Source organism: Sulfuricella denitrificans skB26 (genome assembly GCF_000297055.2).
Taxonomy (GTDB): Bacteria; Pseudomonadota; Gammaproteobacteria; order Burkholderiales; family Sulfuricellaceae; genus Sulfuricella; species Sulfuricella denitrificans.
In genome coordinates this window covers 228562-689934 of sequence record NC_022357.1, presented here as the reverse complement: position 1 = coordinate 689934, position 461373 = coordinate 228562, and the positions used below count along the sequence as shown (strand labels likewise).

At 56.5% G+C, this 461373-nt stretch carries 458 protein-coding genes, 7 tRNA genes, 7 pseudogenes and 1 riboswitch (2 of these 473 cut by a window edge); of the genes and pseudogenes, 189 read left to right on the top strand and 283 right to left on the bottom strand.

Annotation, left to right across the window (positions count from 1 at the left end):
* The 3 genes from SCD_RS03410 to SCD_RS03400 all read right to left on the bottom strand — a co-directional run.
* Window positions 1–491 carry the 5' end (the start) of a PAS domain S-box protein gene (locus SCD_RS03410; RefSeq protein WP_009206525.1) on the bottom strand. 2503 nt of this gene lie to the left of the window's left edge, so only the first 491 of its 2994 coding nucleotides appear in the window; the start codon lies at window positions 489–491; the stop codon falls past the left edge of the window.
* A gap of 116 nt (window positions 492–607) precedes the next feature.
* Window positions 608–1081, bottom strand: a complete 474-nt coding sequence (locus SCD_RS03405) for a cyanophycin metabolism-associated DUF1854 family protein (protein ID WP_009206526.1) — start codon at window positions 1079–1081, stop codon at window positions 608–610.
* Entirely contained in the window at window positions 1078–3369 is a 2292-nt protein-coding gene (locus tag SCD_RS03400; protein WP_041673655.1) for a cyanophycin metabolism-associated ABC transporter, read from the bottom strand. The genes SCD_RS03405 and SCD_RS03400 overlap by 4 nt, the downstream gene beginning before the upstream one ends.
* 217 nt (window positions 3370–3586) lie before the next feature.
* Here SCD_RS03400 and SCD_RS03395 point away from each other — a divergent pair, with 217 nt between their 5' ends.
* The 3 genes from SCD_RS03395 (at window position 3587) to cphA (ending at window position 9178) form a co-directional block, all read left to right on the top strand.
* Window positions 3587–4081, top strand: coding sequence for a surface-adhesin E family protein (locus SCD_RS03395; protein ID WP_009206528.1), 495 nt, complete (start codon window positions 3587–3589; stop codon window positions 4079–4081).
* A gap of 324 nt (window positions 4082–4405) precedes the next feature.
* The gene (locus tag SCD_RS03390; RefSeq protein WP_009206529.1) at window positions 4406–6565 is read left to right on the top strand and encodes a cyanophycin synthetase; all 2160 of its coding nucleotides are present in this window, start codon (window positions 4406–4408) and stop codon (window positions 6563–6565) included.
* A 48-nt stretch (window positions 6566–6613) separates the two neighbouring features.
* On the top strand, window positions 6614–9178 hold the full coding sequence (cphA, locus tag SCD_RS03385) for a cyanophycin synthetase (protein WP_009206530.1): 2565 nt from the start codon (window positions 6614–6616) through the stop codon (window positions 9176–9178).
* 70 nt (window positions 9179–9248) lie between these two features.
* Here cphA and queE read toward each other — a convergent pair whose 3' ends face one another.
* From queE to SCD_RS03290, 19 genes are all read right to left on the bottom strand, one after another.
* A complete protein-coding gene (gene queE, locus SCD_RS03380; RefSeq protein ID WP_009206531.1) occupies window positions 9249–9917 on the bottom strand; it encodes a 7-carboxy-7-deazaguanine synthase QueE in 669 nt (222 codons plus the stop codon).
* Entirely contained in the window at window positions 9901–10629 is a 729-nt protein-coding gene (ybgF, locus tag SCD_RS03375) for a tol-pal system protein YbgF (RefSeq protein ID WP_161626922.1), read from the bottom strand. Before ybgF ends, queE begins: the two co-directional genes overlap by 17 nt.
* 50 nt (window positions 10630–10679) lie before the next feature.
* Window positions 10680–11198: a peptidoglycan-associated lipoprotein Pal gene (pal, locus tag SCD_RS03370; RefSeq protein WP_009206533.1), complete on the bottom strand. Its 519-nt coding sequence runs from the start codon at window positions 11196–11198 to the stop codon at window positions 10680–10682.
* Window positions 11199–11238: 40 nt separating this feature from the next.
* Window positions 11239–12522, bottom strand: coding sequence for a Tol-Pal system beta propeller repeat protein TolB (gene tolB, locus SCD_RS03365; RefSeq protein ID WP_009206534.1), 1284 nt, complete (start codon window positions 12520–12522; stop codon window positions 11239–11241).
* Window positions 12523–12642: 120 nt separating this feature from the next.
* Window positions 12643–13443, bottom strand: a complete 801-nt coding sequence (tolA, locus tag SCD_RS03360; protein ID WP_009206535.1) for a cell envelope integrity protein TolA — start codon at window positions 13441–13443, stop codon at window positions 12643–12645.
* Window positions 13443–13859: a protein TolR gene (tolR, locus tag SCD_RS03355; protein ID WP_009206536.1), complete on the bottom strand. Its 417-nt coding sequence runs from the start codon at window positions 13857–13859 to the stop codon at window positions 13443–13445. Before tolR ends, tolA begins: the two co-directional genes overlap by 1 nt.
* Window positions 13859–14539, bottom strand: coding sequence for a protein TolQ (gene tolQ, locus SCD_RS03350; RefSeq protein WP_009206537.1), 681 nt, complete (start codon window positions 14537–14539; stop codon window positions 13859–13861). Before tolQ ends, tolR begins: the two co-directional genes overlap by 1 nt.
* Window positions 14536–14982: a tol-pal system-associated acyl-CoA thioesterase gene (gene ybgC, locus SCD_RS03345; protein WP_009206538.1), complete on the bottom strand. Its 447-nt coding sequence runs from the start codon at window positions 14980–14982 to the stop codon at window positions 14536–14538. Before ybgC ends, tolQ begins: the two co-directional genes overlap by 4 nt.
* 47 nt (window positions 14983–15029) lie before the next feature.
* Window positions 15030–16085, bottom strand: coding sequence for a Holliday junction branch migration DNA helicase RuvB (gene ruvB, locus SCD_RS03340; RefSeq protein ID WP_009206539.1), 1056 nt, complete (start codon window positions 16083–16085; stop codon window positions 15030–15032).
* Window positions 16082–16669 (bottom strand): Holliday junction branch migration protein RuvA, encoded by a 588-nt coding sequence (ruvA, locus tag SCD_RS03335; RefSeq protein WP_009206540.1) that lies wholly within the window; start codon window positions 16667–16669, stop codon window positions 16082–16084. The genes ruvB and ruvA overlap by 4 nt, the downstream gene beginning before the upstream one ends.
* On the bottom strand, window positions 16669–17187 hold the full coding sequence (gene ruvC, locus SCD_RS03330) for a crossover junction endodeoxyribonuclease RuvC (RefSeq protein WP_041673305.1): 519 nt from the start codon (window positions 17185–17187) through the stop codon (window positions 16669–16671). Before ruvC ends, ruvA begins: the two co-directional genes overlap by 1 nt.
* 3 nt (window positions 17188–17190) lie before the next feature.
* The gene (locus SCD_RS03325; RefSeq protein ID WP_009206542.1) at window positions 17191–17919 is read right to left on the bottom strand and encodes a YebC/PmpR family DNA-binding transcriptional regulator; all 729 of its coding nucleotides are present in this window, start codon (window positions 17917–17919) and stop codon (window positions 17191–17193) included.
* 65 nt (window positions 17920–17984) lie between these two features.
* Window positions 17985–19151, bottom strand: coding sequence for a cardiolipin synthase ClsB (gene clsB / locus SCD_RS03320; protein ID WP_009206543.1), 1167 nt, complete (start codon window positions 19149–19151; stop codon window positions 17985–17987).
* A gap of 10 nt (window positions 19152–19161) precedes the next feature.
* Entirely contained in the window at window positions 19162–19914 is a 753-nt protein-coding gene (locus SCD_RS03315) for an endonuclease/exonuclease/phosphatase family protein (RefSeq protein ID WP_009206544.1), read from the bottom strand.
* A 102-nt stretch (window positions 19915–20016) separates the two neighbouring features.
* Complete coding sequence (nadA, locus tag SCD_RS03310) at window positions 20017–21114, bottom strand: quinolinate synthase NadA (protein WP_009206545.1); 1098 nt, start codon at window positions 21112–21114, stop codon at window positions 20017–20019.
* A gap of 114 nt (window positions 21115–21228) precedes the next feature.
* Window positions 21229–21681 carry a dihydroneopterin triphosphate diphosphatase gene (gene nudB, locus SCD_RS03305; RefSeq protein ID WP_009206546.1) on the bottom strand — a complete coding sequence of 151 codons (453 nt, stop codon included), beginning with the start codon at window positions 21679–21681 and terminating at the stop codon, window positions 21229–21231.
* Between the two features lie 28 nt (window positions 21682–21709).
* Window positions 21710–23506, bottom strand: coding sequence for an aspartate--tRNA ligase (gene aspS / locus SCD_RS03300; protein WP_009206547.1), 1797 nt, complete (start codon window positions 23504–23506; stop codon window positions 21710–21712).
* Between the two features lie 49 nt (window positions 23507–23555).
* Window positions 23556–24179, bottom strand: a complete 624-nt coding sequence (locus SCD_RS03295; RefSeq protein ID WP_009206548.1) for a DUF502 domain-containing protein — start codon at window positions 24177–24179, stop codon at window positions 23556–23558.
* Window positions 24180–24431 carry an FmdB family zinc ribbon protein gene (locus SCD_RS03290; protein ID WP_041673304.1) on the bottom strand — a complete coding sequence of 84 codons (252 nt, stop codon included), beginning with the start codon at window positions 24429–24431 and terminating at the stop codon, window positions 24180–24182. It abuts the gene before it with no gap.
* 167 nt (window positions 24432–24598) lie between these two features.
* Here SCD_RS03290 and SCD_RS03285 point away from each other — a divergent pair, with 167 nt between their 5' ends.
* On the top strand, window positions 24599–25600 hold the full coding sequence (locus tag SCD_RS03285) for an AI-2E family transporter (protein ID WP_009206550.1): 1002 nt from the start codon (window positions 24599–24601) through the stop codon (window positions 25598–25600).
* Entirely contained in the window at window positions 25597–25914 is a 318-nt protein-coding gene (locus tag SCD_RS03280; RefSeq protein WP_232504428.1) for a YkgJ family cysteine cluster protein, read from the top strand. The genes SCD_RS03285 and SCD_RS03280 overlap by 4 nt, the downstream gene beginning before the upstream one ends.
* Before the next feature lie 124 nt (window positions 25915–26038).
* Here SCD_RS03280 and SCD_RS15560 read toward each other — a convergent pair whose 3' ends face one another.
* From SCD_RS15560 to ylqF, 3 genes are all read right to left on the bottom strand, one after another.
* Entirely contained in the window at window positions 26039–29626 is a 3588-nt protein-coding gene (locus SCD_RS15560) for a DUF1631 family protein (protein ID WP_009206552.1), read from the bottom strand.
* Between the two features lie 331 nt (window positions 29627–29957).
* The gene (gene arsC / locus SCD_RS03265; RefSeq protein ID WP_009206553.1) at window positions 29958–30311 is read right to left on the bottom strand and encodes an arsenate reductase (glutaredoxin); all 354 of its coding nucleotides are present in this window, start codon (window positions 30309–30311) and stop codon (window positions 29958–29960) included.
* Window positions 30308–31225: a ribosome biogenesis GTPase YlqF gene (ylqF, locus tag SCD_RS03260; protein WP_009206554.1), complete on the bottom strand. Its 918-nt coding sequence runs from the start codon at window positions 31223–31225 to the stop codon at window positions 30308–30310. The genes arsC and ylqF overlap by 4 nt, the downstream gene beginning before the upstream one ends.
* A gap of 176 nt (window positions 31226–31401) precedes the next feature.
* On the opposite strand from ylqF, the gene SCD_RS03255 reads away from it, so the two are divergent.
* Window positions 31402–33009 (top strand): NAD(P)/FAD-dependent oxidoreductase, encoded by a 1608-nt coding sequence (locus tag SCD_RS03255; RefSeq protein ID WP_009206555.1) that lies wholly within the window; start codon window positions 31402–31404, stop codon window positions 33007–33009.
* 81 nt (window positions 33010–33090) lie between these two features.
* Here SCD_RS03255 and ssb read toward each other — a convergent pair whose 3' ends face one another.
* Together ssb and SCD_RS03245 are read right to left on the bottom strand one after the other, a co-directional pair.
* Window positions 33091–33543, bottom strand: a complete 453-nt coding sequence (ssb, locus tag SCD_RS03250; protein WP_009206556.1) for a single-stranded DNA-binding protein — start codon at window positions 33541–33543, stop codon at window positions 33091–33093.
* Window position 33544: 1 nt separating this feature from the next.
* On the bottom strand, window positions 33545–34906 hold the full coding sequence (locus SCD_RS03245; protein WP_173391739.1) for an MFS transporter: 1362 nt from the start codon (window positions 34904–34906) through the stop codon (window positions 33545–33547).
* 84 nt (window positions 34907–34990) lie between these two features.
* On the opposite strand from SCD_RS03245, the gene uvrA reads away from it, so the two are divergent.
* Window positions 34991–37807, top strand: a complete 2817-nt coding sequence (uvrA, locus tag SCD_RS03240; RefSeq protein ID WP_041673648.1) for an excinuclease ABC subunit UvrA — start codon at window positions 34991–34993, stop codon at window positions 37805–37807.
* Between the two features lie 58 nt (window positions 37808–37865).
* Here uvrA and rplQ read toward each other — a convergent pair whose 3' ends face one another.
* The 53 genes from rplQ to SCD_RS02980 all read right to left on the bottom strand — a co-directional run bounded on the left by rplQ (window position 37866) and on the right by SCD_RS02980 (window position 75312).
* Window positions 37866–38252, bottom strand: a complete 387-nt coding sequence (gene rplQ, locus SCD_RS03235) for a 50S ribosomal protein L17 (protein ID WP_009206559.1) — start codon at window positions 38250–38252, stop codon at window positions 37866–37868.
* A 39-nt stretch (window positions 38253–38291) separates the two neighbouring features.
* Window positions 38292–39278, bottom strand: coding sequence for a DNA-directed RNA polymerase subunit alpha (locus SCD_RS03230; protein WP_009206560.1), 987 nt, complete (start codon window positions 39276–39278; stop codon window positions 38292–38294).
* Between the two features lie 31 nt (window positions 39279–39309).
* Window positions 39310–39936 carry a 30S ribosomal protein S4 gene (gene rpsD / locus SCD_RS03225; RefSeq protein WP_009206561.1) on the bottom strand — a complete coding sequence of 209 codons (627 nt, stop codon included), beginning with the start codon at window positions 39934–39936 and terminating at the stop codon, window positions 39310–39312.
* Between the two features lie 35 nt (window positions 39937–39971).
* Window positions 39972–40361 carry a 30S ribosomal protein S11 gene (gene rpsK / locus SCD_RS03220; protein ID WP_009206562.1) on the bottom strand — a complete coding sequence of 130 codons (390 nt, stop codon included), beginning with the start codon at window positions 40359–40361 and terminating at the stop codon, window positions 39972–39974.
* A gap of 25 nt (window positions 40362–40386) precedes the next feature.
* Window positions 40387–40749 (bottom strand): 30S ribosomal protein S13, encoded by a 363-nt coding sequence (gene rpsM, locus SCD_RS03215; RefSeq protein ID WP_009206563.1) that lies wholly within the window; start codon window positions 40747–40749, stop codon window positions 40387–40389.
* A 67-nt stretch (window positions 40750–40816) separates the two neighbouring features.
* Window positions 40817–40930, bottom strand: a complete 114-nt coding sequence (gene rpmJ / locus SCD_RS16040) for a 50S ribosomal protein L36 (RefSeq protein WP_084607421.1) — start codon at window positions 40928–40930, stop codon at window positions 40817–40819.
* A 23-nt stretch (window positions 40931–40953) separates the two neighbouring features.
* Complete coding sequence (gene infA / locus SCD_RS03210) at window positions 40954–41172, bottom strand: translation initiation factor IF-1 (protein WP_009206564.1); 219 nt, start codon at window positions 41170–41172, stop codon at window positions 40954–40956.
* Between the two features lie 22 nt (window positions 41173–41194).
* Window positions 41195–42526, bottom strand: a complete 1332-nt coding sequence (secY, locus tag SCD_RS03205) for a preprotein translocase subunit SecY (protein ID WP_009206565.1) — start codon at window positions 42524–42526, stop codon at window positions 41195–41197.
* Between the two features lie 8 nt (window positions 42527–42534).
* Window positions 42535–42975, bottom strand: coding sequence for a 50S ribosomal protein L15 (rplO, locus tag SCD_RS03200; RefSeq protein WP_009206566.1), 441 nt, complete (start codon window positions 42973–42975; stop codon window positions 42535–42537).
* Window positions 42976–43170 carry a 50S ribosomal protein L30 gene (rpmD, locus tag SCD_RS03195; protein WP_009206567.1) on the bottom strand — a complete coding sequence of 65 codons (195 nt, stop codon included), beginning with the start codon at window positions 43168–43170 and terminating at the stop codon, window positions 42976–42978.
* 3 nt (window positions 43171–43173) lie between these two features.
* Entirely contained in the window at window positions 43174–43689 is a 516-nt protein-coding gene (gene rpsE, locus SCD_RS03190) for a 30S ribosomal protein S5 (RefSeq protein ID WP_009206568.1), read from the bottom strand.
* Between the two features lie 12 nt (window positions 43690–43701).
* A complete protein-coding gene (gene rplR / locus SCD_RS03185; protein ID WP_009206569.1) occupies window positions 43702–44055 on the bottom strand; it encodes a 50S ribosomal protein L18 in 354 nt (117 codons plus the stop codon).
* An 11-nt stretch (window positions 44056–44066) separates the two neighbouring features.
* Window positions 44067–44600 carry a 50S ribosomal protein L6 gene (gene rplF / locus SCD_RS03180; protein ID WP_009206570.1) on the bottom strand — a complete coding sequence of 178 codons (534 nt, stop codon included), beginning with the start codon at window positions 44598–44600 and terminating at the stop codon, window positions 44067–44069.
* 11 nt (window positions 44601–44611) lie between these two features.
* On the bottom strand, window positions 44612–45007 hold the full coding sequence (gene rpsH, locus SCD_RS03175) for a 30S ribosomal protein S8 (RefSeq protein WP_009206571.1): 396 nt from the start codon (window positions 45005–45007) through the stop codon (window positions 44612–44614).
* 12 nt (window positions 45008–45019) lie between these two features.
* A complete protein-coding gene (gene rpsN, locus SCD_RS03170; RefSeq protein WP_009206572.1) occupies window positions 45020–45325 on the bottom strand; it encodes a 30S ribosomal protein S14 in 306 nt (101 codons plus the stop codon).
* A gap of 7 nt (window positions 45326–45332) precedes the next feature.
* Complete coding sequence (rplE, locus tag SCD_RS03165) at window positions 45333–45872, bottom strand: 50S ribosomal protein L5 (protein ID WP_009206573.1); 540 nt, start codon at window positions 45870–45872, stop codon at window positions 45333–45335.
* Between the two features lie 9 nt (window positions 45873–45881).
* Window positions 45882–46199 carry a 50S ribosomal protein L24 gene (rplX, locus tag SCD_RS03160; protein ID WP_009206574.1) on the bottom strand — a complete coding sequence of 106 codons (318 nt, stop codon included), beginning with the start codon at window positions 46197–46199 and terminating at the stop codon, window positions 45882–45884.
* A gap of 11 nt (window positions 46200–46210) precedes the next feature.
* Entirely contained in the window at window positions 46211–46579 is a 369-nt protein-coding gene (gene rplN / locus SCD_RS03155; protein ID WP_009206575.1) for a 50S ribosomal protein L14, read from the bottom strand.
* A 142-nt stretch (window positions 46580–46721) separates the two neighbouring features.
* Window positions 46722–46985, bottom strand: coding sequence for a 30S ribosomal protein S17 (gene rpsQ / locus SCD_RS03150; protein WP_009206576.1), 264 nt, complete (start codon window positions 46983–46985; stop codon window positions 46722–46724).
* Window positions 46982–47176 (bottom strand): 50S ribosomal protein L29, encoded by a 195-nt coding sequence (gene rpmC / locus SCD_RS03145; protein ID WP_009206577.1) that lies wholly within the window; start codon window positions 47174–47176, stop codon window positions 46982–46984. The genes rpsQ and rpmC overlap by 4 nt, the downstream gene beginning before the upstream one ends.
* Before the next feature lie 2 nt (window positions 47177–47178).
* Window positions 47179–47595, bottom strand: a complete 417-nt coding sequence (gene rplP / locus SCD_RS03140; RefSeq protein WP_009206578.1) for a 50S ribosomal protein L16 — start codon at window positions 47593–47595, stop codon at window positions 47179–47181.
* Window positions 47579–48289 carry a 30S ribosomal protein S3 gene (gene rpsC / locus SCD_RS03135; RefSeq protein ID WP_009206579.1) on the bottom strand — a complete coding sequence of 237 codons (711 nt, stop codon included), beginning with the start codon at window positions 48287–48289 and terminating at the stop codon, window positions 47579–47581. The genes rplP and rpsC overlap by 17 nt, the downstream gene beginning before the upstream one ends.
* A gap of 11 nt (window positions 48290–48300) precedes the next feature.
* Window positions 48301–48630: a 50S ribosomal protein L22 gene (rplV, locus tag SCD_RS03130; RefSeq protein ID WP_041673647.1), complete on the bottom strand. Its 330-nt coding sequence runs from the start codon at window positions 48628–48630 to the stop codon at window positions 48301–48303.
* Between the two features lie 11 nt (window positions 48631–48641).
* Window positions 48642–48917: a 30S ribosomal protein S19 gene (gene rpsS / locus SCD_RS03125; protein WP_009206581.1), complete on the bottom strand. Its 276-nt coding sequence runs from the start codon at window positions 48915–48917 to the stop codon at window positions 48642–48644.
* 5 nt (window positions 48918–48922) lie between these two features.
* Entirely contained in the window at window positions 48923–49756 is an 834-nt protein-coding gene (gene rplB, locus SCD_RS03120; RefSeq protein WP_009206582.1) for a 50S ribosomal protein L2, read from the bottom strand.
* A gap of 10 nt (window positions 49757–49766) precedes the next feature.
* Window positions 49767–50078, bottom strand: a complete 312-nt coding sequence (gene rplW, locus SCD_RS03115) for a 50S ribosomal protein L23 (RefSeq protein ID WP_009206583.1) — start codon at window positions 50076–50078, stop codon at window positions 49767–49769.
* Complete coding sequence (rplD, locus tag SCD_RS03110; RefSeq protein WP_009206584.1) at window positions 50075–50695, bottom strand: 50S ribosomal protein L4; 621 nt, start codon at window positions 50693–50695, stop codon at window positions 50075–50077. Before rplD ends, rplW begins: the two co-directional genes overlap by 4 nt.
* Window positions 50695–51339, bottom strand: coding sequence for a 50S ribosomal protein L3 (gene rplC / locus SCD_RS03105; RefSeq protein ID WP_009207817.1), 645 nt, complete (start codon window positions 51337–51339; stop codon window positions 50695–50697). The genes rplD and rplC overlap by 1 nt, the downstream gene beginning before the upstream one ends.
* Before the next feature lie 191 nt (window positions 51340–51530).
* Window positions 51531–51839: a 30S ribosomal protein S10 gene (gene rpsJ, locus SCD_RS03100; RefSeq protein ID WP_009206586.1), complete on the bottom strand. Its 309-nt coding sequence runs from the start codon at window positions 51837–51839 to the stop codon at window positions 51531–51533.
* A 50-nt stretch (window positions 51840–51889) separates the two neighbouring features.
* The gene (gene tuf, locus SCD_RS03095; protein ID WP_009206587.1) at window positions 51890–53080 is read right to left on the bottom strand and encodes an elongation factor Tu; all 1191 of its coding nucleotides are present in this window, start codon (window positions 53078–53080) and stop codon (window positions 51890–51892) included.
* A gap of 28 nt (window positions 53081–53108) precedes the next feature.
* Window positions 53109–55202, bottom strand: a complete 2094-nt coding sequence (fusA, locus tag SCD_RS03090; RefSeq protein ID WP_009206588.1) for an elongation factor G — start codon at window positions 55200–55202, stop codon at window positions 53109–53111.
* Window positions 55203–55304: 102 nt separating this feature from the next.
* The gene (gene rpsG, locus SCD_RS03085; RefSeq protein ID WP_009206589.1) at window positions 55305–55775 is read right to left on the bottom strand and encodes a 30S ribosomal protein S7; all 471 of its coding nucleotides are present in this window, start codon (window positions 55773–55775) and stop codon (window positions 55305–55307) included.
* Window positions 55776–55805: 30 nt separating this feature from the next.
* The gene (rpsL, locus tag SCD_RS03080; protein ID WP_009206590.1) at window positions 55806–56183 is read right to left on the bottom strand and encodes a 30S ribosomal protein S12; all 378 of its coding nucleotides are present in this window, start codon (window positions 56181–56183) and stop codon (window positions 55806–55808) included.
* 182 nt (window positions 56184–56365) lie between these two features.
* Entirely contained in the window at window positions 56366–60568 is a 4203-nt protein-coding gene (gene rpoC / locus SCD_RS03075) for a DNA-directed RNA polymerase subunit beta' (RefSeq protein WP_009206591.1), read from the bottom strand.
* A 79-nt stretch (window positions 60569–60647) separates the two neighbouring features.
* Entirely contained in the window at window positions 60648–64721 is a 4074-nt protein-coding gene (gene rpoB / locus SCD_RS03070; protein WP_009206592.1) for a DNA-directed RNA polymerase subunit beta, read from the bottom strand.
* Between the two features lie 134 nt (window positions 64722–64855).
* The gene (rplL, locus tag SCD_RS03065; protein WP_009206593.1) at window positions 64856–65230 is read right to left on the bottom strand and encodes a 50S ribosomal protein L7/L12; all 375 of its coding nucleotides are present in this window, start codon (window positions 65228–65230) and stop codon (window positions 64856–64858) included.
* 59 nt (window positions 65231–65289) lie between these two features.
* Window positions 65290–65814, bottom strand: coding sequence for a 50S ribosomal protein L10 (gene rplJ / locus SCD_RS03060; RefSeq protein WP_009206594.1), 525 nt, complete (start codon window positions 65812–65814; stop codon window positions 65290–65292).
* Between the two features lie 257 nt (window positions 65815–66071).
* The gene (gene rplA, locus SCD_RS03055) at window positions 66072–66767 is read right to left on the bottom strand and encodes a 50S ribosomal protein L1 (RefSeq protein ID WP_009206595.1); all 696 of its coding nucleotides are present in this window, start codon (window positions 66765–66767) and stop codon (window positions 66072–66074) included.
* Between the two features lies 1 nt (window position 66768).
* The gene (rplK, locus tag SCD_RS03050; protein ID WP_009206596.1) at window positions 66769–67200 is read right to left on the bottom strand and encodes a 50S ribosomal protein L11; all 432 of its coding nucleotides are present in this window, start codon (window positions 67198–67200) and stop codon (window positions 66769–66771) included.
* A 79-nt stretch (window positions 67201–67279) separates the two neighbouring features.
* A complete protein-coding gene (gene nusG, locus SCD_RS03045) occupies window positions 67280–67813 on the bottom strand; it encodes a transcription termination/antitermination protein NusG (protein ID WP_009206597.1) in 534 nt (177 codons plus the stop codon).
* A complete protein-coding gene (secE, locus tag SCD_RS03040) occupies window positions 67813–68160 on the bottom strand; it encodes a preprotein translocase subunit SecE (protein ID WP_009206598.1) in 348 nt (115 codons plus the stop codon). Before secE ends, nusG begins: the two co-directional genes overlap by 1 nt.
* 102 nt (window positions 68161–68262) lie before the next feature.
* Window positions 68263–68338 (bottom strand) — tRNA-Trp (locus tag SCD_RS03035).
* 74 nt (window positions 68339–68412) lie between these two features.
* Window positions 68413–69603 carry an elongation factor Tu gene (gene tuf, locus SCD_RS03030; protein ID WP_009206587.1) on the bottom strand — a complete coding sequence of 397 codons (1191 nt, stop codon included), beginning with the start codon at window positions 69601–69603 and terminating at the stop codon, window positions 68413–68415.
* Window positions 69604–69644: 41 nt separating this feature from the next.
* Window positions 69645–69719, bottom strand: a tRNA-Thr gene (locus SCD_RS03025).
* Between the two features lie 27 nt (window positions 69720–69746).
* Window positions 69747–69820, bottom strand: a tRNA-Gly gene (locus tag SCD_RS03020).
* Between the two features lie 86 nt (window positions 69821–69906).
* Window positions 69907–69991, bottom strand: a tRNA-Tyr gene (locus tag SCD_RS03015).
* A 94-nt stretch (window positions 69992–70085) separates the two neighbouring features.
* Window positions 70086–70161 (bottom strand) — tRNA-Thr (locus SCD_RS03010).
* 338 nt (window positions 70162–70499) lie between these two features.
* Window positions 70500–70931: a ClpXP protease specificity-enhancing factor gene (locus tag SCD_RS03005; protein ID WP_009206599.1), complete on the bottom strand. Its 432-nt coding sequence runs from the start codon at window positions 70929–70931 to the stop codon at window positions 70500–70502.
* Window positions 70928–71527: a glutathione S-transferase N-terminal domain-containing protein gene (locus SCD_RS03000; RefSeq protein ID WP_021035762.1), complete on the bottom strand. Its 600-nt coding sequence runs from the start codon at window positions 71525–71527 to the stop codon at window positions 70928–70930. The genes SCD_RS03005 and SCD_RS03000 overlap by 4 nt, the downstream gene beginning before the upstream one ends.
* 232 nt (window positions 71528–71759) lie before the next feature.
* Entirely contained in the window at window positions 71760–72473 is a 714-nt protein-coding gene (locus tag SCD_RS02995; protein WP_009206601.1) for a cytochrome c1, read from the bottom strand.
* Window positions 72473–73708 (bottom strand): cytochrome b, encoded by a 1236-nt coding sequence (locus SCD_RS02990; RefSeq protein WP_009206602.1) that lies wholly within the window; start codon window positions 73706–73708, stop codon window positions 72473–72475. Before SCD_RS02990 ends, SCD_RS02995 begins: the two co-directional genes overlap by 1 nt.
* 3 nt (window positions 73709–73711) lie before the next feature.
* Window positions 73712–74305 (bottom strand): ubiquinol-cytochrome c reductase iron-sulfur subunit, encoded by a 594-nt coding sequence (petA, locus tag SCD_RS02985; protein ID WP_009206603.1) that lies wholly within the window; start codon window positions 74303–74305, stop codon window positions 73712–73714.
* Between the two features lie 260 nt (window positions 74306–74565).
* Entirely contained in the window at window positions 74566–75312 is a 747-nt protein-coding gene (locus SCD_RS02980) for a Nif3-like dinuclear metal center hexameric protein (RefSeq protein WP_009206604.1), read from the bottom strand.
* An 82-nt stretch (window positions 75313–75394) separates the two neighbouring features.
* On the opposite strand from SCD_RS02980, the gene SCD_RS02975 reads away from it, so the two are divergent.
* Both SCD_RS02975 and SCD_RS02970 read left to right on the top strand, forming a co-directional pair.
* The gene (locus tag SCD_RS02975; protein ID WP_009206605.1) at window positions 75395–76540 is read left to right on the top strand and encodes a Do family serine endopeptidase; all 1146 of its coding nucleotides are present in this window, start codon (window positions 75395–75397) and stop codon (window positions 76538–76540) included.
* Between the two features lie 92 nt (window positions 76541–76632).
* The gene (locus tag SCD_RS02970; protein WP_009206606.1) at window positions 76633–78504 is read left to right on the top strand and encodes a GGDEF domain-containing protein; all 1872 of its coding nucleotides are present in this window, start codon (window positions 76633–76635) and stop codon (window positions 78502–78504) included.
* Here SCD_RS02970 and tatC read toward each other — a convergent pair.
* The 23 genes from tatC to SCD_RS02855 all read right to left on the bottom strand — a co-directional run bounded on the left by tatC (window position 78501) and on the right by SCD_RS02855 (window position 93745).
* On the bottom strand, window positions 78501–79256 hold the full coding sequence (gene tatC, locus SCD_RS02965; protein ID WP_051338831.1) for a twin-arginine translocase subunit TatC: 756 nt from the start codon (window positions 79254–79256) through the stop codon (window positions 78501–78503). The two genes, SCD_RS02970 and tatC, sit on opposite strands and share 4 nt — an antisense overlap.
* Before the next feature lie 59 nt (window positions 79257–79315).
* Window positions 79316–79759: a Sec-independent protein translocase protein TatB gene (tatB, locus tag SCD_RS02960; protein ID WP_009206608.1), complete on the bottom strand. Its 444-nt coding sequence runs from the start codon at window positions 79757–79759 to the stop codon at window positions 79316–79318.
* Window positions 79760–79765: 6 nt separating this feature from the next.
* A complete protein-coding gene (tatA, locus tag SCD_RS02955) occupies window positions 79766–79987 on the bottom strand; it encodes a Sec-independent protein translocase subunit TatA (protein WP_009206609.1) in 222 nt (73 codons plus the stop codon).
* An 18-nt stretch (window positions 79988–80005) separates the two neighbouring features.
* Complete coding sequence (locus SCD_RS02950) at window positions 80006–80341, bottom strand: histidine triad nucleotide-binding protein (RefSeq protein WP_009206610.1); 336 nt, start codon at window positions 80339–80341, stop codon at window positions 80006–80008.
* On the bottom strand, window positions 80338–80658 hold the full coding sequence (locus tag SCD_RS02945) for a phosphoribosyl-ATP diphosphatase (RefSeq protein WP_009206611.1): 321 nt from the start codon (window positions 80656–80658) through the stop codon (window positions 80338–80340). Before SCD_RS02945 ends, SCD_RS02950 begins: the two co-directional genes overlap by 4 nt.
* Window positions 80655–81050 (bottom strand): phosphoribosyl-AMP cyclohydrolase, encoded by a 396-nt coding sequence (gene hisI / locus SCD_RS02940; RefSeq protein ID WP_009206612.1) that lies wholly within the window; start codon window positions 81048–81050, stop codon window positions 80655–80657. Before hisI ends, SCD_RS02945 begins: the two co-directional genes overlap by 4 nt.
* Window positions 81047–81820 (bottom strand): imidazole glycerol phosphate synthase subunit HisF, encoded by a 774-nt coding sequence (gene hisF / locus SCD_RS02935; RefSeq protein ID WP_009206613.1) that lies wholly within the window; start codon window positions 81818–81820, stop codon window positions 81047–81049. Before hisF ends, hisI begins: the two co-directional genes overlap by 4 nt.
* On the bottom strand, window positions 81820–82566 hold the full coding sequence (gene hisA, locus SCD_RS02930) for a 1-(5-phosphoribosyl)-5-[(5-phosphoribosylamino)methylideneamino]imidazole-4-carboxamide isomerase (protein WP_009206614.1): 747 nt from the start codon (window positions 82564–82566) through the stop codon (window positions 81820–81822). Before hisA ends, hisF begins: the two co-directional genes overlap by 1 nt.
* 37 nt (window positions 82567–82603) lie before the next feature.
* Entirely contained in the window at window positions 82604–83260 is a 657-nt protein-coding gene (gene hisH, locus SCD_RS02925) for an imidazole glycerol phosphate synthase subunit HisH (RefSeq protein ID WP_009206615.1), read from the bottom strand.
* Between the two features lie 5 nt (window positions 83261–83265).
* On the bottom strand, window positions 83266–83853 hold the full coding sequence (gene hisB / locus SCD_RS02920; RefSeq protein ID WP_041673300.1) for an imidazoleglycerol-phosphate dehydratase HisB: 588 nt from the start codon (window positions 83851–83853) through the stop codon (window positions 83266–83268).
* Window positions 83854–83932: 79 nt separating this feature from the next.
* Window positions 83933–84994 (bottom strand): histidinol-phosphate transaminase, encoded by a 1062-nt coding sequence (gene hisC / locus SCD_RS02915; protein ID WP_009206617.1) that lies wholly within the window; start codon window positions 84992–84994, stop codon window positions 83933–83935.
* A gap of 14 nt (window positions 84995–85008) precedes the next feature.
* Window positions 85009–86307, bottom strand: coding sequence for a histidinol dehydrogenase (gene hisD, locus SCD_RS02910; RefSeq protein ID WP_009206618.1), 1299 nt, complete (start codon window positions 86305–86307; stop codon window positions 85009–85011).
* Window positions 86308–86346: 39 nt separating this feature from the next.
* A complete protein-coding gene (gene hisG, locus SCD_RS02905) occupies window positions 86347–87000 on the bottom strand; it encodes an ATP phosphoribosyltransferase (protein WP_009206619.1) in 654 nt (217 codons plus the stop codon).
* 133 nt (window positions 87001–87133) lie between these two features.
* On the bottom strand, window positions 87134–88387 hold the full coding sequence (murA, locus tag SCD_RS02900) for a UDP-N-acetylglucosamine 1-carboxyvinyltransferase (RefSeq protein ID WP_009206620.1): 1254 nt from the start codon (window positions 88385–88387) through the stop codon (window positions 87134–87136).
* Window positions 88388–88390: 3 nt separating this feature from the next.
* Window positions 88391–88714, bottom strand: a complete 324-nt coding sequence (gene grxD / locus SCD_RS02895) for a Grx4 family monothiol glutaredoxin (protein WP_009206621.1) — start codon at window positions 88712–88714, stop codon at window positions 88391–88393.
* Window positions 88715–88731: 17 nt separating this feature from the next.
* Complete coding sequence (locus tag SCD_RS02890) at window positions 88732–88971, bottom strand: BolA family protein (RefSeq protein ID WP_009206622.1); 240 nt, start codon at window positions 88969–88971, stop codon at window positions 88732–88734.
* Between the two features lies 1 nt (window position 88972).
* Complete coding sequence (locus SCD_RS02885; protein ID WP_009206623.1) at window positions 88973–89728, bottom strand: ABC transporter permease; 756 nt, start codon at window positions 89726–89728, stop codon at window positions 88973–88975.
* Window positions 89725–90642 carry an ABC transporter ATP-binding protein gene (locus SCD_RS02880; RefSeq protein WP_009206624.1) on the bottom strand — a complete coding sequence of 306 codons (918 nt, stop codon included), beginning with the start codon at window positions 90640–90642 and terminating at the stop codon, window positions 89725–89727. The genes SCD_RS02885 and SCD_RS02880 overlap by 4 nt, the downstream gene beginning before the upstream one ends.
* A gap of 16 nt (window positions 90643–90658) precedes the next feature.
* Window positions 90659–90949: an STAS domain-containing protein gene (locus SCD_RS02875; protein WP_041673299.1), complete on the bottom strand. Its 291-nt coding sequence runs from the start codon at window positions 90947–90949 to the stop codon at window positions 90659–90661.
* Between the two features lie 29 nt (window positions 90950–90978).
* Window positions 90979–91611, bottom strand: a complete 633-nt coding sequence (locus tag SCD_RS02870) for an MlaC/ttg2D family ABC transporter substrate-binding protein (protein WP_009206626.1) — start codon at window positions 91609–91611, stop codon at window positions 90979–90981.
* Window positions 91612–91628: 17 nt separating this feature from the next.
* On the bottom strand, window positions 91629–92138 hold the full coding sequence (gene mlaD, locus SCD_RS02865; RefSeq protein WP_009206627.1) for an outer membrane lipid asymmetry maintenance protein MlaD: 510 nt from the start codon (window positions 92136–92138) through the stop codon (window positions 91629–91631).
* 4 nt (window positions 92139–92142) lie between these two features.
* Entirely contained in the window at window positions 92143–92940 is a 798-nt protein-coding gene (mlaE, locus tag SCD_RS02860) for a lipid asymmetry maintenance ABC transporter permease subunit MlaE (protein ID WP_009206628.1), read from the bottom strand.
* A complete protein-coding gene (locus tag SCD_RS02855) occupies window positions 92930–93745 on the bottom strand; it encodes an ABC transporter ATP-binding protein (protein ID WP_009206629.1) in 816 nt (271 codons plus the stop codon). Before SCD_RS02855 ends, mlaE begins: the two co-directional genes overlap by 11 nt.
* 369 nt (window positions 93746–94114) lie before the next feature.
* Between SCD_RS02855 and SCD_RS02850 the strand changes: the two genes are divergently transcribed.
* The 11 genes from SCD_RS02850 to SCD_RS02800 all read left to right on the top strand — a co-directional run bounded on the left by SCD_RS02850 (window position 94115) and on the right by SCD_RS02800 (window position 107342).
* Window positions 94115–95515, top strand: coding sequence for an AAA family ATPase (locus tag SCD_RS02850; protein WP_009206631.1), 1401 nt, complete (start codon window positions 94115–94117; stop codon window positions 95513–95515).
* 86 nt (window positions 95516–95601) lie between these two features.
* A complete protein-coding gene (gene mshL, locus SCD_RS02845) occupies window positions 95602–97428 on the top strand; it encodes a pilus (MSHA type) biogenesis protein MshL (RefSeq protein ID WP_051338766.1) in 1827 nt (608 codons plus the stop codon).
* Window positions 97425–98927: a tetratricopeptide repeat protein gene (locus tag SCD_RS02840; RefSeq protein ID WP_009206633.1), complete on the top strand. Its 1503-nt coding sequence runs from the start codon at window positions 97425–97427 to the stop codon at window positions 98925–98927. Before mshL ends, SCD_RS02840 begins: the two co-directional genes overlap by 4 nt.
* Before the next feature lie 2 nt (window positions 98928–98929).
* The gene (locus tag SCD_RS02835) at window positions 98930–100660 is read left to right on the top strand and encodes a GspE/PulE family protein (RefSeq protein WP_009206634.1); all 1731 of its coding nucleotides are present in this window, start codon (window positions 98930–98932) and stop codon (window positions 100658–100660) included.
* 9 nt (window positions 100661–100669) lie between these two features.
* On the top strand, window positions 100670–101875 hold the full coding sequence (locus SCD_RS02830; protein WP_009206635.1) for a type II secretion system F family protein: 1206 nt from the start codon (window positions 100670–100672) through the stop codon (window positions 101873–101875).
* Window positions 101876–101888: 13 nt separating this feature from the next.
* On the top strand, window positions 101889–103475 hold the full coding sequence (locus SCD_RS02825; RefSeq protein ID WP_009206636.1) for a hypothetical protein: 1587 nt from the start codon (window positions 101889–101891) through the stop codon (window positions 103473–103475).
* Between the two features lie 2 nt (window positions 103476–103477).
* The gene (locus SCD_RS02820) at window positions 103478–104155 is read left to right on the top strand and encodes a hypothetical protein (protein ID WP_009206637.1); all 678 of its coding nucleotides are present in this window, start codon (window positions 103478–103480) and stop codon (window positions 104153–104155) included.
* A gap of 12 nt (window positions 104156–104167) precedes the next feature.
* Window positions 104168–104650: a hypothetical protein gene (locus tag SCD_RS02815; protein ID WP_009206638.1), complete on the top strand. Its 483-nt coding sequence runs from the start codon at window positions 104168–104170 to the stop codon at window positions 104648–104650.
* Window positions 104651–104659: 9 nt separating this feature from the next.
* Window positions 104660–105805, top strand: coding sequence for a hypothetical protein (locus SCD_RS15555; RefSeq protein ID WP_009206639.1), 1146 nt, complete (start codon window positions 104660–104662; stop codon window positions 105803–105805).
* A gap of 42 nt (window positions 105806–105847) precedes the next feature.
* The gene (locus SCD_RS02805) at window positions 105848–106522 is read left to right on the top strand and encodes a prepilin-type N-terminal cleavage/methylation domain-containing protein (RefSeq protein ID WP_009206640.1); all 675 of its coding nucleotides are present in this window, start codon (window positions 105848–105850) and stop codon (window positions 106520–106522) included.
* 166 nt (window positions 106523–106688) lie between these two features.
* Window positions 106689–107342 (top strand): prepilin-type N-terminal cleavage/methylation domain-containing protein, encoded by a 654-nt coding sequence (locus tag SCD_RS02800; RefSeq protein WP_009206641.1) that lies wholly within the window; start codon window positions 106689–106691, stop codon window positions 107340–107342.
* A gap of 152 nt (window positions 107343–107494) precedes the next feature.
* Here the strand turns inward: SCD_RS02800 and SCD_RS02795 are convergent, their stop codons facing one another.
* Window positions 107495–109465 carry a monovalent cation:proton antiporter family protein gene (locus SCD_RS02795; RefSeq protein WP_009206642.1) on the bottom strand — a complete coding sequence of 657 codons (1971 nt, stop codon included), beginning with the start codon at window positions 109463–109465 and terminating at the stop codon, window positions 107495–107497.
* Window positions 109466–109523: 58 nt separating this feature from the next.
* Between SCD_RS02795 and SCD_RS02790 the strand changes: the two genes are divergently transcribed.
* The 19 genes and pseudogenes from SCD_RS02790 (at window position 109524) to SCD_RS02700 (ending at window position 122006) form a co-directional block, all read left to right on the top strand.
* Window positions 109524–110513, top strand: coding sequence for a KpsF/GutQ family sugar-phosphate isomerase (locus SCD_RS02790; protein ID WP_009206643.1), 990 nt, complete (start codon window positions 109524–109526; stop codon window positions 110511–110513).
* 102 nt (window positions 110514–110615) lie between these two features.
* Window positions 110616–111137 carry a 3-deoxy-manno-octulosonate-8-phosphatase KdsC gene (kdsC, locus tag SCD_RS02785; RefSeq protein WP_009206644.1) on the top strand — a complete coding sequence of 174 codons (522 nt, stop codon included), beginning with the start codon at window positions 110616–110618 and terminating at the stop codon, window positions 111135–111137.
* Between the two features lie 31 nt (window positions 111138–111168).
* Window positions 111169–111744, top strand: coding sequence for an LPS export ABC transporter periplasmic protein LptC (lptC, locus tag SCD_RS02780; protein WP_009206645.1), 576 nt, complete (start codon window positions 111169–111171; stop codon window positions 111742–111744).
* Complete coding sequence (lptA, locus tag SCD_RS02775) at window positions 111725–112327, top strand: lipopolysaccharide transport periplasmic protein LptA (protein ID WP_009206646.1); 603 nt, start codon at window positions 111725–111727, stop codon at window positions 112325–112327. The genes lptC and lptA overlap by 20 nt, the downstream gene beginning before the upstream one ends.
* 67 nt (window positions 112328–112394) lie before the next feature.
* Window positions 112395–113117, top strand: a complete 723-nt coding sequence (gene lptB, locus SCD_RS02770) for an LPS export ABC transporter ATP-binding protein (RefSeq protein ID WP_009206647.1) — start codon at window positions 112395–112397, stop codon at window positions 113115–113117.
* Between the two features lie 50 nt (window positions 113118–113167).
* Window positions 113168–114610, top strand: a pseudogene (locus SCD_RS02765) (RNA polymerase factor sigma-54).
* Window positions 114611–114636: 26 nt separating this feature from the next.
* Entirely contained in the window at window positions 114637–114963 is a 327-nt protein-coding gene (hpf, locus tag SCD_RS02760) for a ribosome hibernation-promoting factor, HPF/YfiA family (protein WP_009206649.1), read from the top strand.
* 148 nt (window positions 114964–115111) lie between these two features.
* Window positions 115112–115564 (top strand): PTS sugar transporter subunit IIA, encoded by a 453-nt coding sequence (locus SCD_RS02755; protein ID WP_041673296.1) that lies wholly within the window; start codon window positions 115112–115114, stop codon window positions 115562–115564.
* A gap of 95 nt (window positions 115565–115659) precedes the next feature.
* The gene (hprK, locus tag SCD_RS02750) at window positions 115660–116610 is read left to right on the top strand and encodes an HPr(Ser) kinase/phosphatase (RefSeq protein WP_009206651.1); all 951 of its coding nucleotides are present in this window, start codon (window positions 115660–115662) and stop codon (window positions 116608–116610) included.
* Between the two features lie 43 nt (window positions 116611–116653).
* A complete protein-coding gene (gene rapZ / locus SCD_RS02745; protein ID WP_009206652.1) occupies window positions 116654–117493 on the top strand; it encodes an RNase adapter RapZ in 840 nt (279 codons plus the stop codon).
* Window positions 117494–117862, top strand: coding sequence for a NusG domain II-containing protein (locus SCD_RS02740; RefSeq protein ID WP_009206653.1), 369 nt, complete (start codon window positions 117494–117496; stop codon window positions 117860–117862).
* 76 nt (window positions 117863–117938) lie between these two features.
* Window positions 117939–118481, top strand: a complete 543-nt coding sequence (locus tag SCD_RS02735) for a Gx transporter family protein (protein WP_009206654.1) — start codon at window positions 117939–117941, stop codon at window positions 118479–118481.
* The gene (locus SCD_RS02730) at window positions 118478–119041 is read left to right on the top strand and encodes a surface-adhesin E family protein (protein ID WP_009206655.1); all 564 of its coding nucleotides are present in this window, start codon (window positions 118478–118480) and stop codon (window positions 119039–119041) included. Before SCD_RS02735 ends, SCD_RS02730 begins: the two co-directional genes overlap by 4 nt.
* Before the next feature lie 32 nt (window positions 119042–119073).
* Window positions 119074–119691, top strand: a complete 618-nt coding sequence (locus SCD_RS02725) for a flavin prenyltransferase UbiX (protein ID WP_009206656.1) — start codon at window positions 119074–119076, stop codon at window positions 119689–119691.
* Window positions 119691–120227: a pyridoxamine 5'-phosphate oxidase family protein gene (locus SCD_RS02720; RefSeq protein WP_009206657.1), complete on the top strand. Its 537-nt coding sequence runs from the start codon at window positions 119691–119693 to the stop codon at window positions 120225–120227. Before SCD_RS02725 ends, SCD_RS02720 begins: the two co-directional genes overlap by 1 nt.
* Window positions 120228–120241: 14 nt before the next feature.
* The gene (locus SCD_RS02715) at window positions 120242–120469 is read left to right on the top strand and encodes a hypothetical protein (protein ID WP_009206658.1); all 228 of its coding nucleotides are present in this window, start codon (window positions 120242–120244) and stop codon (window positions 120467–120469) included.
* 35 nt (window positions 120470–120504) lie between these two features.
* Window positions 120505–120849 carry a hypothetical protein gene (locus tag SCD_RS02710; RefSeq protein ID WP_009206659.1) on the top strand — a complete coding sequence of 115 codons (345 nt, stop codon included), beginning with the start codon at window positions 120505–120507 and terminating at the stop codon, window positions 120847–120849.
* Window positions 120850–121032: 183 nt separating this feature from the next.
* Window positions 121033–121590, top strand: a complete 558-nt coding sequence (locus SCD_RS02705) for a hypothetical protein (RefSeq protein WP_009206660.1) — start codon at window positions 121033–121035, stop codon at window positions 121588–121590.
* 62 nt (window positions 121591–121652) lie between these two features.
* Window positions 121653–122006 carry a hypothetical protein gene (locus tag SCD_RS02700; protein WP_009206661.1) on the top strand — a complete coding sequence of 118 codons (354 nt, stop codon included), beginning with the start codon at window positions 121653–121655 and terminating at the stop codon, window positions 122004–122006.
* A gap of 46 nt (window positions 122007–122052) precedes the next feature.
* On the opposite strand, the gene SCD_RS02695 is transcribed toward SCD_RS02700, so the two are convergent.
* On the bottom strand, window positions 122053–123156 hold the full coding sequence (locus SCD_RS02695; protein WP_009206662.1) for a hypothetical protein: 1104 nt from the start codon (window positions 123154–123156) through the stop codon (window positions 122053–122055).
* A 943-nt stretch (window positions 123157–124099) separates the two neighbouring features.
* On the opposite strand from SCD_RS02695, the gene SCD_RS02690 reads away from it, so the two are divergent.
* Entirely contained in the window at window positions 124100–125290 is a 1191-nt protein-coding gene (locus tag SCD_RS02690) for a hypothetical protein (RefSeq protein WP_009206663.1), read from the top strand.
* Window positions 125291–125593: 303 nt separating this feature from the next.
* The gene (locus SCD_RS02685; RefSeq protein WP_009206664.1) at window positions 125594–126490 is read left to right on the top strand and encodes a DMT family transporter; all 897 of its coding nucleotides are present in this window, start codon (window positions 125594–125596) and stop codon (window positions 126488–126490) included.
* 33 nt (window positions 126491–126523) lie between these two features.
* Here SCD_RS02685 and SCD_RS02680 read toward each other — a convergent pair whose 3' ends face one another.
* From SCD_RS02680 to SCD_RS02650, 7 genes are all read right to left on the bottom strand, one after another.
* Window positions 126524–127285 (bottom strand): tRNA threonylcarbamoyladenosine dehydratase, encoded by a 762-nt coding sequence (locus SCD_RS02680; RefSeq protein WP_009206665.1) that lies wholly within the window; start codon window positions 127283–127285, stop codon window positions 126524–126526.
* Between the two features lie 9 nt (window positions 127286–127294).
* A complete protein-coding gene (locus tag SCD_RS02675; protein WP_021035760.1) occupies window positions 127295–128176 on the bottom strand; it encodes a cation diffusion facilitator family transporter in 882 nt (293 codons plus the stop codon).
* On the bottom strand, window positions 128173–128937 hold the full coding sequence (locus SCD_RS02670; RefSeq protein WP_009206667.1) for a TatD family hydrolase: 765 nt from the start codon (window positions 128935–128937) through the stop codon (window positions 128173–128175). The genes SCD_RS02675 and SCD_RS02670 overlap by 4 nt, the downstream gene beginning before the upstream one ends.
* Window positions 128938–128946: 9 nt before the next feature.
* The gene (locus SCD_RS02665; RefSeq protein WP_009206668.1) at window positions 128947–131637 is read right to left on the bottom strand and encodes a cation-transporting P-type ATPase; all 2691 of its coding nucleotides are present in this window, start codon (window positions 131635–131637) and stop codon (window positions 128947–128949) included.
* Window positions 131638–131741: 104 nt separating this feature from the next.
* Entirely contained in the window at window positions 131742–132764 is a 1023-nt protein-coding gene (gene mutY / locus SCD_RS02660; RefSeq protein ID WP_009206669.1) for an A/G-specific adenine glycosylase, read from the bottom strand.
* 11 nt (window positions 132765–132775) lie between these two features.
* On the bottom strand, window positions 132776–134881 hold the full coding sequence (locus SCD_RS02655; RefSeq protein ID WP_009206670.1) for an AsmA family protein: 2106 nt from the start codon (window positions 134879–134881) through the stop codon (window positions 132776–132778).
* A gap of 29 nt (window positions 134882–134910) precedes the next feature.
* Window positions 134911–134984 (bottom strand) — tRNA-Gly (locus SCD_RS02650).
* 417 nt (window positions 134985–135401) lie between these two features.
* On the opposite strand from SCD_RS02650, the gene SCD_RS02645 reads away from it, so the two are divergent.
* From SCD_RS02645 to trmB, 4 genes are all read left to right on the top strand, one after another.
* Window positions 135402–136136 (top strand): flagellar brake protein, encoded by a 735-nt coding sequence (locus tag SCD_RS02645; RefSeq protein ID WP_009206671.1) that lies wholly within the window; start codon window positions 135402–135404, stop codon window positions 136134–136136.
* A gap of 113 nt (window positions 136137–136249) precedes the next feature.
* The gene (gene thiS / locus SCD_RS02640) at window positions 136250–136450 is read left to right on the top strand and encodes a sulfur carrier protein ThiS (RefSeq protein ID WP_009206672.1); all 201 of its coding nucleotides are present in this window, start codon (window positions 136250–136252) and stop codon (window positions 136448–136450) included.
* Window positions 136451–136493: 43 nt separating this feature from the next.
* Entirely contained in the window at window positions 136494–137276 is a 783-nt protein-coding gene (locus SCD_RS02635; RefSeq protein WP_009206673.1) for a thiazole synthase, read from the top strand.
* A 35-nt stretch (window positions 137277–137311) separates the two neighbouring features.
* Window positions 137312–138004, top strand: coding sequence for a tRNA (guanosine(46)-N7)-methyltransferase TrmB (trmB, locus tag SCD_RS02630; RefSeq protein WP_021035759.1), 693 nt, complete (start codon window positions 137312–137314; stop codon window positions 138002–138004).
* Here the strand turns inward: trmB and SCD_RS02625 are convergent.
* From SCD_RS02625 to SCD_RS02605, 5 genes are read right to left on the bottom strand one after another with little or no spacing between them, the layout of a single operon-like run.
* Window positions 138001–138606: a nitroreductase family protein gene (locus SCD_RS02625; protein WP_009206675.1), complete on the bottom strand. Its 606-nt coding sequence runs from the start codon at window positions 138604–138606 to the stop codon at window positions 138001–138003. The two genes, trmB and SCD_RS02625, sit on opposite strands and share 4 nt — an antisense overlap.
* 10 nt (window positions 138607–138616) lie before the next feature.
* A complete protein-coding gene (locus tag SCD_RS02620) occupies window positions 138617–138844 on the bottom strand; it encodes a sulfurtransferase TusA family protein (RefSeq protein ID WP_009206676.1) in 228 nt (75 codons plus the stop codon).
* A 53-nt stretch (window positions 138845–138897) separates the two neighbouring features.
* On the bottom strand, window positions 138898–139125 hold the full coding sequence (locus SCD_RS02615; RefSeq protein WP_009206677.1) for a hypothetical protein: 228 nt from the start codon (window positions 139123–139125) through the stop codon (window positions 138898–138900).
* Between the two features lie 11 nt (window positions 139126–139136).
* Complete coding sequence (locus SCD_RS02610) at window positions 139137–139670, bottom strand: carboxymuconolactone decarboxylase family protein (RefSeq protein ID WP_009206678.1); 534 nt, start codon at window positions 139668–139670, stop codon at window positions 139137–139139.
* 57 nt (window positions 139671–139727) lie between these two features.
* Complete coding sequence (locus SCD_RS02605; protein WP_232504427.1) at window positions 139728–140315, bottom strand: TetR/AcrR family transcriptional regulator; 588 nt, start codon at window positions 140313–140315, stop codon at window positions 139728–139730.
* A gap of 225 nt (window positions 140316–140540) precedes the next feature.
* On the opposite strand from SCD_RS02605, the gene SCD_RS02600 reads away from it, so the two are divergent.
* A complete protein-coding gene (locus SCD_RS02600) occupies window positions 140541–140882 on the top strand; it encodes a PsiF family protein (protein ID WP_009206680.1) in 342 nt (113 codons plus the stop codon).
* Between the two features lie 40 nt (window positions 140883–140922).
* Here SCD_RS02600 and SCD_RS02595 read toward each other — a convergent pair whose 3' ends face one another.
* Both SCD_RS02595 and folE read right to left on the bottom strand, forming a co-directional pair.
* Window positions 140923–141348, bottom strand: a complete 426-nt coding sequence (locus tag SCD_RS02595) for a retropepsin-like aspartic protease family protein (protein WP_232504426.1) — start codon at window positions 141346–141348, stop codon at window positions 140923–140925.
* A 100-nt stretch (window positions 141349–141448) separates the two neighbouring features.
* Window positions 141449–142087 (bottom strand): GTP cyclohydrolase I FolE, encoded by a 639-nt coding sequence (folE, locus tag SCD_RS02590; protein ID WP_021035758.1) that lies wholly within the window; start codon window positions 142085–142087, stop codon window positions 141449–141451.
* A gap of 217 nt (window positions 142088–142304) precedes the next feature.
* Between folE and SCD_RS17095 the strand changes: the two are divergent.
* Window positions 142305–142484 (top strand): annotated as a pseudogene (locus tag SCD_RS17095) (hypothetical protein); the annotation flags it as partial.
* Window positions 142485–142520: 36 nt separating this feature from the next.
* Here the strand turns inward: SCD_RS17095 and SCD_RS16960 are convergent.
* Window positions 142521–142655 (bottom strand): hypothetical protein, encoded by a 135-nt coding sequence (locus SCD_RS16960; RefSeq protein ID WP_269763882.1) that lies wholly within the window; start codon window positions 142653–142655, stop codon window positions 142521–142523.
* 1 nt (window position 142656) lies between these two features.
* On the opposite strand from SCD_RS16960, the gene SCD_RS02585 reads away from it, so the two are divergent.
* Both SCD_RS02585 and mtnA read left to right on the top strand, forming a co-directional pair.
* Window positions 142657–143805 (top strand): class II aldolase/adducin family protein, encoded by a 1149-nt coding sequence (locus SCD_RS02585; protein WP_009206684.1) that lies wholly within the window; start codon window positions 142657–142659, stop codon window positions 143803–143805.
* Window positions 143802–144851: an S-methyl-5-thioribose-1-phosphate isomerase gene (mtnA, locus tag SCD_RS02580; protein ID WP_009206685.1), complete on the top strand. Its 1050-nt coding sequence runs from the start codon at window positions 143802–143804 to the stop codon at window positions 144849–144851. Before SCD_RS02585 ends, mtnA begins: the two co-directional genes overlap by 4 nt.
* On the opposite strand, the gene hemW is transcribed toward mtnA, so the two are convergent.
* Genes hemW through SCD_RS02555 form a run of 5 tightly spaced genes read right to left on the bottom strand, consistent with a single transcriptional unit; the run spans window position 144828 to window position 149261 of the window.
* A complete protein-coding gene (hemW, locus tag SCD_RS02575; RefSeq protein ID WP_009206686.1) occupies window positions 144828–146024 on the bottom strand; it encodes a radical SAM family heme chaperone HemW in 1197 nt (398 codons plus the stop codon). The genes mtnA and hemW overlap by 24 nt on opposite strands.
* Complete coding sequence (gene rdgB, locus SCD_RS02570; protein WP_009206687.1) at window positions 146021–146620, bottom strand: RdgB/HAM1 family non-canonical purine NTP pyrophosphatase; 600 nt, start codon at window positions 146618–146620, stop codon at window positions 146021–146023. The genes hemW and rdgB overlap by 4 nt, the downstream gene beginning before the upstream one ends.
* Entirely contained in the window at window positions 146617–147336 is a 720-nt protein-coding gene (rph, locus tag SCD_RS02565) for a ribonuclease PH (protein ID WP_009206688.1), read from the bottom strand. The genes rdgB and rph overlap by 4 nt, the downstream gene beginning before the upstream one ends.
* Window positions 147337–147384: 48 nt before the next feature.
* Entirely contained in the window at window positions 147385–148299 is a 915-nt protein-coding gene (locus SCD_RS02560; protein WP_009206689.1) for a PP2C family protein-serine/threonine phosphatase, read from the bottom strand.
* Window positions 148296–149261 (bottom strand): serine/threonine protein kinase, encoded by a 966-nt coding sequence (locus tag SCD_RS02555; RefSeq protein ID WP_009206690.1) that lies wholly within the window; start codon window positions 149259–149261, stop codon window positions 148296–148298. The genes SCD_RS02560 and SCD_RS02555 overlap by 4 nt, the downstream gene beginning before the upstream one ends.
* Before the next feature lie 85 nt (window positions 149262–149346).
* On the opposite strand from SCD_RS02555, the gene SCD_RS02550 reads away from it, so the two are divergent.
* The 11 genes from SCD_RS02550 to SCD_RS02500 all read left to right on the top strand — a co-directional run bounded on the left by SCD_RS02550 (window position 149347) and on the right by SCD_RS02500 (window position 160788).
* Window positions 149347–150213 carry a YicC/YloC family endoribonuclease gene (locus tag SCD_RS02550; RefSeq protein WP_009206691.1) on the top strand — a complete coding sequence of 289 codons (867 nt, stop codon included), beginning with the start codon at window positions 149347–149349 and terminating at the stop codon, window positions 150211–150213.
* 118 nt (window positions 150214–150331) lie between these two features.
* On the top strand, window positions 150332–150943 hold the full coding sequence (gene gmk, locus SCD_RS02545; protein WP_009206692.1) for a guanylate kinase: 612 nt from the start codon (window positions 150332–150334) through the stop codon (window positions 150941–150943).
* Between the two features lie 29 nt (window positions 150944–150972).
* A complete protein-coding gene (gene rpoZ, locus SCD_RS02540) occupies window positions 150973–151179 on the top strand; it encodes a DNA-directed RNA polymerase subunit omega (RefSeq protein WP_009206693.1) in 207 nt (68 codons plus the stop codon).
* Window positions 151180–151211: 32 nt separating this feature from the next.
* Window positions 151212–153401 carry a RelA/SpoT family protein gene (locus tag SCD_RS02535; RefSeq protein WP_009206694.1) on the top strand — a complete coding sequence of 730 codons (2190 nt, stop codon included), beginning with the start codon at window positions 151212–151214 and terminating at the stop codon, window positions 153399–153401.
* A gap of 146 nt (window positions 153402–153547) precedes the next feature.
* Window positions 153548–153931, top strand: a complete 384-nt coding sequence (locus tag SCD_RS02530; protein WP_009206695.1) for a RidA family protein — start codon at window positions 153548–153550, stop codon at window positions 153929–153931.
* Between the two features lie 116 nt (window positions 153932–154047).
* Window positions 154048–156081 carry a diguanylate cyclase domain-containing protein gene (locus tag SCD_RS15550; RefSeq protein WP_009206696.1) on the top strand — a complete coding sequence of 678 codons (2034 nt, stop codon included), beginning with the start codon at window positions 154048–154050 and terminating at the stop codon, window positions 156079–156081.
* Window positions 156082–156114: 33 nt separating this feature from the next.
* Window positions 156115–158175: an ATP-dependent DNA helicase RecG gene (recG, locus tag SCD_RS02520; RefSeq protein WP_009206697.1), complete on the top strand. Its 2061-nt coding sequence runs from the start codon at window positions 156115–156117 to the stop codon at window positions 158173–158175.
* Window positions 158176–158286: 111 nt separating this feature from the next.
* Window positions 158287–158817: a chorismate--pyruvate lyase family protein gene (locus SCD_RS02515; RefSeq protein WP_009206698.1), complete on the top strand. Its 531-nt coding sequence runs from the start codon at window positions 158287–158289 to the stop codon at window positions 158815–158817.
* Window positions 158814–159704 (top strand): 4-hydroxybenzoate octaprenyltransferase, encoded by an 891-nt coding sequence (gene ubiA, locus SCD_RS02510; RefSeq protein WP_009206699.1) that lies wholly within the window; start codon window positions 158814–158816, stop codon window positions 159702–159704. The genes SCD_RS02515 and ubiA overlap by 4 nt, the downstream gene beginning before the upstream one ends.
* Window positions 159701–160321 carry a cation transporter gene (locus tag SCD_RS02505; protein WP_009206700.1) on the top strand — a complete coding sequence of 207 codons (621 nt, stop codon included), beginning with the start codon at window positions 159701–159703 and terminating at the stop codon, window positions 160319–160321. The genes ubiA and SCD_RS02505 overlap by 4 nt, the downstream gene beginning before the upstream one ends.
* An 8-nt stretch (window positions 160322–160329) precedes the next feature.
* Entirely contained in the window at window positions 160330–160788 is a 459-nt protein-coding gene (locus SCD_RS02500) for a cytochrome c (protein ID WP_009206701.1), read from the top strand.
* Window positions 160789–160922: 134 nt separating this feature from the next.
* Here SCD_RS02500 and SCD_RS02495 read toward each other — a convergent pair whose 3' ends face one another.
* Window positions 160923–161207 (bottom strand): hypothetical protein, encoded by a 285-nt coding sequence (locus SCD_RS02495; protein WP_009206703.1) that lies wholly within the window; start codon window positions 161205–161207, stop codon window positions 160923–160925.
* A gap of 288 nt (window positions 161208–161495) precedes the next feature.
* On the opposite strand from SCD_RS02495, the gene SCD_RS02490 reads away from it, so the two are divergent.
* The 5 genes from SCD_RS02490 to fliW all read left to right on the top strand — a co-directional run bounded on the left by SCD_RS02490 (window position 161496) and on the right by fliW (window position 164925).
* Window positions 161496–161843: a DUF4870 family protein gene (locus SCD_RS02490; protein ID WP_009206704.1), complete on the top strand. Its 348-nt coding sequence runs from the start codon at window positions 161496–161498 to the stop codon at window positions 161841–161843.
* Entirely contained in the window at window positions 161840–163303 is a 1464-nt protein-coding gene (gene ubiD, locus SCD_RS02485) for a 4-hydroxy-3-polyprenylbenzoate decarboxylase (protein ID WP_009206705.1), read from the top strand. The genes SCD_RS02490 and ubiD overlap by 4 nt, the downstream gene beginning before the upstream one ends.
* Before the next feature lie 73 nt (window positions 163304–163376).
* Complete coding sequence (locus tag SCD_RS02480) at window positions 163377–163820, top strand: CZB domain-containing protein (RefSeq protein WP_009206706.1); 444 nt, start codon at window positions 163377–163379, stop codon at window positions 163818–163820.
* Window positions 163821–163839: 19 nt separating this feature from the next.
* Window positions 163840–164403: a bifunctional pyr operon transcriptional regulator/uracil phosphoribosyltransferase PyrR gene (locus tag SCD_RS02475; RefSeq protein ID WP_009206707.1), complete on the top strand. Its 564-nt coding sequence runs from the start codon at window positions 163840–163842 to the stop codon at window positions 164401–164403.
* 66 nt (window positions 164404–164469) lie between these two features.
* Entirely contained in the window at window positions 164470–164925 is a 456-nt protein-coding gene (gene fliW, locus SCD_RS02470) for a flagellar assembly protein FliW (RefSeq protein ID WP_009206708.1), read from the top strand.
* On the opposite strand, the gene dacB is transcribed toward fliW, so the two are convergent.
* Together dacB and bioA are read right to left on the bottom strand one after the other, a co-directional pair.
* The gene (dacB, locus tag SCD_RS02465; protein WP_009206709.1) at window positions 164922–166328 is read right to left on the bottom strand and encodes a D-alanyl-D-alanine carboxypeptidase/D-alanyl-D-alanine endopeptidase; all 1407 of its coding nucleotides are present in this window, start codon (window positions 166326–166328) and stop codon (window positions 164922–164924) included. The two genes, fliW and dacB, sit on opposite strands and share 4 nt — an antisense overlap.
* Entirely contained in the window at window positions 166325–167629 is a 1305-nt protein-coding gene (gene bioA, locus SCD_RS02460; RefSeq protein ID WP_009206710.1) for an adenosylmethionine--8-amino-7-oxononanoate transaminase, read from the bottom strand. Before bioA ends, dacB begins: the two co-directional genes overlap by 4 nt.
* Before the next feature lie 109 nt (window positions 167630–167738).
* Between bioA and SCD_RS02455 the strand changes: the two genes are divergently transcribed.
* Complete coding sequence (locus SCD_RS02455; protein WP_009206711.1) at window positions 167739–167975, top strand: WGR domain-containing protein; 237 nt, start codon at window positions 167739–167741, stop codon at window positions 167973–167975.
* Here SCD_RS02455 and mltB read toward each other — a convergent pair whose 3' ends face one another.
* The 4 genes from mltB to SCD_RS02435 all read right to left on the bottom strand — a co-directional run bounded on the left by mltB (window position 167976) and on the right by SCD_RS02435 (window position 171472).
* Complete coding sequence (gene mltB, locus SCD_RS02450; protein WP_009206712.1) at window positions 167976–168983, bottom strand: lytic murein transglycosylase B; 1008 nt, start codon at window positions 168981–168983, stop codon at window positions 167976–167978. It abuts the gene before it with no gap.
* Between the two features lie 107 nt (window positions 168984–169090).
* Window positions 169091–169537, bottom strand: coding sequence for a DUF302 domain-containing protein (locus SCD_RS02445; protein ID WP_009206713.1), 447 nt, complete (start codon window positions 169535–169537; stop codon window positions 169091–169093).
* A gap of 135 nt (window positions 169538–169672) precedes the next feature.
* Complete coding sequence (locus tag SCD_RS02440; protein WP_009206714.1) at window positions 169673–170773, bottom strand: mechanosensitive ion channel family protein; 1101 nt, start codon at window positions 170771–170773, stop codon at window positions 169673–169675.
* 129 nt (window positions 170774–170902) lie between these two features.
* Complete coding sequence (locus SCD_RS02435) at window positions 170903–171472, bottom strand: hypothetical protein (RefSeq protein WP_009206715.1); 570 nt, start codon at window positions 171470–171472, stop codon at window positions 170903–170905.
* Window positions 171473–172173: 701 nt separating this feature from the next.
* Here SCD_RS02435 and groES point away from each other — a divergent pair.
* From groES to SCD_RS16695, 3 genes are all read left to right on the top strand, one after another.
* Entirely contained in the window at window positions 172174–172464 is a 291-nt protein-coding gene (gene groES, locus SCD_RS02430) for a co-chaperone GroES (RefSeq protein WP_009206716.1), read from the top strand.
* Window positions 172465–172534: 70 nt separating this feature from the next.
* Window positions 172535–174181, top strand: coding sequence for a chaperonin GroEL (gene groL, locus SCD_RS02425; RefSeq protein ID WP_009206717.1), 1647 nt, complete (start codon window positions 172535–172537; stop codon window positions 174179–174181).
* Window positions 174182–174902: 721 nt separating this feature from the next.
* Entirely contained in the window at window positions 174903–175505 is a 603-nt protein-coding gene (locus SCD_RS16695; protein WP_021035757.1) for a VPLPA-CTERM sorting domain-containing protein, read from the top strand.
* Window positions 175506–175942: 437 nt separating this feature from the next.
* Here the strand turns inward: SCD_RS16695 and SCD_RS02415 are convergent, their stop codons facing one another.
* From SCD_RS02415 to SCD_RS02395, 5 genes are all read right to left on the bottom strand, one after another.
* Window positions 175943–176287, bottom strand: a complete 345-nt coding sequence (locus tag SCD_RS02415) for a lipopolysaccharide assembly protein LapA domain-containing protein (protein WP_009206719.1) — start codon at window positions 176285–176287, stop codon at window positions 175943–175945.
* Between the two features lie 14 nt (window positions 176288–176301).
* The gene (locus SCD_RS02410) at window positions 176302–177504 is read right to left on the bottom strand and encodes a cation:proton antiporter domain-containing protein (RefSeq protein WP_009206720.1); all 1203 of its coding nucleotides are present in this window, start codon (window positions 177502–177504) and stop codon (window positions 176302–176304) included.
* A gap of 331 nt (window positions 177505–177835) precedes the next feature.
* On the bottom strand, window positions 177836–178165 hold the full coding sequence (locus SCD_RS02405) for a hypothetical protein (RefSeq protein ID WP_009206722.1): 330 nt from the start codon (window positions 178163–178165) through the stop codon (window positions 177836–177838).
* Window positions 178162–178530 (bottom strand): P-II family nitrogen regulator, encoded by a 369-nt coding sequence (locus SCD_RS02400; protein ID WP_009206723.1) that lies wholly within the window; start codon window positions 178528–178530, stop codon window positions 178162–178164. The genes SCD_RS02405 and SCD_RS02400 overlap by 4 nt, the downstream gene beginning before the upstream one ends.
* On the bottom strand, window positions 178527–180236 hold the full coding sequence (locus tag SCD_RS02395) for a DUF1538 domain-containing protein (RefSeq protein ID WP_009206724.1): 1710 nt from the start codon (window positions 180234–180236) through the stop codon (window positions 178527–178529). Before SCD_RS02395 ends, SCD_RS02400 begins: the two co-directional genes overlap by 4 nt.
* A 184-nt stretch (window positions 180237–180420) precedes the next feature.
* Here SCD_RS02395 and SCD_RS02390 point away from each other — a divergent pair, with 184 nt between their 5' ends.
* The gene (locus tag SCD_RS02390; RefSeq protein ID WP_021035756.1) at window positions 180421–182316 is read left to right on the top strand and encodes a DUF294 nucleotidyltransferase-like domain-containing protein; all 1896 of its coding nucleotides are present in this window, start codon (window positions 180421–180423) and stop codon (window positions 182314–182316) included.
* Window positions 182313–183017, top strand: coding sequence for a 3'-5' exonuclease (locus SCD_RS02385; protein ID WP_009206726.1), 705 nt, complete (start codon window positions 182313–182315; stop codon window positions 183015–183017). Before SCD_RS02390 ends, SCD_RS02385 begins: the two co-directional genes overlap by 4 nt.
* Window positions 183018–183082: 65 nt before the next feature.
* Here the strand turns inward: SCD_RS02385 and SCD_RS02380 are convergent, their stop codons facing one another.
* The 7 genes from SCD_RS02380 to SCD_RS02350 all read right to left on the bottom strand — a co-directional run bounded on the left by SCD_RS02380 (window position 183083) and on the right by SCD_RS02350 (window position 188668).
* A complete protein-coding gene (locus SCD_RS02380) occupies window positions 183083–184897 on the bottom strand; it encodes a sodium:solute symporter family protein (protein ID WP_009206727.1) in 1815 nt (604 codons plus the stop codon).
* A 12-nt stretch (window positions 184898–184909) separates the two neighbouring features.
* The gene (locus SCD_RS02375) at window positions 184910–185176 is read right to left on the bottom strand and encodes a DUF4212 domain-containing protein (RefSeq protein ID WP_009206728.1); all 267 of its coding nucleotides are present in this window, start codon (window positions 185174–185176) and stop codon (window positions 184910–184912) included.
* A 383-nt stretch (window positions 185177–185559) separates the two neighbouring features.
* Entirely contained in the window at window positions 185560–185898 is a 339-nt protein-coding gene (locus SCD_RS02370; protein WP_009206729.1) for a hypothetical protein, read from the bottom strand.
* A gap of 172 nt (window positions 185899–186070) precedes the next feature.
* Window positions 186071–187168: a TauD/TfdA family dioxygenase gene (locus tag SCD_RS02365; RefSeq protein WP_009206730.1), complete on the bottom strand. Its 1098-nt coding sequence runs from the start codon at window positions 187166–187168 to the stop codon at window positions 186071–186073.
* A gap of 1 nt (window position 187169) precedes the next feature.
* Window positions 187170–187778 (bottom strand): cytochrome b/b6 domain-containing protein, encoded by a 609-nt coding sequence (locus SCD_RS02360; RefSeq protein ID WP_009206731.1) that lies wholly within the window; start codon window positions 187776–187778, stop codon window positions 187170–187172.
* A 12-nt stretch (window positions 187779–187790) separates the two neighbouring features.
* The gene (locus SCD_RS02355) at window positions 187791–188252 is read right to left on the bottom strand and encodes a diheme cytochrome c (RefSeq protein WP_009206732.1); all 462 of its coding nucleotides are present in this window, start codon (window positions 188250–188252) and stop codon (window positions 187791–187793) included.
* On the bottom strand, window positions 188249–188668 hold the full coding sequence (locus SCD_RS02350) for a DUF1924 domain-containing protein (protein ID WP_009206733.1): 420 nt from the start codon (window positions 188666–188668) through the stop codon (window positions 188249–188251). Before SCD_RS02350 ends, SCD_RS02355 begins: the two co-directional genes overlap by 4 nt.
* 110 nt (window positions 188669–188778) lie before the next feature.
* On the opposite strand from SCD_RS02350, the gene SCD_RS02345 reads away from it, so the two are divergent.
* The 11 genes from SCD_RS02345 (at window position 188779) to SCD_RS15545 (ending at window position 201138) form a co-directional block, all read left to right on the top strand.
* Window positions 188779–189441 carry a response regulator gene (locus SCD_RS02345; RefSeq protein WP_009206734.1) on the top strand — a complete coding sequence of 221 codons (663 nt, stop codon included), beginning with the start codon at window positions 188779–188781 and terminating at the stop codon, window positions 189439–189441.
* On the top strand, window positions 189438–190799 hold the full coding sequence (locus tag SCD_RS02340) for an ATP-binding protein (protein ID WP_009206735.1): 1362 nt from the start codon (window positions 189438–189440) through the stop codon (window positions 190797–190799). The genes SCD_RS02345 and SCD_RS02340 overlap by 4 nt, the downstream gene beginning before the upstream one ends.
* 135 nt (window positions 190800–190934) lie before the next feature.
* Window positions 190935–191010, top strand: a tRNA-Phe gene (locus SCD_RS02335).
* Window positions 191011–191266: 256 nt separating this feature from the next.
* Window positions 191267–193105 (top strand): cation:proton antiporter, encoded by a 1839-nt coding sequence (locus tag SCD_RS02330; RefSeq protein WP_009206736.1) that lies wholly within the window; start codon window positions 191267–191269, stop codon window positions 193103–193105.
* A 272-nt stretch (window positions 193106–193377) separates the two neighbouring features.
* A complete protein-coding gene (hemA, locus tag SCD_RS02325; RefSeq protein WP_009206737.1) occupies window positions 193378–194628 on the top strand; it encodes a glutamyl-tRNA reductase in 1251 nt (416 codons plus the stop codon).
* A 15-nt stretch (window positions 194629–194643) separates the two neighbouring features.
* Window positions 194644–195726, top strand: coding sequence for a peptide chain release factor 1 (gene prfA, locus SCD_RS02320; protein WP_009206738.1), 1083 nt, complete (start codon window positions 194644–194646; stop codon window positions 195724–195726).
* Between the two features lie 15 nt (window positions 195727–195741).
* Window positions 195742–196599, top strand: a complete 858-nt coding sequence (prmC, locus tag SCD_RS02315) for a peptide chain release factor N(5)-glutamine methyltransferase (protein WP_009206739.1) — start codon at window positions 195742–195744, stop codon at window positions 196597–196599.
* Between the two features lie 80 nt (window positions 196600–196679).
* Window positions 196680–196940: a DUF2249 domain-containing protein gene (locus tag SCD_RS02310; RefSeq protein ID WP_009206740.1), complete on the top strand. Its 261-nt coding sequence runs from the start codon at window positions 196680–196682 to the stop codon at window positions 196938–196940.
* 139 nt (window positions 196941–197079) lie between these two features.
* Window positions 197080–198201 (top strand): hypothetical protein, encoded by a 1122-nt coding sequence (locus tag SCD_RS02305; protein WP_009206741.1) that lies wholly within the window; start codon window positions 197080–197082, stop codon window positions 198199–198201.
* On the top strand, window positions 198194–198631 hold the full coding sequence (locus tag SCD_RS17090) for a putative iron-sulfur cluster-binding metallochaperone (protein ID WP_408645535.1): 438 nt from the start codon (window positions 198194–198196) through the stop codon (window positions 198629–198631). The genes SCD_RS02305 and SCD_RS17090 overlap by 8 nt, the downstream gene beginning before the upstream one ends.
* Window positions 198632–198816: 185 nt before the next feature.
* The gene (locus SCD_RS15545; RefSeq protein ID WP_009206742.1) at window positions 198817–201138 is read left to right on the top strand and encodes a bifunctional diguanylate cyclase/phosphodiesterase; all 2322 of its coding nucleotides are present in this window, start codon (window positions 198817–198819) and stop codon (window positions 201136–201138) included.
* A 36-nt stretch (window positions 201139–201174) separates the two neighbouring features.
* On the opposite strand, the gene SCD_RS02295 is transcribed toward SCD_RS15545, so the two are convergent.
* The 4 genes from SCD_RS02295 to SCD_RS02280 are packed head-to-tail and all read right to left on the bottom strand — an operon-like array spanning window position 201175 to window position 204111.
* On the bottom strand, window positions 201175–202077 hold the full coding sequence (locus SCD_RS02295) for a TauD/TfdA family dioxygenase (RefSeq protein ID WP_009206743.1): 903 nt from the start codon (window positions 202075–202077) through the stop codon (window positions 201175–201177).
* Window positions 202078–202085: 8 nt separating this feature from the next.
* Complete coding sequence (locus SCD_RS02290; protein WP_009206744.1) at window positions 202086–203402, bottom strand: hypothetical protein; 1317 nt, start codon at window positions 203400–203402, stop codon at window positions 202086–202088.
* The gene (locus SCD_RS02285; RefSeq protein WP_009206745.1) at window positions 203399–203656 is read right to left on the bottom strand and encodes a DUF2249 domain-containing protein; all 258 of its coding nucleotides are present in this window, start codon (window positions 203654–203656) and stop codon (window positions 203399–203401) included. Before SCD_RS02285 ends, SCD_RS02290 begins: the two co-directional genes overlap by 4 nt.
* 14 nt (window positions 203657–203670) lie before the next feature.
* Entirely contained in the window at window positions 203671–204111 is a 441-nt protein-coding gene (locus tag SCD_RS02280) for a hemerythrin domain-containing protein (RefSeq protein WP_009206746.1), read from the bottom strand.
* A 391-nt stretch (window positions 204112–204502) separates the two neighbouring features.
* Here SCD_RS02280 and SCD_RS02275 point away from each other — a divergent pair, with 391 nt between their 5' ends.
* The 8 genes from SCD_RS02275 to SCD_RS02240 all read left to right on the top strand — a co-directional run bounded on the left by SCD_RS02275 (window position 204503) and on the right by SCD_RS02240 (window position 210141).
* On the top strand, window positions 204503–204937 hold the full coding sequence (locus tag SCD_RS02275) for a c-type cytochrome (RefSeq protein WP_009206747.1): 435 nt from the start codon (window positions 204503–204505) through the stop codon (window positions 204935–204937).
* A gap of 42 nt (window positions 204938–204979) precedes the next feature.
* Window positions 204980–206356: a cbb3-type cytochrome c oxidase subunit I gene (locus SCD_RS02270; protein ID WP_009206748.1), complete on the top strand. Its 1377-nt coding sequence runs from the start codon at window positions 204980–204982 to the stop codon at window positions 206354–206356.
* Between the two features lie 253 nt (window positions 206357–206609).
* Window positions 206610–207200, top strand: coding sequence for a cytochrome c oxidase subunit 3 family protein (locus SCD_RS02265; protein WP_009206749.1), 591 nt, complete (start codon window positions 206610–206612; stop codon window positions 207198–207200).
* A 7-nt stretch (window positions 207201–207207) separates the two neighbouring features.
* Complete coding sequence (locus SCD_RS02260) at window positions 207208–207495, top strand: cytochrome C oxidase subunit IV family protein (RefSeq protein WP_009206750.1); 288 nt, start codon at window positions 207208–207210, stop codon at window positions 207493–207495.
* A gap of 44 nt (window positions 207496–207539) precedes the next feature.
* Window positions 207540–208322, top strand: coding sequence for a CbbQ/NirQ/NorQ/GpvN family protein (locus SCD_RS02255; protein WP_009206751.1), 783 nt, complete (start codon window positions 207540–207542; stop codon window positions 208320–208322).
* A complete protein-coding gene (locus SCD_RS02250) occupies window positions 208303–208701 on the top strand; it encodes a hypothetical protein (protein ID WP_009206752.1) in 399 nt (132 codons plus the stop codon). Before SCD_RS02255 ends, SCD_RS02250 begins: the two co-directional genes overlap by 20 nt.
* Entirely contained in the window at window positions 208694–209728 is a 1035-nt protein-coding gene (locus tag SCD_RS02245; RefSeq protein ID WP_009206753.1) for a 4Fe-4S binding protein, read from the top strand. The genes SCD_RS02250 and SCD_RS02245 overlap by 8 nt, the downstream gene beginning before the upstream one ends.
* A complete protein-coding gene (locus SCD_RS02240; RefSeq protein WP_009206754.1) occupies window positions 209725–210141 on the top strand; it encodes a hemerythrin domain-containing protein in 417 nt (138 codons plus the stop codon). Before SCD_RS02245 ends, SCD_RS02240 begins: the two co-directional genes overlap by 4 nt.
* A 12-nt stretch (window positions 210142–210153) precedes the next feature.
* Here the strand turns inward: SCD_RS02240 and SCD_RS02235 are convergent, their stop codons facing one another.
* On the bottom strand, window positions 210154–211515 hold the full coding sequence (locus tag SCD_RS02235; protein ID WP_009206755.1) for a sigma-54 interaction domain-containing protein: 1362 nt from the start codon (window positions 211513–211515) through the stop codon (window positions 210154–210156).
* 201 nt (window positions 211516–211716) lie between these two features.
* On the opposite strand from SCD_RS02235, the gene SCD_RS16515 reads away from it, so the two are divergent.
* The 9 genes from SCD_RS16515 (at window position 211717) to SCD_RS02195 (ending at window position 217509) form a co-directional block, all read left to right on the top strand.
* Window positions 211717–211857 carry a hypothetical protein gene (locus tag SCD_RS16515; protein WP_009206756.1) on the top strand — a complete coding sequence of 47 codons (141 nt, stop codon included), beginning with the start codon at window positions 211717–211719 and terminating at the stop codon, window positions 211855–211857.
* Window positions 211858–211952: 95 nt separating this feature from the next.
* Window positions 211953–212255, top strand: a complete 303-nt coding sequence (locus tag SCD_RS02230; protein WP_009206757.1) for a metal-sulfur cluster assembly factor — start codon at window positions 211953–211955, stop codon at window positions 212253–212255.
* 27 nt (window positions 212256–212282) lie between these two features.
* A complete protein-coding gene (locus SCD_RS02225) occupies window positions 212283–212537 on the top strand; it encodes a DUF2249 domain-containing protein (RefSeq protein WP_009206758.1) in 255 nt (84 codons plus the stop codon).
* 13 nt (window positions 212538–212550) lie between these two features.
* Entirely contained in the window at window positions 212551–213633 is a 1083-nt protein-coding gene (locus SCD_RS02220; protein ID WP_009206759.1) for a hypothetical protein, read from the top strand.
* A gap of 23 nt (window positions 213634–213656) precedes the next feature.
* The gene (locus SCD_RS02215) at window positions 213657–214160 is read left to right on the top strand and encodes a hypothetical protein (RefSeq protein ID WP_009206760.1); all 504 of its coding nucleotides are present in this window, start codon (window positions 213657–213659) and stop codon (window positions 214158–214160) included.
* 32 nt (window positions 214161–214192) lie between these two features.
* Entirely contained in the window at window positions 214193–214921 is a 729-nt protein-coding gene (locus SCD_RS02210) for a hypothetical protein (RefSeq protein ID WP_009206761.1), read from the top strand.
* Window positions 214922–215023: 102 nt separating this feature from the next.
* Entirely contained in the window at window positions 215024–216865 is a 1842-nt protein-coding gene (locus tag SCD_RS02205) for a nitric oxide reductase activation protein NorD (protein ID WP_009206762.1), read from the top strand.
* A gap of 15 nt (window positions 216866–216880) precedes the next feature.
* Complete coding sequence (locus SCD_RS02200) at window positions 216881–217300, top strand: Rrf2 family transcriptional regulator (protein ID WP_009206763.1); 420 nt, start codon at window positions 216881–216883, stop codon at window positions 217298–217300.
* 2 nt (window positions 217301–217302) lie between these two features.
* The gene (locus tag SCD_RS02195; protein WP_009206764.1) at window positions 217303–217509 is read left to right on the top strand and encodes a SlyX family protein; all 207 of its coding nucleotides are present in this window, start codon (window positions 217303–217305) and stop codon (window positions 217507–217509) included.
* A 192-nt stretch (window positions 217510–217701) separates the two neighbouring features.
* On the opposite strand, the gene SCD_RS02190 is transcribed toward SCD_RS02195, so the two are convergent.
* From SCD_RS02190 to SCD_RS02170, 5 genes are all read right to left on the bottom strand, one after another.
* Window positions 217702–217980 carry a type II toxin-antitoxin system RelE/ParE family toxin gene (locus SCD_RS02190; RefSeq protein ID WP_009206765.1) on the bottom strand — a complete coding sequence of 93 codons (279 nt, stop codon included), beginning with the start codon at window positions 217978–217980 and terminating at the stop codon, window positions 217702–217704.
* Window positions 217977–218210: a ParD-like family protein gene (locus tag SCD_RS02185; protein WP_009206766.1), complete on the bottom strand. Its 234-nt coding sequence runs from the start codon at window positions 218208–218210 to the stop codon at window positions 217977–217979. The genes SCD_RS02190 and SCD_RS02185 overlap by 4 nt, the downstream gene beginning before the upstream one ends.
* A 248-nt stretch (window positions 218211–218458) precedes the next feature.
* Window positions 218459–219181, bottom strand: coding sequence for an AbiU2 domain-containing protein (locus tag SCD_RS02180; protein ID WP_009206767.1), 723 nt, complete (start codon window positions 219179–219181; stop codon window positions 218459–218461).
* A gap of 86 nt (window positions 219182–219267) precedes the next feature.
* Window positions 219268–219645 carry a hypothetical protein gene (locus SCD_RS02175; protein WP_009206768.1) on the bottom strand — a complete coding sequence of 126 codons (378 nt, stop codon included), beginning with the start codon at window positions 219643–219645 and terminating at the stop codon, window positions 219268–219270.
* Window positions 219646–219821: 176 nt separating this feature from the next.
* Window positions 219822–221048, bottom strand: coding sequence for an NnrS family protein (locus SCD_RS02170; RefSeq protein ID WP_009206769.1), 1227 nt, complete (start codon window positions 221046–221048; stop codon window positions 219822–219824).
* Window positions 221049–221234: 186 nt separating this feature from the next.
* Here SCD_RS02170 and SCD_RS02165 point away from each other — a divergent pair, with 186 nt between their 5' ends.
* The 8 genes from SCD_RS02165 (at window position 221235) to SCD_RS02130 (ending at window position 234206) form a co-directional block, all read left to right on the top strand.
* The gene (locus SCD_RS02165; protein ID WP_021035754.1) at window positions 221235–223697 is read left to right on the top strand and encodes a serine/threonine protein kinase; all 2463 of its coding nucleotides are present in this window, start codon (window positions 221235–221237) and stop codon (window positions 223695–223697) included.
* 12 nt (window positions 223698–223709) lie between these two features.
* Window positions 223710–226115, top strand: coding sequence for a serine/threonine protein kinase (locus SCD_RS02160; protein WP_009206771.1), 2406 nt, complete (start codon window positions 223710–223712; stop codon window positions 226113–226115).
* Window positions 226116–226127: 12 nt separating this feature from the next.
* Window positions 226128–226526, top strand: a complete 399-nt coding sequence (locus SCD_RS02155; RefSeq protein WP_009206772.1) for a hypothetical protein — start codon at window positions 226128–226130, stop codon at window positions 226524–226526.
* A 113-nt stretch (window positions 226527–226639) separates the two neighbouring features.
* A complete protein-coding gene (locus tag SCD_RS02150) occupies window positions 226640–227590 on the top strand; it encodes a TIGR01212 family radical SAM protein (RefSeq protein ID WP_009206773.1) in 951 nt (316 codons plus the stop codon).
* Window positions 227580–228593 (top strand): ubiquinone anaerobic biosynthesis protein UbiU, encoded by a 1014-nt coding sequence (ubiU, locus tag SCD_RS02145; protein WP_009206774.1) that lies wholly within the window; start codon window positions 227580–227582, stop codon window positions 228591–228593. The genes SCD_RS02150 and ubiU overlap by 11 nt, the downstream gene beginning before the upstream one ends.
* Before the next feature lie 54 nt (window positions 228594–228647).
* Window positions 228648–229568, top strand: coding sequence for a U32 family peptidase (locus tag SCD_RS02140; RefSeq protein WP_009206775.1), 921 nt, complete (start codon window positions 228648–228650; stop codon window positions 229566–229568).
* Window positions 229569–229798: 230 nt separating this feature from the next.
* On the top strand, window positions 229799–232660 hold the full coding sequence (locus SCD_RS02135; RefSeq protein WP_009206776.1) for a bifunctional diguanylate cyclase/phosphodiesterase: 2862 nt from the start codon (window positions 229799–229801) through the stop codon (window positions 232658–232660).
* 49 nt (window positions 232661–232709) lie between these two features.
* Window positions 232710–234206, top strand: a complete 1497-nt coding sequence (locus SCD_RS02130; RefSeq protein ID WP_009206777.1) for a helicase HerA-like domain-containing protein — start codon at window positions 232710–232712, stop codon at window positions 234204–234206.
* Window positions 234207–234346: 140 nt separating this feature from the next.
* On the opposite strand, the gene SCD_RS02125 is transcribed toward SCD_RS02130, so the two are convergent.
* Window positions 234347–234631 carry an AF1514 family protein gene (locus SCD_RS02125; protein ID WP_009206778.1) on the bottom strand — a complete coding sequence of 95 codons (285 nt, stop codon included), beginning with the start codon at window positions 234629–234631 and terminating at the stop codon, window positions 234347–234349.
* 169 nt (window positions 234632–234800) lie between these two features.
* Between SCD_RS02125 and SCD_RS02120 the strand changes: the two genes are divergently transcribed.
* The 11 genes from SCD_RS02120 to SCD_RS02070 all read left to right on the top strand — a co-directional run bounded on the left by SCD_RS02120 (window position 234801) and on the right by SCD_RS02070 (window position 249068).
* Window positions 234801–236417 (top strand): lipoyl protein ligase domain-containing protein, encoded by a 1617-nt coding sequence (locus SCD_RS02120; protein ID WP_009206779.1) that lies wholly within the window; start codon window positions 234801–234803, stop codon window positions 236415–236417.
* Window positions 236414–236902 carry a WbuC family cupin fold metalloprotein gene (locus SCD_RS02115; RefSeq protein ID WP_009206780.1) on the top strand — a complete coding sequence of 163 codons (489 nt, stop codon included), beginning with the start codon at window positions 236414–236416 and terminating at the stop codon, window positions 236900–236902. Before SCD_RS02120 ends, SCD_RS02115 begins: the two co-directional genes overlap by 4 nt.
* Before the next feature lie 22 nt (window positions 236903–236924).
* Window positions 236925–237362, top strand: a complete 438-nt coding sequence (locus SCD_RS02110) for a hypothetical protein (protein WP_041673293.1) — start codon at window positions 236925–236927, stop codon at window positions 237360–237362.
* A gap of 63 nt (window positions 237363–237425) precedes the next feature.
* Window positions 237426–237493: riboswitch (S-adenosyl-L-homocysteine riboswitch) on the top strand.
* A 70-nt stretch (window positions 237494–237563) separates the two neighbouring features.
* Complete coding sequence (gene ahcY / locus SCD_RS02105; RefSeq protein WP_041673292.1) at window positions 237564–238982, top strand: adenosylhomocysteinase; 1419 nt, start codon at window positions 237564–237566, stop codon at window positions 238980–238982.
* Window positions 238983–239010: 28 nt separating this feature from the next.
* Window positions 239011–239364 carry a four helix bundle protein gene (locus tag SCD_RS02100; RefSeq protein WP_021035753.1) on the top strand — a complete coding sequence of 118 codons (354 nt, stop codon included), beginning with the start codon at window positions 239011–239013 and terminating at the stop codon, window positions 239362–239364.
* Between the two features lie 2 nt (window positions 239365–239366).
* Window positions 239367–240224: a methylenetetrahydrofolate reductase [NAD(P)H] gene (gene metF / locus SCD_RS02095; protein WP_009206783.1), complete on the top strand. Its 858-nt coding sequence runs from the start codon at window positions 239367–239369 to the stop codon at window positions 240222–240224.
* 142 nt (window positions 240225–240366) lie between these two features.
* Window positions 240367–243174 (top strand): bifunctional diguanylate cyclase/phosphodiesterase, encoded by a 2808-nt coding sequence (locus tag SCD_RS15540; protein ID WP_009206784.1) that lies wholly within the window; start codon window positions 240367–240369, stop codon window positions 243172–243174.
* 201 nt (window positions 243175–243375) lie between these two features.
* Window positions 243376–244101: a transglutaminase-like cysteine peptidase gene (locus tag SCD_RS02085; RefSeq protein ID WP_148290730.1), complete on the top strand. Its 726-nt coding sequence runs from the start codon at window positions 243376–243378 to the stop codon at window positions 244099–244101.
* Between the two features lie 42 nt (window positions 244102–244143).
* Complete coding sequence (locus tag SCD_RS02080; RefSeq protein ID WP_009206786.1) at window positions 244144–246201, top strand: HD domain-containing phosphohydrolase; 2058 nt, start codon at window positions 244144–244146, stop codon at window positions 246199–246201.
* A gap of 194 nt (window positions 246202–246395) precedes the next feature.
* Window positions 246396–247094 carry a transglutaminase-like cysteine peptidase gene (locus tag SCD_RS02075; RefSeq protein WP_198408611.1) on the top strand — a complete coding sequence of 233 codons (699 nt, stop codon included), beginning with the start codon at window positions 246396–246398 and terminating at the stop codon, window positions 247092–247094.
* Between the two features lie 24 nt (window positions 247095–247118).
* Window positions 247119–249068 (top strand): EAL domain-containing protein, encoded by a 1950-nt coding sequence (locus tag SCD_RS02070; protein WP_009206788.1) that lies wholly within the window; start codon window positions 247119–247121, stop codon window positions 249066–249068.
* Window positions 249069–249552: 484 nt separating this feature from the next.
* Here SCD_RS02070 and SCD_RS02065 read toward each other — a convergent pair whose 3' ends face one another.
* From SCD_RS02065 to SCD_RS02045, 4 genes are all read right to left on the bottom strand, one after another.
* Complete coding sequence (locus tag SCD_RS02065; protein ID WP_009206789.1) at window positions 249553–251256, bottom strand: ShlB/FhaC/HecB family hemolysin secretion/activation protein; 1704 nt, start codon at window positions 251254–251256, stop codon at window positions 249553–249555.
* A gap of 47 nt (window positions 251257–251303) precedes the next feature.
* Window positions 251304–253424 carry a two-partner secretion domain-containing protein gene (locus SCD_RS15535; protein WP_009206790.1) on the bottom strand — a complete coding sequence of 707 codons (2121 nt, stop codon included), beginning with the start codon at window positions 253422–253424 and terminating at the stop codon, window positions 251304–251306.
* Between the two features lie 453 nt (window positions 253425–253877).
* The gene (locus tag SCD_RS02050) at window positions 253878–254663 is read right to left on the bottom strand and encodes a tRNA 2-thiocytidine(32) synthetase TtcA (protein WP_009206791.1); all 786 of its coding nucleotides are present in this window, start codon (window positions 254661–254663) and stop codon (window positions 253878–253880) included.
* On the bottom strand, window positions 254660–255400 hold the full coding sequence (locus SCD_RS02045; RefSeq protein ID WP_009206792.1) for a pteridine reductase: 741 nt from the start codon (window positions 255398–255400) through the stop codon (window positions 254660–254662). Before SCD_RS02045 ends, SCD_RS02050 begins: the two co-directional genes overlap by 4 nt.
* 269 nt (window positions 255401–255669) lie before the next feature.
* Here SCD_RS02045 and SCD_RS02040 point away from each other — a divergent pair, with 269 nt between their 5' ends.
* The gene (locus tag SCD_RS02040) at window positions 255670–256812 is read left to right on the top strand and encodes a class I SAM-dependent methyltransferase (RefSeq protein WP_009206793.1); all 1143 of its coding nucleotides are present in this window, start codon (window positions 255670–255672) and stop codon (window positions 256810–256812) included.
* 6 nt (window positions 256813–256818) lie between these two features.
* Here SCD_RS02040 and SCD_RS02035 read toward each other — a convergent pair whose 3' ends face one another.
* The 7 genes from SCD_RS02035 to SCD_RS02010 form a co-directional block, all read right to left on the bottom strand.
* Complete coding sequence (locus SCD_RS02035) at window positions 256819–258024, bottom strand: ABC transporter permease (RefSeq protein ID WP_009206794.1); 1206 nt, start codon at window positions 258022–258024, stop codon at window positions 256819–256821.
* Complete coding sequence (locus tag SCD_RS02030; RefSeq protein ID WP_009206795.1) at window positions 258021–259229, bottom strand: ABC transporter permease; 1209 nt, start codon at window positions 259227–259229, stop codon at window positions 258021–258023. Before SCD_RS02030 ends, SCD_RS02035 begins: the two co-directional genes overlap by 4 nt.
* A gap of 113 nt (window positions 259230–259342) precedes the next feature.
* A complete protein-coding gene (locus SCD_RS02025; protein WP_009206796.1) occupies window positions 259343–260041 on the bottom strand; it encodes an ABC transporter ATP-binding protein in 699 nt (232 codons plus the stop codon).
* Window positions 260041–261216 (bottom strand): efflux RND transporter periplasmic adaptor subunit, encoded by a 1176-nt coding sequence (locus SCD_RS02020; RefSeq protein ID WP_009206797.1) that lies wholly within the window; start codon window positions 261214–261216, stop codon window positions 260041–260043. The genes SCD_RS02025 and SCD_RS02020 overlap by 1 nt, the downstream gene beginning before the upstream one ends.
* A gap of 85 nt (window positions 261217–261301) precedes the next feature.
* Window positions 261302–261922 (bottom strand): sensor histidine kinase, encoded by a 621-nt coding sequence (locus SCD_RS16690; RefSeq protein ID WP_009206798.1) that lies wholly within the window; start codon window positions 261920–261922, stop codon window positions 261302–261304.
* A gap of 8 nt (window positions 261923–261930) precedes the next feature.
* On the bottom strand, window positions 261931–262599 hold the full coding sequence (locus SCD_RS16685; RefSeq protein ID WP_009206799.1) for a HAMP domain-containing protein: 669 nt from the start codon (window positions 262597–262599) through the stop codon (window positions 261931–261933).
* Window positions 262596–263306 (bottom strand): response regulator, encoded by a 711-nt coding sequence (locus SCD_RS02010; protein WP_009206800.1) that lies wholly within the window; start codon window positions 263304–263306, stop codon window positions 262596–262598. Before SCD_RS02010 ends, SCD_RS16685 begins: the two co-directional genes overlap by 4 nt.
* Window positions 263307–263668: 362 nt before the next feature.
* Between SCD_RS02010 and SCD_RS16610 the strand changes: the two genes are divergently transcribed.
* From SCD_RS16610 to SCD_RS01980, 6 genes are all read left to right on the top strand, one after another.
* The gene (locus SCD_RS16610) at window positions 263669–264088 is read left to right on the top strand and encodes a hypothetical protein (protein WP_148290729.1); all 420 of its coding nucleotides are present in this window, start codon (window positions 263669–263671) and stop codon (window positions 264086–264088) included.
* A 67-nt stretch (window positions 264089–264155) separates the two neighbouring features.
* On the top strand, window positions 264156–264656 hold the full coding sequence (locus SCD_RS02000) for a glycine zipper 2TM domain-containing protein (RefSeq protein ID WP_009206802.1): 501 nt from the start codon (window positions 264156–264158) through the stop codon (window positions 264654–264656).
* 37 nt (window positions 264657–264693) lie between these two features.
* The gene (locus SCD_RS16605) at window positions 264694–265011 is read left to right on the top strand and encodes a hypothetical protein (protein WP_009206803.1); all 318 of its coding nucleotides are present in this window, start codon (window positions 264694–264696) and stop codon (window positions 265009–265011) included.
* Between the two features lie 178 nt (window positions 265012–265189).
* Window positions 265190–266059, top strand: coding sequence for an alpha/beta fold hydrolase (locus SCD_RS01990; protein ID WP_009206804.1), 870 nt, complete (start codon window positions 265190–265192; stop codon window positions 266057–266059).
* A gap of 8 nt (window positions 266060–266067) precedes the next feature.
* Entirely contained in the window at window positions 266068–268329 is a 2262-nt protein-coding gene (locus SCD_RS01985; protein ID WP_232504425.1) for a putative bifunctional diguanylate cyclase/phosphodiesterase, read from the top strand.
* Window positions 268330–268340: 11 nt separating this feature from the next.
* Window positions 268341–269693, top strand: coding sequence for a TrpB-like pyridoxal phosphate-dependent enzyme (locus SCD_RS01980; protein WP_009206806.1), 1353 nt, complete (start codon window positions 268341–268343; stop codon window positions 269691–269693).
* Between the two features lie 77 nt (window positions 269694–269770).
* On the opposite strand, the gene SCD_RS01975 is transcribed toward SCD_RS01980, so the two are convergent.
* Genes SCD_RS01975 through SCD_RS01965 form a run of 3 tightly spaced genes read right to left on the bottom strand, consistent with a single transcriptional unit; the run spans window position 269771 to window position 273914 of the window.
* Window positions 269771–270991, bottom strand: coding sequence for a multifunctional CCA addition/repair protein (locus SCD_RS01975; RefSeq protein WP_009206807.1), 1221 nt, complete (start codon window positions 270989–270991; stop codon window positions 269771–269773).
* A 5-nt stretch (window positions 270992–270996) separates the two neighbouring features.
* Complete coding sequence (locus SCD_RS01970) at window positions 270997–271941, bottom strand: complex I NDUFA9 subunit family protein (protein ID WP_009206808.1); 945 nt, start codon at window positions 271939–271941, stop codon at window positions 270997–270999.
* An 11-nt stretch (window positions 271942–271952) separates the two neighbouring features.
* A complete protein-coding gene (locus SCD_RS01965; protein ID WP_009206809.1) occupies window positions 271953–273914 on the bottom strand; it encodes a lytic transglycosylase domain-containing protein in 1962 nt (653 codons plus the stop codon).
* A gap of 43 nt (window positions 273915–273957) precedes the next feature.
* Here SCD_RS01965 and SCD_RS01960 point away from each other — a divergent pair, with 43 nt between their 5' ends.
* Entirely contained in the window at window positions 273958–275322 is a 1365-nt protein-coding gene (locus SCD_RS01960) for an NAD-dependent succinate-semialdehyde dehydrogenase (RefSeq protein WP_009206810.1), read from the top strand.
* Between the two features lies 1 nt (window position 275323).
* Here SCD_RS01960 and SCD_RS01955 read toward each other — a convergent pair whose 3' ends face one another.
* Entirely contained in the window at window positions 275324–276088 is a 765-nt protein-coding gene (locus SCD_RS01955) for a hypothetical protein (RefSeq protein ID WP_009206811.1), read from the bottom strand.
* 65 nt (window positions 276089–276153) lie between these two features.
* Window positions 276154–277665: a threonine ammonia-lyase, biosynthetic gene (gene ilvA / locus SCD_RS01950; RefSeq protein ID WP_009206812.1), complete on the bottom strand. Its 1512-nt coding sequence runs from the start codon at window positions 277663–277665 to the stop codon at window positions 276154–276156.
* 216 nt (window positions 277666–277881) lie between these two features.
* Between ilvA and SCD_RS01945 the strand changes: the two genes are divergently transcribed.
* The 4 genes from SCD_RS01945 to ppx all read left to right on the top strand — a co-directional run bounded on the left by SCD_RS01945 (window position 277882) and on the right by ppx (window position 281529).
* Window positions 277882–278316 (top strand): hypothetical protein, encoded by a 435-nt coding sequence (locus SCD_RS01945; protein WP_198408610.1) that lies wholly within the window; start codon window positions 277882–277884, stop codon window positions 278314–278316.
* 115 nt (window positions 278317–278431) lie between these two features.
* Window positions 278432–279088 carry a ribose-5-phosphate isomerase RpiA gene (gene rpiA / locus SCD_RS01940; RefSeq protein WP_009206814.1) on the top strand — a complete coding sequence of 219 codons (657 nt, stop codon included), beginning with the start codon at window positions 278432–278434 and terminating at the stop codon, window positions 279086–279088.
* 70 nt (window positions 279089–279158) lie between these two features.
* Window positions 279159–279860: a phosphate signaling complex protein PhoU gene (gene phoU / locus SCD_RS01935; protein WP_009206815.1), complete on the top strand. Its 702-nt coding sequence runs from the start codon at window positions 279159–279161 to the stop codon at window positions 279858–279860.
* Between the two features lie 178 nt (window positions 279861–280038).
* Window positions 280039–281529 (top strand): exopolyphosphatase, encoded by a 1491-nt coding sequence (ppx, locus tag SCD_RS01930; RefSeq protein WP_009206816.1) that lies wholly within the window; start codon window positions 280039–280041, stop codon window positions 281527–281529.
* A gap of 40 nt (window positions 281530–281569) precedes the next feature.
* On the opposite strand, the gene SCD_RS01925 is transcribed toward ppx, so the two are convergent.
* Genes SCD_RS01925 through SCD_RS16675 form a run of 3 tightly spaced genes read right to left on the bottom strand, consistent with a single transcriptional unit; the run spans window position 281570 to window position 282887 of the window.
* A complete protein-coding gene (locus tag SCD_RS01925) occupies window positions 281570–282415 on the bottom strand; it encodes a PA4780 family RIO1-like protein kinase (RefSeq protein WP_009206817.1) in 846 nt (281 codons plus the stop codon).
* 8 nt (window positions 282416–282423) lie between these two features.
* Complete coding sequence (locus SCD_RS16680) at window positions 282424–282576, bottom strand: DUF1456 family protein (RefSeq protein ID WP_232504424.1); 153 nt, start codon at window positions 282574–282576, stop codon at window positions 282424–282426.
* A gap of 56 nt (window positions 282577–282632) precedes the next feature.
* Window positions 282633–282887: a DUF1456 family protein gene (locus tag SCD_RS16675; protein WP_009206818.1), complete on the bottom strand. Its 255-nt coding sequence runs from the start codon at window positions 282885–282887 to the stop codon at window positions 282633–282635.
* A 214-nt stretch (window positions 282888–283101) separates the two neighbouring features.
* Between SCD_RS16675 and ubiT the strand changes: the two genes are divergently transcribed.
* From ubiT to SCD_RS01900, 4 genes are all read left to right on the top strand, one after another.
* Window positions 283102–283581, top strand: coding sequence for a ubiquinone anaerobic biosynthesis accessory factor UbiT (gene ubiT, locus SCD_RS01915; RefSeq protein ID WP_009206819.1), 480 nt, complete (start codon window positions 283102–283104; stop codon window positions 283579–283581).
* A 182-nt stretch (window positions 283582–283763) separates the two neighbouring features.
* Window positions 283764–285812 carry a ribonucleoside triphosphate reductase gene (locus SCD_RS01910; protein ID WP_009206821.1) on the top strand — a complete coding sequence of 683 codons (2049 nt, stop codon included), beginning with the start codon at window positions 283764–283766 and terminating at the stop codon, window positions 285810–285812.
* A 34-nt stretch (window positions 285813–285846) separates the two neighbouring features.
* Window positions 285847–286041 (top strand): anaerobic ribonucleoside-triphosphate reductase, encoded by a 195-nt coding sequence (gene nrdD, locus SCD_RS16955; RefSeq protein ID WP_009206822.1) that lies wholly within the window; start codon window positions 285847–285849, stop codon window positions 286039–286041.
* Between the two features lie 101 nt (window positions 286042–286142).
* Entirely contained in the window at window positions 286143–286829 is a 687-nt protein-coding gene (locus SCD_RS01900; protein WP_009206823.1) for an anaerobic ribonucleoside-triphosphate reductase activating protein, read from the top strand.
* A 66-nt stretch (window positions 286830–286895) separates the two neighbouring features.
* On the opposite strand, the gene SCD_RS01895 is transcribed toward SCD_RS01900, so the two are convergent.
* From SCD_RS01895 to napF, 5 genes are all read right to left on the bottom strand, one after another.
* The gene (locus SCD_RS01895; RefSeq protein ID WP_009206824.1) at window positions 286896–288173 is read right to left on the bottom strand and encodes an NAD(P)/FAD-dependent oxidoreductase; all 1278 of its coding nucleotides are present in this window, start codon (window positions 288171–288173) and stop codon (window positions 286896–286898) included.
* A gap of 18 nt (window positions 288174–288191) precedes the next feature.
* Entirely contained in the window at window positions 288192–288767 is a 576-nt protein-coding gene (locus SCD_RS01890) for a c-type cytochrome (RefSeq protein WP_009206825.1), read from the bottom strand.
* Between the two features lie 484 nt (window positions 288768–289251).
* Entirely contained in the window at window positions 289252–289719 is a 468-nt protein-coding gene (locus tag SCD_RS01885) for a nitrate reductase cytochrome c-type subunit (RefSeq protein ID WP_009206826.1), read from the bottom strand.
* A gap of 109 nt (window positions 289720–289828) precedes the next feature.
* Window positions 289829–292354, bottom strand: a complete 2526-nt coding sequence (napA, locus tag SCD_RS01880; RefSeq protein ID WP_009206827.1) for a nitrate reductase catalytic subunit NapA — start codon at window positions 292352–292354, stop codon at window positions 289829–289831.
* A gap of 42 nt (window positions 292355–292396) precedes the next feature.
* Window positions 292397–292903 (bottom strand): ferredoxin-type protein NapF, encoded by a 507-nt coding sequence (gene napF / locus SCD_RS16025; protein WP_173391744.1) that lies wholly within the window; start codon window positions 292901–292903, stop codon window positions 292397–292399.
* A 209-nt stretch (window positions 292904–293112) separates the two neighbouring features.
* Here napF and SCD_RS01870 point away from each other — a divergent pair, with 209 nt between their 5' ends.
* On the top strand, window positions 293113–293811 hold the full coding sequence (locus tag SCD_RS01870) for a Crp/Fnr family transcriptional regulator (protein WP_009206828.1): 699 nt from the start codon (window positions 293113–293115) through the stop codon (window positions 293809–293811).
* Here the strand turns inward: SCD_RS01870 and SCD_RS01865 are convergent, their stop codons facing one another.
* The 12 genes from SCD_RS01865 to SCD_RS01810 form a co-directional block, all read right to left on the bottom strand.
* On the bottom strand, window positions 293812–295323 hold the full coding sequence (locus SCD_RS01865; RefSeq protein WP_009206829.1) for a nitrite reductase: 1512 nt from the start codon (window positions 295321–295323) through the stop codon (window positions 293812–293814).
* On the bottom strand, window positions 295316–296479 hold the full coding sequence (gene nirJ / locus SCD_RS01860) for a heme d1 biosynthesis radical SAM protein NirJ (RefSeq protein WP_009206830.1): 1164 nt from the start codon (window positions 296477–296479) through the stop codon (window positions 295316–295318). The genes SCD_RS01865 and nirJ overlap by 8 nt, the downstream gene beginning before the upstream one ends.
* Before the next feature lie 2 nt (window positions 296480–296481).
* The gene (gene ahbB / locus SCD_RS01855) at window positions 296482–296973 is read right to left on the bottom strand and encodes a siroheme decarboxylase subunit beta (RefSeq protein WP_009206831.1); all 492 of its coding nucleotides are present in this window, start codon (window positions 296971–296973) and stop codon (window positions 296482–296484) included.
* Window positions 296970–297413, bottom strand: coding sequence for an Lrp/AsnC family transcriptional regulator (locus SCD_RS01850; protein WP_009206832.1), 444 nt, complete (start codon window positions 297411–297413; stop codon window positions 296970–296972). Before SCD_RS01850 ends, ahbB (SCD_RS01855) begins: the two co-directional genes overlap by 4 nt.
* A gap of 8 nt (window positions 297414–297421) precedes the next feature.
* Window positions 297422–298468, bottom strand: a complete 1047-nt coding sequence (ahbB, locus tag SCD_RS01845) for a siroheme decarboxylase subunit beta (protein ID WP_009206833.1) — start codon at window positions 298466–298468, stop codon at window positions 297422–297424.
* Between the two features lie 93 nt (window positions 298469–298561).
* Entirely contained in the window at window positions 298562–299737 is a 1176-nt protein-coding gene (locus SCD_RS01840) for a cytochrome D1 domain-containing protein (protein WP_009206834.1), read from the bottom strand.
* A 1-nt stretch (window position 299738) separates the two neighbouring features.
* Window positions 299739–299993: a c-type cytochrome gene (locus tag SCD_RS16670; RefSeq protein WP_009206835.1), complete on the bottom strand. Its 255-nt coding sequence runs from the start codon at window positions 299991–299993 to the stop codon at window positions 299739–299741.
* 103 nt (window positions 299994–300096) lie between these two features.
* Window positions 300097–300438, bottom strand: a complete 342-nt coding sequence (locus SCD_RS01830; protein ID WP_009206836.1) for a cupredoxin domain-containing protein — start codon at window positions 300436–300438, stop codon at window positions 300097–300099.
* Window positions 300439–300549: 111 nt separating this feature from the next.
* On the bottom strand, window positions 300550–301458 hold the full coding sequence (locus tag SCD_RS01825) for an ethylbenzene dehydrogenase-related protein (RefSeq protein ID WP_009206837.1): 909 nt from the start codon (window positions 301456–301458) through the stop codon (window positions 300550–300552).
* Between the two features lie 191 nt (window positions 301459–301649).
* On the bottom strand, window positions 301650–302237 hold the full coding sequence (locus tag SCD_RS01820; protein ID WP_009206838.1) for a NapC/NirT family cytochrome c: 588 nt from the start codon (window positions 302235–302237) through the stop codon (window positions 301650–301652).
* A gap of 171 nt (window positions 302238–302408) precedes the next feature.
* A complete protein-coding gene (locus tag SCD_RS01815; RefSeq protein ID WP_161626920.1) occupies window positions 302409–303032 on the bottom strand; it encodes a c-type cytochrome in 624 nt (207 codons plus the stop codon).
* 84 nt (window positions 303033–303116) lie between these two features.
* Window positions 303117–304694, bottom strand: coding sequence for a cytochrome D1 domain-containing protein (locus tag SCD_RS01810; protein ID WP_456300441.1), 1578 nt, complete (start codon window positions 304692–304694; stop codon window positions 303117–303119).
* Between the two features lie 660 nt (window positions 304695–305354).
* Between SCD_RS01810 and SCD_RS01805 the strand changes: the two genes are divergently transcribed.
* From SCD_RS01805 to napH, 3 genes are read left to right on the top strand one after another with little or no spacing between them, the layout of a single operon-like run.
* Window positions 305355–305603, top strand: coding sequence for a chaperone NapD (locus SCD_RS01805; protein WP_009206841.1), 249 nt, complete (start codon window positions 305355–305357; stop codon window positions 305601–305603).
* 12 nt (window positions 305604–305615) lie between these two features.
* Window positions 305616–306482 carry a ferredoxin-type protein NapG gene (gene napG / locus SCD_RS01800; RefSeq protein WP_009206842.1) on the top strand — a complete coding sequence of 289 codons (867 nt, stop codon included), beginning with the start codon at window positions 305616–305618 and terminating at the stop codon, window positions 306480–306482.
* Window positions 306479–307333, top strand: a complete 855-nt coding sequence (gene napH / locus SCD_RS01795) for a quinol dehydrogenase ferredoxin subunit NapH (RefSeq protein ID WP_009206843.1) — start codon at window positions 306479–306481, stop codon at window positions 307331–307333. The genes napG and napH overlap by 4 nt, the downstream gene beginning before the upstream one ends.
* Here the strand turns inward: napH and menD are convergent, their stop codons facing one another.
* The 18 genes from menD to menB all read right to left on the bottom strand — a co-directional run bounded on the left by menD (window position 307334) and on the right by menB (window position 326465).
* Complete coding sequence (gene menD / locus SCD_RS01790) at window positions 307334–309031, bottom strand: 2-succinyl-5-enolpyruvyl-6-hydroxy-3-cyclohexene-1-carboxylic-acid synthase (protein ID WP_009206844.1); 1698 nt, start codon at window positions 309029–309031, stop codon at window positions 307334–307336. It lies immediately after the preceding gene.
* The gene (locus SCD_RS15530) at window positions 309028–310380 is read right to left on the bottom strand and encodes an isochorismate synthase (RefSeq protein ID WP_009206845.1); all 1353 of its coding nucleotides are present in this window, start codon (window positions 310378–310380) and stop codon (window positions 309028–309030) included. The genes menD and SCD_RS15530 overlap by 4 nt, the downstream gene beginning before the upstream one ends.
* 12 nt (window positions 310381–310392) lie before the next feature.
* Window positions 310393–311718, bottom strand: a complete 1326-nt coding sequence (locus tag SCD_RS01780; protein ID WP_009206846.1) for a class I adenylate-forming enzyme family protein — start codon at window positions 311716–311718, stop codon at window positions 310393–310395.
* Between the two features lie 6 nt (window positions 311719–311724).
* A complete protein-coding gene (locus SCD_RS01775) occupies window positions 311725–312450 on the bottom strand; it encodes a class I SAM-dependent methyltransferase (protein WP_009206847.1) in 726 nt (241 codons plus the stop codon).
* 112 nt (window positions 312451–312562) lie between these two features.
* A complete protein-coding gene (locus tag SCD_RS01770) occupies window positions 312563–313390 on the bottom strand; it encodes an ABC transporter permease (RefSeq protein ID WP_009206848.1) in 828 nt (275 codons plus the stop codon).
* A gap of 25 nt (window positions 313391–313415) precedes the next feature.
* A complete protein-coding gene (locus SCD_RS01765) occupies window positions 313416–313850 on the bottom strand; it encodes a nitrous oxide reductase accessory protein NosL (RefSeq protein ID WP_009206849.1) in 435 nt (144 codons plus the stop codon).
* Window positions 313847–314716, bottom strand: coding sequence for an ABC transporter ATP-binding protein (locus SCD_RS01760; protein WP_009206850.1), 870 nt, complete (start codon window positions 314714–314716; stop codon window positions 313847–313849). The genes SCD_RS01765 and SCD_RS01760 overlap by 4 nt, the downstream gene beginning before the upstream one ends.
* Before the next feature lie 33 nt (window positions 314717–314749).
* Complete coding sequence (locus tag SCD_RS01755) at window positions 314750–315721, bottom strand: NapH/MauN family ferredoxin-type protein (protein WP_009206851.1); 972 nt, start codon at window positions 315719–315721, stop codon at window positions 314750–314752.
* Window positions 315721–316569: a 4Fe-4S dicluster domain-containing protein gene (locus tag SCD_RS01750; RefSeq protein WP_009206852.1), complete on the bottom strand. Its 849-nt coding sequence runs from the start codon at window positions 316567–316569 to the stop codon at window positions 315721–315723. The genes SCD_RS01755 and SCD_RS01750 overlap by 1 nt, the downstream gene beginning before the upstream one ends.
* Window positions 316566–317879, bottom strand: coding sequence for a nitrous oxide reductase family maturation protein NosD (gene nosD / locus SCD_RS01745; RefSeq protein WP_148290727.1), 1314 nt, complete (start codon window positions 317877–317879; stop codon window positions 316566–316568). Before nosD ends, SCD_RS01750 begins: the two co-directional genes overlap by 4 nt.
* Before the next feature lie 118 nt (window positions 317880–317997).
* On the bottom strand, window positions 317998–318651 hold the full coding sequence (locus tag SCD_RS01740; protein WP_232504423.1) for a hypothetical protein: 654 nt from the start codon (window positions 318649–318651) through the stop codon (window positions 317998–318000).
* 526 nt (window positions 318652–319177) lie between these two features.
* Window positions 319178–319915, bottom strand: coding sequence for a c-type cytochrome (locus SCD_RS01735; RefSeq protein WP_009206855.1), 738 nt, complete (start codon window positions 319913–319915; stop codon window positions 319178–319180).
* A gap of 159 nt (window positions 319916–320074) precedes the next feature.
* Complete coding sequence (locus SCD_RS01730) at window positions 320075–320362, bottom strand: c-type cytochrome (RefSeq protein ID WP_021035749.1); 288 nt, start codon at window positions 320360–320362, stop codon at window positions 320075–320077.
* A 214-nt stretch (window positions 320363–320576) separates the two neighbouring features.
* A complete protein-coding gene (nosZ, locus tag SCD_RS01725) occupies window positions 320577–322874 on the bottom strand; it encodes a Sec-dependent nitrous-oxide reductase (protein ID WP_009206857.1) in 2298 nt (765 codons plus the stop codon).
* 256 nt (window positions 322875–323130) lie between these two features.
* Window positions 323131–324216 carry an o-succinylbenzoate synthase gene (gene menC / locus SCD_RS01720; protein ID WP_009206858.1) on the bottom strand — a complete coding sequence of 362 codons (1086 nt, stop codon included), beginning with the start codon at window positions 324214–324216 and terminating at the stop codon, window positions 323131–323133.
* Window positions 324216–324725 (bottom strand): TlpA family protein disulfide reductase, encoded by a 510-nt coding sequence (locus SCD_RS01715; protein ID WP_009206859.1) that lies wholly within the window; start codon window positions 324723–324725, stop codon window positions 324216–324218. The genes menC and SCD_RS01715 overlap by 1 nt, the downstream gene beginning before the upstream one ends.
* Window positions 324722–325705: a 1,4-dihydroxy-2-naphthoate polyprenyltransferase gene (locus tag SCD_RS01710; RefSeq protein ID WP_009206860.1), complete on the bottom strand. Its 984-nt coding sequence runs from the start codon at window positions 325703–325705 to the stop codon at window positions 324722–324724. The genes SCD_RS01715 and SCD_RS01710 overlap by 4 nt, the downstream gene beginning before the upstream one ends.
* Window positions 325650–326465, bottom strand: a complete 816-nt coding sequence (gene menB / locus SCD_RS01705) for a 1,4-dihydroxy-2-naphthoyl-CoA synthase (RefSeq protein WP_009206861.1) — start codon at window positions 326463–326465, stop codon at window positions 325650–325652. Before menB ends, SCD_RS01710 begins: the two co-directional genes overlap by 56 nt.
* A 253-nt stretch (window positions 326466–326718) precedes the next feature.
* Here menB and SCD_RS15525 point away from each other — a divergent pair, with 253 nt between their 5' ends.
* The 4 genes and pseudogenes from SCD_RS15525 (at window position 326719) to cysG (ending at window position 331933) form a co-directional block, all read left to right on the top strand.
* On the top strand, window positions 326719–328323 hold the full coding sequence (locus SCD_RS15525) for a methyl-accepting chemotaxis protein (protein WP_161626919.1): 1605 nt from the start codon (window positions 326719–326721) through the stop codon (window positions 328321–328323).
* Window positions 328324–328584: 261 nt separating this feature from the next.
* Window positions 328585–329799, top strand: a complete 1215-nt coding sequence (locus SCD_RS01695) for a GAF domain-containing sensor histidine kinase (RefSeq protein ID WP_009206863.1) — start codon at window positions 328585–328587, stop codon at window positions 329797–329799.
* Window positions 329796–330470, top strand: coding sequence for a response regulator (locus tag SCD_RS01690; protein ID WP_009206864.1), 675 nt, complete (start codon window positions 329796–329798; stop codon window positions 330468–330470). The genes SCD_RS01695 and SCD_RS01690 overlap by 4 nt, the downstream gene beginning before the upstream one ends.
* A 31-nt stretch (window positions 330471–330501) precedes the next feature.
* Window positions 330502–331933: pseudogene (gene cysG, locus SCD_RS01685) on the top strand (siroheme synthase CysG).
* A 41-nt stretch (window positions 331934–331974) separates the two neighbouring features.
* Here the strand turns inward: cysG and SCD_RS01680 are convergent.
* The gene (locus SCD_RS01680; RefSeq protein WP_009206866.1) at window positions 331975–332406 is read right to left on the bottom strand and encodes an FKBP-type peptidyl-prolyl cis-trans isomerase; all 432 of its coding nucleotides are present in this window, start codon (window positions 332404–332406) and stop codon (window positions 331975–331977) included.
* A 155-nt stretch (window positions 332407–332561) separates the two neighbouring features.
* Here SCD_RS01680 and ovoA point away from each other — a divergent pair, with 155 nt between their 5' ends.
* Window positions 332562–334661 carry a 5-histidylcysteine sulfoxide synthase gene (ovoA, locus tag SCD_RS01675; RefSeq protein WP_041673600.1) on the top strand — a complete coding sequence of 700 codons (2100 nt, stop codon included), beginning with the start codon at window positions 332562–332564 and terminating at the stop codon, window positions 334659–334661.
* Window positions 334658–335827, top strand: a complete 1170-nt coding sequence (locus tag SCD_RS01670; protein WP_009206868.1) for a MalY/PatB family protein — start codon at window positions 334658–334660, stop codon at window positions 335825–335827. The genes ovoA and SCD_RS01670 overlap by 4 nt, the downstream gene beginning before the upstream one ends.
* Before the next feature lie 302 nt (window positions 335828–336129).
* Here the strand turns inward: SCD_RS01670 and SCD_RS01665 are convergent, their stop codons facing one another.
* Window positions 336130–336780 carry a response regulator gene (locus SCD_RS01665; RefSeq protein ID WP_009206869.1) on the bottom strand — a complete coding sequence of 217 codons (651 nt, stop codon included), beginning with the start codon at window positions 336778–336780 and terminating at the stop codon, window positions 336130–336132.
* Complete coding sequence (locus tag SCD_RS01660) at window positions 336773–338188, bottom strand: sensor histidine kinase (protein WP_009206870.1); 1416 nt, start codon at window positions 338186–338188, stop codon at window positions 336773–336775. Before SCD_RS01660 ends, SCD_RS01665 begins: the two co-directional genes overlap by 8 nt.
* 318 nt (window positions 338189–338506) lie before the next feature.
* Here SCD_RS01660 and SCD_RS01655 point away from each other — a divergent pair, with 318 nt between their 5' ends.
* The 3 genes from SCD_RS01655 (at window position 338507) to SCD_RS01645 (ending at window position 341311) form a co-directional block, all read left to right on the top strand.
* A complete protein-coding gene (locus SCD_RS01655; RefSeq protein ID WP_051338760.1) occupies window positions 338507–339988 on the top strand; it encodes a hypothetical protein in 1482 nt (493 codons plus the stop codon).
* A 77-nt stretch (window positions 339989–340065) separates the two neighbouring features.
* Entirely contained in the window at window positions 340066–340707 is a 642-nt protein-coding gene (locus SCD_RS01650; RefSeq protein WP_009206872.1) for a c-type cytochrome, read from the top strand.
* A gap of 28 nt (window positions 340708–340735) precedes the next feature.
* Window positions 340736–341311 (top strand): YceI family protein, encoded by a 576-nt coding sequence (locus SCD_RS01645; RefSeq protein ID WP_009206873.1) that lies wholly within the window; start codon window positions 340736–340738, stop codon window positions 341309–341311.
* A gap of 70 nt (window positions 341312–341381) precedes the next feature.
* On the opposite strand, the gene SCD_RS16020 is transcribed toward SCD_RS01645, so the two are convergent.
* The 6 genes from SCD_RS16020 to SCD_RS01620 form a co-directional block, all read right to left on the bottom strand.
* Complete coding sequence (locus tag SCD_RS16020; RefSeq protein WP_009206874.1) at window positions 341382–341555, bottom strand: DUF2058 family protein; 174 nt, start codon at window positions 341553–341555, stop codon at window positions 341382–341384.
* A gap of 159 nt (window positions 341556–341714) precedes the next feature.
* The gene (locus SCD_RS01640; protein WP_009206875.1) at window positions 341715–342215 is read right to left on the bottom strand and encodes a disulfide bond formation protein B; all 501 of its coding nucleotides are present in this window, start codon (window positions 342213–342215) and stop codon (window positions 341715–341717) included.
* A gap of 13 nt (window positions 342216–342228) precedes the next feature.
* A complete protein-coding gene (locus tag SCD_RS01635; RefSeq protein WP_009206876.1) occupies window positions 342229–342873 on the bottom strand; it encodes a pyrimidine 5'-nucleotidase in 645 nt (214 codons plus the stop codon).
* Window positions 342870–343760, bottom strand: a complete 891-nt coding sequence (gene argB / locus SCD_RS01630) for an acetylglutamate kinase (RefSeq protein WP_009206877.1) — start codon at window positions 343758–343760, stop codon at window positions 342870–342872. The genes SCD_RS01635 and argB overlap by 4 nt, the downstream gene beginning before the upstream one ends.
* A gap of 183 nt (window positions 343761–343943) precedes the next feature.
* A complete protein-coding gene (locus SCD_RS16795) occupies window positions 343944–344132 on the bottom strand; it encodes an Hsp20/alpha crystallin family protein (RefSeq protein WP_009206878.1) in 189 nt (62 codons plus the stop codon).
* Entirely contained in the window at window positions 344129–345652 is a 1524-nt protein-coding gene (locus tag SCD_RS01620; RefSeq protein WP_009206879.1) for a hypothetical protein, read from the bottom strand. The genes SCD_RS16795 and SCD_RS01620 overlap by 4 nt, the downstream gene beginning before the upstream one ends.
* A gap of 434 nt (window positions 345653–346086) precedes the next feature.
* Here SCD_RS01620 and abc-f point away from each other — a divergent pair, with 434 nt between their 5' ends.
* A complete protein-coding gene (gene abc-f / locus SCD_RS01615) occupies window positions 346087–347940 on the top strand; it encodes a ribosomal protection-like ABC-F family protein (protein ID WP_021035746.1) in 1854 nt (617 codons plus the stop codon).
* A 3-nt stretch (window positions 347941–347943) separates the two neighbouring features.
* On the opposite strand, the gene SCD_RS01610 is transcribed toward abc-f, so the two are convergent.
* From SCD_RS01610 to SCD_RS17045, 18 genes are all read right to left on the bottom strand, one after another.
* A complete protein-coding gene (locus tag SCD_RS01610; RefSeq protein ID WP_009206881.1) occupies window positions 347944–348720 on the bottom strand; it encodes a hypothetical protein in 777 nt (258 codons plus the stop codon).
* 40 nt (window positions 348721–348760) lie between these two features.
* Complete coding sequence (locus SCD_RS01605; protein WP_009206882.1) at window positions 348761–349903, bottom strand: glycerate kinase; 1143 nt, start codon at window positions 349901–349903, stop codon at window positions 348761–348763.
* A gap of 1 nt (window position 349904) precedes the next feature.
* Window positions 349905–350852 carry a D-2-hydroxyacid dehydrogenase gene (locus tag SCD_RS01600; protein WP_009206883.1) on the bottom strand — a complete coding sequence of 316 codons (948 nt, stop codon included), beginning with the start codon at window positions 350850–350852 and terminating at the stop codon, window positions 349905–349907.
* A gap of 3 nt (window positions 350853–350855) precedes the next feature.
* Window positions 350856–352157, bottom strand: a complete 1302-nt coding sequence (locus tag SCD_RS01595) for an MFS transporter (RefSeq protein WP_009206884.1) — start codon at window positions 352155–352157, stop codon at window positions 350856–350858.
* A gap of 4 nt (window positions 352158–352161) precedes the next feature.
* Window positions 352162–352509, bottom strand: coding sequence for a hypothetical protein (locus SCD_RS01590; protein ID WP_009206885.1), 348 nt, complete (start codon window positions 352507–352509; stop codon window positions 352162–352164).
* Window positions 352510–352537: 28 nt separating this feature from the next.
* Entirely contained in the window at window positions 352538–353860 is a 1323-nt protein-coding gene (hslU, locus tag SCD_RS01585; RefSeq protein WP_009206886.1) for an ATP-dependent protease ATPase subunit HslU, read from the bottom strand.
* Between the two features lie 96 nt (window positions 353861–353956).
* Window positions 353957–354493 carry an ATP-dependent protease subunit HslV gene (hslV, locus tag SCD_RS01580; RefSeq protein ID WP_009206887.1) on the bottom strand — a complete coding sequence of 179 codons (537 nt, stop codon included), beginning with the start codon at window positions 354491–354493 and terminating at the stop codon, window positions 353957–353959.
* Between the two features lie 75 nt (window positions 354494–354568).
* Window positions 354569–355831: a hypothetical protein gene (locus SCD_RS01575; RefSeq protein WP_148290725.1), complete on the bottom strand. Its 1263-nt coding sequence runs from the start codon at window positions 355829–355831 to the stop codon at window positions 354569–354571.
* Window positions 355832–355909: 78 nt separating this feature from the next.
* Window positions 355910–356683: a metal ABC transporter permease gene (locus SCD_RS01570; protein WP_009206889.1), complete on the bottom strand. Its 774-nt coding sequence runs from the start codon at window positions 356681–356683 to the stop codon at window positions 355910–355912.
* Window positions 356680–357591: a metal ABC transporter substrate-binding protein gene (locus SCD_RS01565; RefSeq protein ID WP_009206890.1), complete on the bottom strand. Its 912-nt coding sequence runs from the start codon at window positions 357589–357591 to the stop codon at window positions 356680–356682. Before SCD_RS01565 ends, SCD_RS01570 begins: the two co-directional genes overlap by 4 nt.
* Before the next feature lie 10 nt (window positions 357592–357601).
* On the bottom strand, window positions 357602–358972 hold the full coding sequence (locus SCD_RS01560; RefSeq protein ID WP_009206891.1) for a hypothetical protein: 1371 nt from the start codon (window positions 358970–358972) through the stop codon (window positions 357602–357604).
* A 100-nt stretch (window positions 358973–359072) separates the two neighbouring features.
* Window positions 359073–359387: a hypothetical protein gene (locus tag SCD_RS15520; protein ID WP_021035744.1), complete on the bottom strand. Its 315-nt coding sequence runs from the start codon at window positions 359385–359387 to the stop codon at window positions 359073–359075.
* A gap of 32 nt (window positions 359388–359419) precedes the next feature.
* The gene (xerC, locus tag SCD_RS01550) at window positions 359420–360313 is read right to left on the bottom strand and encodes a tyrosine recombinase XerC (RefSeq protein WP_009206893.1); all 894 of its coding nucleotides are present in this window, start codon (window positions 360311–360313) and stop codon (window positions 359420–359422) included.
* A gap of 76 nt (window positions 360314–360389) precedes the next feature.
* Window positions 360390–361040: a DUF484 family protein gene (locus tag SCD_RS01545; RefSeq protein ID WP_009206894.1), complete on the bottom strand. Its 651-nt coding sequence runs from the start codon at window positions 361038–361040 to the stop codon at window positions 360390–360392.
* Between the two features lie 19 nt (window positions 361041–361059).
* Window positions 361060–361890, bottom strand: a complete 831-nt coding sequence (dapF, locus tag SCD_RS01540) for a diaminopimelate epimerase (protein WP_009206895.1) — start codon at window positions 361888–361890, stop codon at window positions 361060–361062.
* Window positions 361881–362297: a CoA-binding protein gene (locus SCD_RS01535; protein ID WP_009206896.1), complete on the bottom strand. Its 417-nt coding sequence runs from the start codon at window positions 362295–362297 to the stop codon at window positions 361881–361883. The genes dapF and SCD_RS01535 overlap by 10 nt, the downstream gene beginning before the upstream one ends.
* Window positions 362294–362953, bottom strand: a complete 660-nt coding sequence (locus SCD_RS01530; protein WP_009206897.1) for a class I SAM-dependent methyltransferase — start codon at window positions 362951–362953, stop codon at window positions 362294–362296. The genes SCD_RS01535 and SCD_RS01530 overlap by 4 nt, the downstream gene beginning before the upstream one ends.
* Before the next feature lie 2 nt (window positions 362954–362955).
* A complete protein-coding gene (locus SCD_RS17045; protein ID WP_009206898.1) occupies window positions 362956–364782 on the bottom strand; it encodes a lysophospholipid acyltransferase family protein in 1827 nt (608 codons plus the stop codon).
* 164 nt (window positions 364783–364946) lie between these two features.
* Between SCD_RS17045 and metK the strand changes: the two genes are divergently transcribed.
* Entirely contained in the window at window positions 364947–366113 is a 1167-nt protein-coding gene (gene metK / locus SCD_RS01520) for a methionine adenosyltransferase (RefSeq protein ID WP_009206899.1), read from the top strand.
* A 207-nt stretch (window positions 366114–366320) separates the two neighbouring features.
* Here the strand turns inward: metK and SCD_RS01515 are convergent.
* From SCD_RS01515 to SCD_RS16600, 3 genes and pseudogenes are all read right to left on the bottom strand, one after another.
* Window positions 366321–367833, bottom strand: a pseudogene (locus SCD_RS01515) (sodium:solute symporter family protein).
* Between the two features lie 328 nt (window positions 367834–368161).
* On the bottom strand, window positions 368162–368530 hold the full coding sequence (locus SCD_RS01510) for a hypothetical protein (RefSeq protein ID WP_009206902.1): 369 nt from the start codon (window positions 368528–368530) through the stop codon (window positions 368162–368164).
* A 173-nt stretch (window positions 368531–368703) separates the two neighbouring features.
* Complete coding sequence (locus SCD_RS16600; RefSeq protein ID WP_162531341.1) at window positions 368704–368862, bottom strand: hypothetical protein; 159 nt, start codon at window positions 368860–368862, stop codon at window positions 368704–368706.
* Window positions 368863–369214: 352 nt separating this feature from the next.
* Here SCD_RS16600 and SCD_RS01505 point away from each other — a divergent pair, with 352 nt between their 5' ends.
* The 3 genes from SCD_RS01505 to SCD_RS01495 are packed head-to-tail and all read left to right on the top strand — an operon-like array spanning window position 369215 to window position 371112.
* On the top strand, window positions 369215–369514 hold the full coding sequence (locus tag SCD_RS01505; protein ID WP_232504422.1) for a cupredoxin domain-containing protein: 300 nt from the start codon (window positions 369215–369217) through the stop codon (window positions 369512–369514).
* An 18-nt stretch (window positions 369515–369532) separates the two neighbouring features.
* Entirely contained in the window at window positions 369533–370369 is an 837-nt protein-coding gene (locus SCD_RS01500) for an FTR1 family iron permease (protein WP_009206904.1), read from the top strand.
* Window positions 370366–371112, top strand: coding sequence for a hypothetical protein (locus SCD_RS01495; protein ID WP_009206905.1), 747 nt, complete (start codon window positions 370366–370368; stop codon window positions 371110–371112). Before SCD_RS01500 ends, SCD_RS01495 begins: the two co-directional genes overlap by 4 nt.
* A 132-nt stretch (window positions 371113–371244) precedes the next feature.
* Here SCD_RS01495 and SCD_RS01490 read toward each other — a convergent pair whose 3' ends face one another.
* Both SCD_RS01490 and SCD_RS01485 read right to left on the bottom strand, forming a co-directional pair.
* The gene (locus SCD_RS01490; protein ID WP_009206906.1) at window positions 371245–371727 is read right to left on the bottom strand and encodes a C-GCAxxG-C-C family protein; all 483 of its coding nucleotides are present in this window, start codon (window positions 371725–371727) and stop codon (window positions 371245–371247) included.
* 10 nt (window positions 371728–371737) lie between these two features.
* Window positions 371738–374278, bottom strand: coding sequence for a glycogen/starch/alpha-glucan phosphorylase (locus SCD_RS01485; RefSeq protein ID WP_009206907.1), 2541 nt, complete (start codon window positions 374276–374278; stop codon window positions 371738–371740).
* 231 nt (window positions 374279–374509) lie between these two features.
* On the opposite strand from SCD_RS01485, the gene SCD_RS01480 reads away from it, so the two are divergent.
* From SCD_RS01480 to SCD_RS01430, 11 genes are all read left to right on the top strand, one after another.
* The gene (locus SCD_RS01480) at window positions 374510–375580 is read left to right on the top strand and encodes an efflux RND transporter periplasmic adaptor subunit (protein WP_021035742.1); all 1071 of its coding nucleotides are present in this window, start codon (window positions 374510–374512) and stop codon (window positions 375578–375580) included.
* 40 nt (window positions 375581–375620) lie between these two features.
* Window positions 375621–378671 (top strand): efflux RND transporter permease subunit, encoded by a 3051-nt coding sequence (locus tag SCD_RS01475; protein WP_009206909.1) that lies wholly within the window; start codon window positions 375621–375623, stop codon window positions 378669–378671.
* A gap of 846 nt (window positions 378672–379517) precedes the next feature.
* Complete coding sequence (locus SCD_RS01470) at window positions 379518–379817, top strand: hypothetical protein (RefSeq protein WP_009206910.1); 300 nt, start codon at window positions 379518–379520, stop codon at window positions 379815–379817.
* A gap of 90 nt (window positions 379818–379907) precedes the next feature.
* Window positions 379908–380762, top strand: coding sequence for a hypothetical protein (locus tag SCD_RS01465; RefSeq protein ID WP_009206911.1), 855 nt, complete (start codon window positions 379908–379910; stop codon window positions 380760–380762).
* Window positions 380759–381175 carry a VOC family protein gene (locus SCD_RS01460; protein ID WP_009206912.1) on the top strand — a complete coding sequence of 139 codons (417 nt, stop codon included), beginning with the start codon at window positions 380759–380761 and terminating at the stop codon, window positions 381173–381175. Before SCD_RS01465 ends, SCD_RS01460 begins: the two co-directional genes overlap by 4 nt.
* Window positions 381176–381349: 174 nt before the next feature.
* A complete protein-coding gene (locus SCD_RS01455; RefSeq protein ID WP_009206913.1) occupies window positions 381350–381568 on the top strand; it encodes a DUF4160 domain-containing protein in 219 nt (72 codons plus the stop codon).
* Window positions 381561–381815, top strand: a complete 255-nt coding sequence (locus SCD_RS01450) for a DUF2442 domain-containing protein (protein WP_009206914.1) — start codon at window positions 381561–381563, stop codon at window positions 381813–381815. Before SCD_RS01455 ends, SCD_RS01450 begins: the two co-directional genes overlap by 8 nt.
* 68 nt (window positions 381816–381883) lie before the next feature.
* Entirely contained in the window at window positions 381884–382216 is a 333-nt protein-coding gene (locus SCD_RS01445) for a hypothetical protein (protein WP_009206915.1), read from the top strand.
* 96 nt (window positions 382217–382312) lie between these two features.
* Entirely contained in the window at window positions 382313–382591 is a 279-nt protein-coding gene (locus tag SCD_RS01440) for a type II toxin-antitoxin system RelE/ParE family toxin (RefSeq protein ID WP_009206916.1), read from the top strand.
* 25 nt (window positions 382592–382616) lie between these two features.
* On the top strand, window positions 382617–382922 hold the full coding sequence (locus SCD_RS01435) for a HigA family addiction module antitoxin (RefSeq protein WP_009206917.1): 306 nt from the start codon (window positions 382617–382619) through the stop codon (window positions 382920–382922).
* 53 nt (window positions 382923–382975) lie between these two features.
* Entirely contained in the window at window positions 382976–384157 is a 1182-nt protein-coding gene (locus SCD_RS01430; RefSeq protein ID WP_009206918.1) for a TIGR03862 family flavoprotein, read from the top strand.
* Window positions 384158–384192: 35 nt separating this feature from the next.
* On the opposite strand, the gene ubiB is transcribed toward SCD_RS01430, so the two are convergent.
* From ubiB to ubiE, 4 genes are all read right to left on the bottom strand, one after another.
* Window positions 384193–385737 (bottom strand): ubiquinone biosynthesis regulatory protein kinase UbiB, encoded by a 1545-nt coding sequence (gene ubiB / locus SCD_RS01420; RefSeq protein WP_009206919.1) that lies wholly within the window; start codon window positions 385735–385737, stop codon window positions 384193–384195.
* Entirely contained in the window at window positions 385737–386351 is a 615-nt protein-coding gene (locus SCD_RS01415; RefSeq protein WP_009206920.1) for a ubiquinone biosynthesis accessory factor UbiJ, read from the bottom strand. Before SCD_RS01415 ends, ubiB begins: the two co-directional genes overlap by 1 nt.
* Before the next feature lie 60 nt (window positions 386352–386411).
* Complete coding sequence (locus SCD_RS01410) at window positions 386412–387236, bottom strand: Tim44 domain-containing protein (protein ID WP_009206921.1); 825 nt, start codon at window positions 387234–387236, stop codon at window positions 386412–386414.
* 64 nt (window positions 387237–387300) lie between these two features.
* Window positions 387301–388035 (bottom strand): bifunctional demethylmenaquinone methyltransferase/2-methoxy-6-polyprenyl-1,4-benzoquinol methylase UbiE, encoded by a 735-nt coding sequence (ubiE, locus tag SCD_RS01405; RefSeq protein ID WP_009206922.1) that lies wholly within the window; start codon window positions 388033–388035, stop codon window positions 387301–387303.
* A 441-nt stretch (window positions 388036–388476) separates the two neighbouring features.
* Between ubiE and phoB the strand changes: the two genes are divergently transcribed.
* Both phoB and phoR read left to right on the top strand, forming a co-directional pair.
* Window positions 388477–389172, top strand: a complete 696-nt coding sequence (gene phoB / locus SCD_RS01400; protein ID WP_009206923.1) for a phosphate regulon transcriptional regulator PhoB — start codon at window positions 388477–388479, stop codon at window positions 389170–389172.
* Between the two features lie 187 nt (window positions 389173–389359).
* Window positions 389360–390643 carry a phosphate regulon sensor histidine kinase PhoR gene (phoR, locus tag SCD_RS01395; protein ID WP_009206924.1) on the top strand — a complete coding sequence of 428 codons (1284 nt, stop codon included), beginning with the start codon at window positions 389360–389362 and terminating at the stop codon, window positions 390641–390643.
* 32 nt (window positions 390644–390675) lie between these two features.
* Here phoR and SCD_RS01390 read toward each other — a convergent pair whose 3' ends face one another.
* The 14 genes and pseudogenes from SCD_RS01390 to SCD_RS01325 form a co-directional block, all read right to left on the bottom strand.
* Window positions 390676–392292: a hypothetical protein gene (locus tag SCD_RS01390; protein WP_009206925.1), complete on the bottom strand. Its 1617-nt coding sequence runs from the start codon at window positions 392290–392292 to the stop codon at window positions 390676–390678.
* 19 nt (window positions 392293–392311) lie between these two features.
* The gene (locus SCD_RS01385; RefSeq protein ID WP_009206926.1) at window positions 392312–392728 is read right to left on the bottom strand and encodes an HIT family protein; all 417 of its coding nucleotides are present in this window, start codon (window positions 392726–392728) and stop codon (window positions 392312–392314) included.
* A gap of 11 nt (window positions 392729–392739) precedes the next feature.
* The gene (locus SCD_RS01380; protein ID WP_009206927.1) at window positions 392740–396561 is read right to left on the bottom strand and encodes a DUF3683 domain-containing protein; all 3822 of its coding nucleotides are present in this window, start codon (window positions 396559–396561) and stop codon (window positions 392740–392742) included.
* A 192-nt stretch (window positions 396562–396753) separates the two neighbouring features.
* Window positions 396754–397149 (bottom strand): YqaA family protein, encoded by a 396-nt coding sequence (locus SCD_RS01375; RefSeq protein WP_041673591.1) that lies wholly within the window; start codon window positions 397147–397149, stop codon window positions 396754–396756.
* Between the two features lie 140 nt (window positions 397150–397289).
* Window positions 397290–398411 carry a methyltransferase gene (locus tag SCD_RS01370; protein WP_009206929.1) on the bottom strand — a complete coding sequence of 374 codons (1122 nt, stop codon included), beginning with the start codon at window positions 398409–398411 and terminating at the stop codon, window positions 397290–397292.
* A gap of 216 nt (window positions 398412–398627) precedes the next feature.
* A complete protein-coding gene (locus tag SCD_RS01365; protein ID WP_009206930.1) occupies window positions 398628–399575 on the bottom strand; it encodes a mechanosensitive ion channel family protein in 948 nt (315 codons plus the stop codon).
* Window positions 399576–399653: 78 nt separating this feature from the next.
* Window positions 399654–400460, bottom strand: a complete 807-nt coding sequence (locus SCD_RS01360) for a mechanosensitive ion channel family protein (protein WP_009206931.1) — start codon at window positions 400458–400460, stop codon at window positions 399654–399656.
* Entirely contained in the window at window positions 400453–401091 is a 639-nt protein-coding gene (locus SCD_RS01355) for a hypothetical protein (RefSeq protein ID WP_009206932.1), read from the bottom strand. Before SCD_RS01355 ends, SCD_RS01360 begins: the two co-directional genes overlap by 8 nt.
* Complete coding sequence (locus SCD_RS17085) at window positions 401046–401336, bottom strand: hypothetical protein (RefSeq protein ID WP_009206933.1); 291 nt, start codon at window positions 401334–401336, stop codon at window positions 401046–401048. The genes SCD_RS01355 and SCD_RS17085 overlap by 46 nt, the downstream gene beginning before the upstream one ends.
* Before the next feature lie 161 nt (window positions 401337–401497).
* A complete protein-coding gene (locus SCD_RS01345) occupies window positions 401498–403549 on the bottom strand; it encodes a coiled-coil domain-containing protein (RefSeq protein ID WP_041673283.1) in 2052 nt (683 codons plus the stop codon).
* Window positions 403503–403715 carry a hypothetical protein gene (locus SCD_RS16300; protein ID WP_009206935.1) on the bottom strand — a complete coding sequence of 71 codons (213 nt, stop codon included), beginning with the start codon at window positions 403713–403715 and terminating at the stop codon, window positions 403503–403505. Before SCD_RS16300 ends, SCD_RS01345 begins: the two co-directional genes overlap by 47 nt.
* A gap of 162 nt (window positions 403716–403877) precedes the next feature.
* Window positions 403878–405274, bottom strand: a pseudogene (locus tag SCD_RS01335) (ammonium transporter).
* 14 nt (window positions 405275–405288) lie between these two features.
* Window positions 405289–405627 carry a P-II family nitrogen regulator gene (glnK, locus tag SCD_RS01330; protein WP_009206938.1) on the bottom strand — a complete coding sequence of 113 codons (339 nt, stop codon included), beginning with the start codon at window positions 405625–405627 and terminating at the stop codon, window positions 405289–405291.
* A 22-nt stretch (window positions 405628–405649) separates the two neighbouring features.
* Entirely contained in the window at window positions 405650–406492 is an 843-nt protein-coding gene (locus SCD_RS01325) for a TorF family putative porin (RefSeq protein ID WP_009206939.1), read from the bottom strand.
* A 276-nt stretch (window positions 406493–406768) separates the two neighbouring features.
* On the opposite strand from SCD_RS01325, the gene SCD_RS01320 reads away from it, so the two are divergent.
* Both SCD_RS01320 and SCD_RS01315 read left to right on the top strand, forming a co-directional pair.
* Window positions 406769–407020: an accessory factor UbiK family protein gene (locus SCD_RS01320; protein WP_009206940.1), complete on the top strand. Its 252-nt coding sequence runs from the start codon at window positions 406769–406771 to the stop codon at window positions 407018–407020.
* Between the two features lie 3 nt (window positions 407021–407023).
* Window positions 407024–407866 (top strand): annotated as a pseudogene (locus tag SCD_RS01315) (YifB family Mg chelatase-like AAA ATPase); the annotation flags it as partial.
* Window positions 407867–408176: 310 nt separating this feature from the next.
* Here the strand turns inward: SCD_RS01315 and SCD_RS01310 are convergent.
* The 4 genes from SCD_RS01310 to SCD_RS01295 are packed head-to-tail and all read right to left on the bottom strand — an operon-like array spanning window position 408177 to window position 410391.
* Window positions 408177–409082, bottom strand: a complete 906-nt coding sequence (locus SCD_RS01310) for an ImmA/IrrE family metallo-endopeptidase (RefSeq protein WP_009206942.1) — start codon at window positions 409080–409082, stop codon at window positions 408177–408179.
* Window positions 409079–409573, bottom strand: a complete 495-nt coding sequence (locus SCD_RS01305; protein ID WP_009206943.1) for a helix-turn-helix domain-containing protein — start codon at window positions 409571–409573, stop codon at window positions 409079–409081. Before SCD_RS01305 ends, SCD_RS01310 begins: the two co-directional genes overlap by 4 nt.
* Window positions 409574–409582: 9 nt before the next feature.
* Window positions 409583–410182, bottom strand: a complete 600-nt coding sequence (locus SCD_RS01300) for a GNAT family N-acetyltransferase (protein WP_009206944.1) — start codon at window positions 410180–410182, stop codon at window positions 409583–409585.
* On the bottom strand, window positions 410179–410391 hold the full coding sequence (locus tag SCD_RS01295) for a ribbon-helix-helix protein, CopG family (protein ID WP_009206945.1): 213 nt from the start codon (window positions 410389–410391) through the stop codon (window positions 410179–410181). Before SCD_RS01295 ends, SCD_RS01300 begins: the two co-directional genes overlap by 4 nt.
* A gap of 119 nt (window positions 410392–410510) precedes the next feature.
* Between SCD_RS01295 and SCD_RS01290 the strand changes: the two genes are divergently transcribed.
* Genes SCD_RS01290 through SCD_RS01280 form a run of 3 tightly spaced genes read left to right on the top strand, consistent with a single transcriptional unit; the run spans window position 410511 to window position 412529 of the window.
* Window positions 410511–410774, top strand: coding sequence for a multiubiquitin domain-containing protein (locus SCD_RS01290; RefSeq protein WP_009206946.1), 264 nt, complete (start codon window positions 410511–410513; stop codon window positions 410772–410774).
* A gap of 1 nt (window position 410775) precedes the next feature.
* Window positions 410776–411165: an E2/UBC family protein gene (locus SCD_RS17080; RefSeq protein ID WP_009206947.1), complete on the top strand. Its 390-nt coding sequence runs from the start codon at window positions 410776–410778 to the stop codon at window positions 411163–411165.
* A 17-nt stretch (window positions 411166–411182) separates the two neighbouring features.
* Window positions 411183–412529, top strand: a complete 1347-nt coding sequence (locus SCD_RS01280; RefSeq protein WP_198408606.1) for a HesA/MoeB/ThiF family protein — start codon at window positions 411183–411185, stop codon at window positions 412527–412529.
* Here the strand turns inward: SCD_RS01280 and SCD_RS17075 are convergent.
* Window positions 412513–412647, bottom strand: a complete 135-nt coding sequence (locus SCD_RS17075) for a DUF6527 family protein (protein WP_408645534.1) — start codon at window positions 412645–412647, stop codon at window positions 412513–412515. The two genes, SCD_RS01280 and SCD_RS17075, sit on opposite strands and share 17 nt — an antisense overlap.
* Window positions 412648–413684: 1037 nt before the next feature.
* Here SCD_RS17075 and SCD_RS01275 point away from each other — a divergent pair.
* The gene (locus SCD_RS01275; RefSeq protein ID WP_021035741.1) at window positions 413685–416159 is read left to right on the top strand and encodes a DEAD/DEAH box helicase; all 2475 of its coding nucleotides are present in this window, start codon (window positions 413685–413687) and stop codon (window positions 416157–416159) included.
* Between the two features lie 487 nt (window positions 416160–416646).
* Here the strand turns inward: SCD_RS01275 and SCD_RS01270 are convergent, their stop codons facing one another.
* Window positions 416647–417543, bottom strand: a complete 897-nt coding sequence (locus SCD_RS01270; RefSeq protein ID WP_009206950.1) for a hypothetical protein — start codon at window positions 417541–417543, stop codon at window positions 416647–416649.
* A gap of 737 nt (window positions 417544–418280) precedes the next feature.
* Between SCD_RS01270 and SCD_RS01260 the strand changes: the two genes are divergently transcribed.
* Complete coding sequence (locus SCD_RS01260) at window positions 418281–418916, top strand: hypothetical protein (protein ID WP_009206951.1); 636 nt, start codon at window positions 418281–418283, stop codon at window positions 418914–418916.
* A gap of 65 nt (window positions 418917–418981) precedes the next feature.
* On the opposite strand, the gene SCD_RS01255 is transcribed toward SCD_RS01260, so the two are convergent.
* On the bottom strand, window positions 418982–419962 hold the full coding sequence (locus SCD_RS01255) for a hypothetical protein (protein WP_009206952.1): 981 nt from the start codon (window positions 419960–419962) through the stop codon (window positions 418982–418984).
* Between the two features lie 443 nt (window positions 419963–420405).
* Between SCD_RS01255 and SCD_RS01250 the strand changes: the two genes are divergently transcribed.
* The 7 genes from SCD_RS01250 (at window position 420406) to SCD_RS01225 (ending at window position 424495) form a co-directional block, all read left to right on the top strand.
* Window positions 420406–420831: a hypothetical protein gene (locus SCD_RS01250; protein WP_009206953.1), complete on the top strand. Its 426-nt coding sequence runs from the start codon at window positions 420406–420408 to the stop codon at window positions 420829–420831.
* Window positions 420832–420908: 77 nt separating this feature from the next.
* Complete coding sequence (locus SCD_RS01245) at window positions 420909–421178, top strand: hypothetical protein (protein ID WP_009206954.1); 270 nt, start codon at window positions 420909–420911, stop codon at window positions 421176–421178.
* A gap of 106 nt (window positions 421179–421284) precedes the next feature.
* A complete protein-coding gene (locus SCD_RS01240) occupies window positions 421285–421791 on the top strand; it encodes a DUF2938 family protein (RefSeq protein WP_041673280.1) in 507 nt (168 codons plus the stop codon).
* Window positions 421792–421803: 12 nt separating this feature from the next.
* On the top strand, window positions 421804–422082 hold the full coding sequence (locus tag SCD_RS16295) for a hypothetical protein (protein WP_148290723.1): 279 nt from the start codon (window positions 421804–421806) through the stop codon (window positions 422080–422082).
* A 107-nt stretch (window positions 422083–422189) separates the two neighbouring features.
* The gene (locus SCD_RS01235) at window positions 422190–423026 is read left to right on the top strand and encodes a class I SAM-dependent methyltransferase (RefSeq protein ID WP_009206956.1); all 837 of its coding nucleotides are present in this window, start codon (window positions 422190–422192) and stop codon (window positions 423024–423026) included.
* A 3-nt stretch (window positions 423027–423029) separates the two neighbouring features.
* Window positions 423030–424142 (top strand): DUF4236 domain-containing protein, encoded by a 1113-nt coding sequence (locus SCD_RS01230; protein ID WP_009206957.1) that lies wholly within the window; start codon window positions 423030–423032, stop codon window positions 424140–424142.
* A gap of 14 nt (window positions 424143–424156) precedes the next feature.
* Entirely contained in the window at window positions 424157–424495 is a 339-nt protein-coding gene (locus SCD_RS01225; protein ID WP_009206958.1) for a hypothetical protein, read from the top strand.
* Window positions 424496–425026: 531 nt separating this feature from the next.
* Here SCD_RS01225 and SCD_RS01215 read toward each other — a convergent pair.
* From SCD_RS01215 to SCD_RS01185, 7 genes are all read right to left on the bottom strand, one after another.
* Window positions 425027–426664, bottom strand: coding sequence for a hypothetical protein (locus SCD_RS01215; RefSeq protein WP_009206960.1), 1638 nt, complete (start codon window positions 426662–426664; stop codon window positions 425027–425029).
* Between the two features lie 164 nt (window positions 426665–426828).
* The gene (locus SCD_RS01210; RefSeq protein ID WP_148290722.1) at window positions 426829–427389 is read right to left on the bottom strand and encodes a hypothetical protein; all 561 of its coding nucleotides are present in this window, start codon (window positions 427387–427389) and stop codon (window positions 426829–426831) included.
* Entirely contained in the window at window positions 427376–428080 is a 705-nt protein-coding gene (locus tag SCD_RS01205; protein ID WP_009206962.1) for a hypothetical protein, read from the bottom strand. The genes SCD_RS01210 and SCD_RS01205 overlap by 14 nt, the downstream gene beginning before the upstream one ends.
* Before the next feature lie 18 nt (window positions 428081–428098).
* Window positions 428099–428407 carry a hypothetical protein gene (locus tag SCD_RS01200; RefSeq protein WP_009206963.1) on the bottom strand — a complete coding sequence of 103 codons (309 nt, stop codon included), beginning with the start codon at window positions 428405–428407 and terminating at the stop codon, window positions 428099–428101.
* A 53-nt stretch (window positions 428408–428460) separates the two neighbouring features.
* Window positions 428461–429000, bottom strand: coding sequence for a 3'-5' exonuclease (locus SCD_RS01195; protein ID WP_051338759.1), 540 nt, complete (start codon window positions 428998–429000; stop codon window positions 428461–428463).
* A gap of 150 nt (window positions 429001–429150) precedes the next feature.
* Window positions 429151–430476 carry a radical SAM protein gene (locus SCD_RS01190; RefSeq protein WP_009206965.1) on the bottom strand — a complete coding sequence of 442 codons (1326 nt, stop codon included), beginning with the start codon at window positions 430474–430476 and terminating at the stop codon, window positions 429151–429153.
* A 105-nt stretch (window positions 430477–430581) separates the two neighbouring features.
* A complete protein-coding gene (locus SCD_RS01185; protein WP_009206966.1) occupies window positions 430582–430890 on the bottom strand; it encodes a DUF3761 domain-containing protein in 309 nt (102 codons plus the stop codon).
* Between the two features lie 127 nt (window positions 430891–431017).
* Here SCD_RS01185 and SCD_RS01180 point away from each other — a divergent pair, with 127 nt between their 5' ends.
* The 3 genes from SCD_RS01180 to SCD_RS01165 all read left to right on the top strand — a co-directional run bounded on the left by SCD_RS01180 (window position 431018) and on the right by SCD_RS01165 (window position 435389).
* Window positions 431018–431791 (top strand): DNA/RNA non-specific endonuclease, encoded by a 774-nt coding sequence (locus SCD_RS01180; RefSeq protein ID WP_009206967.1) that lies wholly within the window; start codon window positions 431018–431020, stop codon window positions 431789–431791.
* A gap of 525 nt (window positions 431792–432316) precedes the next feature.
* Window positions 432317–434698, top strand: coding sequence for an N-6 DNA methylase (locus tag SCD_RS01170; RefSeq protein ID WP_009206969.1), 2382 nt, complete (start codon window positions 432317–432319; stop codon window positions 434696–434698).
* 4 nt (window positions 434699–434702) lie between these two features.
* Window positions 434703–435389: a hypothetical protein gene (locus SCD_RS01165; protein WP_009206970.1), complete on the top strand. Its 687-nt coding sequence runs from the start codon at window positions 434703–434705 to the stop codon at window positions 435387–435389.
* A gap of 142 nt (window positions 435390–435531) precedes the next feature.
* Here SCD_RS01165 and SCD_RS15515 read toward each other — a convergent pair whose 3' ends face one another.
* The 4 genes from SCD_RS15515 to SCD_RS01145 are packed head-to-tail and all read right to left on the bottom strand — an operon-like array spanning window position 435532 to window position 440632.
* Window positions 435532–437064, bottom strand: coding sequence for a TniQ family protein (locus SCD_RS15515; protein ID WP_009206971.1), 1533 nt, complete (start codon window positions 437062–437064; stop codon window positions 435532–435534).
* Window positions 437061–437960, bottom strand: coding sequence for a TniB family NTP-binding protein (locus SCD_RS01155; RefSeq protein ID WP_009206972.1), 900 nt, complete (start codon window positions 437958–437960; stop codon window positions 437061–437063). The genes SCD_RS15515 and SCD_RS01155 overlap by 4 nt, the downstream gene beginning before the upstream one ends.
* Complete coding sequence (locus SCD_RS15510; RefSeq protein WP_009206973.1) at window positions 437950–439989, bottom strand: Mu transposase C-terminal domain-containing protein; 2040 nt, start codon at window positions 439987–439989, stop codon at window positions 437950–437952. The genes SCD_RS01155 and SCD_RS15510 overlap by 11 nt, the downstream gene beginning before the upstream one ends.
* Entirely contained in the window at window positions 439982–440632 is a 651-nt protein-coding gene (locus SCD_RS01145; RefSeq protein WP_161626918.1) for a TnsA endonuclease N-terminal domain-containing protein, read from the bottom strand. The genes SCD_RS15510 and SCD_RS01145 overlap by 8 nt, the downstream gene beginning before the upstream one ends.
* An 83-nt stretch (window positions 440633–440715) precedes the next feature.
* Between SCD_RS01145 and SCD_RS01140 the strand changes: the two are divergent.
* Window positions 440716–441369, top strand: a pseudogene (locus SCD_RS01140) (ATP-binding protein); the annotation flags it as partial.
* Between the two features lie 10 nt (window positions 441370–441379).
* Here SCD_RS01140 and SCD_RS01135 read toward each other — a convergent pair.
* The 6 genes from SCD_RS01135 to SCD_RS01110 all read right to left on the bottom strand — a co-directional run bounded on the left by SCD_RS01135 (window position 441380) and on the right by SCD_RS01110 (window position 446391).
* Window positions 441380–442534, bottom strand: coding sequence for a PilT/PilU family type 4a pilus ATPase (locus SCD_RS01135; RefSeq protein ID WP_009206976.1), 1155 nt, complete (start codon window positions 442532–442534; stop codon window positions 441380–441382).
* A complete protein-coding gene (locus tag SCD_RS01130; RefSeq protein WP_009206977.1) occupies window positions 442534–442887 on the bottom strand; it encodes a hypothetical protein in 354 nt (117 codons plus the stop codon). The genes SCD_RS01135 and SCD_RS01130 overlap by 1 nt, the downstream gene beginning before the upstream one ends.
* Before the next feature lie 3 nt (window positions 442888–442890).
* Window positions 442891–443769: an STAS domain-containing protein gene (locus SCD_RS01125; protein WP_009206978.1), complete on the bottom strand. Its 879-nt coding sequence runs from the start codon at window positions 443767–443769 to the stop codon at window positions 442891–442893.
* 39 nt (window positions 443770–443808) lie between these two features.
* A complete protein-coding gene (locus SCD_RS01120; protein WP_009206979.1) occupies window positions 443809–444879 on the bottom strand; it encodes an ATP-binding protein in 1071 nt (356 codons plus the stop codon).
* The gene (locus tag SCD_RS01115; RefSeq protein WP_148290720.1) at window positions 444872–445870 is read right to left on the bottom strand and encodes a GGDEF domain-containing protein; all 999 of its coding nucleotides are present in this window, start codon (window positions 445868–445870) and stop codon (window positions 444872–444874) included. Before SCD_RS01115 ends, SCD_RS01120 begins: the two co-directional genes overlap by 8 nt.
* Before the next feature lie 134 nt (window positions 445871–446004).
* Window positions 446005–446391 carry a rhodanese-like domain-containing protein gene (locus tag SCD_RS01110; protein WP_009206981.1) on the bottom strand — a complete coding sequence of 129 codons (387 nt, stop codon included), beginning with the start codon at window positions 446389–446391 and terminating at the stop codon, window positions 446005–446007.
* Between the two features lie 137 nt (window positions 446392–446528).
* Between SCD_RS01110 and metH the strand changes: the two genes are divergently transcribed.
* The 6 genes from metH to SCD_RS01080 form a co-directional block, all read left to right on the top strand.
* The gene (gene metH / locus SCD_RS01105) at window positions 446529–450224 is read left to right on the top strand and encodes a methionine synthase (protein ID WP_009206982.1); all 3696 of its coding nucleotides are present in this window, start codon (window positions 446529–446531) and stop codon (window positions 450222–450224) included.
* A gap of 145 nt (window positions 450225–450369) precedes the next feature.
* A complete protein-coding gene (locus SCD_RS01100) occupies window positions 450370–451602 on the top strand; it encodes an ABC transporter substrate-binding protein (RefSeq protein ID WP_009206983.1) in 1233 nt (410 codons plus the stop codon).
* Window positions 451599–456551, top strand: coding sequence for a PAS domain S-box protein (locus tag SCD_RS15505; RefSeq protein ID WP_009206984.1), 4953 nt, complete (start codon window positions 451599–451601; stop codon window positions 456549–456551). Before SCD_RS01100 ends, SCD_RS15505 begins: the two co-directional genes overlap by 4 nt.
* An 87-nt stretch (window positions 456552–456638) precedes the next feature.
* Window positions 456639–458702: a putative bifunctional diguanylate cyclase/phosphodiesterase gene (locus SCD_RS01090; RefSeq protein ID WP_009206985.1), complete on the top strand. Its 2064-nt coding sequence runs from the start codon at window positions 456639–456641 to the stop codon at window positions 458700–458702.
* Window positions 458703–458853: 151 nt separating this feature from the next.
* Complete coding sequence (locus SCD_RS15500) at window positions 458854–460872, top strand: diguanylate cyclase domain-containing protein (protein WP_009206986.1); 2019 nt, start codon at window positions 458854–458856, stop codon at window positions 460870–460872.
* A gap of 147 nt (window positions 460873–461019) precedes the next feature.
* Window positions 461020–461373: the start of a D-hexose-6-phosphate mutarotase gene (locus tag SCD_RS01080; RefSeq protein WP_009206987.1), read on the top strand. The gene runs 561 nt beyond the window's last position; only the first 354 of its 915 coding nucleotides appear in the window; its start codon is at window positions 461020–461022; its stop codon lies beyond the right edge, outside the window.

Sequence of the window (461373 nt, the reverse complement as noted above, 5' to 3'; positions counted from 1 at the left end):
TTCCTGCCCAAGGTGTCCAGACGGGCATAAAAGAGAGAGCCGTCGTCGCGCTTGAGGGCCAGTTCGCAGCGTTGCTCCTCGCCGTGCTGTAGTGAGCTCATAAAATGCCGGTGCCAGCGGCCCGTGTCTTCGGGCATGACGAAGCTGGCGAAGCGGCGGCGAAGCAGTTTTTCGCGCTCCACTCCCAGTAATGAGGCGCCGGTCAGGTTCGCCTCGGAGATTATGCCCTCACGGGTGAGAGTGAAGTAGCTGATGGGCGCGAATTCGTAGAGATCCACATAGCGGTCACGGGACTCCTCCAGGGCGCGATGCGCCTGCCTCAACTCCTCGTTCTGCATCTCCAGTTCGACCTGGTACACCTGGAGTTCGTGCAGAAGTCCCTCGGCGGGCAGGGACGACCGGCTGGTGCAAGAAGAAGGCGTGAGGGCGAGCTGGGTTTCCGCGTCCGCACGCAACTGCCGCGAGTCCCCTCCGGTCTTCTTCGTTACCATGAGTCCCCTCTCAAGCTGCGTATGCTGCACCCTGCAAAACCGATTGCGACATTCCGCAAGCAGTGCCGACTCAGATTATTGACATAAATAATCCTAACCTATTGCCGTGGAACGCGCTACAGGAACCGGTCCAGCAGTTTTCTGCTACCCTGATCCAGCGTCTGGATATCCCGGATCAGAAAATGGATCCCGTTGCTGTCGGCGATAAGCAGGGTTGAGGCGGCGAGGCGGCGAATATCATCCTCCCCCTTGAGGATGAAGGTGGTGAGGCCACGATCTGTTTCCACCTGCCATGCGCTGGGCGTGGCGAAGCTGGAGACGCGGCGGATGGCGCGAATTTCAGGCATGAATTCCCGGCTCGCCAGTTCCTCTTCCAGAAGAATACGCAACTCGTCCGGCAAATCTATCAGGCGATCGATCCAGGCCAGTTCGTGTCCGTCGACAGTAACCAGCGAAATCCCTTCCGCAGGGGCAGTGATGGGAAAAGCGTGTACGGGTACTACACCTTCATGAACTTCACCCTTCGCGCCGGTAAAAACCAGCCTGCCGAAAGCATTACGAGTCAGTTTAAAATCAGTGGTCCTGTTCATGCGGCGCCCTCCTTGGTTTCGGGCTCGGCATTCCATATCTTGTCGTCCATATCGGTATCCACGTTGCGCGCTTGCGCCTGATAGAGGCGGAAGTAGGCGCCCTCACTAGCCATCAGTTCGTCATGGCTTCCCACCTCGACCACCTGACCGCGATCCAGCACCACCAGCCGGTCGGCGCGACGCAGGGTGGAGAGCCGATGCGCAATGGCAATAGTGGTTCGTCCCTGAACCAGGTTGTCCAGGGCTTTCTGGATTTCTTTCTCGGTCGTAGAATCGACCGACGAGGTGGCTTCATCGAGGATCAGAATACGCGGATCGATGAGCAGCGCCCGGGCAATGGAAATGCGCTGGCGCTCGCCGCCAGACAGGGCTTGGCCGCGCTCGCCGGCCAGGGAATCATAGCCCTGCGGCAAACGCAGGATGAACTCGTGGGCGTGCGCTGCGCGGGCTGCGGCAACGATTTCCGCCCGGGTGGCATCGGGCTTGCCATAGGCGATATTGTCGGCAATGGTGCCGAAGAACAGGAAAGGTTCCTGCAGTACCAGGCCGATGTTGCGCCGATATTCGGATACAGGGAGGGAGCGGATATCCACCCCGTCGACCTTGATCGATCCCTCGGACACGTCGTAAAAGCGGCAAATCAGGTTGGCCAGGGTGCTCTTGCCCGACCCGCTGTGCCCCACCAGACCGATCATCTCACCGGGAGCGATCGTCAGGTCGACTCCATGGATAACCGTCCGGTTGCCGTAACGAAAGCCCGCGTTGCGAATCTCGATTCCCCCTTGCACCTGATCGAGGTGAACCGGGTTGGCCGATTCGGGAACACTGGAGACGTGGTCGAGAATATCGAAAATGCGTTTTGCGCCGGCGGCCGCCTTCTGCGTCACCGAAACAATGCGGCTCATCGAATCGAGCCGGGTATAGAAACGGCTGATGTAGGCCAGGAAAGCGACCAGCACACCCACCGTGATCTCGTTGCGCGAGACCAGCCAGATGCCGAATGCCCACACGACAAGCAATCCGATTTCGGTCAGCAGGGTGACGGTCGGTGTGAACAATGACCAGATCTTGTTCAGCCGGTCGTTAACCGCGAGGTTGTGCTGGTTGGCCTCGCGGAAGCGCGCCGCTTCGCGCTTTTCCTGGGCGAAGGCCTTGACTACGCGGATACCGGGTATGGTATCGGCCAGCACGTTGGTCACTTCCGACCAGACCCGGTCGATCTTCTCGAAACCGGTGCGCAACTTGTCGCGCACCACGTGGATCATCCAGGCAATGAATGGCAGCGGGAGCAAGGTCACCAGCGCCAGCCAGGGATTGATCGAGAACAGGATCGCCGCCGTCATGAGGATCATCAGCACGTCGGTGGCGAAGTCCAGCAAGTGCAGCGAAAGGAACACGCAGATGCGGTCGGTCTCGGAGCCGATACGGGCCATCAGGTCGCCGGTGCGCTTGCCGCCGAAATATTCCAGGGAGAGCCGCATCAAGTGCTCGTAGGTGGTGGTGCGCAGGTCGGCCCCGATGCGCTCGCTCACCAGGGCGAGGATGTAGGTGCGCGCCCAGCCCAGGCTCCATGCCACCAGCGCGGACCCCAGCAACCCCGCAAGCAGGAGAGCCACCACGCCATAATCGATGGGAGCGCCGTTCTGGTAAGGGATCAGCACCTTGTCCATCAGCGGCATGGTCAGGTAAGGCGGCACCAGGGTGGCCGCAGTAGACGCCAGCGTCAGCAGAAAGCCGGCGAGCAGCTGTCCGTTATAAGGTTTGGCAAAGCGCCACAGACGGAACAGCGTCCACGTCGAGGGCGGGACATGGATTTCCCGGGTGCAAATGGGGCACTCTTCCTGACCCGGCAGGAGTGGCGCCTTGCAGCTGGGGCAGACCGCCTCTGCCGGGCGGCTGACGGGGTGCCCGGCGAGAACGCCGGCAAGTTGCTGCTCGAAGTGTTCGACCAGGCGCAGTGTCGCAACATTATGCCCAAGAGTGTAACGCCAGCTGGCGAGGCGCTCCATGTCGTCGTACAGTTCAAGGCTCCCCACCCCGGCATGATCATGGCGCTTGAGGGTCAGCCCTTTCCGGTAAGCCCACTCTCGCCATGCGGCCTCTTCGAGCCCCTTGGCAAGCAACCGGCGGTTGGTCACGACCACCAGGCCCTGGGTAAAATGCAGGCGCACATCGAGATCGATCTCCAGCCACGCCAGGATCTCCTCTTCGTTGGCCAGCTGAGATTCCACCTCGGCGCGCCAGGTGTCGGGCAAAATTTTTCCGGTTGGCGCCGAAAGAGAATTGATGTGTTTCACAAATAACCCTTGGATTTTTGTCTGGAAGAACCATGGCCTCTAACCGGGGCCATGCTGGGACGAAGTTTACTTGCCTTGAAACCAAGAGTACAGCATCAGACTGGACCGAGGCAGCTTAACCGGGATAGCATGTTATCGAGAAACAAATAGAGTATTTTCCTCCGGAAAAAATTCATGCTCTCTGTCCTTGAAATGGATCAACATAGAAATGACCGCTTTGAATAAAATTGAAAGACATGCTTTTCATACCTATCCGTTATTGCAGAAGGCCAAACGCCTGGCGGTGCTATTAGCGCTCACTGCCTACATCCCGGCGTATGCGGCGGAAGAATGGCTGACCATTCCAACCTCCTCCGACAACATCACCTTTTCCATCGACAAGGTTAATCTTGAACGTAGCGGCAAGGTGGTCAAATTTTGGGAAAAAATCGTTTACCTCCAGCCAACGGTCAAAGATGAAACTTCCGGCAGGATGATCAAGGAAAAGAAAATGCGCCGCATCATGAATTGCGCGGAACGGACCCAGGGCCTGCTCCACGGCGTAACTTACAGCGACCAAGGCAAATTCATCACCTCCCTCTCACTGGATGAAGACAAAACATCGATGACTGCAATACCACACAACACGGTGGCAGAAACAGAGTTTGAAATAGTCTGCGCAAACATCCCCCGGCAAGCCGGATTAGTCGCCTATCCGAAATAATGGGGATGCCTCAGTAAAAAAATCTTCCTCTCCCTGTGGTAAACGGATTGCTGCGCGCAGCGTTAATTTTCTAGCTGTTTTAAAATTTTCTGTGACACACCTGACCTTAAGAGCACTCAACGGATTCGCACACCCTATGCCACTGAGCGACTTAAGCACGACGCCCGATATATATGGCGCATTTTGTTTATCCCATAGCAGTTGCGAGCAGCAACGCAATATGCTCAAATCACCTTATCCTTACTGGGTTATCCCAAAAAATATGTCGGACCTGCCGCTCGGCCCGCCAATGGCTGAATCCGCTGAGAGGCTCAAGTATTTTTTATGAATAAGAAAATCGAATTTCTCAAAATCGTGCCCCTGCGCGGGCCGAATATATGGACATACCGTCCGGTACTCGAAGCATGGGTTGATATCGGAGACCTGGAGGACTCGCCTTCCAATACCATCCCCGGTTTCTACGAGCGCCTGTCATCATGGCTGCCCTCGCTGATCGAACACCGGTGTGGCGTTGGCGAGCGGGGAGGCTTCCTGCTGCGGGTGCGCGAGGGGACTTGGCCGGGGCACATTCTCGAACATGTCACCCTGGAGTTGCAGAACCTGGCGGGCATGCAAAGCGGTTTCGGGAAAGCGCGCAGCACCTCGGTGCGGGGTGTTTATAAAGTCGTGGTACGCTCGCGCCACGAAGAAGTGAGCCGCGACTGCCTGCACGCTGCTCGCGATCTGGTGATGGCGGCGATCGAGGACCGTCCGTTCGACATTCCCGCCACGGTTGCCCGCCTGCGCGATCTGGCCGATTCGCTTTGCCTCGGCCCGAGCACGGCATGCATCGTCGATGCAGCCTCGGATCGACGCATTCCGTCCATCCGACTGACTGAAGGCAACCTGGTACAACTCGGCTACGGCGCCCGAAGCCGTCGCATCTGGACCGCCGAGACCGACCAGACCAGCGCCATTGCCGAAAGCATTTCCAGCGACAAGGATCTGACCAAGGACCTGCTTCAAGCTTGCGGCGTGCCAGTTCCCGAAGGCCGTATCGTGGAAAGCCCGGAAGACGCCTGGGAAGCCGCCGAGGAAATCGGTGTCCCGGTCGTGGTCAAACCTCGCGATGGCAACCATGGCCGGGGTGTTTCCACCGAACTGATGACGCGCGAAGAGATCGCGGCCGCCTACAAATTGGCGCTCGACGAGGGCAGCGATGTCCTCGTCGAGCGCTTCGTACGCGGCAATGAACACCGGTTGCTGGTCGTGGGCGGACGCCTGGCGGCGGCGGCTCGCGGGGAATCGGCCTCCGTAACGGGCGACAGCCGTTCAACCATCATCGAACTCATCGACACCCAGATCAATACCGACCCACGGCGCGGCACGACCGAAGATTACCCGCTCAACCTGGTTCGGGTAGATGAAGACCCGGCTGTCCGGCTCGAAATCACGCGCCAGGGTTTTACCCCTGACGCCATACCGCCACTGGGCGTTGAAGTAATGATCCAGCGCAACGGTAACGTCGCCTTCGACGTGACCGATCTGGTCCATCCGGATGTGGCTGCAACCGTTTGTCTCGCAGCCCGTATCGTCGGACTGGATATTGCAGGGGTCGACCTGGTCGCCGAAGATATCTCGCGTCCCCTCGACGAGCAGCGCGGCGCGATCGTCGAAGTCAACGCAGGCCCTGGCCTGCTGATGCACCTCAAGCCGGCAAGCGGCGAACCCCGCCCCATAGGCAGGGCCATCGTCGACAGTCTGTTTCCCGAAGGCGAGAACGGTCGCATCCCCGTTGTCGGCATCACCGGTACGAACGGGACCAATCTGGTCGCACGACTGGTAGCGCATCTGCTTCACCTCAGCGGCAAGCGCGTGAGCCTGGCGTGTAGCGACGGTCTATATCATGATCAACGACTGGTTGAAAATGGGAATCGTGCGACCTGGGCAGCCGCACGCAAGATACTGCTGAACCGAGTGGCCGAGGCAGCCGTCTTCGAGAATGGCAGCGATATGATACTGAGCGAGGGGCTGGCCTACGATCGATGCCAGGTCGGCGTCGTCACGAATATCGACCCGACCCTGCACTTCGGAAAATATTACATCGAGACACCCGATCAGGTATTCAACGTGCTGCGCACCCAGGTAGACGTAGTTCTTCCGGACGGGGTGGCGGTGCTCAACGGCAACGACACTATGGTGGCAGAAATGGCGCCGCTATGTGATGGCGAAGTCATTTTCTTCGGCGCCAATCCGGATGTTCCGGCCATCACTGAGCACCTGACTCAGGGGAAGCGCGCGGTGCTGGTGCGCGACGGCTTCGTGACACTCGCTACAGGCAATGAAGAAGTACAACTTGTCGAAACATCCGGCATCATGCTGGCAGAAGCTGGAGCTGCCGGGCTGCAAATCGAGCATGTGCTGGCGGCGGCCGGATCGGCATGGGCACTCGGCCTGCCGCTGGAACTGATCCGCGCAGGAATAGAAACCTTTAGTGCCGACTAATTAACATCCTGCCACGGCAAAGATCGCCGGGTAATTTAGGGAAACAAAATGGAAGTATCACGCATCAGGGCGTTGCGCGGCCCCAATCTTTGGAGCAGACGCACCGTAATCGAAGCCATTGTGAAGTGCCGTGAATGCCTGATCGGGGATATGCCCGACTTCGAAGCCAGACTACGCGCACGGTTCCCGGAAATCGGTTCCTTGAGACCCGCTGGCCACGAAGAATCCATTCCCATGGCGCACGCTCTGGAATTCGCCGCCCTTGGGCTGCAAGTGCAAGCCGGGTGTCCGGTGACCTTCAGTCGCACTGCAGCAACAACTGAGGCTGATGTATTCCAGATCGTGGTCGAATACAGCGAGGAGCAGGTTGGCCGGCTCGCGTTCGAGCTCGCGCAAACGCTTTGCCACGCGGCCGCGAACGATATGCCCTTCGACCTTGCCGACGCACTGGCACGCCTGCGCGAACTGGATGAGGACGAGCGCCTCGGACCCAGCACCGGGGCCATCGTTCAGGCCGCAGTGACGCGTGGAATCCCTTATCGGCGCATGACTTCGGGCAGCATGGTACAACTAGGATGGGGTAGCCGGCAGCGCCGCATCCAGGCCGCCGAGACAGACCATACCAGCGCCATTTCCGAGGCCATCGCCCAGGACAAGGAACTGACCAAAATATTGCTTGATGCAGCCGGAGTTCCGATACCTCAAGGGCGGCCTGTGTCGGATGCCGAGGACGCCTGGGTGGCAGCCTGCGAAATCGGCGGCCCGGTGGTGATCAAACCCCAGGATGGCAATCAGGGCAAAGGTGTCGCCGTCAATATCGAGACCCATGAACGCGTGCTGGCGGCCTATGCCGCCTCCGCCGAAGTCAGCTCGGAAATCATGGTTGAACGCTACATTCCCGGCTATGACTTCCGCCTGCTGGTGGTAGGAAATCATCTTGTCGCAGCGGCACGGCGCGACCCTCCCCAGGTGATCGGCGACGACGTTCATACCGTTCGTGAACTCGTCGAGCAAGTCAACAGCGATCCCCTGCGAGGCGAAGGACATTCAACCTCTCTCACCAAAATCCACTTCGACGACATCGCCCTGGCGACACTCGCCACTCAGGGGCACGCCGCAGATTCCGTACCCGCCAAGGGTGCGCGCGTGCTGTTGCGGAACAATGCAAACCTGAGCACGGGCGGATCGGCGACCGATGTGACCGACGACGTTCACCCGGAATTGGCGGCACGTGCAGTAGCAGCAGCCCAGATGATCGGACTCGACATCTGCGGAGTAGACGTGGTGTGTGACAGCGTACACAGGTCGCTTGAGGAACAAGGCGGCGCCGTGATTGAAGTCAACGCTGCTCCGGGCCTGCGCATGCACCTTGCGCCTTCGTTTGGCAAGGGGCGTGCAGTCGGCGAGGCAATCATCGCCAGCATGTTCGCCGAAGGCGAAGATGGCCGCATACCGATAGTGGCGGTGGCAGGCACCAATGGAAAAACCACAACCGTGCGCCTGATCTCTCACCTGCTTGGCGAGAAGGGTTTGCGCGTGGGCATGACCAACTCGGACGGCGTCTATATCCAGGGGCGGCGCATCGACACCGGAGACTGCAGCGGCCCCAAGAGTGCCCGCACTGTACTACGCCATCCCGATGTCGATGCCGTAGTTCTCGAAACCGCGCGTGGCGGCGTATTGCGCGAAGGACTGGCCTTTGATCGCTGCAACGTGGCGGTCGTCACCAACATCGGCATGGGGGATCACCTCGGCCTGAGTTATATCAGCACGGTCGAGGATCTGGCCGTGGTAAAACGGGTTATCGTCGAGAACGTTGCGCCTGGCGGCGTTGCAGTTCTCAACGCAGCGGACCCGATCGTGGTGAAGATGGCCGATGCCTGTCCAGGTTCGGTCACCTTCTTCACCAGCGACCTGCATCATCCGGTCATGGCCACTCACCATGCGCGCGGCCTGCGTGTGGTGTACGTAAACGAAGGCGGCATCGTGGCCGCAGAAGGCAGCTTCGAACATCGCATCGCCTTGGCGCAGATTCCTCTCACCCGGAATGGCACTATCGGCTTCCAGGTCGAGAACGCGATGGCAGCGATCGCCGCCGGATGGGCGTTGGGTCTGGACTGGGAAATCATCCGCGCCGGCCTGACCTCGTTCGTAAGCGATGCGGCAACCGTACCAGGGCGATTCAACCTGTTCGACTACCGTGGCGCCACCCTGATCGCGGACTACGGACACAACCCGGATGCCATCCAGGCGCTGGTGAAGGCCATCGAGCACATGCCCGCGAAGCGGCGCATTGTCGTGATTAGCGGCGCGGGTGACCGGCGAAATGAAGATATCAGCCAGCAAACCCAGATCCTGGGTGAGGCTTTCGACACGGTGATTTTATATCAGGATCAATGCCAGCGCGGGCGGGCCGACGGTGAAGTGCTGGCGCTCCTGCAGCAGGGCCTGGAGCAAGCCAGCCGTGCCACGGCGATTGAGGAAATCCGGGGTGAATTTCTGGCCATCGACACCGCCCTGGCACGCCTGGAACCCGGCGACCTGTGTCTGATCCTCATCGATGAAGTGGATGCCGCGCTAGCCCACATAGCGAAGCGAATTGCTGAGTGCTGAGTGCTGAGTGCTGAGTGCTGAGTGCAAGGATTTTACTCAGGACTCAGCACGTTCAACTCAGGACCTTATTTTATTTCCCTCGCCCCTCACCCCACAAGAATTTATGCAGTTGAATTTGCAGTCTAACCGGCAGATTGTCGCGCAGTATCCAGTCGGCCAGCCTGGCTGGCTCAAGCTGGCCTTGAGAAGCTGAAAACAGCACCGGGCAACGGTCGGCGATACGTTTCTCGCTCAGCACTTGTTTCGCCCACTGATAATCCTCTTCGCCGCATAGCACGAATTTGACTTCGTCCTGCGGGGTCAGCAGCTCCAGGTTTTTCCAGCGATTTTTTTCAGCCTCGCCCGAACCTGGTGTTTTGATGTCCAGTATTCGGGAAACACGGGTATCCACTTTGGAAATATCCATCGCCCCCCCGGTTTCCAGCGACACCGAATAGCCCGCATCGCAAAGCTGCTGCAACAGCGGCAGGCAATTCTTCTGGGCCAGCGGTTCGCCACCGGTCACGGTGACATAACGAGCGTGAAATTGCGTAACCTTGTCGAAAATTTCTGCCAGCGTCAGGGTTTCCCCTTCATTAAAGGCGTAAGAGGTATCGCAGTAGGTACAGCGAAGTGGGCACCCGGTCAGCCGGATAAATACCGTAGGTAATCCGACACGACTGGTTTCGCCTTGAAGAGAATGGAATATCTCATTGATCCGCAGGCTGAGCTGCGGCGCTACATTATTTGGAACCGGCAAGACGCTTCTTTGCCAATTCAGCGGCGTTACTGAGCGGGTATTTCGACACGATATTTTTGAGTGTCTTTTTCGCTTCAGATGCATCGCCCAAGCCTTGCTGACAGCTGGCGATATTCAGTAGCGCATCCGGCACCTTGGTGCTGCCTGGATACTGGCTGACCAGTTTCTGTTGATTGGCGATGGCACTCTTGTATTCGCGCAAATTAAAGTAGGAGTTGCCGATCCAGTAGTAGGCACTGGGGGCAAGCTGACTGTTGGGATGCGCACCGACAAAGCTTTGAAAACTGTCGATGGCCCCTTGATAATTACCCGACTTGAATAAACCCAAGGCGGCATCATACGCACTGGATTCATCGGCACTGACCGGATCAACCGGGGTCGGGTCGGAAGAGGCTGGCTTGCCAGAATCCGCCTGTGGAGCGGGTACCCCGCCGACAGTCTCAAGCTTGCGCAGGCGGCTGTCGAGATCGACATAAAGATCGCGCTGCCGCTTTTGCGTGGTTTCAATGTCGTGGGTATGCACCTCGATCTGTCCGCGCAATGCGGCCAGGTCGGACTTAAGCGCGTCCAGTTGCGACAGTAAACCCACACCCTGAGAACGTGCCGTGTTTTCCATTTGCACGACGCGCTCCTCCATTCCCTGAATTTGCTTCTGGAGCAACGCAATTTTCTGGTGGGCTTCGTCGTCCGAAAACAGACCAGCGGTACTCAATGAAGCCCACCCCAAAAACAAGGACAGGAAAAGCGCAAGTCGAAGCATTATTACTCGCCCTGGTAAACGATATCGGAGCGACGATTCTCTTTCCAGCAGGATTCGTCATGGCAGGCAGCGCGGGGTTTCTCCTCGCCAAAGCTGACGACCTCGATCTGGCTGTCGGACGCGCCGAACACATTCATCATTTTCCTGACGCTGTCGGCACGCTGATTGCCCAGGGCAATGTTGTACTCGCGGCTACCGCGCTCGTCGCAGTTGCCCTGAACTGCAACCTTGGCACTCTTGTTGCTAGTCAAATACTTGGCATGCGCCTCGACCATCGGCTTGTACTCGGCCTTCACGTCAGATTTGTCGAAGTCGTAATACACGCTGCGCTTGGAGAGGATGTTGCTGGGATCTGTCAGGGGGTTGGCTGTCACTGACTGCTGACCGGCAGACTTGGTATCCGCACCCGCTTGTGTCGTCGTTCTGTCCTCGACCGCTGCTTTGGGCTGATCCTTCACGTCCTGGCTTGCACAACCTACCAATAAACTAACCAACAAAGTACTGAACAATATCTTTTTCATCTTTTCTACTCTCCGATTTAGTGAACTTAACTTGAGAAAGTTACCGATTCTTCAACAATGGACCCCACTCGGGCTCACGCACGTCGCCGGCCTGGGTGGACAACCGCTGCTTGACCCGACCATCGCTCGAAACCGCGGCCAGTATCCCGCGCCCTCCAATTTCAGTGGCATATAGTAGCATTTTGCCATTCGGCGCGAAACTGGGGGATTCGTCCATGCGCGTATCCGTCAGCAATTGCATCTGTCCAGACGCTACGTCCTGCAGGGCCACATGAAAAGAAGAACCGCTGACGCGCTGGATAAAGGTAAAACTCTTGCCGTCCGGGCTGAAATGGGGGGAAACGTTGTAATTGCCCTCGAAAGTCAGGCGCTGCGCACCGCTGCCGCTAACCGACATGCGGTAAATCTGCGGGCTGCCACCCCGGTCCGAAGTGAATATGATAAAGGCGCCGTCCGGTGAAAATGACGGCTCGGTATCGATGCCTGAGCTGTAGCTCACGCGTTTAACCCCGCTACCATCGGCATTGATCAGATAAATCTGCGAACCGCCATCCTTGGTCAGCACAAGTGCAAGCTGCTTGCCGTCCGGCGACCATGCCGGCGCGCTGTTGTTGCCCTTGAACTGGGCCAGCACCTGACGCTGGCCGCTGACCAGCGATTGAACGTAAATGATCGGTTTTTTCCGCTCGAACGAAACATATGCCAGCCTGGTGCCATCCGGCGACCATGAGGGGGAAATAATCGGCTCCTTGGAAGCTAGTACCGTCTGCGCGCCATAGCCGTCCGCATCCGCCACCTGCAGCTCGTAACGCGAGCCACTCTTGACGATATAGGCAATACGGGTACTGAACACACCGACATCGCCGGTGAGTTTCTCGTAAATCAGATCGGCAATCTTGTGCGCCGTGGCGCGCACCAGGGTACGATCAATCACATAGCTGTAAGCGTCGAGCTGCGTCTGCTTCACCGCATCGAGCAAGCGGAAACGCACCTCCAGTTTGCCGTCGGGTCTCGACAACACGCTGCCGATCGCCAGTGCGTCAGCACCGCGCGTACGCCAGTCCAGGTAGTTCACCTCAGCCAGTTCGTGCGGCTCGGGCCGCACTCCGGCGGGGTCGATAATCTTGAACAGTCCGCTACGCTGTAAATCCGCCGCAACCACGGCGGTAACCCCCTGCGGCAGAGCACTTTCGCCGGCAAAGGGCACGACCGAAATCGGAATCTGGTTGGCGCCACTGCCGACGATTTCGATGGTAAGAGCCGCATGCGCGAATGGCGCAAACAACAGCCACGCAGCGCCAATAAGTAAATTTCTGAATATCATTCCAGTTCCCTTAAATTCAAATTCGGTGAGGGGTGAGGGGTGATGCGGAAGGTCAAAACCCCCACCGCACCGCTTTTGACTTTTCCCCTCACCCCTCACCTGCTAACCCCTCACCATTCATTATTCGTTCGGTCGAAATTTCAACTTCAACTCCCTGAACCGTCCGATCAGCGAAGGGTCGGTGGGCAGAGGCAAAGGCGAAGCCTTGCGTATAGCCCGTTCCACTGCGGTATCGTAGGCCGGGTTGCCGCTGCTACGCGACAATTTCACGTTCAGCACCTCGCCCGTCGGTATCAAGAAGACATCGAACTCGGCCTGCGGGTTCCCCACCACATCCGGCGGCATCACCACGAAACGCCTGATATGGCTGCTGATCCGGCTAATCGCATCGTTCATCAGACGCTGGGATGCGGCCTGGGTAGCCGCCTGCTGACGCGCCGCCTCCGCAGCCTCCCGCTGCTTGTCCAATGCCACCTGTTCAGCTTCCAGCATGGCATGCTGTACCTTCAGCGCCTGCTCTTTGAGCTTTTTCTCTGCTTCGGCCTTTTTCTTCTCTTTCTCTTCTTCCTTACGCTTTTTTTCTTTCTCTTTTTCTTTCTCTTTTTCTTTGTCTTTAAGCTCGATGTCGGCCTTGACCGGCTTGGGCTGCTCCAGCTTGGGTTCTGGTTTTGGTTTTGGCTCCGGCTTGGGAACAGGTTTGGGTTGAGGCTTGGGCTCCAGACGAGGCGCAGGCTCGGGTTTTGGCACCGGCTTTGTAGCGGGAGCAGAAACGCTGCTCCACAGCTCGGCCATCACCGGCGAAGCCTCCTTGGTCTGCCAGTCGATGCCGAATATCAGCACGACGGCAAATATCAGATGCACCAGGACAGCCAGTGCAATCGCCCATTTCCGGCTCGGCTTCTTCCGTTCGGCTGGCGGCATTATCCCGCCCTGGGCTTGGCCAGAAGCCCGACTTTTTTCACCTGATTGCTCTGCAGCACGTCCATCACCTTCAGCACTTCCTCATAACGCACACTTTTATCCGCCGAGATGACCACCGACTGCTCGGGATTGCGTTTTTGCTGCTCTCGAACCGCATCAACCAGATCCTCCCGGCTGACTTTGTGCGCTGTATTCGATTTTTCCAGGTCGCGCAAGTACAGGCTGTTGTCTTTACGAATCTCCACCTCCAGCGGCGCCACCGGGGGCTTGAGCGACTGTCCGACCGAAGGCAGTTCGATCTGCCCAGGATTAATCAGGGGCGCCGTCACCATGAAAATGATCAGCAGCACCAGCATCACGTCGATGTAAGGCACGACGTTGATCTGGTTCATGAAGCGGCGGGGGCGGCGGTTCATCAAGGGTTGGGCTGCCTTTGCAGAATATTGGAGAACTCCTCCATGAAACTGTCGTAGCGAGTCGCCAGTCGATCCACATCATGGGAATAGCTATTGTAGGCGAGCACAGCCGGAATCGCAGCGAACAGGCCCATCGCAGTGGCGACCAGCGCTTCGGCGATGCCTGGCGCAACGTGCGCCAAGGTCGCCTGCACCACGTTGGAGAGGCCACGGAAGGCATTCATGATGCCCCACACTGTGCCGAACAGCCCGATATAGGGACTGACAGAGCCGACCGAGGCAAGGAAGGCGAGGTGCCGTTCCAGCGCATCCAGTTCACGCTGGCAGGCCGCGCGCATAGCGCGACGCGTGCCCTCCATGACGACGCCGACATCCATACGCCCCTGGCGCTTGAGCTTGAGAAATTCCCGGTAGCCCGCCTCGAAAATTTTCTCCATGCCCACCACCGGCGTCCTGCCGGAATTGCTGCGCTGGTACAGGTTGTTGATGTCCGATCCGCTCCAGAAATCGTTCTCGAAACTATCCGCCTCGCGGATTGCGGCTCGAATGGCGAACATCTTGTCGAAAATAAAATACCAGGATAAGCCCGAAGCCAGCAGCAGGATCAACAGAACCAGTTGCACCACGACACTGGCGTTGGTGATCAGACTCAAAAAAGACAGGTCTTGCGTAACGTTCACGATATCCTTTCAATTCTCTCTCTGACCGGGGCGGGAATTTGCACCGGCTTGAATGTTTGCCCATTGACGCAGACCACCTTGACGCGCGCCCTTACCAGCACGCCGTTTTCCGGATGCTCAGCCGTCTGATCAAGCTCGATCCAGCTGCGGCCTGCCTGATGAAAATTCACTGTCACCGTCAGCAGATCGTTAAACATCGCGGGGCGCAGGTATTCTATATGCACTTCGCGCACCACAAAAATGATTGAATGGTCACGCAACAACTCCGTCTGCTCGAAACCCTGGTCCCGCAACCATTCGGTACGGGCACGCTCCATGAACTTGAGGTAATTGGCGTAATACACCACGCCGCCGGAATCGGTGTCCTCGTAATAGACGCGCACCGGCCAAGCAAAACAGTCCTGAGTGCCGAGTCCTGAGTCCTGAGTAGCCTTGTCGCTCATTTTACCATCCATTACTCAGCACTCAGGACTCAGCACTCGATACTGCATCATTGCTCCCACAGCTCGCCGTTCGGGTTCTTCGACGGCACCGCCAGCCCGAAATGCAGATAGGCTATCTGCGTTGCCACCCGACCGCGCGGCGTGCGCATCAAATAGCCCTGCTGAATCAGATAGGGTTCGAGCACATCCTCGATGGTGTCGCGCTCCTCGCCGATGGCTGCCGCCAGGTTTTCCACCCCGACCGGGCCGCCGCCGAACTTCTCCAGCACGGCCTGCAGCAACTTGCGATCCATCATGTCGAGTCCGGCTTTGTCCACATCCAGCATAAAAAGCGCGGCATCAGCCACATCCCGCGTCACCTTGCCATCCGCCTTGACCTCGGCAAAATCACGCACCCGGCGCAACAGGCGGTTGGCGATGCGCGGCGTGCCGCGCGAACGCTTCGCAACTTCTACCGCACCATCGTCGGAAAGCTCAACATTCATCAACCGCGCAGAACGCGCCACGATCTGCTTCAGTTCGCCGTGAGTATAAAATTCCAGCCGCGCCACGATGCCGAAACGGTCTCGCAACGGGTTGGTCAGCATGCCGGCCCGAGTCGTGGCACCGACCAGCGTAAAGGGCGGCAGATCCAGCTTGACCGACCTCGCCGCCGGACCTTCGCCGATCATGATATCGAGCTGGAAGTCCTCCAGCGCCGGGTAGAGGATTTCTTCCACCACCGGGGAAAGCCGGTGAATTTCATCGATGAACAAAACATCGTGGGGCTCAAGATTGGTCAGCAGCGCGGCCAGATCGCCTGGCCGCTCCAGCACCGGCCCGCTGGTCTGGCGCAGGTTGACACCCATTTCACGGGCGATGATGTGCGCCAGGGTGGTCTTGCCCAAACCAGGCGGTCCGAACAGCAGCACGTGGTCGAGCGATTCGCTGCGACCGCGCGCCGCCTGGATAAAAATTTCCAGTTGCTCGCGCGCCTTCTCCTGACCGACATATTCTTCCAGCAGCTTGGGGCGCAAAGCGCGCTCGGCCGCTTCTTCATGGGAAGAAATCGGCGCCGCGGAAATAATGCGGTTGCCAGCCTTGAGGTTGTCGGTTTCGATCATGCCTTGGATAGGAATTTAAGAGCCTGACGGATACTATCGGACACGTCCAGGTTGGCGGGCAGTTGCTTCACTGCCCAGTTCGCTTCGCGCTCATTATAACCCAGCGCCAGCAACGCATCCAAAACGTCGTTGCGAATGGCTGGACCAGGTTCAGTTCCGGAAGTCAGCAAAACGGCTGCCGCGCCCGGCAGTTTGTCGCGCAGTTCCAGCAACAAGCGCTCGGCGGTCTTCTTGCCGATACCCGGAATCTTGGTCAGCCGACCCACTTCCTGGGCGGCAACGACATGTGACAATTCAGCGACTGACATACCGCTCAGAATAGTCAGCGCCAACTTCGGTCCAACACCACTAATTTTAAGCAGCTGCCTGAAAGCGGCGCGCTCGTCGTGGGTGGAGAATCCGTAGAGCTGATGGGCATCCTCGCGCACGATCAACTGGGTATGTAGCGCGATTTTTTCACCGAGGGCAGGGAGATTGTAGAAGGTGCTCATCGGCACGTCGATTTCATAACCGACCCCGCCCACATCCACCAGAACCAGAGGGGGATGCTTTTCGAGCAGGATGCCTGCGATTCTGCCTATCATTAGACTAGCCTTCCATTCTTCATCCGGAAACCGGCGGTTGCCAGCTTGCCCAGCCCCTGTCCGCCATGGGCGTGGCAGATGGCACAAGCCAATGCGTCCGCCGCATCGGCCTGGGGGTCACCCTCGAGTTTCAACAAGCGTCTGACCATGTCCTGCACCTGCTCCTTGGCCGCATGGCCGTTGCCGACCACAGCCTGTTTCACCTGCAGGGCGGTGTATTCCGCCACCGGCAAATCCTTGAGAATTGCGGCGCAGATCGCGGCACCGCGCGCCTGACCCAGCAGCAGGGTGGACTGGGGATTGACGTTGACGAAGACTTTTTCCACCACCACCTGCTCAGGATTGTAAGAAGCGATCACTTCGCCCAGACCATCAATAATCGATTTCAACCGTTGCGGCAACTCCCCAACCGGTGTGCGGATGCAGCCGCTGGCAACGTAAATCAGCTGCTGACCAAGCTTGTCGATCACCCCAAAACCCGTCACGCGCAAACCGGGATCGATACCGAGAATGCGGATGACTTATTCCTCGTCCATGACGGCAGTGGTATACACCTCCTGGACGTCATCGAGGCTCTCCAAGGCGTCGAGCAGTTTCTGCATTTTTACCGCATCGTCGCCGGTGAGCTCGTTTTCGTTAGCCGGTTTCATAGTAACCTCGCCCACTTCGGGCTGCAGGCCGGCCTTGACCAGTGCTTCCTTGATGGCGGCAAACTCGTAGGGATCGGTAACCACCTCGATACTGCCATCTTCATTCGTAACCACGTCCTCGGCGCCCGCTTCTAGCGCCGCTTCCATCAGCTTGTCCTCATCTGTACCGGGAGCGAAAAGCATCTGTCCGCAATGCTTGAACAAAAAGGCTACCGAGCCGTCGGTACCGAGATTGCCGCCGTGCTTGGTAAAGGCATGGCGCACGTCGGCCACGGTGCGGGTCTTGTTGTCGGTCAGGCATTCCACCATCACCGCCACGCCAGCCGGGCCATAACCCTCGTAGCGTAGCTCCTCGTAGTTCACGCCCTCGAGGTCGCCGGTGCCGCGCTTGATAGCGCGCTCGACGTTGTCCTTGGGCATGTTGTTCTCATACGCCTTATCCACCGCCAGGCGCAGGCGCGGATTGCAGCTGATGTCGCCGCCGCCCATCTTGGCGGCAACGGTAATTTCCTTGATCAGGCGCGTAAAAATCTTGCCGCGCTTGGCGTCCGTCGCGGCTTTTTTGTGCTTGATGTTCGCCCACTTACTGTGACCGGCCATAAATCCCTCGGCATTCTTTGAAAAACATGAATATTAGCATTTCCAGCCCGCTTTTATAAAGGCGATCAGGCTTCTTCGTAACGGCGCGCATAGCCGACCATGCCCATCAGAAAGCGCACCACGCCGTAACTTACCCACGCCAGGAAGCGCTGGTAATACGGCTGTTGCTTCCAATTGTCGGCCATGATTTGCTGCGCTCCCTCGCTAATCGCCTGCAGCAAACTGCTCCGCAGCTTTCCAGCGAAGTCGGCGTCGAGCGCTACAATATTGGCTTCCCGCGCCAGCATCAGGCTAAAAGGGTCGATATTCGACGAACCCACCGTGGCCCAGCGACCGTCGATCACCGCCACCTTGGCATGAAGAAAGCTCTTGTGGTAGCTGTAGATTTCTATGCCTGCGCCGAGCAGCATGCCGTACAGGGCACGCGAAGCGTAATGAAGTAGAACGTATTCCACCCGCCCCTGCAGCAACAACACCACCCGCACGCCCCGCGCAGAGGCTTGGACCAGCGCCTGCCTGAAGCGGCGGCCGGGCAGGAAGTAGGCATTGGCGATGATGATCTCATCTTTGGCCGAATCGATGGCATCGAGATATGCGTTTTCGATGTCATTCCGATGGCGGATGTTGTCACGCCGAACGAAGGCAGCCTCGACTCCACCACGCGGCGCAATATGCAGCGGCGCCCTGTGCCTCCGACTACGGCTGCGGTGGCGACGCAACTGCAGCCAGCCAATCAACGCCCAGAGACGCCTGGCCGATTGATGTATTTCAGCCAGCAACGGCCCCTCCACCGAGACCGCATAATCGAAACGCGGTGGAATCTGGTCAGGCGCGTTGATGTCGTCGATGATATTGATGCCGCCGACGAAGGCAATGCGCGTGTCGATCACCGCTATCTTGCGGTGCAGGCGGCGCAACCGGTGGCGCTTGAAACGAAGCGTAACATCGGGCCGGTAGAACATGACCTGCACCCCTGCCGCGCGCATCTCATCGACCACCGCTCCCGGCAGCGTTCTCGCCCCGAAGCCATCGAGCAGCAGGTGTACGGTCACGCCCCGCCTCGCCGCCCGCATCAGTGCTTCGCTGACCTGCCGCCCGCTTGCATCGTATTCGTAGATGTAAGATTCGAGGAATATTTCGCGGCGCGCATGGTCGATGGCGATTTCAAGGGCCGGAAAATATTCCGCGCCGTTCTTGAGGAGAGTCAGTCGATTGCCCGGTATCAGATCCATTGGACTAGAGTTATGCCCTGTGAACGATGGCGGACAGCGCGGCGTGATCGGAAATTTTCGACCACGGCCTGCCGCTATGCACCTCGGCAGAACTCACACGCAGCCCCCGCACGTAAATCCGGTCTAGCCGGAACATAGGCAGCGCCGCTGGATAACTGCAAGCGGGCCGACCCCTGGTCACCCCGAATACCTCTTTCAGATGCATCTTGTGTGCCAGGGTGTCGCAAGCCTCACCGCGCCAGTCGTTAAAATCACCGGCGATAATCAATGGCGCATGCGGCGGAACCAGGCTCTCGATCCTTTTACGCAATGCCGACAACTGTACACGGCGCCCCTTGGTAAACAGGCCGAAGTGAACACACACACAATGCAGGGTTTCATCCCAGCCAGGCATGCTTACTTCAACGTGGAGCAAGCCGCGCTGTTCGAAGCGGTGGGCCGAGATATCGACATTTTCCGAACTGACAATCGGGAAGCGACTCAGGATCGCGTTGCCGTGATGCCCTGCAGGATAGACCGCATTCTTGCCGTAAGCGTAATCCTTCCAGATGGAGTCGGCGAGAAACTCGTATTGGGAAGAATCAGGCCAGTTCACGTGTTTCTCCGCATGAAGATCGTGAGCGCCCACAACTTCCTGCAAGAAAACCAGGTCGGCATGGATGCCGCGCAACTGGTCGCGCAGCTCGTGCAGCACCATGCGCTGGTTGAACTGGGAAAATCCCTTGTGGATATTGTAGGTGACGACCCGAATCGCCTGTGTCATTTTGAATCGGCAAGGGGTGAGGAGTGAGAGGTGAGGAGTGACGTCAAAAACAACACCGCCTCCTGCTTCTCCTCACTCTTCACTCCTGACTCCTCACTCTGTTCAAGAAGCATCCAGCATGCGCTGTAACGCCACCCGGGCCAGTACGGCCTCATCGGGCGGCACCTTGATGTGGTTCACAACTTGGCCGGCAACCAGGTTCTCCAGACACCAGGCCAGGTGTTGCGGATCGATTCGTGCCATGGTCGAGCACATGCAAACAGTGGAGGCCATGAACTGGACGGTTTTCCCCTCAGTCTTGAACTGCTCCGCCAGACGGTTGACCAGGTTCAGCTCTGTACCCACCAGCCAGTGCGTGCCGGACTTGGCCTCGGCAACGGTCTTGATGATGTATTCGGTCGAACCAACGTAATCCGACAGCTCGCACACCTCGAAGCTGCATTCCGGATGGGAAATCACCTGGCCATCGGGGTGCTCCTGACGGAAGCGCTGGATATTGGCCGGCGTGAACATCTGGTGCACCGAGCACAGCCCTTTCCACAGGATGATTTTAGCCTTCCTGACCTGCTCGGGTGTGAGCCCGCCGAGCGGCTGATCCCAGTCCCACAGCACCATGTCTTCCAGCGGAATACCCATCTTGTGGCCGCTCCAGCGCCCCAGGTGCTGATCAGGGAAGAAAAGCACTTTTTCGCGCCGGGCAAACGACCATTCCAGAATCTTGGTGGCATTGCTGGAAGTGCAAACGATGCCGCCATGCTCGCCGCAAAAGGCTTTCAGATCGGCCGCCGAGTTGATGTAGGTGACGGGGGTGAAGGTCGCATCAGGGTCGAGCACCGTTTTCAACTCACGCCAGGCGCGCTCGACCCGGGCCAGCGTCGCCATATCCGCCATCGAACAGCCCGCCGCCAGATCCGGCAAGATGGAAATCTGCTCGGGACGCGACAGGATATCCGCCACCTCGGCCATGAAATGCACGCCGCAGAACACGATGTAGTCCGCTTCAGAATTTGCCGCCAGACGCGACAGTTTCAGCGAGTCACCGGTAAAATCAGCGTGCTGGAACACGTCCGAGCGCTGGTAGTGATGACCCAGGATCACCAACCGCTTACCCAGGCTGGCCTTGGCCGCCAGGATGCGCGTCTGACAGGCTGCATCGGGCAGGTTTTGATATTCGGAAAAAGGTATCGCGGAATCGTTCATGGGTGTTAGTTTATCCCAAACAAAACTTGGTCACAGAGATCACAGAGATAAAAAACCAATCTTCTCTCTGCGCCGCCTGGAGGGCCTACTTTTGGTCTCTGTAGCAAATGATTTTTAAACTACTTTCACTATTCCCGGCAGTTTTTCCAGCGCCGCGGCATTGGTCCAGGAAAACACCTTCTTCTCAGCCTCGCCGCAAGGCAGCCATTGGAAATTCAAATGCTCCCTGGGTTCCAGAGTGACCGGAAAAGGCTGCGGCAACTCCAGCCCGAACACGTGTTCGGTGTTGCGCGTGACTCCCGGCGCATAGCGGTGGCGCCATTCTTCGAAAATTTCGAATTCAAACTGCAGGTTCCAGTCGGTAAGCGTGTACTTCTCGGCATCCAGACCGGTCTCCTCACGCACTTCGCGCACCGCGGTCTGGCGCAGGTTCTCGCCAGGATCACAACTCCCCGTCACCGACTGCCAGTATCCAGGATGATCGGCCCGCTCCAGCAACAGCACCTGCTGATCTGAAGCGTAGATCACCACCAGCACCGAGACCGGAATTTTATGCGTTTTAACCAACCGCTTTCACCACAGAGGACGCAGAAGTTTAATCGACCTTCTCCACTTCCACCTGGGTCTGCACTTGCTGGCGCAAACGAATGTGCAATTCACGCAACTGCTTCTCGTCCACTGCGTTCGGTGCCTGGGTAAGCAGGCAGGAAGCACGCTGGGTTTTAGGGAAAGCGATTACATCGCGGATCGATTCCGCACCCGCCATCAGCGTGACCAGGCGGTCAAGCCCGAGCGCCAGACCGCCGTGGGGCGGTGCGCCGTATTGCAGAGCTTCGAGCAGGAAGCCGAATTTCTCCTGGGCTTCCTCGGCGCTGATATTGAGCGCCTGGAATACCTTGGACTGAATTTCCTGGCGGTGGATACGGATCGAGCCGCCGCCCAGTTCCCAGCCGTTAAGCACGAAATCGTAGGCCTTGGACAACGCCTTGCCGGGATCACTCGACAGCAATTCCTCATGGCCGTCTGCCGGTGCGGTAAAGGGATGATGCAACGCTTGCCAGCGATTGCCTTCCTCGTCGCGTTCGAACATCGGGAAATCCACCACCCACAGCGGCTTCCAGGCGCCTTCGGCAAAGCCGCGCTCGTGGCCGATCTTGGCGCGCAGTGCACCGAGCGCTTCGTTCACCACTTTCGCCGTGTCGGCACCAAAGAAAATCAGGTCGCCATCGGTTGCACCGGTGCGTTCGATCACCGCCTTGAGCGCAGCGTCCGACAGGTTTTTGACGATCGGCGACTGCAAGCCTTCGCGGCCCTTGGCGACATCGTTGACCTTGATGTAAGCCAGGCCACGAGCGCCGTAGATGGCGACGAACTGAGTATAGGCATCGATCTCACCGCGGGTGATTTCACTGCCCTTGGGCACGCGCAGAGCCACTACTCGACCGGTGGGCGAGTTGGCGGGAGTGCTGAAGACCTTGAAATCCACATCCTTCATCACGTCGGTAAGGTCGGTCAGTTCCAGGGTCACGCGCAGGTCGGGCTTGTCCGAGCCATAGCGCCGCATCGCCTCGGCCCAGGTCATGCGCGGAAAATCGGGCAGGTCAACGTCGAGCACGGTCTTGAACAAACGGCGCATCATGGTCTCGACCAGATCGGTTATCTGCTGCTCGTTCAGAAACGAGGTTTCGATATCCACCTGGGTGAATTCTGGCTGGCGGTCGGCGCGCAGATCCTCGTCGCGAAAGCATTTGACGATCTGGTAGTAGCGGTCAAAGCCGGACACCATCAACAGCTGCTTGAACAACTGCGGCGACTGCGGCAATGCATAGAAATGACCGGGGTGGACGCGGGACGGTACCAGATAGTCGCGCGCGCCTTCCGGGGTGGAGCGGGTCAGCATCGGCGTTTCCAGCTCGATAAAACCCTGCTCGTCGAGGGCGTGACGCAGGTTCTTGGACACTTGGTAGCGCAGCATCATGTTCTTCTGCATCGCCGGGCGGCGCAGGTCGAGGTAACGGTGCGTCAGGCGCACGGTTTCGCTCAGGTTCTCGTCGTCAAGCTGGAAAGGGATAGGCGCCGATGCATTGAGGATTTCGATTTCCTGCGCCAGCACCTCGATCTCGCCGGTGGAGAGATTCGGGTTGACCGTGCCTTCCGGGCGATTGCGCACCAGGCCGGTAATTTTCAGCACGAACTCATTGCGGATAGCCTCTGCCGTGGCGAAAGTCGCGGCACGGTCGGGGTCGCACACCACCTGCACCAAGCCCTCGCGGTCGCGCAGGTCGATGAAAATCACCCCGCCATGGTCGCGGCGGCGATGCGCCCAGCCGCACAGGGTAACGGTTTGATCTAAGTGGCTACGGTTAACGTCGCCGCAATAATGAGTTCGCATGCTCAATCCAATTTTGACTTAAGGAAAATAAAACGGGGAAACGCGGTTTTCAATTGCCCGGATAGACCCGGGCGGGAGATTCCTTGTCGGCAGATGTCACCACCCCCATCGAGATGATGTACTTCAAGGCATCATCCACGCTGATTCCGACTTCGATGGTCTCGCTTTTTTTGACGAAGAAATAAAACCCGTTGACCGGGCTGGGCGTGGTCGGAACGAACACACCCACATATTCGCCGTCCAGACTGGAACCGACATCCCGGGGCAGATTGGTCTGGAATGCCAGCGACCACGCCTCGGGGTGGGGGTAACGCACCAGCAACACCTTGCGGAAAGCCTCACCGCTGCCTGAAAACAGCGTATCGCTGACCTGCTTGACGCTGTAATAGATCGACTTCACCACCGGAATGCGTGCCAGCACGCTTTCCCAGAACTGGATCAGGCGCTGTCCGACGATGTTCGTGGTCAGCATGCCGGTGAGCAGGATCACACCTATCGTCAGGATCGTGCCCAGGCCCGGCAGGGACATGCCCAGCCAGCTTTCCGGCCGAAACGAAAAAGGCAGCAGCAGCAGGCTCTGATCCATGCTGCCGATCAGCAGCTTCAATACCCAAACGGTGATGCCAAGCGGCACCCAGATCAGCAGCCCGGTGAGGAAATAACGCTTGGTCATCTAGCTGGCGCAGCTTCCGCCAGCGCAACAGGAGGGCGCGGCAGCCTTGGTCTCTTCCTTGGGCTTGGAACCGCCTTTGAAATCGGTCTGATACCAGCCGCTACCCTTGAGCTGGAAGCCGGCGGCGGACAACATCTTGGCGAAAGACTCCTGCTTGCACTCGGGGCAAGCGGTGAGCGGCGCATCGCTCATTTTCTGTATGTATTCCTTCTGGAAACCGCAAGAAGAACAACGATATTCGTAAATTGGCATGGTACCCTCCAAAAAACAGGATTATATCTCAAATGCTTCTGAAACGACGCTGCTTAATATGGGGTGATTTCCCCATTTTGCAAGGCATAGCACCGCGAACCCGTGCGACTTATGCCATTTAAGGCGATAATGGCCGATCATCAGCCCTGTCCAAACATGCACAATCAATGACCCTCACCCATCGCCAAGCCTCATGGCTGCTAACTGCCCTTGCCCTGCTTCTGATACTCAAGCTCAAGCTGCTACCTGCGCTGCTGGTCGGCCTGCTGGTTTACCACCTGATCCACCTTATTGCCGCCCGGCTCGCAATCGCCAAGCTGTCCGGAAGAAACGCCAAAATCCTGTCCGTCATCCTGGTTTCCGGACTGGTGATCACTCTGCTCGTGGCTGGCGTCATCGGCATTCTTACCATCCTGCGCGCCGAAAGTGGCGGCCCCGCCGCCTTCATGAAAAAGCTGGCAGAAATTCTGGAATCATCCCGATCATCCCTTCCCGAATGGATTTATAGCGCTCTGCCCCATGATGGTGATGCGCTGAAAGTCTATCTTGCAGAATGGCTGCGCGGGCACTCCGGCGAACTGAAAATCATGGGCAAGGAAGCTGGCCATACTCTAGCCCATGTGCTGATCGGAATGGTCATCGGCGCCATGCTTTCACTCTATGAAATGGTTGCCATCGAAGTTCGAAAGCCCTTTGTTACCGCCCTGACAGAACGCGCCGTTAAATTCAGCGATGCATTCCGCAACATCGTCTTCGCCCAAATGAAAATCGCAGCTTTGAACTCCTTCCTCACCTGGATTTACCTGGGTGTCGTGCTGCCGCAGGCTGGCGTCAACCTCCCTTTCGCCAGCACCCTGGTCGTCGTCACCTTCGTCGCCGGCCTGATCCCCATCCTCGGCAACATCCTGTCGAATACCGCCATCGTCATCGTCAGCCTCGGCCACTCCTTCCAGATGGCGATGACCTCGCTGCTCTTCCTGGTGAGCATTCACAAGTTGGAATACTTCCTCAACGCCAAAATCGTCGGTTCTCAAATCAAAGCCAACGCCTGGGAACTGCTGACCGCCATGCTCGTCATGGAAGCGGCATTCGGCCTGCCAGGGCTGGTCGCTGCGCCGGTTTATTATGCCTACGTCAAGAGCGAGTTGAAGGAAGGCGGGGCAATTTGAAACTGTTTGCAGAAAGCAATACCAACGATGCAGGCGATAGCCCAGTCATATCGTGCACCTCGTGTAAAGCCTGCTGCTGCCGGCTAGAGGTGATGCTGATGGGTGACGACGACATTCCGCCTGAATTGACGGAACGCGACCAGTGGGACGGATGGGTCATGGCGCGCCTTGACGATGGCTGGTGTGCAGCCTTGGACAGGAACACCATGCTGTGCACGATTTACGAACACCGCCCGATGATCTGCCATGACTATCAGGTAGGCGACAGCGACTGTATCGAGGAGCGACGGCTACACGCCAATGCGAGTCTCTGATTACAGGGGGCATTCCACGAATTCCAGCCTACGGATTGACGCGCTCTGCGCGATGGTTAAGGCGGTTGTGATGTTAGAACCGACCCGGAGGGCGTCCGGAATTTTGTATGAACGAATGCCAGAATCAGGCTGCCAGCGAACTCAAGACGAGCGGCTTTCCGATGACATATCCTTGCGCATAATCTACGCCGATTTCGCGTAGCATATTAAGTATGCTTTCATTTTCCACGTATTCGGCAATAATCCCTTTCCCCATGAAGTGTCCAATTTCAGTAATGGATTTCACTACCGCATAGTCATAGGGATTTGAGTCCATATTCTTGACGAATGCACCGTCAATTTTCAAAAAGTCTACCGGCAGATTCTTCAAGTAGGCATACGATGACAAGCCACTGCCAAAATCATCCAATGCAAATGTACAGCCAGTTTTCTTAACCTCCAGAATAAACTCCGAGGCATTGGAAAGATTCGCAATTCCTGCGGTTTCAGTCACTTCGAAGCAGACCTTTTCCATTGGCACCTTTAAAATCTTTGCTTGCTCAAGGACGAAATCAATAAATCCTTCTTCATTCAAGGATGCCCCGGACAAATTAATCGCAAATCCACCCACTTTTTCCAACTCTCGACCATGGGTTCCCATCCAGCGGAATACGTTTTGAACCACCCAGCGATCAACAGCGACCATTCGCCGGAAACTCTCCGCAGCAAAGATGAAATCCACAGGAGAGATAAGGTTTCCTTGCTCATCCGGTACGCCTAACAATATTTCAGCATGATGTAACAGAGGATTTTTTCTGGATATTCGTGCAATCGGTTGATAGCGAAGCACCAGGGAATCATTATCCAGGGCTTCATCAATTTTTGTTACCCACTCGACGGCATGCTTGTGACGGGACATTCCCTCGTCATCCGGGTTGTACACTTGGACGTAGTTGGTTCCTTTGCCACGTGCACTGCGACAACTCGCTTCTGCCGCCTGCAAAAGCGTAGCCACACTGTCACTCTCCGGCTCTATTGCGACGAGCCCTGCACTGAAAGATATCGCAAGACTTTTTTCATCGCTGATAAATCGATAATTTGTAATAGCCGCCTTCTGCCGAGCGGTAATTTCCAGCACCTCTTCAACTGTACAGTTTTCAAGCAGCATGCCAAATTCATCGCCCCCTATACGGGCAACCATGCCACGATCGCCCAACTCATCCTTCAGTAGCTTTGTCACCTCTACCAGCAATCGATCTCCACCGCCGTAACCAAACGTGTTGTTGACCACGCTAAATTGGTCCAGATCGATGTAACAGATTGCGTGATGTTGATTCAATTGCTGTGAACTTACCAGTGCCTGAGCCAGGAACCTTTCAAATTCACGCCGGTTAATCAAGCCAGTTAATTGATCATGCGTCGATTCATGCAAAAGCTGACGGTGCATCTTTTGCAGCATGGCTGTTTGAGCGCGATCAATCAACGGTTCTCCGCCGTCATCCAGGACAACTGACGTGCCACTCCGTAATTGCTTCGCAAGCTCAGTCTGGCTCAGGGTCAACTCTTTCAAACCCTTCACATTCACGAAGACAAATCTTTCAGAACTCTTGGAAATCCACGCCAAGCGCCGACGCTGAGGAGCAATAGGATCATCAAACAAAATCCAGTCGCCAACCTTAAGTCGACGAACCTGTTTTTTCCATTCTAACAATCCATCATCTTCAGACGCCGGTGCTCCCGGCGATTTTTCCTGTTTACTATCAGATGAACCCGCAGCAACGTTGTTTGCACCATTGGTTGCACTGATCCGCTGCTCCTCTTCACAAGCAACATACACATCCTCCAGGTTTTCCTTGTAAGCCTTGTCCTGAAGCCGAATCAGCAACCTAAAACTATTCAACATCTTCTCAAATAGCTGAGGCGTAACTTCTTCTGCATCTGTAACCTCAGCAATAAGCTGATTGATCCTTTTTCTTACGGCATTATTGCCCATATCGCCGCCATCCTCACCATACAATTCCAGTTGCGCAAGGCTGTTGATCACCTGGCGTGCAAGATGAGACTTATCAGAAAAAAGCGAATCATCCTGAAGCGCCATCTTGACTATAGGAATGGAGAATTGTTGCAGCCAAGGCCTTACATTATTCGCAACCAACTTATCTTCCAGAACAGAATCGAACAGGTTTCCCGCAATATCCAGAATTCGTCCTTCTCGCTCTGGCAGTTGCTTATTTTCACCATCCTCGTTCCCATGTGACAGTACTGACATCAGCTGTGATTTAACGTCCTGCTGGAAACCCCCGGCAAAAGGCTGCAGCTTTTCTGAAAAATGAACGCGAGACAATGCTGAAAGCAGCTCATTCGGCGTGTAAAACAGCTGATTCTGGGTCACGTTTGCCACAGAGCCACCTCCGACAAGCTGCGGTTGCCCCATTCCAGCTGGTTGATACCCTCCCTGTTGCGCTACGTTTTGCTGCAGATTTCCCAAGTACTTCACCAGGCTATACCAGTCCTGCGGAGCTGACTTACCCCCGGGGGTAATATCGCTTTGGCTACGGCCAGTCGAGACGCCGCCATCATCCTTCTGATTGTCGGGGACAGGCTCGCCCTTCTCGGTAGACAAAGGGGATTGCAGAAAAGACTTCTCTGCCGGTTGCTGAATTTCTGTGGTTGGTCGTGGAGCACCCTCACCGGAGGCTTTGATTTTATATTGATTTTTTAAATCCAGCTTTACACCGTTCTCATTCAGATATTTATTGATATTGTCGTACATCTCACCTAATGAGGCAGACAGCACTTCCTTGAATGTCGCATAGCTGACTTGAAGTACTTTGCTATCCACAGCAACAGTCTTCAGCGTATCCTGAAACCCCTTGCCGAATGAGCCAGGAGCAAATGGATTGGTTTCCTTATCAACAGATTCATTTACCAGAATATTTAAGCGATGGTTAAGCTCATGCAATTGGCCTTGAAACTCCGCTTCGAGTTTTCTTGCCATTTCCGAATAAGCCAACCATTCCTCAAACTCATCCTCTTCGACAAGTGCAAGTGTAAACTCCGAAAACTCCCGCTCTGGCTGGCTTGAAGACTTTTTGGCGTGGTCAACAAATGGATCAAGTTGCTTTTTCATCTGTACTGCAAATTCGCGCTTGAACGTATTTTCCTGCTCATTGAAAATACTCAATGCCTCGTAATAAGCATTTTTATCAATAAAGTTCTGAACCTCTTCAGCCACGGCAACCAGGCGATTGGTTACTTTCTCAAAAAAAGAATTGATTATTGGCTGAACACACTTTTCAGCCAACTGCTGGCATACAAGCAGCAAAGCGTGCCCATTTACCTTGGGCGCCTCGGCGGGGGATGTACTCTTGGCTGGCTGAAAGGGCTGGCTTGGCCGGAACTGTTTTGCAAAATCATGCAAGAGATGCAGTGAACCAAGGTCGGGTTCAACAAAAGCGATGCCCGCACCGGTTCGGTCCGCACGAACCACACGCCCTTGAAACAATAGCGTCTTCTCGTCAGGTAGTGCGGGAACCGTGCAGCGAATCTCTATGAAATTTCCATTAACAAGCTGAAATTTTTGAGCTTGCTTTGTATCAAAAGAAGGATCGTAGGATACAAATACACCACCGAGGCTAAAGTCCCGAATTTCAACTGTGCAGTGCCCCATACCGGGTGCACTGCACACAGCATCCAGGCTCACAGCAAAACGAGTTAAGGAACGTTTTTCCATAATTTATTTACAGGAATTGAATTTTCATCCAGAGCGTCTTTAAATTTATCCGACAGGTTAAAACCCGTGCGTCATTAAGCGCAGTATAGCTTATTGGCATGCTGAATCTATAGGTCAGGCTCGGTTAATTCTTGCTGCACTTGTTGCGTGCATTACGTGCAGACAACAGAATTTCAGGGGCTTTCAGTCATACAATGTATGCTATTTGGGAGTATTTGAAAAGCGCGCAATTGATTGCAAGACTTCGTGGCTGCTGGTGACCCCGTGACCAGCTGGAACCGGTAATTTAGCCTGACAACGGGGCCTGCCCGGCAAGCGAGCCCATTCCGCGTTACAGCAATTCCAGCACCCTCTCCGGCGGCCGCGCCACGATGGCTTTGTCGCCGCAGACTACGATGGGCCGCTCGATCAGGATCGGGTGCGCCACCATGGCATCCAGCCATTCCTCGTCAGTGAGTGTCCGGCCCGCATAAAATTCCTTGAATTCCGCTTCACCCTGGCGCACGAGTTCGTCCGGCTTCATGCCCAGCTTTTTCAACAAGGCACGAAGCTCTTTCTTGGAGGGCGGTGTCTGGAGGTATTCCACCACTTCGGCGGCAATGCCATTTTCGGCGATCAGCGCGCAGGCCGAGCGGCTCTTGGAGCAGCGGGGATTATGGTAGATTCGGATGGGTGAAGTGCTCATGACTGGGGAGCAGATGCCGACAGGTCGGATTCCGGCTCTTCCACTTTCACAGGGGCATGCGCCTTGATCATGGCAGCGCGGGTTTCCGGCGATTCAAGGCTGATGCGGCCCAACGCGCCGGTACGATAGTCTTTCAACAGAATAAGCGCGGCCTTTTCCAGGTCCGGCTCGCCACCCTTGAGACGGAAACCGCGCTTTTTGGCGACAGCTTCGATGACGGCAACGCCATCCATCCCTTCCACCGTGCAGCCGTAACGGGCACCTAGCAGGGTGGGATAGCGATCGATCAGGAGGTCACCCAGGAAGGCGGCCACTTCTTCGTCGATGACGGCATTGCGGCCTATCGCATGGCTGGCGGCCAGCATGTAGCCATCGCTGTCGTGCTCGATGCGCGGCCACATCAGGCCCGGCGTATCAACCAGCGACATACGCGAATTCAGCTCCAGCCGCTGCTGGTTCTTGGTTACAGCCGGTTCGTCGCCTACTGCCGCCACCCGGCGATTCAACAGCGCATTCATCAGGGTGGACTTGCCGACGTTGGGGATGCCCATGATCATCATGCGCAGGGGCTTGAGGTTGGTGCCACGATGGGGGGCGAGGGCTTCGCACAGGCCGGGCACTTTGGCGACGTCACCCGGCTTCTTGCAGGACAGCGCCACGGCCTTGACGTCCTTCTGCCGGTTGTAGAAGTTGAGCCAGGCCTGGGTGACTGCGGGGTCTGCCAGATCGGCTTTGTTGAGGATTTTCAGGCAGGGGCGCTGGCGATGCACGCGCAGCTCTTTGATCATCGGATTGCAACTTGCCTCGGGCAGACGGGCATCCAGCACCTCGATGACAAGATCAATTTTCTCCATGGTTTCAGCCGCTTTTTTACGGGCGGAGACCATGTGACCGGGGAACCACTTAATAGACATACGTAATCAACTATTTATCAAAAGCTTATTATACCCTTCGCCGACGGCTACTTCATGTTTGCCGTAGCGACGCTCCCGGGCCAGCACTTTCCAGAGCCCTCGTAGGAAAAATCAGGGTCGGGTAGAATGACATCCCATCAGCCCGTTCCCCAGCAGAATTTTCCGGAATACCCAGCATGTTGCGATTGACTGAAGTTAAACTCCCCCTCGACCATCCCGAAGGCGCGATCAAAGCCGCCATACTCAAGCGGCTGGGCATTACAGCAGAGGATCTGGTCAGCTATTCGATCGCCCGCCGCGGCCAAGACGCCCGCAAGCCGGAAGCAATTTTGTTTGTCTACACGCTGGATATCGAGGTGAAAAACGAGCCGGGGATACTCAAGCGCCAGAAAAAGGACCGGCATCTCTCCCTCACCCCAGATACCAGCTACCACTTCGTTGCGCAGGCGCCGGCCAATCTGTCTTCGCGTCCGGTGGTGATCGGCACGGGTCCGGCGGGGTTGTTTGCCGGGCTGATACTGGCGCAGATGGGGTTCCGCCCGATCATTCTGGAGCGCGGGAAGGCGGTGCGCGAGCGCACCAAGGACACATTCAGCCTGTGGCGTGAAGGCAAGCTCAACCCGGAATCCAATGTGCAGTTCGGCGAAGGCGGTGCGGGTACCTTTTCCGACGGCAAGCTCCACAGCCAGATCAAGGACCCGATGCACCATGGCAAGAAAGTGCTGACGGAATTCATCAAGGCCGGCGCACCGCCGGAAATCCTGTATGTGAGCAAGCCGCACATCGGCACCTTCAGGCTGGTGTCGATGGTGGAAATAATGCGCGCAACCATCGAATCGCTCGGCGGGGAAATTCGTTTCCAGAGCCGGGTGGACGATCTCGAAATCGAAAACGGCCAGGTGCGCGGCGTGGTGCTCACCAATGGCGAGCACATCAAAGCCGATCATGTCGTACTGGCGGTCGGCCACAGCGCGCGCGACACGTTCCAGATGCTCTATGACCGGGGCGTTTATATCGAGGCCAAACCCTTTTCCATCGGCTTTCGCATCGAGCATCCGCAGTCACTGATCGACACCTGCCGTTTCGGCAAGAACGCCGGCAACCCACTGCTGGGCGCAGCCGATTACAAGCTGGTCCATCACTGCAGCAACGGTCGTTCGGTCTACAGTTTCTGCATGTGTCCGGGCGGCCAGGTGGTGGCGGCCGCATCGGAGCCGGGCCGGGTCGTGACCAACGGCATGAGCCAATATTCGCGCAGCGAACGCAACGCCAACAGCGGCATCGTAGTCGACATTACTCCAGCCGATTACCCGGGCGACCCTCTGGCGGGCATAGCCTTCCAGCGTCACTGGGAGGAGCGGGCGTTCGAGCTGGGAGGCCGGAATTACCAGGCACCGGGGCAATTGGTAGGTGACTTTCTCGCGGGCAAACCTTCCACGGCGTTCGGCTCGGTACAGCCTTCCTATACGCCCGGTGTGCATTTGTGCGATCTCAGCACTGCTCTGCCGGATTACGCCATAGAGGCGATACGCGAGGCCATCCCCGCCTTCGAGAAACAGATCAAGGGGTTTTCCATGCACGACGCCGTACTGACCGGCGTGGAAACGCGCACCTCATCCCCCATCCGCATCAAGCGCAACGACGATTACCAGAGCCTGAATACGCGGGGACTCTTTCCTGCGGGAGAGGGTGCGGGCTACGCCGGAGGCATTCTTTCAGCAGCAGTAGATGGCATCAAGGTGGCCGAGGCCGTGGCCTTAAGCATGATCCGCGAGACTGAGTAATAATGACCGCAGCGGTATCGCCGCATGAAAAAAGGCCAGCAAATGCTGGCCTTATGTTTACATAATCAGACTAGGTATATTCTAAAACGGAATATCGTCCTCGAAATTATCGAAGTCGCCGCCGCTTTTTGCTGCCGATTTCGCACTGCTAGCGCTGGCAGCAGGCTTTTCCACCACTTCGAAGCTGTTGCCACCACCACCGCTGCGGCCACCCAGCATCTGCATCTTGTCGGCAACGATCTCCGTGGTGTACTGGTCTTGCCCTTCCTTGTTAGTCCACTTGCGGGTTTGAATGCGGCCTTCGACATAAACCTGGCTGCCTTTCTTCAGGTATTCCCCAGCGATTTCCGCCAGCTTTCCGAACATCGAGATCCGGTGCCATTCTGTTTTTTCCTGCTTTTCGCCGTTCTTGTCTTTCCATGAGTCGGTGGTTGCAAGGCTGAAGTTACAGATTGCATCCCCCGATGGCATGTAGCGCATTTCAGGGTCTTTCCCCAGGTTACCGATAATAATTGCCTTGTTCACTGATGCCATTTCACGCTCCCCCCTCAATTAATTTAGTAACGCCCTCTTCATCCCAACCCGCCATTTCCACCTTGAGGTAGGCGGCGCCTTCCTCGGGGTCGACGATCGCTTCCATCACCCCGTCCAGACCTATCAACCGGCGAGACAGTTCGCGCGCGGCCTCGGCGGACATTGGCTCGACATGGAACATCCGCGTGCGCACTGCGGGCGGCGTTTTCATGCTGACGGCCAACACCAGCCAAAGCGCGCTGATTGCGCCGCCAAACGCAAACACCGACCACTGACCGGCATAATGGGAAAGCAATCCGCCTGCCACGCCACCGGCAAACAAGCCGAGCGACTGGGACGTATTATACACGCCCATGGCCGTCCCCTTGGAACGCGCCGGAGCAAGCCTGGAAATCAGCGAGGGCAGGCTCGCTTCGAGAATATTGAAGGCGATGAAGAACAGCAGCAGCATCGCCACGATGCACCAGAAGCTCTGAATCAGCATCGTCATCAACAGTTGCGACAGCAGCAGCAGGGCCACGGCGAAAACAAAAACCGGCTTGTGCTTGGCTTTCTTCTCGCTGTATATGATCGCCGGCACCATGAAAGCGAATGCCCCCAGCATCACCGGCAGGTAGATTTTCCAGTGCTGGGCTTCCGGCATGCCGCCGGTTTCCCTGAGAGCAAACGGAATCACCACGAACATCGCCATTTGCGCAGCGTGCAGGGCAAAGATACCAAAATCAAGGCGCAACAACTGGCCATCATGCAGCACATCACTCAGACGCGCAGGAGCAACACCGGCATCGGAATGGAAATGACTGTCCCTGGGGTCGGGAATGACCGCGTAAACCACCCCCATCGCCGCCAGCGCCAGTACGCCGGTAAGCTCGAATATGCCGGGCACGCCTATCGCCTGGTACAGCAACGGCCCAAGCGCCATCGATGCGGCAAACGCCAGACCGATCGTGGCGCCGATCATCGACATGGCCTTGGTGCGATGCTCTTCCCGCGTCAGGTCGGCGAGCAGCGCGGTGATGGCGGCGGAAATTGCGCCCGCGCCCTGGATGGAACGCCCCACGATCACCATGTAAATATCAGTGGCGGAAGCGGCGACAAAGCTGCCGATAACGAACAGCAGCAGGCCAAAATAGATTACCCGCTTTCGCCCCCAGCGATCGGATGCCATGCCGAAAGGCAATTGCAGTATGGCCTGAGTCAGGCCGTAGGCGCCAAGCGCCAGGCCAATCAGGGTCTGGCTGTTGCCGCCAGGCAGTCCATGGGCATAAATGGCAAACACCGGCAGGATCAGGAACATGCCCAGCATCCGAAGACCGAATATCCCGGCCAGCCCCACGCTGGCGCGGAGTTCAGTTGGGTTCATCTTGTCGGGAACGTGCATATAAAGTTGAGGTCGAACGTTGAAGTTGCGTATAGTAGCAGGTTGCCTTTTGCTCTGCACAAACTCATGGACCTGATCAAAATCCGCGGTGCCCGCACCCACAACCTGAAAAACATCAGTCTCGACATTCCACGCGACAAACTGGTGGTCATCACCGGCCTGTCCGGTTCAGGAAAATCCTCGCTGGCTTTCGACACGCTTTACGCCGAAGGGCAGCGCCGCTACGTCGAGTCGCTTTCAGCCTACGCGCGCCAGTTTCTGCAGCGTATGGAAAAGCCCGACGTGGATTTGATCGAAGGCTTGTCGCCGGCGATTTCGATCGAGCAAAAGGCCACCAGCCACAACCCGCGCTCAACCGTCGGCACCGTCACTGAAATCCATGACTACCTGCGCCTTCTCTATGCCCGCGTCGGCGACCCTTATTGCCCCGAGCACCATATCCTGCTTTCCGCCCAGAGCATTTCCCAGATGGTGGACACGGTCATGGCGCTGCCCGAAGACACCAAACTGATGATCCTCTCGCCCACCGTCGTGGGCCGCAAGGGAGAGCAGGTCGACCTGTTCGACGAGTTGCGCGCACAGGGTTTCGTGCGCCTGCGAATCGACGGCAAAGTACATGAAATCGATGCGCTGCCCAAACTGGACAAGAACAGGAAGCACACCGTCGACATCGTGGTGGACCGTCTCAAGGTTCGCGCCGACGCCAAGCAGCGTCTGGCAGAATCTTTCGAAACTGCGCTGCGCCATTCGGACGGAAAGGCGCTAGCCTTGGAAATGGACTCGGGCAAGGAACACCTGTTCTCGGCTAAATTTTCCTGTCCGGTATGCAGCTATTCCCTGCCGGAGCTTGAACCGCGACTGTTTTCCTTCAACAATCCAATGGGTGCCTGCCCCAAGTGCGACGGACTGGGCCAGGTCAGCTTCTTCGACCCCAAGCGTATCGCCGCCTTTCCCCATCTGAGCCTGGCCTCGGGCGCGGTCAAAGGCTGGGACAAACGCAACCAGTTCTTCTTCCAGATGCTGCAAAGCCTGGCAATGCACTACGGCTTCGACCTCGAGACCCCTTTCGAGGAACTTCCTGAGACCATCCAGCACATCCTTCTCTACGGCAGCGGAAAAGAGTCGGTCAGTTTCAAGTACCTGGGTGAGAAAGGCGGCATGCAGCCGCGCAGCCATCCGTTTGAAGGCATCATCACTAATTTCGAACGGCGCCACCACGAAACCGACTCGGCAACTGTACGCGAGGAACTGGCAAAATATATCAATTACTGCCTTTGCCCCGATTGCGAGGGCACCCGGCTGCGCGCCGAAGCGCGCCACGTACTGGTGGGTGGAAAGGCGCTATTCGAAGTCGGTCGCCTGCCGCTGAAACAGACTTATGACTTTTTTGCGACTCTGGAATTCGACGGGCAGAAACAAGCTATTGCCGAACGCATCATCAAGGAAATCGCAGCGCGGATCCGCTTCCTCAACAATGTCGGGCTGGATTACCTGTCGCTCGACCGTTCGGCCAATACCTTGTCCGGTGGCGAGGCGCAGCGCATCCGTCTGGCGAGCCAGATCGGCTCCGGACTGACAGGCGTGATGTACGTACTGGATGAACCTTCTATCGGTCTGCACCAGCGCGACAATGACCGTCTGCTCACCACCCTCAAGCACCTGCGCGACATGGGTAATACCGTCATCGTGGTTGAGCATGATACCGACGCCATTCTGACCGCCGACCACGTGGTAGACATCGGCCCCGGCGCTGGCGTACACGGCGGCGAAGTCGTAGCGGAAGGCACCCCGGACGAGATCAAGGCCAACCCCGCCTCGCTCACCGGCCTGTACCTTAGCGGCAAGCGTTGCATCGAGGTCCCGAAAAATCGACACAAGCCCGACCCCAAGCGCATGCTGCTTCTGTCAGGCGCCACTGGCAACAATCTTAAAAGCACCACACTTGAACTGCCGGTTGGGCTGTTCGTGTGTGTCACGGGCGTTTCCGGCTCAGGCAAATCCACGTTGGTCAATGACACCCTGTACCGCGCAGTGTCTCGCCACCTCTACGGATCGGCTACAGAGCCGGCACCTTACGGTGATCTGCAAGGACTGGAGTTCTATGACAAGGTTATCGACGTTGACCAAAGCCCGATCGGGCGTACCCCGCGCTCCAATCCGGCCACCTACACCGGACTGTTCACGCCGATTCGTGACCTGTTCGCCGGCGTACCGCAGGCACGTGAACGTGGCTACGGCCCGGGACGCTTTTCCTTCAACGTCAAGGGAGGTCGCTGCGAGGCTTGTGAAGGCGATGGCGTAATCAAGGTGGAAATGCACTTTCTACCCGATATCTACGTTCCCTGCGACGTTTGCCACGGCAAGCGCTACAACCGCGAGACCCTGGAAATCCAGTATAAGGGAAAGAATATCCACGAAATCCTGGCGATGACGGTAGAGCAGGCGCACGAATTCTTCAGCCCGGTGCCGGTGGTGGCAAGAAAGCTCTCCACGCTGCTTGACGTCGGACTGGGCTATATTACACTGGGACAAAGCGCGACCACCCTGTCAGGCGGGGAGGCGCAACGGGTGAAGCTATCTCTGGAGCTAAGCAAGCGCGACACGGGCCGTACCCTATATATTCTGGACGAGCCTACAACCGGCTTGCATTACCACGATATCGAGTTACTTCTGAAAGTACTGCATAAGCTGCGTGACAACGGCAACACCGTGGTGGTGATCGAGCATAATCTGGACGTGATCAAGACTGCGGACTGGGTCGTCGACCTCGGGCCGGAAGGCGGCGTAGGCGGCGGGCAGATTATTGCCGCAGGCACCCCAGAGCAAGTCGCAGAAACTCCGGAAAGTTTTACCGGGCGATATCTAGCCGGACTGCTCGCATAGGAAAATAAAAAAAGCCAGGTAAACACCTGGCTTTTTTCATTTAAGGCTGAGTACGCGGTTAGGCGACTACGCCTTCAGTATCAGCAGCAGGACGATCCATCAGTTCAACGATCGCCATCGGGGCATTGTCGCCCTGACGGAAGCCGCACTTAAGAATACGCAGGTAGCCGCCATTACGGTTCTGGTAGCGCGGGCCGAGTGTGTCGAACAGCTTACCGACCATCTCACGGTCACGCAGACGGTCAAAAGCCATGCGACGGTTGGCTAGTGACGGCTTCTTGCCCAAAGTGATCATAGGCTCGGCAACACGGCGCAGTTCTTTCGCCTTCGGCAGCGTAGTGGTAATGGCTTCATGGCGCAACAGCGAGTTGGTCATATTGCGCAACATCGCCAGACGGTGGCTGCTGGTGCGATTGAGTTTTCTAAGTCCTAAACGGTGACGCATGATCTATCCTTCCCTTGTTTCGTATTCCACGAACTAACTTTATGCACGCTCACCCAGACCGACGGGCGGCCAGTTTTCCAGCTTCATGCCCAAAGTCAGCCCCTTGGAGGCGAGTACATCCTTGATTTCGTTCAGCGACTTCCGTCCCAGATTAGGGGTCTTCAGCAACTCGTTCTCGGTGCGCTGAATCAGATCACCGATGTAATAAATGTTTTCCGCCTTCAGACAATTGGCAGAACGCACAGTGAGTTCCAGATCATCGACTGGACGCAGCAAAATCGGGTCGACCTGCGGTGCGCGGGGGGCCTCGATCTCGGCCGGTGTGCCTTTCAGTTCGGCAAACACGGACAACTGATCAACCAAAATACGCGCGGCATAACGAATCGCTTCTTCAGGATCGACTACGCCATTGGTCTCGATGTCGACAACCAGCTTGTCCAAGTCGGTACGCTGCTCAACGCGAGCACTTTCAACTGCATAACTGACACGGCGAACCGGGCTGAACGAAGCATCCAGCAGAATCGTACCGATACTGCGTTCCTCTTCGGCAACACGCCGTGCAGTGACAGGCTGATAACCTCGGCCCTGCTCGATTTTGATTTCCATGTCGAGCTTGCCACCCTTGGTAATGTGAGCAATCACATGATCCGGGTTGACAATCTCAGCATCGTGACCAGTTTCGATGTCAGCAGCAGTCACCACGCCTTCACCCTTTTTCGACAGAACCAGGGTAGCTTCAGAGCGGTTATGCAGCTTCAGTGCAATGCCTTTAAGGTTGAGCAGGATGTCGACCACGTCTTCCTGCACGCCATCTATGGTCGAATACTCATGCACCACACCCTCGATCTTGACTTGGGTGATGGCATAGCCAGGCATTGAAGACAGCAAAATACGGCGCAGGGCGTTACCCAGCGTATGGCCGTAGCCACGCTCAAACGGCTCCATGGAAATACGGGCACGAACGGGCGACGCCGCTTCAACATCTACAACACGTGGCTTCAGAAGTTCGGTAGCACTGCTTTGCATGCTGGATCCTCTATTTAAAATGGTTCAGTGATTACTTCGAGTACAACTCAACCACGAGATGCTCGTTGATGGTTGAGGGCAACTCGGTACGCTGTGGCTTGGCTTTATACACGCCCTTCAGCGCCTTCACATCCACTTCGATCCATTCGGGGAAACCGCGCTGCTCGGCGGCTTCAACCGCTGCTTTGATACGCAGTTGAGCCTTCGACTTTTCGGCAACTTCTACAACGTCGCCAGCCTTGACCTGATAAGACGGGATATTCACGCGGCGACCATTTACCAAAATGCCATTATGACGCACGATCTGGCGCGACTCGCGGCGGGACACGCCGAAGCCCATACGATGAACCACGTTGTCCAGACGGCATTCCAGAAGCTGTAGCAGGCTCTCGCCGGTCACACCCTTGCTACGGTCCGCAATCGCGTAGTAACCGCGAAACTGACGCTCAAGCACACCATAGATACGACGAACTTTCTGCTTCTCGCGCAATTGCACGCCGTAGTCCGACAAGCGCACCTGCTTCTGACCATGCTGGCCTGGCGCGTAGCTGCGGCGTTCAATGCCACACTTATCAGTAAAGCACTTCTCGCCTTTCAGAAACAGCTTTTCGCCTTCACGGCGGCACTGGCGGCATTTGGGATCAAGATTGACAGCCAAGGTTTATCTCCTGCTAAATATTAACGGCGCTGCTGTTAGATGCGGCGCTTCTTGGACGGACGGCAACCGTTATGGGGAACGGGGGTTACGTCAGCAATGGATGTAATCTTGAAACCGACCCCATTCAGTGCGCGTACTGCAGACTCGCGCCCTGGTCCGGGTCCTTTAATTCTGACTTCAAGATTCTTCACACCGTATTCCTGAGCTGCTTTACCTGCAGCTTCTGCCGCAACCTGGGCAGCAAACGGCGTGCTCTTGCGCGAACCGCGGAAACCAGCACCTCCCGATGTTGCCCAGCTCAAGGCGTTACCCTGACGATCGGTAATGGTAATGATAGTGTTATTAAAGGACGCGTGAACGTGGGCAATTCCTTCAGCCACATTCTTTTTAACTTTTTTGCGTACTCGGACGTTTGTCTTAGCCATAATTTATTCCTCGTGTGGCAACCAATTATTTGGTTGCACGAACAGCTTTGCGTGGACCTTTGCGAGTGCGAGCATTGGTACGAGTGCGCTGACCGCGAACCGGCAAACCGCGACGATGACGCACACCACGATAGCAACCAAGATCCATCAATCGCTTGATGTTCATGGAAACCTCACGGCGCAAGTCACCTTCTACCGTAACCTTACCCACCTCGTCGCGCAGCTTTTCCATCTCGCTGTCGCTAAGATCTTTAATCTTGGTCGAGGTAATGATGCCTGCCGTCGCACAAATTTTCTGTGCGCGGGTACGGCCAATGCCGTAAATCGCAGTTAAAGCGATAACGGTGTGTTGATGGTTAGGGATATTTACCCCAGCGATGCGGGCCATGCACTTACTCCCAGCAAATGACTGATTTAGAAAAAGTCGGAAATTTTAACAGTTCCGAGCGACACAATCAACCTTGACGTTGTTTATGGCGTGGATCTGTACAAATGACGCGCAGCACGCCATGGCGTTTAACCATTTTGCAGTGGCGGCACAGCCGTTTAATTGAGGCTCGGACTCTCATTGTTTTCTCCTGATAAAACTTTGTTACTTGGCGCGGAAAGTGATCCGTGCCCGGGATAAATCATAAGGGGTGAGTTCTACCGTCACCTTATCACCAGGTAAAATGCGAATATAGTGCATACGCATTTTTCCAGAGATGTGGCCAAGTACCACATGGCCATTTTCCAATTTCACTCGGAAGGTTGCATTGGGAAGGGTTTCAAGAATCTCCCCCTGCATTTCAATCGTTTCTTCCTTCGACATTTCTATCCTGTTATCAACATGCTTAGCGGCCGGCCATTCCGCCCTTGAAGCTCGCCTTTTTCAGCAAACTCTCGTATTGGTGCGACATCAGATAGGACTGAACCTGAGCCATAAAATCCATTGTCACCACCACGATAATCAACAGTGAGGTGCCACCAAAGTAAAACGGCACATTCCACTTCACAATCAAGAACTCTGGTAGCAAACATACCGTTGTGATGTACACCGCGCCCGACAAGGTCAGCCTGGACATAATCCTGTCGATATAACGTGCCGTCTGATCACCCGGTCGGATGCCCGGCACAAATGCGCCACTTTTTTTCAGGTTATCTGCAGTCTCTTTAGGGTTGAACACCAACGCCGTATAGAAGAAGCAGAAGAACACAATCGCTAGCGAATAAAGCATCACATACAAAGGCTGCCCGGGCGAGAGTGATGAACCGATATCCTTGAGCCAACTCATCCCATCGCTGCTACCAAACCAGCCCGCCAGTGTAGCAGGGAACAGAATTATGCTAGAGGCAAAAATCGGCGGAATCACACCCGACATATTAAGCTTCAACGGCAAATGCGAACTCTGGCCACCATAAATTTTATTTCCCACCTGGCGCTTGGCATAATTCACCAAAATCTTACGCTGCCCGCGTTCAACGAATACGACGAATGCCGTTACTCCTATCGCGACAACAAACAGCATCAGAACCAGCGGTATAGAGAAGGCTCCAGTCCGCGTCAACTCAAGTGTACCGCCAATCGCATGCGGCAAACCAGCCGCAATACCTGCGAAAATAATCAGTGAAATACCGTTGCCAATGCCGCGCTCGGTAATCTGCTCACCCAACCACATAATAAACATCGTTCCGGTTACCAGTGTCGCCACTGCAGTGAGACGGAACAACAATCCGGGCTCGATCACCAAACCAGGCTGGGATTCCAGCGCGATGGAAATACCCAAACCCTGAAACAAAGCCAGAAACACCGTGCCATACCGGGTGTACTGGGTAATTTTCTTGCGCCCGCTTTCGCCTTCCTTCTTCAGCTGTTCAAGCTGAGGCGACACGACCGTCATCAACTGCATGATAATCGAGGCCGAAATATACGGCATGATTCCCAACGCAAAAACGCTGAAGCGAGACAAAGCACCACCCGAGAACATGTTGAACATGCCGAGAATGCCGCCCGACTGAGTCTTGAAGAGCGACTCAAGCGCCATCGGGTCAATCCCGGGTACGGGAATAAAGGTACCGATGCGATAAACAACCAAGGCAGCAAGCACAAAAAGCAAGCGCTTCTTCAGATCGCCAAACTTGCCTGCGCCAGCCGCACTCAGCAACGAATTACCTGCAATAGCCAAAATCTGTCCTATTCCGTGATCTTGCCGCCAGCAGCTTCAATCGCTGCACGTGCACCCTTGGTGACAAGCAGACCCTGCAGTGTCACTGCACGAGTAACTTCACCGGACAGAAAGACTTTTACGCTCAACGCAGAACCCGAAATAATATTGGCTTGCTTCAGCACCAACAGATCAATCGTGTCTACCGGTAGATTGTTGATTTCCGACAAACGCACCTCGGCGGTTTCGCCACGTATCTTGGCCAGGGAAACGAAGCCACGCTTGGGAAGGCGGCGCTGCAAAGGCATTTGACCGCCCTCAAAACCCACCTTGTGGAAGCCACCAGAGCGAGATTTCTGCCCCTTATGACCACGACCGCAAGTTTTTCCACTGCCAGAGCCAATGCCGCGACCAACACGCTTCGCTGCTTTTTTGCTGCCATCAGCAGGTTTGATAGTATTCAGTTGCATTTAGCCCTCGCACTTCACCAGATAGTTAACGGTGTTGATCATGCCACGAACTGATGGCGTATCTTCAACTTCAACCGTATGACCAATGCGCTTCAACCCCAATCCGCGCACACATGCACGGTGAGACTCGATGGTGCCGATTACACTCTTAACCTGAGTAACCTTTACCGTGGTAGATTCTTTTGCCTTTACCATCACTTACCCCATGATCTCTTCGACAGTCTTGCCGCGCTTGGCAGCAATCTCGGACGGCGTATTCATTTGCTTCAAGCCGTTGAGTGTGGCGCGAACAATATTGTACGAGTTGGTCGAGCCGATGCACTTGGCGAGAACGTTATGCACGCCCATCACCTCGAAAATCGCACGCATAGGACCACCGGCGATAATACCAGTACCTTCGGAAGCCGGTTGCATGTAAACCTTGGCAGCGCCATGACGTCCGATTACGGCGTGGTGCAAAGTGCCCTTCTTCAGGTTAACCTTGACCATGTTGCGCCGTGCATCTTCCATTGCTTTTGTAACAGCGACCGGAACTTCACGTGATTTACCCTTGCCCATGCCGACACTGCCATTACCATCGCCAACCACGGTCAACGCTGCGAAGGACATAATCCGGCCGCCCTTGACCACTTTGGTCACACGATTGACGCCAATCATTTTTTCCTGCAGGCCGTCACCGCGATCTTCTTGCTGGTTTTTCTCAAATTTAGCCATCATCAACCCCGCTTAGAATTTAAGACCGTTTTCGCGCGCAGCTTCTGCCAGCGCTTTTACACGACCATGATAGTGGAAGCCTGAGCGGTCAAAAGCTACGGTTTCTACGCCAGCAACTTTTGCTTTTTCAGCGATTCGTTTACCTACCAGAGCGGCCGCATCTTTGTTGCCGCCTTTCGGCAGATCCTTGCGCACTTCAGGTTCGACGGTAGACGCACTAGCCAAAACCACACCGCCACTCGCATCAATGATCTGGGCATAAATATGGCAATTGGTTCTATGTACCAACAAACGCACCACCTTCAGCTCTGCAATTTTGGCACGGGTTTTGCGTGACCGACGCAGACGTGACTGTTTCTTATCCATGACTATTGCCCCTATTTCTTCTTGGTCTCTTTCAGGATCACCACCTCATCGGAGTAACGCACACCCTTGCCCTTGTAAGGCTCTGGACTGCGATACGCACGAATTTCAGCGGCAACCTGACCAACGCGCTGCTTGTCAGCGCCCTTCAAAACGATTTCAGTCTGGGTAGGCGTTGTGACCACGACACCCTCAGGCATTTTGTGGTCAACCGGATGGGAGAACCCCAACGAAAGACCCAGCACATCACCCTTGGCAACCGCGCGGTAACCCACGCCGACCAGGTTCAGCTTACGCTCGAAACCTTTCGACACACCCATAACCATATTCGCAAGCAACGCACGCATGGTGCCTGACATTGCATTCGACTGCATCGAATCGTTAGCCGCTTTGCACTGCAACTGGTCTCCCTCTTTTACTACCGTAACGTCGCCACTTTGGCGCTGCTTCAGTGTGCCGAGCGGACCCTTGACTGTAATTTCATCAGCGTTTAGTGTCACCTCAACGCCGGCCGGCACGATCACCGGATTTTTAGCTATTCTGGACATCGCTTACCTCACTATGCCACTACACACAGCACTTCGCCGCCGATACCGGCTGCACGCGCACTGCGGTCAGTCATCACACCCCTGGAGGTGGAAACAATCGCCACACCCAGACCGTTCATGACTTTAGGAATTTCGCCATTGCCTTTATAAATACGCAGTCCTGGGCGGCTTACGCGATCGATTTTTTCGATCACCGGACGGCCTGCGTAATATTTCAGACGTACTTCCAGCGAAGGCTTGCCGGATTCGTCGCGAACCGCGAAATCATCAACGTAACCTTCTTCCTTCAGCACTTTGGCAATTGCTATCTTGAGCTTGGAGGAAGGCATACTGACGCTAACTTTTGTGGCACTTTGACCATTGCGGATACGCGTCAGCATATCGGCGATCGGATCACTCATACTCATACTATTCTCCCGCTACCAACTGGCTTTAACTACGCCGGGAATTTCACCGCGCATTGCATACTCACGCACTTTGGTACGCGCCATGCCGAACTTTCTGAACACACCACGTGGCCGACCAGTCAGAGCGCAACGGTTACGCAAGCGCACCGGACTGGAGTCGCGAGGCAACTGCTGAAATTTCAGGCGAGCCGCATAGCGATCTTCATCGCTGAGCTTTACATTATTCATCGCCTCAGCCAGTTCTGCACGTTTAGCGGCGTATTTTTTCACCATCTCGCGGCGCTTCAAATCACGATTAATCAAGGATAACTTAGCCATGCCAACCTCAGTTCTTGAAGGGGAATTTAAACGCGGCGAGGAGCGCACGCGCCTCTTCGTCGGTCTTGGCGGTTGTCGTGATAGAGATATTCATGCCACGCAACGCGTCAATTTTGTCGTAATCAATTTCCGGGAAAATGATCTGCTCTTTGATACCCATGTTGTAATTACCACGACCATCAAATGCCTTGCCGGAAATTCCACGGAAGTCGCGAATACGCGGTATCGCTATTGAAACCAAGCGATCCAGGAATTCGTACATCTGAGTGCGACGTAAAGTCACCATGCAGCCAACCGGATAATTATCGCGAATTTTGAAGCCCGCAATCGACTTGCGTGACATCGTTACCACCGGCTTTTGACCAGCGATTTTCTTCATGTCACCGACGGCGTGTTCCATCACTTTTTTGTCTGCAACCGCTTCGCCCACACCCATATTGAGTGTGATCTTTTCGATTTGCGGCACTTCCATTACCGACTTATAGCCAAACTGATCCATCATCTGTTTGACCACTGTATCTTTGTAGTACTGCTGTAAACGAGCCATGTTCATTCCTTACGCGTCCAGCACTTCGCCGTTGGATTTGAAATAGCGGACTTTACGTCCATCCTCCAGCACCTTGATGCCAACCCGGTCAGCTTTTTGAGTAGCAGGGTTAAACAACGCGATATTGGAGATATCAAGCGGCATCTCCTTTTCGACGATGCCACCGGCCACGCCCTTAACTGGGTTCGGCTTCATGTGCTTCTTAACTTTGTTGACACCCTCAACGAGAAGGTGACCTTCGTCCAGCATGCGCAGGACCAGGCCACGCCTGCCCTTGTCTTTGCCGGTGATCACAACGACATCGTCGCCTTTGCGAATTTTACGCATCTCGAATCTCCTTACAGAACTTCTGGAGCCAGCGACACGATCTTCATGAAGCGCTCGGTACGAAGTTCGCGAGTAACCGGTCCGAAGATACGGGTACCGATGGGTTCCAATTTATTATTCAGCAGAACGGCGGCATTGCCGTCGAATTTGATAAGGGAACCATCAGGACGGCGCACACCTTTGGCGGTGCGGACTACAACTGCGTTGTAGACATCACCCTTCTTGACGCGACCGCGTGGTGCGGCATCCTTGATGCTGACCTTGATGACATCGCCGATGGCGGCGTAACGACGCTTGGAGCCGCCCAAAACCTTGATGCACATAACGCGGCGTGCACCAGTGTTATCTGCGACATCCAGCACAGATTGCATTTGTATCATTTATTTCTCCAACTTAATCCGTCCGGGAGCTGCTTACATGCAGCGAACTTCGACGGTCAGTTTTGGCTTCGGCCCGATTATTCGGACCGCTCGCCCAAAAAGAGCGAGATATTAGCGCTTCCCGGAAGGAAACGCAAGCACTTTATACCAAACGGCTCTTCTCAATCAAGGCGGTCACACGAAATGCCTTGGTTTTTGCGATTGGACGGCATTCCTCGATAGTCACCATATCACCTTCATGGTACTCATTCTTCTCATCATGGGCATGGTACTTCTTGGAACGACTAATCACCTTGCCATACAAAGGGTGCTTGACCTTGCGCTCAACCTGCACGGTCACAGTCTTGTCCATCTTGTCGCTGACCACGCGTCCGGTCAGAGTGCGTGAAACTTTATCTTCGCTCATGCTTGTCTCGCCTTTTCACCGATCAGTGTGCGTACACGCGCGATATCCTTGCGTACCTTGCCCAGTTGATCTACTTTGGTACTCTGCTGTGTAGAAATCTGCATACGCAGGCCAAACTGGGCGCGCAACAGTTCCACCATCTCCTTGCTCAACTCTTCAGTTGACTTGGCTCTTAATTCGCTGGCTTTCATTATTAACCACCTAACTGTCTGGTTACGAAAGTAGTCTGGATCGGCAACTTGGCAGCAGCCAGGCGAAACGCCTCGCGCGCCAGTGTTTCTTCCACACCATCCATTTCATAGAGCACTTTACCTGGCTGAATCTCGGCCACATAGTACTCCGGGTTGCCCTTACCGTTACCCATCCGCACTTCAGCAGGTTTCTGGGAAATCGGCTTGTCAGGGAATATCCTGATCCAGATCCGGCCACCACGTTTGATATGACGTGTCATGGCACGACGAGCCGCTTCGATCTGGCGTGCCGTCAGGCGGCCGCGGCCAATTGCCTTCAGGCCGAACTCACCGAAGCTGACCTTGTTACCGCGGGTCGCAATGCCGGTATTGCGGCCTTTATGCTCCTTGCGGAATTTCCTTCTAGCTGGCTGTAGCATGTTTTGCTCCCGACTTTCTTGGTTTGCGTTCCGGCTCGACCGCTGCAACTACGGGTGTTTCACCCTTGCCCGGTGTCTCGCCTTTGTAGACCCAGACTTTGATCCCGATAATACCGTATGTCGTTTGCGCTTCGGCTGTGCCGTAGTCGATATCGGCGCGCAGAGTGTGCAGCGGCACACGGCCTTCGCGATACCATTCGGTACGCGCGATCTCAGCACCATTAAGGCGGCCGGCACTTTGAATTTTGATTCCTTGAGCACCCAAACGCATGGCATTCTGCATCGCACGCTTCATTGCACGACGAAACATGATGCGTTTCTCAAGCTGCTGCGCAATATTTTCAGCGATCAATTGTGAATCGATCTCAGGCTTGCGGATTTCCTCAATATTGAGGTGCACCGGCACACCCATCAATTTCTGCAGTTGTGATTTCAATGCTTCAATATCTTCGCCCTTCTTGCCAATCACAACCCCCGGACGGGCACTGAAGATCGAGATTCTGGCATTACGCGCCGGCCGTTCAATCACGATTTTGCCCACCGAGGCATGCGCCAGCTTCTTCTTCAGGAAATCGCGCACCTTGATGTCATCAGCCAGCATGCCTGCAAAATTCTTGCTGTTTGCGTACCACTTCGACGTCCAGTTCTTGAGCACACCAAGCCGAAAACCGATTGGATTAATCTTCTGTCCCATGTTCTTTCCTCTTAGTTTCCGACAGTGACTGTGATATGACAGGTAGGCTTGAGAATTCTCGCCCCTCGACCTTTCGCACGTGCACGGAAACGCTTCATCGTCGAACCCTCGTCCACTAGTATGGTCGCGACCTTGAGTTCATCAATGTCAGCACCCTCATTATGCTCGGCGTTAGCAATAGCAGACTCCAGCACTTTCTTGATAATCACTGCACCCTTCTTCGGACTAAAGGTCAGGATGTTCAATGCGCGGTCAACGGGCAGTCCGCGAATCTGATCGGCAACCAGTCGGCCTTTTTGCGCCGACAGCCTGGTACCGCGTAATACAGCACTAACTCTCATCATAGCCTCTCTTATCTCTTGGCTTTCTTATCCGCCGCATGCCCTTTGAAGGTACGTGTCAGCGAGAATTCGCCCAGCTTGTGGCCGACCATGTTCTCCGAAATGTACACAGGGAGGTGAATCTTGCCGTTGTGTACAGCGATCGTCAAACCAACAAAATCCGGCATCACCGTGGAGCGGCGTGACCATGTCTTGATCGGGCGCTTGTCATGGGTTGCGCGTGCAGCATCCACCTTGGTGATCAGGTGCGCATCAACAAATGGACCTTTTTTAATAGAACGTGCCATATCTGTTACCTCTTATTCGACGGACGGCGATTCACAATCATGCCGGTTGTACGCTTGTTGCTCCGCGTACGGTAGCCCTTGGTTGGCGTGCCCCACGGACTGACCGGATGACGACCTGCAGCAGTCTTACCTTCGCCGCCACCGTGAGGGTGATCAACGGGGTTCATCGCAACGCCGCGCACTGTCGGGCGAACACCGCGCCAGCGCATCGCGCCGGCTTTACCGATGGAGCGCAGGTTATGCTCGGAATTGCCTACCTCACCAATGGTCGCTTTGCAATCCACATGCACCTTGCGGACTTCGCCAGAGCGCAAACGCACCTGGGCATAAGCACCTTCACGTGCCATCAACTGCACAGCGGCGCCGGCAGAGCGGGCCATCTGAGCGCCCTTGCCGGGCTGCATTTCGATGCAGTGAATGATGGTGCCCACCGGAATGTTACGCAGGGGCAGTGTGTTGCCAGGCTTGATCGGAGAATCAGAACCGCTCACCACTTGCGTACCGACACTCACGCCTTTGGCAGCAATAATATAGCGACGCTCACCGTCGGCGTAACACAACAATGCCAGATGTGCGCTACGGTTTGGATCATATTCCAGACGTTCGACTTTAGCCGGAACACCGTCCTTGTCGCGCTTAAAATCAACTACACGATAGTGCTGCTTGTGTCCACCGCCCTGATGCCGAACGGTAATCCGGCCATGATGGTTACGGCCGGCATTGCGCGACTGACTTTCCAGTAATGGTGCGTGGGGTTTACCCTTGTGCAGCTCCGGCGTGACGATTTTTACTACAGCGCGCCGGCCCGCAGATGTCGGTTTTACTTTGATAATTGCCATCGTTGCTCTCCTACTCGCCAGCTGCGAAATTGATTTCTTGGCCAGGCTTCAGGGCGACGTATGCCTTCTTCCAGTCCTTGCGACGACCTGAAATTTTACCAAACCGCTTAACCTTGCCCTTGACGTTCACCACTTGGACACTGTCCACTTCAACCTTGAACAGTAACTCCACTGCAGCCTTGATTTCCGGCTTGGTGGCGTTCGTCACCACACGGAAAGCCACTTGCTCATACTTGTCCGCAATCATGGTGCTCTTCTCGGAGATCTGGGGAGCCAGAATAACCTGCATCAGGCGTTCCTGATTAAATGTGGGCGCGTTCATGCGTACATCTCCTCAAATTTCTTCACCGCACTGCGGGTCATCAGCACGTTCGGGTAGTGCACCATGCTCACCGGGTCAGCGCGATGCGCCTCCAGCACCAGCACATGCGGCAAATTCCGGGCCGACAGGTAGAGATTCTCATCCATCTCATCGGTAATGATCAGCACCTTGTCCATCCCCATGCTCTTGATCTTTTGTGCCAAGGCCTTGGTCTTCGGCGTTTCGACGGAGAAGCTCTCAATCACCGAGAGCCGACCCAGTCTCGCCAACTCGGAGAGAATCGAACTAATGCCGGCTCGAAACATCTTCTTGTTGACCTTCTGGCTGAAGTTTTCATCAGGACGATTTGGGAAAATCTGACCGCCGCCACGCCACAGAGGACTGGATGCCATACCGGCACGAGCACGACCGGTACCCTTTTGACGCCATGGTTTTTTGGTACTGTGGGCGACTTCACTGCGGTCTTTTTGTGCACGGTTACCGCTACGGGCATTAGCCATGTAGGCGGTTACAACCTGGTGCACCAGCGCTTCATTGAATTCTCGGCCGAACAAATTATCCGAAGCAGTTACGCTGGCGGTAGATTGTCCTTGGTCATTGATTAGTTTCAATTCCATTATGCACCTGCCTTTACGCTCGGGCGCACAATCAGATCGCCACCCTTGGAGCCGGGAATAGCACCTTTGATCAGGAGCAATTGGCGATCGGCATCGATACGGACGATTTCGAGGTTTTGCGTAGTACGCTTCACAGCGCCGTAGTGGCCTGCCATCCTCTTGCCGGGGAACACACGACCGGGATCCTGATTCTGGCCAATCGAGCCTGCACTATTATGGGAACGTGAGTTACCGTGAGTGGCGCGGTTTGAGCTGAAGTGGTGACGCTTGATCGCGCCAGTAAAACCTTTACCTTGTGTGGTACCGGTTACGTCCACCATTTGTCCGACCTGGAACAGGTCAATACTAACGGCGCCGCCCAAATTCATTTTGGCAGCATCTTCGCCAGATACCGTGAACTCTCTGAGAACACGGCCAGCATCAACACCAGCTTTGGCAAAATGTCCAGCCAGTGGCTGAGTAACACGACTCTTACGGCGCGTACCAAAAGCCACTTGAACAGCAGTATAGCCGTCTGTTGCGGGGGTTTTAATCTGGGTCACACGATTGTTGGACACGTCCACAACGGTCACCGGCACGGAAGTTCCGTCCTCAGTAAACACGCGGGTCATGCCAATCTTGCGACCGACAAGTCCTAAGCTCATCACAATTATCCTTCTTACAAGGCCGGTTACGATTGACCGGCGGTTTTAACAGCTAGCGATCCCTCATGCGCTCTAGCGCATTGAAAGTCAGTTTACCATTTGGTGCAAAAGGCACGCTTGAAAAAACGGTAAAGTATACACAGTTTTCCCCAACGTATCAATTCTGCCTGCTCTACTACTAATTAAACAAATTACAGCTTGATTTCCACATCCACGCCAGCAGGCAAATCCAGCTTCATCAATGCATCTACAGTCTTATCAGTAGGATCGATGATGTCCATCAGTCGCAGGTGAGTACGAATCTCCAGCTGGTCACGCGAGGTCTTGTTGACGTGTGGTGAACGCAGAATATCGAAACGCTCAATACGGGTAGGTAAAGGAACCGGGCCCTTAACGACAGCACCCGTGCGTTTTGCCGTTTCCACGATCTCCAGCGCGGACTGATCGATCAAACGATAATCAAACGCCTTGAGGCGGATACGAATTTTTTGACTTTGCATTATTTATCCAAAAGAGCGATGTAGCGGACCAAGGTCCGCCACGTGTTTAATTACTCGATAACCTTAGCTACGACACCAGCACCCACGGTACGGCCACCTTCGCGAATCGCGAAACGCAGACCTTCTTCCATCGCGATCGGCTGTATCAGTGCGACTGTGATCGAGATGTTGTCGCCAGGCATCACCATTTCCGTGCCGGCCGGCAGTTCAATCGCACCGGTGACGTCGGTGGTGCGGAAGTAGAACTGGGGACGGTAGCCCTGGAAGAACGGGGTGTGACGACCCCCCTCGTCTTTGCTCAGGACGTAGATCTCGGCAGTAAACTTGGTGTGCGGGGTGATCGAGCCGGGCTTGGCCAGCACTTGGCCACGCTCGACGTCTTCACGCTTGGTGCCGCGCAGCAGTACGCCGACGTTGTCACCGGCCTGACCTTGATCCAGCAGTTTGCGGAACATTTCTACGCCGGTGCAGGTGGTCTTGATGGTGGGCTTGATGCCGATAATTTCAACCTCTTCGCCAACCTTAACGATGCCGCGCTCGATACGTCCGGTGACGACGGTGCCGCGTCCGGAGATGGAGAATACGTCTTCCACCGGCATCAGGAAGGCGCCGTCGATGGCGCGCTCTGGCTGGGGAATGTAGGTGTCGAGGGCTTCGGCCAGCTTGAAGATGCTGGGCTCGCCGATGTCGCTCTGGTCGCCTTCGAGGGCTTTCAGGGCGGAACCGATGATGATCGGGGTGTCGTCGCCGGGGAAGTCGTATTTGGAGAGCAGTTCGCGCACTTCCATTTCGACCAGTTCCAGCAACTCAGGATCATCCACCATGTCGGCTTTGTTCATGTAGACGATGATGTAGGGTACGCCGACCTGACGAGCCAGCAGGATGTGCTCGCGAGTCTGGGGCATCGGACCGTCTGCGGCGGACACGACGAGGACGGCGCCATCCATCTGGGCGGCTCCGGTAATCATGTTCTTGACGTAGTCGGCGTGACCCGGGCAGTCAACGTGGGCGTAGTGACGATTCGCGGTTTCGTATTCGACGTGCGCGGTGTTGATGGTGATACCCCGTGCCTTCTCTTCCGGCGCGCTGTCAATCTGGTCATAGCCTTTGGCTTCGCCGCCAAACTTCTTCGACAGGATCGTGGTGATCGCCGCGGTCAGCGTTGTCTTGCCGTGGTCAACGTGACCAATCGTACCTACGTTTACGTGCGGTTTCGTCCGCTCAAATTTGCCTTTTGCCATGATGACTTCCCTTTATCTCAAAGAACGATTATTTCTTGTTAATAATTGCTTCGGCGACATTTTTCGGCGCCTCCGCATAATGCTTGAATTCCATGGTGTACGTTGCACGACCCTGGGTCAGTGAGCGCAGTGTAGTGGAGTAGCCGAACATTTCAGCTAAAGGCACTTCGGCCTTGATTGATTTTCCGCCACCCACCATGTCATCCATACCCTGGATCATGCCGCGACGGGAAGACAAATCGCCCATCACGTCGCCCATTTTCTCTTCCGGCATCTCGACTTCCACCGCCATCATCGGCTCAAGCAGTACCGGGCTGGCTTTGCGCATGCCGTCCTTGAAAGCCATCGAAGCCGCCATCTTGAACGCGTTTTCGTTGGAATCGACATCATGGTAGGAACCGTCGAACAAGGTCACTTTTACGTCCACCACCGGGAATCCGGCGAGCACGCCGTTCGGCAGGGTTTCGCGTAAACCCTTTTCTACTGCGGGAATATATTCGCGCGGCACAGTACCACCCTTGACGGCATCGATGAATTCAAAGCCTTTACCGGCTTCGTTCGGGCCCATCTTGATCCAGACGTGGCCATACTGACCACGGCCACCGGACTGCTTGACGAACTTGCCTTCGACTTCGACTTCTTTCCTGATCGCCTCGCGGTAAGCCACTTGCGGCGCACCCACGTTGGCCTCGACACCGAATTCACGGCGCATACGGTCAACCAGAATTTCCAGATGCAACTCACCCATGCCGGAAATAATGGTTTGATTGGTTTCCTCGTCAGTGCGCACACGGAACGAAGGATCCTCCTGCGCCAGACGATTCAGGGCCAGGCCCATTTTTTCCTGGTCTACCTTGGTCTTGGGCTCTACGGCAACGTGAATCACCGGCTCGGGGAATATCATACGCTCAAGTATGATCGTTTTATTCAGGTCGCACAGCGTATCGCCCGTGGTCGCTTCCTTCAGACCCACTGCAGCGGCGATATCTCCCGCGTACACTTCCTTCAGTTCTTCGCGCTGGTTAGCGTGCATTTGCAGAATCCGGCCGATGCGCTCTTTCTTCCCCTTGATCGGGTTATAAATGGTGTCGCCGGTCTTTACCATGCCGGAATAGACGCGGAAGAAAATCAGCTGACCGACAAAAGGATCGGTCATGATCTTGAACGCCAGACCAGCAAATGGCTCATCGTCGCTCGCCTTGCGGCTACCGATCTCGCCATTTTCCAGTTCGCCTTGCACCGGTTTGATATCAGTCGGTGCCGGCATGTAGTCGATCACGGCATCCAGCATCGCCTGCACGCCCTTGTTCTTGAATGCAGAACCGCACAACATCGGAACGATTTCACCACCAATAGTACGTTGACGCAGGCCGCGCTTGATTTCGGCTTCCGACAAATCACCCTCTTCGAGGTATTTGTTCATCAACTCTTCAGACGCCTCGGCAGCGCTCTCCACCATCTTCTCACGCCATTCTGTGGCAACTGCCAGCAGGTCGGCCGGAATATCGCGCAGGTCGAATTTCATGCCCTGGGAAGCTTCGTCCCAGTAAATCGCCTTCATGCGAACCAAGTCGACTACGCCCTCGAATTTGTCTTCAGCCCCGATTGGCACCTGTAATGGCACCGGATTAGCCTTAAGACGGCTCTTCATCTGGTCGTAAACTTTGAAAAAGTTAGCGCCGGAACGGTCCATCTTGTTAACGAAGGCCAGACGCGGCACGCCGTACTTGTTGGCCTGACGCCACACAGTCTCAGACTGAGGCTGCACACCACCCACCGCGCAATACACCATGCAGGCGCCGTCAAGCACACGCATCGAACGCTCAACTTCAATAGTGAAGTCGACGTGGCCCGGAGTGTCGATAATATTGATGCGATGCTCGGGGTAATTGTTGTCCATCCCCTTCCAGAAACAGGTCGTCGCTGCAGAAGTAATCGTAATCCCGCGCTCCTGCTCCTGCTCCATCCAGTCCATGGTGGCGGCGCCATCATGGACTTCACCGATCTTGTGCGATACTCCGGTGTAAAACAGCACACGCTCGGTTGCGGTGGTCTTGCCGGCGTCAATATGCGCGCTAATGCCGATGTTGCGATATCGTTCAATGGGTGTTTTGCGTGCCACAGTTAAAACCTTTACTAAAACCTTCAACCACAAAGTTCACAAAGAACAAAAAAGAAAGCGGTCAGCCTAAGCCCCGCCGTCTCCTTACTCTCTGTAGCTAAATTAGAATCTGTAATGTGCGAATGCCTTGTTGGCTTCGGCCATACGGTGAATTTCATCCCGCTTTTTCATTGCGGAACCGCGGCCTTCGGCTGCGTCCAGCAACTCGCCAGCCAGCCTGAAGCCCATCGACTTCTCACCACGCTTGCGCGCCGCATCTTTGATCCAGCGCATCGCCAGCGCAGTGCGGCGGACCGGGCGAACTTCAACTGGAACCTGGTAGTTGGCACCACCGACCCGGCGGCTCTTTACTTCGACGGAAGGACGCACATTTCCCAGGGCTTGAGTAAATACCTCAAGCGGGTTCTTGCCGCTTTTCTTCTCAATCTGTTCCAAAGCGCCGTAAATAATCCGCTCGGCAACAGCCTTTTTACCAGCCGTCATCAGCACATTTACGAACTTGGAAATTTCTGCACTACCGAATTTCGGATCAGGCAGGACTTCACGCTTGGGAACTTCTCTACGTCTTGGCATAATTACCTCGGGTCAATCTTTAAATTAATTTTAAGCCGCCTTCGGGCGCTTGGTGCCGTACTTGGAGCGACTCTGTTTACGATCTTTAACGCCAGCAGTATCCAAGCTGCCGCGCACGGTATGGTAACGAACACCAGGCAAGTCTTTGACACGACCGCCGCGGATCAGCACCACCGAGTGCTCCTGCAGGTTATGGCCTTCACCGCCAATGTAGCTGGACACCTCGAAGCCGTTGGTGAGGCGCACACGAGCCACTTTACGCAACGCCGAGTTCGGCTTTTTTGGCGTCGTGGTATAGACGCGGGTACACACGCCGCGCTTTTGCGGGCTGCTTTCCAGCGCAGGCACTTTGCTCTTGGCAGGCTTGGGCTCGCGCGGTTTACGCACTAACTGGTTAATCGTTGGCATTGATAATCCATTCCTAAAAAAATAACGGGGACGACAAACGTTGCCGTCCCGAATATATGCACAGCGCTCTTAAGGAATCCGGCGCAGGAATTTAGCCACTGCTAAAAAGACTGTGGATTCTATTTTCTCCCTGACCAAATGTCAAGCTCCCCATGCGGTTATTTCATCGCATGGGGGATACCTCAGGCCGAAAGCTCGCTGCCTTCCGGGGCTGCTGGCGACTCTTCTATTACCTCCGTAGCCATCACCAAACCTTCACCCGACTTCTGTCTGCGGCGAGCAGTGTGGAATGCAAGACCCGTACCCGCTGGGATCAGGCGGCCAACGATGACATTCTCCTTCAGGCCACGCAGTTCGTCCCGTTTGCCCATGATCGCCGCCTCAGTCAGCACTCGCGTCGTTTCCTGGAAGGAAGCTGCGGAGATGAACGAATCAGTGGACAGCGACGCCTTGGTGATACCCAGCAACATGTAATCGTAAACAGCCGGCTCTTTCCCCTCGACCACCATTTTCTCGTTTTCACCCAACACGTCGGCACGTTCCACCTGCTCGCCCTGGATGAAGCGGGTCTCACCTGGGTCCACCACGGTCACACGGCGCAACATCTGGCGCACGATCACCTCGATGTGCTTGTCGTTGATCTTCACACCCTGGAGGCGGTACACGTCCTGCACTTCATCGGTAATGTAGCGTGCCAGCGCCTCGACCCCCCTCAAGCGCAGAATGTCATGCGGATCAGCCGGGCCGTCGACGATGCTCTCTCCCTTGTTGACCACCTGACCGTCGTGAGCGGTGACGTGCTTGTCCTTCGTAATCAGGTATTCATGGGCAACGCCGTCCAGGTCGGTAATCACCAGACGCTGCTTGCCCTTGGTGTCCTTGCCGAACGACACGATACCGGTGACTTCGGCCAGCAAGCCGGCATCCTTCGGCGAACGCGCCTCGAACAGTTCAGCCACGCGCGGTAGACCCCCGGTAATGTCACGGGTCTTGGAGGTTTCCTGCGGGATCCGCGCCAGCACATCGCCGACGTTGACCTGCTGACCGTCCTTCACCGTAATGATCGAACCGAGCTGGAAGGTAATGTTAACCGGCAGTTCGGTGCCGGCGATCTTGATTTCCTGACCACTGCCATCAAGCAACTTAACCTGTGGACGCAACCCCTTGAACTGGGTCGTGCCACGGCGCTTTGGATCGATAACCACCAAAGAGGACAAGCCAGTCACATCGTCGAGCTGCTTGGCTACGGTGACGCCTTCTTCAACGTTGTCGAAGCGTGCCGTACCCGCGTATTCGGTAATGATCGGACGAGTATGCGGATCCCAGGTCGCCAGCACCTGGCCGGCTTTGGCAACAGAGCCATCCGAGGCCAGCAAGGTAGAGCCATAAGGAATCTTCTGACGCTCGCGCTCGCGGCCATTGTCGTCGGTAATGATCACTTCGCCACTGCGTGAAATCACGATCTGTTCGTTCTTGGCGTTGGTCACGTAGCGCATGCCGGAGGCAAAGCGCGCTACACCGTTGGATTTGATTTCGACCGAGCTTGCTGCCGCCGCACGGGATGCCGCACCGCCGATGTGGAAGGTACGCATGGTGAGCTGTGTACCCGGCTCACCAATGGACTGCGCCGCAATCACGCCGACCGCCTCGCCCACGTTCACCTCGTAGCCGCGCCCGAGATCGCGGCCGTAGCACTTGGCACACAAACCGTAGCGCGTTTCGCAGGTCAGTGGAGTGCGCACTTTGACTTCGTCGATACCCAGTTGCTCGATCGCCTCCACTGCATCTTCGTCCAGCAAAGTCCCGGCCTCGTAAACGGTCTCGCTGGTCTCCGGGTTAACCACATCAACTGCAGTGGTGCGACCGAGGATGCGCTCGCGCAATGGCTCGACCACTTCACCGCCTTCGACCAGCGCCTTCAGCGCCATACCTTCGGCAGTGCCGCAATCGTTCTCGGTGACCACCAGATCCTGGGTCACATCCACCAGACGGCGGGTGAGGTAACCGGAGTTCGCAGTCTTCAGCGCGGTGTCAGCCAAACCTTTACGTGCACCGTGAGTAGAGATGAAGTACTGCAGAACATTCAAACCTTCGCGGAAATTTGCAGTAATCGGGGTCTCGATGATCGAGCCGTCAGGCTTGGCCATCAGGCCCCGCATGCCGGCCAACTGACGAATCTGCGCTGCGGAGCCGCGGGCGCCGGAATCGGCCATCATATAAATCGAGTTGAATGACTCCTGGGAGACCGTCTTGCCATCCCGGTCGACGACCGGCTCGGTGCCGAGCTGGTTCATCATGGCCTTGGCCACCTGGTCACCGCAACGGCCCCAGATATCCACAACCTTGTTGTAGCGCTCACCTTGAGTCACCAGACCGGAGGTGTACTGCGCCTCGATTTCCTTGACCTCTTTCTCGGAAGCGCCGATCAGTTGTTCCTTCTCTGTCGGGACCAGCATGTCGTCGACACAGATCGAGATGCCGGCACGAGCCGCGTAAGCGAAACCCGTATACATCAGCTTGTCGGCGAAAATCACGGTTTCGCGCAATCCGCAACGGCGGAAGCTGGCGTTGATCAGCTTGGAAATTTCTTTCTTCTTCAGCGCTTTGTTGATCAGCGGGAACGGCAATCCGACAGGCAGTATCTCGGACAGCAAAGCCCGGCCGACCGTAGTCTCGTAACGCGTAATTTTTTCGCGCTTGTTGCCTTCCTCGTCCAGCTCGTATTCCTTGATGCGCGCGGTGACCTTGGCATGCAATTCGACCTGACGCGACTCATAGGCACGCGAGATCTCGCTGATCGTGCCGAACAGCGTACCTTCGCCCTTGGCATTGATCTTTTCGCGGGTCATGTAATACAGACCCAGCACGATATCCTGCGACGGCACGATGATCGGCTCGCCGTTGGCGGGAGACAACACGTTATTGGAAGCCAGCATCAAGGTGCGCGCCTCGATTTGCGCTTCCAGCGACAGCGGCACGTGAACGGCCATCTGGTCACCGTCGAAGTCGGCGTTGAACGCCGCACAAACCAGCGGATGCAACTGGATTGCCTTGCCCTCGATCAGCACCGGCTCGAACGCCTGGATACCGAGGCGATGCAGAGTCGGAGCACGATTCAGCATCACCGGATGCTCGCGGATTACGTCTTCCAGAATGTCCCAGACTTCCGGAATTTCGTCTTCCACCATGCGCTTGGCAGCCTTGATGGTCGTAGCCAGACCCAGCACTTCCAGCTTGTGGAAAATGAAGGGCTTGAACAATTCCAGAGCCATTTTCTTGGGCAGGCCGCACTGATGCAATTTCAGCTGCGGGCCCACCACGATCACGGAACGGCCGGAGTAGTCGACGCGCTTGCCCAGCAAGTTTTGACGGAAGCGGCCACCCTTGCCCTTGATCATGTCGGCAAGCGATTTCAATGGGCGCTTGTTGGCGCCGGTCATGGCTTTGCCACGACGACCGTTGTCGAGCAGGGAATCCACGGACTCCTGCAGCATCCGCTTTTCGTTGCGAACGATAATTTCCGGTGCTTTCAGCTCCAGCAAACGCTTCAGACGGTTGTTGCGGTTGATCACGCGACGGTACAAATCGTTCAGGTCGGAGGTCGCAAAACGGCCGCCATCCAGCGGCACCAGCGGACGCAGTTCCGGCGGCAGCACCGGCAATACTTCCAGGATCATCCACTCCGGCTTGATGCCGGATTTCTGGAACGCCTCCAGCACCTTGAGGCGCTTGGCGAGTTTCTTGATCTTGGTTTCGGAACCGGTTTCCGACAAATCCTTGCGGAGTTTTTCGACCTCAACTTCGATGTTGAGGGTGCGCAACAGCTCGCGTACACCTTCTGCACCCATACAGGCGTGGAATTCGTCGCCGAATTCTTCAACCTTGGTCAGGTAGTCGTCCTCGGTCAGCAATTGGGCGCGATTAAGCGGCGTCATGCCCGGATTGGTCACTACGTAAGCTTCAAAGTACAGCACCCGCTCGATATCGCGCAACGGTACGTCCAGCACCATGCCGAGCCGTGATGGCAGCGACTTGAGAAACCAGATGTGTGCAACCGGGGAGGCCAGCTCGATGTGGGCCATACGCTCACGGCGAACTTTGGACTGGGTGACTTCAACGCCGCATTTCTCGCAGATTACACCACGATGCTTGAGACGCTTGTACTTGCCGCAAAGACATTCATAGTCCTTGATCGGTCCGAAAATCTTGGCGCAGAATAGGCCATCGCGCTCAGGTTTGAAGGTGCGATAGTTGATGGTCTCCGGCTTCTTTACTTCACCGTAGGACCAGGAACGGATTTTCTCCGGAGAAGCCAGTGCGATCTTGATCGCTTCGAACTCTTCTTCCTGAGTAACCTGTTTAAATAAATCGAGCAGTGCTTTCATGTAACCTCCGTGAGGCGTGAGGGGTGAGGCGTGAGGAGTAATGGCGTGGTATTACGCTTACCCCTCACCTCTCACCAAATCAATAACGTTCCAAATCGATATCAATGGCCAGCGAGCGAATTTCCTTGACCAGCACGTTGAAGGATTCCGGCATGCCGGCATCGATCTTGTGTTCGCCCTTGACGATATTCTCGTAAATCTTGGTACGTCCGCTGACATCGTCCGACTTCACAGTCAGCATCTCTTGCAGGATGTACGCGGCGCCATAAGCCTCAAGCGCCCACACTTCCATCTCGCCGAAACGCTGGCCACCAAACTGCGCTTTACCGCCCAGAGGCTGTTGCGTGACCAGACTGTAAGGTCCGGTGGAACGTGCGTGCATCTTGTCATCCACCAGATGGTGCAGTTTCAGCACGTGCATGTAACCCACCGTGGTTGGACGTTCAAAGGTTTCACCGGTGCGTCCGTCGCTCAGGAATATCTGGCCGGATCGGGGCAAGCCCGCCAGTTCCAGCATGTCCTTGATTTCTTCTTCGGTTGCGCCGTCGAACACTGGCGTTGCGAACGGCACGCCGCCCTGCAGGTTGTGCGCCAGAGTCAGCACTTCCTCGTCAGTCAGTGAAGCGATGTCCTCGGTCTTGCCACTGGTGTTGTAGATTTTTCCGAGGAACTTGCGCATATCCTGAATCTTGGCCTGCGCCTTGAGCATATCGCCAATCTTGATCCCCAGGCCTTTAGCAGCCCAGCCCAGGTGAACTTCCAGGATCTGCCCCACGTTCATACGCGAAGGTACGCCCAGTGGGTTGAGCACGATATCCATCGGGGTGCCGTCGGCGGTATAGGGCATGTCCTCGATCGGAACAATCTTGGAAATAACACCCTTGTTGCCGTGACGACCAGCCATCTTGTCGCCAGGTTGCAGGCGGCGCTTCACCGCGACGTAAACCTTGACCATCTTCTGCACGCCTGGCGGCAGTTCGTCACCACTGGTCAACTTCTTCTTTTTCTCTTCGTACATCGCATCGAAATCGACACGTTTCTGCGCCAGACTTTCCTTCAGCTGCTCCAGTTGGCGTGCTTCATCTTCACCGGCAAGGCGAACATCGAACCACGAATGGCGCTCGACCTCAGTCAAATAAGCCTTGGTGATCTTGGTGCCCTTGGCCAGTTTCTTTGGTCCACCGTTGGCGGTCTTGCCGACTAGAAGGCGTTCAATCCGGCCGAAGGCATCGTTTTCGACGATGCGCATCTGGTCAGCCAAATCCTTCTTGAAACCTTTGAGTTCATCATCGATGATCTGCTGGGCACGCACATCACGCTCGATTCCCTCGCGAGTGAACACTTGCACGTCGATCACCGTGCCGGACATGCCGGACGGTACGCGCAGCGAAGTGTCCTTAACATCGGATGCCTTCTCGCCAAAAATAGCGCGCAGCAGTTTCTCTTCCGGCGTGAGCTGGGTTTCACCTTTGGGAGTAACCTTACCCACCAGCACGTCACCCGCCTCTACCTCGGCGCCGATATAGCAAATACCGGACTCGTCGAGACGACCGAGCATGCGCTCGGACAGGTTGGAAATATCACGGGTGATCTCTTCCGGACCGAGCTTGGTGTCGCGTGCGACAACGGAAAGCTCTTCGATGTGGATCGAGGTATAGCGGTCATCCGCTACCACGCGCTCGGAGATCAGGATCGAATCCTCGAAGTTGTAGCCGTTCCACGGCATGAACGCCACCAGCATGTTCTGGCCCAACGCTAACTCGCCCATGTCGGTAGATGCGCCGTCAGCGATTACGTCGCCCGCAGCGATGATGTCGCCGACCTTGACCAGCGGACGCTGGTTGATATTGGTGTTCTGGTTGGAACGCATGTACTTGATCAGATTGTAGATATCCACACCCACTTCGCCAGCGAGCGCCTCAACATCGTGCACCCGCACCACGATACGACCGGCGTCGACATGGTCAACAACACCGCCGCGACGAGCCTGCACAGTGGTGCCGGAATCCACCGCCACGGTACGCTCAATGCCAGTTCCCACCAGCGACTTCTCGGCACGCAGACAGGGAACCGCCTGGCGCTGCATGTTGGAGCCCATCAACGCACGGTTTGCATCGTCGTGCTCAAGGAACGGAATCAGCGAGGCCGCCACAGACACGATCTGCGATGGTGCCACGTCCATGTATTGCACTTTGTCCGGAGTGGACAGAGCAAATTCATTATGATGGCGGCAGGACACCAGGTCCTGCATGAACTTGCCATTCTTGTCGAGGTCGGCATTGGCCTGCGCAATCACATACTTGCCTTCTTCGATCGCCGACAGATAATCAATCTTGTCGCTAACCTTGCCGTCCACCACCTTGCGGTAGGGTGTTTCCAGAAAGCCGTATTCATTGGTGCGAGCGAACAGCGCCAAGGAGTTGATCAGACCAATGTTCGGACCTTCCGGCGTTTCAATCGGGCATACCCGGCCATAATGGGTAGGATGCACGTCACGCACTTCAAAACCAGCACGCTCACGAGTCAAGCCGCCTGGTCCCAAAGCAGAAACGCGGCGCTTGTGGGTAATCTCGGACAGCGGGTTGGTCTGGTCCATAAACTGCGACAACTGGGACGAACCGAAAAACTCCTTGATCGCGCCGGATACCGGCTTGGCGTTGATCAGGTCATGCGGCATCAGGTTCTCTGACTCAGCCTGAGACAAACGCTCTTTGACGGCACGCTCAACACGGACCAGGCCGGCACGGAACTGGTTCTCAGCCAGCTCACCAACAGAACGCACGCGGCGGTTACCGAGGTGGTCGATATCGTCAATCTCACCTCGACCGTTCTTGAGTTCAACCAGAATCTTGATCACCGAAACAATGTCATCATTATCCAGGATCATGTTGCCGGTCAACTCTTCGCGGCCGACACGACGATTGAACTTCATACGACCGACGGCAGACAGGTCGTAGCGCTCCTCGCTGAAGAACAAGCCATTGAACAAGGCTTCCACCGAATCTTCTGTGGGAGGCTCGCCAGGACGCATCATGCGATAGATGGCGACGCGCGCAGCAATTTGATCCAGTGTCTCATCAATGCGCAGGGTTTGCGAAATGTAGGGGCCCTGATCCAGGTCGTTAGTATAGAGCGTGTTAATTTTGACAATGCTTGCAGCTTGCAATTTCTCCAAAAGCTCTTCGGTAATCTCGTCGTTGGCGTTAGCAACGATCTCGCCGCTTTCCTTGTCCACAATGGCGTGAGCCAGCACACGGCCCATCAGGAAATCATCCGGCACGGTCACTTTCTTGATGCCGGCTTTCTCCATTTCACGGATATGTTTGACGGTGATCCGCTTGTCCTTGGGCACAATAATAGTGCCATCCTTTCCAGCAACATCGAACTTGGCGACTTCTCCACGCAAACGCTCCGGGACCAATTCGAACTGCACACCTTTTTTGGCCAGATGGAAAGTGTCGTTTACAAAAAATTGAGCGAGAATCTGCTCCGGCTGGTAACCCAAGGCCTTCAGCAGAATCGTCACCGGCATCTTGCGACGACGGTCAATACGGAAGTAGAGGTAATCCTTCGGATCGAATTCGAAGTCCAGCCAGGAACCGCGGTAGGGGATCACCCGTGCGGAGAACAGCAACTTGCCGGAAGAGTGGGTCTTGCCACGGTCGTGCTCGAAGAACACACCAGGAGAACGGTGCAACTGGGACACAATCACACGCTCAGTGCCGTTGATCACGAATGAACCAGAGCGGGTCATGAGCGGAATCTCGCCCATGTACACTTCCTGTTCCTTGACTTCCTTCACCGTCGGCTTGGAGGCTTCCCGATCCATGATGGTCAGGCGCACCTTGACACGCAGTGGCGCCGCGAAGGTCAATCCACGCTGCTGGCATTCCACCACGTCAAACGGCGGCTCACCTAGTTTATAGCTAACGAAATCCAGACGGGCATTTTTGGAATGGCTCTCGATCGGGAAAATCGAGCTGAATGCAGCCTGCAGGCCTTCGCTCTTGCGAACCTCGGGCTTGACTTCTGCCTGCAGAAAAGCTGCGTAGGAATTCAACTGGGTGGCCAGCAAAAAAGGCACTTCAAGCACACTGGCGCGCTTGGCAAAGCTTTTGCGGATACGTCTTTTCTCAGTAAAAGAGTAGCTCATAGTATCTCCATGAATGTTTCCGCATCAGAGGACGGAAGGTAGAAGACTGCGATCGGCGGTCTGCTATCTGCCGGCTTCTAAAAGCGGGAAAAGGCTGGCGGTTTCCCGCCAGCCTGATCTCGGTACAGCAGTGCTTACTTGACTTCGCAGGTCGCGCCAGCTTCGATCAGCTGCTTGGCAACAGCATCGGCATCAGCCTTGGAAACGCCTTCCTTGACAGCCTTGGGAGCGCCGTCGACCAAGTCTTTGGCTTCTTTCAAGCCCAGACCGGTGATGGTGCGAACAACTTTAATGGTGTTCACTTTATTCTCGCCAGCGCCGGTCAGAATGACGTCAAACTCGGTTTTTTCTTCAACAGCAGCGGCAGCACCAGCCGGAGCAGCAACGGCAACAGCGGCAGCCGCTGCGGAAACGCCAAACTTCTCTTCCATGTCCTTGATCATTTCGGACAGTTCGAGAACGGTCATGCCAGCGATTGCATCGAGAATTTCAGCTTTGGAAATAGCCATGATTTAACAACTCCTGAATAAATAATTTGAAACTGGATTTAAGATAATGTTGTAGCTGTTTATGCAGCCTGCTTTTGGTCGCGCACAGCAGCAAGTCCGCGTACGAACTTGGTCGGCACTTCGTTAAGCGTGCGTACGAACGTTGCGACTGGCGCCTGCATCGTACCCATGAGCTTGGACAGCAATTCGTCGCGACTCGGCATGGTGGCCAGGTTTGCGACATCCTTGGAGGACATCACAAAATTAGCCATGGCACCGGCCTTGATCACGAACTTATCATTGCCTTTGGCAAACTCATGTAGCACTTTAGCCGCCGCAACAGGGTCGCTGGAAATACCATAAGCAAGTGGCCCGACCAGATGGTCGGACAATCCCGCAAACGGTGTTTCCGCAACAGCACGACGCACCAGGGTGTTTTTCAACACGCGCAGGAAAACGCCGGCTTCGCGAGCCTTGGCACGCAGCTTGGTCATGTCTTTCACTTCCATGCCGCGATACTCAGCCACTACGATGGTCTGAGCACTTGCCAGTTGCGCGCTCACTTCCGCTACAACCGCTTTTTTCTCTTCAAGATTCAGACTCAATGTCTTCCCTCCTTCCGTTAAAATTAGCCCCGGAACCGGGTTGGTTTCCCGCCCGATAACCTGGACTTACCCACGGCGACCTTCATTCAGGAGAAACTGACGCCAGCCAATCACAATGCTGACGCTATATTTCAAAACCTGTCTGGGCACGCCATCTGCGTAGACGGCCTTGACCTCGCGGCCAGACCATTAAATCCTGCGGATATCTACGGTCTTTGACGGCCTGCCGGAGTTTCCCCCGGCAGACCCAAAGTTCTTTATGCAGCCAGAGTGCTTTGATCCACCCTGACGCCAACACCCATGGTGCTGGAAACAGCCATTTTCTTCAGGTACACGCCTTTGGAGGCAGCCGGCTTGGCCTTGTTCAAGGCATCAATCAGGGCCAGAAGGTTTTCTTTGAGAGCGTCTTCGCCAAAAGAAGCACGGCCGATGGTGCACTGTACGATACCACCCTTGTCGGTACGGTACTGAACCTGGCCTGCCTTTGCGTTCTTCACCGCTTCAGCCACATTCGGGCTTACTGTACCCACTTTCGGGTTAGGCATCAGCCCACGCGGGCCAAGGATCTGGCCAAGCTGGCCGACGATGCGCATCGCATCGGGGGTGGCAATAACCACGTCGAAGTCCATCTTGCCGGCTTTGATTTCAGCAGCCAGATCTTCGAAACCGACGATGTCGGCACCCGCTTCCTTAGCCTTGGTCGCATTGTCGCCCTGGGCAAAAACTGCGATACGCACGGTTTTGCCGGTACCACGTGGCAATACAACGGAGCCGCGCACCAGCTGGTCAGATTTACGCGCATCGATACCGAGATTCACAGCCACGTCGATGGACTCGTCAAATTTGGCGGTAGCGGTTTGCTTGACCAGCGTCAGCGCTTCAGCCAGCGGATAAGCCTTGGTGGGATCGACTTTGGCCGTGATCGCCTTGGTACGTTTGGAAATATGTGCCATGTTATACGCCCTCCACTTCAATGCCCATGCTACGGGCGCTACCGGCGATCGTACGTACTGCTGCATCCATATCAGAAGCGGTCAGATCTGGCATCTTCGCTTTGGCGATGTCTTCTGCTTGAGCACGCGTCAGCTTACCCACCTTGTCGGTGTGCGGACGCGGACTGCCTTTTTGCACGCCGGAGGCCTTTTTGATCAGCACGGTGGCGGGCGGCGTCTTCATGATGAAGGTGAAGCTCTTGTCCGCGTAGGCAGTAATCACTACCGGAATCGGCAGGCCAACTTCCAGACCCTGGGTCTGGGCATTAAACGCTTTGCAGAACTCCATGATATTCAGGCCACGCTGACCCAGTGCCGGACCGATGGGTGGGCTTGGGTTGGCTTTGCCTGCAGGCACCTGCAGCTTGATGTAACCTATGATTTTCTTTGCCACTTTTACAACTCCTCTAATATGGGTGCAAACGCTCTATACAAACCACCGTACCGAGCTCCCCAGTTAAAAAACCTTTAGATCAGGCCTTCTCAACCTGACTGAATTCCAGCTCCACCGGAGTGGAACGACCGAAAATCAGTACCGACACGCGCAACTTGCTCTTGTCGTAATTAACCTCTTCCACCATACCATTGAAATCGGTGAACGGGCCTTCCTTGACTCGCACCGCTTCACCCACCTCGAACAGCACCTTAGGCCTGGGTTTTTCCACGCCATCCTGGATCTGCTGCATTAGCGCGGCAACTTCCTTTTCACTGATTGGTGTGGGTTTCTGCGCGGAACCCCCGACAAAACCGGTCACCTTGGCAGTATTTTTTACCAGGTGCCAACTCTCATCGTCCATTTCCATCTGCACCAGCACATAGCCAGGAAAGAATTTGCGCTCGCTGATACTCTTCTGGCCGCTTTTCATCTCGACCACTTCTTCGACCGGCACGAGAATCTGACCGAACTTGTCCTGCATGCCTGCGCGCTCAATACGTTCCTGCAGAGCTCGTTGCACACTCTTCTCATAGCCCGAATAGGCGTGCACCACGTACCATCGCATTGCCATCAATCCCCCTGGCCCATCAGTAATTTGACCGCCCACATCAGGCTGGCATCCACAATCCACAGGAAAATAGCGATCACCACCACCAGCAAAAACACAACACCCGTGGTCTGAAAGGTTTCCTTGCGGGTCGGCCACACCACTTTCTTGGTTTCTACCCACGCCTCCTTGCCGAAAGCGAAAAACTGCTGGCCATGACTGGTAAAGCGTGCCACAAAAATGGCCATGCCCACGCCCGCCAGTACTGCCAGCACACGCAATACCAAAGCATGTTCGGACAGGATGTAGAATCCGGCAACACCCGCCGCAAGCAGCAGTATAGCCAGGCCCAACTTGAGTTTATCTGTCATAAGGTTTCTTTTTCGGAAATGCAAACAGCGACCGGCAAATTTGCCGGTCGCTCGATCAATTCATCACTACAGTCGCTTGTTCGCTTTTCCACACTATCTATTTGGCAGGCCAGGAGGGCCTCGAACCCCCAACCCTCGGTTTTGGAGACCGATACTCTGCCAATTGAGCTACTGGCCTATTTTTTTCGTGAGGGGTTAGAGGTGAGGCGCGAGAAGCTGCTTTTCCGCCTCACCCTCTCCCCTCACCGATTCTTACTCGATAACCTTAGCTACGACACCAGCACCCACGGTACGGCCACCTTCGCGAATCGCGAAACGCAGACCTTCTTCCATCGCGATCGGCTGTATCAGTGCGACTGTGATCGAGATGTTGTCGCCAGGCATCACCATTTCCGTGCCGGCCGGCAGTTCAATCGCACCGGTGACGTCGGTGGTGCGGAAGTAGAACTGGGGACGGTAGCCCTGGAAGAACGGGGTGTGACGACCCCCCTCGTCTTTGCTCAGGACGTAGATCTCGGCAGTAAACTTGGTGTGCGGGGTGATCGAGCCGGGCTTGGCCAGCACTTGGCCACGCTCGACGTCTTCACGCTTGGTGCCGCGCAGCAGTACGCCGACGTTGTCACCGGCCTGACCTTGATCCAGCAGTTTGCGGAACATTTCTACGCCGGTGCAGGTGGTCTTGATGGTGGGCTTGATGCCGATAATTTCAACCTCTTCGCCAACCTTAACGATGCCGCGCTCGATACGTCCGGTGACGACGGTGCCGCGTCCGGAGATGGAGAATACGTCTTCCACCGGCATCAGGAAGGCGCCGTCGATGGCGCGCTCTGGCTGGGGAATGTAGGTGTCGAGGGCTTCGGCCAGCTTGAAGATGCTGGGCTCGCCGATGTCGCTCTGGTCGCCTTCGAGGGCTTTCAGGGCGGAACCGATGATGATCGGGGTGTCGTCGCCGGGGAAGTCGTATTTGGAGAGCAGTTCGCGCACTTCCATTTCGACCAGTTCCAGCAACTCAGGATCATCCACCATGTCGGCTTTGTTCATGTAGACGATGATGTAGGGTACGCCGACCTGACGAGCCAGCAGGATGTGCTCGCGAGTCTGGGGCATCGGACCGTCTGCGGCGGACACGACGAGGACGGCGCCATCCATCTGGGCGGCTCCGGTAATCATGTTCTTGACGTAGTCGGCGTGACCCGGGCAGTCAACGTGGGCGTAGTGACGATTCGCGGTTTCGTATTCGACGTGCGCGGTGTTGATGGTGATACCCCGTGCCTTCTCTTCCGGCGCGCTGTCAATCTGGTCATAGCCTTTGGCTTCGCCGCCAAACTTCTTCGACAGGATCGTGGTGATCGCCGCGGTCAGCGTTGTCTTGCCGTGGTCAACGTGACCAATCGTACCTACGTTTACGTGCGGTTTCGTCCGCTCAAATTTGCCTTTTGCCATGATTATTTCCCTTTTAAGCAACTAATCCAGAACAAAAAATATGGAGCCCATGATCGGAATTGAACCGATGACCTCACCCTTACCAAGGGTGTGCTCTACCCCTGAGCTACATGGGCATAAAACCTGCGCTACCAACACTTAACTGGAGCGGGTGAAGGGAATCGAACCCTCGTCGTAAGTTTGGAAAACTTCTGCTCTACCATTGAGCTACACCCGCATTCCGAAACAATGACCCACTAGAGTCAGGAGCACCAAGACGAGCGCCCAGCCCGTCTTTATTTAAATCTACTACCACTAAAAATCTGGTGGAGGGGGAAGGATTCGAACCTTCGAAGGCAGAGCCGTCAGATTTACAGTCTGATCCCTTTGACCGCTCGGGAACCCCTCCGAACGTAACCGCTAATTATGCCGGTGTTGCACTTTCCTGTCAAACACATTTGCCGCGATTTGCATTTACTTACACCACAGCATCCCAAAACTTCTGGTGCCGGCACCAAGAATCGAACTCGGGACCTTCTGATTACAAATCAGCTGCTCTACCAACTGAGCTATGCCGGCCACGCAACAAAGGCGGGATTATAGGGCCTTCGCACGAGTTCGGCAAATCCAGTTACGACGCTTCGGAAATTTTTCACCGCTCTGTACCGGAATTATTAAATATCGACACATCTTATGAAGGACCTGCTGTCTGGCAACGAAACTGTGGAAAGCTTCGTTGGAACGGGCCTGCTTAAGCTTGACGACCGGGATTTTTGCTTACAAAAATGCGCACGCACTTAGAGGGGGGAGTGCGCTGAACGGGAGCCGCATAGTGATCGCGTGGCGCCCACAACTACCGATTCGTGAGCTAAGATCTGCGAATAGACGAAATCAACAACCCACTCGTCAGGAAATAGTTATTTCACAAGCTTCAGTTTCGGTTTTCCGCGTGGACTAGGCGGTTCCTCATCCGGGGATGGTGAAGATTCGTCACTATCCGAAGGCATTTCATCCTCCGCGCCACGAACGCCGACCCCTTCTTCAACCGCAAAGGAAAGACCCTGTGCATTTTCGCGGGCGTAGATGCTGACAACAGCATCAATAGGCACCTCAATGTCACGCGAAGCGCCATTGAAGCGCGCCGAGAACTGAATCACATCGTTGCCGATGAGAAGGTTACGCGTAGCCCCCTTGCTGACATTCAGGACTATCTGCCCGTCCTTCGCGAACTCCATCGGCACCCGGGTATGCTTGCCCACCACAACTACAAGATGGGGCGTAAACCCACTGTCAGTACACCATTCATAGATGGCACGAATGAGGTATGGTTTGGTGGACAGTTCACTCACTTGCGCATGGCTTTTTCGGACGGAGTCAACGCCTCGATAAATGCCGGTCGACTAAACAACCGCTCACCGTATTTCAGCAGGGCCGCAGCCTGCTTCGGCATGGAGATGCCGTAATAATCAAGGCGCCACAACATGGGTGCAATCGCCACGTCAAGCATGGAAAACTCTTCGCCCAGCATGAACTTCTGCTTGACGAACAGCGGCGCAAGCTGCGCCAGATTGTCACGCACTGCTGCGCGCGCCTTCTCCGCCGCCTTCTGGCTACCATGCTCGATCGCCGCGACATGACTGAACAGTTCCTGTTCGAAGCGATGCAGGAATAGTCGCGCCCGACCGCGCATCACCGGGTCAGCCGGCATCAGCTGCGGGTGAGGGAAACGCTCATCGATGTATTCGTTGATGATGTTCGCCTCGTGCAGAATCAAATCGCGCTCCACCAGTACGGGCACCTGGTTGTACGGGTTCATTACCGCCAGATCTTCAGGCTTGTTGTGAATATCCACATCGATGATCTGGAAATCCATGCCTTTTTCAAACAGTACGATGCGGCAACGCTGACTAAAAGGGCACGTAGTGCCGGAATAAAGGGTCATCATAGGTTTTTTGCTACTAATAGTGGTAGACATGTTTATATTGGCGAATCCGCGTGTCCGAAACCAGAATCCAGCTATCGGAATGAACGGCTTGCCGAGGGGAACATCCCCTTTGCGCTCCGGCCAATCGGCTCATACTAACATTTTATCGAGACGATTTACTAGAGCCCAAAGCGGAAACGGGCCATAGTGGCCCGTTTCCGCTGATTCAGGCTAGTAGCCTGATCACATCAGCTTAATGTATATCTTTCCAGTACTCTTTCTTCAGGTAATAAGCTGGCACGAAGAAAATAGCCAGGAAAAGCAGTACATAAATACCCAGCGTCATTCGCTTCGTCTTCGCCGGCTCGCCCATGTAATCCAGGTAATTCACCAGATCCGCCACCATGCCATCATACTCGACCGGCGTCATCTTGCCCGGCTTGGCCAGCATCAGCTTGTGGGTTTCGTGCTCACCGTGCTTCTCCACGTGCAGCACCTGCTCGCCCTGAAGTTCATTCAGCACGTGCGGCATACCTACCTTGTCGAAAGCCACATTATTCCAGCCGGTCGGCCGGGTCTCGTCGCGGTAGAAGCCGCGCAGATAGGTATAGAGCCAGTCCACACCACGAAAGCGGGCAATAACGGAGAGGTCAGGCGGTGGCGCACCGAACCATACCTTGGCGTCCTTCTTGCTCATGTTGTTGGTCATGGTATCGCCCACCTTGGCATCGGTGAAGATCAAGTTGTCCTTGATCTGCTGCTCGGTGAGGCCAATGTCCTGCAGGCGGTTGTAACGCATCGCCTGCGCACTGTGGCAAGAGAGACAGTAGTTGACGAAAGTTTTTGCGCCGCGCTGTAGCGACTGCTGGTCGCTCAGGTTGGTAGGCGCTTTGTCCAGATGGAGGTCGCTGGAAGCGAACGCCATCGTTGAAGCCAGCAGGCTTACGAGAAACAGTATCTTTTTCATTATCCTGTCACCCTTTCCGGTACGGGTTTGCATTTGTCGATTTTGGTGTACCACGGCATCAGCAAAAAGAATGCGAAGTAGATCACGCCAAAAATCTGGGAGAGAATGGTATAAAGCGGATTAGGTACCTGGGCGCCAAGGATGCCCAAGCTGATGAAGCTGACCACGAAAAGCCCCACCGCAACTTTGTAGATCGTTCCACGATAGCGAATCGACTTGACCGCGCCGCGGTCGAGCCAAGGCAGGAAGAAGAAGACCATTACCGCCGCGCCCATCGCGATCACACCCGGGAGTGGAGAACCGAACATTGGCGGCGTCGCACGCAAAATGGCATAGAACGGGTTGAAATACCACAGTGCACCAATGTGTTCCGGCGTTTTCATCGTATCGGCGGGAACAAAGTTAGCATATTCCAGGAAGTAGCCGCCCATATCCGGCTTGAAAAAGAGAATCGCGGAAAACACCATCAGGAACACTATCACCCCGACAATATCCTTCACCGTATAGTAGGGATGGAAAGGTATGCCGTCGAGCGGGAGGCCTGTTTTGGGATCCTTGTGCTTCTTGATTTCGATGCCATCCGGATTGTTCGAGCCCACTTCATGCAACGCAATGATGTGCGCCACCACCAAGCCGATAAGAACCAGCGGCACGGCAACAACGTGGAAGGCGAAGAAACGGTTCAGCGTGGCATCCGAGATCACATAGTCGCCGCGGATCCACAGAGAAAGATCCGGACCGATAAACGGAATGGCGCTAAACAGGTTTACGATCACCTGTGCTCCCCAGTAGGACAACTGGCCCCAAGGCAGCAGGTAGCCCATGAAGGATTCTGCCATCAGGGCCAGGTAAATCAGCATACCGAAAATCCAGACCAACTCGCGTGGCTTACGGTAGGATCCGTAGATTAAGCCGCGGAACATGTGCAGGTAGATCACGGCGAAGAACATCGAGGCGCCGGTGGAGTGGATGTAGCGAATCAACCAACCCCATTCCACGTCGCGCATGATGTATTCCACCGAGTAGAAGGCAAGGCCCGCATCCGGCTTGTAGTTCATGGCGAGGAAGATGCCAGAAACGATCTGGATCACCAGCGCCAGCAACGCCAGCGAGCCGAAAAAGTACCAGAAGTTGAAGTTTTTCGGTGCATAGTATTCGGAAAGATGCTCTTTCCACAGCTTGGTAAGCGGAAAACGCGCGTCCACCCAACCCAGCAAACTTGTAAGACTGTTCATTTATCAGGCTCCCTTGCTATCGTCGCCGATTAGAATACGGCTGTCGCTCAAATATTTGTGGGGCGGAATAACCAGATTGGTCGGTGCGGGAACGCCCTGGAACACGCGCGCAGCCAAATCGAACTTGGAACCATGGCAGGGGCAGAAGAAGCCGCCCGGCCAGTCGGCGCCAAGGTCCGCTGCACCGACCTCCTTGCGGAAGGTCGGCGAGCAGCCCAAATGGGTACAAACACCGACCGCCACCAGAAACTCTGGCTTGATCGAACGTGTCGCATTCTTGGCGTATTCGGGCTGCTGCATCATCTCGGACTTGGGATCGACCAGCTTGTCGTCATGCTTCGACAGAAGGTCCAGCATGTCCTTGGTGCGGTTCACGATCCACACCGGCTTGCCGCGCCACTCCACATTCAAGATCATACCGGGCTCGATTTTGCTGATATCCACTTCCACCGGCGCGCCCCCTGCCTTCGCACGCTGACTCGGCAACATGCTCGCGACAAAAGGAATGACGGTCACTACCGCCGCCACTCCACCGACCGCAGTCGTAGCAGCAATCAGGAACCTCCGTTTGCTGCGATCCACTTCATTTTGGCTCATACTCTGAATCCCCGTTTTCTTGGAAACCTCAACGGCACTCCCGATATTGAATTTAAGCTACCCAGTCAATACCGACGGCGCCAGATAAATAATCTGCCGCGAAACATTCCGGACAACCCTGTCCGGAAAATTTCTTGAGACATAAAAACCGCGAATTATAACCAATTTTTCTGAAAAACTTAAACAAATTTATTCGACAATCTTGCAGGACATAATACAATACATTGTTTTTTATACAAAAAGCGCAGTTACTGCTTATACTAAACCGGGTTATCAATGTCGATAAACTGATGACTGATGCCAAATTGTTGAGCGAGATGAGCTCCCAGTGCCTGCACCCCGTAGCGCTCGGTCGCATGATGACCGGCCGCAATAAATGCGACTCCCGCCTCACGTGCGAGATGGACGCATTGCTCCGAAATCTCACCGGTAAGAAAAGCATCCACACCAAGCCGGATTGCTTCCTCGAAGTATCCCTGGGCTGCGCCGCTACACCAGGCGATGCGCCGCACCGGCGTGTCCCCTTCGCCGATAATCAGTGGAGCACGGCCCAAGACTCTCGTTACTCTTTCTTCCAACCCACAAAGCGGCAACTCGTCAGTGAGTGCACCATGACAGGCAATACTCTGTTCACCAAACCTGCCTTCCACCTCGAATCCCAATTTTTGCGCCAACTGCGCATTATTACCCAGCACGGGATGCGCATCGAGCGGAAGATGGTAAGCCAGCAAGCTGACATTGTGGCGTAGCAGGAACTCTATCCGGGCGCGCTTCACCCCTGCAATACGGGCATCCTCGTTCTTCCAGAAATAACCGTGATGCACCAGGATCGCATCCGCCCCCACACCAATCGCTGCCTTGAGCAAATCCAGACTGGCCGTCACCCCGCTCACCAGGCGAAAAACCTCGGGCCGCCCTTCTACCTGCACCCCATTTGGGCAATAATCATGAAATTGGTCCGCATCCATTAACTGACCGGTATAAGCTTCGAGCTTGCAAAGTTCCATAAGCACCCCAAATTAAATTCTGGACGGCTCTCAACATGCCATCCATGATAAAACGCAATATTACCGATATCGAAAGAAAACTATGCGCAGACTCTGGCTCATTTTTGCACAAACCGCCACCATCAGTCTTGCCGCTCTATTCGTTATCACCACGCTGCAGCCCGATCTTCTGCCATGGCGCGGCAGCTCGGTGGTTACAGTCCGAGAGGCGCCATCAGGCGGCGTTGCGCAAAAGGCCGGCTCATTCAGTGGCGCCGCAAAAAAAGCCATGCCTTCAGTAGTCAATATTTTCACCAGCAAGGAAATTCCCGCGCCGCACAGCCCGTTCATGGGCGACCCACTGTTCCGCCGTTTTTTTGGCGACCGTTATGATGGCGAACCACAACGCGCGTCTAGTTTGGGTTCCGGCGTTATCGTCAGCACGGATGGTTATATTTTGACCAACCACCATGTCGTCGAGGCCGCGGACGAGATCGAAGTAGCTCTTGCTGATGGCCGAAAAAGTTCGGCAATAATCATCGGTACCGATCCCGATACCGATCTTGCTGTGCTGAAAATTGATCTGAAAAACCTGCCCGCCATCACCCTGGGCCATGCCGAGCATCTCCAGGTCGGAGACGTGACACTGGCAATCGGCAACCCCTTCGGAGTCGGACAGGCCGTGACGATGGGGATTGTTAGTGCCCTGGGGCGCAGCCACTTAGGCATCAACACCTTCGAAAATTTCATTCAGACCGATGCCGCGATCAACCCCGGCAATTCCGGCGGCGCACTGGTTGACGCTGGCGGCAATCTAATCGGCATCAACAGCGCAATCTATTCCCGTAGTGGCGGCTCGCTGGGTATCGGTTTCGCCATCCCGGTCAGCCTCGCCAAACAAGTGATGGAGCAGATCATCCTCCATGGCGGTGTAGTACGTGGCTGGATTGGGGTGGAGTTGCAGGACATCACGCCAGAGTTGGCAGAAACGTTCAAAATGCCCAAATCCAGCGGCGTCCTGATTGCCGGAGTACTGCGCGGTGGCCCGGCTGACCGTGCGGGTGTCAAGCCAGGCGACGTCCTGCTGGAAATCAGTGGAAAACCGGTCGGTGACTCCACCGACATGCTCAACCAGGTTTCCAGCCTGGAACCCGGCAAGGTCGCCGCGCTGAAGATTTTGCGCAACCAGACCGAAGCCCAGCTCCATGTCAGCATCGGAAAAAGGCCGAAAGCTCAGGCAAGCAATTGAAGTAAATTCTGCAAAATGCGGGTAACCCCTTGCAGAGCATAGGGGAAAACCCTATTATCCATGGGATTCCAAGTCGCAACAGACTCTCACCCATGACCCTCAACACCAAGACTCTGCTATTTTTCTCTGCTCTGATGGGATTTTTGGTGCTGCTTCTAGCCGCTATCAGCCTTTATTCCTTCCGCCAGTTCTCCCTCTACACAGCCGAACACCACGCCCGCTCTGTGGCAGAAACCATCAAAGTGGGCCTGACCGAAAGCATGGTCAACGGCACTATCGGCAAGCGCTCGGAATTTCTGGATCGTCTGGCTGATGTGCCGGGAGTGCAGAATGTGCGCATGATGCGCGGGCCAGCAGTAGTCAAGCAGTTCGGCCCAGGCCTCGCTCAGGATCACCAGGCTGACGGAATTGAAAGCCAGGTGATCAGCCGCGGCGAAGCACGCTTCGACGTGCTGGAAAAGGAAGGGGGCTCAATCTTCCGCGCCATCATCCCCTACATCGCCACTGGCCATGGCACCCCCAACTGCCTGCAATGCCACACCGTCAGCAACGGCACTGTACTCGGCGCAATCTCTATTGACATCCCCCTGACCGACGTTAAGCGGCAAGCCATCACCGCCACCGCAATGGTCAGCCTGTCTGTATTCCTGGCCGCCTTGCTGACACTACTGGTTCTACGCTGGCAGCTTCGCCCGCTGGTAGAAACTGCAGGCGCCGTGAAGACTGTCGTCACCCAGGCAATTGGCGGAGCCTTCCACGGACGTATCAAGCAACGCGGTTCCGACGAGATTGGCGTAATCACCGGTCAACTCAATCAGCTGATGGAATTCCTGGAGGAGGGAATAGGCACCATCGGCCGGCGCGTGAGCGAATTAATGGGCCATCATCACCGACCACTCAACGTCGGCAATCAGCTGGTCACCACCACTGAAATGGTGGAGGGATTAGTGGAAGTTTCCCGATACAAGCAAGCTATCGAGGAGGACCAGACCAAGCTGGAAGTCTATCAGCGCTTGGTCAATGTGTTGAACGACAAATACGATTTTCACCAATTTTCCATCTACGAAGTGGCCGCTAGCAAAAACCGCATGGCGCCGGTTGCAGTCGATGGCGAAATCAATGCGCCATGCCGCTGGTGCGACTCACAAATCCTGATCGACGCCAATTCATGCCGAGTAAAGCGCACCGGCCACGAAGCCAATGGCATAGACTCCCCCGGCATTTGCACCATGTTCCGGGATGAAGGCGAAGGGGAAAAACATCTTCATCTATGTATGCCGATTACCCAGTCTGGTACGGTAGGCTGTGTAGTTCAGATCGTGGTGAGCCTCGAAGAAGCGCCGTTAGCGAAATTCATGATCCCATTTATCGCCGTATACCTGCGGGAAACCGCACCAGTGCTCGAAGCAAAGCGACTGATGGAGCACCTGCGCGAAAGCTCCCTGCGCGACGCCATGACCGGCCTCTATAACAGGCGATTCCTGGAGGAATACACCGCCACCCTGGTCGCCACCAGTCAGCGACGGCAAAGTCCTTTCTCGGTACTCATGCTGGATCTGGACTACTTCAAAAAGGTCAATGATACCTTCGGCCACGAAGCCGGCGATAAGGTTCTCAAAACTCTTGCCGAAACCCTGGTCAAGAGCGTCCGCACGTCCGACATGGTGATACGCTACGGCGGGGAGGAGTTTCTCATCGTATTGCTGGACACCAGCGGAGAAATCGCGATGAATGTCGCTGAAAAGATCCGCGCAAAAGTCGAGGAAACCAAGATCTCGCTACCGGGCATGATACTGCAGAAAACCATTTCCATCGGTGTGTCGGAATTTCCGTCCGACACGGATACTTTCTGGCAAGTGGTCAAGTTCGCTGATGTCGCGCTCTACGAGGCCAAGAGCCAGGGCCGCAACCGCGTAATCCGTTTCATTCCCTCGATGTGGACGACAGAAACGGGCAAATCCTAGTCCCGCGTTTCGCCCTGCTTCTGCTCTATCGTATCAAGTTCGCGCTCCATTTCCTCATCACTCAGCGGCTGGTAACCCGGCTCAGGCTCAGCAGCCTTTTTCACCATCATCGAGGCGATCACAATACCCAGTTCGTACAGCAACCATAACGGCACCGCCAGCATGATCTGGGATACCACATCGGGCGGAGTAAAAATGGCGCCGATCACGAAGGCCCCGACAACTACATAGGGACGGATCTCGCGCAGCTTCTCGACGCTGACCATGCCCATCCTCACCAGCACCACCACCACTACCGGCACCTCGAAAGTGATGCCGAAGGCCACAAACAGGGTCAGGACAAAATCCAGGTACTTGTTGATATCGGTCATCACGGCCACGCCCTGCGGCGCGACCGAAGTAACAAAACCGAATACCACCGGGAACACCAGGAAATAAGCGAAAGCCATACCGCACAGGAACAGGAAAGTGCTCGCCGCCACCAGCGGTGCGATCAGCCGTCTCTCATGGGCATACAGACCAGGGGTAATGAAAGCCCATATCTGGTAAAGCACATAGGGCAGGGCTATCATGAAGGCGGTCATCATTGCCACCTTCATCGGTACAAAAAACGGCGTAGTAACGTCTGTAGCGATCATCTGACCGCCCTTGGGCAGCACGACAAGCAGAGGGTGCGCCAGCAGGGCGTAAAGATCGCTTGCGAAAGGGAACAGGCAAATGAACACCAATCCCACCGCGATCAGTGCGCGCATCAATCGGCTGCGCAGCTCAATCAAATGGGAAAAAAACGATTCGGAAGTTTCTGGTGTTATCACTTCGATGAAGCCTCAGCTTGGTGGGGCCGCGCCGAATCCAGACCCAACTCAAGCTGCGCCGATTCGACTGCGGGAGGTTCTGCGGATGGCAGGGACTGCGGCATTCCGGGATTTTCCGCAGCCTCGGTCTCCTGTGACGGCGTATCAGCCGGTGTGGCCAGTTCGGCCGCGCCCCTGAATTCCTGCTCGACGTGCCGGGTTTCCTCGATAATCACATGCTCGGCAGTCGAAGCCTTGGCGCGTAGATCGGCTTCGATTTTGCGCAACTCTTCCAGCTTGAGCTGGTTATTGATGTCGGCCTTGACCTCGGAAACATAACGCTGCGCCCGACCGAACAGCAGACCCGCGGTACGAGCCACTTTCGGCATACGCTCCGGACCGATGACAATCAGTGCTACGACACCAATCACCATCAGCTCGAAAAAACTAAAGTCAAACATGGCGAATTACGATACGGTCTTGTTCTTGACTTCGCCTTCGATGGTTTGGCCGGTCTGCTGCGCCGATGCATCGATCTTCGACGTCTTTTCCTCTTCCTTGACAGCTTCCTTGAAGCTTTTTACCGCGCCGCCCAAATCGCTGCCTACGTTCCGCAACTTCTTGGTGCCGAAGATCACCAGCACGATCACCAGTACGATCAGCCAATGCCAGATACTGAATGAGCCCATTTCCTTCTCCTCTAGTAGTTATACGTGCGACAGCTTGCCGCCGCCGATGACATGGACGTGCAGGTGAAACACCACCTGACCGCCGCCCTTGCCGGTGTTAATGACCGTCTTGAATCCGTCGTTGAGTCCCTGTTCTTTCGCCAGCACCGGTACCAGCAAGAGGATACGGCCAAGCAGCAATTCATGCCGGGCATGACAGCTCTCCAGCGAGTCGATGTGCTCTTTCGGCACGATCATGAAATGAACCGGCGCTACGGGGTTGACGTCATGGAAAGCGATAAGTTCACCGTCCTCGTATACCTTGCGGCTAGGAATTTCGCCCGCCGCGATTTTGCAGAAGATGCAGTCGCTCATTGCTCGCTCCTCGCTGCCTTTTCGGCAAGACCGGACAACCCCTCGCGTCTCGCCAACTCGTCGAGCACTTCTTCCGGGCGCACTCCCTGGCTAGCCAGCATCACCATACAATGAAACCACAAATCAGCGGTTTCGTACACGATCTGCTGACGGTCGCCATTCTTCGCCGCCACAATGGTTTCTGTAGCTTCTTCACCAATTTTCTTCAGTATAGTGTCCAGCCCCTTGGCGTAAAGTTTGGCCACGTAGGAGCTAGTCGAATCAGCCTGCTTTCGGGCTTCCAGAGTATCTGCCAGCCGACTGAGTATATCGCTCATTTCTTGTAGATCTCCGCCGGGTCTTTCAGAATCGGCTCCACCACCAGCCAGTTACCCTTTTCCAGTTTCTGAAAGAAACAGTGGTTGCGACCGGTATGGCAGGCGATTCCGCCAATCTGCTCGACCTTGAGGAGCACCACGTCCTCATCGCAGTCGAGGCGAATCTCTTTGACCTTCTGCACATGGCCGGATTCCTCGCCTTTGTGCCACAGCTTCTTGCGCGAGCGCGACCAGTACACCGCCTCGCCACTCTCCGACGTGAGTTTGAGGGCTTCACGATTCATCCAGGCAAACATCAGCACCGTCCCGTTCGTCGCATCCTGGGCGATAACCGGTACCAGACCATCATCCGTCCACTTCACCTTGTTCAGCCAGATATCTTTTGCGCTCATAGTCTCACTTCAATGCCGTGTTGCGCCATATAGCGCTTTGCTTGCTCGACGGAATATTCGCCATAATGGAAAATGCTGGCTGCCAGCACTGCATCGGCGTGCCCTTTGAGCACCCCATCCACCAGATGATCCAAGTTGCCGACGCCGCCGCTGGCAATCACCGGGATACCGACTGCATCCGCCACCGCGCGGGTCAGATCGAGATTGAAACCGATCTTGGTGCCGTCGCGGTCCATGCTGGTCAGCAGGATCTCGCCGGCACCCATTTGTTCCATCTTCTCTGCCCATGCCACCGCATCCAGCCCGGTGTCCTTGCGTCCGCCGTGGGTAAACACGTGCCAGCGCAGCGGCTCGCCCGCGGCAGATACCTGTTTGGCGTCGATTGCCACCACGATACACTGCGAGCCGAAACGTGACGAGGCATCTGCAACCAGTTGTGGATTGGTCACCGCGGCGGTGTTGATGCCAACCTTGTCAGCACCGGCATTGAGCAACCGCCGTACGTCGTCAACGGCACGTACACCGCCGCCCACGGTGAGCGGAATGAACACCTGCGCCGCCACTTCCTCGATGATATGCAAAATTAGCCCACGGTTATCGCTGCTCGCGGTGATGTCGAGAAAGGTCAGTTCGTCGGCGCCCTGCTCGTCGTAGCGACGCGCGATCTCGACCGGATCACCGGCATCGCGCAGCGCCACGAAATTAACCCCCTTGACAACGCGACCGTCGGTCACGTCGAGGCAGGGAATAATGCGCTTGGCCAAACCCATCAGGCCGTTCCGCCCAGTTCATCCGCCAACTTCTGCGCCTCGGCGAAGTTGAGCGTACCCTCATAAATCGCTCGACCGGTAATTGCACCCATGATGCCCTCGGCTTCAACTGTGCAAAGATTCTTCACATCGTCCAAATTGGTAATGCCCCCGCTGGCGATAACCGGAATGGTCAGCGCTCGCGCCAGATTTACCGTCGCTTCGATATTCACCCCGGAAAGCATCCCATCGCGGCCAATGTCGGTATACACGATCGCTTCCACGCCATAACCCTCGAATTTCTTGGCCAGGTCAATAACGTCATGCCCGGTCACCTTCGACCAGCCATCCACCGCTACCTTGCTATCCTTGGCGTCAAGACCGACAATGATCTGACCAGGAAAAGCGTAGCAGGCCTCATGTAGAAAACCCGGGTTCTTCACCGCAGCAGTGCCGATAATGACGTAGCTGATACCGTTATCCAGATAGCGCTCTATAGTTTCGAGATCACGGATTCCACCACCCAGTTGTACTGGAATGTCTGTACCCACCGCGTCTACGATGGCCCGAATGGCACTGCCATTGACCGGTTTGCCGGCAAAAGCACCGTTCAGATCAACCAGGTGGAGCCGGCGTGCGCCGGCATCCAGCCAGTGCCTGGCCATCGCACCCGGGTCTTCGGAAAAGACGGTCGCCTCCTCCATCAACCCCTGTTTCAAACGCACGCAGTGCCCGTCTTTCAAGTCAATTGCAGGAATAATTAGCATGATGGTTGCAGCAGTAGAATGACATTAAAAAATTGGTTCAGATCGAATTAGGCGCTGTTCCGTCCCATTCCGCGAAATTAGCCAGCAGTTTGAGTCCCGCAGCTTGGCTTTTTTCCGGATGAAACTGAACGGCAAAAATATTGTTGCGCGCCACGGCGCAGGCGAAGGCGAAGGGGTAGTGAGTAAACGCCGCCACCAGTTCCGGATTGCCCGCCTCGACGTAATAACTGTGCACGAAATAAAATCTCGCACCGTTGGCAATTCCATTCCACAAGGGGTGAGCCACGGCCTGATGCACCTCGTTCCAGCCGATATGCGGCACCTTGAGGCGCTGACCCTGGGTGTCGTGCATCGCCTCGCGCGGAAACAGCCTGACCTTGCCGGGCAATACGTCCAAACCGGCGACATTGCCTTCCTCACTGAATTCGAACAGCGCCTGCATACCTAGGCAGATTCCGAGGAAAGGCTTGGTCTGTGCCGCCTCGACCAGCACCTGACGCAGGCCACGAACCTCCAATTCACGCATGCAGTCCGGCATCGCGCCGACGCCGGGAAACACGACTCGATCAGCTTGTGCAATCTCGCCAGCCTCGCTGGTCACAACGATGCGCGCATCAGGAGCAACATGCTCCAGCGCTTTCGCCACCGAACGCAGGTTGCCCATACCGTAATCCACTACCGCGATGCTGCCCATGATGTTTATAGGCTACCCTTGGTCGAAGGCATGGCGCCGCCGAGGCGCGAGTCAACCTCCACCGCCATGCGTAGCGCACGGCCGAAGGCCTTGAAGATGGTTTCCACCTGATGGTGTGAGTTTTTGCCGCGCACATTGTCGATATGCAGAGTCACCCCGGCGTGATTGACAAAGCCCTGAAAAAACTCCGACACCAGGTCGACATCGAATTCGCCAATCATACCGCGCGTGAACTCCACCGCGAACACCAGGCCAGGACGCCCGGACAGATCGATCACCACGCGCGACAGCGCCTCGTCGAGCGGCACGTAGGCATGGCCGTAACGACAGATGCCCTTCTTGTCGCCAACCGCCTTGGCAAAGGCCTGGCCCAGGGTTATGCCGATATCTTCGACAGTGTGATGGGCATCGATGTGCAGATCGCCCTTGGCGGAAATATCCAGATCAACCAGGCCATGCCGCGCGATCTGATCGAGCATGTGGTCGAGGAAAGGCACGCCACTGGCGAGCTTGGCCACACCGGACCCATCCAGATTGAGGGATACGCTGACTTGGGTTTCCAGGGTATTGCGGGTAACTTGAGAGGTGCGCATTGGGTCGTCGGTCGAAGTTTTTCTCATTCTAACTCAGCATGGCAAGCGGGCAAAGCGGGCAGAAGCGATATCCTGCATTCTAGGCCAGAATTTCTCTAAGCGCACTGACCAACGCCTCGCACTGCGCATCCGTTCCAACCGTGATGCGCAGGAAGGGCGAGATGCGCGGTGGATTCTTGAAATGGCGCACGATAATACTGCGCTCGCGCAATTTGGCGGCAAGTTCGGCGCCTTCATGCTGGTCGTGGCGGGCGAAGACGAAATTGGCAGTCGACGGCAACACCTCGAAGCCCAGCGCTTCGAGATCGGCCACCATCTTGGTACGAGTGGCGATTACCTTGCGACAAGTGTTTTCGAAATAAGCTCGATCCTCGATCGCGGCGGTAGCCCCGGCAATGGCAAAGCGATCCAGCGGATAGGAGTTGAAGCTGTCCTTCACTCGTCCCAACGCCTCGATCAGGTCGGCATGGCCGATCGCATAACCGACGCGCAATCCCGCCAGTGAACGGGATTTCGACAGAGTATGAATGACCAGCAGGTTGGGATAGCGATCCACCAGGCCGACCGCTGATTCTGCACCGAAATCCACGTAAGCCTCGTCGACCACCACCACTGACCCGGTGTTCGCGCACAGTAAGCGCTCAATCTCGGCCAGTGCCAGCGGTCGACCGGTGGGCGCGTTCGGGTTGGGAAAAATGATGCCGCCATTCGGTGTGAAATAGTCGTCAACCTGAATCTCGAAAGACTCGGTCAGCGGCAGCTGCCGGTAAGCGATGCCGTACAGACCGCAATACACCGGATAGAAACTGTAGGTAATATCAGGAAACAGCACCGGCGCATCATGCTTGAGCAGCGCCAGGAAAACATGCGCCAGCACCTCATCGGAACCGTTGCCGACGAACACCTGGGACATCTTCACATGGTAGAAACCGGCAACGGCTTCCTTCAGTCGGTCACTATTGGGGTCGGGATAAAGCCGCAGACTGTCGCCCACCTCGCCTCGCAACGCCTCCAGCGCCTTGGGACTCGGCCCATAGGGATTCTCGTTGGTATTCAGTTTGACCAGATTGGGCAGCTTAGGCTGCTCACCCGGCACATAAGGGGTCAGCTCATGAACGATGCTGCTCCAGTAACGGCTCACGTCAGCTCCGTAAATCAGCGCAGACGGTATCCGGCCGAACGGGCATGCGCTTGCAGACCCTCACCCTCAGCCAGCACCATCGAAATCTTGCCCAACACCTGCGCCCCAGCCTCGGACACCATGATCAGGCTGCTGCGCTTCTGGAAGTCGTAGACGCCCAAGGGCGAGGAAAAGCGCGCTGTACGCGAAGTCGGCAGGACATGATTAGGGCCGGCACAATAATCGCCCAGCGCCTCGCAGGTCTGGCGTCCCATGAAGATGGCGCCGGCGTGTTTGATCTTTTTCGCCATCGTGACCGGATCCTCGATGGAAAGCTCAAGGTGCTCGGGCGAAATGTAATTCGCGATTTCGGCCGCCTCGTCCAGATCCTTTACCTGGATCAGCGCACCGCGTGATTCCAGTGCGGTACGAATGATTTCCTGGCGCGGCATTTGCGGCAGCAGTTTTTCGATGCTGGCCTGCACCGCGTCGATAAAAGCAGCGTCGGTAGCCAGCAAAATAGACTGTGCCAGCTCGTCATGCTCGGCTTGGGAAAACAGGTCCATCGCTATCCAGTCCGGGTCGGTCTTGCCGTCGCAGATCACCAGGATCTCGGAAGGCCCGGCCACCATGTCGATGCCGACAACGCCGAACACGCGACGCTTGGCTGCAGCCACATAAGCATTGCCGGGGCCGACGATCTTATCTACCTGCGGCACGGTCTGCGTACCATAAGCCAGAGCGCCCACCGCCTGCGCCCCGCCGATGGTGAACACCCGATCCACACCGCACACCGCAGCAGCAGCCAGCACCAACTCGTTGACCAAGCCACCCGGAGTCGGCACCACCATAATCAGTTCCTTCACCCCAGCTACCTTGGCGGGAATCGCGTTCATCAGCACTGATGAAGGATAGGCTGCCTTACCGCCGGGCACATACAGGCCGACCCGGTCGAGCGCCGTCACCTGCTGGCCGAGCATGGTGCCATCAGCCTCGGTGTAATTCCACGACTGCATCAATTGTTTTTCATGGTAGACCCGCACCCGCTCTGCAGCCTGTTGCAACGCCTCGCGCTGCGCGGCGGGCAAATTATCGAGCGCCTGCTTGAGTCGGGGCTGCGACAGTTCCAGTTCGGTAGCAGAAGCCGCATCCAGCTGGTCGAAACGCTTCGTGTACTCCAGCACGGCGGCATCACCTCGCGCCTTGACGTCGTGCAGAATGCCCGCGACCACGTTGTCGATGGACTCGTCCTGCGCGCCCTCGAAGGCCAGCAGATCGGTCAGCCTGGCCTGAAAGTCAGGCTGCGAAGTGGAATAGCGTTTGATGTTTAGCATGATGATTTAAGGATAATGGAATGGCAGAATTTTAGTGAATCAAGGCGATGTATTGGCGACGGTCTCGGCAAAAATATCAAGAATAGGCTGAATCTGCTCACGCTTGAGCTTCAGCGCCGCCTGATTGACCACCAGTCGCGAGCTGATCTGCATGATTTCCTCCACCGCCACCAAATGGTTGGCCTTGAGCGTGCCGCCACTGCTCACCAGGTCGACAATGGCATCGGCCAACCCGACCAGCGGCGCCAGTTCCATCGAACCGTAAAGCTTGATCAGATCAACGTGCACGCCCTTCTTGGCGAAATGCTCGCGTGCGGTTTGCAGATATTTGGTGGCGACGCGCAGGCGTGCGCCCTGACGCACCGCGTTTTCATAATCGAAGCCTTCCGGTACCGCCACCATCATGCGGCAACGCGCGATCTGCAAGTCCAACGGCTGGTACAGGCCGTTGCCACCGTGCTCGTTGAGCACATCCTTGCCGGCAATGCCCATGTCGGCTGCACCGTATTGCACGTAGGTCGGCACGTCGGAGGCGCGCACCACAATCAGGCGCACCTCGGGACGATTGGTTTCCAGAATCAGCTTGCGCGAGGTTTCCGGATCGTCGAGCGGAATAATCCCTGCCGCTTTCAACAGCGGCGCGGTTTCTTCGAATATGCGGCCCTTGGAAAGGGCGATGGTAATGCCAGTCACGTCGAATATCTCACTTGCTAATCAAAGCTGATTTTACCGCAGAGGACGCGGAGGACGCAGAGGTTTTTAGGACCTTCTTTGCCGAGCTTTGCCTTTCCTCCGCGCCCCCTGTGTCCTCCGCGGTGAAAAACAATTAATGCACCCGTTTGATCCGCGCCCCGAGCTGAGACAGCTTCTCCTCGATGCACTCGTAGCCACGGTCGATGTGGTAAATCCGTTCCACGCTGGTTTCGCCCTGGGCGATCAGGCCGGCCACGACCAAGCTCGCCGAGGCGCGCAGGTCGGTCGCCATCACGATGGCGCCACTTAAAGTGGACACACCCCGCACCACCGCGGTATTACCCTCGGTTTCGATGTTCGCACCCAAGCGCTGCAATTCCTGCACGTGCATGAAACGGTTTTCAAAAATGGTTTCGGTAACGGTGGCCGCACCATCCGCCACCGCATTCAGCGCCATGAACTGCGCCTGCATGTCGGTGGGGAAAGCCGGATACGGGGCGGTGCGTACATTCACGGATTTAAGTGGTCCGTCCATTTCCAGGCTGATAGTATCCGCTCCGCATTCGATACGGGCGCCGGCCTCGCGCAGCTTTTCCAGCACGGCATCGAGGATGTCAGGCCGCACATCCTTGAGCAGTACTTTGCCACCAGTGGCCGCTACCGCCACCAGAAAAGTTCCGGCTTCAATGCGATCGGGCATGACCCGGTAGTCAGCCCCGTGCAGACGATCTACGCCATGTACGGTGATCACATCGCTGCCAGCATTCTCGATTTTTGCTCCCATGGCGATCAGGCAGTTCGCCAGATCCACCACTTCCGGCTCGCGTGCAGCATTTTCCAGCACAGTGGTGCCTTCAGCCAGCGTCGCCGCCATCATCAGGTTTTCCGTGCCGGTAACGGTGACGGTATCCATGAAAATCCGCGCGCCCTTGAGACGCTCCGCGCGCGCCAGGATGTAGCCGTGCTCGATCTCGATTTCCGCACCCATCGCCTGCAGGCCCTTGATATGCAGATCGACCGGTCGTGATCCGATTGCACAGCCACCCGGCAGGGATACCCGTGCCTGCCCACAGCGGGCCAGCATCGGCCCCAGCACCAGAATAGAGGCGCGCATGGTTTTTACCAACTCGTAGGGAGCCGCCAGATTGTGCAGCTTGCGCGCAACAATCTCCACCCCCATGCGGTCGTTGACCGACACTTCCGCCCCCATCTGGTTAAGCAGTTCGAGCATGGTCGTGACATCGCGCAAATGAGGCACATTGCCGATGTGGAGCGGCTCTTCCGTCAGCAATGCGGCGCAGAGAATCGGCAGGGCCGCATTTTTGGCACCGGAAATACGAATTTCCCCGGACAGGGGAATCCCGCCCTGTATGACCAGCTTGTCCATGAGTTAAGCCTTAGCGCTTTCCACTAGCTTCTGCATCTCACCCTTTTCGTACAGATCTTTCATGATATCGGACCCGCCAATCAGCTCCCCTTTGATATAGAGCTGAGGGAAAGTCGGCCAATTAGCATAATACTTCAGATTTTCATAGGCTTCCGCGTCAGCCAGTACATTGACCGAAACATATTCGGTCACGCCGCAGGCCTTCAGAACCTGGGCTGCAAGCCCGGAAAACCCGCACTGCGGGAACTGCGGGGTGCCCTTCATGTAAAGCACGATCGGGTTCTCTGTCACGGTTTTACGAATGTTGTTCAATGCGTTCTGATCCATATCCACTCCAATAAATATTAAATTTGCTTCGCCCACTCTTCGGGGCTAAAAGTCTTCATCGATAACGCATGAACTTCTTCATGCATCCTGTCGCCCAGCGCCTTGTAGACAAGCTGGTGCTGCTGCACCATCCCCTTGCCCTCAAAAGCGGGACTGACGATCACCGCCTCAAAATGACGACCATCGCCTTGTACCTCTATATGGGTACACTCCAGGCCTTGTTCAATATATGTTTTAACGTTTTCAGGTGTGGGCATGTCAATTCCGTAATTTATAACCGCTCTTGAGTAGAGCCAAAGTCGCTAATGATAATGCCAAAAAGCAGGTGCCGACAATCAATAACCCCAATTCAGGAGAAACATCCGAGACACCGAAGAAGCCATAACGAAACCCGTCGATCAGATAGAAAAACGGGTTGTAATGCGACAATGCCTGCCAGAAAGGCGGCAGAGAGTGGATCGAGTAGAACACCCCGGACAGGAAAGTCAGCGGCATGATAATGAAATTTTGCACCGCCGCCATCTGATCGTAACCGCTCGCCCATAGCGCCGTAATAATGCCCATCGCCCCCAGCATGGCGCAACCCGCCAGCGCGAATGCCATCATCCACAGGGGATGAGCCAGTGTCACCGGCGTAAACCACAATCCGGCCAGCCCCACCCCGATGCCAACCACCAGACCCCGCACGATGGCAGCAGCCACGTAGGCGGCAAAAAATTCCCAGTAGGCCAGCGGCGGCAGCAACAGGAACACGACATTGCCTGACATTTTCGACTGAATCAGGCTGGAAGAGCTGTTGGCGAAAGCGTTCTGCAGCATGGACATCATCACCAACCCCGGAACCAGGAAGGCGGTATAACCGACACCAGGATAAACCTGGACATGAGATTCCATTACATGGGAAAAAATCAGCAGGTAGAGCAATGTTGTCACCAACGGCGACAATATGGTCTGCAGGCCGACCTTCCAGAAACGCAGCAGCTCCTTGTAAAAAAGCGTCCACAGGCCAATCATCTTGCGGCTTCCTTGCCAGCTTGGCCCATGATCCGCAAAAACACCTCCTCCAGATCAGGCTTCGACACCTCGAGCACATCCACCACCACGCTTGCCTCACGCAGGGTTGCCAACACGGCCTCCAGCCCACTGTAGTCATTCAGCACCAGATTAAAGCAACCCGCTTTCTCTGCGGCCAGCAGCGGTCGCAACACGTCTGGCAACCGGTTCGGATTGAGCTTGAGTCTAACCTGGACTGCAGCATGGGCGCTGAGCAGGTTATGCGTAGTGTCGAGCGCGATGACCTGCCCCTGCTTCAGCATGGCGATACGACTGCACAGGGTTTCCGCCTCTTCCAGGTAATGAGTGGTGAGCACGATGGTGTGACCGTCGCGGTTCAAACGCCGGATAAACTCCCACAAATTCTGGCGCAGTTCCACGTCCACCCCAGCCGTCGGTTCGTCGAGCACGATCACCGGCGGCTTGTGCACCAGTGCCTGAGCCACCAGCACACGCCGTTTCATGCCGCCGGACAGCAGGCGGGTATAGATGTCTGCCTTGTCAGTCAGACCCAGGTTGTGGAGCAATTCATCAATCCAGGCATCGTTTTTGCGCAGGCCAAAATAGCCGGACTGAAAGCGCAGCATTTCACGCACGGTAAAGAAGGCATCGTAAACCAGTTCCTGAGGCACCACGCCAAGGGCGCGCCGCGCATCACGGTAGTCGACTACCACGTCGTGGCCCATCACCCGGCCGCAGCCTTGCGTAGCACGGGAAAGCCCGGCCAGGATGTTGATCAGCGTGGTTTTCCCGGCGCCGTTGGGGCCGAGCAAGGCAAAAAACTCGCCCCGCTCCACCGTCAGATCGACGCCGCGCAAAGCATGCAGGCTGCCGAAGCGCTTGTGCACTTCGCGAATTTCAATCGCGGGGATCACGGTGGATAAAGGCGGGTCAGCCAGCCTCGGCCGGCTGGATCAAATCGAGTACGCTGTACAGGGTCGCCAAGCTCTTCAGATTATCGGGAAGGTGGGTGAAACTAAGCTTGCGTTGATTGCGCTGGGCCTCGCGCAACCACTCCAGCACCAGGCTGACCGCCGAGGAGTCCACTTCCTCCAGTTGCGACAGATCCACCACCAGGCCATCACGGACGAACAGCTTCAAGCCCTCCGTCAATACCGTATGGGCGTTATCGATTGTGATCCGACCCTGAATCCTGAAATTGTCGCCGTCCGGTACGATCATGTCCACGCCGTATCCATTCACAGACCGATTCAGCCCTTGGCGCCCGAAGTTTCGGCCACGCGATTCTTGTCGACCAGAACCTTGATCAGTCCATCGATGCCGGACTGACGAATCTCGCTGGCAAAAGAGCCACGGTAATTGGTCACCAGACTGATATTGTCTACCACGACATCGTAGACTTTCCAGCCGTCCGCATTTTTCTGCAAACCATAGTCGATGGGAATGGGCAGTCCGCCAGGCTGGTTGACCATGGTTCTTACCGTCACATCGGTGTCACCGGCCAGCATCCTTACCGGCTTGTAGTCAATGGTCTGGTTTTTGTAAGTACTCAGCGAAATAGAATATGTCCGTACCAGCAAGGAGCGGAACTCCTTGATCAGCGAGTCCTGCTGTGCCGGCGTGGCCTGACGCCAGTATTTTCCCACTGCGAGTTGGGTCATGCGCTTGAAATCAAAATGGGGCAGCACCTTGGCATCGACCAGCGCGTAGATTTTTTGCCTGTTCCCTGCCTGGATGTCCTTATCCTTCTTGACGATCTCCAGGACATTCTGGGAGGTCTCCTTGATCAGCGCATCCGGCGCCATTTCCGCTGCGACCGCCGTTGCCATCGCAAAATAAAGCGCTGTTGCAAGAAACAAAACATGGCAAAACGATTTTTTCATCATGTGCTCCAAAATAGTTATTGTACTACGGCTTTTTTGTTGCCGCCTTGGGCTGTCTTTTTGTCACCGCCCTCATCATGCGCTTTGCTGAAAAGGAATTGACCGATCAACTGCTCCATCACCATCGCCGACTGGGTCAGTATAAAGTTATCGCCGTTTTTAAGATTTTTCTCATCCCCTCCGGCTTCCAGACCAATATACTGCTCGCCCAACAGACCGGAAGTCAGGATCGATGCGCTAGTATCCTTGGGAAACTGATAGTTTTTACTGAGGCGTATTTCCACAAGAGCCTGGAAGGTTTTATTGTCAAACTGGATATCCGACACCCGGCCGACCACCACACCGGAGCTTTTCACCGGCGCCTTGATTTTGAGTCCGCCGATGTTTTCAAATTCGCCGTACACCTTGTAAGTCTCAGACCCATCATAGCCGCTGAGGTTCCCCACCTTGAAAGCCAGAATCAGCAGCGCGATGAGGCCACCTACTACGAAGGCCCCCACCCACATATCCAGTGTCGTCCGTTCCATAAACCTACACTCCCCGAAACATGAATACCGTTAAAATAAAATCCAGGCCCAACACCACCAGCGCCGACGTCACCACGGTACGGGTAGTGGCATGCGATACGCCCTCCGCCGTGGGTGGGGCATCATAGCCCTCGAACAGCGCGATAGCGGTCACCGCGATACCGAACACGACGCTCTTGATCACCCCATTCACGATGTCTTGCCTGAAATCGACCGCCGCCTGCATCTGCGACCAGAACGACCCCTCGTCCACACCAATAAAAACCACCCCGACCAGGTAGCCGCCGAACACCCCGATAGCGGAAAACATCGCGGCCAGCAATGGCATGGAGATCACTCCGGCCCAGAAACGCGGCGCCACCACGCGGGAAATGGGATCGACCGCCATCATCTCCATCGCCGAGAGCTGCTCGGTCGCTTTCATCAGACCAATTTCGGCGGTGATGGCGGAGCCGGCACGACTGGCGAAAAGCAAAGCAGCCAGCACCGGCCCCAGTTCGCGCACCAGCGACAGCGCCACCAGCGAGCCCAGCGCCGACTCGGAACCGTACTTCTGCAGGGTTTCATAACCCTGCAGCCCCAGCACCATACCTACGAACAGGCCGGAAACCAGGATAATGATCAGCGACATCACCCCCGTGAAATAGATTTCGCGAATGGTCAGGTGGATGCGCCGAAAGCTCGCACCGGAACTGATCAAAGTCATCATGAAGAAACGACTTACGTATCCCAGACGCCACACACCATTGACCACGGTGGCCCCGATGCTACGCAAACCAAAACCGACTTTTCTATGCGGCATGTACGGACTCCAACAGCAAATCTTCCCGATAGGGTGGGCTGGGGTAATGAAAGGATACCGGTCCGTCGATCTCGCCCCACACGAACTGGTGCACGTACGGCAGCTTGCTCGCCTTGATGTCCTCAGCGGAACCTTCGGCGACAACCACGCCATCCGCCATGAAATACACGTAGTCCACAATCTTCAGGGATTCCTGGATGTCGTGAGTCACAATGATTGAAGTTGCCCCCAAGGCATCATTCAAATGCCGAATCAGGTTACCGATCACCGACAGCGAAATCGGGTCGAGACCGGCAAACGGCTCATCGTACATCATCAGCATCGGATCCAGGGCAATCGCCCGCGCCAGCGCAACACGGCGCGCCATTCCCCCGGATAGCTCGGATGGCAACAGCTTGTGCGCACCGCGCAGACCCACGGCATGGAGCTTCATCATGACCAGATCCCGGATCACGGTTTCAGGCAAATCGGTATGCTCGCGCATCTGAAAAGCCACATTCTCGTAAACTGAAAGGTCGGTAAACAGCGCCCCGAACTGGAACAGCATGCCCATCTTGCGGCGCATTATATATAGCGCTTCCTTATCCAGTCCGCCCACTTCTTTTCCCGCAACCTTGACACTGCCGGTTGTGGGCTTGAGCGCCCCGCCGATCAGGCGCAGCGTGGTGGTCTTGCCGCAGCCGGATAGCCCCATGATAGCGACAAGTTTGCCCCGGGGGATCTTCATATTGATCCCCTTCAAAATCGGCCGCTTGCCGTAGGTGAAGTTCAGATCGCTGATTTCAATCAGATTTTCAGCAGGCACGAGAATTTGTTCTTATATGCGAAGCACGTATTCTAAACCAGCTTGGTTCAGGCAACAATCAACCCCCATAATTTCAACAGATTCTTCAGTAGAAGCGGCCTTCCATTACAGATGCTCCCAGCCCACGCTGCCTATATAAAACAAGTGATTTGCCGATTTTTCCATCGACCGACATCATACCAACTCAATATCATTTCAGCCTCGCCATGCGCCCACAAGTCCTTCTGTTCCAGCGCCTCACCAAGCACTATGGATCAACTCTGATTCTGGGCAACCTCGACCCAGGAATAGTAGCGGCTAGGGATTTCCCCTATTCTGTAGTAATGGATTGTGGCACAATAATTCAATACCTTATCCGGCTCATTCTGAATGTATCTAGACCACTTCGGCCTTAACCAACCCCCCTTCAAGATCACTCCGAACACCGAGTTCTTCTATACTGGTGGCAACCGTGGAGCCATTCTGGACGCGCTGCTCTATGCCATCACCCATGGCGAAGGTATTGTCAAAGTCACCGGCGAGATCGGTAGCGGCAAAACCATGCTGTGCCGGATGCTGGAGAGCATGCTGCCGGACAACGTGGAAGCGATCTACCTGGCCAACCCCAGCCTGAACCGGGATGAGGTGTTCCACGCCATCGCTGGCGAACTGGGACTTGCCACCGAAGGCAAGCGCGGTGGCGAAATCATGCGCCTGATGCAAAATTGCCTGATCGAAAAACACGCCGCCAGCAAGCAGGTGGTACTGCTGGTCGAGGAGGCCCAAGCCATGCCCCTCGACACCCTGGAAGAAATCCGCCTGCTATCCAACCTGGAAACAGCCCACCACAAGCTGCTGCAAATCGTCCTGTTCGGCCAGCCCGAACTGGACGATCACCTCAACCTGCCTCAAATGCGTCAGCTCAAGGAACGCATCACCCACGGTTTCAAGGTACCGCCGCTCGACCACAAGGACATCCCGGAATACCTGATGTTCCGCATGCGTGCAGCCGGGTACCACGGGCCAAACGTCTTCAGTACCGGGGCCATCAAACTGATCACCTCCGCCTCGCAGGGCATCACCCGGCGCATCAACGTACTTGCCGACAAGGCGCTATTGGCGGCATTCTCGGAAAACACCCACAACATCCAGCCCAAGCACATCAAGGCCGCAATCAAGGACAGCGAATTTGCGCCGCCATCCCGAGCCGGGGTTCTAAAAAAGATCGGCATTGCTGCCACGCTGATCGGCGCTGGCATTGCGCTCAGCGCCGGCTGGCAGCATCTGGCCGGCGATCAACCCCGCCAACCCGAAAAAACAACAGCGGCGCCCACGCCACAGCCGGTTACAGCACTCACCGCCATGACAGCTCCTCCATCACCTGTCGCCGAGGAAAAACCAGCGCCAGCAAACGCCATTCCTTCAGCGCAACAGAATGCCGCACCGACTTCCACCACTCTGCTCCAACAGCGGCTTGAAGCCACCCAGGCCTGGCTTGCCGGCACTGAGGGCGGACAGTACACCGTGCAACTTATGCTGACCGATAGTGATGCCACCGCCAGGATGGAGCAGATTCTCGAAAAAATCAGTCGCGAGATTGACCTCGGACAGATATACATCTACCCCACCAGCATTACTGCCAAGCACCAATTTGGCATCACCCTGGGCAGTTTTTCCACACGCATAGAGGCACAGGCATCGATCGACAAACTCCCCCGCGACTACAAGGCAAACCGCCCAATGCTGCGAACGATTAAAGGCATCCAGGATGAAATGGCCAAACAAAAATAGCGCCGACAGCCCTTTATCAATAATTAGAATTAAATAACATTTATAACCTATTGATTGTTAAAACACAGAGTGGTAATCTTTCGCGCATGAAGAACACCTTGATCGCTTTTACCGGTAGCCTGCTTCTTGCCGCCTGCGGCACGCAGCCCATCACGCCCTCTGCTGGCCACATCAAGGATGAACCGCGCGCCGCCGGGAACATCCCGAAACCAGTGCAGCAGGCTGCGCCACTACCCCCGCCAAAACCCGCTACCAAGGCGGAAACCTATAGCGTCGTCGTAAACAATGTTCCGGTGCAGGAACTACTGTTCGCGCTGGCGCGGGACGCCAGAGTCAATGTCGACGTTCACCCCGGCATCGAGGGTAGCGTCACGCTCAACGCGCTCAACCAGACCCTGCCGCAGTTGCTCACCCGCATCGCCAAACAGGTGGATATGCGCTATGAACTGGATGGCCCTAACTTGGTCGTGATGCCGGACTCCCCGTTCCTGCGCAACTACAAGGTGGATTACCTCAACATGTCGCGGGATGCCACCAGCAACGTCAGCATTGCCACCCAGATTTCCACCACCGGCACTGGGGCTGGCGGCACAAGTAGCGGCACGGGCAACAACAACTCCACCACCTCCGTCACCAACAAATCCAACAACCGTTTCTGGGAAACCCTGGTCCAGAACATCAAGGATATTCTGCGGGAAACCGACAAAGTGCTGCCCGAAGGTTCTTCCGAAACCACTACTGAACAGGCCGGCAATCAGAGCACCTCCGGCACGGGCGCCGCCGCGACGGCGCGGCAGTCCGGCAGCCGCACCAATGCGGCACCGACCAATCTGGCCGGCAGTCCCAATCCAGCCACGCTGCTTACCGACAACACCACCGTAACACGGCGCACCACCTTCCGCGAGGCCGCTTCGGTCATCGCCAACCCGGAAAACGGTCTTCTCAGCGTGCGCGCCACCGGTCGCCAGCATGAAAAAATTCGGGAATTCATCGACCAGGTAATGACCAGCGCCAGGCGCCAGGTGCTGATCGAGGCGACGGTGGTCGAGGTCAAGCTTTCCGACCAGTATCAACAAGGCATCAACTGGTCCAGCCTGCGCAATGACAGTACCGGCTTCAACCTCACCCAAGGCCGGATCGGCACCCTGCCGTCGGGCGTGAATCCCGGTGTCTCACCCGGAATTTTCACGCTCGGCTACGCCAACCCGAACTCGGTCATCGGCAATATCGCCGCCACCATCCAGCTTCTGGAATCCTTCGGCAATGTCAAAGTACTGTCCAGCCCGAAGATCAGCGTACTGAACAATCAAACGGCTCTGCTCAAGGTGGTGGACAACAAGATCTATTTCACTATCAGCGTAACTCCTGCCACGTACAGTTTAGGCGTACTCACGGCACCGGCCGTTTATACCAGCACCGTCAATACCGTGCCGGTGGGCTTCGTGATGAGCGTCACCCCCCAGATCGACGATACCGACACGGTTACCCTCAACGTGAGGCCCACCATCTCCCGGGTCACCGGCTACATCAACGACCCCAGCCCGGCTCTCGCCGATGCAGGCGTGATCAGCCCGATTCCGGAAATCCAGACCCGCGAGATGGAATCCATCCTCAAGGTAAGCAGCGGCCAGGTAGCGGTAATGGGCGGACTGATGCAGGACTCCGTCGACAACCTCAAGGATGCCATTCCCGGTTTATCGAAAATCCCTTTGATCGGAAGCGCCTTTACCTACCGCAACGAAACCAGCACCAAGTCCGAACTGGTTATCTTCCTGCGCCCGATCGTCGTCAAGGAAGCGAGCCTGGACGGTGATTTCAAGGACTATCGCAATTTCCTGCCCAATAAGGACACGCTCAAGGATCCAGAGAACCTCCTGATCGAATCAGCCAAAGTGGGGGCTGCTCGACCATGAGCTTACTGATGGAGGCGCTGAAAAAGGCTGAGCGCGCCAAACAGGGGCAAACAGCTCCAAACACAGAGCACCCCGATAGTTCAGCGGAGACCCCGAAATCTGTCGCGGCACCAAGCCCGGAACTTTCTCTGCTTTCTCTGGAAGGAGCTGCAGGGCGCGTCGGCATTACAGGAAACAGCGATTCCCCCGCTGTTACCACCCCCTCAGAGCCACCCCCTTCCATACCGGATTTAACGCCTCTGTCTATCGAGGATCAGAACACTACGCCAACCCGTGTCGAACCAACCGTTTCCGCACTGGAACTCACCCTGTCAGAGACTCCGATCCCCAGAGGGGGACTCGCGAGTCCGGCCCCGATGGCAACACCGAGCGTTGAACCAGAGGCACAACCACAAGCAGCAACAAGTTCCAAATCCGGCGCCAGCATTCCACCAGTACACCCCGTCGAAGCCCCCCGCAAGGCCCAACCACAAGACATCAGGACTATCGCCGCGGCGCAGCAGAAAGCCAAAACAGTCTTCTCTGCCAAGCAACCCACCCGCAATCGGACCCTGCTGTTCACCGGAGCTGCCGTTGCGGTCGTGCTCGGACTGGTCGGCTTCGGGGTTTACTACTGGCAAATCACGTCCACCAGCACCATGCTCCTCCCTGCCAGCGCATCCCAACCGACCAGCGCCGCTGCGCCGGCCACCCCTGACGATGCAGCAGCGCCGCTGCAGCAACCAGGCATACCTGTCGCGTCAGCACAGAATTCTATCGACAACCCTACACTGAGCACGGCCGAAGGTCCCGCCCCCGTGTCGGCACAGGCCAGCCCTCCATCAACACCCACCGCATACGATCCAGCGCGAGCAGAAACTCGTAGTGGTTCAGAACCCTTCAAGGAAAATCCAGCCATCCGAATCCGGCAAAGCGCGGCTACCAGCCAGCTCAACCCGACTCTAGGCAAGGCCTACCAATCTTTCCTCGCCGGCGACATCGGAACAGCGCAGCAGCTATATCACAAGGTGCTGCAGCAGGAACCGAACAACCGCGATGCACTGCTGGGCATGGCGGCCATCGCACTGAAGCAGAAGCAATCCAGCCAGGCAGCAGCCTATTATGGCAAGCTGCTCGACCTCGACCCGGCTGACTCTGATGCGCTGGCAGGGCTGATTGGTCTGCAAGGGCAATCCGACCCGGCACAAAGCGAAAGCCGTTTAAAGAAAGCTCTGATACAAAACCCGCAGGCTGACGCGGCCCATTTTGCCCTGGGGAATCTGTACACCCAGCAGTCGCGCTGGGCAGAGGCCCAACAATCCTATTTCCGCGCCTACAGCAGCGCACCCGGCAACGCTGACTATGCCTTCAACCTCGCCGTCAGCCTCGATCATCTGAACCAGGGCAAGCTGGCGCTCGACTATTACCAGCGCGCCCTTGCTCTGCCCGGCCCGGCAAACTTCGACAGACCCTCAGTTCAGATTCGCATCAAGGAACTGCTGCAACCGGCAGGCAACTAGCCATGGCCGAACAACCGAAACTTCCCTTAGGCAAACTGCTGGTTCTGAAGGGCGTCATCAGCGACGACCAGTTACGCATTGCCCTGCTCGAGCAAAAGCATTCCAGCCTGCCGCTGGGAAAACTGCTCACCAATCTCGGCTTCGTCACGGAAGCCACGGTGCGCGAAGCGCTGAGCGAAAACCTGAATCAGCAGAGCGCGGATTTGTCCCACATGGTGGTGGACCCTTCCTCGCTCAAGCTCATTTCAAAGGACATCGCCAAGCGTTACCACGTCTTCCCGCTGGACTTCGACAAGCCAAGCCTCACGTTGAAGCTGGCGATGTCCGACACCAACAATATTGTCGCACTCGACCAGATCCGCGCCATGCTTGGCAAAGATGTCATCGTGACCCCGATACTCGCCGGCGATTCCGAAATCATGCGGGCGATCGACCAGTATTTCGGCTTCGAGTTATCGATTGACGGCATCCTGCACGAAATCGAAACCGGGGAAATCGATTACCAGAGCCTGCAAACCGTATCTGACGAATACAGCCAGCCGCTGGTCCGCCTGATCGATGCACTGCTCGCCGATGCGGTACAGCACGGCGCCTCCGACATCCACTTCGAGCCGGAACAGTTCTTTCTGCGCATTCGCTACCGCATCGACGGCGTGCTGCGCCAGATCCGCAGCCTGCACAAAACCTACTGGGCCGCCATGGCTGTGCGCCTCAAGGTGATGAGCAGTATGAATATCGCCGAAACGCGCGCCCCTCAGGATGGCCGTATTTCCATCACTTTTTCGGGACGACCGATCGATTTTCGCGTTTCTGCCCAGCCCACTGCGCATGGCGAAAACATCGTGCTGCGCATCCTCGACCGGCAAAAAGGCATCGTGGCGCTGGACAAACTCGGCCTGGAGGAAAATGAGCTGACACTGCTCAAGCTGATGCTGGCCCGGCCGGATGGAATCATCCTGGTGACCGGCCCGACCGGCAGCGGAAAAACCACCACGCTATATTCCATCCTGAATCACATCAATACCGAAAGCGTCAACATCATGACGCTGGAAGATCCGGTCGAATACCCGATGAACATGATCCGCCAGACCTCGGTCAATGAAGCGGCCAAGATGGATTTTGCCAACGGCATCCGGTCGATGATGCGACAGGATCCAGACGTCATCCTGATCGGCGAAATCCGCGATGCGGATACGGCAGAAATGGCTTTCCGCGCTGCCATGACCGGCCACCAGGTGTATTCCACCCTGCACACCAACTCGGCAATCGGGGCGATTCCGCGGCTGCTGGACATCGGTGTACTGCCCGACATTATCGCCGGGAATATTATCGGTATTGTCGCCCAGCGCCTGATGCGCAAACTCTGCCCCCACTGCAAGCAACCCTACCAGCCGGAAGTGATGGAAGGCCGTCTTCTCGGACTCGAAAAAGAAAAACTGAACATCACGATCTACCAGGCAACCGGGTGTGAACATTGCAACTACCAGGGCTACAAAGGACGTATCGCGATCATGGAACTGCTCAAACTGGACTCGGATCTGGATGAGCTGATTGCAAGGCGTGCGCCCGCCATCGAAGTCAGGGCCATGGCCTTGTCCAAAGGCTTCATCACCCTGGCCGAAGATGGCATCCGCCGTGTGCTGGATGGCTCCACCTCGCTCGAAGAAGTTGCACGCGTGGTGGATCTGACCGACAAGGTCAGAAGTTTCGCTCGCAATCGATCCAACTCATAAGATCATACGATGACCCAATTTGTTTACCAGGCCATGGATGTCGAAGGCAAACTCCTCCGCGGCAACATGGACGCCTCCAATCTCTCCGACCTGGAACTGCGCCTGAAGCGCATGGAACTGGATCTGATCGATTGCAAGGAGGTGGCGCGACAAACCCTGGCTTTGCGCAAACGTCAGGTAAAGCGCTCGGATCTGATCAACTTCTGTTTCTACATGGAACAACTCAGCGGCGCTGGTGTTCCGATGCTGGAAACTTTGGCCGACCTGCGCGACAGCCTCGATCATCCTCGCTTCCGCGAAATTGTCGCCGACCTGATCGAAAGCATCGAAGGCGGCCTGCAACTCTCACAGGCGATGGAAAAGCATCCTGACACCTTCGACTCGACTTTCATCAGTCTGATCGCGGCAGGCGAACACAGCGGCAAGATCGCCGAGGTATTCCTCAACCTGACCGAGACACTAAAATGGCAGGACGAGCTTGCCTCACAGACAAAAAAAATCCTGATGTACCCGGCTTTCGTTGGCACCATCGTGCTCGGCGTCACCTTCTTCCTGATGATTTACCTGGTGCCACAGCTCACCGGATTCATCAAGAACATGGGACAAGAGCTGCCATTTCATACCAAGGCGCTGATTTTCGTCTCCGGCATCTTCATTAATTACTGGTATATGATCATCGCCATTCCATTGCTGACAGGGGCAGGCCTTACCTTTTTGATCAGGACCAATCCGCGCGCACGCTACATGGCCGACGATTACTTGCTGCGGGTGTGGATGATCGGGCCTATCCTGCATAAAATCATCCTCGCCCGCTTCGCCACTTTTTTCGCGCTGATGTACGCATCAGGCGTCACCATTCTCGAATGCATCCGGTTGTCAGAACAGATCGTCGCCAACAAAGTCATCGAAGCTGGCCTGCATCGGGCTGGGTTGCTTATTTCTGAGGGGCAGAACGTCACTACCAGCTTTCAGAATGTAGGCATCTTTCCGCCCTTGGTCGTACGCATGCTCAAAGTAGGCGAAAGCACCGGCTCCCTGGATAAGGCGCTGCGCAATGTCAGCTATTTCTATAACCGCGAAGTCAAAGAATCGATCGAAAAAGTCCAGACCATGATCGAACCCATCATGACCGTCATTCTCGGTGCCATTCTGGGCTGGATCATGCTGTCTGTGCTCGGCCCGATTTACGATACCATCAGCAAGATCAAGGCCTGACGAGAATTCAAGAATGGGTGCATTCCGCAAACAGTTGTTCTATCTGACCAACGACCAGCTCACCACCTACCAGGGGGAGAAGGGCAACTACTCCGCCGGCCTCAGCTTCCCTAACGACGAGACCGGCTGGGAAGCCTTCTCCCGCCACCTTGCTGGTTCGCAAAACACCCCGACTTACCTGTTGGCCGACCTGATCGAGGAAGACTTTCAACTCGACAGTCTGCCTCACGTGCTGGGCAGATCCAGACGGGCACTGATCCAGCGGCGCCTCGGCCAGCTTTACCGCGACACCCCCTACCGCCAAGCGGTCCAGCAGGGTCGGGAAGAATTTGGGCGCAAGGACGACCAGATGCTGTTCAGCGCCCTGACCAACGTGGAGTTGCTGAAGCCCTGGCTGAACGCACTCATGAAGCAGAAAGTGCCGCTTACCGGCATTTACTCGCCTGCGCTGTTGAGCACCACTCTGATCAAGAAACTTGACCTTGTCAGCGACAATCTGCTGCTGGTTACACACCAGGCAAGTGGTTTACGCCAAAGTTTTTTCCAGGGGTCTGCCCTCAAATTCAGCCGCCTGACAACGCTGCCCGACCATAATCCGGATACCGTTGCCGACACAACCGCGCGTGAAACGGCTAATACCCAGCAATTTCTGGCAAGTGCCAGACTGCTGCCGCGCGGAAAAACTCTGGATGCCGTGATCCTGACACACGGGGAAAGCTTGCAGATGCTCCAGTCGGCTTGCCATGACACGCCTGCCTTAGCACACCGCTTTCTCGATCTGACCGATGCCGCCACTCAGCTCGGACTGAAGAACCCGGGCAGCGTGACGCTATGCGACCCGCTATTTTTATCCCTGCTCGGCGCCACCCCTGCCAGCCATTATGCGCAGACAGAACAAACCCGTTATTACAGCCTGTGGCAAGCCCGGCTCGTCCTCTACATCCTGAGTGCCGGCGTTGTGACGGGGGCGCTGTTGTCCGCGGGAGCGAACGGCCTGGAGGCTCTGCAGCATTATCGGCAAAGCCAGCAAATAGCCATTGAAACCAGCCTGGCCCAATCTCAATACCAGACCATAATCCGTAGCCTGCCCCACACCGCTGCCAGCCCACAAGACATGAAAGCCGCTGTCAACATCGAGCAGATGATATCTCGCAATGCACCAGCGCCCACGCAGCTACTTGGCACTGTCAGTCGCGCACTCGATATCCTACCGCAAATACGAATCGACCAGTTGCATTGGCGTGTCAGCACTGAGGCCGAAACCACAGACAATCCCGCCGACCCACAACAGCACCAGCCTGTTCCAGGCGTTGCTGAACCAGCGCCCTCCTCTGTACTGATCGGCATCCCCAAAAAGCCTAACCAGATACTACTGATCGAAGGAGAAGTGGTATCTCTCAGACAAGACTACCGAACAGCACTGGAAAGCGTGCGTCTTTTCGCCGCCGAGCTTGGCAAAAACAAGTTGTTGCGGACAGAAATCACCCGCCCACCACTTGACATCAAACCAAGCGTCAAATTGACGGGAAATGCAGGAGTCGAAGAAACAGACACAAAAACTCGATTCATTATGAAATTGACATTGCGGCCGGAAAGCTGAACATGGCCCAAAACACAACCAACCCCAAGCCGGACCAGGCCAAGGGAAAAAATATTCCGGCCAAGCGATCTTTCATTAAGGATGATTTTCCGCTGATCCGAAAAGCGCTCATCGTCCTCATCGCAAGCCTGTTGTTAAGCACCGCACTGGTTATTGCCGGCAGAACCATTCTGGCCAAGCAGCAGGACGATATGGCTCAGACACAAGGGCAACGTAACGATGCCAACAACAAACGTCGTCAGGCCGAAAATGACAAGCAGGAAATTCAAGACTATCAACCCAAATTCGTATCCTTACGCGAACGAGGATTCGTTGGAGAAGAAAGACGCCTGGACTGGATAGAACATATCCAGCACATCAGGGAAAGCCGCAAACTTTTGCCAATTACTTATGAAATTTCCGCCCAGCAGGTTTTTCAGGTTGGCCAGGAGGTTCCGATCGGCGATCTGGAACTGCGCGGCAGCAAAATGACATTCCAGATGAAGCTTCTGCATGAAGGTGATCTGCTCAATTTCCTGGATGATTTGAAGCACAAAGGGTTTTATACTGCCCAGGAATGCCTGGTCAAACGAGCCGGCCTGGAGCCTGAAAGCGCGTATTTGCCACTAATCGCAGAGTGCAGCATTTATTGGCTGACCCTCGGCGAACAGGCAGTCAGCCCAGAACAAATACCTCAATAAAGGCGAACAAACATGGCACGCCTGATATTTATACTGATGATCACTTCCCTGTCTGGCCATGCCGTCTGTGCCGGCACGGAGCCTCCACGCGAGGATCCTGGCCAGCAACAAGCTGAGGCCTCTATTGAATCAAATAAAATCGGCCGATTGTTTTTCAGCCCCGATGAGCGAGCCATGCTCGACCGGCTACGGCAAAAAAGCGGTGGGAGCAGCACGCTCAGTACGACTGAACAAATCACCTTGAATGGCATTGTCCAGCGTAGCAGCGGAAAAAACACCGCCTGGCTCAACCAATTCCCGCAGCACGGAAATGAAACCCCTCAGGGAATCACCGTGCTGAAATCGAACGGCAGATCGTCTGTCGTACCTCTACAGCTTCCTTCCGGCAAACAGGTTAGCCTGAAGCCGGGGCAAACGTTCGACATCACCAAGGGCAAGGTACACGAGGGCTACGAAGACAACACTGTCCCCGCGCCCCATGAGGCTGCGAAATAGAGACCAACCATGCAGACACGCACCATTCACCACCAGGAACGCGGCGCCGCCCTGCTCATCATCCTCACCATTATCGGAATCGGCGCGGCATTTATGCTGGCTTCCGCGCTCAACAAGGCAAGCAGCCAGATCGGAAGGGACAAGATTACCTCGGTAGCTCTGGCTCAGGCGAAGGAGGCGCTGATCGGATATGCCGCGTCTCACCCGACTCTGCCAGGCAGCCTGCCCTGTCCCGACATTAACAACGACGGCTCTGGCGATACCACGGGCCAGAACTGCACCGCCTACATCGGCCGGTTGCCATCGAAACAATTAGGCCTACCCGACTTGCGCGACGGCAATGGTGAATGCCTATGGTATGCGCTTTCCCGTGTATTCAGAAATGCACTACCGGCAACAAGCCGCAGTTCCACATCGAACCCACTAAACAGCAACACTGCAGGGCAACTGAACGTCTTTGACAACACGGGAACCCAGTTTCCTTCCCCCCCCAACCCGGTAATCGCCATTGTTTTTTCCCCCGGAGCCGCGCTTGGCACTCAAAACCGGTTGGCTGCTGGCGCGCCAACGGTTTGCGGTGGAAACAACACCGCCGCGAACTACCTCGACACGGCAACGGGCATCAACAATGCGACAGGTGGAGGCACAGCAACCTCATTCATCTCTGCCGACGCCTCCAGCAGCTTCAACGACAAGCTGATATACATTACCTCCAGCCAATTCTTTCCCCCAATCAAAAAGCGGGTTGTCGCTGAAATCCGTGGGAAGAATCAGCCGCCAACCAGTGGATTGAGGCTATTCTACAACTCGCCCGTCAACCATTATTATCCCTGTGCCGCCAATGCGGGAAGCACGGGTTTGCAAGTAACCACGCCGTCATGCCTGACTTCCGGCTCGGTACCCTTTGCGGATCCGTCCTTGTCTTTCGATTCCGCCACACTCATCTGGTTGACCAACAACGGCTGGTTTTCCCTGGCAAGTTATACCGTGGCCCCTAATTTCCAGTCGGGGACTACTTACTCACAGCAATGCGGCGTGGGAGGTGCAGGCTGCCTGACCGTAAACAACTACACCCTATCCCAGGCTCAGGTCACCGTAGGGGGAGTTTCGACGATTGTATGCACCACCAATAGTGTGGTTCTAAGCTGCCCCTAACCTTGACCATGCGCATTTAAGCGTGAATGCAGGAGTTACCTAATGAAAACCACTAATGGTTTTACCCTGGTCGAAATGGCCATTGTGCTGGTGATCGTCGGCCTGCTGCTCGGTGGCCTGCTGATGCCACTGTCGACCCAAGTTGAACAAAGAAGAATCGGCGAGACTCAGAAATCGCTGGATGAAATCAACCAAGCTCTATTGGGGTTTGTAATTGTGAACAAATACCTTCCCTGCCCCGCAAACCCGACCCTCGCCAGCGGTGCCGCCGGCGCCGGTCAAGCGAGAGCTTTCGCCGCCGGCACTTGCACCGGGGGTAATAGCGGCGTGTTGCCCTGGGCAACGCTGGGAGTCAGCGAAACGGATGCCTGGGGCAACCGTTACACCTACCGTGTAACGGTAGGCTTTGCCGACACCGCAACCTTTTTTACCCTTGCTTCCCCTGGAGATTCGATAATCCGCACCACATCCGGGGGCGCTTCGATTGCCAGCAACATTCCCGCTGTTATCATTTCCCACGGCAAGAACGGTTCCGGAGCCTACAACACCGCGGGCACGCAACTTACCATCAGTGCCGACCCCGACGAAGCGGAAAACAGCAATAACGATATCAATTTCGTCAGCAAAGCTCCCACCGCTACCTTTGACGACCTTGTTGCCTGGGTTTCCCCCAATATTCTGTTCAACCGCATGGTCACTGCCGGCAAGCTGCCCTGAGATGGATAGACCTGAAGTATCACATTAACAAAATCGCATAATCAGTAAATTCCACTAGACCTTACTAAGTAAATTACCTAAACTTACCGCTAAATTAGTCGATAACTAAAATAACAGGCCCATATCTGACCAACCTATCTGATGATTGAACACTAAGAGGATCGAAATGAAAAAAGCCCAATCTGGTTTTACTTTGGTAGAAATCGCCATCGTGCTGGTGATCATAGGCCTGCTGCTGGGCGGCGTGCTGAAGGGGCAGGAAATGATCGAGAACGCCAAGATCAAAAACGCCGTCAATGACATGAACGGTGTCACGGCAGCCTACAATTCCTATATCGACCGCTTCCGCAGGTTGCCAGGCGACGACGGGCCTCTCCTCACGCTGCAAGCACGCGGCGGCCCCTGGGCGAACGTCACCGCCGGCGGCAACAATAACGGCATAATCTTGATCTCACAGGCCAACACCTTCACTGCTGGCGGCGAGTCCGTCGCTTTCTGGCAATCTCTCAAGGCTGCCGGCTTCATCTCCGGCAACCCGGCTGATATCGGAGTGGCTGCCCTGCCCCGCAACGCATTCAACGCCTTGACCGGCGTGGGCACCGGCGTTACCCCGGCCACCGGCACCGCCGTGTTCTCCGTATGCCTGTCACAGGTACCAGGCAAGGCAGCGCGTGCCATCGACACTCAGTTTGACGATGGCCTTCCTAACCAGGGCAGCGTCCTCGCCACACTGGGTGCCGCTGGCGTCAACACTGCTCCCGGCGCGGCTGCAGCAACTTATAGTGACGCTAACCAGTACACCGTCTGCAAAGCGATGTAACTCAAGGAATAACCAAAGATAAAGCCCGCTTCCAGCGGGCTTTATCTATTTATGGCTGTAGAACAATGGGACGTCAGGGGGAACCGGGAGCAGAACTGATTTATTTTTAACGCCGTAACGCCATTCAAATTCGCGCCGAAAAGGGCATCAGCCTACCCCTGCAACAGTCTGAGCTCAGCCGCTGCCAAGTTCTCCGGAGCGCCCAGCAGCACCACTACGTCGCCCGCCTGCAGCATGGTTTCCGGCTGCGGCTCCAGTGCGCGGATATTGCGCCGCCGGACCGCTGTCACCTGCACCAGCAGGCTGTCCAGGTTCAGATCGGCGAGTGTTTTTCCCACCGCCGTGCCGCCTTCGCCGAGGGCGACTGTATGCAGGCGCGGCTGCATTTTTTCGCTCAACTCATCATCCTGGTCGGTGGCGCCGTGAAAGAAGCCGCGCAGCAGATTGTAGCGTGCTTCCCGAATCTGGCGCACGCGCCTGACTACGCGCGACAGAGGTACGCCGAGCAGCATCAGGGTGTGAGACGCCAGCATCAGGCTGCCTTCCAGTACTTCCGGCACGACTTCGGTGGCACCGGCATCCCGCAGTTTTTCAAGATCCGTATCATCCAGCGTGCGCACGATAACAGCCAGGTCTGGGCGCATTTCATGGGCATGGTGCAGCACCCGCAGCGATGATTTCACGTCGGCGTAAGTCACTACCAGCGCCTTGGCGCGGTTCAACCCGGCCGCCATCAATACTTCGCGCCGGCTCGCATCGCCATAGACGACGCTTTCGCCCGCCACCGCCGCCGCCTTGACCCGCAGCGCGTCATGGTCAAGCGCAATGAACGAAATGTTTTCCTGCTCCAGAAAACGCGCCAGATTCTGTCCGCTTCGGCCATAACCGCAGACGATAACATGCTGTTCGCTGGACGCGCTGCGCACTGCGACTTCATGCAATTCGCGGGCGCGATTCACCCATTCACCGCCGCACACCTTCTGCACGATGGCTTCGCTATATTGAATGATGAATGGCGCCGCCAGCATCGAAAGCAGCATGGCCGAGAGGGTTACCTGCATGACAGGCCCGTCAATCAGATGCACACCTCCGGCCAAGGTCAGCAGAACAAAGCCAAATTCCCCTCCCTGGGCCAGCGCCAGCCCGGTGCGAATAGAAACTGAAAGCTCGCTGCCGGAAAAGCGGCTCAGGATACCGATCAGCAGCGCCTTGCCAACCACCAGCGCGAACAGCAGCGCCATCACCCAGGCAAAATTGTCAGCCACCGCGGAGAGGTCAAGCTGCATGCCGATGGTGACAAAAAACAGGCCGAGCAGCACATCGCGGAAAGGCTGGATATCGGCCTCCACCTGATAGCGATATTCGGTCTCTGAAATCAGGATTCCGGCAAGGAAGGCACCCAGCGCCATCGACAAACCGGCAAGCTCGGTCAGGTAGGCAAGGCCGAGGGTTACCAGCAATACGTTGAGCATGAACAGTTCGGAGGTTTTGTGCCCGGCAACGAGATGAAACCACGGGCGCAGGAGGCGCTGACCGAAAACCAGCAGCACCGCCAGCAGTACTGCCGCCTTGAGGAAGGCTTCCGCCATCGTCCAGCCCAGGTTCTGATCGCCGGCAGCCAGGGCGGGGATCAGAACCAGCAATGGCACCACCGCCAAGTCCTGAAACAACAGTACGCCGACAATTTCGCGGCCGTGACGGGAATGCAGTTCCACCTTCTCGGCCAGCAGCTTGCTAACGATGGCGGTTGAGGACATTGCCAGAATGCCGCCCAGCGCCACGCCTGCCTGCCAGCTCAAACCCATGAACATGCATGCCGCCAGTACCAGCGCCAGGGTCAGCAGCACCTGCGCGCCGCCCAGACCGAACACGATCCCCTGCATGGCCTTCAATTGCGGCAGACTGAATTCGAGGCCGATGCTGAACATCAGGAACACCACTCCGAATTCAGCCAGGTAGCTGGTTTCACTGCTTTCCGGCAACCATCCCAAGGCGTGGGGGCCGATCACCATGCCTACCAGCAGGTAAGCGAGCAAAGGGGGCAGGCGCAACGAGCGAAACAAAGCCACCACCAGCACGGCGGCGGCAAGCAGAATCAGGACAAGTTGCAGGGTGTTATGCATAAAGAATCAGGAAATGGACGATAGGCAATAGCCGGTATGGTTTAGTATACTTGCGCGGATGAATGCAACTGAAACGATATCCAACCGCAACGCTCTCGACCTCGCGCGCCAAGTTCTCTCTATCGAAGCCAAGGCAGTAGAGGCGTTGATAGGCAGACTGGACGACAAATTTACCAGCGCACTAGAATTGATTCTACACTGCCAAGGAAGGGTTGTGGTGAGCGGCATGGGCAAATCTGGTCACATCGCGCGCAAGATCGCCTCGACCATGGCCAGCACCGGCACGCCGGCCTTCTTCGTCCATCCGGGCGAGGCCAGCCACGGCGACCTCGGCATGATCACGGCGGATGACGTGCTGATCGCCCTGTCCAATTCCGGAGAAAGCCCGGAACTGCTCACCATCTTGCCGATCATCAAGCGCAGGGGGGCGAAACTCATCACCATGACCGGCAATCCTGCCTCCACGATGGCGCGCGAGGCGGACGTACACCTCGACGTCAGCGTGGCGCAGGAAGCCTGCCCCCTGGGGCTGGCACCGACGGCCAGCACCACGGCGGCACTGGCGCTGGGGGATGCGCTGGCGATCGCACTGCTCGACGTACGCGGCTTCGGTGCCGAGGATTTCGCCCGCTCCCACCCTGGCGGTGCTCTGGGCCGGCGCCTGCTGGTTCATGTCGGCGACCTGATGCACAGCGGCGATGCACTGCCCAAAGTGTCGGAAACGGCACTGCTCACTGAAGCATTGCTGGAAATGTCGCGCAAAGGCCTGGGCATGACCGCGATAGTGGGCGATGCAGACCGCCTGCTCGGACTCTTCACCGACGGCGATCTGCGCCGCGCGCTCGACCATACGTTCGACATCCGCGCCGCCAGGGTGGCCGAGGTAATGACCCGCAACCCGCGCACTATCGGCCCGGAAAAGCTGGCGGCGGAAGCGGTGCAAATGATGGATCATCACAAGATCAACGGACTGCTGATAGTGGACACGGATGGCCGGCTGGTCGGCGCGCTGAACATGCACGACCTGCTGCGAGCAGGGGTGGTTTAGAAACAGTCCTGAGTCCTGAGTTAAAAGTCCTGAGTAACAACCCTCACTGGACTCAGCACTCAGCACTCAGCACTCAGGACTCGGAACTCAGGACTGAAAACAATGGACGCTTTCGAACACGCAAAAAACATCAAACTCGCCATCTTCGACGTGGATGGCGTGATGACCGACGGCAGCCTCTACCTGGCCGACGACGGCCAGGAATTCAAGGCATTCAATTCTCTCGACGGCCACGGCATGAAAATGCTGAAACGCTCCGGTGTCGAACTGGCGATCATCACCGGCCGAACCTCGCAGCTGGTTACGCTGCGCGCCAGCAATCTGGGTGTGACCCATCTCTATCAGGGTGCTGAAGACAAACTAACCGCCTTTCTCGAACTGCTTGAGAAATCCGGCCTCGACCCGGCTGCATGCGCTTACATGGGAGATGATGTGGTGGACTTGCCGGTAATGCGCCGCTGCGGCCTGGCTGTTTGCGTTCCCGCCGCCCCGGCGCTGGTCAAACAGCACTCTCATTACATCACCCAGCTGCCGGGCGGCGGCGGTGCCGTGCGCGAATTGTGCGAGCTGATCATGCAGGCACAGGGAACTTTCGAGATGCAGTTGGCGCCTTATCTGAAATGATTTTTCTGACTCGACTTTTCCAACCAGGCTGATGCGCGACCGCCTCACACTCTGGTTCCCCGCCGGTCTGCTGGTGCTGCTGGCGATGCTGTCGTTCTGGCTCGACCGCACCGTGCAGCCGCCTCAGCCGAAAAATGATGGCAGCAGCCGGCATGACCCCGATTATACCGTGGATAATTTCAGCGCCACCCGCATGGGCATGGACGGATTGCCGCACCATACCCTGACCGCCGCCAGGATGGTGCATTATCCGGATGACGACAGCACCCATCTCGACAAGCCACATTTCACCCGCTTCGAAAGCGGAAGAGCCCCTATGCACGTCCAGTCGACCAAAGGCCTGCTTTCCAAGGAAGGGGAGCACGCCCACTTTACCGGCAACGTCGTGGTAACGCGCGAAGCTTTCGACGGCAATAGCACCTTGACGCTCACGACCAGCTACCTGCATGTTATTCCGGACAAGGATCTGGCGCTGACCGATAAGCCTGTTAACATTCGGAATGCGCATACCAATGTCGACGCTGTTGGTTTAGAATTGAACAACAAAACCCACGTGATGAAACTGTTTTCACACGTCAAAGGCCGTTATGAAAACCCCAACCGTTAAATTTTCGCTCCTCATCTGCCTGTGGACAACGTTATTGCTGGTAGCTGCGCCTTGGGCTCATGCGGAAAAAGCGGATCGGGACAAGCCGATTAACCTGGAGGCGGATACCGCCACTGTTGACGATGCCAAGAAAATCAGCATCTACGAAGGCAATGTCATCCTCACCCAGGGCACGCTGCAAATCCGCGCCAACAAGCTGGTAGTCAAGGAGGATGCCGAAGGTTTCCAGCTTGGGACGGCTTATGGCAACCTGGCCAGCTTCAGACAGAAGCGCGAAGGCTACGATGAATATATCGAAGGCTATGCCCTGCGTATTGAATACGACCAGAGAAAGGACCTGGTGCAACTTTTCAGCCAGGCGCGCATGAAGCGCGGCCTGGATGAAGCACAGGGAAACTATATTTCCTATGACGGCAAGACCGAATTCTTCCAGGTAATCGGCGGCAAAGAGACTGCCACGGCCAACAACCCGCGTGGCCGGGTTCGCACGGTGATACAACCGAAACAGAAAATCGCCACTCCAGATGCCAAACCTACCGTGCTAAAACCTGCCGAAAGCATCGCCAATCCAAGAAATGAGTAGAAAGTGCTGAGTCCTGCGTCCTGAGCAAAACTCTCAGCACTCAGCACTCAGCACTCAGGACTATTTAATGAGTGAACTGATTGTCCAAGGCCTGAAAAAGCGCTACAAATCGCGCCAGGTAGTAAAAAACGTTTCGCTGGAGGTTTCCAGCGGCGAGGTAGTCGGCTTGCTCGGACCCAATGGCGCGGGCAAGACCACCAGCTTCTACATGATGGTGGGACTGGTGCCGCTGGATGGCGGCAGCATCCGCCTGGACGGTAAAGAGCTGAGCCGCCTGCCTATCCACCGCCGCTCCCGGCTGGGCTTGAGCTATCTGCCCCAGGAAGCGTCGATCTTCCGCAAGCTGACGGTATCCGAAAACATCCGGGCGATCCTCGAACTGCAAACGCTTGAACCGGGGCAGCTCGAACAGCGACTGGACGATCTGCTGCACGAGCTGCATATCAACCACTTGCGCAACAACCCGGCGCTTTCCCTCTCAGGCGGCGAACGCCGACGGGTGGAAATTGCCCGGGCACTCGCCACCCAGCCGCGCTTCATTCTGCTGGACGAGCCATTTGCCGGAGTTGACCCTATTGCCGTGATCGACATCCAGAAAATTATCCGCTTCCTCACCTCAGAGAACATCGGTGTGCTGATCACCGACCACAACGTGCGGGAAACACTGGGAATTTGCGACCGCGCCTACATTATCAACGACGGCGAGGTGCTGGCCAGCGGAAATCCCGATGAAATCGTTTATAATGAGAATGTAAGAAAAGTTTACCTGGGAGAACACTTCCGGATGTAGCGGTGAACCCGCTCCAGGCACCGTGCCTGCACTCTCCCGGGAACAAAAATATGAAGCACAGCCTACAACTCAAACTTTCGCAACACCTGACCCTGACGCCTCAGCTGCAGCAGTCCATCCGGTTGCTACAATTGTCGACGCTTGAACTTGACCAGGAACTGGACACCTTCACTCAGGAAAACCCATTCCTCGAACGGGTGGAAAGCACGAGTGATACGGAAAGCGAGGAGACCGCAGATGCCGGTGGCAGCAAATCGGACGAGTTCTCTACGCAGCCCGCCTCCAGCAGCACAGCCGATGAAACACCCGCCGAACCAGCGCCCCTTTCAGAAAATGATTGGGATCAGGATAGCCCCTGGACCGCACAAGACGATGATGAGGATAACGACTACTCTTCGCAACGGGCCGAAGCGGTGGATCTGCGCGACCACCTCAACTGGCAGTTAGGCCTCACTTCCCTGTCCGAGCACGACAAGCGAATCGTCGCCTTGCTGATCGACGCCCTCGACGAAGACGGCTATCTCACCCAGAACCTCGATGAGCTCGCCGCGATATTACCGCCCGAACTGGAAATCGAACCGATCGAGCTGCACACTGCGCTATGCCACCTGCAAAATCTCGATCCACCCGGAGTAGGCGCACGGAATCTGGGAGAGTGCCTGGCCTTGCAACTCGAAATTCTTCCGCCTGACACGCCCTATCGGGAGCAAGCTCTTTCCTTGTCGAAGCACCACCTTAACCTGCTGGCGGCGCACGATTTCACCAAACTGAAAAAATTGCTGCGCCTCGACGACGACGGTCTGCGTGCCACCCAGAGCCTGATCACCAGCCTCAACCCGCGCCCCGGCGCCGCCTTCGCCAACCTGGACACGCGCTACATTCAGCACGACGTCGAGGTAAAGAAGGTCAAGGGGCAATGGGTCGCCACCCTGAACCCGGATGTCATGCCCAAGCTGCGCATCAATCGCATGTACGCCGATATTCTGCGGCGCAACCGCGAAAGCAGCGGGCAGCACCTGTCGAGTCAGATGCAGGAAGCAAAATGGATGATCAAGAACATCCAGCAGCGCTTCGAGACCATCCTGCGTGTTTCCCAGGCCATCGTCGAACGCCAGCGGAATTTCTTCGAGCACGGTGCAGTGGCCATGCGCCCCCTGGTGTTGAGGGAGATCGCCGAGGCCGTCGAACTGCATGAATCCACCATTTCTCGTGTCACCACGCAGAAGTATATGTTCACCCCGCGCGGCATTTTCGAACTCAAGTATTTTTTCGGCAGTTCCTGCGCAACGGAAACCGGTGGCGCTTGCTCGTCCACCGCCATCCGTGCGCTAATAAAACAACTGGTGGCAGCAGAAACTCCGCAAAAACCCCTTTCCGACAGCCAGATCGCTGATATTCTGGCAAAATAGGGCATAGTCGTCGCCCGGCGCACCGTAGCAAAGTACCGCGAGTCCATGCAAATTCCCGCGGTAAGTTTCCGAAAAACCCTTTAATCAACATCAACCCGAAGGAGCCTCAAATGAACCTCAATGTTACCGGCCACCACGTTGAAGTGACCCCCGCCATCCGCGATTACGTCACCGACAAACTCGGCAGGGTTACCCGCCACTTCGACCATGTCATTGACGTCAACGTCATTCTCTCTATCGAAAAGCTGGCCCAGAAGGCTGAAGTAAACGTTCACGTCAGCGGCAAGGACATTTTCGTCAAATCCGAAGATGCCGACATGTACGCCGCCATCGACAGTCTGGTGGACAAGCTCGACCGCCAGATCGTCAAGCACAAAGAAATGAACGGCGGCCCCAGTCGCGGTAGCGGCGGCAAGCACCAACCAATCGCCGAGTAAGCCATCGCGCGGCGGAACCAAACCATGGCCAGCGCCCTTTACCATTGCGCCTTCTCCCCTTGGGGAGAAGGTTGGGATGAGGGTTGCCCTCACCTCAATCCTCTCCCCAAGGGGAGAGGAGGCAAACGAGAAGGGCGCTTGTTTTAATATGACCCTCATCACCAAAACACTACCGCCGGGCAACATCCTCTGCGGCCTCGACGTAGGTAGCAAGGCACAGCTATTCGAAGAAGCCGGCCGGTTGTTCGAAAACAACCTGCAGCTACCGCGCAAGAAGGTGATTGACAGCCTCGCCACACGTGAAAAGCTCGGCTCCACCGGACTCGGCTACGGATTCGCCATCCCGCATGGCCGTATGAAGAGCCTGCGCGAGGCCACTGGCGCCTTCTTCAAGCTGAAAACGCCGATTCCCTTCGACGCACCCGACGGACAGCCGGTCAGCATGTTGTTCATCCTGCTGGTGCCTGATAAGGCCACCGACCTGCACCTGCAAATCCTCGGCGAACTGGCACAGATGTTCAGCAATCGCCAGTTGCGCGAGCAGCTACAGGCAAACAGCGATCCGGCCGTAATTCATCGTTTGCTAACCGAATGGCAATAAAATCAGTGCAGAGTCCTGAGTTAAAAATTCTGAGTGTTGAATCGCTATGTGATATTTTTTCCTCAGGACTCAGGACTCGGCACTCAGGACCTTAAATGCCACAAATAAGCGTAAAGCAGCTGTTCGACGAAACCCACGACAAACTGGGAATCATCTGGGTCGCCGGTATAGAGGGCGGAGCCCGCAAACTCACCGGCGAAATCGTGCAAAAACCGACCCTGGCACTGATCGGTCACCTTAATCTGGTCCATCCCAACCGGGTACAGGTGCTCGGCTGCGCAGAAATGGACTACCTGCGCAGCCTGGATCACGCTGCGCTGGCTCAGTCTATCAGCCATCTATTTTCCACCGAGCTTGCCGCAATCATCGTCGCCAACAACGAGCCGGTGCCGGAGGTGTTGCTCGACGCCGCCAACCATAGTCAGACGCCACTATTCACCTCGCCGCTACCCAGCCCCTACCTGATGAACGTGCTCAACCACTACCTCACCCAGGTACTGGCCGAGTCCATCTCCCTGCACGGAGTTTTTCTGGAAGTACAAGGCATGGGGGTGCTGATCACGGGGGAAAGCGGTATAGGCAAAAGCGAGCTGGCGCTGGAACTGGTCACTCGCGGCCACCGCCTGATCGCCGACGACATCGTGGACTTCTACCTGGTTTCGCCGGATACCGTGGAAGGACGCTGTCCAGCGCTGCTGCAGGATTTCATGGAAGTTCGCGGCCTCGGCGTGCTGAACATCCGGATGCTATTTGGCGAGACCTCGGTAAAACCAAAAAAGAACATCAAATTGATCGTCAACCTGATCAAATTGTCCGAGCTGATAATTTCGTCGCAGGACCGGCTGCAAATAGAGGAGCTCAGCCAGAACATCCTCGAGGTGGAAATTCCCAAGGTACGTATCCCCGTTGCTTCTGGCCGCAACATTGCGGTGATGGTGGAGGTAGCGGTACGCAACCACATCCTGCGCAAACGCGGAATCAGCAGCACGCGCGAATTCGTCGAGCGGCACGAACGCCTGATGGCAGGCGCGAGAGAAGAAGAATGAACAATATATCCTCACCCTTCACTCATCACCCCTCACCCTGAAAATGCAAGTTATCCTGATCAGCGGCCTCTCCGGCTCCGGCAAAAGCATTGCGCTCAACGTACTGGAAGATAGCGGATTTTACTGCGTGGACAACCTGCCAGCGCAGCTCTTGCCCAACATCACCGGCTTCCTTGACCAGGCCGGCCACACGCGCATTGCCATCAGCGTTGATGTGCGTAGCGGCGACCAAATCAGCCAATTGCCCGATATCATCGAGCACCTCAAAGCGCAGGGGCTGGATCTGCGTCTGCTGTTTCTGGAAGCGAAAACCGACACTCTGGTCAAACGCTTCAGCGAAACGCGGCGGCGCCACCCGCTGAGCAACGACCGACTCACCCTGAAGGAATGCATCCAGATCGAACGTGACCTGCTCGAACCGATCAGCGCCCTCGGCCACCGCATCGACACCAGCGACCTCAACGCCAACTCCCTGCGTACCTGGATCAAGGATTTTGTGGGTTTCGACCGTTCACGGCTGACACTGCTGTTCCAGTCCTTCGGCTTCAAACACGGCATCCCGCTGGATGCCGACTTCGTCTTCGACGTGCGCTGCCTGCCCAACCCCCATTACGACCCTTTGCTGCGCCCGCTCAACGGCAAGGATGCCGCGGTTGCCGCCTTCCTCGAGAGCGATGCCAGCGTGCGAAAAATGCTGGGCGATATCCGCCATTTCGTGGAAGACTGGTTACCCTGCTTCATCCGCGACAACCGCAACTACCTTACCGTCGCCCTGGGCTGCACGGGAGGGCAGCACCGCTCGGTGTATTTCGCCGAAAAACTGACAGCACATTTTCGCACCGAAGGACAGCAGGCCATGGTGCGTCACCGCGAACTGAGCTAAATGTTGCAACTGATAAAACCCGGCGACTGGCTGGTACTGTTTACCGGCATGATCTTCACGGCCTGGCTGTTTGCTACCCTGTGGCAAGGGCATGCTGCAGACAAAGCGATAGTTCGCAGCGGCGGTAAGGTGGTGGCCGAACTCAGCCTGTCTGAAAACCGCAGCTTCCTCGCCCGCGGCCCGCTCGGCACCAGCCGGATCGAAATCCGCAACCGCCGTGCACGCGTAGCCGAAGACCCCAGCCCCCGCCAGTACTGCGTCAAACAAGGCTGGCTGAGCCAAGCCGGAGAAGCCGCACTATGCCTGCCCAACCAGATCAGCCTGGAGCTGACTGGTGCGAAGAAGCTGTATGATTCATTAAATTACTAGCCACAGAGATCACAGAGTTGATGGCACGATTTGATTTTCTCTGTGAACTCTGTGGTCTCTGTGGCAAAAAATAAGAATGCAAATCACCATCCAGACCACCCCCGAAGACCACCGCATCGCACAGCTGGCGGCGTTCGCCATTGGCCTTTCGGTGATGGAAGCGGTCATCCCCTCGCCACTGCCCGGCATCAAACCGGGGCTGGCGAACATCGTCACCCTGCTGGTACTGGAGCGTTTCGGCCTGCGCGCTGCGGTGTGGGTATCGCTGCTGCGGGTGGTGGCGGGCAGTCTGATCCTCGGCACTTTTCTTTCCCCTTCGTTCGTCCTGAGTTTTTCCGGGGCGGCAGCCAGCCTCGCCGCGCTGGCGCTGGCGCGACATCTGCCGAGAAGCTGGTTCGGTGCCATTTCTCTCAGCATCATCGCCGCCTTCGTCCACATTGCCGGGCAAATGGCCGTGGTTTACCTGTGGCTGATCCCGCATGCCGGCATTCTCTATCTCGCCCCGATTTTCGCTGCCGCCGCGCTGCTGTTCGGCACCGTGAACGGGCTGATCACCGCCAAGCTCCTGGCCGATGGTGAAAACGCCACCCCCGCCCGGACACCGCAACCCCTGCCATGAAGCGCGCACTCCTGCTGATTCTTACCTGCCTGGCCGCCGCGCCGTCTGTCACGATCGCGGCAGAATGGGTGAAGATCCACACCGCTGCCGATCCAAACCTGTACTTTTACGACCGTTCCAAGCTGTTCCTGAATGACAACGAGATCACCTACTGGAAAAAAGTGGTTTTCATATCGCCACAACCCTTCAAGGACAAGTTCATTGCCAGCGCCTTGTACCGCGAGCGCATCCACTGCACCGAGCACACCCTCAAGCTGATCAGCTACCTGCTCTACACCCCGACGGGAGAACTCTTCGAATACGCCCCGACCAAGGAAGATGACCCAGCCCCGATCATCCCGGATAGCCTCGGCGATGTATTCGAAAAAAACCTCTGCACGCTGGTCCGACTAAAGCATGAGGAGAACCGGCAAAAGGCCGAGGCCAAAGCAAAAGCAGAGACTGCGGAAAAAATTGAAGCCGAGGAAAAGGCTCGGCTCAAGGCTGAAGCGGAGGCGGCCGCAGCCATTACGCCACAGCCTGCGATTCCCCCGCCCGACACTTCCGCGCCGCAGCATTGAGCCTGCCGCGCTCCTGGCCTACAATCAGAACCATGAAAACCCAAAACAAGACTATCACCCTGGCGCTGACCGGCGCTTCCGGCATGCCCTACGCCCTGCGCCTGTTGCAATGCCTGCTGGAAAGCGGCAGCCGGGTCTACCTGCTGTATTCCCAGGCAGCTCAGATCGTGGCGAAACAGGAAATGGAACTGACCCTGCCTTCCCGCCCTCAGGAGGCGCAGCAGATGCTGTGCGAACGCTACAACGTATCGCCCGAACAGCTCAAGGTATTCGGCCGCGACGAATGGTTCGCCCCGGTGGCTTCCGGCACCAACCCGGCCGACGCCATGGTGGTTTGCCCCTGCACCATGGGCACGCTCGGCTCGATTGCAGCAGGGCTGTCCGACAACCTGATCGAACGCGCCGCCGACGTGATGCTGAAGGAAAGCCGCAAGCTCATCATCGTACCGCGCGAAGCGCCGTTCTCCGTCATCCACCTGGAAAACATGCTGAAACTGGCCCGCGCCGGCGCCGTCATCCTCCCCGCGAATCCCGGCTTCTACCACCACCCCCAGAGCGTGGACGAAGTGGTGGACTTCATCGTGGCGCGCATCCTCGATCATCTCGGCGTCGAACACCAGCTGATGGCGCGCTGGGGTGACGGCGAATAATGGCCAAATTTTATCCGGCGCTGAACGATAACCTCAAAGCCTTCATCGCACGGCAGCATCTCTTCTTCGTCGCCACCGCACCTGCTGACGGACGCATCAACCTCTCGCCCAAAGGGCTGGATGGCTTGCGGGTACTGAACGACAAGCGCGTGGCCTATCTCGACCTCACTGGCAGCGGCAACGAAACTGCCGCCCACCTGCTGGCAGATGGCCGCATGACGCTGATGTTCTGCGCCTTTGAAGGCGACCACCTGATCCTGCGCCTGTATGGCCAGGGGCGCACTATCAAGCCAGACGATTCCGAATGGGCAGCGCTCGCAGCGCAATTCCCTACCCTGCCCGGCACGCGCCAGATCATCCTGCTCGACATCGAATCGCTGCAAACCTCCTGCGGCGCAGGCGTGCCCCTCTACACCTATACTGGAGAACGAGAGGAGTTGCTGCACTGGGTGGAAAAGAAGGGCGAACAGGGTGTGCGCGACTACCAGCTCGAAAAGAACCGAGTCAGCATAGATGGCTTGCCAACTGGACTTTAGGAGGAGCAAACAAAATGAAAACCATCGGACTGATCGTTTTACTGCTTGCCACGGTGCTGCTCACTGCCTGCGAGGAAAAACCCTACAAGGCGCCAGTGCCTCACACCGAACCCGACAAATCCGCTACCAAGCTGTTCGAACCGCAACGCGAAGCGCTGGACAAGGCCAAGGGCGTGGGGAAAACGCTCGAACAGGCCAGCCAGGAACAGAAAGAGGCGGTCGAAAAATCCACCGGCTACTAAGCTCAGATTTCCCTGGCCTGAAAATGAATAGCCCAATGATTCGACTGACCAAATCATTAACCGCCTGGGGAACCCCTGATTTCAAGGACGTTCTCAAGTCCGAAATTGAGCAGCTGGGTGCGGACCAGCTACCCTTGCAGCAGGGATTATCCACCAGCAGCTATGCCCTGGATGACAAACTCTATGTGCGGGTTATCCATGTTTCCGAGGAAGCCGGTTTAATACGTACCAAGGTCGGCATATTTTATTCGGGGATTATTGCCGGCTGCAGTTGTGCGGACGACCCCACGCCGGTCGAAGAACAGGCTGAATACTGTGTAGTGCAACTTGAGATCAACAAAATAACAGCCGAGACAACGGTAGCTCTGCTGGCAGAATAAACGCAGCGCATTCCTCCGGACGATCTCTCCTTCACACAGTCGTTTTATGCCTGCCTGAATAGGCCCGGAATTCCTACATGCGTCGGAGCATATGGCGACGGCTATTTAATTTCAGCCCCGTTTTGATATGATTAACCTGCATGCCGTGAAGCATGCCCTGAAAAATTTCGAGGTATCGACGAAGTGTCCAAACTACTCTCCGACCAAAAACAGCAAATCGTGCAATTCCATGCGGCCCTGATTAATCACGTGGTAATGGCCTGCAATAACCGGGCACTCCTGCCCCAACTGGAACAAATGCTGGAAATGACCGCCAAGAGCGGCTGGGTTGCCTTGGTGACGGTGATCCGCCAGGTAATCAACGGCAAGCGGGATGCCAGTGTGCTATTGGGACTGGACGAAGAAGACAGCACAATTATCGAAGCCATACTGTGCGGGATTCAAGATCCTTCCACCTTGCCTGACCCCAATGCCAAGCCTGATGCCAGCCTGGCCGCGCCGGGACTCGCCGCCATGATCGATGTAGCAGGGAAAGGCAGCCCGGAAGCATTGCATATGCTGTCCAACATGGCTGAACAGATGGTGCGGGCGGGGGGCGACATGGCCAAACTGGGCGGTATGATGCGGAAACTCGTGGGCGGTGAAAGGGATGCCGACAAGCTGGCCAAAGGCATGAGCGTGCAGGGGCAAGAACTGGTGTATTCGATACTGACTGAACTGGGTAAACTGGCCAGACATTAATGCCGTGCCCGATCGATTGATGGTGCTGCCTTTGCTGTCGCTGGACACCCTGAGGGAGGAACATGAGCCTCGTCAAGTTTCGCAACAATCTTCCTTTTTCGGGGGTAGCGATAGAGCCCGGCACGCCTTTGTGGCAGATCGTGCCAACGCATGGTGAGGACGGACGCCCACTGGCAGATTTCATGATGCTGATCCCCGGGTTGCGCAGCCGCCCCCAGCACGCCATCAACACCACCCTAAACAATCTCCAGAAGGCGCTGGAACAGTACAGCGAAGTCGTCTTCGTCAATCTCAACCTGAAGATCAATGTGCTGTGGGTTTCGGTCAATTGCCGGCCGGGAATCATTCTGGATCTGGTCACCTCGATTCAGAGCCTGGTTCCGGAAGCATTGCTGGTTGCGCAGAAACCGGATTGATCTGGTTCGCCCTGACTACAGCTAATTTTTTGAGAAGTTAGCCGTGTCAGTTGCCGAACAAGCCCTTGAGCGACTTGAGCACGCTGCCTCCGCCCGGCACCACTGAATCCGCAGCCGCATCGGTGGCCGCATCCCTGGCGACATCTCCCATCCCGAGCATCAGATTATCGAACCCGTTCACCCGCACTTTCGCGGTCCAGATCAGCGGTTTTTTCTCGCCGGGCTTGAGCGGCGGATAAGCAAAGCCCCTGGTCGGTCCGACTGCCTCCGCCATTGCCATGGCGCCTGACGTCTTCTGAAAAATGCCGGCCGGGATCGTGCAGCTATTCTGGCTGCCCGGCAGCATCGGATTCTTGTTCCTGGCCGCCATCCAGATGACGATTTCCTTATCGCCGACTGCGCCAACGGCATTCAGGTTATAGCCTTTGGCACGGGAAAGCTGATCCCATTTCAGGGGAATCGCCGCCTTGAGATCGGAACTGCCGGACTTGAAGTTGAGCGCTTCGAGAAAATCCATATCCTTGTCCAGGGCATAGCGAATCTCCTGCTGCATGAAACTGGCCTTCACCACATGCTCGCCGACGACCGAGGCTTCGGTGGGAATTCCGGTGAAAGCGTTGTCGCCATAAGGCCACCACAACGTGCGCGGCGGCAAAGTTTCGCCAGTATCTCCTCCACCCTTGCGTTTGCGGCTCTGCTGGGCCATCGCCGCCACCTCCGGCGACAGACGGCTGCTCATGGCTTTCAGATCGATCACTTCCGGTTGCCCTTTCGGCACGGTCTCGCTGCAACCCCAATAGATCAGCATCTTGCCGTCGGCCTGCTCAGACTCCGAGCTGCCGCCACTCCCCGTGCCGCGCCGCTCGCCCTTCAGCGGCAGCGATGGGCCGATACGCATGCCTTCGGGCACGATGTGCTCGGCACTATAGCCGCCGGGAATATCCGCAGGATTAGCCAGCCGTAAATCCATCTGTTTGGAAATACTCGCCTTGCCGCCGAACATCGCCGACATCATGCCGGTGGCGCCTCCCGCACCCAGGCCTGAATAGGTGCGCAGGTTCATTTCGTAATTGACTGGCGCTGCAATCGCACCCGGAAGATAACTGGCAAATGCGGTAATCAAGGCAATGTGCAAGGCATGTTTTTTCATTTCACCCTCCAGACGAAAGCAATGTGGAAACTCCGAATTATTTTCATAGCATAGACCAGAACGCAGGATGGGTGAAGCGGAGCTGGTCTGCTGGTGCTTGGTTGCGGCTTTGTGCGCTTCGCGGATGTTTTAGGTGCCGGGGGGTAGCCCGGCGGGCTAGTCCCTTTCTTTAAACGGCCAAAGAAAGGAACCAAAGAAAGCCGCCCCTCTCCACCGCCCCTTCGGGGTTCCCTGCGTTGCTCGCCAAGCCGGGCTGCTGCGGAACTCGCGCTGCGCGCTCAAACAGTCCTCGCAGACCCCCCCCGGCTTGGCTGCGCTACTCGGCGGCGGCCCAAGGGGACAGAAAAACACACCCCATCCTCATCCTGGCCTTCCCCTTGAAGGGGAAGGAATCACAAAAAAAATCAACCACCACAACACTATCCCCTCGCCCCAACGGGGAGAGGGCTAGGGAGAGGGGGACAACGGCGAGACCTCGCCCACAAAACCCCAATCCCCTTCTGCGCCGCTTCGGTTTGCCGGCCAAATTGGGATGAAGGTGAGCACTGTCTGAGCTCCGCAGTGGGGTGCGGGGCGTGCACCCCGCTAGGGCGAGTTGCGCAGACGCCCAATTTGACCGTCAAACCGAAGGTAGCCCGCAGAGCCGGCGCGGCAGGGTGTCTTTTTGTTTGATTACTTGTATTTTGGACAAGCAAAATAAAGTAACCTGCTGCCGGGCAGCCCCCGGCATCTAAAGACCTGCGCGAAGCGCACAAAACCCAACATGCGCGCACACTTTCATATAGCCCCTGTGCTGATGTTGTCAGTAATATTGATTATTATACGGACGCAAATATTTCAAATTCATTGCACATCAACCAATTACGATGGCATTATGGGTGTCCGTATTATTAAATAAATGTCCGGACGCAAACGCGCGTAAATTAACAGTTAAGAGCCAAAAATGTTCGAATCAATTACATTTTTTAACCAAAATAAAACTGACACATCAAATCCATTGGAAATAGGTGCATTGGTTGAGTGCATGCTGTTCTATGGAGAAACGTCTGTTGTCGCAAATCAAAGCATTTTAAGACAACTGTTTACATACTTTGGAATAGACCGTGTAATTGAACTTATTGAAGAAGAACTGCTCAACATTATTTACACGGAAACGAATGTATGCGTCTTAACACGAACAATAAATGGAACTGAGTATCATGATACTGGACAGGTTTCATCACCCCAACACACATACCAAGACGAGCTTCGAAAAATATGTATTGATGTCATAGGTAAAGCTGGCAAGGGAAGAAGAACTGCACAAAGAATACAAGGCTTAATAAAAGTTAGAAATCATGAAAACATAATTTTAGAGGGCGCGAGAAAATCATTTGCTGATCAAGAATATATAAATTACTCGGCCAAGAGCATCATTCGATCCCTTATTCCTGAAAAGATTAATGTAGATGACATCATATTTCAAACAGAACAAACAGATAGTGGAATTGTAATCGCCACAAATATTAATTTTGCAGCATTAAATCAGGTTTACCATAAATACGTACCACCAACTCATTCAACAATTAACCCCGCCCTTATTTTAAGTCACACTTTAGATGTTGAAAGTGAACTCTACTTCTCTTCAAACAACCTTTCAGAAATAGCAACAAGTGGATTAAGTGCGAACCTCATATCACATAAGATTAATTATCTTTTAGAAAAGAGCATTAAAAGCTCTGAGAAACTCAAAGACTTTCAAGGTTTTGTTTTTAATGATGCCAGGTCATTAAGGGAAGCGATAAATAAGAAACAAATTGATCTGGATGATCTGATGCTAGTTCTTAAAAATGCACGAAAATTCAAAAAATGGATTATAGGTGTCGAACCTGATCAGAACCTGATCAAAAGTTATTACTCTGAAGTAACCAAAAAAACCATTGTAGACAAACTTCCTGGAAAAAGTGTTCGATGGGGCATATTCACAGGTGCAGGAATAATTGCTGATGTTTTGGTAACTGGCGGTATTGGAACAGTTGTGGGTATCGGGCTTGGCGCATTGGATACTTTCTATTTAGATAAGTTGATATCTGGATGGAGGCCGAATCAATTCATTGAAGATGAAGTAAAAGAGTTATTAAGAAATAGCCCTTAACAAATCGCTCCACGGGACGCTCTTTGCGTCGCGCTTGTGAGCTCAAACGTTCAATATGCAAACAGAAACATGGCTTTGTCATTTCAGGCTTGACATTTCTCCACCTCTCCCACGATAATCGAATCATGAAATCCCTCTCTCTCATCCAAGTCCAAGTCCGTCCAGCCACCCGCCTGCATAAGGCGTGGTGCTCTTCGTTCCGTGGCAGGGAGAGTCAGCGCTAACCAGTTTTAGTTTCTGCAGTTTTCCAAAAGGCCACGGACAATCTCCGTGGCCTTTTTGTTTTTAGTTGAGGAGTACGTAATGTCGCTGCCGCTCGCGTTCGTATCAGTGATCCTGATCTGGTCCACCACGCCGCTCGCCATCAAGTGGAGCGCGCTGGGGGTTGGGTTCAGCTTTGCGGTGTTTTCACGCATGGCGATCGGCACGCTGCTGTGCGTGCTCCTGCTTGCGGCCTTGCGTATTCGCGTCCCGCTGCACCGCAAGGCGCGGCAGGCCTATCTGGCCAGCGGGCTGAGCCTGTTCGGCGCCATGTCGCTCACCTACTGGTCGGCGCAATACGTGTCTTCCGGGCTGATCTCGGTGCTGTTCGGGCTGTCGCCGCTGATTACCAGCCTGGGCGCCGTGTTGTGGCTGGATGAGGAGGCGCTGACCGCCAACAAGATTCTCGGCATGGCGCTCGGACTAATCGGACTGGGGCTGGTATTCCAGGGTGGATTGGAACTGGGGTCGGGTGCGCTGCTGGGTATCCTGGCCCTGCTGTGTGCGGTGGCGACGCAATCGCTCGGCCTGGTGTGGATCAAGCGCATCGGGGACGACAGCCATCCGCTGGCAATGACAATGGGGACGCTGGCGGTCGGCCTGCCGCTGTTTTTTGCTGCCTGGTGGTGGACGGATGGGAGTGTGCCCGCAGCGTTGCCACAGCGGGCACTGATTGCCACCGCGTACCTCGGCGTGTTCGGCTCGGTGCTGGGCTTCATGCTGTATTTCTACATGATCAAGTACATGGAAGCGGGGCGCGTGGCGCTGATCACGCTCATCACTCCGGTTATAGCGCTGTTGCTGGGCCATGTCATGAACAACGAAGAGGTACTGCCCCAGGTCTGGTTCGGCGCTGTATTCATCCTGCTTGGGCTGGGTTTGCACCGCTGGGGCATGGGGCGGTTTGGGCATCTGTGGCAATGGGCGGGAGGGAAATAACTCACGCCGTATCTTGCACAGCACAGCATCGCGCTACTGACTTGAAGCAACCCCTTGTTCCTGACCATCGGACTCAAGCAGCTTCTGGATCACCGCCCCCGCCAGCATGTAGCCGAACAACGGCGGCATATAGCTGATAGTCCCGTTGACCGCGCGCGGACGCCCCGCCCCTTCCACCGGCTGGGGCGGCAGCGGCGCGCTGGGCTGCTCGTCGGAAAACACCGTCAACAGGCCCTTGCGGATGCCGTGGCGCTGCAGGCGCTTCCGCATCTGGCGCGCGAGCGGACACATTTCGGTCTGGCTGATGTCGGCAAGTTTGATCTTGCTCGGGTCGAGGCGATTGCCTGCCCCCATGCTAGCAACCACCTTCAGTCCACGCTTCAGGCTTTCCGCCACCAGCGCCACTTTGCACGCCAACGAATCGATCGCATCCACCACGTAATCGCAATCTCCCGGCACCAGGTCGTTGACGTTTTCGGTATTGAGGAACTGCCGGATGACTGTAATTTGGCATTCGGGATTGATGTCGCGGATGCGCGCCGCCATCAGTTCCGCCTTGGACTGGCCCACGGTGGAGAGCAAGGCAGGCAGCTGGCGATTGATATTGGAAGCCGCCACCACGTCGTGGTCGAGCAGGGTCAAACGGCCGATGCCGGCGCGCGCCAGCGCTTCAGCACAGTAGGAGCCGACGCCGCCGAGCCCGGCGACGAACACATGTTTGGATGCCAATCTGGCGATACCTTCATCGCCAATCAGGATATGGGTACGTTCAAATTGGGGTTGCAGGTTTTGCATGAGATTCCATTATTGTTGATGCGTTTCCAGCGGCTCGACATGTATCGTCACCGCGGTATTGGGCAAGGTGCGCTCGAGGGCATCCTCGATTCGGTCGCACAGAGCATGTGCCTCGTTAACCGTGCTTGCGCCCGGCACCAGCAGGTGAAAATCGATGAAACGGCGCGAACCGGATTTGCGTGTACGCAGGTCGTGAAAGGAGGTGCCACTGGGCAATAATTTACCGATCTCCGCCTCGATCTGCCCGACCTCATCGACCGGCAGGGCCGCATCCATCAGACCGCTCCAGGAACGCTTCAGCAGATGAAACCCGGCAAAAATGATATTCAGCCCCACCGCCATCGCCATCAACGGATCGAGTATCCGCCATGAGGGTGGCGCAAACATCACCACGCCCAGGCCTGCAACTACGCCCACCGAAGTCCAGACGTCGGTCATCAGGTGTTTGGCGTCCGCTTCCAGCGTGATGCTGTCGTACTGGGTTCCCACCTTGAGCATGGCTCGTGCCGTGGCAAAATTAAGCGCTGCCGCGATTAACGAAACGATCAGACCAGGGCCTAGATTTTCCAATGCAGCGGGGTGCAGAAAACGACCTACCGCCGCATAGATGATAGATCCCGCTGCCACCAGTATCAGCGCGCCTTCGGCACCGCTGGAAAAGTATTCTGCCTTGTCGTGACCGTAGGCATGATCGACATCTGCGGGACGTGAAGCAATAATCAGCGCCGCCAGGGCAATCAGGCCGGCAGCGAGGTTGACCAGTGATTCGACGGCATCGGAGAGCAGGCTAACCGAATCGGTGAGATACCAGGCTCCGAATTTCAGTCCCATCGTCGCGATCGAGGTTGCGATCGACAGATACGCCATGCGCAGGGTGGCTTCTTTCCTCACGCCAGACCTTTCAGGATTGCCTTGGCATTGGCCGTAGTCGCCTCCACTACCTCGGCAACGCTCATCCCGCGCAATTCAGCCAGAGTCTCGGCGATGCGCGGCAAATATTCTGGGCTATTGCGCGCCTTGCCGATGAACGCTGGTGGAATGTCTGGCGCATCGGTTTCGAGCACGATGCTGTCCAGCGGCAGGGTGGCGGCAAGCTCGCGCAGCTTGGTGGCACGGTCGTAAGTCATGGCACCGCCGAAGCCGAGCTTGAAGCCCAGTTTGATGAATTCTTCCGCCTGCTGGCGGCTGCCGTTGAAGGCATGGGCAATGCCACCTTTCACCTTGGCAAGGCGCAGAAATTTCAGCACCGTATCCTGCGCCCGGCGGATGTGCAGCAGCACCGGCAGATCGAATTCCCGGGCGATTTTCAGCTGCTCGGAAAAATAGAATTCCTGGCGCTCGCGGTCGTAATCCGGGACAAAAAAATCCAGGCCGATTTCACCGATAGCAACCGGGTGGTGCATAACGATCATCTCGCGCAGCGCCGTCAGATCTTCGGGCTGCGCGCTATCCACGTACATCGGATGTATGCCCAGCGCCGGGACGCAGCCGGGATAGCGCGCACATGTCGCCAGCAAGTTATCAAAACCAACTCGCTCCACGCCAGGAACCACGATTGCCTCGACCCCTGTTGCGCGGGCACGCACAGCCACCTGGTCGCGGTCGGCGTCGAATTCGGCGGCATCAAGATGGCAGTGGGTATCGATCAGCATGGCTCTATTCTAACCTCTACGACGCCAGGCTTTCTCTGCCTCGATGACGAAATAGATAATCAGCCCGACCGCCACGATCCGCACCCAATCGTCCAGGCCGATCGGCGCGCTGGCGAACAAATGGTTCATCACCGACGCATAGGTAAAAAATAGCTGCAACGCGATCATGCCAATCACGCCGAACCACAGCAAAGGATTGGAAAAAAAGCCGACATGGAAGGGCGAGTGAGTCATCGAGCGGCAGTTGAACAGGTAGAACAGCTCGCCCATCACGAACACGTTCACTGCTACGGTGCGGGCCTGCTCCAGGCTTTCACCGGTTTCAAGTTCCCACAGGAACAGGCCGTAAGCTCCGCCCAACAGCATCAGGCTGACCAGTAAAATTCGCCACATCAATTCGGTGGTCAGGATCGGCGCCGCCGGATGGCGCGGCGGGCGCTGCATGATGTTTTTGTCGATGGGCTCGAAGGCCAGCATCAGGCCCAGCACACCAGCAGTGGTCATGTTGATCCACAAAATTTGCAGCGGGGTGATCGGCAGGGTGGCGCCGAAAACGATCGCGGTCAGGATGACCAGGCCCTCGCCGAAATTGGTCGGCAGGGTCCAGGTAATGAACTTGATAAGGTTGTCGAACACCCCGCGACCTTCTTCCACCGCGGCCTCGATCGAGGCGAAATTGTCGTCGGTGAGCAGCATGTCGGCGGCCTCTTTTGCCACCTCGGTGCCGGAGAGACCCATGGCGATGCCGATGTCCGCCTGCTTCAAGGCGGGCGCATCGTTGACGCCATCGCCGGTCATCGCAACGATCTGACCTCCAGCTTGCAAGGCCTCGACCAGACGCAGCTTCTGTTCCGGCTCCACTCGGGCAAACACTGTGGTTTTCAGCACTGCGCTGCGCAGTTCGTCATCGGACAGAGCGGCGATCTGCCGGCCGGTCAGGGGGGGGTCGCCTTCCTGGCTACGCAACCCCAGATGGACCGCGATGGCAGCAGCGGTGACGGCATGGTCGCCGGTAATCATCTTTACCGCGATGCCCGCGTTGTGGCACGCCTTCACCGCCGCAATCGCCTCCGGCCGGGGCGGGTCGATCATGCCCTGCAAGCCGATGAATACCAGCCGGTCGAGATGACTATGCTTGAGCGCCTGCCCCTCTTCTGCAACGCCCTTGGCCAGCGCCAGCACACGCAGCCCGCGCGAGGCCATGGCATGCGCATGAGTCTCGATCTTCGCCGGGTCGAGCGCAACTTCACTACCCTCCGCATTGAGCATGGCAACGGCGCGCTCAAGGATCTTTTCCAGCGCCCCCTTGACGTAGATGACCTGCCCGCCATCCCGCACCTCATGAAGCGTCGCCATGTACTGGTAGCGTGAATCGAAGGGCAGCTCATCGCGGCGCGGATAATCCGCATGCATTTCGCCCAGCGCCAGACCGCCCTTTTCAGCCGCCACCAGCAAGGCGCCTTCGGTCGGATCGCCGGCAACCTCGCGGCGGCCATCGCGCTCAACCAGTGCCGCATCGTTGCACAGCACCCCGGCGAGCAGGCATTCACGCAGAACGCCCCGCGTTTCCACTCTTTCTCCGTTGTAGCTGATCTCTCCCGTTGCCGCATAACCGCTGCCGCTCACGCGAAAAATCTCGCCGCCCGCATGGATTTCCTGCACCGTCATCTGGTTCTCGGTGAGCGTGCCGGTCTTGTCGGAGCAGATCACCGTCGCGCCGCCCAGCGTTTCCACCGCCGGCAGCTTGCGAATGATGGCGCGGCGCCGCGCCATGCGCGACACGCCGATGGCCAGGGTGATGGTGATTGCCGCCGGCAGACCCTCGGGAATCGCACCCACGGCCAGCGCCACCGCAGCCATCAGCATGTCCACCGGCGGTTCGCCGCGCCAGGTGCCGACGACAAAGGTGAATGCCGCCAGGCCGAGAATCGCAACCATCATGACCGCGCTGAAATGCTTCATCTTGCGCGTCAGCGGCGTCGACAAGTCCGTGGCATGGGCGATCAGGCGCGAAATGCGGCCAGTCTCGGTGATGTCTCCGGTCGCCACCACGATCCCTGCCCCATGTCCTCTGGTGACCAGAGTGCCGGCATAGGCCATGTTGGTGCGATCAGCCAGAACCGCGTCCTTCTCGATGTGCGCAGTATGCTTCTGCACCGGCAGGGATTCTCCGGTCAGAGCTGATTCGTCAGTCATCAGTTCGCGCGCATGGAACAGGCGCAGATCAGCCGGCACCTTGTCACCGGGGGCGAGCAGCACGATATCACCGGGCACCAGCTCAGCGGCGGGCAACGGTTGCTTGATGCCATCACGCAAAGCTATGGTCGCGCTCGCCGCCATCCGCGCCAGCGCTGCAATCGCGTCCTCTGCCCTGGATTCCTGTATGAAACCGATCACCGCATTGATCAGCACCACGCCGAAGATCACGCCGGAATCCACCCATTCCTGAAGAAAAGCGGTAATCGAGGCGGCGGCAAGCAGGATATAGATCAGGGGCTGATGGAACTGGAGCAGGAAACGCAGCCAGGCCGATTTGCCCGCCTTGGGGGTAAGCAGGTTGGCGCCGAATGACTCTCTCCGCCGCCGTACTTCATCGTCATTCAGGCCATGCACCAGATCACTGTCGAGCAGCTCGGCGACCTCGTTGGACGACAGGTGATGCCAGTGCTTTTCCAGCAAGGATATGGTCGGTTTGGTCATAGATGCTTTAACTCTAAAAAAACGGTTCACCGCAGAGGCGCAGAGACGCCGAGAAAAAACCACGCAGGTACTCGGCGTCTCTGCGGTTCAAAAGCTTTCGGCTCTTAAACCAGCACTTTCAAAATCTCCCGCACCGGCTTGGGCAGCGCCGCCCCCATCGCATCGGCTAGCGTGAGCCACAGCCCGCCCGGCTCGCGCAAGCCGGGTTGCAGCGCCGTCACCTCGAATACCCGCGGCACGATACGCAGACGAAAATGGGTGAAGCTATGCTGCCGTTCAGGCAGCGGGCTGACTTCCGCGCCGGCCATACCGAAACGAGCTAGCGAATCCGTCTCCATGACCGGCGCCTCAGGCAAACTCCACATGCCGCCCCAGATGCCGGTGGGCGGCCGCTTTTCCAGGTAAACCTCGCCTTGGCGCAGCAGGACCAGCATGGCGGTTTCTTTCTGCGGCATCGGCTTGCGCGGTTTGGGTTCCGGCAGTTCTGCCACCCGCTTTTCATTGTAGGCGACACAGACGGAACCAAGAGGGCAGTCGTCACAGGAAGGCTTGCGGGTGCACACCGTGGCGCCCAGATCCATCAAAGCCTGGGTATAGATTTCAATGCCGGATTCGGGCAACAGTGCATCGGCCTGATGCCACAACCGGTTCTCCACCGCCTTGGTGCCGGGATAACCGGCGATGCCGAAACAGCGCGCCAGCACGCGCTTGACGTTGCCATCCAGAATGGCTCGGCGCTGGCCAAAGGAAAAAGCCAGTATCGCAGCAGCGGTGGAACGACCGATGCCGGGCAGGGCCACGACCCACTCAGGATCAGACGGAAAAATGCCGCCATGCTGCGCCACCACAACCTGCGCTGCACGGTGCAGGTTGCGTCCGCGGGCGTAATAACCTAGCCCGCTCCAGTGGGCGAGCACCTCATCCTGAGAGGCGGCAGCGAGGGTGGAAATATCGGGAAATCGCGCCAGAAAGCGCTGGTAATAGGGGATGACACTGCTAACCTGGGTCTGCTGCAGCATGATTTCCGACAGCCACACCGAGTAAGGATCGCGAGTCTGCTGCCAAGGCAGGCCATGCCGGCCATGATGTTTCTGCCACTCGATCAGGCGCTGTGAGAAATCCTTCATGGACTCTTGGCTTACTTGAACAGCCCCTTGAGACCGCTCTTCAGTTCTTCGCCAAGGCGCGATTTGATTTCTTCTTTCTTCTGTTCAACCTTCTGCTTCACCGCCTCAGAGGCCATGGCATTGAAATCCAGACTATATTTCAGCCCGGTGAAAGGCCCGGTGATGCGCACCGGCACGGTCATGCCCTTGAGCGCGGACAGCTCTTTGCCGCCCTGGCCCTCCAATGAAGCGACCACCGTTGCCTTGGCGAGATAATTCATCGAGCTTTCGCCGATGTTCACATCGCCATTACCGGCCAGGCGCAGCAACGGTGATTTGGCGGAAAGATCCTCGTTGTGGGCTACGCCGTTGTTAATCTGAAAACTGGCTTTCAACTCGGAGAAATCAGTCTTGTCGGCAGCATTGGCGGCCTGGGTGGACTCACCCTGAAGAGAGCCGAACTTGGCCTTGGCGTTGCGGATTGCGCCGGCGATATTGACGCCTTTCAGCGCACCGTTTTGCAGGTTGAGCGCGGCACTGCCCTGCAGCGCTTTCTTCATGGCGCTGACGGTGGTGCCCTGGCCGCTGACGTCGAGTGCTACGCTGCCGTGCCCTTCCAGCATGTCGACATTGGCCACGTCTTTCAGCATCGGGCCAACGCTGACCCCGACCAGATTCTGCTTCAGCGCCACGCGGGGCGTTCCGGCATCATGCAGGGAGATCGCGCCATTCAATGTCCCCTGGTAGAAATTCGCCGAAATCGGCGCAACATTCAGATTGCCGCCATCCGCCTTGACGTTGAGCTTGATGTTGGAGGACTTGATGTTGGCGACCTTGAGCGCGCCGATGCTGAGCCGGCCATTGGCGTTGAGATTTTTCAGGAAGCTGAAATCAAGCGGCTTCTCAGGTTGCCTGGCCTTGTCTTCTGGTCTGCCCGGCGGCAAATAGCGGTCGATGTCGAGCTGGTCGATAACAATATCGAAATCATAGGCCGGCGCATCGAAATGGCTGATGCCGAGCTTGGCCTTGAGTTTGCTTTCGTCGAGTCTGCCGGACAGGTCCAGATGCGCATCCTGCTTGTCCAGATCGATCCTGGCTACGCCACCCAGATTCACGTCAAGCGCTTTAGCCATGGCCGGGCCGCTGAGATCAAAGCTGGCCACGAGTTTGTCCAGACTGAACTGGTGCGTATCCAGGTTGGCGCTGAATGGGCTGGCGAGCCGGCTCTTGATGATGTTCTCGCCTTGCTGTCCGTTGACGTCCAAGGTGAAGGTTTCGGCTCTAAAAACGTTACCTTTGCCGGTCAGCGCAGGGACACTCAGTGCCAGATTCAGATTGCCCTTGGCCTGCGTCATCTTTGCGGTCAGATCAAGCTTGCCGGCAACACGCTCAGGCCCCAATTCGAATTTCGGCGAGGTCAGGCTAATCTCCATGCCACCGTCACCACGCTTGCCAGCCAGGGAAACCGTCAGCCCATCCAGGGTGACGGCCTTGGCCTCGATATCGAACAGCAGGCCGCTAGCCAGCGCCACCTGAGCATTGATCTTCGGCTTGTCGCCCTGCAAGGTAAATTTGAGGTCGATCTTGCCGGGCTGGTTGTTGGCCAGCCGTCCGGATTCAAATTCCAGGCCGGAAATATCCAGCTTCCGTTCGGCCATCCGGTCATCGAAAGAAAATGCTGCACGGGTGATGCTGACGCCTTTGATGTCGAACTTGAACTGCTCCGATTCTTCCTCCTCCTTCTTCAACAGGTCGTCAATGCTGGTACTGCCATCAGGGTAGCGCACCAGCCTGGCCCGGACGCCATCTATCCGGATACGATCAACGACCAGTTGCTTCTTCAGTAGCGGCAACAGCGCGAGGGAAACTCGAGCGCTGTCGATGGCAGCGAACTCCTTGTCGCTACCGTGATCGCTTAAGGAAAGCTTGCCGAGATCGGCGCCGATACGGGGGAAAAAAGTCAGCTTGATGTCACCTTCGAGCTTCAGTGTGCGCTGTTTTTTCTCCTGCACCAGCTTGACGATCAACGGCTTGTAATCGTTCGGGTTGAAGGTGGCGGCGACCAGTGCGATAAGGGCAAGGAATACGACCAGTAAGGCGCCGACGAAAATCAATCCGTATTTCAGGGTTTTGTTCATTGGCATCATCCTGAGGTGGGAATGAAGACTGGAGCGGGTGAAGGGAATCGAACCCTCGTATGCAGCTTGGGAAGCTGCCGTTCTGCCATTGAACTACACCCGCAAGAGGGCAGATTTTACGATGGTTCGGCTCATTACTCAACTGCTAGCCCGCAGGTGAGCCCCTTGTTGCCGTACCCACCTTCGAAGGCACTCGCGCTGAACAACCAGAAACAGGTCGAAAATGTCGATTTTTTTTACACTTTTCATTAGGGTTTGTCTGATAAAAAATCGCAACGTAATGATAAATATAGCCAGTCCATATTGGGTATAATTATTGCTTAGTATTTATCATAGGCTCAATTCAGGCCATGCTTTACAAATGTGATGATCTATAGGCACTGTTAATTCAGGAGGCCGAAATAGCAAAATGAAATTTTAATCTTTTCATTTTCATCAGGTTGATATAATCTCAACACATAAAAAATCAGGGTGCATTATTTAAGACGCCCCACAACACCCACAGGGATGGAGTGAGAACGTGACTGAACAACTCGATGACAAACAAGAGAGTCGCTTTCTGCTGAACAATGAAGCGGATATCCGGGCATTATTAAACAAGCTGCAAAAAAAACGCAGCCATATGACGGGCCACTTTGACAACAGCTACCATATATTTTCCACCTGCCTGCTGGAGGTTGGAAAAGATACGGTGATCCTGGATGACGTCTCCGACGAAGCGATATCCCAGCGTATCCTGGCCTGTTCCCGGCTACATTTCAGCTCGGTATATGCCGGCGTACCGGTGAGCTTTGTTTCCTCACAAATCGAGCACTGCCTCTTCGAAGGCGCAGCCGCGTTTTCCATTCCGATTCCTTCAGCCATACGCTGGCCTCAGCGTCGCGAACTCTTCCGGGTGCCGACCCCCATTGGTAAACCGGTTCTATGCGAAATCGCGCTCAACAATGGCGAGATCACCCGCAACCCGCTTTCTGACATCAGCGTGGGCGGCATCGGCATGTTGACAAAAGTCTCTTCCCCATCGCTCAAGGAAGGCGCCCTGTTTGGAGGTTGCCACATCGACTTGCCTGGATTCGGCGAACTGACATCCGACATCCGTATCTGCAGTTCAGCCGACATCACGCTCAGGAACGGCAATCACGCCAGGCGTTACGGCTGCCAGTTCATCGATCTTCCGCAACAGGAGCAGTCACTGTTGCAGCGCTACGTGACCAAACTCGAACTCGCTATGCGCGCACCTCAGGCTCGCACCTGACGACACGGCTTCCCCCTCTGGCTTCGGCCAACCTAGAGGCTTTCGTTCTACCATAGCGCTGCGCCTGCATGGTAGAATGCAATCCCACTTTTCTCACGGCAATATTGAAGGCGATGCAGCTAACGGTCAACGGCACACCTCACTCCTTTGAGCAGAATCCGAACCTCTCCCAGTTGCTGGAAACCCTGAACCTCACCGGAAAACGCCTGGCGGTGGAAAGGAACGGCGAAATCGTTCCGCGCAGCCAGTTCGGCGAGACCGTGCTGACTGATGGGGACCAACTGGAAATCGTCGTCGCGGTTGGTGGCGGATAATTCATTATCCAGGCTCTGTTGCAATAATTTTGAGGGAATCAAGATGGATGAACTAATCATCGCTGGCAAGGCCTATTCTTCACGCCTGCTGATCGGCACCGGCAAATACAAAGATTTCGACGAAACTCGCCGTGCTGTCGAAGAAAGCGGCGCGCAGATAGTAACGGTAGCAATCCGCCGCACCAACATCGGCCAGAATGCTGGCGAGCCCAGTCTGCTCGATGCAGTTCCGCCCTCGCAATACACCTACCTGCCAAACACCGCCGGCTGCTATAGCGCCGACGATGCCATTCGCACCCTGCGCCTGGCGCGCGAACTGCTGGACGGCCACGATCTGGTCAAGCTCGAAGTGCTAGGCGACCCAAAAACGCTCTATCCGAATGTTGTGGAAACCATCAAGGCGGCGGAAGTCCTGGTCAAGGATGGCTTCAAGGTAATGGTCTACACTTCAGACGACCCGATCATCGCCAAGCAGCTTGAAGAAATCGGCTGCGTCGCGGTGATGCCGCTGGCCTCGCTGATCGGCTCCGGCATGGGTATCCTGAATCCATGGAACCTGCAAATCATCATTGACAACGCCAAGGTGCCGGTGATTGTCGATGCTGGCGTGGGCACGGCCTCAGATGCGGCCATTGCCATGGAGCTGGGTTGCGACGGCGTGCTGATGAATACCGCCATCGCCGGTGCCGGCAACCCGGTACTAATGGCCTCGGCCATGAAAAAGGCGGTACAGGCCGGACGCGAAGCTTTTCTCGCCGGCCGCATGCCGAAGAAGCTCTACTCCGCCAGCCCGAGTTCGCCCACTACCGGCATGATAGGCAAGTAATCAAACCAAAGGGGTGCTTGGCACACCCAGCTCATATGAACGACACTGACGACGCAACAACCAGGCACCGCCCGATCCGCAGCTTCGTCCTGCGCCAGGGCCGCATGTCCAATGCCCAGACCCGGGCACTGGATACCCTGATGCCACGCTGGGGGATCGCTTACCAGGAAACACGGCTTGATCTTGATACAGCCTTTGGCAGGACGGCGCCGAAAATTCTCGAAATCGGCTTCGGCATGGGAGATTCCACCGCAACCATCGCGTCCGCCCATCCTCAGAATGACTATCTCGGCATCGAAGTTCACGGCCCCGGTGTCGGCAGCCTGCTGAACCAGATCGAAGCACTAAGCCTGACCAACCTGCGAGTGATCCAGCACGACGCGGTGGAAGTGCTCAAGCACATGATCGCGCCGGCCAGTCTCGATGGCGTACACATTTTCTTCCCCGATCCCTGGCACAAGACCAAACACCACAAGCGCCGCCTGATCCAGCCGGAACTGGTCGCGCTGCTGTGCGAAAAGCTCAAGCCCGGCAGCTATCTGCACGCCGCTACCGACTGGCAGGAATACGCCGAGCACATCCTTGCCGTACTCGCTGCCGAATCCAGACTGACCAACACTGCCGCCGGTTACGCTCCCAAGCCAGACTATCGGCCTCTGACCAAATTCGAGCAGCGCGGTATCAAACTCGGCCACGGAGTATGGGATATCGTGTTCAGAAAAATCTAGCCGAACTGATTCTGTATCACCACCTCACCTATCGGTAGCTGCCCGCCGCGTGGCCACGGCTCCTGAACCCCCTTGCCGATGGCGACGAACATGGCGATCACATGATCCTGCGGCAAGTTGATGAGTTTGCCCACGGCTTCGAAGTCGAAGCCGTCCATCGGGCAGGAACCGTAGCCCATTTCCTTCGCTGCCAGCATCAGCGTCATGGCCGCGATCCCGCATGAGCGCATGGCCTCATCGCGTTGCACCTGATCTTTTCCGGCATAATATTGGCCGATAGCGGGCACCATGAAATCCTGCACCGGTTGCGGGGCATTCACCCAGTACCGCCCTGGCTCCTTATCCCACGCCTTGAGGTCTGCGCACAGCACGACCAGCAGCGAAGCATCGGTGACCTGCGCCTGATCCCACGCCGCCTGCCGTATTTCCTTGCGCAACGCCGGGTCGCTCGGCACCACGAATCGCCAGTTCTGGATATTGAATGCCGTGGGTGACAATATTGCCAGCGACAGCAACTTGTCGATTTCAGCTTTGCTCATGCTATGGTTTGGATCAAATGCTTTCACCGAGCGGCGCTGTTCGATTGCGTTTACCACTTCCATACAGCTTCTCCTAATGCTTGCGCAAATAAAATTCGAACGCCCCGCCTGCTTCCGACGTGGACACCAGTTCGTTACCTGTTTGCTTGGCAAATGCCTGCATATCCTTTACCGAGCCGGGATCGGTGGCTGCCACCTTCAAAACCTGTCCAGCGCTGATTTCAGCCAGCGCTTTCTTGGTACGCAAAATCGGAAGAGGACAATTCAGGCCACGTGCATCGAGTTCTTTATCGTAATTCATGGCATTCTCCTTAAAATCAAATCGACTTCATCTTGAGGTATGTATGAAAGAGACTACGCACCGATCAATTGCGCCCGGTAGCCGTGCGCCTGCACTCTTCCCAGAAGAGAGGCGTGAGTCACTTTGTCGGAATCGAATGCGACCAGCATCAGATGATCCTGGCCCGGGTTAAAGCGCGGCGCGACAACGCCGGAAAGCCCACGCATATCTTCCTCCAGTGCATTTCTTTGTTCCGCACTAAGCTCTTCATTGATATGCACCAATACATCGCTTAGATTCATGGCAATCTCCTTTAAAAATCGTTGTCAATCTTGAAGGCGTTGAATACGATATCCACCGCCACATTGCGCGCGCCGTGATACACCGCGTCCATGATGTCGCCATCACTCCAGCCCAATGCGCGTAATTGGTCCAGATCGGATTTATCAACCGACTTGGGTGTTTTGGTTGCCTTCAGCACAAGTAACAGCATGGCCTTGTCTTTATCTGGCAAAGGCGCATTCGCCGGATCACGTCGGATTGCTGCCACTTGTTCCACGGTCAGACCCACCCTCTGTATCAGCATGCCTTCATTCAAGCCGATGCAGTACTGGCAATCGTTATTCTGCGATACCAGCATGCGCACCATGGCAAGCAACGGAAAGCTCAAGGTGGGGTGTTGCATGAAGTAGGAAATGTGTTGTATCTGCTGCTCCAGCAAGGCCGGACTGGAGCTGTACATCTGAAACGCATTCGGCACCCGCCCCATCATCTGCTGGATTTGCCCGTAAAGTTCAGCCACTTTTCCCTCTGTATGCTCTGGCGCAACTGTAGAAATAATGCTCATGATTCCTCCTTTAGATACCGACCGTCCGGTATGTTGTCCGTTAAAAAAACACCTTTGTTATTTCTTTTTCCGACCTTTCTCAACCTTGGCCGGCATCAATCCCTGCACATAGCCATGCAGCTGCTGCATGCAGATACTGAAAGCTTTGGGCGACTGCATATTCTTCGCCACGCCGATACAGCCTTCCCAGGCAGAAACGATGAACAGCGCCGCCGCCTTGTAGTTCACGTCCGCCCGAATCTCGCCCTGCATTTGCCCTCGTTTGAGAGCATCTTCTACCGTCTTTTGCCAGATCCCCAGCACACCGCTGAGCTGCTGCTGAAAAAGCTCATCCAGCGCGCTCATTTCCTGCATCAGGTTATTCAGCGGACAACCCAGCATGACGAAATCAGACGGCACTTTTTTGTCGATAGTGGCGATAATATCCAGCAACGTTTCGACAGGCTGCTCGCTCTCACGCAAGCGTTTGAAAATAAGCCCTTCCAGACGCCCCTTGATCACCTCGTCGATCACCGCCAGCCCCAGCGCCTGCTTGGTAGGGAAATGGTGGTACAAGGCGCCCTTGGTCAGCCCGGTGTCCTGCAGAATATTGGAGATGCTCGCCGCCTGAAAACCCTGACGATGGATTTCGCAGAAAGCGGACATCAATAATTTTTCCCGGGTTATATCTGGTTGTTTGCTATCCATGGATTCATTACATACCAACCGGTATGTATGTGTCAAGTATTTTGTTACGGAAATATTCAGACACCCCGGTTCCACAAAAAATTGCAGCGGTTCAACTTATCGAACTAAAAGGCTCACGCTATAATCCTCAGGTGCCGCAAAAAAAATTGCGGCCACTATTCCAATCTACCCAAAGGAGTCGCCATGAAAAAACTGTTGATCGCACTGTGCCTGGCTGTCGGTTTCGCTTCCCCCGCCTTTGCCGCCGATGGAAAAGCGCCGACCGCGCAGCAGAGCAAGATGGGCGCCTGCAACAAGGAAGCCGGCGAGAAAGCGCTGAAAGGCGACGAACGCAAGAAGTTCATGAGTGATTGCCTGAAGGCCAAAGCGCCTGATACTGCAAAAGAAACCTCTGCACCGAAAGAAAAGCTGACGCCCATGGCCACCTGCAACAAGGCGGCCGGCGAAAAAAGTCTGAAAGGCGACGAGCGCAAGAAATTCATGAGTGACTGCCTGAAGGCCAAAGGCCCGGAAAATATGAAGTAAATGTTTCAAGCAGAACAAAAAACCCGCCGCGGCGGGTTTTTTAATTTATTTCCGATGCGCTCTTTATCTTGAGAACCATCTGGTCGCCAGACTGGATCACGTCGATATACCGCAAGAAATTCTGGCCAAGCAGGGCATAGTCTCTCTGGTCCATCTGCATCACTACACCAACACGCAAGCCCTTAAGCTGTATTCCTCCAGCTTCTATTGTCTGGTCTGACATCATCTCTCCCAATACCATGCCCCCGGCTGTTTTGAATGGCGTTGGCACCCCTCTGGCCAAGCCGATTTTGGCTGCCAGATCGGCACTGACAACCACGGTGCTCGCGCCGGTATCAACCATGAACGTAAGGGGCCGCCCGTTGATGGATCCACCCACATAGTAGTGACCATCGCGCGAGCGCTGGATTATGACTTCGCCTCGCGCCATGTCCAGGCCTGTCACGGTAGCGACCTGAGGCTGCATTTTGGCATCCAGGAACAAATACATGGCCCCAAAAAGAATGAGCCACAAGACCAGTGCCGTAATGTGCCCCCAAGGAAAGCGTCCCGTATTCATCCTATTTTTATGGCATGCGTCCGCTAATGGAGCGCAGAAATTCCTGGCGGAACTGATCGTTATCATTGAAACAACCAGCAAAGGCCTGGGTATAGACTCGTTCGTCGCCGCGCCGGTCCTCGCCCAGCAGCAGACAAAGCTGCTCCGCCTCGATCACACAGGCAGCGCCTTTGGCCTTGCCGTGCGTTACCAGCGCTTCGGCGACATCGCGCGTCATCCACTCCTGATAGGTGAATCGATGGCCTATCGCGTCCACCAGCCGGGCGATGCGGCCAAAGCCATGCAGCCTGCCGCCAGGAATGTAGGCGACGTGGGCGATACCGCGAAACGGCACGAGGTGGTGCGGGCAGACGCCATGTACCGCGATGCCGCGGATCACTACCATGTCCTCGCGCAGATCGACGAAGCCTTCGCCCAGCACTTCTGCAGGGTCCATGTCGTAGCCACCAAGCAGGCGCTTTTCCCACAGCTCGCGCACGCGGCGCGCGGTCCTGCCGGTATGCGTGCTATCCGGTGAGACGCCACAGGCGCGCAGCAGATCGGTAATGGCTTGTTCAAAGGCAACGGCATCGAACGTGCCAATACGGGGTATCCCCAATCCGCCAGGTAGCGGCGCAGAGTGGTCGTGGTCACAACAGTCAGACATTGGTGCATCTCCTGGTTTGCAATCCCGCCGATCATAACAAGCGCCCTTCACGTTCGCCCCCTCGCCCGTCTCGCCGTGGTCGCTGCGCAGCAGCGGGAACCCGGCGGGGACACTCCTTGCGGGTGCAGGGAGAGGGTTAGAGTGAGGGCTACATTCATGAGGCAGGCCCGGTCGGGTATTTGTAATCAAGAATTCAGGTAGTCAGTATAATACTTACATGAAAAGTCTGTGGAACGATGGGGAAGCCGCCGGTTTCAAAAATGACCTTGCCCTGCGCACTTATACTTCACGCCTGCTCGGCGGCGAGAAGGCGCTGGTGATGTATGGCGGCGGCAACACTTCGGTCAAATTGCAGGAAAACGGCGAAGACATCCTTTACGTCAAAGGCTCGGGCGCCGACCTTGCCCACGTCACGGAAAAGGACTTTGCACCGCTACGGCTGGCAGCGGTACGGCCGCTGATCGAACGCGACACTATGAGCAACGCGGAAATGGGTGCGCAATTCCGTGCCGCCCTGACCGACCCGCAACGCCCCGCGCCCCTCGATAGAAAGCATCCTCCACGCCATCTTGCCCTTCAAGTGGGTGGAGCACACCCATGCCGACGCGGTGCTGGCAGTGGCCAACACCGACCACGGCGAACGCCATATTCAAGAAACCTTCGGCGATACCGTAGTGATCGTACCCTACCGTCATTCCGGCTTCGAATTGGCGAAAGCCTGCCACGATGTTTTCAGCCACGAAGCCACTGCGAAAACCATCGGCATGGTGCTGATGCATCACGGCATCTTTGCCTTCGGCACCAGTGCACACGAATCCTACGAACGCATGATCGCCCTGGTCACTCGTGCCGAGGACTATCTCAAAAGCCGTAATGCCTGGGACATTCCGCTGCGTTTTCCACCCGCACAGACAAGCAGCGATCAGGATTTGCTGGCACTCGCCGCCCTGCGCCGCGACATCTCGCTAGCCGCCGGCTTCCCTCTGGTAATAACACTGTCATCCGACCTGATGAGTTTGGCTTATGCCCGCCGCCCTGATCTGGAATCGCTCTCCCAGCGCGGCCCGGCCACTCCGCAGCACGCCGTGTTCACCAAACGCGTGCCAATGCTGGGACGTGACGTCGCCGCCTTCACCTCAGCCTACCGCCGCTATCTGTCGGAAAACGCACCCAAGGAGGCAGAGCGCCTGCCCGACACCGCGCCGCGCATCGTGCTTGACCCGGAATGGGGCCTGATTTCTGTCGGCATCACGGCCTTCTACGCCGATGCAGCCGCCGAAATTTATCGCCACAGCATGAAAATTCAGTCCCGCGCCGAAGCGCTGGAGGCCTATGCTTCCCTGCCTCCGCGTGAAGTCCTTGCCGCCGAGATCGAATATGGCGGCTTCGAGCTGACCATGCGTAACCAATGTGAGTTGGCAGGCCAAATCGTGCTGGTGGATCGAGCCCTGTCCAACCAGTCCAAGGTGGCAGAGCTACTCGCAAAGGGCGCAGCGGTGATCGGACTGGATGACGACCCTGCCGTCAAATCGCTCCACCCCCAACCGGAATATCTTGGCCTGTGCTGCGAACCGGACAATCCGGCCCAAATGGAAGCCGCACTGGAGCAGTCGTTACGCCGCTTCGGAGGCATCGACCAGCTCATCACCGACAACCCGACACTGGCAGCGGCCTGTGAGCCGCTGCTTGAACTTTCACCCGTAAGGAAAACCGCATGAATATCGAAACCCTGCGCTGGCAAAACAACCACCTGGAAATGATTGACCAGCGCGTGTTGCCGGCACGCTTCGAATATCTCTCCTATGATTCCGCCGCCAGCGTGGCGGAAGGCATCCGCGCCATGGTGGTACGCGGGGCGCCGGCGATCGGCTGTGCCGCCGCCTACGGCGTGGCGCTGGAAGCGCTACGATTAAATAAAACCGCCCCTGAGACCTTCCGCAGCGGAATGGAAAAAGGGTTTGCCAACTTGGCTCAGAGCCGCCCCACGGCGGTCAACCTGTTCTGGGCGCTGCAACGCATGCGCCAAGTGTGGGAGGGCATGAACGCAGCCGCACCGGCGGTCGTGGCAGAACGCTTGCTGGACGAGGCCCATGAGGTCCATGCCGAAGACATCCGCATCAACCGCGCCATGGGCGCAGCTGGTGCAGCGCTGCTCGCCGACGGAGCGCACGTACTCACCCACTGCAACGCCGGCGCCCTTGCCACGGCAGGATGGGGCACGGCACTGGGCGTGATTCGCTCGGCGGTGGAAGCAGGCAAGAAGATTTCAGTGATCGCCGACGAGACGCGTCCATTCCTGCAAGGAGCGCGCCTCACCGCTTGGGAGATGGTGCAGGAAAATATCCCCGTCACCCTGATTACCGACAACATGGCCGGCCACCTGATGGCGCACGGCGAGGTCGACGCAGTCATCGTCGGCACCGACCGGGTAGCGGCCAACGGCGATGTCGCCAACAAGATCGGCACCTACATGGTGGCCGTGCTGGCACGGCGCCACAACATCCCTTTCTACGTCGCCTGCCCGCTCTCCACTATCGATTTGAACATTGCATCGGGCAAGGATATTCCGATCGAGGAACGGGCACCGGAGGAAGTCACAGGCTTCCGCGATTGCCAGTGGGCGGCACCGGGAGTCAAGACACGCAACCCGGCTTTCGACGTTACCCCAGCCGAACTGGTCACCGCATTGATCACCGAAAGGGGCGTAGTACGGGAACCCGATAAAGAAAAGATTGCGACGCTATTCCACCAGAAACAGCTGTAGAAGTTCGTTCAGGAATCGCTGGCCCAGCAGGGTCGGTCGGATGTGCAGGGCATCGCGTTCGATCAGGCCGCGCCGCTGCGCCTCTTCCAGCATGGGCAGGGCTGCAGTCAGCGACAGCCCAGTTCTGGCGGAGAACAGACTGACCGGAAAACCCTCGGTCAGGCGCAGGGCGTTCATCATGAACTCGAACGGCAGTTCGCCTTGAGAGACGGTGCGTTCCTCTTCCAGCGCGTTGCCAGCCATCGCCCGCTCCATATAAGCCTTGGGCTGGCGATGGCGCACCTGGCGCAAAATCTGGTCATGCAGCGTGAGCTTGCCGTGCGCCCCTGCCCCTATCCCCAGGTAATCCCCGAACGACCAGTAATTGAGATTATGTCGGCAGCGCTGATGCTTTTTTGCAAAGGCCGAAGTCTCGTAATGTTCGTATCCGGCCCCGGCCAGTTCCGCCTCGATGACTTCCTGCATCGCCGCCGACATATCGTCATCCGGCAGCGTCGGCGGCTTGTTGTAAAACACCGTATTGGGTTCCAGAGTGAGGTGATAGGCCGAGATATGCTGCGGCCCGAAAGACACCGCCTCGCGGATGTCGGCCAGCGCTTCTTCCATGGCCTGCTCCGGCAGGGCGTACATCAGATCGAGGTTGACGTTGTCGAAATTGCGCAGCGCCAACTCGACTGCGAATCGTGCCTCGCGGTCGTCGTGGACACGTCCGAGCGCCTGCAGGTGGCGCGGGTTGAAGCTCTGGATGCCGAGCGACAGACGATTCACCCCCGCACTACGGAAGTCGGCGAACTTCTGCGCCTCAGCCGTACCGGGATTGGCCTCCAGGGTGATTTCGGCGTGAGCTTCGACCGGAAGCAGGGTGCGTACCTGAGTCAACAGCGTGTCGATCGCCCGTGCCGAAAACAGGCTGGGCGTGCCGCCCCCCATAAAGATGCTCACCACTTTGCGCCCCCACACCAGAGGCAGTGCAGCTTCCAGATCCTTGATCAGTGCCGCGATGTACTCCTGTTCCGGCACCCCCTCGCGCGATTCGAAAGAACTGAAGTCGCAGTAGGGGCACTTGCGGACGCACCAGGGAAGGTGAATATAGAGGGAGAGCGGAGGAGGTTCGGTGAAGGGTGAGGCGTGAGGCGCGAGGAGCTGGGTGGCTTTTTCCCCCTTACCCCTCACCCTTCACCCCTCACGCTTTTGAGCTTTTCAACCAGTTCGGCCAGGGCCTTGCCGCGATGGCTGATCTTGTTCTTCTGCGCCATCGGAATTTCCGCACCGGTCTGGCCCAGTTCGGGAATGAGGAAATAAGGGTCGTAACCGAAGCCGCCTGCGCCGCGCGGCGTGTCGATGATCTCGCCGTACATCGCGCCCTCGGCGATGATAGGCTGAGGATCTTCCGGCCAGCGCACCAGCACGATCACGCAGTAATAGTGGGCCTTGCGGTTGGCATGTCCCTGCAGCGACTCGATCAGCTTCTGGTTGTTGCGCTCATCCGACTTCGGCTCGCCGGCAAAGCGGGCGGAATACACGCCAGGCGCGCCGTTCAGCGCATCAACGCAGATTCCCGAATCGTCCGCCAATGCAGGCAGCCCGGAATGCGCCGAGGCATGGCGCGCCTTGGTCAGGCAGTTCTCGATGAAAGTGCAATAGGGCTCTTCCGCTTCCGGGATGTTGAAGGCAGATTGAGGGAAAACCTCGAAATCCAGCGGCGCGAGGATGGCGTCGATTTCGCGCAGCTTACCGGCGTTATTGGAGGCAATGACGATTTTTTTCATACTAACCCCAGCGCAGCTTTCTGTTTGGCAACCAATTGCGAGATACCGCTCTGACCAAGATCGAGCATGGCATCCATTTCAGTGCGCGAGAACGGCGCACCCTCCGCCGTGCCCTGCACTTCGACGAAGCCGCCGCTGCCTGTCATGACGATATTCATGTCGGTGTCGCAATCGGAATCCTCGGCATAGTCCAGGTCCAGCACCGGTACACCCTGATACACCCCGACCGAGATTGCGGCAACAAAATCGCGCAGCGGCGATTCTATAATCTTGCCTTCCTTTAGAAGGTAGGAAACGGCATCGTGCAGCGCCACATAGGCGCCGGTAATGCTGGCGGTACGCGTGCCGCCGTCGGCCTGAATGACATCGCAATCGATCTGGATGGTGCGTTCGCCGAGCGCCTTCAAATCCACCACGGCTCGCAGGGAGCGCCCGATCAACCGCTGAATTTCCTGGGTGCGTCCGGTCTGCTTGCCCCTGGCCGCCTCGCGATCGATACGCGTATTGGTGGAGCGCGGCAGCATGCCATATTCGGCGGTGGTCCAGCCTTGTGCCTTGCCACGCAGGAACGGCGGCACTTTTTCGTCGATGCTGGCGGTACAGATCACTTTGGTATCGCCACACTCGATCAGCACCGAGCCTTCGGCATGCTTGGTGTAATTTCGGGTAATGACGATGTTGCGGAGCTGGTCCGGGTTGCGTTTACTGGGCCGCATTTAGGACTCCTAATAGGTTCGGAAAAAGGGCGCCATTATAACGCCTGTTTATTTGGAATATTTCTGGATCGCCGCCTGGATCTCGGCAATCGCGCGCTCAATGTCCGCTTCCGTCACATCCTGCTCGCCTTCTGCGCCCCGCTCCACACTGAAGGTATTGAGCTGTACCGTATAGGTATCCAGCGGCATGGTCGCGGTAGATATCGTGCGCGGGGTGAGCAATTTTTCTTCACCCCAGCGCATACCGACCGCACTCAGGTTGTCACCCTCTTCACCGCCGCGCAATTCAGCGTGGTCGAGCAATTCGGGAATGGCAGTAGTAATCGGGTAGGTATCGAGAATCGACGCGATCTCGTCCGTCGAAAGCAGGCCCCACAGGCCATCAGAACACATCAGCAGGGTGTCGCCTTCGCGTAACTGCATCTTGCGCGACAACTCAATGTCGGGGGGAATGGGTCCGCCCAGGCAACTGTAAACTTTGTTGCGCTCGGGATGCGTGGTCATTTCATCCTCGGTGATTATTCCCTGCTCGAACAGTTGCTGCACCAGGGAATGGTCGCGAGTGCGGGTTGCCAGCTTGCCGCCATGAAAGAGGTACAAGCGAGTATCTCCGACATGAGCCCAATAGGCCTGATTATCCTGCACCACGCAAGCCACGCAGGTAGTGCGGGGGTGCTCGCTCAGGCCATGCGCCAGGACATAATCGCCGATGGCTTCGTGCGCCTGGTTAAGGGTGTCGATCAGGAAGCGGAAAGGATCTTTTAGTGCCGGCGTTGCCAGCTTCTGAAAGTTTTCTACCAGGAATTGCACCGCGATCTGAGAGGCGATTTCACCGTGAAAATGGCCGCCCATGCCATCGGCAACCACCATCAACAAGGCATCCCGGCTGTAGGAATAGGCCAGGCGATCCTGATTATATCTACGTCCCCCCTGACGACTGGATTGGAAAATCGAAAATTTCACCGCTCGCCACCTGTTTTTAATTTGCTGAATTTATTTCGAATAGTATGCAACAGAGAAAACTTTTTCTGGGTCACTTCAGGTACTTTGTCTTTCTCCAGCAGGGCCTTCTGCACCACGAAAACGCTCTGCGGCCTTTCCAGCGGATCCAGTTTCAGGCACCAGTCGATAAGTTCAAGCAAATGCTCGGAATGGTGGCCACTCCATAATTTTCTTGCCGACTCCTGCTTGTCCTGTTCCAGGCGCATATTGGCCGCCTGGGGAGCAAAGCCGGAAAGGCAGGCGAACATGCTCGCGCCGACGCCGTAAATATCGGTCCATGGACCGAGCGCATCGCGGTCGTGGCCATATTGCTCGGGTGCGGCAAAACCCGGCGTGTACATCGGATTAAGACTGGATTTTTCCTGGGTCAGGGTCTGCCGCGCAGCACCAAAATCCAGTAACAGCGGTGAGCCATCAAGACGAATGTAGATGTTCGATGGCTTGATGTCGAGGTGCAATATTTTGTGCGCATGGACCTCGCGCAGGCCACCTAGCATTTCAGCGAAAATGCGCCGGATGAAGTATTCCCTGATCTCTTTCTTGCGGTGCAGGATGTAATCCTGCAGTGTCCGACCGCGCTCGTACTGCATTACCAGGTAAACCGTTTCATTGGCACGGAAGAAGTTGGTCACCCTTACCACGTTGGGGTGACCAATGCGGGCAAGCGCCAGGCCTTCCTCAAAAAAACATTTCATCCCATAACGAAACACATTCAGGTTTTCCGCTGAAGAAGCTTGCACCAGTGCGCCGGATTCCCGCAGCACCAGAGCGCAGGGAAGATACTCCTTGATCGCCACTGGCAATTCGTTCTCGTCATATGCCAGGTAAACCAGGCTGAAACCGCCTGAGCTGATCTGCTTGTCGATACGGTAATTGAGCAACTGGTAGCCGTGAGGAAGAGCCTGATTGGGTTGTGAGGCCATCGCACCATCTGTATGATTGAACCTCGACCATTATTCTGATTTGGCTTGGCAAAGTAAAGCCCATAGCCATAAACGGACTCCCCCTATGATTTACAGCATGACCGGATTTGCCGCAGTGACACAAGAACTGGAGTCAGGCTCCCTGAGCCTGGAACTGCGCTCGGTCAACTCGCGCTACCTTGAACCTCACTTCCGCCTGGATGAATCCTTCCGTGCACTGGAACCTGCGCTGCGCGAGATGATCGGCGGTGCGCTAAGCCGCGGCAAGGTGGAATGCCGGCTGAATTTCACCGCACGTAGCGCAAGCCAGGCTCCTCTGCGACTCAATACCGCGCTCGCAGAACAACTGGCGCAGCTTGGTCATTCAGCCAAGGCGCTGCTGCCCGATGGTCAACCGCTCAGCGTGGCTGACTTATTGCGCTGGCCAGGGGTCATCGAAGGCGAATGCGTCGGCACGGAGGGTCTGCAGGAAGCCTGTCTACCCCTGTTGCGCCGGGGCCTCGACGAACTGTCGGCCACCCGCCAGCGCGAGGGAGAAAAACTCAAAACTTTTTTGCTACAACGCGTCGAGCAGATGGACGCCCTGGTGGTGAGCGTATTGCCGTACATTCCCAGACTGATCGCAGCCTACCAGGAAAAACTCGCCACCCGCCTCAAGGAAGTTATGGGGAATGGCGACGATGATCGCATCCGCCAGGAAATCGCCCTGTTTGCCCAGAAGATCGACGTGGACGAAGAGCTGTCGCGACTGCAAACCCATCTCACCGAAATGCGGCGCATCCTGGAAAAAGGCGGTGCAGTAGGCAAGCGACTGGACTTCCTGATGCAGGAGCTCAACCGCGAAGCCAATACCCTGGGTTCAAAATCGGCCGCATCCGAAACGACGCAGACCGCGATGGAGCTCAAAGTGCTCATCGAGCAGATGCGCGAGCAGATACAGAATATCGAATAATAAGGTTAGAAGGTGAGGCGTGAAGAGTGAGGGGGAAATCAAAACCACCACCTCACCGTTTTTGACTTTCCCCCTCACCCCTCACCTTCTTACTCCTCACCTTTTTTGGAATAACATTATGCCCAGTGGAAATCTATTCATCGTCACCGCACCCTCTGGCGCGGGAAAAACCAGCCTGGTGCGAGAGCTATTGCAGAATGACAATCAGGTCAAACTGTCGGTTTCCTACACCACCCGCGCTACACGCCCGGGCGAAGTGGACGGCAAGGACTATCATTTTGTCACCGAGCAAAAATTTCTGGAGATGCTGGAACGCGGCGACTTCCTCGAAAGCGCCCTGGTGTATGGCAACCGCTACGGCACCTCCCAGCCCTGGATAGAAAACGCCATGCGCTCCGGCACCGATATCCTGCTGGAAATCGACTGGCAGGGTGCCGCCCAGGTCAGGAAAATTTTTCCCCAAGCAACCGGTATTTTCATCCTGCCACCCTCGCTGGAAGCCCTGCTCGCGCGGCTCACAGGGCGCGGCCAGGACTCCGAGGAAATCATCGCGCGTCGCCTGGCCGCCGCCCGCGAGGATATCGGTCATGTGGAAGAGTTTGATTATGTTATAATTAACGATGTTTTCGAAACGGCGCTGCAAGACCTGATCAGCGTGATCCGCGCGCAGCGGCTGACCGCAAGTCGGCAACTCAGCGCCCATGCCGACATGGTCGCCAAAATGAAATAATCGGCATCACTCAATCAAAGGAAGCTAGCATGGCACGTATCACCGTAGACGACTGCATGAAGACCATCACCAACCGTTTCGAGCTGGCCCTGGTCGCCACCGTACGCGCTCGCCAGATTGCCCAGGGCGGCACGCCGATGGTGGATTCCAACCGCGACAAGCCAACCGTCATCGCCTTGCGCGAAATTGCCCAGGGCAAAGTCGGGGTGGAGATCCTCAACCGCGGTCTGCTCTGAAACAGTCCGGAGTTCCAGGTTAGGGGTGCCGAGTGAACAAATCCAATACTCAGCACTCAGCGCTCGGCACTCAGGGCTCAGCAACTGACATCGCCGCCTTCACTGCGCGGCTGTCCTCCTACCTCAAGCCCGAAGATACCGCCCAGATCGAGGCGGCCTACCATCTCAGCGATAGCGCCCATGCCGGCCAGTTCCGCAAGAGCGGCGAACCCTACATTTCCCACCCACTAGCGGTCGCCGAAATTCTGGCCGACTGGCATCTGGATGCCCAGACTTTGATGGCGGCACTGCTGCACGATGTGGTGGAAGATACCGCCATCACCAAGAAGGAAATTGCCGAGCGCTTCGGCAAGGCGGTGGCTGAACTGGTAGACGGCGTATCCAAGCTGGACAAGATCGAGTTCCAGACAGAAATCCACGCCCAGGCCGAAAACTTCCGAAAAATGCTGCTGGCGATGGCGCGCGATGTCCGCGTCATCCTGATCAAAATTGCCGACCGCCTGCACAACATGCGCACCCTTGGGGCAATGGCCCCGGAGAAACGCCAGCGCATCGCGAACGAGACTCTGGAAATCTACGCACCCATCGCCAACCGCCTCGGACTGAACAGCGTTTACGATGAGCTTGAGGATCTGAGCTTTCACCACCTCTATCCCAACCGATTCGAGGTGCTGGCCAAGGCCGTCAAGGCTGCACGCGGAAACCGCCGCGAAGTAGTGGGCAAGGTGCTGGAGGCTATCGAGCAGAAACTCAAGGATTGCCAGATCGAGGCCACCATCACCGGGCGCGAAAAGCACCTGTACAGCATTTACAAAAAAATGCAGGGCAAATCCCTGACCTTTTCAGAAGTTTTCGATATTTACGGGTTTCGCGTCATCGTCAAGGACGTTCCCACCTGCTATCTCACCCTGGGCTCCCTGCACCAGCTTTACAAGCCGATCCCCGGGAAGTTCAAGGACTACATCGCCATCCCCAAGGCGAATGGCTACCAGTCCTTGCACACCACCCTGTTCGGGCCTTTCGGCACACCAATCGAGATTCAGATTCGCAGCCAGGACATGCACAAGATCGCCGAAGCCGGTGTTGCCTCGCATTGGCTTTACAAAAGCGGGGATACCGAGATCAACGAGATGCAACAGAAGACCCACCAGTGGCTGCAAAGCCTGCTGGAAATTCAGTCGGAAAGCGGCGATGCCACCGAATTCCTGGAGCACATCAAGGTCGACCTGTTCCCTGACGAAGTTTACGTCTTCACGCCCAAGGGCAAGATCATGGCGCTGCCGCGCGGTGCCACCGGGGTGGATTTCGCCTACGCTGTACATACTGATGTCGGCAACCGCTGTGTTGCAGTGAAAATTGACCAGGAATTGATGCCCTTGCGAACCGAGCTGAAAAACGGCGACCAAGTGGAAATCGTGACTGCCGCCCACGCAAAGCCCAACCCGACTTGGCTCAGTTACGTCATCACCGGCAAGGCGCGCTCGCACATCCGGCACTTCCTCAAAACCATGCAGTACGATGAATCCGCCACCCTGGGAGAGCGCCTGCTCAACCAGGCGCTACGCGCACTCGGCACAGATTCGAAAGAGATCACTGAAGCACAATGGGAAAAACTGCTGAACGAAAACACCGGAAAAAACCGACTGGAGATATTAGCCGACATCGGCCTCGGCAAGCGCCTCAACATTGTTGTCGCACACCAGTTGCTTGCCGTCACCGAAACGACCGAAGAGCGCAAGCATGTCCCGATGGGGCCGATCACCATCCGCGGCACTGAGGGCATGGCGGTACAATATGCCCGATGCTGCCGGCCGATACCGGGCGACCCGATCATCGGCTTCATCAACAAGGGCCAAGGACTGGTCATCCACACCCACGACTGCCCGGTCATCGCCAAAAACCGCGCCGACACCGACAAATTGCTGGATGTGGAATGGGATCCGGAAGCACCGAAAAAAGCTTTCGACGTCAACATCAAGCTGATAGTAGCCAACCAGCGCGGCGTGCTGGCCCAGGTCGCTGCCGCAATTGCCGACGCCGGATCGAACATCGACAATGTCAGCATGGAAGAAGAAGACGGCAGCGCCTACACCACCATGAACTTCACCTTGCAGGTTGAAAACCGCATCCACCTTGCCAACGTGATGCGCAGTTTGCGCAAGATTATGGAAGTGGTGAGGATTACGCGGGTGAAGGGGGTAGTAGACCGGAGGCATGGGTAGCACATTTGACCTGAATTAGGGTGTCACTGGGGTGTATTACAATTGGATAACCCGATGGCCTAGGATGCCCGGCAACAAAAATCGGTGCGCATGGCGCACCCTTAATAACCTTTGTTTACGACAAATTTGCACCGAAAGGAAATCCCATGGCCAAACAAATCCTCTCCACCCCCAATGCCCCTGCCGCCATTGGCACCTATTCCCAGGGCGTAAAAGTCGGCGACACCATTTACCTGTCCGGACAGATCGGGCTGGATGCACAGACCATGATCCTGGTCGATGGCATCGAGTCACAGATTCATCAGGTGTTCCTCAATCTGGGCGAGGTCGCCAAGGCCGCCGGTTGCAGCCTTAACCATACCGCCAAGCTCAACGTCTACCTCACCGATCTGACCCATTTCGCCAAGGTCAACGAGATCATGGCGCATTATTTCGAGCAGCCCTACCCGGCGCGCGCTGCAGTGGGCGTAAAAGAACTGCCACGCGGCGCACTGGTGGAAATGGATGCGATTCTGACCTCCAGCGATTAGCCCATCCACCACTCTCGGCGGGAAATACTTGCTTTTGGCAGCAGGACGGATAACATACACTTATGAGCCTATAAGTGTATGTTATGAGAATACTCCTTTTCCCCGCCAGATGGTTGATGAATCAGCTCAAATTCCCGCACAAGTTGCTGCTGGTGGGAATCATCGGGCTCATTCCCCTTGTGCTGCTTATCACCCTGCTTATCCCCAGGCTCAATGACCGAATAGCCACATCAGAGCTGGAAATCATCGGCATCCGGGCGATCCAGCCAATCAAGATTTTCACCTCCCAGGCCCAGGCTCACCGAGGGTTATCGCAACTCTCCCTGAGTAGAGATCAGGCCGTTCAAAAGAGACTGGCCGACCTCGAATCTCAAGCTGAAGAACAAATCCGGAAACTGGACGATTACGACAGACTCTACGGCACTAGACTCAACACATCGCACGAATGGCAGGAAATCAAGGAAAAATGGCGCAAACTGCTGACAGTGACTCCAACCTTGACGGCCGAGCAGGATTTCCGACTTCACACTGAATTCATCATTTGCCTGAACACCTTTCTGCTCAATCTTGCTGATGCCGCTGGCCTTAGCCTGGAAGATGATCTCTCCATCCACTACACGACTTGGGTGGTGGTTTTTCACATCCCCAACCTGATCGAAAACCTCGGCCAGGCACGTGCCCTGGCCGCCCACTCCGCCCAGAAGAACACGCTGAGTACCGAGGACAGGTACCGGATCAGCGCCCTTCTAGGCAATATTCAGAAAGCCGAGGACACCCTGCTCGCCCGGATGGATAAATCTTTTGCTCGCCTGTTGCTCCGCGAACAACTAAAACAGCCGTTACAGAGCGCCACCAATGCCAGCCACGCTTTCGTCTTCGAGGTTGAGAACGGCTTACTGCTTTCCGATACTATCCAGGCCAATGGCGAAGCGCTGTTCGCTGCGGGGACATTGGCCATCGATGCTGCCTATCGCTTGTGCAACGTCACCCTGCCGCATCTGGAGCAGATGGTCCAAGACAGAGTGAACCACCTTACTGCCGAAAGACGGCTAATTTTCATCGTGACAGCTCTCACCCTGGCACTGACCGCCTACCTTTTCTTGGGCTTCACTAGCGGCCTTCTCGGCGGAATTTCGGCCCTGAAAACAGCCGCCAAACGAGTAGCCCGGGGAGATTTTCATACCTATGCCAGCGTTTCCACGCGCGATGAACTGCACGACATCGCCAGTTCCTTTAACGACATGGCGGATTCGCTGCACAGCACGGTTTCCCAGCTACGGGCCAGCGAGGAAAAATACCGCAAAATCATGGAGCAGGCCGGCGATATGATCCTGCTTGCCGACCTTCGAGGAAAGCTGATAGACGCGAACCGCATGGCAGAAATACAGATGGGCTACAGTCGCGAAGAATTGTTGCAGATGAATATCCTGGACCTGGTACCGGACCAGGAAAAGCCTCGTGCTGTGGCAGCGCTCGCCCGCCTAGCGGAGGAAGGCTCCTGCGAAGAGGAATACCTCGCCCAAGGCAAGGACGGCCACACAATCCCGGTCCACGCCAAGTGCACCCTGATCGAACACGCCGGAGAGAAACTGGCACTTGGCATTTTCCGCGACATTTCTGCCGCCAGAGAATTCCACCAGCGTATCGAATTTCTGGCCACACATGATCCTCTCACCAGCCTGCCTAACCGCAGCCTGCTTTACGACCGCATCCAGCAGGCACTGGCTCGCTCCGAGCGGGATACCGAACCCTTCGCCTTGATGTTTATCGATCTGGACAATTTCAAGGACATCAACGACACGTTCGGCCATGATCAAGGCGACCAGCTACTGCAGCAAGTCGCCATGCGCATCCAGAGTTGCGTGCGCGCCGCCGACACTGCCGCCCGCCTGGGCGGCGACGAATTCACCGTCTTGCTCTCAAGTACCGATCGGGAAACCGCTGCCGTCACCGCTCAGCGCATCGTCGACGAACTCGCCCTGCCATTCATGATCGAGGGGCAATCCCGCAACGCCATCACCGCCAGCATCGGCATCAGTCTCTACCCACAGGATGGCGAGGATCGTCACTCCCTGATGAAATATGCCGACGAGGCCATGTATCGTGCCAAGACAGGAGGAAATTCATACCGCTTCCACGCCAACTCCTGACCGAAAGCCATACCCTCGGGTACAATTGCCCGGATGACAACTGCCGCAAGCAAAAAGCCGAAAAATGAAGCATCCGCTTCGCCCTTTCCGCCGGCTCTGCAAACCAAGCTTGCCAAACTCGGCCTGCATACTGCACACGACCTGCTGCTGCACCTGCCGCTACGTTACCAGGACGAAACCCGCATCCACTCCATAGCCAATGCATCGCTGGGGCAAGCCATCCAGGTCGAAGGCGAGATCATCGACACCACCGTCCAGTACCGACCGCGCCGTACCCTGGTATGCCGGGTTGAGGATGACAGCGGCATGATGACGCTGCGTTTCCTGAATTTTTATCCCAGCCAGATCAAGCAACTTGCCCCGGGCAAACGCGTGCGCCTGTTCGGAGAAATGCGCCACGGATTCTTCGGCATGGAAATGGTGCATCCGCAGTACCGCATGGTGGACGAAAATGCGCCAGTCGCCGAGGCGCTGACGCCGATCTACCCCACCACTGCCGGTCTGGGACAAGCCTCCTTGCGCAAACTAGTGCAGGCATCCCTCGCCAAATGCGACCTGGCCGACACTCTGCCCCACGATGTACTGCAGCCACTGGGTTTGCCCGCCTTTGCGGAAAGTATCGCTTATCTGCACCAACCCCCACCTGACGCGCCGATCGAGCTGCTGGCCGAACGCACCCACCCTTCCTGGCAGCGGCTAAAATTCGACGAACTGCTGGCTCAGCAGCTTTCCATGCATCAGCATTACCGGCGGCGGCGCGCGCAGTCTGCCGCCCCGATGCCGCCCCGGCAACGGCTTACCCGCGCCCTGCTGGCGGCGCTGCCATTCCCGCTCACCCGCGCCCAGCAGCACGTCATGACGGAGATCGCCAGCGACCTGACCAAGCCCCACCCGATGCAGCGACTGCTACAGGGCGACGTCGGCAGCGGCAAAACCATCGTCGCGGCGCTGGCGGCTTTGCAGGCGATTGAAAACGGATTTCAGGCGGCGATCATGGCCCCCACCGAAATCCTTGCCGAACAGCATTACCAGAAGCTCTCCGCCTGGCTGGGACCGCTCGGCCTGCGCGTCGTCTGGCTGGCGGCAAGTCTGCCGAAAAAGGAAAAGCAGGCTGCACTCACAGCGGTCGCCGAAGGGGAAGCCCAACTCGCGATCGGCACCCATGCCCTGTTTCAGGAACAGGTTGTATTCCGCAATCTCGGTCTGGCCATCATCGACGAGCAGCATCGCTTCGGTGTGCACCAGCGCCTTGCGTTGCGGCAAAAAGGTGCGCAACCGCACCAACTGATGATGAGTGCCACCCCGATCCCGCGCACCCTGTCGATGAGCTACTACGCCGACCTCGACGTTTCGGTGATAGATGAACTGCCGCCGGGGCGCACACCGGTGGTCACCAAACTAGTCAGCGACCGCCGCCGCGACGAAGTGGTGGCGCGAGTCCGCGAGGCCTGCCTCTCTGGCCGCCAAGCCTACTGGGTCTGCCCTCTGATCGAGGAGTCGGAAACCCTTCAGCTCAAGACCGCCGTAGAGACTTTCGAAACCCTGACCGCCACTTTCCCGGAACTGAAAGTAGGGCTGGTGCACGGCCGATTGCACGCGCGCGACAAGGCGGCCACCATGGCGGCCTTCAAGGCAGGGGAAATTCAGCTTCTGGTCGCCACCACGGTGATCGAGGTCGGGGTGGACGTGCCCAATGCCTCGCTGATGGTGATCGAGCACGCCGAACGCTTCGGGCTTTCCCAACTTCACCAGTTGCGCGGGCGAGTCGGTCGGGGCGCGGCAAAAAGTGCCTGCATCCTGCTTTACCAGACACCCCTGTCGGAAACAGCGCGTGCCCGGCTGAAGATCATCTACGAAAACAGCGACGGTTTCGAAATCGCGCGCCAGGACCTGCTGCTGCGCGGCCCCGGCGAATTCCTCGGTGCGCGTCAAAGCGGTGTGCCACTGCTACATATCGCCGATATCGAGCAGGATCAGGGCTTGCTCGAAGCTGCCCGTCGCATCGCCGAAAAAATCATCGCTGAACAGCCGGAGGTGGCGGAACGCCATTTGCAACGCTGGCTGGCGGGTGCAGAACAATACTTGAAGGTATAATCTGGCGTAATGGGTGAGGGGTGAGGCGGAAAGTCAAAAATCACACCGTCGCAAATTTAATGCCTCACCCCTATCGCCTCACCCCTCACCGAATTTAAGAGGAACCCGAACTTGCAATCCTTGTGGCAAAACCGTTTGTCGGAAAGCTGCACCCGCTACCGCCCCTGGCTGCTTGACCGTGGCTCTCTCACCCGGCGCATCCGGATGCGCTGCGCCGCCTTTAGTGTGCGTCATGTGCAGCAGCAGCACGGCGTGGCCATGCCATCCGAGCGACACATGGTTGCGTTGAAGCACCATTCGCGCGCGCTGCTGCGCGACGTATTTCTGTATTGCGGAGAAACGCCGCTGGTTTTCGCCCACAGCGTGCTGCCCGCCACCAGCCTGCACGGCACCTGGCAAGGCCTGGGCCGGCTCGGCAGCAAGCCGCTGGGCGCGGCACTATTTGCCAACCCGCGCGTACAACGCACACCATTGCAATTCAAAAAGCTCAACCGGCGCGATGCGCTGTACAAACGTGCCTGCACTATCCTGCCGAACCCGCCTGCCAGCCTGTGGGCGAGACGCTCGGTGTTTTACCTGGAAGGCAGGCCGATCCTCGTTACCGAAGTGTTCCTGCCAGACATTCTGAAACTCCACCCATGACACTGGCCGAACGATTCACACTATACGAAAGACTGATGCGGCTCGATAAGCCGATCGGCATCCTGCTCCTGCTGTGGCCGACATTGTGGGCGTTGTGGCTATCCTCGGACGGGTCTCCGAACTGGATCATCCTGTGTATTTTCACCCTCGGCACTGTGCTGATGCGCTCGGCCGGTTGTGTCATCAACGACTTCGCCGACCGCGATTTCGACCCGCATGTGGAGCGCACCAGGAACCGTCCGCTCGCCGCCGGGCTAGTGAGTAAGAAAGAAGCCTTGGTGCTTTTCGCAGTGCTGGTGTTGCTATCCTTTCTGCTGATCCTGCGCCTCAACACCCTCACCCTCCAGCTCTCGGTCGCGGCAGTGTTTCTCGCCGCCAGCTATCCCTTCACCAAGCGGTTCTTCGCCATCCCCCAAGCCTACCTCGGCATCGCCTTCGGCTTCGGCATCCCGATGGGCTTCGCCGCCCAGACAGGCAGCGTGCCCCCGGTGGCGTGGGCGATGCTTGCCGCCAACGTATTCTGGGCGATCGCCTATGACACCGAATACGCCATGGTGGACCGCGATGACGACCTCCGTATCGGCATCAAGACTTCGGCCATTACCTTCGGCAAATATGACATTCTGGCGGTGATGCTGAGCTATGCCGCAACACTGGCCATCCTCGCCGGCGTCGGATTAAAACTCGGCCTGGGCTTAGCCTATTATGCCGGACTGGTTACCGCTGCCGGCATTGCCGCCTACCATTACACACTGATCAGGCAGCGCGAGCGCGCCAAGTGTTTCAAGGCGTTTTTGCACAACAACTGGTTCGGCGCGGCGGTGTTCGGTGGCATCCTGCTAAACCACCTCAATACGACTTGGCTTGGAATGCGCGGTTTTTTATGAGCGACTGCTGCGAAAACAAATCCTGCACCCTGAATGCCATGCGCGCCAACCATGGCCGCGTGCTCAAGATCGTACTGGCCGTCAACGTTGTTATGTTCGCTGTGGAAGCCGTCGCCGGCATGGCCGCACATTCCACCTCCCTGCTAGCGGACGCATCGGACATGCTGGGCGATGCGCTGGTGTATGGCTTCAGCCTGTATGTTCTGACCCGCGACGAGATGTGGCAAGCGCGGGCGGCGCTGCTGAAGGGCCTGATCATGCTCTCCTTCGGTCTGGGCGTGGCAGCGGAAGCAGTTTACAAAGCACTCCATCCCATCTTGCCCGATGGCGAATTCATCGGTGTTATCGGCCTGCTGGCGCTGGCCGCCAATACCGGGTGCTTCCTGCTGCTCTATCGTCACCGCGCCGACAACCTCAACATGAGCTCGGTATGGCTATGCTCGCGCAACGACCTGTTCGCCAATTCTGGCGTGATCGTGGCCGGTATCGCGGTTATCTTCACCCAGTCGCGCTGGCCGGATATTATTATCGGCGGCGCCATTGCCATCCTGTTCCTCAAATCTGCGTTCTCCGTGCTAGGACAATCCCTGGCAGCATTACGCACCCAACCCCGCTAGGAGACTCCATGCGCCACGCTCTGATTTCCCTTGCCCTGCTGCTGCCAAGCCCGCTGGTTCTTGCGCAGCAACCCGTGCAGCCGCCGACTCCTCCGCAGGATTATCGCCAGCTGGCCACCATGCCCGAACTATCCCGCGCCCTGATGCGCACCGATATGCAGGATCACCTCATGGCGCTGAATGAAATTTTCGGGCATCTGGCGGAAAACAACCTGGCGGCAGCGTCAGAAACCGCAGAAAACCGCCTCGGCAACAGCTCCATGGGCAAGCACGCCGTGATGGCGCGCGGCCAAGGGCCGGGGCGATTCATGCCTGACGCCATGCGTCAGTTGGGGTGGAGTATGCACGCTGCGGCCAGCGAATTCGCCGAGGTGGCGAAAGAAGGGGATACGGCCAAGACCTACTCCGCACTGCAAAAAGTCATGACTAGCTGCGTGGCCTGTCACATGTCGTTCCGTACGCGCTAAAAGTAAGGCTCGTGAAGCGAGACCTCGCCCCTCTCTCCCTCGGGGAGAGAGTAAGGAGAGAGGGCAACGGCCATGGGGAATCTGTGCTTCATCACCTGAGGCTATGGTTCACCATAGCCGTTAAAGAAGATGAATCAGTGCTTGGCCTTGAGGCCGGCGGCAAAAACTGCTTCCAGACTCTCCGGTAGCTGGAACTGGGCAAAGGCACGATGGATTTCAGCCTCGTTCACGCCGGCGCTACGGCCTTCGAATCGGATACCGATCCTTCCACCGTTGGAAGCCAGCGTCGCAAACGCAAAGCGCCAGCGCTGAACTTCTGCGAGCCGCTCGCGCAACTCGCGCTCGTTGCTGATAACCACACCCGCTTCTTTCAGGGAGTCCAGAAAATCATCAAAGGACTCATTGCTCAGACTGCCCATCTACGCCTCCGTTATGAAATACGGTGGTTACCCACCTATGATCCTAACAACGTGGCTAATCTATAGCGGTTGACAAAACATTAAACAAAATAGATCAACACGTTGAACTGAGCCTGGCCTGGCACTCCTGAATTGCGGCAGATCCGGCCAGATGCTGATTGGAGGTGATGGCCATGGCGGAAAACGCCGGCCATTTACCTGGGCAATAGTTGCCTGAGCAAAACCATTCCGCTACTCTGTTCACTTTGAAAATTCACCGGCCTGCCCACGTAGCCGGGATGAGAAACCATGACTGACCCAGTCGGCGACACCCACCTCGACTCCGCAAAAACATTGACCACCGTGGTCTATGCCCTGCAGGCAATTGCGATTCTGGGGTTCGGCCTGCCCTACATTGTCGCCATCATCATCAGCTATGTGAAACTGGACGATGTCAAGGGCACCTGGCTGGAATCCCACTTCCGCTGGCAGATCCGCACTTTCTGGTTCAGCCTTCTGTGGGGGGCCATCGGCGCCATTACATTTATCCTCATCATTGGCTGGTTTATCCTGGCCGCTGATTGCATCTGGGTTATTTACCGTATCGTCAAAGGCTGGCTACGCCTCAACGAAGGCAAGGAAATATTTCCACAATGAAATACAAAGATCTGCGCGACTTCATTTCGCAACTGGAAAAACAGGGCGAGTTCAAGCGCATCAGCACTGAAGTCGATCCCCTCCTGGAAATGACGGAAATCTGCGACCGCGTTTTGAAAGCGGGCGGCCCGGCGATCCTGTTTGAGAATCCAAAAGGCCATTCCATGCCGGTGCTGGCCAACCTGTTCGGCACGCCCCGGCGCGTTGCCATGGGCATGGGCGAAGACAGCGTCGAAGCGCTGCGTGAAGTCGGCAAGCTGCTGGCTTTTCTCAAGGAACCCGAACCCCCCAAAGGCCTCAAGGATGCCTGGGATAAATTCCCGCTGTTCAAGCAGGTGCTCAACATGGCACCAAAGGAACTGTCATCCGCTCCCTGCCAGGAGATCGTCTGGGAAGGCCAGGATGTCGACTTGGCCAGGCTGCCGATCCAGACCTGCTGGCCAGGTGACGTGGCGCCGCTGATCACCTGGGGACTGGTGATCACGCGCGGGCCGCTGAAGAAGAGGCAGAATCTCGGCATCTACCGCCAGCAGGTGATCGCTCCGAACAAGGTGATCATGCGCTGGCTCGCCCACCGCGGCGGCGCGCTGGATTTCCGCGATTTCAAGCTGGCCAATCCCGGCAAACCTTTTCCAATCGCTGTCGCCCTCGGAGCCGACCCGGCCACCATCCTTGGCGCGGTGACGCCGGTGCCTGACTCCCTCAGCGAATATCAGTTTGCCGGACTGCTACGCGGTTCAAAAACTGAAGTCGTGAAGGCACTGGGCTCCAACCTGCAAGTTCCGGCCAGCGCCGAGATCGTGCTGGAAGGCGTGATTCACCCCGACGAGATGGCGCTGGAAGGGCCTTACGGTGACCACACCGGCTACTACAACGAACAGGCTGAATTTCCGGTGTTCACCATCGAACGCATCACCATGCGCAAGAACCCGATCTACCACAGCACCTACACCGGCAAGCCGCCGGACGAACCGGCCATCCTCGGCGTGGCATTGAACGAAGTGTTCGTACCGCTGCTGCAGAAACAGTTCCCCGAAATCACCGACTTCTATCTGCCGCCGGAAGGCTGCTCCTACCGGCTCGCCGTGGTCAGCATCAAGAAGCAGTACGCCGGCCACGCCAAGCGCGTAATGTTCGGCGTATGGTCGTTCCTGCGCCAGTTCATGTACACCAAGTTCATCATCGTCACCGACGACGACGTCAACATCCGCGACTGGAAGGAAGTAATCTGGGCCATGACCACCCGCATGGACCCGGCGCGCGACACGCTATTGGTCGAGAACACGCCGATCGACTACCTTGATTTCGCCAGCCCGGTCAGCGGCCTTGGCTCGAAGATGGGCATGGACGCCACCAACAAGTGGCCGGGAGAAACCATGCGCGAATGGGGCCGACCGATTGTCATGGACGAAGCAATCAAAAGCAGGGTTGACGAACTCTGGAGCAGCCTGGGCCTGTAGCCGCACGCTGTTGACGCGGCGATGACAAAAGCCTACTCTTCGATTCGTTGTTAAACCACTACAGGAGTAGGGCATGGGCTTATTCGACTCTTTCAAGAAGAATTCATCCGCCGCACCGGCAGCCACAACCGCTAACAATCCCGACACCCAGGAACTCGATTTCATGAGCGCCATCGAGGCCCATGTGCGCTGGAAAGTGCGCCTGGAAAACTACATCGATGGAAACAACGCCGAGAAACTCGACCCTGACATTGTCTGCCAGGACAACCAGTGCATTCTGGGAAAATGGATCTACGGGGCAGGCCAGAAATACAAGGATAACCCCCTGTTCGAAGAGATCCGGGTTGTCCACACCGATTTCCACAAAGGCGCTGCTCAGATCATTCGGATGTCCGATGCCGGCGAAAAAACTGCCGCCATGGACATGGTACAGCGCGGCGACCATTACAAGAACTCGCAGCGTATCAAATCCAAGCTAGCGCGCCTGCACATAGAACTCAAGGGCGGCGAGGAATAAGCCGCACCGCACGCCCTTCATGGACAAACAACAAGGGCAACGAACCTGCCTTTACGATACCGCCGATCTCGACGCGGTTCTCGCCGACATGGCGCGCCAGGCTGCCGGTCTGCTCACCGGCCGGAAGCAGATTGCCATCGTCGGCCTGTTGCGCCGCGGCGCACCCCTGGCGGAAATGCTGCGCGAACGACTGGCTCGCGATTACGGCCTCAGCGGCCTGCCGCTGTACAAACTCCATGTCAAACGCTACGCCGACGATCTCACCCTGCTGCATCCCGAAACCGAGCTGACCGAAAGCGCCGAACAGGCTACCCTGAATCTGACCAATGCCACAGTGATGGTTGTGGATGACGTGCTCTACCGCGGACACTCGTTGCTCAAGGCCGTGGAATACCTGGCGGCGAAAAATCCACTGGAGATACGCACCGTGGTGCTGGTAGATCGCGGCGTCACTCTGCTGCCGATTCGCGCGGACATCACCGGCATACGACTGGATGTTGCACCGCAGGACATCATTGAGTGCAACGTCCCGCCCTACGAACCTGATTTCAGAATCGAGCTGCTTCAGCCAGACAAAGCCTGAAAGCTTTACAGCCCCATCAAATCACATTACATTCTTGGCCAATACCATCAAAGGATTTAAAACCACATGAAATTTCATTCCACTCAATTCGGCACGCAGGAAGTCGATCCGGAAAGCATCCTGACCTTCCCCAATGGAATGCCGGGATTCGAGGGATCCACCCGCTACAAATTGTTTCACATAGAAGAGAACACGGAACAACCCGTCGTCGTCCACTGGCTGCAATCCATCGACGAACCGGATGTCGCCTTCGCACTGGTCGATCCGGCGTTGTTCGGCCTGAATTACGAATTTGTCCTGACCGACGAAGAAGAACAATTGCTGAAGATGGAAAGCGTGGAAGATATCGCGGTTTTGCTCATGGCCTATAAGCCGGAACCAGACGCAGTTTCCAAAGCCAGCATTAACGCCAACATCAACGGCCCGATCGTGCTCAACATGCGTGCCCGCCTTGGACTGCAGAAAATTCTGGTCGGCCTCGAAGCTGACATCACCCTGAAGAGCAAAAAACCCGCTGCTTAATTGCGGCTGTACACCCACTCCAGCAAGGCATCCTGGGCCGCTTGGCCCGCGGATGCATCGGGGTGGTTAATGAAGAATACCACCACCATGCTTCGCCCTTTGCGGTCGTGCACATAACCGGCGATCGCCTTCACTCCCCGCAACGAACCGGTTTTGATATGGGCATGGCCTGCCACATCCTGGTCGTGCAGCCGTTTCTTCATGGTACCGTCAACTGCCGCGATCGGCAGGGAAGACACGAACTCCGCCATCAAAGGGCCGCGCCAGGCGGTTAGCAGCAGCGTGCCCAGATGCGTCGGACTGATGTGCTCGGTGCGCGATAGACCGGAACCGTTCTCGATCTCCATCTCAGGGAACGCCATGCCCCGCTCCGCCAGCCATTTATCGACAACCTGCCCCGCAACGCGCGCCGAACCTTCGCTACCGATTTCGCGGCCGATAGTCAACAGCAACTGGCGTGCCATCACGTTGTTGCTGAATTTGTTGATATCGCGCACTACCTCTGCCAGTGCCTTGGATTCGCGTCTTGCCAGCAGTCGCGCGCCAGGCGCCGCAACACCCTCATGCACGCTGCCGACTAACGTACCGCCCAACTCCTGCCACAACTGCCGGAACAGCGCATCGACGTGGCCGGTATTGTTGAACAGACTCAGATACAGCGACTTATCGCCGCAGGCGCGAGGGTAGCTACCGCTGACCACGACGGTGGCCGCATCGTTTCCGTACCGAATAACTTCCGTCAGCACCCTCTCGTGCCAGTCGTTGCACGGGCCATCATCAAGCTGCAGGCGGTTGACGATGCGCAGGCGCGCGGGCGCAGGGTCGGCGATGATGCGCACACCGCCCTCCGCTTCCGAAACGAGACGGAAGCGGACGGTTTTAAAGTTCACCAGCAGCGCCTCTGGCATCACGTTGTAAGGGCGGTAAGGCTCATTATCGAAGGAACCCGGATCGCCCGGCGTCGCCTGAAAATAACTGTTGTCCAGCACCAGATCGCCATGGATTTCCCGGATACCCAGCCCGCGCACGTCACGCAACAGTTTCCAGAAACTTTCCAGCGTCAGCGCCGGATCGCCATAGCCCTTGATGACCAGGTCGCCCGTCAGGACATCCCCGGCCACCGTCCCGCCCGTCAGCACCTCGGTTTTCCAGGTGTAGGCCGGACCGAGCAATTCCAAGCCGGCATAAGTGGTCACCAGTTTCATGGTCGATGCCGGGCTCATCGACTTATTGGCCTGGTGAGCGATCAGCGGCTTTCTGGCCGCCACACCCTGGACGAACACGCCGACGCTGGCGGCGGGAATCCCAGCCTCGCGCAACGCCTTGGCGACAGAGGCGGGCAGCGGCGCAGCCTGCACCGACACCGTCCACATCAACACCAGCAACAGCCATATCCTGTTCATAATCCCTCGACAATCTCCAGCGTGCCCGCCACCAGCATCCTGATTTCCTCCTCGTTGATCACATAGGGCGGCATGAAATAAACCGTGCTGCCGATGGGGCGCAGCAGCAGGCTGCGCTTCAGCCCTTCCTCGAAGAATGCACGGGCGAAGCCAGGCGCTGCATCCGCCACCTCGAACGCCCAGATCATGCCGCTATGGCGAAAATTTCTGACGCGCGGATGTGCCTTGAGCGGCACGGCGATAGTGTTAAAACTTGTGGCCTTGACGCGGTTGGCCGCGATCACTTCGTCCTGCTCAAAAATATCCAGCACCGCCAGCGCTGCGCGACAAGCCAGCGCGTTGCCGGTGTAGGAATGGGAATGGAGAAAGCCGCGTGCCGTGTCGTCATGGTAAAACGCCTGGTAAACGACATCGGTGGTCAGCACCGCCGACAAGGGCAAGTAGCCGCCAGTGATGCCTTTCGACAGGCACAGGAAATCCGGCCTGATCCCGGCCTGCTGATGGGCGAACATCGTCCCCGTGCGCCCGAAACCAACGGCGATTTCATCCGCGATCAGGTGTACCTCGAATTCGTCGCAGATCGCCCGCGCCTGGCGCAGATACTCGGCATCGTACATGCCCATCCCCGCCGCACCCTGTACCAGCGGTTCGAGAATCAAGGCAGCAGTTTCCTGGTGATGCCGCTCCAGATGCGCGCGCAAAGCCGCTGCACAGCGCAGCGCGTAATCCCGCGCCGACTCTCCTGATTCTGCATTGCGCCAGTCGGGCGTCGGCACCTGTGCACTTTCCCGCAGCAAGGGCGCATAAACATCCTTGAATAGCGCTACATCGGTGACCGACAGCGCACCCACGGTTTCGCCGTGATAACCGTTCTGGAGACTGACGAAACGGGTCTTTTCCGGGCGGCCCGAGTTGCGCCAATAGTGGAAACTCATCTTGAGAGCGATCTCGGTGGCGGAAGCGCCATCCGAACCGTAAAAGCAATGCCCCAGACCGGAAAGGCACGACAATCGTTCCGACAGCTCAACCACTGGCTGGTGCGTAAAGCCGGCCAGCATTACATGCTCCAACTGGTCCAGCTGGTCCTTGAGCGCGGCATTGATACGCGGGTTACAGTGACCGAACAGGTTGACCCACCACGAGCTCACCGCATCGAGATAACGATTGCCGTCGAAATCATGCAGCCACACTCCCTCGCCACGGGCAATCGGCACTAGCGGCAAGGTCTCGTGCTGCTTCATCTGGGTGCAGGGGTGCCAGACGGCGGCCAGACTGCGATGGAGAAATTCCTGGTTAGACATTGAGCGCGGGAGGCCCCGGAAGATGGATGCGATAGAGCACATTATCTCACAGCAGAATCCCCCTTGGGATGATGCCCCGAAGCTATGAATTTACTTATATAATTACCCCATGCTCTACTGGGAAAAACACGACCACGACAAAAATCGGCACAGCTGGTATGCCGTCACTTTCGGCCACGACCTGCTCGGCGACCTGGTGCTCAACCGTAGTTGGGGCAGCCTCGGCCTGCGTAGCCGGCAGCACCGCAAACAGCCAGTCTGCTCGGTGGACGAACTGCGCACCTGGCTGCAGATCATCGGCACGGAGCGCGAAGCACACGGCTATACCGTGGTTGCCGTCGGCTAATCAGTGTCCCACCCTGCGGGCGCTGCGGATCTCCCAGCTGAGCTGGTAGACCGCCAGCGCATAGTGCAGGCTGCGGTTGTAACGCGTGATCGCATAGAAGTTGTCGAAGCCCAGCCAGTATTCCCTGCCATCTTCACCCTCTACCGCCAGCAAGGCCGCCTGTAAAGACGCTGACAATCGTTCGACCGGCACCAGCCCGATCGATTTCAACTCCTCGACACTCCACTCCGGCTTGAGCGATGTCGACACATAGGCGCTTAAACTCTGCTCCGCCTCGTCCGGCAGACGGACACGCACTACCACCGGCTGACCGGCTTCCCAGCCATAGGCCTTGAGGTAATTGGCCACGCTGCCGATGGCGTCGGTGGTGCTGCTCCACAGATCGCGCCGGCCGTCGCGGTTGAAATCGACGGCATAGCTGCGGTAGCTGCTGGGCATGAACTGGGGAATACCCATGGCACCGGCGAACGAGCCTTTGGCCGAGAGCGGGTCGCGCCTCTCCTCCCTCATCAGCAGCAGATACTGCTCCAATTCACCACGGAAATATTCAGCACGGCGCGGATAATCGAAAGCCAGCGTGGCCAGAGTATCGAATTCGGGAAAGCGTGACCGGGTTTTACCGTAACGGGTTTCCACGCCGATTATCGCCACGACCACCTCCTCCGGCACGCCATAAATTCGACGGGCGCGGGCAAGAGCGGTGGCATTCTGCCGCCAGAATCTCACCCCATGACGGATGTTCCTCTTATTCACGAACTGGCTGCGGTAACGCGACCAGGGCAGCGGCTGCGCCACCTGTTCGGTCATGGTTCGGGCAGCGAAAAGGCAGGGCCGGGCTTGGGCAAACAGATGGCTGAGCGCCTCGGCATCGAAGCCATGCCGGTCGGCCATGGTTTCAATGAACTGCTGCACCTCCGGGCGTTCGACAAAAGAATCCGCCCTCGCCGACGACAGCCCACTGCTCAGCAGCATGGAAAACAGTAAAGCCAATAAGCCTTGGCGGATCATTGACCTGCTCCCATTAAACCATGCCATTTGAATCCAGTTAAAGGCGGTATCCAAAAAAGAGAATGGGCCTTATAAACGTGGCTTAGGGTGTGTTCTTACGATGACAGCTATTCCGTCGCAGCTTTTGCAATCGCGGCCTGTAATCCATCCATCTTCTTTGCCAACTCGTCCAGGCCTTTGATGTTATGTCGGGCAATGATCGACGTCATGGTGTTGTAGCTCATGAACACCGTTCCCGTGGCGTCTTCCCATACCAGGGCTTTGAGCGGGAAATCGATGGCCGACTCGGGCGACGCCACCATGAAAGGAGTACCCCCTTTGGGGTTGCCGAAAATTGTTACCGTGGCGGGTTGCATCTTCAGCCCAACTTTTTGCGCGCCTTCGGAGTGATCAATCTTAGCGAACACCGTCAAGCCTTTCTCTTTCAGCATCGCTTCCAGGCGGGACTGCGTATCTTGGAACCCGTGCTTGCTTGCCTGGGTTTTCATCGTGTCATCCGCACTTACTGGTAAAGAAATCGCCAACATGCTCAGTACGATCCACATATATTTCATTGCTCGTTCTCCTTAATGATTGAATTGTGACGCCCCCACATTACCCGCATGTTGTCGATATTCTCGTTGCGATTCGATCCGTCACAACCATAAATAACTCGAACATTTACGCTTGATTATGGCCAAGAACGGCCGTCAATGGTCCTCCAGCAGTGGGGTGGCGGCCTCGATATGCACGGTGCGCGTCGGGAAGGCAATTTGAGCGCCGTGACGGTCGATGATCTCGGCCACCTTCAGGAGCACATCCTGCTTCACCTCATGGAAGTGGACCCAGGCTGTGGTCTTGGTGAAAGTGTAGATAAAGAAGTCAAGGGACGATGGACCAAAGGTGTTGAAGTTGACGATCAAGGTCTGGGTTGCATCGATCTCCACGTGGTTCTGCAGCATGACCTTAACGTCTGCCACGATAGCACCCATCACTCCGATGTCTTCATAGCGGATGCCAACGGTCTCTTTGATACGGCGATTAGTCATTCGCGAGGGATTTTCCACCACGATGGTAGTGAACAAGGCATTCGGCACGTAAATGGGATTCTTGTTGAAGGCTCGGACCCGCGTGTGTCGCCAGCTGATGTATTCCACCGTGCCCTCGATTTTCTTATCTGGCGACCGTATCCAATCGCCCACACTGAACGGCCGGTCCAGGTAGACGGTGAGTCCCCCGAAGAAGTTGGCCAGCAAATCCTTTGCGGCGAAACCGATGGCGATGCCTCCGATGCCCCCGGCGGCCAATACTCCCGAGATGCTGAAGTCGAGGGTTTGCATCGCCATAAGGGTGGCGATGATGATCACCGTGAGGCGGGCCAACTTTGACAGTGCGTCGATAGTGGTGAGGTCGACTTCCTCGCCTTTTTCCTCGCGCATCACGACTATGCTGCAGGAGACGTTGCGAATAAGGCGGATCAAAAACCAGGCCAGGCAAACCACTACGCCTACATTGCGGATGGGTGGCACTGCGTCGAAGATGGCAGCGCCGGTCTCCTTGCCCACGGTACCGGCCGCGAAGGCAATGCCAACCAGCCAGATGATTATGGGTAGCGGTCGTTTTGCCGCCTGGATGAGGCCATCATCCCAATGACTGGCCGTCTGGCTGACCATCCTCTCTGCACGGCGGAGCAGGAATTGGGCGACGGCGCTGACCAGCACGGTAGCCAGGACTACCAGGAAGACTTGAAGAAGCCACGGCTCTGCCAGAAAGGAGAGCCCCAGTTTGTCTGATAATACTTTCATATCCATGGGGGAGCGGGTCATCCTGTGGAAGAGTGGACTTCCATTTTAGCAGACCACGTCATCGACTCGATATCACCACTCCAAACTGCAACCTGCCCCCCATCATTTAAAATGGCCTGCCTGAGTGGCCTGAGTTTACAGGTTAGGCAGTTTTGGCGTGCATCCGGGCTGGGCCTGAAACTCCAGATTATCTATGCCATTAATGGCAATCCTTGATTCCCAAGGGGAAACTGTAAAACTGATAGTCCGCTTCCCGTCCTTGGCCCCAAAGCTATATGAGCTTGACCGTTCCATGCCGTAACGACTGGCGATCTTTTGCTGAAGCTCCTTGACGCCATCCGCCGAAAGAAATGGATCGAATTTCACAGTGATGCTGCTGATGCGAAAATATTTTTCGGGCTGAGCATTCAGATTGCCCGGGTCGGCAAGCAAATAGATGACCCCTTGTGTGCCATTCCTGAATTTTACATCCCGTAAATACACCGAGGCATCCGAGCTGTTGCAAATGGGAATTTTCTTGTATCGGGCCGCTTTCCTTAATGCCTCGCCTATTTTCAACTCAGGATGGTCTGCGTCGGCTTCGCCAAGACAAACATCTCCCAGACAATATTTTTTCGACAAGCCAAACCCAAGCGGTTCACCTGCCAGAACGACGGTTGTCCAGCTAAGAACAAAAGCAATAACGATATATTTAAGTGATTTCATGTTTTATGAATTTGTCGATAAAGTTTAATTTCCACTAACAAATTCAACCTCTCTTATAGCCTTTCTTTCGGAAAAACGCACCAGTTCATGTTTTGATACATGAAAATCCGAGTGCTCCAGAATGCCATGTAAAGTCCTCTCTTTCAATTCGAAGACAATTCCTGGTTTTTTAATCTCGTGTTATTGGCCAGATGGAAGGAGCCAGACACGAATTAAAGGTCCCTTATATTGCTGAACTACGCCCATTTTTAATGGACTGCTGAACGTTCCATTCATCTTCCCCTTGAAATTAGCGCGCCCAGCCCCTATTATTAGCACTCATCGGACATGAGTGCTAACAGCGACATTCCGAAAGTTTTTTTACCGGCAAACAGCGCAGGCGGTTTGCCGGATTTTATTTCGTTAACTTAGGACCTATTAAGCAATAAGCATTACACGCGGCGGTGAGGATTCGGGCGCATGGCTAGGCGTAGGCGACGCCGTGTGGTTATTCCACACAAGGAGCCTGCAACAACGCCAGGGGGCCGAATCCTCACCGCCCCGGAGGGTTATCCCCCAGAAAGCCCGCATACTGCGTTGCGGCTCGTCAGCGTGGAACAACCACGCTTTCCTCTCCGCGCCTTGCCTGCGAGCTTTCTGGGGGTAACGCGTGCAACGCTTATTGCTTAATAGGTCCTTAAACCTGACAGGAGATTGAAACAATGAAAATTCGTCCGTTGCACGACCGCGTTATAGTCAAACGGCTGGAAGCCGAAGAAAAAACCGCTTCCGGTATCGTCATCCCCGGTTCTGCCGCAGAAAAACCTGACCAGGGCGAAATCGTTGCCGTGGGTAAGGGCAAAGTGGGTGACGACGGCAAAGTGCGTCCTCTGGATGTCAAAGTCGGCGACAAAGTGCTGTTCGGCAAATACTCCGGCCAGACCGTCAAAATTGACGGCGATGAGCTGCTGGTGATGCGCGAAGAAGACATCATGGGCGTCGTTGAGAAATAAATCGTTATCCAGGTCGGGCTGGCGCATAGTGCGCTGCCCGACGTCATCAAAGTATTCAGGAGATTAAAATATGTCAGCAAAAGACGTGAGATTCGGTGACGACGTTCGTCATCGCATGGTGGCCGGTATCAATGTTCTGGCCAACGCAGTTAAAGTTACTCTCGGCCCGAAAGGCCGCAACGTGGTTCTGGAGCGCTCTTTCGGCGCCCCTACCATCACCAAGGACGGCGTTTCTGTCGCCAAGGAAATCGAACTGAAAGACAAGTTCGAGAACATGGGCGCGCAGATGGTCAAGGAAGTCGCTTCCAAGACCTCCGACGTAGCCGGTGACGGCACCACCACCGCAACCGTGCTGGCCCAGGCGATTGTACGCGAAGGAATGAAATTCGTTTCCGCCGGCATGAACCCGATGGATCTGAAGCGCGGTATCGACAAAGCAGTTGAAGCCTGCATCATCGAATTGAAGAAAAACTCCAAGCCCTGCACCACCAACAAGGAAATCGCTCAGGTGGGTTCCATTTCCGCCAACTCCGACAGTTCCATCGGCGACATCATCGCTGAAGCCATGGACAAGGTTGGCAAGGAAGGCGTGATCACCGTGGAAGACGGCACCAGCCTGCAGAACGAGCTGGAAGTGGTGGAAGGCATGCAGTTCGACCGCGGCTACCTGTCCCCTTACTTCATCAACAATCCAGATCGCCAGATCTCTCTGCTGGAAAATCCTTTCGTGCTGCTGCACGACAAGAAAATCTCCAACATCCGCGATCTGCTGCCGGTACTGGAGCAAGTCGCCAAGGCTGGCCGTCCGCTGCTGATTATCGCTGAAGATATCGATGGCGAAGCGCTGGCTACGCTGGTGGTGAACAACATCCGCGGCATCCTGAAAACCTGCGCCGTTAAGGCACCTGGCTTCGGCGACCGTCGCAAGGCCATGCTGGAAGACATCGCCATCCTCACCGGCGGCACCGTGATCGCTGAAGAAGTCGGCCTGTCTCTGGAAAAATGCACTCTGGCCGAACTGGGCCAAGCCAAGCGCATCGAAGTCGGCAAAGATGAAACCATCGTCATCGATGGCAACGGCGATGCCGCCAACATCGAAGGTCGCGTCAAGCAGGTTCGCAAGCAGATCGAAGAAACCACCAGTGACTACGACCGTGAAAAGCTGCAAGAGCGCGTCGCCAAGCTGGCAGGCGGTGTGGCCGTGATCAAGGTCGGGGCTGCTACTGAAGTCGAAATGAAAGAGAAAAAAGCCCGCGTAGAAGATGCTCTGCACGCTACCCGCGCTGCCGTGGAAGAAGGCATCGTCGCCGGCGGCGGCGTAGCTCTGCTGCGCACCCGCGCTGCCATCAGCAAAATCAAGGGCGACAACGCCGATCAGGATGCTGGCATCAAGATCGTGCTGCGCGCCCTGGAAGAGCCGCTGCGCCAGATCGTCGCCAACGCCGGCGTCGAGCCGTCGGTGGTGGTGAACAAGGTGGCCGAAGGCAAGGGCAACTACGGCTTCAACGCTTCCAACGACACCTACGGCGACATGGTGGAAATGGGCGTACTCGACCCCACCAAGGTGACCCGTTACGCGTTGCAGAACGCCGCTTCCGTAGCCGGCCTGATGCTCACTACCGAGTGCATGGTAGCCGAGATGCCGAAGGAAGATTCGGCTGGCGGCGGCATGGGCGGCGACATGGGCGGTATGGGTGGCATGGGCGGAATGATGTAATTCAGCTCCGGCTTCCCTGCGTCAGCAAGGAACGGCTCGCCGCACTGTCCGCAGTGCGGCGAGTGATTACGAAAAACCCCGCAAATCTGCGGGGTTTTTTTATTCGGCGGCTATCGAATGATCAGATGATTTCATCCAAGATGACCGACAAATCATACAAGTAAATTTACGACTTCAGGCCTTGCGAGAATTTTATTTTTTGCCTGAATCATTCTGCTTTAGCTATCGTCCAAATTGTGCCATGAAGAGACATTCAAGAATTTTGTCCATAACTGACATACGCATGGAATTCAGTGAAATTGTAAAATTCTTTACGCTGGTCGTAGAGGGCCGCAGGCCAATGATGGTGATTTCCCTTTAGGTTAGTATTTGGATGGACTCATGCCACGTCAAAAAACCCGCTTAACTCTGATAAATACGTCGAAAAACTTTACATCTCACGGCATCAGTCAGTGTGAAATTTTTAAGTGCCTATATGTTTCATATGACTCATATATTTATGGCGCAACAATTGCTTAGTTAAAATATGAACATTATCATTTTGTAATGATTGGGGAAAGAGGCGGATGAATGCTTAACCCTCACTATAATGTCATTTTGGTTTTTAATTATTAGCAAGATACGGTTACAGTCTGAGTCAAATGGTTGCCTCTGATAGTAATGAGGAATTTCGTTGAACTTTTAATCAAGATTATTAAATTTATAAATGGAATTAACAATTATGAAAAACAACCCGTTGTTTAAAACATGTTTAGTCGCCGCCCTTGTAATATCCGGATCTGTCAGTACTGCACAGGCAGCCACGATTACTTTTGACAATTTAGATACATCGTCTGGCAGTTATGCACAACTTCAGAATGGGTATGCAGGTTTTAATTGGGATAATTTCTGGGCCGTGGATGGCCTGAATTATTATGACCCGAATGACCCGACCGCGATCGGCTACACCACTGGCGTGGTTTCTCCCAATAACGTGGCTTTCAACGGGTTTGCCGATCCGGCGAGTTTCTCAAGCACCACTATATTTTCTTTGGAAAGCGCGTATGTAACCAAAGCCAGGGATGCGGGATTGACGCACTTTGATGGTTATAACGGGGCAAGCTTGCTTTATTCGATGGATGTCTACTCCACCACGACAGCGCCCACGTTCGTGACTTTTAACTGGGCTGGCCTGGACAAAGTTGTCATGTCTGATGGTGACGGGACTGCGCATACCGCTATTGATGACATTACCGTCAATTCGGTCCCCGTTCCTGCTGCTGCATGGTTGCTGGGTTCTGGTCTGTTGGGCTTGATCGGTGTGGCGCGGCGTAAAGTAGCATAATCAGTTTTCTTGCCTACGATGACGGAGGCCTTTGGGTCGCTGTTTTTGTTTGTGGATTTGGATTTTGAAGGTCTGCTTCCGCCTAGCTCTAATGTCGCCTCAGGGTCGGGAGTACGCATTGGCAGTTATAGAAGGCGGGCGCTCGCACTGCCTTCAACACAGCTCCGCCAAGGGGTATCTGAGCGGCAGATCAGGCCGATGGAGTAGCATTGTCTCCAGAGCCTTTGGGCGCAGTTAGCTGACGTTCCGCTGGATGGGCTTGAAGGCACATGACCGGCAGTTCATGGACACCACTGCTTCCCAATCAGGTAGCGCCACTCCTGCCTCTACAACCACTCACAATCTGATACCCACCGATTATTGGGCCAAGCAATCAGCGAATTACGCATGCCTCATTTCGAGTGACGCGTTTCCAACAAAATAGTATCTGAAGCCATTTATTGAAGCTTGATGGCAGGAGGCTCTTTTTCGTGCTCGATAGTGACGAAATTCTGTTGTCGCGTTGCTTCCGACAGTTTCTCTTTCTGATCGTTGCAGGTGCGTTCAAGTTCTTCGATACGCCGCTTCTGGCGACCCAGCTGCCACTGCAGACGAACCGTGACTGGCGTCGTAACCAGGGCAACGATGATCGCCCCCAATGCCAGCGCCAACAACAGAACCAATGCCAGGGAACTGTCAAAGCGCCATAGCAGGAAATTGACTGTCACCGGCACGTTGTTTTGCATGGCGAAGACGACGCCAGCTATGGCGACAAAAATAGCTGCAATAATCTTTAGTTGCATGGCACCCCCTGATCTCAGACTGTATTGGCGCGTTCTTCCGTGAGCGTTATCTTTTCTCTCTCGGGCCGCAAACGGGCCACCGCTACCAAGGCCGACGATGCCAGCACCACCAGCATGACGGTTCCGCCGAGGAAACTGGGCAACGGCAACACTTCCTTGGCATGCAGGAATAGTAGCACGGTGATCAAGCCACGAGGAGCAATCCAGGTCAAGGATTTGGCCAGAGGATGTCGGCTAACCCGCAACATGCCGTAGCGCCAGCCGTAGACAACCAGCAGCACAAGCGCTGCCGCCAGCCAGGCATGAAGGGAAGCTAGGTCGGACAATTCGGTCCAATACCCCAGGAGGATGAAAAAGAACCCGCGTACCGCGAAAGTGAGTTCCTGCACCAGCACCTTGAACTCCTTGAGCGTGGCGCCATAAGTATCGTCCATCCAGCTCTGCAGAGGGTGGAAGCGAGTAATCAGCCTGGGGTTGTTAAGCGCCAACCCGAAGAGCAGTACCAGAATGAGCGGAGACAAATGCAGTAAATTGCCTGCGGCATACAGCCCGAAGAGCCCCGCGAGCAGTGGAATAAATCGAATATGGCCATCTATGCGCATCAGCAGGAGAGCCAGCGCAACAGCGCTGACCAATGCCAGCAACAGGGACATCACGCCGCCTCCCACAAGCCCCAGCAGGATGCCGCCAGCCGAGCCATCGGAATTGATCAGGGCGAAGAACACCAGCACCCCCAGTATGTCCGATGCCGAACTTTCATACACAACGAACTCACGTCCGTGAGCCGGAAGAAAATCACTGCTCGGTATAGCGATAGCGCTGCTGATGACGGCGAAGGGAACAGCGAGGATCAGCGCTTGTAAAAGAGTCAGATGAAGTGCCATGACCGCGACAGACGAAAACACGGCAAGACAAATAAAAAAACCCGCGCCAGCCATGATGAGGGCGCCAGCCGCCGCCCTCAGGCGGTCCCGACGCAACTCGATATCCAGAGCGCCCTCCAGGACGATCAGGACCAGGCCAACGGCACCTACGATAGGAACAATAATTTCGAGTCCATCCAGCGTTAGACCGGTAGCTTGGAGCAGAGGCCGGCTGGCAAGCCCGGTAGCGATCATGATGATCACTGCAGGAACGCCTGATACCCGGCCAAACCGCTCAATAGCAAAAGCGATCAGCAATACGATCGAAGCGACCAGAATGGCGGAGTAAATCATCGAACACCTTATAGAATTAAATTAGCGTGAGCCACGCAGGATCGAGTGATGGAACAGGTCAATCGCAGTTTCGCTGGCACGTGCAAACTGGGGGTAACGACGAGGACGCCGTCCCAGAAAGTCAGATGGCGTTTCCAATTATGGAGTGAATGCTGCCTCTGGCTATAAGCCACGACAAACTAAAGATCCAATTCACCGAAGCTGAGCACAGTGTATCATCGCTGAGCCATTTCGACCCTTCGGTGCCGGATCGGATCTGTGCCACCCCAACGGGGCCGGGCGCCATGCATTCGGCCGGGAACACCGACTGATGCTTTTCTCTTTCTACAATCTACAATTCGACGGGCTCGACGATAGGCATCAACCGCGTAGTTTTTTCCATAACAATCATCCCCGCATGGGGCTTGTCGATCCCGGTGGCGAAATACAGGAAGCGAAAGATTTCATCTGCGCGATCAACCGGCACCAGTACCGTGATGATTTCCCGCTCGATATAGAAAAGCTTCTTTTCCTGGACATTGCCGACTCCGATCCCGCGCGCATGATGCACGAACGCGCAGTTGATGCCCATCTCTTTGCGCAGGTCCTCAAGCACGCGCTGGCCTCGTCCACCCGGACAAAAACAGGTGATCGCCTTGTACGGGGTTGCGACCGGTTTCATAATTCTGAATCGCTGAACTTTTCGATAAGTTCGGGCGGGATGTAGGTGGCCATTTTCTCCAGAGGCGTGACGTAGGCCATCCCCATGCCGGGGGTGTCGAGCTTGGCAGTTGTGAAGATGCGCTCGAAGATGTGATCGGCCTGGTCGGTGGAGGCCACGATGTAGATAACCTCCTTCTCCGCGTTGACCGTCACGCCGAGAACGCCCATATGGCGCTGGCGCACCCCCATGCCGCGGGCGTAAAACACTGTCGCACCTTGTGCGCCGGCTCTGCGGGCGGCACGCACCACTTCATCGGCCACGCCGCGCTGCACGATCGCCGTGATCAGCACGGCATCCGTCAATACAACAATTTCGTCGCTCATTCGATTATCACCCTGGCCCGCCGGTTCAGGGCGGTTCTCATGCGTATCCACAGCCCTACCGCCAGCACGCTGATGATCGGACCTACCGACGCCATCGCCAGGATGCCGAACCCATCCTGCACTCCGACAGCCTTGCCCAGCCCCAAGCCCAGCGCAAGGACCAGCGGAACCGTCACCGGCCCAGTGGTAACGCCAGCGCTATCCCAGGCAAGGTTGACGTACTCCTCGCCAGAAAACAGGGTCATAAACAGGGCGAGCACATAACTGGGCAACAGCAGCCAGGCAATCGGTAAATTAAAAATGATTTTGCATACACCGATCGTGGTACCGATACCAACACCGAAGGCAACTGCCCTGATCAAGGTGTTTTTAGTGAAAGCGCCATCGGTCAACTCCTGCACAGTCATGCCCATGGCATTCAAGGCGGGCTCGGCAAGCGTTGCGCCAAAACCCAGCAACAGGGCGAACAGCAAAGTCAGGGTTATGCCGACACCGTGAGAATACAATGGCGAATCGGGAACAGATTCAAAACGGGAGAATGCCGCGGGAAACACTTCGCCGGCCTGTGTGCCAAGCTCGGTCAGGCCGTAATCCAGGCCGACGGAAAACAGGGCCATGCCAAGAATGGCCAGCAAAACGCCATACACAACAATGTTGAGATTCTGCTGTTTTTCCTTCAGCAGAAAACGCTGCACTACCCAAAGGAATAGCACCAGTGGCAGGATCGCGCGCACCGCCAGGGTGATGTCGGCAAACGGCCCCATCTGAAATCCATTCTCGCTGGTGGCAGTGGCTACCAGGCTTTCGATCGAGATGTCGTTCATCCATCCCCATTCCACGAACAAACCCAGCAGCATGACGGACATCACCGGAAACAGGGAGGCTAAAGTAACGATACCGAAGCCGGAAAGTGGATTATCCTCCCGACCGGTAGCCGCGGAAACGCCGATACCCACCGCCAGAACCAGCGGAACCGTTACCGGCCCGGTGGTGACCGCACCGCAATCCCAGGCCAATCCAAGTATCGGCGCCAACCTGGGGTCTGACGCAAGATATGCCGTAAGCATCAGACACGGAGGCACAATAATAAGCAGTATGGTTTTCAGGCGCCAGTTGAAATAGAAGCGCAGTATCCCGACCAGCACGGCAAGTCCGACCCCGATTGCCACGGCAAAAACCAGCCAGTGCACCCGATCATGCAAAAGACTATAAAGTTGAGGTGAAGCTTCCGCGCTGGTCAGGCTGCCAGCCGCCTTGAGCGCCCCGATGGCCGGCTCGGCCAGCGTTGCCGCAGCACCCAGTGCAAAAGCCACCAGCGCTACGCTCATCAGGGAAGACCGGCCCGGCATGATATAGCCGATATTCTCGCTGAAAGGCATCAGGCCGTGCTTCACCCCTTCTATAAACAACATCAGGCCGACCATGATGCCGACGAGACCCAGGGCCACATCTCCGGGGTTAGCCACCTGAACATGCAACACAACCAGCAGGAACAGCACCATGAACATTGCCAACGGCACTACCGCCCGGACCTGTTCGAAAAAACGCAAACCAACATAAGGGCCGATCAGGCGATACACATCCACGACACGCAGACGCATGCGGCGCCGCGACGGCCCATGGGCCGTCACCACGTTGTAGCTGATGGCATGCTGCCGGTGCCGGACGGCGCCGAGATAGTCTCCGTAACGGATGCGGGTATTCATCGCTGATTCGGGTTAAGTATGGATGGTTAAAGTATCGCACACTCAAGCATGGCAACAAAGAATGCCTTTTGACGAAATTCATATGCCGGGGCTATGATCATTCCCGCGACCCTACTAAATCCATGCTCTTCGTAAACGTTGTGGATTGCATCTGCGGCTTTCCCAGTTTAACAAGGATACCAACATGACCAGTGCACCGCCTAATACTCTGATCCTCGCCACACTCGACCACTTGAGCCGCTTCGCCCCGTTTGACCGGATGGAGCGCGAGCATCTGATATGGCTGGCAGAGCGGCTTTCCCTGGGCTACTACGCCAAGGGCGAGGTGATTGCCTCACCCGAACAGGGCGAGGTGTCTCACTTCCTCATCATCAAGCAGGGCGTGGTTCAGGGCGAGCAGGATGTGGTTCGCGCCCAGGAAGATGCCGCCTGGCTGGAACTCCACGAGGGCGAGTGCTTTCCCCTTGGCGCTCTGCTCTCCAAACGCCCCGTCACCAGCCTGTACCGCGCGAGTGAGGATGTATTCTGCTACGAGCTCTCCGCCGAGGATTTTCTCGCCCTGACCCATAAGAGCGAAGCGTTCCACGACTTCTGCACGCGCCGTATCGCGAATCTCCTGGAGCAATCCAAGCACATCATCCAGGCCCAATATTCCCAGTCCAGTGCCGAGCAGCAATCCATGTCCAGCCCTCTCTCTGCCATCATACGGCGTGAACCCATCGCCTGCGACCCGCAAACACCGCTACGCGAAGTTCTGGAATCCATGAACCGTCACAGCATCGGCTCTATGATCGCCGTTGATGCCAACCATAAACCGGTGGGTATTTTTACCCTCCACGATGTGCTCTCCCGAGTCACTCTGCCTGGGCTAAGCCTGGACATGCCGCTTGCGAAAGTCATGAGCCCTGATCCCTTTACGCTGCCTCCTCACGCGCTGGTCCACGAGGCCGCGCTGGCGATGGCTAAACACGGCTTCAGACACATCCTGATGGTAGAAAACGGGCGACTCAAGGGCCTGATATCCGAGAAGGACCTGTTCAGCCTGCAAAGAGTAGGTCTGCGTCAAGTCAGCAGCGCTATCCGCAACGCGGAGCGGCCAGAATGCCTGCAGCAATCGGCGCGGGACATCCGTGAGCTGGCCCATAACATGCTGGCCCAGGGGGTTGCCGCCGAACAGCTGACCCAGATCATCTCCACCTTGAACGATCTGCTCACCAACCGCATCATCGAACTGGAACTGCGCGAAAACCCGGTAGGCGATATCGAATTCTGCTGGCTGGCGCTCGGCTCCGAAGGCCGCCTCGAACAGACCCTGAACACCGACCAGGACAATGGCCTCATCTTCAGTGTGCCGGCGGGCAGCAGCGCCGAAGAAGTGCGTGCCCGTCTGCTGCCATTTGCCAAGCGCATCAACAACTCACTGGACGCATGCGGTTTTCCTCTGTGCAAAGGCGAGGTCATGGCGTCGAATCCAAAATGGTGCCTCTCCCTCGACGAATGGAAGAATACCTTCGACAAATGGATCTATCACGGCGCGCCGATGGACCTCCTCCACTCCACTATTTTCTTCGACTTCCGCCCCCTGTTCGGTGCAGAACATCTGGCCATAGAGCTACGCGAATGGTTGAGCATCGAGGCACGCAAGAACACCCGATTTCTGCACCAATTGGCAGTCAATGCCATGAAAAACCGGCCACCGCTGGGTATGGTGCGTGATTTTGTCATCGGCGAGGGTCATACCCTCGACCTCAAGCTCAACGGCATCACTCCCTTCGTCGATGCCGCCCGCATTTTCAGCCTGGCGCACGGCATCACGGCCACTAACACCCTGCAGCGACTGCGCGAGATCGCCGAGCCCCTCAACATCAAACCCCATGACGCCGAGGCCTACGGCGACGCTTTCCTGTTTATCCAGCTCCTGCGTTTGCGCCTGCACCACGAGCAGACCGAAGGTGGTGAAAGTCTGACCAACAAAGTGAATCCAGACAGCCTTAACAATCTGGATCAGCGCATTCTGAAAGAAGCTTTTCGCCAGGCGCGCAAGTTGCAGACCAAGCTGGGGCTTGATTACCAGGTATGAGCCTGCTAAAACAGATGTTCGGTGCGAAGCCTCAGCTTACTGCCAGCCAGGAGGATCGCCTGCGAGCCTGGCGGGACCAACCCGAACCGGACACTCGGCTTCCTTTCGATACCAGTCGACTGGTTGTAGTCGATGTCGAGACGAGTGGCCTCAACGTACGCAAGGACCACCTTATCGCCATCGGCGCTGTAACGGTAGTAAACGGCAAGATCATTTTGGCCGACAGCCTGGATATCGTCTTGCAACAAAGCCAGGTCAGCGGCAAGGACAACATCCTGATTCACGGCATTGGCGGCGAAGCCCAACGCCAGGGCATGCATCCAGCAGATGCCCTGCTCGCATTTCTGGAGTTTCTGGGCAAGTCCCCGCTCATCGCCTTCCACGTCGAATTCGACCAGAGCATGATAGGCCGAGCCATGAAAGCGCACCTCGGATTTCGATTCGAACATACATGGGCCGACCTGGCCTACGTTGCACCGACCCTCTACCCGCAGCTGGCACGCCGATATCGCTCGCTCGACCAGTGGATGGAATTATTCGGCATCGGCAACTACGCTCGTCATAGCGCCCTGGCTGACGCCCTGGCCACTGCCGAACTATTGCTTGCCCTGCGACCTCAGCTGGAAGCACGACAGACCATGAGCTTCCAGGGCCTGCGCGATCTTGAACGTGAACGACGGCTTCAAACTCACCCGGTCTGATAACTGATTCGTGCAACAAAAAACCCCGCCGAAGCGGGGTTTTTTGCATTCTGGAGCAGTTAACTTCAGTGCTGCGCCTGGGCAGCGCGAGCGCCACGTGGGTAGCGGATTCCTTCCACTAGATGCTGGATATGCTCCGGGCAGGCAGGGGTCATCTTCATCACTATATATGCCATGACGAAGTTGAGGATCATGCCAATCACGCCAATGCCTTCTGGCGAGATGCCGAACAGCCACTGGCTGTCAGGCACCTTGTCCATGCCCAGCAGCACATCGCGCTTGAAGTAGACGATGTAGGTCATGGTGAAGATCAGACCGGTAAGCATGCCGGCAATGGCGCCACCCCGGTTCATCGTTTTGCTGAAAATGCCCATCACGATGGTCGGGAACAGCGAAGCGCAGGCAAGGCCGAAGGCGAAGGCCACCACCTGGGCGACAAAACCCGGCGGATTGTAGCCCAGGTAACCGGCCACACACACCGCGACGGCGGCGGCAATACGCCCTGCCATCAACTCGCCCTTCTCGGAGATGCCCTTGGCGAACACACTCTTGAGCAGGTCATGCGAGATGGAAGACGAGATCACCAGCAACAGACCGGCGGCAGTGGACAGAGCGGCGGCAATACCACCGGCGGCGATCAGGGCGATCACCCAGTTAGGCAAGCCGGCAATCTCTGGGTTGGCCAGCACCATGATGTCGCGGTCGACCGTGCCATCGAACTTGCCCTTCTTGTCAGAGCCCAGCTCGTTGCCTTTCCAGCCGGCAGCCTCGACCTTGGCCAGGAAAGCAGGGTCCTTGCTCTTCTCGTTGTAGTACTGGATGCGACCGTCGCCGTTCTTGTCTTCCCACTTGATCAGACCGGTCTTCTCCCAGCGCTTCATCCACTCGGGACGAGTTTCGCCCTGAATGCTCGACTCGGGGGCGAAGACATCGCCACCTGTAGCGACAGCGGTATTCACCGTAGCGTGCAGATTGTAGCGGGCCATGGCGCCGACTGCGGGGGCAGTGGTGTAAAGTATGGCGATGAAGACCAGGGCCCAACCGGCGGAAAGACGGGCGTCATGCACCGTAGGTACCGTGAAGAAACGCACGATCACGTGCGGCAGACCGGCCGTACCCGCCATCAGGGCCAGAGTGATACAGAACACGTCGATCATGCTCTTGTTGCCCGAGGTATAGGCGGCAAAACCCAGATCGGTCACGGTCTGGTTCAGCTTATCCAGGAAGTACATGTCTCCCGTGTGACCGCCCAGACCTAACTGGGGCAGCGGGTTGCCGGCGATCTGTAGAGAAATGAACACCGCCGGAATCGTGTAGGCGAAGATCAGCACGATGTATTGCGCCACCTGGGTATAGGTGATGCCCTTCATGCCACCGAGCACGGCGTAGAAGAACACCAGGCCCATACCGATGATCAGGCCAGTCGTGATATCCACTTCGAGGAAGCGGGAGAACACGATACCGACGCCGCGCATCTGGCCGGCAACATAGGTGAAGGAGATGAAGATCAGACAGATCACTGCCACGATCCGTGCCGTCTGGGAATAATAACGGTCGCCGATGAACTGGGGCACGGTGAACTTGCCAAACTTGCGCAAGTACGGAGCTAACAGCACGGCCAGCAGCACGTAACCACCGGTCCATCCCATCAGGTAGACGGAACCGCCATAACCGAGGAAGGCAATCAGGCCGGCCATGGAGATGAATGACGCGGCAGACATCCAGTCGGCGCCGGTTGCCATGCCGTTGATAATCGGATGCACGTTACCGCCGGCAACGTAGAATTCCTTGGTGGTTCCGGCACGCGCCCAGATGGCGATGCCGATGTAGAGGGCAAAGGAGAGTCCCACTACGATAAATGTCAGAGTTTTAAGTTCCATGTTTTTTCCCCTTTAGTCTTCGTGGACGTCATGTTCGCGGTCGATCTTGTCCATACGCTTGGCGTACCAGAAAATCAGGCCAACGAAGACAAAGATGGAACCCTGCTGGGCGAACCAGAAGCCGAGCGGATAACCTCCGAGGTGGATGCCATCCAGCGCATCGCGGAACAGGATGCCGGCACCAAATGAAACGAGGAACCAAATGATTAAGGTTATAACAAGAAGCTTCAGTGTGGCGCTCCAATACGCCTTGGGATCAAAGCCTTGCGGGTTCGACATTTTTTCTCTCTCCTGAAATGAAGTGAACTTTGGTTAATTTTTTATCACCCATCTTGCTCTACTGCTACTGCTTCTACTGCTTCTACTGCAAACTTGCGCGAATGAGTTTACACCAAATTCTGCCAATGGAACTATCGTTATTTGGCAGCCATCAACCACTTGTATTATATAGGTCATATAGATAACACTTGAAATTCGCCGCGCGATTTGAGGAAGCTGCTCTGCAGAAGGTCAAAAATGAATATATATCTTGTTGTTTTTACCCGAATGTTGCGCAAACAGATTAGAAAACCAAGCCGAAGCTGTATGGCGTAGAGCCGGACCCCTTAGCTTGACTGGAGCAAAGTAGCTGGCCTGCCCTCAGCTAGCCGGACACGGCAATTTCAGGGAGATAAGCGCTTTGCCCGCTGGGAAGCCAGTTGCAACAAAAAGTAATAAGTCCACAGCACAAAGGCCGCCAGACCCATCCATGTGGTCAACTCCAGCCCCAGCAGCAAAACCGAGACCCCCACCCCCAGCAAACCGACCCCACAAAAAACATTTACCGCCAGGACGGTCGTAGCCCAAGTCCTGCCATCACCGATTTTCCTGCCGCGCCAGTCGGCTACGTAGCGATCATCCTTGCGCACAGCGATGGCCCATACACGGAAAAGCATTCCACCGGCCATGAGAAAAATACCCAAAAACATCAGGCGCGCCAGCCACATAAACCATACTTCCATCCGTCCACCTCCAGAATAATTTTTTACTTTCTATCCACATAATGGCGCGCTTCATCACGCCACGCCTCATTCTCGACCGGCACATGCTGCTGCTGAGAGATTTTTTCGCTGTTCTTGCTGATTACGCTGACGTTCGTCAAACGCCATTCCGTACCCTGCTCGGTTTGATCTGTCAGGCAGGGTACGCTACTGCCAGTTCCGTGCCCTTGATGCGGTCATAGTAACGAGCCCGGTACAGCAAACGTCGACTGCTCTCATCGTCGCTAAATGCGGTGCGGTCATGTAGCACGTTGTTGCAGATCAGGCCCATGCCCGGCTCCAGGCGACCGCGGAAAATATAGGGCGAATCACTGTTCAATAACTCATCGAGGAAGGCGACGGCAGCTTCCACCAAGGGCGTCTTTTTCCAGCTGATGCTCCGCGTTCTGGCAGTGTAGCGCATATGCAGATCACCGCTGGTCGGGTGCAGGGAAAACACCGGGCCGGTTTGGTCCGGCCGTGCAATGCCGTCATCATCCATGCGCGCGGGGATGGTCATGACATCCGGCTCCATCAGGGCGCGAATGTAATCAGGGTTGGCATCGCGCAGCAGAATGTAAGCGATTTCATGATCCATCAAACCATTGGATCCGCCGCTGGCCGCGCTGCTCACACAGTGCAGCTGCACCGCCCAGATCTTGCGCTCGGGCGGATTGTAATAGCCGTCGGTGTGCCACTTGATCGGACGGTCGGTATACGGAATGTAATGCTGACGCTCGCCACTGGCATGCACGGCGATCGAGGTGATGCCGTCGTCATCGGCAAGCAGATTACGGTCGAGGCGCTCCAGACCGAATTGCAGGCCCAGCTGGCGTGCAACTTCCTTGTCGGCTTCCTGCCCCACCTTGCTGACGTGTAGCGCCATGTTGGTCTTGCGACACAGCGCCAGAATGGCCTCATGTTCGGATCGGGTCAGGTGGCGCGGATCGTTGACCTGCACCACCAGATCAGCGAAGCTGGCCGGGTAGTTTTCCAGCTTGAGACTGCGCCAGCTCTGGTAGTCGACATCGTTGTCGAGTCCGAAGGGATTGAAGCGGGGATGGCTCATGAAAAACCTCGAATGGCGTGTATCCTGTCTGCCGAGGAGTATACCCACCTTTGCCGGAGCGATAAAGAAACGCCAGGCCAGCCAGCAGTGCTGGCCGGCAACAGGCGCGACGCCAACTTTGGCTATTTCCCACTCCAGGTTGTCACCGGCCTGATGGTCTGGCCAGCGCGCCTGGATCGGCATCTCAGGGCAGGAAAGCCGTCACCGCAGCCCATCCAGCGAGCCCGATCAGCAACACCGCCCACAGCACCCGCTTTGATGAAATCGCCTCTTCGCTGCTCCCGATCTTGTAACCGTTGATCATGCTACGCACCAGGTTCTCGCGGTGAAGCAATCCGCTCACTACAACGCCGGCCACGTGAAATCCAACCACGGCGAGCATGGTGCTGGCCAGAAATTCGTGGAACTCCTCCATCCATTCGCCACCAAGCTCATTATAAAACGCCCAGCCACTACCTGCTGAAGCGAATCCAAGCAGGATCAGCAGATAGATCGCGTAGCTGCCTGCCGGATTGTGGCCGACCCAGTGGCTCTTCCCGCCGCGCAGCAACCCGGCGAGATAATCCAGCGCCTGCCGCGGCGAAAACAGAAACGAGCTGAAGCGCGCGTAACGCGTACCGGCGATGCCCCAGAATAATCGAAAAGCCAGAACGGCCACCATCGTATAGCCGGCTGCAACGTGAACCAGGCGGAAAGTTTCACTCTCACCGGTTAACCAGGCCACGGCGAAGCTCGCCACCAGCAGCCAGTGGCCGACCCGTGTCGGCAGGTCCCAAACCAGTATCTTGTTCATGATATCTTCTCCTTATTCCCAGCGCCGCCCGTCAGGCATGCGGATGCTGTGCTCCGACCAGTCGCCGCGCTCGGCGGTCACATGGCAGGCAGTGCAATTGGCGCGGCTTTTAACCTTGGCATGCGTCCAAACCGAATTCGACACCTCGCGGTGCTCGCGCTGAAACCACGCCGTATCGGTGATGCGCTGCGTGTTCGCGCTGTACCTCTGATCGCGCGCCGCATAGCGCTCGAGGAAGGCCAGTATTTCGGCGCCTTCCTTCGCATCCAATGTAGCGTTGGCACCAAAGTGGCTATCCAGTCCTTTCATCATCTGCCGCCAGTTTGCCGCCGTCAGCAGTTGGGGTGGATAAGCCATGTGACAGCTGCCGCACTCGGTCTGCCATAGGGGGTTGCCGGGCACTGCAAGCTTGCGGCCATCGGCCAGCGCTGAAGACGAGAGTGCAATCAAAAGAATGGCAATGAATATTTTCATATCTGGCTCCCTTTACTGACAAATTGAATAAAATCGGCTTTTTCCGCCGCGCTGCACTCGCGTCCGACCACTTCCTTGCAATTGCGCCCGAACCATTTCTCGACTTTGGCCAAATTGGTAAAGCGTTTCGGGTTTACGGCGGGAGAAAGCGGGGCGATGCGCTTGCTGGTCACCACATGCTTGCCTTCCGCCGTGGGCTGATCGCTATGGCAGGTCGCGCAACTCGGCATGGTTTTCGACACCCCCCATTTGCGCATGAACAAACTTTGACCGCGCTCCGCTGAAGGGGCAAAACCCGGCGTGGCACGCGCGGCCTCGGCAGTGTAGCCGGTAATCAGGCTAGATGGAGTTTCCGCGTAGGCGACGCCAGCGCCTACAATAAACAGAATGGCGACGCCGATTTTCTTTGCAGTCATAATACAATCTCCTTTATCCAACAAACAGTTCCGATGTGCTTTTCCTGAGGCTCGGAACAGAGTGTGAACCAGGAGTCTTAACCGATGCTTAATGTTGTGAAGGTCGCGCGATGAGAGTTCTGCTGGTCGAGGATGACACCTTGCTCGGTGACGGCATCCAGAAAAGCCTCGGCCATCTGGGTTTCACCGTTGACTGGCTGCGCGATGGACGGCAAGCCGTGCATGCGCTGGCGAGCGAGACTTACGCCGCGGTCGTGCTTGACCTCGGATTGCCGCAGCTCGACGGTCTTACCGTGCTGCGTTCGGCGCGAGAAACCGGATTGCAGACCCCCGTCCTGATCCTGACCGCCCGCGACGAAAAATCGGACAAGCTCAAGGGATTCAGCCTGGGCGCGGACGATTACGTGGTCAAGCCGGTCGACATGGAAGAACTGGCGGCGCGGCTGCACGCACTGATCCGGCGTTCCGGCGGCCACGCCACGGCACGCCTGGGCATCGGCGCCATCGAGATCGACCCCGCGGCGCACCAGGCATGGCGCGAGGGTCAGCCGGTCGAACTCTCAGCCAGAGAGTTCGCCATTCTCGAGCTACTGATGCGAAACGCCGGCCGCGTCCTCACCCGTATGCAACTCGAAGAGAGCCTTTACGGCTGGGGCGACAGCGTCGAAAGCAACACCATCGAGGTATTCATCCACCATCTGCGCAAAAAACTGGGCGCCGATTTCATCCGCACCCTGCGCGGCATCGGCTATAGCGTGGAGCGGCAGGCATGAATTTCAGCAACCTTTCTTTGCAAGCGCGCCTGGTTGCCCTGATGCTGGCTGCGGTGACCCTGTTCGGCGTGCTGGCGGGTTATGAAAGTTACAAGAATGCGCTCCACGAGGTGGACGAAATTTTTGATGCCCAGCTCGCCCAGCTGGGCCAGACCCTGCTTGCGGTTGCCTCCCACGCAGATGACGACGAAACAAAAAACACTGGCCAGGCCGTGCACAAATATCAGCAAACCATCGCATTCCAGGTATGGGCTACCGAAGAGGGTTCTCCCCGCCTTATTCTGCACTCCGGCACTGCGCCGGCGGCGCTTCCCGCCCCGCTTCCGCCGGAAGGCTACAGCGAAGGGCAGTGGCAGGGAAAACAGTGGCGCTTTTACCGGCAGCGCGACACGCGCCGCAATATCGAGGTGATGGTCGGACAGACAGGCATGGCCCGCAACGAACTGGCTCGCGAAGTGGCCTGGCACAACGTGGCGCCCTTCCTGTTCGGGATTCCTCTGCTGGCCTTTGCGGCATTGATGGCGATCAGCTTCGGCCTGCGCCCCCTGCGTAAACTGGCTCAGGAACTGAACCTGCGCTCGCCGGAACGGCTGGACCCGATCCACCTTGAAGATACCCCGAAGGAAATCAAACCGGTCCTCGATGCGCTCAGCCAACTACTCACCCGCGTCGCCGCAACGCTGGAGAACGAGCGGCGCTTTACCAGCGACGCCGCACACGAACTGCGCACCCCGCTTGCCGCATTACGGGCGCAAGTGCAGGCAGCCATGCTGACCGAGAACTCTGCGGAGCGCCTGGAAAGCCTGCATAAGGCATTGCAGGGCATGGACCGGATGAGCCATCTGGTAGGGCAGTTGCTGACACTGGCACGGCTTGATGAGCTTTCCGCCTCAACTCACCTCGAGCCGGTAGACCTTGCCGCAGTGACCCGCGAATGTTGCGCAGAACTGGGACCCGAGGCGCTTGCCAGAAATATCGAACTGGAACTGGCCGCAGAAGACAGAGCGCCCATTTCAGGCTCGCCCGACCTTCTGCACGTGCTGGTGCGCAATCTGCTAGACAACGCCATCCGTTATACGCCCGTAGGGGGGCATATAGACGTGGCGATACAGGCCTTGAATAATTCAACTCATCAACTTGAAGTCTGCGATAGCGGCCCCGGCGTGCCGGATGAGCAACTCACCCAGCTGGGTCAGCGCTTTAGCCGCTTCAGCCCGACCCAGGTTGAGGGTGTCGGGCTGGGATTATCCATCGCTCTGCGTATTGCGGAAATTCACCAGGCCCGCATTGCCTTCTCCCGTGCTACGACGGCTGGCGGACTCCGGGTGAGCGCCGAATTCCCGCCCCCTTCCCATTAATCATTGCAACTTGGGCAAACAGGCGCGAGGCAATCTGTTCTTGACTAATCCCGGGTTTAAGGCTTTAATAGCGCGCTTTGGTTTTGCTGGTTTGATCTTTCATTCTGAGTAAAATCAGTTCTGCTTAAGTAGCATGGCCCGGTAGCTCAGTCGGTAGAGCAGAGGATTGAAAATCCTTGTGTCGGTGGTTCGATTCCGCCCCGGGCCACCAGATATTCAACAAAAACGGCAACCAGTTTGGTTGCCGTTTTTGTTTTGGACGAGACAAAATCCGCGTGTCGGCAAATGTCCGCCCAGCCCTTACGTGGCCATCCATCCGGCGCACGTACTTCTCTTTAGAAGAGGCCGGTTACTCAGTCGATCTCTCCTCTGAAAAAAATACAATTGGCAACATCCAGTACAATGTTTTACCCCGCCCGTTTGATTATGGCGACAAGTATCGATAAGCCTGAATGGAGTTCGGATCAATGACTGATTTGGCAATTCACTTTTCCGGTTTTTTTATTATCGTCACTGCCCTGGGTATCGGCGCGCAATGGCTGGCCTGGCGCTTTCGACTCCCCGCCATACTCCTGCTTGCGATAGCCGGCCTTGCGGCAGGACCCGGGCTAGGATTGATTCGGCCCAGTGAACAGCTTGGCGCCATGCTTAACCCTCTTGTTGGGTTAATGGTGTCTATTATCCTGTTTGAGGGGGGAATGAATCTCCGCTTTCATGAGCTCAGGGAAGCCGGACCAGGCGTTAGGCGGCTGGGCACCGCGGGCGTTGCAATCACTTTTTTTCTGGGGAGTATTGCTGCCTATTATGTTGGTGGCCTTTCCTGGCCGGTAGCAATGCTTTTTGGCGCCATCATCGTTGTCACGGGGCCGACGGTCATCATGCCTTTGCTCCGCCAGGCAAGACTCAAGCAGCGCCCTGCCTCATTGCTCAAATGGGAGGGAATTATCAACGACCCGACAGGCGCGTTGCTGGCGGTTCTGGTGTTCGAGTATTTTCTGTATTTTGGGTCCGACGCTGCGATTCTCCAGGTGCTGAGTGGATTAGCAGCCGCCCTCACAGCCGCAATAACACTGGGAGTAGGCGGCGGCTATTTATTAGGCAAGGCATTCAGCCGGGACGATGTGCCTGAGTTTCTGAAAGCGCCGGTTACGCTCGCCTTTGTCCTGCTTTGCTACGGCCTTGCCAACCTGGCCCAGCATGAGGCCGGCCTGCTTGCGACTACCCTGCTGGGGATGACCATAGGTAACATGCAGTTGCGCAGCATCGAAGAGTTAAGACGGCTCAAGGAGTATGTCTCCATCCTGCTGGTATCCGGCATTTTTGTCATCCTGACGGCGAATCTGGACCCTCACATACTGACCCGGCTTGACTGGCGTAGCGGTGTGCTGCTCGCCCTCGTCGTGTTCGCGATACGGCCGGTCTCCGTCCTGCTATCCACCGTGGGGCTCGGTATGAACTGGCGGGAGCGCGTCCTTCTTGCCTGGATTGCTCCGCGCGGGGTCGTTGCGGTCACTGTGGCCGGAGTGTTCGCCGCAAGCGCGGACGCGCAAGGTTACGCGGGGGCCGACCTCCTGCTTCCCTTGATCGTGTCCCTCGTCTTGCTTACCGTCATCCTGCATGGCTCGACTATCGGTTGGCTCGCGCGCCGACTGGGGTTGGCTTCGGCAAATCAGAACGGCATCCTTATTGTTGGCGCTTCAAACTGGAGCACCGATCTCGCCATCCAGCTCAAAGAAATGAATATCTCGGTGCTGATTGCCGATTCCAGATGGCACAACCTGAACGAGGCCCGTCTGTCCGGTATTCGCACCCACTATGGGGAAATTCTCTCGGAACACGCCGAAATGGCACTTGAACTCAACGACATGGGATTCCTGCTGGCCACTACTGCCAACGATGCCTACAACGCTTTGGTCTGCTCGCGATTTGCTCCAGAATTCGGGAGCAATCAAGTATTCCAGCTTCCCATGCATGATACCGCTGAGGCGCAGGAGAAAAAGAGCATCAAGCTTGCTCACCGTGGCGTAATCGCCTTGCGGCCAATGGCAACCAAGGAAGAATTGGAACGCCGGAACTACCGCAACTGGAAGTTCAAAAAAACGCACTTTACGCAGACGTACTCTTACGAAAATCATCTTCAGATAGAGCCTGAAGAAGCCCTGCCGACACTAATGTTGCGTCCAGACGGAACGGTTTTATTCTATTCCGAGCAATTCCCGTTAAAACCGGTAGATGGCGACATTCTGCTGAGTTATGTGCCGCCGGTTCAGGAGAAAGCAGCAAAGCCATCCGAGCAAGCCCAGTGAACGCAGGACGATCCCATCGTATCGCCCCTTGCAACAACGCCAGTGGGTTGATGTCCAATTCGCATAACAAATCGAACGCGGTTTTCTGTTACAATTTGACGTTATCAATCAGATTGACGCAGGTTTACGGCAAACCGCGTGGCGGCACCGCAAGAATTGCTGAAACCCCCGTGTCGGCGGTTTGGTTCCCTTTTAGAACCACCTCCCACCGTCTTTTCGGTCAATTTCCCGGCTAGTTGCCAAGACCGCAGCGAAAAGTGCACAATTGAACCATGCAGTTATTCACCCTCGGAATCAATCACCAAACCGCTCCCCTGGCAGTTCGCGAACAGGTCGCCTTCCACGCTGAAACACTGGAACAGGCACTGCACGACTTGGTCGACCACCGCCAGGTTAAAGAGGCGGCGATTCTTTCCACCTGCAACCGCACTGAAATTTACTGCAACACCGACAGCCCGCAGCAAACCATCGAATGGCTGGCAAATTTCCACCACATCAAGAAGCAGGCCATCGAGCCGCACCTCTATACTTTGCCTCAGAACGAAGCGGTCAAGCACGCCTTCCGCGTCGCCAGCGGACTGGATTCGATGGTGCTGGGCGAGACCCAGATTCTCGGCCAGTTGAAGCAGGCGGTGAACACCGCCGAGCGCGCCGGCACGCTGGGCACGTTGCTGCACAAGCTGTTCCAGCGCACCTTCTCGGTTGCCAAGGAAGTCCGCACCCAGACCGAGATCGGCGCTAACAGCGTGTCCATGGCCGCCGCCGCGGTGCGCCTGGCGGAACGCATCTTCCCCTCGATAAAAGATCAGAACGTACTGTTCATCGGCGCGGGCGAGATGATCGAATTATGCGCCAACCATTTCGCGGCACAGCACCCCAAGCATATTACCGTCGCCAACCGCACCCTGGAGCGCGCCAGCGCGCTGGCCCTGCGGCTGGGCGGCAGCGCCATCACCCTGAACGAACTGCCGGACCACCTCGCCACCCACGACATCATCGTCACCTCCACCGCCAGCCCCCTGCCGATTCTGGGCAAAGGTCTGGTCGAGCGCGTCATCAAGCAGCGCAAGCACCGACCGATATTCATGGTGGACCTTGCGGTGCCGCGCGACATCGAGGCCGAAGTCGGCGAACTGGACGACGTGTTCCTCTACACCGTGGACGACCTCGCCCAAGTGATCGAGGCCGGCATTGGCAATCGACAGCTGGCCGCCCAGGAAGCCGAGGCGATTATCGAGGTTCAGGTGGAAGACTTCATGCACTGGATGGATACGCGCAGCGTCGTGCCCACCATCCGCGCCCTGCGCGACCATGCTGAACGGCAGCGCCGCCACGAGCTGGAACGCGCCCAGCGCCTGCTCGACAAGGGAGAAGACCCGCGCGAAGTGCTCGAACAGATGAGCCGGGCGCTGGCCAACAAATTCCTGCACGACTCCAGCCACGCCCTCAACCACGCCAGCGGAGAAGACCGCGCCCAGCTCGAAGCGCTGCTGCGCCGTCTGCATCACATACACCCCGAATAATTTAGAAGATTCCCATTGAAACCCTCTATCCAATCCAAGCTCGACCAGCTTGCCGAACGCCTGGTTGAACTCACCCAGCGACTGAGCAGCAACGACGCCACGTCGGACATGGATAACTATCGCCGCCTGACCCGCGAGCATGCTGAAATCACCCCGGTGGTCGAGCTCTACCAACGCTTCCAGCAAGCCGAACAGGATCTGAAAACCGCCCAGGAAATGCTGGCCGATCCGGAGATGAAGGCATTTGCAGAGGACGAGGCAAACAGCGCCAAAGAGCAACTCGCGCAGATCGAAATTGACCTGCAAAAGCTGCTGCTGCCGAAGGACCCCAACGACGAACGCAATATTTTCCTGGAAATCCGTGCCGGCACCGGTGGCGACGAATCGGCCCTGTTCTCGGGCGATCTGTTCCGCATGTATGCGCGCTACGCCGAAAGGCAGCGCTGGAATGTGGAAATCCTGTCGGAAAGCTCGGGCGAGATGGGCGGTTACAAGGAAATCATCGCCAAGATAGTCGGCCAGGGCGCCTATTCAAAACTCAAGTTCGAGTCCGGTGGCCACCGTGTGCAGCGCGTACCGGCGACCGAAACCCAGGGCCGGATTCACACTTCGGCCTGTACCGTCGCCATCATGCCGGAAGCGGACGAACTGGCGGAAGTTAACCTCAACCCTGCCGACCTCCGGATCGACACTTACCGTGCTTCGGGTGCCGGCGGCCAGCACATCAACAAGACCGATTCGGCGGTGCGCATTACTCACCTGCCTACCGGCATCGTGGTCGAGTGCCAGGACGACCGCTCGCAGCATAAGAACAAGTCGCAGGCGATGTCGGTGCTGGCGGCACGCATCATGGACGGGCAACTGCGCGAACGCCAGTCCAAGGAAGCCGCCACTCGCAAATCGCTGATCGGCAGCGGCGACCGCTCCGAACGCATCCGCACCTATAACTTCCCGCAGGGGCGCATCACCGACCACCGCATCAACCTTACCCTGTACAAGATCGACCAGATCATGGACGGCGACCTGGATGAACTGGTCGGCGCGCTGATGTCCGAGCACCAGGCGGAGCAACTGGCCTCCCTGGGTGGGGAAGAATAGCAGGCACTCAACACCATGCCTGCCACTCTGGACACCTCGCTGCGACAGGGCACTGATGCGCTGGGTGCAGCACTGAATCTTGACCCCAGAGAATCCCGCCTCGACGCGCAAATCCTGCTGTGCCACGCACTTCAGCAGCCTCGCTCCTGGCTGGCTGCGCATGACCGTGACCCCTTCCTTCCGGAGCAGGCCGCTGCTTTTTCTGCGCTGCTACAACGCCGCCTCCAGGGCGAACCCATTGCTTACATCCTCGGCGAACGCGAGTTCTATAGCCTTGCTTTCAAGGTCACCCCGGCGGTGCTGATTCCGCGCCCGGAAACCGAGTTGCTGGTGGAACTAGCTCTGGAACGCCTGCCTGCCGACGACTCAGTCCGGGTGCTAGATCTAGGTACCGGCAGTGGCGCTGTGGCTGTGACGCTGGCATTGCACCGTCCCTTGGCAAAAGTCATTGCGGTGGATCAATCCTCTACAGCGCTGGAAGTGGCGCGGGAAAATTCGCAGCGGTTGGGTGCAGGCAATCTGAGTCTGATCCAAAGCGACTGGTACAGCGCCCTGAACGGAGAGAAATTCAACCTGATTGTATCCAACCCACCCTACATCGCTGCTGCCGACCCTCACCTGACGCAGGGCGACGTGCGCTTCGAGCCTGCCTCTGCGCTAGCTTCAGGCGAGGACGGCCTCGACGACATCCGGACTATCATCCAGGGTGCTACAGCCCACCTCAAGTCTAACGGCTGGCTGCTGTTCGAACACGGCTACGATCAAGCGGCGGCGTGCCGCAAACTGCTGGCCCAGGCGGGCTTCAAGCAGGTGACCTCGTGTGCCGACCTGGCTGGCATCGAGCGCGTGAGTTATGGCCTATGGGCATCCTGATTTGTAACTTGCATTTTTAATACATCTTATTAAAATAGTCGGACAATTACCCCCGATTAATCGTTTCAAGGAACCCAAAAATGTCTCACAATTGTGCCAACATCATCTCCCCAGACATGCTCTACCCATTCGACGCTCGCGGCGTTGCAAAACGCTTCCGCCACGCAGCCATCTTCGGTGCTCTGGATTCGCTGCATCCAGGCGAAACCATGCGCTTCGTCAACGACCACGACCCACTACCGCTGCTGGCTCAATTGATGGAGCGCTACGGTGACGCCATAGCAATTGTGTACGTCGCCCGCGAACCCGGCCAGATCGTGATTGATTTCAGCCGCAAGTAACGGACAAGGCGAGAAGCGCCACCCGGAATGATGAGCATCGCTTCTCGCCATGTCCGTTCCCTCTCTCCTACCTCTCCCCCAGGAGGGGGAGAGTGATGAAGTATCGCTTCGCGATGTTTATATTAAGTGGGCAGCAGACATGCTGGTGACACTAGCGATAACGGCGTTGGCAAGCTTTGCCGGCGCCGTTATCCTGGCCTGGTTCCAGCCTCTGCCTCCAGCCGCCCACCTCCATCTCGCCCTGGCTGCGGGCGTCATGCCGCTGATCCTGGGTGCAATGAGCCATTTCGTTCCGGTGCTGACGCGAAGCGGAGCGCCCGCTGCCGCCATTCACGCAATCCCCTTGCTGGCGCTGGCTGCTGGCGTACTGGCCGTTTTTTCCTTTATCGCCCCCAACCAAATTTATTATTTCGCCGCACTGCTCGCGCTGGCCGCTGCGACCATGTTTGCCGGCTGGATAGCCAGTCGCGGCCGATCAGCCCTGGGCAAACCCCATCCCTGCCTGCACTGGTACCTCGCCGCGATCGCCTGCCTGATACTGGCGCTGGCGGCAGTGGCGGCCATGGCGCTATGGCCGGAGCAGCGACTGGCGCTGAAGCGACTGCATCTTCATCTCAACACTCTGGGTTTCATTGGGCTGACTGCCATTGCCACCCTGCAGGTACTATTACCCACGGCAGTCGGGCGACCAGATCCGCAGACTGCGAACCGGTTACGTCAGGATTTGAAATGGGCGCTGGGCGGTACGCTGCTGATCTCCGCCGGGGCTGCCTGGCTCACTCCGCTGGCATGGGTGGGCACACTATTGTGGGCGCTGCCGGTGTTGCGACTGGGACAGGCCTGGCTCAAGCTGTATCGCGCTGAAATTCGGCATATCCACGGTGCAGCGCCCTCGTTCGCCACAGCCTTGGCCGGATTTGTCGCCGCCCTGCTATTTGGGGTCCTGCACACAACTGGCGCGCTCCTCCCCAGCGATAGCGCTCATGCCTTCATCCTGGCCTTCCTGTTCCCGCTGGTGACCGGCGCAATCAGTCAGTTGCTGCCGGTCTGGCTAAAACCCGGACCGCAAAATGTCTGGCACGAACAAATGCGGCAACGACTGCAGTGGGGCGGCGGAATACGTGGCCTGCTGTTTCTTGGCGGTGGCCTGCTCCTGGCCGGCGGCTGGCGCGGTGGAATGATACTGGCTGTGGCAGCGCTCGTGCTGTTTCTGCTGCAGTTGATCGGTGCAGCCAGAATCCGGCTTAAGCGATATGACTGATTGTTGCTCTTCCCCAAAATGCACAATACCTCATCCGAATAAGCATCGGTGTCCGGTCAACGGCAAGGAATATGCCGAAGTCCCGGAGAAAACTGTTATCCACCACATAAAGCAGGTGTGGCAACAGGAACCTGGAAGCTGTCGCTACTTTTTTTGCGATGATTCGGCTTGTGATGTCGTCTATTTCGGGGACGATGATTCCGTTGTCCTGAAATCACAGCTCAGAACCTTGGTTGGCGCCAAGGAGGCGTCGAATGATGCACTCGTCTGCTATTGCTTCGGGGTAACAAAAGCGGATGCGTTGCGCGACTCCAAGGCAAGGGATTATGTTGTCTCCCGGACAAAACAGGGACTTTGCTCATGCGAGACAAGCAATCCTTCTGGACGTTGCTGCCTAAAAGGTTTTCCCCGCAGTAAGGACTCTGAATAACCTCAAAAGATCATCGCAAAATTCGTACTTTTTTCTTCTGCAACTTTTACATAACTTTACTCTTACCCGTTCTGGGATATACTAAAATTCAATCGGGCCAATTGAGATTCATTATCATGAATTCAGCAGGACCCCCTACCTCATCGACCCTCCAGAATACGGGTGAATTATTCTCGCATCCCGGCATGAAGGAGACCGTCCTGGCACCTAAAGATTTGCTGGTGGTCTTGCTGGTTCTTCTTTTTTCTCTGTCTTTGACCTTCTGGGGCTGGCACCAGGCCAAACAGGACGAAATCGCTAGCGCACAGAAGATTTTTCAAATCCGCGCGGACGAAGTCAAAACTGCAATTGAAAAGCGCATGGAAACCTACATACAGGTGATGCGTGGCGGAGCTGGCCTGTTTGATGCATCCGTCTCAGTCGATCGGGAAGAATGGCGCGTCTACGTCCAGAAACTTAATCTGAACACCAACTACCCTGGCCTGCAGACGTTGGGCTACCACCAACTTGTCAGCAGAAAAGACAAGGCATCACACGAAAATACCGTGCGTGCGGAAGGCTTTCCCAGCTATGCCATTCATCCTGCCGGGCAACGTCCCGAATACTCCCCCCTGGTATTCACCGAGCCTTTTGCGGAAATGAATCTCAAGGCATTCGGATATGATGCCTATGCAGAATCGAAGCGCCGTGCCGCCCTGGAAACCGCACGCGACACGGGGCAAGCAACTGCCAGCGCAAAAATCACGCTATTGCTGCAGGATGGAAAGCTGAAGCCACAACCCGGTTTTATCATGGCCTATCCCATTTACCGGCATGGCCAACCCACTGCGACCACAGAACAACGCCGCGCCGCCCTTACTGGCTACATTGTTGCGACTTTCCGCATGGCCGACCTGATGGCAGGCATTCTTGGCACAGGCCAACCCACGATCGACATGCATATTTTTGACGGCACCGAACTCTCTCCGGAAAACCAGCTTTACGACAGCGACCAGGCAAACAGTTATAAAAGCAGTTTCAATACCCGCAAAAATGCCACCATCGGGGGTCGAACCTGGACGCTGCTGTTTTCCTCTCTGCCCGCCTTCGATGCCGCCCTGGATCATCAGCGGCCACATACGCTACTCTTATTTGGCGTTATGGTCAGCCTGCTGCTGGCCGCACTGACATGGGCACTGATTGCCGCCCGCACGATGGTGACAGCACGCGCCAATGCGCTAGACAGAATGCAGCAAGCCATGCAGGCCCTGAAGGAAAATGAAACCCTGCTGGACAACATTGTGGAAAATATCCCCATTTCGGTCTTCGTCAAAGACCCCAAGGACGAATTCCGCGTTATCCGCTGGAACAAGGCATCGGAATCTATTTTCAGCTTGCCGCGGGAGCGTGTGCTGGGGCGAAACGCCTATGACAACTGGCCGCGGGAACAGGCCGAGTTTTACCAAGCCTGTGACGAGCAAGCCATGCGGGAAGGGCAAATTGTGGACGTTCCCATCGAAGCCAGTACTTCCGGCATTGCCACCATTTACCTCCACACCCAAAAACTGCCGTTGTTCGACGCCGAAGGCAACCCATCCCACCTGCTTGTGATTTGCGATGACATTACCGAGCGCAAGCGCACCGAAGACCAACTGCGTCTTGCTGCCCAGGTATTTGAAAACAGCGGTGAAGGTATCCTGGTCACCGACCAGGATAACTGTATTATTTCGGTCAACCGGGCCTTCACCACCATCACCGGATATTCGGAACAGGAAGTCATCGGCGCCGATCCAAAAATTCTCAGTTCAGGACAGCAAAACAAAGAATTCTATAAGCTGATGTGGGCAACTCTTCTCGAGTCCGGCCAGTGGAGCGGTGAAATATGGGACCGGCGAAAAGATGGAGAAATCTATCCCAAATGGCTCACGGTCAGCACCATCAAGAATGATGCGGGCCAGGTAGTCAATTACATCGGCTCTTTTTCCGATATCACCGAACGCAAGGCTGCCGAAGCACGTATCCGCTTTCTTGCGGAGCACGATGGGCTTACCCGCCTGCCCAACCGCATGCTGTTTCAGGACCGGTTAAAGCAGGCCGTCGCACATGCCGGACGAAGGCAGGAGCGCCTGGCATTGATGTTCATCGACCTTGATCATTTCAAGAATATCAATGACTCACTCGGCCACAATATTGGCGACCAGTTGTTGCAAGCCGTGGCAAAACGGCTCATTCAGAACGTGCGCGAGGGAGACACGGTGAGCCGACAGGGCGGAGATGAATTCATCATCCTGCTTCCAGATCTCGAAAATGCAGATGATGCGGTCTTGGTGGCAGAGAAACTGCTCACAGCAGTACGGCAGCCCTACCAGTTCGATGGCCAGGAGGTCAATATCAGCTTCAGCATCGGCATCAGCCTTTACCCGGATGACAGCCGTGACATGAATGAGCTGAGAAGGCAGGCCGACGCGGCGATGTATCAGGCAAAGCAGGACGGGCGCAACACTTACCGTCTTTTCACTCGGAGATAATCGCTTAACCTTCGTATTCCTTGCCGTTCGGTTCTCCTATAAACCGTAAACTTCGCTCACTCCGGTACCGGCAATCCGGTCATAGTAGCGCGCGCGGTAGAGCAGGCGCTTCTTGTCCGGCGTGTCATTGAAACCGGCGCGGTCGTGCAACACATTGTTGCTGACCAGCCCCATCCCTGATTCCAGGCGGCCACGGTAAATAAACGGCAAGTCGCTGACGAGAAGTTTTTCCAGAAAGGCGACCGCCGCCAGGGTCAAATCGTCCTGCTTCCACACGATGCTGCGAGTGCGCGCGGTGTAACGCATGTGCAGGTCGCCGCTTTCCGGATGGACGGAAAACACTGGGCCAACCGCATCCGGCCTGGCCACGCCATCCTCTTCGACCCGAGCCGGGATAGTCATGGCATCGGACTGCATCAGGGCACGGATAAAGCCGGGGTTCTCGTCGCGCATCAAAAGGTAGGCGATCTCATGATCCAGCAAGGCATTTTCGCCACCTTCCGCCGAGCTCTGTACGCAATGCAGCTGCAAGCCCCATATCTGGTGCTCCGGCGTATTGTAGTAGCCATCGGTATGCCACTTGATCGGCTTGTTGGAATAGGGGATGAAATCATGGTGCTGCCCGCCCTCCACCACCCTGAGCGAAGTCAGTCCATCATCGTCGGCGAGCATGTTGCAATTCAGCCGCTCCAGTCCATACCGCTTGCCGAGCAGGCGGGGAATGTCCTTATCCGGGTCGGAGCCGGTCTTGCTGGCATAGACCACCATATTGGTTTTCTGACAGACCTGCAGAATCGCCTGATGTTCAGCCTGGGTCAGGCTGCGCGGGTCATTGATTTCGACCAGAATCTGCCCCAGATGGGTAGGGTAGGCTTCCAGCTTACGACTGCGCCATGCCTGATAAGCACTTTCATTTTCGAGTACAAATGGGCTCTGCATGATACCTCTCAAGTTGATGACGAATCACCCTTAGGTGCAAGTTTGGCGTTCTGTTGGTAAATCCGGAAAGCGTTCAGCAGATTAACCTCCAGCAATACCATGGAAGCGCCGAACAGCAACGCTGCCGGATATATCAGCGGCGGCCAGATCACGGACAAGGCGAGCGCAGGCACAGCCGCGAAATGCAGCCACATCTGCCGGCGCATTCCCACTTCCGGCATAATCAGCTTCATGTTCGGCACCCTCACTACGCCCATCAGCAGACTTTGCAGGTGAAACCAGATTAGAAACGGCACGATCTTGTAGAGCATGCCATTCACCACCGACACTGCAAAACCGGCGATAAACAGGAACGCCAGCGCGATGTTATCGCCTTGCATTCCATCCAATACAGGCATGACCTGCCCGGCAACGCCCAATACCAAAGCAAGCAGCAGACACGACATGCCGAAGCGCCAGAACAGCAGCGTTACATCGGACTGCTTGCGGCGTCGCCGCAACTGGAGGCGCAGAGTAACAATCGCAAACACCGTGAAAATACTGGCGACTGCCAAGCCCGCCGCCAACATCACCTTATCCTGTGCCCTCACAGGCAACCAGTAAGCAACCGACAACAGCAGCAAAAGCACAAATAGCGCCGTCGTCAGCCAACGCGTCAGCAACTTGGGGTAGGAAGGAGTAAGCTGAAACATCGGCACCACCTGGTAGGAAACGCCTGCCACCAGCAGCCCGACCCACCCCAGCAAGCCCCAGGTCAAATGAAGATTGGTCAGTCGCACCCTTTCGATCAGCCACCAATCCCAGCCGTAATTACTGGCCAAAGTCAGGCCGAGGGAAACAGTGACCACCAGCGCGCCGACCGCATAACGCATCCCAACCACAGTCGGGTTGGCTGCAGATGCCCGCTTCAGACTCAGACCTACGGCAACGGCAAACACCGTAAATCCGCTGCCCAGCAGAACCATTGCGATGCGCATCGGCCAATTCACGCCGAAGAGAAAACCACCTGCCAGTAGCAACACGCCCGGTACCAGCAAAACATGGACGGTGCGCGCCACGCCCACCGGATGAGCAACCGGCGAACCGGCCACTACCGGCAGCATCTGCATCATGGCACCCACCATTGCCATGCCGAGAAAACCAAGCGTCATCATGTGTGTCAACGCCAGCACTGCCGGCTGCCAGCGGCTCTCCATCAGGGAAGGCCCGTACCACAAAGCAAGCAGGGCGGCCAACAGGCCGAACAGCGGCGCGCTCAGAAAAAAGCGGAACGGCACCAGGATCGGCGGCGCCTGGCTGAAGGAGAGACTGGCTTCCAGCTTCATTCCTGCAGGCCATAGGGCGCAGCAGCCGCATCCCCCTTGCGCCAGATCAGAATCTCGTGATGATCTTCCGACTTGGCTTCGGCCAGATGGTTAAACCCCCGTTTCGACAGCAGCGGGTAGAGCAAACAGGGTTCGCGGTGATGGATCATGCGCACACGTTCGCCTGGCTGCAGCGTTGCAACAGCGTCCAGCACCCTTTCCAGCGGCTCGGGCGGCTCCAGCCCGCGGACATCCAGCACGCGCTCCTGACTCATCGCCGTTTTTCCCGCTACGCGCCCACAGCACGCATCTGTTGCAGCACCACTTCCATTTCACCTGCCAGTGCCCGGTCGGCCATGAGATAGAGCATCTGCTCTTCCTTCATGTTGTGCTGCTGCATCATCACCAGCAGCGTTTCAGCCTGACCCAGAAATTCGTCCCGGTCCTGTTGCTTCACCGCATCGGACATGGCATCGAATAATTCGCGCATCTGGATATGCTCCATCCGCATCACCTGGGTCGGCCCCATGTTCATGCCGGTGTGCTCCTCGAAAGCGGGAAACAGCACCTCTTCCTCCATCTTGAAATGATGGTGCATGGAATCAAGAAAGCTCTGCAAACCGGTAGCGATCGTACTCCAATCCTTGCCGGAAGCAGCTGCTTCCGCCTGCGAGAATAATTCATCGCAGCGATGATGATCGCTGGTCATATAACTGCTGATGGTGTCCATATATAATCCTGCGTACCCAATTAAATGCTGAAGAAAATTAAAAATCAGACCGGACCAGTAAAATCCGATGATTATTTGATATAAAATCTCATGCTCGCCGCCGAATAAACATCCACTTCTATCAGGATGAAAACCCGCGACAGGAAGTGCTCTTATTCTTGTTTAAGCGCTTCTCAGAATCCTTGACCTAAATCAAGGTTGGTTTCTCCCGTATCCACTAAATTGCAGCCTGCATCGTAAAGGATAGAAGAGCCATCTTTGTTCCAAGCAGGGTAACAGAGCAAACCGGTCCCCGGTCTGATAGGGGTATGCAAAAAACGGTTGCTCCATTTAGTTGAATAAGAAGCGAAAAGAAGGTTTCTTGGATTAAGATTAACTTTAGGAGGTAAACATGAGCCAAGCATTTACCAAGTCAATGGCGCGAAACATTTTTTTCGGGGGATCAACATTTTTTTTCCTGCTCCTCGTCGCCCTGACTTTTGACACCATGCAGGTTCTGCCGAAGCGAGACCACCGGGAAAACATCACACCCGCAGTGGAGCGCGGCAAATTGGTATGGGAAAAGAACAACTGCATCGGTTGTCACACACTACTCGGTGAAGGCGCCTACTACGCGCCAGAGCTCGGTAATGTCTACGCACGGCGTGGTGGCGGTGAATTCATCAAGGCCTGGATCAAGAGCCGCCCCGCCGAAGGCACACCAGGCAACCGTCGCCAGATGCCCCAATTCAACCTGACCGATCAGGAACTGGATGACATGGTGGCATTCCTTAAGTGGACCGGTGAAATCAACACCGCCAAATGGCCGCCGAACATCGAAGGTTAATTTTGGCCACCCTGATTTCTTAAAGGCTTAGGAGGAAAACTTATGCAATATCAATCTCAAGCGGTAGCGAAGCCCTACTTCATCGCTGCCATTGGCCTATTCGTCGGACAGATTCTGTTCGGCCTGATCATGGGCCTGCAATACGTAATGGGAGACTTCCTGTTCCCGGCCATTCCCTTCAACGTTGCCCGCATGGTGCATACCAACTTGCTGATCGTGTGGCTGCTGTTCGGCTTCATGGGTGCGGCCTACTACATCATCCCGGAAGAATCGGAACGCGAGTTGTTCAGCCCCAAGCTGGCACTGCTCATGTTCTGGATTTTCTTGGTCGCCGGTGCGGCAACCATCGTCGGTTATCTGATGGTTCCTTACGCCGCTCTGGCCAAGTACACCTTCAACGACTTGTGGCCGACGATGGGGCGCGAGTTCCTGGAACAGCCACTACCCACTAAGTTGGGTATCGTGGTCGTGGCGCTGGCAATGCTCTTCAACATCACCATGACCGTGCTGAAAGGCCGCAAGACCTCGATCAGTATCGTTCTGCTGATGGGCTTGTGGGGCTTGGCGGTGTTCTTCCTGTTCTCCTTCTACAACCCCTCTAATCTGGTGCTGGACAAGTACTTCTGGTGGTGGACCGTGCATCTCTGGGTGGAAGGCGTGTGGGAACTGATCCTCGGCGCGTTGCTGGCTTTCGTCCTGATCAAGGTGACGGGTGTTGACCGCGAAATCATCGAGAAGTGGCTGTACCTGATCATTGCCATGACCCTGATCACCGGCATCGTCGGCATGGGCCACCACTACTTCTGGATCGGTACGCCTGAGTACTGGCAATGGTTTGGCTCGGTGTTCTCCGCACTGGAACCGATTCCTTTCTTCATGATGACCGTGTTTGCGTTCAACATGGTAAATCGTCGCCGTCGCGAGCATCCCAACAAGGCTGCCACGCTTTGGGCCCTGGGCACTGGCGTGATGTCGTTCCTCGGTGCCGGCGTGTGGGGCTTCCTGCACACCCTGGCTCCCGTGAACTTCTACACTCACGGCACCCAGATCACTGCTGCCCACGGCCACATGGCATTCTACGGCGCGTATGTGATGGTAGTTCTGACCATCATCTCCTACGCCATGCCGATGATGCGCGGACGTGCTGCCAACAGCGAAAAGTCCCAGGTACTGGAAATGTGGTCGTTCTGGCTGATGACCGTCTCTATCGTGTTCATCACCCTGTTCCTGACCGCAGCCGGCATCCTGCAAGTGTGGCTGCAACGCGTGTCCACCTCACCGCTTGGTTTCATGGCGGCGCAGGATCAGATCACGCTGTTCTACTGGATGCGTGAGTTCACTGGACTGGTCTTCCTGACCGGCCTGGTTCTCTACATCATCAGTTTCTTTGTTGGAGGCGAAAGCAAGGAAGCCGCTTAAAGTCTGAAAAGGGAGGGGTTCGCCCCTCCCTTTTTTAACTTCAAATACCATACTGTTTTGATAGGCTATTATCCCGGGACGGCAAGCGCTAGAATGTCGCGTTCTGCACCACACCGGTTAGTCCAATTCCGAATAAACAGGAAAACAAGACGGCAAGAACTAAGGCAACCATACAGTACGTACTGTATACCGAGAAGCCCAGGACAAAGCCGGTACAGTAATCATTTTTATTCGGAATCGGAATTAAACATCAATGTCTACTCAAACCCCTACCCTGGATAACCACAAGGCCGGCACCCCGCCTGGCGATCTGGCAATCTGGTTTTTCATATTTGCCGAACTGCTGGCATTCGGCATATTTTTTCTTGCTTACGCCTTTGCCCGTGCCCACAACGTCGAGCTATTCAATGAATCGCAGCAGCACCTCAATCGCGAATCCGGCGCCGTCAATACCGTGGTCCTGATCACCAGCAGCTATTTCGTGGTGCGTGCCGTTGCCGCCATCCGCGAAGGGTTGTCGCGCCAGTGCGCCCACTGGCTGGCCGGCGCTATCGGCCTCGGCGGCGTGTTTCTGGTCATCAAGCTGTTCGAGTTTCACGCCAAATTTTCCGCCGGTATCTCGCTCAGCACCAATACCTTCTACATGTTCTACCTATCGCTCACCATCTTCCACTTCATGCACGTTATCCTCGGCATGGTGATTCTGGCTGCGGTGATGCTCAAGGCGCGGCGCGGCGGCTACAGCGCAGAGCACCACACCGGCGTCGAGACCGGTGCTTCCTACTGGCACATGGTGGATCTTCTGTGGATCATCCTATTCCCCCTGGTTTACGTCATTCGTTAAGGCACTCATGAACAACATCGAAAACCAACGCAGCCAGTTCATCCGTCCCTGCACCCGCGTCTGGCTCGGGCTGCTGGCGCTGACCAGCATCACCTACAGTATCGGCAGGATGGAACTGGGTGGCACGCAAATCGTGATGCTGGTGCTGATCATCACCTTCATCAAGGGCGAAATGGTCGCCGGCTTCTTCATGGGCCTGCGCAGAACCAGCCTGCTGTGGCGCGCCATCATGGCATCCTGGCTGCTGATAGTCGGCGGCGGCATCGCCATCGCCTACCTGACCGGACTCAAATAACTGCAACCAACACGCCCACCCTCTGTCGAAGTGAAAGTACCCTCATGAGTAACGTGCCATTCTACAAACCGCACAGCAATGAAATCGAATTGTTCGAACACGCTTACAGCAACCAGCTGCCATTGCTGATAAAGGGGCCGACCGGCTGCGGCAAAACGCGCTTCGTCGCGCACATGGCAGCCAAACTCAACCGGCCGCTATACACCGTAGCCTGCCATGATGACCTGACAGCCGCCGACCTGGTCGGACGCCATCTGATTGGTGACGGCCGAACTTACTGGAGCGATGGCCCGTTGTCACGAGCAGTGCGCGAAGGAGGAATCTGTTATCTGGACGAGGTGGTGGAGGCACGCAAAGACACGACAGTCGTCCTGCACCCTCTTTCCGACGATAGGCGCATCCTGCCGATCGAGCGCACCGGAGAAATTTTGCAAGCGCCGCCGGAGTTCATGCTGGTGGTGTCGTACAACCCCGGCTACCAGAACTTTCTGAAAGGGATGAAGCCGAGCACGCGCCAGCGCTTCGTTTCCCTGCGCTTCGACTTTCCAGAAAGTGCGCTGGAGCAGGAAATTCTGATCGGTGAAACCGGCGCCGATGCGATGCTGGCGAAGCGTCTGGTCAACCTCGCCAACGCCCTGCGCGCGCTCAAGGAGCACGATCTGGAGGAGGCTGCCAGCACGCGCCTGCTGGTCTATGCCGCGACCCTGATCGGCAGCGGCTTCGACCCGGTGGATGCGTGCCGAGCAGCGATGGTGGAAACCCTGACTGACGATGTAGAAACCGCCGATGCATTGATGGAGATTGTCCATGCCAGTTTCGGAAGATAGCGAACAGGAAATCCCCGGCCAGTCCCTCGCGATCTGGACAGAAGTCCTGTATCTGAGCAACCTGCTGATTGCGCCGGGACTGGCTTTCCTCATCCTGCTCTGGCTGTATTTCAAGCGCAGTGCCAATATGCCGACGCTCGCCCTTTGCCACCTGCGTCAGACGATTTCCGCCAGTGTCTGGGCCGGCGTACTGCTGGTGATTGCCAACATCACCATCATCCTGCTCGGCGGTTATGCCGCGCCAAAGACCTGGGTCATCGTGATCATCTATTTCACCACCTGCCACTCCACCCTGGTGCTGCTCGGCGTGCTCGGCCTGGCCAAGGCGATGGCTGGGCAGAAGTATATCTATCCGCTGGTAGGAAGGCCTTGTGACTAATACTCAGCAAAAGAGACTCTGGTTCCAGGCCGGATTCTTCATTCTGTTCATGCTGGCACCGGTCTTCAATCTGTTCCGCTTCGACCTCAACGTTAAGCACTTCTTCTTCCTAGGCTACAATTGGACGCTAGGGCTAGATGATCTCCTCACCCAGAAAATCAGTGCCGGCGAGGCCGCGCTCAATATCATCCTGCGTGGCGGCCTGCCGATCCTTGGCGTGATCGGCACTGGCATCTGGATTTCGTGGAAATACGGCCGTCTCTACTGCGGCTGGCTGTGCCCGCATTTCTCGGTGGTGGAAACCATTAACAGCGTACTGCGCCGCGCCATCGGCAAGCAGAGCATCTGGGACAAGCACCCCCTGCCGGAACGCAATGCTAACGGCAGCATCACCAGGGCCAACCCCCTTTACTGGCTGGTGGTGGTACCGCTGGCGCTGGCTTTCGCCTTCACTTGGGCGGTGGCGCTGCTTACCTATCTACTGCCGCCGGTCGAGATTTACGGCAACCTGTGGCACGGCGAACTGACTGGCAACCAGGCACGCTTCATCGGCGTCGGCACGCTGCTGTTTTTCATCGAGTTCATGTTTGCGCGCCACCTGTTCTGCCGCTTCGGCTGCGCCGTCGGCCTGTTCCAGTCGCTGGCCTGGATGGGCAACCGCAAGGCAATGGTGATTGGTTTCGACCGCAAGCGCGCCGAATCCTGTATCAACTGTAACGCCGCCTGCGATAACGTCTGCCCGATGCGCATCAAGCCCCGCTCGACCAAGCGCCACATGTTCACCTGCACCCAGTGCGGCCAGTGCGCCAACGCCTGTTCCCAGGTACAGGCCGGCAACCCCAGGGGCACACTACTGAAATGGGTGAACCAGGAATGCGCACTGGACAAATCGACGCGTGATTTCGGCCATCATGAGAACATTCCTGCGCACTGTTTCGGGTCAAGCCAGGGGCCGGACATCAAAACGATCGCCTCGTTACGCGGTGAAATATCGAATAATGATATCTCGTTGAAGAGGACCTCATGAAACGTCACTCCGCCCTGCAACCTCTCTCCCGCGAACATCATGGTGCACTGGTCCTGGCGCTGGCATGCACGCGCGCAGCAAATTCCGGCAGCGCTGAAAAAATCCACGCCGCCTGTGAACGGGTAGCACGTCAATTCAACACCGATCTGGAGCCGCACTTTCATCAGGAGGAGGAAGCCCTGCTCCCACTGTTGCGGGACGCCGGCCAGGACGAACTGGTTCGCCGCACCCTGGATGACCATGCACGACTGCGCGCCATGGCGAAGGCGTTGTGTGGCCGCGATACGCTCTGCCTGGGAGAGTTTGGCAAGACACTGTCCGACCACGTCCGCTTTGAGGAGCAGGAACTGTTTCCGACCACCGAACAGGTGGTGCCAAATGAGCTGCTCATGGCTGCCCTGGGCGCAGACTGAAAACGGGGAGACTCAGCCGTGGTTCTGCTTAAGCCGCTTCCATAAGCTTGTACGTGACATACCCAATCTGCGTGCGGCTTCGGCCTTGTTTCCCCCTGTTTCGGCAAGCACACGGGCAATGACTTCCATTTCGTTTTCAGCCTGCTGAGGAGGGCGGTAATATTGGCGCACCAGCATTGGTTCAGGTGATCTTGCGACCGGTGAAGATTGAGGTACCGATTGAACTTCAGGCGGAAGGTGCGACAGCAGGATGTTCGGACCATCCGCATTCACTACCGCATATTCAAGCGCATTGAACAGCTGCCTGATGTTTCCGGGCCAATCGTAGGCTTCCAGGGCAAGCAACGTTTCATGGGCAAGCCTCATGTTATCCCGCTTGTACCTGTTTCCCAGATCATTAAGCAGCTTGTTGGCGAGCATGGCAATGTCTTCTTTGCGGTCACGCAGAGCCGGGACATGCAAAGGGAGGACGCGCAATCGGTAATAGAGGTCTTCGCGAAATTCCCCGCGCTCAACCATTGTGGTCAGATTTCGGTGCGTAGCCGCGATGACGCGGACATTGACCGGACGGGCATGATTTTCGCCCAATCGCACCACCTCCCGTTCCTGCAATACGCGCAACAATTTCACTTGAGTGCCCAGCGAAATTTCGCCGATTTCGTCCAGTAGCAAGGTTCCACCTTCTGCGGCTTCGAAACGACCAATTTTTGCCAATGTCGCGCCAGTAAAAGCCCCCTTGGCATAGCCAAAGAGTTCTGATTCGAGGAGATTTTCTGGTAGCGAGGCACAGTGCACCGGAACATAAGGCCCTTTGCAACGGTCCGAATTGTCATGCAGCGCCTTGGCGACCAATTCTTTTCCTGTTCCGCTCTCGCCTGTCAGCAGCACGCTGGCATTGCTCGGGGCTGCCCGCATTATTTGCGTATACAGTTTCTGCATCGCGGGGCTGTGGCCCACCATGCTGCCAAGCTGCAGGCGTTCTGTCACTTCCTGCTCCAGTTCCACCTCGTGCGAGCGGTCGCGTAAAATAATCGCGCAATACAATGGCAGGTTTTCCGCTGGCGGGAGCAATATGGCCCACATGCGCAGAAATACAGAAGTATTATCCGGCCGCGGCAGCACGATATTCTGAGTAATATCGCCTGCCTTCCAATCGGGGGTCAGCGCGCAGCTCCCCCGTTTTTCGCAAGCCTGTGCGCACTCTGTCCCCTTGAAGATGCTGGGGCATAGCAGACTAACCAGGTTCGCATCTTCGTGCCCGATCATCTGCGTTGCTGCCCGGTTAACCGCCACCACCTTCCGGTTCTTATCCAAAAACAGCACGCCTTCTTCCAGGCTGTCCAGAAACAACTTCAGCATGGGGATCGTCATCATAATTAACATCCTGTTGTTCACAATAAACGTTACTTTACATGTTTATTGTGAACGATTGCAACATTTTATTCTTAGCACAAATCACAAATAACACATAAAAACAGCATGATGCAATTCATGGCACGGTTCTGGCTATTAGGTCACTGCGGTTTACGATACATCAGGTAAACACGATTTTTTAAAACCAGAAAGGGAATCATCATGAAAAGCAAATTTGCACGGACCTTAACCGTGGCATTTGTCGGCCTCGCCGCCCCCTCTGCCAAGTCCGCCTATAACGATGGCTTGTCCTGTTCCGACTGGAGCTTCAACACCCCGGGTTGTTCGGCTTACGTTAACTAATCCATGCCCGGAAGCATCGAGTTAAGCTACTGATCCCTCCTTCCCCCGGAGATAGGTAGCGGTAGCTCTTAACCTCAAAGCCAGCAGGAAACAACATGCTCACCGAGAAAGAAGTTCGAACTGTTCTGCGTAGCGTTATCGACCCGGAAGTCGGGATGAATATCATCGATCTGGGCCTGGTGTACGACGTGGAAATTTCGGATAACAGGCTGCATGTCGATCTAACCATGACCACGCCGGCCTGCCCGATGGGAGAAATGATACTCGATGATGTCCATGAAATGCTGGCAGCGCTGGCACCAACTGACGTAGAAATCGACATCGAGCTAGTCTGGGATCCACCATGGAGTCCGGACAAGATGAGTGAGCACGCACGCAAACATTTAGGCTGGAGTTAGCCCCCCTCAAACCACAGGAGATTTATCATGACGACCACATCCACCAAAACCACCGTCGACGTCCGCACCATTGCGCCGCGCGACCGCCATCCACTGATTTTCGGCACCTTCTCCAGCCTGGCTCAGGACGAAGCCCTGCTCCTGATCAACGACCACGACCCAAAACCGCTTTACTATCAATTCCAGGCCGAGCATGGCGGCGAGTTCAGTTGGGAATATCTGGAAGAAGGCCCCGATGTATGGCGAGTGCGTATCGGCCGCGTCGCGGCCTGCTGTTCCTGAGCCGAGAAAAACCATGCGACCCGGCAACCTGGGCGTTCCGTTCCGACTGCCGCTCCTGATTCTGGGATTCGCCTCCCTGGTATCGGGTGTGCTGGCCGGCTTGGCGCGGCTGGGCTGGAGCGTGCCGCTTCCCTCGGCACAACTGGCCTTGCTGCATGGGCCGCTGATGGTGTCGGGCTTTCTCGGCACCGTCATCGGGCTGGAGCGGGCAGTCGCCATGGGGCGCCGCTGGGCCTATGCCGGGCCGCTGCTAACCGGGCTGGGCGGCATTGCCATCCTGCTCGGCTTTCCGCCTTCCATAGGGGCGACGGCCATAGCGCTGGGCAGTGCCGTGCTATTCACCGGGACCACCCTGATCATGCTGCGCCAGCGTGAACTGTTCATGCTCACCATGGCTCTGGGCGCTCTTAGCTGGCTGGCCGGCAACCTGCTGTGGCTGGCCAGCACCCCGGTGTCGGGGGTGGTGACGCTATGGATCAACTTCCTGGTACTGACCATCGCCGGTGAGCGACTGGAACTGTCCCGCTTCCTGCCCCCCTCGCCAGTTGCCAAACGAATTTTTGCGGCCATTCTTGCAATGCTCCTGGCGGGCGGTTTTCTCAGCGGAACCGACACCGGCATCATCCTGTATGGTACCGGACTGCTCGGACTGGCTTTATGGCTGCTACGCCAGGACATCGCGCGACGCACGGTAAAGGAACGGGGGTTAACCCGCTTCATCGCCGTCTGCCTGCTCTCCGGCTACGCCTGGCTTGCCATCGGCAGCATTACGCTGCTCGCTGCCGGCAGCTTGGCCGGGGTGGCCTATGATGCGGTGCTGCACGCCATCCTGATTGGTTTCGTGTTCTCGATGGTATTTGGCCACGCACCGGTGATATTTCCCGCCGTGGTCCGGGTCAGGATGCCCTATCACTGGACTTTCTATCTGCCGCTGCTGGCGCTGCATGCATCGCTGCTGGTGCGCCTTGCCGGCGATAGACTGGCGCTGCCCGATTTGCGCAGCCTCGGCGGATTGTTGAACGCAGTTGCGCTGGTACTGTTCATTTTTAGCACCGTCAGCAGTGTGATCCGCGGCTTCCGGACAAACCGGAATTAAATCTGACTATCAAGGAGATAAACATGTTTACCCAATGGAAAATAATTGCCGCAACCCTGACCGCCGCCGCACTGCTGAGCGCAGGCGCACAGCCAGTCCTGGCCCAGAATCACGATCATTCCCACGGCACGGCCGGGCCGGCACAGCTCACCCTCAACAATGGCCAGAAATGGGCCACCGACGACAATCTGCGCCAGGGTATGAGCCGCATCCGCGACGCACTGGCAGCGGAACTCCCGGTGATCCAGGCCGGCAAGGCCACAATGGAACAGTACCGGACGCTGGCACAGAAGACCAATGATCAGATTGCATTCATGGTGCTAAACTGCAAACTGAGTCCTGACGCGGATGCCATGCTCCATCTCATACTGGCCGACATCATCGCCGGCGCGGATGCCATGAAGGGGGGGGGGAAAGGCAACGAAGTACGGAAAGGCGCGGAAAATATCGCCCACGCCCTGGATAATTATGAAACCTATTTTGACCATCCCGGCTGGCATGGAGTGACATTCTCCCGATCGAAGTAAACGCTCATATCTACATCGAGGACGAAAACAGAATGAAAGGAAATCGATTTTTAAGCTATGACTGGGACGCTATTGCCGGAGTGCTGGCGGCGGTGGCGGCAATCATACTGCATCTGCTGCACATTGTGGACGAGCACATCATCCTCCCCATCGTGCTCGCCCTGATGGCGCTCCTGTTCATCAGCTTCATGCGCCACGAGCGCAACAATGAGCGTACCGCCGGGCAAGTGGAACAGATCCAGAGAATGTCAGCGAAGATCAAATCATCCCTGACCATTCCGGACGTAGTGTTGATCGGTCCACGCCAACTGCGTACAGTGAGCGAGCAGTTCGCACGTGGCATGCACGGGGAGGCGATATTGTTCAATGTCTGCCTGTCAATGTACCGAACGCAGATGCTTTTCGATATACTTCTGCGCCCCGCAATCGAGAACTCTCAAGTAACTTCCATCCATTTCGTCCTCGATGAAAGCCAAAAAGAACTATGGCAAACGGAGATTCTACCGAAGATCACTGCCTGTAGTGGTGGCAGCAAGGTGCGGGAACCTCATTGGTGCAATCTCAGCAAGAACTTGTCTTTTATCCTTGCCGACACCCAACCCGACGGCGCAACCGAAGCCCTGCTGAGTTTCTGGGGTGAGCCATTCATGGCCCAGTCCACCGAACGGAACGTTCCTCGCTATGTTTTTCATGTCCAGGCGCATTCTGAGCTACTGCCCCATTTCGTCGAACTGGAGCGAAACTGCCGCTTGCGTGGTTGAGTAAGGCTACATGGAAGGTGTGCCCGGCTTCTTGATGCAGAGCAAGGCTGCCCAAAAAAAACGGCGTAAACTACCGCATTTACCCTCACTCAGCAATCGGACATGGAAGAAACAGTCGGCGCTCTCTGGCACAAGCTCATCACCGGCGCAGCGGAGAAGCGCTATCCGCAGGAAGCGGTGACCCTCACAAGCATCGGCAAGGCCGCCGGCATCTTCTTCCGCGCGCTCGGCGGCGATAGCGGTCTCAGCGTCAGCGCCGCCAGCGCGACCGAACACGGTGCACGCCGCAGTCTGAAGCAACGCATTGCCGGCAGCGGCGCAAGAACCGAACTGACCTGGCTTGACGAAAACACCTTGCGCCTGCCCTCAGCACTCGACATCCTGCCACAGCGCAGCCTCAACCGTGATCTCTACCTGTGGCTGATTGCACTGGCGGCTGTGGACGAACCCGGTCACACCGCCTGGGTGGTACGCAGCCAGCAGGCCACCCTGACAGTATTCGACCGTTTCCCCGGCATGCGCTCGCGCTACCAGCGCCTGCTCGATGCCACGCTGGCATTGCGCCCCGACCCGGCCAAGCTGCCGGAAGACGAAGCGGCCATGGAACAGGCCATCCGCGCCGCGCTGGCCAACCCGGGCAGCATAGACAAGCTGCCGCGCGCCAGTCGGCCACCCTATCCGGTGCATCTGTGGCTGCACCCCAACCCGCCGCGCACATCACCGAGCCAGGCCGGCGGCAAGGCTCCCCCATCCGGCGAGCCGCAGCAGGAAGGCGACGGCAAGAGCAAAAAAACCGATGACACCAAACGCCGCCAGGCTGAACGGGTGGACATGCCGGACAACAAGAACCCCTTCATCCTGTTCTTCCGCGCCGAAAGCATTTTCAGCTGGGCCGAATACGTCAAGGCCAACCGTCCGACCGAAGACAACAACGACCCGGCTGCCGACCCGGCCGCCGATGACCTCAACCACCTGAGCGTGGCGCAGGACGGCAAGAGCGTTGCCTCGCGCCTCAGGTTCGACCTCGACCTGCCTTCCGCAGCACAGGACGACATGCCGCTCGGGCAGGGCATTCTGCTACCGGAGTGGCACTACAAGAAGCAGATTCTGCAGCCCAACCACTGTTGCCTGCAGCCGATGGTCGCGCGCGAAGCGGCGCCCTGCGCCCTGCCACACCACCTCGCAGCCACCGCGCGCCGCATCCGCAGCCAGTTCGAGGCGCTGACCCCGGCGCGGGTATGGGTCAGGGGCCAGTTCGACGGCACCGAGCCCGACCTGGACGCTTGCGTCCAGTTCACCGCCGACCGCCTCACCGGCCACGCCGCCGAGCGCGGCCTGTACCGCGCCCACCACTACCGCGATCGTGACCTCGCCTGTTTACTGCTGGCCGATTTATCGCTCTCCACTGACGCCTGGGTGAGCGATACCGCCCGTGTCATCGACGTCGTCCGCGACAGCCTGTACCTGTTCGCCGAGGCGCTCTCCGCCACCGGCGACCGCTTCAGCCTGTACGGGTTTTCCTCGTTGAAGCGCGAAAACGTGCGCTTTCACGTCATCAAGGAATTCGGCGAGAAATACAACGCCAGCGTGCGCGGTCGCATCCAGGCCATCAAGCCCGGCTACTACACTCGCATGGGCGCCGCCATCCGTCACGCCAGTCAGCTTTTGGCGAAGCAGCAGGCCACGCAAAGGATTTTATTTATCCTCACCGACGGAAAACCCAACGACCTTGACCAGTATGAAGGACGCTACGGCATCGAAGACACCCGCGTCGCCCTGCTCGAAGCACGGCAGATGGGGCTGCGTCCATTCTGCGTCACGATCGACGAAAAGGCCGGCAGCTACCTGCCGCACTTGTTCGGCATCGGCGGATATGTTGTAATCAGGAAACCATCGGAACTGCCGAAACAGCTGCCACTGCTGTATGCGCAGCTGACCCGCTAACTAGCCGACCCCTCCATGCACCTGACCCGCTACACCGACTATTCCCTGCGCACACTGATCTATCTCGGCACGAGACCGGAAAAGCTCGCCACCATCGGCGAAATCGCCACCTATCACGACATCTCGCGCAACCACTTGATGAAGGTGGTGCACCAGCTCGGCGCAAACGGCTATATCGACACCCTGCGAGGCAAAGGCGGCGGCATCAGACTGGCGCGCCCGCCGAAGCAGATCGTAGTGGGCGACGTGGTGCGCAGCATGGAAGAGAACATGGACATCGTTGCCTGCTTCCAGCCCGACTTCAACGCCTGCGTTCTGGCACCCGCCTGCCGCCTGAAAACCGCCATGAGCGAGGCCCTGCAAAGCTTTCTTGCGACGCTGGATCTGTATACCCTGGCCGATCTGATCGGCGAACAGCAGAAAGACATGAAATAAAAATGAGCGAAGACCGGCTAGTCGATATCGAAATCAAGCTCACCCACCAAGAGAATACGGTAGAAGAATTAAACCAGGTGGTCTGCCAGCAACAACAAAAAATCGACCACCTGGAGGCAATTTGCGATGCGCTGATCCAGCATGTCAAGGAATTATCAGACGGTGCCGCTGAACAGCGCACAACGAACGAATCCCCTCCCCATTATTAGTGGGCAGTCAACACGAAACGTCGGCACGCAAAATGTAGGTTGGGTTAGGCGCAGCTTTTTGCGCCGTAACCCACCAGAAGTAGGTGCCTCTAGGCGACAAACCCAAGCATCAAAACCAACATTTTGAAGGAAGGTTCAGTTTGTTGGGTTACGCGATAAAGCCGCTCAACCCAACCTACATCCCGGCTGCATCTACCGCTTCAAGTCCCGGTAGAAGTTTTCATGCGGCCCAACGGCTTCCAGATAAATCAAGCGAACACCTTCATCTAGCGTGTAGCCCAGCAGATACAATTGCCCTCCGCTGCGAAACTTGAAGACACGCAACGCGGCCAGATCACCTTTCTTGCGCTCCCCGATTTCTGGGTTTTGCCTGACTTCATCGACTGCGGAATCCACATCGGCGGCGGTATTGTCATGCAGCTTTTTATATTGCCGTGAAAACCGCCGGGTTTGCTGGACTGTCCACGTCATCCGCGACGACTCCGGGGCACGAACGGCTGGGACTGGTCACGCGATTCGCCCATCGAAGCCAAAGACTCTGCCACGAAACTGACCGGCAGATCGGGGTTATCCAGCGCAGCCCGGCCTACCCGCGCCCAGAACTCGATTTGTCCTGCAATGGATCGATGCTCCAGCGTCGCGTCTTGCTTGGCTTGCTCATATAGTTCCTGATTGATCCTAATTGAAGTGCTTGCCGACATTCCAATACCTCCGATATGTATTACCACATTTGTGGTATAAGTATAGCTCTGCCATTTGCAAAAGAAAACCCCGCCTCCTGGATGAGAGACGGGGTTTTGATTTGCCGTACCCTCGGAGAGTTGAGGGCTGGAGAGGGTTAGATAATCGGGCTACGTCCCCTATTTACGAATTCACCGGTGCTGCGCGGCCTTATCACGTAGCGTCCGGTGGAAGGATGGGTTGCCGGAGGTCCCTCTCGACCGAAAAGTTAGGTGGCAGCATCGGCAGGCAGCCAGAAGTCTTTTCCGGCTCTCGAAAGCTGCTCGTCAAGCATGTCCCAGGCAAATCCGGCATTCCTGATCAACAGGCCCAGTGCCTCCACCAAATTCTGCATCGCGTCGATTGCGCGTCTTAGATCAGCCCACTTAATCCCGAGATTGCCGATGTCTACAGGCTGATACTTGTCGGCGACATGCTGAACCTCTGTATGTGCCGTGATCTTGTCGCGGATAGTGAGGAAGCCGCTCATATGACCGCTTGTAGCCAGCTCATTCCACGTGGTTCTTCCGGCCGCGAGGATTTCATCAAACTGAGTACGCCTTTCATCCTGCTCTCGCAGCTTCATCCGTCGAAGGACAGCAACGATCTCCGGATCGGTCTCTTCCTCCACCGACGGCAAGTGCCACACGGCGAACCGCTCACGCAATGACGACGTAAGGCTGGAATCGTCTAGCGCCGCCATCAGGTTCTTGATGCTTGGAGTTCTCTCGTCACTGTCGAACGACAGCTTCGCGATGTCCTGCGCGCACGACAAGAACAACGAATGTCGGAGCGTCAGGAAGCCCCGAGCTTGACGCCCTGCGCCTCGAAGCTTTGGCACTTGTTGATCAAACAGCATTGGCTCAAGAAGTGCATACCTTTCTCGCAACCGGATGAACGCATCGAGCAGGTGGCTAGTGTGACCTTCGAGCTTTTCGATCTGTGTGGGCATCTCTCTGCAGCCTAAGGTGGAGTTGAGGCGCCTGCATGGCTTTTCGCACAGGTCGTCTCGAATGCAGGGTAGGACTCATGGGGCCATTACGCATTTGCTGGTTGGCAGTCCTCTGGAAACTGCGTTGCGAAATCGGCAATGATTTTGAGACCATCCGCTTCTTGAGGAACCGTTGCAAGACTTGATGGAAAACGTGCCTCCCAGAGTTTGCGAAGATCTTGAAAGTACGGATCACCGACATTGACGCCGATCACGTAGCCCCCCAATTTCTCCGCTTCGTGGATTACAGGGACGAGCAAATCGACCGCTGGGCCGATATATCGATTTCTAATGCCGAACCATCTGATAACTTCAAGTTTTCGCGTGAAATCGAGGAAGAACCGACCGTCTGGCACGGTAGCGCCAACCTTCGTCACCGCAAATCGACTCGACGAATTATCAAAGGCAATGAGAGTGAGTGGCATGCTGAATCCTAAGGTAAAGTAGACATCAATAACATATCTATAATTCTATCGGGTTGGTGTATAAACACGGCAATAACTTATTTGTCATTCCTGCAAGCACCACCCGAATGCCACCCATCCTTTCCAGCACAGCGGAAAGATCAACCCGCCGTCGCAATTGGGCTTTGGCTTTCGACTTACCCCGGCTGCCCATCCGAGCGTGGCCGCCAATACTTGGGCGCGTATTTGACGAACCAGGGTACAAAACAGGCAAGCCAGACCGTAGCGGCAAGCAGGTAGAAATGACCTGCCGCCGCCCCGGCCAGCGGCAGGTCGCCACCGATACGAGCTAGCGCGGCGAGTTGGAATCCCCAGAACAAGGCCCAGGTGGAGCTATCGGCTTCCAATTCCGCACCGGAATGACCCAGCGTGACGCGCGAGGCCATGCCCAGCACCATCGAGCCGAAAAGGCCGATGGTCAGGGCATGCAATGGCGCGAAACCCAGCATGCTGACGCCGGCCAGCAGAGCAAGGCTCTGTACGGCATACAGCGCCAGCGCAACCGAGGTCCAGGCGAAACCGACATGCAGCACTGCCAGCAAACGGATTTCGAAGCTGCGTCGCAGTTGCCAGTGCCAGCTCAAATGCATTGTTTGCGCCAGCAGGGGCAGGTCAAACAGCCACAACCAGGCGTTCCAGCCGAGAATTTCCAGCATGCCGTGGCCATAACTGCACACCAGCATCACACCGAGCGCGCCGGTGGGCCGGACTATTTGATAGTTGTCCAGCACCCGGCTGGAAAAAAACGGAATCATGCGGTGACAGATGGTGAAGAAGATCGGCAGCAGCAAGAACCACACTCCGGCCTTGAGAGAAAACACCACGAACAGGGCGTTGCCGGTCACCAGCCAGAGCAGGAAGGCAAGGATGCCTACCCAGCCCATGCCGAGTGCGACGCTGGTAATTCTGGGGTGCAGTTTGTCAGGGTGACGGGCGGTGATCAGCACGTCCAGCAGCGCATAAAAAGCGACACCCCAGCCGGCGAGGATCAGCACCAGCGCGACGATCAGCAGCTCTTTTCCGGCCAGCAGTCCAATGTAGAACAGCAGCACGCCGCACGCCAACGACAGGAAAGCCGGCACATAGCGACGTGGCGGTATCTTGGTACCGTTCATCCAGTTGGGATAGACGGTCATCAGGAAGCCGAAGATGAAAAACGGGAAGAAGCAGTAGATCATCAGGAAGCCGTGCGCCCAGGTCGCCGGTATCGTCCAGGCCGGCGACAGCCAGGCGGAAGTGTAGCGACCGATCAACTCGGTCAGCCACCAGGCGATAACAGCCAACCCCTGTACCGCACCCGCCAGGAACATCATGCGATGGGGCGCGGCGGAGAACGTGCGCCAGACGGAATTAACTTGCGACATATTCAGCCTTGATTCAAACGTAAAATGATATTTTACTCCGGTTCAGCCCGGCTGACCGAGATTGACTCACCAAAAGTAAGCGCCCCCAGGCGACAATCCGCTCTATCTATTGCAGAATAGCGTTGTATAACGATTTCCCCATAACTTTTCCCGCGCAGCCAGATAGCGAGTACCCCTGAAAACAGTATGAATCAAGACTTACAAAAAATAGACCGATTTGAAGTGACCCGGATTCTGGGCAAGGGCGCGCAGAGTGTGGTTTATCTTGCGTACGACCCCAAACTGCAACGCGAAGTGGCGATAAAAACCCTGCATTTCACGAAACAGAAGGATCAGCAGAACGAGATTCAGGCGCTGATCCAGGAATCGCGCACGGTCAGCAAGATGCGCCACCCTAACCTCGTACCCATTTTTGAGGCCGGGGAATACGAAGGCGACCCTTATCTGGTGTTCGAGTATGTCGAGGGGAAGACCCTGTCCGATCTGCTGCGGGAAAAAGGGGCGCTATCCGCCAACGAGGCCATCGGCATTATCGCCCCGGTGCTCGATGCCGTCGCCCACGCCCACCAGAACGGCATCATCCATCGAGACCTCAAGCCCTCCAACATCCTGATCAGCCCGGAAGGCATCCCGCGGGTGATGGATTTCGGCATCGCCGAACGCATCTCCGACAAACCGGGCGAGCACGACGATGTCCTGATAGGCACGCCTGCCTATATGGCGCCGGAATACATCGACGGCCGGATAATTAGCGAAAAAAATGATATTTTCGCTGCCGGCCTGATCCTTTACGAAATGGTGGTTGGGCACAAAGCCGTGCAGGGCAGCAATATTTACCAGATCATGCACCGCATCGCTTCCGAACCGATCGAACTCCCCCCGAGCGGCGAAATATCCATCGACGAAAAGCTCGGCGACATCATCCTCAAGGCACTGGCAAAAAATCCTCTCGACCGCTATGCCAGCGCCGAGGAAATGGGAGACGCGTTACACTCGTTCATGCTGGCGGGCGAAGAAACCGCGCCTCCCTCCGCCGAATCGAAACAGAGCACGCTGGATTTCCTGCTGCGGCGGATGCGCCACCGGGGCGACTTCCCGGCCCTGTCGGAGTCGGTCAGTTCCATCAACCGTGTAGTTTCTTCCGACCGGGAAAGCATCAACAAGCTTTCCAACTCGATCCTGAAGGATTTCGCCCTCACCAACAAGATTCTGAGGCTGGTCAATACCGCCTTCTATAGCACATACGGCGGCGGCACCATCAGCACCATTTCGCGCGCCGTGATTATTCTCGGCTTCGACGCGGTGCGCAACATCGCCGTCACCCTGATCCTGTTCGAACACATGCAGAACAAGGCTCATGCGACGCATCTGAAGGAAGAATTCATTCAGACCCTGTTCAGCGGGCTCATCGCCAAGGATATTGCCAAAGGCGCCTCCAAAGACATCAAGGATCCTGAAGAAGCCTTTATCTGCTCGATGTTCCATAACCTGGGGCGCCTCCTGGCCATGTTCTATTTCCAGGAAGAGGCCGAAAGCATAAACAGGGTCATGGCCCAGAAAGAATGCAACGAAGATATTGCTTCCGCCCAGGTGCTCGGCATTTCCTACCAGGACCTGGGCATCGGCATCGCCAAGACCTGGGGCTTCCCGGAACAGATCGTGCACAGCATGCGCAAGCTGCCGCCCGACTCCATACCCCGTCCCAAAACCGCCATGGACAGGCTGCGCATCATCACCAGTTTCTCCAATGAGCTATGCGCTATCGTTGCCCATACGCCCAGCGAAGACCGGCTGAAGTCCATCAAAAAACTCTCCGGGCGCTATGGTGACAGCATGCCGATCCAGGAAAAACAGTTACAGCAGACTCTGGAAAAAGCCCTCGATGAAATTACTCAGTTCGCCGGCACGGTGCGCCTGGGGGTAAGAGAGAGCCGGATTGGCAAGCAAGCCGCCAACTGGACCGGGCACACCCATCAAGTAGAGGTCGCAGGAGCATCAGAACACGCTGCTGAAGGTACCGAGCTAACCGAGGCAGAGGCGCAGATGCAGGACACGGTGGCGATCACCGCAACCGAGGGAGTCACTCTTGCCCAGGGAAAGCTGCCGGAAGGCATGGGAAACAAGCCGGATGCCGGCAATGCCCAGGCAATCCTCACCGCCGGCATCCAGGACATCAGCAATTCCCTAGTGGATGGCTGCTCCCTCAACGACCTCCTGCGCATGATCCTGGAAACCATGTACCGCAGCATGGACTTTCAGCGCGTGCTGTTATGCATCAAGGATGCCAAGCAGAACGCCATGGTCGGGCGCTTCGGCTTCGGCGAGGATATCAACCAGATCGTCAAGACCTTCAAGTTCCCCCTCAGCTATACTCCGGATGTGTTCCACGCCGCCTTGTCGAAGGGAGTGGACATCCTGATTTCCGACATCAACGAACCGAAAATCAAGGATCGCATTCCGGACTGGTATCGCAAGACTATTACCGCCCAGACCTTCGTGCTGTTTCCGCTGAATATCAAAAACGTACCGGTAGCGCTGATATATGCGGACAAGGAGGCTGCAGGCGGCATCAATATGCCGGAAAACGAGCTGAGCCTGTTAAGGACACTGCGCAATCAGGCCTTGCTGGCCATCAAGCAGACGCTATAGGGGCCCGTCGGCATGTTACAAAACATCGGCAGATTCGAGGTTCTGCGCATTCTGGGCAGAGGAGCTCAGAGCGTGGTCTATCTGGCCTTTGACCCGCAACTTCAGCGCGAGGTGGCGATCAAAACCGTGCATTTTGCCCAGCAGGAGGACCGGGATCTCAAGATCGGGGCGCTGATCCAGGAATCGCACACGGTCAGCCGGTTGCAGCACCCCAACATTGTGCCGATCTTCGAGGCCGGGGAGCACGACAGCAACCCCTATCTGGTGTTCGAATACGTCGAAGGCAAAACCCTGGCTGCGCAGTTGAAGGAAGGGGGTGCCCTGCCCGTTCTGCGCGCCATCCAGATCATCCAGCAGGTGCTCGACGCCATCTCTCACGCCCACCAGCACCAGATCATCCACCGCGATCTCAAACCTTCCAACATTCTGATAAACCTGGAAGGCATTCCGCGCGTGATGGACTTCGGCATCGCCACCAAAATCAGCGGCGCAGCTCACCAGGGCAACGACCTGATGGGCACACCCACCTACATGTCGCCGGAGTATATCAACACCCGCGAAGTCAGCATCGAAGGCGACATCTTCGCCACCGGCCTGATCCTCTGCGAAATGATTACCGGCAAACGTGCGGTGCAAGGCAACGACATTTTCCAGATCCTCAACAAGATCGTGAGCGGGCCGATTTTCAACCCCGCCGAAGCCAGCGAATTCATCGACGAAAAACTCGGCGACATCATCCTCAAGGCACTGGCGCCGAACCCGCTCGATCGCTACACCAGCGCGCAGGAAATGCGCGACGCGCTGCACGCCTACATGGTGATGGATGCGAATGGCCTGCCCATACTCTCGGAACAATCGCGCAAAAGCACAGTGGATTTCCTGCTCCGGCGCATGCGCTACAAGAGCGATTTCCCCGCCTTGTCCGAATCGGTCAGTGTCATCAACAAAATCATCGCATCAGGCGGGCAGGACAGTTTCGAAAAGCTGTCGCGCGCCATCCTCAAGGATGTCGCGCTCACCAACAAGATTCTCAGGCTGGTCAATTCAGCCTACTACGGCCAGCATGACAGCGGCAAGATCGCCACCGTCTCGCGCGCAGTCGTCATCCTTGGCCTGGATGCGCTGCGCAACCTCGCAGTCACCCTGATGCTGTTCGATCACATGCAGAACAAGGCACTCGTCACCCAGCTCAAGGATGAATTCCTGCGCGCCCTGTTCAGCGCCATTCTGGCCAAGGAAATTGCTACCAATGTCATGGCGCGGGGGGATGCCGAAGAAGTCTTCATCTGCGCCATGTTCCACCATCTTGGGCGAATGCTATCGCTGTTCTACTTTCCCGAAGAAACCAGGGAAATCGAAAAAACCATGGCGCAAAAGGAGTATAGCGAGGAGGTCGCAGCCACCCAGGTGCTAGGCATTTCCTACCAGAATCTGGGCATGGAGATCGCACGCATCTGGGGCTTTCCTGACCAGATCGTGGAAAGCATGCGCCAGCTACCGTCAGGAAAAATCCGGAAAGACACCCCCTACGACATGCCGCACCTTATCGCAGCCCATGCCAACGAGCTATGCGAGGCCATCGCCGACACCTCGCACGACAACCGGGCGAGCGCGATCCAGACAGTCACGCGCCGCTTCGAAGACGCCGTGCGCCTGACCGAAAAACAAATGGACACGGCCCTGGAAAAAGCCGTGGAAGAAGCCATTCAATACGCCGGCACGATCCACCTCAACCTGCACTACAGTCAATTCGGCAAAGCCCTCATCGATTGGGCTGGCGGAGCGGAATACCTGGAAAGCACTGCCGATGACGATTCCCCCACCGTCCTCAACACCGCCTCTGCACCGGGAATACTCGCGGAGCGCCGCTCATCAGCCAACGCAAATAACGAGGACGAACGATTCGACAGCCAGATCATTCTGGCCGAAGGGCTCCAGAACATCAGCCAGGCCCTGCTCGATAACACCCCCCTGAATACCCTTCTGCACATGGTGTTGGAAATACTCCATCAGGGCATGGGATTTCAGCATGTCCTGTTGTGCATCAAGGATCGCAAAACAGACTCCATGACCGGGCGCTTCGGATTGGGCCCGGATATCGCGCAAATTACCCGCGATTTCAAATTCCCTCTACAACCCTCAAATGACGTGTTTCATGCCGTGCTGAGCGAAAATTCCGACATCCTGATCGCCGACATCAACGCCCCGAAGATCAGGGCAAGCATTCCGGATTGGTATCGCAAGTCCGTTTCCGCCCAGACCTTCATCCTGCTTCCGCTTTCACTCAACAACATCCCGGTAGCGCTGATCTATGCCGATAAGAAGCATGCCGGCGACATCGCCCTGTCCCGAAAAGAACTCTGCCTGCTGCACGCACTGCGCAACCAGGCCGCGCTCGCTTTCAAACATATCACCTAGGAAGACAACATCATGATGGAATATATTTTCTTCAACGCCGAACTGGCCGAACGCTTCGCCGAATTCGCACGCCTGATCGGTGCCGGCTGCGAAGAACGCAGCGACAACATGGGGCTGATCGTGGCCGTTCCAGAAGATCTCGACGAGGAACTCGACAACCGGCTGGACACCTATTACGCCCACCTGCTCGACGAGCAAGCCGAGATGGTGGAACAAACCGAGCCCGGCCTCAAGCACAACACTTCCATCAACATCACTCTGATCGACGGCCGTACCTGCGCGATCCGCATCGAGCCGGAGATGATGAACCGGCTGATGGGCTGTCTGAGTATCGACGAAATCCACCAACTCGCCACCACCATCGCCCGCAACGTAGAGAATCCGGACAACCGCCCGCTGTGCCAGACCTGATTCATCTTTCTTGACCCGGCAGGGTTGATGCTTTCGGGCAGTCATGCTAGCCTGAACGGCCTTTATCGACCTTTAAATCCGAATAGATTTTAGCTGGCAGAAACCGACACCCGATGGTTCTTTCCGACCGTATACACACCTATGGGCAGCTCCTGCTGCGACGCCACGGCGAGCGCGTGCACAAGATCGCCCTCGACGCCGGCCTGACCTGTCCCAACCGCGATGGCAGCAAGGGCATCGGCGGCTGCACCTTCTGCAACAACGAATCGTTCAGCCCCAACGGGCGCAAGCCGCCGACCCTGCAAGAGCAACTGACTTCGGGAAGGGCCGCCATCACCCGCTGCACCCGCGCCAAAAAATTTATCGCCTACTTCCAGGCCTATACCAACACCTACGCCAAGATCGAACAATTACGCGCGATGTACGAAGAAGCCCTGGCAGAGCCCGACGTGATCGGGCTCTCCGTCGGCACCCGCCCCGACTGCGTGCCGCCGGAGGTGCTCGACCTGCTCGCCGGATACTGCGAGCGCGGCGTCGAAGTCGTCCTTGAGCTCGGCCTGCAATCCGCCTTCGATGAAACCCTGGACAAGGTTAACCGCGGCCACGGCCTGGCCGAATACCTCACCACCACGACCGCGGCCCGCGAACGAGGTATCCCGGTATGTGCCCACCTGATCGTCGGCCTGCCCGGCGAAACCGAGGAGCACTACCACGCCAGCCTGGATACCGTAATCGAGCACGGTGTGGACGGACTCAAACTGCACCCACTGCATGTCGTCAAGCATACCGTGCTTGCCCAGGAATGGCGGCGCGGCGAATACCAGCCGCTGAGCCAGGAAGACTACACCCGCATCGTCTCCGACCTGATCGAACGCACGCCGGAGGATATTGTCTTTCACCGCGTCACCGGCACCGCATCCAGGGATATCCTGCTTGCCCCCGACTGGTGTTCGAAGAAATGGGATGTACTCAACAAGATCGAGCAGGAACTGAGAAGGCGGGACACCCGCCAGGGACAGTTTGCCCGCCCCATAACCAAGGAAGAACTCAGACATGTCGCCTAAAGCCTCTCTCGAACTGGTCTGCCCAGCAGGCAACCTGCCCGCCCTGAAAATCGCAGTCGATAACGGCGCCGACTGCGTCTACATGGGCTTCAAGGACAACACCAATGCGCGCGCCTTCCCCGGGCTGAACTTCGACCAGGCCAGCGCCCGCGAAGGCGTGCGCTACGCCCACGCCAAGGGGGCCAAGGTGCTGCTTGCGCTCAACACCTTCCCGCAGTCCGACACATGGGAACGCTGGCAGGCGGCGGTGGATAACGCAGTGGAACTCGGCATCGACGCCGTCATCCTGGCCGACCCCGGCCTGATGCGCTACGCAGCGAAGAACTACCCGAATCTGCGCCTGCACCTATCGGTGCAGGGTTCCGCCACCAACTACGAGGCGATCAACTTCTACCACGAACACTTCGGCATCCAGCGCGCGGTCATCCCGCGCGTGCTGTCGCTGGCCCAGGTCGAACAGGTGGTGAAGAACACCCCGGTGGAAATCGAACTGTTCGGCTTCGGCGGCCTGTGCGTCATGGTCGAAGGGCGCTGCGCGCTATCTTCCTATGCCACCGGCGAATCGCCCAACACCTGCGGCGTCTGCTCGCCAGCCAAGGCAGTACGCTGGGAACAAACTCCCACCGGCCTGGAATCGCGGCTTAACGGCATCCTGCTCGACCGCTACGGCAAGGATGAAAACGCCGGCTACCCAACCCTGTGCAAGGGCCGTTTCGAAGTCAATAACGAAACCTACTACGCCATCGAAGAGCCGACCAGCCTGAACACCCTGGAGATGCTACCGGAGATGATCGCCATGGGCATCGCCGCGATCAAGATCGAAGGCCGCCAACGCAGCCCCGCCTATGTCGAACAGGTCACCAAGGTATGGCGCTCCGCCATCGACTCCGCCAAACGCGCGCCGGACAGCTATGCCGTCAACCCGGCGTGGATGGCGCAACTGAACAAGGTCGCCGAAGGACAGCAGAACACCCTGGGCGCGTATCACCGGCCATGGAAATAAACTGCAATTAACCGCAAAGGACGCGGTGAGCAAAGATTTTAAAGAGAATACAACATGAAACTAGCACTCGGCCCCATCCTCTACTACTGGGAACGCGAAACCACCTTCAGTTTCTACGACGAAATCGCCGCCTCTCCGGTGGATACCGTCTATCTCGGCGAAACCGTCTGTTCGCGCCGCCACACCCTGCGCACCGAAGACTGGCTTGAAATCGCGGATAAGCTCGCCGCTGCCGGTAAAGAAGTGGTGCTCTCCAGCCAGGCACTGATCGAGTCGGAATCCGACCTGAAGACCCTGCGCCGCATCGCCGGTAACGGCAAATTCATGGTGGAAGCCAACGATATGGGTGCAGTTCATCTGCTCTCAGCCGCCAAGCTCCCCTTCGTCGCCGGCCCCCACATCAATACCTACAACCCGCAAACGCTGGCCCTGCTGGCTGAACTCGGAGCGAAGCGCTGGGTCATGCCGGTAGAAATGTCGCGCGACGCGCTCGGCCACATGCTGCGCGACCGCCCATCCGGATTGGAAACCGAGGTATTCGCCTACGGCCGTCTGCCGCTGGCCTTCTCGGCGCGCTGCTTTACCGCCCGTCACCACAACCTGCCCAAGGACGACTGCCAGTTCCGCTGCATGGACTACGTCAACGGACTCACCCTGAAAACCCGTGAAGGCCAGCCCTTCCTCGCCCTGAACGGCACCCAAACCCAGTCCGCCAGCGTCTACAACCTGATCGGCGAACTCAATGCGATGCGCGAAACCGGCGTCGATGTGGTACGCGTCAGCCCGCAGGCATTTTTCACTGCAAAAATTCTCAGATTGTTCCGCGAAGTCATGGACAATCGCCTCCCCGCCCAAACGGCCAACCAGCAGATGACCAAGCTCATGCCCGACCAGGCCTGCGACGGCTACTGGCATGGTCGACCGGGCATCGAACAGAGCTATCTGCAAGCGTCTTCGGCTGAGGATGCGGCCTGACACTTCGGCTGGACTGCCTCTGCCTCCCACGCCGTTACCTGAAAACCAGGGGTTCCCCTATATACGGCAGGACCAGCTTTGCCTTATCCTGCCATAGGCATTCTATGGAAATGGGATAAAATAAGGCTACCCTCCCATTTCTGACCGTTAATGCAAGATCCCGATGGCACGAGCTTGCCAAACAGGGGTTGCGCCGGGTGATTTAATCCGCAGTTAACAGGGCTAAAGCAATGCATATTACCTGGAATTATTCCCTGGTATTTTTATCCATCCTGGTGGCCATGATTGGGTCGTTCACCGCGCTTACCCATGCGCAACGCATGCGTGAGAGCAGTGGTCGTGCGGCAACACTCTGGATGGTCTCGGGTAGTATTACCTTGGGCCTGGCAGTCTGGTCCATGCACTTTATCGGCATGTTGGCGTTTCACCTGCCCATCCCCATTGCTTATGACCTTACGCTGACCCTCCTTTCCGTCCTGCCGGTCATTCTCGCTACCCTGTTGGGCTTCAGGGTGCTGCGAGAAATCCGCATCAGCACCAGGCTCATATTAGTCAGCGGACTAGTGATGGGTGCGGGCATCAGCGCGATGCACTACACCGGCATGGCCGCACTCAAGATGTCACCGGACATTGGTTACAACCCATTGTCTTTTGCCCTGTCCATTGCCATTGCAATCATCGCTTCATGGGGCGCATTACTAATGATGTATCAGGGTGAGCACATCAAGTTACGCCCGTTACTGCGTTTTGTATTGGGTGCAGTGATCATGGGTTTGGCGATTTCCGGGATGCACTACACCTCCCTGCTGGGAATAATCATTCCACCCGGCAGCATGTGCCTCGCCAGTGGGTTGCGTATCGAGCCGAATATTCTTGCCATGCTGGTGTCGCTGACTTCGCTGTTCTGGTTTGGTGGCGGCATTCTCGCCACTTTGTTTGATCAGCGCATGGTGCGACAAAACTCGCTGGCCCTGGCGCAGCTGCAAGCCGCACATGCCGCACTAGAGCAACGTGCACAGCAAATGGCTGCCGAAATGACCCGGGAGCTACGCGAAAGCAAGGGCATGCTCAACCTCATTCTGGATACGGTACCCCAGGCGATATTCTGGAAGGACAGCAACAGCGTGTTCCTCGGATGCAACCGGATTTTCGCCAGGGACGCGGGTTTGGCACACCCCAACGAGATCATCGGAAAAACCGATTTTGATATGCCCTGGACGCATGAAGAATCCATAGCCTATCGAGCCGACGACCACGAGGTAATGAGCAACAACGCCGCCAAAATTCACATCATCGAACAGCAACACAACGCCGGTGGCGCGCATATCTGGCTGGATACCAGCAAAGCGCCGCTGGCTGATAGCGAGATATTTGGGGTGTTGGGCATTTATGAAAATATCACGGAGCGCAAGCATCTCGAAGAGGAGATGCGGATTGCCGCTATTACCTTCGAAACCCAGGAAGCTATTCTGATCACCGATTCTGACGCAAAAATTATGCGCGTCAATCCGGCTTTTCAGGAGATTACCGGCTACAGTAAAGAAGAAGTCATCGGGCAAAACCCGCGCATCCTGCAGTCCGGTCGCCACGATGCGGCTTTCTATCAGGCCATGTGGGCAGCATTACGCGATACCGGCAAGTGGTCTGGCGAGGTCTGGGACAAGCGCAAGAATGGCGAGATCTATCCCAAATCCATGACCATTACGGCGGTTTACGATGACAATCAGCAAGTCTCCAATTATGTGGCCGTGTTTACCGACATAAGTCAGCGCAAACAGTCGGAACAGGAAATTCATCAACTGGCCTTTTACGACCCTCTGACCCAACTGCCGAATCGTCGCTTGTTAATGGACCGTTTGCAGCAGGCGATGGCAGTCAGCGCACGTAGCGGCCGGCATGGTGCATTACTATTTCTGGATCTGGATCATTTCAAGATCATCAATGATACGCGGGGTCATGCCATGGGCGACCTGCTGTTGATCGAGGTGGCGCGCAGGTTACAGACCTGTGTGCGCGAAGGTGACAGTGTGGCCCGGCTGGGCGGCGATGAATTTGTGGTGGTCCTTGAAGAGCTGAGCAGCCGGCAGGACGAGGCGGCCACACTCACCGAACTGGTCGCAGAAAAGATTCGCAACAAGCTAAGTCAGCCTTATGCGCTGAAAGAGTACGAGTGCCACACCACACCGAGTATCGGCATCAGTCTGTTCCATGGCCATCTGGAGAGCGTGGACGATTTGCTCCAGCATGCTGACGTTGCCATGTATCAGGCCAAGGCGGCAGGGCGCAATGCCATCCGCTTTTTTGACCCGCAGATGCAAACAGCATTGGATATGCGTGCGGATCTGGAAGCGGATTTGCGTCATGCCCTCGAGAAGCGGCAATTTCGTCTGTACTATCAAATCCAGGTGGACCGCCTTCACCGTCCGCTGGGCGCGGAAGTGCTGTTGCGCTGGGCACATCCCGAACGTGGTCTGGTTTTCCCTGATCAATTCATTCCGCTGGCCGAAGAAACCGGACTGATCGTGCCGATCGGTTTGTGGGTGCTGGAAACCGCCTGCACGCAGCTCAAAGCATGGCAACGCGATGCGCTGACCCGCGACCTGACGGTGGCGGTGAACGTCAGCGCCAGGCAATTCCATCAGGCCAACTTCGTTGCCCAGGTGCAGCGCGTGCTGCTGGAAAGCGGAGCGCCGCCTGCGCAGCTCAAACTGGAACTGACCGAAAGTGTCGTGCTGGAGAACATCGAGGACACCATCGGCAAGATGCATGAAATAAAAAAACTGGGCGTGAGTTTCTCGATGGACGACTTCGGTACGGGCTATTCTTCGCTGTCCCAGCTGAAACGCCTGCCGCTGGACCAAATCAAGATCGACCGATCCTTCGTGCGCGACATCGCTTTTGACTCCAACGATGCGGCCATTGTGCACGCCACTATTGCAATGTCACAGGCTTTAGGGCTGAACGTCATTGCCGAAGGGGTGGAAACCGAAGCGCAACGCGAATTCCTTGATCATCATGGCTGCCATGCCTTTCAGGGATATTTGTTCAGCAAGCCAGTCCCGCTGGAGCAGTTTGAGGAGTTGCTGAATTAAGGTGGGGTGGTACTATTTCAGAAATTCTGAAATAAACCGGAGCCTTTCCATGACCCCCCCATCCCTGATCGCCAAGAACGATACTCAGGAACTTTTTCTGCTGCCGCAACTGGCCAGCCGCCACGGCCTCATCGCTGGCGCCACCGGTACCGGGAAAACGGTTTCGCTGCAGGTGATGGCGGAGAATTTCAGCCGCATCGGCGTGCCGGTGTTCATGGCCGACGTCAAGGGCGACCTTTCGGGCATCAGCCAACCCGGCACTGAAAAACCCAAAATCGTCGAGCGCATCGCAAAACTGGGGCTCACCGACTTTTCCTTTGCCGGCTGCCCGGTCACATTCTGGGATGTGTTCGGCGAACAAGGGCATCCGGTACGCGCCACCATCTCCGAAATGGGGCCGCTGCTGCTGGCCCGCATGCTCAATCTCAACGACACCCAGGCTGGTGTGCTAACGCTGGTGTTCAAGATTGCCGACGACAACGGCCTGCTGCTGCTCGACCTCAAGGACCTGCAGGCCATGCTGCGGCATGTCGGCGACAACGCCAAACAGTTCACCACCCAGTATGGCAATGTCTCCGCTGCCAGCATCGGCGCCATCCAGCGCGGTCTGATCACGATGGAATCCGAAGGCGGCAAGCAGCTGTTCGGCGAACCGGCACTGAATATCGACGACCTAATGCAGTGCGATGCCAAAGGGCAGGGGATGATCAACATCCTTGCCGCCGACAGACTGATGCAATCCCCCAAGATCTACGCCACTTTTCTGCTGTGGATGCTGTCGGAACTCTATGAAAGGCTGCCGGAAGTGGGCGACGTGGACAAACCCAAGCTGGTGTTTTTCTTCGATGAAGCCCACCTGCTCTTCAACGACGCACCCCAGGCGCTACAGGACAAGATCGAACAAGTGGTCCGGCTGATCCGCTCCAAAGGGGTGGGCGTTTTCTTCGTCAGCCAGAACCCGCTCGACATCCCGGACAAAGTGCTAGGCCAACTCGGCAACCGCATCCAGCACGCCCTGCGCGCCTTCACGCCGCGTGACCAGAAAGCCGTGCGCGCCGCAGCGGAAACCTTCCGCGCCAATCCGGGTCTCAATGTTGAAGCGGCCATTACCGAGCTTGGTGTTGGCGAGGCCCTGGTTTCCCTGCTCGATGAAAAAGGCCGCCCGCATCCGGTGGAGCGCGCCCTGATTGTTCCTCCGCGCAGCCAGCTTGGCCCCGTCACTCCCGAACAGCGCCAGGCGATCATCAGACAATCGGTACTATTCGGCCACTACGAAGCCGAGGTGGATCGCGAATCCGCCTATGAAAAACTGAAAGGGCGGGCCGAACAGAGTACCTCGCCCGCCACATCGTCTAGCGAGGCCGCAGGCGAAAAGGCCGCAAGCGGCGGCTGGCTGGACAGCATCGGCGACATGCTGGGCGGTGGCAGCCGCCGCCAGGGCGTCGCCGAAGCCGCCATCAAAAGCGCCGCCCGCGCCATCGGCTCGCAACTCGGACGCCAAATTATCCGTGGCGTACTGGGATCGATCCTGGGTGGGAAACGTTAGTGGCCTGGTTTCAAGTGCAGCATAAGATGCTCCCGCTCTGTGCCTGCCGTTGTGCATGATACGCATGTTTTCTGCGTGGGAAGCTCACGGCTGTCCGAAGATTTCCGGAGCGGCGATAAGTTAAATGACGGAAAACCGATTCATTCAAACTCCCCCAGCGGCTGAAAACAAAAAACGAACCGTCCGTCATCGAAATTCACCGCCAGTTCCGCGCCATGATTGAGGCCGTAATCCCAGAACCCCTTGACCGGGCAACCTTCATGACATTCACTCACGCCGCGCGGCGATTCCAGATCGCGGTCGCGGTCATACCACGACAGCAGCATGTTTTCGCCGGTCAGATTGTCGGCGATCACCGCGGCGAGTTTGATGGCGGCGTTGAAGTCGAGGGCGATTTCGGTGGAAGCGATGTGCAGTGTCTTCATGGGCGTTTCCGATAATAAAGTTCTTGCTGGGGAATATACATCGCATCGATAAGCGACGACAAATTCCTGCCCCGGCACAAACACCAAATATCTGTCTGCGTCTGTCGATAAAGCTCTCCGTTCTCTCCTGCTATACTCTGATCCATCGCATAGCCCCAGGCCTTCCATCTTGAATCAGCCCTCCAGCATCATAGCTAGCCACGACGACGGCCTGAACCGCGCCAGTTGGAATGCCGGTTTCGACCGGGACTGGCTCACCCTGCACGCGTGCGGCGACCGCCCTGATCTGCTGCGTTTTTACCGCAACCAGCCGGCAGCGAGCATCGGCCGCTACCAGGCGCTGGAACGTGAGATCCGGCTGGACTACTGCCTCACGCGTGGCATCGAGGTGGTGCGCCGCGCCAGTGGCGGTGGGGCGCTTTACCTCGATGAGAACCAGTTGGGCCTGAGCTTGATCATCCGTCGTCCGGCACAATGGGGATGCCTGCAGGACATTCTTTCTCGCTTCTGTATGGCGCTCGCCGATGGGCTTGCACACCTCGGTGTCCACGCTCTCTTCAAGGCGCCCAACGACCTGGAAATCGACGGCCGCAAGCTGGCTTCCGCCTTCATCGCCACGGCGGGCGATTCGCTGCTGCTGCAGGCGACACTGCTGATAGACGCCGACATCAAAACCATGCTGGAAGCACTGCGCGTGCCGACCGAGAAGCTGACCGTGACCGGGCTGGAAAGCGCGCGCCAGCGGCTGATCACGCTGAAGGATCTGCTCGGAAAAATACCTGAGGATGCGGTGCTGCAGCAGGCGCTACGGTTTGGGATCACGGATGCGCTGGGGGTGGGCTTTGCGGATGCTGGCATGGAAGCCGTGGATTCCCGCTTGCACGGGAATGACGACACTAACCGCGAAACCGAATGGAGCGAGGCGAGCGATGTCGCGCTCGAAGCCCTGCACAAGACTGCCGGCGGTGTACTGCGAGTGCGGCTGTGGCCGGATGCGGGGCAGCAGCGCATTGATCGAATACTATTCGCCGGCGATGTGCACCTGCACCCGGCCGATGCGCTAGAGCGCCTGGAGTGCACGCTTGCCGGCCTGCCTCTAACGGAGGCGGAAGCGACGGCCCGTGCTTTCTTTGCCGATTTCCCCTGCGACCTGCTCGGCTTTGCGACGGAGGACCTGTGCCGGGTATTGCGGCTGGCGCTGGCCAAGCTCGACCAGCAGCGGGAGTTCGGCCTGAGTCCGGCCCAGGCCAATAGCCTGATGGTGCTAGGCAGCGAAACCACGCACGACACCCCCGCCATCCTCGCGCAGGCTACCGTGATGCTGATGCCCTACTGCGCCAAGCCGGCCTGGTGCAAATGGCGCCATCAGGACGACTGCGTGGAATGTGGCAAATGCGAAGTAGGCGATGCCTACCGCCTGGCGCGCGAGCGCAACATGCAGGTGACCACCATCACCCACTACGAACACCTCACTGCCACGCTAGTCCAGATGAAGAGCGCTGGCGTGGCGGCCTATGTCGGCGCCTGCTGCAGCCAGTTTTTCATCAAGCGCCACTACGCCTTCCGCGAGGCGGGCATGGCGGCAGTGCTGATGGACATCAGCGGTGCCAACTGCTACGAGCTGAAGCAGGAAGAAGCGGCCTACGCCGGCCAGTTCCAGGCGGAGGCCAGTCTCGATGCCGACATGCTAGCCAAGGTAATGCAACACGTACCAGCACAGCCAGACGAGCCGACGCAGGGCATAATCCCATTGACCCCTTTGAACGAAACCAGAAAGCGCGCATGAAACGCATCGACCAGACTCTGCTCACCACCCTCTCCAACCAGGCCGCCTCCTCGCCGCGCAAGCGGGCGCACCACAACCTGCACCCCCAGCTCGACGATCCGGTCCAGCGCCTGTGCATCGCCATGGAACCCGGCACCTACGTCAGACCGCACCGCCATATGCAGCCGGAAACCTGGGAAATCCTGTTGATATTGAGCGGAGCCGTGGCACTGCTGACTTTCGACGATAGAGGAAAGGTGCTGAAACGGATCGAACTGGCGGCAGGAGGAGAAGTCACCGCAGTGGAAATCCCGGCCAACACCTGGCACGCGGTGGCGTCTCTGAAAGCTGGCACGGTGGTATTCGAAGTCAAGCAGGGGCCTTATACGACGATCACCGAGGCTAACTACGCTCCCTGGGCACCCGCTGAAGGAGTGCAGGCGGAATCGCTGGAGGGGTGGTATCACCGTGCTCAGGCGGGGGATAACGTGCCAGCATATATATGATGGAAACCAAAGGAGGACTCTTATGTTTATGATCGACCACAAAGATCTCAGCTGGTGGTACTGGTTTGCGACCGCGTGCTTGCTTACCGCTGGTGTTGCTGGATACCCAATGGGATTTTTCCTCGCCATAGGCCTCACTGTATTTCAGTTAATACACTTCACGATACGTGAGCGTAGCATTACTGCTTTTCCAATTCAGGTCCGATTTTGGTATTTAATACTTCTTCTTGTTGCGCTCCCAGAACCGCTGCAGATAATTTATTGGGTACCTACTGTAGGAACGTGGGCACAACTGATTTTTGGCTACTGCACGATGGCGCGTTGTGTGTCGCTCTTGCCGTGGAATCGTAATGAACGCTTTTCAGTCGGCTTATTAAGGAAAACATTTTTTTCTCGTCCTGTGCGCGGCAGCATTATGCAGGGTCTTCCTTCTCTAAAGCAAACGGAGGATCACGCATAACAGGGCGATTTATTCCTGCAAGCTCGTCCCCGCAAAAAAACCAAAAATCAGTTATAATTCAACCCAACCGAGGAGCGCTGCAACGGATTTCTTCCGTCAGGCTCGGCTTCCAAACACCGCGCTTACCTGATAACCAACCCCGTGCCGGACACGGGATGCCAGGTGAGCGACGTCCCACTGCATCCCCCCGGCCACAACGTTATGGAGTTCGCTGTGGCTGATACCAAAAACTTTACCGACTGCAAAGTCGCTGACATGTCCCTGGCCGTATGGGGCCGCAAAGAAATTCTGATGGCTGAAGTAGAAATGCCCGGCCTGATGGCGATCCGTCAGGAAAACGCCAAGGCGCAGCCGCTGAAAGGCGCGCGCATCGCCGGCTCCCTGCACATGACCATCCAGACCGCCGTACTGATCGAAACCTTGACCGCGCTGGGTGCAGAAGTGCGCTGGGCTTCGTGCAATATCTACTCGACACAAGACCAGGCTGCGGCCGCCATCGCCGCTACCGGCGTGCCGGTGTTTGCCTACAAGGGCGAATCGCTGGAAGAGTACTGGGAATACACCCACAACATTTTTGAATGGCCAGGCGAATCCGCTAACATGATTCTGGACGACGGCGGCGATGCCACTCTGCTGCTGCACCTGGGCACCCGTGCCGAGTCCGATATTTCTGTGATCGCCAAGCCGACCTGTGAAGAAGAGCGTGTGCTGTTCGCCGCCATCAAGGCCAAGCTGACGACCTCGCCCGGCTGGTACTCCGCACGCATCAAGCACATCAAGGGCGTGACCGAAGAAACCACCACCGGCGTGCATCGCCTCTACCAGATGGCTGAAGAAGGCCGCCTGAAATTCCCGGCGATCAACGTCAACGATTCGGTCACCAAATCCAAATTCGACAACCTGTACGGCTGCCGTGAATCGCTGCTCGACGGCATCAAGCGCGCCACCGATGTGATGATCGCCGGCAAGATCTGTGTCGTGCTTGGTTACGGCGACGTAGGCAAAGGCTGCGCTCAGGCATTCCGTGGCATGGGCGCGACCGTGATGGTCACCGAGATCGACCCGATCTGCGCGCTGCAAGCGGCGATGGAAGGCTACCGCGTGGTGACCATGGACGACGTGGCGGGCCTCGGCGACATTTTCGTGACCTGCACCGGCAACCTCAGCGTGATCAACCACGACCACATGGCGAAGATGAAGAACGAAGCCATCGTCTGCAACATCGGCCACTTCGATTCCGAAATCGACATCGCCTCGCTGGAAAAATACCAGTGGGACGAGATCAAGCCCCAGGTCGATCACGTGATCTTCCCCGACGGCAAGAAAATCATCGTGCTGGCCAAGGGTCGCCTGGTGAACCTGGGCTGCGCTACCGGCCACCCTTCCTTCGTGATGTCGGCTTCGTTCAGCAACCAGACCATCGCCCAGATCGAGCTGTTCAACAAGCCAGAAAATTACGAGAACAAAGTTTACGTTCTGCCTAAACATCTGGATGAAAAAGTGGCCCGTTTGCACCTGATGAAAATCGGCGTGAACCTGACTGAACTGACCGATGTTCAGGCTGCCTATATCAGCGTGCCGAAAAATGGTCCGTACAAGCCGAATCATTATCGCTATTAAGGGCTAAGTGAGGAGAGAGGGGTTAGGAGTGAAGAGAAAACATCACGACTTGCAGGCTTGGCAATTTGCCATCCAGTTGGTTAAGGATGTTTATACCCTTACCGCCAACTTCCCCTCCTCTGAAACTTATGGCCTGACGAATCAAATGCGCAGATCGGCGGTATCTGTACCTTCCAACATCGCCGAGGGCGCAGCCCGCAATGGTTCAAAAGAGTTTTTGTACTTCCTGGGCATAGCCCGTGGCTCTTTGAGCGAACTGGAAACACAGATAGTTATTGCCCGGGAAATCGGCTATCTTGCGGATAGTGCCGTACTTGAACGGCAAATTGACGATGTTTTCGGTTTGATTGGCGGCCTGATTAACTCCTTAAAGAAACCATAGCGATGACGACCTCCTCACTCCTCACTCCTCACTCCTCACCCATATTAAGTTTCGAATTCTTCCCCCCCAAAACACAGGAGGGAATGGACAAGCTGCACGCCACGCGCAAGCAGCTCGGCCAGCTCAACCCAGAGTTCTTTTCGGTCACCTTCGGTGCCGGCGGCTCGACCCGCGACCGCACCCTGGAAACCGTAATCGAAATCCAGCGCGAAGGCCATAAGGCCGCACCACATCTGTCCTGCATCGGCTCGACCCGGGAAAGCATCCGGGCGATCCTCAACGAATACAAAAGTCACGGCATCCGCCATATCGTCGCGCTGCGCGGCGACATGCCTTCCGGCATGGCCTGTGCGGGGGAATTCCGCTACGCCAACGAACTGGTGGAGTTCATCCGCGCCGAGACCGGCGACTGGTTCCACATCGAGGTGGCCGCTTATCCGGAATTCCATCCGCAAGCCATCTCCGCCCAGACCGACCTGGCCAACTTCAAACGCAAGGTTGATGCCGGCGCCGATGCCGCCATCACCCAGTATTTCTACAACGCCGACGCCTACTTCAACTTCGTCGACGAATGCCAGGCTATGGGCATCACCATCCCGATCGTACCCGGCATCATGCCAATTGGTAATTTTTCCCAGCTGGCGCGCTTTTCCGATGCCTGCGGCGCGGAAATCCCGCGCTGGCTACGGCTCAAGCTGCAGGGCTACGGCGACGACAGCGCCGCCATCCGAGCCTGCGGCCTGGACGTGGTCACCGGCCTGTGCGAACGCTTGCTGAAAGGCGGCGCACCGGGACTGCATTTCTATACGCTCAATCAGGCCGGCCTGATCTCGACCATCTGGCAGCGGCTGGGACTGTAAACCCGACCCAGGCACCCTGAAATCAAGGTTCCTGGCCACATTGATTTACATCAATGCGGCCATGAACTTTTTAAGGTTACATTGAAGTTTTTTCAACTCTTCGAACCCTTATAATATCGATTTCTCAGGTTGAGCTTCGCCGATGATCAAAAATGCCAGCCTGAAAGCTCACATCCTTCTGCCCCTCGCCTTAGTGCTGGCGATCCTGCTGGGGGCATTCCATTACAGCCTGTATCAGCACGCAAAAACCGATGCCGATCGTGATTTCGTACATCAGCTGCAAGCCGCCAAAAACTATTACGACCGCGCTCTAACCCGGCGCAGTGAAAAACTGGGGGTCGGGCTGGAGGCGATCCTGCGTGACAAACCCTTGCAGGCAGCCTTGCGCGCCCATGACCGGAACGCCCTGCTGAAGCGCTCCGCCCCGTTGTTCAAGGCGCTGCATGACCAATACGGCATCACTCACTTCTATTTCGAGGATGCCGCCCGGATCAACGTGCTGCGCGTGCACCAGCCCAAACGTTACGGTGACACCATCAACCGCTACACCACCCTGGTCGCGGAAAAGACCGGCAAAATCACCTCCGGCGTCGAACTCGGCCCGATCGGCACCTTCACCCTGCGAGTCGTGGCTCCGATGTACGACAGCCACGGCCTGATCGGCTATGTCGAGCTGGGCGAGGAAATCGAAGGCGTTCTGCAAGGCGTCCATGACATTATCGGCACCGATCTGGCGCTATTCATCGACAAGCAGTTTCTGGTACGCAAAAACTGGGAAAGCGGCATGCGCATGCTGAAGCGCAATGCCGACTGGGACCGTCTGCCGGACGCAGCGATCATCCATCAGACCTTGGATTTGCCGCGCGAGGCGTTGCTCAGCCTGTTATCCGGGAAGGACCAGCCAGACCGGATCACCAACCTGAGCCTCGACAACAAGCCCTACAATGCCGGCATGATCCCGGTCGAGGACGCGGCCGGCCGCAAGGTGGGAAGCCTGATCATACTGCAGGACATGTCGTTGAAATCCCGCGAGATGGAGGCTACCCTGCACAAGCTCAGCCTGTTTTACCTGGTGCTGGGTGGCGCCCTCTTTGCCTTGTTCGTCCCGATCATCCACCGGATGGAACGACACCTGGAGCACTCCCGCCAGCAAGCGATCACCCAGGGCGAGGAACACGTAGCACTCCAGGCAAAGCACATCGCCGAATTGCAGGACGAGCAAGACCGCCTCCAGCGCACTCAGGAAAAACTACAACAAAGCCAGGGAAAGCTGCGCCTTTCCGCCCAGGTCTTCGAGAACAGCACGGAGGGTATTGTCATTACCGACATCCACGCCAATATCCTCCAGATCAACCGGGCCTTTGCAACCATTACCGGCTACAGCGAGGAAGAGGTAGCAGGAAAGAACATCAACATACTGCATTCTGGCCGGCATGGCCCCAATTTTTACCAGGCAATGTGGTCCTCGCTGGTCGAGTTTGGCTACTGGCAGGGCGAGATCTGGAACCGCCGCAAGAATGGGGAAATATACCCGGAATGGCTGACACTCATTGCCACCCGCGACGAGCAAGGGGAAACCATTCACTACATCGGGGTATTCGCCGACCTGACCGAGAAAAAGCAGACCGAAGCGCGTGCCCACTACTTTGCCAATTACGATACCAATACCGACCTGCCCAACCGTCTCCTGCTGGCGAAACACCTGCAACAGGAACTGGAACGCGCAAATGGAAATGGCTGGCAGGTTGCGCTACTGTATCTCGACCTGGATCGCTTCAAGACCATCAACGATACGCTGGGCCATCGCATCGGCGACAAATTACTGAAGGCCGTAGCCGAACGGATCGGGCACCTGGTCCGCGACATCGACATCATCGGTCGCCTGAGCAGTGATGAATTTACCATCGTGCTGTCGGATGTCGGCAACCGGCAAAATGCGGAGCAAGTGGCAAAGAAAATTCTCGATGCCATGAACCAGCCTTTCGAAATGGAAGGTCAGGAGGTATTTATCACCCCCAGCATCGGCATTGCCCTCTACCCTCAGGACGCCAATAACCATGAGGATCTGATCCGGAATGCGGACGCCGCCATGGCCCATATCAAGGCTCAGGGCGGCAACGGTTTTTATTTTTACAGCGCCGACATGAACGTAGCGTCCTCACAGCGGTTAACCATGGAAACCCAGTTGCGGAGAGCCCTGGAGCGCAATGAATTCGTGCTGCATTACCAGCCCCAGCTCAGTCTGCATAGCGGTCGGATCATCGGCATGGAGGCCTTGCTACGCTGGCAACATCCGGAACGGGGGCTGGTTTCACCCGCCGAATTCATCCCCCTGCTCGAAGAAACCGGCATGATCGTCGCCGTCGGCGACTGGGTTCTGCACACCGCCTGCGCCCAGAATAGCGCCTGGATGGCAGCCGGACTGCCTCCCCTGCGCATGGCGGTCAACTTGTCAGCACGCCAGTTCCGCCAACGCGATCTGATCGAATCGGTCAATCAGGCACTGCAGAATACCGGGCTGGCTCCGGAGCATCTGGAACTGGAAATCACGGAGAGCATCATGATCCAGGATTTGCAGACCACAATCACCACCCTGAACCAGTTGCATGAGCTTGGCATCCAGATTTCAATCGACGATTTCGGTACCGGCTATTCCTCGCTGAGTTACCTGAAACGCCTGCCGATCAACAAGATCAAAATCGACCAGTCCTTCGTTCGTGACATCTGCACTGACCCGGACGACGAGGCGATCGCCAATGCCGTGATCAGCCTGGGGCACAACCTGAAGATGCAGGTCATCGCCGAGGGCGTGGAGACCCTGGAGCAGCTGGAGCAACTACGCGCACAAGGGTGCGACGAAATCCAGGGGTACTACTTCAGCCGGCCACTGCCAGCCGAAGCCTTTGCCCAGCTGGTGAGAAAAAGCCTGATTACGGTGAAACCGGTCTGATCGGCGGCCCTGGTTTTCATCAAAGGCTAGGGATCCCAATTTGCCAGCTAATCCATTGTGAAGTACGTCGGCACGAAATCTCCCAAGCTTCCTGTAAAATTGAAAACAAAACATCTACAACGCGCTGTATAGCGCAAAATTCACAACACAACAGCAGAAAACGTTATATTTGCAACCATTGCAGCTAACACCGAAAGCAATTTGTCTCGAAACCATTGCCTGAATAACCTATTGATAAATTTTTCAATGCAATTTTGTTCCACCTTCCCGCTTAGATCATCCTTTGCCACCAGGTTAACTTGGGCAACCAATCTCCTCCTCTGCGTATTCAGCCTGTTAGCCAGCACCGTCGGTACTGCCAGCGCACAACCGGCCAATCTGTTCGGCTTTCATGAACTGCAGCGCGAAAGTCTGGAGATCTTCCCGCAGTGGACCAGCGTGCTGAAGCGGCACGCCAGGGACAACCTGATTGACAGCGACTGCGGCAAATCGAGTTTGCGCTGTCACATGGCCGAATGGCAGCAATTCCTCGGCAGCATCAAGGGGCAGTCGGCGCGGCAACAATTTACCGCGGTAAATTCTTTTGCTAATGAAAAAAAATATGTCCTGGACATCGATATTTATGGTGTGCCGGACTATTGGGCGATTCCCCGCGAATTTTTATACAATAATGGTGATTGTGAAGATTTCGCTATTCTTAAATACATGTCGTTGCGACAACTGGGCTTCAGTGTCGACATGATGCGGGTGGTGGTGCTGCAGGATACCAACCTTCGCACCGCGCATGCGGTGTTGGCTCTCTACACCGACAATGACATTCTCATCCTTGACAACCAGACGCAGCAGATTGTCTCGCACCGGAATATCGTTCATTATGTGCCCATCTTTTCGGTCAACGAAAAACACTGGTGGATGCATACTCCTTAGCGATCTGCTCAAATAAACACTAGATAACCACACTCAGACAACATGAAAAAACTCTTTAAAAATAATCCGGCGATTCCCGGATTCATCCTATTGATCGCGTTGGTCGTAGTGGGCGTCATGCTGGTTTTTGCCTACGCCAAAAAAGAGCGGGAACGCGATCTGCAAGCCTGGCAGATTCGTCTGGGCGTCACCGCCGACAGCCGCGTCCAAGCCGTAGACAGCTGGCTTGAAGCGCAGCACGCCAGCCTGCGCGAACTGGCAGACAACGGCACGGTACCGCTCTACCTGATGCAACTCGGGGCGCAGGGCACGAGCGCTGCAGCAGATGTCGAACCGGCTCAGCTTTCCTACCTGCGCAACCTGGTCCTCGCCACGGCCGAGCGGGGGGGGTTCATGGACAAGAGCCGAAGCGAGCCCCTTCCGGCCAGCCTGGAAGTTGTTGCCAACACGGGCCTGGCGCTCCTCGACCAAAATGCCGCGCCTATCGTTTCGACACGGGGGCTGAGGCCAGACCCAGAAATCCGGCGCGCCGCCGCCGAGGTGGTAAAAACGGGCAAGCGCGTCACGGCCGGAATCTATCTCAATGCAGCCAACAAGCCCGTGGTCGCCTTTCTGACCCCGGTGTTTGCGCTGCAGGATATGCGCAAGCGCGGAACCCCCATAGGCGTAATCGTTGGCGTCAAAAATGCGGAGGACGAGCTGTTCCCTCTGCTGACGCGCCAGGTACGCCTCAGCGACACAGAAGAGACCCTGCTGCTGCGCAGTGAAGATGGATCGGTGGTCTATCTCTCCCCTCTGGCCGATGGCAGCCCACCTCTCAAAAAACGCCTTAACCTCTCCACGGCACGACTGGAAGGTGCATTCGCCATTCAATCACCGGGTACCTTCGCCAAGCGTAACGATTACCGCGGGGTGTCCGTGCTGATGACCAGCCGGACGTTGACGCAGGTACCCTGGGTGCTTGTGCAGAAAATCGGCGCGACGGAAGCGCTTAAGGAATCGGACACGCACCAGCGTTTTCTGCTGACGGTTTTCCTGCTGGCCATCGCCCTGGTTGCTGTGGCCCTGGTCGCCGCATGGCGTCATGGCAGCAGTCTGCGCGAAAAACAGGCCGCGCTGGCAGCAAGAGAAAGTGCGCGCCAGCTGCGCGGCCAGACCGCGCTTCTGCATTCCATTACCGACAGCCTTACCGATTACATCTACATCGTGGACCAGAATCAACATTTCAGTTTTGCCAACCGCGCCCTGGCCAAGGCAGCCAGTCTGGACGTAGCAGACTTTCCGGGCAAGACGCTATCCAGCGTGCTGGGGCCGGAAACCAGCCGCCCGATCAGCGAACTGCTGGCCAAAACCACGGATAGTCATCAGCCACAAACCGACACTATGGAATTGACTTTCAGTGGCGCGGCCAGAATCTATCACACAACCTGTGTTCCACTGGCGCAGGATGAACACCGGCAGCGGCTACTGGTGATCTCGCATGACATCACCGAACTGCAGACAGCACAGGCCAAGCGCGATCACTTAATGCGCCAGGTACTCAAAACCTTGATGGGCGCGGTGGACCTGTACGACCACTACTCCACCGATCATTCCAGCAAGACCATCCAGGTGGCGCTCGCCATTGGCGAAGAGATGCAACTTGGCAAAGAGGATCTGGAAGTACTCGAGATGGCAGCCAATCTGGCGAATATCGGCAAACTGGCAGTGCCCCGAGAGATCTTGACCAAGACCGAGCCGCTCAATGCCGAAGAGCACGAAATCCTGCGCAAGCATGTCATGTACTCGGTAGAGTTGCTTAGCGGCCTCGAATTTGATGGCCCGGTGCTGGAAACAATAGGCCAGCGCTACGAGCATATCGACGGCAGCGGATATCCGGCCGGACTGAGTGCGGACCAGATCCTGCTGACTGCTAAAATCCTCGCCGTGGCCAATGCCTTTGTGGCCATGGTCAGCCCGCGCGCATATCGCAACGACATGGGGACGGAGAAGGCACTGGACCAGATTCTTGCGGAAAGCAAAACGAAATACGATCGACATGTTGTTGCCGCCTTGTTCCATGTCGCGGAGAATCGGCCGGAATCAATCACACTGCTCTAAGCGTGACCGGCAATCGGCAGCCCGTACGTTAACCCGCCATTCGCGAAAAGAAATCTCCGGATGAAAATCGCTCCATCCGCAGTGCCCAGGTCCTTGACTGAGGTACTTACATTGAGGACGCTTTGGTGCGTGAGGTTGAATTTCCTATCCTATAGTTACATTCCACATAACAATTGGCCTGAATTCAAAGCACAGTGACGCAACCCACACACCACCGCCAGATCCGCCAGCCATCCCGGTTTGCGCATCTTGTTCTGGCTGGCATTATGCTGGGGACGCCGATATTTATGAATGCCGGAGAACTCGCCCCGAGCGATCGGGAAATCACCGCCATTGGACAGAAATATGGGCAAACTGCTGCCAGCCGCGTACAAAAATGGCGGGGGGTTTTGCTGTCAGATCCCCAGGCAGATGAATCACGCAAGCTGGAACTGGTTAATCGCTTCTTCAACACATTGCCGTTTGTCAGCGACCAGGAGCATTGGGGAAAAATGGATTATTGGGCAACACCAACTGAATTCCTGGCGACTAATGGAGGCGACTGCGAGGATTTCGCCATCGCCAAGTACCTGACGTTGCGTGAAATCGGCGTCCCCGCAGAGCGGTTGCGCATCACCTATGTCAAGGCGATGACATTGAACCAGGCACATATGGTGCTGACCTATTACCCTACACCAGATGCAGAACCCCTTGTGCTGGACAACTTGCAGCCAGACATCAAACCCGCATCGCAACGCCAGGATCTGATCCCGGTATACAGCTTCAATGGTGACAATCTCTGGCTTGCCAAGGAACTGACCGGCCGTAGCCAGCTGGTGGGAGAGTCGGATCGCATCAGCTTATGGAAAGATTTACTCAAGCGCATGAAGCTTGAGCGGGAAACAGGTCGTTAACCCCAAAATATAAAGGGCACACGCATGAAACTTTCGCGACTACTCGTCATTATCATCTCAGCGCTGTGGCTGCTGATATTTATCGGCACGCTGTCCATTACCATCCGTAACAGCCGGGATTATCTGGTTAATCAGATGCTGTCACACGCCCAAGACACCGCGACTTCACTTGGCCTGTCGCTCACCACCAGCGTGGAGCACAACGATCTGGCCACCACGAACTCGATGGTGGACGCCATCTTCGACCGCGGCTACTACCGCTATATCGTGATTCGCAAAATTTCAGGCGATACTCTGGTGGAACGATCACAAGCATTATGGATCAGCGACGTGCCCGAATGGTTTACCCACGCCTTCACGCTCGAAACCCCGCAGGGGAAAGCCCTGATCATGCATGGCTGGAAACAGGTAGGCACCGTGGAAGTGGTCAGCCACCCGGGCCACGCCTATAAGGAGCTATGGCGCGTATCGATGCAGGCATTCTGGTGGACGCTCGTAGTAGGCATTGTGTCCCTGCTGGCGGTCGTGCTGGTGATGCGTTTCGCCCTGGCGCCGCTATCGGTGATGGAAGCGCAGGCACTGGGCATCTCCCGGCGGCGATTCACCATCATGAAAAAAATCCCGTGGGCGCGGGAATTACGGCGTGTTGCGCAAGCCATGAACACCATGTGCAGTGCCGTCGAACGCATGCTCAACGAGCAAACTGCACTGACAGAAAAAATGCATTCCAAGGCTTATCTGGACAGTGTGACCGGCCTCGCCAATGGCCGCAATTTCAATGAGCGGCTCTTCCATCTGCTCAATTCACCGGACGAATTCGCCGCTGGCGGTTTAATTTTTGTCCGGCTCGACAAGTTCAAGGAATATAACGAAACCTATGGCCATGCAGCCGGCAACGCATTGCTGTGCCAAGCCGGGGAAATTCTGGTTCAACTTTGCGGCCAACACGAACGTACCCTGCTGGCGCGCATGAATGGCGCGGAATTCGCCATTCTGGTTCCGGACATTGCACAAGACGGCATGAGCACCTTGGCCGATGTCATGATCCACAAGCTGTCAGAATTACAGCGCACTTCTGACACCGGAGAAACCACCGCAGTAGTTTATGCCGGCACTGCCTTCCATCAGGCAGGGCAAAGTACCACTGCCCTGCTGTCAACGGCAGACAATGCCCTGCACAGCGCACTGAAACAAGGAACAAGTTGCTGGCAACTTTACAGCGGAGAGCAATCCGGAAAAGCCATGGAACTGGATAGTACTCAGTGGAAAGACCTGATCACAACCTCTCTGCAAAGCGGAAAAATCATCCTGCATTTTCAGCCCGTAGTTTCGTGCCAGAACAGAAGTATCATGCACCACGAAGCCTTGGCACGCATGGCTACGCAGGATGGCTCACTGCTTGCCGCCAGCGCATTCATGCCGATTGCCAAGGGGTTGGGACTGGCACGGGAAATCGACAGGTACGTAGTAGAAAAAGTGCTGACGCACCTGGACGCCGTAGACCAACCACATGCTGTCGTTGCAATCAACCTTTCCGCCGCCTCCCTGCGAGATGAGGGATTTATCGAATGGCTATGCACAAAACTTGCAGACGACAAAGTCGCCGCGAAACGTTTGATATTCGAAACCGCGGAACATGGCGTAGTGGCAGACATCCAGACTGCCCGTCATGCTATCCAGCAGATACACGACGCGGGAGCAAAATTCTCCATCGACCGCTTTGGTCACAGCGCCGCCTCTTTCGGCTATCTGCGCAACCTTCACGCGGATTACATCAAGATCGACGGCAGCTATATCCGTCATATCGCCCGCAACGAAGATAGCCAGTTCTTCGTGCAATCTCTGGCTGGCATTGCGCATGGCCTTGAAATCATTGTCATTGCCGAATACGTGGAAACCGCAGAAGATTACGAAGCACTGAAAGCACTGTCGGTGGATGGGGCACAGGGTTATTACATCGGCAAACCGGAGTAGCTGCCATGGCAAAGCGGCCTGCTCTTAAGGCTGTATCTCCACGCAAAACGACTCAGGAAGAAGTCATAAATCCGCGTCCTCTTTGTTTCTCTGCGGTGAATGAACTGCATTTTTAAAATTACTCAGTCATCTCTGATAAACAAAGGGGAAATACACTAGTAGTCCGTCAACAATGATCGCATGGGTATAGCAGGCATTCTTACCTTTCGGACCCATCACAACGGACTGTGTCATGTGCTGGATGTCCTAGAAGCGCCCCTCGTTGGTGGCCAGACCACCTTCCTCCATCTGAAACCAGTCCCCGCATGGTAAGGCGCACCGGTCAGCATTGCGTGCAGGAATTCGATAAATGCGGGGGTGCGGGCAAGTCCGCATCGGGCAAAGTTAATCAACCCCATTATTCGGCCACCCAAGTCAGCCGTGCGCATACCTGCCGAAGCTTCCGGCAAGCGCGCAACGCTGGTTAAACAAACCGTGAATTAAATCAGAAATTCTGCGTGAAGCGCAGATAAAAAGTATCACTATTGATATTGGTAGCCTTATAGCTGTCGATAGGATGAGCCCAGTCAAAGCGCAGTTTGGTTTCTCCGACGTTGAAAATGGCGGCTTTAGCTTCTACGCCAAGACCAACACTGGTGAGACGACTGTCCACTGCGGAACTGGGCACCCGGTTATACACCTTGCCGCCATCCAGGAATGGGCCTGCCTTGATTGTCCAGCCACTCACTTCATCAAAAAACTGGTGGTTATATTCCGCCGAATACTGGAAGCCGCTTTCCCCGGTTTCCTGCGCCGGCTGGAAGCCGCGCACGCTACCGTAGCCACCCAAGGCAAACAAATCGGATGCCAGAAGGGTATGCGAAGCAAACTGGCCGAGCACGACCACTTGCAGATAGTCATTGTCTGTCAGACGGAAGTTGGTATAAACGGTTGGTTGCAAGCGCCATGCCCTGGGATCACCCTGCGCACGGGAAAGCAATGCATCGCCCCCATTGCTGGCGCCAAACAGGTCAATGCCCTTGGCTCCCCGCAAGTTGCCATACAACACATAATTGGGCGTGCGCATGAGGTAAGAGCCTTCCAGGTAGGCCTGGCTGATATCGTCCTTGCTCTCCAGCACGTTCACCAGGAAAGATTCATGCTTGCGCGTCTCGATTCCCGCACGCCATGCTACCTTGCGCTCCAGTTCATTAATCAAATTGCTGGAAATCGCCACGCCAAACCGCTCCGTTTTACCACTTGCATTGAGGGCAGCCAAGCGATCGCCGATACTGTTCTTGCTATTCAGATAATTCAGTTCCAGCTTTAGGTTGCGCCAGGCGATCGGTGTCTTGTAATCCACCATTAGGGTTTCAAGGTCATCGTTGGATTTGCGCAAGTTGAGCCCGATGGTTTCACCCATGCCGAACAGGTTGCTCTTGGTCAGATCCAGTGCAGCCACAACCTCGCCGGTGAGCTTGCTGCCGTAATTATCCAGCGTGAACTGCTGCACGTCCTCTTCGACAGGCTCTACTGTGAGCAACAGATCCGTCGTGCCAAACTCCTTGCCGGGGCGCAGGTTCAGCCTTGACTTGATATTGCCCAGATCATCAATATCTTTGACGGAGGTTTCAACATTCCTTTCATTGAACGGCTCTCCCTTGACAATGCCGCTTGCCATGGCCTCAGCGACATTAGGGTTGAGGGCGGTGCTATTGATCTCAAGTGCACCAATACGTCCGGGGAAAACCACAACTTCCAGCACGCCTTGGGAAAGATCCTGCGGCGGCGTAGTCACTTTTACCAGCACATAGCCTTCGTCGTAGTATCGCTTGGTGAGATCATATTTGAGCTGACCAATATCTTCCCGTTTCAAAGGGCGATTCAAAAAAGGTGCCGCAATCTGCTGCAGGACCTCTTCTTCCAGGATGGGCGTCCCTGAAAACTTCACGGATGTGAGGGTAGCTAAAATTGCCTCAGCGCCTTCCTGCTTTTCCATTTCAGGCATTTTTTTCGGCTCAATTTTTACCGGTTGCGCTACTTCCCCGGGCATCTCAACAGCGGGCCGGTCAACCACTCCAGGCAGCCGCTCCTGGGCAACCGCAGCGACAGCGAAGAGGGTGCCGGATACGCCCAGCACCCCCAATGACGCAATGTATGACAACTTGAGATCACGATTGACCTTTTTCATTCCGCCGCGTTGCTTCATTGAAACTCCTTGATTATTTATCATAAATTAGCTTCCATCCATTTTCCTTACTGCTTGGCTTTCTCACCCGCTTGCGGCAGGCAGTAGCCGCTCACCACCTGGTCGCAGTAGTCTGTCCCACCAATACTATATGCATCCAGCCCGGCAGACAATCCTAAGCCACCCGCAGCGGTTGCAGGCAACAACGTAGTGGGGTCAGCCCCTGCGGCAATCGCACTCGCCGCATTTGCCGTCACAATACCACCGAATGAAGGCACTGTTACCCCCGCCCCAGTGGCCCACAGCACCAATCCGTCCTGCGCAATCCTCAATGGCTCTCTGCCGGTTGGCCGCGGTTCGAGGGGTTCTACCCTTCTCGCCTCGAGTGCGTTGTGGACTTCGCACTGGGCACATGTAGCAGCTACAACTGGCGCTTCCCCCACAGGCACGAGGTTAGCGCCGAACCATATGTGATGATTATTCAGCACACCGGAAATTCCGTTCTCAATTGACCCGACCAACACTATTCCATTTGCGTTCCCATCCCCAAAGCCTACCGCGGCTGGAGTTCCTCCAAACCCGCCACTCCCACCGCTGGCGCCCCCCGTTTCCCATTGCATAGTTTTGTAGAAGAAACCAATAGCGCCTTCCCCTGCCGGGATAGAGTAACCAGGCCCTCGCACTACCAACTGGAAGCTATTCAGCTTATCGGCTTGGGAACTATAGTAACCAACCCGATCCCATGTCACGATGATTTGGTTGGGAATATCATTGCGTAAGGTCATCAGCCCGCTCGTACCATTGCGGGTGTCCACATCAGCAAAGAATGGCGAAATGACCGGTTGAGGAGCACCCTGCGGACCGAACGGCGTGTACGATGAGATTCCACCGTTAAAACTGATATTGCCGTTGTTGTTGGCCCAGAACTGAGTATAAACAGTTCCGTAAAAAAGGAGTGAGAATCCCAAAGGAATGGGACCACTATAACCGTCATCGTTCCGGCTGAAACCAACGTTCGCACTACTCCCGCCGCCCGTCATGACTAGGGGGCTGCCGATCCCTCCACCAATTAGATCAGTGTAGTATGTTGTCGAAGGAATAAGGAAACTCTGCGGAATGTTGGTTACTGGGTCTATCAGCAAGATCCCCTCAAACCCGTTTGCCGCTGAAACAACAGCGACACCTCGATAGGAAAGTTGATTCCCGCTCAATTCAATAAAGCCACCGTCACCCGCACTCGTACCGCCCCGCGCTGTGATAATCGCACCAAGCTCAAAATAATTGGTGCCATCGGCCCATGTGCGAACGCTGCCACCATTGCCATCCACACCGCCATCGGCATAGATCTCTCCTGTGATGTGCATATCACCAACCGAGGTTACCAACACCACACCCCCGTTGAGCCCAGTGCTGTATGCACTTGCGTCCACTACGCCGCCCAGATTGACCACACTTTGGACAATATCATGAGCCAAATTGGCGCTAATGTTAATGATTCCCGATTGAGCTCGCAGGGTGCCGGAGTTGTCCACACCCAGCTTATCGCCAGCAGATGCAATAGCTTCCACCGCCTGTTTTGGTACAGTGAAATTAATCAGGCCGTCGCCACGCAAATCCACAGTGTAGTCCTTGACAGAGGCTAACTGAATCTGGCCAAGGTTGGCTTGAATCGTGCCGGTATTTTCCACATAAGGCGCTGCCAATACGGCAAAACCGCCATTGGAGACATGGATATCACCATGATTGGCCACTTGGCCATATCCGCCACCGCTGAAGCTGAAGTGGTCACCATCCACCGTGACATCCCGTGCTGTAGTGGCCAGCAGCGCACCCACATTGACCTGGGAGGAGCCATAGAAAGTGATGCCGGATTCGTTCAGGACAAACACGCGGCCGTTGGCATTGAGTGCGCCGCGCAACTCGCTGGGTACACCACCAATGACGCGGTTAATGGCTAATGCTGTTGCATTAGGCTGGATGAAATTGACTGATTCGTGGGTTTGCGTAGAAAACGTCTGCCAATTGATATCTAATCGCTGCGACACCTGATTGATATTGGTGGCACTTCCCGCTTGCGAGATGGTGCCGCTACCATCCGTGACGGTACCGCCCGTGGGTGATGCTACTGCGAAACCGATTGAACTCAGGACAATCTGCCCGATCACCAGCAACTTGGTACACAGGGCCATTTCGTGCCCATTTTTCCGCACACGCCTCCACCGAAAGAGTTCCTTTTCGACTGTAGTAAACATGGCACACCTCAACTTTCCATTCCAATTATGAAATAAACTACACCTCTGATTTCAGTGTAGTTTGCCAAACAAAATTTACAATTAGAAATTGTGCAATATCTATGCCATAACAAATGAATTATTTAATTTCAGATGGTTACCAAAATTAACATTGGATTTCATTTTTCCAGTGTAAAAAAAGCTGACAGTTGTTTAGGTCAATCATGCGACGTCAGTATGACGTCTACAATTTCAATCGCCAAGCACGGCAAATTAACTTACACATGGGAATTAGTGGGTGAGCTGGGCCATATTTCAGTCAGGCGTTGCCCCTTGCTTTGGCCGCGAAAGCTCGCGGGCAGCAGCGGTTTCAACGCCGTGAGAATACTGGAAAACACCTTGGGATTACCCTTACTCCAGTTCGGCTGGCTGGGCCTGCATGTGTATGCGCTCGGTGGGCATGCCAGGAGTATCCTCCATCAACGGGCGCATCGCTCGCAGCAAACTGGGAAACAGCTTGGTGTTGTCTTTTTCAAGCTGCGCAAGTATCTGCTTCATATGCGAGCGTTCCGCCCCATCCCCGAAACAGGCCGGGCAATTGTCGGGGATAATCGGCAGTGCTGCTGACTGGACGTAAGCCGCGGTTTGCCGCTCGCGCACGTAGGCGAAGGGGCGAATCACACGCACATCGCCAGCATCGTTGAGGTAACTCGGCTTCATGGTTCGCAGTTTGCCGCCGAAGAAGGCATTCATCATGAAAGTTTCGGCGAGGTCGTCGAGATGCTGCGCCAGCGCCAGCACGTTATAGCCGTTTTCTCGCGCCACGCGGTAGAGGATGCCGCGCCGCATCCTGGAGCAATAGGCGCAGTAAGAATCTCCCTCTTTCAGGGTTTTTTTGGCTTCTTCCAAAATCGGCTGGCTCTCGAAGAAATAGCGCATCCCCAGCTCTGCCATGTAGGGTTTGAGCGGTGCCGGATCGAAGGCTGACGATTGAGGATCGACGGTGCAGACGCCAAGGTCGAAATGAATCGGCGCCTTCTTCTGCAAGGCGATCAGCACATGCAGCAGGGCAAGACTGTCCTTGCCGCCGGATAATCCGAGCAACACCCGGTCGCCTTCGCGGATCATGGAGAAATCGCCGATTGCACGGCCAGCGGCGGAAAGCAGGGATCTGGGAGGTTTGGACGGCTCGATCACAATGAAGCGCTCCGTCCGCCATCCACCGGCAAAATCGTGCCGGTAATGTAAGGGGCATCCTTGACCAGAAACAGCACTGCCCGCGCGATGTCGTCGGGCGAGCCTTCTCGCTTCAGCAGGGTATGGGCGACGATGCGGCGACGCTCCAGGTCGCCGAAGGTGGGGTCCGCCTCCGGCCACATGATCGGACCCGGCGCCACCGCATTGACCCGCACCTGCGGGCCGAGCTCATGGGCGAGCGATTTGGTCAGCGCCACCAGACCTGCCTTGGCGATGCTGTAAACGACGTAGCTTTTCATCGGCCGCTCGGCATGGATGTCGGTAATATTGACGATACAGCCATGGCTGTGACGCAGCTGTTCGGCCGCAGCCTGCGACAGGAACAGCGGCGCCTTGAGGTTGGTCCCGAGCAGGTCATGCCAGTCATTTTCGCGGATATCGCCCACTTCGGTCGGATAAAAGCTGGAGGCGTTGTTGATCAGTACGTCGAGTCGGCCATAGTGTTTTACTGTTGCAGCGACCAGGCCCGGCAGCCGTTCCACGTCATGCAGATCAGCCTGCGCCAGTGCCGCGGAATCTGGACGACTGCGGTTAAATTCATCGCGCAGTTCCTCCGCTTCCACCACCGAGGAACGGTAGTGAATCATCAGATTCGCCCCCTCTCCATGCAGCCGGTGGCAGATCGCCGCGCCGACCCGCTTCGCCCCACCCGTAATCAATACGACTTTGCCTTGCATGCTTTCTCCATTAACCTGGAATTACCTGAATGCAGAAAAGACTATTGAACCGCAGAGGACGCGGAGGAATTCAAGTGCTTATTATGAAAACACCCCCCTGACGGATGGCTCAGCATAACCTGGCATTGCCTTGGCGCCTGGAGGCGCCTACTTTTGGTTTTTCGAGTTGGGCGATAAGGCTGCCCATCCCTGCTTGCCCCATTTCCTCTGCGTCCTCCGCGTCCTCTGCGGTAAACTACCATTTCTACCCCGAATTTATCACACTTGCCATGTCCCCACTACCCGCACCCGACCCGGCTGCGCTGGAATACAGCGAAAAAACTGCCGCCCTGATCAGGGGTGAAATTGAATCCGCCGGTGGCTGGATTCCGTTCAGCCGATTCATGGAGCTCGCCCTGTATGCGCCCGGCCTCGGTTACTACAGCGCCGGCATGCACAAATTCGGCGCAGCAGGCGATTTTGTCACTGCCCCGGAAATCTCCTCCCTGTTTGGCCAAGCCCTGGCGCAGCAAGCCGCTCAGGTAATCGGGCTCACGGCTGGAAATATTCTGGAAATCGGTCCCGGCTCCGGCCGTCTGGCTTTCGACCTGCTCTCGGAGCTGGAACAACTAGGGCAGTTACCGGAGCGATATTACCTTCTTGAAGTAAGTGCTGACCTGCGCCAGCGCCAGCAACACCTCCTGGCGCGGTTCGCGCCACGTGTCGAGTGGCTGGACGCTCTGCCCGCTTCTTTTTCCGGACTGATCATCGGCAACGAGGTGCTCGATGCGATGCCGGTACACCTCGTAATTTGGGGTCAAGGCAAGCTCCTTGAACGCGGCGTGATCCTGGAAGATGACCTGTTCTGCTGGAGCGAGCGTGCACTGACATCGGGGGAGCTATTCGACACCGCCGCCAGCATCGCGGAGGAGGGTAAAAATTATGTTAGCGAAATCGGCCTCACTGCACGCGGCTTCATTGCCAGTCTCGCCGGATCACTGGAGAAGGGGGCAATTCTGATGCTGGACTATGGTTTTGGCCAGAGTGAGTACTACCATCCACAACGCGACTCGGGCACCCTGATGTGCCACTATCGGCACTACGCCCACGACGACCCGTTCTATCTGCCAGGCCTGCAGGACATCACCTCCCACGTGGATTTCAGCGCCATCGCCGAGACCGGTCTCGCCCACGGACTGAACCTGCTGGGCTATACCAGCCAGGCCCATTTTTTGATCAACAGCGGAATCACCGGCTTGCTGGCACGAGCCTCACCCGAGAAAGCAAGTGCTTACCTGCCGCTCGCCTCCCAGGTGCAGAAGCTGCTCAACCCGGCGGAAATGGGTGAACTGTTCAAGGCGATTGCCTTGGGCAAGGGGCTGAATACAGCGCTGATCGGATTTAGCCAAGGCGACAAAAGTCGCATGCTTTGAGCGCGCCTATTCCTCCCGCAGCGCTTCCACCGGGTTCAGCCGCGATGCGCGGCTGGCAGGGAGCACGCCGGCGACGAGACCGATGACGATGGCGACGGCTTCGGCGAGCAGCACGAAGGTGATGGGGGTGTGCACCGGCAGGGCGGGGACGAAGAGGTGCAACAGTTGCGCGATGCCGATGCCGAGCGCCAGTCCCAGCACGCCGCCGACAGTGGACAAGGCTACCGCCTCGCCAAGAAACAGGCCGAGAATGGTGCGGCGCGGCGCGCCGAGAGCCACCAGCAAGCCGATTTCGCCGGTGCGCTCGGTGACGGCGATAGTCATGATAGTGACGATACCGACGCCGCCGACCAGCAGCGAAATACCCCCCAGGGCACCGACCGCCATAGTCAGGATATCGAGGATATTCGACAGAGTGCGCAGCATGTCTTCCTGTGTGGTCAGGGTGAAATCCTCGCGTCCGTGGCGCGCTTTGAGCAGCGTTTTAAGCGCGTCGGTCACCTCCCTTGCCGGCACACCTTCGGCGTAGGTCACGTTGATTTCCATCAAGCCGTCGCGGTTGTACAGCTCCAGCGCGCGCGCCGCCGGGATGTAGGCGGTGTCGTCCATGTCGATGCCGAGTATCTGCCCCTTGGCTTCCAGCACGCCGATGACGCGGAATTGCATGCCGCCGACGCGCACCCGCGCGCCGAGCGGATTGGTGTCGCCGAAAAGCTCCTTCTTGAGTTTGGCGCCAAGCACCACAAAAGCGCGGGCGCTGTCAGTATCCTCCTGCGGCAGAAACTGGCCGCTCCTGATCTTGATGCGGAAGGCCTTGAGCATGTTTGGCCCGACGCCGTACACCGTGGTGCGGCGCAGGCGTCCATTGCCGCCTACTTCGGAATTGCCCCACACGATAGGCGTCATTGCCGCGACATTGGGCAGATGCGAAGCCGCGCGCGCATCCTCCAGCGTCAGCGGGCGCACCGAGGTGGGAATGCCCGTCGGCGGTGCGCCCGCAGTCTTGACCTTGCCGGGGGTGATCGAGATAACGTTGGTGCCGAACTGAGTGAACTCGGCCAGCACGAAGCGGTGAACGCCCTCGCCGATCGAGGTCAGCAAGATCACCGCCGCGACCCCGACAGCGATGCCAAGCACCGTCAGAAAGCTGCGCAATCGGTGCGCGGTGATGGCGCGCAGAGCGAGGATCATGCTGTCGGCGGAACGGATCATCGCTTCGACAACGCCTGCACCGGATCGAGCGCTGCCGCCCGGCGCGCCGGGGCGACGCCGAACAGGATGCCGCTCGCCAGCGCGGTAACCAAGCCGGCGAGCACCGCCCAAGTTGGCGGATAGGCCGGGAAAGTGGGGTAGAGATGGCGGATCAGAGCCGCGCCCGCCTGGCCGAGCACGTAGCCGACGACGGCTCCGGCCAGCGACAGCATCGTCGCCTCGGCCAGAAAGGCCATCCGGATGGTGCGCCCGGTCGCCCCCAACGCCTTCAGCAGGCCGATTTCTGCTGTGCGCTGGGCGACCGACACCAGCATCACGTTCATCACCAGGATGCCCGCCACCGCCATGCTGATAGCAGCAATCCCGGCGACGCCCAGGGTCAGCACACCAAGCAGGCGATCGAAAGTGGCGAGCACCCCATCCTGGGTGATTACGGTGACATCCAGTTCGCCGTCGTGGCGCAGCTTGAGGATTTCCTCCGCCTGCGCCTTTGCCGCCGGGATCGCCTCGCGGTTACGCGCTTCGATCAGGATGCGGAACAAGGTGTTGCTGTTGAACATCGCCTGGGCCAGCGCCACCGGGACGATCACCAGCTCGTCGTTGTTCATGCCCAACCCCTGGCCGCTGGCGGCGAGCACGCCGATGATGCGGCAACGCCGGTCGCCGATGCGCACCAGCTTGCCGAGAGCAGGTTCAGAACCGAACAGTTCGTCGCGGATTTTTGCGCCGATCACCGCTTCCGCCGAACCTCGCCCCCAGTCCTCGTCCGACAGGAAACGCCCCTGAGCGAGGGAAAGCCGGCGCACCTCGATGAACTGGGAGGTGGTTCCAGCCACGATGACTTCGCGCAGTTTTCCGCCGACGCTGATTTCCGAAGTTCCGATGACCAGCGGCGCAAGGCGGCGGATAGCAGCGCCGCGCAACAGCGCCCGCGCATCCTCGACAGTCAGGTCGCGCGGTGTGCTGGTGATGGCGTTGGCCGGATTGAAACCGCCGGTTTCCGAGCGCCCGGGCAGGACGATGACCAGATTGCTGCCGATGGACGAGAATTCGTTGACGACGTAGCGCCGCGCCCCGTCGCCCAGCGCTGTCAGCACCACCACCGCCGCCACGCCGATCGCCACCGCCAGCACCAGCAGCGAAGTGCGTAGCGGGCTACCGGTGGCCGCGTCGCGGGCGAAGCGGATCAGGTCGGGGGCGCGCATCAGGCGGTTTCGGACAGTGAGAACATGGTTTAAGGGTAGCGGTTTTCTTTGATTGTTTTTTGGGGGAACGGGGGGTAATTAAATGTCCGCTTCCGGAAAAAATGTCCGGATCATTACGCCGCGCCCTCCCGCGCGCTGTCATGCCGTAGCGCGCCATCCTCCATCAGCAACTGACGCCGGGCGTGGCCGCCGAGGACGGGATCGTGGGTGACGATGATAACCGTCACTCCGCTGCCATTGAGTTGTTCGAGCAGGCGGATCACTTCTTCGCCGGTGGCGCGGTCGAGGTTGCCGGTGGGTTCGTCAGCCAGTATCACGGTCGGCCGCATGATGGTGGCGCGGGCGATGGCGACGCGCTGGCGTTGACCACCCGACAGCTGATCCGGACGGTGGCCGGCGCGGTTCTCCAGGCCATAGTCCTTGAGTGCGCAAGCCACCCGGTCGGCGCGCTCCCTGGGCGGAATGCCGGCCAGCATCATCGGCAGCGCGATATTCTCGGCTGCCGTCAGCCGCGGCACCAGGTGAAAGCTCTGGAACACGAAACCGATTCGTTCGCTGCGCACCCGCGCCTGCTCTTCCGGTGAGAGGGTGGTCACGTCTCTCCCTTCAAGACGGTAGACGCCGGCATCGGGCCGGTCGAGCAGGCCGAGCAGGTTGAGCAGCGTCGACTTGCCCGAGCCGGACGGACCCATTACCGCGACGTATTCGCCGGGCGCAATGGCCACATCGAGGTGGCGCAAAGCATGCACTTCGCTGTCGCCGAGCCGGAACACGCGCTCGATGCCGCTCAGTTCGATCTGGGCGGCGCTCATCACTTGCCTGCCGGCGGTATTTTTCCGTCCGCGACGACGTGGACGCCGGCCTTGACCCCCTCGCGTTCGAGCGAGGTGACGACCCGCTCGCCGGGGGCGAGACCTTCGAGCACTTCGGTGTATTCCCAGTTGGCCAGCCCGGTCTTGATCTTGCGTTCCTCCAGCGTGCCATCGGCGCGAGCCACCAGCACCTTGCCACCTTCGAACAAGGCTGGGGTGGGCACGCGCACCACGTTGTCGCGCACGACCAGGATTACCTCGACATCGGCGCTATAGCCGACCAACAGCTTGCCTGCCTCCTCCGGCCGGTCGAAAACCGCTTCGATATCCACCGTCCGCGACTGCTTCTCGACAGCAGAAACATAGGGCGCAACGCGCTTGACGCGGCCCGGGAAGGATTGCTTCGGCAGCGCATCGAGGCTGATGCGCACCGGCTGGCCGGCCTGAATTTTGGGCGCATCCACCTCGTCCATCGGCGCCTTGACGTAGAGGCAGGAATCGTCGATCAGGTCGATGGCCGGCGGGGTCGGCACGCCGGGGGGCGAGGGCGTCGAATATTCGCCCACCTCGCCGACAATCTTGGCTACCGTACCGGCGAAAGGCGCATACAGCACGGTGCGACCCTGCTCGACGCGAGTCACCCGAACATGCGCCTCAGCCTGGACCACATCGGCTTTGGCCGTATCGCAGCCGGCCCGTCGGGACTGGGCGTCGGCGCGGGCGGCTTCCTCCTTGGAAATGGAGACGAAACCCCTGACGCGCAGGGCAGTTTGGCGCCCGGCCTCGCGCTCGGCGTTGGCGGCCAGGGTGCAAGCCTCGCCGACACGCCTTCTCGCCACCTCCGCTTGCGCCTGCGCCAGCTTGCCCTGCGCCTGCTGATCGTCATTCCACAGCTTCATCAGAAGCTGGCCTTTTTTCACCCGGTCGCCTTCCTTCACCGCCAACATCTCGATGCGGCCGCCGAGTATTGTCGACAGCTTAGTACGCTGGCAGGCTTCGACCGTCCCGGCGCGGGTATTGGCGATGGTGGATTCGACCTTGCCCCGGCCCACTTCTGCGAACACGACCGGAATCGGCTTCGGCCGGCCGAACCACCACAGAGCGGTGGCCAGGATGGCGAGAATGGCAAGCCCCAGCGCCAGACGGCGAACCAGCGAATGATCAGGAAGTTTCATGGTTACGGGCGACATTCGTTGAGTTTGGAAATATCATGATCCGACGAATCCTTTTCGGCTGCAAGCTTGCCTTTGAAACTGGAACTTAACCCGGAATCGTCAGCCGCGCCTCAGTGCCGCCGCCTTCCCGTGCCAGCAACTCGATTTTCCAGCCATTGGCTTCCGCCAACTGGCGTGCGATGGCAAGACCCAGCCCGCTGCCTCCGGTTGCACTACTGCGCGACGACTCCAGCCGATAAAATGGCCGAAACACTTCTTCCGCCTGATCGGGAGGAATCCCTGGCCCGCGGTCTAATATGCTTATTCTGGCCCCACCATCCGCACAATCACAGACCATGCTGACCGGTTTTCCGCCGCCATAACGCAGTGCATTTTCGACCAGATTGGAGAGAATACGGCGCAACGCCACCGATGCCACCTCCCGGATGCAGGGTGGTAACGCCCGCCACTCAAGCCCCGTGTCTTGCGCCAATTCACCGAGTAGCACCGCCAGATCCACTGGCCGTTTTTCTTCTTGTCCCAACCCCTGGGCCAGTTCCAGAAACCCGCCGATCAGCTGATTCATTTCTTCCATGTCGCGTTCCATGCGGGCGATCAGTGTGGGTTTGGCATTTTCCGGCATCATCTCAAGAGCAATACGGAGACGGGCCAGGGGGGTGCGCAAATCATGGGAAATCCCCGCCAGCAGAGTGGTGCGGTTGTCCATCAGCTCCTTTACCTGACAGGCCATGCGGTTAAAGGTCTCTGCCAGGGCAGCAAGCTCGGTCGGTCCGGACTCCGGCAGCAGTTCCGGGGTAAGGCCTTCCCGACCCTTGCCGCCGCATCGGCCAGCCGCGCCAACGGGCGCGAAATGCGCCGCGCCAGCACCAGAGAGGTCAACGGGACCAGAATTACCCCCGCCACGATCATCAGCACCAGCGCCAGCATGGGACGCACGCCAAGTCGGTCGAGGGTAAAGCCGATCCGGATCATCTGTCCGCCAATTGGAATTTCCGCCCACATCCACTGCTTTTCCCAATGGGTGACCTTGACGTGTATCGGCGTGCCAACACGCTCTGTCAAAGCACTCTCCAGCAAATGCAGATAGGGCAGGAACTGACCCTCATCCGGCAACGGGGAATAGGCCTTGAATAGCCACAGGTTGTGACTCTTGGCCAACTCGTCCTCAAAATCCCTGCGTGTCTCTGGGGGCAACTCGACCCAAGTCTGGGCGGACAGCACCATCAGCGCCGCCAGATCATCGGCGGAACGCCTGGCCATCGGCAGAAACACGGTCGCCACCGCCACCACCAGCACGACCAGCTGGAACGTCAGCAGGATTGCAGTCAGAGTGGCCGCGGTCCGGCCGAACAGGGTTGTCGGCCGACCCGGCCAGAGTTTCATGCAGCACCCTCATCCGGTGAAAACAGATAGCCCTGCCCCCACACGGTGCGGATATAGCGCGGCTCTGCCGGGTCGAACTCGATCTTGCGGCGCAACCGCGTCACCCGCACGTCGATGCTGCGGTCAAATGGGTCACGCTCAAAGCCCTTGAGCAAGTCCATCAGATAGTCGCGCGACAGCACACGGTTGGCATGTTCAACGAAGATATGCAGCAGCGCGAATTCGCCGCTGGTCAACGCGACCTCCTCACCGTCTCTGAGCAACCGGCGGCGATCAGGGTCAAGCTGAAAAGGCCCGAAACAATAGTTCGCCGGCACCACCGATTCCTTCGCCTCCCCGCGCCGGCGCAGCACCGCCCGGATACGAGCCAGCAATTCACGGGGATTGAACGGCTTGGCCAGGTAATCATCGGCACCCACCTCCAGCCCGATGATCCGATCGATCTCCTCGCCACGCGCCGACAACATGATAATCGGCAAATTGCCGCGCACCCGCAGTCGGCGCGCCAGACTCAAGCCGTCCTCGCCGGGCAGCATCAGATCGAGAATCACCAGATCTGCAGACTGCCTTGCCAGATAAGCTTCCATCTCCACCCCGTCCGCCACCGCGCCGACCGCGTAGCCCTGCCCGGCCAGGTAGTCGGCAAGCAGCTCCCGCAACCCGGCATCGTCGTCCACCACCAGAATATGCACTTTGTGTTCGTTCATCCTAGAAACCTCAGTTGGACGGGGTAGAGTGTGCGGCTTTTAGGGTGTAGGGCAAGGCACAACGACGCGGAATGGCCGTTCCATTCCAAGGAATTGTAACGCCGCCATGTGCCGTAAAAACCGTGCAATCCGCCCCGTAGCGGTCTCACCAACCGGATAAAACGGTAAATCATGAAAAAGTTTATTAGAAGCACAGTATTAAATGTCCAATCGAGCGGTCAACTGAGGTTTCCAGGATCATGGCACCAATATACAAAACAACCTGCCCTGCCGCCATGCTTAGTCACTATTCGTAACACATTGTTACATTTTGACAGTGTCCGGAAATGCTTCTGCAACGTCCAAGGGGGATGATGCACTCCATGGATACGACAGACAACCCAACGGACACGGCGAAAAATGCCGCCATGAAACACCCAGGCTTCGTCGCCGCACCCTTGCTCGCTCTATCACTACTGGCAAGTGCCGGCGCAGAAGCGAACGAGTATCCGCCCCATGATCTCCCGCTACAGCTGGCACAAAACCAGAGCGCTGAAGAGCGTGCCGCCCTGCGCGAACAGTTGGGCAACCGGATGCGTGAAATCAGCCCGGCAGAGCAATCGTTGATGCGCGACTCCGCCTATGACGGCAGGAAACGCATTGAAAATGGCGAAGAGGCCAGAACGGAGCAGCGCGGCGGCCGAAATGAAGGCGGCTACGGTCGCGGCCTCGAATCTCGCCAGGGTGGCGGTGGCATGGGTGGTGGAGGAGGCAGAGGCACGGGTGGTGGACGAGGGCGTTAGCCACTAAATCATCCGGCGTAATGACTTGAACCAAGAGAGCTGCAACGTCAAACAAGGAGTATCAAAAATGCACAAATTATTCACTTTTGCTATTGCGGCAACAACCGGACTGACCGGCCTTGCCACAGCAGCGGATTTCACCGACACCGCACCGGTGATTTCCAGCACCCCGATTTACCGCCAGATCTCCGAGCCGCGCCAGGATTGCTGGACGGAAACGGTGAGTTCCGCCCCTGTGAGCCAGGAAAAATCCTATGGCGGCGCCGTCATCGGCGGCTTGGCGGGCGCACTGCTGGGCAGCCAGGTCGGGCAGGGTAACGGACGCACGGCCGCCGCCGCAGTAGGCGCAGCCACCGGAGCGCTGGTCGGCGACCGAATGGGAAACCCGGCACAGGCAGATGTGCCCAGACAGGTTCAACGCTGCCGCGAGATAGAAACTTCTCGCCAGGAACTCTCCGGCTACAACGTGGTGTACCGCTTCCACGGCAGAGACATCACCACTACCCTGCCCTACGACCCGGGCAGCCATGTTCGTCTCGGCGTCAACGTACTCGGCGCCGGCAGCTAAACTTTTTTATCAACCGTCACTGTACAAGGAGAAACAAATGCGTAAATCCACATTAATTGTCGTACTGACTACCATGGCCCTGGGCATGTCCACCGTCACCTTCGCCCGTGGTGGTGGTGGCGGAGGAGGAGGCGGTGGAATGGCTGGCGGGTCGGGTGGTGGGATGGGCGGCGGAACAGGTCAGATGGGCAGCCAGAATTCCGGCAACTCTGGCAGCGCCGAGAACACCCAGCGCAAGCAGGAGCGCATGCAACAGCAACAGGAAGAACGCGCCCAGAACCAGAACCAGGAACAGACCAGGACACGCACCCGCGAACACCAGCCGCAAACCGGCACAACCGTGGCACCCCAGTAACAGACTTAAACCAGTCCCGCTCGCGGTGCGAGCAGGACTGGATCATCTTTCCTCCCCTTTGCTCGGCCTCGCGCCGAGCTTTTTTTCGCCCGGCACAATCGCGACATCCTCTCTTGCAAGTTGCTGCGTAATTACATTAAAGTGGGCCTCTCATTCACATCCACGGAGAAGCCCAAAGATGAGCGGTCAGCGGTATTACGCACGAGGGGTTTTTGCGCTGTTCGCTCTGCTCTTTCCCGTTCAGCACGCTACGGCTGAAACCGTCGAGGCAAAGCTCTCCACCGGCATCATCGCTACCGCCGACTTCCGCGCCGGCCAGCCATCACGCCCTGCCATCCTGTTGCTGCATGGATTTCTCCAGACTCGCTACGCGCCACCGATGAGTTCCCTGGCGAACACCCTCGCCGACCGGGGTTACACTGTACTGACCCCCACCCTTACGCTCGACATCAACCGACGCGCCAAAAGTCTGGCCTGCGAGGCGGTGCATACACACACCATGGAAGGGGATGTCGCAGAAATCGGCTTTTGGGCAAACTGGCTGGCCAACAAAGGCTACAGCAGCATCGCGCTGATCGGCCACAGTGTCGGCAGCACTCAAATCCTTCGCTATGCTGCCAAGGATCCCAACCAGGCGGTAAAGAAAGTTGTTCTGACCAGCCTGGTTCCATTTCACGGCAAACCGCAGGAGGTACAGAATGCTTTAGCCTTGGCAAAGCGCCCTGCCGGTGAGCGAAACCTGGGGCGATTTACATTGACCTATTGCAATAACAATTACGTCGCCCCCCCTGCCGCCTACCTGTCCTACGTGTCCAACGACACCAAGCAGACTCTGGACCTGCTCGGAAAAACCAAGGTGCCTGCTGAGGTTATTTTAGGCACTGCCGATAAAACGATTACCACGGACTGGCCCCAGAAAATCCAGAGCCGGGGCACTCCAGTTACCATCATTGATAAGGCAAGTCATTTCTTCGACGGCGCGCAGGAATTTGACCTTGCAGACAAAGTCGAGGCTATCTTGCAAAATTTGCCCGCGGGGAATCAATGATACCGCTGGTGCCAGAACGGAAGCGCTTGTGGCCATTAACGATCAAGGCTTATGCGATTGGCTTCATCATCTTGATGTCGCTGGTGTTTGGCATTCTGGGATGGGCCGTCCAATACAAACTGGCCACGATCAGCACCGCAGCAAAAATTCACAATACGAAGTCCGCGAAAGAAGAACTGGCTTATGCCCTATCCCACATCATCGATGAAATAAATCAAAGAGCGGATAACCTCGCTCTTCAGGACGAAACCCATCAGCAACTCGCCAACCCCGCTTATTATGGCTATTGGCGCGATAACCGGGTTCGTGGTGCGGGCGTTCTGCCTGCTTATACGCAAGCAATCGAAATATACACAGCACAAGGCAAGTCCCTGGCCGCACATCCGACCCACGACATGCCGACCAACATCAACCGGCTGAATAGCGACAGCTTTCTCACCCGCCAGGGGAACCACTATTATCTCTACGTTTTTCACCCGATTCCCTCCATTGATAAACATCCAGACTCGCCCCTTCTAGGTTACCTGGGCTTCAAACTCGATTTCGCGCAAGCGGTTAACGAAGAACAGCGGTTCAGCTACATCGACCCAGGCAGCATCCACATCAAAATCGAAGAACAGGAACACCTTCCACTCTCGCAACTCACTTCACGCCTTGAATTCAAGCTTCTGCCCAACAAGGAAAGCACGGCGCTCGCAAGTACGATCGAACAGTTCCAACAGCAAGCCCTGCTGGTGCTGATCGGATTGTCCCTGCTCTTTTACCTGATGCTGACCTCTCTCCTGGCGGCCCCGCTACGTCGCCTGTCATCGCATATCGACGCCCTGCGCGAAGGCCAGGGCGGATTGCTGGCCGAGAGCTTCACCCGCAGCCTGCCGGTGGCCGAACTGGAGAAAGTGCGCCATTCTCTGAACGATTACCAGAACCAGCTGGAGCAAATGCACCACAGTCTGAACGAAAAAAACGACGAACTTTGGACGCTGGCTCACCGCGACCCGCTCACCGGCGTCTATAACCGGCGCGGCTTCGAGGAGGATTGGAAGCATGTGCGATCGGTATCGTCCGGCCATCGCCTCGAAGTCTCCTTGCTCCTGTTCGATTGCGATCATTTCAAGGCCATCAATGACACCTACGGCCATCAAGCTGGCGACCAGGTTATCCAGGCCATCACCCACTCGCTGCAAAGCACGCTGCGCCGCGGCGACCGACTCTATCGACTGGGCGGCGACGAATTCGCGACCCTGTTTCTGGACATCGACCCCGATCTCGCCATGCAGACTGCGGAGCGGTGCCTTGAAGCCGTCAGCCAATACGACTTTTCCAGCCTGGGCATCAGGGAACCGGTGCGCATCAGCGCTGGGCTGGCCTACGCTTCAGCCTCTGACGCCGAAACCCTGGCCACCCTGCCGAAACAGGCCGATATCGCGATGTACCATGCCAAGCGGCCCGGCAAGAAAAAGGTTGCCGTTTACGATGACAGCATGACCAACGACGCTGGCGTCCTTTTCTCGACCAGCGTGACAAACGCGGTTTTTGAAGCCATCACGACGGGTGAGTCAATCGAAATGCACTACCAGCCGGTAGTCAATCTGGCCAACGGCGAGGTGGATTACTACGAGGCACTGGTGCGCATCCGCGCTGGCCATGAACTGATCATGCCTTCCTCGATCTTCCCCATCATCGAGGCGCGCCGGCTTGAAGCGGAATTCGACTTCGCCGTCATCGGACGCATCGAAAAAGACCTCGAACAGGGTGCCATTCCGGCCCTAACCGGCATCTCCCTCAACGTATCCGGCCCCGGCGTAATCGACCCAAAAATCGTCGGCAAGCTCCTGGAACTGGGCCGCTTCTTGAATCGCTACCGGCTGATCATAGAAATCACCGAAACAGCCCTGATTACCCAGTTCCATCAAGCCTCCGCCAACCTCAACAAACTGCGACAAGACGGTTTCAAGATTGCGCTCGACGATTTCGGCAGCGGCTATTCTTCACTTGGCTATCTGGCCAACATGCCGGTCGACATTATCAAGTTCGACATCTCCATGGTTCGCCATCTCGACGCCGGCGGCAGGCAAGGCCTCATCGTCGAAAATCTGGCTACCATGATTATCAAGGCAGGCTATCAGATGGTCGCCGAGGGCATCGAAACCGAAAAAACCTTGCAAAATATCGTGGGGATCGGCTTTTCGCGCGGCCAAGGCTATCTGTTCGGGCGCCCGGAAAATATCTGCCGGGACGCAACCAAATTCTCAATCTTCAACAAAACTTAAGTGAGGTCACCATGTCGCAAACTAAAATTCTGCTGGACGAAGCCGAAATCCCAACCCACTGGTACAACGTCGTCGCCGACATGCCCAACCCGCCCGCTCCGCCACTAGGGCCAGACGGCAAACCGATTGGCCCGGAAGCGCTCACCGCCATCTTTCCAATGAGTCTGATCGAACAGGAAATGTCCGCCCAGCGCTGGATCGAAATCCCCGAAAAAGTGCGCGAAATTTATCAGTTATGGCGGCCCTCGCCGATGTTCCGCGCTCACCGGCTTGAAGCGGCGCTCGGCACACCGGCGAAGATTTATTACAAGTACGAAGGCGTGTCTCCGGCCGGATCGCACAAACCCAACACCGCCGTGGCGCAGGCCTATTACAACGCAGAAGCCGGCATCAAGCGCATCGCCACCGAAACCGGCGCCGGACAATGGGGCTGCTCGATGGCCCTGGCGGGACAGATGTTCGGGCTGGATGTGCGGGTCTACATGGTCAAGGTGAGTTACGGTCAGAAACCCTACCGCCGTTCGATGATGCAAGCCTGGGGCGCAGAAGTGTTCGCCAGCCCGAGCATGGAAACCCATACCGGACGTGCCGCCTTGGCTGCCGACCCTGACAACCAGGGCTCGCTCGGTCTGGCGATCTCAGAAGCGGTGGAAGACGCCGCCAACCGCGCTGACACCAACTATGCGCTGGGTTCGGTGCTCAACCATGTGCTGTTGCACCAGACCGTGATCGGCCTGGAAGCCAAAAAACAATTCGAGAAGGTGGGTGATTACCCGGACATGATCTTCGCCCCCTGCGGCGGCGGCTCCAACTTCGGCGGCGCAGCTTTCCCCTTCTTTGCCGACAAGGCTGCCGGCAAAAACGTGCGCCTGGTTGCGGTGGAACCCACCTCCTGCCCGACGCTGACCCGCGGCCATTATGCCTACGACTTCGGCGACACCGCCAAGCTCACGCCGATGATGCTGATGTACACCCTCGGCCACGACTTCATGCCCCCCGGCATCCACGCTGGCGGCCTGCGCTACCACGGCGACTCAGCCCTGGTGTCACAGCTTTACCACGAGAAGCTGATCGAGGCGGTAGCCGTGCCGCAACTAGCCACCTTCCAGGCCGGCGTCACCTTCGCCCGCGCCGAGGGCATCATCCCTGCGCCGGAATCCAACCATGCCATCGCGGCCTGCATCGACGAGGCATTGCGCTGCAAGGAAAGTGGCGAAGCGAAGACGCTGTTCTTCAACCTCTCCGGCCACGGCCACTTCGACATGGGCGCCTACGACAGCTACTTCAGCGGCAAGCTGGAGGATTTCGCCTATCCCGAGGAAGCGATCAAGGCCGCGCTGGAACGGCTACCCAAGGTCGGCTGAACAGTGCCACAAAAATGCAGAGGGGGCCTGGATTGGCCCCCTCTGCATTCCATAATCGTTGCCCTTTCCCCACCGGTTCACCTTGCCCAGTTTTCACGCCAGGTTTTGATCGCTTCAAACCGTGCCTCGTAAACCCGGTCACGAATCTTCGCCGGGTCGTCGCATTGCCGGGCTACTGCACCGGCATCTACTGACTGAGCGACCTTGAGCGCTTCGCGCAGAAAGTCGGCCGGTTCGAACACGGCATCCTGGTAACCCAGCCGGCCGCAACAATCAGCAGTGCAGGCCAGAAGAAAGGATTCGAAGCGCCATGGCTGACGCAGAGCATCGGTTTCCTGCAGCAGCTTGAGCAGGGTTTCCGGCCGCAACTCGAAAGCACGCAGCGGCACGCCGTGAAAGCGCGCCACCACCAGCGCCAGTTCGCGGCAGTCGTTGGGCACACGCAGGCGCTGGCACAGTGGCTTCGCCAGCTCGAAGCTGCGCGCTTCATGGCCAATGTGGCGCGGCCATTCCGCGTGCGGCGTAGTACCCTTGCCGAGGTCATGAGTGAGGGCCGCGAAGCGAACCGGCAGTTCGTAGTTCTTGGCGGCAGCATAATCCACCACCATCATCACATGGACGCCAGTATCAATCTCGGGATGATATTTTTCGGTCTGCGGTACGCCGAACAGGGCGTCCAGCTCAGGCAGGATACGAACCAGCGCCCCGCACTCGCGCAGGGCCAGAAACATGCGCGAAGGAACGTTTTCCATCAGTCCGCGCGACAGTTCCTGCCAAACCCGCTCCGGCACCAGCGCATCGACTTCGCCGTTGGCGGCCATTTCTCGCATCAGAACGAGTGTTTCCGGCGCGATGGCAAAACCGAAACGCGCGGCGAAACGCGCCACCCGCAACACCCGCACCGGATCTTCGACGAAGGCCGGGCTAACGTGGCGCAACACCCCGGCTTTGAGATCGGCCATGCCGCCGTAGGGGTCGATGAACAGACCGTCTTCGTCCTTGGCGATGGCGTTGATGGTCAGGTCGCGTCGCGCCAGGTCTTCCTCCAGCGTCACCTCGGGCGCGGCAGACACCTGGAAACCTTTGTAGCCACGCGCGGTTTTTCGCTCGGTGCGGGCCAGGGCATATTCCTCGTGAGTCCTGGGATGAAGAAATACTGGAAAATCCTTGCCCACCGGCTTGAATCCCTGGGCCACCATTTCTTCCGGCGTCGCGCCGACGACCACATAGTCGCGGTCGACGACCGGCAAGCCAAGCAATTCGTCGCGCACCGCACCGCCGACGGCGAAGATTTTCATGAAAATTAACGTTTCTCGTCGATAAACCGTTTGAATAGTGGTGCTGCGATGGGGGCCAGATATAATGGCGCTTCAGCCTCCACAGCGGCAGGCTGGATGCCGAATACCTCAGGGAATGGGCAGGCGCACACTGCGTCGGTTTTTAGCGTCAAATAGTTATCGTGGGTCAGCAACTTTATCGGCATCAAACCCAGAATAATCGACTGTAATGAAGACATTCCCGCTGACAGCGGAATGACCGTCCGCTTAAGGCCTTTGACCTCGGCGACGTATTCGACCAGTTCCTGCAAAGTATAAACTGTCGGGCCGCACAGATCGTAACTCTGTCCAAAAGTGGCCGGATTATTCACGCTGGCCACGATGGCCTGGGCCACATCGCCGACATAGATGGGCTGCATTTTGGCACTCGAGCTACCGAGCGGAAAAACAGGCGTCCAGTTAAGCAACCCGGCAAACAGATTAAGAAAACTATCCCCGGGGCCAAAAATCACCGATGGGCGGAATACCGTCACCGCCAGAGGCTCGCCGTGAGCCTCACGCACCAGCGCTTCACCCTCGCCCTTGCTGCGCTGGTAGCGACTCAAGCCATCCACACTAGCGCCGATAGCGCTCATGTGCAGCAACCTTTTCACTCCCGTCGCCCGACAGGCTTCCACCACCTTGCGCGGCAGATCCACGTGCGCACGCTGGAAAGCGCCGCGCTTTCTTTCGTGGAGGATGCCGACCAGATTGACCACGGCATCCATGCCCTGCAACATTTTTTTTAATTCGACCGGGTCATGGATGTCCGCTTCCACCAGCGACACTGTCGGCAGTACCGTAAGATGCTTGGCCCGGTTGATATTGCGGTAGGGAACACGCACTTCATACCCCTGCTCGCACAACCGGCTTACCACATGCTGACCCACAAAACCGCCTCCGCCCAGCACACACACTTTCTTGATTTCCATTATTATTCTCCTTAATCGCACGCCGGTGCGCGCTCGTCATCGGTGCCGCAGTCTGTTTTTCCACTGCCTCTCGTTATCGTGCCCAGACGCTGCTTCAATGACTGCAACTGCTGGCCGAATTGGTTGCCATAGTAGACGGCGTTGCTCATGACCTTCTGCACATAGCCACGGGTTTCCGTAAACGGGATAGTTTCAGCATAGATCGCGCCTTCCATCGGCGCCTCGCTGCGCCACCGAATGGCACGGCTAGGGCCGGCGTTGTAGGCGGCGGTCGCCAGAACCGGCTGGCCTTCGAGTTTATCGAGCACATACTTGAGATAATAAGTGCCGAGCATCACGTTGGTATCCAGCTGATTGACCAACGACTGACGAAAGTTCTTCATTCCCATGCGTTTCGCCACCCACCGCGCCGTACCCGGCATCAGCTGCATCAACCCCGACGCGCCGACGCCGGAACGCGCCTGCTGGACAAAGCGGCTTTCCTGGCGGATCAAGCCATATACCCAGGCCTCGTCCAGGCCCACCTGACGCGCTTGCTCCTGCATCACGTCACGATGCGGAGCAGGAAAACGCAGGCTAAAATCGTGCAGCTGCTGGGTCCTATCTGCCGTACTGATGGCACGGTCATACCAGCCATGGCGCTGCGCCACCTCTGCCGCTGCCAGCAAGTGCCGGTCGTCGAGCCCGCGCACCGCCCACATCCACTCACGGTTGGCCTCGTAGCGCAGATTCATCTCGTACAGCGCTAGCGCACGCTGGATTGCAGGCAGTTTCTCCATCGCCTTGATCTCGTCACTACCCGCCTTAAAGCTTTCAACAGGGGAACCCGCCACCACGCCCAGTTCCCCGGCTGCAAGTTGACCATAATAATTAAATTCCTTCGATAGCGGTGCCAGGATTGCATTGCCCTGCACCGCCTTGCCCTGCGACTTGAGGGCACGCGCCTTCCAGTAGCGCCAGGAGCCCTGGTTCTGCTCCGCCTCCGACATCGCAGCAATAGCAGCCTGCACTTCCTGCCAGTTTTGCTCGCGCAGCGCCGCGCGCACCTTCCAAGCGAGCTGCAAGTCGGAAAGGCGAGTTCCGACCGCCTTGCCAAACCAGGCTAGTGCAGCCGGGTCGTGCTTGCGTGCCGCATGCAAAGCCAGCTGACCCCAGCCATAAGCCTGTTCTTCCGCACCAAACTGAGACTGCAAAGCATTCCAGTAAGGCAATGCCTGCTGCGGCTGGCTGCGGGCCACGCGTGACAGGGCGAACAGGGTCAGCTCCCGGCCAGCACGGGTCGAAAGGCTCACCGGTAGCTTATCGAGAAAGGCGAGCGGATTTTCCGCCGCGCGATCCAATTCGCGCAGGGGAATCTCCTGCTGGCCAGGGAAGTAAAGCGCAACATGCTTTGCCACGCTGACGTTACCCGCCTCCAGGGTCAACCTCAAACGCGCCCATACATCTTCCACGGTGAGCAGGCCGTTGATCGCCAAAGCATCAGACAGAGGCAGGCAGCTCGACGGCTGCTCTTCCGCGCTGAACCAGTAGGGCTTGGCCTCCGCCAGTGCGGTGCTATCACCCAATGCAAGCCGCGCCTGCAGGGCATAGCAGACCAGATCCGAGTCCCTGGTAATCAGCGCAGGGTATTCGCTCATATACAGCTCCCAGCGCTGGCTTTTTGCCAGCATCCGCAGCCATTCAGCGAGCAGCCGGTCAGCCAGGAAACTGTCCCCGTTACGCTGGATGTAGGCTTTGATCTCTTCCGGGCGCGCTTCCTTGAGGTGCAACATGAGTTGCATATAAGCGACGAAAGGCTCCAGCACATGCCCATGCAAGCGCGCGGCCATGGTATCGAAACGGGAAATATTGCCAGACTTGAAAGCCTCGCGCGCTGCAGAGAAGTCAGCCTCGTAGTTTGCCGAGGCCACATTACTGAATGCGGAAAGAGCGGCTCCCGCGGAAAAAACAACCGCAATTAAGATAAATCTCATAAGTGCTATAGTAAGTTTTTACGCCCTTAAAAGATAGCACACGATGCCCCACATTAGCCTGAATCCCGCTACTGGCAAGGTTGAGGGAATTTTCCAGAGATGCAACGATCAACAACTAGATAACGCGCTGGAAGAGGGTATGGAAGCCCAAAAAATTTGGCACAAAACCGACTTGGTTCAGCGCGCCAAAGCGCTACGCCGCGTGTCAGAAATCCTGCGGAAAAACCACGACGACTACGCCGCACTGATTACCAGGGAAATGGGAAAACCGTTGCGGGAAGCCCGTTCCGAAGTAGAAAAAAGCGCCCTGGCGTGCGACTACTACGCCCACCACGCGGCTGAATTTCTTACGGACGAGCCGATCGAAACCGATGCCACCCGGAGCTATGTCAGCTACCCTCCGCTCGGCACCGTGCTCGCAATCATGCCGTGGAATTTTCCCTTCTGGCAAGTATTCCGCGCTGCCGCACCAGCGCTGATGGCTGGCAACGCCATCATGCTCAAGCACTCATCCAGCGTGCCGCAATGTGCGCTGGCTGTAGAGGATATTTTTCGTACTGCGGGCTTGCCAAAAGGACTGTTCGCCACACTGATGATCGAAGCGAACCAGGTTGCAGGCATCATCGCTGATTCACGCATACATGCCATCACTTTTACCGGATCGGAGCCGGTCGGACGCCAGGTTGCCGCAGAGGCCGGGCGAAGTCTGAAAAAATGTGTGCTGGAACTGGGCGGATCGGACCCTTTCATCGTGCTACGCGATGCTGATCTGGATTACACCAGCACCCAGGCCGTCAATTCACGTTTTCTCAACAACGGCCAATCCTGCATCGCAGCCAAGCGTTTCATTGTCGTGCCGGAAATCGCTGACGAGTTCGCGCTCCTGATGATGCAGAAAGTTGCCGCCCTTCGAGTCGGGGATCCCATGAAAGAAGACACTCAAATAGGGCCGATGGCCAGGCTCGACCTGCGCGACGAACTACACCGCCAGGTGACGGATTCCATCGCCCAGGGAGCACACGCTTTACTGGGCTGCGAACCGGTCGCCGGGGAAGGCGCCTATTACCTGCCGTCCATTCTCGACCATGTCACACCGAAAGTGCGCGCCTATCACGAGGAGCTGTTCGGCCCTGTGGCCGCCTTCATCCGCGCACACGACGAACCGGACGCCCTCAGAATCGCCAACGATACCCGATTCGGTCTGGGGGCCAGCCTGTGGAGTCGGGATGTTGCGCGTGCGGAAAGGCTTTCGCGCGAGATCGAAGCGGGCTGCTGCTTCATCAACAGCATAGTCAAATCCGATCCACGCCTGCCGTTCGGCGGCATCAAGGCATCAGGCTACGGCCGCGAGTTATCCTGCCACGGCATCCGCGAATTCGTAAACATCAAGACGGTGTGGGTGAAATAATTCAGCGCTGCCGAACCTTGGTCAGCACCTTGCCGCTGGCACTATCGTAAAACCACACTTCGAGCAGTTCCCCCACCAGATAGCGCTTTCTCAAAGTGTAATCCACCGGCTCTGCGAAGGTAGCCTTCCAGAAGGTGTTGCTTTCAGTATGGTAAGGCGGTTTGAGCCGACACAACGCCAGCATGCGTATGCGCTTGCCTTCCAGCAGCAACCCGGCTTCCTCGGCTTTTATCACAACTGCCGCATCGAAACCGGCATCATCGTCCACCTTGCGCTCGTAAAAATCGTAGAGATTCTCGAAGGCGAAGAAATATTCGTAGCGCCACAGGTTCTTCACCTCCAGCGTTTTGCCGGGGTAGAGCTCGACCACCTTGGGCGCGCGTTTGGATGCGGTTTCAAAACCGAGGGGCAGGAATTTGAAGTGGTAATAATCGTGCTGATCCGGGTTGGTCAGTTCATCCCAGCTCCAGCCTTCGGCGATCTGGTTGAACACCATGTTGTAGTGCAGTTCCAGTTTGCCGCTGGCGGCATTGTATTTCTGGGAAAAATTCGGACCGGCATCGAGATCGACTGCAAAGGCGAACACTTCATCCTTGATGTTCGCGGTGACGGGTGCGGAGGCGGAAATTTCTCCATACCACTTTTTGATGTCATCCCCGACATAGCCGGCAGGAAGAGTCAGGGCCGCGCTATCAAAAGAAGCGGCGGCATGGCCGGACAGGCACGCAAACAGCGCCGCCAGAATCAAACTCTGTACTCGTTGCATATTACCGCCTCAAAAATCCGGCATCATAACGATGGCGCCGCGGCCCTTCCATGATTTAAATCAAATCAGCCGAGAAATAATTTGTAGGCCGGGTTCTTGCTCTCGTCCACATAGGGATAGCCCAGACGCTTCAGAAAGGCCTTGAAGGCGGGCTTTTCCTGCGGCGGCACCTGCACCCCCACCAGCACTCGCCCGTAGTCTGCGCCGTGGTTGCGATAGTGGAACAGGCTGATGTTCCAGCTCTGGCCAACGCTGTCGAGGAATTTCATCAGCGCGCCGGGCCGCTCGGGAAACTCGAAGCGATAGAGAATCTCGTTTTTCGCCTGGGGCGCATGGCCGCCCACCATGTGCCGGACATGCAGCTTGGCCATCTCGTTGTCGCTCATGTCCACCGGCTGGAGCCCCTTGCGTTCCAGCAGCGTCAGCAGCTTCTCGGTTTCGCCGCGATTTTGCGCCTGCACCCCGACGAACACATGAGCCGCGCTGGAATCGGAATAGCGGTAATTGAATTCGGTGATGTTGCGCGTCCCCAGCAGTGCGCAGAATGCCTTGAAGCTGCCCGGTTTTTCCGGAATGGTGACGGACAGTATGGCTTCGCGCTGCTCGCCCAGTTCGGCGCGCTCGGCAACATGCCGCAAGCGATCGAAGTTCATGTTGGCACCGGAGGCAATCGCCACCAGCGTCTCGTTCTTCAGTTTTTCGCGCGTGGCGTACAGCTTGGCGCCGGCGATGGAAAGCGCCCCAGCAGGTTCGAGGATGGAGCGTGTATCCTCGAACACGTCCTTGATCGCGGCGCAGATAGCATCGGTATCCACCAGGATGACTTCGTCCACTAACTCCCGGCAGAGGCGGAAGGTTTCTTCCCCCACCTGCTTGACCGCCACGCCGTCGGCAAAAATGCCGACCTGCGCCAGCGTCACCCGCTCTTTCTTTTTCAGCGAACGGTACATGGCGTCGGCGTCCACTGGCTCGACGCCGATGATTTTGATTTCCGGCTTGAGGCGCTTCACGTAAGCGGCAATGCCGGCGATCAGGCCACCCCCGCCCACCGGCACGAAGATGGCGTGAATCGGGTCCGAATGCTGGCGCAGAATTTCCATTCCGATGGTGCCCTGCCCGGCGATCACCTCTGGATCATCGTAGGGATGAACGAAAGCCAACTTGCGTTCCTTCGCCAGGGCCATGGCATAGACATAGGCGTCGCTGTAGGAGTCGCCGTGCAGCACTACCTGGGCACCGCGACTCCGCACCGCTTCAACCTTGATCTGCGGGGTGGTGGCGGGCATCACGATGGTGGCGTCGCACTTCAGGCGCTGAGCAGAAAGCGCCACGCCCTGGGCATGATTGCCGGCGGAAGCGGCAATCACCCCGCGCTTGAGCGTTGCGGCAGGCAGCTGCACCATCTTGTTGTAGGCGCCGCGCAGCTTGAACGAGAACACCGGCTGCAAGTCCTCGCGCTTGAGCAAGACCCTATTCTGGATGCGGCGGGACAGATTCGGCGCGTGCTCCAGCGGACTTTCGATAGCCACGTCATAAACGCGGGCAGTGAGTATTTTTTCCAGGTAGTCGGTGCGCATAGGGTTCAATCCGGTTTTTATGAAAGGTTATCAGGATTCAGGCCAAACCAGAAGCCGGGACATGAACTGCCATCGAATGTCATAGAACAGAAATAATAATCTGTTATACCTTTACCACTAAATTAAGGCTGGTGAAGATACTTGTTGCACAAACCATTAAATGGTATAAATTGTATATATAGTATAAATTAATTAAAGTCTGAACGATTCATGCGAGTGTCACTTAAATTTGGAGCGCACCATGCCCGAGGAAGCCAAACCCAATACCAAACCAGCGCCAACGACAGCGGCAAAGCCAGCCACCGCGATCAAGATGCCGCCGCCCGCAAAACAGGCCGCCAAATCGCCCGCCAAAAAGTCTGCTGCAGCGCCTTTGGCAACAAAGCCGAAAGCCGCAAGAGTGGAAAAGCCACCCAAGGCAGGCAAACCAAAAAAATTAAAATGGTGCGCGACAGCTTTACCATGCCGGAAAATGATTACGCACAACTTGCTGAACTCAAGAAGAAATGCCTTCAGGCTGGCGTTCACATCAAGAAAAGCGAACTGCTGCGTGCCGGCTTGCTAAGTTTGTCCAGGTTGCCAAACGCCGCTTTGATCAAGGCCGTGGAGCAAGTGGAAAAACTCAAAACCGGTCGGCCGGCCAAATCGTAACCAACATAAAATTGACCGCCGAAAGAACCCAGAAAGTTTCTAAAACCGACAAACCCTGAGATAATAATCATTTAATTGTCCGAATAAAACTCATCTTTCACGGGGATCAGGAAACATGACGCAAGACGAACTGAAACAGGCTGTGGCCCGCGCTGCCATCGAGCACGTACCCGCAGGCATCATCGGCGTGGGCACCGGTTCCACCGCCAACTATTTCATTGACGAACTGGCCAAAATCAAGGGCCGCATCGACGGTGCGGTAGCGAGCTCCGAAGCCACCGCACAGCGCCTGAAAAGCCATGGCATCCCGGTTCTGGACCTGAACAGCGCCGGTGAGCTGGCGGTTTATGTCGACGGCGCCGACGAAATCACCAAGCACATGCACATGATCAAAGGTGGTGGCGGAGCCTTGACACGGGAAAAGATTGTCGCTGCCTGTAGCAAGAAGTTTGTCTGCATCGCCGACGGCTCCAAGCTGGTCGGCATGCTCGGCAACTTCCCTCTACCAGTGGAAGTGGTCCCGATGGCGCAAAGCTACGTCGCGCGCGAACTGGTCAAGCTCGGTGGCCAGCCCATGTTGCGCCAGGGCTTCACCACTGACAACGGCAATATCATCCTCGACGTACATGGCCTGAAAATCATGAACCCGGTGGAGTTGGAAACCCAGATCAACCAGATCACCGGGGTGGTAACCAATGGCCTGTTCGCCCGGAGGCCGGCTGACGTGCTACTGCTAGGCACCAGCGAAGGGGTAAGAACCCTGCAGGCGTAATTGCCAGCGGCAACAAAATTGTCATAATCGGCGCACATACTTGAGAAGATGAACAAGAGGGAGAAACACCATGCAGCATGAACACATTTCCAAGCAATTCGATGCCGAGCTGGAAACCGTGCGCTCTCGAGTGCTGCAGATGGGTGGCTTGGTGGAGGAACAGATCGTCAATGCCATCGAAGCGCTGATCAACAGCAAGCTTGATCTCGCCGACGCAGTCATCGCCAAGGATCTTCAGGTCAACTCCATGGAAGTGGAGATAGACGAAGCCTGCGCCCACATCATCGCGCGCCGTCAGCCCACCGCTGGCGATTTGCGCATGGTGATGACAGTGATCAAGACCATCACAGACCTGGAGCGCATCGGCGACGAGGCCGAAAAAATCGCACGTATGAGCAAGCTGATCTACCAGACCGGCCGACTATCCACACCGCGCTTCACCGAGATCACCCTGATGAGCGGTATCGTGTTGGAAATGCTGCGCAAGTCGCTCGATGCTTTCGCCCGGCTCGACATCGGCACTGCGGTTCAGGTTCCACGCCAGGATGTGCTGGTTGACGACGCCTTCAGCGCCTGCATGCGCCACCTGATTACCTTCATGATGGAAGACCCGCGCACCATCTCCACCTCGCTCGACGTGCTGTTTGCCGCCAAGGCGATCGAACGCATCGGCGACCACGCCAAGAACATGTCAGAGTACGTGGTCTACATGGTCAAGGGCAAGGACGTACGCCATACCTCCCTTGAGGAAATCGAGCGCGAACTGGAATAAGGGTCGCTTGGGAGCTTGTCTGACTCATGATGAATCGGCTGCAAATCCGCCTGGGCGGTCCATATTTCACCGTTTTTTTGGTCAATAGAATAACTATTGACCTGCAAAACCGGCAAAATCTGTCCGTGCCCAGCCGAATTTTCGCTTCGATCCCCATAAGTCAGACAGGCTCCTAGCTGTGCGCAAGTACTCCACCGTCGCAGCAGTCGATCTCGGCTCCAACAGCTTCAGGCTGCAGGTCGCACGGGTGGTGGACGACCAGATCTACCCGCTGGATTCTCTGAAAGACACCGTCCGCCTTGGCGCCGGCCTGGGTGTGGACAAAATCCTAGATCAAGAAACCTGCAACCGTGCACTGGCCAGTCTTGGCCGCTTCGGCGAGCGCCTGCGAGGCCTGCCGAGCGACGCGGTACGTGCTGTCGGCACCAACACCTTCCGTGTTGCAAAAAATGCCGAGGAATTCCTGCGGCAGGCCGAGGCCGCACTCGGCTTCCCGATAGAGATCATCGCTGGCCGCGAGGAAGCCCGCCTGATCTACCTCGGCGTTTCCCATGGCCTTCCGGCCTCGAGCGATAAGCGTCTGGTGGTGGACATCGGCGGCGGCTCGACCGAGTTCATCATCGGAACAGGCCTGAAACCGCAGCAAATGGAAAGCCTGTACATGGGCTGCGTCAGCTACAGCCAGCGCTATTTTCCCGACGGCAGGATCAGCAAGAGTGCGCTACGCCAGGCCGACCTTGCCGCCCGCGCCGAAGTACAAGCGATCTCTGGCGAATTTTCCGCCAACCACTGGCAGCAGGCCATCGGCTCCTCCGGCACCGCCAAGGCGCTGACCGAGATTTTGCAGATGAACGGCTACAGCGACAACGGCATCACTCCGGAAGGGTTGGCCAGATTGCGTGACGCCATGCTCAAGGCAGGTGATTGCAACAAACTGCAGCTGGCGGGCCTGCGCCCGGACAGGGTGCCCGTTCTGGGTGGCGGCTTCGCGATCATGGCAGCGATTTTTGCCGAACTGGATATCGCCAGCATGAGCGTAGCTGAAACTGCATTGCGGGAAGGCGTGCTGTACGACCTGCTGGGCCGCTTCCACCGCCACGACATGCGCGAAACCACGGTGCGGCAATTCATGCGCCGCTATCACGTTGACCCAGAGCAGGCCGGACACGTCGACCAGCTCGGCATCGACCTGTTGCGCCAGTTGACAACAACGCTGCCGCTTGATCTGGAAGCCGCCCTGAAGCGTCTGTCCTGGGCCGCGCGCCTGCACGAGATCGGGCTTTCCATCGCGCATAGCGGCTTCCACAAGCATTCCGCCTACATTATCGAACACGCGGACATGCCTGGATTTTCCAAGAAAGAGCAGGCACAGCTCTCGCGCCTGGCCCTCGCCCAACGCGGCTCCCTGAACAAGGCGGCGCAGCTTTTGCCCGACAACGAAACCTGGGCACAGATTCTGGCCCTGCGCCTCGCGGTGCTGTTCTACCGCAGCCGCATGGATTTCGAGCTGCCGGAAATCCGGCTGGAGTGGAATGGCTCCAGCTTCGAACTTACCATGAGCAAGGACTGGCTCACCCGGAACCCTCTGACCGAAGCCGCACTGGAAAACGAAGCCCGGGAATGGAAAAATGTCGGGGTGAAACTGGGAATATCAAGCACGCTGCCCTAACTGTAACTTCTCATCAGCCGAGTACGGTTTATTCGGCAAACTACATACCGTTAATCCGCGCCAGGCGAGCCTCCTCTGCGGCCCGGGCATCATCAATTTCCCGCATCACCCCAACCAGATCAGCCGGCTTTACGCTGCGCTCAAAGCGACCGGTCAGTTTGACCTCTGCATGCAGCTCGCCGCTCTCGTAGAGCGACCAGATCTCCTTGCCATAGTCGGTAGCCCGAAGATCGGCGGCGAACTGGCCAAAGTAGTTCGCCAGATTGGTCACATCCCGATCCAGCATACTGCTGGCGTGGTTGTTGCCCGCAGCGTCTACCGCTTGCGGCAGGTCGATGATGACCGGCCCCTCGCTTCCGACAAGGATGTTGTACTCAGACAGGTCGCCGTGAACGACGCCGGCGCAAAGCATGCGCACCACCTGCTGAATCAGTGCGTGGTGGTATTCTCGGGCGCGCTCTTCCGTCAGGACCAGATCGTTGAGCCTGGGGGCTGCATTGCCGCTGTCGTCGGTCACCAGTTCCATGAGCAGCACGCCCTCGTGGAAATTATACGGCCTCGGCACGCGCACGCCGGCGGCGGCGAGGCGGTACAAGGCATCCACCTCGGCGCTCTGCCATGCCTCTTCCTGCGCTTTGCGCCCATACTTGGAACCCTTCTCCATTGCACGGGCCTGACGGCTGTTTTTCACCTTGCGGCCTTCGGTATAATCCACGCTCTGGCGAAAACTGCGTTTGTTGGCCTCTTTGTACACCTTCGCGCAACGCACCTCTTCCCCGCAACGGACCACGAAGACCATGGCCTCCTTGCCGCTCATAAGCTGACGGATAACCTCATCGACCAGGCCATCTTCGACCAGCGGCGCCAATCTTTTTGGAATTTTCATCTTTGCTATCAGCCTCTGTGACGAATAGTCAGGCCCTTTAAAAAGTTCCGGAGGAGCTGATCGCCACAAGCCCGGTAATTTTTATGCCCTTTCATCCGAAACAGCGCGCTCAGTTCTGGCTTGGACACATTGAACCCCGCCAGTTCCAGAACCTGATGCATGTCCTCTTCCTTCAACTCGAAGGCAACCCGCAGTTTTTTCAGGATGGTGTTGTTAGTCAGGCGTTCCGGTTTTTATCCTGCTCCGGCCTGGCCTCCATCTTGCCTCTTTTATGAATGATCAACCCGTCCAGGAACGACACCATGACCTCGTCGTCACACTCGACAAAACCTTCTTCATCCTCTTTCTTCAGAAAGCTTGCGAGGTCGGATTGCGCTACGTCACGCCCGGCCAGTTTAATGATCTCCACGACCTTTGCGTCGCCAAGATCCAACGCATATCGAATGCTGCGTAAGACATCATTATTGATCACTGTTCACTCCGATTCTATTCATCCAAAACGCCGCCAACCAGATAATGTCTGGACTGATTTATTGGCTAATTTCTACTAAGCGGTGGATTAAACTCTTTATTTTCATCCGCGGCAAGCTCAGATAGAGCTATCCGCGAAAATCAGGAAGGACGTTGGCCTGAATCCATAAACCGGATAAAATGATCCTGAACTAGCTTACTAAAGGAACAAATTCATGAACCTGCCCGCTTTCAAATTCCCCAAGCCACTGGGTGCAGCACTCTCTTTGCTGCCAGCCTACCCGCATTCGCTGCTCTTCAGCCATGCGCTGAACCTGGCACTAGGCCGCATCATCCAGCCCGATCTGCTCGAACCGCTGCATGGCAAGCTGATCAGCATCTGCGTGATCGATGTCGGCATCAGATTTTTCTTCTCCATCAACTCTACCGGCTTTGTCGCCTGCAAGGCGGGTAAAACACCGGATCTGACCATCAGCGCAAGCGCTTACGATTTCATCATGCTCGGCACACGCAAGGAAGATCCGGACACCCTGTTTTTTAGCCGCCGTCTGGTGGTGGAAGGAGATACCGAGCTTGGACTGATCGCCAAGAACACGCTCGACGCGGTAGAGCTGCCAAAACTGGAACTTTCCCAACTCATGCCGGGCCCGGTACTGGAAAGAACCGCGTCTCGCCTGCTGGCTACTGGGCGTTAATTTTTTGTCATCTATTTGGGATAACAAACTCTGCATCTCCCCTTGACACACCACTAGATAGTGCGTAAATTTTAGCAAAACTCACAACATCTTGTGGTTTATGATATTTGTCAACCAAACCTTTACGCTTTCCGGCGCGTAGAGCAAAGGCCAAATTCACCATAACAAGTCAGGGGGCAACAATGGCAGACAATCAACTAGAAAGTGGCAGTATCAATCTGGTTTCACTTCCCAAGGGTGTCCTCAAGCGCGACGGAACATTAGCCCCGTTCGACTCTGAAAAAATTCGTTCCGCTATCCAGCGGGCCGGCGCCGCTACCGGTGATTTCGACGCCAACGAAGCATTCCTGCTTACCGCCCAGGTGGTCAAGGTTCTGATTCACAAATTCCGTGCCGAACCACCCCACATCGAGAAAGTCCAGGATGCCGTCGAGCAGGTGCTGATCACCGCCAACCACCTCAAGACCGCCCGCGCCTACATCGTCTACCGCGAACAGCACACCAAGCTGCGCCTGGACCGTAAAACAGTAGTGGACGTGGAAAGCTCGATCAACGAATACCTCGACCAGATGGACTGGCGCGTCAATGCCAACGCCAACCAGGGTTACAGCCTGGGCGGACTGATCCTCAATGTGTCCGGCAAGGTGGTGGCGAATTACTGGCTCAACCATGTCTACCCGCCGGAAGTCGGCGTGGCGCACCGCGAGGGCGACATCCACGTGCACGATCTCGACATGCTGGCGGGCTACTGCGCCGGTTGGTCGTTGCGTACCCTGCTGCACGAAGGCCTCAACGGCGTTCCCGGCAAGGTCGAGGCCGGACCGCCCAAGCACATGTCTTCCGCAGTCGGCCAGATCGTCAACTTCCTCGGCACCCTGCAGAACGAGTGGGCCGGCGCGCAGGCGTTCTCCTCCTTCGACACCTACATGGCGCCGTTTATCCGCAATGACAATTTGCCCTACTCCTGCGTCAAGCAGTACATCCAGGAGCTGATCTACAACCTCAACGTGCCGTCGCGCTGGGGCACCCAGACGCCGTTCACCAACCTGACCTTCGACTGGGTATGCCCAGAAGACCTGCGCGAGCAGATCCCCATCGTCGGCGGCAAGGAAATGCCGTTCAGTTATGGCGATCTTCAGGTAGAGATGGACATGATCAACCGTGCCTACATCGAGGTAATGACGACTGGCGACGCCAAAGGGCGAGTGTTCACCTTCCCCATCCCGACTTACAACATGACGCCGGACTTCCCATGGGAAAGCGAAAACGCCACCCTGCTGTTCGAGATGACCGCCAAGTACGGCCTGCCCTACTTCCAGAATTTCATCAATTCTGAGCTCAAGCCCAACATGGTGCGCTCGATGTGCTGCCGCCTCCAGCTCGACCTGCGCGAGCTCCTGAAGCGCGGTAACGGCCTTTTCGGCAGCGCCGAGCAGACCGGTTCGATAGGCGTGGTCACCATCAACTGCGCCCGCCTCGGCTATCTCTACCAGAACAACGAGGAGGCATTGTTAAGCCGCCTCGACGAACTGATGGAAATCGGCAAGAACAGTCTGGAAATCAAGCGCAAGGTGATCCAGCGCCACATGGATGCGGGATTGTTCCCGTATACCAAACGCTACCTGGGGACGCTGCGCAATCACTTCTCCACCTTGGGCGTCAACGGCATCAACGAGATGATCCGCAACTTCAGCCACGACGAGCACGACATCACGACCAACTGGGGTCATGCTTTTGCGGTGCGACTGCTTGATCACGTACGCGCCAAAATGCTCGCCTTCCAGGAAGAAACCGGCCACATGTACAACCTCGAAGCTACGCCGGCAGAGGGCACCACTTACCGTTTCGCCAGGGAAGACCGCAAGCGCTTCGCCGACATCATCCAGGCCGGCGCCAAGGAAACCCCCTACTACACCAACTCCTCGCAACTGCCGGTGGGCTTCACCGACGATCCGTTCGAGGCACTGGAACGGCAGGAGGTGCTGCAGAAAAAATACACCGGCGGCACCGTGCTGCATCTGTACATGACCGAGCGCATCACTAGTGCGGAAGCTTGCAAGACCCTGGTGCGCCGCGCCCTGGAGAAATTTGGTCAGCCGTATATCACGATTACGCCGACGTTTTCTATCTGCCCGACGCACGGCTATATCGACGGCGAGCACAAGTTCTGCCCGAAGTGCGACCAGGAATTACTGGCTGAGAAACGCAACAAAAAATTGGCTGCAGCCTGACCAACCACCTATAACATAATTAAAGGAGATCACCATGACCGACCTGTCCAACCAGACCAACCTTAATTGCGATGAAATTATTTTGACCGATGATGAGCGCCAGCCCTGCGAAGTGTGGACCCGCGTGATGGGCTACCATCGACCAGTGACTTCGTTCAACGTTGGGAAAAAAGGCGAGCATTATGAGCGCAAGTTCTTCCAGGAATGCCGAGCCAAGCTAGCAGCTTAGTTTCGGCATGCCCGAAAAATGCAAGAGCATTCAACCGCTCTTGCATTTTTCGCTGCTCATAGCTCATCGTGTCTATCCTCACCCAGTGAATGAATGATCGTATGCAAATTGGCGGCCTGACCCCACTGACCAGCACTGATTATCCCGGCTGCTTGGCGGCGGTGGTATTTTGCCAGGGCTGCCCCTGGCGCTGCGGCTATTGCCACAATCCCCATCTAATCCCCCGCGGTGACGCACAACTCGATTGGTCGGCAGTCATGGCTTTTCTTCGCCGCCGCCAAGGCCTGCTGGACGCGGTGGTTTTCAGCGGCGGCGAACCCACTCTGCAGGATGACCTCCAGTCCGCCATCAGCGAAGTCCGCGACCTCGGCTTCAAAATCGGGCTGCATACCGGCGGCACATATCCATCCCGTCTGAAGGAACTTCTTCCTGTGCTGGATTGGGTCGGAATGGATATCAAGGCCACCACCGATGATTACGCCAGGGTCACTGCCACACCGGGTAGCGGCGTGAAAGCATGGAAGAGCGCTGAGCTGCTGCTGGAAAGCGGCGTTTCGCATGAATTCCGTACCACCGTGCACCCTCTATATCACACGACTGATTCGCTGCTAAGACTGGCAGAGGAATTGAGCGAACTGGGAGCGAGGCACTATGTGCTACAAGAGTTCCGTCCCCAAGGTTGCGCCGACGAAGCAGTCAGCGCTTATCCAGCCCAGGAACTACTGGACGCTGCGTTATGCAGCCGCATCGGCGCGATGTTCGAGACCTTCGCCGTTCGACACGCCTGAAACACGGTGCTCATATAAGCAAAAAGCCCCGCAAGCGGGGCTTTTTGCATTTTGCTGCAGTGCAGATCAGGAAGACATCTCATGCAAGATGTTCTTGATCCAGCTTCGAGCGTAAATCGCCTCGAGCTCCGACAAGTCCGGCGAAACACCGCCGGAATTCGCCACGGCAATGGTCTTGCCTTCCGCCACCTTGTACACAGCCGCAACCGAAATTGCCTCATTCTCGGTAACGTAGCTGTAGCATACGTTGGTATGGGATGGATCGATCAAATCCTGGCCGTTCATCAGTTGCACGATATTGGTCGCACACACCTTGGCCTGGGAGTTGGCCGAGTAGCCAGACTTCGGCATGGCACCTGCCATGCAGGAGTCGCCGATAATGTGCACATCCTTGGCAAGGGTCGATTCGAAGCTTAGCTGGTTGACCGGGCACCATTTTTTGTCCTCGCCCACCACACCGGCCTTGTGAGCGATCATACCGGCCTTCTGAGGCGGCACCAGATTGACCAGGTCACCCTTGATTTCTTCCACCCCAGTGTCGACGCTACGCTTCTTGTTATCAACCTTGGTAACCTTGTTACCTGGCCGGTAGTCGATCATACCCTCATAGTGCTTGGCCCAGGCTTTCTTGAACAGCGGGCCCTTGGACACGATATCCGGATTGGCATCGAGCACGATGATTTTGGCGGTCGGATTGTGGTTTTTCAGGTGCCAGGCCATCATGCTGATCCGCTCGTATGGTCCGGGCGGACAGCGGAACGGGGTCACCGGGATCGACATCACCACCGTACCGCCTTTGGGCAGGTCTACCAGCTGCTTGCGCAACAGCAGGGTCTGCTCACCAGCTTTCCAGGCATGGGGGATTACTTTGGGGGTAGCCACCGGATCGTAACCCTCGATTTCCTCGAAGCGGAAATCGATACCGGGAGAGAGAACCAGACGGTCATAACTGATTGTACCGCCGGACACTACGACTTTCTTGGCGGAAGTGTCGACAGCGGTGACTTCGTCGTAAACCACCTTGATGCCATTGTTGGCAGCCAGATTTTCGTAGGTGATGGTATTGTCCTTGATATCGCGGAAACCCCCGATGACGGTGTTGCTGAACGGGCAGGACACAAACTTCTTGTCGCGCTCGATCATCACCACCTCGATGGAGGGATCATTGATGCGGATATATTTGGCGACAATCGAGCCGCCATAGCCGCCGCCAATCACCACCACGCGGCGCCCTTTTTTCGGCAGCATTTCAGCGGCCGAAGTAATAAAGGGGGCACCCGCCAAGCCCACGCCAGTCGCTGCGCCCAGCAACTTGATAAAACTCCTGCGGTCCATATTCGACATATTCTCTTTCCTCCTGAGTTATTGCTGGCTAGCGTAGAAGTTTACTAAGGCGTCGCGATCATCCTTGCTCAGACCCTCGAATTTTTCCGCCATCTTCTTCGGCATCGCACGCTTCTTCGAAGCAAAATCATCCATGGTAATGTGCAGATACTCGCTCCATTGACCAGCAATCACGCCTCCATCCTCGGACTCACGCCCACCCTCCGTGTGGCATTTCTTGCAATTCTGCTCGTGCAGTTCCTTGCCCTTGGCCACTTTGGCGGCATCCACTTTCTGCGGATAGCGCACGAACTTCTTCTGGCTGAAGAACTCACCCATGGCGTTGAAATCATCGTCAGTGTAGGCCTTGGCCACGCGTCCCATGACGGAACCCGTGCGTTCACCGGACTTGAACTGCTTCATAGCATCCGCAATATATGACGCAGGTTGTCCCGCCAGCGTGGGAATGCTGGGGCCAACAGCCTGGCCGAATTGCCCATGACAAGCGGAACAGGTGTTAGACAGCATTGCGGGGGTGGACGGGGCCGCCCATAGCGACGAGCTAACAGCAAGCCCTCCCGCAAGCAAAACAAATTTGATCAGTTTGCGTTCCATTGCTCCTCCATTTATTAGGTTATTTATTTCCATCGTCACTAACCGCACCTGCGGTGCCTTACTCAGAATTTCAAAACTTCCCTGCCACTCCTGGTTTACAACATCTTGCTACGTAAATTACGTGCCTAAACAAGCTTACCTAACCAAAGGGTTTTAGCAATTAATGTGCCAACACCCATAACCATGATTTGAATAAGAATTTAACGGAATTCACCCAACCGCCCTGACACACTGACATGTCGTGATGACATAATGACATGTCAGTGTGTCAGGGCCACTCGTGGCGCCATTAATATCACAAGCATACCCACCTAACCCAGTATCAATTTTCAACCCCCTCCGGAAAAATGAATTTATCAAATCGGGTACTCTAGATGTAGCGCTTCAGTCAGTAATTGGATTAAGAGAAGGAACCTCCCCATGAAGGGGAGGAGTGCTGTTTATTTATAGCATGCAAAAGTAAAGCACCACACTAGATTTCTCATCAATTCCCGGTTTTTATTGACTGGAAAGTGTTGCTCACCAGAGGTGGTGCATCAGTCTGCGGAACATGGCACTGGTTGCAGTTGTAACGCCCCATCCAGATTTGCGTCAGTTCCTTGCCTTCGCGGTCGCGGTAGTGGCTGTCGCCGATCTTGGGTGCCTGCTCCTCCTTATAGAACGGACGGTCATGGCACTCCAGGCAGCGGTTCACCTTGAAGTCGATACGGTAGCCATCGATCTTATGCGGGATCAGCGGCGGCTGCTGCTCGTAGCTGCGAGCGATCTTTTCCTGCTCACCCGGTGTTTTGCCCTGATATGCCAGCAAAGCCGGGGCTGGGTCCTCCATAGTGATCTGGTTGTGCCGCAGGGCTTGCGGTTTTTCCACGGGTGTAGTCGCGCATGACGCGAAAAATATTGTCGACAATGCCACGGCGGCAAGTGTCATGATCAGCTTATAGCGCGTTGCCATATTAAATTCCTCCTTTGGAGTTTAACTTTCAAAGTCTGCCTCTATTGAGTGCATCATCATGTCTGACGAAGGAGGGACTCAAGTTGCCTGCCACTCCCCCTGCCAAGGATCAAACCTTGACGACCTTGATCGCGCATTTCTTGTAGTCTGTTTCCTTAGAAATTGGGCAGGTTGCATCCAGGGTCAGCTTGTTCACCAAACGGCTTTCGTCAAACCATGGGATAAACACCAAACCGACCGGGGGTTTGTTGCGTCCGCGAGTTTCCACGCGCGTCACCACATCCCCGCGACGGCTGACCACTTTCACCACGTCGCCGCGCTTCAAACCGCGTTTCTTGGCATCATCCGGATGCATGAACACCCACGCGTCCGGGAATGCCTTGTGCAGCTCCGGCACGCGCTGGGTCATGGAACCGGAGTGCCAGTGCTCCAGCACGCGACCGGTAGACAACCACATATCGTATTCTTTGTCCGGAGATTCAGCCGGCGGCTCGTAGGGCAGCGCGAAAATCACCGCCTTACCATCCGGCTTGCCGTAGAACCGGATTCCCTCCCCTTTCTTCACATAGGGGTCATAGCCTTCGCGGAACCGCCACAGCGTTTCCTTGTTGTCCACCACCGGCCAGCGCATGCCACGAGATTTGTGGTATTGCTCGAAATCAGCCAGATCGTGGCCATGCCCACGGCCGAACGAGGCATATTCCTCGAACAGCCCTTTCTGCGCATAGAAACCGAAATGTTCGGATTCAGAGTTGGGATGACCTTTCTGCAGTTCCGATAATGGGAACTTGTTCACCTGGCCATTAGCATATAGCACGTCGAACAGGGTCTTACCTTTGTATTCCGGCATTTTGGCAATAAGATCGGCTGGCCACACATCTTCTACCTTGAAGCGTTTAGAGAACTCCATTACTTGCCACAGATCGGACTTAGCATCGCCTTGCGCCTTCACCTGCTGGCGCCAAAACTGTGTGCGCCGTTCGGCATTGCCATAAGCGCCTTCCTTCTCCATCCACATGGCTGTAGGCAGAATCAGGTCGCCCGCCATAGCCGTCAGTGTCGGATACGGATCGGAAACAACAATGAAGTTGGCCGGGTTGCGGTAGCCGGGATAGGTTTCCTCGTTCATGTTGGCCGCGGCCTGCATGTTGTTGTTGCACTGCACCCAGTAGAAGTTGAGCTTGCCATCCTTGAGCATGCGGTTCTGCAACACGGCGTGGAAACCGGGCTTTTCCGGAATGGTGCCAGCTGGCAGTTTCCATATCTTCTCGGCGATCTCGCGGTGCTTGGGATCCATCACCACCAAATCAGCGGGCAGGCGGTGGGAGAAAGTGCCCACCTCGCGAGCGGTACCGCAAGCGGAAGGCTGGCCGGTCAGGGAGAACGGACCGTTGCCCGGTTCTGAAATCTTGCCGACCAGCAGGTGCACGTTATAGATCATGTTGTTGACCCAGGTGCCGCGGGTGTGCTGATTGAAACCCATGGTCCAGTAGGACACCACCTTGCGCTTGGGATCAGCATACAGCTTGGCCAGCACCTCAAGCTTGTCCTTGGGCACGCCCGAGATCTCATGAGCTTTATCCAGGGTATACTCGGAAACGAACTTCTTGAACTCGTCGAAGGTAATTGGCGACGCAGCATTAGGGTCGCCCTTGGGCTTGCCATCGGCTCCCGGGTAACCGTTGTTGGTTGCAGCCTGTTCGAGCGGGTGGTTGGGGCGCAGACCATAACCAATATTGGTTGCGCCCTTGGCGAAATTGACATGGTTCTTGACGAACTCCTCGTTCACCGCACCGTTCAGAATGATGTAATTGGCGATGTAATTGAGGATGGCCAGATCGCTCTGGGGATTGAAAATCAACTCTATATCCGCCAGCTCGCAACTGCGGTGGGTAAAAGTAGAAAGCACCGCAACCTTGACATCCTTACCAGTCAAGCGCCGGTCGGTCAGACGCGACCACAGGATCGGGTGCATCTCGGCCATGTTGGAGCCCCACAATACGAAGGCATCGGCGTGTTCCAGGTCATCATAGCAGCCCATCGGCTCGTCGATACCGAAGGTGCGCATGAAGCCGGTCACGGCGGACGCCATGCAGTGGCGGGCATTAGGGTCGATATTGTTAGAGCGGAAACCGGCCTTGTACAACTTGGAGGCAGCATAACCTTCCCAAACAGTCCATTGACCGGAACCGAACATTCCCACCGCAGTCGGGCCCTTGGCCTTGAGCGTGGCTTTACATTTCTCGGCCATGACATCGAATGCCTGATCCCAGGAAATTGGTGAGAACTCGCCATTCTTGTCGAATTTTCCATCTTTCATGCGCAACATCGGCGAAGTCAGACGATCCTTGCCGTACATGATCTTGGACAGGAAATAGCCCTTGATGCAGTTGAGGCCCCGGTTCACCGGCGCATCCGGGTCACCCTGGGTCGCCACCACACGGCCGTCTTTGGTGCCCACCAGCACGCCACAACCAGTACCGCAGAAGCGGCATACACCCTTGTCCCATTTAACCCCGGCATCGCCACCGGCGGCCGCCAGCGCCTCTTTCACTCCCGGCACCGTCACACCGGCCGCAACAGCCGTCGCGGCCACTGCACTGGTCTTGATAAACTCCCGTCGCGTCAACTTCATTTCAGGCCTCCTCGCAAAAAAACATAATTCTCTAAAAATCGATCAAGCAGCTGCTTCCACAAGAATCTCACCAATCGTTATGACGGAAACCGGGCATGGCCCATAACACGCCCCACAACCGGTGCAGGCTACGGAATCAACTTCGGGCCGGGCAACAACCCCAACAGAAATTCTGAAGCGAATGGCGCCAATCGGGCAGACCTCGCCGCAGGTACGGCACACCACCTGCTTCAGGGCCAAACAGGATGGAGCGATAATAGCTTTCAATAACCAGGGTGCATCATCAGCCCGCTTGTTCAAGGCCCCGCTTTTGCATTTCCCTGCGCAATCACCGCAAAACGTGCACTCGCCTTTGGAAAAATTCACTTGTGGGAAACCGCCCCGGCCCGTTTCCAGGATTTTCTCGGGGCAAGCCCCGACGCAGTCACCACACCGGGTGCATGCCTCCACAAAATCCAGTTCGGCCATCGCCCAGGGTGGACGAATTATTTGCTTAGACCCTCTGAAATTTCCGCGGATAAATTGAGCGCGGCTAATGCCGTTTGTCACAGAGCGAATTCCCACTTCAATATCGTGGAAATAAGATTGCGCGGAAACGACATACCCAGCCTTGACATAGATCAAATATATCGAGACGTTTTCAAATTAAATTTTATGGGCGCGCAAACAGCATAAAATTGCATTCCTCTATGTAAATAGGTAGTATTTTCTGTTGCTTAACCTATAACAAAACCGACCAACTCCCGAGAGGAAATGATTTGAGCACCAAGGTTCATGCAATCCTGGCCAATCTCCCCCTGTTCAAGCAAATGGAACCGGAAGAAATCGACCGGATCGCGAAAAACACCAGGGAATTGCACGCTACGCGCGGGGAAATAGTATTTCAGCGAGGCGATCCGTCACACGGCTTTTACGTCGTGGTTCACGGCCAGTTGAAACTAGCGTTCTCATCGCCGCAGGGCGTGGAAAAGGTGGTGCACCTGGTTGGTCCCGGCAAAACCTTCGGGGAAGCGGTGATGTTCATGGGTATGCCCTATCCAGTCTATGCTCAGGCGCTCGCCGACTCACTTCTGCTGCATATTTCCAGAACAGCTGTATTCGATGGAATTGAACGCGACCCGATCTTCTGCCGCAAGATGCTGGCCGGGCTTAGCAGCAGACTGCACAGTCTGATCGGCGACGTTGAAGGTTACAGCTTACGCTCCTGCACCCAGCGGATAATCGGCTACCTGTTGCAACATGACTGTGACAATGCCGATAGCTGCAATGATCTTCACATCAACCTGACCGCCAGCAAAACCGTGATCGCATCACGCCTCAACATTTCGCCGGAAACCTTTTCCCGCGTCCTGCACGAACTTTCCAACGCTGGATTGATCAGCGTCAAAGGCAAGGATGTCGCCATCCTCGATTTGAAAAAACTACGCGATTATGGTGATTACGGCCAGCAGCAGTAGCTAATGACTGGTCCCCTCCGAGCGGGTGATCTTGTTGTAGACGTTATATTTGCCGGAAGGCTTGTTCATCGGCAACCGCTTGATCTCCTTGAGGGTGGCTGCATCGTAGATCACCAGTGCCCCATCGTTTTCCCATATGCTCACTAATGCATATTTGCCATCCCGCGTGAACTCGACGTGTGCTGCAGTTTTGCCGGGTGCCGGGCGAAGAATCCGAACCACTTCCAGAGTGTTCTTATCGATGATGTGCATGGCATCTCGGCTCGCAGGATTGCTACTGTTAAAACCGTCGGTCCAAGCGTAGGGTGTATTTTCGTGGCTACGCATGAAGAAGCCCGGCCCCAGCGTCTTGATCTGCTTCACGGTCTGCCAGGTATTCATGTCGATCACACTTACCACTGGCTCTTTCAGGTTGGGCGTGGCCATCACAGGCCTGCCCTGATATTCCCAGGTGATGCCTGATCCAAGGTGCGGCATGCCAGGCAGATCAATCTCCGCTACCTTCCGGCCAGAGTCAAGATCGATCACTTGTCCTTTCTGCCCACCACGCGTCGCGCCAATCAAGTGTCGATAGGACTGGTCGAAAAAGAAATCATCAAGATAATCTTCCACCTGAATGCGGCGTATCGGAAAATCTTTGGACGTATAGGAGATTTCCCATACTTCTTTGACATCCTTGAGTGCGGCAACAAAGCTGCCTCGCGGCTCGGCCTGGTACACCGCGGAAATGCGCGAACTTATGCCATTTTTATCCTGGGCGGGAATCACCTTGATCAGCGTCAAATCCTCCGCATCCAGCAACACCAGGGAATGCGGCAGGTAGTTACCCACCAGTACCGTCTTGCCGTCGCCGGATACGGCGAGGTTGCGGGTGTTGATACCAGCGCGCACTTCCGCCACCATTTTCAGATTGTAGATGTCGAACTTGCTGATCCAGCCATCACGCGAGGCAAAGTAGACGAAGCGCCCATCCGGGCTGAACTTCGGACCGCCATGTAAGGCAAAGCGGGTCTGAAAACGATAGATCGGCTCAAATTTATCCCCATCCAGGATGGTTGCATGGTGGTCGCCCACTTCCACCACAACGAACAAATTTAACGGGTCTGCCTCAAACACTGGCTTTCCCGGCAGACTCCCAGAGGGTACATGCTGGAGGTGCGAGGTGATGATCTCGTCTGCACCCCACACCGGCGCCTTGGCTAACGGCTGGTAGATAAAATCCACCAACACCTGAATTTCGTCCTTGGAAAGTTTGTCGGAAAAACCCAGCATCTGCGAAGCATTGCGTCCCTCAGCGATGGTTTTAAAAGCCTCCGGGCGGCGCAGTCGCGCCAGGTTTTCCGGCAGCAATGCCGGTCCGATTCCCCCCAACCGATCACTGCCGTGACAGGAAACACAATGCTCACCATAAATTTTCTGCACGTCGGGCGCAGCATGGGCTGCCAACGGCATCAATATCGATAAGAAAACAAAACATTTAACCGCGAAGCGGTAAATCGGGGCCTTATTCATTTACTAGACATCCTTCACTGAGGCCGATTTCCTCATCATCAAGATAGCAGGCCGGATCTTCTGCCCACGGGTCACCACTCACCTGCCAGGCGCGCACCCGGGTATTGCCGCCGCAAATGTCGAAGTGCTTACACTCGCCACAGCGTCCGCCAACCTTGCGCGGGCGAGCCTTTAAGCCAGCCATGATCGGATCGGAAGTATCCATCCAGATTTCCGAGAACGGCCTTTCGAGCACATTGCCGAGATTGTAGTTCCACCACATGGTGTCGGGGTGGACATTACCGAGATTGTCGATATTGGCGACATTCACCCCGGACGAATTCCCCCCCCACTGCACCAGTTTGGCTCGAATATGATCTTCGAGATGAGGAAAATTCTGCCGCACCCAGAACAGCAGATAAGCCCCGTCGGCGTCGTTATTGCCGGTGACGAATTCCTTGTGTTGGCCTTCCTGCTGATAACGCCAGCAGGTATCGAACAGCAGATCCATCGCCGATCGGGTAGCCTGGTGGAATACGTCATGCTTGCGGTTCGTGTTGCCCCGCCCAGCATAATTGAGGTGCGACAGGTAAAACTTGTCCAGATCTTCTTCTTCCATCAATCGCAGCAGGCCCGGCAAATCGTGTGCATTATCCTGGGTCAGGGTAAAACGGATGCCCACCTTGATGCCACGCGTCTTGCACAGACGAATGCCATGCATGGACGCATCGTAGGCCCCTTCCATGCGGCGGAACTTGTCGTGAGTTTCCTGAATGCCGTCCAGGCTGACACCGACGTAATCGAATCCAACAGCGGCAATGCGGTCGATATTGCTTTCGTCAATCAGGGTTCCATTACTCGACAGGCCGACATAAAAACCCATCGCCTTGGCACGGTGGGCGATTTCGAAGATATCTGGTCGCAGCAGAGGCTCTCCGCCGGACAGGATCAGAACCGGAACGCGAAAGCGCTTGAGATCATCCATCACGGTGTAAACAGCGTCGGTAGACAACTCGCCGGGGAAGTCCTTGTCCGCCGAAATGGAGTAGCAGTGCTTGCAGGTGAGGTTGCAGCGCCGAATCAAATTCCAGATCACCACCGGTCCGGGCGGGTTGCGCTTGGGCCCGAGCGAGGTGGGATGAGCGATTTCCTGCATGAATTGGGAAATACGAAACATGGTCAACCCCCGATGCGCAACCCGGTTTTTTTCAGGATGCGCGTACTGTAAAGAATCTCATGGCCGCGATCGGCCTCACCCAGCAGTTCGGCGATTTGATGTACTTGCGCCTCCACTTCGGGCTTGTCGTGGCCATGTACCATGGCAAAAAAATTGTAGGGCCACTCCGGCAGATGGCGTGGCCTCTGGTAACAATGGCTGACGAAATCCAGCGCCCCGACCCGTACACCGAGTTCATCAACCTTCTCATCCGGCACATCCCACACCGTCATTCCGTTCGCCTTGTAGCCCAATGCGTAATGATTAGGCACAGCCCCGATGCGGCGGATCATGCCAGTTTCGAGCATGCGGCGCATGCGAGCCATCACCTCTTCAGGGGAAACGCTCACCAGCCGGGCAACCGCAAGATAGGGCTGCGGTTCGAGAAGCAGGCCGGACTGAGTGGCAAGAATGATCTGCCGGTCAATCTCGTCGATCGGGGATTCCAAGTTCATGCCTTAAGCTGCAATCCAACAAAATATTCCTTGATCTTCGGCATATCGTAGACCGCATACCCGGTTTCTCGTTCAATCCTTTTCAATGCCTCCGCATGGGCCTGCGGTGTCTCGGTAGCAAGCACGAACCACATGCTGAGAATGTGGTCACGTGCGTAATTGTGCGCAACCTCCGGCATCGCGTTGACGATTCCCACTACTCGTTCAAAGTCTTCAGCAGGGATTTTCATCGCCGCCAAGCTCAGGCTTCCGCCCATGCGCTCGGCGTGGTACATCGGGCCAAAGCGGGATAAAACTTTATTTTCCAGAAGACTGGCTATGCGTGCAATTAGTTCCTGCTCGGCAATATTGAACCTCGCCGCGACCTCGGCAAAGGGGTGTTCGCTGATCGGGAATCCGCCCTGCAAGTCATTGATAATCGCCCGATCCAGCTCATCCATCGACAAACTCAACCCCCGCTGACCGCACTGAGCTGGGCAGGGTAGGCAGTTTCTTGTCCGTTGACCACATAGCGGGCACCGCACTGCTTAAAACGACGCTGGCTGAACAGCACTTCGTGGGGAACATCATGGAGGCCGCATTGTTCCTCCAGTTGCGCGACCAGACTCAACACTTCGTCACGGTCCCGGCCATGAATCATGCAGAACAGGTTATAGCGCCAGGCAGGCAGGCGCCGTGGCCGTTGGTAGCACAGGGTGACGAAATCGAATTTGCCGATGCAATGTCCCAACGCGCTAACCAGATCATCCGTGATGTCCCATACCACCATTGCATTGGCACGATAGCCGAGTTCGTGGTGACGCACTACCACCCCTATGCGCTTGATTACGCCCTGATCCTGAAGCTGTGCCAAGCCGGCGATCACTTCGCTTTCAGAAAGGCCGATACTCTCGCCTATCTTGGCAAAGGGGCGCGACACCAGCAGCAGTCCCTGCTGAACCGCCCCAATCAGAGCGGTTTCAGACGGCTGTGGTACCGCTGTAGCAACTGTATGCCGCAGCATATCCCTGCTCGGCGCGCGACGATTTCCTGTGCGGCGCCCCTCATGAGGTTGCACCAGATCAAAACCCAGGTCGATATGGTAGTCCTCAATCATCGGCAAATGCAGCACCGGGCAGCCGGTACGATGTTCGATCTCGGCCAATACCTCGCGCACCCGCGTCTCATCGGTGGCGGCAACAACAAACCACAGATTGTAATGATGCTCGCGTTCGTAATTATGATTTACCTCGGCGTAGCTGCTGATCAACCGCGCCGCTTCTTCGAGTTCGCCAGCGGGAACCGCGATTGCGGCAAGGGAGCTGGCGCCTATGCTGTGCGGCCGGAATACCGCCCCGACCCGGCTTACCGCGCCGCGCTCCTGAAGCTGTGCAAGCGTTTCCAGCACCAGGGCTTCGCTCACACCCAGACGTCCAGCAATCACGCCAAAAGGCGCCGGCACCAGCGGAAAATCGCGCTGGTAATCATTGAGAAGATGGAGCTCGAGATCAGTCATTTGGGTTTTACAGTCCACATTGGTAGACGTAGTTTGCATCAGGCGTTCGGTGCGAACCTTGCTCTAAGTCAAGTTACCGATCATTTTCTGCTATCACAATCCTGTCCGGTGAGCTCGTGGCGTAAAGAAAATGCCGCTAGGCTTATCCACAGGCAATTCGCTCACCTTTTCGAACGTTTCAGTGTCGTAAATTTCCACCCGGTCTTCGTCGCGCACCGAAATCCATATCTGTTCTCCTCTGGGCGTGAACTCCATGTGCAGCACCCCTTTCCCGGGCTGCAACGTTTTCACTATAGTGCGGCTTGGCACGTCAATCACCTGGACCACCTCATTGTGAGGAAATGCATAATTTACCCATACCTGTCGATTGTCAGGCCGAGCCACCACGAACACTGGCTGTCCATGAACAGAAATACGGCCCACTTCTTTCCAGCTACCCTGATCGATGACCAGCACCTCGTGCCGCCCCACTGCCGGCACCAACAATTCGTTCCCGGTCGCCGCCCAGCCCTCCAAATGCGGCATCTTGTACACCGGCAGCTTCTGCTCACCCTTGCCGTAGCCGTCCAGCACCCGCTTCACACCTGCCTTCAGATCCCATAAATCCAGCAGCGCCAACCCATCCTCGCCAAACAGCCCGGCCAGATAATAGCGACCATCGGCGGTAATCATCGCGTCATAAGGTTCCTTGCCGACATTTTTGAATTTGGTCAACGCGGGTTTGGTCGGCACACGCAGGTCGGCCAGCCAGATTTCACCGGCTTCGAACAGGCTGAACACAAAACGGTTGCCTGGCGCATCCACCAGCCCAATCACCTTGGACGACTTGCCGTTATCATCCAGCGCTGGGATATTGGCCACCAGTTCGAGTGTAACTGCATCGAACACCTTCACGCCACCGGGGGTGTAGTTGGCCACCGCAACCAGCTTGCCGTCCTGAGAAATAGCACCGCCGATGCTGTTGCCTGACTGCATCACACGCTTGACGATGCGCATTTCGAGCAAATCAACCTTGGTCAGGCCGCCATCGCGGCCAAAAATATAAGCATAGCGCTCGTCGCGTGAATAATTGACCGAGGCGTGGGACAGGTCGCCCAGGCCGTCAATTTTCCCCAGCCGAGTACGGCCAGTGGTTTCCACCACCTGTATACTGCCCACGGCACGCTCGATCACCACACCAAGGTCGCCGGTTCCGCGCAGTGGTATGGAAGCACAGCCTTGCAAAAACATCAGCAGGAGAAAAAAAGGCATCACAGTCAGCTTGCTCATTTCAGGGCAGTCCTTTCAACAGGGTGTCTACTATCCAACTGGCTTCGTCTTCGGTCATGAAGGGTGCCCACGGCGGCATTGGTGTGCCGCCGCGCCCATATAGAATGGTTTGCTGCAACGCCTCGGATGATTTACCGCTAAGCGCGTCGGGCGTGAGCGGCAGACCCAGTCCGCCAGTCAGCTTCATGCCATGGCAGGAACCGCAGTCCTGGCGGATCAGATTGAGCAATTCCGCGCGACGTGCGGGTGCAGGCACGTTAACGCTACCACTACTTGCCGGATCGGCCCAAGTTGACTCTGGGTAAATAAAGAGAAGAAGCGTCAGCAGCCCGATCCAGCAAGCTCGCCTGGCTCTAAATTCATTCCCCAACTTCCACCACCCCGGTCATTTCCGGATGTGGGCCGCACCGGTAAGGGTAAGTGCCCGGATTGTCGAATGTGCGCTGCCAGGACTCTCCGGGGAAAAAGCGCTCGGACTCAGGATAACCCTCCTTCTCGAAAAAGACGGAATGGTTGTTGCGTCTTTCATTGTTGACCCACTTGACCGTGGTGCCGGGCTTGATTTTGACTTGCTGTGGCTCGAACTTCATTTTCTCGATGCTGATCTCTACCACTTCCCCGGCATTGGCCAGAGAGACCGATACCAAAGCAACAGCAAGAGATTTTGATATGGTGAACGCTATGCTCTTCATCGTCATCATTCACTACCTCATCTTTAAACAGGGATGACCGCGCAAAGCTAGCGGAGTTCCACCTTAACTTAGCCAGAAGGTGAATGAAAGCGGGAACCTCCGCCCCAAGGTCATAATAACTTATTGTTTTACCACATTAATCCCGGCTTTCGGGTTGTCCAGCGCCAGCGTGTAACCGAAGGATACATAATGGTACCGGCCAGCAGTATGGTCGTCATGAATAGCGAAACCAAAATTGTATTCTTTGCCGGGTTGCAGCGCCACATCTCCCGCACCACCGCTAAGCTTGCGAGTGAAACTTACCGTCCAAGTATCACCCTTCAGTTCACCTTTGGCTTCTTGCAGGGCCTTACCACCTTCCATCACGCGCTTATCTGCGATGTAGCCGTCAGCCATTTCGCCCTTGCCACTTCTGAACTGAAAAATATCGAAGAACTTGCCAGCAGCCACATCGCCGCCAGTGACGTATTTCGTTTTCTTGTCGTCCTTAACACCTGGCATGGTTCGCGCATCGGTATGGCAGGTCGCCCAGCAGCCGCCGGTTGAATCGTAGTCAACCTTGCCAATTTCTTCCAGCATCACTGCCAGCTTGACAGGATTGTCGGCATCCATCTTGTTACCGCTATCGAATCCGGTATTCTTCCAGGTAAAACGCAGATACAGATTGTTGGTGTCGTGGGAGGCTTGAACATTCACGGGAATGCTTCCCGGTTTCCCTTTGATGGGATTCGGTTCGAGCGCCGTATTTTTGGATTTTTCCCCAGAAAGGATTTTCGTGCCGATCTCAGCCGACTCGTTCATCCCGGTTTTCTCGTCTACATGACAGCCAGTGCACGGCTCACCCTTTTTGACAGCCTTAGCACCACCGTGCTCGGTACCCGTCAAAATCCATTCCATGCCCGAACTGCCCGGGTAGAACACCATGATTTTCTTGCCAGGGGCTTGGCTCGCATCGGCAGCGAATACATTTCCAGCGGCACCCACCATAACCAAGCCTAATGCAGACACAGCAATCAGAGATCTTTTCATCGCTTTTCCTTTTTAAGGGATGATTTAATAACCATCGAATGAGAAACAAACAAAAACGCTAAATTTTGCCCTACAGAAAACCTCGGGGAGCACGAGCTCCCCGAGTATCATCAATCATGAGACGTCGTCCGGGCATATCCCCTTCAAACATTTCTACCGTTGGCGCATTTGAATCAGACCCGATGCAATACTTATTCCTCCGCACCTTTGGGCAAGTGATGGGCAATACCCTTATGGCAGTCTATACAAGTCTTGCCAGAGCCGGGTTCTGCGGCCTGAGCATGCCTCTTCTTGGCGGTCTTGTCTTGCACTTCCATATTCATCGCTGCATAGCTGTGACAGTTACGGCATTCACGCGAATCCGAATTCTTCATACGCGCCCATTCGTGCTTCGCTAATTCCAGCCGCTTGGCCTCGAATTTTTCCTTGGTATCAATACTGCCCGTCAGCTTACCCCACACTTCCCCGCTCGCCTGAATCTTGCGCTGCATCTTGTGAATCCAGTCCCTGGGCACGTGGCAATCGGAACAGACTGCGCGCACGCCGGTGCGATTCGAGGCATGGATGGTTGTTTTGTATTCCTGATAAACGGTATTCTTCATCTCGTGGCAGGAAAGACAAAACTCGAGCGTGTTGGTCGCCTCCATGGCGGTGTTGAAACCACCCCAGAAAATGATACCCGCGACGAACCCTCCGCCTAGCAGCGTCAACAACGAATAACGGGCGCTAGGGCTACGCAGCGCCGCCCACCAGCCTTTACCAGAATTTTGTGCCGACATACCAAACCCTTTAATTTAGTGCCACAGCCGCATTTAACCAGCTGAAATGCTGCATTCCTGAACACGCCCTAAGGCACCATTCTCAAATTATCAACAGCTCAATTTTTCTCGGATAAAACTTGGGAAGCTTGCGCCTCCCAAGCGTCATCGATCAAACCAACGTCATGCATATCACTTGAAACTGGCGTAGTAGTTGAGGACTGCCTGGATTCCAGCCTTATCCAGCTCTTCCATCTTCGGCTTCATCTTTTTGGAGATGGGCCGCTTACCCTCATTGAAGAATTTGAATTGCTCCTCAAGGTAAGCCGTCTTCTGGCCCGCAAGGATACCTTGGTCGTCACTGGCAACACTACCGCCTTCAGAGTGGCATTTTTCGCAAAGCCTGTCATGGAGTTCCTTGCCTTTCTTGGCCAAGGCCGCATCAAATTTCTGCGGAGTGCGCACAAATTTCTGCTCGGCAAAAGATTCGGCGATTTCTTTGATATCGGCATCACTCAGATCCTTGACCGCCTGACACATATCGGACTTCGTGCCTTTCTTGGCGCCGCCAGGAATCTTGGTCTCAGGGCAAGGACGTGCCTTGGTCTTGTAAAGCTTCAAGGCATCGGTCATATATGCTGTGGAATAGCCACCGATATTCGGGATAGCCGCCTCGGTATTGGCGCCGCCCTTGCCATGGCAGCCGACGCAGCTCTCGGTCAGCTTGCCTGCATCTGCGCCGGCACCTGTTGCAACAGAAAGGCCGAACAGGGCACTAACCGCCAAAAACGTGTATCTAGAATAGTGTTTCATCATGATCATCCCAATATTATTAAATAATAATACTCTTTGAGTGCGGTAAAAAAACCCGGGAACAAGTTCCCGGGTTCAATCAGACGATTAGTAAATGTCGCGCTGAGTATTATAAACGTTGAATTTGCCGGTCGGTGTAATCAGTTTGGGGTCCTTGATCACGGCCTTCATTTTCAGCGTCTTGTCATCCAGCACCACAATCGCGGATGGCTCGGTCTTGCCCGCCCAGATCGAATACCAGACTTCAGTGCCGTCAGCATTGTACTCAGCCTGCACCACGCGCTTGGTTGCCTTGGATTCTGGCAAGTCAGCCATCTTGGCCACATTGATGATAACTGGCGGTTTATCCAGGTTCTTGATGTCGTAAACCGTCACCGATTCGGCCAGGTCTTTCTCTGGGTTCAGAGGTGCATCAGCCCAAAGGTGGTTGGACTTCGGATGGGTCTTGACGAAGAGCGAGCCACCACCGTGGTTCTTCAGTTCCTGCACTACCTTCCAGGCATACTGCTTGTGCTTCGCAGGATCAGTACCGATCAGCGAGATTACGTCAGCGCCGAGGTGGGAAGTTGCCCAAACCGGACCGAACTTGGGATGCACGAAGTTAGCGCCGCGGCCTGGGTGCGGCTTGGCTTTGGTGTCTACCAGCGCAGCCAGCTTGCCGGTCTTGGTGTCCACCACCGCCACCTTGTTAGAGGCATTTGCCGCCACCAGGAAGTAGCGTTTGGTCGAGTCCCAACCGCCGTCATGCAGGAACTTGGCGGATTCGATCGTGGTTTCCTTCAGGTTCTTCAGATCAGAGTAGTCGACCAGCCTGATCATACCGGTCTCCTTGACGTTGACCACCCACTCAGGCTTGTCCTCTGTAGCCACGATAGAGGCCACGCGTGGCTCTGGATGGTACTCCCCATCTACTGTCATGCCGCGAGTCGAAACGATTTTCAATGGCTTCAAAGTAAGGCCATCCATGATGGCGTACTGTGGCGGCCAGTAAGAGCCCGCAATTGCGTACTTGTCCTCGTAACCTTTGAACTTGGAGGTTTCCACCGAACGAGCTTCGATGCCGACCTTGATTTCCGCCACAATGGTGGGCTTCTCAAACCACAAGTCGATCAGGTCAAGCTTGCCGTCACGGCCGATTACATAGACATAACGACCGGAAGCGGACAAACGAGAAATGTGCACGGCATAACCGGTCTTGACGATACCCCAGATCTGCTTGGTGTCGCCGTCGATCAGCGCCACTTCGCCGGTATCACGCAGAGTCACCGAGAAGACGTTTTTCAGATTGATCTTGTTCATCGGTTTCTTGGGGCGGTCTTCCGGCTTGACCATCACCTTCCAGGAAGCCAGCATATCCTTCATGCCGAATTCTGGCGGCACATCCGGCGTCTGCTGGATGTAAGTCGCCATCATGGAGATGTCGTCCTTGCTCAGGATGTCATCGAAGTTAACCATGCCGCCTTCGGTGCCGTAGGAGATGATCTTCTCCAGGCGATTCTGGCCAAGCTTATGGGTGTTGTCTGGCTCCAAATTCTTACCTGTTGCACCTTTGCGCAGAATACCGTGGCAACCGGCGCAGCGTTCAAAATAGATCTTCGCAGCGGACGCCTTCTTTTCCACTGACATCGTTGGCGGCTCATCAGCCGCATATGCCACATTGAACATACCAGATACAGCCAGTGCCAGAGCAGAAACGGTAAACTTGTTCATCACAAAACCCCCTTGTACGAGTGAAGATCGCATTACACTTTCCAAAGAATTTGAAAAGCAAATGAATACTGGTGCACGTGTGCTTACACGATAGATCAAATAATCCCTTACTCCAAACATGGCGACCTTGACTTACATCAAGACTTTTAGATTATTAAGGAAATCCCCAATTTCTGAATTAGAACAAGCGTAAATAAATCATCATTCAACATCTTCGGATTTCAACGTATTGCGGCAGTATCGCTCTGGCAAAAGTCAGCAACATCATTCATGCGCCTTGAGAATTCCAGCAACTGGACATAAGAAATGAACTGCACCCCCATCCACGCTATTAATACTGAAGGGTCTATCTCATCCTCATCACGCCGCACAGGATCAATCTCAGGCAAGGATGATCCGCCGCCATCATTTCGCCTGAGGATACAACCATTCCAGTCACGCTAAACCTAGAAAAATCCAATGGCAGAATTGTATACGCTAGAGACCGAACAGGGCATTAAGACGCACCAAGGATTTAATCTATTTTTGATTTGCGTCAAGGCGATAAAGAAACCTTGGGTGCAAGCTAGCCACAAAATCTTGAATTAATATTTGTCATTATCGCAAAGGCCAACAATGAATATTTCAGGCATCGTGGTTCATGCCAGTCCGGACAATATCGATATAGTTCGTTCCCAGCTGGAAAAAATCTCAGGCGTGGAAGTCCATGCGGCCAGCCCCGAGGGCAAGATGGTCGTCACCATAGAAAAACCCAGTGACCGGGAAACCGCAGATATGTTCGAAGAAATCGGACGGATCCCCGGAATACTCTCGACAGCGATGGTCTACCATCATTTCGAGCCGGACACCGAAGCAACTTCATAGCGTTTCAAGCAAATGAACGACACCAACAGCAAAACTCCTGGCGCCCGGCAGCCTGCACGGCGCCAATTTCTGATCGACATGGCGAAAACTGTCTGCACCGTCGGCCTGATGGGCACGGGCTTGGGGCTCTATGCCAAGCAGGCAAAAGCTCTGCCGCCGCTCGCCATTCGTCCGCCCGGCGCTTTGCCCGAAGCCGACTTCCAAGGTGCCTGCATCCGTTGCGGCCTGTGCGTGCGTGATTGTCCCTACAATATCCTCGAACTAGCCAAGCCCGAGCACAACGTCGCTACCGGCACGCCCTACTTCGTGGCGCGCAACCTGCCCTGCGAAATGTGCGAAGACATCCCCTGCATCAAGGCTTGCCCCACTGGCGCGCTAGACCACGGCCTTACCGACATAAACAAGTCGAAAATGGGCCTGGCAGTGCTGATCGACCACGAAACCTGCCTCAACTTCCTTGGCCTGCGCTGCGACGTCTGCTACCGGGTCTGCCCGGTGATCGATAAAGCGATCACTCTGGAAACGATACATAACGTGCGCACCGGCAAGCACACCATGTTCCTGCCGACGGTTCATTCCGACCACTGCACAGGCTGTGGCAAATGTGAAAAATCCTGCGTGCTGGAAGAAGCCGCGATCAAGATCCTCCCGGCCAAACTCGCCAAGGGCAAACTCGGCGAGCATTACCGTCTGGGTTGGGATGAAAAAACCAAGGCCGGCAAGAGTCTGGTGGCGCCGGAAATCGAGCACGAGTACACCCTGCCGGAAGGCTACAAGTATGAGCAGGGACGTGGCCTGATCCCGGGCAGTAGCGGTGAATCTGTAGCGCCGGGGACGCAACCCGGATTCCCCAAGGCACTACAGGGGGATAAACTATGAGCGCCGCCAGCGGGGCTGGTGGCGACACCCTCGCCGAAAAGGGCTGGCTTGCCAGTCACAAATGGCTAATCCTGCGGCGCATCTCGCAGATCATCATTCTCGCCTTGTTCCTGGCCGGGCCGCTCGCCGGCCTGTGGATCGTCAAGGGCAACCTCGCCTACAGCCTGACGCTCAACACCCTGCCGCTATCCGATCCTTACGTGCTGCTTCAATCGCTGCTGGCTGGCCACATACCGGAAAAAATGGCGCTGATCGGCGTCGCTATCATGCTGGCGTTCTACTTCCTGGTCGGGGGGCGCGTCTATTGTTCCTGGGTCTGCCCGGTCAATCCTGTCACCGATGCGGCAGCCTGGCTGCGTAGCCGCCTCGGCATCAAGGGCGGCGCGCATATCTCGCGCAAGCTGCGCTACTGGGTGCTGGCGATGACGCTGGTTCTGGCGGCCGGCACCGGCACCATCGCCTGGGAGTTGATCAACCCGGTATCGATGCTCCACCGCGGCTTGATTTTCGGCATCGGCATGACCTGGACGATCGTGCTGGCAGTGTTCCTGCTCGATCTGTTCGTCAGCGCCAACGCCTGGTGCGGCCACGTCTGCCCGGTCGGCGCATTCTACAGCCTGCTCGGCAAATGGAGCCCGCTGCGGGTCAGCGCTGCCCAACGCGAAGCATGCAACGACTGCATGGACTGCTACGCAGTCTGCCCCGAGCCGCAGGTGATCAAGCCAGCGCTGAAGGGGGCGAAACAGGGTATCGGCCCGGTCATCCTCTCGCCCAACTGCACCAACTGCGGGCGCTGCATCGACGTGTGCTCGAAAGACGTGTTTCACTTCGGACTGCGTTCAGCCAAATAATCAGTCGCCGGACACTGCCGCCCAATAAGTCATGTGGCCAGCGACGCTGACCTCTCGGTCAACCGTCACCTCGATCAGGTCAGGCCCGGCGTGCTCCAGTGCTGCCGCGAGCGCGGCGTCAAAATCGTCGCTGCATTTCACCTTCTGATAGTCAAGGCCGTACATCCGGGCGGCATGGGAAAAATCCAGGTCGGTCGGCGTCAGCCAGCCACGCTCGAATTCCTCCAGCCCGGCCTGTGGCAGGTAACTGAAAATTCCGCCGCCACCGTTATTCAGAACGACAAAGGTGATGTTCAACCCACGCGCAGCCAGCAGGCCGTTCATGTCGTGATAGAAAGCCAGATCCCCCAGCAGCGCCACCACCGGCTTGCCTAGCGCAGCGCACAAGCCCAGCGCGGTGGACACATTGCCATCGATACCGCTGGCACCACGGTTGCCGATGATGCGCAGCGATGCCTCGCCACCCGAGGCAAAGTTGTCGAGGTCGCGGATCGCCATGGAATTACCGCTGAACAGACAGCCCCCCGCGAGCTGATGTATAAGAGATTCAACCACCTTGGCCTCGATCGGTTTCACTGAGGTTTGCGCCAACCCGGCTGCACGTTGCTCCTCCGCGGCAAAATCCTCTAGCCAGGCAACTGGTGCTGGAAACGGCTGCGCCGCGACCAGGGCTGCACATACCGCATCAGCGTCAGCACGCAGCAGGCGGGTAGTTAAATGCAGCGGATCGGGCCAGCGCCCGTAAGCTTCCACCAGGAAATGCGTTGCCCCGGTGCAGGCGGCCAGAGTGTTCTGCAACTGTCTGGACACAGGCATGGTGCCGAAGCGCAGCACCCATTCCGGACTATGAGTTCCGGCAAAACCGGTGCATCGCAGGAAGGCGTCGTAACGACTGAAAATATGGGAGCGATCGTGCACACCAAAGCGCAGATTGGACAGCGGATCAGCCAGCACCGGGCAGGCCAGTTGCAGGGCGAGTTGCGCCAGCGCTGCGGGGAAGCCGTCACTATACTCGCTCTCCCCGCACACGATCAGTCCAGGTCTGCCGGACAGCTCTGTTGCCCAACGGGATATTTCGTCTGCTGGCGGCAGCATGGCCGGGTAACTTACCGTCTTCGGCTTCGCTGCAACCTCATATTCCGGCAAAGCACCCGAAGGCACCAGCGGCTCGCGTAGCGGCACGTTGATGTGCACTGGGCCAGGCAGTGGCCAACAGCTTTGATCCACCGCGCGTGCGGCCAGCCAGCCCAGATTTTGCAGCGCTGCCACCGTCGTTTCCGCCAGCGGCAACTCGTGGCTGGCGCGCACTTGGCCGCCGAACAGCTTGACTTGATCGATGGTCTGATTGGCACCGCAGTCACGCAGTTCCGGCGGACGGTCTGCAGTCAGCAAAATCAGGGGGGTCAAGCCGTGATTGGCCTCGATCACGGCGGGAAACCAGTTGGCCGGCGCCGAGCCGGAAGTGCAAATGAGTACGACCGGGCGACGGTCAGCTTTGGACAGGCCAAGCGCAAAAAAACCCGCGCTACGCTCATCCACCTGGATCCAGGTGCGCAGGTGTGGATGACGCAGGCAAGCCAGCGTCAGTGGCGTCGAGCGCGAACCGGGAGAAATCACGGCATGCTGCACTCCTGACGCAACCAGACGATCCACCAGCGCCATCGCCCAGCGCAGGTTGGCAGCGGCAATATCGCTCACGCCTGCCCTCCCAGCACACGCAGCATGGCATTGAGCTTGGCCTCGGTCTCTTCCAGTTCATTACGGGGATCAGAACCGGCGACGATACCCGCGCCGGCATACAGTTCGGCCTCGTTGCCATCCAGCCAGGCACAGCGTAGCGCCACTGCGAACTCGCCGTCACCATCGTATCCTATCCAGCCGGTAGCGCCGCTGTACCAGCCGCTCCGCATTTCGCCATGGCGCGCTAGCCAGTCCAACGCGCGCCGGACGGGAGCGCCGCCTATCGCAGGGGTCGGATGCAGCCGCTCGACCAGATTCAACAAGCTCACGCCCGGGTCGACCGTGCCCTTGATCACGCTACGCAAATGACGCAATTCCTGCAGCTCAAATACTTTCGGGCGGGCAGGGATTTGCAGGAATCCGCATACCGGCTCAAGGGCGCGGACAATTGCGTTCACCACCAGTCGGTGCTCGTGCAGGCTCTTTTCATCGTCCAGCCGCCCGGACTGCCAGTCGGTTCCCGCCAAGGCATCGCTCACCACTTGCCCATTAGCCAGCGACACCAGCGACTCCGGCGTGGCTCCGAGCAACACGCCGCCGCTTGGGAAAAAATGCGTGAAATGAACGCAGCCGGGATAGCGCATCGCCAGCGTTGCCATCAGCGCGGCGGGAACAAACGGCTGAGTTGAACGGACGCGAATGCTGCGCGCCAGCACCACCTTGTCGAGTTCGCCGGCACAGATATCCTTCACTGCGCGTACCACCTGTTCCAGCCAGATATCGTCGTCGGGCTGGCTGGAAATCCGCTGCAGCAAAACGTTAGCTGGGGGTGAAGTCTCTCGATGCAGAGCCGCCACCACCTCGCCAGCCAGCCCCATCCAGCCAGCCAGTACCGTGTCCAGCGAACTACCTCGGTCGCAGGTGAAAGTCATGGCGCAGATTTCTTCCCGCCGCTGCACCAGCAGAGTCGGGATCGTCAGCCGTGAATTGGGTATATCTCCTGCACCTTCCTGGCCAAATGCAAAGCCGGCGAGAGCGACAGGCTGGAATCCAAGCCCATCCTCATCCACTGCCAGCCACAGGCGGCGGTATTCGGCAAAGGCCGCATCCAGGGCGCGAAAGCGGCCCTCGCCTTGTGCCTCGACGCTAGCCGCCACACCCAGTCCGAGCAGGAAACGACCAGCCGCAGGCCGTGCCCAGTAACTGCAATCGCGCAAGCCTTCGGGCAATCGGTCGAAGTCCAGCTCCGGCATACCCAGTGTCAGACTCAGCAGTCCGCTGCCCCCGCCATGCTGGCGCAGCAAGTTGCCGAGGCGCATTTCCAGGGCTTGCAGCAAGGAAGGAGTGCGGTGTGCCGGTTGTGTCATGGTATTTTAATTCTACTCCAACTTTCGTCTGGCCAAATCGCGCAGCGCCTGCCGGTCCAGCTTGCCAAGCGCATTGCGGGGCAGCGCAGAGAGGCGAATGAAACATCGCGGACGCATTGCCCCGGTCAACTCATCGCGGCACCATCTTCCCAGTGCTTCGTTGTCCACTTCGGCGACCACAACCGCCACCAGAAGGTCACCCCAGACCTCATCCACCACCGAGGTCAACGCGGCATCCGCGACACCTTGGCAGCGCTTCAGCACCTCCTCCACTTGCTGCGGATGAATGTTGGTTCCACCGCTCACCAGCATATCGTCATGACGGCCCAGCACGGTCAGATTGCCCTGCGCGTCGAGGCTACCCAGATCACCGCTGGTGAACCAGCCCTGATCGAGCCCCAACCCCATTTTTCTCTGCGGATTTGCATACCCCACCATGACCGCAGCTCCACGGATACGGATGCGGCCGATGCCGGAAGTGGGCTGCCCATCCTCACCCACCACATCCACTTCGAACCCCGGCAAAGGGGATCCAACCTGACCGGGTACCCAGCCTTGCAGCATGTCGCAGAGGGTCGCCACCTGGGAACCAGTCTCGGACATGCCGTAGCTGGCGCATACCGGCCAGCCAGCATCACGAGCACGTAGCGCCAGCGCTGCGGACAGCGGGCCGCCGCCGATCAGCGCAACCTTGAGCGCAGGCGGCGGCGAATCTCGGCCTTCATCCAGCAGGCGGGCAAGCATCGCCGGCACCAGCGAAATATGGGTGACACAGTATTTTTCGAGGTCATCCCAGACCCGCTGCGGGTCGAAGCCCTCATGTACCATCACCGCCGCGCCTGCCTCGGCGCAACGGTAGAGGATCGCCATGCCGCCGATGTGGTAGAGCGGCAGACAGGCCAGCCAGACATCTCCCGCTTGCAGCGGCAGGCGGATGCGCGAGGCCACCACCCCGGCCTGCAAATTCGCACCGCCCAGCATCACAGCTTTCGGCTCGCCCTGGGTCCCGCTGGTCGCGATAAACAATTCGACCCCATCCGCCACCGGCCCGCTAGCCACTTGCAGCAACGCATCGCGCCGCTGTGGAGAAAATGCAGGGTTAAGCGGGAAAATGGCTCGTCCAAGCTGGGATGCGGCATGAGCGGACAGTGCCACCTCGGTCATTGATGCAGTTTGAAATGCCAGCACAGTTTTTCGCGTGCACTCAAGCTGTTGTGCCAGAGCATGTGCACGATCGAGCAATTGGCTGTAGCTCAGAGTTTCATTGGGCAGGATCAGCGCTGCCGTATCAGTGCGGGTGGCTGCCACTCGATTGACCCAGGAAGCAAGCAGATTCAAGGCGGTTTATTCTTCTTTCGTCGCGCTATGCAAACAGGCAATGCCGAAGCTCAGGTTGCGATAGCTCACGTCAGCAAATCCAGCCAGCTCCATGGTGCGCTTAAATTCATTCTGATCAGGGAAACGGCGGATGGACTCAACCAGATAGGTATAGGCTTCAGGTTCGCGCGCGATCCAGGCGCCAAGGCGCGGGATCACGGCAAACGAAAATAGATCGTAGAAGGGTCTGATCGGTGCCCAGGGACGGGAAAACTCCAGGCAGAGGAAACGGCCACCCGGCTTGAGGACGCGCAACGCTTCTTTTAACGCATGTGTCAGACTGGTAACGTTACGAATACCGAAAGCGATGGTGATGGTGTCCACCGAAGAGGAGGCGAGTGGAATGCCCTCACCGCTGCCGGCGAGCCAGGTAACATGGGGGATGCCACGCTCGCGCCCCACGCCCATCATCGCCAGACTCGGATCGCATACCATCACCTGGCGGTTGCCATTGGCCATCAGTCTGGCCACATCCCCGGTGCCGCCTGCGAGGTCGACGATAACCTGCCCCGACAAAGGATGGGCGGCACGTGCCAGGGAACGCTTCCACAGGCGATGGATGCCGAAACTCATGGCATCGTTCATCAGGTCGTAGCGGCGTGCGACGCTGGCGAACACTCTGCGGATGCGCCGCCGCCGCTCGTCCTGGTCTACGTCCTGGTAACCGAAAGTATGGGAAAGGTCAGGCATCATTCACCACAGAGCTAAAAGTGGGCGCCTCCAAGCGACACAGAGGCATGGAGAAAACCGGAATAATCTCTGTCTATCCTCTGTTTTTCTGCACCTCTGTGATTAATAAAGCCAATCAGGGCAAATCGCCGCGGCGGAACAGAAGGAAACCACCGGTAGCCGCCAGCGTGCCCAGCACCACCGGGTAGATCAGGGCATAAATCTTGAACAGCGGACCACCAAAGTAATCGAAAATGACATAGGCCGCCGGACCGATCACCACCAGTTGCGGATCGAACAGCATCAGCGCGGCAGTCCGGAACACCTGTAGCGGGTTGGCCAAAGCTGCGGCGACGACCACTTCGGCCGAGACATGACCCTGGATCATGATGCCGAGGAGGATCAAATCCAGGAACAGCAGCATGGTCAGCCAAACCAGGAAAGCCGCACCCTGGGCGACGTCGATCGAGCGCGCCAGCGTGGAGATCAGCATGCCAATGCCGAGAAAACACCAGGATATGGAGGCCAGCAAACCGGTGTAGTACAGGAACATCTCCCACGGCACCTCGACTTCCTTGATCATGGCCCAGCCGGCAGCCGCCGCCATTGCCGCGAATACTGGCAGAAACACCACCAGATAACGGCCGATTATCTTGCCCCAGAACCAGGCAGAAAGCGAAACCGGCAGGGACAGCAGGTATTCGAACACGCCCGCTTCGCGGTCACCGGCCACCGAACGCACGGTAGTGATCAGCACAAAAATCGGCAGGATCGCCATGGACAGCTGGATATAGGTGACCAGCAACCGGGACAGCCCGATAAAACCGAGCACGCGCGACTCGGTCAGGCCGAAGGCGAACAGCAACGCGACGATGCCGCCGAATACCAGGGAGTAAATCATGAACCAGCGCGCGCGCAGAGATTCCACGATATCAAGTTTAGCGGTAAGCCAGAGATGCTTCATATTCGGTCTTTGAATTTGTCGTTATTTATTTGTCTTTGGCCAGCAACTGTTTCCTGACCTCCTCAAAACCGATACTACCCGGCAATGCCTCACCGGAGGCGCCGAAACCATAAGCCATCGGCGTGGTTTTGCCGGTAACATAATGGGCGGTGCGGGCATCCAGCCACTTGCCGCTGCGGTAATCGGTAACCCAGATTTCCATAGCCGGGTCGTTGACCCAGGGCTGATCCTTGAGCCAGTAGACAGCACAGCCGATGTCGTCGAACTTGAACGCCTGGTGTTTTGGCCCACCACGCACCTGAACGGCGTAATTGCGATCGCTGACCGCCATGCTGCAGCGTTTGCAGGTATCGCGGTCCCACTTGATCTCGACCGGGCCGGTTTCTGGCTCTCGCGAGCAGGCAGCCAGAAACAGGGCTATCGCGCCCAGCAGGATTATTTTTGCCAACAAGCGCATCATTGTCCTGCGCCCCGCTCGATTTCATCCAGGGAAATCTTGGTCAGCAGCCCGACATAGCGCGACAGCACGCCGAGGAAGCGCAACCGATCCGGACCGGCAATCATGCCTTCCCACTCTGTGCCGTTGCCGGTATCGCGAAAACCCCAACCCATCAACGCCTTGGCAATGGCTTCCTCGGGACGGCGCAACGTCAGACGGCAGGCCAGTTTGCCGGAAAGCGAGGCATCGTCCGCCACGCGGTCGTCCAGCACCACCTTGCCGCGGTCCATTTCCAGTACGCGGTTGACCAAGGGGGCAACTTCGTCGAGGCGATGGCTCGAAATCAGCATGGTCGTGTTTTTCAGCCGCTCCGCCAGCAATTCGAAAAAAATATGCCGCGCATCGGGATCGAGGTTGGCAGCCGGTTCATCCATCACCAGGATATTGGTGTCGCGACCCATGGCGATGGCGATCAGAAGTTTCTGCTTCATACCGCCGGACAGCTTGACGAAGGGCAAGTGGGCTATCTTGCCGAGATCAAGGCCGAGACGTTGGGCAACAGCTTCCATACGCTGCCGTTCACTGTTGCACAGTGAAGCGGCAAAACCGACCAGCTGGCCGACGGGCATTTTCAGCGGGGGTGGCAACTGCGGCACGAAGCCGATCTTTTGCAGCACCTTGGTGCGCTCGCGTCGTGGCACCAGCCCATTCACCGTGACCTCGCCATCGTAGACGTACTCACCAAGCAGACAGCGAATAAGGGTGGTTTTCCCGGCGCCGTTGGAGCCAACCAGCGCAATCCGCTCACCGAGCTCGATTTTCAGATCGATATTATCGAGAACCTGATTGCGCTTGAATGTTTTTGAAACGTGATTGAAATTGATCATTTTTAATATTATCGGTTTTTCGTTACCAGGTTCCTACATTATCCTTCTCAGGCCCTTGATCTCGAATGTTAAGGCACCGCTTGGGCAGACATCGATACACATGCCGCAACGGGTGCAGTCCGCACCGATATCCAACTGGGCAGTCGGCGCACGACCCTTGATGACGCAGTCCAGCACATGAGGCACCTCGCAAACTTTTTTGCATTCGCCTTCATGATGGCAGTTGGCCAGCTTGTAGGTCACGTGCAAGGGCGAAAACACGCCGACCATGCCGTAAGTCAGTCCGATCGGGCAGACATATCGGCACCAGGCACGGCGCGAGTAGAATACCTCAAACAGCAGCAACAGCACCACCCATCCCAGCGCTAATCCGGGACCATAGATCAGCGCGCGGCTGAGGATGCCGACGGGTGAAATGGTTTCGAACACGGTATAACCGGTAATAATCGCCATCAGGGCAAACAACACCCAGAACACCGTGCGCACACCGCGGTGAAAGGTATGGTCGGAAATTTTCTTTTTTTGCACCAGGTACACGTGCAGCCGCTCGGCATTTTCCGCCAGGAAATGGTAGGGGCAGGCCCAGGAGCAGAAAGTACGCCCGCCCACCAGCAACCACAGAACGAAAACTGTACCGGTACCGATGAACAGGTTAACAATGATGTGCTTGTGCGCCAGCATCACCTGCAGCGCGGAGTTCAGATCGATCAGGTGGAAGCCCAGAAAGCGCGAGGCGGTGAGTGCGCCTTCCAGGATCTGAATATCCAACCAGAATGACACAGTGAACAGCAAGTTGATCACCAGCAACGTGATCCAGCGCCGCCTGAGCCAGACGCCTTTCTTCTGATGCTCGTGGGCTTCGATCCTGAGCGCATCAAAATCCAGTTTCTCGCTTTTCTTGTAGAAATGGATGGTCTTCGCTTCTTCGGTATATTCGCCAGGTTGACTCTTCCTTGGAGCCCCTCCCAGCATCACCCGCACCGATTCCCAATATTTATTCGCCATCACGCACCCCATCCTTTGCGCGCATCCACCACGATTGCCGCAGATTCCACCGGACAAATCATTTCACACACGCCGCAACCCAGGCACGGCTCATGCACCGTCGGCGTCATGCGCGTGTTGCCATCCTTGTCCACCACCGGCTGCAGCGAAATCGCCCCCTTGATCGGGCAGGTGCGTACGCACAAATCGCACAACTGCAAGTCAAAGGGATGATCCCGAAGAGGGATCGGCTTCCAGCGGTCCACTTCGATAAAACGCATGCGACCTTTGAAATCGGCACCGCGCGCCTGACCCTTGAATCCCTTGCCCTGAACGGCGAGACAGGCATCCGGGCGCGCCAGGCGCGCCAATCCGGTACGCTCCCTGATGTTCAGAGTCGGCTCCGGATCTTTTTCCTTGGCGAGCAGGATGGGCGGATTTGCCACCCTCATCCCATTGCGCGTCGGCATGAAGACGGGTTTCTTGTAAACCAGCGAACCGGTAGGGCAAGCCAGAATGCACTGCACGGCATCGCAGGAAAAGTCACAGGCCTGGCTGCGTGAGTCAATATAGGGTAAGCCGACACCAAAGCCATGGTCGATGTCATCGAGTTTGATCGCCTGGACCGGACAAACCTGAACACACTGCCCACACTTGATGCAGGAGGAAAGGAAATCCGACTCTTCCAGTGCGCCTGGCGGTCTCATGCGCACGCGCCATGCACTGGCCACAGGGATGTATCCCAGTGTGGAAATACCCAACACCGCCGCGCCCAGAATGATAGAGCGCAGAAATCGACGGCGTTCCTCAAGCTTGCGCTTGTTGACCACCCTGTTGCCAGGGACTGCCGGTTTCTTATCAGTCGTCACTTTCGTGCCTTCCTCGGTAGGTGAAACATTGGAGCATCATCATGCAGAATTAGTTCTGGATCAGAAAAAGGTGCCAGCCTTTCAAGGAAATCGATCGCCTCCATCAGGGGTGCATTCTTGAAAAAGCGCGCGTGCGGCACTTCCATCCAGATCCGGTCTGCATAGGCATGAAGCTTGTAGGGAGTATCGCCGACTCCGTCATTGTTGCGGTCGAACCCTTGATAATCATCCCAGTAATTTCCGCGCCACACGTTACGTTTTGCGGATCCTGCACCGCCAACGGAAACGTCGGTCAAATTACCTTCGAAGATGTTCTTAAGAAAATAATGCCCGTCCCGGTCACTGTTGAATGCGATTGCAATGCCGTTGTAGGCGAAGCGGTTGCCCTTGACCTGGATGGTGGTGCCGGGCTGGAAAGGGGACAGGTCGGAGCCGATACCAATCGCGCAGTAGATAATTTCATTGTTTTCGATCTGCACCGCGCTGGCTTCCTTGAAGCCTATCGCCATGCCGGTCGCGCCGTTGGAGTGGGAGAAGATGTTGTTCCGTACCACGGTATTTTCATTGTACATCAGGTACACGCCCACTGCGTTATCGTAAAAATTATTGCTGTCCACGACATTGTTGTTGGCAAACATGAAATGGATGGAATAGCGGCTGCGGGTACCATAGTTCCGATAAAAAACATTGCCATTCGAATACCAGGCCACGTTGTCGCGTGAATCCACCACCCGGTTCCCTTCAATCCGGTTATTCATGCTGTACCAGAGCCGGATGCCGTCACCCCTGACACCTAATTCCAGAGGCTTGGAACGTATCTGGTTATTGCGGATGACATTGTTGCTGGACTGCTTGAGGTCGATACCAAACAGGCAGTTGTCTATCACCAAGGATTCGATATAGTTGTTGTTGCCACGCACATTGATGCAGGCATCGTCGGTATCGTGATGCGAGCCCGATCCCGTAAGATGCAGGCCGCGTATCGTGGAGCTGTTGGCTTTGAGCACGAACACCGTCCCCTTGTCACCGCCATCTATGGTCACCTTTCCGGCGCCATCGATCACAATCGGCTTGTCCACCAGAACCGGACCGGCATAGGTGCCGGGCTTGGGCTTGAGAGTCCCGCCTGCGGGAGTGGCATCCACCAGTTTTTGGAAAGGGATCAAATGATGGATACGGGGATCGCGCTCGGAGAGCGGAACCAGTTCCACCGGTTTATCCACATCCACGCGAGGAGTAGCACTCAGATCGGGGCTGCTTTCAAACTCAGCGGCAACGCCAACGGGGATCGCAAATGACGCCAACAACATCCCTACACAGGCTATTCGCAGACCGTTAGTCACAAGCTCAACTTTTATATTGGGTAAAATTTCATGAGGACGCAATCCCCCGCCTGCTTAGAGCGGGGGGACAGGGCATTCTACCCTTTCAACCCTGTTCTTCCCGCATCATTTTGCGGCGAATCAGGATTGCCGGGAGCAACGCGGCGGATGCGGCCAGCAAAATGGCATAGCCATAGTAGGGATAGGAGTAGGTACTAAATTGCGCGACCTTGCCCTCGCCGAACACGGTTGGCATGAAGGGCTTGACGGTGAAGGCCCCCCATGGATGCATGTTATGCCCAAAAAACCACAACCAACCCGCGTAATCCAGGACGAAAAAAACAGGGAGCAAGGCAGGAACCAAGGCCAACAACAGTGAAAAACGGCGGATTTTCCAGACACCCAGCATGATGATCAGCATCGCCACAACCAGCCCTGCCATAGCCGCTTTGGTCGCCCACTTCAGGTTGGCCGTCCAGCGCTCTAATACCTCGGGCTGATTGAAGAAAGTGCTCGCTTCATGGTAATAATGGTCGGCAAAAACATTCAAATGGCCCATGACGATCTGGTCTGTCACCATCCACGCAGTTACGGCCGCGAAACCCGCGCCCAGTATTAGTAACTGCTGTTTGCGCTGGGTCGCCATGAACCCCAACAGTAGCACGGCAAAGAATCCGAAGAAGAACTTCGACATAGGAACCTCTACCGGCGCACCGGTATCGATCGGGTACATCCCCACATAGTGGTTGATGGTGTTCATTTCATGCACGCAGTTCAAGCCAACTTCAACGTCACCCTGTGCGACACCTCCGGTACGTTCAGCAATATCATCACCCAGGTCAGCCTGAAGAATTTCACTCGCATGTGAGCCTTTTTTCTGGACGGGAGCCTTGCAACCGTTAAACACACCATTAAAGTGGAAGTGAATGCGGATCCCATCCGGGAACGCTGCCTTGGGATAGTTCGGTGCGGTCAGGGATACCCACCAGATCGGCGTAAAATACGCAGCGATCATAAGCGCCAAAGCGACTAGAGTTAACCCTCTGACCCACCAAACCTGATTCTTTGCACCGTTCGTCATCTTAAACACTCACCATATTGAATTCTGGGTAAAACCCGTAGGCATAAAGCCGCCCCTGAGACATCGCCTAAACCGTCTCGGCTACGATATTATTATATATGCTAACAAATATATACTTACAAACTAATGTTGGTAGGCTATAAAAAGCAGGTCTCCCTGCCTTCTATAGTTTTTTTTGAACTGCCAGACGTCTGTCTGCCAATACTTACTTCTTCTTGCCAGCGCCTTTCACAGCGCACAGGGTGCCAGGCATGTTCAGTGTGGACATATAGGTCACCACCGAGTCCAGATCGTGATCGCTGTATTTCTTCACGATTTTCACCATGTCCGGATTGGCGTTACGGCGCTTGCCATCGCGAATCTCGGTGACTTGGCGCAGCATGTACTTGTAGTGCTGACCGGCCAGAACTGGGTAGAACTTCGACTTGTCACCTTCACCAGTCTTGCCGTGGCAGGAGGTGCACTCTTTCTTGTACAATTCTTCGCCATGCTTCAGAAGAACAGGGTCAGTAGAGCCCATGCCGTGTTCGCGAGGAATGCACAGAGTTTGGATGTAAGCGGACACGTCAGCCAGTTCCTGTGCATCGCTCAGGGTCACGGCAAACGGGTACATGGTCGGGTTGTCACGCAGGCCGGCGCGAATGTCGGCAATCTGCTTGATGATCACGGTGGAGTGCTGACCGGCCAACTGCGGGAAGGTACCATCAGGACGACCTGAGCCGCTGGGCAGATGACAGGCACCACAGATTTCATAGGCTTCTTTACCATTCTTGACGTCGCCCTTGAGTTTTAGCGCCTCGATCTTTTCGCCGCCTTCCTGAGAGTTCCATACATAGCCTTTGGCCTCAATACCGGATTTCTTCTCGGCCACATTGGGATTAGCCAAAGCTGCTGTTGCCGGCAACAAAGCCAGGGTCAGTGCTACTACTAATGCTTTTTTCATTGTCTTCCCTTTCGAAGTCACAAACCCGAACTCAATACTCTTATGTTCTAAGAGTATTTGTTCAGTCATTTAGTTTAAAAAATTATATTAAACATTGCCTGACTTGCGCATTGATTTATATCAATCCAAAATAATTTCCGCTCAGGCAACATCCCTGAATCAGGGTTTCATCTTGGAAACGTAGGCCGCCAGATCCTTGATCTCTGCGTCGGTCACGATAACCATCACGCCCTTCATGGCTGCGCTGTTGCCGTTCGCACGGGCACCGCTCTTGATGTCGGTCATTTGCTTCTCAACGTACTTGATGTTTTGGCCGGCAATTTTCGGGTAATCCGGCATCAACGGGGTTTTTCCATCCTTGCCGTGGCAGGCAGTACAGGTTTTCTCCGCAAACAGCTTGGCACCATCGCCCGCAAAGGCCGTGCCGCAGATCAAAGCTGCGGACATAGTAGCTGCTACAACTGGTAAAAGTTTCATCTTTAAGACTCCTAATCAAATAACAACACCGTTTTACAACGGCAAAATTCTAACCTTTATATTGATGCAGATCAACCAACAATAAAGATATACACATCTTATTGTCTTTAATTAATAAGTTACAGCCAAAAAAGCGGGGAGCATTTTCATGCTCCCCGCCGGTGTTACAACCTAGTCAGCGGGTTTACTTGCCCACCTTCTTGGCACCATGCTCCTCCAGGTAGGTCTTGGCGCGCAGACCGATGTCGGCGGCTTTAACCTGGTACTGCCAGACTTGCTCAGCCCACAGGGTAGCATTCTGCCAATCCTGCTTCTTGGCCGATTCTTCATGCTTGGCCTTGGCTTCCTTCATGCGGCCCAACTGGTCGGTTGCATCCTCCACCAGTGCCACTACATCAGGGAAGTCCTTGTAGTTGTGGCTGGTGATGAAGCCCACCACGCTGTCAATTACGGCCTGGGTATCAGCAATTTTCTTCACTTGCTTGTCGTAGTCAGCCTTGTTGTAATCAGCCTTGGCCGCAGCAACCTTGACTTCTTTGTAGCCCTTCGGCTTGACTAGCAAGTAACCCTGCATTTCCAAGTGCAACGCGGAGCAGAACTCGGTGCAATAGTAAGGATACACACCTTCCTTGTCTGCCTTGAACTTAACCGTTACGGTTTTGCCCGGTTCAGCCGAAGCATGTACGTTATAAGTGCTTACCGTAAAGCCATGGGTTTCGTCCTCAGCACGCTCAAGGTTGGTCAGGTGGATAGTTATCTCATCACCCACCGTCGCCTCGATAGTTTCCGGCGTGATGTGGGAACGAATCAGAGTACCGAACACTTCCACCTTACCGGCTTTCTTGTCGGTATGCTCTTCACCCGCCCTTACCGCACCTGCGCTAGGCTTGTCGGTCCGGCTGTTGGTACCCACCTTGTAGCGAATACCAGGCTTCAGCATCTTGGCATCGATCGCCACGACATAATGCGGCTCGCCCAGCGGAATCGGCATGTCGTACAACAACTGCATTTTGTCGTTGGAAATGTCGATCAGCTGATGGTTCTGCGGATGCAACGGTCCAACCGGGTTAAAGCGGTCGATCGCCAGCTTGTTCAGCGCAACCAGGTAATGGCCTTTAGGATCTACCGTATCACCTTCCATGGTCATCAAGTGGCCGATGTTGTAGTGAATGGAGATCTTGTCCAGCACCTTGCCTTCGCAGTAGTCCCATTTAGCAACCTGGGAATCCACGTACAACGAGGTGTAAGCCACGCACTTCTTGGAGTCATACTGGGTATGCAATGGTCCCAAGCCCAACTGAACCTGCTTGTGCAGCGTGTCCTGCATGGAAATCACGGGAATGCCGTAGGGATCCTTGCCCTCGAACTTGCCGGCCTTGATCGCCGCCATGATCTTTTCGAAGCTGTATACCGAAACGTGCGTATCCAGCTTGCCAGCAACCGTGATGAACTTGCCGTCAGGCGTTACGTCCACGCCGTGCGGGCTCTTCGGCTCCGGAATCAGGAACAGGATGCCTTCCTTGATGGATACGTCCATCGGAATCACATCCATGCCATTGACCTTCTTGGCTTTGCCGGCAGCGACCAGTTCGGCGGCTTTCTTCCAGTTGATCACGTGCATGTAGTCAGTGTCTTTTGCCGAGCAGCCTGCCTCATAGGGAGGACGGCCTTTCTCGATACCACCGACGTAACGCTCGGTACAGAAAGAGTTGGTAAAGGACCAACCATCGGAAGCCAGTTTACCGGCATCAGACAAGTCCTGGCTGTAGGGTGGCAGCTCGAGCGTGAAGGATTTCTTCACATCAATCTTGCCTTCCTTACGGTCGAACTTCCAGTAGGTCACGCCACCGCGATACTCTTCATTGAAGCGCTCTAGCGGAACAAATTTCTTGTTCGCAAAAGGAGTGGCGTATTGCGAAGCCTCAATCACGTAGTCGGTGTTCGGGGTGACAAAAGCACCGCCGTGCTCAGATTTGAAAATCGGGTTGACCACGATCTGCTTGGTCTCGAAGTCGCGCAGGTCGATCACCGCCAGACGGGGGTTAGCCTTGTCGTTGATGAACAGGAACTGGCCGTCGTACTTGCCGTTGGTTTCGGAAAGCGCCGGATGGTGGGTATCGCCCCAGGTAATGTCCTTACCATCGATGCGACCGCCTTTCAGTACTTCCTTGGATTCTTCATCGAAACCATAACCCTGCCATGGCTCCGGCGTGAACACGCCAATGTATTTCAGGATACGCATAGACGGAATACCGTACACGATCACCTGGCCAGACTGGCCGCCCGAACTGAAGGCGACGAATTCATCGCGCTTGCCAGTCGGAACATAAGTTTTGGACGCTGCCAACAAGTCCTGCTGCGACAAACCGCGACGCTTCATTACGTCCTGCAGCGATTCCGCCGACCAGGCACTGGACACTGCGGCAAAACCCATCCCCGCCGCTAATGCCAGCGTGGCTGTTTGCTTAGTGAAGAGATTCATAAACGTCTCCTATTTATTAAAAACCGTATTTAAGGAAAAACCCGCCCTGACCTACGCTAACAAAAATCCAAGGTGTGCGATTTGACACACATATTGTTATGTATAGCACATCTTAAATCTTTGACCTAGATCAAGTTAACCATGGTTTATCTACCCCTACTCCCATGTTTTCAGCACTATTTAAGCGCTCCGACATTCAGGATATCAATATCCGTGAGGTGTGTAATATAACACCACCATCAACTCATGATCTAGATCAACCAATAAATATTTTCACAGAATGTTCGAATTCTTTGCTGGGAACGCATCCCAGCCCTGGGCTATCTCCAAGCCGCAACACCCCGCTTGTTGGCCGCGGCGGATTTACCACATCACTCTCCAGCCAGGCTGAAGTGGCCAATCCATGTGCCAGATTGTTCGCCACGGCAGCCGCCAAGTGCAGGGCTGCAGACACCCCTACCGCACTGTCCACCGTGGTCGTTACCACGCATTCCACACCCGCCTCACGCGCCCGCTGCGCCAGCGCCAGCGCAGACACCAGCCCACCCAGCACCATTGGCTTCAATACCACACGCCATACCGGAGGCTGATTAAACGCCGCATCCACACCCATGATCCGCAAGGATTCATCCGCTGCCAGCGGGAAAGGAACTTTAGCCTGTAAACGCAGCCACCCCGCCATATCCGGGTTGACCAAGGGATCCTCGACCGATTCCACCGGCAGACCGGTCAATGCACTGAGAAAAACTTCCGCCTGCCCCTCATTCCACGCACAGTTCGCATCCAGCCGCAAGGAAACGCCCGCCGGCAGGCAACTCACCAGATTATGCAGCAAAGGGATTTCTTCATGCCCTGCCGCCAGCCCTACCTTCAGCTTGAGCACTGAATAGCCTTCGGCCACCGCGGCCAATGCGCGCTCAACTATCTGGCTATCCAGACCACCGATCACGGCATTAACTTTGACGGCGGCGGATGAATGTGAATTAAGCCAGCGCGCCAGAGGAAGCCCGGCTTGCTGCGCCAACAAGTCGAGCAACGCCGTTTCCAGACCGCAGCAGGCCGCAGGAGCTCCGGCGGCGCCAGCGGTTATCCTGCCGAGCGCCACCTCCAGCGGCAGCCCGGGTAGAGTCGTAGCCCAATCTGACAGGCAAGCTACGGCACTGTCCATGCTCTCTGTGCCAGCCTGTGGAAGCGGGGCGCAATCACCGTAGCCGGTCAGTCCCGCGTCGGTCTCCAGCCTGACCAACCAGCCTTCGCGCACGACGAATCCACCACGCGCACTGACCCACAACTGGCGCAAAGGCAAACGATAAGGGGCGAAAGTGCAGTGGGTAAGGCGCACTACAGGAGAGGATCGAGCGTCTTCTGCAGGAGGGCTGGTGTCATGATTCCGCGCTTGGCAGCAACGATGTTGCCCTGGCGATCGAGCACGATAGTAAAGGGCAGTCCTGCGATCTTGTTGCCAAGGGCACGCAACAGGGCAATACCTTTCTCTTTGCCGGCCATTAATACGGGATAGTTGATGCCATAGGCCTTGCCAAAATCACGCACCGAATCGGCATTATCCTCAACCGCTGCGCCCATGAAAACAATGCCGCGTGGACCATACTTTTCCTGGGCCTCGATCAAGTGCGGTATCTCCGTGCGGCAAGGCCCGCACCAGGTCGCCCAGAAATTCAATACCACCAGCTTGCCCTTCAGTTCCACCAGCGGCACCGGCTTACCGTCGAAATCGGCCAGAGTGGCGGCAAACACCGGGGCGGCGGAAGGCATGAGCTCCATTTCGGCGGCAGCAGATGTCCCGGCCATCAGGTAAAAAATCAGAGTAAGCAAATAAGCCAGTCTAGTCATAACAGCAATCCGATACTTAGCAGAAACCCAAAAATCAGTTGTAGTTGCGCAGTCTGCGCCAGGATGCGGTTGAACACTGGCCCTGGCCGCTCATGCCGGAATCGCTGCTGCAATGAAAATGCGAGGGGCAGCGACAACAGTGGCAGCACGCCTCCCCAACCGGAATGACTCAAATAAACCAACAGCGGGAGCAACAAGTAGGGCGTAAACAGCAGCAGCGCATATTCTGCCTGACTGGCACCGCGTCCGATTCGCACTGCCAGGGTGTTTTTGCCGATCTTCCGGTCACTGTCTAGATCGCGGTAATTGTTGACAGCAATGACGGCAGCGGCAAACAGGCCAACCATACAGGCGGCGACGAAAGCCGCCCAGTCCAGCCGCAGAGTTTGCAGGTAATAGCTGCCCATCACCGCCCCGAGCCCAAAAAACAGCCAGACATATAGCTCACCCAAAGCACTGTAGGCAATCGGGCGAGGCCCGCCGGTATAAGCCCAGCCGGCGGCAACGGAACAAAGCCCGAGCAGCAGGATCGGCCAGCCGCCATGCCAGACCAGGTAAATCCCCAGCAGCACAGCCAGGCCGAAGCAGGCGAAAGCAGCGCGGCGTACGACTACAGGGGCGAGCCATCCGGAGGCGGTAGCGCGGGCCGGGCCAACGCGTTCAGCGTTATCCGCGCCACGCTCAAAGTCACTGACATCATTATGCAGGTTAGTGCCGATCTGAATCAGCATCGCCGCCAGCAGCGCCACCAGTAGGGGCAGCCAGGCAATTACGCCGGCCTCGGCATAGGCGATGCAGCTGCCGACCATCACCGGCGTCAGCGAAACACTCAAGGTCTTGGGGCGGATCGCCAGCCACCAGGCGTGAAGTGCCGAGTGCTGAGTGCTGGTTACTGAGTTGCTCATCTCATAGCGCTTGATGATGCTACGGCCGGCGCGGGAACTTGCCGAAATCGGGGGCCCGCTTTTCCAACCAGGCATTGCGGCCTTCCTGTCCTTCCGGCGTCATATAATAGAGCGCTGTGGCATTGCCGGCCAATTCCTGAATACCTGCCAGACCATCGGTATCGGCATTGAACGAGGCCTTTAGCACGCGCAGCGCAGTGGGCGAGAGTTGCAGCATTTCCTTGCACCACTTCACCGTTTCGTTCTCCAACTCGGCCAGTGGCACCACGGCATTGATCAAACCCATCGCCAACGCCTCCTCGGCATCGTACTGGCGACACAAAAACCAGATCTCCTTGGCTTTTTTAATGCCGACCGTACGCGCCAGTAAGCCTGCGCCGAAGCCAGCATCGAAACTGCCGACGCGTGGGCCGGTCTGCCCGAAGCGGGCATTGTCGGCCGCGATGGTCAGATCGCAGATCAAATGCAGCACATGGCCGCCGCCGATGGCGTAGCCCGCCACCATCGCCACCACCGGCTTGGGCAGGCCGCGAATCTGGCGCTGCAAATCCAGCACATTCAGATAAGGCACGCCCTGCTCGTCATGATAGCCGCCATCGTCGCCGCGCACTTTCTGGTCACCGCCGGAGCAAAACGCCTGGTCGCCCGCGCCGGTAAGGATGATGGCACCGACAGATGAATCCATATGCGCCTGATGAAATGCATCCATCAACTCCCGGACAGTTTGGGGACGAAAGGCGTTGCGCACCTCCGGACGATTGATGGCAATCCTGGCAATGCCTTCAGCCTGGTGAAAAAGAATGTCATCAAATGCACCCGCAGATTTCCAGTTCATATCGACTCAGCTTATTTGGCCCGAAACGGCCAACAAGTATATGCAAGCGATTGTGAATTAACAAACCCTCTCCACCACACTTCCAGCTTAATCGGCAAAATACTCATTTTGTATAAACAGAGGGTACAATTCAGATAGTTCAACAACACCCAGCAACCTAACGGGACCAAAACCCCGAACCCGCATCATCGGAGATCAATAAATGTTTAGCAAAATAAATGTAGCTCCTCGCCTTTTTCTGCTGGTTAGCATAATGACCGTTTTCATGATCACCATCGGAGTGATCGGCCTGCGCGCGACCTCGGATGTGGTTGCCAGCTTGGAGACAGTTTATAAAGACCGCACTATTCCTCTCGCCGACCTCTCCAAGGTAGGGAGCTTATTCAATTCCAACATCGATCAGATCCTGCGCGCTCTTCAGCACAACCCCAACCAGGAGATTGCCAAACTGCACGACCACCCGGTTTCCGATCATATCAAACGCATCGAATCCAACATTGCCGAAATAAATAAAATCTGGGGGAAATACATGGCGACTTCTCTCACCCCGGAAGAAAAACAACTAGCGGAAAGCTTCGCACAAAAACGTAAGGCATTCCTCGAAGAAACTGTGCTGCCCACAGTGCAGGCCCTTAAAAACAATAATTACTCCCTCGAAACCACCAGCCGCTTCCTGGTAGGCTCACGCACCAATTTAAAAGAAATGAGCGAGGTCCAGCAGGCACTGTTCGACCTGCAAACACGAGTCGCCGGGGAAGAGTTCCACCTGGCTGAAACCCGTTATGGCACGGCACGCGCCATTTCGATCGGTGCCATCATCGGTGGAGTCTTACTCGGGCTACTCCTGGCATGGTGGATCATCCGTTCGATCGCCGGCCCGCTCAATCAGATGCGCGCTACCATTTCCGAAGTCGAGAAAAACAGCGACTTCACCCAGCGCATCCCGGTCAACTCCGAGGATGAGGTCGGGCAAACGGCTAAGTCTTTCAACCAACTCATGACCACATTGCAGCAGATTTTCGGCCAGGTGCTCGACAGCGTCGCCAAGGTCTCGGATGCGGCACAAACCCTTTCCGCCGCATCGGGTCAGGTTGCCACCAGTTCTTCATCCCAGAGCGAAGCGACCGCCTCGATGGCGGCCAACGTCGAACAAATGACTGTCAGCATCAACCATGTATCCGACAGCGCTCATGAAGCCGTGGAGATTTCCCGCAAATCGGGCAAGCTCTCCGCCGAGGGTGGGGAAGTCATCCACAAGGCCGCCGCGGAAATGTCCCAAATCGCCGAAACCGTGCGCCACACCGCCCAAGCCATCGAAGAACTGGGGCAGCATTCCAACCAGATTTCCTCCATCGTTCAGGTCATCAAGGACGTCGCCGACCAGACCAATCTGCTCGCCCTCAACGCGGCAATCGAGGCCGCCCGCGCCGGCGAACAGGGCCGGGGCTTTGCGGTAGTGGCCGACGAGGTACGCAAACTGGCGGAACGCACTACCAAGGCCACGGAAGAAATCACCCAGATGATCGGCACGATTCAGAGCAGTGCTAAAGGCGCGGTCGCCACCATGAGTTCCGCCGTCGATCAGGTCAGTAGCGGAGTAACGCTGGCAAACCAGGCCGGCTCAGCCATCGTCCAGATCAAGGACGGCGCAGAGCAGGTAGTCGGAGTCGTCAATGACATTTCATCGGCCCTGGCCGAACAAAGCAGCGCCAGCAACGATATTGCTGCCCAAGTGGAAAAAGTGGCGCAAATGACCGAAGAGAACAGCGCCGCCGCAGCCGAAACCGCCAGTGCAGCAGATAATCTGCAAGAACTGGCAAACACCATGCGGGCCGCGGTGAACCGCTTCAAGATCTAGCGAATTAAAACAAACTACCCTGATTCCAACCGACTCCCACCGGAAGAAGGTTGGAATCAGGGCAGGCGGCAGGATATTGAGCTTTGACCTGGCCGCTAACCAAGCGACGCGAAATCTGTTCCCGAATTCATTCTCCGAGTCTGCAGTCATTGCACCAAACGCCCGTGCTCTCTACAATTAACTAGCATTTGTTTTTGTCCAAATGCTGGCTACAATAGACCCCCGGTTGCAAGACAGCCAGTGCGTTATTCAGGAAATCCAATGAATCAGGAAGTTGGCGTTCAAGCCGCCCCCTCCAGTGCAATTAAAACCTCAGCCCACGGAACCTACAAGATCCCGGCGTTGCGAGTTTTATCCGAAATCACCAGCAGCCTGTCCAGCGACAATAATTTGGATTCTTTGCTGGAGCGCTTTCTCGGCACCATGGTCAAGCTCGCTGGCGCGGACGCCGGTGCAGTGCGGGTATTGACTGCAGATGGCCTTTATCTGCGTCTGGTAGGTGCGCTCGGGCTGCCTCCCGAAGTGCTCGAACAGGAGCGCTATATACCGGTCGATTGCGGCGTCTGCGGCGAAGCCGCGCGCGCGCATACCGCACACAACAGCACCGATCTGAAAGCTTGCGAAGAGCGCACCGCCCACGGCTACTTCGGCAAGCAGTGCCTGCGCGTAGTAGCGGTACCATTGCGCTATCAGGGCAAGATGCTGGGGGTATACAACCTGTTCATGGCCACCGACAGCCCAGTACCGGAAGACGTATCGCTGCTATTTCAATCGATCAGCGAACACCTCGGCATGGCGCTGGAAAACGCCAGGTTGACGCGGGAAAATCTGCGCATCAGTCTGACCAACGAACGTCAGATGTTAGCCAACGAACTGCATGACTCGCTCGCCCAAACTATGGCCTACATGAAAATGCGCCTGCCGCTGTTGCGCGACGCCGTGGCGAACCGCGACGAGGCGCGCTCCAACAAATACGTCAACGATCTCGGTCAGGCGCTGGATTCCGCCTATGCTGAATTGCGCGAGCTACTCACCCAGTTTCGCAACCGCATGGACCCGCGTGGCTTGCTGCCGGCACTGTACGATATCGTTGGCAATTTTTACGACAAGACCGGCATCACCATCGATTTCATCAACCACGCACCCGACATCAACCTCAGCCCCGACCAAGAGGTCCAGGTCTACCATATCGTGCGGGAAGCGCTGAACAACGTATCCAAGCACTCCCGCGCCAACCACGTGAGCCTGGCGGTCGAGATCAGGCAAAGCCGTTACGTCATCAGCGTCGAGGATAACGGCATCGGCATCACCGGCAAAGTTAACACGGACAGCGGCATGCACCTCGGTCTCAACATCATGCGCGAACGGGCCAAACACCTGAATGCCGAAGTGACCGTCACTCCGGGAGACAAGGCAGGCACCCGGGTAACCCTGAGTTTCCCAGTCTCCGCCGGACACCGGGAGGATAGCCTGTGAGTGAACCGATTCGCGTCATGCTGGTCGACGACCATACCCTGTTCCGCATGGGTCTGGCCGAACTCCTGGAGCAGCGCGGCAGCATCAAGGTGGTGGGCGTCACCGGCAATCCGGACGAGGTGCGCCGCCTCTTGACCGAGCAGCAGCCCGACGTACTGGTGATGGATCTGCACATGCCGCCGCTCGACGGCCTGACCCTGTTCCGCCAGCTGCGCCAGGAGGGTTTTACTACTCCCACCCTGATGCTCACAGTCAGCAACGCCGAGGAGGATCTCTCCAATGTATTGCGTGCCGGTGCCCGCGGCTATCTGCTCAAGGACATGGAACCGGACGACGTAGTGGATGCGATCCTGCGCGCCTCACGCGGCGAAACCGTAGTGGCCCCCGCGATGACCATGAAGCTGGTCAAGCTGCTGCAAAACGACCAGCCAGCCAGCTCTTCGGCTTCGATGCTCGATTCGCTGACCCAGCGCGAGCGCGAAATCCTCACCCATCTGGCGCTGGGTGAAAGCAACAAGGTGATTGCCCGCGCACTCGACATCAGCCACGATACCGTCAAGTTGCACGTACGCCACATTCTTGCCAAACTCAACCTGACTTCGCGCGTTGAGGCAGCAGTCTTCGCTGTGGAACACAAACTCAGCACCCAAAACGGCCAGCTCACCAGCTAACCGCCTTACCTAATCACTAACGGATCACGATATGGATTTCTTTCCGATATTTTTCGACATCAAAAACAAGCCTTGCCTGGTCGTCGGCGGTGGCGAAGTAGCAACGCGCAAAGGGGGGATGCTGATGCAGTCCGGCGGACTCGTCACCATCGTCTCACCCGAACTGACCGACACCCTGAAAGAGCTGGCCGATACGGGGAAAATTACCCATATCGCAGAAAAATTCCGCCCCGAACACCTCGATGCAGCCATTCTGGTGATCGCCGCCACCAATGACCGCGCTGCCAACGAACAGGTTTCCGTGGCCGCGAAAAAGCTGCGTATTCCGGTCAACGTGGTGGACAACCCAGACTTATGTTCCTTCATCATGCCCTCGGTGATCGACCGCTCACCGCTGGTCATCGCGATTTCCAGCGGCGGCACTTCACCGGTGCTGGCACGCGTCATGCGCGCCAAACTGGAAACCTTCATCCCGGCCGCCTACGGACGCCTGGCGCAGTTTGCGGCGAGCTTCCGCGATCAGGTAAAAGAACGCATCCAGCCAGCCAAGCGCCGCATTTTCTGGGAAAAAATATTGCAGGGTCCGGTGGCCGACATGGTGCTTGCGGGCAAGGATAAATCTGCCCGAGCCCTGCTGGAAAAAGCCCTGACCAGCGACGTGAACGATACCACCCCCCCAAGTGGCGAGGTCTACCTGGTCGGCGGCGGCCCTGGCAACCCTGACCTCCTCACCTTCCGCGCCCTGCAACTGATGCAGCAAGCCGACGTAGTGGTCTACGACAACCTGGTTTCCCCCGCAGTACTGGAACTGGTGCGACGCGATGCCGAACGCATCTATGTCGGCAAAAAACGCGCCGACCATGCCATGCGTCAGGAAAATATCAACGAGCTGCTGGTCAAGCTGGCCCAGGAAGGCAAACGCGTAGTGCGACTGAAAGGCGGCGACCCATTCGTGTTTGGTCGTGGCGGTGAGGAAATCGAGACCCTGGCGGCTCACGGCATCCCGTTCCAGGTCGTCCCCGGCATCACCGCCGCCACCGGCGTTTCATCCTATGCCGGCATTCCGCTGACCCACCGCGATTATGCGCAATCCTGCGTGTTCGTCACCGGGCACCTGAAAGATGGCAGCGTCAACATCGACCTCACCGGCATCGCCAAGACTAACCAGACTATCGTCATCTACATGGGGTTGATGGGGCTGCCGACGCTATGCGAGGAACTGGTTGCCCACGGCCTGCCGATCACCACGCCAGCCGCCATCGTGCAGCAAGGCACCACTTACCAGCAAAAGGTGGTCACCGGCACATTGGCAACCTTGCCCGAACTTGCCGCCAATGCGCACATGAAACCCCCCCACCCTGATCATCGTCGGTGAAGTGGTGAAACTGCAGGACAAGCTTGCCTGGTTCAAGCCGCAACCGATAGAGGGCGGTTCCGACTTCGTACAAACCAGCGACGATTAGGGATTGCGTGGGCCAAGCCAGCGCTTGGCCCGCATACCGCTTTACCGACGTGTTATGCCGAGCAACTCGATTTCGAACAGCAGCGTTGAGTTGGGCGGGATCAAACCGCCAACACCCCGCTCACCGTAGGCGATAGCCGGCGGGCAAACCAGCTTCGCCTTGCCACCGACCTTCATGCGCTGCACGCCCTCAGTCCAGCACTTGATTACTCGGTTCAGCGGAAACTCCGCCGGCTGGCCGCGTTTGTAGGAGCTGTCGAACTCCTTGCCGTCTGGCAGTGTTCCCTTGTAGTGCACCTTCACAGAATCGCTTGCGGCGGGGCTGGCGCCGTCCCCATCATGCAGGGACAAGAAAACGAGCCCGCTATCGGTGACGACCGCCCCCGCTTCCTTGGCGGTGTTCGCTGCTACATCGGGCTGGGCCCAGGCAGGTATGGAGGCAATGACGAGCAAAATGGCAAACACAGCTTTCACGGTAATACTCCAAGAATCAGGGTTGCCGAATGATCCACGATTTCCCTGAGTCGCGCAAATTTTCAGGCTCTCTGAATGGCGACTTAGCCACCGAGGCAAAGCGTCGATTTCCATTCCTGCTAGAATTCGAACATACGCATAACCACCAGGACAGCATGAAGCACACATTTACTCGATCACCTTTACTGACTGGCAACGATGTCGAGCTCAAGCGCCGGGAGATACGGGACTATTTTAATGCCACGTACGACCGCTACGAACAGCTATTCGAAGTGCTCGCCTGCGACGAGGCCTATTACAGGAAGCCGATCCCGCTGCGTCACCCTCTGATTTTTTACCTCGGCCATACCGCGACCTTTTTTATCAACAAGCTGATCCTTGCCGGACTTCTCATGGACAGGATCAACCCGAAATTCGAATCTTTGTTCGCCGTGGGCGTCGACGAAATGAGCTGGGACGATCTCAGCGAGGCCCACTACACTTGGCCCGGAATCGACGAAGTCAGGGCATACCGGAAATCCGTGAGAGCAGCAGTCGACCAGATCATCCAGAACACCCCCCTTGCGTTGCCGATAGACTGGCACCATCCTTGGTGGACGATTCTGATGGGCATCGAACACGAGCGGATTCATCTGGAAACTTCCTCCGTACTGATTCGCCAGCATGCGCTGAAGTACGTCGCGCCACACCCGGCATGGCCGCCCTGCCGCAACAGCGGAAACGCGCCGCAAAACCGCCTGGTGGATGTACCGGCGGGCGGGGTGCAGTTGGGCAAGAACAAGAACGACCCGCTCTACGGATGGGACAATGAATACGGCCATCATGCGACGGAAATCCCTGCGTTCCAGGCCGGTCGCCATCTGGTAAGCAACCGGGAGTTTCTCGGGTTCGTCGAGGCCTATGCTTACGCTGACGAGCGATTCTGGGAGGAAGAAGGCCGTGCCTGGAAAAACTATACGCAGGCCGTCCATCCGACCTTCTGGATCAGGAACGGGAGCGAATGGCGGCTGCGGCTGCTGGCCGAAGAAGTCCCCATGCCGTGGGACTGGCCAGTCGAGGTAAATCATCACGAGGCCAAGGCCTTCTGCAACTGGAAAAAAGACCAGAGCGGCGAGCCGTACAGGTTGCCCACGGAGGATGAATGGCATCGCCTTTACGATTTTTCCGGGCTATCGTCTGGTCAGAAAGTTGAGGCCAATCTCCATCTGGATCACTACGCGTCTCCCTGCCCCGTCACCGAGTTTCGTCATGGTGAACTCTACGACGTGATCGGCAATGCCTGGCAATGGACGGAAACCCCGATCTATCCGTTCGACGGTTTCGAAGTGCATCCCATCTATGACGATTTCACCACGCCCACCTTCGATGGTCGTCACAACCTGATCAAGGGCGGCTCCTGGATTTCCTGTGGGAATGAAGCCCTGCCCGGCTCACGCTATGCCTTCCGCCGCCATTTTTTCCAGCATGCCGGATTCCGCTACGTGGTGGCCGCATCTCCTGCCCTGTCGCAGTCGTCCACTTACGAAACCGACAAACTGCTTTCCGAATATGCCGAATTCCACTACGGTGATGAGTATTTTGGTGTGCCCAATTTTCCCCAAGCACTGGCACGGCTCGCCATCCGGGCAATTGGTGACAAACCGGCACTCAAGGCACTGGACCTGGGCTGCGCGACCGGGCGCGCCAGTTTCGAACTGGCTCGTCATTTTGATCAAGTCACGGGCATCGATTTTTCGGCCCGCTTCATCGGACTGGGTGTCCAACTCGCCGAGCAGGGCGTGCTGCGTTATACCCTGACCGACGAGGGCGAACTCGTCTCTTACAAGGAACGCACGCTTGCCGACCTCGGCCTGGATGAGACCCGGAAGAAAATGGCGTTTTTCCAAGGTGATGCCTGCAACCTTAAGCCCCTGTTCGCGGGCTACGACCTGATTCTTGCCGCCAACCTGATCGACCGCCTGTACAGCCCGGCGAAATTCCTGGCTACGGTGCACGAACGCCTGAATCCGGGCGGTATCCTGTTGATCTCCTCCCCTTACACCTGGCTGGAAGAGCACACCAAACGAGAAGAATGGATAGGCGGCTACAAAAAGGATGGCGAGAATTTCAATACGTTTGACGGGCTGAAGAGCTTGCTCGGCAATCACTTCCGCCTGATCGACGGGCCACTGGAAGTGCCCTTCGTGATCCGCGAAACTCGGCGAAAATTCCAGCATACACTGTCGGAAGTGACGATTTGGGAACGCCTGGCGTGAGTGTCGATTTCGACCGCGAGATTCCGCGCGACGGCACGGCATCGGTCAAGCACGATGGCCGCGAAACTTACTTCGGCACCGGGGATGTGATTCCGCTGTGGGTCGCCGATATGGATTTCGCCGCACCGGAAGCGGTTACCCGTGCGCTCGCCGCGCGCGCAGCTCACCCGGTTTATGGCTACACCGTCTATCCGGACAGTTTGTTCGATGCCCTCATCGCCTGGATGAAAAAACGTCATGGCTGGGAAATTCAGCGCGAATGGATACTCATGTCGCCGGGCGTAGTGCCCTCCCTGCACGCGGCCGCCCTGGCCTTTGCCCAGCCCGGCGAGGGTGTGATCATCCAGCCACCGGTCTACTTTCCCTTTGCCTCGTCGGTGACCAATACCGGGCGACACCTGGTCGTCAATCCGCTCCGCCTCGAAAATGGACGTTACGAGATCGACTTCGCTCATCTCGAGCAGTGCGCCGCACAGGGCGCGCGGCTGCTGCTATTTTGCTCGCCGCACAACCCGGTCAGCCGCGTCTGGAGCCGGGATGAACTTGATGAAATCCTGCGTATCGCCCGTCGCCATGACCTGATCGTCCTGTCCGACGAGATCCATGCCGACCTGGTTTACCCCGATTTTCACCATACTCCGTTGGCAGCACTTGCGGATAACGGGGACAAGATCATCACGGCCGTGGCGCCGAGCAAAACCTTCAACATTCCCGGGCTTGGACTTTCAGCGCTGATCGTGCCGAATCCTGAGCACCGTGCAGCCCTCGGCAAAGCGTTCGATATGCTGCATGTCAGCGCGGCCAACCCCTTCAGCATCGTCGCTTTCGAGGCGGCCTACCGCGAAGGCGAGGCATGGCTGGACCAGCTGCTTGCCTACCTCCAGGAAACCCGGGATTTCGTCAGCGCGTATCTGCTTCGCCACCTGCCATCCATCCATCTGATCCGGCCCGAAGGCACCTATCTGTTATGGCTGGATTGCCGGGCGCTGGGAATGCCGGATCGGCGACTCCAGGAATTTTTCGTGCATGAGGCCAGGGTAGGCATGAGTCCCGGAGCGGTCTTCGGCGAAGGCGGCAGCGGATTCATGCGGCTCAACATCGCTGCACCGCGTCACATCATCATCGAGGCGCTGGATCACGTCAGGCTCGCACTCAACGCGAGGTGAATCCGGAAAGGGCGTCGCCGCAACGGCGATTCACTGCAGGGCCACCGATCCCAACGAATCTTCGCCAGCAGTCTGCGCCGGCTAAGCAAGCAGTAAACGCCGACCGCAAGTGGCCGGATGACTAGCGGGCACACCCAGAGGCATGTGAGGCCCTAGTGCCGGGCTGCACAAGCCTATACGTTGAGGTCCCTTAAACAATTTGCTGTAAGCTAAAAAAGGGGCCGACGTTACTCCATACCTTGTGACAGTCCATTGGTTTTCAACAAACCTTTCTTCCGCATTCCAGGGAACATAGCAGATATCTACGGACCACATCCAGACACGCCGTGCCGCATGGCGATTAACGCAGCCTCGGTGCGTGAGCGCACATGCAGTTTCTGCAAGATACTCGTCATGTAATGCTTGACCGTCTTTTCGGCAAGGCACATGGCCTCGCCGATTTCCCGATTGGTGAGCCCCTGGCTAAGGAGCTTGAGGATTTTGGTTTCGCGCTCTGTCAGTTCGGAATGCGAAGCAAGGGGGAGCGGGCGAGAGAACTCGGTTAGCATATCTGCCGCTAGGGCGGGAGTGACGTAAGCCTCACCATTAGCCACGCGGCGCGTGATGGCGCGCAACTCGCTTGCAGACACACCTTTTAATACGTAGCCATGCGCCCCGGCTTTGAGTGCTGCCATTAGATTTTCCCGGTTTTCGGACACGGTGAGCATCATGATGCGCACTCCCAGTAAACTGGTGGCGATCTTTCCGGCAGCCACGATACCCCCCATTCCGGTCATCGTGACATCCAGCAGCACCATGTTGGGATGCAAGCGATTCGCCAGTTCCACCGCCTCCTCACCGCTGCCTGCCTGGGCGATTACCTCGAAATCCGGTTCCGCGCCAAGCGAGTGGGCGACTCCCTCGCGAAACAGGGGATGGTCGTCGGCGAGCAGAATACGGATTGGGCTAGGCATGGATCATCTCATCGGTTGATAGAGGGAGCCGGGCGCTGATACAGGTGCCGCGTCCGGGAGCGGAATTGATTTCAAAGATACCCCCGAGCAGCCGGACGCGCTCGCGCATGAATGTCAGCCCAAGCCGCCCCGCTGTGGCGGCCACCTGAGGATCGAAACCGGCACCCTGGTCTGTGATCGTAACCAGCACCTGTCCCACAGCCTGTTGCACGTGCACCTGAGGTGCCCCTCCGGGCGCGTGCCGCCAGCAGTTGGTAAGCGACTCCTGGAGTAGGCGGTATACCGTGATCTTGACTGCAAGTGGCGCCTTATCAAGGGCTTCATCGATCTCAGTCTTGACCGTTTGCCCGGACACGTGCTCGAAATTGCGCACAGCGTGTCGAGCGGTGTCGGCGAGCGAGAGATCGGCTATGCCAGGCATCGCCAGTCCGGAAGAAATTCTTCGCACATCCCGAAGCGAGGATTGCAGGGCACCGTGGATGCTGTGAAGGTCTTGCTTAACGCCACCCGGTGACAATGCACAGCTACGGCACGCGGCAGCAAATTCGTCGAAGCGCATCAGGGCGAAGGCAATAGCTTGCGCCGGTCCGTCGTGCAGGTCAGCGGCGATCCGGAAAAGGAACTCCTCGTTGAGCGTGGTCGTGCTGACGCCTGCCTCGCGCAACCGTTCGCGCATGTGATCGTTCTCGTCGAGAGAGGAGTGCAGTTGTTGTATCTGGTGACGCAGGTCGCGCTGCTGGTCGCGGATGGTATCGTTGGCACGACGCACCAGGCTGTACAGGAGCAGGTAGATCGCGAGAGTGATGCCCGTGACAAGCAGCCAGCTGCGATGCTGGGCGGTGCGGATATCGCGCCCCAGGCTCTCCATCGAGTGATAGAACTCGGCGACCGCAATAATCTCACCCTGGGCGCCAGAACGGATCGGCACATAGATCTCGAGCAGTTGTGGCCAGCGCACATGCTCGGGCAAGTTGTCGGCTTCATCGAGATCGCTGATCCGGGCCTGCACTGTACCTGCGAAGGCTGTGGCAAGTTGCGTCCCGACCGGGAAGCGAAGTCCAATTTGCGCATCGTCGCTGCTGTAGACGATGCGCCCGTCTGAGTCCCAGAGTTTGAAGCGAAGCACCTCGCGGTTTAATGGTCCTTTTACGAAAATCCGGTCGAGCACGGCATGTGTCTCGTTGTCCACTATTCCCCCGCCTGGCCAGTCATGCAGTTGCGCCGCAAAGATGCTCTCCAGGTAAATCGCCGAAATTGCCGCAGCGCGGTCCACCTCGCTGTTTTCGATCTGTCGCCCCAGCCAGGTTCCGATGACTGCCATGCCGATCAAGAGGACCGCGATGATCGTCAGCATGAACTGGCGCGAAAAACTCAGGCGGCTGAAGGGTTTCTTTATGGCTAACGACATCGGAAACCCTCTGTACGTAATCGAGAATGCTTGAATGAATCATTTTAACACGCGACTAACGTCACCGCGATGATTCCAAGGGTCTGAAAAAATGGGACTTTAGTCTGACTCAATCAAGGCTGATAGTCCGTTGCTGGACCGGCTATGATTCAGGATACTTATATCCTAAGGAATGAAGCGGTGGCTTTGAAATGGTAAACCCACAAAGTGATACCAAACTATTTGCTGTTGTCGTACATATTGATTCTAACGATGACGAACCGGTTTGAGTTGGAAATAGTTGTTTTTTTGAAAGGGCGAATAATGCGTAGATTCACAATGGCGATACAACGCAGCATCTTGCGCAAGGCGGCTCTTGTCTTTGGCCTGCTGGGAATAACGGCGGCATCGATGTTTCCGGTGGATTCGCAGGCGCTCCCGCTTTTCGCGCGGCAAACCGGGCAGAACTGCGTGGCTTGCCATGCTGGCGGGCAATTTCCTGAACTGACGCCCTACGGTCGGTCGTTCAAGATGACCGGCTACACCATCGGCGACCGCGTCTCAGTACCGTTGTCGGTAATGGGACTCGCCACTTACACGAAGGTTCGTGACACTTCAAAAAGCGACAATCCGGCAGGGGATTTCTCTAAAAACGGAACGGCCCTTGCCTCGGGCGGGAGCCTCTTTCTTGGCGGCAAGATTACCAACAACATTGGCGCGTTCGTACAGTGGACCTACGACAACTTCGCCACTGGCGCCGATGGTAGTTATGTAGGGCACGCATCAATGGACAACGTCGACATCCGCTATGCCGACCGGTTCGTCGACGCGAATCGGGATCTGATCATCGGCGTCAGCCTGAACAACAATCCGTCGATTTCGGATCCATGGAATACTGCCGCGGCCTGGATGCAGTATGTTCCAGTGCCTAGCCCAACCAGCAGCCAGTTCATCGATGGAGCAGCCCCATACCCCGGCTTCGGTTCGGGCGGCAATCTCGCCGGGGTTAGCCTGTATATGTACTTGAACAAGTTGGTCTATGCGGAACTGGGCACTTACCAGACAGGCAACGGGATATTCTCTCCCATGAGTGCGGGTATGGCCAATGTGGACAGGACAAAACTGCAGGGCGTCAACAACCCCTATTGGCGGCTGGCACTAACGCACGAGTGGGGTGCGCATAACATCATGGTTGGCACCTCCGGCATGGTCGCGCACCTCTACGATGACAATACGAATACGTCCGATCCAAACAGCGTTCACCGTATTTTGAACACTGGACTCGATGCCCAATACCAGTACATCCTCGATCCACATACGGTCACGGCGCAGGTCGCCTATATGCGGCAGAGAACAAACTATTCGGCAAATACTGTTGCTGCCAATGTCGGAGCTGGGTCACCTTCAGGATTTTTTGCCGCCGACGGAAGTACGCTCTTGGCAGATCCCAACGATTCCGACACGACCAACACGTTCCGGGGCAAATTAACTTATGTTTATCAGGCGAAATATGGCGGCAGTTTGGCCTACTTCAATCTAACCGGCACCACTAACACCGCGCTCCAGACCTCGGGTTACGACGCCACGTCGACGATTGTTGTCGACCCCGCTGTCTCTCGTGTGAACGCCAACCTCTCAGGCAACCCCGCCACTCGCGGCTTGACCTATGAAGCGTTCTGGATGCCCGTGCAATATGCTCGCGTCGGCGTGCAATACACCGCCTACAGCAAATTCAACGGAGCCACCGACAATTACGATGGTTTGGGCAGAAACGCAAGTGACAACAATTCGCTCTTTTTCTATGTCTGGGGTGCGTATTGAAATCCCTGATGAAGTTCAAACCCGAAATGGTTGCGCCGCATACCCAACATAGAAATCGGAATCTTCGGAGATTCGAAATGAAAAATATCTTATTAATGCTGGCTGTCGGACTGGCTGCGACTAGTTCCGGTTGTTCCAACCTCGAGCGCTCACGCGACCTCGCCAACCCGAATGTCCCTCCGGCGGTGACCGCCGTCCAGGTTTGTTCGAATTGCCACGGTGTCGATGGCAATTCCGTGTCGCCGAATTTCCCTCGACTCGCCGGGCAGCAGCCAGTCTACATCATCGAACAGATGCAGAACTTCAGAAGCCAACACCGCTCCGACCCGGCCGGCTTTGAATATATGTGGGGCTTAAGCCACCATCTCACCGACGATCAAATCAAGGGACTCGCCGACTACTTCGCCAAGCAGGTTGCGCAGCCCAACGCTCCCGCCGACGTGCAGCAAATGGCTGCCGGCAAGGAGATATTCGAGAAAGGGTTGCCGGCCAAAGAGGCTCCACCCTGCATGACTTGCCATGGACCTAAAGGGGAAGGACTCGCGAGTTTCCCCCGATTGGCGAATCAGCACCGGGACTACCTGGTGAAGCAACTGCAAGTTTTTCAGAGAACGGATGAAAGGCCGAATACGCCGATGACGCAAGTCGCACACCTGCTTTCCCACGAGGAAATGGAGTCCGTGGCCAGCTATTTGCAGGCGTTCCCCAACGACAAATAACAGAATTCTGTCTTTACCGGAGGTTTTCATGAAAAGATACTTAGCCGCTTTCGCAGTAACGACCGCTCTGGTCGCGCCAGCTTGCGCTGCCGATAGCTACACTACCGATTCAGAATTTACCGCCCCGGTTTTTGAGATCACACACCTGGGTTTCACAACGCAACATGGCCGTTTCAACAAGACGAGCGGCAAAATCATGATCGACTTCGCGGCCAAGACGGGTAGCGTGGACTTCACGGTCTACACCGAGTCACTCGATATGGGCTGGGGGGCTTGGGCGAAACATTTGACCAGCGAGGGTTTGTTCAATGTGAAGAAATTTCCGACCATGACCTTCAAATCAGACAAACTGATTTTCGATGGCAACAAAGTTGTCGCGGCGGAAGGCCAATTCACCATGATCGGCGTGACCAAACCCCTCAAGGTTACGGTGAACGGTTTCCAGTGTGGCAGCAACCCAGTGAGCAAGAAACCGATGTGTGCCGGCGATATCACGGCTACCCTCAAGCGCTCTGACTTCGGGTTGACAAAATACATACCGGCGGTTAGCGACGAAGTCAAAATCAGCGTCCCGGTCGAAGCCTACAAGAACGGAGCACTTTAAGAACCAACGATAGTTGGAATTCAGGTAGCAAGTGGAAGCGATGGCAAAGGCTACCTGGAAATATGAAGAACTATAGATTGAACGACTGTTGCGTTTCGAGTGCGGCCAGGCGCACTTCATCGACACTGTGCATACCGGTCCGGCGCTCGACCTTCTTCTGCTTGCTTTTGTCCTGATTGGCCTGTTTGACTTTGTTTTTGGCGACCAGGCCGGCTTTCAAAAACTGCTCTTGCATAGAAACCATATGTGCTACTCCGTAGAGGGTCCGCTGGCCCGTAGGTGCTGCATGTAGACGTGAGCCAATTCCCACCTCGGAACGACCAACCCGATTTAATTGGACGAAATTGACCGTCGGTCGATTTGACAGTCGCCTACAGTTAAGACTCCGGAACCCGAAAATAACCTACTTTTGAGATGCGCTGCGACGAAAAGCCGCAACCAGTCCCACCAAGGCAAACAGGACGAACCAGCCCAGCGCCCATTCCGCGATGGACATGTCTAAAAAGGTCCAGGTTACTTCGGCGCACTCGCCCGAACCTTTGAAAATCATCGGCAGAATTTTGGCCAGCGGCATGGCCTCAAGCATGTAATCCAAACCCGGCCCGCATTCTGGCGCTTGGCCGGGAGGCAGGTGCTGCAAATACACCTGCCAGGCGGCGATTCCTCCGCCCAACAGAGATAAAAAAGTCAACAATCCGCTATATACGGTCCAGCCACTGTGTTTTGGATTATGAATAGCCGCCGTCAGTGCCGTCGCACAGATAACGATGAAGACGATGCGCTGAAGGATGCACAGCGGGCAGGGTTCGAGGTGAATAACATGCTGTAGCACCAGCCCAAAACCTAGCAACCCGAAACAGGCCAGGAATACCCCGAGAAACAGCACACGATTATTAATTGTCACCAACAACTCCTTGTTAACGGATACGGCGCTGCGCTCGCGGCAACTCCAGCACCGATTTCACACTCAGATCCACGCAACCCGGGCGTTTCGGCAACGCCCCCACCAGTACCGTCTTCATGCCGAGTTTTTTTGCGGTTTTAAGATTGGCCAGCGTATCTTCGACCATGATGCACCGCGACGGGTTCAGTCGCATCCGACGAAATAAAAGACGAAACCCTTGAGTATCCGGTTTCGGTCGATAGCCGGCATGCTCGATCGTGAACACCTCTTCAAATAGGTCCGCAATGCCGAGCAGCTCCAGCACTCTGTGGATATAATGAGCCGGCGCATTAGAGTACACCAGCTTGCGGCCAGGCAGCCTTTGCAACGCCGACCTCAGCCCGCGCTGCAGTAACACCATCTGGTGCAGCGCCGGAAACTGATGGGTGTGCCAGAGAAAATGATCGGGGTCGGTGCCATGATGCCGCATCAAACCCTGCAAGGTCGCGCCGTAGCGCAGCCAGTACCGCTCGCGCAATTCGTTCGCACCCGCTTCATCGAGGTTGAGGTGGTCTTGCAGATACAGCGTCATGGCCCGGTTCATGTGCGGGAAAATATGCGCGCCGGCATTGTGCAGGGTGTTGTCGAGATCGAACACCCAGGTCCGGGAAAGTTTCAATCGTTCGCCCGGATCAAGGTGCCTACGCCCTCATCGGTAAGAATCTCCAGCAGTAGCGCATGCTCCACCCGACCATCGATGATGTGGCTGCTCTTGACGCCGTTCTTTACTGCTTCCAGGGCCATGGATATTTTCGGAATCATGCCGCCGCTGATAGTACCGTCTTCGATCAGCGCGTCCACTTTGGCTGCGGTCAGGCCGGTAAGTAGCTTGCCTTCCTTGTCGAGCACGCCGGTGGTGTTGGTGAGCAGAATCAGCTTCTCGGCCTTGAGGGTTTCCGCCAGCTTGCCCGCCACCAGGTCGGCGTTGATATTATAGGCTTCGCCATCCTCGCCCACGCCAATCGGCGCGATCACCGGAATGAAGTCCTGGGTGTCGAGCAGCGCCACCAGGGTGGGGTCGATATTGGTCACCTCGCCGACATGGCCAATATCGATGTACTCGCCCGCCTTCTCGGCGTGCTTTACCATCATCTTCCTGGCGCGGATGAAGCCGCCATCCTTGCCCGTCAGCCCCACCGCCTTGCCGCCATGCTGGTTGATCAGGTTGACAATTTCCTTGTTGACCGAGCCGCCCAGCACCATTTCGACGATATCCATGGTCTCCCGGTCGGTGACGCGCATGCCCTGGATGAACTCGCCCTGCTTGCCGACCCGCTTCAGCAGATCGTTGATCTGCGGCCCACCGCCATGCACCACGACCGGGTTCATGCCGACCAGCTTGAGCAGCACCACGTCCTTGGCGAATCCCTGCTTGAGGCGCTCCTCGGTCATGGCGTTGCCACCGTACTTGATGACGATGGTCTTGTCCTGAAAACGGCGGATATAGGGCAGCGCTTCGGAAAGGATGGCGGCTTTTTCTTTTGCGGTGGATGCGCTCAGTGGCATGATTGGTCTTTCGCCTAGGGTAATAATCGGCCTATTTTAGCGCAAACGAAAAAGGCGGCACAGAGCCGCCTTTTCGGACAGATTTGCAGAATTACTGGATGGCCAGTTTTTTCGCGCTGGACGTTGCCTTCTTCGGCAGTGTCAGATCAAGCACGCCATCATTGCATTTAGCCACAGAGTTGCCTAGTCGACGTCCTGCCCAAGGCTGAAGCTGCGATATACCTTGCCGTAATAACGCTCGCTACGCAACACTTTATCACCTTCCTTTTCTTCTTTTTCTTTCTTCACTTCGGCACTGATGCTGATCTGGTTGCCCTCGATGGTCACGTGAGCAACGGCATTTTTAGGCCAACCGAGAATTCTGGAACTCACACCATCTTGCCAGTGCGACGACCCTGCAGATCGAATTTCACCCGCACCCATTCCTCGGTAACGTCCACCACTTCGGTCAAGCGAATGCGGAACACGTTGTTGCGGTAGTACATGTCGAGCAGGCTATTGGCGGCATAATCTGGCGCCTGCAGGATCAAGCTGCTGTCCACCTCCCGGTCGTACCACTTCGGCAGGAAAACGGCTCTGATCCTCATATTGCCGGCCTTGTCCGCGAGGCAAAGCTCCACATGCTTGGGGTCTTCGCTCAACTTTTCGATGCCCAAGGCGGGCGGGCCGGAGGATTCCTTTTTCCAGCGCACCACACCGACTTCCCACTTGCCGGTATCGCCCGCCTGCTTGACGCACACCAGCTTGCCGAACTCCGGCTTCTCCGGCGGTTTGCCCTCGAGCAGACCATAGCCGCTCCCGCTCTCGTTTTCCACCGCCCAATGCTCGATCAGCGCGCATTCCTCATCTCTCGACTTTCCCGCCGCGCCGGAATGCAGGCACGTTCGGACCGCCTCAACGCCACAAGCCATTTCGACAACCTTGCTACCGGAAGCGATGCGCTCCTGATTGCGGGCATTCTTCGGGCGAATCCAGTGCTTGGAAAGGTAATCGAGCAGCAACTTATAGTCCTGCATGGTTGCCGGCACTCCTTCAACCTGCAAGCGGTCCACAGCATCTCCCTGCGCCAATTCGAAACGCAGCTTGCGGATATGCACATACAGATCCGCCATACCCCAGCAACGCAAATTGTCGCCATTCATGCCCTCTACCAGTCTCTTGGCGGCACTCCCGGACATCAGATCGACGCAGTGCATATGCGAACCGGTGTCACAGGATTTTTCCAATCTCACCAGTGGCGCCCATTCTTCCAGCCACCCGGCAACCAGTCCGATCTGGAACGGCTTCAGACTGGTCGGCCGTACCATGTCGAGAAGCAGGATGTGGACATATTCGTCGGCACAGGTCGTCAACCTGCCGCTGGCCAGTCTGATCTGCGCTCCAGCGAAACCGGCGGATTCGGCGAGAAGATAAAATTTATGCAAACGCTCCCACATCGCCGACGGCACCTTCTCTTGCCTGAAGTATCCCCACTTGACCGCTGCCCCAAGGTGATTCAGCGTGCGTGCCACGACCAGCGGCAGATATTTCCGGCCACCTCCGCCGTCACGCCCGGCGACGATTTCTCGGCACAACCCCCGGTAACTGTTCGCCATCTGCACACTCAGGCCCGCCGCGGTTTCCAGCGCCGACTCGTCCGCGCCCTCCAGGTATTTTCTGCCCAGGCTGTGCTGCAAACCCTGGCTGCATTCGTCCAGGCGCATCAGCGTTTTCAAGCGCTCGCGCGAATACGGCGCTCCTTTCGCGCCGAAAGCCGTCAGCGCATCGACCAGCGCCTTCAGAAAATCGCATTCGTTTTGGGAATTCTGCTCGCTGGGCCATGCCCCGGCACCGAGCACGCCTTCGAGCAAGCCGGCTTCCTTACGGTGAAAAAATTTGAGTAAATCGAACATAACGGTTCCTGGCCGCGTAGTATCGCAGCAAAATACATCATTAGTAGAACGTAAGCATAAGTCGTGCCAGAATTTTATATTTTCACACACAATTACAACAGCTTGAATAACAACGACATAACCATGTAACCGTTTTTCACGCTGGGATGAAGGCCAAAAAAACTGCCCTTCCGCGTCACGCGGGCAACAATAAAGGCGCATTCGCGCCTATATCTTGAATGAGATGGAAGTGTTGTACAGAAAGGCAAGTCCGATTTTCGCAACCAGGATGATAACTAGATTTAACTTCACCGGGGTCGGATTCAACGTGGTTCGGTTTTGCCAAGGCATAGCGAAGTGCACCATGATCTGGCGCAGAAAATCCTATCGTGCTGGAGATTTTCGGGAGCCTGAAGCAGGTCTGATAGGTATGGCGCATCTGGTATCATTGCACCATGCTAAATATACAGAATTTGACTTACCTTCAAGGCGGCATACCGCTATTTCAGCAGGTGAATTTACAGGCGTACTCCAGCCAGCGCATCGGTCTGGTCGGCAAGAACGGCTGCGGCAAATCCACCCTGTTTCGCCTGATACGCGGTGAACTCAAACCCGATGGTGGCGAAATCTCGCTGCAATCCGGCAAGACACTGGCCTTTGTCGAACAGGAAATCGCCAACTCGACGCAACCCGCGCTGGAATTCGTGCTTGATGGCGACGTTCAGCTGCGCCAGTTGGAAAAGATCCTGGCGAGCGAACAACATGACGCCGCATGGTTCGACGCGCAGCACCGCTATGAAGCCCTCGATGGCTATGCCGCCAAAGCCCGTGCAGCACAGCTTCTGAATGGGCTGGGTTTCGCCAACGACACCCTGGAACGTCCGGTAACGAGCTTCTCCGGTGGCTGGCGGATGCGCCTCAACCTCGCCCGCGCACTGATGCATCGGGCTGATTTGCTGCTGCTCGACGAGCCCACCAACCATCTGGATCTCGAAGCCATCCTCTGGCTCGAACAGTACTTGGCACGCTACCCCGGCAGCATTCTGCTGGTCTCTCACGACAGGGAGTTTCTCAACGCCACCGTCAACCGTATCGCCCACGTACACGACTGCGTTATCGACAATTATACCGGCGACTACGACGACTTCGAACGCACACGCGCCGAAAAAATCGCCCAGCAGAACCAGGCCTTCCAGACGCAGCAGACCAAGATCGCCCACCTCGAAGATTTCGTGCGCCGCTTCAGCGCCAAGGCCACCAAGGCCAAACAGGCGCAAAGCCGCGTCAAGGCGCTAGAACGGCTTACGCGCATTGCCCCGGCGCATATCACCGACGGCCATTTCGAGCTGGAGATCGAGGCGCCGGAACGCGGCCCAGACCTGCTACTGCGCGCCGAAAACATGGGCTTCGCCTATGGCGACAAGAACCTGTTCCAGAACGTCGATCTGGCACTGCGTGCCGGCGCGCGCATCGCCCTGCTGGGGCCGAACGGCGCCGGGAAATCCACCCTGATCAAGCTGCTGGTGGGTGAACTCGAGCCCACTGCGGGAAAACTGGAAATCACCCCGGAGATGCGCATCGGCTACTTCGCCCAGCACCAACTGGAAAATCTGGACAGCGCGGCCACACCGCTGCAGCACATGGAGCGACTGGCGCCCAAGGAAACCACGCTGGCACTGCGTACCTTCCTTGGCCGCTTCGGCCTGGCCGGAAACAGCGAGGATAGACCGGTGGAAAGTTTTTCCGGCGGCGAAAAAAGCCGCCTGGCGCTGGCCCTGCTGGCCTGGCAAAAACCGCATCTGCTGCTGCTCGACGAACCCACTAACCATCTCGATCTGGACATGCGCGACGCCCTCACGCTGGCGCTGGAGGAATACACCGGTGCGGTGGTGCTGGTCTCCCACGACCGCAGCCTGATCCGCGCCGTAGCCGACGAGTTGTGGCTGATTGCTGACGGCGAAGCGAAGCTTTTTGATGGCGATCTGGAGGACTACAAAAACTGGATCGAAACCCGGCGACCACGTGAGACGGCTCAGGTGCAGCAGGAAAAACCTCGCCTGGAAGCCGCGCCCAGGCCGAAGAAGAAGGCCCTGCTATCCAGACAGGCCAAGCTCGAAGCCGAGCTGGCTACTGTCCAGGCAGAACTTTCCGAAATCAACCATCAGCTGGCCGACCCGGCCACCTATGCTAAATGCTCTGGGGACGAAATCGGCCTTCTGAATACCCGGCATGAGAGCCTGGAAGTCAAAGCTGCGGAACTGGAGGAAAGCTGGCTGGAACTGGAAATGGCGCTGGAAGAAGCGGTCTAGCCCCTACTTGAACGGAAAGGCGATGATCGCCTTCGCCACCCACTGGTCGCTGGCATTGTCAAAGCCGTGGCCGATACCGAAATTGATGTCGAGGTCTTTCTTCTCGATATCCACCACGCCGTAGAGATAATGGGCACGCTCATTCGCCGGCAGGGTATGGTGCATCGGTCCGTACTCGCCGTAATACTCGAAACCGGCATGCGTACCTTCAGACACCTTGCGCGTCACCTTCAACCCCGGCTCGAAACTGGGTTCACGGCTGACGTTGCCGGACAGGCTCATGTCCAGGATCGGGTTGAAGCTGACCAGCCAGTTCTCGGTGCGGTAGCCGATGATCGGCCGCAGTTCCATGCCCCAGTAACTCTCCGACACGCGCCGGGTAGAATAGCCAACCTCGGTGTTGAACCCCCAGAAGAAGGACTCGCCTTCCTCGCGCGGCGCGATGAATTTCAGGCGGAAGCGCAGGCCGTTATTATAGGTGTTGCCGTCAGGACTGAACGCGAAAGGGACATACAGCCCCGCTTCCAGCGATTTGGTGATGCCGTAGGAAAACTCCGGCGTGACCTGCAGCATGTGGTGGGCAGGCTTCTCGCCTTCAAACCCTGCCTGCCGCGCGCCGTCGATGGTGTAATTCGCATGTAACTCCAGACCGAATTCGCCGGGATCATTCATCTCCTCGGTATAAACCTGGATTTCGTCCGGCGCGGCAAACCCGACTGAGGATATCAAAGCGAGACCGGCTGCGGCAACCAGGCTGCAAGTAATTTGTTTGTAGTTCATGACCAATCCATTTAAGTATGCGGATGAGAACTATTATCATCTAATCAGGAATGGATTGCAACGACTTCTTTTTTGCTTTGCCCGCCTCTTCTACTCGATCCACTAGAAGTGACGTCGCTTCGCGCATAGCTAGTTCGACGCCAATATCCTCCCCAGCCAGCACAAAACAACCGTCGAAGCGGACCGACAGTTGCGCTTTCGCCGCCTCGGCAATACAGCCCGAAACCAGGCTCACCGGCACACCCTGACGGTGCGCATGCTGCGCCACAACCCAGGGTGCCTTGCCCTGATGAGTCTGGCTGTCGCTACGGCCTTCGCCAGTGACAACCCAGTCCGCACCCTCCAGCGCCGCATCCAGACCGAGCAGTTGGCACACCGTCTCGGCGCCGGAATAATAGCGCCCGCCCAGTAGCTGCAGGGCGTAACCCAGCCCACCTGCCGCACCGCTGCCAGGCTGAGACGACAGGAAACTGCCAAGCCAGCGATCTCCTGCCGCGCTAAAGCGGTGCAGACGCTCATCGAACCGGGCAATCTCGGCTGACAGAACGTCCTTTTGAGGACCGAACACTGCGGTAGCGCCATGCTCGCCGCAAAGCGGATTGATTACATCGGTGAGAAGATGAAGTTCGCAGTCGGCTAAGCGCGAGTCAAGGCCAGAAAAATCAGCTCGATGAAAATCAGCCAGGCCGTGCAGTGTCGGCTCGATCGGAGCCCCGCTACGATCCAGAAACCGCGCGCCGAGCGCGGCCAGCATGCCGACCCCACCATCGTTGGTGGCACTACCACCAAGACCGATCCACAAACGGTGCACACCCTGATCGAGGCATAACCGGATCAGCTCGCCGACGCCGCGTGTGCTGCGTTCGGCCACCGCCACTTCGCGCACGCCAGGCAGGGTAAGACCCACGACCTGTGCCACTTCGATCACCGCCGTGCCGGCCGCAAGGAGTGCGTAGGCAGCCTGCAGTGGATAGCCATGAGCGCCGGTAACTTCAGCCTCCAGGCGCCTGCCACCGCAGCCAGCCAGTACCGCATCCAACGTGCCCTCGCCGCCATCGGCCATAGGCAACAGCCGGATCACCGCTTCCGGCCAGACCCGGCGCACTCCCTGTGCCATTGCCTGCGCCGCCGCCAGCGCGCTGAGGCTGCCCTTGAAGGAATCGGGAGCGATGACGACGACCACTTCAGGTCACCAGATTCTGCGGTGCCCCGCGCACGAAGGTCTCGATGTTGGCTATTAGCTGGTCGGCCAGGATCTGCATCGCTTCGCGGCTGGCCCAGGCAATGTGGGGGGTGACGATCAGATTGGGCAGATCGAGAATGAGCAAGGGATTGCCTGCGCTCGGCGGCTCCGCCGACAGCACATCGCATCCCGCTCCGGCAATGTATCCCTCGCGCAACGCCTCCGCCAGCGCATCCTCATCCACCACGCCACCGCGCGCGGCATTGATGAGCAGGGATGAGGGCTTCATCCGGCGCAGTTCGTCCGCGCCGATCAGGTTGCGGGTTGCCTCTGTCAGCGGCACGTGCAAAGTCACGACGTCGCTTTCCTCCAGCACTTGTTCGAAGGGCGCGAAGCCAGGGCGAGATTCGGTTGCCCCCTTGTGCTCTGCAAACAGAACCTTCATGCCAAAGGCTTTCGCCATCTCCGCCACCGCCTGTCCCAGTACGCCGTGGCCGATGACGCCCAGAGTGCTGCCATGAATATCGCGAACAGGATGGGTAAACAGGCAGAACTGGTCGGATTGCTGCCACAACCCGCGCTGCAGGTCAGCGCGATAGGCCAGCAGGTTACGGCGCAGCGCCAGAATCATCATGAACACGTGTTCCGGCACGGCATGCACAGCGTAGTTGCGGATATTGGCGACTGCGATGCCGTGCTTGCGACACCAGTCCACATCGATGTTGTTGACCCCGGTGGCGGCCTCGGCAATCAGCTTGAGTTGCGGCAATTGCGCCAGTGTTTCTGCCCGTAGCGGCACCTTGTTGGTGATGACAATGGTGGCGTCGATAAGGCGGACGACGATTTCTTCCGGCGCGGTGGTGGCATATTCTTCCCATTGATGGGGAAATGCCGGGCGACGAATAGTTGCCTCCAGCGTCGAGCGATCTAGAAAGACAATATTTTCCATGCTTCAATCCATACCAACATAACGGCAGTTGGTTTCGCGGATGAACAGCGTCGCCATCAGCCCCATCAGCGCGAATCCCAGCATCGTACCGAGACCGGCCTGGTAATCGGACAATTGATGCAGTGTCGTGCTCCCGCCCCGCGCCTGAGCGGCCCGGTCTATCATCCAGCCCGCCAGGGGCTGCAGGATGCCTGCGCCGAGAAACGCGCCGGTATTCACCACGCTGGTGGCCATGCCGGAAAGGGCATGCTTATTCACCTCCTTGGCGCAGGCCCAAGTCAAGGTAAAACCCGATGCGCCCAACCCCATCATCAAGAACAGTGCATATCCCATTGCTGGCGGCATGCGCCAGCCGAACAGTAGCGGCAACCAGCTCAGGCAATACAGCAGAGCCCCAAAAATGATCACCGGCTTGCGTCGTCCGAGGCGGTCCGAAAGCATGCCGACAAAGAATGCGCCTGCAGCAAACCCGAGTAACAGCATGGACGTATATGAAGTAGCAATGCCGCGTTCCATGCCGTAAACATCACGCAGGAATGGCACCGCCCATAGCCCGCCGAAGGCGAAGAACGAGCCAGACATCCCCAGATTGATCCAGAAGCCTGGCCAGGTAGAGCGATTTCTCGCCACGACCACCAAGCCGTCGTACCAGTGGCCATCGTGCGGCGGGTGAGCTGCCTTGCCGTCCAGCTCACGCATGGAAGGCAGGCCGGCATTGCCGGGATGGTCGCGCACCATCATCCAGCCCAGTACGGCAACCCCCAGAGAAAGACCGCCCACCACAACAAACACGGTGCGCCAGGAGACAAACCCCAGCGCCCAGGCCAGGGGTGACGCAGCCAGCAGCGCGCCGATATTGCCCAGCAGGATAGACAGGCCGGTGAGCGTGGCAAAATGACGATCATGAAACCAGGCAGCATTGAGCTTGAGCAGCGAAATGAAGGTGACCGACACCCCCAACCCGACCAGCAGACGCCCTGCCGAGGCCACTGCCAGACTGTCCGCCAGCCCGAACAGGAGTGAACCCGCCCCCGCGACCACCCCGCCGATCGCAAGAATCCTGCGCGGGCCGAGGGTATCCACCATCACGCCGGTGGGGATCTGCATCACGGAATAAACGTAGAAATAAGTGGCTGCCAGCGCACCCAGTTCGGCGCCGCTCGCCTGGAAGGTCTGCTGCAGGTCGGTGGCAATTGCCGCCGGGGCAAAGCGGTGAAAGAAGGACAGGATATAAGCCAGCGCCACCAGGCTGAACGCCGCCCAGCGCAGGCGGAAGTAGTGGATTTTCTGAGTTGGGGTGAGCACGGCGCTATCCCTTCAGGACCGCGTCAAGAAAGCTTTGACGCTCACCCTCCAGGACATTGGTGATATCTTGCAATCCGTCGACGGGAATATCTCCTGCCAGTTTCCCCAACGCCTCGCGGCAAGCCGAATGGTAGGTCTCGAATGCAGCCAGCACCACATCGGCCCGCAGCATTTTTTCCTGCTCCACTGTGGCCGGCGGTGCCGCACCGTCCAGCAGCTTCACCATGACATAGCGCGGCATGAATTTGGTGCCGCCGCCATCGGCCTTGCCAGCCAGTACTGGGCTGGTTTTGACGTAGACCACACCATCGAGATCGAAGCGCTGGCCAATGGCCAAATCATGAAATTTCATTTCAATCTACGTTATCTTGACAGAAAGTTTACAGCACGTAGCGCGCCAGATCCTCGCTCTTGGCCAGCTCTTTCAGCTTGCCGTCAACATAGGCGGCATCGATGACGATACTTTCTTCAACCTTGCGGCCGGCTTCGAAGGAGATTTCCTCGAGCAGTTTTTCCATCACAGTGTAGAGCCGCCGCGCGCCGATGTTTTCGGTTCTTTCGTTGACCTCGAAAGCAATTTCGGCGAGGCGCCGGATAGCGTCGGCCTTGAAATCAAGTTTCACCGACTCGGTGCCGAGCAAGGCTTCATACTGTTTGGTCAGGCAGGCGTCGGTGTTGGTGAGTATCTGCTCGAAGTCTGAAACGCTCAGGGAATCAAGCTCGACGCGTATGGGCAGCCGGCCTTGCAGTTCGGGAATAAGATCGGAGGGCTTGGCAAGATGAAAGGCTCCGCTGGCGATAAACAGGATGTGGTCAGTCTTGATCATGCCGTACTTGGTGGTAACGGTGGTGCCCTCGACTAACGGCAGCAGGTCACGTTGCACGCCCTGGCGCGACACGTCAGTCCCGGAAGACTCGGAACGACTGGTGATCTTGTCGATTTCGTCGAGGAATACGATGCCGTTTTGTTCGACGTTCTGCACTGCATGGATTTTCATCTCCTCGTCATTGATCAGCTTCATCGCTTCTTCTTCGGTGAGCAGCTTCATCGCTTCAGCGATCTTCAACTTGCGCTGCCTGCGCTTGCTGCTGCCGATATTCTGAAACATGCTCTGGATCTGCGAGGTCATTTCCTCCATGCCGGGCGGGGCGAGAATTTCCATATGCGCCTGGGCGCCAGCCACCTCGATTTCGATTTCCTTATCGTCAAGCTTGCCCTCGCGCAGCATCTTGCGGAATTTCTGGCGAGTGGCGTTTTCCTCACCCGCTTCTGCTTCGATGTCGCGAGCTGGCGGCAGCAGCGCGTCGAGGATGCGCTCCTCGGCATGATCTTCGGCGCGATGGCGCACTTTGAGGGTTTCCTGCTCGCGGGTCTGCTTGATGGCCATTTCCACCAAGTCACGAATAATGGAATCGACATCGCGTCCGACATAGCCTACCTCGGTAAACTTGGTCGCTTCCACCTTGATGAATGGCGCATTGGCGAGCTTGGCCAGGCGACGGGCGATCTCGGTCTTGCCGACGCCGGTCGGGCCGATCATCAGAATATTTTTAGGCGTGATTTCATGCCGCAACGGCTCGGCCACCTGCTGCCTGCGCCAACGGTTGCGCAGGGCAATGGCGACGGCACGCTTGGCAGCATGCTGACCGATGATGTGCTTGTCCAGTTCGTGGACAATTTCCTGAGGAGTCATTGGGATCATGGCAATTCTTCGTGAGGGATTAGGGGTGAGGGGTGAGGTGTAAGGCGCAGGTTGTCGGAGATTTTACGCCTCACACCTCTCGTCTCACCCCTCACCTTATTCAAGCACTTCAATCACGTGATTCTTATTGGTATAGATACACAGGTCGGCTGCGATGGTCAGCGCTTTCTTGACGATCTCTTCCGGCGGCAGGTCAGTGTAGTCGAGCAGGGCGCGCGCCGCGCTCTGGGCGTAAGGACCACCGCTGCCAATGGCGACCAGGCCATACTCTGGCTCCAGCACATCGCCGTTGCCGGTGATAATCAGCGAAGTCTCATGGTCGGCAACCGCCAGCATGGCTTCAAGCCGGCGCAGAATGCGGTCGGTGCGCCAGTCCTTGGCCAGTTCCACAGCGGAACGCAGCAGATGCCCCTGGTGCTTGTCGAGCTTAGCCTCGAAACGTTCGAACAGGGTGAAGGCATCCGCCGTTCCGCCCGCGAAACCAGCCAGAATTTTGTCGTGGTGGATGCGGCGCACCTTGCGCGCGGTGGCTTTGACCACGATATTGCCGAGTGTTACCTGCCCATCGCCACCGAGCGCAACTTGATTGCCACGTCGTACCGAGAGGATGGTGGTGCCGTGAAATTGCTCCATGATTTTTCTCCGCAGAATAATCCCATTGGATTAGATTGATGCATAACAAGCTGACGGAGCGAAGAACAGAGAGGATCAGCCGATTTTTCTTTTCAGGATATCGGCGAACTGGTCGACGCCCATGACTCCGAACAGGGCGCGGATCATTTCGTTAGCATTACGAACCAGCAACTTCTTCCCACCGCAGTTCAATCCAACCAGCACACCAACGAAATCTCCGATACTGACAAAATCCACACGGGACACATCAGCCATATCCAGGTAAACCTCGCTGCGCGAGGCGGCAAAATTTTTCAGATCCTGCAGTTGCTGAGCACTATCAGCCGAAATCACGCCCCTCATGAAAAAGGTGTCCTCGTCATGAGGCAGTTCATCAGGAGTATCGGCCATTACCGCCTCAACCGGCTGCCGACATGGGGGCATGGATTCCCAGGACGGCGGCGACATTTCGAAAGTAATCGCGTACTCCACCGCCAAATCCTCGTATTCCGTCTCCATTCCCTGGCATTGGTAGAGGTTAAGCAAAAGTTGCCAGTGGGCCTCCTCATCCTCGCTGCCCTGCCCGAGCAAAGCCTTGAGCAGCTCCGTTACGTGCGGAACGCTGATCGGGGTGATTTTCTTTCCGCTCTTTTTCAAACCCTGCAGGGTCTCCACCAAGCGACGACTGCCCGAGGCGTCCAATCCCTCCAGCCGGGCAAAGTCCAGCCGCAGGCCAGCACCTTTCTGCGCAACCTGCTCCAGATTCAGGAACAGGGAATCCTTGTCCCCCTGCAAAATGCCGGTAAGGGCAACATAGCCTTCAACGGCAGTCCCTCCTCCCGCTTTGGGGTTTTCGGTCTGAACGCCCGGCACCTTATCATCGCTCCAGGTCGGTGCACTGCGCTCGAATTTAACAACGAACTCCAGCGCAAGCTCTTCGAAGAGTGCCTTCTTGCCCTGGATCTGGTAAATATCAAACAACATCATCCAGGGCTTGAGTTCTTTTCTATCGGCATTGTTCTTGACGAAATCCAGCAGCAGCGCGGCGGCTTGGTCGGGATGGTCGCTGGCATAGAGAATCGCCGCCTCCTCCACCGCCGAATACATTTCTGCAGTTTCTACAGTTCCAGCACTTCCAATCGTATTCGTTTCGGTTTGAGGCGATGGGGGTGAAGAAACTGCCGCCGGTTTGGATTCAATTGCCGGTTGCGGCACCAAAGCAACCGTATTGGGCGGAACAGTCGGGGTTGCTAGCGGGGTTACCTGCTGGCGAGGGGTGGCAGTGTGCCTGTCGGCAACAGGCGCACGAGGCTTGGCCTGCGACGTTTCTTCTGGCTTCTTGCGAAAAAATGAAAACACCACTGCGGGTCAACCAGGTTTATTTATAAGTGAACCATTATAAGGCTGCTCACCTTCATGGGCAATAAGGGAAAATCCCTATTTGGCAACGCTTCTGGACGGGTCGGGACCCAAACTGTAGGCTGCAATTCCAACCAGCGCCAAAGTCCACACCACCACAGCGCCGGAAGGCAAGTCAAACAATACCGAAAGCCCCAACCCCAGGATGTAGCCTGCTGCGCCGACAGCATAGCCCACCGCCAACCGGATATGGGGCGAATAAAGACGGCAAGCCAGCGCCGGAACAATCAGGCTGGCGAACACCAGGTACACGCCGACCAACTGCACCGAGGTGGTGACGGCGAAGGCGAACAAGCCGTAGAATCCAAATCGCCCGAGCCTGTCTCTCAACCCGAACCACAGAATCAGGATGGTGGCTGCCAGGGCAGCCACCGGCAACAACTGCGCCGTACTCACCCACAGAATCTGGCCTGCCAGCAAATCTCTGAGATGTTCACCGCCATGCGGATTGTTGGCCACCAGCAACATTCCGCCACTGGCCGCCAACACGAACAGCACACCGATCAGTGCCTCCTGCACGTCCGGCCAGCGCCTTTCTGTCCAGGTCAGCAGCAACGCGCCAAGAAGGGCGGCAGATACTGCGGCAACCTGCGCCACCCAGCCTTCCGGCTCGAAGCCGAAAAGGTCCGCCGCGATGACCCCAAGGGTGGCGATCTGTGCAATCGCCAGGTCGATGAACACAATACTGCGGGACAGCACCTGCATCCCCATCGGCACATGGGTTGCCAGAACCAGCAGGCCGGCCAGGAAGGCTGGAACGAGGATGGAAAGACTCAGGGCATCGAGGTTCATTTGAGCGCATCCAAAAGTCTCTGCACCGTATCGTCGAACAGCCCGAACAAATCCTTCGCCCGCTCGGAACCTCCCACGGTAAAAGGCAGATCCACTGCCGGGATTTTCGCCCGCTCCGTCAGCCACTCGGAGGCGCGCGCATCGTTGTAGGCGGCTCGTATCACCATTTTCGCCGGCTGCCGCTGGAGTTGCCCGAGCAATCCTGACAGATAAGCACTGCTCGGCTCGACGCCGGGCTTCGGCTCCAGCGCTGCCACCTGCTTCAGTCCCAGCCAGTTCTCCAGGTAGGGAAACCCTTTGTGCTGGACGACGATAGGAATTCCCTTGAGAGGCGCTGCCAGCTTTTCCCAGTTGGCGATGGCCGTTTTCCAGCGTGCTGCGAACTGGACATGACGCTGCCGATAATAATCGGCGTTGGCGGCATCGATCTCGGCCAGGCGTTTTGCCAATGCATCCGCCACCAGCGTGATATTGCGCGGGTCGGTCTGGATGTGCGGATTGCCGCCCGGATGCACATCGCCCTCTGCGCGGTCGAGGCGGGTGGGGATCTCCAGCATGCGCACGTAATGCGCCGCCTCGAAATAGCCGGGCTGCCCCGGCTGGACTTTCGGATTGCCGGTCTGGCGCAACAGGATAGGCAGCCAGCCGACCTCCAGTTCCGCCCCGGTGCAGACCAGCATATCGGCGCCACGGGCGCGCGCCATCAGACTGGGCTTGGCTTCGACGCGGTGCGGGTCCTGCAGGGCGTTGGTGGCGTTGTACACGGACACCTTGTCGCCGCCCAGTTCCTGCGCCAACGCACCCCATTCCGGCTCGCAGGCGAGAATATTGAGGGCGGCGAAGGCCGGAATGGAAAATAACGCAAGCAGTCCGCCGGACAGCCATTTCATCGATTTTGCTAAATTCATGCCAATTCTCCTAATACTTGTGCGCGCCATGGGCGCCCAGGCTCATCTGGTATTGCAGGAACATCTGATTATCGGTGACTTCCGGACGCGACTTGTCCTGCGCGAATTGCAGGCGGAAGCGTGAAAACTCGCTCGGGCTGTAATCGAACATCAGGCTGTTTTTCGACGGGTTGAACGCTTCCGTTCCCAGCACCGCACTGTTGGAAGAATAATCAACACTGCCACCGTCCAGTTGGTCGCGCCGCAGCCCCACCCGCCAGCGCGGCATGAACTGGTAAACACCCTGCAAGTACCAGCCGGATTGCGCCGAAGCATAGCGGTCGGTGTTGTTGGCGGTATTTACATCATAGGTCAGGTCGCCGTCTTCATGGCGGCGGAAATATTCGCCCTGCAGCTTGAAGTTGGTGTTGACCGGGTTGCCGTTAGGAGCCCATTTCCACACCAAGTCGGCGATCTCCAGCCGACTGTTGCCACTGAAGCTGTTGGTAACGCCGGCGCCAGTGTAGGTTCGGTCTTGGGGCGAAGTGCGCAACAGTGACAACCCAGCCCGCCAGCTATGGCTGACACCGACATCGCCGCCAAGATGAGCGAACAGCGTCGCTGAACCGCTGCCGTTCTTGGCGCGGTTGCTAGCAGGGAAGTTGCTGCCGCGCCCGACCTCTGCCCCGAGTTCGACGAACAGATCTGTTGGTGCAACCCATTTCAGTTGAACGCCATCGTCCTTGAACTGGCCACCAAAGAATGCCTGGTAGGCGAGCGGCGCATCGACGAAGTCCCAGGTGTGGGCATGCCGCTCGTTGAGGTAGCCTACACCCGAATAGAAGCGCCCAGCCTTGACCGTGAGGCCGTTGCCGAGACCGAGGGACTGCACGAACGCCTCCTCCACTGCCACGGTGCTTTCCGGCGTAACGGCGAGGGTGAACTGGCCGCGCAGGTAGGGATCGATGTTGGCGGCGACAACCAGTTCGGATTCGCCCAGGCCAAAACCGCGCCGACCTGGGCCGATTTCGCCACCGTTTGGCAGGAAGCCGCCAATTCGGTAATTAGCCGGATCTTGCGAAAGATTGGCGTAAGTACCGGAAAGTATCAGCGACATCTCAGGGTTAAAAGTGCCGGTGGACGTCGATGGTGCAGGTGCGACGATGGACTGAACGATCTTTTCCTCGGCCTTTTCGGCCTTGGCTTGCGCATTACCGGCGATGACTTCCGCCTGTTGCAGGCGCTTTTCCAATGCCTGGATGCGCACTTCGTAGCTTTCCTTCATCTGTTTGATCTGCTCGCGGATTTGCGCTAGTTCGGCGCTGTCGGCGGCTTGCGCGCCCAGAGGCACTGCAAGGGCGAGCGCGATGCTCGCCGCAAGGGTATTGCGTTTGAATGACATGATGACCTCGTGAAAAATATCAATGCCTGTCCCCGCTTGAATCATGCGGGGAGCGGCAACCAGCGTTAAAACCGGCTACCGGAACAGAGTGCGATCAATTTCAGGCGAGGCTGGGCGGGGCGCGGGAAAGGTAGGTGCGAAGCGGTGCGGAAAAGAACAGGAGAAAAAATACCGCGGCAAGTATGGCGGTCGTTTCCGGGACAGCGAAAACCGGCGGCGATGACGCAGCCGCGCCGCCGATACCGGCATAGACTATGCACTTGTCGCAGGCCGGCGAGTGGGGCAGGTGCTTTTCCTGCTGCGACTGCGCCGGCACGCCGTCCGCGAAGTGCGACAAGGCATGCAGTGCCGCGCCCTGCTGGGCGAAGAGCAGGGCAAGGGCAAGCCACAGGGAAAATAACAGACGAGAATTCATTGTCTTATCATCACGCAAGCAGATGAAAGGTGTCAAGGTTTCTTCTTCGCGCGCGGATGAGCCGCATCATACACTTTTGCCAAATGCTGAAAATCCAGGTGCGTATACACCTGCGTGGTAGAAATATTCGCATGTCCGAGCATTTCCTGCACGGCACGCAGATCGCCGCTGGACTGCAATACATGGCTGGCGAAGGAATGGCGCAACACATGCGGATGCACTTCCGCCGAAATACCCAGTTTGAGAGCCCATTGCTTGACACGGTACTGCACGGCGCGAGGCGTCAATCGAGTCCCATTTTTGCCCACAAACAATGTGTATTCTTCAGGCCTGACGAGCTTTTCCCGCTCCGGCAGCCAGTGTCGCACCGCCTCCAGAGCGAAACGCCCCACCGGCACTTCACGGGTCTTGCCGCCTTTGCCGGTGACCCGCACCATGCCGGCGACAAGATCGATCTGGCTGAGCGGCAGATTGACGAGCTCGGAAAGGCGCAGGCCGGATGAATAGAACAGCTCGAACATCGCCTTGTCACGCAGGGCGAGAGGGTCACTCTCTGTGGGGATTTCCATCAGGCGGACAGCTTCGTCCGGCGACAGTGCCTGCGGCAGTGCTTTAACGGATTTCGGGGCGCGCATGCCGGCGCAGGGATTACTGGTAAAGCCATGGTCGCGGGCAAGCCAGGCATAGAAACCCCGCCAGGCGGAGAGCATGCGCGCCAGCGTTTTGCCGCCCAGGCCGCGACCATGCAATTGTGCGATAAAGCGCCGAATCTGGTGGACTTGCAGCTGATCCAGGGGGATTTCGCCCGCCAGCTTCAGCAACTCGGCCACGTCACGGCCGTAGTTGCTGCAGGTCAGGGGGGACAGGCGGCGCTCGCTGGCGAGATGACCGAGAAAGGCTTGCAGATAGGTCGCGCCTGGGCTCATGGGTTATCCATGGTGAGGCGTGAAACCCGCGACAGTGCGGTTTTGACTTTTCCCCTCACCCCTCACCCTTTACCCCTCACGCCTTAAGATAGCGCAGCAACGCCGCGCTGACCAGTTCGCCCAAACGTTTCAGGTAGAGCGTGCCCATCTCCGGGTAGAAACGCTGCACATCTTCGCTGGCCAAGGCGAGCAGGCCGAAGGACTGCTCCGAGCGCATTGCCACATAGGCGAAGGAGCGTAGGTTAGGCCCGGCCTCGCCGAACCAGGAAGGCGCTTCCTCAAGCAACTGCGGGCCGCATTTCGGCGTAATCAGCTCGTCGGCGAAGGCGCACATTTCGATCGTCGCTCCCATAAACTCCGGCCGTGCCGGCAGATCAGCGCCGGCCCAGATGCGAATCGCCACGTGAGGCACGTCGAAATCCTCGCGCAGGTTGAAATAAGCCGTATTCAGCGCACTGTCCAGATCGCGCGCACCGAGCAGAGACAGGCTGAGGCGGTGCATTTTTTCGCTGATGGCGTCGTTTTCCTCGCCGAACTGGATCAACTCCCGCAGCTTGGTTTCGAGCAGACGGTTCTTGTCGCGCATCGCCAGCTGCTGGCGCTCGGCGATAGATATCGCCCGACCCCCGTGGGGGTGGGGGATAAATACTTCCGCCAGCAGCGCGGAATGTTGTTCGAAAAACTCCGGATTTTCATGTAAATATTGCGCGACCGCTTCCGAATTCATGCTTCTTTTCTCCCCATGTTCATAAATTAATTTCGCCTTCGAATACCGTCACTGCCGGGCCGGTCATCCTGACCGGATGCCCCTCGCCTTCCCAGCGGATGATCAACTCACCGCCCCGGGTTGTCACCCGCACCTCGTCATCCAGCAATCCGCGCATGATCCCCGCCACTACTGCGGCACAGGCGCCAGTGCCGCAAGCCAGAGTTTCGCCGGCGCCGCGCTCGTACACCCGCAACTTGATGCGGCCACGGTCAAGCACCTGCATGAAGCCTGCGTTAACCCGTGCTGGAAAGCTCGGGTGGCTTTCGATCTGCGGCCCCTCCACGGCAACCGCCGCGCCATCCACATCTTCTACCAACTGTACCGCATGAGGGTTACCCATGGACAGCACGCTGACTTCGGCGAGTTTACCTTCCAGGCCAAGTAAATAGGTGAGCGCGCGTTTTTCCGCAATGAACGGGACTTCAGTCAGCTCAAAGCGCGGCACGCCCATGTTTACCGTCACCTGACCGTTTGGCTCGAGTCGAGGTACGATGATGCCAGAAGCCGTTTCCACACGAATTTCGGTTTTCGGGCTCAGTGCTTTGTCGTGCACGAAGCGCACGAAGCAGCGTGCACCGTTGCCGCACTGCTCGACCTCGCCGCCATCGGCATTGAAAATGCGGTAGCGGAAATCCGCGTCGAGCCGGGTAGCGCGTTCCACCAGCAAAATCTGGTCGCAACCGATGCCGAAATGGCGATCGGCGATGAACTGGAACTGAGCCGGGCTCAAATTCACGCTTTGCGAAATCGCGTCGAACACCACGAAATCGTTGCCGAGGCCGTGCATTTTGGTAAATTTCAGGAGCATAAAGCCACGTAATCCTTGTAAATGCAGCGATCCATCACTACCGTCATGCCGGCTGCGCGGGCTCTCTCTGCAGCGGCCTCGTTGACGATGCCTTCCTGGATCCAGATTGCCGGCAATTGTAAGGCAATACAATCATCAACAATAGCGTCCAGATATTCTGCGGCACGAAACACGTCCACCAGATCGATTGACCCCGTGACGTCGCGCAAGGACGCGTAGGCCTTCTGCCCCAGAACCTCGGCAATGGCAGGGCGCACCGGGATGATACTGAAGCCGAAACCCTGCATCGCCTTCGCCACGAAATAACTCGGTCGATCAGGTTTGGGTGATAGCCCGAGCACAGCGATATTTTTGACTTTTTTCAGGAGGGTGCGGATGGACTCATCGTCCGGATTCTGGAAACTCACAAATTTCCCCATATCAACAAATGGCGATCACTCACCGCTTCTACGCGAAACCCGAATAAGCTGGCGTTATACAGCTGAGCCCGCACTTCCTCTGGGCGATAAGCCGCCAGCAATGAATTATGGAAATCCCGGCGCAGCACCGGCGGTGCCTCGCCGGCATAACGCCCGGCAAGCTGACCCGCTTCTGCGAACGAGGCCGGGCGCATCAAATCCATGATCAGCACGGGCGCGCCGGGCTTTGCCGTCTGTTTGACAGTTTCCCACAGCACAGCCGGATCGTCGAGATGATGCAACAGACTATTGCTGATGACCGCATTGAATTGCAGCGCTGCCAGGCTCTCATCCGGTAAATAACTCTGCACCAGCTGCAGGCGTTCAGCCAGGCCAGCCTCGCGCACCGCGGCGTATCCTAGTTGCAGCATGGCAGCGGAGGCATCTACACCCGTCATAATCGCATCGGGGTATGCCTTGCAGAAGCGAATACCGACATCCGCCGGGCCGCACCCCAAGTCAAGCACGCGCCCGGCGACGAAGTCGCGAAAAAGACGGCGGAAATGGGCAACAAATGCATTGTGCGGCTCGGAAAAGTCCGCACTGGCATAGGCCTCGGCCTGCTCCGGGTCATCCATCAATTCGGGTTCGGGAATGCGCTCCATGGCTATGGATATAGCCTTGGCTCGCCGGGCGGACGGCTCTTGAAGCGCTTGTGCAACCAGAAATACTGCTCCGGCATTTCCCTTACTCGCTCCTCGATGAAGGCGTTCATGCGGCGGGTATCGTTTTCAACATCCTCGCCGGGGAAAGACTCCCAGGCAGGATAAAATTTCAGCACATAGCCTGCACCACCGGGAAGCTGGCGGGTAACGCAGGGCACCACCACAGCACCGGTGATTTTCGCCACGCGCGATAGCGCGGTGATGGTGGCGGCAGGCACGCCGAAAAACGGCACAAACACAGCGTCGCGTGCGCCAAAATCCATGTCCGGCAGATAATAGAATGGCAAGCCCTTGCGCATTGCCCGCACTACTGGCTTGAGCCCATCCTGACGCGATGCCATCGGCGAATTGCCGAAGCGGGTGCGGGAGTGCAGCAGCAGAGCGTCGAACAGCGGATTTTTCTGCCGGCTGTACATCGAAACCAGCGGATAGTCCGTAGTCAGCCTGACTCCACCCATGTCCAGTCCGACAAAGTGGGGGGCGAGCCAGATCACCGACTTATCGGCCACCGCCTGCCAGTGTTCCAGCCCCTCGAGATGGACCAGCTTCTGGATGCGCGACTTCGATGACCACCACAGAATGCCACGCTCCAGTACGCTCCGACCGAAGGCGCGAAAATGGCGTCGTACCAGCCGTTCTCTTTCGGTATCGGTCATCTCCGGAAAGCACAGCCGCAGGTTGATGCGCGACACCCGCCGGCGTTCGCTCCCCAGTACGTAGAGCAGAAAACCGAAACCCGCGCCGAAACGGGCAAGCACGCATAGCGGCAGGAAATGCAGCAGCCAGATGAGGAAGATGCCGAGGCGGGACATCATGTTGAAGTGAGGAGAAAGGAGTGAGGCGTGAGGAGTAAAGTCAAAATCTGGAACGGGGGTTGGTTTTTGCTCCTCACGCCTCACTCCTTTCTCCTCACTTGCCTTACCACTCACTCCTCTCGGGGTCTTGTACCGGTTATAGCTCCACAGGTACTGCTCCGGTTTCCGACGCACCAGACTTTCGATCGCCGCGTTAATGAAGCGGGCCGCCTCCACTGGCTCCTCCGGCATCCCCTCGGGCATCGGTTCCAGCCAAAGATCGAACCCTTTGCCATGGGGCAGGCGGAAAGCGGCGGCGAGCACCACGGCCGCATCAGTGGAATGAACCAGGCGACCAACCAGCGTCATGGTGTAGGCGGGACGACCGAAAAAATCGGCCCATACCCCCTCGCCTTGGCCCGGCACCTGATCGGGCAAAATGCCGATTGCCTCACCGCGCCGCAGCGCCTTGAACAGCGCCCGCACCCCACCCAAGTCGGTGGGGGCCAGCGTCACTTGGCCACGAACACGCCCGGCATCGATCAGGGGTTGCAGCCACTTCAGCTTGGGCGGGCGATAGAGTACGGTGATCGGGTGACGGGCAGCGTAATACAAGCTGGTGATCTCGAAACACCCCATATGCGGAGTCAGAAAAATCAGACCCTTGCCGCGCGCAAGGGCCGCCTCGACATGCTCCCAGCCATGGCACTCCTTCAACAGCTGCAATACCTGCTGTTCCGGGCGCAACCAGACGGCAGGCAGTTCCAGCACGCTTTTCCCCGCTTCGGCTATGGCCCGGCGCAACACTTTGCCATATTGGCCCGGCGCACATACCCCACTGGCCGTCAGATTTTCCCGCATCCTCGCGGCATAGCGCCGGGAACCCAGATAGGTCGCCCAACCCGCTACCGCACCCAGAAAGTGCAACAGCCAGAGCGGCAGGTAAGCCAGAACGCGAAGTAAATAGGCCATCATGGGCAAAATTTGACTAGAAGCCTTATAAAAAATAGAATTACTGCGCCGCCGTGTTAAAGACAACTTGCGGGCGGGATATAAATACGGCTAAAGCGTCGTCTGCTTCTTCCCCCAGAGCCGGCTTCGCCAGCGCATTACGGGGAAACACCTATCTAGGAGCAGAAATGTTACACGAACACCTCTTTACTTCCGAATCCGTTTCCGAAGGCCATCCCGACAAAGTCGCCGATCAGATCTCCGATTCCGTCCTCGACGCCATTCTAGCGCATGACCCCAAAGCGCGGGTAGCCTGCGAAACGCTGGTCAGCACCGGGCTGGTCGTTATTTCTGGCGAAATCACCACCCATGCGACCGTCAACTACATCGACGTCGCGCGCGAAGCGATCAAGCGCATCGGCTACAACAGCTCGGAAATCGGCTTCGACTACTACACCTGCGCCGTGCTCACCGCGATCAACCGGCAGTCACCCGACATCGCCCAGGGCGTGAACGAGGGCCAGGGACTGGACATGGATCAGGGCGCCGGCGACCAGGGCCTGATGTTCGGCTACGCCTGCGACGAAACCCCGCAGCTGATGCCGATGCCGATCCATTACGCACATCGCCTGATGCAGCGCCAGGCCGAACTGCGCAAGGACGGCCGCCTGCCCTGGCTGCGCCCCGACGCCAAGTCCCAGGTCACCATCCGCTATGTGGAAGGCAAGCCGGTGCATGTCGATACCGTGGTCATCTCCACCCAGCACCACCCCGACATTTCCCACGCCGAACTGTCTGAAGCGGTGATCGAGGAAATCGTCAAGCCAATCATCCCGGAAAGCATGCGTGCCGGTGACATTCGCTACCTGATCAACCCCACCGGCCGCTTTGTGGTTGGCGGGCCGATGGGCGACTGCGGCCTGACCGGCCGCAAGATCATCGTCGACACCTACGGCGGTGCCGCACACCACGGCGGCGGCGCCTTCTCCGGCAAGGACCCGTCCAAGGTCGATCGTTCCGCTGCCTACGCCGGCCGCTATGTCGCGAAGAACATTGTCGCCGCCGGCCTGGCATCGAAATGCGAAGTGCAAATCGCCTACGCCATCGGTGTCGCCAAGCCAGTCAGCATGATGGTCAACACCTTCGGAACCGGCAAGATCGCCGACGAGAAAATCGTCAAGCTGATCGAAGCCCACTTCGATCTGCGCCCGAAAGGCATCATCCAGTCGCTTGATCTGCTGCGACCGATTTATGCCAAGACCGCCGCTTACGGCCATTTCGGCCGGGAAGAGCCGGAATTCACCTGGGAAGCGACCGACAAGGCAGAAGCGCTTAAGGCTGACGCCGGGTTGTAATTGCTGGTTTGGATCTGGAAGCCCTGCCTTGTGAAAGGCAGGGCTTTTTTATTTGGGAGCGCATAGGCTGTGGACAAGAGCTTCCTACCGCAGCTTGATCTCCGTCCACATCCTTGACAGCACGCGGCGTTTATTGAGGTAAGCCGGGTTGAGGTTCCTGAAATTGGGCAGCAGCGCCATTTCCTAATGCTTCTCCCAACAGGAAAGTCAGCGCTCGTCGCGTGCCGAGGGTTGGCGATACGGATGTTCTACCACATGTTCGGTCTGTGCAGCAGCGTGATGGTGAAGTTCCTCATGGGAGCGGGGCAAAGGCGTTGGCCTGCCGACGAAGTGCGGCAGCAGCGAACCCACCACCATACCCGCAGCGCTCAGTAATAAACCCGCCAGTTGCGGCGGCCAAACGGTATCGGGCTTGAGCCATTCCAGCAGCAGCCATGAAATCAGGCCGAAGGCGATCGCGAATAGCGCCCCCTGAGTGTTTGCACGTTTCCAGTATAGTCCGGCGACGAGCGGAATGAAGGCCGCCACCAGCGTTACCTTATAAGCATTTTCCACCATGCTGAAGATACTGGCTTTGGAATTCAGGGCGAACAGGGTCACGATGACGGCAAAGCACACCACCACGACGCGGATAAGCAGCAGGAAGCGGCGATCGCTCATTTCCTTGAACATCCCTTTCAGCACGTTCTCGGCAAAGGTCACCGAGGGTGCCAGCAAGGTGCCGCTGGCCGTACTCATGATGGCGGACAGCAGCGCGCCGAAAAACATCACCTGAGCGAAGAGCGGGGTGTGGTTGAGAATCAGGCTGGGCAGAACCTGCTGTGGATCGCTGTCGAGCAGCTTGCTTACCATGGCCGGATCGACCAGGGTCGCCGAGTAGGCGAGGAACATGGGAATGAAAGCGAACAGGAAATACAGGCTGCCTCCGGCCACCGCACCGCGCACGGCGGTGTCTTCGGTGCGTGCGGACATCACGCGCTGGAACACGTCCTGCTGGGGAATGGAGCCGAACATCATGGTCACCCAGGCGGCAATGAAGGCCAGAACGGCGGGTGTTGAGTTTGGGCCAGAACTCGAATTTTCCGGCCTCGGCGGCATGTTTCACCACCGCGCCCACGCCGCCCGTCAGGCCGCTGACGACGTAGCCGATGTAAAGCATGCCGAGGACGATCAGGATCATCTGGAAAAAATCGGTGAAGGCGACCGACCACATGCCGCCGAATAAGGTGTAGACCAGCACGATGGCCGCGCCGATGAGCATACCTTCGGCGGGGGAGATAGAACCCTGGCTCAAAAAGGAGAATACCAGCCCGAGCGCGGTAATCTGGGCAGAAACCCATCCCAGGTAGGAAACCACGATGCACAGGCTGGTAATGACCTCCACTGAACGGTTGTAGCGCGCCCGGTAGTAGTCGCCGATGGTGAGCAGATTCATGCGGTAGAGCTTGCGGGCGAAGAACAGGCCCACCAGGATCAAACACATGCTGGACCCGAATGGGTCCGACACGACTCCGCCGAGGCCTTCCTGGAGAAAGGTGGCCGAGATGCCGAGTACCGTTTCGGAGCCGAACCAGGTGGCAAACACCGTTGCCGTAACGATGTAAAGCGGCAGACTGCGGCCTGCGACGGCGTAATCCCTGGTGTTGTGGACGCGCGTGGCGGCGTAGAGGCCGATACCGATGGAGAGCAGTAGGTAGATGACGACGAACCAGATCAACATGATCGAATGCCAGCCGGTAGGTTAAGTTGGAAAATTATAGCAAAAAGACTAAAAAAATCGGCTGGTTTTCAGGCTTGTCCACGCATGCAACGCAAGATCAAGTCTGAAACCGTGGGGATCATGTGTAATCCACGGATCATCGTGCTATCGTGCTTGTCCGTCAGAAAGATGAAGACCAACAGGTATTGGTCAGAGGAATCTCTGAATGAGTTTTTCTATAGCTTCAAGCGTTTGACATAACCGGTGCAAGCGGCTTTATCACTTGCACCCGTGCTGATGGAATGGGTCAGGCGACGACGTGCAATTGCGCAGCATGCGTGTAAGCTGCTTACTTGTCGGGCGGTGATGATGCGGGAGGCGCTGATGCGGGAGGCGCTGATGCGGGCGGCGAACCACCTACCTTTTTGGCAACGGTATGAGCAGCGTTGCCGGTTGCCTCTGCACCACGCTCGACGCCGCTCGCTGCCGCCTTCACGCCACGTTCAATACCGTGGGCAGCCGCTTTCGCACCGCGCTTAACTCCGCTTTCAGCAGCCTTTGCACCGCGCTCAATAGCTTTCTCCACCTTGACGATCACACCGGGTGTGGACCCGGTGGACGACTCGGTTGTTTCATTGGCGTCGGCCCAGGCCCCGGCGGTGCTCAACAGCATGAGCGTTGCGATGTAAAGTGGTATTTTGTGAAGAATCAATTTCATGGCAGGCAAGCCTTCGGTTCCAAGGTGAAATTATTTGTTCGATGTCCAACTTGATAATACAGGGACCCACCGGTCAGTACTATTGATAATAATGAAACGCGCTGATTTACATCAGCCGAGCACTTGTCAGATCAGCCTGAATTTCCGAAGACAAACCTCGCTCTAACTTCCCTTTACAGTATTTCAATCACCCATTTCGTGACCGTACCGGTCGTATGGGCGCATTGTTTGCCGCTGGCATCGTCGACAATGCCCACCGTTTCCTGCACGGTGGCGAGCACGCATTTGTGGGCAACAGCCGTAATCCAGCTCGTATTGTTGCGCCTTCTCATAGGCCTGTTCGGCCAGCGCACGTTTTTCTTCCGGGGGTCATATTAAGCCTCTCATTTCACCGGCCAGTTGGCACTTGCGACAGGTGCCAACTGGCGCCTTCCCTGCGTATGCATGTCGGATGACTTCAAGCGCCGCGCTTCGGAACTAAATCTTAAGTTCATACCATTCACAGAAATTCGTATTCCGAACCATAGCGCTCAAAATTCATTGCAATTGATAACTATTATCATATAGAATAGGAATCATTATCAATTGCAATGAATTAACCCCTCTTTAAAAGGATCTGTTATGAACCCAGTTAAATTTGCATTCAACTCCACCAGAAAGCCATTCCTTATTTCTATGTGCGTAATGACGACCATTTTCTCCACTGCCGCAGTGGCCGGAGATAACGTTTACTCACTGGTGATCAAGGATCATCGTTTTCAGCCATCAGAGTTGACCGTTCCTGCCGGGAAAAAAATCAAGCTATCGGTCGAGAATCAAGATCCCACTGCCGAGGAGTTCGAGAGTCACGACCTTAACCGTGAAAAAGTCATTGCCGGCAATTCGACTGCAACAATTTTTGTGGGGCCACTTGCACCCGGTCGTTACCGGTTTTTTGGGGAATTCAATGAGAAAACGGCTCAAGGCGTCATCGTCGCCCAGTAGCGTATTAGGAGAACTTTAATGTTTGCAACCGCGGTTATTGTTTTTCGTGAAGTACTGGAGGCCGCACTTATTATCGGCATCATTGCAGCGGCGACACGCTCGGTGGCGGGTCGGACTCGCTGGCTGCTTGCCGGATTGCTCGTCGGTCTAGCGGGGTCCGCCCTGGTTGCGGCATCCACTGATGCCATTGCAGCCATGGCCGATGGCATTGGCCAGGAACTTTTCAATGCGCTGGTACTGGGAGTCGCAGTGCTCATGCTGGCTTGGCACAACATTTGGATGTCATCTCATGGCAAGGCGATGGCCGCTGAAGCAACCAAGGTCGGTCAGGCCATTCGCGACGGCCAGCAAGAACGTTCGATTCTGCTCGTTGTGGTTGGCTTGGCGGTACTGCGAGAAGGTTCTGAAACGGTTCTCTTTCTTTATGGCATCTCGGCAGCGGAAGGTTCAGGCGCATCCTCGATCGTGCTGGGTGGTCTTATGGGTGTCCTGGCTGGCACCAGCATCGGTTATGCAGTCTATGCCGGTCTGCTGCGCGTGCCGTTGCGCTGGTTTTTTGCTGCAACCGGCATGCTGGTATTGCTGCTGGCCGCCGGCATGGCCTCGCAAGCAGCTCACTTCCTGATCCAGGCCGATCTGCTGACCAGTCTGACCGCACCTCTTTGGGATACATCTGCGTTGCTGCCCATGAACTCCATACCCGGCATGCTGCTCCACGGCCTGGTTGGATACGATCCAAGACCATCAGGCATGCAACTGGTTTTCTACATTATTACCCTGGCTGCTATTGCAATGGGCATGAAGCTGGCTAGCCGTTCACTTTCGCCAATCGCTCAAAAAGGAAAAGTTTCGTGAAGAAAAGTTTACTCGCGCTCTCTGTCGGTACCTTGTTATGTGGCACGGCCATCGCGGGCCCCGCCGATTATGTTTACCTGCCCACCGTGGAACATGGTGAAAAGGAGTTGGATTTCAAATTTGGATCATCCAGGGATCCTTCCGGTACTACCCAGCAAGTAGCCAGTCTGGGCTTCGGTTATGGCGCCACCGAGAACTGGTTCACGGAGCTATACCTGAAAACAGAGAAAGAAGGCTCAGTCGACAGATTAAATATCCTGGAATGGGAAAACAAGTTCCAACTGACAGAGACCGGAAAATATCCCTTGGAAATCGGCTTGATTACAGAACTGGAGTTCCCGATCAATAAAGGAGGGTCAGCCAACGAAATCAAGTTCGGCCCCTTGTTCCAGACCGAGTTTGGAAAATTGCAGTTGAACGGTAATCTGCTGTTCGAACGCGCATTCGGTGGTGTTGCCGAACCGGATGACGAGCCTCGTAAAACCGTGTTCCAGTACCAGTGGCAAGCAAAATATCGCTGGAAAAAGGAGCTAGAGTTTGGCCTGCAAGGTTTTGGCGAAACGGGCGAATGGAACCACTGGGCACCGCATAATGCGCAGCAGCATAAAATTGGCCCGGCCATTTTCGGCAAGATCGCCCTCAGTGGGCACCAGGCACTCAAGTACAACGCGGCCTGGTTAATCGGCACGACTGACGCGACGCCGAACAATACTTTCAGAATGCAGGCAGAATATGAATTCTAACCTCAATATTGCACCTCTGCAGAGGGCTGCAATCCGGCCACCGCAATCCGCTTGGGGGGGCTCCCTCTCTGACAGAAACTTGCCAAACCAAGCCGAATACGACAGATCAAACTTCGTAAGCTCCAGCATTGTCTACAGCATTTCAATCACCCATTTCGTGACCGTACCAGTTGCATGGGCGCATTGTTTGCCGCGGGCATCGTCGAATGCCTTGTACTCTTCGGCATTCCACATATCGTAAGTACGGCCGGTAAATTGTTGCTGGAGTTCCGCGCAGGTTACCCCGCCAAACTCCGCGCGGAAGCGCTCGACCAGTTCCTTGTTTTTCTTGAAATTGTTGATACAGCGACCCTTGTCGAGCTTGTCCCGGTCGCGACCGAATTTGGCGCTGAGCGCCATCAGTCCACCGGTCAATGCGCCACAGGTTCCTTGCGCCATCAGTCCGCCCCCACCGGAAAGTCCATGGCTGGCCTTGATGGTGCTGTCGTCTATTATCCCGACGGTTTCCTGCACGGTGGCGAGCACGCATTGTGGGCAACAGCCGTAATCCAGCTCGTATTGTTGCGCTTTTTCATAGGCCTGTTCGGCCAGCGCACGTTTTTCTTCCGGGGTCATATTGGGCCTCTCATTTCACCGGCCAAGCCGGTACTTGCGACAGGTGCCAGATGTCGCGGTTATAGTCCAGGATGGTACGGTCGCTGGAGAACTTGCCGCTGGCGGCGGTATTGAGGATGCTCATGCGCGTCCAGTTTTCCTGATCGCGGTAGGCGCGTGCCACCTGCTGCTGCGCATCGATGTAACCGCGGAAGTCCGCTGCTGTCAGCCACGGGTCGTGAGGGCTGGTCACAGCGTGAATGATGGGGTCGAAGATGCCCGGCTCGAACAGGTTGAAATGGCCGCTTTCCAGCAATTGCATCACACGGCGCAGGTCTTCGTCGGCAGCGATAATTGCGGCGGGATTGTAATTTGGTCTGGTGGCGTCCACCTCTTCGGCAGTGAGGCCGAACAGGAAGAAGTTTTCCTCGCCTGCTTCCTCGCGGATTTCTATATTGGCGCCATCCAGCGTGCCGATGGTGAGCGCCCCGTTCATCATGAACTTCATATTGCCGGTGCCGGAGGCTTCCTTGCCGGCGGTGGAAATCTGTTCCGACAAGTCGGTGCCTGGGCAGATCACCTCCATCGCCGACACCCGGTAATCAGGGAAGAAAGCCAGTTTCAGCAAGCCCTGCGCGGCAGGATCTTCGTTGATCACTTTTGCCACCGAGTTCACCAGCTTGATAATGCACTTGGCGATCATGTAGCCGGGGGCGGCCTTGCCGCCGATCAGCACGCAGCGCGGCGTCCAGTCTGCCGTGTCACCACGCTTGATGCGGTCGTAGAGGTGAATCACGTGCAGCACGTTGAGCAACTGCCGCTTGTATTCGTGGATGCGTTTCACCTGTACATCGAACAGTGCCTCCGTATCGAAGGCGATGCTGCAGTCGCGCTGCACCATCTCTGCCAGACGTGCCTTGTTAGCCTGCTTGACAGCACGCCACTCGGCGCGAAATTTCGCCTTGTCGGCGTGGGGCGCAAGCTTACGCAACCGGGTCAGGTCGGTAACCCAGCCGTCGCCGATGGTACGGGTAATCAGGTCGTTCAGGCCGGGGTTGCTCCAGGCCATCCAGCGGCGCGGGGTGACGCCATTGGTCTTGTTGTTGAACTTGCTCGGCCACATTTCGTAGAAATCATGGAATAGATGTAGCTGCAGCAGGTGCGAGTGCAATTCGGCCACACCATTGACCGATGCGCTCGATACTACGGCCAGATAGGCCATGCGTATCTGAGCTTCGTCCCCTTCCTCGATAATCGACATGCGCCGCTGTCGGGCGGTATCTCCCGGCCAGCGTTGCGCCACATCAGCCAGGAAGCGGGCGTTGATTTCGTGAATGATGTCGAGCAGGCGCGGCAGCAATCGGCCGAACATACTCACCGGCCAGCGTTCCAGCGCTTCCGGCAGCAGGGTATGGTTGGTGTAGGCGACGGTGCGGCTAGTGATGGCCCAGGCCTGATCCCAGTCCAGAAAATGTTTGTCCATCAGCAGCCGCATCAGTTCCGGCACCGCACAGGTAGGGTGGGTGTCGTTGAGCTGGAAACAGTTCTTTTCGGCAAAATTTTCAAAATTGCTGCCATGGATGTTGACCCAGTTGCGCAGCACATCCTGCAAGCTCGCGGACGCCAGGAAGTACTGCTGGCGTAAGCGCAGCTCCTTGCCGTTTTCGCTGGCGTCGTTGGGATAGAGCACCATGGTGATGTTTTCGGCGCCGTTCTTCGCTGCCACCGCTTCGGTGTAGCTGCCGGCATTGAATTCGGACAGGTCGAATTCGTCGGTAGCCGCCGCCGACCACAGGCGCAATGTATTGACAGTGCCGTTGCGGTAGCCGGGGATGGGAACGTCGTAGGGCACCGCCACCACGTCCTGGGAATCCGTCCAGCGGGCGTACAGGCGGCCGTCTCGATGATAGTATCTGGTGCAGCCGCCAAATTTGACCCGGACGGTATGCTCGGGACGCTCTATTTCCCAGGGATTGCCATCGCGAAGCCAGTGGTCAGGCTCTTCCATCTGGCGACCGTTGTCGATTTTCTGGCGAAACATGCCGTACTCGTAGCGGATGCCGTAACCCACTACCGGCAATTGCAGTGTCGCACAGCTGTCCAGGAAACAGGCCGCGAGGCGGCCCAGGCCTCCGTTCCCCAAACCCGCATCGTGCTCCTGGTCGGCGATTTCCTCCAGCATCAGGCCCAGGTTCCTGAGCGCCTCCTCGGTCGGCTTGTCCACATCGAGGTTCAGCATGGCATTGCCCAAGGCGCGGCCCATCAGGAATTCCAGCGACAGGTAATAGGTACGCTTGCAGTTTTGTTCTTCGTAGGCGTACTGGGTGTTCTTCCAGCGTTCCACCAGGCGGTCGCGCAACGACATCGAAAGTGAAGTGTAAACCTGGTAGGCCGCCAGACACATCTTGTCCTGCCCCAGTGTATGGCTGAAGTAGCGGATGAAATCGTTGACGATACTGTTGGCGTCCATGCCCAAGGCAGGCAGATCGGCAATGCCCGGTACAGGCTTGCTGATGATTAGCGGTACGGTATGAATGATAGTTTCTCCCTGGCGGGTAATGGGTTGTCGCAACGAATGCGGGAAAGAAGCAGATTGTTCCGGTCTGCGTTCAGCGCACAATAATTCGTGTGACTCAGGCGAAGAGGTTTATATGGTATTTTACTAATATTCATCAATTGGATACAACCTAATTGCGGTTAATTTATCAAAAACGGATAAATATCTTCCTGGGTTAGTCCGGGACAAGATGGCGGAATGTGCTGCACAGCGGTATTCTTCGGGATGTCGCGGAGGGAACCTATAGTGAATCGGAACGCAACTGCTCTTATATTTCTTTTTCTGGGTGCGCTGATTTTTGGCTGTGCCAAGCAGGAGCCGCCCGCGGAGGGCGTCCGGTCGGCTCGTGCAGTAAAGGTGGCGCTGGGCGTGCAATCGCATCAGGCCAATTATTCCGGCGAGGTGCGCGCGCGCTTTGAAACCGCGCTGGCATTTCGCGTCGGCGGCAAGATCGCCAAACGTCACGTCGAGGTGGGCAGCCTGGTAAAGGCAGGCCAGGTACTGGCCGAACTCGACCCTCAGGATCTCCGGCTGACCGAAGCGGCAAGCCGCGCCCAGCTGGCCGCCGCGCAAGCGGATTTCGAACTGACTGAGCGCGACCTGAAGCGTTACACCGATCTGCTGGAAAAGAAATTCATCAGCCTCGCCGATTACGAGCGCCGCAAGAATCTGTTCGACACTGCCAAAGCTCGGTTTTCCCAGGTCAAGGCGCAGCATGAGGTTAGCGCCAATCAGGCGGGTTATGGCCAGTTGCGTGCGGATCACGATGGCGTGATCGTGAGCATCGAAGCCGAAGCCGGGCAGGTGGTGGCGATGGGTCAGCCGGTAATGCGCCTGGCTCGGCCAGAGGAAAAAGAGGTGGTCGTCAGCGTACCGGAAAATCGCCTGGCCGAGCTGCGCGCCGCGCAAAATATCCGCATCAGCCTGTGGGCCGAGCCGGGCAAAATGTATCGCGGCAAGGTGCGAGAAATATCACCTGCCGCCGATCCGGTGACACGCACCTATACGGCCAAGGTAACCGTGCTGGATGCCGCGCCGGTCATGCAGCTCGGCATGACCGCCAATGTCCTGCTGGGGGGCGACTCGGCGATGCCGGCGGCGGAGTTACCGCTAACTGCGCTGTATCAGCAGAGCGGTGGGCCGGCCGTCTGGCTGGTCGAACCGGCCAGCGGCAAGGTGCGACTTATCCCGGTCACCGTGGGGGAATACCGGGAGACAACCTTTACCGTTCTGTCCGGCCTGAAGGATGGCGACAGCGTGGTCAGTGCCGGCGTGCACAAGCTGGTGCCGGGCCAGCAGGTGCGGCTGATTCAGTGATGAAAACACCACAAACCGCAGCAGTGGTGAGATTTCAAACATGAGCCGCTTCAATCTTTCCGAATGGTCGCTCAAACACCAGTCGCTGGTGCTGTACCTGCTCATCGTTTTGATGATCGCGGGTTTCTTTGCTTACACCAAGCTGGGGCGTGCGGAAGACCCCGACTTCACATTCAAGATCATGGTGATGCGGGTCTATTGGCCCGGAGCCACGGCGCACGAAGTTGAGCAGCAGGTCACCGACAGGCTGGAAAAGAAGTTGCAGGAAGTGCCCTGGCTCGACTTCGTGCGCAGCTACTCCAAGCCGGGCGAGGCGCTGATTTTCGTCATCCTGCGTGATTACACGCCGCCCAAGCAGGTGCCGGAGGTGTGGTATCAGGTGCGCAAAAAGATCGGCGACATCCGGGACAACCTGCCGAAAGGCGTGCGCGGGCCCTATTTCAACGATGAATTCGGCGACACCTACGGCAATATTTACGCTTTCACCGCCGACGGCTTTACCCATGCAGAGCTGCGCGACTACGTCGAGCAGGCGCGCCAGGATGTCCTGAGCGTCCCCGGCGTGGGCAAGGCGGAGTTACTGGGCGTGCAGCCGGAAAAAGTCTACATCGAGGTCTCCCACAAAAAACTCGCCAGCCTGGGTATCGACCCGATGCTGATCGCCGCCACCCTGGAAAAACAGAACACCCTGAGTCCGGCCGGCAGCATCGAAACCGACAGCGACCGCATCAACCTGCGCGTGTCAGGCGATTTCGAATCGGTAGAAAGCATCCGCGACATCGGCCTGCGCGCCAATGGCCGCCTGCTCCGGCTCGGCGATATCGCCCGGGTTTACCGCGGCTATGCTGACCCACCGTCACCGAAAGTGCGCTTCATGGGCCAGGAGGCCATCGCGCTGGGGGTATCGATGGAAAAAGGCGGCAACGTAATGGATTTGGGCGCAGGTCTGGATAGCGCCCTCACGCGCATCCAGGCGCGTCTGCCGGTGGGCATCGAGGTACATCGGGTATCCGACCAGCCGGGCGTGGTCAAGCGCTCCATCAACGAATTCATGAAGTCGCTGCTGGAGGCGGTGGCAATCGTTCTGGCCGTGAGCTTTCTCAGCCTGGGGTTCCGCACTGGCTTGGTGGTGGCGCTCACCATCCCGCTTACGCTGGCAATTACCTTCCTGCTGATGAAAGCTTTCGGAATCAACCTGCAGCGGATTTCGCTGGGTGCGCTGATCATCGCGCTGGGCCTGATGGTGGATGATGCCATCATCGCCGTAGAAATGATGGCGGTGAAGATGGAACAAGGCTGGGAAAGAACCAAGGCAGCCTCCTTCACCTACACATCGACCGCATTCCCGATGCTGACCGGCACCCTGATTACCGCTGCCGGTTTTCTGCCGGTGGGCTTCGCCAAGTCGGCGGCGGGCGAATACACCTTTTCGATTTTCGCCGTGGTGGGGATTGCCCTGATCGTGTCCTGGATCGTAGCGGTGGTGTTCACGCCCTATCTCGGCTACAAACTGCTGCCGGATTACAAGGCGCACCCCACGCATGGCCACGATGTTTATCAGAAGCCTTTCTACGTGCGCTTCCGCAAGCTGGTAAGCTGGTGCGTGGATCGTCGCAAGACGGTGATCGTCGCTACGCTGGCAATTTTCGTCCTGGCCCTTTTCGGCTTCCGTTTCGTCGAACAGCAGTTCTTCCCTTCGTCGAATCGGCCTGAATTGCTGGTCGATCTGTGGCTGCCGGAGGGCGCCTCGCTCAAGGCCACCGAAGAGGAAGTAAAAAAACTGGAGAAGCACCTTGCCGGCGACAAAAATATCGTCAACTTCGTCAGCTATGTCGGCAACGGCTCGCCACGCTTCTACCTGCCGCTGGACCAGCAGATGGCCCATGCTAACTTCGCCCAGTTCGTGGTGATGACCCAGGACAAGGATGTACGCGAAGTGGTACGGACCCGGTTGCTCCAGTTGTTTCAGACCGATTTCCAGTCGCTGCGCGGGCGCGTCAGCCGACTGGAGAATGGCCCGCCGGTCGGCTTCCCGGTTCAGTTCCGCGTGCTTGGTCCCGATCCTGCCGTACTGCGCACGATCAGCGCCGAAGTCGCGACAGTGATGCGCACCAACCCGCACGCCAAGGACGTGCATGCGGACTGGAACGAGATGGTCAAGGTGGTGAAGCTCGACGTCGACCAGGACAAAGCGCGCGCCCTGGGCATCAGCTCACAGGAACTCTCCAACTTCCTCAATTCGATCCTGTCCGGCTACAGCGTGACCTACTATCGCGAACGCGACCAGCTGATCGAAGTACTGGCGCGGGCGGAGGCTGTCGAACGCCTCAATCCTGCGGCCCTCAAGGACATCAACATCTACACCCATGATGGGCGGCATGTACCACTGGCCCAGATTGCCCATATCAGCTACGAGTTCGAGGAAGGCATCATCTGGCGGCGCGACCGCGTACGAGTAATTTCTGTACGCGCCGACGTGGTCGGCAACGCCCAGGCGCCTGCCGTGACCAAGGAAATCGAACCGAAACTGGCATCTATCCGCAGCAAACTGCCGCCGGGATATAGCCTGGAAACCGGCGGCACCGTGGAGGAAAGCGGCAAGGCTGAAGCATCGATCAAGGCAGTAGTGCCGATGATGCTGTTGACCGTAATGACCCTGCTGATGATCCAGCTGAAGAGCTTCCGCCGCATGATTCTGGTGCTGCTCACCGCCCCCCTGGGCCTGATCGGCGTGGCGCTGGCACTGCTGGTATTTCAGCTGCCCTTCGGCTTCGTCGCCAACCTGGGCTTCATTGCCCTGGGCGGTATGATCATGCGTAATTCGGTGATTCTGGTGGACCAGATCGATCAGGATATTCATGCCGGGCACCCGCCCCGTGAGGCGATCATCGAGTCGGCGGTGCGCCGCTTCCGACCCATCATGCTGACTGCGGCGGCGGCGATCCTGGCCATGATCCCGCTCACCTTCAGCACCTTCTGGGGGCCGATGGCCGCGGCCATTATGGGCGGATTGTTTGTCGCCACGATGCTGACACTGCTGTTTGTGCCGGCGTTGTATGCGGTTTGGTTTAAGGTGCAGCGGGTAAGCTAGGCTGAGTTAGTTGGTTTTGTGCGCTTCGCGGATGATTTAAGTGCCGGGGGTAGCCCGGCGGGCTAGTTCCTTTCTTTAAACGGCCAAAGTAAGGAACCAAAGAAAGCCGCCCCTCTCCACCGCCCCTGCGGGGTTCCCTGCGTTGCTCACCAAGCCGGGTTGCTGCGGAACTCGCGCTTTGCGCTCAGACAGTCCTCGCAAAAATCCCCCGGCTCGCCTGCGCTACTCGGCGGCGGCCCAAGGGGACCAAAAAACAAAACAACACAAAACCGCCCTCCCCGACGGGGAGGGCACCCAAAATACGGGCTTCGCCCACAAAACCCAAATCCCCTTCTGCGCCGCTTCGGTTTGACGGTCAAATTGGGATGAAGGCGAGCACTGTTCGAGCTCCGCGGTGGGGTGCGGGGTGTGCACCCCGCTAGGGCGAGTTGCGCAGCCGCCCAATTTGGCCGTCAAACCGAAGGTAGCCCGCAGGGCCGGCGCGGCAGGGTGTCTTTTTGTTTGGTTACTTGTATTTTGGACAAGCAAAATAAAGTAACCTGCTGCCGGGCAGCCCCCGGCATCTAAGCATCTGCGCGAAGCGCACCTTATGCAGCACCCATTTTCCCCGGATTCCGTTTCACTCCATCCAAGCTACCCGCCCCCTCTCATTCGGATGGTGCTTGCCAAAATACAAGATTAAGCGCTTAATTCCATCGGCATAGGCAGATTCGGTGCGAATGCTTTAGTGCTCCGACCGAATCTTCCCCCTCACCTGATCCAATAAGCGCGGCAGAGCAGACAAGACGGTAGCATCTGTCATTTTTAGGATGCCCACTCGTTAGCAGTCATTACATAGGAGCATCTATGCCAACTCGCTTATTACTGATTGGGTTTTCAATTGTGGCCTTACTGGCAGGCTGCGAGCAGGAATCCAACTTGGAAGCGCCAAGGAAGTTCTTTAACAAAAACAAAATTGGCGGTTCTGCTGATTACGCGGTGATCAAGTGGAACAACCCGGATGATCACGTTGCCACAGTTCACGGATTCATGGATGACATGAAAAGTTGTTTGATTATTGCTGAAGCACTTAACAAGGATGCGTGCAATGAAACAGGCGGCCAGGGTTGTCTCAATCCATTCTCATGCCAGCCACTCAACAAGTGACCGTTAACCCTGCGCTCAAGCGGGACGGCGCAAAAGCGCGCCGTCCCTTAGCTCCGTGTTGGGCCTCACAACAGTCGCACCGATGACCACATGACATCAATTCTCTTCGGGCTTGGCGTTGCAATCGTTGCAGTTGCCGCAGCCATCGCTGCGTCCTCAGCAGCTTGGGTGTTTTGGGACGCCTGGAAGGCTACTGACCTTGAAGCCTTCCGCGCTCTTGTAGGAGCCTTCGCTGGCGCTTTTTTCGCGTATTTGTTTGTCCGCTTCGGTGACGCAATGAAGAAGGGGTACGACCGGAAAGAAAAGAACCATACATCCCTGGTCCGTCTCCAACACTATTTCAATGATTGCCTGAACACCACAAGTGACAATCTCTACATAGCAATCGATTGCATCGGTGTATTCACCGACACTCGATTGACTTCCGGCAATCATCCAATCTATATGAACGTCTTCCACCAGTACCAGATCGATACGGAGCTAATGATCGGATTGACGAATCTCGATCTCATTAACGAGATGGCTTCGTTGAATGCAGATCTCAAGAAAATGAACGAATCGTTGGCCACCATAGATCGGGCGTACGGTCAGATTCGTGATGCCTTTATCTCAAAGACCATCTCCGAGAGTGACTACTTGGAAAACGCGCGGCGAACTCGTGATCGATGTGTTCAAGTTAGGCCGTTCCTTACTCAAGCGCATGACGATCTTGTTCGCCTATTTGCAGTCGCCAACCTTCTCATGAAGAACCCGCCGTTCTTTGTCCGGGTAACGCAGGCTCTGGTTCGTACAAAGTACCCGAAGGGATTCGAGGCGCTACTTGAGCGTGAGACAACCAAGGTTAAGGCAGGCATGGAGGCTATTGCTAAGGCAAGCGAACAACGTATTCGCGAAGCCGAAGCCAGTGCAGCCCAACCCATCATTCCACCGGACGCTGCGCGATGAAGCCACGCATCAGCATGATCACCCTCGGGGTTCGAGATCTCGCAGCAGCGGTTAAATTCTACGAGACCGGACTGGGCTTCCCGCGCATGGAGTCGCCGCCCGAGGTCGCGTTCTTCACACTTAATGGCAGCTGGCTGGGTTTGTATTCTCGTAACGCCCTGGCCGAAGACGCTACTGTTCCGCCTGAAGGAAATGGGTTCGAAGGGTTCACGCTTTCCCACAATGTTTCTTCGAAAGAAGAAGTGGAAAAAGTCATGGGCCAGGCGCTTGTGGCTGGAGCAACGCTCGTCAAGGCTGCACAGAAGGTCTTTTGGGGCGGGTACTCCGGCTATTTCAAAGACCCGGATGGTCACCTTTGGGAAATTGCACACAACCCTCTCTTCTGGGTAGGCCCCCGCGACGATGACGCATAACCAGCCCGCGCAGGGCGCTTACCCCCTGTTTGATTCAATGGCTTGTTGATCAAGTCGTGGGGTCCGGTCTTGCAATCACGCATTCGAGTGGAACGCGCCAAAAGCAGCGCTCCACTCAATTTGAACATTAGCCCTTCCAAGACTTCCCGGTGCCAAAACTGCTATGATTTGCGTATGGCTCCCACCGTATTCCGTCAAGGCGCATTTCGTTTTTTCTTCTTTTCACGCGAAGAGCCGCGTATGCATGTTCACGTCGCACATACGGACGGGGAAGCCAAGTTCTGGTTGGAACCCCAGATTGAGTTGGCGATGAATCAAGGACTTTCAAAAACGCAGCTCCATGAAGCATCGTCATTGGTGCAGGATCATTATGAGGAGATCGCCCATGCTTGACGTAGCCACTTCTGAGGTCGAAGTTTCGTTGGCATCCAACAAGGGGTTCTGGCTGCTTTTGAAGAGCGAGGAGCTTTTTGTCCCCTACGCAGAGTTTCCTTGGTTCAAACAGGCCACTCTGGAACAAATTACTACCATTGAATGGCCGACCCCCAACCATCTCTACTGGCCGCTACTTGATGTTGATCTGGCTGTTGAGTCCATTCGCAATCCTAGCCAATTCCCTTTGGTTGCCAAGTCCGCGTAGGGTGCCACCGTTTAACCCAATGGTTTGCTGATTAGTACGGTGTGAATTATGACAGGAGCACAGTAATAATGAGCAAGAAATTGAAAGCATTCTTGATTGCACTGATATTTGCTGTCACACCTCTCTCTGCAACCGCTGAAAATAACGAACCCGTGACTGGCGACAAGGCCACGGATATGGTGGTGGATCTGGTGGTGGTGCGGCCACTCGGTTTGGCTGCCACGATTATTGGTACAGTGCTGACGGTGGTGGCGCTGCCCTTTACCCTCCCCGGCGGCAATGCAGGGGCTTCGGCTCAGGAGATGATTGTCAGGCCCGCTGAATATACCTTTAATCGGCCCCTCGGCGAGTTCCACCGATGTGGGGCGGACCGCCACCCCTGCGGCATGACTGATCGCTAGCGTTCGCCCCGATCGGTGGCGATCATCGGCGGCGGCCCTCTGTGCGTCCCGCTTTATTCCATTTGACAGGTTCCGCACCACGGAATATCATTAACCATGATTCATTCATTCGCCTGCTCCGATACCGAGGCGCTATTCCATAGCCAGGACGTACCCCGGTTCAAGAACATCGAACGGGTTGCACGTCGCAAGCTGCTTCAACTGCATGCTGCCACCGAGCTGAACAGCTTGCAAGTGCCTCCAGGGAACCGCTTGGAAGCGTTGAAAGACGACCGCAAGAGTCAACACAGCATTCGTGTCAACGATCAATGGCGGGTGTGCTTCGTGTGGCAGGAGGATGGCGCCCATAGTGTGGAAATTGTTGATTATCACTGAATGGGAATTTAGAGGAGTACAGGAAATGACAAAACTGCTTGAAGAGATTCACCCCGGCGAAATTCTCCTTGAGGATTTCATGAAGCCTATGGGAATTACAGCCAGACAACTGGCTGCTGACATTGATGTTTCGCCTAGCCGTATTAGTGATATTGTCAACGGATCACGGCCTGTTACTGCCGACACTGCGTTGCGTCTCGGAATATTCTTCGGAATGGAGCCACGTTTCTGGCTAAACCTGCAAAGCGAGTACGACATGCGGATAGCAACGCGCAATCTCACAGACAAAATTGCGCCTCGTATTCGAGTTTTTCAACGGGTTGCAGCATAAAAAGCCTGAACAGCCGGCCTGTCTCGGTCATCGGCGGCGGCCCTGCCGGACTGATGGCGGCGGAAATATTGACCCAGAACGGCGTACAGGTCGATCTCTACGATGCCATGCCCTCCGTGGGGCGCAAGTTTCTACTGGCCGGCAAAGGTGGCTTGAACATCACTCACTCTGAGGCGTCCGAGCTTTTCCTGTCGCGTTACGGCGCGCGTCGCGCGCAGGTCGAGCCCTGGTTAAAAACATTCGGGCCTGAAGCCTTGCGACTGTGGGTGCATGAGATTGGGGTCGAGACCTTTATCGGCACCTCCGGTCGCGTATTCCCTACCGAAATGAAAGCAGCGCCGTTGCTGCGTGCATGGCTGCACCGCTTGCGCGCAGCCGGTGTTCGCTTTCATATGCGGCATCGCTGGCAGGGCTGGAACGAGGATGGCGCGCTAAGCTTCTCATCACCGGATGGAGACATTTCGGTGCGAAGTGATGCGGTGGTGCTGGCGCTGGGAGGCGGCAGCTGGGCGCGCCTTGGCTCGAATGGCGCGTGGGTGCCGCTGCTTGAGCAGCAAGGCATTCCCGTCGCGGCTCTGCGCCCCTCCAACTGTGGTTTCAATGTCAGCTGGAGCGAGCACTTTCAAACCCGCTTCGCCGGCCATCCCTTGAAGTCGGTAGTGGTGACTTTCACGAATCAAGAAGGCGCCACGATTCGCAAGCAGGGCGAATTCATGGTCACGGCGACCGGTGTCGAAGGCAGCCTGATCTATGCGTTGTCTGCCCGTCTGCGCGACGAGATCGAGAGCGCAGGCGCCGCGGTAATTTATCTCGATCTGCTTCCCGACAGGGAACTACCATTCGTAATCGCAGAGCTGGCGCGACCGAGGGGTTCGCGGTCGATGGCCAGCCACTTGCAAAGCCGGTTGGGGATCAAGGGAGTGAAGGCCGGCCTGTTGCGTGAGTGCGTACCGGCGCCGGACTACGCTGACCCGGCCCGCTTGGGGGCGGCGATCAAGGCACTTCCAGTGCGGCTGATTGCGCCGCGGCCGCTCGATGAGGCGATCAGCAGTGCAGGTGGCGTTACGTTCGAGGCGCTCGACGAGCGCTTGATGATCCGTTCCTTGCCGGGCGTGTTCTGTGCGGGTGAGATGCTGGACTGGGAGGCGCCGACCGGGGGCTATCTGCTTACTGGCTGTTTCGCAAGTGGCCGTGCCGCAGGCTTGGGGGTGTTGGCCTGGCTAGCGGCGGGTTAAGCCAAACCAATCGGGTATAAGCAGGTAAAACGAGTTTAGTAGGATTCGGGCAACAACAGGCTGAGCCACGGCAGCAACTGTCCCAGCAGCACCAGTGCCAACAATACGGCAATCACCATCATCCAGCGCCGTTCGCGCGCGTCCCGCGCGCGCAACTCTTCGCGGAGTTGCTGAACTTCGCTATCCCCTGCGTGGCTCAAGGCGCGATGCACCAGGCGCGGCAACTGAGGTAACAGGGTTCCCCATTGCGGCGCTTCAGTCTTGATGGTTCTGATCAGGCCGCGCCAGCCGAGTTGTTCGTTCATCCAGCGATCCAGGAAAGGCAGCGCGGTTTGCCACAGATCGAGGTCAGGGTCGAGCTGACGCCCCAGTCCTTCGATGTTGAGGAAGGTTTTCTGCAGCATCACCAGTTGCGGCTGGATCACTACACCGAAACGGCGCGAGGTCTGAAACAGGCGCAACAGGAAGCGTCCGAAGGAAATTTCCTTGAGCGGACGGTCGAAGATCGGCTCGCACACCGCGCGAATCGCCGCCTCGAACTCGTCCACGCGGGTTTGCGGCGGCGCCCAGCCGGACTCGATGTGGGCCAGGGCAACGCGCTTGTAATCACGCTTGAAGAAGGCGAGGAAGTTCTGCGCCAGGTAGTTCTTGTCGCTGTCGGTGAGGGTGCTCATGATGCCGAAATCGAGTGCGATGTAGCGCCCGTCCGGACTGACCAGGATGTTGCCGGGGTGCATGTCGGCATGAAAGAAACCGTCGCGGAACACCTGGGTAAAGAAGATCGTCACCCCCTCCCGAGCGAGTTTGGGGATGTCGATGCCCTGCGCTCGCAAAGCATCGACCTGGCTGATCGGCGTGCCGGCCATGCGTTCCATCACCATCACGCTGGTATGGCACCAGTCCCAATAGATTTCCGGCACCAGCAGCAGGTCGGAATCCTGGAAATTGCGCCGCAACTGGCTGCCGTTGGCGGCCTCGCGCATCAAGTCAAGCTCGTCCTCAAGGTGTTTCTCGAATTCTGCCACCACCTCGCGCGGGCGCAGACGCTTGCCGTCCTCCCACAGGGACTCGACCAGGCTGGCACCGGCATAGAGCAGCGCAACGTCGTGGGCGATGACGTGGGCGATGGCAGGACGCAGGATTTTTACTGCCGCCTCGCGCCCATCTTTTAGCCGGGCGAAGTGAACCTGGGCGACGGACGCAGAGGCCACCGGCACCGGGTCGAATTCAGCAAACACCTCACCGGCAGGCTTACCGTAAGCTTTTTCTATCGCCGCCAGGGCGATTTCTGGCGCGAACGGCGGCACTCGGTCCTGCAATCTGGCGAGCTCGTCGGCGATGTCGGCAGGAATCAGGTCGCGCCGGGTGGAGAGCACCTGGCCGAACTTGACGAAGATCGGCCCGAGCGCTTCGAGCGCCTGGCGCAGCCTGACTGCCCGCGGCTCGTCAAGCGGTCGCCAGAACAGCGCAACCATGACCAGCGGCCGCAGCCAGCGGAAGCGCTCATGACCGAGGATGAATTCTTCCAGGCCGAAGCGCAGGGTGACATAGATAATTTTGGCGAGACGCAGGAGTTTCATTACTTAGCTGAGAGTTGTTTTATTTTTTGTTCCAGTTGTTCCACCCGGTCATGCATTTCACCCACTTCCTTGAAGAAGGCATGCACCTGCTCGGGTTGGGCCAGCATTGGGCTTTCCTCCTGCCAGTGCTCGGCCCAGGACTTGGCGATGGTTTCAGCGGCGTTCCTGTGCCACTCGAGTACATCGGCTACGGTGGAAACCAGCTTGTGCGCGGCAATATCGCCGAGCACGCGGCTCAAGTCTTCTTCTGCATCCCAGCGCATTTTGCCCAGGGTATCTGCGAGCTCCTTGGCCAGAGCGGCATCTTCCCCGCCGGCGATGAAGCGTGCATCCGAGGAGATCAGCCAAGCCAGGGGGTTGGGGGTCAGCGTGGCGTCTGCCTGTGCGCCCGGCACGGCGAGTGTGAAGCTGCCGTCGTCCTGGATGGTAAAAGAGGCAGATGTCAGCGGTAGTCGCAGTTGCAGGGTTTTACCGGCATGCGGGCGCAGACGTGCCATCGCCCAGGAGTGCTGGCTGAGGAGATGATTGAGAAGCCCGGCCAGCGCAGTTTCTGGCAAGGCCGAAACTGCGCTGCCGGGCCGTTTGCTCGGCGTTTCAGAAATCAATTGGGTCAAAACAAGCTTCTTTCTCGTTTGCCTCCTCTCCCGCTGGCGGTAGAGGATTGAGGAGAGGGGTTAAACCTGCTGTATGCCTGAAATAAACCAGGTTGCGTTGGGCAATGACTGGGATTTCTGGATGTGCCAGATTTCGCTGAAGGCTGCCGCCGGGCCATTGGCTTCTTCGCGGATCATGCCGGAGTAGCGCACGCTGGCGATCACCAAGTCGCCTTCGGTGACCACATCGGCGATGTCGGCGTTGAGCGTCACCACTTCGGTTTTGTTTGCCTGGCCGTTGCGTTCCTGAATTTGCATGCTGATTTCGGCATACATTTCCGGCGTGACGTACTCGCGGATGTCGTTGATGTCGCCGCGGTCGTTGGCGTCCTGCAGGCGGAGGAACTGCTTCTTGGCTTCGCGCAGGAAGGGTTCATCCTCGAACCAGGCCGGACGGGTGCTGCCGGCCTGCATCGCTGCGGCGGGCGCGGCAGAGCCAACAGGCTCGGCCATGTCGGTCACAACCGATCGTTCAGTGTGACCGGCGTATTGAACCGGTTGCGGCTGTGGCTTCTTCAGCATGCGAATGATGAAAAATACGCCGCCAACCAGGGCGAGGATCATCAGGATGTTGCCGATGCCGCCGCCCAGGCCACCACCCATGAACATGGAGGCGAGCAGCCCACCCGCTGCCAAACCAGCCAATGGGCCAAGCCATTTGTTGCCGCCAGCCGGGGCCGCAGCAGGAGCTTGCGCCGGCTTTGGCGGTGTTGCCGTCTGCTGGGATGTGGTCGTGCGCTGTTTGCCGAAACTGGTGCCGCCACCCAAACGCCTGGCGTCAGCATCGTGCGCAGTCAGGCCAAAGCTGATCAACGCAACGAAAAACAGGGTGAAAAATTTACTCACGGAAACCTCCATTGATAATTCAGCTATGTCAGATTCCAGGTCGGGCTGAAGGCCGACCTGCCGACTAAAACTTGTAACCTTTGTGCAGAGCGACAACGCCTGCGCTCAGATTGAAATATTCGACACGCTCGAAGCCTGCCTGTTCCATCATCTGCTTCAGTTCTTCCTGTCCGGGGTGCATGCGGATGGATTCGGCGAGGTAACGATAGCTTTCCGAGTCGTCCGTCACCAGCTTGCCCATTGCGGGCAGTGCCTTGAACGAGTACACATCATACAGGGGTTGCAGCGGTTTCCATATCTTGGAGAATTCCAGCACCAAAAGCCGTCCGCCGGGGCGCAGGACACGGTACATCTCTTGCAGCGCGGCATCCTTGTGGGTCATATTGCGCAGGCCAAAGGCGACGGTGACACAGTCGAAATGGTTGCTCGGGAAAGGCAGCTTTTCGCCGTCGCACTGTGCCGCCAGGGGAACGATACCATCGTCCAGCAGTCGGTCGCGGCCGACCCCAAGCATCGAGCTGTTGATGTCGGTGAGGATTACCTGTCCGCTGTTGCCGACGCGCTTGGCAAAGGCGCGTGCCAGGTCGCCGCTGCCGCCGGCGATGTCAAGCACCCGGCTGCCTTCACGTGTGCCGCTTTGTTCGATGGTGAAATGCTTCCACAGCCGGTGTAGCCCGGCTGACATCAGATCGTTCATCAGGTCGTAGCGCTGAGCCACGGAATGGAATACTTCCGCGACCTTCTTCGCTTTTTGTGATTCCTCGACGGTCTGAAAACCGAAATGGGTGGTTTTTTCCATGCTGTTCAGGAGAAGCGACTCAATTGTAAAGTGGAAATCATAACCGACTTAAGAAGCTGCCTCAATAAATATCATGGGATGCGTTGCTGCCAGAAAGGCTGGCAGCTAGGCGCGCGACGCCGGCCGTAGCTGCGTCTACGATGCCAAGGAGTGGAACAACGCTGCCGGCCTTTCTGGCAGCAACCCTTCGGGACGTCGGCATTTGGCCCTCCGGCTTTGTCGCGGCTCACTTGTTTGGAATAACCAAACGGCGCTTCACTGCTTCGCGCCGGAGGGCCAAATGCCATAGTCGCATCCATGCTATTTTTTGAGGCAGCTTCTGTGGTAAAACATAAACCAGCCTGAGACAAGCCACAACGCCCGCCGATTTTTTGTCATCAAACTGTCATATTGGCGACATAATATTCACTATTTTATTCGATCGGTTACACAGGAACGTCTATGTCGGCAATGATACTGGTGGTGGAAGACGAACCCGCGATTCGGGAACTGGTGGTACTCAATCTGCAACAGGCAGGGCATCGCCCCGTTGTCGCCGATAGCGCCGAGCAGGCGCTGGCCCTGATGCGCGAGACGTTGCCCGACATGATCCTGCTCGACTGGATGCTACCGGGTATGAGCGGGGTAGAGTTGGCTCGGCGCCTCAAGGCCGACGGCCGAACCCGTGGCGTGCCTATCATCATGCTGACGGCGCGAGGCGATGAGCAGGACAAGATCACCGGCCTGGAAACCGGCGCCGATGACTACATCACCAAGCCATTCAGCCCGCGCGAGATGAACGCCCGCATCAAGGCGGTGCTGCGACGCCGTGCGCCGCAGATGGCAGGCGATGTGGTGGAGGTGACCGGCTTGCGCCTCGACCCCGCGACGCACCGGGTAACCGGCAACGACAAGCCAATCGAGCTGGGGCCGACAGAATTCCGCCTCCTGCATTTCCTGATAGCCCATCCCGAGCGAGTGTATTCCCGAGCACAGCTGCTCGACCAGGTTTGGGGTAACCATGTGTTTGTCGAAGATCGTACTGTTGACGTGCATATACGCCGTTTGCGCTGTGCGCTCGAAGCGACCGGACACGATGGCCTGGTCCAGACCGTGCGGGGTTCCGGCTACCGGCTGTCGGTTCATCCCAATTCATAACAAGCACAAATCAAAGCCAGCGCTCTTCACCATTACACCTTATCCCAATGGGAGAAGGTTGGAATGAGGGCAACCCGTTTGCGAGAGAGGGCTTCATGATTAATGAACAATTCAGGTTAGAATATCCTTAATCCCATGTTCAGATTCCACACCATCCCTCATGCTTAGTTTCTGGTGGCGCTCATTGATGACACTAGCCCTGCTGGCGGCCGCTCCGCTCGTCCTGTGGGCGGCAGTCGGCGCGGTTCCGGCCTTGATCCTGATGGTCATCCTGCTATTGTTTTACCTTCTTCATCATTTGCGCAATCTGGATGCACTGGATGGCTGGCTGCGCAAGCCTGATGTCGGAACGGTGCCTCACGGATCAGGATTGTGGGAAGAACCCTTTGCCGTGCTTTACCAGCTGGAGCGGCAGCAATCCGATAGCCAGCACAATCTTTCCAATGCGCTGGAGCGTTTCCAGCAGGCTGGCGAGGCGATGCCGGACGGCGTCGTGATGATGAACAGCAGCGGCCAGATCGAGTGGTGTAATCCGGTGGCCGAGACGCAGTTCGGTATCAACCTCGACCGCGACCGCGGGCAGTGGATGACCTATCTGATCCGCCAGGCCCAGTTTACCGATTACCTGGCGGCGCATAACTATCGCGAACCGCTGATCTTCAAGTCCACCCGCAACCGCGAACTGGTGCTGTCGATTCAGCTAATCCCTTTTGGAGACGAACAGAAGCTCCTGATCAGTCGAGACATTACCCAGCTCGAACGGGTCGAGACCATGCGCCGTGATTTCGTCGCCAACGTTTCCCACGAACTGAGCACGCCGCTGACCGTGGTTGGCGGCTTTCTCGAAACGCTGGTGGACATGGAGCATCTGGATGAAACCCAGACCCGGCACTATTTGAACCTGATGTTCGACCAGACCAACCGCATGCAACATCTGGTCAAGGATCTGTTAATGCTGTCGAAGCTGGAAAGCACCCACACTGCCCATCGGGAAGAAAAAGTTGACGTGCCACACCTGCTGCAGGATTTATTGAAAGACGCCCTATCCTTGAGCTCTGGACGGCATCGGCTGCGGCTTAACCTGGCTTCGGAGCGCTGGCTGCTGGGCAACGAGGACGAGTTGCGCAGCGCCTTTGGCAACCTGGTCAGCAATGCCATTCGGTACACGCCGGACGGTGGTGAGATCGTGCTGCAATGGGAAGAGTGGGAGGAAGAAGGAGTATTCAGCGTGCAGGACAGTGGTGTCGGCATCGAGCCGCAGCACATACCGCGCCTCACCGAGCGTTTTTACCGGGTGGACCGCAGTCGCTCGCGTGAAACCGGCGGAACCGGCCTGGGGCTGGCTATCGCAAAGCATGCCTTGACACGCCATCAGGCTCGGCTAGAAATCGAAAGCACGCCAGGCAAGGGCAGCACTTTCAGCGCATGTTTTCCAGCAAGGCGTTTAATTGCTGGTGAAGCGAGCAATTAAACGATTGTGAAAAATAGTGCTTATAGACCAGGCTAAACTTTGGCGAATCCCACCCGTTCGTAATCGCTGCCTTTTTCAATCAAATTGTTCAGCTTGACGGTCATGGACTCTTCGCCGGTACGGATTTCCACCAGTCTGCCCGGAGCGAACCAGCCCGACGGTAGCACGAGGCTGGTGGTTTCTTTCAGCACGGGCATGTCCGGGAGCAGAAAAGCCTGGACGTATTTGGTAGTGGCATTCGTCATCAGCGATACGGGGCGTACTGCGATGGCGAGCGGTGCGCCGGGCAAGATGCGAACGCCAATATTAAGCCCATCGCTCGAGGGAAATATCAGCCACTTGATAACGCCCAGCGAATAGGTGCTGCTGTCTGCCGGACGTATGGCGATAGGCTGTTTCAGGCTGCTGCGGATGCCGCTCTTATCTGACCTTGCCAGGCGGAAACCGAGCGCGCCTTCATCTTGAATCTGCCAGGTTTCCAGACCAAATCCCAGCTGCGAAATATTCAGTTTTTCAGTCTGATCGCTGATGCGGCCAAAAAATTGCAGATCCTCGATTTCTCGCTTGGTGAGCTTTTCCGTTTCGCCCGGCTGCTTGAAGGGTTTTTCTCCGCCCAGGAAAAAGTGAATTGCCGCCATGCCGAGCGCGACTTGCGCCTTGTCCGCACCCGGTCGGCGGGTAAAGTTCCTGCGTTTCGGCGCGGACTCGCACCAGTGCTGGTAGAGCACGGTCAGCAAGGCTTCGCATTCGGGCTGAACACAGTCTTCGCCCAGTCCCAGCGCGAAGGGATCCTCATTCTTTCTGAGCCGCTTGATGCGTCTGCGGAAAGCGGAGGCGAACCGCTCGGTGTCGAGATAGCGAGGGTTAGCCAGTTTCACGTCGTCGCGCACAATAACGGGGGGCGCTGACGAGGCCAGATCCACTCCAATCAGCGACAATGAAGAGTCTTTCGGCGGAGTCGTGGTGATCGTTACGCGCTCCCCCCATTTGTCCAGCCAGCGGTCTACCAAGGCGAGCTGTTTAGACGACAAACGGTAAGGATCTGCCACGTGGGCGAGCAGAATCTGGGCATAGGAGGCCGTGCAGGAGACGCTGTCAGCTTGCTTATTCAGACTATCTCTTACCGCGTCCATGGCGTAACCCCGCTGCTCGGCGAGGGCATACAACTCGTGCGCCTGTTGCCACAAGCCCTTATCGACTTCGCGGTAGATACGATAATGTTCCAACAACTGCAGGCCTGTGTAGCGCAGGCAACGCTGGGTGATCAGGGCAGCGTGCGTGGCAACGCTGGAGTCACCTTCCAGGCAGGCCTGGAGGGAAAGTCGGTAGGCCGCGCCCAGTGCAGCCCAAAGACCGACTACGCTATTCCAGTTATTGAGCTGAACAATCTCGAGTGGCAAGGGCTTGCCGAGGTATTTCTTGACCATCTCCAGTTGCACAAAGGCGACCGGATCACGGAGCAGTTCGCTGATCTTGAGGCGCTCCAGCGGAGCAACGGAAGCCCGGTTAAGCAACTCAATCTGGGCGGTGAGGGCTGCGTGGGTCAGAGGGACATTGGTCAGCGGCAGCGTTTTCAGCCATTGCTTGCAGGTAATGGCATCGCTGAACTGGGGCGATAGCGCCGGTTCGGGAAGCACGGGTGAGTCCATGAAAGCCTCCTTGATTCGATCAGTTTGAAGCGGGATGCATCGCCTCATGGATTAGATTACGCAAGCCTTCCACCAGCCTCTCTGGCGCAACCGGCTGCGCATCACGCTGCATTTCTCCCCAGATCGGGTTGGGGAAATGCCGGTCGCCCCGCCAGCGCGGAATAACGTGCCAGTGGAGATGCGGGGTCAGGTTTCCCAGGCTGGCCAGATTGATTTTATCCGGTTGCAGTATCTGCCGAACCGCACTTTCCACTGCGAACACCACATCCATCAAATGCCGGCGTTCCGCTACCGGCAGGTCGGTCATCTCCTTGACATGGCTGGCCCAGATGACACGGCAGAAGCCGGGGTAGTCGTGATCTTCGACCAGCACCACCCGGCATAGCGCATCCTGCCACAGGGGTGTTCCGCCCGTATTTTCACACAGATCGCACATGAATAATTTTTCTACAGCAGCACCCGTTCGATACCACCATTGCTCGCATTGGCGATGTAGTCTTCCATCCAGGTCGACCCGAGAAGATGCCGCGCCATCTCCACTACGATGTAATCGGCCTCAATACCCGTATCGTCATTGTAGCGGTGTAATCCCTGCAAACAAGAGGGACAAGATGTCAATAATTTAATCTTCGGGTTTACATCAGACCCGGTTTCCCGGTTTATTTCAGCTGCTACCTTAACGATTTCCTCCTGCTTTCGGGAGCGGATCTGGGTGGAAATGTCGGGACGAGTTACCGCCAGCGTGCCGGATTCGCCGCAGCAGCGGTCGGACAATTTGACTCCGCCGCCGAGCAGATCGTTTGCCACCTTCAGCGGGTTGTAGGTCTTGATCGGAGTGTGGCAGGGGTCGTGGTACATGTAGCGTGTGCCTGTCACGCCTTCCAGTTTGAGCCCTTTTTCCATCAGGTATTCGTGGATGTCGAGCAGGCGGCAACCAGGGAAGATCTTGTCGAACTGGTATTTCAGCAGCTGATCCATGCAGGTGCCGCAGGACACGATCACGGTCTTGATGTCGAGATAGTTCAGGGTATTGGCGACGCGGTGGAACAGCACACGATTGGCGGTGGTGATGGCTTGGCCCTTGTCGTCCTGGCCTGACGCAGTTTGCGGATAGCCGCAGCACAGGTAACCCGGCGGCAATACGGTCTGTGCACCGAGGTCGAACAGCATCGCCTGGGTGGCGAGTCCCACCTGGCCGAACAGCCTCTCCGAACCGCAACCGGGGAAATAGAACACCGCATCGGAATCCTCGTTGAGCTTGGCGGGGTTGCGGATTACCGGCACGATGGCCGGGTCCTCCAGTCCGAGCAGGGCGCGCGAGGTTTTCTTCGGCAGGTTGCCCGGCATCGGCTTGTTGATCATGTGGATGACCTGCGCCTTGATCGGCGGCTTGCCTACGGTGGCGGGCGGATTCCGGGTCTGTCCTCCGATCAGGCCGAAACGTTTTGCCAGCTGGTAGCCCAGGCGCTGCCCGGCGTAGCCCCATTCGATCATGACCTTGCGGATCGCCTTGATGGTGGTTGGATCGGTCGCGTTGAGGAACAGCATCGCGGCATAGCTGCCGGGATTAAATTTCTTCTTGCCCTGCTTGCGCAGGAAGTTGCGCATGGAGATCGAAACATCGCCGAAGTCGATATCCACCGGGCAGGGGGCGAGGCATTTGTGACACACCGTGCAATGGTCGGCGACGTCGTTGAATTCATCGAAATGCTTGAGGGAAATCCCGCGCCGGGTCTGCTCTTCGTACAGAAACGCCTCGATCAGCAGACTGGTGGCGAGAATTTTGTTGCGCGGGCTATAAAGCAGGTTGGCGCGCGGGATATGGGTATTGCATACCGGCTTGCACTTGCCGCAGCGCAGGCAGTCCTTGATCGAGTCGGCGATTTCGCCGATCTCGCTCTGCTCCATGATCAGCGATTCGACTTCGAGCAGGTTGAAACTGGGAGTGTAGGCATTACGCAGATCCGCCCCCGGCAGCAGCTTGCCGCGGTTGAAATGACCATTTGGATCGACCTTGGTCTTGTAGGCGGCGAAAGTGGCGATCGCTGCAGGTTCGAGAAACTCCAGCTTGGTTATACCGATACCGTGTTCGCCCGAAATCACCCCACCCAGATCGATGGCCAGCCGCATGATGCGTGCCACCGCCTGATTTGCGGCCCGAAGCATCTCGTAATCGTCGGAGTTGACCGGGATGTTGGTATGCACGTTGCCGTCGCCGGCATGCATGTGCAGCGCCACGAACACCCGGCTCTTCAGAATTTTCTGGTGGATAGAATCACATTTCTCCAGGATCGGCTGGTACTCGCGCCCGGAAAAAATGCGGTGCAACTCGGCGCGAACCTCCTTCTTCCATGAGATACGCAGGGTGTGGTCCTGCAGTGCATGAAAAATGGTTTCGAGTTCGGGATTGGACGCCTCCGGCTCGAAACCGGAGCCGGCGTAGGGCGCATCCATATTTTCCAGCAGCTGCTGCCAACGCTTGCGAGTGTCGCGCAGCAGTGCCAGGGCAGTTTCACGCCGTGTAACTAGCAGTTCGGCGTCGGGCTGCACTTCTTCGTCGCGGTGCAGCGGCAAGTCGCCAGCGATGAATTCTTCCAGCGCATCCAGCAGATTGAGTTTGTTGCGAGTCGAAAGCTCGATGTTGATACGCTCGATGCCATCGCTGTAATCAGCCAGGCGCGGCAGGGGGATGACGACATCCTCGTTAATCTTGAAGGCATTGGTATGAGTGGCGATAGCGGCGGTGCGGGCGCGATCGAGCCAGAATTTTTTCCGCGCCTCTGTGCTGACCGCGATGAAGCCTTCTCCACCACGGGCGTTAGCGAGCCTTACGATGTGCGATGCCGCTTCGCCCACTGCGGCTTCATCGTCGCTGGCGATGTCGGCTAGCAGCAACATTTTCGGACGTTCCGCCCGGTTTGCCTTGGTGGCGTAGCCGACTGCCTTGATGTAGCGTTCGTCGAGATGTTCCAGTCCGGCCAGTATGGTTAGAGGGTGGGCATCCAGATAGCTCTTGATCTCGACAATGGCCGGCACGGCCCGGTGTAACTGACCGAAGAATTCCAGACACACGGTACGAATGTGTTTGGGCATGGTGTGCAGGATGAAGCGTGCCGAGGTGATGATACCGTCGCAGCCCTCCTTCTGAATACCAGGCAGGCCGGAGAGGAACTTGTCGGTAACATCCTTGCCCAGCCCGGTCTTGCGAAAATGACTGCCGGGAATCTCGAGGATCTCTTCGGATTTGGTGGTTTTGCCATCCGCACCGAGGCGGGTGATGCGAAAGCGCGCTGTTTCGACATCGTGGATCTTGCCCAGATTATGGTCGAGGCGGGTAATCTCCAGCCAGTTTCCATCGGGGTCGACCATCCGCCACGAGGCCAGGTTGTCGAGCGCGGTGCCCCACAAGACCGCCTTCTTGCCGCCGGCATTCATGGCTACATTGCCGCCGATGCAGCAGGCATCCGCTGAGGTCGGATCGACTGCGAATACATGGCCGACGTCATCCGCCGCCTCCATCACCCGCCGGGTGACGACGCCTGCGCCGCAACGGATGGTGGGCACGGGCTCCGGCACGCCGGGCAGGCTGAGCATTTCCACGCCATTGTGGTAGTCTAGTTTTTCGGTGTTGATTACCGCCGACATCTTGTCCAGCGGTACTGCTCCGCCGGTGTAGCCGGTGCCGCCACCACGCGGGATCAGGGTCAGACCGAGCTCGATGCAAGCGCGCACCAGCGGCGCGATTTCCTCTTCGGTGTCGGGATTGATCACAACGAAGGGATATTCGACACGCCAGTCTGTGGCATCGGTGACGTGCGACACTCGCGCCAAGCCGTCAAACTGGACATTGTCGCGGCGGGTGTGGGGCAGCAGCCTCTTGAGCACCTTGCGGCGCAGGCGCGCGGTATGATCGAAATCCATTTCGAATGTATCGACAGCGCGGGTAGTACTTTCGAGCAACTGCCTGACAACCTCGTTATCCTGGCGGCGTGCCTCGATGGCCCGCAAGCGATGGCGCAGCGCCTCGACCAGTGCCTTGCGGCGCTTGATGTTGGCGAGCAAATCGTCCTGCAGGTAGGGGTTACGCGAGACCACCCAGATGTCGCCAAGCACTTCGAACAGCATGCGCGCCGAGCGCCCGGTCTTGCGTTCGGCACGCAGCGTGTTAAGGATTTCCCAGGCTTCCTCGCCGAGCAGGCGAATGATGATTTCGCGGTCGGAAAACGAAGTGTAGTTGTAAGGAATTTCTCTGAGGCGTGCGGTCGTCATGTTCTGTCAGTGCTGCCGTAAAGGGCAAATTCTAGCGCAATTCGAGGTTGAAGTCTTATGTCTGACCATTGCACTACAACCAGGTTCGCTGAGCGCCAAAAAAAGAAAATAGCCACTCAGCCAGTGCTGTCACTTTCTCTGTGTCGCCTGAAGGCACCTGCTTTTGGCCTCAGTAAACGCTGTGGCCAGGCTTTACACCGCCGCCCAGGCAATCACCAGATAGCGCACCAGCTTGCCGGCAGCCATGAACAGCGCAACCTGAACGGCGTTGAGCCGCAACCATCCCGCCGCAACGCACAGCGCATCGCCGATCAGTGGCGCCCAGGCCAACAGCATCGCCGGGCTGCCATAGCGATGCACGAAAACCAGCCATTTTGTCGGCTTACGCTCAGGCAGAATACGCCCGAGCAGGTAGGAACTCATGCCGCCCAAAGTGTTGCCCAGCGTCGCCAGCGCCAACGCCGGCCACAACAAACCGGGATTGAGCTTGAGAACACCGAACAGCACCGCCTCGGAGCCGCCCGGCAGCAAAGTGGCGGCGAGAAAGCTGCTGACAAACAGGCCGCCGAGACTGAGTTCGTCGCTAATCAAGGGCCCTTACCTGCGGGGGTGGCAAGGCGGGTAAAAATTCAGTCAACATCGGCAGCCCTCATTAAGAATTTAAAATTCAGGAATACCGGATTTCGCCCAGCACCATGCCTTGATCGAAAGCATATTGTAATTCGCGATCAGCACGCCGCAAGACGCCAGAGCGACGTTATTTCCGCCGCGCGCGCAACATGGAGCGGGTCTGTGGCATCGGACGCGCGGGGGTGGGTCGGCCGGACATCGATCCGGCCCACGACCTTCAAACCCGCCTTGTCGAAGAGGGCAAGCAACTCGGCCCGCGTGCGCAAGCCCAGATGCTCGGCCAGGTCCGAGAGTATCAGCCAGCCCTCCCCTTCCGGCTCAAGATGTTCGACCAGTCCACTGACAAATCCGCGCAGCATACGGCTGTCAGGATCATAAACCGCGTGTTCGATGGGCGCGTTTGCCCGCGCCGGAACCCATGGCGGGTTACACACCACGAGCGGAGCCCGTCCTGCGGGGAAGAGATCCGCCTGTACGACCTCTACCTGCTCGGCCAGACCCAGCCGCGCCAGATTCTCGCGGGCGCACATCAGTGCACGCGGGTCCTGGTCGGTGGCCACAATGCGCGCGACACCCCGGCGAGCAAGCACTGCAGCCAGCACGCCGGTACCGGTACCGATGTCGAAAGCCAGCTCCATCGAGGGTAGTGGCGCCTCGGCCACCAGCCCCACATACTCGCCGCGAACCGGGGAGAACACGCCATAGTACGGGTGGATGCGATCTTCGAGCGCCGGGATTTCAACGCCTTTTTTGCGCCATTCGTGGGCGCCGATCAGGCCCAGAAGCTCGCGCAGCGAGACCACGGAGGGGCTCTCTCCGGGGCCATAAGCCTCCGCGCAGGCTTGCCGCACGTCGGGCGCACGTCGCAAAGGGATGCCATAGTCGTCATCCAGCGGCAGCAGCAGCATCCCTAGCGCACGTGCGCGCTGGCCTTGGGTCATGCGGTGCAGATGAAATGCTTCGGCAGGCGTCGCGGATGACTTGAGGGGCTTGCGATCGGCGCGGCGCACCATCGACTGCAGCAGCTGGCGCGCATTCTGGAAATCGCCGCGCCACAGCAGTGCGGTGCCATCGCAGGCCAAACGATAGGCGGTATCGGCCGTCATGCGGTCATCGGCAATGACCACACGCGTAGGCGGCGGAGCCCCGCTCTCAGAGCGCCACAGGACGGAGCGGGGCTCGCCAGCCTCGTCCCAGGTTACGATCGGCGCGCCGCTCATGGGCGTCCTTCGACAAGGCGCAGGCGGTCGTGAGCCAGGTCCAGGGCTATCTCGACCGGCAGGAAATTCATAAGCATGTCAGGTTTCCAACCGGCTTACTTGACCAAGGTGAGCATTGGTAACTGGGGGCGCCGCCAAAACGGTTGCCCTGCGAGGAACGGCAAGGTGGGATTGACGCTCCCCCTTGCCTGGATGGCGTGACCGAGAGCCGCATAGTTACGTATCTGACGGATGTTCTGTTCCGATTGGCGAGGGCACGTCTCCCCCGTTTTTCAGGAAAATATCCAGTGGGGGGATTGACGCCACCTCAAATGATGGGGCGCCCAGCCTGATGTCGCCCCCTGACTGTTCAATGGCCCGAAGGAGGCGGACGCAGATCTTGTCCTTGGTGCTGCGCCGCTGCTTATAGTCCACGACATAGCGCAGGGCATACTCGACCCAGTTTTCCTTGATGTTCAGCGTGACCATAGGTTCCAGCCGGGCGTCCTCCAGCATGTATTGGTCCGTCATTTTTCGCCAGTCTCCCTTGAGGATGCGGGCATGCTCACCGGTGACATCTTCCAGCACAAGCTGAAATTCCTTGCGCGCCATTTCGTAATTGCTGCCGTATCGGACGGGGATCAGGATCTCGTCCCAGAGAAACGGAAAATCCGATGAATAATTGTAGACGGGCTCCTTGAAAATAAAGCTATTGGCGACCCGCACGATACGGCCATTGTACTGGTCGCCATTGATCCAACCGCCGCACTCCATCAGGGTGGTCCGCAACACGCCGATATCGATGACGTCGCCCTTAATGCCGCCCAGCTGGACACGGTCGCCGACATTATAAAAACGGCCAAAAGACATCGAGACCCAGCCCGCCGCGCTTGCGATGACCTCTTGCAGGGCGAAAGCCACACCTGCGCCGGCCACGCCAAAAAACACGGTGAGCCCCGCCAGTTTGTCGCTGAATATCAGGGACAGCAGAAAGATCGCGAGGACATAACCGAAGAAGGTGATCAGTTTCCTGATGCGGTAGCGCAGCTCTGAATTTTCAATATGACGACCGATGGCGCCCTGTAGGAAGCGTACCAGCACGATGACGGCAACCACCACCAAGACCACGGCGACGATTTTTCCCACCACAGGGTCAAACAACCACTTGTCGATCAGGTCTTGCATACGGGTAGATCCGGTCGGTTAAGGAGGATGGCGCAGGTAGATATTATCCCAAGTATATGAGAAAAGCTGCCCGCCGGCCTATTTCAGCACCGGGCGCTTGATGCCATGCCGTTCGAAGGCTTCGATGGCGCGCAGATAGACATCGGTCTGGAAAGCCTTTTCGAAGCGCACGTCGATCACATAGGCCTTGGCCTTGAGTTGCACTGCCAGGCGTTCGGCCACTTCGACTTCGGCAACCACGATGGAAACCGGTTTCTTGAGGTAAGCGTAGCGGCTGGTCACCAGCACTTCACGGAGCAGGCTGCGGGCGAGCTGAATGTCGGCGTCCAGCGCGAGATGAAAATTCGCCGTGATCATCATGTCCAGCGCACCGGAATTTCCTGACGAAACCACATCAGTCATGAAGCGGTTGTTGGGGATGGTCACTTCGTTGTCATCCAGGGTAACCAGCCGGACCGCCCGCAATCCGATGCTTTTGATTTCACCATAAACACCGCCGAAACTCACCCGGTCGCCGACCTGAAAAGGGCGATCGAAGAGCAGGATAAAACCGGCGATCACCGAAGAAACGAGATCCTTCAGCGACAGCCCGATGGCGACCGCCGCACTGCCCCCTACCGCAATCATCAGCTCCTTTGGAGGGTTGAGAATGCCGTAGACCAGGAAGGTGCCGCCCACGATGTAGATAAAGAAACTGAGGCTGGTGATGGTCTGAGAGATGGCCAGCCGGCGTGCCGGGAATTCCTGGTACAGCTTGTCGGCGAAACGCTTGATCGTCTTCACGAACAGTGCCAGCAGAACAATGCTCACCACCAGAAGCAGCAAGCGATCCAGTTGAAAGATCGTAGCCAGCCCGGCAAGCGGGTTCAGGTCGTTGCTATCCATGGATGAAATTCTTTCCCCGCAGAAACTGGATCAATGCAAACTGCGCGGTCGGGCTGAAACGGTAGCGCTGATCCTCGCCGCAGGCAATGGCATTGGCATTAATACCTGCCCGGATAGCATCCCGCACTACAGCTTCAGGCAGGCTGGTGGTCGCAACAGCTTCGGCCACAGTCAGATTTTCGTGACGAACGATTGCCGCATACACAAACAGGGCTTCATCGCCTAGTTTTGCCAACCCGATAATCGGTCGGTAATAGGGAATGCCGACCTTGAGTCTGTCCTTGCCCGCAGGCGATAGCGCCGATGTCCAGAGCACGATTGCAGCACGGGGATTGCCCTTGGATTGACCCCACAGCAAGCGAAAGAACTGGGTCTCGATTTGCGCCAGACCGGTAAAATCATCCGGACCTTGCGTGGCTCGGATGATGGTGTCGTAAGAAAGTAAAAATCCGGTGTGCCGGTGCCGCCTCAGAATCAGGTTCTGCACATCAGCATCGGTCAAAGGCGGGATTTCCAGCGTATTGCGAAACAACTGGCCACGGCCGAAAGCCCCCTCCAGATAATCCCAGGAACGGCGATTGAAATTCACGCACCAGAACAGGTTGGTGGTATTGGCATTGACCAGTTCCATGAACGCCAGATAGCCCTCGAACCCCCCGGCTTTGCGAGGAACAGATTATGCGCCTCGTCCACCAGCACCAGCGTCTTTTCGCTGCGCTTGTCCATGGCGGCAAGCGAGGCCAGGCCCTCGGCAAGATCGAGCGCGAGAGATTTCGAGAAGAATTCGAGCGCACTGGCCCGGGTTGCCAGTTTGGCCGGAACGGTAATCTTGATTACCCGGCAGCCCTGGCTTGCGTTCTCAACTACGCGCAGCAACGACGACTTTCCGCTGCCCTTGTCGCCGTATATCGCCAGTGAGTGTTCGCCGCCAGATTCCCGTGTCCATGCCTGAACTATTGCCTGAATCCGTTCGACGATACCGTTACTTGGCTCGATCAGCAGCGAGGCATCCTCTGGTGCTCCCAGGTCAAACCAGTTCAGATATTCAGCCGGTAGCGCCCCGTTTTTTTCTGAGCGGCATTTTCCGCATCCCCCCCTACCTTACCCTCGATACGCCGACGAAAAATCTCTGCGCCGATGTGTTTGAAGAGATCGGTTTCTCCGGCCCAGTTGCGGACGCGGGAGAAAAGCATCCCGCCGATAACCAGAATCAGCGCTGGCAGGCAGCCGAACCAGGTTAGCCAGCCCGAACAGACCTGCTGCACGCGACCGGCCAGCCACACGGGAAGCACACGGTCGGCACGCGACACGATTTCGTCACGCCACTGACGGGCGGCGACAAAACAGATGACCGCACCGAGGTATATCATGAGAACAGACACGATGCGATAGACCAGCGCTTCCCCTACAACGTCCAGTGTCGCGTGCTTCATCGCCAGCGCTATGAAAAAGAATGCGCCTACCCTTTTGGCGGTATGTTGAATGCGCACACCCACTGCGGTAACACCCTTGAGCGTTCCGGTGTAAGCAATGATGCCCATCAGGCCCGATACCAGATTGACGAAAATACGGAACCACACATAGTAGGCCAGGTAGGGCAGCACCGCAGCGATCTCGGCGAAGACCGTAGCGGCAATCAGCCGTTCGGCAAGCCATATTCCCAGCAACATGACGACCCACGGCAGATAGACGGTGATGCGCCGAATCACGATAGCGGTAACACGAACCATGCGACGACGCGCCTCAGTTAGATGCATCTGCTCGCGGATCATTTCGCGGCGAAGGCCGTCCAGCCATCCACCGATGCCGCGTACACTATAAAAAATAGCGAACGGAATCGCGACGAGCAGTGCAAAGATCGCCAGTTGGCCGGCAATTTCCAGCAGCCCGAGCATCCCCTTGCCGGCCTTCTCGCGAATATCAAGAAATTGGGTCGCAAGGAAAGCGTAAAGCCGGTAGGGCACGATGCGAATTTCGCGGTAGAGGTCGGAAAAATAATTCCTGGATAGTTGGAAAGCCGGGGTGTGGTCAATCGCCGCCGTTTCCTTGAGCAGTTCCGAGCGCAGCTTGCTCGCCTGCAACAGCAACCGGAACAGGCTGTTGCGCTCTTCGGCAAATCGCTCCTGGCGAAGAGCAGCGACCGAAGCATATTCGATCTGCGCCTTCCGGTATGCATCCTGGTAGGCTCCGGCCTGGGGGTCTGCGCCAAGGCGGGAAAGCAGCACGGCTGGAACGACCGGCAAGGTCGGCAAAGGCTCATAGCGCTGCGGGTCCACAATGCGTTCAAACCCCTGATCGACCAGCTGGCGCCAGATCTGTACAGTCTGATCATACGCTGCGTTAATCTTCTGCGGCAGATAGCCCTGCGTCAGCACGCTGGCCAGTCCGGACAACTGCGATGCGGTATTGCGGTAGCCTTCCGTGCGCTCACGCAAATGGGTTGAGAACCTGACTTGCAGACCGGCAATTTCCTCGCGGGACTTTTCAAGCAAAGCCCGCTGCGAAGCCAGTTCGCGCAGATCGACTGTAATTTCCGAACGGGCCTGCGCCTCGGCAGTTTCGATCAATCCAGAAGCTTCGCTTTGCTGCCGCTCGGCGCTTGCGCGTTCGTGTTCGAGCTCCGCCACCTTTTGGCCATGGGCCAAAACGCTTTGTTGCGAGCTGACCAAGGTGTCGCGACGCACGCGCGGCAAAGACAGGAACTCGAGGCGAAGGCGGTTGATCTTTGTTTTCAGGGAGTCCAGTTCTGCAGACTGCGCAGCCAGTTCAGGATAACGGCTGGCACAATCGGCAACAGAGCCAGGCTGGGGTGGGACAGGTTGTTTGGCTTTGACCGCCTCGGCCAGTTCGGCGACACGGCGTTTGATCGCATCTTCATCAGCCAGGTCGACAATAAACAGTGATGCGGGTGGCGGTACGTCCAGGGCGTTACCGGAAACAAAAACGGACAATCCTTGGAGCGTTTCCCCAGCCTGCTCGATGCGCTGCTGAAGGCGCGTGGCAGCTTCTTTCGGCCCGCCGCAGGTCGTGACTTTGGCGTCTTCAGACAGGCCCGGATTGCTCATCGCAACCGGGGTGGTCAAGGTCATGCTTGCGCACAGGCACAGCAAGGGCACCCATAACCGTCTGGATGTAGGTAAGTATTTCATGTTCACAGACATATTCTTCAGCAAGTTTCGATTCCGGAAGAGCACAAGAAAAAACACGTGCGCCGATTCCGCTGACCAGATCAATTTCATCAATCTGAGCGCTCACGATTCTACTTTGTTAATTCTGCTTTGTCAGACTCCCCTGCCATGAAGCATTTATTGCTGATTTTAGAAGTCAGCAGGCTGTCAGGAGAAAACGACGAAAATCGCCTGATCGCAAATAAAAAAGGGCGCCCGAAGGCGCCCTGAATACTGCGAGAGATGATTGTTATTCGACGTGCTCGCCATGCAGCGCAACGTCCAGGCCTTCGCGTTCTTCTTCTTCGGAGACGCGCAAGCCAATGGCGACATCGATCACCTTGAGGATGATATAGGTCATCACCAGACCGTAGACTACCGTGACACCAACACCCAACAACTGGGTGACGACCTGGCCGCCGTTGCCTTCCAGCAGGCCAGCGGTTCCACCGATTTCCTTGACCGCGAACACGCCGGTCAGGATGGCGCCGACGATGCCGCCCACGCCGTGCACGCCGAAGGCATCGAGCGAGTCGTCATAACCGAGCATACGCTTCAGGCTGGTTGCGCCCCAGAAGCAGGTCACGCCAGCAGCCAGGCCGATGATCAGCCCGCCCATCGGGCCGACGAAACCGGATGCGGGGGTGATGGCAACCAGACCGGCAACAGCACCGGAAGCGATGCCCAGCACACTGGGCTTGCCCTTGCCCATCCACTCCGCGAACATCCAGGAGAGCGCGGCAGCGGCAGCGCCGATCTGGGTTACCGCCATGGCCATGCCGGCACGACCGTCGGCTGCCACCGCAGAGCCGGCATTGAAGCCGAACCAGCCTACCCACAGCATGGCTGCACCGATGATGGTCAGCACCAGGTTGTGCGGAGCCATGGGTTCACGACCATAGCCAAGACGCTTGCCAAGGACGATGGCTGCCACCAGGCCGGCAATACCGGCGTTGATGTGCACGACGGTACCGCCAGCGTAGTCGAGCACGCCCTTGTCCAGCAGCCAGCCGCCAGGACCCCATACCCAGTGCGCAACCGGTGCGTACACCGCGAGCGACCAGATCGCCATGAACCACAGCATGGCAGAGAACTTCATACGGTCGGCAAAGGCACCGGCGATCAGGGCCGGGTGATAATGGCGAAGGTCATCTGGAACATCATGAACACCGACTCGGGGATGTTCTGGCCGTCAGTACCGGCCATCTCATTCACCCCCATGCCACCCAGGAACAACCTGTCCAACCCGCCTATCCAGGGACCGCCTGCACGGAACGCCAGGCTGTAACCTGCGATCATCCATATTACCGTGATCAGGGCGGTGATCGAGAAGCTTTGCATCAGCGTGGCGAGCACGTTCTTCTTGCGCACCATGCCGCCGTAGAACAGTGCCAGACCGGGAATGGTCATGAACAGCACCAGCGCTGTTGAGGTCAGAAGCCAGGCGGTGTTGCCACTGTCCAGTTTCTGTGCCACCGGAGCGGGTGCAGCATCCGGTTCCGCTGCCGGGGCTACAGCAGTTACTGCGGCTTCGGGTGCGGTTACAGCCGGCATGGCATCAGCCGGAGCTGCAGCTTCCTCGGCAAGGGTCAGGCCGGAGAATCCCAGCATCCCCAGCAAGGCGAGCATACTCAAGATTTTTTTCATTATGGCTTGCTCCTTTAAAGGGCATCCGGGCCGGATTCACCGGTGCGGATGCGGACGACCTGTTCCAGGTTAAAGACGAAAACCTTGCCGTCGCCGATCTTGCCGGTCTTGGCGGATTTTTCGATGGCCTCGATCACCTGATCGACCATGTCTTCCTTGATCGCCGCCTCGATTTTGACTTTCGGCAAAAAATCGACAACGTATTCGGCACCGCGATACAGCTCGGTGTGGCCCTTTTGCCTACCAAAGCCCTTGACCTCGGTGACGGTGATGCCCTGTACGCCAATGGCGGAAAGCGCCTCACGCACTTCGTCGAGCTTGAACGGCTTGATGATTGCGGTTACTAGTTTCATGTTGGCTCCTAGCGTACTTGGATCAGAAAGTTTTGCCGAAGGTCAGCAGTACACGGCCCTTGCCGGCAGAGTAGGCATCAGTGCTGTTGTTGTTGACATAACAGTAAACGTCGTTGGCCGTTGCTGCCGCTGCGCCGCTACAGTTGTCCTTTGCATTGGTGGTCGAATAGGCAAGGCTGAATACGCCAAATCCCATATCCTTGGTTGCACCCAGCTTGTAGTCACTGTAAGAAGCATCCGTGTTGCCTTTGACTTTCTGGTGGCCGACATGGCCATTGATGCCCCAGCCGTTGCCAAGATCATAGGCTGCATTGGCTTCGAGATAGCTGCTGCCCGTTGTTTTGTCGAGTGTCGTGCCGGTTTTGGCCCAGCCAAAGAGTGCGGTGGTGGAGTGCGAATACTTCAGGGTCAGCCATTTCCAGCTCAAGGCACCGTAAAGCTCGGTGGTATCCTGATCGAGAATAGTGCCATTCAAGGTTTTTCCGCTGCCTGGGTAATTGTAGGTCAGCACGCCCACATCATAGCCCAGATCGTCGCTAATACTGCCTTTGTAGCCGCCATAAACATCGACTTCCACATTGGCGCTTGCCCCAGGCACAGCATCGCCAATCCAGGAGATGCTGGAACCCCAGACACCTGCATAGAAGCCGCTGGCATGCGCGTAATCAAAACCGCCTTGGATAGCTGGCTTGCCGCGAGTTTGAGCGATGCCGCGATAAATGTATTCGGATGCCAGCGTGGCGTTGCCCGTGAAAGTGTGGGGCGAAGCGGCTGCCGCGTCTGCCGCGCTGGCTGACGGAACAGTGAAAAGGGCGGGCAGAGTAACAACACCTGCCAGGACCAGTGCTTGAGAAATTTTACGCATGATATTTTCCTTTCAAGTGAAATGAGATAAGCCTCGCCTTGTTCTTAGCATTTGCCGTGCCAGAATTATTATTCTGTGTGTATTCAACAATATAGCGTTTTTTTGTGGGTTAGCTATGCGTGCCTGGCACCGATTTGAGTCATCCTGGCGGCCAGATGCACCAATAAAGTGCGCGTGTTCGGCCGGCCTCATTTTGGTACACTGAATGGGGTAAGCAGGTATTTCGCCGTATGGTGAAAGCTCGCAAAAAATTCAAGTTTATACAAGGAGCAATTCATGATGTTGGGCCAAAAAGTGTTTGAAGAAATCAGCGGTAAGCTTGGCCAGGTGCTGGCCGACAGTCCGGCCAAGGATCTGGAAAAGAACCTGCGTGCCGTGCTGCAAGGCGTGTTCACCAAACTGGATCTGGTGACGCGCGAGGAATTCGACGTGCAACAGGCTGTGCTCCTTAAGACCCGCGAAAAGCTGGAAGCGCTGGAAGCCAAGGTTGCCGAGATGGAGAAACCATCCGGCGCAAGTCCGGAGTAAGCGATGGGGCTGGCGGTCTTGTACAGCCGGGCATTGGCCGGCATGGAAGCACCGCTGGTGACGGTCGAGGTGCACCTGTCAAATGGGCTGCCCAGCTTCAATCTGGTCGGACTACCCGAGATCGAAGTAAGGGAGAGCAAGGACAGGGTGCGATCCGCCCTGCTCAATGCTCAGTTCGAATTTCCCGCCCGTCGCATTACCGTCAATCTTGCGCCCGCCGATTTACCCAAGGAAAGCGGCCGTTTCGACCTGCCGATCGCACTTGGCATCCTGGCGGCATCCGGGCAAATTCCCTTGAATGACCTGGCGCAGTACGAGTTTGCCGGCGAGCTTGCCCTGACCGGCGCACTGCGCCCGATACGCGGGGCGCTGGCAATGACTTGCAAAGCCAGTCAGGACGGGCGCGCCTTCATTCTTCCCGTCGAGAATGCCGCCGAAGCCGCTTTGGTGGAAGAAGCTAAAATTTATCCGGCCAGTTCGCTGCTCGAAGTTTGCGCCCAACTCACCGGTCGACAGTTGCTTGCCAGGTGGCAGGAGATTCCCGAGGCAAGTCAGCGGAGCTATCCCGATTTCAGCGAAGTCAAGGGGCAGGCCCATGCCAAGCGTGCTCTCGAGATCGCGGCCGCCGGAGGGCACAGCATCCTGATGGCGGGCCCGCCAGGCACCGGCAAGACCATGCTGGCTGCCCGACTGCCCGGCATTCTGCCGGCCATGACCGAGAGCCAGGCGCTGGAGTCCGCGGCGATTCAATCTCTCAACGGCGGCTTCAAGATCGAGCACTGGAAGCAACGGCCTTATCGCTCGCCGCATCATTCCGCTTCCGGTCCGGCGCTGGTGGGAGGCGGCTGGAGGGATTAAAATTATTTAAGAATATGTGATAATTAATTAAGATTATCGCTATTTAAGAATTTCTCGACGAATTCTGACGTTGGCCCGTTACGGTCAGCAACGTGCCAGAAAGAGGCATTGCGGAGAAAATAATGCCCCGCTGATGAACGACAGCTTTTGGCAGAAGCGGCCACTCGTAGGAGGTCTGGTTGTCAGCATTGTGTGTCCGCTTTCAAGGTTCGTCGAACGGTTGCTATCGACAAGCCGCACTCAAGTTTACTGTAATAGTCTTTCTGAAAGCTTCTACGGAGAGTTGTGTTCAGGTCAATTAAAAAAATACTTGAATAGGCTGTGGCCGCACCCAGCACCCTAGTGTCAACACATTGTGGCTATTGCTGAAGCTCTCCATGAGGAGCACTTGAAGCTCGCCATCTATATCAGCCACTTGAATTTCCGAACAGCCCAGTGGCCCAGATTTATTATATCCACAGTAAGATTGTTTCCACCCCCAAATATCCTCTTCGCATACATTTTGAAACTGCTGTTCAAACTTTTCTGAGCGAACAAAGTACTCAATTTTCGAATTACCTTCACAATAATGTTTAGGATGCTCCCCAACGGCGGCAAAAATTGCATGCTCGCTCTGTTCGACACACCTCCATAGAGTACTGGTAATTGTGTTGCCAAAGTGCTTGGCTAATTTTCGAACATGATCTATCGATATTTCACTCGAAAGTCTTGCTTCAGTAAAATTATTGTGTGGAAAAAGAAGCCGTCCAGAACCGTAATTCGCTTCTGCCTCAATAAATTGGTGGCAAGACTGCGATAGAGTTTCCTTGTCATCACCTAGCATGTATTCCGCATGCCACGGAATAAGGCTGTGTGCTACTTCGTGCGATTCATACCATCGCTTCTTCAAATCGGGAACTCTCCCGTCAATGAGAATGCGCTTCCCATCTGGAATGAATAACGCATTCAGGTCAAACTTGCGCACCGCGTCCAACAACAAGCCTGGGCGATTGATTACTTGCTTAGCACCAACCCTGAGTTTGTGAACCACTTCATCAAGAAGCTTTGGATCATCAAGTTGGTAGTAGTGCAAGTCTAATCGCAACAACTCACGCACCTGTGGCAACATAATCATGCCATCTGTATAGCCCAAGTCACGATGCACCCTGTCTATATGCTGATCAATATCCTTGGCTGTTCTCTTGTCGAGATGGATATTTTTCACTGCGTTTTAGATGTTGATTGAGCCAGTGCTTGGATTAGTGCTCGAATCGCATCATATTCTTCATCACTAATTGATTCTGTTCCATTGGAGCTGGCAGCAAATCTGACAGAATTGTCGTTGGCTGCAACCATGGTACGGTGATTAGCTAACTGGACAAATTCATTTCGTTTGAAACGGCACACTTCAGCAAGCTGTATTACTGTTCTTGGCCTTGGGTCATAGCTGGATAGTGTTTCGATAGACACCAAGTCTGATTCATCTATGTCCGCAAGTTCAGCCATTTCAGCTCTTGTCCATCCCTTCTGTTCTCGAACGTAACGTACTACCTTGCCAAGTTGGGTTGGTACATTTTGAAGCACAGATGGTGTTACAGTTCTTCGCTCAATATCTTTCTTGAAATCTTCAAGATGAATACCTCCAGCTGCAATGCCATCCTCCTCGCAGTGTGCAAGTCTTTTTGCGAGCCATTCCTGAGTGATCTCAAATTTCATGGCACTCTCCTATCTCAAAAACTCAGTTGCAGCCTTCTGGCTGAGTTCAAAATATTTCAAATTCCCCACGCTTGCATCAATACCTTGGAAATCAAGTCCACAATTTTCATAGAATTCTTCAGATTGCGGAAGTGAATGTAGCCCAATTCTTCCCTTAAAACCGATGTCAATGCTAGTTTCAATAGCGGCTCGCATCAAAATAGTTCCAACACCCTTGAATCTACGAGTCTCTGCAATATTTCTATCGTTCCAAGGTGCGCAAGCAAGATAAGTTACGTACACCAATGGTGTTCCTTTTTGGCTGTCCAATCGAGAAAAATAACCATCCGTAGTTAACAGCATTAAGCCCTGGGGTTCATTATTATATTCAATAGCAAACGTTGGGCAAGAGAGCAGGTTAGCAGAGTTAGCCACCTTGCTTTCCCATTTCCAGTGGTCGTGTTCCATCTTTTCCAGAGTGCGTCCGGACAAGATAATTTCCTTTATATGTGCTTTCCATAATTCGTCAGCACGGCGAGCAAAGCCAGCATCGATACGCTCGTGAAGTGAGGCTTCAACGTATATACCCTGAGCAGGGTTGAATAACGGAACATTAAGGGTGGTTTTCACAAAACGACAAGCTCCTTCTTTTCTTTGATGGTGTCATTCTCTAAGAACAGCTTATCACCTAAATTTTTCCTGTTATTAATTAACTGATACAAACGTAAAGCTTGTCGGAGAACGGCTGTTTTGCTCATGTCTTTTTCAATACACAACTCCTCCAACGCAGTCATCTCTGCTTCAGTTAGATTAAGGGTCATTGTCTTTTTTACAGTCACTTTGCCATCTCCTTTTTCTAAACTATAGACTAACTAGCTAATAATTACAATTAAATTTGCTTGCTATTTAGCTAATTGTTGGCTAATATAAATTCACCAGCCATAATAAGGAGCAAAAAATGAACACTTCTGTCCATGAATCAAAGCAGCAAAAACATGCCGTCCACATCAAAATTGATGAGGTGCAATACGTATTGCCAAGTAACGAAGCTACAGGTGCAGAGCTTCGCGCACTCGTACCAGTGCCGGGTGATCGTGATCTTTGGCTTGATGTGCATGGACCAAAGGACGACATACTTATTCGCCCCGAGTCCAATTACGATGTGAAGTCAGGATCTGATTTTTATACGGCGCCAAGCACGATTAATCCAGGAGGCATGTGAAATGAATCTGCCAGTCCGTGACGTGAAATTCCTCAGTGAACGAGAGTTCAAATGGGAGGTAGTACCTGATCCGCAGGGTGCTGTTTGCCTCTTAATTAAGGAATTTGACGTTACGGCTGGGGGGTTCACTCCATCGATGATTGATCTGATGATTAGAATTCCACCTCAATACCCGATGTCACCGTTGGACATGTGGTATTGCGATCCGCCAATTAGACTGACTACAACAGGGCAGTTTGCGCAGGCTACTGAAGTAATGGAATCGCACTTGGGACGCTCATGGCAACGGTTTTCACGACATTTGAATGGGAATTGGCAACCGGGCGTCGATTGTCTTAGGACATTCTTCGCTCTGATTCAAAGAGAACTTCAAGGGGTGGGGAAGGTATGAGAGACACAAGAATAGTATTGCTAGAACCGCAAATGGCTTTATTGCGAAAACTGCTTTTTGATCGTATGGGAGTGGAGGGGGCGGCATTTTTGCTGTGTGGGCAATCTCAGACTGAACGCGCAACAAAACTTATTGCGCATGTCATCATGCCGATAGCTGAGGAGGATTTCCTTTACCGTGAAGCTTATGGCTTAAGCATTTCATCTAGCGCTTTGGTACGGATAACTAAGCAAGCCAAGATTGAGAACCTCAGCATTATCTTTGCTCACTCACATCCAGAAGGTTTTGCTGACTTTTCCGATCAAGATGATGGTGAAGAACTGAAGCTTCTGCCTTTCTTACAGAAACGCGTCCCCGACAGGGTGCATGGCACATTGGTTCTAACAGAGAATGATATTCGTGGACGATTATATCTTCCGCACCAAGAACCAGCAGATGTCATTTTAGAAGTGGGGGCTCGAATTCGTAGTTGGTCTAAGAATCCAGAAAACGAAATTACTGCTATCTTTGATCGTCAAGTTAGAGCATTTGGCCAAGATATTCAGAAAATACTTTCCAATTTACATATCGGCATTGTTGGATTGGGTGGGACTGGTTCGCCAGTGGCCGAACAATTATGCCGCCTTGGGGTTGGGCGTCTTTCATTGTTTGATGGGGATGTATTGGATGCAACTAACGTCAATCGTGTTTATGGGTCTAAGGTTGATGATGCCGGGCAGTTCAAGGTTGAAATAATTAAAAGGCACCTCGATAGTATCGGTTTAAAAACCATCATAGACGTCTTTCCTAAACACATAACTGACAAAAACACGGCTGAATCCATTCGAGATTGCGACGTTGTATTTGGTTGTACAGACAATGAATTGCCACGTTCGATTCTTACTCAATTAGCAATGCATTACAATATTCCCGTAATAGATTTAGGCGTATTGATAAGTTCACAACATGGAGCCATTACAAGTGTATATGGTCGCGTGACAACTTTGATTTCTGGAGAAGCTTGTCTTTTCTGCCGTGGGCGGATATCGGCTGAAGCTATTCGAGTCGAAACTCTTTCTGATGAAGATCGACGCAACCAAATCCGTGATGGTTATGCACCAGAGCTTGATGAGCCGGCACCAGCTGTAATTGCTTTTACTAGCGCAACTGCCAGCGCAGCCATCTCTGAATTACTGCATCGTCTAACCGGATTTATGGGGGAAGAGCGTCAATCTTCTGAAGTGCTTTTAGCGTTTGACCAGTCGCGCATTCGGACCAATCGTATCGAGCCAAGAGACGGCTGTTTTTGTGGCGATCATACAATGTGGGGACGTGGAGATGTACAGCCGTACCTTGATATGGTCTGGGCTACTCACACCAAATAACGCTTCCATCACGAATCCAGAAATGGGCACCGCACTGCATAGCGTCAACGGATGGATGAACAGAAAATGAGGTGGGTGTGCGTATTTCTATCGACCAGTGAGGTTTGTGACTCTGCATGAGGTTTAGCGCGATTTGCTGATTACATCCACAAGGACAGGTAAAGAGGAGCCATTTATTGGTTTTCCCTCCGCGAATGATTGCAGCAACACCCTGTTGGCGTGCTGCTGATGTGGCTGAGGCTCGGTCATTAAATTCCAGGAGTTTAAATTTCTGTTCGAGTGGATTTCTGGGTTTTTGAGCAAAGCCAAAGAATTGTGCTAAGGCACTTACAAGTTTGCGTATCATGAAAATCAAGTGAAGTTATGCTAACAAATTACGGGAAGAAGAATAATCATTAAAATAACTCTTATGGAAAATAAGAACACTCATAAAGCGTAACTAATTATCCGCAAAACGAATGTGGGACAAGCCTAGTAATTGTAGTAAAAGTGTACACTGAAACTGCTGGATCAGGGGCAGAAGCGTCACTCAAAGAACTCAATAAGCAGACATTCGCTGATAGTAGAATCAGATAACTTGTGACAGTCCGCTTTGGCCGAGTTCCTGCCGGATGATCAGTTTCCACCAGCGTCTCCTAAGTCGCGGTAAGCGGCCAATCGCCTTCCATATGTCATCAGACGGATTAGGGTCGATAGTACTCAGCCATCTTTCTCCAGACCGGCCATTGGGCTGGATTCCAGTGAAATGGGCGCTGTGTGTCACGAGGGGAAGTTCGCGCACTTACAATGCCTGTCAGATCAAGGCTGTCTCAATCAAATCCGGCGAATCATGCTGCGGGCTATTAACCTTGCGGCTAACGGGCTTCCATAAAACGCTCGGGGTAGCGTCCACACATGCTTTATCTTAACCCATGCTAGTCGCATTGTCTTAAACGGCTGCTCAGCATCTATCCTGCGAGAAAGCTGACGGTCGCGACCTGCAACAAGCGGCCAGAAGCGGACGTTCCGCCCAAAGACTCAACTGGCTCCGGCAAGCGAGACGCCGCCTGCGCGGGAAAGTTCGCATCAGAATGGGTGCCGCTACTGAATATTAGTCCCCTCAAATAATTTATGCCAGAATCAAACATTAGAAAACCTAAAAAACAGGAGGGGTAAATGGCTTTGGATTTCGGAAAGCTGAATGCGGGAACAGCTGCGAAACAAACGGATCCGCGAAAGATATTCACTACTTTGAAGCGCGATGCGCGCTTCAAGCGTCCCCTTGATGAACAAGCGGATGTTCTAGACGCGTGGTACGCACGCAGGACCGCAAGGGATTTGACCATTAAGATGAACACCGGTGGCGGCAAGACCGTGGTTGGTCTGCTCTGCCTTCAGGGTTCGCTCAACGAAAACGTCAAGCCCGCCGTCTACATAACCCCTGACCCCTTCTTGGTGGTGCAAGTGCTCGCGGAAGCCAAAGCGCTGGGGATCGCCGTAACCGGTGACGAGAAGGATCCGGACTTCATAGCCGGTCGCTCCATCTTGGTGGCTAACGTCCACAAACTCTTCAACGGCCGTTCGGTGTTCGGAGTCGGCGAGAGGAAGATTCCGATAGGCTGCATCGTGATCGACGATGCCCACGCTTGCCTAGGGGTCGTGCACGACCAATTCTGTATAAAGTCCACGGCAGGGAGTCCGGTCTACGACGGGCTGTTGGCGCTCTTCGAGGAGGATCTGAAAGCGCAATCGCCGGCCGGTCTGCTCGATGTCAAGGCTGAGGATCCCAGTGTCGTCATGGCCGTGCCGTACTGGGCCTGGCAGGCTCACCAGGACGATGTCGTCCGTCTCCTGCACGCCCAAAGGAACACTAATGAGCTTGAGTGGAACTGGCCGTTGCTGAATGAGTGCATCCCACAGTGTGCCTGCCTGTTCGGGGGCGGTCGGCTTGAGATCGCCCCGCGCTTTGTCCCCATCGACCGCATCCCGGCCTTTGCTTCCGCGCAAAGGCGCATTTACATGACGGCGACTCTAGCTGACGACACGATTCTGGTCAGTCATTTCCAGGCCGATGCCGCCGAGGTCGCGCAGCCCATTAGGCCAAAAGGTGGCGGGGACATAGGGGATCGAATGATCCTCGCGCCGCAGGAGATCAACCCCGACTTCACGGTCGAGGAGATCAAGGCACTGGTATCCGGCATCGCAAAAGAACTAAACGTGGTGGTCATCGTACCGTCGAACCAGCGAGCCGACTTCTGGAAAGATGTTGCCGAAAGTGTCTTGAACAAGGACAACATCCACAAGGGAGTCGATCGCCTAAAGGCCGGGCACGTTGGCCTGACCGTACTGATAAACAAGTACGATGGCATCGACCTCCCAGGAGCAGCATGCGAGCTGCTCGTCATAGATGGCCTTCCGGAAGTATACGGTTTGGGCGAGCGTCTCGAGATGCTCCTTCTCGACGGGACCAAGAGACAGTTGGTTCGCCAGGTTCAACGAATCGAGCAAGGCATGGGCCGCGGTGTTCGATCAAGCGACGACCACTGCGTAGTGCTGCTGCTCGGCGGAAAGTTGACCCAAAGACTGCATCAGCCGGAAGCGGAGGAAATGTTCTCGTCGGCAACCCGCGCTCAGATCGCTCTTGGAAAGGCGGTCGCAGCCCAGGTCCGTGGCAAGCCCCTCGAAGAACTGAAACCGATTCTAAACCTGTGCCTAAAGCAGGACGACGACTGGACCCAGGCTGGCCGAAACGCCGTAGTGAATGCGCCGCCGATCAATGGCGGTAATCTCGACGAGAATCAAGTGAAACTTCGGGAGGCATTCGATGCCGTCCGCATCGGCAGGTACGACATCGCCATCGACAAGGCGCAGGAAGCGGTGAATGGAACGACGGAGGCTAAAGTCAAGGGCTACCTAAAGCAGCAACTTGCCGAATACACCAACTTCATAAACCCTGCGAACGCGCAGGAATTACAATTGGCTGCCGTGAGCCATAACTCGCGCCTACTAAAGCCCATCACCGGTGCCACCTATAACAAGCTAAGTGCGCCGGTCGCCGGCCAAGCTGCGGCAGCCGTCCGCTTCATGGACAGATTCCTCGAAGGCAATGATCTCATTATCTGGGTGAATGGTTTGCTCGACGACCTAGACTGGGGAGAAGAAGGCAGTAAGCGTTTCGAAGCCGCTATGCTGGACTTGGGCCAGTTCCTGGGATTTGGATCGCAGCGACCGGAAGACAAGGTTGGCCGCGGCCCGGACAATCTCTGGGCGCTCGGAGGACTTAAGTACCTGGTGATAGAGTGCAAGAGTGGGGCAGTGTTGGCCGACAGGGTCTCGAAAGCCGACACCAATCAGCTAAACGGGTCGATAGTCTGGTTCAGCGAGAAATACGACAAGACGTGCTCTATGACGCCCATCATGGTTCACCCAAAAACAGTCTTCGAGTTCGCCGCTTCGCCGCACGCGGACATACGGATCGTGAATGGCCCAGGTCTTAAGAAACTGCGAGATGCGGTTCGCGCCTATTCGGTGTCGTTAACCACTTCCGGAGGTTTTAGGGGCGCAAAAGAAGTGGAGAAGCAGCTTCAGCACCACAAGTTGTCCGCTGCTGAGATTGTCAGGCTATGTACCGTTGCTCAAGGTGCCAAATAGAGATCTACCACATCGGCAATCGTCGGCCTCACCGAACGTTCATCAACGGGCCAAGACTTCGCTGCAAACGAAAGGAACGTCTGCTTCGGCCACGTTCCGGTTCGAACTCACACAATCGACCTATTCTGTTGAAAAACTCATTTTTCATGTGGTTTGAAAAAATTCTAGCCGTTTAGATCGGTTTTCTCTCGAAGATCGTACCCGGGGTCATGTGGAACATAATAGTTCGTTGCAGAACGCTTAATTCTTTTACAACACAGGCCGTTGATAGGATTCTTTGAGCGCAACAGCACCGGGCATTTTTTTAGCCTCCCTCAGAAAAAGAGTTTTTCAACAGAATAGACCCTGAGCGGAAGTTGGCGAAGGGCAGCTATCTGGCAAACAATTTAGCGAGACTCATTTCTCCAAATAACCCATTACAGTCGATGAGATTCCCCGAAACAGCCTTTCAAGGAGCCATAGAATCTCTTGAACTACTTCCCGAACCCTACCTCGACAACGTTGAGCGACATAACCTGAAGAAGTGTTCGTAGATTGGAACAAACAGGCTGGCCTGTTGATTCAGTATGCGAGCCTCCTCTATGACATGCTCGGGTCGAGGGCCAGTCGCTCTTTGCTGGTCTGAGAACACGGAAGCGTAATCACCATTGCCAATCGGCACAGTCTTGTCACATAAGTGATTCGACATGACACGAGCCGCTCGGTAGAGGTCTGCAAGAGCTGCCTGTAGGCCTTTGTCAAGAAACTCCCTGTCGGGCTGGTTCCAGGCCTCGACAAAATCAAAGAGTGGCTGAATGGCCTTGCGGGGATACGATCCTCCGAAATCATGGTCCCGAAGGAGCTGAATAGCCGGCACGAAGGAAAAGACCGACTGGAATTCCTGAAATAGACGCTGGTCGTGCGGTTGCTCCCGTTCAGTCACTGCATGTGGTTTTAAGTGTGGGAAATGCTGATAAACACGCGCCTCATCGAGAGTAAGGTCGTGCCAGACGTCATTCCAGAACAGGATTTCGATGCCAAAGAGACCTGCCGCTTGACGATTCTCTGACCGAGTGCGAACAAACGCCTGAATCTTCTTGTCCGTGAGGGCCGTTGTGGCGATATATAGCATCCTCAGTGCCGGCTCGAAGGCTTCGGCGTTTTCCACCTCGTCTTCAATTGTCCGCTCAGTCACCCCGGAACAAGTGTTCTTGCACTGCAAGCCAACCACTTGCCCCTTATCGTCTTTCCCATATACGTCTACGCCATGCTGCTCTTGCCCTTGGCGTCCGTGTCGCGTGAAATCCGAATTGCGCCAGCGGTTCTTGGCCGCAGAGCACACGATATCTTCAAATTCGTCCCAGCCCTTCGGAGGGGCGACGCGCGAATCGGCAAGTGTAGGCATTTATATAGCGACTCCATCGGTTCGTTATTGTCCGAATTCTACTGGCCACGCTTGCCGCGAGCATTGCACACAGCAAGCATCTTATCCGCCCACCAAGCAAATGGAATGCTAATGGCCGCTTGTTGCCGGTCGTGACCGACAGCTTTCTTGCCGGATATCTTACACCTCGACCGGCAGAAAATGGCACGAACCCGAAATAACGTCTTGCTAACTGCCCGCCACAAAGCGGCGTCGATAGTCAACAGAACTCGGACCGGAGCGACCGGCTCCTTTAGCCGAGGAGCGGTCATCCGTAGCGCTTATCTCGAGTTTTCCTAATGGGTCGATTTCAACTGTACGCCTTTCCAGAAAGCTGATTGGAGGGATTAAAATTAAGAATATGTGATAATTAATTTCTCGACGTTTGTCTCGCCATCGGCGCGCAGCGCCCCACCAAGTCACCCCGGTCATGTCAGGCATGCGCATCGAACTGATGATGACGTCGGGACGATTCTCTCCGCCCATCGCCTTCAACGCACTCGCGCCATCCTTGAACACTTTGGAGGACAGGACGCCAATCGTTTTCAGGTGCGCATCAATAAACTGGGATTAAACATTGGAAGGCTCGACCACGAAAACGGATAGTGTGCTGATGCCTATAAACAGCGCATCAGGTCGGCAGATTGCAATCTGGCCGAGATGGCTATGGCATACAAGTTGCTTAATGCAAATCAATTACACAGGCAATCGAGGATGCCATGATAACAATACAGCCCTATGCAGCCTTGCCTGCGGTTGCGGCAAAAACAACCTTGCCGCCCCAGCGGCAAACCTCTGCCGGTGAACCGGCAAAAACCGCCGATGCAGTGACCATCTCGCAAGCAGCATGGGATGCACTTGCGCTATCTTCCACCAATTCAGTCGACGCCAGGCTCACCGAGATCAAGTCTAAAGACGCCTTGAGCAGAACGCAGGAAGAAACGGATTACGTGCTCGCCCACGACACCAGGTTCGCTGCAATCCGCGACAAGATGAAAGAAAACCATGGCCCCGACAGTCTTACAGCTGAAGAACTCGATTACGCGCAAAAGGCCGGGGGGCTCGTCAATACCATGGCCAATCTCAACCCTGCGGAAAAAACGCTGTATAACAAAATGGTTGCCAGCGGCAACACGGCCGCTGTCGCAGGCCTGAGCCAGATTGCACTCATCAGGATGATGGGGCATACGGCCGGCGGCGCCAATGGAACTACTTACGATCCGATCAACACGGAAATTACTGCGGCAAACATCGAGAAATATTTTAGCCACTCCATCATTGATCCTAGCGGAAAAGCCCAATCTCAATTCCAGGCTTTGATTCAGTATTTGCAAAGCAATCCAGCGACCGCGTAACGGTGTGTGGATTTCGTGCTGAGGTTAATATTCAGTCACGTTGAATTTGCATGATGCCGACCGACTCAAAACTCTCCAGTATTATTCTCATTCAATGGAAGGCCTCGCGGTGCCAGCTTGGCATGGATTTCAGTGGCGAATGCTTCAATCATATCGCACAGTGAACCTATTTCTTCCTTCGTTACCGAGATTGGATTCCCAGTCTTGTCATGGCCGCTTCGATGAACAATATGATGGCGTTTGACGAGTGCTTCCTCAAATTGCTTGAAACTGGGGGGCTCTATGCCGAGTCCGGTTTTGAGTAGCGGTGCAACTCTATCCCAGCGATGCCAGACGAGATTTTGTAAGTAACCCTTAACGTGCTCCTTTAGGCCGGCATGTTGCTTGAAGATGTCACCAAGCTTCATCGGTTGGTCTTTCAGCGCTGGGATTCGCGTCACGATATCGTGTAGAGCCCTTTCGTCATGCTCAACCCAGTAATCTACCGTCTCCCATAGGAAAGCCTCCAGAGCCGCGACCGTTCCACCGAAGACCAGCTTTTCAGCAAGTGACTTTGCAACCTCATCCCCTTCAAGGGTGAGAACTAGTCGGGCATGCTGCAAGCGTGCCTTGAGCTTGTCCAACGGTTCATTGCTGGTCAGAAGTTGAAGATCAAACCGCTCATCGAAATCGAAATCACTGGGAAAATCATCGCGAATTGGAGCCCATTGGTTACCAACCTCAGTATATAAATCGTGGACGACCTCCTGAATAACATCGTCGTCAACAATACCGGCAAAACGGTGAGATATCTCATCATCAGGGTCATAAGGCCCTCCGTTAATGAAAAGATATCCTCCCTCGCGACCGTTGTAGGGAGTCTCGATAGCTGGGTCACAGAAGCGTGCCAAAAACCATTCTCGCATCGCAATTCGTTGCTCTTCTTCATCTGCTGTCTCGAGCCAATGATCTTGAGGGTCAAATGGCTCATCAACATTAAATGGACTGAATGCCTCTGGCGGAAGATTGCCAAGTTCACTGTCGTCTATATGGTCGTTCCAACCCATTCATGATCTCCTACACGCAATAGAGAAAGGCCCAAAGTAAAAATTATTGCAGAGAAATATATGCACCAGGAATTACGTGGTGAGCATACTCTATGAACTGGCCCGGATGCGAGAGGCTTTAAGGCCCGTAATTTTGCAGTTGGTCCAAAAAGGAAGCATGTCGCTGCACTTTGTCACATCGATACTGTGTATTCCGATTAAACCCGCCGCTTAATATTATGTTCGGTGCCAAAATAGTGGAGTAGTAAAGACCGCAAAAAAGCTGACATATGTCAGGAAGAGTAGATTGAATATTTTCGCATAAACAGTCACTTGATAAGTTTTTGTATTATTATGGCATATGCTAACAAGGTACTTCGGGGCGCTCATAATGAATCGTGCAGTTGTTGAATCCCATGTTCTAAGGATCTTAGTATCCAAGGCTGGGCGGCTGGGTGATTAATATGAGCTTACATGAGCTGCCTTTTGCCAAAATTATTATCCTTCGAGAAGATATTGCTGAAGTCATGATTAATGATGGCGTTGAAATGGACGTAAATATGGTGGGTCAATACCATGACTTTTTGCTTTCACATTTACGAGCCCCATTTTCGTTACTCGTTAATAAGGTTAACTCCTACACATATAATTTCGATGCCCAACAAAAGTTGGCTACCCTGAAAGAAATAAATGTAATGGCCGTGGTCGCTTACAATCGGGCGACAATACTTTCCACGGAAACATTGGCCTCATATCCACGGGATGAGAGATGGAATCTGAAAGTCTTTTTGAATCGAAGCGATGCCATGGCTTGGTTGTTATCGAAGCAAGGCGTTTGCTCCATTGCTAGCGCCTATGCCCGGCTTACCGGGCAACAGGACACCCGGTAAGTGGGCGCTTTGCAACGTGATCCTTTGCGCGGGCGCCTGTTACAATTACATTAGATTCCATCAACAAGGAGCCTCAAATGGCAACATATCTCATTACCTATGATCTCAATCAGCCAGGGCAAAATTACAACGACCTGTTTGAGGCAATAAAAAAAATTGGCATTTGGTGGCACTGCCTAGATTCAACATGGATCGTGAAATCAAGTCTCACGGCGGTTCAGGTGCGAGACTCGCTTACCCCGGCTATTGATAATAACGATTCATTACTTGTTGCCGTTTTGTCCGGTGTTGGAGCATGGACTGGGTTTGATGACGACTGTTCCAGTTGGCTTAAGAATAACTTGTAATTGTTTTCGCTGGTAACGACCATTGCCCAACCCATCATTCCACTAGGCTTGCGCGAAAAGTCGCGCAGGCCGGTGAATTCAAACGCTGATCCACTCAAGGTGAATAATGGAAATAATCGCTTGGGCATTTCTTGGCGGCATAGTCGGTGCCGTACTCATGGATGTCACCGAAACTTATGCGGCTAAAGTCGGCATTACCAGCGGAGTAAATATCGCTTTGGTTGGTCGTTGGTTTCTGGGCTTGCTGCGTGGGCAGTTCGTTCATACCAACATCCTCAATTCCAGGCCATTTCCCCATGAGGTGAAAATGGGCTGGGCATTCCATTTCCTTGTCGGCGGCGGCGGGGTGGCGCTTATCTACCCACTCTTTTTTCAAGCCACTGGACAGCCCCTCCCGAGTAATCATTTGCTTGGCGGTCTGCTATTCGGTTTAGCTACGTCATTGCTGCCTTGGTTCATTCTTTTTCCCTCATTTGGCTGGGGATTTTTCGGGCGGGGCGGACCTCAAGGCTCAAATGCCTTGCTTGCAAGCACGCTTTCCCATATTCCCTATGGCCTCGGGGTCGGGGCTGTTATCACGATGGGCTTAGGTGTGTACAGTACCGCGAAATAAAGGAGTGTGAACATGAAGAAGCTACTTTTTATTCTTCTCGCTAGTCTCGCTTTTTCTGGCGCTTTTGCCGATGTTAATACCACAAGTCAAAGCCAGGATCAGGGGTTAATACAAAAAGAGCAATGCCAGCAGGTTTTGTCTGCTGATAAAGAGCAAGTGGCTCAAAGAGGCTGTTGCTCATGGCAACAAGGTGTTTGTGGTTGCCAAGGTGGCAGGGTGGTTTGCTGTGATGGCTCCAACTCTCCCTCCTGTACTTGTAACACGGAAGACCCTCCAATCGTTCCGAATTAGTTTTCTGGGCTGCATGTGGGAGCGACAGCCCCTCTTGGGTCGGCGGGGTTGGCGTTAATTAAGGATATCGCTACGTAATTCAAATAAAAATGGAACCACAAAATAAAATGAATGACATGAACACGATATTTGGTCGGGCAATGACTCCCCAGGAATATGCGCATGAATGGAAAGCCTCGGCCGAGCATTTTTCTGTGAATCGGCACTACGCTTGGATGACTCAACAATTGGGTGACAAGCACTTAGTGTTGGAAGTAGGTTGTGGTTCAGGCGCCAGCACATTGAGTTTGGTCCAAGCGGGCATGTGGGTGGTGTCTCTTGAGGATAACGAGCACTTAGTGGCCATAGCGGTTGAGCACCTGAAAGCCAGCGGGATTTCAGTCGAAGTGATATCGCTTGAGGCACTTAATCACCGTGATTTGGCGGCAGACACTCAAGTGCACATTGTTCAGGTGAATGCGTTTGACCCCACACTAGCAACAAGTCTTCCATATCAAGCATTCGATGCACTCGTCTGCTGGATGATTGGATCAAGCCCAGGGGCCATTTCGGCCCAGTTGGGTAAGCAACTAAAAAGCTTCGATGGCAGCGAAATGCCATTCTATCGTGAGCAGGTACATAAGCAATGCTATGAGTTAGGGCGATCCTGTCTTAAGCAGGGCGGCACTGTTCAGATTGTGGATCGCATGGCTATGCGCTCATGGAGCGACAAAGACGCTCTGCGCAGTCAGCTCGTTGAAAATCATAGTGAATTGGCAGGAAATGGCTACGTAGTAACGAAAGAGGCAACTTTCCTCAAAAAAATGGAAGATAGTCTTCACACCTCCCATATTCAGTATTTGACGTCAGCCGATATGGCTGTGGCCAAGGTTATAGCGCTTGGGTCTGCCAAGGCGGTTATCGATCGATCCGAGTCGTTGGCGGGGTCAGAATTAAAGGAATAGCCCATGGGTTTCTATCTTCGTAAGAGCATTAGTGTTGGTCCTCTCCGCTTCAATCTTTCGAAGTCGGGTATCGGAGTTTCCGCAGGTGTAAAAGGACTACGCTTCGGAGTCGGGCCGCGAGGCAACTATGTCCACATGGGTCGAGGTGGGTTGTATTACAGAGCAACCATTCCGTCATCCTCTGCACCTTCCGAGCAGCGACGCCAGCCTGCGCAGCGACTTGACCCTCAAATCCCACCGGGAACACGTGCGCCGCTCGAAGAAATCGAGTCGGCGGACGTTGCCCAAATCGTTGACTCTTCCTCGCGTGAGCTTTTGAATGAACTGAATCAAAAACAAAAGACCACACGGCTTTGGCCTATTGTGGCTGTGGCCTCAATGGCGGTTCTTATCGTTGGGTTGTCGTCGGGGTGGCCGAATTGGTTATTGGTGCTACTTTTCCTGGTGGCTATTGCGGGCACATACGTTGCTCATGGTCGAGACGCCCTTGCCAAAACGGTCGTACTTTTCTATGACTTCGATCCCGAGATGGAAAATGCCTATGGACAGCTTCACAGTTGCGCCGGAAGGTTGGCTGATTGCGCAGCGGCATGGCATATCGAGGCTGAGGGGAAGGTTCATGATCGAAAGTATCACGCCGGTGCGAGCAACCTCGTTAGCCGAAAGCAAACGTTTGTTCGCAGGGCAGAACCACCCTACGTCAAGACCAACATCGAAACGATAGCCATCGGGGTTGGTCGCCAAACGCTGCACTTCTTTCCCGACCGCGTCCTCATCTACGATCAAAACGGCGTTGGAGCCGTCGGCTATCAAGAGCTTCGCGTCAATGTTGGAACAAGGAGGTTCATCGAGAGTGACCCCGTTCCAAGGGACGCAAAGGTTGTGGATAGGACGTGGAAATATGTCAACAAGTCTGGAGGTCCGGATCGCCGGTTCAAGGACAACAAGGAGCTGCCTATCTGTCTATATGAGGAGATTTCCTTATCCAGTCAAACGGGGCTAAACGAGGTGTTGCAAATCTCGCAGTGTGGCGGCGGCGAGAGCTTCGCAGCAGCAATTGCCTTGTTGGGTCAGAAAATCCCCCAGGAGGGAAACGGTGCTATCCCTGCGGGATAGTCCTGCGGATACCCATGCTCGTCCCCGTTCTCTCTGGCGACATACAAATCGAATTAGTTTGCGACTGTCTACGCGAACACGGGCTTGTCGTTATTGAAACAACCAGAACTCACGCGAAATCTATTGCAGCAGAAACCATTGACAAACTTGGTGTCAACGAAGACTCTGAAGATGGTCCAAAATTAATACATCTTTCTACTGAAGTGATAGATCGTGGGTGGTCGGATTTTTATATGTACACGAGTGTTTATGACTATCTCCCTGACGAAACACAGAAAATTGTATCAAAAGCGGTTTTAAGTTGGATTGCAGCAGGCTTGCCGAATATCCATTTCGCAAATGTGCGACTCTAGCCCGTCCATCGAGGTGTTTCTTTGGCAGTCCACCCCGCCTCGGCACCTCAGCTTGGCGTCGCTAGTTATCAGCTTCCACGCTGCTGATTTGGCCTCTAAATAGCCCAAGCGCGTCCCTCCACAAAATTATTAATAATTATTTGAAATTAGATAATTATTTAACCCACAATAAAATGCCCAGCTACGGCAGCTTGTAAGTCCAGGCACTGGGGAAACTAGCACCGGGGCGCCAATAAAGAGAGTAAGGGTTACCTTTTCCTAATCCGGAAATACTTGAGCATCTGGTCCAGATCATCATCGAATGTCTTTTTGACAACACGCCAGTTCTCAGCACGGCCATCCCGATCCGAGAGAAGCTGAATCGCGACTATCAATAAACTGATGATTCCAAAAGCGGCAAATGCAACAGCCAGCATCGCCTGCCACGCCTCCCAGTTTCGTATAAATACCAGCCAAGCAGAAACTAGGGCGAGAGTCAGAGTCGTTAGGATAACGGGCCAAGGCATAAGATTTCACGAGGGGTTGTTTTTCTTATCCTACGCCACTTTCTAGGGGTGTGACACTTAACGCACGTTGGCGCTTCTGTTCTTCGTAATGCTTGTTCTCTATCCCCCATACCCGCATCAGAAAGGGCAGCAGGGCACTGACGCCGTAAGACAATCCGATTTGTCCTGGATAGTTCACCGTGCCTTCGTTCGGGTCCGGCCCTCTGTCCATACCTGCGAAATCGATGAGAAGTTTTTCAAGCACGTGACCCTGCGGATCCTTATCGGGGCGGTAGGGCAAGAGGATGCCTTGGTCGTCGCTGTTCTCGCTCGCCCAGGGCGGCTTTTCTTTGACCAGCAGCAGCAGGGAGGGCTCTATGCCTGGGGCGCTAATACTTAGCCGAGTGGCCCAAATGGTCTCAAGCCGAGAGTCGGTCGTCGGCACCAGGTAGTCCGCACGCGTGAAAGGGGTCTCCTGGCTAGCAGCCTCATCTCGAATGGGAACCATCTCGATGGAATCATTACCCTCAAACCTGACATCTTCGATCACTTGATGCAAGAAGGCAGCCCCTTCGGGATAGGTTTCTATAATGGCCTGTTCTGCGGTCTCAGTGGTCACTTCGGCTTCCCGATTATTGCTGGAAGACAACGGGTCACCAGTAGCAAGAGTAACGTCTGGTGCCGCGTGATGGTGGGCGCCCACCGGTCTAGCCGTCTTGACTCTCCGGACGTGCTTTGTCATGAGGTCCGGAAAAGAGCAGTCGATGTCTTCGGGGCTAGGTACTGCCATCGCTTGCAGGTCACGAGCCACCATTCCATCGGTAAGATAGACCTTGGGGCGGGGATCCTCGTCATGTCTCGCCATTCTTTCTGATTTTTGGCGCGAGGCATTAGACATAGCGGCCAGATTCACCTGCGACGTGTAGAAAAGTTTCTGGAAAGGAAACGGGTGTGTGCATCGGACCAGCCGTTCGGCCAGGAACACCCGGTGCCTACCTTGCTCGATCCACCTGCCCTGAGCGGTCAGGGTCGTCTCGCCAAGGAATGGAAATGTGGTACGAGGGTAATGGCGTTCCTTGTTGGCGGCTGCGCTCACCCCTGAGTTAACGAGCCAACGCATGGCCTTTCGTGCTTGCGGATCGAACGCGATGCGTCCAACTGTGCTGGCCGCGACGCCAGGAAGACCTGGGAACAGATCCAGGTGTGCGATCCCGGTGGCGGGATTGATTCGTGCCGAGGTGTACAGTTGACGGCTAGCCAATGCGCCAGAAAATAGGCGCTTCAGGAGACCTCCGCTTGCGCCGAAGTAGAAGCGGATGAGTTCCATGCAGGGCACTACTAGAGTGACGTTGTTGGCTACGGGCACACGGGCGCAGAATGCCCCAGTGTGGTCTCGGTGTGCTTCCAAGGCCGAAAACGGTAGTGGGTATAGTGAAATGCCTCCTTGGTTCAGAGGGAGACCGGTCGGCGCGACTTCCACTGTAGCGTCATTGATTGTCAGGTCCTCGAAGGTTTCCTGGACGAAGTCCTTGTCGGTCCCGATCCGTTCCTCGCCATTCCATAGATCGCCGATGCGGAACAGTCGAAGGTAGGCTATGGGGATCGCTATGGTGGTGAACTGGTCCCGGTGGATACGAGCGGCGTGCTCGTTATCCTTCCAGCGGGATAGAACGAGCTGGGCCATGGGTGAAGACCCTCCGGTTCGGCTGGCGTAAGTTATGTCCCCGAACCAGGCTATCCGGTGGATGCCACGGCCTAGCTTATGGAATACCGGTCGGAAGTCAGTATCGTTTGAGCGCATCGTGCCGGCGAACGCAATGGACCAAATATTTAGTAGGCTAACAAAACCTAGTAACCCGCAATAACGCGGTAACCATTCTGAAAAGCCCCAGCCTGCTCATCAATTTTGACGCAAAGTCGACGACGATTTGATCCATCACTGCAGGGGGACAAGTTTACGCGACCACCGCGCCTCTCCAACTCGGAAATATTCTTGGTCAGATAAGCTTTTTCCGAACGTAGAGCCTCGATTTCAGCATATGGGGGGATTGTTCCTTGCATCAGGTACGCAGTGCTTAATATCAGAACAACCCCGCAAATCGTTGCAGTTGCAAAAACTTTCCAAGCTGCCCACCGTACGCTATTGCGATAACAGGTCTCTGCCTGTTTCGCCAACTCGTGGGACGTCTTAAATTGCGCGGTTAGCGCTTTAGCGACATCTGCTACTGCCAAGTTCATGGCGCGCGTCATCTCCCTCGAAAGTTGGCCATCAAGTGTGTTCGCCTTGTGCTCAAGATTCGCTGAAGCCTTGTTCATTGCCTGAATCGAACGATCTGCCGCTTGCTGGTGATTTTCAGCAGCCGCTAGAACTCGCCCGAGCGAATCGTAAAGCTGATCAAGATCTCTCATGTTCATAACCCCTGTCTTTCCGATCAAGCGACAGTTCTCGCTGCCTGTCCTGCTCTAATGCCTTTTCCATGTTGGCTTTGATTTCGGCGACAAAGTTCTTGTGTTGAAGACGCAGTTGCATCATATCGGTCAGCTCGACAAAGTTGATATCCCCTTTAGCATTGATCGCAAGAAGCAGTCCACCTGTGCTTACGCTACCGGATCCTTGGCAGCGTGCAACAAGGGAGAGGTAGCCCCTTAGCTCTTTGGGGGAAAATGTATTCTGCCCATTAACAACATCTTCTGCTATTGAACTAATAAACTGGGCAAGGCTATGCTGTTGCTTATCTTGCGGGTATGCATCAAGGTACGGAACGATACGAGAAATGAATGTTTTGTTTTCCGGATGGGTTTCGACAAACCAATGTATCGCTCTAGACACTTCAGCCATACGTGTGCCCCCTCCAATTGCCGCGGTAAGCTGCTCGTGCCTTGTTTTTTCCTTGTTGGACTTATTATTGAGCTGTTTGAATTCTATAAGGCGAATGACGCCAGGGAATTCCAGCAAGACGTCGGCCAGCTCCTTGTCAGCAGGGGTCTGCTGCAACAGGTTGATTACGGAGGGCACAAGGCCAGTCGTGGTGCGAGCCCGCACGGCAAAGCCGAGTCCATATAAGAAATTGCCAATTACAATGTTTTCATAGAGTTTCATGAAATCCTCAAATTCAAATTATCCATTTTCATCTACGAAGATCCAGTATCGATATGACGCCCACAAGAAACCGATTGCTGCGAACAAAGTGACCACTAAAGAACCTAAGTAAAGTAGATCCGTGAACTTATTGATTATCAATTGAAGCCCCGTCACCGGCGCATCTGTGGGCGCTATAAGCATGGCGCAGACAAATCCTAGAAGGCCCGCCATGCCGAACATGACCATCTGCCTCCAATGCTTTCTGTATTCCTCTAAAAATGGATCGCGGCTCGTGGTAAAGATCTCGCCAAGCCAAAAAAGGAAAGCAATAATTTTTTCAAACATTTGTTGACCCTTTGTACATATTGTTTCTCAGGTAAATATCAATAGAATGGCCTTTAGAACAAACTTCCTTGCCGGTTTTCAGCGCGGTGTTCCGCATTGTTCGAGCCACAAATGTCCAGAATCGCATCGAGTGTCAAATCGCCGTTACCATCAAACCGCTTAGCCAGAATAACAAAGACATGGGCAGCAGCCAAAGCATCATATGCAGCACGATGCGGACGGCCCTCCAGCACGTTCTCGAGATTGAATTCTTCCACAAGGGCAGAAAGTGAGTAGCTCTCAAGGCCTGGTACAACGGTCCGGGCCAATTTCAAAGTATCTAGCGTTGCGCTAGGCTTCCACTTGGGAAGGCTCAACTGCAGAACCCGGTAGTCAACTCCTACATGGTGCCCAATAATCATTTCGGCGCCCAGCTCCAGCTCCAAGTCCCCACTCACTTCCGACAATGTCTGTTTACCCCGTACATCTCGATTAGATATGCCGTGGACGCGCTCAGCTTGCCAGGTAATCGGCTCGGATGGGCGCACCATCCATTCCTTGGGCGGCATCAGTACAGTACCGCCCACGATCTTGGCTATTGCAAGTTCTACCAAGCCGGGTGGTTGTCGACCATTTCCCTCGACATCCACCGCAAGAAAAGTGTGTTCGTACCAGTGGCTCGTAGGTGACCTATTCAGAAAATCTCTCCATCCGCATGCATGATTCGGCTTGTCGACCGGCAGCCACGTTGGCCGGAACTCTTGCTACGCTGGGCCTGGCATTAGGTTATCGTGCTCGACCAGCTCCGCGTTGCCGATTTTCTGCACTAACGATGCTCGACGTGCCGGTTCGAGTACATCAAACAAGCCTGCAAAACTTGCCACCTTGATGTCCGCGATGACCCGTTTCAACCCGTCAACACGCAGCTCCTTTTCCTGCTCGTCGATCTGTCCCGTCATATCGTTTGCTGGTGTGTTTGGCCGCGCCGAGAATGGAACGGCGGTGTTGATCTGGAGATTAAGGTCTTTTACCAAGCTAACGGTTTCCATATATTCCGAATGGGTTTCGCTCGGGAACCCCACCATCCAGTTGCAATAAAACACGGTGTCCGTCGTGCGTCGAAGCGTAGAATAAAAGTTGGCGATCTCGCCAATGTTGTAGCGGCGGCTCATCGCGTCCAGGATTCGCTGAGATCCGCTCTGCAGCGACACATAAAGGAGATCAATGCGGCCATCCCCGCACCATCGACGGAAAAGGTCTGCGTTTCTTAGAAACGGTTTGGGCTCGAGGTAGCGAATTGAAAGACGAATGCCCGGGTCAAGGTCTAGGAGCGCGGTCATCAAGTCGCGAAACTTTGGGCCTTTCTCATTGGCGCCGTAGTTGCCTACCTCGTCACCGATAAGAGTGATCCGTCGTATTCCGCGGGCCAAAGAGGTGCGGGCCTTTTCAAGAACCGCATCCAAAGGAACTGACGTGTAAGCCCCTCTGCCGTGCGGGATAGCACAGAACGCGCATTTGTAAGGGCAGCTACGGGTGACCACAATGAATTCGGTAGGTTCATTCTCATGGTAAAAGACGAAGCCCCTAGTAGTGCGCCGGTAGGTAGATTCCAGCACCGTACCATGCTCCCTATCCACCTGTTGCAGCGAGGCAACTACTTCAGCTTTCTCGGGTCCCAAACGCCGCCGAAGTTGACTCAATCCATTGTCAGTCGCGCCTTCGAAGTCGATTGAGGTATCCTGCGTGACATCACGATCCAAAGTGCCAATTTCCAAACCAGTATAGCGCTTAAGAACATCTTCTTGGCGACCGATGGTCAGGTTATGCACACGGGTTAGGCTGCGCACCATTTCAGCGTCAATACTAGCAACACAGCCGGTGACGGTCACTTTCGCCTTGGGAGCCCGGTCGTGAATCGAAGTAATTTGCCGGATGGCATCGTCCACCCATTTTCCCCGCACGGCGCAACCTGCGAATATCACCTCATCAGCATCCTCGGGCTTTTGGACCAGTTGGTAACCCTGCCGTCTTAGGCCTTCTCTAAGCAGGTTAAAGTCGTAGCTCGCATTGAAGCAGGCATTGTGTGCCAAGAATATCCTCAAGGCTTGTTTTGTCCCATTATTCGACATTCAATCACACCTTTTAATACTGAGTCGTCGGTTCGTCGGCGGTTAACGCCGACTGGCAGTTCGCCACTAATTGAGCCACTGCGCTACGCCGCCGTGATGCGAGCAAGTACCTGAGCGGGAGCGGCTGAAGCTGTAGGAGCTGTCACGGCATTGGGCAGATGCGCCTGCTGGAACTGCGCCAGACTTACTCTTGGATGGCGAATGGACTGTCTGGCCATCCTTGTTGGTGTAATGCCCATGGGCCTCTAGGTCGCTTTCGTTCGGGGAGGCTTCTTGCGTATAGGTCTGATTCTGATCCGAGGACCGGCGTGCTTCGGCCAGATGAGGAAAGGTGAGAAGCGAAATTGTCAGGAGAGCGAGAAACAGTCTGTTCATGGATTAACTCCCATCGCAGGGCCTCAGGGTTTGGGAAAGCGCTCTATGCAGGTTTACTTTCTGTTTTTATAACAACACAATAGCAGAACGTGTTTTTTCCGGGGAGGGAAAATTGTCTGGAAGCTATTTGTCTCGATATACGCTGGTCATCCTTCTTGCCATCCTTACTGCGGGCGCATCTGCCGATGGCTCTCTGGAGGGTTGTAAGGAATACGCCAAACTAGGGGTGCCGGGGACGAGCGGCACTCTGCTCTGCCGAACGGGCTACCTCCTGGCACACGACCCCGCCCGAAAGACACCAATATGGGTTGCGGAACACCTGACCCACGATAAGGCTGCAGCCACTCTAGCCCGGACGAATAACTTCCAGCCTGACCCCGATCTTGAGGAGGGTGAGCGCGCCGAACTTTCCGACTACAAGGGCAGTGGCTACGATCGGGGCCACATGGCGTCGGCCGGTGACATGCGGTGGGACCAGCAGTCCATGAGCGAAAGCTTTTTTCTCTCGAATATGGTTCCCCAGGTTGGCAAGGGCATGAACCAGGGCATCTGGAAGGATTTGGAGGAGAAGGTTCGGCATTGGGCGCTGAACCGGGGTGAGCTTTACATCTATACCGGCCCGATCTACGTCAACGCAGCCCCCAAGACCATCGGTGCCAACAAGGTCGCTGTCCCAACACACATCTACAAGATAGTTTACGACCCCGTTCAGGTGGAGGCGATCGCCTTCATCATGCCCAACATGAAGCTGAAAAGCTCGGATATGCCGAATTACATAGTGACGGTTCGGGAAGTGGAGGAGAAAACGGGGCTCAATTTCCTGTCGAGGCTGAAACCGAAGATTGAGGATGCAGTCGAGTCCACCAAGGCTGGGGCTTTGTGGGATGATGTGGATAACTAAGCGAGAGGCTATTTTATAGCCCTGTCGTGGGAGGCGGGAAATGGCGACGATGTTAAGACCCGGAGCGCTTGTAATTTCTCATCGGACAGCCAATTGGCCCAAGTAACACCCTTTGTATTTGTTTCGATATAAGGGCTAATAGTAGGGGGTCCCCTACCAGTTAGTAGCCAATCCAGATTGGGCAATGCCCCTGACCGTGTAGGGATTGCAGCCAGCAACTGCAGGCGCTCTATATCCATTCCACCTTTACCGCTCAATGCCTTGCGTAGGGTTGAGGTGCTTGCCAGTTGCAAGCGCTCAGCAAGTTCCTTAAGGCTTAGTTCAAGATGAACCTGCATCAGGAAGCGTAAGCGATCGCCAAATGATGTCTGGAAATTTTGAGTACGTTGTGTGCGCGACATTATGCTATAATATAGCATAACTGAGCTATATTATAGCCATTTGATTACAGTGAAGTTAATTCAATGTGTTACATGACTTTCTTAACCCTATAGAGTAAGATACGCATGCGAACAAGGTAGAATAATGTCGAACGCCTCAACAGAACGATTAAGAGACCCGAGCTACTGGCGCGAAAAGCTAGGGCTTCTGCCTGTCCCCATGTATGGGCACAGCAATGAAAGTGGCTATGTTCTGCTCAATGGAGCTTTAGGTAATTTCTGTCTTCAGGTTGCAGGGGACCCAGAAGATGACCCTAGGAGCATCGCATGGTCATCGGATGTTGGACATTTCCTGAAGATCGGGAATCAGCACATCAGCGTACTGAGCTGGCAAGATCCTTCTGCTTTCCCGACCAGTTATCCCATCGAAGATGTAAGCCAGCGTCTCAACGAATTCCATCAATACTTGGAAAAACGTGAGCCTAATCGCGATGCATCGATTGTGACTCATGCGCTCCGTATCTTGGGTCAACTCAGGCAACTGCTTCCATTTGAGGCGACACCTGCACAAACCATTGACCATTTCCTACGGTTGCTTGCATACGGATCAGATAAAACAGCACCGCAGCCATTCGGACAATCATGTGTTGGGGATACGCTGCAGTTGGATGAAGACATGCTGCGCAATTCTGAATGGGATATGCTACTGAACGAGCTAACGCGTGATCGTCCCGTCAGCTCATTGAAGCCTCTCATCATGCTCTTGCTCAGGCATAGTTCGGGTAATTTGTTTCAGGATGTTCACTACAGAATCCAAATTCCCTTGACCCGTGACTTGCCTGGCATCCCGCCAGCACCTGCGAAAATTCTGAGCAAATCCCAGGACAAGGTATCAGGGGTTTACTTTACTCCGCCATTTATTGCACGGACGCTTGTTGAAGAGGCGCTCAGGGCATTGGGACCAAACCTTCCTTCTGTGCTCAAAGTGTTTGATCCAGCTTGTGGCTCCTCAGAATTTTTTAAGGAATTACTGCGTCAGCTCAATATGTTGGGCTATAACGGTTTGGTGTATATCGAAGGGTGGGATATCTCCGAGCCCGCACTCAAGATCAGCAATTTTACGCTTGCCTTCGAAAAACAGTTTCCGTCGAAGTTCAGGCTGGAATACCGTATCCTGCATCGCGATACCATATTGACTAATCGAGATGAATGGCCGCAAAACGTGGATATCGTTCTTATGAACCCGCCATACGCTGCCTGGCAATTCCTGGGCGAAGCATACCGGGATCGTTTGACCGAACTGTTCGGCAATGGCAAACCCAATCTTGCGGTTGCGTTTGCTCAATTAGCCATGGATTGCATCCGAGCCGAGGGAGTGTTTGCTGCCGTCCTGCCTGCTGCCGTGACTGATACAAAATCTGCACAGGACTGGCGCGAGCAGGCCGCTTCAAATTTCACACCCCACCTCATTGCAAAGCTAGGTAGCCAAACCCTATTTACGAATGCCCTCGTTGATGCCAATCTAGTCGTTTCTATCCGCCGACAGAATTCGTCTGCCCCATGCCGCGTAATCTGGGCTGATCATAAAAAAGCCAGCACTTATAAAGCATTGCGCACCCTGAGAAGCCTCTCATCTGCCAACATTAGTTCAGAGACAGTCAGCACCTCTGAATATAGTGTTTATGCGGACTATGCCATCGGTAGGAATGGTGAACCCTGGCGTCCACGTAGTTATGAACTGATGAGCCTGATCGGCAAATATAGTTACTTACCCAAGCTGGGTGAATTGTTTGATGTAAAACAGGGATCAAGGACCGGTGATAGTGTATTCGTTCAGCCAGCCGAATATGTGCACAGCTTGAGTCCAGAAGAGGCAAGGTTTTTCCGGCCGGCTGTCGTCAACGCATCAATTGATTTTGGTGTACTGAATCGTGATTGGTATGTTTGGTTTCCTTATACACCAGGCTTGCCGAAAATTGCAGATGAAGAAATGCTGCGTAATTTAGTACCGCAGTATTATCAAGAAAAGCTCGCCAGTAGCACACTAAGAATATCCTCGGGCAATTCGAGAGCACGAGAAGAATTAAATTGGTGGGATCTGATTTGGCCAAGACAATGGCAATTCGAGAAAAAGAAAAAGATCATATCGACTTACTTTGGCGAAGAGGGCTGCTTCGCTTACGATGCAACCGGTGACTTTGTCGTGGTCGTAGGACATGGCTGGATTCCGCATAAAACCTACGAATCGTCATTTACTGATGACTTGGCATATGCTTATGTGGCTATTACTGCATCACGTCTGTTCGGTCAATTATTAGAAGCGGTTTCAACTCATATCGGCGGCGGTCAGCTTAAACTCGAAAAGCAGTTTCTGCGTAATATTCCATTGCCATGGCTTGGCAAAGGAACGGTTTTGTCTCTGTCTACCATCCGGAAGTTAAGTGCTGTCGGAGAAGAGATTGCCAATGATCATCATGTCGACCGCGAAGCTCTGAACAGCTTGGTTGTAGAGGCGTATTCGCTTTAGTCCCATGTCTATTCCTTACAGTAAAGACTTCGTTAAGGAACTGACTACAATTATAAAAAGCGAGATCGGGGCTCATCTGCAAGACGGTGTTGCGGATTTGAAGTCACGGCAGAACAAGCGGGTCATTATTCCAAATAATGCCATATATGTCGAAATCGCTCGCAACAATTTAACCGACGTATTTGAGGATAAAAGCTCACCCCGACCGCTTATTATCATGCCGTTCATCTTCGAACCCAATAACCCGCAGGAGGTGGCTATCTGGCTGGGGTTCGTTGCGCGCTTCGAGAATGATAAACAGGGGCAAGGGCTCAGCTTGATCTCAATTTCGATCTCGTTGATCCGAGGTTCGCAAACCAAATCATACATCCTGAGAGCCGAATGGGATTCCAGGTCTATTGCCAATGCGGACCATGCGCAGCCGCATTGGCATGCGATCCCGGGGCGTCCACTTTTCGATGACCCTAGCGAAGGGCGGTGGAGCAATGTCCAGTCTAATCTGCATCTCGCTATGTGCGCAAAATGGCGTGCAATCGCTGATGAAGGTAACTTTAGCCATGCACATCAGTTTCAGGAAAAAGATGTCATCTCTTGGGTTACAAAAACGCTGAAATATGCACGTGGACAAATGGAACAATGTCTCAAAAATTACCCCATGACCGAGAATGTCGGAAAAGAAATGTTCTTTTAGTCTGCATTAACTTTAAGAACTAACAAGCTGGGCGTGCTTTTGACAGGAAAATTAAGATTTACTATCAAAAAATACTGCAAAGTGCGGCAGATGGTCTCTTGTGTGGAAAAGGTAGGTAAAACCAACTTTAACCTTGCACGGTTTATTTGCCCACAAATCTTTGTCTCAGCGCTTCCGCGCACATCTCCGACCCATTAGCCGCCAGAAACAATATCCGATTGTCCCGACTTTTCACTAGAGCCGGCCTCACATCCCGCAGATAAGACAGAACCACTCCTTCCAGCTTGCTTCGTCCCGGCCCAGCCAACCTGCCCATCTTCGCCAGCGCCAATGCCTCGGCAACAGTTATCGTCCGAACTTGACGTTGAGACATCCCAGTCAGCCGAATAAACCAAAAAATCGCCCGATCCCTTTCCAGAAGCAGCCTGGCTCTCGACCCTTTCGGCTTTGAGCGGATTGCTTCATCGATCCCGGCAAAAAAACGTTCCATCTCTTCTTCCGTCATCGTCCGCGGCTTCTGCTTCCGGTAGGCGGTGGCAGCCATGGAATCCGGGTTACCAATTAGCTGACCAACCGATTTCCCCGACACCCTTTGCTGAGTCCGTTCTAAATAAGCCGCGGCATGTTTCGCCTCTTCCTCTGTTGGCGTGTATCCAGACCGATCCAATCGCTTCCGAACCTCGCTCTCGAACCAGTATGGTGGCTCCCAGTCGGAAAGTAGCCTCGATTGGGTTGTCCTGGCTAGGATGCATGCCTGCACGAACCGGTCCGGCCAATCCATCAGAAGCCAGAGTGCCGCTAGCAGCAGATAATGCCGTTCAATCAGTGGCCGTGATTCGAAATCTCGCCCATTGCTCGTTACCGCCATGTCCACCAACCGACTTTCCCCGGCTGCAACCGCCAGCAGCTTCTTCCCCTTAGTCGATGAAAGGAAATTGCACATCCGGTGCAGAACGTCCATGAAAGTATGTCCATACTGGTACACCTCATTCCCGCAGAACGTCCACCCCATGTCATAAAAAGTCGCCAGGGAGCGCAGCTGGATGAGTGCATGCACGTCACCGGCGGACGGATCCCAGGCCGGAGCCCGTGAAAGGTCGTTGCCGCAGGCATGGCATTTGGCCGCAGGTTCGAACCGGTGATCATCCCGGTGCCCCAGCTCGCGCCGGAAAAAAGCGACCGGTGCACCGCATCGGTGGCAGCGGTCATGCATCAGTACCCCATGTCGTTCACAGACCGTAGCGAAGGCAAGCCGCCAACTTCGTCGAAAGTATGGCTCTGCATCCGTGGCCAGGCACAGCGGACAGAACTGCAGCCCATAGCGTCGCCGGGTGCGGTGATACACACCCAGCGGCATGATCCACCGAGTATTCCCGTTGGGATTGTGGTGCTGGTAGAGAACCCCCTCGAAAGGAGCAAGGGTCAGCGCAAGGAGATCGTCAGGGTTCTTGCCGGTCATGTCAGCGAGATGTGAGATGACGGCAGGGGAAGCCAGCTTGTCCTGGTCGCGAGCCCAGAAAGCGCTCTGCCGACCGAATAATCTGTCCGCCAGAGTTTGCGCCTTCACCTGGTTCATATGGGCAAGCCTCATGAACCAGTGGGTCAGCAGTTCGTCGGGCAAGGGTTGGGGATGCACGGGCAGCCGGGTACCGGATAGCCCGTACAATGGGGTCACGACAACTGCTCCTTCAATTCTTTGTAATCCTGGACTCCCCAGCGATGCTCTTCAATCATCTCGGCCGTAATGCATTCGATGCCTTCACGGATCGCGTAGATCGCCGCCTTGTTGAGCACCTCCGCCACTCGGCCAACGATGCCGAACGTATGCTGGTAAATGACGCTGCTGAGTTCTGGGTCGCCCAGATATGATGGCTTTCGCAGAGGCAGCATCAGTTCGAAGCACTGCAGCAGCTCCTGGAACGCGTCGTCGTCCTTGAAACGCACCAAAGGCAGCGGGGTGAGCCGACTGCTGATCTGTTCGTCCGTGCGAATCGCATTGAGCGCCTCGATCGTCCCTGCAGTAATTACGGGGCGATGTAATTCATTCATAAGGTATTTAATCGAGTTCAGCCCCTTACGCTGGGAGTTGGCGCTGCCCTCCAGCAAATTGTGTATTTCATCAATCAGCAGCACCCGCATCCCCACCTGGCGGAGCAATTCGACCGTCGCCCGCCGCAGTTCCGGGGCTTTGGTGTTGGCGGGTATCCGGGCATTCAGACTCGCCAGTATTTCCGGGTAGATGCCCTCCTTGGCCGTATCCGGATATTGCACCGATACGATCGGTATGATCGCGGCATCTCCATCCGGGTTGTCATCGGCGGGGTGTCTTCGCAGGAACTCGTCGAACAGAGTGCTCTTCCCCATGAGAGACCGTCCCACTACCAGTCGCCCTTGCGGTCGTACGGCATCCTCTACCTTGTAGAGCGCTTCGAGCTCGTCGAGGATGCTCTCTGCCTGCTGATGGGAGATGAACCGGTCCCGTGAAATGTAGGCGATCCGGTGCCCATCGTCCTGATCAGCCATCACTGCCGCCTCGTCGGTCAAATGTGGATAGCGTTCTTCAGGTGTCATCTGGTTTCTCCTTGATGATCGACGGATCTACAGCCGCTGGCCGAACTTTGTCGCGCAGGGCCTTCAGGCGCTCCGGGTCGAGCGGTTTTTTATGGGCGGACACGGCCGAGCGGCTATTGGGTGAAGGGGGCGGCTTGACCAAGGAGCCTTCGGCTCGGCGGCGTTCCTTTTCATTTGCCAGGCGCTGTTGCTTTGTCCGCCGGGCGGAAGTGATCTTGAACTCCTCCCGCCGCTGCTTGCTTTCGTAGCGCTGATCAGCGAACTGCGCGGATGGGTCGCCCAGGCGCTTCTTCCGGGCGTTATGTTCCCACAGGCTGATCGAGCCCTTGCGCAGGTCTGTGAAATGGATATCCAGATAATCCCCCGTGGCCGGATTCAGGAGCCATAGCTGGGAGATATCACGGGGATCGTAGCGGACCTCGTAGAGGCGTTCGGCGTACGGCTTTTCCAGATTGATGGAGTCTCCGATCAGGGTCAATGCCGGGTTGTGGTAGTTTTCCGTAAAAATCTCCACTATCCCATTGCGGATAGTCCGCATATAGAACGGCAAAAGTGAAATGCGCAGCGCCATAGGATCGGCTGGTCGCTCGGGCAGGCCCGTTGGAGGCATGCTATCCCCCTCGAATATGCCTTTCTTCCACTTCTGCAGGGGGGTGAGCCTGTCCATTTCCTTGCCCCTGTGTTTCCTCAGATGGTAGTCGTTGACCAGGAATTCCGTGAACAACGTCTCAAATTCAGCGATCGTGAAAATCGCCTTACCCTCGGAATCGTATTCACCTCTTTCCGTTGGGTTGGAGAACTTCGTGCCCGGGAGGCTCTTGAATTCATACATGAACGTTTTGAAAGCGCTTTCGACGTGCCCGCCGAAGTTGGGAGAGCCCACTGGCCGGTCCCTCAGGTCGAAACGGTAAAGACGGCGGGCGCCATGCATCATGCGCCCGTTCAGCTCGGCTGCATTGTCCACGTGGACAATGTCGGGAAATCCCCAGCACGGCCATTCGCCGCTCACCCCCACGCTTCGCATGAAATCCTCCTTAGGCAGGAAGGCATGCGCGAGCGCCATGCCGGTGGAAAGCGTGGACGGCGGGTCGAGGGATAAGAAAAAGCCCAGGACCATCCGGGAGTAGGTGTCGATAACGAGCGTCAGCCAGGCATCGCCGATGGGTTGCCGGTCTAGCTCGTCCACCAGGCAGACCTGGGTCGGGGTATGGTCGACCTGGACGATAGCCAGCGGGTAATCATTGTCCGGAAGCTTCCCAACCTTGGAACCGAACTTGTCCTTGACGATTTTCTTGCGGCCCTGCAGCAGGAGCTTTTCCTTGAGCGTGGTCTCCTGTTCCATGTTGCGCAGCGCGGAGAGCGATATGCCCTTGCATTCCTTTATCTGGTACGTCCCTCTTTTGAGCGCTCCATTTATCAGCTCGTGGATATTGGACAGGGTCTTGGGTTCTTCGATGAACCGGTATTTGCGCAGGTGATCGCGCATGACCTCCCGCACCTCGGATTTCAAGCGGTAATGTCCGCTGTCGGCGCGGACGGCGGGCAATATGGCCTCTGGCGATCCATGCAGCCGCACGAGCGCGATATGCCTGTAGGCGGTCGCCGTGCTGATGTTGAACTTCTTGCAAAGTTCGTCCACAAGCGGCCCGCGCGCTTGTCGCGGCGTTTTCAGGATGACAATGATGGACTTGAATTCTTTGATCGCATTGTCGAGCAATTTTTTCTGCTCTTCGGTCAGCTCCTCGCCCATGAATTGGCGAATCTTGCGCTTAAGTAGCCGCTGCGCGTTCCGGGAAGTGGGAATGTTTGCAGTACCCATCTCGTCGGAGGGCTTACCTTGGGAGTCCTTGGACGTCGCGGTGCCGTCCCAAACTGGAAGACCCAGTTCGGCGATAGGCAGGAAATCGTGCCGCTGGTCGGAAACCCGGGTGGCCAGTACCCGCTCGAAATCTTCCACGTGGAGGATCCGCCAGTTCTGGTCTCGGAAGGAAACGATGTCGCCAGGCTGGAGTGGGATGGTGTTAGGCATGGGACATCGCCCTCACCATGGATTGGAGCGTAAGCGGCTGCTCCAGATCCACCTCCACGCGCTGCAGGGCGATCAGCCGGTAGCAGGCTGGCAGGACCTTGGCCCGTGCCTCCAGGGTTGACGCCAGGGTGCCGGCCCATTCATCCAGAGTAAGGGAGCCGTTCTCATCCAGCTTCTCGAGTAATTCCGGCTGGAAATGGGAGTCCTTCACTTTCTCCAGGGCGCGGAGCAGGAAACGAACGTTCTTCAGGTAGGGCGTGCGGACATCCTTTTCACGGAAAACGCTGAACTCCCAGCCTTGTGCCGTTGCGTAGCGCTTCGCGGCGGCCCACTTGAGTGCGTTTTCGGCCGCGTTCTCCTTGTAAGGGTGTTTACGCTTGACTGGCTGGGGAGCGTCTTCAGGGTGGTCGGGTTTGATCTCACATAACAGGGGCGGCTTGCTGACAGATTCGTCCATATCCTGATGGTAGTGAACCAGAACGTCTGGGGTGTAGGTGTGGATTTTTCCCTTGGCGTCTAGCCATTCAACCTTGACGGGTTGTGCCTCGAAACTCGCTACCGAACGGTTGAAGCGGAGCAAGACAAAGAAATCCTCTTCGATGGTGGACTCGAATTGTTGCCCATCGGGTGCGGTACCGGTCACCTTTACAGGGCACGCTCGGATTTTGCGCGTTGGCATTCTTAAATAATAATACTAAATTCTAAAAAAGCAAAAATCCCCCCAGCGGCGGCAACCCGCGCCCTGGCGAGATTTCCCTGGCGCACCACGGGGTGCTGTTCCTGGACGAACTGCCGGAGTTTGCGCGCCCTGTGCTGGAGGCGTTGCGCGAACCGCTCGAATCAGGGCGTATTACCATTTCCCGCGCCGCCCACCAGGCTGACTTTCCAGCGCGCTTTCAACTGGTGGCCGCGATGAATCCCTGCCCGTGCGGTTATCTCGGCCACCCCGGTGGAAAATGCCGCTGCACCCCGGACCAGGTGACGCGCTACCGCGGAAAAATATCCGGTCCGTTGCTCGATCGCATCGACTTGCAGATTGAGGTCCCCGCCCTGCCTGAGAGTGACCTTACCCAACACGGAGCGAGTGAGCCCAGCGCGGCTATTCAGGCCCGCGTGGAAGCCGCCTATGGCAGGCAGTTGGCGCGGCAAGGCAAAGCCAATGCCCTGCTGACCACGCAGGAGATCGACCAATTCTGTCAGCCCGATGCGGCAGGGGAAGGGTTGCTGAAGCAGGCGATTGCGCGGTTGAACCTTTCCGCCCGCGCCTATCACCGCGTACTCAAGGTGGCGCGAACCATCGCCGATCTTGCCGGCAGCGAGGGGGTCAGCAGCGGACATATTGCCGAGGCGATCCAGTACCGGCGCTTCGCTACGGAATAAGCGCGACCTGTCAGACTTTGTCGCTATTGAGGGCGAAGCCGGCGAAGTCGGTGCCCGTGGCTACATCGACAGGAGGATCGTCGGGGGACCGGGTATCGGACCCATCGCGCTTTTCGTTGTTGATCAGCCAAGACAGATTGGTGCGAGAGTCGGCATTGGCGAGCGCCTCGTCCAGGCTGATTTTACCCTCCCGATAGAGGGCGAACAGCGCCTGTTCGAAAGTTTGCGAGCCGGCAGTGAGACTTTGCTCCATCGCTTCCTTGATTTTGTCCGTCTCCCCGCTCTTGATCAGTTCTGCAACATAGGGCGAGTTCACCAGAATTTCCGTTGCCGGCAAACGCTTGCCGTTCACTCCACGTACCAGTCGCTGCGAAATCACCGCCTTCAGGCTGATCGAGAGGTCATGCAGCAAATGGTTGCGCGCTTCGTGGGGGAACAGATTGATGATGCGGTTCAGGGTGTGATAGCTGTTGTTGGCGTGCAGGGTGGACATCATCAGGTGCCCGGTTTCAGCGTAGATCATCGCCTGCTGCATGGTGTCGCGGTCACGGATTTCGCCGATCATCAGCACGTCCGGCGCTTCGCGCACGGCGTTGAGCAGGGCCGTGGAGTAGGAGTTGGTGTCGAGTCCCACCTCGCGCTGGTTGACGATGGATTTTTTGTAAGCATGCAGGTACTCGATGGGATCTTCGATCAGCAGGATATGACCGGTTCTGTTGGTGTTGCGGTAATCGATCATCGACGCCAGGGTGGTAGATTTCCCCGACCCTGCCTGGCCCACCACCAGGATCAGGCCACGTTTTTCCATCACCAGTTCTTTCAGGATAGCCGGCAGGCCGAGCGATTCGATCGAGGGGATCTGGTCGCGGACAAAACGCGCCACCAGGGCGACATCGCCGCGCTGGTGAAAAACATTGATGCGGAATTTACCGGTGTTTTCCACCAGGAATCCAAAGTTCATCTCGTGTTCCGCTTCGAACGCCTTGATTTCGTCCGGGGTCATCAGTGAATAGGCGATTTTCTTGACGGTTTCCCCATCCAGCACCTGATTGTTGAGCGGCAGTGTTTCGCCCTCGATCTTCATCAGCACCGGCGCACCGGCAGAGATGTACATGTCCGAGGCCTGCTTTTCAGCCATGAATTTGAATAGCTGCGTGAGATCCATTATTGCTCCGTCCTTTGCCAGCCGGAAATATCCAGGGCGGTTTCGAATGCCGGAATTTCGTGTGTAAACTGCGCCAGGGCGAAGGCAGCCGTGGGTTGCATGTGGACACACACCATCCTGACGTTAATCGCACCGGTGGTACGCGCCAGGGCGTTGAGCCAGGCGTAATAAACCGGATCGATGATCGCCTGCTCGGCAAGGTCGTAATACAAACGCGACGCACGAGCCTGCTGCAGGCGCGTGGCAATGCGTTCGATCAGTTGGTCCTGATCGCAGATATTCAGGCTGCGCGACGGTTCCAGCAAAAAATCGCCGCTGCCGATCTGGGTCAGGTGCAGACCGGGGATGGACACGCCTTAAATAGCCTTGTGGCTGACCTGGATGCCCATGCGGCGGAATGCTTCCTTCAGCCCGTCGGAGAGGCTGGCACGCGTGGTGACGCCGCTCATGTCGATGTTCAGGCTGGTCAGTGCGCGAGCGATTTCCGGCCGGATGCCGGTAAGGATCGCATCCGCCCCCATCAATTGTACCGCCCGCATCATCTGGATCAGGTGATGGGAAACCTGCGAGTCGATATTTTTCACCCCGGTCAGGTCCATCACCACGGCGTTGGCGTGTTCCTTGGCAATGCGGTTAAGCAGCGCCTCCATCACCAGCATGGTGCGGTTGGAATCCAGCGTGCCGATGATCGGCAGGGTGAGCACGCCATCCCAGATTTCGGTGATGGGCGTGGCAGTCTCGCGCAATTCCGCTTCCTGCGCGTTGATGGTGCGTTCCTTTTCATCGAGGTAGGCCTGGAATACTGCCAGAATCAGCTCATTGAAGGTGCCGGAGAGAAACAGCAGGGCATCGCGCGTGTCGTCGACTGTGGTGTTCTTTTTATCATGAGCCAATGCTTCGATCAGGGTGCGCTGCATGAACTGGATGTAGCGCACCAGGTCTTCCACCCGGCCGCCGCGCACCAGGATTTGCTTCGACAAACCATTAAAAAACATTTCCAGGGCGTGGAACTGGGGCGAGCCATCATCGTGCGGATCCCTGGATTCGAGCAAGGCAACCAGGAGTTGCAGAAACTCGATGCAGAAATCGGTGATCTCGTCGGTGCCGAGCAGATTGTTGCTGCCGCCGAAAATGGTACGACCTTCTTTTTCGATGGTCTCCGAAATGCTGCCGACCTGAAGCTTGAGCAGTTCTGTCAATTTAGCGCTGGCGGATGTGGATTTTTCTTGTGCCATGGTTTTCCCCCTTCAAGATGATGCTTTTATTGTTCTGAATTAGTTGATGCTGGCAACGCAAAGCGATTGGTCGTCTGAAATTCTGCCCATGATATTCCCCAGCGTATAGGCAATCAACTGAGGGTGCTGGTGGAACAAGCCGGGAAAGTTGGTGGTGTCCCAGTTGCGGCGAATGCCGTCGGTACAGGTGATCACCAGGCAACGCTTGCCGATGCCGAGCTGAAACTGGTCGGGTTTCTGGTGCTCCTTGCCCAGTACGCCGGGAGCGAATGACAGGTTGACCATTTCCTCTTCGTTCATGACGTGGGCGTGCATATCGCCCACACCGAGGATATTCAGGGACTGGCCGGCAAGGCCGAGCTCACCGGTAATGGCCACTGCGCCTCGGGTGCCCTTAAGCTGGCGATCCACAGCCGCCAGAATCGAGTCGACGCAGTCGCAGTGGGATAAATGTGCGGCGAGATTGGCGGTAGCCTCCTGAGCCAGTTGGCCGTGACCCAGTCCATCCAGATGCAGCCAGCGCAGGGCGTCGCCGGTCTGCTGTAAATAAATGCGGTCACCGTTGTAGCGGTCATCCGACAACGAGCGAGAAAACAGACCGATCTCCAGCCCTGAAGCCATGCGCGGGGCGGAACCGGGGGCTCTTTCAGGGGCGGATTTTCTGCCGGGATGGAAGCGCGACAAAAAGACGGCACCACTCCATTTTTTTTCCGGGGCGGCACTTTCCTTCTGGGTATAGACGAACGATTCGTCGCTGAGACGGTAGATGCTGCCCAGCCCCTTGCCCAGGGTGTTCACCGAAGAGTAGCCGTCCTGCTGAGCCTGGGAAAGGCAGGAAATGCCCGGGCCGAAATCCAGTGCGACGATGTCAAGAATCGGACCCGGCTGTTGCCAAACCTGGAACAGGCCGCGTCCTTGAGCGTGTTTGACCTGATTGCTGACCATTTCCGAGGCGACCAGCAGCATGTTCTCCCGTTTTCCGTCCGAAAAACCAAGGCGCTGCGCGATTGCCGATAGTTTTGAGCGCAACAGAATGAGCGCGCTTTCATTCTGTACCGGGCTGTTGTAAAGCAGCCGACAATCCGTTGCGCTATCGTAAACCTTAGCCATGGGTGGAATTCGCCAGTTTCATGCAGGGAAATTGGCAGTCGCCGCTGTCCGACACAGAGCAAAGATCGACCACGGCCCGGCCACGCCCGGAATTTTTCGCCTCATACAAGGCGCTGTCGGCGTGCAGTATGAATTCTTCAACAGTGAGACTATCCGGGGTGCTCGGGTTGATGGTGCTGATGCCGATGCTGACCTTGGTTTCCATCAAACGCAGGACTTGCGTCGCCTTGTTGCAGGCCTGAGGGTAGTCGGCAAACAGGACCATGGCAAATTCATCTCCGCCGGTCCGGAAGGCGAAATCCACATCTTCTCGGATGACGTGTGTCAGCGTGTGCGCCATCTTGTTGAGGTAGGCGTCGCCGAACTGATGGCCGAAGTGATCGTTGATTTCCTTGAAATGGTCGAGGTCGAGCATGATCAGCGATAGCGGCGAGACTTTTTGTCGCATGGTGTGGCGGAAGGCCTGGCCGAGTTTTTCATCGAAGGCGCGTCGGTTGAGGAGCCCGGTGAGCGGATCTGTTTCAGCCTGACGCAGGGATTCGTGTAGTTCGGTCTGGCGTTTCACCAGGGTTTGCTGGAGGGTTTCCAGCTCTTTTTCGGTGCGGGAACGGGTTTCGTTGAAGTGGCGCGTCATTTCCGCGTTGCGCTGGAACAGGAGGGCTGGGTCGGCGGACTCGGTCGAATTCAGCAGGTGCTGGCGCAGTTGTTCGATAATCTCGGCTTGTGGCGGTTGAGCGAGGGTGGACAACTGGGCATGTGACTTAACACTTTCCCCCCATTGCGCCACCAGTTGCTTGCCCTGAAGCAGCAAGCTGGCCGGCAGGGGGTAGCCAGTGCCGGCACCGGCGCCACGCAACTTCTTCATCAGGTCGAGCGAAGCGATGGAAGCGGCAAAGGGGTTGCCCCCAAGCCGGGTTACGCTTTCAAGGACAAAACCGATAAAGTTCTGCAGATCGGGTTCGATCGCCAGGTTCTGCTTCAGAAGTTCCACAGGTTCCACCGAGTCACGCTTTAATTATGGCCTAGCCGCGCATTATGCATTTCTTTCGCCGTAAAAACCAACCGGTTAGTGAGTCCCGAGTTCAAAAAATCATCGCAGCGATACCAGGCACTCAGGACTTCTTATCAGGTCTGCGCCCAGGGCAGTCCTTCGTGGCGCCAGCCGTTATGCGAGTTGCGGTGATGATGGTCGTCCAGATCGCCCTCGAAGCCGTGCAGCACATTGTAAACGTCCTGGAGTCCGGCTTTTTCCAACGCCAGCCCGGCATCTACCGAACGGCGTCCGGAGCGGCAGATCAGCACTACCGGTCGGTTCACGCTGGCAGCTTTTTTCACGTGACCGATAAAATCCGGATTGATTTCCCAGTCGGGACCGTCGATCCAGGGAACCAGCATCGAGCCCTCGGGATGACCGACGAACAGGTACTCCATTTCGCTGCGCACATCGACGAATACCGCTTCAGGGTTGGACTGCAGGAATTCGTACGTCTGTTTGGGTGTCATGTGTTGCATATTGTGCTCCTTGATCTTTGCGGGTCCCTCTCCACCATCCGCTCCCACAAGCGGGAGAGGAGGCCATGGTGAAGGGCGCTTGTTTCGATTGGCTGATGTTATTATAGGCACTATCTATCTACCAATACACCTTTGCCATGAGCCACCAAGACCGTACCGCCCTGCTCCACGCCCAACTCAAACAGCGCATCCTGATCCTGGATGGCGCCATGGGCACCATGATCCAGACCTACAAGCTGACGGAGGCGGATTACCGCGGCGAACGCTTCGCCGGCTACGGCAGCGACCTGAAAGGCAACAACGATCTGCTGGTGCTGACCCAGCCGCAGATCATCCGCGAAATTCATTCCGCCTATCTGGAGGCAGGAGCGGATATCCTCGAAACCAACACCTTCAACGCCACTTCGATCGCCATGGCGGATTACCACATGGAAGGTCTGGTATACGAGATTAACGTGGCGGCGGCAAAGCTGGCGCGCGACGCAGCGGACGAATTCGAAGCAAAAAATCCGGCCAAGCCACGCTTTGTTGCCGGCGTGCTCGGACCGACCAACCGCACCGCCTCGATCTCGCCCGAGGTCAACGACCCCGGCTTCCGCAACACCAGCTTCGATCAGTTGGTGGACGCTTACACCCAGGCGATTGCCGGACTGGTGAATGGCGGCTCAGATATTCTGATGGTCGAAACGATCTTCGACACACTCAACGCCAAGGCTGCACTGTTCGCCATCGAACTGTATTTCGAGACCCATCAAATTCAGTTGCCGGTGATGATCTCCGGCACCATCACCGATCTGTCCGGTCGCCTGCTTTCAGGGCAGACCGCCGAGGCATTCTGGAACTCGGTGAGCCACGTCAAACCGCTGTCGATCGGCCTGAATTGCGCCCTCGGTGCGCAGGATTTGCGCCAGTATGTGGAAGAGCTATCGAATATTTCCAACGTCTATGTGAGCGCCCACCCCAACGCCGGCCTGCCCAACCCCTTGTCGGAAACCGGTTACGACGAAACGCCTGAGGCGATTGCGACGGACTTGCGCGAATGGGCGGCCAGCGGCTTGCTGAACATCGTGGGCGGCTGTTGCGGCACCACGCCACCGCACATCAAAGCCATCGCCGAAGCGGTGAAAGACTTGCCTCCGCGCGTCATTCCCGAAATCGAGAAAAAGCTGCGCCTGTCCGGTCTGGAAGCGCTCAACATCGGTGAGGACTCGCTCTTCGTCAACGTCGGCGAGCGCGCCAACGTCACCGGCTCGAAAATGTTCGCCCGCCTGATCATCAACGGCGAATACGACAAGGCACTGGAAGTAGCCAAGGCCCAAGTGGAAAACGGCGCCCAGATCATCGACATCAACATGGATGAGGCGATGCTGGATTCCGAGGCCGCGATGGTGAAATTCCTCAACCTGATCGCCTCCGAACCGGACATCTGCAAAGTGCCGGTGATGATCGACTCGTCGAAGTGGTCGGTGATCGAGGCCGGGCTGAAATGCGTACAGGGCAAATCCATCGTCAACTCCATCAGCATGAAAGAAGGCGAAGCCGAGTTTATCGAGCGCGCAAAACTGTGTCGTCGCTACGGTGCAGCGGCAGTGGTCATGGCTTTCGACGAGCAGGGCCAGGCCGATACCCAGGCGCGCAAGATCGAGATTTGCGCCCGTTCCTACAAGCTGCTCACCGAGGTGGTTGGCTTCCCGGCCGAGGACATCATCTTCGACCCGAATATTTTTGCGGTCGCTACCGGCATCGAAGAGCACAACAACTACGCCGTCGATTTCATCGAAGCCACGCGCATCATCAAGCAGACCCTGCCTTACGCTCAAGTGAGTGGCGGCGTGTCCAACGTATCTTTCTCCTTCCGTGGCAACGAACCGGTGCGCGAAGCGATTCACACCGCCTTCCTGTATCACGCTATCAAGGCCGGCATGGACATGGGCATCGTCAACGCCGGTCAGCTGGGTGTTTATGAGGAAATCCCCAAGGATCTGCTGGAGCGGGTTGAGGATGTGTTGCTCAATCGCCGGCCTGACGCGACCGAACGTCTGGTGGAATTCGCCGAATCTTTCAAGGGCGCGACCAAGAGTCTGGTCGAAGACCTCGCCTGGCGCGAAGGAACCGTGGGCGAGCGACTCTCGCATGCCATGGTCAGAGGGATCACCACTTATATCGTCGAAGACACCGAAGAAGCCAGGCAGCAGGCTGAGCGCCCGATCCACGTGATCGAAGGCCCGCTGATGGACGGTATGAACGTGGTCGGCGATCTGTTCGGCGCCGGCAAGATGTTTCTGCCCCAGGTGGTGAAATCCGCCCGCGTGATGAAGCTGGCAGTGGCGCATCTGGTGCCGTTCATCGAGGCCGAAAAACTCGCTAGCGGCGAGGTGGCCAAGGCCAAGGGCAAGATCATCATGGCCACGGTCAAGGGTGACGTGCACGACATCGGCAAGAACATCGTCGGCGTGGTGCTGCAGTGCAACAATTACGACGTGGTCGATCTGGGGGTGATGGTGCCTGCGGCCAGAATTTTGCAGGCAGCCATTGACGAAAAGGCCGACATCATCGGCTTGTCCGGCCTGATCACACCGTCGCTGGAAGAAATGTCGCATGTCGCCAAGGAAATGGAACGGCTGGGGATGAAGCTGCCGCTCTTGATTGGCGGTGCCACCACTTCGCCCGCCCATACCGCGGTAAAAATCGAGCCGCACTACACCGGTCCGGTGATTTATGTGAAAGACGCTTCGCGCGCCGTCGGGGTGTGCTCCAACCTGTTGAGCGACGATCTGCGCGACGCTTATGTTCAGGGCATCGCCGATGAATATGTAGCGATCCGCGAACGCCACCAGAGTCGCTCCAATGAAACCAAACGCCTGACCCTGGCCGAAGCGCGTGCCAATGCGCTCAAGCCGGATTGGGCCGCCTATATCCCGCCGGCGCCGACTTTTATCGGCCTCAAGGAATTTAATGACTATCCGCTGGCGGAGATCGCCGAGCGCATCGACTGGACGCCGTTCTTTATGGCCTGGGAACTACACGGGCGTTATCCGAAAATCCTTACCGACGTGGTCGTAGGCGAAGAGGCGACAAAGCTGTTTGCCGACGCAAAGGCGATGCTGAAACTCATCATCGATGAAAAATGGCTGGAAGCGCGCGCCGTGATCGGTCTGTTCCCCGCCAACAGCATCGGCGACGACATCGAAATCTACACCGATGAAAGTCGCAGCCAAGTAGCGATGACCTACCATACCCTGCGCCAGCAGGCCGTGAAATCGCCGGGTAAACCCAATCTGGCCCTGGCTGATTTTGTCGCACCCAAAGCGTCGGGTGCGAAGGATTACCTCGGCGGTTTCGCGGTGACGGCAGGCATCGGCATCGACGAGCATGTCGCTGCATTCGAGAAAAATCACGACGATTACAGCGCGATCATGCTCAAGGCCCTGGCCGACCGTCTCGCCGAAGCTTTCGCCGAGCTGATGCATGAGCGCGTGCGGCGCGAATTCTGGGGTTATGCGAAAGACGAGGCGCTTTCCAATGAAGACATGATCGCTGAGAAATACCGTGGCATCCGCCCCGCTCAAGGCTACCCTGCCTGCCCGGAGCACAGCGAAAAAGGCCCGCTGTTCGAACTGCTCCAGGCACCGGAGAAGGCCGGCATTACCATCACAGAAAGTTTTGCCATGCTGCCCACGGCAGCGGTGAGCGGCTTCTATTTCGCCCACCCTGACTCAACCTATTTCGCCCTCGGCAAGATCGGCCGCGACCAGGTCGAAGATTATGCCAAACGCAAGGGATGGGACATGGCGACAGCGGAGAAGTGGCTGGCCCCAGCGCTGGGGTATTAACCGGGGACGAAGTAAAGGGGTGGGTTTGTCGAGTATCCGACAAAATTACTAAAGATATTCCCTAGCTTCAAACTCAACGGTACAATCGGCGCAAGCAAATAAACAATGGAGCCGGTATGCCGTTGCGCCCACTCATCGACCGCCCATGAAATTCAACCGCTTGTTTCTCGTCGGGCGGATAGTGCTGGTCATCCTGGTGATTTACGCCCTCATCACCTGGTGGCAGCAATCGGCTCCCCCGCCGAACATCCGCATCGGCGTACTGCACTCCCTCACCGGCACCATGGCAGCCAGCGAAAAACCGCTGGTGAACACCCTCCGGTTGGCGATCGAGGAAGCCAATGCAGCGGGCGGCATCATGGGGCAAAAAATCGAAGCGGTGGTGGTGGATTGCCGTTCCGATTCGACCTATTGTGCCCAGCAGGCCGAGCGCCTGATCACTGAAGAAAAGGTCAGCGCCCTGTTCGGCTGCTGGACCTCCGCCTGCCGCAAGGCAGTCAAGCCGGTGGTCGAAAAGCACCATCACCTGCTGTTCTACCCGGTGCAGTATGAGGGCATGGAGATGTCGCCCAACATCATCTACACCGGCGCTGCGCCCAACCAGCAGATCATCCCCGGGGTGCATTGGGCACTGGAGAATCTGGGCAAACGCGTCTACCTGGTGGGCTCGGACTACGTCTTCCCGCGCATGGCCAATATCATCATCAAGGACCTGTTGACCGCACAAGGCGCAGTACTGACCGGGGAACGCTACCTGCCGCTGGGGGAAAGCGCCATGGAGACGGTAGTGGCAGATATCGCGAGGCAGCGCCCGGATGTGGTGCTGAACACCCTCAACGGAGACAGCAACGCCCATTTCTTCGCCGCGTTGGGAAAAGCCGGATTAGCCCATCTGCCGCTGGTTTCTTTCAGCGTGACGGAAGCCACGATGAAAGCGTGGGGCGGCGCCCAGCTTAGTCAGCATTATGCGGTGTGGAGTTACTTCCAGTCCCTGCCGGGGGAGAAAAACCGCCGTTTCGTCGCCGCATTTCAGGCCCGCCTCGGCGCTGACCGGATGACCGATGACCCGATGGAAGCCGCCTACATCGGCCTGCATCTGTGGGTGCAGGCGGCGCGCGAAGCCGGCTCCGCAGAACCTGCCAAGGTACAGCGCACGATATTGCGCCAGACCCTGAATGCACCCGAAGGAATGGTGGCCATCGACCCGGACACCCGGCATCTGTGGAAAACCCCGCGCATCGGCAAGGTCAGGCCTGACGGGCAGTTCGACATCGTCTGGGATGCCGGGCAAGCGCTGGAGCCGGCGCCCTTCCCCAGCTATCGCTTCCGCGATGAATGGCTGCAGTTGCTGCAATCCGCCGAAGGGGCGCAGCCATGAACTACACTTCCATCACCCAGCGTTTCGTAGTCTGGTTCCTGGCGATCTCGCTGCTGCCTATTCTGCTGATCGGCTACAGTCTGTTTCAGACTTTCGAAAAGGAAATGCAACAGACGACGTCCCGGCAAATCGCAGCTATCGCCGACAAAAAAGCGGATCAGATCGACAGTTATCTGAGCGAACTCGCCCGCGATGCCTTGATCAAGACGCAGGGAAATACCACGCGCCGGGCTATGGGCGAGTTTGTCGAAGTGTTTGCCCGGGACGGGGTCGAATCCGCCGCCTATCGCCGGCTGGATGCCAGCTACCGTGGCTATTTCAAGCGCTTCCTCAACACGACCGGTTATTACGATCTGCTCCTGATTTCCCCGCAAGGCACGGTGGTGTATTCCCAGAAGCATGAAGCCGACTTTGCCACCAATCTGTACACCGATCCCTATCGCGACAGCGGTCTGGCCAAGGTCACCCGCAATGCGCTGAGCACGCTGGAAAGCGGAATTTCGGAATTTTCGGTGTATGCGCCATCGGGCAATGCCATCGCCGCCTTTGTCGCTGTGCCGATCACGATTGAGGGCAAACTGGTCGGCGTGCTGGCGCTACAGATCGATAAAACCCATGTATTTCAGGTGCTGCTCGACAAGACCGGGTTGGGAAATAGCGGCGAAACCGTGGTGGCGCGCCTGGAGGACGAGCACACCGCGCTGGCGGTGACGCCGCTGAAGTCCGACCCCGATGCTTCGATGAGGCACAAAATCCCGCTCGACGGGCAAGATCGCGTAGAACCCATGATTCGCGCCCTGAATGGCGAGCGCGGCAGTGGTTTCGAGTTGGATTACATGGCACGACCCGTGGTGGCGGCATGGCGCTACCTGCCCCGCATGGGCTGGGGCATGGTGGTCAAGATGGACGCGGCAGAGGCGCTCGCTCCGGTTTACCGGGTGCGCAACTTCAGTCTGACGGTTATCGGGCTGGCCCTGTTTGCCGCCCTTCTTGGCGCCCTCCTGCTCGGACGCCGTGTAGTCGCGCCCCTGAAAGACCTCAGCGATAGCGCAAAGGACATCGCCGCCGGCAAGCTTGACCAGCGCGTGCCTGTGGTCGGGCGGGACGAACTGGGCTACCTTGCCACTTCCTTCAATATCATGGCGGAGCGTTTGCAAGCTTCCTATGCGGAGCTTGAGGGGAAGATCGAGCAGCGTACCGCCGAGCTGACACAGAGCCTGGCCAACTTGCGCATCAAGGATGCCGCCATTGAATCCTCGATCAACGCCATCACCATTGTCGATCTGGATGGCATAATTTCCTACGTAAACCGGGCGTTTGTTGATCTATGGCGGCTGCAAGGGCCGGGAGATGCCCTCGGGCGCTCGTCGCTCGAATTCTGGGATAAGCCTGAACAGGCACAAATAGTGATGGAACTTCTGCGGCAGCAGGGCCACTGGCAGGGCGAATTGCGCGCCCGCCTGAATGACGGCGCGCTGGCCGATTTGCAGTTATCGGCGCATAGGGTGATGGATGAGGCCGGGCAACCTGTCTGCATGATGGGTTCGTTCGTGGATATCACGGCGAGAAAGCAGGCCGCGCTTCAAACTCTGGCCACGCGTAACCAGCTGGAAGCCACTATCGATGCCATCCCGGATCTTCTTTTTGAACTGGGGCTGGATGGGACTTACCATGATATCCGTGCCCAGCGCCATGATTTGCTGGCCGCACCGGCGGACGAACTGCTCGGGAAAAAAGTCCTCGATGTGCTGCCGCCCGAGGCGGCGGATATTGTCATGCAGGCATTGCAAGAGGCACATAAAAATGGCCGGTCACATGGCCAGCAGTTCGAGCTGACCCTTCCGGGTGGCAATTCGTGGTTCGAGCTTTCCGTCTCCCGCAAAAACACCGCTCCCGGGCAAGAGCCTCGTTTCATCGTGTTGTCACGTGACATCACGGCGCGCAAGCAGATGGAGCAGGAACTGCGACACGAGCGCGATTTCGCCGCTGGTCTGGTCAATACCGCGCCGGTGATTGTCCTGCTGCTCGACGCCCAGGGCATCATCGAATACGTCAACCCCTATTTCGAACAGCTTACCGGCTACCGGCTCGACGAGATCAGTGGCAAGGACTGGTTCCGCACCTTCCTGCCGGCACGCGACCAGGACAATAGCCGCATCTTGTTCCAGAATGCTGTCCACGATGAGCCGACACGCGGCAACACCAGCCCCATCGTCACGCGCAGCGGTGAAAAACTCGAGATCGAATGGTACGACCAGGCCATGAAAGATGCGCAGGGCAAGGTCATTTCGGTGCTCGCCACGGGTCAGGATGTGACTGCGCGCAGGTCCATGGAACTGGCGCTGCACATCAGTGCAGAGCGCTTGAATGAAGCACAGCACATCGCTCAGCTGGGCAGCTGGGAACTGGATCTGCAGAAGGGCGAGCTGATCTGGTCAGATGAAATATTCCGCCTGTTCGAGATCGACAAGAGTCAGTTCGGCGCCACCTATGAAGCTTTCCTCGAAGCCATCCACCCCGATGACCGCGAACGAGTGAACCAAGCCTATTCTTATTCGCTCGAGACCCGTACGCCTTACGAAATTTCTCACCGGCTGCGCATGCGCGATGGCCGCATCAAGTGGGTACACGAGCGCTGCGAATCGGAATTCGATGAGGAAGGCAAGCCGCTTCGATCGATAGGCACAGTCCAGGACGTCACCCGGCAAAAGCTGGCGGAAGACTCATTGCGTGTCAGCGAGGAACGCCTGCGGCTCACACTTGCTGCCAGCAGCCAGGGCCTCTACGACCTCAATGTTCAAACCGGGGAGGCCATTGTCAACACCGAATACGCGCTCATGCTGGGCTACGAACCGGCGGAATTCCACGAAACGCACGCAGCCTGGATCGAGCGTTTGCATCCGGACGATCACGACTTGGTGGCGGCGGCCTATCTTGACTACATCGCAGGGAAAATACCGGAATATCACGTCGAGTTCAGACAGCGCACCCGGTCCGGGGAATGGAAGTGGCTCCTCTCCATTGGCAAGCTGGTCGAATGGGATGCGCAGGGGCAGCCGCTGCGTATGCTGGGCGTTCATTTCGACATCACCGACCGTAAGCGCAACGAAGCCGCCCAGATCGAGGCCAGACAGGCCGCCGAAGCCGCCAACCGGGCCAAATCGGAATTCCTCGCCAACATGAGCCATGAAATCCGCACGCCGATGAATGCCATCCTCGGCCTCACCCAGCTGGTGCTGGACACCGAATTGACCCACCATCAGCAGGACTTCCTGAAAAAAACCCACGCCTCTGCCCGTTCGCTGCTGGGCATACTTAATGACATTCTCGATTTTTCCAAGATCGAGGCCGGACACATGAGTATCGAGCAGGTGCCGTTCCACCTGCAGGAAAGCCTGGAACAGGTGGCCGACCTGTTCAGCGCCCGGATTGAGGAAAAGAAGCTGGAACTGATTCTCGAGATCGCGCCCGATGTGCCCGCCGAAATTCTCGGTGACCCTCTGCGCCTTTCCCAGGTGCTAACCAATCTGGTCAGCAACGCCATTAAATTCACCGAGCGCGGCGAGATACATATCAAAGTTGAAGTGGCGGAGCACACCCCTGCCACCCAGCAGCTGCGCTTCTCTGTGCGCGATACCGGCATCGGCTTGTCCAGCGGTCAAGCGGAGCGTCTGTTCCAGGCATTTACCCAGGCCGATAGCTCGACGACCCGCAAATATGGCGGCACCGGGCTAGGCCTGGCCATCTGCAAGCAACTGGTGGAGCTGATGGGCGGCGAGATTTCCGTCTCCAGCGTCGAAGGCCAGGGATCTGCTTTCATCTTCACCATTCAGGCCGGTGTTGCTCCATCCCACAACACGGTGCAGCCGTTGTCTCTAGCCGGCGCCCCCGCCGATACGGTCGCATCCCCGCAGGGCCTGCAGGGAGTGCGTGTTCTGCTGGTGGAAGATAACGCCATCAACCGGCTGATGGCAGCCGAATTTCTCGAACGGCGTGGCGTGTCTCTAACCTTGGCCGAGCATGGCGGCGAAGCGGTGGAGCGGGTAAAAACCGAGACCTTCGATGCCGTGCTGATGGATCTGCACATGCCCATCATGGACGGTCTGGAGGCGGCCCGGCTGATACGCGAACTGCCCCAGGGCAAATCGCTGCCGATCATCGCCATGACGGCAGCGGTGCTGCAGGAGGACAGAGATCAATGTGCCGCTGTCGGGATGGTGGACTTCATCGCCAAACCCATCGACCCCGAGGACATGATCAGGGTGCTGCTGAAATGGGTGACAACCGGCAGCCAACCCTCCCGGGAAAGCGCCGAGAGCGTCATCGAATCGGGCAGTGGTGCTCTTCCGGCATCCTTGCCGGGTTTCAATCTTGAAATGGCATTGCACCGACTGGACGGAAATCGCAACCTGCTGGCCCGACTGCTCCTCGGTTTTGCCGGGGAGCAGTCGGAGGTGCTGGCGCAACTCGATACGCTGGTGCAAGCGGGTGACAATGCGCAGGCCGCCGTTTTGCTGCACACCCTCAAGGGCGTCGCAGGCAATCTGGGAGCGGTAGTACTGGCCAAGGCGGCCGGGCAGCTGGAAGACGATCTCAAATCAGAGAGCGCACCCGCCACCCGCCAGGATTTCGTCGACGCGCTCACCGCGGCGCTGGACGCCATCAACACCCATATCGCGCCAGCGCTCTCTGCCACCGCAGAACACGCCATCGACCGGGAGATGCTGACCCAGATGCTGGACCGTCTGGCACCCTACCTGCAGGAACAGGAGCTGATTCCGGTTGAACTGGCAGAGTCCCTGCACAACCTCGCCCGCTCGAACTGGCCCGATAAAGCCCTTGCACGATTGATGCAGCAGGTAGACCATTTCGACCATGACGGGGCATTGGCCAGCGTTGTGCAACTGGCGGCTATTTATGGGGTGACATTGGGGAACAAAGATGTGTAGCATAGGCTTGCAGAGAATCTGTTCACGAAATGTAAAGAGCGAACATTTTTAGAGACCACGGACGTCCAAACCAAATCTGACATTGAAATGATGACGACGAATGAAAAACCGCTGATCCTGCTGGTGGACGACATGCCCGCCAACCTGCACGTGCTGGTGGCAGCACTACGCGATGATCACCGCATAAAAACCGCCACCAGTGGTACGACAGCGCTCGATCTGGCCGAGAGGGATGACCGCCCGCAGCTTATTCTGCTGGATGTGGTGATGCCGGGCATGAGCGGGCTCGAAGTCTTGCGGCGCTTGCGCGAAAATCCCGAGACCCGCGATATCCCGGTGATCTTCATCACTGCCGACGTCTCCGAGCAAAGCCAGCTCGAAGGCCTCGATCTGGGGGCGGACGACTATATCACCAAGCCGGTAGTGGCGGCGGTATTGCGCGTTCGGGTTCGTAATCTCCTCCAGCGCAAACGTACCGAAGCTCGGCTGCGTCTTGCTGCCCATGTTTTCGAGTATGGCGGCGAGGCGATCCTGATCACCGACTGCGACAATTGCATTGTTGAAGTAAATCCGGCCTTTACCCGCTTGACCGGCTATACATCAGAAGAAATATGCGGCCAGAATCCAAAAATTCTGTCTGCGGGCCACGCCACGGCCGAAGAATACCAACGCATGTGGCACGCCATTCGCGAACAGGGTTTCTGGCAGGGCGAAATGTGGGATAGACGCAAAAATGGCGAGATCTATCCCAAATTGCTCACCATCTCGGTGGTGCGCAATGCCCAGGGCGAGATTGATTTTCATATCGGCAGTTTTACCGATCTCAGTGAACAAAAGGCCGTCGAAGAAAAAATTCGCTATGTCGCCCACCATGATGCACTGACCGGGCTGCCCAATCGCTTGCATCTGCAAATCAGTCTTGAGCAGGTCATTGCCACGGCCAAACGGGAGAATCAGGAAGTGGCCCTGATGTTCATCGATCTGGACCGCTTCAAGATCATCAACGACACGCTGGGGCACAACATCGGCGATTGTCTGCTGGTAGAAGTAGCGCAGCGGCTCAGGGAGTGTGTGCGCGAAAGCGACCTGCTGGCGCGCCTGGGCGGAGACGAGTTCGTGCTGGCGCTGGCAGGCGACGATGTGGTCAATGCGGCCGCCCAGGTGGCGGAAAAAATCCTCGGCAATCTCTCCCAGACCTACCATATCGGTGGCCAGGTTCTGCACAGTTCGACCAGCATCGGCATCAGCCTCTACCCGCACGATGGCGACAATATCGAAACCCTGATGAAAAATGCCGATGCCTCCATGTACCACGCCAAGGCGATGGGCCGGAATAATTTCCAGTTTTTCAGCCCTGAAATGAACCGGTTCAGCAACGAGCGCCTGCTGCTGGAAAACAGCCTGCACCGTGCCCTGGCGCAGGGTGAGTTCACCGTTCATTACCAGCCTCAGGCCGATATTGCCTCTGGTCGACTGGTGGGCGCGGAAGCGCTGATCCGCTGGCATCATCCCGAGCGCGGAATGGTTTCGCCCCTCCAGTTCATCCCGCTGGCGGAAGAAAACGGCATGATTCTGCCCATCGGCACCTGGGTGCTGCGCGAAGTCTGTCGCCAGATCAAAGTCTGGCGCGAAGTGGGACTGACCGACTTGCGCTTTGCCGTAAACCTTTCTCCCCGACAGTTCCATCAGGAAAACCTGGTGGGCAATATCATCGATATTTTGCGGGAGTTCGATGTCCCTGCCTCCGCCCTGGAACTGGAAATCACCGAAGGTTCCGTCATGGAAAATCCCGATGCCGCCGTGAGCCTGCTCAATCAGCTGAACCAGCATGGCCTGAGCATCGCCATCGACGATTTCGGCACGGGCTATTCCTCTCTCGGCTACCTTAAGCGCTTCCCGGTGAGCAAGCTCAAGATCGACCGCTCTTTTGTGATGGATATTCCCGGGGACCCAGACGATAGCGCCATTGCCATCGCCGTGATCCAGCTCGCCCGGAGCTTGGGGTTGAAAACAGTGGCTGAAGGTGTAGAAACTACCGTACAAAGGCAGTTTCTAAGCGACCAGGGCTGCGATATGTTGCAAGGCTACTGGTACAGCAAACCTTTGGACGCGGCAACCTTCGAGGCATTCGCGCTGCACGCTGCACGCTGAAAATCGTCAGGTTTGAACTTGACGGCGATACAATGGAGCATATTATTTAACCACGGCATGAAGCCCTCTCCCCAACCCTCCCCCGCAAGCGGGGGAGGGAGCAAACGAGAAGGGCGCTTGTTATGAATTGGCAGAGCTTTCGGCAATCCCGATGAATCAGGAAAAACATTCCTCGCCCATCCTGGAGCGTTATTCGACCCGCGTAATCGCCATCGGCTTCGGCTTGGTTATGGTGCTGATGCTGACCCTGCTCGTTTTCAGTCTGTCCCGCCTGACCGCAATCAGCTCGGCGCTCGATGATATCGCCGAGGAACACAACAACCATGCCGCCCTGGCCTACACGATGTACAACGCATCGCGAGAAAGAGCCTTCCTGCTGAACAACCTCACGTTCGATGCCGACCCAACTAACCGGGTTGAAAAAATACAGCAGTTTTACAGTTTGGGTACGGCATTCGGCAAGGCTCGCACAAGACTGCGGGAATATAATCTGGTGCCGGAAGAAGTATCCATGCTGGAGGAACAAAATATATTCACTTCAGTTGCCATGCGTTTGCAACAGGAGGTAATAAACCTGGTGGCGGCCGACCGGATGAAAGAGGCGAGCCGCCTGTTGCAGGACAAGGCCTTGCCGGCTCAGGCGCGTGAGTTCGAGGTAATCAACGCCTTTATCCAGTTTCAGGCGGAGGAAACACGAAACAGTGTGGCCGCTGCCACCAGGTTGCACGCTAGCGCGCAGGCGACCCTGATTGCGGGCGGAGGCGCTGCAATTATATTGGCGTTCCTGATTGCCGTCTTTGTCAGTCGCAGCATGACGAATTTGATGTTGCGGCTGAGCGGGACAAAAGTCAGGCTTGAAGAAAGCGTCAAGGATCTCGAATTCCAGAAGCAGGCCCTGGATGAGCACGCGATCGTCAGCATGACCGATGCTTTGGGGCGGATCACTTACGTCAATGATAAGTTTTGTCAGGTCTCTCAATATTCCGTCGAAGAGCTGCTTGGGCAGGATCATCGGATTTTGAATTCAGGCTTCCACCCCAAAGCGTTTTTTGCTGTCTTGTGGAAAACCATCACCAGCGGCAAGGTCTGGCATGGCGAAGTCTGTAACCGCAAGAAGAATGGGGATCTATATTGGGTGGAAACCACGATCAGACCAGTCCTGGATGCCAGCGGGAAGCCTTGTCAATATGTCACGATCCGGACGGAGATTACCCGCATCAAGGAAGCTGAGCTGGTACTTCAGCGTGGCAAGGAGGAACTGGAGAGCCTGGTGAGCGAGCGGACTGCCGAGCTCAGGGAGCGCGAGGAATTGCTCGGTCTGATTACCAGCTCTGCACATGATGCCATTGTGATGGTTGACGACAGTGGCGCGCTAACCTATTGGAACGAAGCGGCTGATAAGATTTTCGGTTACCCCCGCGAAGAAGCGGTGGGGGAAAATTTTCTTGCCTTGATCGTCCCCCCGAAATCACCTTACCTGGAAAGGTATGAAGCCAGTTTGAACCAGCTTGCGACCGCGGAGAGCGGGCATACCGGGGAAGCCGTGGAACTTGAAATTGTGCGCAAGGATGGCGCCGAATGCTTTGTCGAGTTGTCTCTTTCCTCGGTACAAATCAGGGGGAGGTGGCACGGTATCGGGATTGCGCGCGACATCACCGACCGCAAGCGGGCCGAGGAGAATCTCAAGCTACAGGCCACGACGGATGTCCTCACCGGCATCGCCAACCGAAGGCTGTTTAATTCCTTCCTTGAAACAGAGATGCGCAGGGCAGCGCGCCATCATTTGCCGCTTGCCGTCATGATCATGGACATCGACCATTTCAAACAGATCAACGATGCTTACGGCCATCAGGTCGGCGATGACGTCCTGGTGGAACTGACCCGGCTGGTTTCCCAAATCATCCGGGAACACGATTTTTTTGCGCGCTGGGGCGGTGAGGAATTCGTCATTCTTTCACCCAATTGTAATGCGGAGAGCATGCAGCTTTTGGCAGAAAAGCTGAGAATCGCAGTAGAAACCCACTCTTTTTCCGATATCAGCCGCGTGACCTGCAGCTTCGGTCTGACTGAATATTGCACTGGGGACTCAGCAGAAAATTTCGTCGGACGAGCTGACGCAGGATTATATCGGGCCAAGGAGCATGGCAGGAATCGCGTCGAAATGGCGTGATCAACTATTTTCAGTTGAACCGCAGAGGCGCTGAGTAAAACAATGAATTATAGTATTGCATGACCTTACACATTTATTTCTCTGCGTCTCCGCGCCTCTGCTGTTAAGCAATTGCCGTTTTTAACGGTTATTTTTTAAGGAATGTTTATGAGTTCAAACGATTTGTCCGCCCTCAACAGCCGTTTCGCCATTCCCGGCCACGTACAGTTCAAGGAAGGCCCTGGCGGTCTGACCGTAGCCGAAATCACCAACAGTCTCGCCGAATCCACCATCGCCCTGCAGGGCGCCCATGTGATGACTTGGCAGCCGCATGGCCAGGCGCCAGTGCTGTGGCTTTCCCGCTTCGGCAAGTTTGCGCCGGGCAAGTCGATACGCGGCGGCGTGCCGGTCTGCTGGCCGTGGTTCGGCCCCCATGCCGAAGATGCCAAATTACCGGGCCACGGTTTTGCCCGCACGGTGATGTGGGAGGTTCAGGAAACCAGGGCGCAGCCGGATGGTGCT

Excerpts from the sequence above, each read along its gene's own strand:
- mlaD (WP_009206627.1), bottom strand. The coding sequence starts at position 92,138 with ATGGAACGGACGACACTGGATATGTGGGTGGGGGCCTTCGTAGTAGGT.
- SCD_RS01770 (WP_009206848.1), bottom strand. The coding sequence starts at position 313,390 with ATGAAGCATCTCTGGCTTACCGCTAAACTTGATATCGTGGAATCTCTG.
- nrdD (WP_009206822.1), top strand. The coding sequence starts at position 285,847 with ATGACCGACCTGTCCAACCAGACCAACCTTAATTGCGATGAAATTATT.
- nadA (WP_009206545.1), bottom strand. The coding sequence starts at position 21,114 with ATGAACGATTCCGCGATACCTTTTTCCGAATATCAAAACCTGCCCGAT.
- SCD_RS01965 (WP_009206809.1), bottom strand. The coding sequence starts at position 273,914 with ATGAGATTTATCTTAATTGCGGTTGTTTTTTCCGCGGGAGCCGCTCTT.
- SCD_RS01460 (WP_009206912.1), top strand. The coding sequence starts at position 380,759 with ATGAAGCCACGCATCAGCATGATCACCCTCGGGGTTCGAGATCTCGCA.
- trmB (WP_021035759.1), top strand. The coding sequence starts at position 137,312 with ATGAACGACACTGACGACGCAACAACCAGGCACCGCCCGATCCGCAGC.
- SCD_RS02990 (WP_009206602.1), bottom strand. The coding sequence starts at position 73,708 with ATGAACAGTCTTACAAGTTTGCTGGGTTGGGTGGACGCGCGTTTTCCG.
- SCD_RS02130 (WP_009206777.1), top strand. The coding sequence starts at position 232,710 with ATGACCCCCCCATCCCTGATCGCCAAGAACGATACTCAGGAACTTTTT.
- rplN (WP_009206575.1), bottom strand. The coding sequence starts at position 46,579 with ATGATACAAATGCAATCTGTGCTGGATGTCGCAGATAACACTGGTGCA.
- SCD_RS01810 (WP_456300441.1), bottom strand. The coding sequence starts at position 304,694 with ATGTTCAATGTGGCATATGCGGCTGATGAGCCGCCAACGATGTCAGTG.
- lptB (WP_009206647.1), top strand. The coding sequence starts at position 112,395 with ATGAGTGAACTGATTGTCCAAGGCCTGAAAAAGCGCTACAAATCGCGC.
- SCD_RS02755 (WP_041673296.1), top strand. The coding sequence starts at position 115,112 with ATGACCCTCATCACCAAAACACTACCGCCGGGCAACATCCTCTGCGGC.
- SCD_RS02400 (WP_009206723.1), bottom strand. The coding sequence starts at position 178,530 with ATGAGCGACGAAATTGTTGTATTGACGGATGCCGTGCTGATCACGGCG.
- ubiE (WP_009206922.1), bottom strand. The coding sequence starts at position 388,035 with ATGGAAAAAACCACCCATTTCGGTTTTCAGACCGTCGAGGAATCACAA.
- rplO (WP_009206566.1), bottom strand. The coding sequence starts at position 42,975 with ATGCAACTGAATACTATCAAACCTGCTGATGGCAGCAAAAAAGCAGCG.
- recG (WP_009206697.1), top strand. The coding sequence starts at position 156,115 with ATGACAACTGCCGCAAGCAAAAAGCCGAAAAATGAAGCATCCGCTTCG.
- SCD_RS02220 (WP_009206759.1), top strand. The coding sequence starts at position 212,551 with ATGCGACCCGGCAACCTGGGCGTTCCGTTCCGACTGCCGCTCCTGATT.
- phoU (WP_009206815.1), top strand. The coding sequence starts at position 279,159 with ATGCAGCATGAACACATTTCCAAGCAATTCGATGCCGAGCTGGAAACC.
- rpsN (WP_009206572.1), bottom strand. The coding sequence starts at position 45,325 with ATGGCTAAGTTATCCTTGATTAATCGTGATTTGAAGCGCCGCGAGATG.
- petA (WP_009206603.1), bottom strand. The coding sequence starts at position 74,305 with ATGAGCCAAAATGAAGTGGATCGCAGCAAACGGAGGTTCCTGATTGCT.
- SCD_RS01645 (WP_009206873.1), top strand. The coding sequence starts at position 340,736 with ATGAAAAGATACTTAGCCGCTTTCGCAGTAACGACCGCTCTGGTCGCG.
- SCD_RS01505 (WP_232504422.1), top strand. The coding sequence starts at position 369,215 with ATGACGACCATTTTCTCCACTGCCGCAGTGGCCGGAGATAACGTTTAC.
- rplP (WP_009206578.1), bottom strand. The coding sequence starts at position 47,595 with ATGCTACAGCCAGCTAGAAGGAAATTCCGCAAGGAGCATAAAGGCCGC.
- SCD_RS01760 (WP_009206850.1), bottom strand. The coding sequence starts at position 314,716 with ATGATCAATTTCAATCACGTTTCAAAAACATTCAAGCGCAATCAGGTT.
- SCD_RS03315 (WP_009206544.1), bottom strand. The coding sequence starts at position 19,914 with ATGACACAGGCGATTCGGGTCGTCACCTACAATATCCACAAGGGATTT.
- dapF (WP_009206895.1), bottom strand. The coding sequence starts at position 361,890 with ATGCTCCTGAAATTTACCAAAATGCACGGCCTCGGCAACGATTTCGTG.
- SCD_RS16960 (WP_269763882.1), bottom strand. The coding sequence starts at position 142,655 with ATGGCGTGGAGGATGCTTTCTATCGAGGGGCGCGGGGCGTTGCGGGTC.
- SCD_RS16690 (WP_009206798.1), bottom strand. The coding sequence starts at position 261,922 with ATGGACAACCGCACCACTCTGCTGGCGGGGATTTCCCATGATTTGCGC.
- SCD_RS01715 (WP_009206859.1), bottom strand. The coding sequence starts at position 324,725 with ATGACTAGACTGGCTTATTTGCTTACTCTGATTTTTTACCTGATGGCC.
- SCD_RS01385 (WP_009206926.1), bottom strand. The coding sequence starts at position 392,728 with ATGTGCGATCTGTGTGAAAATACGGGCGGAACACCCCTGTGGCAGGAT.
- SCD_RS02740 (WP_009206653.1), top strand. The coding sequence starts at position 117,494 with ATGTTGCAACTGATAAAACCCGGCGACTGGCTGGTACTGTTTACCGGC.
- SCD_RS01510 (WP_009206902.1), bottom strand. The coding sequence starts at position 368,530 with ATGAAATTGATTCTTCACAAAATACCACTTTACATCGCAACGCTCATG.
- SCD_RS01545 (WP_009206894.1), bottom strand. The coding sequence starts at position 361,040 with ATGAATTCGGAAGCGGTCGCGCAATATTTACATGAAAATCCGGAGTTT.
- SCD_RS02330 (WP_009206736.1), top strand. The coding sequence starts at position 191,267 with ATGACTGATTTGGCAATTCACTTTTCCGGTTTTTTTATTATCGTCACT.
- hisI (WP_009206612.1), bottom strand. The coding sequence starts at position 81,050 with ATGAGCGCAAAAGATATCTGGCTGAACAAGGTGAAGTGGACGGATGAT.
- SCD_RS01970 (WP_009206808.1), bottom strand. The coding sequence starts at position 271,941 with ATGGAAATCAAGAAAGTGTGTGTGCTGGGCGGAGGCGGTTTTGTGGGT.
- SCD_RS02945 (WP_009206611.1), bottom strand. The coding sequence starts at position 80,658 with ATGAGCGATATACTCAGTCGGCTGGCAGATACTCTGGAAGCCCGAAAG.
- ybgC (WP_009206538.1), bottom strand. The coding sequence starts at position 14,982 with ATGAGCGACAAGGCTACTCAGGACTCAGGACTCGGCACTCAGGACTGT.
- phoB (WP_009206923.1), top strand. The coding sequence starts at position 388,477 with ATGTCGGCAATGATACTGGTGGTGGAAGACGAACCCGCGATTCGGGAA.
- rpoC (WP_009206591.1), bottom strand. The coding sequence starts at position 60,568 with ATGAAAGCACTGCTCGATTTATTTAAACAGGTTACTCAGGAAGAAGAG.
- SCD_RS02350 (WP_009206733.1), bottom strand. The coding sequence starts at position 188,668 with ATGACTGCAAAGAAAATCGGCGTCGCCATTCTGTTTATTGTAGGCGCT.
- SCD_RS02010 (WP_009206800.1), bottom strand. The coding sequence starts at position 263,306 with ATGAACGAACACAAAGTGCATATTCTGGTGGTGGACGACGATGCCGGG.
- SCD_RS02395 (WP_009206724.1), bottom strand. The coding sequence starts at position 180,236 with ATGAATACCCGCATCCGTTACGGAGACTATCTCGGCGCCGTCCGGCAC.
- SCD_RS16600 (WP_162531341.1), bottom strand. The coding sequence starts at position 368,862 with ATGAGAAGGCGCAACAATACGAGCTGGATTACGGCTGTTGCCCACAAA.
- SCD_RS17080 (WP_009206947.1), top strand. The coding sequence starts at position 410,776 with ATGAATCTGCCAGTCCGTGACGTGAAATTCCTCAGTGAACGAGAGTTC.
- SCD_RS02500 (WP_009206701.1), top strand. The coding sequence starts at position 160,330 with ATGCGCCACGCTCTGATTTCCCTTGCCCTGCTGCTGCCAAGCCCGCTG.
- SCD_RS02830 (WP_009206635.1), top strand. The coding sequence starts at position 100,670 with ATGACCCAATTTGTTTACCAGGCCATGGATGTCGAAGGCAAACTCCTC.
- SCD_RS01910 (WP_009206821.1), top strand. The coding sequence starts at position 283,764 with ATGGCAGACAATCAACTAGAAAGTGGCAGTATCAATCTGGTTTCACTT.
- hprK (WP_009206651.1), top strand. The coding sequence starts at position 115,660 with ATGCCACAAATAAGCGTAAAGCAGCTGTTCGACGAAACCCACGACAAA.
- SCD_RS03000 (WP_021035762.1), bottom strand. The coding sequence starts at position 71,527 with ATGATGACCCTTTATTCCGGCACTACGTGCCCTTTTAGTCAGCGTTGC.
- grxD (WP_009206621.1), bottom strand. The coding sequence starts at position 88,714 with ATGGATCAGAACGCATTGAACAACATTCGTAAAACCGTGACAGAGAAC.
- rpmC (WP_009206577.1), bottom strand. The coding sequence starts at position 47,176 with ATGAAAGCCAGCGAATTAAGAGCCAAGTCAACTGAAGAGTTGAGCAAG.
- tolR (WP_009206536.1), bottom strand. The coding sequence starts at position 13,859 with ATGAACCGCCGCCCCCGCCGCTTCATGAACCAGATCAACGTCGTGCCT.
- gmk (WP_009206692.1), top strand. The coding sequence starts at position 150,332 with ATGCCCAGTGGAAATCTATTCATCGTCACCGCACCCTCTGGCGCGGGA.
- hisF (WP_009206613.1), bottom strand. The coding sequence starts at position 81,820 with ATGGGTTTGGCCAAGCGCATTATTCCCTGCCTCGACGTGACCGACGGT.
- SCD_RS01305 (WP_009206943.1), bottom strand. The coding sequence starts at position 409,573 with ATGAAATTTGAGATCACTCAGGAATGGCTCGCAAAAAGACTTGCACAC.
- SCD_RS02875 (WP_041673299.1), bottom strand. The coding sequence starts at position 90,949 with ATGATCGTACCGGACGGCGACAATTTCAGGATTCAGGGTCGGATCACA.
- SCD_RS02595 (WP_232504426.1), bottom strand. The coding sequence starts at position 141,348 with ATGCAGCCTCAGGTCGCTACCGTGACAGGCCTGGACATGGCGCGAGGC.
- SCD_RS02210 (WP_009206761.1), top strand. The coding sequence starts at position 214,193 with ATGAAAGGAAATCGATTTTTAAGCTATGACTGGGACGCTATTGCCGGA.
- SCD_RS02480 (WP_009206706.1), top strand. The coding sequence starts at position 163,377 with ATGGGCTTATTCGACTCTTTCAAGAAGAATTCATCCGCCGCACCGGCA.
- SCD_RS02715 (WP_009206658.1), top strand. The coding sequence starts at position 120,242 with ATGAAAACCATCGGACTGATCGTTTTACTGCTTGCCACGGTGCTGCTC.
- rpsL (WP_009206590.1), bottom strand. The coding sequence starts at position 56,183 with ATGCCAACGATTAACCAGTTAGTGCGTAAACCGCGCGAGCCCAAGCCT.
- SCD_RS02530 (WP_009206695.1), top strand. The coding sequence starts at position 153,548 with ATGGCCAAACAAATCCTCTCCACCCCCAATGCCCCTGCCGCCATTGGC.
- rplV (WP_041673647.1), bottom strand. The coding sequence starts at position 48,630 with ATGAGAGTTAGTGCTGTATTACGCGGTACCAGGCTGTCGGCGCAAAAA.
- SCD_RS15540 (WP_009206784.1), top strand. The coding sequence starts at position 240,367 with ATGATCAAAAATGCCAGCCTGAAAGCTCACATCCTTCTGCCCCTCGCC.
- SCD_RS02435 (WP_009206715.1), bottom strand. The coding sequence starts at position 171,472 with ATGAAATCACTTAAATATATCGTTATTGCTTTTGTTCTTAGCTGGACA.
- SCD_RS01100 (WP_009206983.1), top strand. The coding sequence starts at position 450,370 with ATGAAATTCAACCGCTTGTTTCTCGTCGGGCGGATAGTGCTGGTCATC.
- SCD_RS03325 (WP_009206542.1), bottom strand. The coding sequence starts at position 17,919 with ATGGCCGGTCACAGTAAGTGGGCGAACATCAAGCACAAAAAAGCCGCG.
- SCD_RS02165 (WP_021035754.1), top strand. The coding sequence starts at position 221,235 with ATGAATCAAGACTTACAAAAAATAGACCGATTTGAAGTGACCCGGATT.
- SCD_RS16020 (WP_009206874.1), bottom strand. The coding sequence starts at position 341,555 with ATGGTTTCTATGCAAGAGCAGTTTTTGAAAGCCGGCCTGGTCGCCAAA.
- mshL (WP_051338766.1), top strand. The coding sequence starts at position 95,602 with ATGAAGAACACCTTGATCGCTTTTACCGGTAGCCTGCTTCTTGCCGCC.
- SCD_RS01290 (WP_009206946.1), top strand. The coding sequence starts at position 410,511 with ATGAACACTTCTGTCCATGAATCAAAGCAGCAAAAACATGCCGTCCAC.
- SCD_RS01170 (WP_009206969.1), top strand. The coding sequence starts at position 432,317 with ATGTCGAACGCCTCAACAGAACGATTAAGAGACCCGAGCTACTGGCGC.
- ubiA (WP_009206699.1), top strand. The coding sequence starts at position 158,814 with ATGACACTGGCCGAACGATTCACACTATACGAAAGACTGATGCGGCTC.
- SCD_RS02410 (WP_009206720.1), bottom strand. The coding sequence starts at position 177,504 with ATGATTTACTCCGCCATTCTGGTCGCTTCGATCGTATTGCTGATCGCT.
- SCD_RS01890 (WP_009206825.1), bottom strand. The coding sequence starts at position 288,767 with ATGGAACGCAAACTGATCAAATTTGTTTTGCTTGCGGGAGGGCTTGCT.
- glnK (WP_009206938.1), bottom strand. The coding sequence starts at position 405,627 with ATGAAACTAGTAACCGCAATCATCAAGCCGTTCAAGCTCGACGAAGTG.
- SCD_RS01110 (WP_009206981.1), bottom strand. The coding sequence starts at position 446,391 with ATGCAACACATGACACCCAAACAGACGTACGAATTCCTGCAGTCCAAC.
- SCD_RS02375 (WP_009206728.1), bottom strand. The coding sequence starts at position 185,176 with ATGTCGAACCCGCAAGGCTTTGATCCCAAGGCGTATTGGAGCGCCACA.
- SCD_RS02980 (WP_009206604.1), bottom strand. The coding sequence starts at position 75,312 with ATGGAACTTTGCAAGCTCGAAGCTTATACCGGTCAGTTAATGGATGCG.
- lptA (WP_009206646.1), top strand. The coding sequence starts at position 111,725 with ATGAAAACCCCAACCGTTAAATTTTCGCTCCTCATCTGCCTGTGGACA.
- SCD_RS01755 (WP_009206851.1), bottom strand. The coding sequence starts at position 315,721 with ATGGCGAATAAATATTGGGAATCGGTGCGGGTGATGCTGGGAGGGGCT.
- rplR (WP_009206569.1), bottom strand. The coding sequence starts at position 44,055 with ATGGATAAGAAACAGTCACGTCTGCGTCGGTCACGCAAAACCCGTGCC.
- SCD_RS01895 (WP_009206824.1), bottom strand. The coding sequence starts at position 288,173 with ATGTCGAATATGGACCGCAGGAGTTTTATCAAGTTGCTGGGCGCAGCG.
- SCD_RS02730 (WP_009206655.1), top strand. The coding sequence starts at position 118,478 with ATGAAGCGCGCACTCCTGCTGATTCTTACCTGCCTGGCCGCCGCGCCG.
- SCD_RS02665 (WP_009206668.1), bottom strand. The coding sequence starts at position 131,637 with ATGACCAAACCGACCATATCCTTGCTGGAAAAGCACTGGCATCACCTG.
- rpsE (WP_009206568.1), bottom strand. The coding sequence starts at position 43,689 with ATGGCTAAATTTGAGAAAAACCAGCAAGAAGATCGCGGTGACGGCCTG.
- dacB (WP_009206709.1), bottom strand. The coding sequence starts at position 166,328 with ATGAACAGGATATGGCTGTTGCTGGTGTTGATGTGGACGGTGTCGGTG.
- xerC (WP_009206893.1), bottom strand. The coding sequence starts at position 360,313 with ATGAGCCCAGGCGCGACCTATCTGCAAGCCTTTCTCGGTCATCTCGCC.
- SCD_RS01185 (WP_009206966.1), bottom strand. The coding sequence starts at position 430,890 with ATGAACAGACTGTTTCTCGCTCTCCTGACAATTTCGCTTCTCACCTTT.
- nosD (WP_148290727.1), bottom strand. The coding sequence starts at position 317,879 with ATGTTGTTGGCGTCATTTGCGATCCCCGTTGGCGTTGCCGCTGAGTTT.
- rplC (WP_009207817.1), bottom strand. The coding sequence starts at position 51,339 with ATGAGCTTAGGACTTGTCGGTCGCAAGATTGGCATGACCCGCGTGTTT.
- SCD_RS01980 (WP_009206806.1), top strand. The coding sequence starts at position 268,341 with ATGTCGCAAACTAAAATTCTGCTGGACGAAGCCGAAATCCCAACCCAC.
- SCD_RS02250 (WP_009206752.1), top strand. The coding sequence starts at position 208,303 with ATGCCAGTTTCGGAAGATAGCGAACAGGAAATCCCCGGCCAGTCCCTC.
- SCD_RS02615 (WP_009206677.1), bottom strand. The coding sequence starts at position 139,125 with ATGAATCTAAGCGATGTATTGGTGCATATCAATGAAGAGCTTAGTGCG.
- SCD_RS16695 (WP_021035757.1), top strand. The coding sequence starts at position 174,903 with ATGAAAAACAACCCGTTGTTTAAAACATGTTTAGTCGCCGCCCTTGTA.
- hisH (WP_009206615.1), bottom strand. The coding sequence starts at position 83,260 with ATGGGCAGCATCGCGGTAGTGGATTACGGTATGGGCAACCTGCGTTCG.
- SCD_RS02795 (WP_009206642.1), bottom strand. The coding sequence starts at position 109,465 with ATGCATAACACCCTGCAACTTGTCCTGATTCTGCTTGCCGCCGCCGTG.
- SCD_RS02045 (WP_009206792.1), bottom strand. The coding sequence starts at position 255,400 with ATGCAAGGCAAAGTCGTATTGATTACGGGTGGGGCGAAGCGGGTCGGC.
- SCD_RS02445 (WP_009206713.1), bottom strand. The coding sequence starts at position 169,537 with ATGAAATATATGTGGATCGTACTGAGCATGTTGGCGATTTCTTTACCA.
- ovoA (WP_041673600.1), top strand. The coding sequence starts at position 332,562 with ATGAAGCACACATTTACTCGATCACCTTTACTGACTGGCAACGATGTC.
- groL (WP_009206717.1), top strand. The coding sequence starts at position 172,535 with ATGTCAGCAAAAGACGTGAGATTCGGTGACGACGTTCGTCATCGCATG.
- SCD_RS15505 (WP_009206984.1), top strand. The coding sequence starts at position 451,599 with ATGAACTACACTTCCATCACCCAGCGTTTCGTAGTCTGGTTCCTGGCG.
- SCD_RS02340 (WP_009206735.1), top strand. The coding sequence starts at position 189,438 with ATGAATTTCAGCAACCTTTCTTTGCAAGCGCGCCTGGTTGCCCTGATG.
- SCD_RS01455 (WP_009206913.1), top strand. The coding sequence starts at position 381,350 with ATGGCTCCCACCGTATTCCGTCAAGGCGCATTTCGTTTTTTCTTCTTT.
- ruvB (WP_009206539.1), bottom strand. The coding sequence starts at position 16,085 with ATGATCGAAACCGACAACCTCAAGGCTGGCAACCGCATTATTTCCGCG.
- SCD_RS03390 (WP_009206529.1), top strand. The coding sequence starts at position 4,406 with ATGAATAAGAAAATCGAATTTCTCAAAATCGTGCCCCTGCGCGGGCCG.
- SCD_RS02225 (WP_009206758.1), top strand. The coding sequence starts at position 212,283 with ATGACGACCACATCCACCAAAACCACCGTCGACGTCCGCACCATTGCG.
- SCD_RS02070 (WP_009206788.1), top strand. The coding sequence starts at position 247,119 with ATGAAACTTTCGCGACTACTCGTCATTATCATCTCAGCGCTGTGGCTG.
- uvrA (WP_041673648.1), top strand. The coding sequence starts at position 34,991 with ATGGACCTGATCAAAATCCGCGGTGCCCGCACCCACAACCTGAAAAAC.
- SCD_RS01740 (WP_232504423.1), bottom strand. The coding sequence starts at position 318,651 with ATGAACACCATCAACCACTATGTGGGGATGTACCCGATCGATACCGGT.
- SCD_RS02950 (WP_009206610.1), bottom strand. The coding sequence starts at position 80,341 with ATGAGCGACTGCATCTTCTGCAAAATCGCGGCGGGCGAAATTCCTAGC.
- metH (WP_009206982.1), top strand. The coding sequence starts at position 446,529 with ATGAGCCACCAAGACCGTACCGCCCTGCTCCACGCCCAACTCAAACAG.
- SCD_RS02495 (WP_009206703.1), bottom strand. The coding sequence starts at position 161,207 with ATGGGCAGTCTGAGCAATGAGTCCTTTGATGATTTTCTGGACTCCCTG.
- SCD_RS02890 (WP_009206622.1), bottom strand. The coding sequence starts at position 88,971 with ATGCCCACACCTGAAAACGTTAAAACATATATTGAACAAGGCCTGGAG.
- SCD_RS15555 (WP_009206639.1), top strand. The coding sequence starts at position 104,660 with ATGCAGACACGCACCATTCACCACCAGGAACGCGGCGCCGCCCTGCTC.
- ahcY (WP_041673292.1), top strand. The coding sequence starts at position 237,564 with ATGGAGTTCGCTGTGGCTGATACCAAAAACTTTACCGACTGCAAAGTC.
- ilvA (WP_009206812.1), bottom strand. The coding sequence starts at position 277,665 with ATGCGCACCGACTACCTGGAAAAAATACTCACTGCCCGCGTTTATGAC.
- SCD_RS01205 (WP_009206962.1), bottom strand. The coding sequence starts at position 428,080 with ATGAAACTCTATGAAAACATTGTAATTGGCAATTTCTTATATGGACTC.
- SCD_RS01850 (WP_009206832.1), bottom strand. The coding sequence starts at position 297,413 with ATGGATGAGCTGGATCGGGCGATTATCAATGACTTGCAGGGCGGATTC.
- SCD_RS01620 (WP_009206879.1), bottom strand. The coding sequence starts at position 345,652 with ATGTTCGATTTACTCAAATTTTTTCACCGTAAGGAAGCCGGCTTGCTC.
- SCD_RS02695 (WP_009206662.1), bottom strand. The coding sequence starts at position 123,156 with ATGAAAAAACATGCCTTGCACATTGCCTTGATTACCGCATTTGCCAGT.
- SCD_RS02380 (WP_009206727.1), bottom strand. The coding sequence starts at position 184,897 with ATGGAACTTAAAACTCTGACATTTATCGTAGTGGGACTCTCCTTTGCC.
- SCD_RS17090 (WP_408645535.1), top strand. The coding sequence starts at position 198,194 with ATGACTGATTGTTGCTCTTCCCCAAAATGCACAATACCTCATCCGAAT.
- SCD_RS02230 (WP_009206757.1), top strand. The coding sequence starts at position 211,953 with ATGCTCACCGAGAAAGAAGTTCGAACTGTTCTGCGTAGCGTTATCGAC.
- SCD_RS16680 (WP_232504424.1), bottom strand. The coding sequence starts at position 282,576 with ATGCATCAGGTTCTGGAACTGGCGGGGTTCAATGTGTCCAAGCCAGAA.
- SCD_RS01825 (WP_009206837.1), bottom strand. The coding sequence starts at position 301,458 with ATGAAAAGATCTCTGATTGCTGTGTCTGCATTAGGCTTGGTTATGGTG.
- SCD_RS02800 (WP_009206641.1), top strand. The coding sequence starts at position 106,689 with ATGAAAAAAGCCCAATCTGGTTTTACTTTGGTAGAAATCGCCATCGTG.
- SCD_RS01440 (WP_009206916.1), top strand. The coding sequence starts at position 382,313 with ATGATTCATTCATTCGCCTGCTCCGATACCGAGGCGCTATTCCATAGC.
- SCD_RS02610 (WP_009206678.1), bottom strand. The coding sequence starts at position 139,670 with ATGAGCATTATTTCTACAGTTGCGCCAGAGCATACAGAGGGAAAAGTG.
- SCD_RS01695 (WP_009206863.1), top strand. The coding sequence starts at position 328,585 with ATGAATCAGGAAGTTGGCGTTCAAGCCGCCCCCTCCAGTGCAATTAAA.
- SCD_RS02550 (WP_009206691.1), top strand. The coding sequence starts at position 149,347 with ATGATTTACAGCATGACCGGATTTGCCGCAGTGACACAAGAACTGGAG.
- SCD_RS01840 (WP_009206834.1), bottom strand. The coding sequence starts at position 299,737 with ATGAGCAAGCTGACTGTGATGCCTTTTTTTCTCCTGCTGATGTTTTTG.
- SCD_RS01665 (WP_009206869.1), bottom strand. The coding sequence starts at position 336,780 with ATGCCTAGCCCAATCCGTATTCTGCTCGCCGACGACCATCCCCTGTTT.
- SCD_RS02195 (WP_009206764.1), top strand. The coding sequence starts at position 217,303 with ATGAGCGAAGACCGGCTAGTCGATATCGAAATCAAGCTCACCCACCAA.
- SCD_RS01865 (WP_009206829.1), bottom strand. The coding sequence starts at position 295,323 with ATGAATAAGGCCCCGATTTACCGCTTCGCGGTTAAATGTTTTGTTTTC.
- SCD_RS01275 (WP_021035741.1), top strand. The coding sequence starts at position 413,685 with ATGGCTTTGGATTTCGGAAAGCTGAATGCGGGAACAGCTGCGAAACAA.
- SCD_RS02025 (WP_009206796.1), bottom strand. The coding sequence starts at position 260,041 with ATGAGCGCCGCCCAGATCGAACTGAGCGGCATCGAGCGCGTGTTCCGG.
- thiS (WP_009206672.1), top strand. The coding sequence starts at position 136,250 with ATGCAGCTAACGGTCAACGGCACACCTCACTCCTTTGAGCAGAATCCG.
- rpoB (WP_009206592.1), bottom strand. The coding sequence starts at position 64,721 with ATGAGCTACTCTTTTACTGAGAAAAGACGTATCCGCAAAAGCTTTGCC.
- SCD_RS16610 (WP_148290729.1), top strand. The coding sequence starts at position 263,669 with ATGGATACGACAGACAACCCAACGGACACGGCGAAAAATGCCGCCATG.
- tuf (WP_009206587.1), bottom strand. The coding sequence starts at position 53,080 with ATGGCAAAAGGCAAATTTGAGCGGACGAAACCGCACGTAAACGTAGGT.
- SCD_RS02840 (WP_009206633.1), top strand. The coding sequence starts at position 97,425 with ATGAGCTTACTGATGGAGGCGCTGAAAAAGGCTGAGCGCGCCAAACAG.
- SCD_RS02345 (WP_009206734.1), top strand. The coding sequence starts at position 188,779 with ATGAGAGTTCTGCTGGTCGAGGATGACACCTTGCTCGGTGACGGCATC.
- ahbB (WP_009206833.1), bottom strand. The coding sequence starts at position 298,468 with ATGACTGATCTCGAGCTCCATCTTCTCAATGATTACCAGCGCGATTTT.
- SCD_RS01500 (WP_009206904.1), top strand. The coding sequence starts at position 369,533 with ATGTTTGCAACCGCGGTTATTGTTTTTCGTGAAGTACTGGAGGCCGCA.
- SCD_RS02360 (WP_009206731.1), bottom strand. The coding sequence starts at position 187,778 with ATGAACAAGATACTGGTTTGGGACCTGCCGACACGGGTCGGCCACTGG.
- SCD_RS02670 (WP_009206667.1), bottom strand. The coding sequence starts at position 128,937 with ATGCTGATCGATACCCACTGCCATCTTGATGCCGCCGAATTCGACGCC.
- tuf (WP_009206587.1), bottom strand. The coding sequence starts at position 69,603 with ATGGCAAAAGGCAAATTTGAGCGGACGAAACCGCACGTAAACGTAGGT.
- SCD_RS16515 (WP_009206756.1), top strand. The coding sequence starts at position 211,717 with ATGAAAAGCAAATTTGCACGGACCTTAACCGTGGCATTTGTCGGCCTC.
- ahbB (WP_009206831.1), bottom strand. The coding sequence starts at position 296,973 with ATGAACTTGGAATCCCCGATCGACGAGATTGACCGGCAGATCATTCTT.
- SCD_RS02680 (WP_009206665.1), bottom strand. The coding sequence starts at position 127,285 with ATGCAAAACCTGCAACCCCAATTTGAACGTACCCATATCCTGATTGGC.
- SCD_RS15510 (WP_009206973.1), bottom strand. The coding sequence starts at position 439,989 with ATGCCTAACACCATCCCACTCCAGCCTGGCGACATCGTTTCCTTCCGA.
- SCD_RS02700 (WP_009206661.1), top strand. The coding sequence starts at position 121,653 with ATGAGCCTCGTCAAGTTTCGCAACAATCTTCCTTTTTCGGGGGTAGCG.
- rapZ (WP_009206652.1), top strand. The coding sequence starts at position 116,654 with ATGCAAGTTATCCTGATCAGCGGCCTCTCCGGCTCCGGCAAAAGCATT.
- SCD_RS02720 (WP_009206657.1), top strand. The coding sequence starts at position 119,691 with ATGGCCAAATTTTATCCGGCGCTGAACGATAACCTCAAAGCCTTCATC.
- nosZ (WP_009206857.1), bottom strand. The coding sequence starts at position 322,874 with ATGAATCTCTTCACTAAGCAAACAGCCACGCTGGCATTAGCGGCGGGG.
- clsB (WP_009206543.1), bottom strand. The coding sequence starts at position 19,151 with ATGGATCTGATACCGGGCAATCGACTGACTCTCCTCAAGAACGGCGCG.
- SCD_RS01090 (WP_009206985.1), top strand. The coding sequence starts at position 456,639 with ATGATGACGACGAATGAAAAACCGCTGATCCTGCTGGTGGACGACATG.
- SCD_RS01125 (WP_009206978.1), bottom strand. The coding sequence starts at position 443,769 with ATGGCACAAGAAAAATCCACATCCGCCAGCGCTAAATTGACAGAACTG.
- abc-f (WP_021035746.1), top strand. The coding sequence starts at position 346,087 with ATGCTAAATATACAGAATTTGACTTACCTTCAAGGCGGCATACCGCTA.
- SCD_RS01325 (WP_009206939.1), bottom strand. The coding sequence starts at position 406,492 with ATGCGTAAAATTTCTCAAGCACTGGTCCTGGCAGGTGTTGTTACTCTG.
- pal (WP_009206533.1), bottom strand. The coding sequence starts at position 11,198 with ATGAAAAAGATATTGTTCAGTACTTTGTTGGTTAGTTTATTGGTAGGT.
- SCD_RS02685 (WP_009206664.1), top strand. The coding sequence starts at position 125,594 with ATGTCGCTGCCGCTCGCGTTCGTATCAGTGATCCTGATCTGGTCCACC.
- SCD_RS02150 (WP_009206773.1), top strand. The coding sequence starts at position 226,640 with ATGGTTCTTTCCGACCGTATACACACCTATGGGCAGCTCCTGCTGCGA.
- SCD_RS01230 (WP_009206957.1), top strand. The coding sequence starts at position 423,030 with ATGGGTTTCTATCTTCGTAAGAGCATTAGTGTTGGTCCTCTCCGCTTC.
- SCD_RS02140 (WP_009206775.1), top strand. The coding sequence starts at position 228,648 with ATGAAACTAGCACTCGGCCCCATCCTCTACTACTGGGAACGCGAAACC.
- SCD_RS02295 (WP_009206743.1), bottom strand. The coding sequence starts at position 202,077 with ATGCAGAGCCCATTTGTACTCGAAAATGAAAGTGCTTATCAGGCATGG.
- SCD_RS01765 (WP_009206849.1), bottom strand. The coding sequence starts at position 313,850 with ATGATGCGCTTGTTGGCAAAAATAATCCTGCTGGGCGCGATAGCCCTG.
- SCD_RS01135 (WP_009206976.1), bottom strand. The coding sequence starts at position 442,534 with ATGGATCTCACGCAGCTATTCAAATTCATGGCTGAAAAGCAGGCCTCG.
- SCD_RS03255 (WP_009206555.1), top strand. The coding sequence starts at position 31,402 with ATGTTGCGATTGACTGAAGTTAAACTCCCCCTCGACCATCCCGAAGGC.
- SCD_RS01885 (WP_009206826.1), bottom strand. The coding sequence starts at position 289,719 with ATGGCAACGCGCTATAAGCTGATCATGACACTTGCCGCCGTGGCATTG.
- SCD_RS02655 (WP_009206670.1), bottom strand. The coding sequence starts at position 134,881 with ATGAACAAAACCCTGAAATACGGATTGATTTTCGTCGGCGCCTTACTG.
- nusG (WP_009206597.1), bottom strand. The coding sequence starts at position 67,813 with ATGGCAATGCGATGGTACGTGGTGCACGCCTATTCGGGCTATGAGAAG.
- SCD_RS02710 (WP_009206659.1), top strand. The coding sequence starts at position 120,505 with ATGATTCGACTGACCAAATCATTAACCGCCTGGGGAACCCCTGATTTC.
- SCD_RS01225 (WP_009206958.1), top strand. The coding sequence starts at position 424,157 with ATGCTCGTCCCCGTTCTCTCTGGCGACATACAAATCGAATTAGTTTGC.
- rplX (WP_009206574.1), bottom strand. The coding sequence starts at position 46,199 with ATGCGTAAAATTCGCAAAGGCGACGATGTCGTTGTGATCACCGGCAAA.
- SCD_RS01805 (WP_009206841.1), top strand. The coding sequence starts at position 305,355 with ATGAATATTTCAGGCATCGTGGTTCATGCCAGTCCGGACAATATCGAT.
- rplD (WP_009206584.1), bottom strand. The coding sequence starts at position 50,695 with ATGGAATTGAAACTAATCAATGACCAAGGACAATCTACCGCCAGCGTA.
- rph (WP_009206688.1), bottom strand. The coding sequence starts at position 147,336 with ATGCGGCCCAGTAAACGCAACCCGGACCAGCTCCGCAACATCGTCATT.
- ylqF (WP_009206554.1), bottom strand. The coding sequence starts at position 31,225 with ATGTCTATTAAGTGGTTCCCCGGTCACATGGTCTCCGCCCGTAAAAAA.
- cphA (WP_009206530.1), top strand. The coding sequence starts at position 6,614 with ATGGAAGTATCACGCATCAGGGCGTTGCGCGGCCCCAATCTTTGGAGC.
- SCD_RS17045 (WP_009206898.1), bottom strand. The coding sequence starts at position 364,782 with ATGATGGCCTATTTACTTCGCGTTCTGGCTTACCTGCCGCTCTGGCTG.
- murA (WP_009206620.1), bottom strand. The coding sequence starts at position 88,387 with ATGGACAAGCTGGTCATACAGGGCGGGATTCCCCTGTCCGGGGAAATT.
- SCD_RS02490 (WP_009206704.1), top strand. The coding sequence starts at position 161,496 with ATGACTGACCCAGTCGGCGACACCCACCTCGACTCCGCAAAAACATTG.
- SCD_RS01815 (WP_161626920.1), bottom strand. The coding sequence starts at position 303,032 with ATGATGAAACACTATTCTAGATACACGTTTTTGGCGGTTAGTGCCCTG.
- SCD_RS01735 (WP_009206855.1), bottom strand. The coding sequence starts at position 319,915 with ATGAAAAAAGCATTAGTAGTAGCACTGACCCTGGCTTTGTTGCCGGCA.
- SCD_RS02135 (WP_009206776.1), top strand. The coding sequence starts at position 229,799 with ATGCATATTACCTGGAATTATTCCCTGGTATTTTTATCCATCCTGGTG.
- kdsC (WP_009206644.1), top strand. The coding sequence starts at position 110,616 with ATGGACGCTTTCGAACACGCAAAAAACATCAAACTCGCCATCTTCGAC.
- SCD_RS02030 (WP_009206795.1), bottom strand. The coding sequence starts at position 259,229 with ATGCGCGCCCCCGACCTGATCCGCTTCGCCCGCGACGCGGCCACCGGT.
- SCD_RS02235 (WP_009206755.1), bottom strand. The coding sequence starts at position 211,515 with ATGATGACGATCCCCATGCTGAAGTTGTTTCTGGACAGCCTGGAAGAA.
- folE (WP_021035758.1), bottom strand. The coding sequence starts at position 142,087 with ATGTCTGACTGTTGTGACCACGACCACTCTGCGCCGCTACCTGGCGGA.
- hisB (WP_041673300.1), bottom strand. The coding sequence starts at position 83,853 with ATGCGCACCTCTCAAGTTACCCGCAATACCCTGGAAACCCAAGTCAGC.
- rplB (WP_009206582.1), bottom strand. The coding sequence starts at position 49,756 with ATGGCAATTATCAAAGTAAAACCGACATCTGCGGGCCGGCGCGCTGTA.
- SCD_RS15545 (WP_009206742.1), top strand. The coding sequence starts at position 198,817 with ATGAAGGAGACCGTCCTGGCACCTAAAGATTTGCTGGTGGTCTTGCTG.
- SCD_RS03395 (WP_009206528.1), top strand. The coding sequence starts at position 3,587 with ATGACCGCTTTGAATAAAATTGAAAGACATGCTTTTCATACCTATCCG.
- SCD_RS01655 (WP_051338760.1), top strand. The coding sequence starts at position 338,507 with ATGGCGATACAACGCAGCATCTTGCGCAAGGCGGCTCTTGTCTTTGGC.
- rpiA (WP_009206814.1), top strand. The coding sequence starts at position 278,432 with ATGACGCAAGACGAACTGAAACAGGCTGTGGCCCGCGCTGCCATCGAG.
- SCD_RS02415 (WP_009206719.1), bottom strand. The coding sequence starts at position 176,287 with ATGCAACTAAAGATTATTGCAGCTATTTTTGTCGCCATAGCTGGCGTC.
- rpsG (WP_009206589.1), bottom strand. The coding sequence starts at position 55,775 with ATGCCAAGACGTAGAGAAGTTCCCAAGCGTGAAGTCCTGCCTGATCCG.
- SCD_RS01430 (WP_009206918.1), top strand. The coding sequence starts at position 382,976 with ATGGCGGCGGAAATATTGACCCAGAACGGCGTACAGGTCGATCTCTAC.
- rplE (WP_009206573.1), bottom strand. The coding sequence starts at position 45,872 with ATGGCTCGTTTACAGCAGTACTACAAAGATACAGTGGTCAAACAGATG.
- lptC (WP_009206645.1), top strand. The coding sequence starts at position 111,169 with ATGCGCGACCGCCTCACACTCTGGTTCCCCGCCGGTCTGCTGGTGCTG.
- SCD_RS01650 (WP_009206872.1), top strand. The coding sequence starts at position 340,066 with ATGAAAAATATCTTATTAATGCTGGCTGTCGGACTGGCTGCGACTAGT.
- SCD_RS02170 (WP_009206769.1), bottom strand. The coding sequence starts at position 221,048 with ATGTCGCAAGTTAATTCCGTCTGGCGCACGTTCTCCGCCGCGCCCCAT.
- SCD_RS01490 (WP_009206906.1), bottom strand. The coding sequence starts at position 371,727 with ATGACCCCGGAAGAAAAACGTGCGCTGGCCGAACAGGCCTATGAAAAA.
- SCD_RS02175 (WP_009206768.1), bottom strand. The coding sequence starts at position 219,645 with ATGCCACTCACTCTCATTGCCTTTGATAATTCGTCGAGTCGATTTGCG.
- hslU (WP_009206886.1), bottom strand. The coding sequence starts at position 353,860 with ATGATCCCAATGACTCCTCAGGAAATTGTCCACGAACTGGACAAGCAC.
- SCD_RS01250 (WP_009206953.1), top strand. The coding sequence starts at position 420,406 with ATGAGCTTACATGAGCTGCCTTTTGCCAAAATTATTATCCTTCGAGAA.
- SCD_RS01600 (WP_009206883.1), bottom strand. The coding sequence starts at position 350,852 with ATGGAAAATATTGTCTTTCTAGATCGCTCGACGCTGGAGGCAACTATT.
- nirJ (WP_009206830.1), bottom strand. The coding sequence starts at position 296,479 with ATGTTTCGTATTTCCCAATTCATGCAGGAAATCGCTCATCCCACCTCG.
- SCD_RS01925 (WP_009206817.1), bottom strand. The coding sequence starts at position 282,415 with ATGAAAATTCCAAAAAGATTGGCGCCGCTGGTCGAAGATGGCCTGGTC.
- SCD_RS02255 (WP_009206751.1), top strand. The coding sequence starts at position 207,540 with ATGAGTAACGTGCCATTCTACAAACCGCACAGCAATGAAATCGAATTG.
- mltB (WP_009206712.1), bottom strand. The coding sequence starts at position 168,983 with ATGATCCGCCAAGGCTTATTGGCTTTACTGTTTTCCATGCTGCTGAGC.
- SCD_RS02215 (WP_009206760.1), top strand. The coding sequence starts at position 213,657 with ATGTTTACCCAATGGAAAATAATTGCCGCAACCCTGACCGCCGCCGCA.
- SCD_RS01345 (WP_041673283.1), bottom strand. The coding sequence starts at position 403,549 with ATGACCTTGACCACCCCGGTTGCGATGAGCAATCCGGGCCTGTCTGAA.
- SCD_RS02505 (WP_009206700.1), top strand. The coding sequence starts at position 159,701 with ATGAGCGACTGCTGCGAAAACAAATCCTGCACCCTGAATGCCATGCGC.
- napG (WP_009206842.1), top strand. The coding sequence starts at position 305,616 with ATGAACGACACCAACAGCAAAACTCCTGGCGCCCGGCAGCCTGCACGG.
- SCD_RS01120 (WP_009206979.1), bottom strand. The coding sequence starts at position 444,879 with ATGGCTAAGGTTTACGATAGCGCAACGGATTGTCGGCTGCTTTACAAC.
- groES (WP_009206716.1), top strand. The coding sequence starts at position 172,174 with ATGAAAATTCGTCCGTTGCACGACCGCGTTATAGTCAAACGGCTGGAA.
- SCD_RS02805 (WP_009206640.1), top strand. The coding sequence starts at position 105,848 with ATGAAAACCACTAATGGTTTTACCCTGGTCGAAATGGCCATTGTGCTG.
- tolA (WP_009206535.1), bottom strand. The coding sequence starts at position 13,443 with ATGCCGCCAGCCGAACGGAAGAAGCCGAGCCGGAAATGGGCGATTGCA.
- SCD_RS02820 (WP_009206637.1), top strand. The coding sequence starts at position 103,478 with ATGGCCCAAAACACAACCAACCCCAAGCCGGACCAGGCCAAGGGAAAA.
- SCD_RS01710 (WP_009206860.1), bottom strand. The coding sequence starts at position 325,705 with ATGCCTGGTTGGAAAAGCGGGCCCCCGATTTCGGCAAGTTCCCGCGCC.
- SCD_RS02385 (WP_009206726.1), top strand. The coding sequence starts at position 182,313 with ATGAGCCTGCTAAAACAGATGTTCGGTGCGAAGCCTCAGCTTACTGCC.
- SCD_RS01370 (WP_009206929.1), bottom strand. The coding sequence starts at position 398,411 with ATGAGCGGCGCGCCGATCGTAACCTGGGACGAGGCTGGCGAGCCCCGC.
- SCD_RS02605 (WP_232504427.1), bottom strand. The coding sequence starts at position 140,315 with ATGTCCGCTTTCTGCGAAATCCATCGTCAGGGTTTTCAGGCGGCGAGC.
- napH (WP_009206843.1), top strand. The coding sequence starts at position 306,479 with ATGAGCGCCGCCAGCGGGGCTGGTGGCGACACCCTCGCCGAAAAGGGC.
- SCD_RS02185 (WP_009206766.1), bottom strand. The coding sequence starts at position 218,210 with ATGTCGGCAAGCACTTCAATTAGGATCAATCAGGAACTATATGAGCAA.
- SCD_RS01445 (WP_009206915.1), top strand. The coding sequence starts at position 381,884 with ATGAGCAAGAAATTGAAAGCATTCTTGATTGCACTGATATTTGCTGTC.
- infA (WP_009206564.1), bottom strand. The coding sequence starts at position 41,172 with ATGTCGAAGGAAGAAACGATTGAAATGCAGGGGGAGATTCTTGAAACC.
- SCD_RS02020 (WP_009206797.1), bottom strand. The coding sequence starts at position 261,216 with ATGAAACTTCCTGATCATTCGCTGGTTCGCCGTCTGGCGCTGGGGCTT.
- rdgB (WP_009206687.1), bottom strand. The coding sequence starts at position 146,620 with ATGAAAAAAATCGTCATTGCCTCCAATAACGCCGGTAAGCTGCGCGAA.
- SCD_RS01320 (WP_009206940.1), top strand. The coding sequence starts at position 406,769 with ATGATGTTGGGCCAAAAAGTGTTTGAAGAAATCAGCGGTAAGCTTGGC.
- hemA (WP_009206737.1), top strand. The coding sequence starts at position 193,378 with ATGCAGTTATTCACCCTCGGAATCAATCACCAAACCGCTCCCCTGGCA.
- SCD_RS01165 (WP_009206970.1), top strand. The coding sequence starts at position 434,703 with ATGTCTATTCCTTACAGTAAAGACTTCGTTAAGGAACTGACTACAATT.
- SCD_RS01730 (WP_021035749.1), bottom strand. The coding sequence starts at position 320,362 with ATGTCCGCAGCTTTGATCTGCGGCACGGCCTTTGCGGGCGATGGTGCC.
- SCD_RS01565 (WP_009206890.1), bottom strand. The coding sequence starts at position 357,591 with ATGAATTTAGCAAAATCGATGAAATGGCTGTCCGGCGGACTGCTTGCG.
- SCD_RS02275 (WP_009206747.1), top strand. The coding sequence starts at position 204,503 with ATGAGCCAAGCATTTACCAAGTCAATGGCGCGAAACATTTTTTTCGGG.
- SCD_RS15500 (WP_009206986.1), top strand. The coding sequence starts at position 458,854 with ATGAATCAGGAAAAACATTCCTCGCCCATCCTGGAGCGTTATTCGACC.
- SCD_RS02310 (WP_009206740.1), top strand. The coding sequence starts at position 196,680 with ATGTCTCACAATTGTGCCAACATCATCTCCCCAGACATGCTCTACCCA.
- metK (WP_009206899.1), top strand. The coding sequence starts at position 364,947 with ATGTTACACGAACACCTCTTTACTTCCGAATCCGTTTCCGAAGGCCAT.
- ruvA (WP_009206540.1), bottom strand. The coding sequence starts at position 16,669 with ATGATAGGCAGAATCGCAGGCATCCTGCTCGAAAAGCATCCCCCTCTG.
- napA (WP_009206827.1), bottom strand. The coding sequence starts at position 292,354 with ATGAAGTTGACGCGACGGGAGTTTATCAAGACCAGTGCAGTGGCCGCG.
- metF (WP_009206783.1), top strand. The coding sequence starts at position 239,367 with ATGACGACCTCCTCACTCCTCACTCCTCACTCCTCACCCATATTAAGT.
- SCD_RS02000 (WP_009206802.1), top strand. The coding sequence starts at position 264,156 with ATGCACAAATTATTCACTTTTGCTATTGCGGCAACAACCGGACTGACC.
- SCD_RS02440 (WP_009206714.1), bottom strand. The coding sequence starts at position 170,773 with ATGGATATGAAAGTATTATCAGACAAACTGGGGCTCTCCTTTCTGGCA.
- mtnA (WP_009206685.1), top strand. The coding sequence starts at position 143,802 with ATGAATATCGAAACCCTGCGCTGGCAAAACAACCACCTGGAAATGATT.
- SCD_RS02885 (WP_009206623.1), bottom strand. The coding sequence starts at position 89,728 with ATGATTGGCCTGTGGACGCTTTTTTACAAGGAGCTGCTGCGTTTCTGG.
- ubiU (WP_009206774.1), top strand. The coding sequence starts at position 227,580 with ATGTCGCCTAAAGCCTCTCTCGAACTGGTCTGCCCAGCAGGCAACCTG.
- rplA (WP_009206595.1), bottom strand. The coding sequence starts at position 66,767 with ATGGCACATATTTCCAAACGTACCAAGGCGATCACGGCCAAAGTCGAT.
- SCD_RS03230 (WP_009206560.1), bottom strand. The coding sequence starts at position 39,278 with ATGCAAAGCAGTGCTACCGAACTTCTGAAGCCACGTGTTGTAGATGTT.
- SCD_RS02970 (WP_009206606.1), top strand. The coding sequence starts at position 76,633 with ATGACCCTCAACACCAAGACTCTGCTATTTTTCTCTGCTCTGATGGGA.
- SCD_RS02265 (WP_009206749.1), top strand. The coding sequence starts at position 206,610 with ATGTCTACTCAAACCCCTACCCTGGATAACCACAAGGCCGGCACCCCG.
- SCD_RS01570 (WP_009206889.1), bottom strand. The coding sequence starts at position 356,683 with ATGAACCTCGATGCCCTGAGTCTTTCCATCCTCGTTCCAGCCTTCCTG.
- SCD_RS01465 (WP_009206911.1), top strand. The coding sequence starts at position 379,908 with ATGACATCAATTCTCTTCGGGCTTGGCGTTGCAATCGTTGCAGTTGCC.
- rplQ (WP_009206559.1), bottom strand. The coding sequence starts at position 38,252 with ATGCGTCACCGTTTAGGACTTAGAAAACTCAATCGCACCAGCAGCCAC.
- rpmD (WP_009206567.1), bottom strand. The coding sequence starts at position 43,170 with ATGGTAAAGGCAAAAGAATCTACCACGGTAAAGGTTACTCAGGTTAAG.
- SCD_RS02850 (WP_009206631.1), top strand. The coding sequence starts at position 94,115 with ATGTATCTAGACCACTTCGGCCTTAACCAACCCCCCTTCAAGATCACT.
- SCD_RS02115 (WP_009206780.1), top strand. The coding sequence starts at position 236,414 with ATGAAACGCATCGACCAGACTCTGCTCACCACCCTCTCCAACCAGGCC.
- SCD_RS02065 (WP_009206789.1), bottom strand. The coding sequence starts at position 251,256 with ATGAAGCAACGCGGCGGAATGAAAAAGGTCAATCGTGATCTCAAGTTG.
- SCD_RS03285 (WP_009206550.1), top strand. The coding sequence starts at position 24,599 with ATGACCCTCACCCATCGCCAAGCCTCATGGCTGCTAACTGCCCTTGCC.
- phoR (WP_009206924.1), top strand. The coding sequence starts at position 389,360 with ATGACACTAGCCCTGCTGGCGGCCGCTCCGCTCGTCCTGTGGGCGGCA.
- SCD_RS02080 (WP_009206786.1), top strand. The coding sequence starts at position 244,144 with ATGAAAAAACTCTTTAAAAATAATCCGGCGATTCCCGGATTCATCCTA.
- ubiD (WP_009206705.1), top strand. The coding sequence starts at position 161,840 with ATGAAATACAAAGATCTGCGCGACTTCATTTCGCAACTGGAAAAACAG.
- SCD_RS15520 (WP_021035744.1), bottom strand. The coding sequence starts at position 359,387 with ATGAATTCTCGTCTGTTATTTTCCCTGTGGCTTGCCCTTGCCCTGCTC.
- SCD_RS03405 (WP_009206526.1), bottom strand. The coding sequence starts at position 1,081 with ATGAACAGGACCACTGATTTTAAACTGACTCGTAATGCTTTCGGCAGG.
- SCD_RS02110 (WP_041673293.1), top strand. The coding sequence starts at position 236,925 with ATGTTTATGATCGACCACAAAGATCTCAGCTGGTGGTACTGGTTTGCG.
- SCD_RS02555 (WP_009206690.1), bottom strand. The coding sequence starts at position 149,261 with ATGGCCTCACAACCCAATCAGGCTCTTCCTCACGGCTACCAGTTGCTC.
- SCD_RS03295 (WP_009206548.1), bottom strand. The coding sequence starts at position 24,179 with ATGACCAAGCGTTATTTCCTCACCGGGCTGCTGATCTGGGTGCCGCTT.
- SCD_RS01590 (WP_009206885.1), bottom strand. The coding sequence starts at position 352,509 with ATGAAATTTCATGATTTGGCCATTGGCCAGCGCTTCGATCTCGATGGT.
- SCD_RS01820 (WP_009206838.1), bottom strand. The coding sequence starts at position 302,237 with ATGTCGGCACAAAATTCTGGTAAAGGCTGGTGGGCGGCGCTGCGTAGC.
- bioA (WP_009206710.1), bottom strand. The coding sequence starts at position 167,629 with ATGTCTAACCAGGAATTTCTCCATCGCAGTCTGGCCGCCGTCTGGCAC.
- hisA (WP_009206614.1), bottom strand. The coding sequence starts at position 82,566 with ATGCTAATTATTCCTGCAATTGACTTGAAAGACGGGCACTGCGTGCGT.
- SCD_RS01435 (WP_009206917.1), top strand. The coding sequence starts at position 382,617 with ATGACAAAACTGCTTGAAGAGATTCACCCCGGCGAAATTCTCCTTGAG.
- fliW (WP_009206708.1), top strand. The coding sequence starts at position 164,470 with ATGAAATTTCATTCCACTCAATTCGGCACGCAGGAAGTCGATCCGGAA.
- SCD_RS02475 (WP_009206707.1), top strand. The coding sequence starts at position 163,840 with ATGGACAAACAACAAGGGCAACGAACCTGCCTTTACGATACCGCCGAT.
- SCD_RS01355 (WP_009206932.1), bottom strand. The coding sequence starts at position 401,091 with ATGGAACTGGTCAATGCCAATACCACCAACCTGTTCTGGTGCGTGAAT.
- SCD_RS02600 (WP_009206680.1), top strand. The coding sequence starts at position 140,541 with ATGAAAAAACTGTTGATCGCACTGTGCCTGGCTGTCGGTTTCGCTTCC.
- hslV (WP_009206887.1), bottom strand. The coding sequence starts at position 354,493 with ATGGAGCAATTTCACGGCACCACCATCCTCTCGGTACGACGTGGCAAT.
- SCD_RS02815 (WP_009206638.1), top strand. The coding sequence starts at position 104,168 with ATGGCACGCCTGATATTTATACTGATGATCACTTCCCTGTCTGGCCAT.
- SCD_RS02790 (WP_009206643.1), top strand. The coding sequence starts at position 109,524 with ATGAATGCAACTGAAACGATATCCAACCGCAACGCTCTCGACCTCGCG.
- SCD_RS15530 (WP_009206845.1), bottom strand. The coding sequence starts at position 310,380 with ATGACACAACCGGCACACCGCACTCCTTCCTTGCTGCAAGCCCTGGAA.
- SCD_RS02305 (WP_009206741.1), top strand. The coding sequence starts at position 197,080 with ATGCTGGTGACACTAGCGATAACGGCGTTGGCAAGCTTTGCCGGCGCC.
- arsC (WP_009206553.1), bottom strand. The coding sequence starts at position 30,311 with ATGAGCACTTCACCCATCCGAATCTACCATAATCCCCGCTGCTCCAAG.
- SCD_RS02405 (WP_009206722.1), bottom strand. The coding sequence starts at position 178,165 with ATGAAACCGGTCGCAACCCCGTACAAGGCGATCACCTGTTTTTGTCCG.
- SCD_RS15560 (WP_009206552.1), bottom strand. The coding sequence starts at position 29,626 with ATGGAAAAACGTTCCTTAACTCGTTTTGCTGTGAGCCTGGATGCTGTG.
- hisD (WP_009206618.1), bottom strand. The coding sequence starts at position 86,307 with ATGCTAAACATCAAACGCTATTCCACTTCGCAGCCTGACTTTCAGGCC.
- SCD_RS01365 (WP_009206930.1), bottom strand. The coding sequence starts at position 399,575 with ATGCAAGACCTGATCGACAAGTGGTTGTTTGACCCTGTGGTGGGAAAA.
- menB (WP_009206861.1), bottom strand. The coding sequence starts at position 326,465 with ATGAACTGGAAATCTGCGGGTGCATTTGATGACATTCTTTTTCACCAG.
- SCD_RS01610 (WP_009206881.1), bottom strand. The coding sequence starts at position 348,720 with ATGAACTACAAACAAATTACTTGCAGCCTGGTTGCCGCAGCCGGTCTC.
- SCD_RS02390 (WP_021035756.1), top strand. The coding sequence starts at position 180,421 with ATGACCAGTGCACCGCCTAATACTCTGATCCTCGCCACACTCGACCAC.
- rplL (WP_009206593.1), bottom strand. The coding sequence starts at position 65,230 with ATGGCTATTTCCAAAGCTGAAATTCTCGATGCAATCGCTGGCATGACC.
- SCD_RS01245 (WP_009206954.1), top strand. The coding sequence starts at position 420,909 with ATGGCAACATATCTCATTACCTATGATCTCAATCAGCCAGGGCAAAAT.
- SCD_RS02870 (WP_009206626.1), bottom strand. The coding sequence starts at position 91,611 with ATGAAAAAATCGTTTTGCCATGTTTTGTTTCTTGCAACAGCGCTTTAT.
- SCD_RS03290 (WP_041673304.1), bottom strand. The coding sequence starts at position 24,431 with ATGCCAATTTACGAATATCGTTGTTCTTCTTGCGGTTTCCAGAAGGAA.
- SCD_RS02190 (WP_009206765.1), bottom strand. The coding sequence starts at position 217,980 with ATGACGTGGACAGTCCAGCAAACCCGGCGGTTTTCACGGCAATATAAA.
- SCD_RS01215 (WP_009206960.1), bottom strand. The coding sequence starts at position 426,664 with ATGGCCCAGCTCGTTCTATCCCGCTGGAAGGATAACGAGCACGCCGCT.
- SCD_RS02035 (WP_009206794.1), bottom strand. The coding sequence starts at position 258,024 with ATGATCCGTTCCGCCGACAGCATGATCCTCGCTCTGCGCGCCATCACC.
- SCD_RS01530 (WP_009206897.1), bottom strand. The coding sequence starts at position 362,953 with ATGGAGCGCATTCCCGAACCCGAATTGATGGATGACCCGGAGCAGGCC.
- SCD_RS15525 (WP_161626919.1), top strand. The coding sequence starts at position 326,719 with ATGACCGTTTTCATGATCACCATCGGAGTGATCGGCCTGCGCGCGACC.
- SCD_RS02620 (WP_009206676.1), bottom strand. The coding sequence starts at position 138,844 with ATGAATTACGATAAAGAACTCGATGCACGTGGCCTGAATTGTCCTCTT.
- tatA (WP_009206609.1), bottom strand. The coding sequence starts at position 79,987 with ATGGGCTCATTCAGTATCTGGCATTGGCTGATCGTACTGGTGATCGTG.
- SCD_RS02280 (WP_009206746.1), bottom strand. The coding sequence starts at position 204,111 with ATGGACACCATCAGCAGTTATATGACCAGCGATCATCATCGCTGCGAT.
- SCD_RS15535 (WP_009206790.1), bottom strand. The coding sequence starts at position 253,424 with ATGGCCCTGTGTACCAAGTTGCTGGTGATCGGGCAGATTGTCCTGAGT.
- aspS (WP_009206547.1), bottom strand. The coding sequence starts at position 23,506 with ATGCGAACTCATTATTGCGGCGACGTTAACCGTAGCCACTTAGATCAA.
- SCD_RS01380 (WP_009206927.1), bottom strand. The coding sequence starts at position 396,561 with ATGACGACCGCACGCCTCAGAGAAATTCCTTACAACTACACTTCGTTT.
- SCD_RS17075 (WP_408645534.1), bottom strand. The coding sequence starts at position 412,647 with ATGCAGAGTCACAAACCTCACTGGTCGATAGAAATACGCACACCCACC.
- SCD_RS02975 (WP_009206605.1), top strand. The coding sequence starts at position 75,395 with ATGCGCAGACTCTGGCTCATTTTTGCACAAACCGCCACCATCAGTCTT.
- SCD_RS02240 (WP_009206754.1), top strand. The coding sequence starts at position 209,725 with ATGAAACGTCACTCCGCCCTGCAACCTCTCTCCCGCGAACATCATGGT.
- rplW (WP_009206583.1), bottom strand. The coding sequence starts at position 50,078 with ATGAACGCGCCCACATTTAATCAGGAACGCCTGATGCAGGTTATTCTG.
- SCD_RS01560 (WP_009206891.1), bottom strand. The coding sequence starts at position 358,972 with ATGTCATTCAAACGCAATACCCTTGCGGCGAGCATCGCGCTCGCCCTT.
- SCD_RS01155 (WP_009206972.1), bottom strand. The coding sequence starts at position 437,960 with ATGACACCTGAAGAACGCTATCCACATTTGACCGACGAGGCGGCAGTG.
- SCD_RS01900 (WP_009206823.1), top strand. The coding sequence starts at position 286,143 with ATGCAAATTGGCGGCCTGACCCCACTGACCAGCACTGATTATCCCGGC.
- SCD_RS01260 (WP_009206951.1), top strand. The coding sequence starts at position 418,281 with ATGATAACAATACAGCCCTATGCAGCCTTGCCTGCGGTTGCGGCAAAA.
- SCD_RS02825 (WP_009206636.1), top strand. The coding sequence starts at position 101,889 with ATGGGTGCATTCCGCAAACAGTTGTTCTATCTGACCAACGACCAGCTC.
- mlaE (WP_009206628.1), bottom strand. The coding sequence starts at position 92,940 with ATGCCGCATAGAAAAGTCGGTTTTGGTTTGCGTAGCATCGGGGCCACC.
- SCD_RS16685 (WP_009206799.1), bottom strand. The coding sequence starts at position 262,599 with ATGAAACTCTGGCCGGGTCGGCCGACAACCCTGTTCGGCCGGACCGCG.
- SCD_RS01255 (WP_009206952.1), bottom strand. The coding sequence starts at position 419,962 with ATGGGTTGGAACGACCATATAGACGACAGTGAACTTGGCAATCTTCCG.
- SCD_RS01235 (WP_009206956.1), top strand. The coding sequence starts at position 422,190 with ATGAATGACATGAACACGATATTTGGTCGGGCAATGACTCCCCAGGAA.
- rpsK (WP_009206562.1), bottom strand. The coding sequence starts at position 40,361 with ATGGCTAAGACAAACGTCCGAGTACGCAAAAAAGTTAAAAAGAATGTG.
- SCD_RS01775 (WP_009206847.1), bottom strand. The coding sequence starts at position 312,450 with ATGATGCCTGACCTTTCCCATACTTTCGGTTACCAGGACGTAGACCAG.
- ubiB (WP_009206919.1), bottom strand. The coding sequence starts at position 385,737 with ATGAAACTCCTGCGTCTCGCCAAAATTATCTATGTCACCCTGCGCTTC.
- hpf (WP_009206649.1), top strand. The coding sequence starts at position 114,637 with ATGAACCTCAATGTTACCGGCCACCACGTTGAAGTGACCCCCGCCATC.
- SCD_RS02180 (WP_009206767.1), bottom strand. The coding sequence starts at position 219,181 with ATGCCCACACAGATCGAAAAGCTCGAAGGTCACACTAGCCACCTGCTC.
- prmC (WP_009206739.1), top strand. The coding sequence starts at position 195,742 with ATGCCTGCCACTCTGGACACCTCGCTGCGACAGGGCACTGATGCGCTG.
- SCD_RS02040 (WP_009206793.1), top strand. The coding sequence starts at position 255,670 with ATGTCCCCACTACCCGCACCCGACCCGGCTGCGCTGGAATACAGCGAA.
- rpsM (WP_009206563.1), bottom strand. The coding sequence starts at position 40,749 with ATGGCCCGCATCGCTGGGGTAAATATCCCTAACCATCAACACACCGTT.
- SCD_RS16605 (WP_009206803.1), top strand. The coding sequence starts at position 264,694 with ATGCGTAAATCCACATTAATTGTCGTACTGACTACCATGGCCCTGGGC.
- rpsQ (WP_009206576.1), bottom strand. The coding sequence starts at position 46,985 with ATGAGCGAAGATAAAGTTTCACGCACTCTGACCGGACGCGTGGTCAGC.
- rplF (WP_009206570.1), bottom strand. The coding sequence starts at position 44,600 with ATGTCCAGAATAGCTAAAAATCCGGTGATCGTGCCGGCCGGCGTTGAG.
- SCD_RS03245 (WP_173391739.1), bottom strand. The coding sequence starts at position 34,906 with ATGAACCCAACTGAACTCCGCGCCAGCGTGGGGCTGGCCGGGATATTC.
- rpsS (WP_009206581.1), bottom strand. The coding sequence starts at position 48,917 with ATGGCACGTTCTATTAAAAAAGGTCCATTTGTTGATGCGCACCTGATC.
- SCD_RS02270 (WP_009206748.1), top strand. The coding sequence starts at position 204,980 with ATGCAATATCAATCTCAAGCGGTAGCGAAGCCCTACTTCATCGCTGCC.
- ubiT (WP_009206819.1), top strand. The coding sequence starts at position 283,102 with ATGAACCTGCCCGCTTTCAAATTCCCCAAGCCACTGGGTGCAGCACTC.
- SCD_RS02285 (WP_009206745.1), bottom strand. The coding sequence starts at position 203,656 with ATGAGTCAGGAGCGCGTGCTGGATGTCCGCGGGCTGGAGCCGCCCGAG.
- SCD_RS01975 (WP_009206807.1), bottom strand. The coding sequence starts at position 270,991 with ATGAAAATCTTCGCCGTCGGCGGTGCGGTGCGCGACGAATTGCTTGGC.
- tatB (WP_009206608.1), bottom strand. The coding sequence starts at position 79,759 with ATGTTTGACTTTAGTTTTTTCGAGCTGATGGTGATTGGTGTCGTAGCA.
- rpsH (WP_009206571.1), bottom strand. The coding sequence starts at position 45,007 with ATGAGTATGAGTGATCCGATCGCCGATATGCTGACGCGTATCCGCAAT.
- SCD_RS02155 (WP_009206772.1), top strand. The coding sequence starts at position 226,128 with ATGATGGAATATATTTTCTTCAACGCCGAACTGGCCGAACGCTTCGCC.
- SCD_RS02625 (WP_009206675.1), bottom strand. The coding sequence starts at position 138,606 with ATGGAAGTGGTAAACGCAATCGAACAGCGCCGCTCGGTGAAAGCATTT.
- SCD_RS02635 (WP_009206673.1), top strand. The coding sequence starts at position 136,494 with ATGGATGAACTAATCATCGCTGGCAAGGCCTATTCTTCACGCCTGCTG.
- rpmJ (WP_084607421.1), bottom strand. The coding sequence starts at position 40,930 with ATGAGAGTCCGAGCCTCAATTAAACGGCTGTGCCGCCACTGCAAAATG.
- SCD_RS02205 (WP_009206762.1), top strand. The coding sequence starts at position 215,024 with ATGGAAGAAACAGTCGGCGCTCTCTGGCACAAGCTCATCACCGGCGCA.
- rpsJ (WP_009206586.1), bottom strand. The coding sequence starts at position 51,839 with ATGCAAAGTCAAAAAATTCGTATCCGCCTCAAGGCGTTTGATTATCGT.
- SCD_RS01960 (WP_009206810.1), top strand. The coding sequence starts at position 273,958 with ATGCCCCACATTAGCCTGAATCCCGCTACTGGCAAGGTTGAGGGAATT.
- SCD_RS01390 (WP_009206925.1), bottom strand. The coding sequence starts at position 392,292 with ATGGACTCACCCGTGCTTCCCGAACCGGCGCTATCGCCCCAGTTCAGC.
- SCD_RS01990 (WP_009206804.1), top strand. The coding sequence starts at position 265,190 with ATGAGCGGTCAGCGGTATTACGCACGAGGGGTTTTTGCGCTGTTCGCT.
- SCD_RS01830 (WP_009206836.1), bottom strand. The coding sequence starts at position 300,438 with ATGATGACGATGAAGAGCATAGCGTTCACCATATCAAAATCTCTTGCT.
- SCD_RS01450 (WP_009206914.1), top strand. The coding sequence starts at position 381,561 with ATGCTTGACGTAGCCACTTCTGAGGTCGAAGTTTCGTTGGCATCCAAC.
- SCD_RS01475 (WP_009206909.1), top strand. The coding sequence starts at position 375,621 with ATGAGCCGCTTCAATCTTTCCGAATGGTCGCTCAAACACCAGTCGCTG.
- SCD_RS02355 (WP_009206732.1), bottom strand. The coding sequence starts at position 188,252 with ATGAAAATATTCATTGCCATTCTTTTGATTGCACTCTCGTCTTCAGCG.
- SCD_RS01240 (WP_041673280.1), top strand. The coding sequence starts at position 421,285 with ATGGAAATAATCGCTTGGGCATTTCTTGGCGGCATAGTCGGTGCCGTA.
- SCD_RS02835 (WP_009206634.1), top strand. The coding sequence starts at position 98,930 with ATGGCCGAACAACCGAAACTTCCCTTAGGCAAACTGCTGGTTCTGAAG.
- SCD_RS15550 (WP_009206696.1), top strand. The coding sequence starts at position 154,048 with ATGAATCAGCTCAAATTCCCGCACAAGTTGCTGCTGGTGGGAATCATC.
- rpsC (WP_009206579.1), bottom strand. The coding sequence starts at position 48,289 with ATGGGACAGAAGATTAATCCAATCGGTTTTCGGCTTGGTGTGCTCAAG.
- SCD_RS01470 (WP_009206910.1), top strand. The coding sequence starts at position 379,518 with ATGCCAACTCGCTTATTACTGATTGGGTTTTCAATTGTGGCCTTACTG.
- SCD_RS01200 (WP_009206963.1), bottom strand. The coding sequence starts at position 428,407 with ATGTTTGAAAAAATTATTGCTTTCCTTTTTTGGCTTGGCGAGATCTTT.
- ssb (WP_009206556.1), bottom strand. The coding sequence starts at position 33,543 with ATGGCATCAGTGAACAAGGCAATTATTATCGGTAACCTGGGGAAAGAC.
- argB (WP_009206877.1), bottom strand. The coding sequence starts at position 343,760 with ATGCCACTGAGCGCATCCACCGCAAAAGAAAAAGCCGCCATCCTTTCC.
- SCD_RS02370 (WP_009206729.1), bottom strand. The coding sequence starts at position 185,898 with ATGGAAGTATGGTTTATGTGGCTGGCGCGCCTGATGTTTTTGGGTATT.
- SCD_RS02995 (WP_009206601.1), bottom strand. The coding sequence starts at position 72,473 with ATGAAAAAGATACTGTTTCTCGTAAGCCTGCTGGCTTCAACGATGGCG.
- SCD_RS01955 (WP_009206811.1), bottom strand. The coding sequence starts at position 276,088 with ATGCAACGAGTACAGAGTTTGATTCTGGCGGCGCTGTTTGCGTGCCTG.
- SCD_RS02260 (WP_009206750.1), top strand. The coding sequence starts at position 207,208 with ATGAACAACATCGAAAACCAACGCAGCCAGTTCATCCGTCCCTGCACC.
- SCD_RS02200 (WP_009206763.1), top strand. The coding sequence starts at position 216,881 with ATGCACCTGACCCGCTACACCGACTATTCCCTGCGCACACTGATCTAT.
- rpoZ (WP_009206693.1), top strand. The coding sequence starts at position 150,973 with ATGGCACGTATCACCGTAGACGACTGCATGAAGACCATCACCAACCGT.
- SCD_RS01270 (WP_009206950.1), bottom strand. The coding sequence starts at position 417,543 with ATGCCTACACTTGCCGATTCGCGCGTCGCCCCTCCGAAGGGCTGGGAC.
- secE (WP_009206598.1), bottom strand. The coding sequence starts at position 68,160 with ATGACAGATAAACTCAAGTTGGGCCTGGCTATACTGCTGCTTGCGGCG.
- SCD_RS02455 (WP_009206711.1), top strand. The coding sequence starts at position 167,739 with ATGCTCTACTGGGAAAAACACGACCACGACAAAAATCGGCACAGCTGG.
- SCD_RS01210 (WP_148290722.1), bottom strand. The coding sequence starts at position 427,389 with ATGAGAGATCTTGATCAGCTTTACGATTCGCTCGGGCGAGTTCTAGCG.
- SCD_RS16295 (WP_148290723.1), top strand. The coding sequence starts at position 421,804 with ATGAAGAAGCTACTTTTTATTCTTCTCGCTAGTCTCGCTTTTTCTGGC.
- SCD_RS02125 (WP_009206778.1), bottom strand. The coding sequence starts at position 234,631 with ATGAAGACACTGCACATCGCTTCCACCGAAATCGCCCTCGACTTCAAC.
- SCD_RS01660 (WP_009206870.1), bottom strand. The coding sequence starts at position 338,188 with ATGTCGTTAGCCATAAAGAAACCCTTCAGCCGCCTGAGTTTTTCGCGC.
- SCD_RS02690 (WP_009206663.1), top strand. The coding sequence starts at position 124,100 with ATGTTCGAATCAATTACATTTTTTAACCAAAATAAAACTGACACATCA.
- SCD_RS01360 (WP_009206931.1), bottom strand. The coding sequence starts at position 400,460 with ATGGATAGCAACGACCTGAACCCGCTTGCCGGGCTGGCTACGATCTTT.
- tolB (WP_009206534.1), bottom strand. The coding sequence starts at position 12,522 with ATGATATTCAGAAATTTACTTATTGGCGCTGCGTGGCTGTTGTTTGCG.
- SCD_RS02290 (WP_009206744.1), bottom strand. The coding sequence starts at position 203,402 with ATGAAGCTGGAAGCCAGTCTCTCCTTCAGCCAGGCGCCGCCGATCCTG.
- SCD_RS02160 (WP_009206771.1), top strand. The coding sequence starts at position 223,710 with ATGTTACAAAACATCGGCAGATTCGAGGTTCTGCGCATTCTGGGCAGA.
- SCD_RS02725 (WP_009206656.1), top strand. The coding sequence starts at position 119,074 with ATGAAAACCCAAAACAAGACTATCACCCTGGCGCTGACCGGCGCTTCC.
- SCD_RS02365 (WP_009206730.1), bottom strand. The coding sequence starts at position 187,168 with ATGCCGATCCAGGCGCGCTGGCCAGACCATCAGGCCGGTGACAACCTG.
- tatC (WP_051338831.1), bottom strand. The coding sequence starts at position 79,256 with ATGCGCGCACTGATCGCGGTGGGATTGGTGTTCATTTGCCTGTTCCCT.
- mutY (WP_009206669.1), bottom strand. The coding sequence starts at position 132,764 with ATGAAGGATTTCTCACAGCGCCTGATCGAGTGGCAGAAACATCATGGC.
- SCD_RS02735 (WP_009206654.1), top strand. The coding sequence starts at position 117,939 with ATGCAAATCACCATCCAGACCACCCCCGAAGACCACCGCATCGCACAG.